The sequence below is a fragment of the Stenotrophomonas sp. YJH_SMC_138 genome, from assembly GCF_059369855.1.
The window spans coordinates 56,272-481,626 of sequence record NZ_JCAFTB010000003.1 but is presented as its reverse complement, the minus strand read 5'-3'; the positions used below and the strand labels follow the sequence as shown (position 1 = coordinate 481,626).

Here is a 425,355-nt window from a genome sequence, read left to right as displayed (position 1 = left end):
GATCATGTTCTTGACGTAGTCAGCGTGGCCCGGGCAGTCAACGTGGGCGTAGTGACGGATCGGGGATTCGTATTCGACGTGCGCGGTCGAGATCGTGATACCACGAGCCTTTTCTTCCGGCGCGGCGTCGATCGAGGAGTAGTCCTTGAACTCGCCACCGAAGCGCTCGGCACCGATCTTGGTCAGTGCGGCGGTCAGCGTGGTCTTGCCGTGGTCGACGTGACCGATGGTGCCGACATTGACGTGCGGCTTGGTGCGCTCGAACTTACCCTTGGCCATGGCTGCTTATCTCGAATTCGTCTGAGAGGTGATGCTTAAGATGGTGCTCACGAAAGGAATCGAACCTTCGACCTCTTCCTTACCAAGGAAGTGCTCTACCGACTGAGCTACGTGAGCCGAGTTTTGCATTATGACATGAACTCGATAAGATTCAAAGTTCATTCAATGGAGCGGGAGACGGGAATCGAACCCGCACCATCAGCTTGGAAGGCTGAGGTTCTACCATTGAACTACTCCCGCGCCGGGAATGTCACAACGTGAAACTGGTGGAGGGAGGTGGATTCGAACCACCGAAGGCGTAAGCCAGCAGATTTACAGTCTGCCCCCGTTGGCCGCTTGGGTATCCCTCCTTACCACCCCATTCCGTTACCGCCGAAGCGTTGCGGTGTGTGGTGGTGAGCCGCTTATTCTGCTGATGGGACGGGGGGCTGTCAACGCTTTTTTCCATCTTTTTCACACGTTGTCGCAAACCCATTGATACGCAAGGTTATTGACCGGGGACCGGCAGGGTCTCGCTGGCGAAAATTGCGACATGGGGGACTCCGTCGGCGCCGATCCAGCCCCGATACATGCCCTGGGTGTTGAACGGCGTGGCCATTCTGCCGTCCGCGGCAAGCACGATCGCACCACCGTCGCCGCCCATCTGCGGAATCGTCTCGTTGATCACGCCTTTGCCGGCCTGCTCCGGGCTCTGCCCCTGGTAGCGCATGCGCGCACAGATCTCGTGCGCGGCCGCGGTGCGGATGTAGTACTCGCCCCAGCCGGTGCCCGACACCGCACAGCGCGCATCGGCCCAGGTGCCGGCGCCGATGATCGGCGAGTCACCCACCCGGCCATAGCGCTTGTTGGTCATGCCGCCCGTGGAGGTGCCGGCGGCCAGCTGCCCCTGCGCATCCAGCGCGACCGCACCGACGGTACCGAAGTGCTTTGCGGTCTCCAGGTCGGCATGGGCCTGGCCATTGGCCTCTTCCTTAAGCGCGCGCTGCAGCTGCTGCCAACGCTTCTCCGTGCGGAAGTAGGAGGGATCAACCAGAGCAATGCCCTGCTCTACCGCGAAGGCTTCGGCACCCTGCCCTACCATCATCACGTGCCTGGACTTCTGCATCACGGTCTGCGCCAGCAGGATCGGGTTACGCACCCGCTGCACGCCGGCCACCGCACCTGCTGCCTGGGTGGCACCGTCCATCACCGCCGCATCCAGCTCGTTGTGGCCGTCATGGGTGAACACTGCGCCCTTGCCAGCGTTGAAGGTCGGATCGTCCTCCAGCACGGTGATTGCCGCAGTGACCGCTGCAAGCGCCGGACGACCGGCCGCCAGTTCGGCATGGCCTTTCAGCAGTGCGGCGCGCAACGCATCGCGCGCAGCCTTCTCTTCGGCCGGCGACAGGTCCTTGCGTTCGACGCCGGCGCCGCCATGGATGACCAGCAATGGCGACGCAGCCGGGGCGGCCTGGGCGATCAATGGCAAGGACAGCAGCGCGGACAGCGCCAGGCGCAGTTTCATCAGGTACGTCTCCAGCAGGACAAGGGAATGGATTGCAGGGTAGCGCCGGCCGCTGGCCGCAAGGGGCGCATCAGCTCAGGGAAAGTGAGTTGCCGGCCAGCGGCCGGCGCTACCGAAGCGTGAACTCGATCTCGCCGTCGCTGATGTCGGCCACGGCCTGGTAGTCGGCCTCGGCCTGGAAATCGTCCAGGCGCATGCGGCTGCCACTGGCGACCACGGTCACCGGAACGGCATGGAAGCGCAATGGTTCGCCCTCGACCAGGCGATCGGCATCACGACCGGGGCTGACCACCCAGACCTTGCCCTCGCCATCAGCGCTGTAGACCTGGGCCTGGCCATCGGGCTCCACGCACAGGGCGGTGTCCTCATCAACGCCGATGCCGACGATGTCAGGGTCGCCGCTGTCCTGCGCGGCGCGTGCCACGAACACGATGAGGCGGCCAAGGCGGTCACGCTTGTCGAAATGGGTGTCGGTGACCACGCGCTGCAGGTAGGGCATCTGCAGGAAGCCACTGTCCATGGTGACTGCGCTGCCCATCGGATCGGCCAGCGCACCGGCCGAGCTGATGCTGCCGCCATCCATGGCGCCATAGGCATAGCCGCCGAGGATGGCCAGGCCAGCGCTGGTACCGGCAATCGGCTTGCCGGCGCGTACATGGGCGTTGAGCGCGCGGTTGAGTGCGGTGCCCTTCCAGAAGCGGATGTAGCGCGACTGGTCGCCGCCGGCAATGAAGATGGCATCGGCCGCAGCGACCACGCGCAGCACGGATGGATCATCGGCACCGCGGCGGCTGTCGAAGACCAGCGTCTGTACCGCGGTGGTGCCGCCGATCTCGCGGTACAGGCGGTCCTGCAGTTCATCGCCACCGGAGGCACGCAGGATCAGTACACGGCCATTGCCGGCCTGCTTCAACCACCACTGGAAGGCATCCGGCACCCACTCGCCACCGCCCATCAGCATCATCGCGGATGCACGCGGCCCGGGACGTGGGGCCTCAAGGTCGCCGACCTCGTAGTAGGAAAAGCCCGGGCCCTGCAGATCCTGCGCGGGCGCGGCCGACGGCCAGGCCAGCATCAGCAGCGCCAGCCAGGCAACAGGGGTACGCAGGGTCCGGTGAACGCGTCGCATCTTGATCTCCCTGAACAAAATCGACTTGCAAGCGTTTTCACTCTTTGCCAGATAGGGACCCAGTAGTCAAGGACATAAAAAAGGCGTTAAATGCGCGCGCCCATTCCGGAAATCTGAATGGGGGACAGGGCCCCTCCTCTGCGGGCCGGCTTCATTTCCGAGAATTCCTCATGCGTAGAAAGGCGATGGCGTGGTCGATCCAGCTAGCGTTGATGGGTGTGGCTGCTTCCGCGGCCGCCCAGGCTCCGGCGTCCTCTCCGGTACAACAACTGGACGCGGTGCAGGTCACCGGTTCGCGCATTCCGCGCGCCCAGGTGGAAGGCCCCGCCCCGATCACGGTGATCAACGCCGAACAGATCCGCTCCAGTGGCTTCACCAGCGTGCCGGACGTGCTGCGTGCGATGACCCAGAACGGCGGTGAGACGCAGAGCCAGCAGTCTTCCAGCGGCGCCGACTTCTCGCCGGGTGCCCAGCAGGTGGACCTGCGCGGCCTGGGCCCTAACCACACGCTGGTGCTGGTCAATGGCCGCCGTATCGCCGACTTCCCGATGCCGTTCAAGGGCCGCAGCAACTTCACCGATGTCTCCAACATTCCGCTGGGGATGATCGAGCGCATTGAAGTACTGACCGGCAGCGCCTCGGCCATCTATGGATCGGACGCGATCGCCGGCGTGGTCAACTTCATCCTGAAGAAGAAGGCCGACGGCACCACGATCGACATGCGCATGGGCACCACCACTGAAGGCGGTGGCGAGTCGTTCGACATGAGCATCGCCAGCGGTTTCAGCCGTGGCAACTTCAACGCGGTGTACAGCGTCGAACTGCAGTCGCAGACGCCGCTGTGGGCCTATGAGCGCGACATCCAGGACTCGACCCAGGACGGCCCCACCGAGGGTTCGCGCATCGCGCGCCGTGCGTACCTGCGCACCGACTACAACGATGACTATCTGGACCCCGGCGCCGCCACCTGCGAAGCGCTGTCCGGCCAGAACCAGGGCAGCACCTACCGCGCCTACCGCCCGAAGTACGGCTACTACTGTGGCAGCGACAGCTCGATCGGCTACGGCACCATCCTCAGCAAGCGCCGCGGTGCCAACGGCTACGCGTCGTTGAGCCATGACTTCGACAATGGCCAGCAGTGGTTCGCCGACGTGCAGCTGGGCTACCACACGATGTCGCTGATGCGCGACGTCACCAAGTGGGGCCGCATGGACGCCAACGGCGATGAGTCGGGCTACTTCAACAACGAAGCCACCGGCGAGATCGAGTTCTGGCAGCGCCAGTTCTCGCCCGAGGAAATGGGTGGCCTGCGCAATGCCATGGTGCGCAGCACGCAGAAGACCTTCAGCGTGACCACCGGCTTCAAGGGCAACCTGGCCGGCAACTGGGACTACGAAGCGGCATTGAGCCATTCGCAGTACCAGTCGCGGATCAGCTGGGCGCAGATCATCGCCGCCAAGGCCAATGACCTGTTCCTCGGCCCGCAGCTGGGCGTGGATGACGACGGTTTCCCGATCTACAACGCCGACCCGTCACGCCTGTACCGGCCGCTGACCCGCGCCGAGTACGATTCGATCGCCGCGCGTACCACCTACACGCCGAAGTCGCGCACGGAGACGGCGGCATTCACTCTGACCAATTCCGCGCTGTTCGGCCTGCCCGGCGGTGACGCCGGTTTCGCCGCGACCGTGGAAGTGGGCCAGCAGGCGTACTCGCTCAATCCTGATCCGCTGGCGACCCAGTACTACTATTACAGCTGGAAGGATTCGGACGGCCAAGGTTCGCGCAACCGCTGGGCTACGGCGGCCGAGCTGCGCATGCCGCTGCACGAAACGGTCAACCTGAGCGTGGCCGGCCGCTACGACCAGTACCGCTATTCCGGCCACACCATCGGCAAGGCGACCTGGAGCGGTGGCCTGGAATGGCGCCCGATCGACACGCTGCTGGTGCGCGGTTCGTATGGCACCGCGTTCCGTGCGCCGGACCTGCACTATGTATTCGCCGGCCCGGGCAACGATGAGACCACCGCCGAAGACCTGTACAGCTGCCGCGCCGACGGCGCCACCGACTGCGCCGACTACGAGCGCAACCTGATCCGCAGCCGCACCGGCAACCGCCAGCTCGACCCGGAAACCAGCACCTCGTGGAGTGCCGGCTTCGTCTGGTCGCCGGCCGTCGGCCTGGACCTGTCGGTGGACTGGTTCGACATCGACATGCGCGACCAGGTGCAGGACATGGACGTGCGCACGATCCTGGCCAACGAAGCGAACTGCCGCCTGGGCAGCGCCGACATCACCTCGCCGACCTGCGTGGATGCACTCGCCCGCATCACCCGCAGCAACGACGGGCGCCTGTATGGCGTGCGCGTGGCGCCGATCAACGTCGCCCGCGAATCCACCTCCGGCATCGACGTCGGCCTGCGCTACCGCCTGCAGACGGGCATCGGCGACTTCATCTTCAACGGCACCCACACCTGGGTGAAGAAGCATGACTTCCAGCGCTACCCGGGCGACCGTACCGAAGACCAGTTCGCAGTGAACAGCGGCTTCGACATCCCACGCACCAAGACCAGCCTGAGCGTGACCTGGGAAAAGGATGCGTGGTCGGCAACGGTGTACGGTTCGCGCCTGGGCAAGCTGCCGACCTCGGACAGCTACGACCAGGTGTTCGACTGGGACAGCGGCGACAGCCCGTACGTGAAGGCGACCTATCGCTACAACGCCTCGCTGCAGTACCGCTTCGACGACCACTCGCGCCTGTCGCTGTCGGTGGTCAATGTGTTCAACAAGATGCCGCCGAAGGACCGTACCTACACTGCATACCCGTACTACGACGTGTCCTGGTTCGACAGCGTGGGGCGCACGATCAACCTGCAGTACACCCACAAGTTCGGTGGCAGCGCGCTGTAAGCGCCTGGCCAGCGCAGATACAGGAGACCCCCGCTTCGGCGGGGGTTCTTTTTTTCCGCCGCCTGAACGGTACCCGCGCGCAGGCTCCGGCCCGACCGGCCAGCCGGGGATTTTAGGAAACAGCTGATTCCGCGCCGCGCGCGCCGCTCCCTAGCATCGTTGCATGTTCCGCTTCCCCCGCCCTTCGCTGCAGCAGGCCGTGCCATCGACCACCGCGTCGGTGCTGCTGCGCTGCCTGACCGTGTGCGTCTTCGTCTGCCTGGCCGCCGCGGCCGGCTTCTACCTGCTCACGGCATTCACCGAGGACATCTCGACCCATCGCCGCGAGATGAATGCAGCGGCCTACAGGGCCCAGATCTATTTCGACCAGCGCGAAGCCCTGCTGCGCTATCTGGGCGATTCGGTGGTGAGGGGCAACCCGGATGCACCTGCGGCGGACAGCGAAGGCATGCGCCAGGTGCCGCTGGATGGTGCTGGCGGCCAACCGGGCCAGCGGCTGCTGTTGTCAGCGCGCGCCGAACACACGCTGCAGGCACTGCAGACGCATCTGCTGCTGGTCGATGCGCACGGCACGCACTGGCTGGCCGGCGGCGAGGTCGACGTGGACCTGGCGCACCTGCCATCGCTGCGTGCGCTGCAGGCACGCAGCGGCAGCCTGGAGGCGGCCGACCCGGTGCACTGGCTGCGCCCGGGTGACAGTGGCGTTGCATTGGCGCAGCCGGTACAGGCCGGCCCGCATCCGACGCAGTGGCTGGTGCTGCTGCTCGATGGCGCGGCGGCGGCGAGCATGATCGACGGCCAGGGCATCGGCGGCTATGCGCTGCTCGACCGTGCAGGGCAGCCGGCATTGTCCAGCCAGACCCCGCGTCTGGATGGTGCGGGCTGGAAGACCCTGCGGGAACGCCAGGACGACAGCTTCGGCACGCTGTGGAGTGGCGGGCTTCCGCGCGGTGTAGCGCTGGTGAAAAGTGTCGGCAACGACGGCTGGCGGTTGGTCTACCACCTGCCGTCGCAACTGCTGCTGGGTGACCTGGCGGTGCCGCTGCTGGTCTGCGCGCTGTTGCTGCTGCTGGCCGGCGTCGCGCTGCGCCTGCTGCGGCATCACGTGGACCTCCAGCTGATCCAGCCGGCCCTGCAGCAACAGCGCAGGCTGCTGGAGAACCTGGATTTCAGTTCGACGGTGATCGACATGGCGCCGGTCGGCATCTGCGTCCTGCGCCGCAGCGACCGCGCGCTGCTGCTCTCCAACCAGCTGCTACGCGACTGGCTTGGCGAAGAAGGCGAACACAGCGACTGGCAGGCGCCATGGCGCGGACATGCCGGCGAGCGCGGGCGTGGACTGGAATTCACCACCCGCGACGGTCGTCAGCTGCAGGTGCTGCACGCGGCCTGCCGCTACCAGGGCGACGACGTGCTGCTGTGCGTGTTCCATGACATTTCCCGGCACCGCCAGGCACAGGCCGCGCTGTCGTCGGCACGCCAGGCCGCCGATGCGGCCAACCAGGCCAAGAGCGCGTTCCTGGCCACCATGAGCCATGAAATCCGTACTCCGCTCTACGGCGTGCTGGGCACGCTGGAGCTGCTCGGGCACACCTCGCTGGACGCCCGGCAGTCGCAGTACCTGCGCACCATCGAGAGTTCCTCATCGGTCCTGCTGCAGTTGATCAGCGATGTGCTGGATGTTTCCAAGATCGAATCCGGGCAGCTCAGCCTGGAGCCGGCGCCGTTCTCGCCGCGCGAGCTGACCGAGAGCGTGCTGCGCAGTTTCGCTGCCTCGGCCACCTGCAAGGGCCTGCAGATCCTGGTCTGCACCGACCCGCGCCTGCCCACGCGCGTGCTGGGTGATGCCGACCGCATCCGCCAGGTGCTGGGCAACCTGCTCAGCAACGCGATCAAGTTCACCGAGCATGGCCGGGTGGTACTGCGCGTGCGCCAGGTACAGCGCGAAGGTGAATCGAGCGTGCTCGCCTGGCAGGTCACCGATACCGGCGTGGGCATCGCCGCGGAGGAACAGGCGCGGTTGTTCGAACCGTTCCGCCAGGTCCGCGGCGCGGCCAGTGCACAGGGCACCGGGCTGGGCCTGTCCATCAGCGACCGCCTGGTGCGCCTGATGAGCGGCGAGCTGCAGGTGGTGAGCGAGCCCGGCCTGGGCAGCAGCTTCAGCGTGCGCCTGCCCTTGCCGGTGCTGGCCGCCGCCGAGGATGGCCCGACCCTGCTGCCGGAGCCGCCGATCCTGGTGCGCGGCCGTGATCGCGAACTGGTCGACAGTGCCTGCGGCTGGCTGCGTCGCTGGGGCGCCAACGCACAGCCCCTGCAGGGCGACCCTGCACTGCTGGACCATGACGGCGCGATCCTGATGGACGGCGAGGCCGGGATGCCGCTGGCCTGGGCAGGCCCTCGCGTGGTGGCATCGATCGACGGCGGCGACCAGCCCACCGTTGCCGCCGATGGCAGCCTGGTGGTGACCCTGCATGGGATGACCGCGATCGGCAATGCACTGGCCAACGTGCAGCAGCAACGTGCGGCGCTGCCGGAAACATCGCGCGCGGCAAGGCCGATGCCGCTGGGCCTGCACGTGCTGGCCGTCGAAGACAACCCGATCAACCGGGTGATCCTGGCCGAGCAGCTGCGCACCCTCGGCTGCGACGTGGAGCTGGCACAGGACGGCGTGGAAGCCCTGCAGCGATGCCGAGAGCAGTCTTTCGACCTGGTGGTGACCGACATCAACATGCCGCGCATGGACGGCCACGCGTTGGCCCGGCAACTGCGCGAGGACGGCAACCCGGTGCCGGTGATCGGCGCCACCGCCAATGCCACTGCCGAGGAGCGCGAGCGCTGCCTGGCCAGTGGCATGCAGGGCTACCTGAGCAAACCCATCGACATCGCACGCCTGCGCAAGGCGCTCACCTCACTGCGCCAAGGAGACCCCGCATGACCCAGCGTGTCCTGATCCTGGAAGACCAGCCCTTCCAGCGTGGTTTCCTGGCCAATCTGTTCGGCAGCCACGCAGGCGTGCAGGTCGACGCCTGCGAAGACGTGGATGCGGCCATCGCGCTGTGTGCGTGCCAGCCCTACGACCTGGTGGTCAGCGACCTGCTGATGCCCGGGCAGGACGGCATCCAGTTCATCCAGGCGCTGGCGGCACAGCCGCGCCCGCCACGCCTCGCGGTGGTCAGCGCGGCCCCGCGGCGGATGATGACCTCGGCACGGCTGATGGCCGAATCGCTGGGGCTGGATGTGGTCGGCCTGCTGCCCAAGCCGGTGGCGGCCGCCGATGTGGACGCCCTGTTCGAGGCCTTGGCGCAGGCGCGTCCGGCCGCCGGCGAGGCCCCTACGCGCGCGGCGGCTGCGCCCGAACCGGATGCATCGCAGCTGCGCCAGGCCATGGCCGATGGCAGCCTGACGGCCTGGTTCCAACCGAAGAAGTCACTGCAGTCAGGACGCGTGGTGGCGGCCGAAGCACTGGTGCGCTGGCGACATCCGCAGCTGGGCACGCTGGCCGCTGGCAGCTTCCTGCCGGCAATCTGCCGCTACGGGCTGGAGGGCGATCTTCTGCGGATGATGCTCAAGGCCAGCATCAGCGCGCAGGCACGCTGGCGCAAGCAAGGGTTCCGGGTACCGGTATCGATCAACCTGCCCCCTCACCTGCTGGAGCAGTCGGACCTGCCCGACGAACTGCTGGCACTGACCCTGGCCAACGGCGGTACGCCCGGTGAATTGTGCTTCGAACTGATGGAAAACAGCACCACGCGGCACGTCAGCGACTTCTATGCCGGCGCCTGCCGCCTGCGCATGAAGGGCTTCGGCCTGGCCCAGGATGATTTCGGGCAGGGCCTGAGCTCGGTCCACAACCTGGTCAATACCCCTTTCACCGAGGTCAAGATCGACCGCGCGCTGGTCAGCGGATGCGCGCGCGACCCGGCCTTGCACCTGACCCTGTCGACGGTGATCGCGCTGGCCAACCAGCTGGGCCTGACCATCGTGGCAGAGGGCGTGGAAAGCGATGCCGACCTGGCTGCCCTGCGCCAGCTGGGGTGCAGCCAGGTGCAGGGCTTCCTGATCTCGCAGGCGCTGCCGTCGGACGAGTTCACCCGCCTGCTGGACGAAGAAGCGCCGCAGTTGGACGAGTCGCCGCGAGCCGCCCTGCGCTGACACGGATTCCACGTCCGCTTCACGAAATCATCAAGTGGCATTGACGATCCTGTCTGTGCAGCGGTGGCGGATGTCCCTCCGTTGCTGTCCATGGTGCCGCTGACCGCTCCCTGCCCTGAGACCTGCCATGCCGGCCGAGGCCGCTCCTGTACGCCGACTCGCTCGCCGCTCACTGCGCGTCCACGCCCTGCTGATCGGCGTTGTGGTGCTGGCCACGCTGCAGGCCGGACTGCTGCTGTCGGCCGGCTCGCAGCTGTTCAACGAAGAGCGCAGCAAGATCGAGTACCACTTCCGCCGCCTGGACGGCACGCTGCGCGAGCAGGAGCGCTTTCTGCGCCAGTGGCGGCTGCATGATGTCGGCACGCATGGGCAGCCGGTGGCCGATGCCAGCGTGGAGCTGCAACGCGGGCCCTTGTTCGCCAACTTTGCGGTGATCGGAAGCGAGGGGGCCAGTCTTTCGCCACCGACTGAACTGGGCGACCGTTTCCTGCGCTTCTACGGCACGTTCTGGTCGGCCTCGCGCTATCCACCGCCGCAATGCCTGCTGGTCGATGGCCAGGGCACGCGCGGGCTGCTGGCACCGGTACAGATCGCCGGTACCGACGCGAGCCAGAACAGCCCGCATCACCTGCGCCCGGCGATCGCCGACATCCACCGGGTGCTGGGTACGCGACCGGCGGTGCAACGTGGTGGCATCGTCTGGGTGGGCGTGCCATGGCGCGACCGGCAGACCTGGCTGCTGGCCATCGCCCACGCCCCGCAGGATGCGCGCCTGTGGGGTGAGGACGACAAGGACTCGCAGGCCGCACTGGCCTGCCTGCTCGATCCTGGCCGTGTCGATGACTATCGCCAGGTGCTGGGTGTCCCGGTGTTCCAGCGGCTGTCGCTGTTCGATGCCAACGGCCAGCGCCTGCTGGGCGATGCAGCCGATGCCAGCGAGGCTGGCACCTCCTGGCAGGCCGGCCTCGCTGGCCTGCAGTTCCGCATGCGCAGCGAGCGCGGCTGGCTGGCGGTCTACCACGTCGGCTGGCGGCAGGTGTTCCAGCACCCGCAGGGGCCATTGCTGGGCGCGACCGTGGTCGCCCTGCTGCTGGCACTGGGCGGCACGCTGGTGCTGCGCGCGTACCGGCGTTCGGTCATCGAGCCGCTGCGCAGCAACCACGCGCGCCTGCTGGAAAGCGAAGCCTTCAGTCGCACGATCCTGGACAACGCGCCGATCGGGCTGTGCCTGCTGCGTCGTACCGATGGCAATGTGCTGCTGGACAACGCCCTCGCCCGCCGCTGGCTGGGCGAGGACTATCACGCCGGCGGCTGGCATGGCCCGTGGCGGCGCAGCGTACTGGCTGCCGGCGGCACCACGCTGGGCGATGGCCTGGCCTACGCCACGCCCGAAGGCCGCCACCTGCTGGTAACGGCGACACCGGCGCGCTATCGCGGTGAGCCGGCGGTGCTGTGCCTGTTCATTGACCTGAGCAGCCAGCATGAAGCCGAACAGGTGCTGCAGCAGGCGCGCCGCGCCGCCGACCAGGCCAACCGCGCGAAGAGCCAGTTCCTGGCCACGATGAGCCATGAGATCCGCACGCCGCTGTACGGTGTGCTCGGCACGCTTGAACTGCTGGGGCTGACGCCACTGGATGCACGGCAGCAGGACTACCTTGCAACGATCCAGCGTTCATCCTCGACCCTGATGCAGCTGATCAGCGACATCCTGGATGTCAGCAAAGCCGAGGCCGGGCAACTGAGCCTGGAGCCAAGCCCATTCGATCCAGTGCGGCTGACCGAGGACGCGCTCGACTCGTATGCTGCCGCGGCCGCCAACAAGGGGCTGCAGTTCTACGCCTGCATCGATGCCGACGTACCGCCCGGGGTGTGCGGTGATGCCGCGCGGATCCGACAGGTGCTCAACAACCTGATCAGCAACGCACTGAAGTTCACCGACAGCGGGCGCGTGGTGGTCCGTGTTTCGGCACGCTGGCAGGAGCAACGCTGCTGGCTGCAATGGCAGGTGGCCGATACCGGTATCGGCATTGCCAGCGAACACCAGGCGCATCTGTTCGAGCCATTTTTCCAGGCCAACCCGGGCACCGATGCGATGCGCGGCACCGGCCTGGGGCTGGCCATCTGCGCGCATCTTGTGGCGTTGATGGAAGGCCAGCTGCGCGTGGTCAGCGAGAGCGGCCTGGGCAGCAGCTTCAGCGTCGAACTGCCGCTGCCCTCGGCTCCACCGGATCCACAGCAGGCCCCGCCGCCGCAACTACCCGCCGGCCTGCAGGTACAGGTGCGGGGCAGCGTGCGCGAACTGGTGCAATCGCTGTGCGAGCGCCTGCAGCAGCGCGGTGCACAGGCCAGCGTGTACCGGGAGGACAGCGCAGCAGGCCTGCCATCGTCCGCCGTGCTGCTCGAGCTGGTCCTGGACGACCCTCTGCCCGCATGGGCGGGTGGACCGCGCGTGATCGCCTGCCGCGAAGGCGGGGTGCGGCCACGGCAGGTCGATGGCGCCTGGCAGGTCGGCCTGCATCGATTCGACGCGATCGTGCTGGCCCTGGCCGCGGCCAGCGGCCAACCGCTGGCGGCCAGCGCCGAAGGGCGCCTGCCGGCGACGCGCCATTTCGGCCTGCAGGTGCTGGTCGCCGAGGACAACCCGATCAACCAGGCGATCCTGCGCGACCAGCTGGAACAGCTCGGCTGCCGCGCCGTGGTCGCCAGCGATGGCAATGAAGCGCTGGGCTACTGGCAACAAGGGGCGTTCGCGCTGGTGCTGACCGACCTGAACATGCCCGGGCTGGATGGCTACGGCCTGGCCCGTGCCTTGCGGGCACGGGGTGTCAGCGTGCCCATCCACGGCGCCACGGCCAATGCCGACCCGGCCGAACGCCAACGCTGCCAGGAATCGGGCATGCAGGGCGTGCTGGTCAAGCCGATCACGCTGGAAGCCCTGCAGCGCCTGCTGACCCGGATCACCGACGGTGATGCACCGGCCGTCGCGATGCAGGAGCGCCCTGCGTCCACTGCGTCGCACGACAAGGATCCCCCGCTGCAGGTTCCCGCGAAGATGCAGTCGCTGTTCGTACAGACCATGCAGGCCGACCTGGACAGCCTGCGCCAGGCGATCGCCGCTGCCGATCCCGCCAGGGTGGCGCAGGTTCTGCACCGCATCCGCGGCGCGCTGGTGATCGTCGGTGCACCTGCGCTGGTCGACAGCGGCCTGCAGATCGAACAGTGCCTTGCCGGCGGCGATGACCTGGCCACCCAGGCGGCCGCTCTTGCCGGGTTCCAGCGACGCCTCGAGCAGCTGCTGCATCCGTTGCGCGACGCTGCATCCCCCTCCCTTCCCGACGACCCGACCCTGCCATGACCACACGGATCCTCATCGCCGACGACCACCCGATCGTGCTTGCCGGCATCCGCGACGTACTGGCCGGGGAACTGGACCTGGACATCGTGGGCGAAGCGGCCGATCCGGCGACGCTGATCGAGCTGATGACCCGGACCCGGCCACAGGCGGTAATCACCGACTACAGCATGCCGGGAGGCGATCGCTTCGGGGACGGCATCAAGCTGATCTCGTTCCTGCGCCGCAGCTTCCCGGAGACGCGCCTGCTGGTGCTGACGATGGTGTCCAATCCGTCGTTGGTCGCGGCGATGTATGCCGCCGGCGCCGGTGGCGTGGTGCTCAAGAGCCATGGATTGGGCAGCCTGGTACAGGCCCTGCGCGTGGTGCTGGCCGATCGCGTCTACCGCCCCCCGGGACTGCTGCCGGTAGCCGCGAGCGAACCGGCCGATGCGGATGCGGTCCGTGCGCGGCTGTCGCCGCGCGAGCTGGAGGTGATCCGCCTGTTCACCAGTGGCATGAGCGTGGGCGACATCGCACGCCAGCTGCAGCGCAGCGCCAAGACGGTCAGCACGCAGAAGATCAGCGCGATGCGCAAGCTCGGTGTGGACAGCGACCAGGCGCTGATCGAGTACTGCCTGCAGGCCTCGCTGTTCGGCTGAGGCCACTCCCGGCTGAATCCCGCCGGCCCTGCGACGGGGCCTGCAACCGCTTTAGGAAACGCCTGATTCCATCGGACAGTGCCGATTTCTAGGCTGGAGACATCCCGCCAAGGTGCGCCTGCCGGCTGTTGCCGCATCGCCGTGGGGGACGGAAGTCCGATGGCGCCTGCAATTGCCGTGGCGTGGGACTTCCGCAGCGACGCGGCCCTGCCGCGTCAGTCCGCGCAGCCTCGCTGCGCCCTGCCACAGGAAGTCCATCAGCATGAACGCCTCCCCCACACGGCACGGCCGTGCGTACGGGCGCGCGCACGGAAAGCGCGTACCCCTCATTCCCAGCCTGTTGGCCACTGCGCTGTGGGCAGCCCTGCCGGCGCATGCCGCAGACCTCACCGGCCCGCTGCTGGTCAACGACGGTGACACCCTGCAGCTGGGTGCCGACGACGTCCTCACCCACAGTGCGGGCAGCTTCGCACTTGCGGTCACCGGTACCGGCAGCAATGCGCTGATCGACGGCAGCCGCATCCACGTGACCGGCAATGGCAGCGGCGTGTCCGCTGCCAATGGTGGCCAGGTGCAGCTGCGCGACGCAACGCTGTCGATCGCACCGGCGACCGGCACGGGCTTCTATGCGCTGTATGCCAATGGTGCCGGCAGCGTGATCGATGCGCGCGATGTCCACATCGATGCCACGCGCAACGGCAGCGGATTCGGCAGCGTGCAGGCCTACAACGGTGGCGTGATCCACTATGCCGGGGGCAGTCTTTCAATGACCGGGACCGGTGGCACGCTGGCCGGTGCATCCGGCAAGGGCAGCGAGCTGCACCTGGCCGATCTGCGGATGAGCGCCGACGGCGGTGCCCGCCTGCGCGCCGACAGTGCCGGCCTGCTGACGATCCGCAACAGCCGCATCACCCTCGCCCCCGGTGGCATCCTTGCCGGCGTGGCGGCCAACGGCGTGGGCAGCCGCGCCGAGCTGTACGACACCTACCTGCAGGGCGGTTGGTTCGATATCGACAGCGGCGGCAGCCTGCTGCTGGAGAACGTGGAAGCCCATTCGGTGGGCGGCAGCATGCGCCTGCTCGGCAGCCGCATCAGCAAGACCTATTCCAGTGCAGTGATCAACGGCGGCAGCTTCTACACCGTCGGTGGCTATGGCGTGAACATCAACAGCTGGGGACAGTTGACCGCAAGCGATGCCGCGTTCGATGTTCGTGATGGCTACTCCGGATTCTGGCTGGCCAGCGATGAGTCGCGCCTGCAGCTGACCGACAGCAGCATCGACACCTGGACCGACACCTACGGTTATGGCGTTGAGATCGCCGGCGGCGTTGCCACCGTGCAGGGTGGCCGGATCACCACGCACGGTGATGCGACCTACGGCGTGCGCGTGACCGGCTCCACCGGCAGCACCGCCAGCCGCATCGAAGCCAACGGCAGCGTGATCGACGTGCGCGGCAACGGCGGCGGTGGCGTGTTCATCGGCGGCTCCACCGCCACCGCGCTGCTCGATGCCGTTGCGATCCGCAGCGATGGCGAGAACGTGTTCGGCATCGTGCACATGAACACCGCGCGGCTGACCCAGGCCGATCGCCTGGATATCCGCATGACCGGCAGCAACAGCGGCGGCTACCGCTCCTACCTGACCGCGTTCGGCCCGTACTGGAACCGTGCCACCTTCAATGACAGCCACATAGAGACCGCCAGCGGCGCAGCGTTCTGGCTGCAGGGCAGCAACCATGCCTTGAACGTCAATGGCAGCGATGTGACTGCGGGCGACGGCAGCGGCCGCCTGCTGCGGGTCAGCGACACGGTATTCACCGATGGCAGCAGCGTGGCGACCAGTCGCATCGACTTCAGCGCCGACGCCAGCATGCTGCGCGGTGACGTGGTGGTCGACAGCGCAACGGCTGAGGTGCACATGGTGCTGGGCAACGGCACCACGTTCAGCGGCGCCCTGCGCAACGACTCCGGCTACCAGGTCGCACAACTGGCGCTGGATGGCAGCAGCCAGTGGAACGTACGCGCCAGTTCCAGCGTCGGCACGCTCGAACACGCCGGCACCATCGCTTTCGATGCGCCGGCGGCCGGCGATTTCAAGACCGTTACCGTCAGCGGCGACTACGTGGGCAACGGTGGCCAGTGGATCTTCAACCGCGCGCTGGGCGACGACACTTCGCTGGGCGACCAGCTGGTGATCAACGGCAACAGCAGCGGCACCGCCAGCGTGAGTGTGCGCAATGCCGGCGGCGCCGGTGCGCTGACCCAGGAGGGCATCCGCCTGATCACCGTGGCCGGCCAGTCGGATGCACAATTCAGCCTGCAGGGGCGCGCGGTTGCCGGTGCCTACGACTACTTCCTGTTCAAGGGCGGTGTGTCGACCCCGGACGATGGCAACTGGTACCTGCGCTCGGAGTACGTGCCGCCGGTCGATCCGCCGCAGCCGCCGGATCCCCCGATCGACCCGCCGCAGCCGCCGGATCCGCCGGTCGACCCGCCGCAGCCGCCGGAACCGCCGGTCGACCCACCGTCACCGCCGGAGCCGCCGATCGATCCGCCGTTGCCGCCGGAGCCGCCGATCGATCCACCATTGCCGCCGGAGCCGCCGATCGATCCGCCGCGCCCGCAGGTGGAACGCCCGGAACCGGCGGCCTACCTGGCCAACCGCAGCGCCGCGCTGGGCATGTTCCGGCACAGCCTGCACGACCGCGCCGGTGATCCCGCCGCCCAGGCCGGCACCCGCGGTGATGCCGTGGCCTGGATACACCTTCGCAGCGCGCAGCCCGACAGCCACGACCGCAACCGCCAGGTCCAGGTCGATGGGCAGATCAGCAGCGTGCTGGTCGGCGTCGGCCGCCGCTTCGAAGTGGGTGGCACGGGCGAGCTGCAGGCGGGTGCGATGCTCGGCCACGGCCGCGCGCGCAATGACAGCCGCTCGCAGGTGACCGGCTACACCGCGCGTGGCGTGGTCACCGGCACCAGCGTGGGCGCCTATGCCACCTGGCTTCAGGATGCGCGCATGGAAGGCGGCGCCTATGTGGATGGTTGGCTGCAATACGGCCGCTTCCGCAACAGCGTGCAGGGCGAAGGCCTGCAGAAGGAGCGCGATGACGCCCGCAACTGGAGTGCGTCGGCCGAGGCCGGCTATGTGCTGCCCCTGCGGCGCACCGCGCAGCGCGGCATTTACCTGGAACCGCAGGTGCAGGTGGTGCACAGCCGCTATGACAGCGACCGCGTGGTCGAGGCCAACGGCACGGTAGTCGACGACCGCGGTGGTGGCGAGACCAGCACCCGCCTCGGCCTGCGCCTGTACCGCCGTGGGTTGAGCCCGGCGCAGGGCCAGGTGCACCCGTACGTGGCGGTGAACTGGTGGTCCGGCGGCAATGGTGCGGGCCTGACAATGGACGGCGAGCGCCTGCAGCGGCAGTTGCCGCGTGACATCTACGAAGCCAAGGCCGGCGTGCAGGTGGATCTGTCCGGCGGCTGGCGCGGCTGGGGTGAACTGAGCCGGCAGAGCGGTGGCATGGGCTTCCACGACGTCGGTGCCCAGCTGGGCGTGTCGTACACCTGGTGACGCGGGACGTGCCCGGCAAGGGAATGCCGGGCACTTTTTCCACATGCGGCGTGGAAAGCGATGGGGGTTTGGTGTGGACAAGTGGGTTCGAGCGTTGCAGGGCAGGCGCTTCCGGGCGTGGTGAGTTTTTGTCCACGTCTGCAGTTCTTTTCCACAACGCGCGTGGAAAGCGATGGGAACTAGGTGTGGACAAGTAGTTGTGAGCATTGCACCGCAGGCGTTTCGAAGCGTGGTGAAAATTTGTCCACACCGCACCGCCAAGCCTCGTAGAGCCGAGCCCATGCTCGGCTGATGGCAACCTGAGCCGAGCGCAGGCTCGGCTCTACAGAGGCGCGCGGGGTTTTCCACACCACGCGTGGAAAGCGATGGGAGTTTGCTGTGGACAAGTACCGGCGAACGTCACACCGCAAGCGTTTCGCAGCCTGGTGTTTTTTTGTCCATCACCGGAAACGCGAACGCCCCGCACAGGGCGGGGCGTCCGGGGTCGATCCGATGCCGCAGGATCAGACGTTGAAGCGGAAGTGCAGGATGTCGCCTTCCTGCACGCGGTACTCCTTGCCTTCCAGGCGCAGGCGACCCGCTTCCTTGGCGCCGGCTTCGCCCTTGTACTTGATGAAGTCGTCATACGCGATGGTTTCGGCGCGGATGAAGCCCTTCTCGAAGTCGGTGTGGATGACGGCGGCAGCCTGCGGAGCGGTGGCGCCCTTGCGCACGGTCCACGCACGGACTTCCTTCACGCCGGCGGTGAAGTAGGTCTGCAAGCCGAGCAGGCTGTAGGCCGCGTTGATCACGCGGTTCAGGCCCGGCTCGCTCAGGCCCAGGTCCGCCAGGAAGGTATCGCGGTCTTCGTCGTCGAGCTGGGACAGCTCTTCTTCGATCGCGGCCGACACCGGCACCACCTGCGCACCTTCGGCGGCAGCATGCGCACGCACGGCTTCCAGGTGCGGGTTGTTGTCGAAACCGTCTTCCAGCACGTTGGCGATGTACATCACCGGCTTCAGGGTCAGCAGGAACAGGTCGCGCACCAGCGCCTTCTCTTCCTCGTCCAGCCCGGCCGAGCGCCCAGCCTTGCCCTCCGACAGTGCAGCCTGCAACTTGGCCAGCACCGGCTTGCGCGCCGCCGCATCCTTGTCGCCGCCCTTGGCCGCACGCTCGGCACGGTTCAGCGCCTTCTCGACACTGTCCAGGTCGGCCAGCGCCAGTTCGGTGTCGATGGTTTCGATGTCCGAGATCGGGTCGACCTTGCCGGCCACGTGCACGATGTCACCGTGCTCGAAGCAGCGCACCACGTGGGTGATCGCATCGACTTCGCGGATGTGCGCCAGGAACTTGTTGCCCAGGCCCTCACCGCTGGCAGCACCGGCGACCAGGCCGGCGATGTCGACGAACTCGACCGCAGTCGGGATGACCTTCTGCGGGTTGATGATGCCCGCCAGCTCGTTCAGGCGCGGATCCGGCACCGGCACGATGCCGACGTTCGGTTCGATGGTGCAGAACGGGAAGTTCGCCGCGGCGATGCCCGCCTTGGTCAGCGCATTGAACAGGGTCGACTTGCCGACGTTGGGCAGGCCGACGATGCCGCATTTGATACCCATGGGTGACAGCTCTCTGGGGTGAAAGTGATTGGGGAAACAGCGGCCTGGGCGCTGCTTTTCCAATCATTCTCCATATCGACCAGCGGTCGATACCTACCGCTCTGGTTGGCTCCGTATCGACCAGCGGTCGATACCTACCGGTCTGGTTGGTTCCGTACCGACCAACGGTCGATACCTACCGGTTATTTCGGGGTGTGCAGGCGCTTCATCGCTTCGTTGAAATCGCCCTGCACCGCCAGCGGCAGCACGTCGATCGCATCGTCGATGGCGCGTGCGATCAGCACGTCATCCTCCTTGGACGGGCGCCCCAGCACCCAACCCACCACGCGGTCCTTGTTGCCGGGATGGCCGATGCCCACGCGCAGGCGGTGGAATTTGCCATGACCCAGCAGGCGGATGGTATCGCGCAGGCCGTTCTGGCCGCCGTGGCCACCGTCGAACTTCAGTCGCGTCGCACCGGGCGGCAGGTCCAGCTCGTCGTGGGCCAGCAGGGTTTCTTCCGGCTCGATCTTCCAGAACCGCTGCGCGGCGGTGACCGACTTGCCGCTGAGATTCATGAAGGTGGCGGGCTTGAGCAGCCACACCGTCTGCCCGGCGATCTCGACCTTGGCGGTCTCGCCGAACAACTTGCTGTCCACATCCCATCGCGCACCGGCTTTTTCCGCCAGGGCCTCAACGAAATGAAACCCGGCATTGTGCCGGGTCCGGGCGTGTTCCGATCCGGGATTGCCCAGACCGACGATCAGTCGCAGTCCTGCCATGGTTCCTTCCAGTACGGTGCCTGCCCGGAGGCAGGCACCGTAACGGTATTACTCGGCGGCAGCCGCTTCTTCGTCAGCCTCGTCGGCCTTGCCGGCCTTGGCGGTGACGATGGCGTCGTCGTGGTCCTTGCCCAGCGCCAGCGCCGGGATTTCCACGCCCTTCGGCAGCTTGATGTTGGACAGGTACACGACGTCACCGGCCTTCAGCTCGCCCAGGTCGACTTCGATCGACTCCGGCAGGTCCTTCGGCAGGCAGGTGATGGTCACTTCCTTCAGTTCGTGGGTGACCACGACGTCGGCAGCCTTGCCGGCCGGCGAGGTGTCTTCGTTGACGAAGTGCAGCGGGACCGAAGCGGTCAGGGCTTCGTTCTCGTTCACGCGCTGGAAGTCCAGGTGCATGATCAGCTGCTTGTACGGGTGGCGCTGCATGTCACGCAGCAGGACCTTCTGCACCTGGCCATCCAGGTTCAGGTCCAGGATCGAGGCATAGAACCACTCGTTCTGCTGGGCCAGCCAGATTTCGTTGTGGTCCAGGCTGATGGCGACCGGCTCGGCGTTGCCGCCGTACACGATGGCCGGGATCACACCAGCGTGACGCAGGCGGCGGCTCGCACCCTTACGCTGCAGTTCACGCTTGGTGACCTTGATTTCATGGGTCTTCGACATTTTCGACTACTCAGGTTGTTGCCGCGCCCTGCGGCGTGGCGGTTGAAGATGCTTCCGCGACCAGAAGCATCCGGGTATGTCCCCGCCGTTGCCGGCAGGGACGAAAACTCAGTCGACGTACAGCGAGCTGACCGACTCGCCGAAGGCGATGCGGCGCATCGTTTCGGCCAGCATTTCCGCCACGCTCAGCTGGCGGATCTTGCTGCACACCCGCGCTGCGTCCTTCAGCGGGATGGTGTCGGTCACCACCAGCTCGTCGAGCTGGGAATTGGTGATGTTGTCCACCGCCGGGCCCGACAGCACCGCGTGGGTGCAGTAGGCGGCGACCTTGAGCGCACCGCGCGCCTTCAGGGCAGCGGCAGCGGCGCACAGGGTGCCGGCGGTATCGACGATGTCATCGACCATCACGCAGGTCTTGCCTTCGACGTCACCGATGATGTTCATCACGGTGGAGACGTTGGCGCGCGGGCGGCGCTTGTCGATGATCGCCAGGTCGGCGTCATCCAGGCGCTTGGCCACCGCACGGGCGCGGACCACGCCGCCCACGTCCGGCGAGACAACAATCAGGTTCTCGGTGCCGTAGGCGCGCCAGATGTCGGCCAGCAGCAGCGGGGACGCATACACGTTGTCCACCGGAATATCGAAGAAGCCCTGGATCTGGTCGGCGTGCAGGTCGACGGTCAGCACGCGATCAGCGCCAGCGGTGCTGAACATCTTGGCCGCCAGCTTGGCGGTGATCGGCACGCGCGAGGAACGCATGCGGCGGTCCTGGCGCGAGTAGCCGAAGTACGGCACCACGGCGGTCACGCTGGCCACCGATGCGCGCTTGAGCGCGTCGATCAGCACCAGCAGTTCCATCAGGTTTTCCGCGCTCGGCGCGCAGGTCGGCTGGATCACGAACACGTCCTGCTTGCGGACGTTCTCTTCGATTTCCACCTGCACTTCACCATCGGAGAAGTGCGACACCAGCGCCTTGCCCGGGCGGACCCCCAGTTCCTTGCAGATGTTCTGCGCCAGACGTTTGTTGGCGTTGCCGGAAAAGACCAGCAGGTTCGGGGACTCTTGCATCATGATTGTCTCGGGCGGGGACGAGTGGCGGGGATCCGGAGTCGGCAAGGACCCCGATGGACCCTTGCTGCTGACAACACCGCGGTTGTTTCCACGTCCCGCGCGGGCGATGCGCTGGAAGGCGCGGACACAGCCGCTATTGGCAGGGGCGGTAGGATTCGAACCTACGAATGCCAGGATCAAAACCTGGTGCCTTGGGCCTCTTGGCGACGCCCCTGCATTGATAAATCAGTGTTGCTCGAGTGCATCCAGCAGTGGCGAACGCGCAACGCCCGCTGCCACCCTTGCCCGCAACTCCTTCGGCAACTTCGACCGCCCCTGCTCTGCAGCAGCCTGCGATGCGAACTCGACGAAACAACCACTTCCCGAACCGGTCAGCCGCGCCGCGCCGATGTCGCTCAACGCGGCAAGCGCTGCCTCGACGGCAGGCTCACGGCGGCGCAGCACCGGTTCGAACGCGTTCCCGACCAGGGTCCCGGAAGCGAAGTCCTCTATTTTCGCCACTGGGCTGTCGCGCGTCAAATCCGGGTCTGCGAACAGGACCGGCGTAGGAACATGAACACCCGGTTCAACCACCACATACCAGGCCGGCGCCAGCGTGATCGGCTGCAGGCGCTCGCCCACCCCTTCGGCCCAGGCATTGTGGCCACGCACGAACACCGGCACGTCGGCGCCCAGGCGCAGGGCCAGCGCGGCCAGGGCATCCTCGTCCAGGCCGGCGCGCCAGAGCCGATTCAGCACCACCAGCACGGTGGCCGCATCGGACGAACCGCCGCCGAAGCCACCACCGGCAGGAACGTGCTTTTCGACGATGATGTCAGCACCTTGCGCGCCCTTCGCCTCATCCTGGAGCAGGCGCGCGGCCCGCACCGCCAGGTCATCGGCCTCGGCCACGCCGGCCAGGCCCTCGCCCTGCCGACGCACCTGACCGTCTTCACGCAGGCGCAGGCCGATGCGGTCTCCCCAGTCCAGCAGGCGGAATACGGTCTGCAGCTCGTGGTAGCCGTCGGCCCGGCGGCCAGTGATGTGCAGGAACAGGTTCAGCTTGGCCGGGGCCGGCCACCAGGACCAGCCCGCGTCGTCGCACCCGGCGCTCATGGCGTGCCCTGCCCCCACTGGTCCACCAGCAGGCGCACCTTGGCGTCGCCATTGCTGGCCTCGATCCGGCGCGGCAGCGCCGGTCGTCCGGCGTCGGCCGGGTACCAGTCCAGGTACTGCACCTGCCAGCCCATCTGCTGCATGCGGCGCGGCCGGCCTTCACCGTCGCGCTCGACCTTCTCCGGACCGGCAGCATCCCCGGCCACCAGGCCGCGGATCCACTCCGGCAGCTGATTGACCGGGATGTCCCAGCCAGTCGCTTCCAGCAGCAGCTGCTGGGCGTCCTCGCCATCGCGCGGACCGCCGGACAGCCCTTCCAGGCGACCGGCTTCGGAATGGGTGTCGCCGGTCAGCTTCCAGCTCTGCCGGGTCACCGGCGCGCTCAGTTCGACCACGTAGCGGCGGCCGTCCTGCTTCCAGTCGATGCGACCGCTGCCGCCGTCCTTGCCCTTGCTGACCGCCACCCGCCCCTGGAAGGCCCAGTCCGGCTGTGCCTGCAGCGCGGCCACGCGCGCTGCCTCGGCCTGCGCCGCTTCAGCCGAAACAATCTCGACCACCGCTGGCGCCGGGGTCTTCTGCGTGCCGACACTGGTACAGGCGCTCACCGCCAGGGTCACGGTCGCCAACAGCAGCGGCCGGATCAGGGAACCACTCATGGATTGAATTTCTCACGGGCGCGCAGCAGCGCGCGGTTTTCAGGGTCGAGCTTGGCCGCTTCGTCGAAGAAGTGGCGGGCCTCGTCATGCTTGCCCAGCACCCACAGCACTTCGCCGACGTGGGAAGCGATCTCCGGGTCCTTGGCCAGGGTCCAGGCCCGGCGCAGCTGTACCAGTGCCTCTTCCTTGCGGCCCAGGCGATACAGCACCCAGCCATAGCTGTCGACGATGGCGGCGTTGTCCGGCTCGGCCACGCGGGCGCGGTCGATCAGCTCCAGCGCTTCCTGCAGGCGGCCGGTGCGATCGGCCAGGGTGTAGCCCAGCGCGTTCAGCGCCGGCACGTTTTCCGGGTCGGTCACCAGGATCTTGCGCAGGTCGGCCTCGGCGCGCGGGATGTCGTCGCGGCGCTCCCAGGTGAGCGCACGTGCGTACAGCAGGCCGTTGTCGTCCGGGTAGGCGGCCAGGCCGCGGGCCAGCGCATCCAGTTCACCGGCGCTGTCGTCACCACGCTGGCGCAGTTCAGCTTCCAGCAGGTAGGCGTCACGGCGCACATCGTCGTCGACCACCGCGTCGGACTGGATCGCGTGCACTTCCTCCAGCGCCAGCGGCAGGCGCCCGGCCAAGGCCTGGGCATTGGCCGCGCGCAGGCGCGCTTCGCTCAGCTCATCGCCACCGGGCACGCTGTGGTACCACTGCACCGCCTCGGGGTAACGCTTCAGGTATTCGGCGATCTTGCCCAGCAACAGGCGCTGCGCCGGATCCGGCTTGGCCGCCTGCCGCGACAGCTCGTTGTAGAGGTTGGACAGCGCCGCCTTGTCGCCCTGCTTGGCCAGCAGCGAGGCGCGCATGCCCCAGGTCTGTACGTCCTGCGGGCCGAACGCCAACACGCGCTCGGCCGCAGCCGGCTGGCCCAGGCTGTCGTAGGCGATGGCCACCGCATTGCGCAGCTCGGGGTCCTGGCGGGTCTTCGGCTCGACGTCGTGCAGCAGCGACAATGCCTTGTCGGTCTCGCCCGCCTGCTGCAGCTGGCTGGCACGCAGCAACGCTACGCGCGGTTCTTCCGGGAAGCGCTTGACCACTTCATCGATCATGCGCCGCGCCAGCTCGGGCTTGTCCATGCGCAGGGCCAGGCGACCGAACTCCTGCCAGGCCTCGATCTTCGGCGGAATCGCATTGGCATCGACCAGCTCGCCGAGCACCTGCGCCGGCACCGCCGGGTCGCGGCCACCGCCGATCAGCGCGGCCAGGGCGAACTTCCAGCCGCGCTCGTCGGGGTCGGCCAGCAGCGCCTGCAGCTCGGTGCGGGCAGCCTTCACATCGCCCTGGCGCATGGCCAGCGCACCGGCGGCGCTGCGCATGGTCAACGAGCGCGGGGCGCGCTGCTGCCACAGGGCCAGGCCCTTGGCGGCGCTGGCATCATCGTTGGCCAGCATGGAGATACGGGTCGCGCGCTCGGCCAGGCCGGCGTCGCCGTCGGTCTGCTGCGCGGCCTGCAGGTACCAGCGCGCGGCCTCGGCCAGCTTGCCGGCCTGCAGGGCGAACTCACCGGCCATCACCGGTTCCAGCGCCAGTTCCTCAGTGGCCGCGGCCCGCACGGGGGCCTTGGCCGGCACCGCCGCCAGGGCCTGGGCGCAGGCCAGGGACAGCAGCAGAACACTGGGGATGCGAATCAATGCGGGCATCGTCGGCATCGGGGCCTTAAAATGTCGTCCAATGGCCAGCAGCTTATCGCAAGCAACTGAACAATGACCCTGTGGGTGCTCGGACTGAATCACCAGACCGCACCGGTGGAGCTGCGCGAGCGCGCGGCCTTCGCCGGTGAGGCGTTGCCGCGTGCGCTGGGCTCGCTGCGCGATACCCCGCAGATCGCCGAGGCAGTGCTGCTGTCCACCTGCAACCGCACCGAACTGTATGCCGTGGCCGAGTCGGCACAGGCGCTGGACCAGTGGCTGCACAGCCAGGCAGGCGACCTGCAGGGCTACCTGTACCAGCATGCCGATGCCGAGGCCGTGCGCCACCTGTTCCGGGTCGCCACCGGGCTGGACTCGATGGTGCTGGGCGAACCGCAGATCCTCGGCCAGGTAAAGGATGCCTGGTCGACCGCGCGTGACCACGGCCTGCTCGGCCAGCGCCTGGACCGCCTGTTCCAGCAGACCTTCTCGGTAGCCAAGCGTGCGCGCACCGATACCCAGGTCGGCGCCAACCCGGTGTCGGTGGCCTCGGCGGCGGTGCGCCTGGCGCAGAACGCCTTCGCGCGCCTGGATGACTCCACCGTGCTGCTGGTCGGTGCCGGCGAGACCATCGAGCTGGCTGCACGCCACCTGAGTGAGGGCAAGGTGCGGCGGCTGCTGATCGCCAACCGCACCCTTGCCCACGCGCAGGAACTGGCCAGCCGCCATGGCGGCGTGGCCCTGCCGCTGACCGAACTGGACCGCCATCTCGGCGAGGCCGACATCGTGTTCTCGGCCACCGCCGCGCGCGAACCTGTGATCCATCGCGAGATGGTGGCCAAGGCACTGCGCGCGCGCCGGCACAAGCCGATGCTGCTGTTCGACCTGGCCGTGCCGCGCGACATCGAAGCCGAGGTCGGCACGCTCAACGACGCCTTCCTCTACACCGTCGATGACCTGGAACGCGCGGTGGAAGACAACCGTCGTGGCCGCCGCGAGGCCGCCGCCGAGGCCGAGGCGATCATCGACCTGCAGGTGTCGCGTTTCATCGAGACCCAGCAGGCCAGCGCCCACCAGGCACCGCTGCGGCAGCTGCGTGCGTTCGGCGAAGCGACCCGCGCCGAACTGCTGGAGCGCGCACGGCAGCAGCTGGCCAACGGCAAGCCCGCCGACGAAGTGCTGGAACTGCTGGCCCATGGCCTGACCAACCGCCTGCTGCATCCGCCGACCGCCGCTCTGCGCGCGGCCGCGCTCAGTGGCGATGCCGACCTGACCCGCGCCGCCGAGCGCCTGTTCCCGGCCACGCCGGGTTACCGCCACCCACCCGTGAGACCCGATGACGCCGACCCTGCGCCGTAAGCTGGAAGCGCTGGCCGAGCGCCGCGAAGAACTGGAACGCCTGCTCGCCGAACCCGATGTGGTCGCCGACAACACCCGTTTCCGCGACCTTTCGCGCGAATTCGCCCAACTTGAACCGGTCGCTGCCGCGCTCGCCGAGGAAGCCCGTGCCAAGGCCGACCTGGCCGCCGCCGAAGGCATGCGCGCCGACCCCGACCTGCGTGAACTGGCCGACGAGGAAATCGCCGCGGCGCAGGCGCGCCTGCAGGAACTGGAACAAGAACTGGCCCTGCTGCTGGTACCACGCGATCCGCGCGACGAAGGCAACCTGTTCCTGGAAGTACGCGCCGGCACCGGCGGCGATGAAGCCGCGATCTTCGCCGGCGATCTGTTCCGCATGTACGCCCGCTATGCCGAGCGCCAGGGCTGGAAGGTCGAGATCGAATCGGACAACCCCGGTGAGCATGGCGGCTACAAGGAAGTGGTGGCGCGCGTGGTCGGCCGTGGTGCGTTCTCGCGCCTGAAGTTCGAATCGGGCACGCATCGCGTGCAGCGCGTGCCGGCCACCGAATCGCAGGGCCGCATCCACACCTCGGCGGCCACCGTGGCGATCATTCCCGAGGCCGACGAGGTCGATGACATCGTCATCAACCCGGCCGACCTGAAGGTGGATACGTTCCGCTCGTCCGGTGCCGGCGGCCAGCACGTCAACAAGACCGAATCGGCCATCCGCATCACCCACGTGCCGACCGGCGTGGTGGTGGAGTGCCAGACCGAGCGCAGCCAGCACGCCAACCGCGACAAGGCGATGAAGCGCCTGAAGGCGCAGCTGCTCGATGCCGAGCGCCAGCGCCAGGACGCCGCGCAGGCCGAATCGCGGCGCCTGCAGGTCGGCAGCGGCGACCGCAGCCAGCGCATCCGCACCTACAACTTCCCGCAGGGCCGGATCACCGACCACCGCGTGGAAGGCCTGACCCTGTACGACCTGCCCAACATCCTCGCCGGCGACCTCGACCCGCTGCTGCAGCGGCTCAGCCACGAACACCAGGTCGATGCCCTGGCCCAGCTGTCGGCGGGCTGAGCACGATGTCGGCCTGGCAGCAGCGACAGCACCTGCAGCAGGCGATCGCACGCCAGCCCGGCGATTTCGTCGCCTGGGTGATGCTGGCCGACCTGGAACTGGAAGCCGGCGACATCGCCGCCGGCGAGCAGGCGGCACGACGCGCGCTGCAGCTGCGCCCGAACCACCCCGAGGCCCTGGCGCGCCTGGGCCGCGTGGCCTGGATGGCCGGCGCGCACGCCGACGCGGCGAAGCTGCTTGGCCAGGCCTCGGCATTGGCCCCGCAGCACCCGGGCATCGCGCTGTGGCTGGGCCATGCGCTGGAAGACGCCGACAATGCCGAAGGCGCAGCAGCGGCCTATCGCCGCGCGCATGCGCTGATGCCGGATGAACCCTACATCGCCGCGCAGCGCCTGGCATGGCAGCGCCGCCTGTGCGACTGGCAGGACGTGGACACGCTGGCTGCGCAGGTACGCGCCGCGCTCGCCGCCGGCCACGGTGCGGTGGAACCCTTCGCCTTCCTCAGCGAAGACGCCAGCGCGGGCGAGCAGTTGGCCTGTGCACGTGCGCGCGCCGCACTGATCGCCGCCTCGGTCCGGCCCTTGCCGGCAGTGACGGTACGCGCGCGCGGCCCGTTGCGCGTCGGCTTCCTTTCCAATGGCTTCGGCGCCCATCCCACCGGGCTGCTGACCGTGGCCCTGCTCGAACACCTGCGTCATGACCCGGCGTTGCAGCTGCACCTGTTCGCGCTGAACCGCGCCGATGGCAGCGGCATCCGCGAACGCCTGCAGTCCGCGACCCGGCTGCATGAGGTGGCCGCACTGCGGCATGCCGACATCGCGGCCCGCATCCGCGCACAGGGCATCGACCTGCTGTTCGACCTGCGCGGCTGGGGCGGCGGCGGCACGCCCGAAGTGCTGGCGATGCGCCCGGCCCCGCTGCAGCTGAACTGGCTGGCCTACCCCGGCACCTCGGGCGCGCGATGGCTGGACGCCGTGGTCGCCGACGAATTCGTACTGCCGGCAGCCCTGGAACCGCACTTCAGCGAACGCGTCCTGCGCCTTCCGCGGGCCTTCCAGCCCTCGGACAACACCCGCACGCTGGAGCCGTCGCCGTCCCGCGCCGAGTGCGGGCTGCCCGAGCACGGCGTGGTGTTCTGCTGCTTCAACAACAGCTACAAGCTCAACCCGCGCAGCATGGGCCGCGCCTTCGCGGTTCTGCAGGCGGTGCCCGGCAGCTTGCTGTGGCTGCTGTCCGGCCCCGGCCAGGCCGACGCCCGCCTGCGCACCGCCGCGCAGGCTGCCGGCCTGGACCCGGCGCGGCTGGTGTTCATGGCCAAGCTGCCGCATCCGCAGTACCTGGCCCGCTACCCACTGGCCGACCTGTTCCTCGACACGCATCCGTACAACGCGCACACCACCGCCTCCGATGCACTGTGGGCCGGCTGCCCGGTGCTGACCTGCCCGGGTGACACCTTCGCCGCGCGCGTGGCCGGCAGCCTCAACCACCATCTGGGGCTGGCCCGGATGAATGTCGCCGATGATGCGGCGTTCATCGCCACCGCCAGCGCACTGGGCAATGACCCCGCAGCACTGGCCTCGCTTCGCGCCGAGCTGGCGCAGGCGCGCGACCGCAGTGGCCTGTTCGACATGGCCGGGTTTGCCCGCGACCTGTCGGCCCTGCTGCAGCGGCTTGCCGGTGAACACGGCTGGCAAGGTGTCGACAACACCTGAGCGACCCCTGCGTTACGCTCGGGCTTCCTCCCCGCGTGGTGTGACGATGGCCAAGCTCAAGCGCAAGGACTACGACGAACTGCTGCTGCCGCTGCAGCTGGAACTGACCGCGATGGCGCGCTGGGTGCAGCTCAGCGGGCAACGCCTGCTGGTGCTGTTCGAGGGACGGGATACGGCAGGCAAGGGCGGCGCGATCCAGGCCATCAGCCAGCATCTCAATCCACGCCAATGCCGGGTGGTAGCACTGCCCAAGCCTACCGACCGCGAAGCCACGCAGTGGTATTTCCAGCGCTATGCCTCGCATCTTCCCGCCGCCGGCGAGATCGTGCTGATGGACCGCAGCTGGTACAACCGCGCAGGCGTCGAGCGGGTGATGGGCTATTGCAGCGAAACCGAGTACCAGCAGTTCCTGCGCCAGGCACCGGTGTTCGAGCAGCTGCTGGTGGATGACGGCATCCTGCTGTTCAAGTACTGGCTGTGCGTGGACCAGGAGCAGCAGGAGAAGCGCTTCGCCGAACGCCACCTCGATCCGCTGAAGGGCTGGAAGCTGTCCCCGGTCGACCTGAAATCGCGCAGCAAGTACAGCGCCTATACCGAAGCCCGCGAGGCGATGCTGCGCGCGACGCATCGCGAGGCGGCGCCGTGGACGCTGGTGGATTTCAACGACCAGCGGCTGGGGCGACTGACCTTGGTGCGCAACCTGCTGGACCGGTTGCCGGACACACGGGTGGATGCGCCGTTGCCGGAGCTGCCGAAGCTGAAGGGCAAGCTGCATCGCGAGCACTACGATGTGCTGAAGCCCATCGAGGATTTCCCGGTCGAGGATTAGGGTTGTTCGGCAGGGTTGCACCCTGCACCTGCTCAACGCAACGGCAACGGCAACAGCAACAGCGGGCATCCGCGGGATGGCGGCGCGGTGGGTGGGCACGACCGTTGGCGCCATGGATGGCGACATCGAGCCCCCATGGACGGGTCTACGGCGTGTCCTACCCACCCAACCGCCCCGCCTCTGACAGATCCCTGCGGCTGTTGGTAGGTGTCGACCTTGGTCGACACATCTGTCAGATATCGAAATGGAGCCGGGGTCAGATCCGTTTTCCTGCGGAAAGCGGATCTGACCCCATCGGCAATCCCATTGGCCTGGCGGGCGTCGGATCGTGTCTGGGGCAGAGCCCCCTGAGTCAGGGGGCGGCCGCGAAGCGGCGGGGGTTTGGGTGTTGGTAAATGGGGCCCGCGGTTCGCGCAGCGAAGCGTGGGAGCGGCAGCGCGCATGCGATGGCGCGTACCGAGGTGCAGGGCCGCAGGCCCTGCCGACCCACCCACTACTTGGCGGCCGCGATCTGCTTTTCGATGTCGGCGGCGGTCACCGGGCCAAGGAAGGTGTGGGCCAGCTTGCCCTGCGGATCCAGCAGATGCGTCAACGGCAGGCCTCGCGGCGTGGCGAAGTCGGCCGGCGGATCGAACGGGTCCACGATCACGATCGGATAGGTCACCGGATGCTTGGTCAGGAACGACTGCATTTCCGGCACTTCGATGTCCTCGTAGGCCAGGCCGACCACCTCGATGTTGCTGCGCATCGCATGCAGCGCCGACAGCTCGGGCATCTCCTTGCGGCACGGCGCGCACCAGGTCGCCCAGAAGTTCACCACCACCCACTTGCCACGATGCGCGGCCAGATCGTAGTCGCTGCCATCCACCGCCTTCATCTTCAAGGTCGGGAATTCGGCAGTGGTGCGCTCGGCCGGGGTTTCATCGACCGGTGCCGGAGTGGTCGGCGTCGGCGCCTGTGCCGGCGGCTGGCTGCTGGCCGGTGTCGGCTCCTGGGCCGGCTTGCAGGCCGCCAGGGCCAGCAGCAGGGTCAACGGGAGCAGCAGCGGCAACGGCGTCTTGCGGGTCATGGCATGTCTCCAGAGTCGGTATAGATATCACTGACCTTGCGCTTCAGGCGTTCGCGCAGGGGCAGCCGCAGATCGTCCAGCGCCGCCAGTGCGGCACGGCCCAGGCTGTCATCACGGTACGGCAGGTGCTGCTCGGCCACCGGGATGCGCAGCTGGGTGCATTCGTACAGATCGGCCAGGCTGACCTGGTCCAGGTCACGCGACAGCAGCCACTCGCCCCGCTCGTCGCGGCGCAGCAGGTCGATCTCCTGCAGGTTGCAGATCAGGTCCTGCAGCAGTGAATCGGTCAGCATCGGCTCCAGCCGCAGGATCTCGTCATCGGCCAGGCCCTTGCCCTTGGCCCGTGCATGCTGGAAGCGGCCAAGCAGGCGCAGCAGTCCATAGAACTCATACCCCTGCGGCAGGCGCAGTTCCACCGGCTGGTAGCGGAAGGCGGCCATCGAAGAAGCCAGCGACGCCCCCAGCAGCACCGCCACCCAGCACAGGTAGATCCACAGCAGCAGGATCGGCACGAACGCCACCGTGCCATACAGTTTCTGGTAGGACTGGAAGCTGCCCAGATAGGCACCGATGCCCCACTTCACCAGTTCCAGGATGACCGCCGCCAGGATCGCGCCGGGCACGGCATGCCGCCATTTCACCGTGTGGTGCGGCACCACCCGGAACATCAGCGTGATGCAGACGAACTCGATCAGGATCGGCGCCAGCCGCAGCGCCAGCTCGGCCAACCAACGGCCCTCCTGGGTACCGAACAACGGCATCGCGAACACCCGCGCCGATACCGCAAGCGATGCGGCGGCGAGCATCGCGCCCAAGGTCAGCACGGTCCAGTAGACCAGGAAGCGGGTCAGCTTGGGCCGGGTCGAGCCGACCCGCCAGATCTGGTTGAAGGTCTCTTCCACACTGTTGAGCGTGATCAGCAGTGAGGCCACCAGTGCGATGAAGCCGGCCGCCGTCAGCTGGCCGGCACTGGCCGAGAACTGCCGCAGGTAGCCCTCGGCCGCACGCGCCGCGGAGGGCACGAAGTTGGAGAATACGTAGTCGCTGAGCTGATCGCTCCAGCGGTCGAAGACGGGGAAGGCCGACAGCACACCGAATACCACGATCGCCAGCGGTACCAGCGCGAACACCGTGGTGTAGGCCAGCGCCGCCGCTGCCTGGAACAGGCGGTCGTCGAGGAAGCGATGCCACAGGAAGCGGCCGAAACTGATGGCCCGTGCGCGATCCCGCGCGCGCTCCATCCACAGGTTGAGCGTATCCAAAGGTTCCATCGGTGGAAGGGTACCCGATGCGGAATGCTGGCAGGATAGCCATACTGGTAGCCACACGACGAGGAGAAGCGGGCACGATGGGCGAGATTCTGGTGCTGTACTACAGCCGGGGCGGTTCGGTGGCACGGCTGGCGCGCCAGATCGCGCGGGGCATCGGCGAAGTGCCGGGCATGACCGCGCGCCTGCGCACGGTGCCGCCGGTGGCCGCCGTGACCCAGACCGCGCAGCCACCGGTACCCGACGATGGCGCCCCCTACGTGAGCGTGCAGGACCTGGTCGACTGCCAGGGCCTGCTGCTCGGCAGCCCCACCCGCTTCGGCAACATGGCCGCGCCGGTCAAGCACTTCCTGGATGGGCTGGGCGCCGAATGGGTCAATGGCACCCTGTCCGGCAAGCCGGCCGGCGTGTTCACGTCCACCGCCTCGATGCACGGCGGCCAGGAATCGACCCTGCTGTCGATGCAGGTGCCACTGCTGCACCACGGCTGCGTGATCGTCGGCATCCCGTTCACCGAACCGGCGCTGAGCCACACCATCAGTGGCGGCACGCCCTATGGCGCCAGCCACGTGGCCGGTGCCGCCGACGATCCGCAGCCGACCGACGACGAAGCGGTGCTGGCGCGCGCGCTGGGGCGCCGGGTGGCCGACATCGCGCAGCGGTTGGCCCGATGAACCGCGCGCCGCGCACGGTCCTGCTGTTGGCCCTGATGGGGCTGGCCGCGCTGTTCGCAGGCTGGTTCATCAATGACAGGCACTGGCTGGCCACCCAGCTGGTGTTCACCGCGCCACCGCTGGCGCTGGCCATCGCCGTGCGCCTGGGCTGGCGCAAGGCCGGCTTCTGGGCCTCGGTGCTGGCGCTGGGCTGGTTCAGCCACGGCGTGATGAGCGCCTGGAGCCACCCGGAGACGCGCTGGCTGGCGCTGATCGAGATCGCGCTGGCGCTGCTGGTGATCTTCAGCGCCAGCCTGCCCGGCCTGCGCGCCCGCTTCGGCAAGCGGCGCTGACGCTGCGCGCCCAGGGCCTTATCATCTGCATTCCTGGCCCCGCGCCGCAGTCCCTGTCCTGGTTTCGCGCATGCACATGATGGAAGAGCTCCTGGTCGTCACCACCGGTGGCACGATCGACAAGATCTACTTCGACGACAAGTCGGACTACCAGATCGGCGATCCGCAGATCGGCATGATCCTGCGCGAGCTGGGCGTGACGTTCCGCTTCAACGTGATTCCGATCCTGCGCAAGGATTCGCTGCACATCAACGACGAAGACCGCGAGCTGATCCGCGCCACCATCGCCGCGCAGCCCACCCGGCACGTGCTGGTGACCCACGGCACCGATTCGATGGTGCAGACCGGCAAGGTGCTGGCGACGATCCCGGACAAGACCATCGTGATGACCGGTGCGCTGAGCCCGGCACGCTTCCGCGGCTCGGATGCGGAGTTCAACATCGGTTGTGCGATCGGTGCGGTGCAGTCGCTGCCGAGCGGCGTGTACATCGCGATGAACGGGCGGATCTTCGACCCGCAGCATGTGCGCAAGAACGTGGCGGCGAACCGTTTCGAGTCGGTCTGAGGAACAGCGTGCCGGCCGAGGTCGGCACCCACCCGGACAAAAACGCCCCGGCCGAAGCCAGGGCGTGCCCTTGGAGAGGGACTTGGGCTCAGTACTGGGCGCTGAGGGTCAGGCCCGAGAAGGTGCTGTACGCCTTCACCCGCACATACCAGGTGCCGGCGGCAGGGCTGTTGATGGTGCAGGTCTCGCTGTTGCCGCTCAGGTACGGACGGCAGGTGTAGGTGGTATCGGTCGGGGCACTGCCCTGGCGCACGTACAGGTCGGCATCACCGCTGCCGCCACTGATTGCCACGCGCAGCTGGGTGCTGCCGGCCGGGACGGCGACGGTGTAGTTCAGCTCGGCACCGGTCGCGGCGCCCAGGCCGGTCACCGGCACGTTGTTCTGCAGCACGTTGCCACCCGGGTTCGGGTTGCCACCGCCGTTGATCGCTGCGGTGACCGCCGCGTTGGCGTCGATGATGCCGGCGCCGCAGCCCCCCGAGCAGGCGCCCGGCAGCGGGCGTGCGGTGCTCTTGATGATGCTCTCGACCTGCGCCGGGCTCAGCGGGCTCGGCGCCACCGACTGCATCAGGGCCACCACACCGGCCACATGCGGGGCCGCCATCGAGGTGCCGTTGTAGGACGCGTAGCTGGCGCTGCCCGGCGTGGTGGTGCCGGTGTTGAGGGTGGACAGGATGCTCTGGCCCGGGCCGGAAATGTCGATGCCGGCACCATAGTTGGAGAAGCTGGCCCGCGCACCGGCCGAGGTCGTGGCCGCCACTGCGATCACATTGGCGCAGTTGGCCGGCACCGACGAGGACACGTTGGTGTTGCTGTTGCCAGCGGCGACCACCACGGTGGTGCCGCGGCTGACCGCGCCGTTGATCGCGTTCTGGTAGGTGGCCGAGCAGGTGCCGCCCCCGCCCAGCGACATGTTGATGACTTCCGCCGGATTGGCATTGGCCGGCACGCCACTGACGGTGCCGCCGGAGGCCCACACGATCGCATCGGCGATGTCGGAGGTATAGCCGCCGCACTTGCCGAGCACGCGCACCGGGACGACCTTGGCGTTGAACGCCGTGCCGGCCACGCCGGTGCTGTTGTTGGTCACCGCCGCCACGGTGCCGGCGACGTGGGTGCCGTGCCAGCTGGAGTTGGACGCCGGGATGCCCGAGCCGCACTCGTTGGCGCCATACCAGTCGCCCTCGTCGTTCGGGTTGCTGTCGCGGCCACCGCCATCGCGCGCCATCGCGGCATCGCTGATGAAGTCATAGCCGGGCAGGATGTTGGCGTTGAGATCGGGATGGTTGGTGATGCCGGTATCGATCACGGCCACCACCACGCCGGTGCCGGTGGCCTTGTCCCAGGCCGGCCGCACGTTGATCGACGCGTTGGAGGTACCAAAGCCCCACTGTTCGCTGAAGCGGGTGTCATTCGGGGTCAGCGTCGCACGCATGATCTGGTCGACTTCGACGTATTCCACGTTCGGGTCGGCGGCCAGCTTGCGCATCAGCAGCTCGGATTCAGCCTGGTCAAGCGGGCGGTCGGTCCTGACCAGGGTCGGGCCGACGGCCAGCTTGCGGACCTGCTGCAGGCCCAGCGCACGGCCCTGGCTGCTGGCCAGGCCGGCGGCGGCACTCTTCAGCGAAGAGGCCAGTGCGGTGGTGTTGGCCACCGGCGCACTGCCGTCGCGGTACTTCACGATGAAGCGCTGGTGCGTCGGCGCAGACTGCAGGCCGCTGAGCTGGACGTCACCGGCCAGCGCAGGCGTGGCCAGCAGCAGCGATGACAGAACGGACGCACCAAGGACCACCCACACTCGACGCACACGCGGTTGCGTTACCTGGGACATCGTATTTCCCTTTCTAGTGGTGTGAATGCCGGAATCGGCAGAAGCACCGGCCCGAACCATGGGCTGGCTTGCGTTGGCGAGGTTCGAAGTCCGGCGAGTCAGCGGATCCCCCTATCGATCCGCCGTGCAGATGACGCTAATGACCAAAACCGGACACCACAAGATTTTCAGCGTCTTTTCAGCAAGATGAAATGTTCGTTCTGAGACTTCCCGGGTCGAGGGTTTGTGAAGGTGAAGGAACTTTCTCATCTTCTGCACACACCTGACTGGGTCATCACCTGTCCTGCGATGACTTTGCCGACATCGGCATCCGCCGATTCGGGGTCGGAGTGGGGGGTCAGATCCCTTTTCCCACGGAAAAGGGATCTGACCCCACCCACCTGTCCACAACGCAGAAAGCCCGTCACAGGGACGGGCTTTCCAGAAACGCAGCCGGGCGTGGGCTCGGCTCTACAGTTCAGCGTGAGCGATCAGCCCAGCTTGACCAGCCAGTTGTGCCGGTCCGGCAGGCGGCCGTACTGGATGTCGGTCAGTTCCTTGCGCAGCGACATGGTCACTTCGCCGGCCGGCGCGTTGATGTCGCCCACCGAGAAACCCTCGCCCTTCAGCTGGCCGATCGGGGTGACCACCGCCGCAGTGCCACAGGCAAACACTTCGCTGATCGCACCGGAGGCCACGCCGTCCTTCCACTCGTCGATGCTGACCTTGCGCTCTTCGACCTTCATGCCACGGTCGCGCGCCAGCTGCAGGATGCTCTCGCGGGTGATGCCCTCGAGGATGCTGCCGGACAGTTCCGGGGTGACCAGCGTGCCGTCCTTGTAGACCAGGAACACGTTCATGCCGCCCAGTTCTTCCAGGTACCTGCCTTCGACCGGGTCCAGGAACAGCACCTGCGAGCAGCCCTGCGCCTGCGCCTTCTGCTGCGGCAGCAGCGAGGCGGCGTAGTTGCCACCGCACTTGGCGGCGCCGGTGCCGCCCTTGGCCGCGCGCGCGTATTCGGTGGACAGCCAGATCGACACCGGGGCCACGCCCTTGGCAAAGTACGGGCCGGCCGGGCTGGCGATGACGTAGTAGCCGGCCTTGTGCGCGCCGCGCACGCCGAGGAAGGCTTCGTCGCCGATCATGAACGGGCGGAAGTACAGGCTCGACTCGTCGGCCGACGGCACCCACTCGCTGTCGACGGCGATCAGCTGCTTCAGCGATTCGACGAAGATCTCCACCGGCAGTTCCGGCAGCGCCAGGCGCTGCGCCGAACGCTGCAGGCGACGGCCGTTGGCATCCGGGCGGAAGGTCCAGATCGAGCCGTCAGCATGGCGGTAGGCCTTGATGCCTTCGAAGATCTCCTGGCCGTAGTGCAGCACGGCCGCGGCCGGGTCCAGCTGCAGCGGACCGTAGGCACGCACGCTGGCGTTGTGCCAGCCGGCATCCTTGTCCCAGCGCACTTCCACCATGTGATCGGTGAAGTGCAGGCCGAAGCCCGGCTTCTCCAGGATCTTGGCGCGCTCTTCAGCGCTGCGCGGGTGGTCCGAACGGGTGACGGCGAAGCTGGGAATGGACTGGGACACCGGAGGATTCCTGTTCTGGTTGCGGGTAGTGCCGGGCCCGCGTCACTGCGGGCCCTGGGTCAAAGCATGCCGGTCTCGAGCCGCGCCGCCTCGGACATCATGTGCTGGTTCCACGGCGGGTCGAACACCAGGTCGACGTCGGCCTCGGCCACCGTCGGGATCATTTCAAGCTTGCTGCGCACGTCGTCGACCAGGATCTCGCCCATGCCACAGCCCGGTGCGGTCAGGGTCATCTTCACGTCGATCTCGCGCTTGCCTTCGTCCAGATGCTTGATCTCGACTTCATAGACCAGGCCCAGTTCAACGATGTTGACCGGAATCTCCGGGTCGAAGCAGGTGCGCAGCTGCTGCCACACCAGTTGTTCCACCTGCTCATCGGTGGCGTCGGCCGGCAGCTCGAGCGGTGCCGGCGCCTCCTTGCCGATGGCGTCGCCGTCCTTGCCGGCGATGCGGAACAGGTTGCCCTCGACGAACACCGAATAGCTGCCGCCCAGCGCCTGGGTGATGTACCCATAGCTGCCGGCAGGCAGGGTCACGGTATCGCCCTGCGGGACCATCACGGCCTCGCAATCGCGTTCGAAGTGGACAGGTTCGCTGCTACGGGAATACATGGGGACCGATATGGGGCCGTGGCCGCGGCCACGCAAGACGGCATTCTAGCCCAGCCGCCCCGGCACCGCCGGTGCACTGCGGCAAACCACAGTATCCTGTGGGTGATCTTCAGGGAGCTTCGATGTCCTCCATTGCCACGCGTGCCAGGACCGTCACCTGGCTCTGGTCCCTCATGCTGTTGCTGGGTCTGCTTGTTGCTCCCCTCGCCTGGATGGTCCTGGCGCTGATGACCGGCCGGCAGGTCGGCTGGATGGCGGTAGTGTCCGCCCTGGAACTGGTGTTCATGCTGCGCCTGGGCACACTGGGCCCGGGCCGGTTGCGCATCGCCCTGGTCGTGCTCGGCACCCTGCTGGTGGCCGCCGTGGCCAACTGGGCCATCGCCAGCGCCTGGATGGGCGGCTCGATCGGTCTGGACCTGTGGGACGCCATGACGCGGATGGGCCCGCACCTGGCCTGGACCCTGATCACCCTGGCCAATGGCGCGATGGAATGGCTGTGGCTGGCCGTGGCCGTGGTCGTCGGCGCCTGGCTGGCGCGCTGAGCGCGTAGATCCACGCCACGCGCGGATGGGGGTTAATGCCGGCCGCTGGCCGGCAAAAGCGTGCGGACCAAGGTCCGCACCTACCAGATGCAACCACCGCGCGCGGATCCGGTAGTGCCGGCCGCTGGCCGGCAAAAGCGCGCGGCCCCAGGTCCGCGCCTACCAGATGCAACCATCACGCGCGGATGGGGGTAGTGCCGGCCGCTGGCCGGCAAAGGGGTCAGAGCCCTGTCCTGCGGAAAGGGATCCGACCCCGGTCTTCAATGCCCGCCGTCGAGCGCCTTCAGCTCGCTCACCAGCGAGGCGGCCGCTTCGGCGCCGTCGCCATAGAGCATGCGGGTATTATCAGCGTAGAACAGCGCATTCTCGATACCGGCGAAGCCGGTGCCCTTGCCGCGCTTGATCACCACCACGTTGCGCGCGTTGACCACGTCCAGCACCGGCATGCCGTAGATCGGGCTGGCCGGATCAGTACGCGCGACCGGATTGACCACGTCGTTGGCACCGATCACCAGTACCACGTCGGTGTTGGTGAACTCGGGATTGATGTCATCCATGTCGGCGATCAGGTCGTAGGGCACGCCCGCTTCGGCCAGCAGTACATTCATGTGCCCGGGCATGCGCCCGGCGACCGGGTGGATGGCGAACTTCACCTTCACCCCGCGCTGGCCCAGCCGCTGCGCCAGTTCCCAGATCTTGTGCTGCGCCTGGGCCACGGCCATGCCGTATCCAGGCACGATCACCACGCGTTCGGCGTAGGCCATCATCGCCGCGACATCCGGGGCTTCGATCGGCTTCTGCGCGCCGCTGATCGCCTGCGCTTCGCCACCAGCACCGCCGCCGAAGTTGGAGAACAGCACGTTGCGGATCGGCCGGTTCATCGCCTTGGCCATCAGCCGGGTCAGCAGGATGCCGGCCGCGCCGACCATCATGCCGGCGATGATCAGCGCCTCGTTGCCCAGCACATAACCTTCGAACGACACTGCCAGGCCGGTGAACGCGTTGTACAGCGAGATCACCACCGGCATGTCGGCACCGCCGATCGGCAGCGTCATCAGCACGCCCAGCGCCAGTGCCAGCACGAAGAAGGCGACGATTGCCCAGGCACTGAGCGTACTGGCCGCGATGATCGCCAGCACCACCACCGCCAGCGCCACCAGCAGGTTCATCACCTGCTGGCCGGGCCAGGTCACGCGCTTGTCCAGCCGTCCATCCAGCTTGGCCCAGGCGATCACCGAGCCGGACAGCGACACCGCGCCGATCGCCGCGCCGACCACCGCCAGCAGCAGCATCGTGCCGGACGGCTGGCGCGCGGCCAGGTCGGCCAGCGCCTGCGCGCTCCAGTGGCTGGTATCGCGGTGGGCCAGGAAGGCATAGCGCAGCAGTTCCACCGCGCCGATCGCCGCCGCCGAGCCGCCGCCCATGCCGTTGTACAGCGCCACCATCTGCGGCATGTCGGTGATGGCAACCTTGCCGGCCGACCACCAGGCCAGGCCCGCACCCAGCAGCAGTGCCACCAGGATCAACGGCACGTTGTGCAGTTCGGGCAGGAAGAAGGTGGCCGCGGTGGCCAGCAGCATGCCCAGCCCGGCCCAGCGGATGCCGCTGCGCGCGGTCAGCGGCGAGGCCATGCGCTGCAGGCCGAGCAGGAACAGCGTGGCGGCGACCAGGTAGCTGGCCTTGACCAGCCAGTCGAGCAGTTCGACGGTGCTGATGTTCAAGCCTGCGGCTCCTTCGGTTCGTCCTTGCCGCCCCTGGGCGCGCTCGGCTTGAACATTTCCAGCATGCGCGCGGTGACCACGTAGCCACCGGCGGCATTGCCGGCACCGAGCACCACGGCCAGGAAGCCCAGTGCCTTCTCCAGCGGCGTCTGCGCATGCCCCAGTACCACCATCGCGCCGATCAGCACGATGCCGTGGATGAAGTTGGAGCCCGACATCAGCGGGGTATGCAGGATCACCGGCACCCGCGAAATGATCACGTGGCCGGCGATGGCTGCCAGCATGAAGATGTACAGCGCTACGAACCCGTCACTCACCGGCAACGCTCCTGCTCTGTCTTCGTCGGCCCATCATAACCATGGGCTGAACCCGGCGCGCACCCGGCGTCAACCGGAGCGCCGCTCACGCGTTGTCGATGGTGACCCCGAGCGAGGAACCGTACCCTGTGCTGGTGAGCAGCCCCGCCCCCCCGAGCGCCGAGACCGATGCCCTGCCGGCATCGCTGGAGGCATTCCTGGCCAGCGTCGGCCCGCGTGCGTTCCGCTTCGCCGAGGCCGGCCTGCGCCAGCGCGAAGACGCCATGGATGCGGTGCAGGACGCGCTGCTGCGCATGCTGGATTACACCGGCAAGCCGGCCGCCGAATGGGCGCCGCTGTTCTGGAGCATCCTGCGCCGCCGGGTGATCGACCTGCAGCGGCGGCGCCGCTTCCGCCTGCCGTTCTGGCGCGACAACCAGGACGCGGAAGGCGGCGAGATCGACTGGGCCGATCCCGGCCCGGACCCGGCACAGGCACATGAGCAGCGCCAGCAGTACCAGCAGCTGGTGGACGCGTTGCGCACCCTGCCCGCCCGCCAGCGCGAGGCCTTCAGCCTGCGCGTGCTGCAGGACCTGGACGGGGCCACCACCGCCCGCGCCATGGGCTGCAGCGAAGGCGCGGTAAAAACCCATCTGGCACGCGCCCGGCAGGCGCTGCAGGACTACCTGGAGACCCACCCGTGAACCGCTCCCTGCCTTCCGATGACACCCTGCGCCGCCTGCACGCGCAGTCGCTGCAGGCGCTGTCGCCGGCAACGCTGGCCCGGCTGCGCCAAGCTCGCCACGGCGCCACGGCCACCCCCCATCGTGGGCGCTGGCGCTGGTGGCTGGCCAGCGCCTGCTCACTGGTGGTTGCACTGGGCATTGGCCTGCAGTTCACCGGCCATGGCACGCTTGCAGGTCCGCCGCCGGACCCCGTGCTTGCTTCAGTGGAAGACAACGGCGCGCTCTACGACGAAAATCCCGATCTGTACCTGTGGCTGGGCGATACCGACCTGGCGATGGAGTAAATCATGTCCCGACTGCTTGCCCTGCCACTGCTGTTGACCCTGGCGCTGCTGCCGGCCGTTCCGGCGCTGGCGCAGAACGCCACGCCCGCCCCTGCCGCACCGGTCGCGCCATTGCCTGCGTGGGAGCAATTGAGCGAATCCCAGCGAGAGTCCCTGCTGGCGCCGCTGCGCGACCGTTGGAACAGCGCTGATGCCGGCCAGCGCCAGCGCATGCTCTCGCACGGCCAGCGCTGGCAATCGATGAGCCCGGAGGAGCGCGACAAGGCCCGCCGCGGCCTGCGCCGCTTCGAGCACATGAGCCCGGAACAGCGTGAACAGGCACGCGCCCTGTTCGGGCAGATGCGCAACATGCCGCCGGCACAGCGCGACGCGCTGCGCGAGCGCTGGTCGCAGATGACGCCGGAGCAGCGTCGGGACTGGGTGCGCGACAACCCGCCGCCGGCGAAGCCGCGGTAAGGCCCCGGGGAACGGGGTCAGAGCCCTTTGCTGACGCAAAGGGATCCGACCCCTGGCAGATTGCGGGAGAAGGGGGTCAGATCCCTTTGCCAGAGGCAAAGAGATCTGACCCCACGTCATTCATGCCTGCCAGCGCGTCTTTGCCAGCAGCTCGTCGTCCCAGTCGAAACCGAGCCGCCCCTCGCGCACGAACAGCGCAACGAAGTTGAGCAGGTTGCGCGCATACATCTCACTGGCCTGGGTCGCGCCGCGACTGGCCAGGCCCAGCGGACCATCGATGGTCACGCCCTGGTGTTCGATGCAGTGCCCCGGCTGGGTCAGTGCACAGTTGCCGCCGCTCTCGGCCGCCAGATCGACAATGACGCTGCCGGTGGCCATGCCCTCCACCATCGCGGCGGTCACGATGGTCGGCGCCGGCCGACCGGGTACGGCAGCCGTGCAGATCACCACGTCCACGCCGCGCAGGTGGTCGGCCAGCCGACGCTGCTGCTCGGCGCGCTCCTCGTCGGTCAACGCACGCGCGTAGCCGCCTTCACCGGCCGCGCTCACGCCAAGATCGAGGAAGCGCGCACCCAGTGACTGGATCTGCTCGCGGGTTTCCGGGCGCACATCGAAACCTTCCACGTGTGCACCGAGGCGCCGCGCGGTGGCGATGGCCTGCAGGCCCGCCACGCCGGCACCGATCACCAGCACCTTGGCCGGTCGCACGGTGCCAGCGGCGGTGGTCAGCATCGGGAAGAAGCGCGGCGCGCGTTCGGCGGCAATCAGCGCTGCCTTGTAGCCGGCCATGCCGGCCTGCGAACTGAGTACATCCATCGCCTGCGCGCGGGTGGTGCGCGGTAGCTGCTGCAGCGGGAACAGCTGCAGGCGATCATCGGCCGCCAGCGCGGCCAGCGCCGGATCGTTGGCCGGTGCCAGCAGGCCAACCACGCTGGCACCGGGCCTGAGCTGCTCCAGCACCGTCGCAGGAGGTGCCTGCACGCACAGCAGGATATCGATCTCGGCCCAGCGGCCCGCGTCGAAGACACGTGCGCCGGCGTCGTCATAGGCGGCATCGGTGAAGCCGGCGGCCAGCCCGGCACCGGCCTCGTACCAGACCGTAATGCCGAGGGCACCGAGCTTGCGCGCGGTTTCCGGTGTCAACGCCACGCGCCGTTCACCCGGCGCGGTCTCCTTGATCCCCAGCAACGCCACGGCCATGCAGGTCCCCGCTGATCGGTGAGTTTTCCCGATCCTAGCAGGCAGCCAGCACTCAGTGCAGGGTGGTGCTGCCCGGGTCGAGGCGGTCGATCACGCCCTGCATGGCGCTGTCGAAGGCGCCATCGTCAACGTGGGCACGCAGGCGGCCGAGCCGCACCATCACCGCCAGCTCTTCTGGCGAGGCCACGCAGAAGCGCACGCCGCGACGGTTGACGAACAGCAGGCGCGAGGAAATCGGGCTGACCCAGGACAGCTTGCCCGCCTGGACCTTACCGTCCTTGTCGACGAAGTCCAACCAGTTGCCGATTTCCATGCGTCGGAAGCGGTCGGCATCGGCGTTGTCGAAATCGTCGGCATCGATCTGCCCGCTGAGTTCCACCGCTGGCGATTCGGCCACCGGCGGTGCCGGCAGCGCGACCTGCGGCAGCTCGGGCAGCGCGCGCTGCAGTTCCGGCCGCGACTCGGCGATGCCCTGCAACGTGTCGTGCAGGGCGTCGATCGCACCGGTAGCCGCATCGCCGTGCACACCGACGCTGGCAAACACCTTGGCCAGCACCGGCTGCCAGGCCTGCAGCCATGGCTTGCCGACAATCTGCCGGCGTGCCTCGGCCACTTCCTCCAGCAGGCCGTCGCCGAGGCTCAGTGCCTCGGCCACCGACGCGCCTTCTTCGCCCTCGCGCAGCAGCGCCAGGGTCAGGTGGTGCTGCCAGGGCTGGCGCAGGAACTCGGCAATGGCCGGCGGAAGGGTGGCATCACCGATGCGACGATCCAGTTCCGCACTGGCCCGGCTGCGGGCCATCTCCAGCTTTTCCTGCCCACGCTGCGTCTCCGCGGCACGGCGCTCGGCGATTTCCACGCGGCGGCGATGCTGCACCAGGAACTCGCGGAATTCTTCTTCCAGGGTCAGGAAGATCGCCAGGTTCTCGTTGAACTCGGCCACCAGGCGCTCGATGATCTCCTCGACCTTGGCCATCAGCATGCGCTCGGCCTGGCTCTCGCCGGTGTTGCCCTCGCAGGCCTCGGCCAGCGAATTGAGCAGCTTGCGCGCCGGATGGGTCTTCTGCACGAACATGCGGCGGTCGAGCATGGCGACCTTGACGAAAGGCACGACCAGGCGGCCGATCAGTTCGCGCGAGCGGCCTTCCAGTTCACGTTCGTCCAGCATCACATCGAACAGCATGCCGACCAGGTCGATGGCATCCTCATCCTGCGGGTCCAGCCGGGTCTGGCCCGGATCGACGCCGAGCTGGGTGGCGCTGGACAGCACTTCGCTCTTCAGCCGCTGCGCCAGCGATTCGCCGTCCTCGCCGATGGCTGCACGCAGCGTCGCGCTCGGCGTGGCCTGCAGCAGCGACAGCACCGACATCATTTCGCGCTGGCTGAGCGGGCGCTGCTGGCCGACCGCCACCTGTGCCGCAGACGTGGCGTCCTCACGCACATGGCGGGTCTGCTGCAGCAGTTCGTGCAACGCTTCCAGCAGCATGCCTTGCTGGCCGGCGTAGGCCTCGCCGGCGGCGCCATCATCGCCGCCCAGGTGCTGCTGCATATGCCCGCGGCGCTCGGACCAGCGGGCGGCAAAGCGCTGCGCCCAAGCCGGTGCGGCCTGCTCGTCATCGCTGAACCCCGGATCGACGCCCGCGCCGTGGCGATGCTCGACCAGGTCATCCAGCATCCCGGTCATGCGCGGATCCGGTGCCGGCGGTTGTGGGCGCTGCGGAGCCCCCATCTGCGACATCACGCCGGCTGCGGCCAGCTGCTCGTCCAGCTTCTCGTAGATGCGGCCGACCGGTGCACGCAGGTCGCGCTCGCACAGCTTGATCAGCACCAGATGCACTTCCGGGGCCAGTTCGCAGCCGGCAAAGGCCTCGTGGATGGCCACGCCCAGATGTTCGGGGCTGATGGGATTGTGGTCGGCGTCCAGTTCCACGCCGCCGATCAACCGGCCCAGGCGGCGGTCCAGCCGCGCCAGCACCGGCTTGAAGTCACGCAGCAATACAGTGGCGAAATTGCGCACCGCCAACCGCGATTCCAGTACGTGTTCGGCCAGCAGGCTCAGGCCATCCTCGGCCGGCCCGGACAGGGTCGCCTCGGCCGACAGCGGCTCACCGGCCGCCAATGCGGCCCACGCCTGCTGCAGGTGGCCGGCGAAGGCGGCAGCGATCTCCTCACGGCGGCGGCGCAGTTCGCGCATCGCGTCCAGGAACAGCAACTGCGACGAGCCGGCATTGCCGGCGCGGTCGAACAGGGCATCGTCGAAACGCGCCAGCGCGGCCCCGAAGGCCTGGCACAGCGCGGGCAGGACCATGTCCCGGGCAAGCTGGAGCTGGGCCGGGTCACGGCCCGGCGATCCCATCGGTGTGGGCACGCTCATCATTCGGGAAGGCTCCCCACCTTCTCTGGTACGACAGACAGCATGGACATCGCGACGACCGGCACACCCCATGTACCGGAACGTCGATGGTAGGCCGGCCAGCCCGTCACGGACAGTGAAACAGTCCTCACTTCAAACCTCATGACCGGCGGCCCGGCAAGAGGGGTATCGTAAGCCGTGCAAGGCCCACGAGGCGAGGGGAAGCGGCTGTCCGTTTCCCGCCAGTGGCATGATGTTCATCACAGTTTGGTATTCAGGGGCCGGACGCGACACAGACGGCGTCATTGACCACCCCGACTATAATCAAACACCCGTGATGACCGGTTCAGACTCCATGCCCGACCCCGCTGCCCTGCTCGCCCTGGATGCCCGCCGCTCAGTGCCTTCGCGGCAACTGGGCGAGCCCGGCCCGGACCCGGCCACCCTGCAGCGGATGCTGGCGTCGGCCGTGCGCGTGCCCGACCACGGCAAGCGCGTGCCGTTCCGCTTCCTGAAGATCGCCGGCGATGCACGTCACACTCTGGGCGACTTCCTGGCCAAGCGCAGCCGCCAGCGCGACCCGCAGGCCGGCGAGGCCGTGTTCGAGAAGGACCGCCAGCGTTTCAGCCACGCCCCGCTGGTGATCGTGGTGGTCGCCAGCCCGCGCCCGGACCCGAAGGTGCCGGAACAGGAACAGCTGATGACCGCCGGCTGCGTCTGCTTTGCCCTGCTGCAGGCCGCGCAGGCGCTTGGCTTCGGCGCACAGTGGCTGACGGCCTGGATGGCCTTCGATCCGGTCGTGCAGGCCCACCTGGGCCTGGTCGAGGGTGAACGCATCGCCGGCTTCATCCACATCGGCACCGCCAAGGCCGACGTGCCCGAGCGCGAGCGCCCCGACCCAGCGACCCTGCTGCAGGACTGGACGCCGCCGGCATGACCCTGCCGGCACCGCCGCCGTCGCTGTACCTGGTCGATGCCAGCATCTACGTGTTCCGCGCCTGGCACTCGCTGCCGGACCAGTTCCAGGACGCGCAGGGCTGGCCGACCAATGCCGTGCACGGCTTCGCCCGCTTCCTGCTGGACCTGCTGGAGCGCGAGCGCCCGCGGCACATCGCCATTGCCTTCGACGAAGCGCTCGACAGCGGCTTCCGCCACCGCCTGTATCCGGCCTACAAGGCCAACCGTGATCCGGCACCGGAAGCGCTCAAGCGCCAGTTCGTGCACTGCAAGGCGCTGTGCGCGGCGTTGGGCCTTGCCGTCCTCGCCCACCACGACTACGAAGCCGACGACCTGATCGGCAGCGCACTGCACGTGCACCGCGGCAGCCATCGCGGGGTGATCATCTCCGCCGACAAGGACCTGTCGCAGCTGCTGCTGGATCACGACGAACAGTGGGACTACGCCCGCAACCAGCGCTGGGACGTGGCCGGCGTGAAGGCACGGCACGGCGTGCACGCGCACCAGATTGCCGATTACCTGGCGCTGTGCGGCGATGCGGTGGACAACATTCCCGGTGTCAGTGGTGTCGGCAGCAAGTCCGCCGCCGTGCTGCTGGCCCATTTCGGCAGCTTGGATGCGCTGTACGAACGCCTGGACGAAGTGCCGTTCCTGCGCCTGCGCGGTGCCGCCCAGATGGCGGTGCGCCTGCGCGATCAGCGCGAGCACGCCCTGCTCTGGCGCCAGCTGACCACCATCGCGCTGGACGCGCCGCTGGAAGGCAGCCAACCCGGCCTGCTGCGCCAGACCGCCGACCCCGAGCTGCTCGGCGGCCTGTGCCAGACCCTGCGCTTCGGCCCGATGACCCGCCGCCGGCTGTTCGATGCCGCCGGCGTACCCGATATTCTTCCCACCCACAGCGAGCCCGCATGAGCCAGCGCAACACCGAAGCCCCGCGTGTCGTCTATGAAGGCAAGTACCAGCGCATGCTGGTACGCGGCACCTGGGAATACAGCGAACGTACCCATGCCGGTGGCCTGGCCGCGATCATCATCGCGGTGACCCCGGAGGACAAGGTGCTGTTCGTCGAACAGTTCCGCGTGCCGCTGCAGGCCCCCACCATCGAGATGCCGGCCGGCCTGGTCGGCGACATCCACGCCGGCGAATCGATCGAAGTCTCGGCCGTGCGCGAGCTGGAAGAAGAAACCGGCTGGACCGCCGATCACGCCGAAGTGCTGATGGTCGGCCCGACGTCCTCCGGCGCCAGCAGCGAGAAGATCGCCTTCGTACGCGCCACCGGCCTGCGCCGGATCGGCGACGGTGGCGGCGATGACAGCGAAGACATCACCGTGCACGAGATTCCGCGCGCGCAGGCGGCGGCCTGGCTGGTGCAGAAGATGGGCGAAGGCTATGAGCTGGATGCCAAGCTTTGGGCGGGCCTGTGGATGATCGAGCACCACCTGGACGGGCGCCCGCGTGGCTGACGCCGATCTGCACGTACTGCCGGCGCTGCTGGGCGCCGACGACCCGGCGATCTATACCCTCCACCGGCCGCAGGGCGCCTCGCCTTACCTGCTGCTGGCCGATCACGCCGGCCAGCAGGTGCCACGCGCGCTGACCGGGCTCGGCCTGGCCCAGGCCGAGCTGGACCGCCATATCGGCTGGGACATCGGCATCGCCGGCACCACCCGCGCACTGGCCGAACGGCTGGATGCATGGGCGATCGAACAGACCTATTCGCGGCTGCTGATCGACTGCAACCGCCCACTGGCCTCGCCGACGCTGATTCCGGAAGTGAGCGACCACACCGTGGTCCCGGGCAATGCCAGGCTGTCGGCTGCACAGCGGCAGCAGCGCATCGATGCGATCCACGCGCCCTACCATGCGCGCATCGACGCGGAACTGGATGCACGCCGCGATGCCGGCCGCCCCACCCTGCTGGTGATGATGCACAGCTTCACGCCAGTGATGAACGGCACGCAGCGGCCGTGGCACGCCGGCGTGCTGTACCACCAGGACACGCGCTTTGCGCATGCACTGCTGCAGGCACTGCGCGATGAAGGCGACCTGGTGGTGGGTGACAACGAACCGTATTCGGTCAGCAGCACCAGCGACTACGCGGTACCGGTGCACGGCGAAGGGCGCGGCCTGGTGCACGTGGAACTGGAGATCCGCCAGGACCTGATCGCCGATGCCGCCGGGCAGCAGGCGTGGGCGGAGCGGCTGGCGCGGATCTTCAGCGCGCTGCAACCGGAGCTGCTGGCGCTGGGTTGAACGCGCGTGGTTCCATCCCGTATCGGTAGTGCCGGCCGCTGGCCGGCAACCTCAATGATCCAACCACCCCGAGGTTGCCGGCCAGCGGCCGGCACCACCGCAGGCGTGGCACATCCACCCACGGCAGCGCCTTCAATCAAGCCTCGTTGACCGGGCAGACGGCAGCAACCGATTCGACCGGCGCCGGGCGCAGGCCCAGCGCGATCACCACGCCGAGCGCGGCGAACAGCGCGGCGCCGTACTGCGCATTGACCATGCCCTGCAGCGCATCAGGACTGGTTGCCTCCTGCGTGCCACGCGCGGCGTTGGCCACCATCACCAGTACCGCCAGTCCCAACGCGCCGCCGATCTGCTGTGCGGTGGCGGCCATGCCGGACGCTACACCCTGCTGCGGCCCCGGCACGCCCTGCCCGGCCACGATCCACATCGCCGTCCAGCTCGTGCCCTGGCCCACGCTGAGCACCACGATGCCCGGCAGCAGCGGCCAGTAACCGGCGCCATGCGGCATCGCCAGCGCCACCGCAGTGATGCCGATGGCACCGGCCGCGAAGCCCCAGGCCAGCACCTGCCGTGGCGAACGGCGCCGCAGCATGCGTTCGGCAATGCGGATGCCGAAGGTGCACACCACGGTCGGCAGCAGGAAGGCCATGCCGGCCTGCAGCGGGCTCCAGCCGTAACCATCCTGGAAGTAGAGCGCCAGGAAGTAGTACTGCACGCCATAGCTGCTCATGAAGGCGAAGGTCAGGCCGAGTGCCGCGCGCAGGCCGGGCAGGCGCAGCAGCGCAAACTGCATCAGCGGGTCACGGCTGCGCTTTTCGATCTGCACGAACACCGTCAACAGTACGGCTGAAAGCAGCAGGCAGATGAGCGTGGCGCGGGCCGTCCAGCCCCACTCCGGCCCTTGCACCAGGGTGGTGACCAGCAGGCTGCCGCCGGCGGTGACGGTGAGGCAACCGGCCAGATCGAAGGAACGGCCCTGCACACGCGGGCCATCGGCCGGCAACCACGCGCCGGCCGCGACTGCACAGGCGGTGGCCAGCGGAACGATCACCGCCAGCACCGCCGGCCAGCCGAACGCCTGGGTCAGCACGCCACCGAGCAGCGTGCCCAGCGCCAGGCCGACCGCACTGGCCATGCTCCAGATCGCCAGTGCGCGGTTGCGCACCGGGCCTTCCGCATACAACGTGTTGATCAGCGCCAGCGTGGCCGGGAACAGCAACGCGGCACCGATGCCCTGCGCCGCGCGCGCGATGATCAACAGGGTGGCATTCGGCGCCAGCGCGCCGAACAGCGACGCCAGCGCGAACAGCAGCATGCCCAGCCGGTAGAAGCGGCGGCGGCCGATCAGGTCGGCGGCGCGCCCGCCCAGCAGCAGGCTGCCGCCGAACGCCACGGTGTAGGCACTGACTACCCATTGCAGCTGCTGCGCGTTGATCTGCAGCGCGCGACCCATGTCGTGCAGGGCGACGAAGATGATGGTGGCATCCAGGGCGATGATCAGCTGGGCAGTGGCCAGCAGGGTCAGCGCCCAGCGCGGGTACTTGAGGGGAGGCATCGGCGGTCTGGTGCGGTGGGGGAGCGCAGTCTCATTGATGCGACCGAATCAATAAACCCCCTGCCAGCCATATCTGTCATGATTTTCATCATGAATGGAACTTCGATGGACCTCAATGCAGTGCGCATGCTGGTGCAGGTGGCCGAAGCCCGCAGTTTCACCGTCGCCGCCGGGCAGCTGGGCCTGAGCCAGTCCGGCCTGTCGCGCGCGATCGGCCGGCTGGAGGCCACGCTGGGGGTGAAGCTGCTGCAGCGGAACACCCGCAACGTGGCGCTGACCCCGGATGGCCGCCAGTTCGTCGATCAGGTGGCACCGCTGCTGTGTGGCCTGGAGGATGCCGAACGCCAGTTGGCCGACCGTCCCTGCACGCCCGCGGGCACCCTGAAGATCAGCGCGCCCTCGATGTTCGGGCGCAAGGTGCTGGTACCGCTGCTGGCGCCGTTGCTGCAACAGCACCCGCAACTGCAGGTGGAGGCCGTGCTCAGTGACCGTCTGGTCGATCTGGTCGAGGAAGGTTTCGATGCCGCCCTGCGCACCGGCGTCATCGCCGACCAGCGCATCGTCGCGCGCCCGCTGCGTCCGCTGCGCTGGGTGACGGTGGCCAGCCCCGCGTATCTGGCCCGCTGTGGCGCACCGGACGATGTGGCCGCGCTGCGGGATCACGCGTGCCTGGCGGTGCGCAACCTGCGCAGTGGCCGGCTGGTGGACTGGCAGTTCCTGCAGGAGGGCCAACTGCGCGACTTCACCCCACCGACGCGGATGGTGTTCGACAGCGGCGATCCGCTGGTAGAAGCGGCCATCGCCGGCATCGGCATCGTGCAGGTGATGGATTTCGCGGTGGCCGACGCGCTGGCTGACGGCCGCCTGCAACGCGTGCTGCAGCCGCTCGAAGGCCGCAGCCGCGCGCTGTCGCTGATCTACCCACCGTCGCGCCAGCACTCGCCAAAGCTGCAGGTGCTGGCCGACGCGTTGCTGGCCGGGGATTGGTAAATCCACGCCATGCGTGGATGAAGGTTTCGGCGGGGTCAGAACCCTTGGGTATCCGGTAGCGCCGGCCGCTGGCCGGCGAGCCACATCGGCCGGCGGCGAAACGGACCGGCAAGGCATTGCCGGCCAGCGGCCGGCACTACCGATCAGGCGAAGCTATCGGTGGCGCGCACCAGCGCGTCCACGTTCTCGGCTTCGAGCGCCGAATGGCCCGAGGCCTTGGGTATCCGGTAGTGCCGGCCGCTGGCCGGCGAGCCACATCGGGCGGCGGCGAAACGGACCGGTGAGGCATTGCCGGCCAGCGGCCGGCACTACCGATCAGGCGAAGCTATCGGTGGCGCGCACCAGCGCGTCCACGTTCTCGGCTTCGAACGCCGAATGGCCCGAGGCCTTGGGTATCCGGTAGTGCCGGCCGCTGGCCGGCGAGCCACATCGGGCGGCGGCGAAACGACCCGGCAAGGCGTTGCCGGCCAGCGGCCGGCACTACCGATCAGGCGAAGCCATCGGTGGCGCGCACCAGCGCGTCCACGTTCTCGGCCTCGAACGCCGAATGGCCCGAGGCCTTGGCTATCCGATAGTGCCGGCCGCTGGCCGGCGAGCCACATCGGGCGGCGGCGAAACGACCCGGCAAGGCATTGCCGGCCAGCGGCCGGCACTACCGATCAGGCGAAGCCATCGGTGGCGCGCACCAGCGCGTCCACGTTCTCGGCTTCGAACGCCGAATGGCCCGAGGCCGGGGTGATTTCCAGCTTCGCCTTCGGCCACACCTTGGTCAGGTCCCAGGCGTTGGCCAGCGGGCAGACCACGTCGTAGCGGCCATGCACGATCACGCCCGGGATGTCGGCGATGCGGTGCGCGTCGCGCAGCAGCTGGTCTTCCACCTCGAAGAAGCCACCGTTGACGAAGTAGTGGTTCTCGATGCGGGCGAAGGCCAGGGCGAAGTGCGGGTCTTCGTGGCTGTTGATGAAGTCGTCATCGACGTGCAGGAAACTGGTCGCGCCTTCCCACACCGCCCAGGCCTTGGCCGCTTCCAGGCGGGTGGTTTCGTCGTCGCTGGTCAGGCGGCGGTGGAAGGCCGAGATCAGGTCATGCCGCTCCACCGACGGGATCGGCTTCAGGTAATGCTCCCACGCATCCGGGAACAGGCGGTTGGCGCCTTCCTGGTAGAACCATTCCAGCTCCCAGCGGCGCAGCATGAAGATGCCGCGCAGGACCAGTTCGGTCACGCGCTGCGGATGGGTCTCGGCATAGGCCAGGGCCAGGGTCGAGCCCCAGCTGCCACCGAACACCTGCCAGCGATCGACCTTCAGGTGCTCGCGCAGCTTCTCGATATCGGCGACCAGGTCCCAGGTGGTGTTGTCCACCAGGTCCGCGTGCGGGGTGGATCGACCCGCACCACGCTGGTCGAACAGGATGATGCGGTACTTGGACGGGTCATGGAACTGGCGCATCTTGTCGCTGCAACCACCGCCCGGGCCACCGTGCAGCATCACCACCGGCTTGCCGTCCGGGTTGCCGCACTGTTCGAAATACAGCGTGTGGCGGTCGTCGACCTTCAGGGTGCCGACGTCGTAGGGGGTGATGGCGGGGTACAGCGTACGCATGCTTGCAGCTCCAGGGTGATGCCCTGCCGGGGCAGGAGAACCCCCATTCTAGGCCGGTCGCCGGCCCAGGGTGATCCGGTCGCGCTGCTCCAGGTCCTGCACGGTCTGCACCTCGGCAAAACCGGCGGCGTCGAACAGCGCGCGGATCGCCGCGCCCTGGTCCCATCCGTGCTCGATCAGCAACCAGCCACCGGGCAGCAGATGCGCCTGGCCGCCGTCGATGATGCGGCGGATGTCATCCAGGCCGTCCACACCGGACGCCAGCGCGGAGGCCGGTTCGAAGCGCAGGTCGCCCTGTTGCAGGTGCGGGTCGTCGCTGGCGATGTACGGCGGATTGCTCGCAATCAGGTCGAAGCGCATGCCCTGCAACGGCGCGTACCAATCGTGCCCGCCCTCGGCGAAGCGGACGTTGCGCAGTTCATGGCGCGCAGCATTGCGCACGGCCACGGCCAGCGCACCCGGGCTGGCATCGGTGGCCAGCACCTGTGCCTGTGGCCGCTCGCTGGCCAGCGCCAAGGCGATCGCGCCGCTGCCGGTGCCCAGGTCAGCCAGCCGCAGCGCACGGTCCTGCGGCAGGCGTTCCAGCGCCAGCTCGACCAGCAGTTCGGTCTCCGGGCGCGGGATCAGCGTGGCCGGATCGACCTCCAGATCCAACGTCCAGAATCCGCGGCGGCCGGTCAGGTAGGCCACCGGCTCGCCGGCCACGCGGCGGGCCAACAACGCCTCGAAGGCGGCCTGATCGGCGGACGGCAGCGGATCGGTGGCGTGCGCGAACAGCCAGCTGCGCGGGCGGTCCAGCACGTGCAGCAGCAGCAGCTCCGCCTCGTGGCGGGCTTCGACGCCGCCCAAGCGGGCACTGGCCTCGGCCACGATCTGGCGCAGGGTGGGTTCGGTTTGGAAAGGCATTCCGCAATTGTAGAGCCGAGCCCACGCTCGGCTGCTTCTGGAACAGCCGAGCATGGGCTCGGCTCTACAAAATCGGAATCCGTTCAGGTTCCGCCGGACGGGATAAGGAGGGGCTATCGGCCCCAGGCAGCGGTCCGGCGGGATTTTCCTTGTCACACAGTCAGTTGCAGGATGAAAGCGGCCGGGTTCAGTGCCTGCTCAGTGCATTTTGATAGACTCCATCTATCAAATAGATGCAATCAATGCATTGTTCTTATCGCCAGCGAATGGGTAACCTAGCTCCTGTCGATTCACCCACTCCCCTTCACCAAGAGGAAAAATGATGTCCCTCATCAACACCCAGATCCAGCCGTTCGAAGCCAACGCTTACCACAACGGCGAGTTCATCAAGGTTTCCGACGCCAGCCTGAAGGGCCAGTGGTCCGTCCTGATCTTCATGCCGGCCGCCTTCACCTTCAACTGCCCGACCGAGATCGAGGACGCAGCTGACCACTACGCCGAGTTCAAGAAGGCCGGCGCCGAGGTCTACATCGTCACCACCGATACCCACTTCTCGCACAAGGTGTGGCACGAGACCTCGCCGGCCGTCGGCAAGGCCCAGTTCCCGCTGGTCGGCGACCCGACCCACCAGCTGACCAACGCTTTCGGCGTGCACATTCCGGAAGAAGGCCTGGCCCTGCGCGGCACCTTCATCATCAATCCGGAAGGCGTGATCAAGACCCTGGAGATCCACTCCAACGAGATCGCCCGTGACGTGTCCGAGACCCTGCGCAAGCTGAAGGCTGCCCAGTTCACCGCCGCCAACCCGAACCAGGTGTGCCCGGCCAAGTGGAAGGAAGGCGAGAAGACCCTGACCCCGTCGCTGGACCTGGTCGGCAAGATCTAAGGCAGTACCGGCCTGCCGTGGCCCCACGCCGCGGCGCGCCCTTCATCCCCGTGCCGGTCCCCCCGCCGGCGTGGGGGTGAACCCAAGACAGCCAACGCTCGCCCGCCTTGGCCAGCCAGCCCCTTCCACGGTCGCTGTCTTGGGTTCACCCCTACCCCCAGCTGGTCCGCTACCTTGTACAGCGGTGCCACGCCCTCTGTTTGCCTGAAGCCAGGAGAAGACCGATGTTGGACGCCAACCTGCAGTCGCAGCTGAAGACCTATCTGGAGCGCGTGACCCGCCCGATCCAGATCACCGCGCACGCCGACGACGGCGCCAAGTCGCAGGAAATGCTGGAACTGCTGCAGACCCTGGACAGCCTGTCGGACAAGATCTCGCTGCAGGTGCTGCGCGATGGGCAGGGCCGCGTGCCGTCCTTCGACCTGGGCACCCCGGGCCAGGACATCCACCTGACCTTCGCCGGCCTGCCGATGGGCCACGAGTTCACCTCGCTGGTGCTGGCGCTGCTGCAGGTCGGCGGGCACCCGTCCAAGGCCACCGCCGAGCTGATCGAGCAGGTGCAGAACCTGGAAGGCGACTACCGGTTCGAGACCTACTTCTCGCTGTCCTGCCAGAACTGCCCGGACGTGGTGCAGGCGCTGAACCTGGCCGCGGTGCTCAACCCGCGCATCCAGCACGTGGCCATCGATGGCGCCCTGTTCCAGGACGAAGTCGAGAAGCGCGAGATCATGTCGGTGCCGACCGTGTACCTCAACGGTGAAATCTTCGACCAGGGCCGCATGACCCTCGAGCAGATCGTGGCCAAGCTGGACACCAACGCCGGCAAGCGCGATGCCGAGAAGATCGCCGCCAAGGACGCCTTCGACGTGCTGGTGGTGGGCGGTGGCCCGGCCGGCGCTGCAGCGGCGATCTACGCCGCACGCAAGGGCATCCGTACCGGCATCGCCGCCGAGCGTTTCGGTGGCCAGGTGCTGGACACCATGGCGATCGAGAACTTCATTTCGGTGAAGGAGACCGAGGGCCCCAAGCTGGCCACGGCGCTGGAGCAGCACGTGCGCGAGTACGAGGTGGACATCATGAACCTGCAGCGCGCCAGTGCGCTGGTGCCGGCCGGCGAAGACGGCCTGGTGCAGGTGCAGCTGGAAAACGGCGCGGTACTGAAGTCGCGTTCGGTGATCCTGTCCACCGGCGCGCGCTGGCGGCAGATGAACGTGCCGGGCGAAGACCAGTACCGCAACAAGGGCGTGGCGTACTGCCCGCACTGCGATGGCCCGCTGTTCAAGGGCAAGCGCGTGGCGGTGATCGGCGGCGGCAACTCCGGCGTGGAAGCGGCCATCGACCTGGCCGGCATCGTGTCGCATGTAACCCTGCTGGAGTTCGATTCCAGCCTGCGCGCCGATGAAGTGCTGCAGAAGAAGCTGCGCAGCCTGGGCAACGTGACCGTGCTGACCAGCGCGCAGACCACTGAAGTGCTGGGCGACGGCAGCCGCGTCACCGGCCTGGTCTACAAGGACCGCGTCGGCGGCGATGCCCACCGCGTCGAGCTGGAAGGCATCTTCGTGCAGATCGGCCTGCTGCCCAACACCGAGTGGCTGAAGGATGTGGTGGCGCTGTCGCCGCGCGGCGAGATCGTCATCGACGACCGCGGCCAGACCAACCTGCCGGGCGTGTTCGCCGCTGGCGATTGCACGACGGTGCCCTACAAGCAGATCATCATTGCCATGGGCGCCGGCTCGACCGCCGCACTGAGTGCGTTCGACCACCTGATCCGCTCGTCGGTGAGCAACAGCAGCGGTGCCGTTGCTGAAGCAGCCTGATCCACCGTTCCCAGATCACCGGGAACATTGTCTGCCTGTCGGGTAACCACGCCGTCAGCCGGTCCGTTACCCCTGGGGTGTAAGGATGAACCTACGTGATCTGAAGTACCTGGTAGCCCTGGCCGACCACAAGCATTTCGGCCGGGCTGCCGCCTCCTGCTTCGTCAGCCAGCCCACGCTGTCGACGCAGATCCGCAAGCTGGAAGAAGAGCTGGGCCTGCCGCTGGTGGAACGCGCACCGCGCAAGGTGATGCTGACCCCGGCCGGCCAGGAAGCGGCGGCACGGGCGCGGGTGATCGTGTCCGAAGTGGAACAGCTGAAGGAGGCGGCGCGACGCAGCCGCGATCCGGAAGCCGGCACGGTGCGCCTGGGCATCTTCCCGACCCTCGGCCCGTACCTGCTGCCGCATGTGATCCCGCGCATCCGCGAGCGCTTCCCGGAGCTGGAACTGCTGCTGGTCGAGGAAAAGAGCGACGTGCTGCTGGACCGCCTGCGCGAAGGCAAGCTCGACGCCGCACTGCTGGCCCTGCCGGTGATCGACGACCAGCTGCATGCCGAATTCCTGTTCGAGGAACCGTTCCTGCTGGCCGTGTCCGGGCGCCACCCGCTGGCCCGTCGCGAACACCTGGACGTGCAGGAACTGGCCACGCAGAAGCTGCTGCTGCTGGAAGACGGGCATTGCCTGCGCGACCAGGCGCTGGAAGTCTGCCGACTGTTCGGCGCCAACGAGAAGTCCGAATTCCGCGCCACCAGCCTGGAAACCCTGCGGCAGATGGTCGCCGCCGACGTCGGCATCACCCTGCTGCCGAGCCTGTCGGTGCAGCCGCCGGTGCCGCGCTCGAACAACATCCGCCTGCTCGATTTCACCGGCGAAGGCCGTCCCAGCCGCCGCATCGCCATGATCTGGCGCCGCAGCTCGGCCATGAACGACTTCCTGATGGAGCTGGCCGACCAGTTCAAGCGCCTGCCGCAGGCACTGTTCACGCTGGAGGCGCTCGATGCCGGCAGCGATGCACCGGCCCTGCCCGGCCCCGCGCTGAACGGCTGAGCCCCCGCAGCACCGGCCCGGAATCGGCAGGAGTCGATTCCGGCCGCATTTGTCCCCACAATACAGACAGGCGGCGCCAGCAGGTGCCGCCTTTTGCATGGCTTTCAACCAAGGAGCTTCACCATGAACACCGCCAGCGGCCTGCCGCCGTCGATCACCGTTTCTACCTTCGACATGGACCGCCTGGACGCCATGCTCGAATCCCCTGCGCTGAGCCAGACGCCTGCCGCGCTCGCGCTTGCTGAAGAACTCAACCGGGCCACCGTGCTGGCACCGGACCAGATTCCCGAAGGCATCGTCATGATGCATTCGCGCGTGGAGTGCGAAGATGAAGTGTCGGGCGAAAAGCACGTCCTGACCCTGGTCTTCCCCCGCGAAGCCAATGTCGATGAAGGCAAGGTCTCCGTGCTGGCCCCGGTCGGCAGTGCCCTGCTCGGCCTGGCCATCGGCCAGAGCATCGACTGGAACGCGCCCGGCGGCCGCAAGCTGCGCCTGCGCGTGACCGCGGTCCACAACGACCGCCCCTGATTACCGCTGCGCACCGCGCGCGATTCGATCCCCTTGCACCAGGAGCCGTAATGAGTACCCCGTCCAAACTGTCCCAGCTGCGCGAACTGTCCGTGGTCGTTGCCGATACCGGTGACTACGAGGCGATCAAGCGCCTGCAGCCGGTGGACTGCACCACCAACCCGACCCTGGTGAAGAAGGCGCTGGACCTGCCGGTCTACGCCGAACTGATCGAACGCGAACTGGCCTGGGGCCGCCAGCAGGCCGGCGACCGCGAAGCCGTGGTGCACGCCGTGGCCGACCGCCTGACCATCGGCGTCGGCGCGCTGCTGAGCACGCTGGTGCCGGGCCGCGTGTCCACCGAAGTGGACGCCGACCAGGCCCACGACACCGCCGCCACCGTGGCCAAGGCCCGCCAGTTCATCCAGATGTACGCCGATGCCGGCGTGCCGCGCGAGAAGATCCTGATCAAGATCGCCGCGACCTGGGAAGGCGTGGAAGCCGCGCGCATCCTGCAGGCCGAAGGCATCGACTGCAACCTGACCCTGATCTTCAACCCGACCCAGGCGCTGGCCTGCAGCGAGGCCGGCGCGTTCCTGATCTCCCCGTTCGTCGGCCGCATCCTGGACTGGTACGTGGCCAACGGCCAGACCCCGGCCAGCATCGACGAAGACCCGGGCGTGAAGTTCGTGCGCGGCGTCTATGCCGAATTCAAGCGCCGCGGTTCGAAGACGGTGGTGATGGGCGCCTCGTTCCGTTCGACCGCACAGATCGAAGCGCTGGCCGGCTGCGACCGCCTGACCATTTCGCCGGACCTGCTGGAGAAGCTGGACGCCGACCACGGCGCGCTGCCGCGCAAGCTGGTGGCCGGTGCCGCCGATGGCGCGGCGGTGCCCCCGATCGATGCGGCGACGTTCGCAGCAGACCTGGCGGCCGATCCGATGGCCACCGAGAAGCTGGCGACCGGTATCGATGCGTTTGCCAAGGATCTGGAAGCGCTGCGCGAGCGGATCTGCGCGGCACTGTGAGGATTCCGGCCAACGGCTGAGCCCCTCGTGGCAGGTCGGTCGGTCGCGAAGAGCAAAAAGCCGCGCTGGGTCGGGCGGGTTGGGTTCGCGGGAGACGCCGTGAATCCATCCCTGGAGGCTTGGCCGCCGCATCCATGCGGCGGACACTCCCGCGAACCCAACCCGCCCGCCCTCTGACAGTTTCCGGTGGCCACCCGCCACGGAAGAAAGAAAGAAGAGCAACAGCGGGTCGCGCGCTTCGCTTGCTCGGAGCCGAGCATGGCTCGGCTCTACAAGGGCAATGCAGAACCAAATAAAAAGGACGCGGCGAACGCCGCGTCCTTTTTGTTTTCCATCAGTTCGTCAGTAACCCAATGCTCTTTCCCACCGTCACCGGGAAACTGTCGGGGGTGGGGCGGTGTGGGTTGGCAGGACCGTTGGCGCCATGGGCCCGAGGCATGCCTCGGGCGGGTTGGGCAGGACGCCCAACCCCGGTCTTGCCGTGTGCGCAGGACAGCGCACACGAGCAAGGCGCCATCGAGCCCCCAGGGACGGGTTCACGGCGTGTCCTGCCAACCCACACCGCCCCACCCAACAAGCAGCAACCCAGAGCCGCTTTGGCTTTGGCTTTGGCTTTGGCTTTCAGCCGTTGACGTTGCCCGCCGCAGGCGGACCACCGCGCGTCAGCGCGGCGCCTCCACATCCAACCCGATCGGGCAGCTCACGCCGGTGCCGCCGATGCCGCAGTAGCCGTTCGGATTCTTCGCCAGGTACTGCTGGTGATAGTCCTCGGCGTAGTAGTACGCCGGTGCCGGGTACACGATCTCGGTGGTGATCGGGCCGTAGCCGGCCGCATCCAGCTGGGCCTGGTAGGCCTCGCGGCTGGCCAGCGCGGCAGCGTACTGTGCCTCGTCGGTGGCGTGGATCGCCGAACGGTACTGGGTGCCGGTGTCGTTGCCCTGACGCATGCCCTGGGTCGGGTCGTGGCTTTCCCAGAACAGCTGCAGCAGCCGTTCCAGGCTCACCACCGCCGGGTCGAACACCACCTGCACCACTTCGGTGTGCCCGGTCAGGCCCGAGCACACTTCTTCATAGGTCGGGTTCGGGGTGATGCCGCCGGCGTAGCCGACCGAGGTGCTGTACACGCCCGGCTCGGTCCAGAACTTGCGCTCGGCGCCCCAGAAACAGCCCAGCGCGAAGCGGATCTGCTGCAGGCCGGCGAAGCGGTCCTTCAGCGGATGGCTGTTCACGAAGTGCTGGTTGCTGTGCAGCGGCAATGGCTGCTCGCGCCCCGGCAGTGCCTCTTCCGGGCGCGGCAGGCGCTGCTTGAAGGCCCCGATGCCGAGGATGCCCTGGCCAATTCCCAACATGATGCGCTCCTACGCCGGCAGTCCGGCCATATCGTCTGCATCGGAAATGGGGTCGGCGGCGGCCTGGCCCAAGTCCAGCGCCGCGATGATGGCCTCCGCCTGCGGCCGCGCCGCGTCGGGGATGCCGACCCGCAACACACCGAACAACGGCAGCTCGCCCATGCCCCCCAGCAGCTGCTCGCCGAACACGAAGGCGGGGATGCCGGCGTTTTCCAGCGCGTGCTTGACCAGATGGGCGTCGAACAGGTTGTCGGCCTTGTACACGATGTGCATGCGGCGGCTCCTCGGGGCAGGGCTCCAGCATACGCCCGGGGGCTGAATGGTGCCGGGGGCGGGATCGGAGAGTTGCCGGCCAACGGCCGGCACTACCAGAGGGCGGGGCCGGCATCCCCACACCCCACCGGGCAGCCCTGCCCCGTACGCGCTAGACTGTTGGTCTTTCTGCCTTTCTTTTCGCCGACTCATGTCCGAGCACACCCCCGCCAGCCCCGAGACCCCCGCCGACAGCCACGAAAAGCGCGATTTCATCCGCCAGATCGTGCGCGAGGACCTGGCCAGCGGAAAGCACCAGGCGATCAAGACCCGCTTCCCGCCGGAGCCGAACGGCTACCTGCACATCGGCCACGCCAAGTCGATCTGCCTGAACTTCGGCATCGCCGGCGAGTTCAGCGGCGTCTGCAACCTGCGCTTCGACGACACCAACCCGGCCAAGGAAGATCCGGAATACGTGGCCGCGATCCAGGACGACGTGCGCTGGCTGGGCTTCGAGTGGAACGAGCTGCGCCACGCCTCGGACTATTTTCAGGCCTATTACCTGGCCGCCGAGAAGCTGATCGAACAGGGCAAGGCCTACGTCTGCGACCTGTCGGCCGAGGAAGTGCGCGCCTACCGCGGCACCCTGACCGAGCCGGGCCGCCCGTCGCCATGGCGCGACCGCAGCGTCGAGGAAAACCTCGACCTGTTCCGCCGCATGCGCGCCGGTGAATTCCCGGATGGCGCGCGCACCCTGCGCGCGAAGATCGACATGGCCAGCGGCAACATCAACCTGCGCGATCCGGCGCTGTACCGCATCAAGCACGTCGAGCACCAGAACACCGGCAATGCGTGGCCGATCTACCCGATGTACGACTTCGCCCACGCGCTGGGTGATTCGATCGAAGGCATCACCCACTCGTTGTGCACGCTGGAATTCGAAGACCACCGCCCGCTGTACGACTGGTGCGTGGACAACGTCGATTTCGCCCATGACGACGCACTGACCCAGCCGCTGGTCGATGCCGGCCTGCCGCGCGAAGCGGCCAAGCCGCGCCAGATCGAGTTCTCGCGCCTGAACATCAACTACACGGTGATGAGCAAGCGCAAGCTGATGGCGCTGGTCACCGAACAGCTGGTCGACGGCTGGGAAGACCCGCGCATGCCGACCCTGCAGGGCCTGCGTCGCCGTGGTTACACCCCGGCCGCGATGCGCCTGTTCGCCGAGCGCGTAGGCATCAGCAAGCAGAATTCGCTGATCGACTTCAGCGTGCTGGAAGGCGCGCTGCGCGAGGACCTGGACAGTGCCGCACCGCGCCGCATGGCAGTGGTCGATCCGGTCAAGCTGGTGCTGACCAACCTGCCGGAAGGCCACGAAGAGCAGCTGACCTTCAGCAACCACCCGAAGGACGAAAGCTTTGGCAGCCGCGAAGTACCGTTCGCACGCGAAGTGTGGATCGACCGCGAGGACTTCGCCGAAGTGCCGCCGAAGGGCTGGAAGCGCCTGGTCCCGGGGGGCGAAGTGCGCCTGCGCGGCGCCGGCATCATCCGCTGCGACGAAGTGATCAAGGATGCCGACGGCACCATCACCGAGCTGCGTGGCTGGCTGGATCCGGAATCGCGTCCGGGCATGGAAGGCGCCAACCGCAAGGTCAAGGGCACCATCCACTGGGTCAGCGCCGTGCACGGCGTACCGGCCGAGATCCGCCTGTACGACCGCCTGTTCTCGGTGCCGAACCCGGACGACGAATCGGAAGGCAAGACCTACCGCGATTACCTCAACCCGGAATCGCGCCGCACTGTCACCGGCTATGTCGAGCCGGCCGCGGCCAGCGCCGCGCCGGAGCAGTCGTTCCAGTTCGAGCGTACCGGCTACTTCGTGGCCGACCGCCGCGACCATACCGCAGCCACGCCGGTATTCAACCGCAGCGTGACCCTGCGCGATACCTGGTCGGCCTGAGGGCCTGCGCGGGCGCCTGGATGGCGCCCGCAGGACCGCGACGATGATCACCGCCCTTTCCGTCCTGCTCTGGTTCATCTCGCAGCATCCGCTGCTGACGTTCTTTGCAGCAATGGTGCTGGCCGGGCTGGTCTCGTGGTGGCGGCGCTTTCCGGGCTACGCCATCGTGGTGTTCCCGCTGGCGATGCTCAACATGTTCCTCGGCCACTTCCTCAACGCCGCCTTCCTCAACGTGGTGGGCGAGCGTGGTGAAGCGGTGATCGTCAAGACCGAGCGAACCAGCTCCACGCTCAACGAGCAGTACATCTGGCGCTACGAAGGGGTGCTGCGTACCGCCGAGGGCCGCGACGTGGACGTGGTGTTCCACACCAACACCGCTTCGCTGTGGCCGCTGGAAAACGCCATCCGTATCCCGGCGCGCGACCAGCCGTTCGTGGTCAAGTACACGCCGGGCTTCCCACGCAACTTCGTCATCCTCACCAACGAGTCACCGCACGGCATCGCCCAGGCCCGGGCCAGCGCGCGCGCGCGGGTGGAAGTGGCGGCGCGCAAGCTGCACTTCAGCCCGGGCAATGCCGAGTTCCGCGCCGACTATCGCCGCGAACTGGAAAGCTGGCTGCGCGACCACGGCAGCGACCCGCAGCAGCAGCCCGACGCGCAGCGATATCGCGCCGAGCTCGACGCACTCGACCGCTAGCCCCAGGCCCTGCCTGGATGTTCCGCCCCATCCATCCACAGGCCTGACATGACCACGAGCGCCACCGCCCTCCTCCCGCTGCTGCAGCAGGCCCTGCAGGACACCGGCACCGCCAGCCGCATCGACGGCAACGCGCTGCTGCTCGACAGCGGCCTGCGCCTGACCCCGCATGCAATGGCCGCGCAAGCGCGTGACAACGGCGGCTGGCAGACCTCCACCGTCATTGAAAGCCAGCATCCGCAGTTGTTCGCCGATGGCCTGTTCGAGTACCAGCACGCAAATGGTGCCGATGAGCAGGCATCGCTGTTGTCCGGCTTCCAGGCCTGGGCCCGGGTGGACCTGGTGACCCTGCAGACCGCGATCGGCGCCCAAGACGCACAGGGCCTGCCGATGATGGGCCTGACCTATCCGGTCGGCGACGAGGGTGAGGAACATCAGCGCACCGTGGTGCTGGGGCCGTTGGCGCACTACCGTGCACAGGACGTGGATGCCTCCACCTGCAGCGAAGACGATCATGGCTCCTGCCCCTGCTGCCTGTTCACCCGCAGCATGGAGGCCTTCGACGAGCTGCTGAAAGCCCGCCAATTCCTGGCCATCCGCCTGTTCGCCTCGCGCGATGCCGACGGCCTGTGCGAGGCCGATTGCCGGGTCAACGGCCACGACTTCGCCGCCGCCCTGCCCCTGCTGCGCGCCTATGCTGCCAGTTGGCCGCAGGCCGGGCTGGAATTCCGCAAGCAGTACGTGGTGATCCGCACCGGCTCGCCGGGCTGAGCCACGCCCACACCCGGTACAGGCCGGTGCGGCTACACTGCGCGCCGGTTTCCCAAGCAACCGCACTTTTCCCATCCCACACGAGGCACCCCCGCGATGCTGTACGCGCAAGTCCACCTGACCCTTCCCGCCTGGATCCACGACCAGATCGACCTGGATCGTCGATATCCGGGCGATGAGGCCAAGGTCGCGCTGGCGATCGAGCTGTCGCGGCTGAACGTCGAGCACGCCAGTGGCGGCCCGTTCGGTGCGGTGGTGTTCGGCCCGGATGACAAGGTCATCGCCGCCGGCGTGAACCGGGTGATGCCGCACGCGACCTCGCTGGCGCACGCCGAGAACATGGCCTACATGCTGGCCCAGCAGCGCCTGCAGACCCCGCGCCTGAACGCGGTGCTGTCGCCGGTCACCCTGGCCACCAGCTCGCAGCCGTGCTGCCAGTGCTACGGCGCCACCGTGTGGGCCGGCATCGACCGCCTGCTGATCGGTGCCAACTCGGCCGACGTCGAGGAACTGACCCCGTTCGATGAAGGCCCGCTGCCGGCCGACTGGGTGGGTGAACTCAACAAGCGCGGCATCGAAGTGGTGCAAGGCCTGAACCGCGACGCCGCGCGCAGCGTGCTGCGAGCCTATGGGGAAAGCGATGGCGCCCGTTACTGAAACCGGCATCGGCCTGCTGTGCCTGTGCCGGCAGGGCTTCGAGCCCGAGCTGGCCGGCGAGTTGCAGTTCCGCGCCGGTGAAGCCGGTTTCGCCGGCTATGCGCGCACCCAGCGCAATGACGGCTACGTGCTTTTCATGTGCGACGAAGCCGCCGCGCTGGCGCCGCGCCTGCGCTGGCGCGAGCTGATCTTCGCGCGGCAGAAGCTGGTGGTGCTGGCCGAACTGCCGCAGCTGGACCCGGCGGACCGGATCACCCCGATGCTGGAAGTGCTGGCCGATGCGCCCCGCTTCGGCGACCTGTGGGTGGAACACCCCGATTCGGACGCCGGCAAGCCACTGTCCGGTCTGGCCCGTGCCTTCGGCAATGCACTGCGCCCGGCGCTGCGCAAGGCCGGCAAGCTCACTGATAAGCCGAACAACCGCCTGCCGCGCCTGCACGTGGTGTTCGTCGACGGCACCCATGCCTTCGTCTGCGTGGCCGACCCGGCCGACAGCGCGCCGTGGGCACTGGGCATCCCGCGCCTGAAGCTGCTGCCCGAGGCGCCTTCGCGTTCGGCACTGAAGCTGGACGAAGCACTGCTGACCCTGCTGACGCCGGAAGAACGCGAAGCACTGGCCAAGCCCGGCATGCGTGCGGCCGACCTGGGCGCCGCCCCCGGCGGCTGGACCTGGGTGCTGACGCGCCAGCACATGTACGTGCTGAGCATCGACAACGGCCCGTTGCGCCAGCACGTGCTGGACACCGGCCTGGTCGAGCACCTGCGCGCCGATGGCTTCCACTGGCACCCGGAACAGCCGCTGGACTGGATGGTCTGCGACATGGTCGAGCAGCCGCGCCGCGTGGCCGAACGCATGGCCACCTGGTTCCGCGAGGGCTGGTGCCGGCATGCGATCTTCAATCTGAAACTGCCGATGAAGAAGCGCTGGGACGAAACCCGGCTGTGCCTGGACCTGTTCCAGGACCAGGCCGGCAAGCCGCTGGTGGTCCGCGCCAAGCAGCTCTATCACGATCGTGAAGAGATCACCGTGCTGGCTTCGCCACTGCGCTGATCCGTCATCGGCGGCACAGGTTGCCGGGAGTACGCTCCCGGTACCCTCTGGCAAGGAGCCTGTCATGAACCTTCCGCGTGCTGCCCTGCTGTTGACCATCCTGCTGGCCTCGGTACCGGCCATCGCCCAGCACGGCCCGTCCACGCCGGCGCAGAGCCAGCCGCTGGGCCCCACCGGCGGCGCGATCCGCCAGCAACCGCTGGATGCGGGCCGGGTCAGCGGCAGCGTCGAGATTCCGCAGCCGGCCGGCGAGGCGCAGGTGACCGTGCGTTCGCTGGAACCGAGCAGCGTGGTCGGCCAGTACCGCGTCCATTTCGCCGCGCTGGATGTGAACGGCGACGGTTTCATCAGCCGCGAGGAAGCACAGGCCAATCCGGCGCTGGCCGACGAATTCAATTCGCTGGACCGCAGGCACCGCGGCAAGCTGGACCGCACCGACCTGGCCGGCTGGCTGGTGGATTGAAAAAGGGGACGGAGGGGATTAAGTCGTATGTGCACAAACGACTTAATCCCCTCCGTCCCCTTTTTGCTTCAGACGCCGGCGGCGCGCTTCCAGAACGCCTGTACCAGCGGCGGCCATTTGCCGACACAGCCCAGCGCGCGGCCACGGGCCAGGGTCAAGTGCATCTCGTCGTTGGAGAACAGGCGGTTGATCGCATCGAAGCTGTAGGCGGCGATCTGGTTGTCGCTGCGCCGTTCGCGTGCCCAGCGCTGCAGGCGCTGCGGCGACAGCCGCGGCTGGCCACGGCGCTCGGCCGACGGCGCCAGCCACTGCTGCAGGGCGGCGACATCGCGCAGGCCCAGGTTCACGCCCTGCCCGGCCAGCGGATGCACCACATGCGCGGCATCACCCAATGCCAGTACTCGGCCGGCCACGTAGTGACGGGCCAGTTGGCGACGCAGCGGGAAGGCCGCTCGCGGTGACGCCAGTCGCAGCTCACCCAGCCGTGCCGCGAAGGCGCGGGTCAGTTCCCGGTTGAAGGCGTCCTCGTCCAAGGCCAGCACACGTGCCGCCTCGTCCTCGGGCAGGGTCCAGACGATCGAGCTGCGGCGCTCGGCCACCGGCAGCAGCGCCAGCGGCCCGCCCGGCAGGAAACGCTGCCAGGCGGTGGCCTGGTTGGGAAGATCGCTGTCCACGTAGGCCACCACGCCACGCTGGTGGTAGTCATGCTTTTCAACCTCGATCCCGGCCAGTTGGCGCAGGGTCGATTCGGCGCCGTCGGCGGCCACGGCCAACGCCGCTTCCAGGCGACGCCCGTCATCCAGGCGCAGGCGCACGCCCTCCTCGTCCTGCTCCAGCGCGTCAACCCGTGCCGGGCAGTGCAGCTGCACGCCCGCCGCCGGCAGTGCCGACCACAGGCGATCCTGCAGCAGGCCGTTCTCGACGATGTAGCCCAGCTCGCGCCGACCGAAGCGATCGGCGTCGAACAGCAGATCCTCGCCACCGGCCGCGTCCCACACCTGCATGCGCCGGTAGGGCCAGGCACGGGCCTGCGCGATCGCTGGCCACACACCGAGGCGGTTCAGCAGCTGAACGTTGTCGGCAGCGAAGGCGAACACGCGCAGGTCCGGCTGTGCGGCCTGCCACGGTGCCGGTTCACGACCTTCCACCAGCGCAACTGACAGGCCAGCATCGGCCAACGCCAGCGCACAGGCAGCGCCGACCACGCCACCTCCGACGATGGCCACGTCCAGGCGCATGCGCCGGCTCATGCGGCTTCTCCACGGCACAGCCGCGGCACTTCGCCACGGAAGCCCATCGCGCCACCGACCAGCATCGACTGCACCGAGGCGCGTTGCGCGGCCACCAGGCCGAGGCTGCGCAGCGGCCGCATCAGCGGTGCAGGATTGCTGGTCAGCCGTGCCAGGCCACCCGAGAACGCCACCGTCTGCCGTCGGTCTTCCTGGCGGCGCGCAACATAGGCCTGCAGCAGCACATCGCTGCCGGCATCCTCGTGCGCATCCTCCAGCAGTTCGGCCAGGGTCAGCGCATCGCGCAGGCCCAGGTTGAAGCCTTGCGCACCCAGCGGATGGATGGTCTGCGCGGCATTGCCCAGCAGCACCGTGCGTTCACCGGCCAATGCGCGCGCCAGCACCTGGATGAGCGGGTAAGCGCTGCGCGGGCCGGATTCGAGCAGCCGACCGGCACGCCAGCCGATCGCATCCTGCAGGCGCTGCAGCCAGGCCGCATCGTCCAGCGCCATCACCGCATCGGCCTGGTCCCGCGCCACGCCGTGCACGGTGCCGAAGTGGCGGTCGCCGCGCGGCAGCAGGGCGGTCGGGCCGGTATCGGTGAAGCGCTCCCAGGCCGTGCCATCCGGCGCGCGCTGGCTGCGCACGCGGGCCACGAACAGGGTCTGCTGGAAATCATGCCGGTCGACCTCGATGCCCAGCGCGCCACGCACACCGCTGGTCGTGCCATCGGCACCGACCACCAGCCGTGCCAGCAGTACGCGCTCGCCGGTCTCGTCGGCCACCCGCACCTGGCGGTAGCCGTCGACCACCTCGCCCAGGCCCAGGAACCGCATCGGCCGGTAGCGCCGCAGCTGCGGCAGCTCCTGCAGGCGCGCTTCCAGCGCCTGGCCGAAGTCACGCGCGACAACCACCTGGCCGAACCACGGCCGGTCGTAGTCGGAAGCCTCCAGCTGCACGCGGCCGAAATCGCCGGCGCGGCTGACATGGATGCGGCGGATCGGGCCCGGCGCCATCGCCAGCTTCTGCATGACCCCCAACGCGGTCAGCGCGTTGACGGTCGCCGCGGCGAAACTGAGGTTGCGCTGGTCGAACACCGCCGGCAGCTCGCCGGCCGGGCTGGCTTCGAGCAGGCCCACGTCGCGGCCCAACCGGTCCAGGGCAATGGCCAGGCTGGCACCGACCAGGCCGCCACCGACGATCAGCACGTCATGTCGTTCACTCATGGTGTTCATGATACGCGCTCGCCCCGCCCGAACACCCAACAGCCCCCGACCTGCGCCAACCGGCGCGGCGGGCTAGAATGAAACCTGAATCCGCTCCGGGCCCGCTGCCATGTCCGCCACCGCCAACCGTGCCTTCGTCCTGTCCGTACTCGTGCTGTTGCTGGCGGCGACCCGGGTCAACCACTTCGCGGCGATCCCGGATGCCTCCTGGGCGGTGTTCTTCATCGGCGGCTTCTACCTGGCTGGCTGGACCCGCTGGGCATTCCCGCTGCTGATGGTGTTCGCGGTGCTGGTGGACTGGATCGTGATCCGCAGCAGCGGCCTGGATTTCTGGCAGCACTACTGCGTGTCGCCGGGTTACTGGCTGCTGCTGCCGGCGTATTTCTCGCTGTGGGCCGGCGGCATGCTGCTGGGCCGCAACTACCAGGGGGCACGCTGGCCGGTACTGGCCAAGGGCGCGCTGCTGCTGGTGGCCTCGGTGGCGGTCTGTCACCTGCTCGCGCAGGGCGGCTTCTACTGGACCAGCCGCAACGTGGCCGAGCCGACGCTGGCCGGCTGGGCACAGAACTACGCGCAGTGGTTCGGGCCGTACCTGCGCACCACCGCCATCTACGTGGCGCTCGGCGCCGCCCTGCAGCTGGCCGTGGAGCAGGTGCTGAAGCTCCAGCAGGCCCGCCGCGACATCCGGCACTGAGCCGCGCCATGGGTCATCGCCTCTCGCGCATCTATACCCGCACCGGCGACGACGGCAGTACCGGCCTTGGCGACGGCCAGCGCGTGGCCAAGGATGATGCCCGCGTGGCGTCCTACGGCACTGTCGACGAAGCCAATGCCGCACTCGGCCTGCTGCTGGCCACGGCGCTGCCCGACGACGTGCGCGCGCTGGTGGTGCATCTGCAGCACCAGCTGTTCGACCTGGGCGCCGAACTGTGCATCCCCGGCCACGCCGCGATCCACGCCGCCGATGTGTCGGCACTGGAACAGCAGCTGGACCACTACAACGCCAGCCTGCCGATGTTGAAGGAATTCATCCTGCCAGCCGGTGGCGAGGCCGCCGCACGCTGCCACCTGGCGCGCACCATCGTCCGCCGGGCCGAGCGCGAGACGGTCACCCTGGCCCGCCACGACGCCGTGCGCAGCGAGGCGCTGCAGTACCTCAACCGGCTGTCGGACCTGTTGTTCGTGCTGGCCCGGGTGCTGGCCCGTGCCGATGGCCATGGCGAAGCGCTGTGGCAGCCACAGCAGCGCCAGCGCTGAGTCGGCACGATGCTGGTCTTCACCCATCCGTCCTGCCTGCTGCATGACCCCGGCCCTGGCCATCCGGAGTGCCCGCAACGCCTGCAGCATGTGCTCGATGCCCTGCACGCCGCCTTCCCCGGCCAGCTGGACTGGCGCGAGGCGCCGCCGGCCAAGTTCGGCGAACTGACCCGGGTCCACGACAGCGCCCTGCTCGACTTCGTGCTGCAGCCGCAGACCGCGCCGCTGCGACAGCTGGACATGGACACCTGGACCTCGCCCGGCTCGGCCAGTGCCGCCGTGCATGCCGCCGGCGCCGGCGTGGCGGCGGTAGATGCGGTGATGCTGGGCGAGGACCCGCTGGCGTTCTGCGCGGTGCGGCCACCGGGCCACCACGCCACCAGCAGCACTGCGATGGGCTTCTGCCTGCTCAACAACATCGCCATCGCCGCCGCCTACGCCCGTGACCGTCATGGCCTGGAGCGCATCGCGGTGGTCGATTTCGATGTCCACCATGGCAACGGCACCCAGGACATCTTCCAGCACGACGCCCGGGTCTCGTACTACAGCACCCACCAGGCCGGGCTGTTCCCCAACTCCGGCCTGCGCCGCGACCGCGGTGCCGGCAACCTGATGAACATCCTGCTGCCCCCCGGCAGCGGCGGTTTCCGCTTCCGCAATGTGTGGGCCGACGAGATGCTGCCGGCCATCGACGACTTCCGGCCGCAGCTGCTGCTGATTTCGGCCGGCTTCGATGCCCACCTGCGCGATCCGCAGGCCGACCTGATGCTGGAAACCGACGATTTCGCCTGGATCACCCGCGAACTGCATGCGCTGGCGCGCCGCCATGCGGCCGGCCGGGTGGTCTCGATGCTGGAAGGCGGCTATGACCTGCAGGCCCTTGCCGAGTGCAGCGTGGCCCATGTCCGGGCCCTGCTGCCCCCCCCACCGGGCAGCGTCTCCGGATGAACCCGAACCGGCAGGATCCGACGCCCTTCATTGCCCCTATGCAAGGGATGGGGCAAGCTACCGTCCGTTTTCGCCCGAATCCGAACCGCGTGCGCCGAGCCCTCCGCCTGCTTCCCCTGCCTCTGAGCATCGCCATCTGCCTGCCGGCAATGGCCGATGAAAAGCCGCTCAACTGGGGCCTGTGCCCGGCTACCGACGTGATTCCCGCGTTCACCGATGCCCCTGTCCCGGTCCCGGTCCCGGGGCAGGACAAGGCCGCCGCCAGCGCCGCGCGCGAGCAGCAGCCGACCGACATCGAGGGTGACCAGCTGCTGGGCACCACCACCGTGCCGCAGTACGAAGGCAACGTGGCCCTGCGCCGTGGCGACCAGTTCGTCGGCACCGACAAGCTCAGCTTCGATACCGAGACCGGCAACTACATCGCCGACGGCAATGTCCGCTACCAGGACTCCTCGATCCGCATGGTCGCCAAGCGCGCCGAGGGCAACCAGGAAAGCGACACCCACAAGATCACCGACATCAAGTACCAGCTGGTGTCGCGCCGCGGCAACGGCGATGCCGAATCGGTCGACCTGCAGGGCGCGGTCGGCCAGATGCACCGCTCCACCTACACCACCTGCGACCCGTCGCAGCCGGTGTGGAAGCTGTCGGCGCCGCAGATCGAAGTGGACAACGACGAAGGCTTCGGTACCGCCCGCAACGCCGTGCTTCGCATCGGCAAGGTGCCGGTGCTGTGGGCGCCGTACTTCAAGTTCCCGATCGACGACCGCCGCAAGACCGGCCTGCTGTTCCCGCAGCTGGGCATGTCCGGCCGCAACGGTTTCGATTACGCACAGCCGATCTACTTCAACCTGGCGCCGAACTACGACGACACGTTGACCCCGCGCTACATGAGCCGGCGCGGCCTGATGCTCGACAACGAATTCCGCTACCTCTACAACGGCGGCCGCGGCGAACTGCTGACCGCGTTCATGCCCAACGACAAACTGCGCGACCGCGACCGCGGCCGGGTGATGTTCGGCGGCTACCACAACCTCGACGACCACTGGCAGGCCCGCGCCAACCTGGCCTGGGTCAGCGACGAACGCTATGTGGAAGACTTCGCCAACCGCCTGGTGGGGGTCACCGCGTCGAACCTGCAGAGCACCATCGGCCTGTACGGCACTGGCAGGAACTGGACGGCCGGCATCATGGCCGACCGCTGGCAGCTGACCGACTACACCCTCAACGAGGGTGCGCTGGCCTACAACCGCCAGCCGCGCCTGTATTTCAACTGGGACAAGCCGGTCCTGCCGTGGCTGGAAACCGGCATCTACGCCGAAGCCGTGCGTTTCACCCACGACGACATCAACTTCAAGTACGGCGCTGATGCGGGACCCGACCTACAGTACACCCGCAACGGCAGCCGTCAGACCGACGGCATCGGTGTCAGCGGCGGCTCGCGGCTGGATGTCAAACCCTACGTGTCGTTCCCGATCAGCGGCGCGGCCTGGTATGTCACGCCGACCCTGGCCTACCGCTATACCGGTTACCAGCTGGACCGTGGCCTGGTTGATGGCGTGAACGGCATCCGCGGCCAGATCCTGCGTTCGCAGGGCATCGACCCGAACACCGCCACACCGGAACAGCTGCGCGGCAACACCTCGCCCAGCCGCAGCCTGCCGATCGGCAGCATCGACGCCGGCCTGTTCTTCGATCGCGAGACCCGCATCGGTGGCAAGTCCTTCCTGCAGACCCTGGAACCGCGCCTGTTCTACCTGCGCACGCCCTACCGCGATCAGGACGAGCTGCCGATCTTCGACACCCGCGACTTCACCTTCAGCTGGGGCCAGCTGTTCCGCGATTCTCGCTATACCGGCGCCGATCGCCAGAACGACGCCAACCAGCTGACCATGGCACTGAGCACCCGCTTCATCGACCAGACCACCGGCAAGGAACGCTTCTCGGCCTCCATCGGCCAGATCCAGTACTTCGACGAATCGCGGGTGACCGTTACCCCGGGTGGCGCGCCGGTGGAGAAGGGCAAGTCGGCGTGGATCGCTGACGGCAACTACATGATCAACGACCGTTGGACCCTGGGTGCCACCTACCAGTGGGACCCCAAGTACAAGCGCGAGGATCTGGCCAGCGTCCGCGCCCGCTACCTGATGCCCAACGATGGCGTGATCAACCTCAGCTACCGTTACCGCATCAACTCCGGCGCCCCGGCCACCGCCAACAAGCATGACCGCACGCTGCTGGAACAGGCCGACCTGTCGTTCCTGTACCCGCTGAATGCGCGCTGGAGCCTGGTCGGCCGCTACTACTACTCGCTGCAGGACAAGGAACCGCTGGAGATCATCGCCGGCGTCCAGTGGGACAGCTGCTGCCTGGCCGTGCGTGCGGTCGCCCGCCGCTACGTCCGCAACCGCGAAGGCGAGATGAACAACGCCATCCAGCTGGAGTTCGTGCTCAAGGGCCTGAGCTCCCTGGGCCAGGACACGGACCGTACCCTGCGCCGTGCTATCCTCGGCTACAACCGCGACGACCTCTATCTCGTGCCGCCGAGCAACACCGGGGCGACCCGGGATGACTACGATCCGAACCTGATCCCATGACCAAGCGCTTCCCCGTTCTTCTCGCCTCGCTGCTGGCGGTGTCCAGCGTGTCCGCCCCCCTGCAGGTGCTTGCCCAGGAGGCGCAGCCGCTTGACCGCATCGCCGCCGTCGTCGATGAGGACGTGATCCTGCAGAGCGAGCTCCAGCGTGCGATCGCCAACATCAAGGCGCAGTACGCCGGCCGCGAAAACCAGCTGCCGCCGGAAGACGTGCTCAGCCGCCAGGTGCTCGAGCGCCTGGTGCTGGTCAAGCTGCAGGTGGCCCGCGCCCAGGGCAGCGGCATCCGGGTCAGCGACCAGGAGCTGAACCAGGCGATGAACTCCATCGCCCAGCAGAATGGGTCCAACCTGGACGCCCTGCGCCAGCGCCTGGCCCATGACGGCATCGACTTCAACGATTTCCGCGCTTCGGTGCGTGATGAGATCACCGTGCAGCGCCTGCGCCAGAGCTTCGCGCAGAGCCGCATCAGCGTCAGCGAGGGTGAAGTCGACGCCGCGCTGAAGCAGCAGGCCACGGTGGGCAACCAGTACCACCTGGCGCACATCCTGATCGCCCTGCCCGACGGCGCCAACGCTGACCAGATCGCCACCGGCCAGAAGAAGGCCGATGGTGTGAAGACCCTGCTGGACAAGGGCGAGCTGGACTTCAACGCAGCGGCCGTGCGCTATTCGGATAGCCCGAATGCACTGGAAGGCGGCGACCTGGGCTGGCGCAGCCTGGATGAAATCCCGCAGGCCTTTGCCCAGATGATGGAAAAGATGAAGCCCGGCGAAGTGGTCGGCCCGATCCGTGGCCCGAGCGGCTTCCAGCTGCTGAAGCTGGTGGAAGTGCGTGACGCCAGCTCCGCCGCCGCCGGTGAGCATACGGTCACCGAATTCCACGGCCGCCACATCCTGGTGCGCGTGGACGACCACCAGACCGACGCCGCCGCCAAGGCCAAGATCGACACCCTGCGTGCCCGCATCGCCGGTGGTGCCGAGTTCCAGACCGTTGCCAAGGAATCCTCCGAGGACAACAACAGCAAGGGCCAGGGCGGTGACCTGGGCTGGTTCCCGGCCGACGCGTTCGGTCCGGCCTTCGGCCAGCAGGTGGAAGGCCTCCAGGACGGTGGCGTCAGCCAGCCGTTCCGTACCGATGCCGGTTGGCACATCGTGCAGCGCGTGGCGACCCGCCAGACCGACGTGACCACCGACAACCAGCGTGCCCAGGTCCGCGAGACCATCGGCCGCCGCAAGCTGGAAGACGAGTACAACCGCTTCCTGCAGGAACTGCGTGGCGAAGCCTACGTCAGCTTCCGCAGCGGCGACCGCGCGGAAAACACCGCCACCCCGCCGCAGTCCTGAACGATGCGCCCCGAGCTCGCTCTGGTACCGGGCGAGCCCGCCGGGATCGGCCCGGAGCTATGTGTCCGCCTCGTCCAGCAGCCGCGTGAAGATTGCCGGCTGCTGGCCTTCGCCGATCCGGACACCCTGCACGCGGCCGCGGCCGCGCTGAACCTGCCCCTGCAGCTGCTGCCCGAGGACGCCGAAGCACGCGCCCCCGGCGATCTGCGCCTGCGCGCTGTCCGCAACGCTGCGCCCAGCCGCTTCGGCCAGGCCGATCCGGCCAATGCCGGCGCGGTCATCGGCGCGCTGCTCGGCGCCGGCCAGGCCTGCCTGTCCGGCGAACTGCACGGTGTTGTGACCGGCCCGGTGCACAAGGCGGTCATCAATGAAGGCGGCATCGCCTACAGCGGCACCACTGAACTGCTGGCCGACCAGGCCGGGGTGAAGGTGGTGATGATGCTGGCCAACCACATCGTGCGCGTGGCCCTGGCCACCACCCACCTGCCGCTGCGCGAGGTGGCCGATGCGATCACCGCGCCCGGCCTGGAGCACGCGCTGCGCACGGTGCACGCCGCACTGCGCCGTGAGTTCGGCCTGCCTGCGCCGCGCATCGCCGTGCTCGGCCTGAACCCGCACGCCGGCGAAGATGGCCACCTGGGCCGCGAAGAACTGGATCTGGTCATCCCGCTGCTGCAGCGCCTGCGCGCGGAGGGCATGGACCTGGTCGGGCCGCTGCCGGCCGATACCGCCTTCCTGCCCGCCAAGCTGGCCGGCTTCGACACCGTGCTGGCGATGTACCACGACCAGGGCCTGCCGGTACTGAAATATTCCGGCTTCGAACAGGCGGTGAACCTGACCCTGGGCCTGCCCTATCCGCGCGTGGCGGTGGACCATGGCACCGCGCTGGAGCTGGCCGGCCGCGGCATCGCCGATCCCTCCAGCCTGCAGGCGGCAACGACGCTGTGTGCGCAGCTTGCGCGGCAACGTACACTGGGCGCATGAATTCCCCGCATTCCCCCTCCGGCCCGGTGTTCACCGCACCGGCCAAGAAGCAGCTTGGCCAGCATTTCCTGGCCGACCGCCACTACATCGACAAGATCGTGATGGCGGTCAACCCGAAAGACGGCGACCGCCTGGTCGAGATCGGCCCTGGCCAGGGCGCGATCACCCTGCCGCTGCTGCGCGTGCACCCCACGCTGACGGTGATCGAGTTCGACCGCGATCTGATCGCGCCGCTGACCGCCGCCGCCGAACCGCTGGGCGAGCTGACCATCGTTCATCGCGACGTGCTGCGCGTGGACTTCACCGAACTGGCCGCCGGCCAGCCGATCCGCCTGGTCGGCAACCTGCCCTACAACATCTCCTCGCCGATCCTGTTCCATGCGCTGGAGCATGCCGCGGTCATCCGCGACATGCACTTCATGCTGCAGAAGGAAGTGGTCGACCGCATGGCGGCCGGCCCCGGCAGCAAGGTGTATGGCCGCCTCAGCGTGATGCTGCAGGCCTACTGCCAGGTGACCTCGCTGTTCGTGGTGCCGCCGGGCGCGTTCCGGCCGCCGCCGAAGGTCGATTCGGCCGTGGTGCGTCTGGTGCCGCGTGACCCGGCCGCGATCAACATCAACGACCACAAGCGCTTCGCCGAGGTGGTCAAGGCCGCCTTCGGGCAGCGCCGCAAGACCCTGCGCAATGCCCTGAACAACGTGGTGTCCGCCGAGCAGTTCATCGCCGCCGGCGTGCGTCCCGATGCCCGCGCCGAACAGCTGGACGTGGCCGAATTCATCGCTTTGGCCAATGCCTCCTGATTACACTGCCGGTATGGAAGACGCTGACGTTTATGCCATCTCCGTCGAAGTCGCGCCGCGCTTCCTCGACGATCAATCCGCGCCGGAAGACGGTCGCTTTGCGTTCGCCTACACGATCCGCATCCACAACCAGGGGCGGGTCGCGGCACGCCTGGTCGCGCGCCACTGGCGCATCACCGATGCCAATGGTCGTGTCGAGCATGTTGATGGCGACGGGGTGATCGGCGAGCAGCCGCGGCTGCGCCCCGGTGAAGACTTCCGTTACACGTCCGGTGTCATGCTGGGGACCGATCACGGGACCATGCAGGGGCACTACGACATGGTCGCCGACGATGGCACCGAATTTGCCGCGCCGGTCGCACCCTTCGTGCTGGCCGTGCCGCGTACCCTGCACTGACACGGAGGCCGAACGATGAGTGTGTGGGCGATCGGCGACCTGCAGGGCTGCTATGACGTCACCCAGCGATTGCTGGAGAAGATCCGCTTCGACCCGGCGCAGGACACCCTGTGGTTCTGCGGCGACCTGGTCAACCGCGGCGGGCAGTCGCTGGAAACGCTGCGGCTGGTGCACTCGCTGCGCGAGCACAGCGTGGTGGTGCTGGGCAACCATGATCTTTCGCTGCTGGCCGTCGGTTCGCGTACCGAAGAGGAACAGCGCAAGGTCAACCCGGACCTGCTGCGCATCGTGCAGGCCGAGGACCGCGACGAACTGCTGGACTGGCTGCGCCTGCAGAAGCTGGTGCACGTGGACCGCGAGCTGGGCTGGATGATGGTGCACGCCGGCCTGGCGCCGAAGTGGACCACGCAGATGGCCGAGAAGCATGCTGCCGAGGTCGAGGTGCAACTGCATGGCGCCGGCTACCGCAAGCTGTTCCGCAACATGTACGGCGACAAGCCGAGCTGGGCCCCGAACCTGTCCGGTTACGACCGCTCGCGCGCGATCATCAACGTGCTCACCCGCATGCGCTACTGCACCCCGCGGGGGCGCATCGGCATCGAGGACAAGGGCACGCCGGGCACGCAGGAACAGGGGCTGTATCCCTGGTTCGAAGTGCCCGGCCGGGTCGAGCGCGACCTCAAGGTCGTCTGCGGCCACTGGTCGGCGCTGGGCCTGACCATCACCCAGGGCGTGCACGCCATCGACACCGGTGCGGTCTGGGGCGGGAAGCTGACCGCGCTCCAGCTTGATACCGACGAGCTGCGCGTAGTGCAGGTTCGGGGCCGCGACGTACCGGCACCCGTGCCCAACGCCCGCCCGCCGGCGCGACCGGCGCACGAGCGCCCCGGCGCCGCGACGCAGGGCAAGGAACAGGGCGGCAACGCCGCTGCCACCCCGGGCAACCGTGGCCCACGCCGCCGTCGCCGTCGTGGTGGCGGAGGGGGCGGCGCGGGTGGCGGCACCCACAACAATCCCCCGCCGCAGGCGTGACGCGGCGCGGCTGGGCACCAGGGACGGTGCTGCTGCTGACGCTGGCCCTGGCCAGCGGCTGCCAGCCCGGCTCGCCGCCTGCTCCCACGGCTGCGGATGGTGCCGCACATGCGCCGACGCAGCCGCAGGCCCCTTCGCCGCCACTGGTGGCCGCAGCCCGCGCGCAGGTCGGCGTCACCACCCGTTACGATCCTGCTTACCAGGTACTGGCCTATCCCGGCGGCGACGTGCCACTGGATCGGGGCGTGTGCACGGACGTGGTGGTGCGCGCCCTGCGCGATCTGGGCCTGGACCTGCAGGCACACGTGCATGAGGACATGCGCGGCAGTTTCAGTGCCTATCCGGCGATCTGGGGCCTGTCACGGCCGGACCGCAACATCGATCATCGTCGTGTACCGAACCTGATGCGCTGGTTCGAGCGCCAGGGCTGGCAGCAACCGGTCACGGCCCTCGCCGCCGACTACGCGGCCGGCGACATCGTTGCCTGGAAGCTCAATGGCAACGGCCTGCTGCACGTGGGCATCGTTTCTGACCGGCGCCTGGCCAACGGCACACCGCTGGTGCTGCACAACATCGCGCGCGGCACGCGCGAAGAGAACCTGCTGTTCCAGCATGCGATCATCGGGCATTACCGGATGCCGTAGGCAATCCTGTAGAGCCGAGCCATGCTCGGCTCCGGGATGTGTCCGCGGAAAGCAGCCGAGCATGGCTCGGCTCTACAGGTGCGTTGCGATCAGCGGCGCACGTAGTGCACGAAGCGGAACGCGTAGGCGTGCCGTTCGTCGGCCGGGTGCGGCTCGCTGCTCACTTCCTGCCAGTCCTGCACGTCCACTTCGGGGAAATGGGTATCGGCGGGGACTTCGGCATCGACCCAGGTCAGGTACAGGTCACTGGCCTGGTCCAGCAACTGGTGGAAGATCTCGCCGCCGCCGATGATGCACAGCTCGCTGGCGCCCTCGCCTTCGGCAATCGCCTTCGCCTCGTCCAGCGACGCCACCGCACGCATGCCCTCGAACGGCACCTGGCCGCTGCGGGTCAGTACGAGGTTGGTCCGCCCCGGCAGCACGCGGCCGATCGACTCGGCCGTCTTGCGCCCCATCAGGATCGGCTTGCCCAGGGTGAGCGCCTTGAAGTGCTTGAAGTCATCCGGCAGGTGCCAGGGCATGGCATTGCCCTGGCCGATGCCACGGTTGCGGTCCAGCGCCACGATCATCGACAGCTTCAGGGCGCTCATACCGCCACCGGCGCCTTGATCGCCGGGTGCGGGTCGTAGCCATCGATGCGGATGTCGTCGAACTGGAAGCCGAACAGGTCGGTCACCTCCGGGTTCAACCACAGCTTCGGCAGCGCGCGCGGTTCACGCGACAGCTGCTCGCGGGCCTGCTCGAAATGGTTCGAATACAGGTGCGCGTCACCCAGCGTATGCACGAAGTCGCCCACGCCCAGGCCGGTGGCCTGCGCCACCATGTGGGTCAGCAGCGCGTAGCTGGCGATGTTGAACGGCACGCCGAGGAAGATGTCGCCGCTGCGCTGGTAGAGCTGGCAGCTGAGCTTGCCGTCCACCACGTAGAACTGGAACAGGTTGTGGCACGGCATCAGCGCCATCTGCGAAAGCTCGCCCACGTTCCAGGCACTGACCACCAGCCGGCGCGAATCGGGGTTGCGCTTGATCTCGTCCACAAGCCACTGCATCTGGTCGATCTGGCGGCCGTCGGCGGTGGCCCAGCTGCGCCACTGCTTGCCGTAGACCGGGCCGAGGTCGCCGTTCTCGTCGGCCCACTCGTCCCAGATGCGCACCTGGTTGTCCTTCAGGTAGCCGATGTTGGTGTCGCCCTTCAGGAACCACAGCAGCTCGTGGATGATCGAGCGCAGGTGCAGTTTCTTGGTGGTGACCAGCGGGAAGCCTTCGTTGAGGTCGAAGCGCATCTGCCAGCCGAACACGCTGCGGGTGCCGGTACCGGTGCGATCACTCTTCTCGGCGCCGTGCTCGAGCACGTGCGCCAGCAGGTCCAGGTAGGGCTTCATGCCTTGCCCTCGGCAGCCACCGGCAACTGCGGCTGCAACACCGGCGCGCGGCGCGACATCACCAGCAGCACCAGGCCGAAGGCGATCAGCGGCAGGCTGAGGATCTGGCCACGGGTCAGCCAGTCGAAGGCCACGTAGACGCCGTTGTCCGGCATGCGCACGAACTCCACCGCGAAGCGGAACAGGCCGTACATCAACGCGAACAGGCCACCCACCAGGTAGCGGTGGCGCGGCTTGGCCGACACCGCCCACAGCACCACGAACATCACCAGGCCTTCCAGGAACGCTTCATACAGCTGCGACGGATGGCGGGCGTACGGGTTCAATGCGCCGGTGGCGAACTGCGCCTGCAGCGTCGCGTGGTCGAGCTGGTTCAGCGGGGCCGGCAGGCCGGACGGGAACACCACGCCCCAGGTCCCGTCGGTGTACTTGCCCCACAGCTCGGCGCCGATGAAGTTGCCGATGCGGCCGAAGCCCAGGCCCAGTGGCACCAGCGGCGCCATGAAATCCATGGTGTCGAAGAAATGCAGCTTGTGCTTGCGCGACCACCACCAGCAGGCGCCCAGCACGCCGAGCAGGCCACCGTGGAAGCTCATGCCGCCGTCCCACACCTTGAACAGCAGCAGCGGGTTGTGCAGGAAATCGCCCAGCGCGTAGAACAGCATGTAGCCGATGCGCCCGCCCAGCACCACGCCGAGCATGGCGTAGAACAGCAGGTCGGAGAAGCCGTTGGCATCGACGCCCGGCAGGCGCCCCGCGGCAATGCGCGTGCGGCCCAGCAGCCACGCTGCGGTGAAGCCGAGCAGGTACATGATGCCGTACCAGTGCACCTTGATCGGCCCCAGCGAAAGGGCGATGGGGTCGATGTCGTGGAAATAGATCATGGAAAACGCCTGGCGGGAGTACGGGTATTTTAGCGTCCCTGCCCCGCCCGGGGCCGGGGCCGGCACGGGCGGAGGACCACGCCGCAGATCAGGGTTCAGTCCAGGATCTGGGGCGCGTCAGGCAACGCGTCATGCTCGGACCGCATCGAGGCCGGAAAGTGCCCTTCGATCAGGCTGGAGACCTCGTCGACGGCATCCTGCAATGCCTCGACCGGATGGGCGCCGCGCAGGCCCTCGCGCAGGTGGGTGCAGACCCGCTGCCACTGCGCCGGGCTGACCCGGCCGTGCAGGCCACGGTCGGCAACGATCTCGATCGCGTGATCGGCCAGCAGCAGGTAGATCAGTACGCCGTTGTTGTGGGCGGTATCCCAGGTTCGCAGGCGCGCAAAGGCATGCTCGGCGGCCTGGCGCGGGGTCACCCTGTGCCACAGCGCCCCCAGCGGCAGGTCCGCTTCCACCGCGAACATCACCTGCCCGCCGTGGCGCTGCTCACCGGCCGCGATGGCCCCGGTGATCGCCTGCAATGTGGCAGGTGGGAACGCACGCCGCACCGAGGGCGAGAATACATGGCGGAACAGACGTTGGATCATCACCAGCCTCCCGAAGCGCCACCGCCACCGGAACGGCCGCCGCCACCGCCCCAGCCACCACCACCACCGAATCCACCGCCCCCGCCGAAACCGCCTCCGCCACCCCAGCTGCCACCGCCCCAACCGCCACCGCCGGCAAAGCGGCCCGGGTGGCCGGACAGCATCGCCACGATCAGGCCGACCACGCCGGCCAGGCCACTGGCCAGCAGCGTGGAGGTGAACAGGAATGCTGCCAGCGCCGCACCCGCGCCGCCGAGCAGGCCGCGCAGCGGACGCGGCACGCGCGAGAAGACCCCGCGCAGGATGCTGCCAGCGAACACGCCGATGAACAGCGCCAGGAACCAGGTATCGCCACCACCACCGGGCTCGCGCCCGCGATGGCCGCTGACCGGTGCCGGCAGCGGTTCGCCGTCGATCAGCTTGACCAGCACCGCCGTGGCATCGGTGATGCCGCCGGCATAGTCGCCGCTGCGGAAGCGCGGGACCAGGTATTCCTGGATCACCCGGTTGGCGATGGCATCGGGAATGGCGCCTTCAAGGCCGTAGCCCGGCTCGATGCGCACGCGCCGGTCATCCTTGGCCACCACCAGCAGCACGCCGTCATCCACGCCCTTGCGGCCGATCTGCCATTGATCGAAGACCCGCGTGGTGTACTGCGCGATGTCCTCCGGCTGGGTGGTGGGCACCACCAGCACCTGCAGCTGGCTGCCCTTGCGCTGCTGCAGCTCGATCGCCTGCTGCACCAGCGCCTGCTTCTGCGTGGCGTCCAGCGTGCCGGTGGTATCGACCACCGGCGAGTCCAGCGCAGGAATCGGCGCCAGCGGCTGTGCCTGCGTTGCCAACGGCAGCCACAGCAGCAGGGCCAGCAGCGCAGTGGCCAGGCGCATCGGTCAGTGACCCGGCTGCGGCGCCGGCTGCTGCTGCGGCGCGTTGCCGAAATCGACCGCTGGCGCGTTGGAAATCTGCGCTTCGTTGTCCACCGTGAAGTTCGGCTTGGTCTTGTAGCCGAAGATCTTGGCGGTGACCACCTGCGGGAACGAACGGATGTAGGTGTTGTAGTCCTGCACCTGCTGGATGTAGCGGCCGCGCGCAACCGTGATGCGGTTTTCGGTGCCTTCCAGCTGGGCCTGCAGGTCGCGGAAGTTCTGGTCGGACTTCAGCACCGGGTAGTTCTCGGTGACCACCAGCAGCCGCGACAGTGCGCTGCCGAGTTCACCCTGGGCCTGCTGGAACTGCTTGAGCGAGGCTTCGTCGTCGGCGTTGACGTTGATCTGGCCGACGCGCGAACGGGCGTTGGTGACTTCGGTCAGCACGCGCTCTTCCTGGCTGGCAAAGCCCTTCACCGTCTGCACCAGGTTGGGCACCAGATCGGCGCGGCGCTTGTACTGGTTGAGCACCTCAGACCAGCTGGCCTTGACCGCCTCATCCTTCTGCTGGATGGCGTTGTAGCCGCAGCCGGACAGCAGGGAGGCCAGCAGCATTAGGGGCAGGACACGGGTAAACAGGCGCATGGCGGAGGTTCCGGGTGGGCTTGGCACCGAGCATGCCACGGTCCGGGTGAAAGACCGGCCATCGGGCGCCGCCCCCTCCGCGGTGCTGTGTTTGCTGGATATCGGGGTTGGCCGGGAGGGTGGGTTGGCTGGGGGACGCCGTGAATACGTCCATGTAGGCTCGGTCGCGCCATCCATGGCGCTCACGCCCCCAGCCAACCCACCCTCCCGGCCACGGACAATTTCCTGCGCACCGCGGGAAGATCAAGAGAAAAATCAAAAGCAAAAGCCGGTTCTTCAGGCATTCGTGCCGACCAAGGTCGACACCTACCAGAGCGGGGCGCCGTTACGACAGATCGCGGGAATCTGTCGAAGGCGGGGTGGGTCCGGTTGAGGGGGCGTGAGCCGCATGGATGCGGCGACCGAGCTTACATGGACGTACTTGCAGCGTCCCCCTCAACCGGACCCACCCCGCCAACCCACGGAATGCAGGCTTTTGCCGTTGACGTTGATTCGGCGGGTGCAGGGCGGCAAGCCCTTCCGTAACCCCTCTCACCTCAGCAGGCCACAGCCACCGCGGTGCGGGGACGCCCCAGCCACGCCAGCAGCAGGCCCGATGCCGCCAGCAGGCCACCGGCCACCGGAATCGCGGCATAGCCCAGGCCCGAGCTGATCACCGCACCGCCCAGCGCCGCACCCACCGCATTGCCCAGGTTGAACGCACCGACGTTGATCGACGACGCCAGGCCCGGCGCCTCGCTGGCCGCCTGCATCACCCGGATCTGCAGCGGCGGTACGAGGGCGAAGGTCGCCGCGCCGAACAGCAGCACACCGAGGGCGGCGGTGGCGTGGCTCATGAAGGCCAGCGGCAGCACGAACATCAGCACCGCCAGGACGGCCAGCAGGATCCGTGTGGCGCCATCCAGCGACCAGTCGGCCATGCGCCCACCGATGCCGTTGCCGAGGGTGAAGCCGATGCCGATCAGCGCCAGCGAGATCGCGATGAAGGTATTGGAGGCGCCGGTCAATTCGGTCAGCACCGGTGCGACGTAGGTATAGAGGGTGAACATGGCACCGGCGCCGAGCACGGTGGTGGCCATCGCCAGCAGCACCGGCGGCTGCAGGATCGCCTTCAGTTCGCGGCGCACGTCCGGGCGCGGCCCCGGTGCAGATGCCGGCAGCGCGAAGCCCAGCGCGGTGATTGCGATCAGGCCCAGCGCCGCAGTACCGGCGAAGGACAGGCGCCAGCCCAGCTGCTGGCCGACCCAGGTCGCCAGCGGCACGCCGCCGATGTTGGCGATGGTCAGGCCCATGAACATGGTGGCCACGGCGGCAGCCTGCTTTTCCTTCGGCACCAGGCTGGCGGCGACCACCGCACCGATGCCGAAGAAGGCGCCGTGGTTGAGGCTGGTGACCAGGCGCGACAGCAGCAGCAGCCCGTAGTTCGGCGCCAGCGCGGACAGCAGGTTGCCGACCACGAAGATGGACATCAGCAGCATCAGCGCGGTGCGCTTGCCGAAACGGCCCATCAGCAGGGTCATCACCGGCGCGCCCAGCATCACGCCCACGGCGTAGGCGGTGATCAGCATGCCGGCGGTGGGGATCCCAACGCCCACGCCGTCGGCGATGACCGGCAACAGGCCCATCGGGGCAAATTCGGTGGTTCCAATGGCGAAGGCGCCAACGGCAAGCGCCAGCAAGGCGGCTCTGGAATTCATGGGGGGTTTCCTGGGGGGCGGGAATCGGGAGTGCGTAGCCTGCGCGCTTTGCTGCGCCGGATTAAGCCTCGGCCCGGGAAAACACTGTTGATCCTGATTCACAAGTGGAGGCCGGAACGCCGCCGCAAGTGCAAAAACCGCAGCGCCGTTCGTTGTAGAGCCGCGCCCCACAACGCAGAACCCCCGGCCAGGCCGGGGGTTCTGGGTGACACACGTGCCAATGGCGCGCTTACCAGTTGCCGGCGCCCGGCACGTTGTGTTCGCGGGCGCGGCGGCGCATCAGCAGGTTCAGCCACTCCACCAGCACCGAGAAGCCCATCGCGGCGTAGATGTAGGGCTTGGGCACGTGAACGTCCAGGCCGTCCAGGATCAGCACCGCACCGATCATCAGGATGAAGGCCAGGGCCAGCATCTTCACGGTCGGGTTGGCGTCGATGAAGCGGCCCAGCGGGTTGGCGGCCAGCAGCATCACCAGCACCGACAGCAGGATGGCCGCCACCATCACCGGGATGTGGTCGGCGATGCCCACGGCGGTGATCACCGAGTCGAGCGAGAACACGATGTCGATCACCGCGATCTGGGCGATCACGTAGCCGAACACGGCCGAGGCCTTGGTGGTGCTGGGGTCTTCGTCCTCGCCACCGCTGATCAGTTCCTTGATCTCCATGCAGCCCTTGATGATCAGGAACAGGCCACCAACGATCAGTACCAGGTCGCGGATGGAAATGCCCATGCCGGCCACGGTGAACAGGTTGGCCGCCATGTGCGCCAGGTAGGCCAGCGAGACCAGCAGGCCGATGCGGGTGATGCAGGCCACCGCGATGCCCAGCTTGCGTGCGAACGGACGACGCTCTTCCGGCAGCTTGCTGACCGCGATGGAAATGAACACCAGGTTGTCGATGCCGAGCACGAGTTCCAGCGCGCTGAGCGTGAACAGGGTCACCCAGGCATTGGGGTCGGCGAGGAACTCAAAGGACATGGAAACTCTTCAAGGCAGTGGGGGAATGGGGTTTCAGCCGTAGCTGCCGGCCAGCGCGTGCGGAACCACGACCAGCGCCCAGCACAGCAGCACGTTCATCATCAGCACGAACACCGCTGCCGAGCCCATGTCCTTGGCGCGGCCAGCCAGCTCGTGGATCTCGCTGCCGTAGCGTTCGATCACCGCTTCGATGGCCGAGTTGGCAAGCTCCATCGCCAGCACCAGCAGCATCGAGCCGATCAGCAGCGCGCGTTCGACCGGGGTCTGGCCCAGCCAGATCGCGACCGGAGTCAGCATCACCAGCAGGTATACCTCCAGCCGGAACGAGGACTCGTGCAGCCAGGCGGCGCGCAGGCCCTGCCAGGACCAGCGGGCGGCCTGGAAGATGCGGCGCGGGCCGCGGGGCAGGTGGCCGAACTGATCAGCCACGGGTGGAACATCCAGCAACAGGGGCGCGGCGCAGCGACCGCTCAGACGCACGGCAGGAAATCATGGGTGCACAGGAATAGGCAGATGGCCGCCATTTTGCCACAAGGCCGCCAACCGCACCCCGCACCGGCCCGCTGAACGGCCTGCCAGGGGCAAGCACCGGGCTGGGCCGTGCTTCTATGATGGAGCTCCCCTTGCCTGCTGGAGCGCCTGATGTCCCGTCGCCGTACCTGCCTGCTGATGCTGGGCCTGCTGACTGCCGCACCGCTTGCCCAGGCCCTGAGCCCGGCCAGGCCGCCGCAGGTGCCCGAACAGGTCTCCAATGTGGCCTGGGCCGGCGACATGGCCCGCTTCGCCAGCGCCGACCAGGCCAACCCGCCGCCGCGTGGTGGCATCGAGTTCATCGGCAGCTCCTCGATCCGCTTCTGGGAGAGCCTGGCCACCGACTTCCCCGGCCAGCCGGTGTTCAACCGCGGCTTCGGCGGTTCGGAAGTGCGCGACAGCACCTGGTATGCCGGCCAGATCGTGGTGCCGTATGCGCCGTGCAAGGTGTTCTTCTACGCCGGTGACAACGACCTCAACAGCGGCCGCAGCGCCATGCAGGTGCGAGATGACGTGGTCGCCTTCGTGCAGCGCGTGCACCGCGACCTGCCGAAGACCAGGGTCGAGTACCTGTCGATCAAGCCGAGCCCGTCGCGTGCGCACCTGCTGCCGGCAATCAAGGAAGCCAACGCGCTGATCAAGGCTGCGCTGGCCAGGCTGCCCAACACCGGCTTCACCGACATCTACACGCCGATGCTCGGCGCCGATGGACAGCCGGACGCGACGCTGTTCCGCGAGGACATGCTGCACATGACCCCGGCCGGCTATGCGATCTGGACCAAGGCGCTGGCGCCGAAGGTCAACTGCAACTGAGGCACTGTGGACGTCGGGCATGGCCCGGCGCTACCGCACCCCATCCACGCATGGCCTGGATCTACCGACATTTCAGCGGGATGGGGTCAGAGCCGGTTGCGCCGCAACGGGATCCGACCCCGGCAGGTCGCCGCGTTACCGGAAGACCACCGTGGCTTCGGTGCCCTTGCCCGGCTGGCTGGCCAGGCTGACCTTCCAGCCGAAGCGGTCGCACAGCCGGCGCACGATCGACAGGCCCAGGCCGGTGCCCTGCGGGCGGCTCGGCTCGGCGCGGTAGAAGGGTTCAAACGCGCGCGACAGCGCCTCGGCGGACATGCCGATGCCGGTGTCGCGCACCACCACCCGGTCATTGAGCACGTGCACGTCGATACGCCCTTCGTCGGTGTAGCTGCAGGCGTTGCGCACCAGGTTGCTGACCACCACCTGCAGCACCCGCGGCGGCGCGTGCAGCTGCACCGGGCCTTCGCTGTGCAGGTGCACTGACACCAGACGCGTACCCAGCAGTTCGTTGGCGTTGTCCACCTCGTAGCGGACGATGTCGTTGACGTCGAACAGCTCGATCTGGGGTTCGACGTCGGCCTCGCGGGCCAGGATCAGGAACGCGTCGATCACCGCTTCCATGTCACGGCCGGCGCGCTGGATGCGCTGCAGGCTGCGGCGCAGGCGCGGCTGCAGGGTTTCATCGCCCAGGGCCATGTCGCTGGCCACACGGATGACGGTCAACGGCGTGCGCAGCTCGTGGCTCGCATCGCGGGTGAAATTGCGCTCGCGCGCCACATGCGCGCTGACCCGGTTGGCCAGCGAATGCAGCGCGGCCGCCAGCTGCCGGGTCTCGCCCTGCATGTCCGCGGGCAGCTTGTTCGGTTCCAGGTCGGCCGCCTCCGGGTGACCCGGGTCCCAGCGCGAGACGCGCCGTGCCAGCCAGTTCACCGGCGACACCAGGCGCTTGGAGGCCCGGTAGGTGACCCAGCTGGCGCCATACACCGCCAACAGGGTCAGCAGCACCGGCACGATGCCGAACCAGAACGCCAGCATCTCCGCACGCGAACGCAGGAACACCAGGTACAGGCGGCCGGCCGGACGCACATCGACCAGTACCAGCTGGTCATCCCTGGGCAGCTCGTGGAAACCGGGTTCCAGGTTGCGCAGGTTGGCCGGCAACGACAGCGCCGACTGCCCGCTTTCCAGCAGGTAGCCGCGGATGTTCTGGGTGTTGGGCGGTGGCTGCACCGGCGAGGCCTCGTGCAGCGTCCAGTAATAGGCCGCTTCCTCGCGCAGGGCGGCGCCGACCAGGCTGTGCTTGATCACCAGCGAAACCAGCCAGGCACCGAGCAGGATGCCCAGGCTGGCCAGGACTGCCTGCAGGATGAAGGCGATACGGATCTTGCGCGGCAGGCCGTGCGGCATTGCGGGGTCCCGGTCAGAGCGCTGCGATTATAGGCAGCGCGCTGCGCCGTAGTCGTGCACGGAGGATGACCGGCGGCAGTGCCGGCCGGTCATCCGTGCCCGGTGCGGGGGTCGTTGCCCGGCCGGGCCTGATGCTGCACCGGCCTGGCCCCGATCAGGCCATCGGCTGGGCGATATCGGCAATGCGGTAACCGGCGCTCTGCACGGTGTGCAGCAGCGGACGGTCGAACGGCTTGTCGATGATCTTGCGCAGGTTGTACAGATGGCTGCGCAGGGTGTCCGAATCCGGCAGGCCATTGCCCCAGATCTCGCGTTCGATCTCCTGGCGGGTGACCACGCGCGGCGATTCGCGCATCAGGATGGTCAGCAGGCGCAGGCCGATCGGCGACAGCTGCAGTTCGGTACCGGCACGGGTGGCCCGCATGCTGACCGGATCGAGCACCAGGTCGGCGACCTTCAGCACTTCCGAACCCACCTGGCGGCGTTCGCGGCGGATCAGCGCGCGCAGGCGGGCTTCCAGCTCCTGGATCGCGAACGGCTTGGTCAGGTAGTCATCGGCGCCGAAACCGAGGCCGGTGAGCTTGTCGTCCAGCGTGTCGCGTGCCGTGAGCATCAGCACCGGGGTGGACTTGCGCGCATCGTTGCGCAGGCGACGGCATACTTCGATGCCATCCAGGCGCGGCAACATGAGGTCGAGCACCACGACGTCATAGCTGTTCTCCGCCGCAAGGCGGTAGCCATCCAGGCCGTCCTGTGCATAGTCGACTTCGAAGCCGCGACCTTCCAGGTATTCCCCGATCATCTCGGAGATGTTGCGGTTGTCTTCGACCACCAGCACCAAGCCGGAGGTCTCCTTCGTCTGACGCATGTGATTCCCTCTAACTTCAGCTTTGTGAAACATGCCGGATCGACGGTGGACGCGATGTGAAGTTCCGTCAAGAGGGTTGTAAATCATTCAGAGCAGGGGCCGCAGGAGTGGCCAGACGTTGTCCAGCACCCTCGATTGCGCCTGCGCCGTGGGGTGCAGTCCATCGGCCTGCATCATGCCCGGCTGCAGGGCCACGCCCTCCAGCAGGAACGGCAGCAGCGGCACCTTGTACTGCGTGGCCAGCGCCTTGTAGGCCGCCGCCAGGCGCTGGCGGTAAGCGGGCCCATAGTTGGGCGGCACGTCGATGCCCAGCAGCAGCACCCTGGCGCCGGCCTTCTGGCTGGCCTGTACCATCTTTTCCAGGTTGCCCTGCACCTGTGCCGGGGTCAGCCCGCGCAGCGCGTCGTTGCCGCCCAGCGCGATCACCACCACCGTCGGCTTTTCCTTCGCCAACAGGCCCGGCAGGCGGGTCAGCGCGCCGGCCGTGGTTTCCCCGCTCATGCTGGCATTGACGATGCGCGCCGGTGTTTTCGACTGTTGCCTGACCCGCTGCTGCAACAGGCTGACCCAGCCGGCGTCGGCAGGGATATTGTGGGCAGCACTGAGGCTGTCGCCGAGCACCAGCACCGTACCTGCCGGGTCTTTGGCTCCGGCCAGCCCGGGCAGCAGCAATCCCAGCAGCAGCACCATCATCGCGCCGGCTCGCCGGCTCCATCCCGTCTTGCGCATTGGAGTCTCCTCATCGACAGCCTGTCCCCCCGCAGCACGCCCGTCGCCATCGCCGTCGACCAGGTCGGCAAGTCCGTGCAGGGCCCGGAGGGTGAAGTCCACATACTGGACAACATCACCCTGACCGTCCATGAAGGCACCAGTGTGGCCATCGTCGGCGCTTCGGGGTCCGGCAAGACCACCCTGCTCGGCCTGCTGGCCGGACTGGACCTGCCCAGCCGCGGCCACGTCGCGCTGGCGGGCCAGAACCTGGGCGACCTGGATGAAGAAGCACGGGCCCAGCTGCGCGCGCGCGCGGTCGGCTTCGTGTTCCAGAGCTTTCATCTGCTGCCGGCGCTGACTGCCGCCGAGAATGTCGCGCTGCCGTTGGAACTGGCCGGACGCGAGGACCGCGCGCGGGTGGACGAGGTGCTGGCGCAGGTCGGCCTGGCCCATCGCGCCCGCCACTACCCGCGCCAGCTGTCCGGCGGCGAGCAGCAGCGCGTGGCGCTGGCACGTGCCTTCGTCACCCGCCCGCGCATCCTGTTCGCCGACGAACCGACCGGCTCGCTGGACCACGCCACCGGCCAGCACATCAGCGACCTGCTGTTCGAACTCAACGCCGGCAGCGGCACCACCCTGGTCCTGGTCACCCACGACCTGCGCCTGGCCCAGCGTTGCCAGTACATCCACCGCATCGATGACGGCCGCCTGCTGCCGGTCGAGCGTGGGGCACAGGCATGAACGTGCTGCGCCACGCGTGGCGCGCGCTGCGCCGCGAGGCGCTGGCCGGCGACCTGCTGACCGTGTTCGCCGCGCTGGTGCTGGGCGTGGCGGTGATGACTGCGGTGGGCACGCTGGTGAACCGGGTCAACCTGGCGCTGACCGGCAGCGCGGCGGAAATGCTCGGCGGCGACCTCGGCATCGCCGGGCGCGATGATCCGCCGCAGGCATTCGCCGACGAGGCGCAACAGCGCGGCCTGGCGCATACCCGCATCGCCAGCTTCGGCAGCGTGCTGTTCAACGGCGATGCCAGCCAGATGGCCAGCATCAAGGCGGTACAGGCAGGTTATCCACTGCGCGGCACGCTGCGGGTCCGGGCCACGCCCGGCGGTGCGTTGATCGCCGATGCCGGCATGCCGCCCAAGGGCCAGGCCTATGCCGACCCACGCCTGCTGCAGGGGTTGGGGCTGAAGGCCGGCGATGACCTCGAGTTCGGCGCCGGCACGCTGCGCATCGCCGGTATCATCGAGGCCGAGCCGGACAGCGGTGGCGACCTGCTGACACTCTCGCCCACCCTGCTGGTCAACCGCGCTGATGTGGAGGGCACGGGCCTGCTCGGCCCGGGCAGCCGTATCAACTACCGGCTGATGTTCGCCGGCGCAGCGGAGCCGATCGCGGCGCTGCGCCAGTGGCTGCTGCCGCAGGTGAAGGGCCTGCGCCTGCTGAGCGTGGACGACACCCAGCGCGGCGTGCGCCAGGCGTTCGATCTGGCCGGGCGCTTCCTCGGCCTGAGCGCGCTGCTGGCGGTGCTGCTGGCCGGTGTGGCCACCGCGCTGGCGGCCAACCGCTTCGCCCTGCGTCGCATCGACCAGGTGGCGATCCTGCGCTGCCTGGGCGCACGCCAGCGCGACATCCTGCTGGGCCTGGCGCTGCAGCTGCTGATGCTGGCGGTGCCAGCCTGTGCGCTCGGCATCGGCCTGGGCATGGCCGCGCAGGAAGGCCTGGTGCAGGTGCTGGGCAGCCTGGTGCCGCAGCGCCTGCCGCTGCCGGAAGCGATGCCGGCGCTGACCGGTGCCGGCATCGGCCTGCTGCTGCTGTTCGGCTTCGGCCTGCCACCGCTGCTGCGCCTGCGCGGGGTGCCGCCGATGCGGGTGCTCAACCGTTCCTTCGCCGCCCTGCCGCCGGCGTCGCTGCTGGCCTATGTGGCGGCGCTGGCGGCCAGCCTGCTGCTGGCGGTGCAGGTCACCGGCGATCTGAAACTGGCGCTGTGGGTGCTGGGCGGCCTGGCCGCGCTGGCGCTGGCGGCCGGTGCGGTCGGCTTCGTGCTTCTGCAGCTGCTGCGCGGCCTGCAGCACCGCCTGCATGGCAACTGGCGGTTGGGCCTGGCCGCGCTGACCCGGCGCCGGCTGCTGGCGGTGATGCAGCTGGTGGGGTTGTCGCTGTCGCTGTGCGCGTTGTTGCTGCTGGCGGTGACCGGACCCGGCCTGCTGCAGCAGTGGCGCGAGCGCCTGCCTGCGGATACGCCGAACTACTTCCTGATCAACATCCAGCCCGAACAACGCGACGGTGTGCTGGCCGCATTGCGTGGACTGGGCGCCGGCGACGCCAGTATCGAGCCGATGGCGACCGGCCGCCTGATCGCGATCAACGGCAAGCCGCCGCTGCGCGTGGACCAGGCCGCCGCCGAGGGGAACGGCGCGAACAACGGCCCGCGCGAGGACGACGACGAGAACCGGCCGCTGAACTTCAGCTGGCGCAGCAGCTTCCCACCCGCCAATGCGCTGCTGGAGGGCCGCTTCTGGCAGGCCGGCAGCACCGCGGCGGAAGCCTCGGTGGAAACCGGCTGGGCGCGGCGCTACGGCGCGCACCTGGGTGATCGCATTACGATTTCCGTAGGCGAGCAGCAGCGCGAGTTCACCGTCACCAGCATCCGCAAGGCGGACTGGAACACGTTCCGCCCGAATTTCTTCGTGCTGTTGAACCCCAATGCGGTGGGCGATACCCCGCACAACCTGCTGTCGGCCTTCCATCTGCCGTCCGGCAACGCGGCCGGGCTGGGCGAGCTGGTGCGCGCGCAGCCGAACCTGTCGCTGCTGGACGTGGACGCGGTGATCTCGCAGGTGCGCGATGTGATGGAGCGCGTGGCGCAGGCAGTGCAGCTGGTGATGGTGTTCAGCCTGCTGGCCGGCGTGCTGGTGCTGCTGGCGGCGCTGCAGGCCACCGCCGGCGAGCGCCGCTACGACAGCGCGGTGCTGCGCACGCTGGGCGCGACCCGGCGCCAGCTGCGCGGCGCGGTGCTGGTGGAGTTCGGCGCGCTGGGCACGCTGGCGGCGTTGCTGGCGGTGGGCGCGGCCGCAGCGATCGGCGTGGCGGTGTCGCAGAAGGTGTTCGAGCTGCCCTTGCTGCCGCCGTGGCCGGGCCTGCTGATCGGCGGCGTGGTCGGCATCGGCTTGAGCCTGCTGGCGGGCTGGTGGGGTACGCGGGCGATCCTGCATACGCCGCCGGCATTGGCACTGCGCGAGGCCTGAATCGGTTGCGCCTCCGGATGGCGTGCCGAGCAAGCCCGGCCCCCACCGGCAGCCGGTGAATGCGGTGCCGGGTACCCCCGGCACCTCTCTCCATCGCGGCGATCAGCCTTCCTTCGGCGCCTTTTCCACGTACTTGGCGAACACCTCGTCGATCTGCTTGTCCTTTACCTTTTTGCCGGACTGGATCGCTTCGGCCTGGGTGAACAGCGGAATGATCATCGCCATGCCATCGATCTTGGTCTTCAGGTGCACGCCCGGGGCCTGGCCGAGGAAGCCGTCCCAACGCTGGCGCACCTTGGCCCAGTAGCCGGCAGTGGCCTTCCAGTAGTCACGCGCCGGGGTGAAGTCGACCTCGGTGGTCTTCACGTAGTCGTTGAAGCCGAACTCGCGTGCGATCTCCACCTGGCTGCCGTCGGCGTTGCGCTGCACCTTGGTGTTGAACTGCTCGTGGGTCCAGCCATTGGGCGTGAGCGTGTGGCGGTTGACGACGGCCAGCGCGTTGTAGTCGCTGCGCTTGGTGTACTCACGGCGCGGCAACGGGCGCCAGCTGAGGTCGCTGGTCCAGCTCGGCACGTTGTTGGTGTAGGTCCATTTGCCGGTGCCGCAGTAGCGCGGTGCGTCGCTCACTTCGTACACGCACTGGGTCCAGGCGCCCTGGTTCACCGCCGCGGGAATGCGGCGTACCTGCCAGGTCTGGTCGGCGCTGAACTCGAAACGGTTCGGTGCTTCGTAGACCCAGTCCTGGCGCCAGTGCTTGGTGATGTGGCCGCTCTTCTCGTCCAGCAGCAGGTGCTGCAGCACGATGCGCTTCGGCGTGTCCTCGACCACGATCACCAGTTCGTTGCCGCCGCTGCGCATCGCCGGGGCGCGCTCGTAGCCGGGCTTCAGCAGCACGGTCTCGTCGAATGCGAAATCGACGGTGTACTCGCCCTGCATGGCAAGGATGCTGTCGTGGTCGCGGGCGATGCCGGAGGGCTGCGCGCTGGCCACGCCGCTGGTGGCGAGCAGCAGCAGGACGCTGGCTGTCTGGAGCTTCATCGGGGTCTTCCTTCGGGGTTGCAGATGCAGTGAGAGGCCGTCCGTGGCCGACAGGCGTTCCATCGGGAAAGGGTTACAGCCGGATCAGCGGCAGGTCGCCGGGAACCCGCGGCGCCGAGCGACGTGCAGCATCGGCGCAGCAGCAATCGTCGATCGCCAGCTCGCCTTCGGCACCTTCCAGCCGCGCGATGCGACGCGCGGTGGCTGCGCCCAGCGAGGACAACGTCGACAGGCTTGCAGCCAGGGTGCGGCCGTCGTCGGCGGCATGCAGGCGCAGCGCGCACAGTCGCCAGCGCTGGCCACCGAGATGGCCGGCCAGGCGCCGCCACAGGCGTTCGCCGACACTGCCCTCGCTGTCATGCTCCGGGCCCGGCGGCAGCGCCGCGACCAGCCGGTCCCAGGCCAGGAAATCGCTGTCGGGCAACAGGTACAGCCGCCACACGCAGCGGCCGCGGGCATCGAGGAAGCACAGGCTTTCGCGCACGCCCTCGCTGTCCACGCCCTGGCAGGCATGCACGCGTACTGCCTGGCGCCAGCCACCGAGCTCGTTGCCGTCGGCGCGGTACAGGCACAACACGGTGCCGAGCGTGGCCAGCTGTGCCGGCGTCGGCCAGGCCGCGCTGCCCTGCGCGGCGATGGCGTCGTTCCTGCGTGCGGACAAGGCTCGGCTCATGAGGTCACCAGGAAACGGCAAGGCTGGCGGAGAGGGTGCGGCCCGGGCTGGTATAGCGGTCCAGCACGCGGCTGCCCGGCGACAGCGTCGAACCCACGTTGGACCAGTCGATGTAACGCTTGTCGCCCAGGTTGAACACGCCGACGTTGAAGGTGGCGCCCGGGGCGAAGTTCCAGTGCGCCATCAGGTCGGCCACGCCGTAGCCGGCCGGGCGGTACACCGTGGCGGCGGTGACGCGGTCCTTGCGCTTGACGAAGGTACCGGCCAGTTCGACGCCCCAGGTGTCGGTGTCGTACATCAGGCCGACGGTGCCACGCAGCGGGTCGACCGAATCCAGCGGGGTGTCTTCGGTCCTGTTGTCACCGCGCGACCAGGCCACCGAGCTGCGCAGGGCCCAGCCCTGCAACGCCGGGCTGATCTGGCCGAAGTCGACGCCGGCCTTCATCTCGGCACCGTAGATGCGCGCATCCGCGATGTTGCGCGACTGGAACACCATCAGGCCCTGGGCGTTGGTGCCGACCAGCGACTGCGACTCGATGAAGTCCTTGTACTCGTTGTAGTAGCCGCTGAGGCTGACGTAGGCCGCTGGCGACAGGAAGCGCAGCCCCAGCTCCATGCCGTCACTGGTTTCCGGCTTCAGGTCCGGATTGGGAATGGCGGTGTAGCCGAAGGCGAAGTTGGTGAAGCCCAGGTTGACGTCGTTGTACGGCGGCGAGCGGAAGCCATGCGAATAGCCGGCAAACAGCGACCATTCGTCGGTGAAGCGATAGACCATGCCCAGCTTCGGCGAGACGCTGGTCTTGGTCAGCCTGGCCACCGCAACGCCGGGATTGTCGTCGGCGAAGATGCTGTCCACCTCCGGCTTCAGCTCGTAGCGGTCCACGCGCACGCCCGGCACCAGCGACAGCTTGCCGTTGGCCATGCGCATTTCGTCCTGTGCGTACAGGCCCAGCTCGGTCGTCTTGCTGATCGGGAAATCGCGCACCGGGAAGGCGTCGGGCAGGATGGTGGTGCTGGTCTGGCCATTGGCCAGCACCTGGTAACCGTCGCGCTTCTGGCGGATCTCGGTATGCGCGCCCTCGAAACCGTAGGTCAGCGCGTGTTCGACGCTGCCGGTGCTGAACGCCTTGTTGAACTGCGCCTGCAGGCCGTAGACGCGCTGGTCGAAGTTGAACGCGCGGTGCCGGCGGCTGCGGTTGGCGCGGTCCTCATCGGTGATCTGGGTGGTTTCGCTGTGCTGGGTATACAGCTGCCAATGCAGGCTGTCGGCGAAGCCCTTGTCCAGCGCATCCATTTCATGGGCGAACGACACGCGGGTGCGGTTCTGCGTATCGCGCGCCTTCATGCCGGTGGTGGTGGTGCGGTCGATCGAGGACAGCACGTTGGTATCGGTGTTGTCTTCGTTGCCTTCCACGGTCAGCCGGAAGCGCTGGTCCTCGCTCGGCGCATAGACCAGCTTGGCCAGGCCACTGCGACCATCGCGGTCCTGCGGGTTGGGCGCGGTGCGGGTGTTGTCGAGGCTGCGTACATCACCCTTGTTGCCGGTTTCCTGGCCCTGGCGATGGTTGATGTTGACCATGCCGCTCCAGTGTTCGCCGCCGAACGCGCTGGTCACGCCGCCGAGCAGGCCCTTCCACTCACCGTCGTAGCCGAACTTCAGGCCGACGTAGCTGTCCTTGCCATCCTTGAGGTAGTCGGCAGGATCCTTGGTGACGAAGGCGACCACCCCCCCGAGCGCGTCGGACCCGTACAGCGAGCTGGCCGGGCCGCGCACGATCTCCACGCGCTTGAGCGTATCCAGATCGGTGAAGTTGCGGTTGGCGTTGGAGAACGAGCCGATGTTGAAGCTGGTGGGCATGGCGATGCCGTCGGTCTGCACGCGCACGCGGTTGCCGTCCAGGCCACGGATGCGGATGCTGCCAAGGCCGAAGCGCGCGGCGCTGCGGTTGACCGACAGGCCCGGCTCGTAGCGCAGCAGATCCTTGATGTCCTGCACCAGGTGCCGGTCCATCTGCTCGCGGTCGATGACGTCCACGGTGGCCGCCACATCGCTCACCGCCCGCTCGGTGCGGGTGGCGGTGACCTGCACACGGTCGAATTCGCGCGCATCGGGCGCGGCGGTGGCCGCGGCAGCAGCATGGGCGGACAGCGGCAGGGCCATCCAGACGGCAAGGCAAAGGGCGGTAGGGCGGGTCATCGGGTTCGTTCGGTCAGGCAGGGGAACCCCCGGTTACCGGCACACCCGGAGGGTGCACGCGGTAGACCGAGGGGGAGAGAGCGGGAGCGGACGGGTCGCCCACCCTGCCGGCGCGGCCGGCAGGAGGGAGGGGGGCGGGCGACCAGGCCGCGATTACTTGGTCAGGATCAGCTTGTCGTTGCTGGTGTGCCGCAGGCGATAGAAGCGGTCGCCGTGCTGGATCAGGATTTCACGACGGCCCTTGAGCAGGGCTTCGCTGTCGATGACCTCTTCCGGCGGAACGACACGGACCGGACGATCGCGGAGGGTCAGCGTTTCGGGGCGCAGCAGTACAGGTTGAGCATTCATGAGCATCTGGACTCGTGCGAGGGACGAGTCAAATGATAATGATTCTCAGTTGACAATCAACAACCATTCTCAATTTGATTGATGAGATTAATGATCGAATTCTCAAATTCGATAGATCCTGTCAATCAAATGGCGACCCAGCCGTATAGAGTCGACTCTACCGAGGCCCCCGAGGCCCGGTCGGCCCCCGGGTTCAGGCGAAGGCGGCTTCGACGTCGGCCCAGCCGGCGGCGTCGACCTGCTCCAGCACCTCCAGCGCCTGCAGGTTCTGCAGCAGCTGGCTGACCCGGCTGGCACCGAGGATCACGCTGGAGACGTTCGGGTTGCGCAGGCACCAGGCGATGGCCAGCGTGGCCGGCGCCTGCCCCAGCGCACGCGCCACCTCGCTGAAGCGGCGCACCTGGGCCAGGCGGGCCTCGGCGTCGTCACCCAGCACCAGCGCCTGCAGCCATTCCATGCCCTCGCGGCCCAGCCGCGCATCGGCCGGAATGCCCTGGTCGTACTTGCCACTCAGCAGGCCCGAGGCCAGCGGCGAGAAGATGGTGGTGCCCAGGCCGGCACCGGCATACAGCGGCGCGTACTCGACCTCGACCCGTTCGCGGTGCAGCAGGTTGTACTGCGGCTGCTCCATCGACGGGCCCTGCAGGTTGCGCGCCTCGGCGATGTCCAGCGCCTGCTGGATCTGCACCGCCGACCACTCCGAGGTCCCCCAGTAGAGGATCTTGCCTTGCCGCACCAGGGTATCCATGGCATGCACGGTCTCGGCGACCGGCGCGTCCGGATCCGGGCGATGGCAGTAATAAAGGTCCAGGTAGTCCACCCGCAGGCGCTTGAGCGCCGCATGGCAGGCGTCGGTCACATGCTTGCGCGACAGGCCGCGCTGGGTCGGCCGTGGGTCCTTGGCGCTGCCGAAGAACACCTTGCTGGAGACGCAGATGCCGTCGCGCGGCAGCCGCAGGTCGGCGATCACATCGCCCATCACCTGTTCGGCGCGGCCGTTGGCATAGCCCTCGGCGTTGTCGAAGAAGTTGACGCCGTGGTCCCAGGCGGCGGCCACCAGGTTGCGGGCCTCGTCGCGCGGGATCTGGTCACCGAAGGTCACCCAGGCGCCGAAGGACAGGGCGGAAATCGGCAGGCCGGTGGAGCCCAGGCGACGGTATTGCATGCGAATCTCCTGCTGCGGGCCCGCATCCGGGCCGGGATCGAGCCCCATTCTACCTGCCGCCGCCGGCCGCAAGCCCTTGCCGTTGCTGGCCTGATCGGTACCGATAGATGCGCGCACGCTGCTTTTTCTTGCCCCGGCCCCTGCCCTGCACTAGGCTTCCCGTTTTTCGCGACGCCCCAGGGGAGTCACTCACATGGTCGAAGGTTTGGGCAGGATCGGCTTCGGCCTGTTCGGGTTGGCGGTGCTGATCGGCATCACCTGGTTGTTTTCCAACAACAAGCGTGCGGTTGACTGGAAGCTGGTTGCCACCGGTATCACCCTGCAGATCGCGTTCGCGGCGCTGGTGATCCTGGTGCCGGGCGGCCGCGACGTGTTCGATGCGCTGGGCAAGGGCTTCGTCAAGGTTCTCAGCTTCGTCAACGAAGGCTCGGGCTTCATCTTCGGCTCGTTGATGGACACCAAGAACTACGGCTTCATCTTCGCCTTCCAGGTGCTGCCGACCATCATCTTCTTCTCGGCGCTGATGGGGGTGATGTACCACCTCAACGTCATGCAGGCGATCGTGCGCGTGATGGCGTGGTCGATCACCAAGGTGATGCGCGTGTCCGGCGCGGAAACCACCAGCGTCTGCGCCAGCGTCTTCATCGGCCAGACCGAGGCGCCGCTGACCGTGCGCCCGTACATCGCCAGGATGACCCAGTCCGAGCTGCTGACCATGATGATCGGCGGCATGGCCCACATCGCCGGCGGCGTGCTGGCGGCCTATGTGGGCATGCTCGGCGGTGGCGACCCGGCGCAGCAGGCCTTCTACGCCAAGCACCTGCTGGCAGCGAGCATCATGGCCGCACCGGCCACCCTGGTCGTGGCCAAGCTGCTGATTCCGGAAACCGGCACCCCGCTGACCCGCGGCACGGTGAAGATGGAAGTCGAAAAGACCTCCAGCAACATCATCGACGCGGCCGCTGCCGGTGCCGGTGACGGCCTGAAGCTGGCGCTGAACATCGGCGCGATGCTGCTGGCCTTCATCGCCCTGATCGCGCTGCTGAACGCCCCGTTGACCTGGATCGGCGAGGTGACCGGCCTGGCCGCTGCCATCGGCAAGCCGACCAACCTGTCGACCATCTTCGGTTACGTGCTGGCCCCGATCGCCTGGGTGATCGGTACCCCGTGGGCTGATGCCACCACCGTCGGTTCGCTGATCGGCCAGAAGGTCGTGATCAACGAATTCGTCGCCTACACCGAACTGTCGCAGATCGTGAACGGCCAGGTGGCCGGCGTGAGCCTGTCCGAGGAAGGTCGCCTGATCGCCACCTACGCGCTGTGCGGCTTTGCCAACTTCAGCTCGATCGCGATCCAGATCGGCGGCATCGGCGGCCTGGCCCCGGAACGTCGCCACGACCTGGCCAAGTTCGGCCTGCGCGCGGTGTTGGGCGGTACCATTGCCACCTTCATGACGGCGACCATCGCCGGCGTGCTGACGCACTTCAGTTGAACCCTTGGTTGAGAAAAGATTCCCTATGAGCAGCAGTGTCGTTGTCGTCGGTTCCTTCAATGTCGATCACGTGTGGCGGTGTGAGTCGCTGCCGGCACCGGGTGCGACCATTGCCGGCCGCTACAGCACCGGCCCCGGGGGCAAGGGCTTCAACCAGGCGGTGGCGGCCTGCCGCGCCGGTGCCGACACGCACTTCGTGTGCGCGTTGGGCGATGACGCCGGTGGCGCCACCGCGCGTGAACTGGCTGCGCAGGATGGCTTCGCGCTGATCGCCGAGGCCAGCAGCGAACCGACCGGCACCGCGGGCATCTACGTGGACGCGCGTGGCCGCAACACCATCGTGATCGGCCCGGGTGCCAACGCCGCGCTGGGCACCGATTTCCTGCAACAGCAGCAGGCCCTGCTGACCCGCGCCAAGGTGGTGCTGGTGCAGCTGGAATCGCCGGTGCAGACCATCGAAGCGGCGCTGGCCACGGCCCGCGAGGCCGGTGTCACCACCGTACTCAATACCGCACCGGCCGATGCGCCCTCGACCATCGGCCTGCTCAAGCTGGCCGATGTGATCACCCCGAACGAAACCGAGTTCGCTGCCCTGCTCGGCCGCCATGTCGGTGAGCGCGTGGATGCCAACGACGTCGCCGCGCTGGATGGCGCCAGCCTGCACGCGCTGTGCCGCAAGCTGGTCGGCAACGGCACCGTGGTGGTGACCCTGGGTTCGGTGGGCGTGTTCGTGTCGCATGCCGACGAGAACCTGCGCGGCGATACCCAGCCGTACTACCGCGTGGGTGCCGAACAGGTGCAGGCGATCGACACCACCGGTGCCGGTGACGCCTTCAACGGTGCGCTGGCCGCGTCGCTGGCGCAGGTGGCCGACGCCCCGTTCGCCCGCCACGTGCGCTTCGCCAACCAGTTCGCCGGCCGTTCGACCGAGAAGGAAGGCGCCGCTGCGGCGATGCCGCGCTTCACCCCGGCCGACGCTGAAGCCAGGTAATTCCACGCCACGCGTGGATGACAAGGCCCGGGTGTGCAGACACCCGGGCCATTCTTTTGCCCATTGCCCAGCCCCTGCGACCGCCTGTCGCATTGCCCACATCCTGCCCCTCGCCCACCATCCGCGCAGCTTCCTCGCACGGGCAGGACATGGACGGATTCCCCTGGCTGCTGGTCGCGGCCGCCGGCAGTGCCGTGGCGGCGCTGCTGCATATCGGCTGCATCGCCTTCGGCGCCGCGTGGTACAGGTACTTCGGTGCCGGCCAGCGCGTGGTCCGGCTGGCGCATGCGGGGCACTGGTGGCCACCGCTGATGACCGCCGGCATCACTGCCGTGCTGGTGGCCTGGACCCTGTACGCACTGGCCGCCGCGGGCTGGCATTCGCCGCTGCCGGCCAGCCGCCTGGTCCTGCCCGGCATCGCCGCGCTGCTGTTGCTGCGTGCCGCGATGGGCTTCGGCCTGGCGCTGTTCCGGCCGGGGTACAACGGCACGCGCTTCTGGGCGGTCAGCTCGCTGGTCTGCCTGGGCTTGGGGCTGGCCTTCGCGCTGGGTACCCGCCAGGCCTGGCAGGGCCTGGGGTAGCCGCCCACCATCGCCCGCCCGTGGGGGCGGCGGAAGCAACCGTCAAGCATCTGCTGATGCCGGTACGGCATGAGGTCGGTGCCGATCGGCCTGAACCGGACCGCGCGCGGCACGGCCGTACCGCCGCCCGCGCCCTACAATGGGCGCATGCAGATCGGCCCGTACACCATTGCCCCGAACGTCGTGCTGGCACCCATGGCCGGCGTCACCGACAAGCCCTTCCGCCTGCTGTGCAAACGGCTGGGTGCGGGACTGGCCGCCTCGGAAATGACCATCAGCGACCCGCGCTTCTGGAACACGCGAAAGTCGATCCACCGCATGGACCATGACGGCGAGCCGGCCCCGATCAGCGTGCAGATCGCCGGCACCGAGCCGCAGCAGCTGGCCGAGGCCGCGCGCTACAACGTCGACCACGGCGCGCAGATCATCGACATCAACATGGGCTGCCCGGCCAAGAAGGTGTGCAACGCCTGGGCGGGCTCGGCGCTGATGCGCGACGAGCAGCTGGTGGCGCGCATCCTCGAAGCCGTGGTCAACGCAGTGGACGTGCCGGTCACGCTGAAGATCCGCACCGGTTGGGACTGCGACCATCGCAATGGCCCGGTGATCGCCCGCATCGCCGAGGCCAGCGGCATCGCCGCGCTGGCCGTGCATGGCCGCACCCGCGACCAGCATTACACCGGCCAGGCCGAGTACGCCACCATCGGCGAGATCAAGGCTGCGCTGCGCATCCCGGTGATCGCCAACGGCGATATCGATTCGCCGCAGAAGGCCGCCTACGTCCTGAAGGAAACCGGCGTGGATGCGGTGATGATCGGTCGCTCGGCGCAGGGCCGGCCGTGGATCTTCCGCGAAGTGGCGCACTACCTGGCCACCGGCGAGGAACTGCCACCGCCGTCGCTGGCGGAAGTGCGCGACATCCTGCTTGGCCACCTGCACGCGCTGCATGCGTTCTATGGCGAGCCGCAGGGCGTGCGCATCGCGCGCAAGCACCTGGGCTGGTACGCCAAGGATCGTCCGGAGAACGCCGCGTTCCGCGCGGTGGTCAACCGTGCCGAAGACCCGCAGGGCCAGATCGCGCTGACCACGGAATACTTCGACCGCCTGATCGCCGGGGAACCCGCGTTGTCATCTGCTGCCTGAGCGTACTGCCATGCCGTCGAGTCGAGCTTGCTCGACTGAATTTCCAGAGCCGTCGAGCACGCTCGACGCTACAAGAGCCCGCCCCATGACCCCGCCGATTTCCTCCCCGACCTATCTGCACGGATTTTCCGGCACCGAACAGCAGCGCCTGATGACCCAGGCCCGGCTGCTGGAATCGAGCATCTTCGGCCAGATCGACTACAGCGGCGCGCGGCGCCTGCTGGAAGTCGGCAGTGGCGTCGGTGCGCAGACCGAGATCCTGCTGCGCCGCTTCCCCGAGCTGCACGTGACCGGCGTGGACCTGAGCGAAACGCAGCTGGCCACCGCGCGCGAGAACCTGGCGCGCACGCCGTGGTGCAGCGACCGATACACCCTGCAGCAGGCCGATGCCGGCGAGCTGCCGTTCGAGGCACGCAGCTTCGACTCGGCGTTCCTGTGCTGGGTGCTGGAACACGTGCCTTCACCGGCGCGGGTGCTGAGCGAAGTGCGCCGCGTGCTGGCACCGGGTTCGCCGGTCTACATCACCGAAGTGATGAATGCCTCGTTCCTGCTCGACCCGTACTCGCCGCACATCTGGCGCTACTGGATGGCCTTCAACGACTTCCAGTACGACCATGGCGGTGACCCGTTCGTCGGTGCAAAGCTGGGCAACCTGCTGCTGGCCGGCGGCTTCCGCGACGTGCACACCGAGATCAAGACCATCCACCTGGACAACCGCGAACCGGCGCGTCGCAAGACGATGATCGCGTTCTGGGAACAGCTCCTGCTGTCGGCCGCCGACCAGCTGCTGCAGGCCGGCTCGGTGGACGAGGAAACCGTGGAAGGCATGCGCCGCGAGTTCCGCCTGGTGCAGAACGACCCGAACGCCGTGTTCTTCTACTCGTTCGTCCAGGGCCGCGCCACGGTGTATTGATCCGGTGTTCTGCTGCCGATCGGGGCCGTAGAGCCACGCCATGCGTGGATCCAGTGATCAATGCACGGCGGTGTGGTCGGCCGCGCCCGGCGCCGCCGCCGGCTCCTGCCAGATCCGCTGCCACATCGCCGCCAGGCGGCGACCGGCGTCGGCACGCGCGGCGGGACTGCTGTAATCCACCCGCACCTGCTCGGGAACGATCGCCCGCCACTGCCCGTCGGCCTGCCCGGCCACGACGAAGTTGAAGGTGTAGTCCGGCTCCAGCCCCATGCGCAGGTCACTCAGCACCAACCGGCCGTCAACCACCTGCGCACGCATGAAACCGCGGTTGAACCACGTCAGCTGCTGCACCGCCGGGATGGCCTGCGCTTCGCGCAAGGCCTGTACGTTGGACGCATGGCCTTCGAACCGCATCGGCCCGTGGTCGGCCACCAGCGAGCGGTCACCCACCACGTAGCCATTGGGCGTCATCGCCACCACCCGCCACAGCAGGGTGTTGAACGGCATCGGTACCGAGAAGCGCGGCGCATCGCCCAGGCCCATCGCGGCCAGGCTCTGCTGTGCGGCACGGTCGACCTGTGACTTGGCGATCAGGCCCCAGCCCAGGTAGCCACTGCTGAGCAGCAGGGCCACGCCCAGCACCTTGCCCGCCCAGGGCCGGGCGCGGCCGAACCAGGCCAGCACGCAGCCCAGCAGAAGCCACACCGTATACCCCGGGTCGATGATGAAGACACTGGATCCCATGGTCGGATGCGGGCGCAGCGGCCACCACAACTGGGTGCCATACACGGTGAACGCATCCAGCACCGGATGGGTGACCAGCGCCAGCTGGATCGCCCAGAACCAGCGCAGCGGTGACTGCGCGACGCGGCCATTGCCGAAGCGCTTGAACAGCCACCAGATCAATGCCGCCACCCATGGCAGTACCAGCAGCGAATGACTGAAACTGCGGTGCTCGATCATGTTCGCCACCGGATCGGCTGCGGTGAAACCGAGCCACAGCGCGTCGAGGTCCGGCAGGGTGCCAAGCGCGGCACCAGCGAGCAGGGCCGCGCGGCGATGTCCGGGCGGGGCGATGGCAGCGGCGACGGCGCCACCGAGCACGATCTGGGTCAGGGAGTCCATGGGCCGATGCTAGCGGCTTGCGGGCGGTGCATGTAGAGCCGAGCCCATGCTCGGCTGCGCTTCGTTCGGCGCCACGTCAGCCGAGCATGGGCTCGGCTCTACAGTAGGACAGACGCGCGTTATGCCGCCTGCGACAACCGCGCGCCTGGCAGTTCCACCAGGGTCTGGCCGTTGTGGTCGAGCAGGCGCAGCGCACCATCATGGTCCTCGGCCAGTGCGGTCAGGCTCTCCACCCAGTCGCCGTCGTTGGCGTAGACCAGGCCATCGCGTTCGACCAGCGCCGCGCGGTGGATGTGGCCGCAGACGATGCCATCCAGGCCGCGCCGGCGCACGTCGTCCAGCCCGGCCTGCACGAAGCGCTCGATGTAGCGTTCGGCGGCCCCGCTGCGCTTCTTCAGGAACTCCGACAGCGACCAGTAGCGCATGCCAAGCCGGCGCCGTACCGCGTTCAGCGCCTGGTTGCCGGTCAGGATGCGGTAGTACAGCCAGTCGCCGAACTTTTCCTGCAGGCCACCGAAATGGGTCACGCCGTCGTAGTCGTCGCCATGCGCGACCAGCAGCCGGCGGCCATCGGCGGTCACGTGGATGGCACGGCGGCGCACCTGCATGGCCGGCAACATCAGCCCGCACACCTGGCGCAGCGAGGCATCGTGGTTGCCGGGAATGTAGATGATCTCGGTCCCTGCACGGCGCAGCGCGTGCAGGGCCTGGATGACTTCGCTGTGCGACTGCCGCCAGTTGGCGCGGCGATGCGCCATCCACCACAGGTCGATGATGTCGCCGACCAGGTACAACCGCTCGCAGCGCAGCTGCGAGAGGAACCGCGCCAGTTCGGTGGCGTGGCAATGACGTGAGCCCAGGTGCACGTCGGAGACGAACACTGCGCGCCGGTGCGGCGACAGGTTCGCCAGCGTGCTCATGCCGGCGCACCCGCGTCGCGCAGATAGCGTTTGCGCTTGTTCGGCCGGATCGCGCACAGGTCCACTTCGATCAGGCCGTCGATCGAATCGCTGAAGTCCGGGTCCACGCCGAAGGCGAGGAAGCGCGCGCCGCCGGGTTCGCACAGATCGGTGTACTGGCGGTACAGCGTCGGCACGCCGGTACCCAGTGCGGCCAGGTTGGCCTTGAGCACATCGAACGCGGCACCCGCATCCAGCTCGCCGAAACTTGGCGGTGCGGCGAAGTACTGGAAGGGGCGGTTCGATTCGGCCAACCCGGCGGTTCCGCCGTAGTAGCGCTGGTAGTAGGCCACCAGCTGCTCGCGCGCATCGCGCGGCAGCGCTGCGCTGATCGAGACCGCGCCGAACAGGTAGCGGATGCCCGGCCGGCACTGCAGGTAGGCGCCGATGCCCTGCCACAGGTAGTCCAGGCTGCGGCTGCCCCAGTAATCGGGCACCACGAAGCTGCGGCCCAGCTCCAGGCCCTCGGCAATGTGGGTGATGGCATCGTCGGAATAGCGGAACAGCGACGCGCTGTAGAGCCCGGACAGGCCGTGCCGGGCCAGGGCCTGGGCGCCGCGCATGATGCGGTAGGCACCGGCAATGCGCTGCGCCGCCGCGTCCCAGATCACGATGTGCTCGTACTGCGGATCGTAGGCGTCCAGGTCGCGGCTGCGCCCGGTGCCCTCGCCCACCTGGCGGAAGGTCAGCTCGCGCAGGCGGCCCAGTTCCAGCAGCAGCAGTGAATCGGCGGTACAGGTCGCCAACAGGATCTGCTTGCCATCGGCGGTCTGGCCCAGCTGGGTGGCCGCGGCAATGCCGGCGGCGACCTGCGAAGGCGGCACCGGAGACGCCAATGGCTCGGGGCCTGCGCACGCAGCGGCATTGCCGGCCGCGCCGTTGCGGCCCAGCGCGTACAGCGCGCGGCGCACCGCCAGCAGCTGTGCGCCCGGGTCACCGCCCTTGCCCAGCTGCATCGGCTCGCCGATGCTCAGCCGCAGCGGGCGGCCACGGCGGGTGAACATTTCGCGCGCCAGCAGCGCAGTGCCGGCCGGCTTGAACAGGGTCGAGGCGCCGTAGAACAGCGCCGAGTTGCGCGCTTCCACCCGCACCGGCAGCACCGGCGCGCCGGCTGCGCGGGCAAAGCGGACGAACCCGCGCTGCCAGCGGCCATCACGGATGCCGCGCAGCGACAGCCGCGAGACCTCGCCGGCCGGGAACACGATCACGCACTGCTCGGCGCTCAACGCTTCCTCCACGGCATGCAGGCTGCCGCGCCGGGCCTTGCCGCCGAGGATGCGCACCGGCAGCAGCAGGTCCTGCAGCGGCGCGATCGCCCCCAGCAGATCGTTGGCCACGATCCGCACGTCGCGGCGGATACGGCCAACCGCGTCCAGCAGTGCGAGGGCATCCAGTGCCCCGGAGGGGTGGTTGGCGACGATCAGCAGGCGGCCGGTGGCCGGGATCCTGGCCAGCGCGGCCGGATCCACCTGGTACTGGCCGCCGATGAATTCCAGGCCGGCGGCGACGAAACCGAAGCCGCGCAGTCCTGAGCTGCGCTGCAGGAAGGCTTCGATCTGGTCCAGGCGCGACCAGCGCCCGACGCTGCGCAGCAGCGGCCGCGCCAGTTGGCCGCGACGGCCATGGAACCAATCGGGGAAACGTTGCTGGAGACGCTGTTCGAGTTCCTGCATGGCGGATCCACTGATGCCCGGCGGCCGGATTGGCCGACAGCCTGCGCCCGGCAGGCGGCAGCCAGATGGCGGTTTCGGGGCAGAACGATGACGGCCGGCCCGCCTTCGCGGCGAGGTCGCCGCCTGCGCGGTCGGGGCCGGCAGCCGTCCCGTCTGTTGTCACGCTGGTGGAACACTGGGCCTCAACGCTGGGCCCCAATCCCCAAGGGACGGCCCCTCCAGGCCTACGCGGGCTTAACCACCGGCAACCGGCACAGGTTCACAATGCACAGGCGGCGCACCCCGTGTATCATGCGCGCCCATCTTTCCATCCGAATCAAGGGATATTACGCCTGATGTCCAGCTATCTCTTCACCTCCGAGTCGGTCTCCGAAGGCCATCCGGACAAGGTTGCCGACCAGATCTCCGATGCGGTGCTGGACGCGATCCTGACCCAGGACCAGCGCGCCCGCGTGGCCTGCGAGACCATGGTCAAGACCGGCGTTGCCATCGTGGCCGGTGAAATCACCACCAGCGCCTGGATCGACCTGGAAGCGCTGACCCGCAAGGTCATCACGGACATCGGCTACGACAGCTCCGACGTCGGTTTCGACGGCGCCACCTGCGGCGTGCTGAACCTGATCGGCAAGCAGTCGCCGCACATCGCCCAGGGCGTGGATCGCAAGAAGCCGGAAGAAATGGGCGCTGGCGACCAGGGCCTGATGTTCGGCTATGCCACCAACGAGACCGACAGCTACATGCCGGCCGCGATCCACCTGTCGCACCGCCTGGTCGAGCAGCAGGCCAAGATCCGCAAGAAGAAGAACTCGCCGCTGTCGTGGCTGCGTCCGGACGCCAAGAGCCAGGTCACCCTGCGCTATGAAAACGGCGTGGTCTCGGCCATCGACGCCGTGGTCCTGTCGACCCAGCACGCCCCCGGCATCAAGCAGAAGGACCTCATCGAGGCCGTCCGCGAAGAGATCATCAAGCCGGTGCTGCCGGCCAAGTGGCTGCACAAGGGCACCAAGTTCCACATCAACCCGACCGGCAAGTTCGAGATCGGTGGCCCGGTGGGCGACTGCGGCCTGACCGGCCGCAAGATCATCGTCGACACCTACGGCGGCTGGGCCCGTCACGGTGGTGGTGCCTTCTCCGGCAAGGACCCGTCCAAGGTCGACCGTTCGGCAGCCTACGCGGCCCGCTACGTCGCCAAGAACGTGGTGGCCGCCGGCCTGGCCGACCGTTGCGAAGTGCAGGTCTCCTACGCCATCGGCGTGGCTGAGCCGACCTCGATCTCGGTCACCACCTTCGGCACCGGCAAGATCAGCGACGACAAGATCGAGAAGCTGATCCGCAAGCACTTCGACCTGCGCCCGTACGGCATCATCAAGATGCTGGACCTGGTGCACCCGATGTACCAGCAGACCGCGGCCTACGGCCACTTCGGCCGCAAGCCGAAGGAGTTCAGCTACCTCAACGGCGAAGGCGAGACCGTCAACGCCACGGCCTTCTCCTGGGAGAAGACCGACCGCGCCGCCGCCCTGCGCGCCGATGCGAAGCTGAAGTAAGAAACACGAAGGGCCGCTCACGCGGCCCTTCTGCTTTCTGTAGAGCCGAGCCCATGCTCGGCTTTCTTTTTCCTGCGACAAGAGCAGCCGAGCATGGGCTCGGCTCTACAAGAGCTACGCCACGCCGATACAATCGCCGCATGTCGACCGAACTGAAAACCCACCAGCTGTCCATGACCGTGCTGATGTCGCCGGAGATGGCCAATTTCTCCGGCAAGGTCCACGGCGGCGCCATCCTGCGCCTGCTCGACCAGGTTGCCTACGCCTGCGCCAGCCGTTACGCCGGCAGCTACGTGGTCACCCTGTCGGTGGACCAGGTGATGTTCCGCCAGCCGATCGCGGTGGGCGAGCTGGTCACCTTCCTGGCGTCGGTGAACCATACCGGCACCTCGTCGATGGAGATCGGCATCAAGGTGGTGGCCGAGGACATCCTCAAGCGCAGCGTGCGCCACGCCAACAGCTGCTTCTTCACCATGGTGGCCGTGAATGAGGAAGGCCGGCCGACGCCCGTCCCGCCCCTGCAGCCGGCGACGTCCGACGAGAAGCGCCGCCAGGCCGCCGCGCAGATCCGCCGCCAGCTGCGCCAGGAAATGGAACAGCGCCATCTGGAACTGCTGGCATCGAATCCGCCGTCACCGGAGGAATGAGGTAGTGCCGGCGGCTGGCCGGCAACCTCGCGCGTGCTGCCGGACATCATGAGGTTGCCGGCCAGCGGCCGGCACTACCATTGCGAATTCGCCGGGCCATGCCCGGCGGATGCGGATCAACCGGTGTTCTGCACGCCCTGCGCAACACCGTTCACGCAGGCCACCAGCGCGCGCAGCAACCCGTCATCCTCGCGCCCGCTGGCCCGCCAGCGCTGCAACAGGTCCACCTGCAGCACGCTGATCGGATCGACGTAGGGATTGCGCAGGCGGATCGACAGCGCCAGCCGCGCATCGTGGTCGAGCAGCGTCCGCTGGTCCATCAGCGCCAGCAGCCAGTGCCGGGTGAGTTCCAGTTCGCGCTGCACCTGCGGGAAGAAGTGCCCGTGCAGTTCACCCGACAACAGCGAAAACTGCTCGGCGATGGTGATATCGCCCTTGGACAGCACCATCGCGATGTCGTCCAGGAAGGTGCGGAAGAACGGCCAGTCCCGCGCCATCTCGCGCAGGGTCTGTTCGTGGCCGGCAGCAACCGCCGCCTGCAGGCCACTGCCCACGCCGTACCAACCGGGAATCACCGCGCGCGCCTGGCTCCAGGCGAACACCCAGGGAATCGCACGCAGGTTGCCCAGCGCGGCGTCCTGGCCGAGCCGGCGCGATGGCCGCGAGCCCAGCGTCATGCGTTCGATCACGTCGATCGGCGTGGCGGTGCGGAAGTAGTCCATGAAACCGGCCTGGCCAACGAACGCGCGATACACCTCGCTGCTGGCCGATGCCACCGCGTCCATCACCGGTCGCCACTCATCCTCGCGCGGCTCGGCGGCACGCGGGCGCAGGCTGGCACGCAGCACCGCACCGGTGGCCTGCTCCAGCGAGCGCAGGGCCAGCGCACGGATGCCGTACTTGCGATGGATCACCTCGCCCTGCTCGGTCACCCGCAGGCGGCCATCGATGCTGCCGCGCGGCGATGCGTCCACCGCGTGCGTGGTCTTGCCGCCACCGCGGCTGATCGAGCCGCCACGGCCATGGAAGAAGGTCAGGCGGATGCCGGCCTCGGCCGCCACCTCCAGCAGTTCCACCTGTGCACGCTGCAGGCCCCAGCGCGATGCGGCGATGCCACCGTCCTTGCTGCTGTCCGAATAGCCCAGCATCACCATCTGCACGTCATCGCGTGCTTGCAGGTGCGCGCGATAGATCGGGTCGGCCAGTAGATCACGCAGGGTCGCGGTGCCGCGCTTGAGGTCCTCCACCGTCTCGAACAGCGGCGCGATATCCAGCGGTACTGATCCGTTCTCTTCCACCAGGCCGCCACGGCGCGCCAGCGCCAGCACCGCCAGCACGTCGCTGCGGTCATGTGCCATCGAGATGATGTAGCTGCCCAGTGCATCGCCACCATGCCGCGCACGGGCATCGGCCAGCGCGGCGAACACGGCGTCCAGTCGCCGGTTGCCTTCGTCGTCGCCCTTCGGCAACGGCGCGTCACCACTGGCATGCGGCGCCAGCAGGCGCGCGCGACCCACTGCATCCAGGCCGTCCCACGCTGCGTCGCCGCCCAGCACCGTGGCCAGCGCGCGCGCGTGCACGCTCGATTCCTGGCGCACGTCCAACCGCGCCAGGTGGAAGCCGAAGGTCTTCACCCGCCACAGCAGGCGCTGCACGGCGAAGCCACCGGCATGTTCGCCGCGGTTGGCGCGCAGGCTGTCGAGGATCAGCTGCAGGTCGTCGATCAGTTCGTCCGGGCCGGCGTAGGCGCCCTCGCCATCGTCCAGCGTTGCCTGCAGGCGTGCGCGCATGCGGTCGTTGAGCAGGCGGTACGGCATGTCGGCATGGCGCGGGCGCGACTGCACCTGCGGCAGCAGCTGCTGGTAGTGCGCCACGCGCGCCTGCAGCGCCTCGCTCACGCCCACCCGCTCGGTGGACTGGCTGAGCAGGCTGGCCAGCTGCAGCAGTTCCTTCTGGTAGCGACCCAGCACGGCCTGCCGTTGCGCGTCCAGCGTAGTGCGGATGGTGTGGGCATCCACGTTCGGGTTGCCGTCCATGTCGCCGCCCACCCACGTACCGAAGCGCAGCAGGCGCGGCAGCGGCAGTTCTTCGCCGTAGGTATCGCGCAGCGCCTGCTGCAGCGATTCGTACAGCACCGGGATCACCCGGTACAGCACCTGCACCAGATAGAAGCCGACGTGCTCGCGCTCGTCATCGACGGTAGGCCGCACCGGCGAGGAATCGGTGGTTTGCCACGAAGCGGTCAGCGCCATGCGGAAGCGCGCAGCATCGGCGGCCGCTTCCCCCGGCGTGCGCTGGCCGTCGAGGTTGTCGACCAGGCTGGCCACCATCAGCTGCTCTTTCTCCAGCAGCGCGCGGCGCACCGCTTCGGTCGGGTGCGCGGTGAACACCGGTTCGATGTCGATGCGCGGCAGCCACTGCGCCAGCTCATCCAGGCCCACGCCCTGCGCCTTCAGGTGCTGCAGCGCATCCTGCAGGCCGTCGGGCTGCGCCCCGGCGGTACCGGCACGCTGGTAATCACGGCGGCGGCGGATGCGATGCACGCGCTCGGCGATGTTGACCACCTGGAAGTAGGTGCTGAAGGCCCGCACCATGGTCTCGGCCTGCTGCGGCGTGCGCCCGGCCAGCCCTTCGGCCAGCTCCGACAGCGGCGCCTGGTTCTCGCGGCGGGCAATGGCGCGGGTGCGCACGTCCTCGACATCGTCGAGAAACGCGGCCGAAACCTGTTCGACCAGCAGGTCACCCACCAGTGCGCCGAGCCGGCGCACGTCATCGCGAAGCGGAAGATCGGGGGAAGCAAACTCGATGCTGCTGCGGTACTCGTTCATCGGCGACGCACAGGCCTCGGTCAACGGATCCAGACCCCAAGCCTATCCCAGATCGGGCGTCGTGCTGCGATGCAAGAATGGTTTCATCTGCACGTATCCATGGCGGACGCAGCCGAGCATGGGCTCGGCTCTACAAGCGTCATGGCGCGGGACACCGTGTAGCGCCCGAGCCCATGCTCGGGCGGCGGCGCAGCCGCACAGGCGGCCGCTGTTGTAGCGGCCACCCTCATGCACGTATCAGCGCTTCTTCTTCGCCGTGCCCTGCTCGGCCGGGCCGATGGTCTGCTCCAGCCAGCGCTCGCTCTCGGCCAGCATGGTCATGATCGATTCGCGTGCGCGGTAGGCATGCGATTCGTTGGGCAGCATCACCAGCCGCGCGGTGCCACCCAGGCCCTTCACCGCCGCGAACATGCGCTCGCTCTGGATCGGGAACGTGCCGGAGTTGTTGTCGTCCACGCCGTGGATGAACAGGATCGGATCCTTGATCCTGTCGGCGTAATTGAACGGCGCCATCTTCTGGTAGACGTCCTGCGCCTGCCAGTAGTTGCGCTCCTCGGCCTGGAAGCCGAACGGCGTGAGCGTGCGGTTGTAGGCGCCGCTGCGCGCAATGCCCGCCTTGAACAGGCGGGTGTGTGCCAGCAGGTTGGCCGTCATGAACGCACCGTACGAATGGCCACCAATGGCGATGTGATCGCGGTCGGTCACGCCACGCCGCACCACTTCATCCACGGCCGCCTGCGCATTGGCCACCAGTTGTTCGATGTAGGTGTCGTTCGGCTCCTTGTCGCCCTCGCCGATGATCGGCATCGACGGGCTGGCCAGCACCACGTAACCCTTGGCCAGGAACGCCTGCGGGCCCCAGTAGCTGACCGCATTGAAGCGATACGGCGAATCGGTCACCTGGCTGGCCGCGGCCGCGCTCTTGAACTCGCCCGGGTAGGCCCACATCAGCAGCGGGCGCGGGCCGTCGCGCTTCGGGTCGTATCCCGGCGGCAGCAGCAGGGTCGCGGTCAGGTCGACGCCGTCCTTGCGCTTGTAGCGGATCTGCTCCTTCTGCACACCCTTCAGCTGCGGCAGCGGATGCGCGAAATGGGTCAGCGCGCGCGGTGCGCTCCCAGCATCGGCCAGCGACTGCACGTAGAAGTTGGCCGGCTCGTCCGGGCTCTCGCGGCTCAGCAGCAGCGAACTGCCCTGCTTGTCCAGCAATGCCACCGGCAGCGCATAGCTCGGTGCCTGCGAGTGGAACAGGCGCGTTGCCTTGCCCGTGGCGATGTCGAAGCGGTCCACGAACGGACGGTCGCCTTCCGGCGAAGCACCGGCGCCGGCCAGGTACAGGCTGCCGCCATCGGCGCTGGTCTGCAGCAGCGAACGGCCGCGCTCGTCGCTGGCCCGCAGCGGCCGGCCCGGATCGGCGTAGCGGTCCTGCGCATCGCGATCCCACAGCAGGCGCGGTTCGGCGCTGGCATTGTCCGGGGCGATCAGCCAGGTCTTGGTCCTGCGGGTCTTCCACCACGATTCGGTCAGCAGGGCCAGGTCGCCACGGCCCCAGCTGATACCGGCCAGGCGGCTGCCCAGCTGGGCCAGCGTCACCGGCGGCGTGTCGAACGGCGCGGCCTGCATCAGCACCGCATCGCGCACCTTGGCATCCCTGTTCGGGTCGCCACCATCCTGCGCTTCGGCCCAGACCAGGGTCGCGTCGGCATCACCACGCCAGCCGATGTCACGCACGCCGGTCACTTCGGCGTCGTTGCCGGTCGGCAGGCCTTCCACCAGTGGACGCACGGCCACGGTATGCACCAGCTTGCCGCTGGCACGGTCGATCACTTCAATGCGGCGCGGGAAACTGCTCACCGGCACCACGTAGGAATACGGGCGCTGCACCGGCTGGCGCAGCACGAAGCGGCCATCCGGCGACACGGAGAAGCCCATGAAGATGCCGGCCGCGCCGATCGGGCGGGTGCTGCCATCCAGGCTGACTTCCACCGGCTGTGTGGTGGCGTAGTAGTCGAACTGGCGCGCGTCAGCCTCGTTCTTCAGCAGGTCCTGGTAGGTACGGATCGACACCACGCCATCGCCCCGGCGGGTCTGCTGCACGGCCGGGCCGGTCGGGATGCCGTCGGTGGCCGGGGCCGCACCGAGGTTGGCCGGGCGGGTGAACACCACCAGCCCGCGGCTGTCCGGCAGCCACTGGTAACCGCTGCCGATCACCGTGTTCAGGCCGGCAACCAGGCGGCGGGCGCTGCCGGAGGCCACGTCCACCAGCCACAGTTCGTTGGCGCCGCTGGTGGCGTCGACCTGGTTGAAAGCGAGCCACTTCTGATCCGGAGACCACATCAGGCTGGCGATCGACAGCGTGGCCGGCAGGCCGCTGATCTGCCGTTCCTTGCCATCGGCCACGTTCATCAGCCACAGCTTCTCGCCGAAGCTGAAACGGCTGTCGGAGAACGTGCGCGGGTTGATGCGCAGGCCGGCCAGCTTCAGTTCCGGCTGCGCCACCACCCGGATCGACGGCAGCGACGGCATCTGCATCAATGCGGCCATGTCGCGGCGAGGCGACAGGTGCAGCGACGGCGCGCGCGGTGCGTCGACCACCGCCTGCAGCGCCGCCGAGGGCAGTTCGTAGCCATTGACGCCCTGGGCCTGTGCTGCAGCGGGCTGTGGGGCCACCGCCCAGGCCAGCGGGGCCACGGCCAGCAGTCCCATCGACAGGACCAGGCCGGTCCAGCGCCGCGTACGGCGCGCGTGCATGCTCATCGTTCTACCTGCGTGATGCGTGAAAGCACCGACCTTAACAGGCCGTGCACGCGCCCCCATCTGCCGATGGTTGGGTCATCCGGATGTCATGCCGGGGCCGCGATATAATGGGGGTTCTCCCCTGCCGAGGGGCGCTGCGACCGGATCCGATGAGGCCCGGCCAGGCTCGGTAAGGTGGCTTTGTAACAACGGCGCCCGGCTAGATGCGAGCACCCGCTCGCCCACAACCGGAGCACACGAATGAACGCTGTTGCCAAGACCTTCTCCACCGAAGGTGATTACAAGATCCGCGACATCACGCTGGCCGACTGGGGCCGCAAGGAACTGGACATCGCCGAGCACGAAATGCCGGGCCTGATGTCGATCCGCCGCAAGTACCAGGCCGAGCTGCCGCTGAAGGGCGTGCGCGTGACCGGCTCGCTGCACATGACCATCCAGACCGCGGTGCTGATCGAGACCCTGAAGGACATCGGCGCCGACGTGCGCTGGGCCTCGTGCAACATCTTCTCGACCCAGGACCACGCGGCTGCCGCCATCGCCGCCACCGGCACCCCGGTGTTCGCCTGGAAGGGCGAGACCCTGGAAGAGTACTGGGACTGCACCCTGGACGCGCTGACCTTCACCCTGGCCGACGGCACCCTGACCGGCCCGGAACTGGTGGTGGACGACGGCGGTGACGTGACCCTGCTGATCCACAAGGGCTACGAACTGGAGAACGGCAGCGACTGGGTCAACACCGCGTCCGCCTCGCACGAAGAACAGGTCATCAAGAACCTGCTCAAGCGCGTCGCCAAGGAGCGCCCGGGTTACTGGGGCCGCGTGGTCAAGGACTGGAAGGGCGTCTCCGAAGAGACCACCACCGGCGTGCACCGCCTGTACCAGCTGGCCCAGGCCGGCACCCTGCTGATCCCGGCGATCAACGTCAACGACTCGGTCACCAAGAGCAAGTTCGACAACCTGTATGGCTGCCGCGAGTCGCTGGCCGACGGCCTGAAGCGCGCGATGGACGTGATGCTGGCCGGCAAGGTAGCCGTGGTCTGTGGCTACGGCGATGTCGGCAAGGGCTGCGCCGCGTCGCTGCGTGCCTACGGCGCGCGCGTGATCGTCACCGAGATCGACCCGATCTGCGCCCTGCAGGCGGCGATGGAAGGCTATGAAGTCAACACCATCGAATCGACCCTGGGCCGTGCCGACCTGTACGTCACCACCACCGGCAACAGGGACATCATCCGCATCGAGCACCTGAGCGCGATGAAGGACCAGGCCATTGTCTGCAACATCGGCCACTTCGACAATGAGATCCAGGTCGACGCACTGGTGTCCTTCGCCGGCATCAAGCATGTCAACATCAAGCCGCAGGTCGACAAGTACATCTTCCCGAACGGTAATGCGATCTTCCTGCTGGCCGAAGGCCGCCTGGTGAACCTGGGCTGCGCCACCGGCCACCCGAGCTTCGTGATGTCCAACAGCTTCGCCAACCAGACCCTGGCACAGATCGACCTGTGGGCGAACAAGGACAGCTACGAGAAGAAGGTGTACCTGCTGCCGAAGAAGCTGGACGAAGAAGTGGCTCGCCTGCACCTGGAAAAGATCGGCGTGAAGCTGACCACCCTGAGCCAGGAACAGGCCGACTACATCGGCGTGCCGGTGGAAGGCCCGTTCAAGCCGGACCACTACCGCTACTGATCGTGCGCGGTGCCGGCCAGCGGCCGGCACTACCGGCGCAGGCGGGGTCGGATCCCTTTCCGCAGGAAAGGGCGCTGACCCCGGCAACAGATGCAGACAGAACGGGCGCCTTCGGGCGCCCGTTCTGCGTTGCGTCGCCCCGCAGCAGATCCGCGCGCCCTGTCACAGTGCCCTAAGAAGCCGCTTGCTAGTCTCTATGCCCCCATGGACTGCCGACTGCAGGCCATGCGCCGGGACGCTGACAGCAAAGGACAGGACATGCCGCGCAACAATGACCGAGTGACCCGGGCGATGAAGCCCCTGATGATCCTGTGCTGGGTGGCCCTGCTGGCCGCCTGCAGCCCGCCTGGCAGCGATGCCGGTGCCAGCGCGCCGGCGGCGAACACCGGCCAGGCAAGCACCGACGGCAAGGCAACCAGCACCCCGGCAGCGGCCACGGGCAGCAGCGCTGCCTGCGCCGAGGGGGCATCACAGGTACAGACCCTGATCTGCAACGACCCCGCCCTGTTGCAGCAGGAAGCCGAGCTGGCCAAGGCTGAAGCCTCCGCACGCGACACCCTCGATGCCGCCGGCAAGGACAAGCTGCAGGCCGAGCAGCAGCGCTGGATCCAGCATACGCGCGACCTGTGCGGTGACGCGCACTGCCTGCAACAGGTATTTGCCGATCGCCTCAAGGTGCTCTCGGCCACGCGCGACGGCCTGGTCGACCAGGACGCCTGCGAAGTGCCCGACGGCCAGCAGCAGTGCGTGGACCTGCTGGTGCTGCGCGACCCCAACAGCCAGTTGGCGAACTTCAACACGCTGCTGGGAGAAAACGGCCAGGAAGGCCGCCTGCTGGGCTGTACGGCCGCCACCAACGTGGGCGGTGGCCCCAACGCCGTGCTGGCGGCCAACTGCATCCAGGAAACCACCGCCGGCAAGCGCAACGTGCAGTTGTGCAGCAACCAGATGGTCGGCCAGTTCGCCCTCGTACCGGCATCGGCCGCCTACGGCACCCAGGCCGTCCGCCAGCTGCTCGGCTTTACGCAGCAGCACTGCGCCGGCTGACATCCGCTGGGTGCGCCCGGCGCTTTTTCCCACATTGAAGGACGATGACCATGGCAAAGGATTCCACCCTTACCCGCGAACAGCTGTCCACGCTGTTCCTCAACACGGAGCTGGGCGGCAACACCCGCCACCTGGACCACTTCTCATACGCGCAGAAAGGCGCAAGCACCTACTCGTTCGGACTGGTGCAGTTCGATGTCGGCGGCAATCCACAGGCCAGGCGTTTCCTGCGCGACAACGGCTTCACCGCCGCTGACATCGAACTGCTGTCCCAGCAGGGCGGATTGAGCACCCGGCAGCTGGCGGCGCTTGACGCCAAGTTGCAGGCCATTCCGCAGGCGAAGATGGACCAGCTCACCAACGACAAGCTGGACAGCGCCATCGAGCGCGTCGATGAAGCCATCGCCAAGGTGCGTGCCACCAACCCGGCCGCCGCCGATGCCATCGCGGCCAACCCCGAACTGCAGCTGGCCATGGCCGACTATGACAACCAGTTCGGCGGCATGGGCCCGCAGTTCATCAGCTATCTGGCCGGCAACGCGGAAAAGCTGCAGGGCGGTACGGTCCAGGCCGGCAATCCACCGACCCGCGGCGACGTGCAGAACTTCGTCGATGCCACCAAGTACGGCATCCAGTCGCCGGCCGCGGTGACCAGCCGCGATGAGCGCTTCGACCGGGCCATGACCCAGCTGGGCATCACCCCCACCCATGCCCCCTCGCACGGGTCGCCCGGCGCGCCCGGCGGCAACGGCGTACTGGTCAGCGGCGCCAGGGGCGATGAGGTAAAGGCGATGCAGCAGAAGCTGGCCGACCTGGGCTATCTGGGCAAGGACGGCAAGCCACTGGTAGCCGATGGCGATTTCGGGCCCGGCACCCTGGAAGCGGTCAAGCAGTTCCAGCGTGAGCACCAGCTCACCGTCGATGGCAAGGTCGGTGCCACCACCCTGGGTGCGCTCGACAAGGCCATCGCGCAACAGCAACAGCAGGCCGCCGAACCGACCATGGCCACCCCCGGCCACGCCGACAACCCGCGTTACCAGCAGGTCGTGGAAAAGCTGGAAACGCTGGAAGAACAACGCCGCCAGGGTGGCCTGGCGCCACTGTTCAATGACCGCAGCCAGCTCGAGAACGCCGCAGGCCTGGTGGCTTACGAGTCCAAGCTGGCCGGCATGAGCCAGGTCGATACCGTGCTGGCGCGGCCGGACAACCAGGGCGTGTTCGCCGTGCAGGGCCAGCTTGGCGATCCCGCCATGCACCGCACTTACGTCGACCTGTCGCAGGCGGCGAACCACACGCTGCAGGACAGCACGCGGCATAGCCAGGCGCTGGACAACGAACTGTCGCAGCGACAGACCCAGGAACAGATTCAGACGCAGCAGTCGATGTCGCGCTGACGCGGGATGCCGACGATCACAGCCGGGACGGGCGCCTTCGGGGGCCCGTCCTGCGTTGATGCGCGAGTTTCGGTCAAGGCAATATCCCTACCTCGCGCTAGGATGCGCCCATGACCCCGGCCATCAACCTGCTCAAGCGCGAGAAGATCGCCCACACCGTGCGCAGCTACGTGCACGACGCCCACGCCGAATCGTATGGCGGCGAAGCCGTCGACAAGCTCGGCCTCGACCCGGCCCAGGTGTTCAAGACCCTGCTGGCCAGCACGGAAGCACACGAACTGCTGGTGGCGATCGTGCCGGTCGCCGGTCAGCTTGACCTGAAGGCGCTGGCCGAAGCCGCCGGCTGCAAGAAGTGCGAGATGGCCGCCGCCGATGCCGCACAGCGCGCGACCGGCTACCTGGTCGGTGGCATCAGCCCGCTGGGGCAGAAGAAGCGCCTGCGCACGTTCCTGGACGCCAGTGCCGAAGCGCTGCCCGCGCTGCATGTCAGCGCCGGGCGCCGCGGCCTCGAGGTAGAACTGGCACCGGCCGACCTTCTGCGCCTCACCGCCGGCCACTACGCTGCCATCGGCAAGTCACGCTGATGCGCTGGCCGTGGTCTGCAGCGCCGGTACCCCGGCTCGACGATGCACAGGCCGACGTGCTGCTGCAGGACCTGCTGTCGCGCGATGCCACGCGCATCACCGATGCCGCACGCACGGTGGCACGGCTGTTCAGCACCGCGTCGTTGGACGCGTTGGTCGCACATGTGGATACGATCGAACGCAGCTGCGAGGGCATCGCCCTTGGCGGCATGCTGATCAGCAACCAGGCGCACCTGAAGGCGGCCCTGCAACGGCTGCGCTACTGGCAGGCGCGTGAGGGGTGCCTGTGCGCACTCTACCCTTCTTATGTGTTCTTTAACCCTGCACCGCTGCTGGAACAGGGCCACGTGCTGCTGCTCGGACGAGGCGAGGCCGAGGATGGCTGGGGTGAGTGCTACCGGGTGACGTGCACGTCCTGCACGCAGCCGTGGAGCGCCACCGAGCGCGAATACCACTACCCGTGGTGGGAGTGGAAGCGCCTCTGACAGTGATGCAGCCACGCACGGCGTGGCTCCGCTGCGGTACGTCCAGATCCGTGCCATGCATGGATGACGCTCACTCCACGAATTCATACCGCATCGGCATGCGCACGAGGGTCAACGCCGGCACCGTACCCTTCGCATCGGCGCGGCTGAAACGCCAGCCCTGCAGCTCCTCCGCTGCAGCGTCATCCAGCAACGCATGACCGCTGGAGGTCTCCACGATCACGGCCGCAACGCGCCCCCGCGCATCGACCAACGCCTTCAGCATGCTGCGGCCGGACAGCCCCTGCCGCATGGCCTCCACCGGATAGCGCGGCGACACGCCGTGTGGAGGCAGCCAGGGAATACCTTCACCCGCGAACAGATCCCGTTTGCTGCGTGCCGTGCAGGGCGTCGGCAGGCGCAGCTGCAGGGATACCTGCACCTCATTCACGGTCACGTGCGCCGGCGCGGCACAGGCATGCTGCACCAGCGCCTCCAGCATTCGTTGCTGCCGACGCAGCGCGTTGCCATTGGCCGCCGCCACTTCAATCACGCAGCGGCCGTCCTGCGGCTGCATCGACAGCGCGGTCACGCCCGCATCGCGCAGCCCGGGAAGGCGTGCCATGGGTTCGCAGGCCATCCCGGCAGAGGGCTTCGCGGCCAGTACCGGGGTGGCGGGCAGCGTGCCCGCCAGCAACATCAGGATCATCCTTGCCCAGACCGCCATGCCCTGCCCTCCTTGGGTTTGCCTGGCCCGATCATAGCGCGCGCCTGGGGTCGGATCCCCTCCTCAGGGAAAGGCTTCGACCGGGGGCTCGAATGATCGGGTCAGAGCCCTGCGATGCGGGGATCCGACCCCGGCCGCCAGTTGGCGTTGTTCTCCCAGAACTCCACCGAGCGCCGGTAGGCCTCCTTGTCCAATGGCACGCCGGAACCGCCCTCCTCCACGCCCAGCGCATTGCGCATCATGGTGATCGGCGCCATCGGCACTTCTTCCGGTTCGGCGGTATAGATGCAGCCGACGATGCCCCAGTCGGCTTCGATCGGTGAGCCTTCCCTGGCCAGCTGCTCGGCGTTGTACAGGATCACCACCAGGTAGTTCGCGCGCGGCGACTCCACGCCCTCGAACCAGCGCACCAGTACCGGCAGTTCCTCGCGGTTGCGCGCTTCGTAGCCGCTGCGCAGCTGGTGGCGGTTGGCCTCGGTGACCGGCACCGTCAGGCAGCGCGTGCTGGTCCAGTTCTCGTAGACGAACAACTTGCAGAACGGGGCGTAGCCGTCGAGCACCTTCAGCGGCGCGTGCGCATTGAGGTGTGCCTCGAACTGCTCGGCAGTGCAGTCCTGGATGGTATTGCCGCGTGGCACGCGCGGGAACAGGCGGGGACGGGCGAAATCGGTGAGGACGATGGACATGGCGCGGCGTGATCTGGGAATCCGCTGCACAGGGTAACCGCTGGCAGCACCTACAACGCCATCCGCTCGCGCAGCTCGCGTGCCTGCCGCCGCGATACCTCCACCTCGCTGCCATCATCCAGCGTCAGGTCATAGCCGTCGCCGATGCTGGGCGACACCCCACGGATACGGCGCAGGTTGACCAGTGTGTTGCGGTTGGCGCGGAAGAAAAGATCCGGCGGCAGGCGTGCTTCCAGCGCGCTCAGGCTGCGGGTCAGCAGTGCGTTCTGGTCGCGGAACCACAGCCGCGTGTAGTTGCCATCCACCACCAGCCGACGGATCTCGGAGACTGCCACGAACCAGCAGCGTTGACCCTCGCGCACGAACACCTGGTCGTGCGCGCCCAGCGTGCCGCGCGATTCCGGCACGTCGGCCGCAACCGCCTCGCACTGCCGCGCCCGCTCGAGCGCTTCCAGCAGCCGCGGCGCCTCCACCGGCTTCACCAGGTAGTCCAGCGCGTTGGCCTGGAACGCACGCACCGCATAGGTGTCGTAGGCGGTGACGAAGACCACGGCCGGCACCGTGTCCAGGCCGTCCAGCACGTCGAAACCACTGCCGGAGGGCATCTGCACATCCAGCAGCACCAGGTCCGGTGCCAGCGTGGTGATCGCCTCGCGTGCGGCGGGCACGTCGTCGGCCTCGCCCACGCACTGCACCCACGGCAGCGCCGACAGCAGCGTGCGCAGCTCCTGCCGGGCCAGCCGTGCGTCATCGACGATCAACACGCGCAGCATGCCAGTCATTGCGGAATCTCCAGCAGGGCCTGCATGCGGTCACCGGCCGGTTGCAGCACGAATCGGCCACGCATGCCCAGCTGCGCACGCAGGTAGGCCAGGCCGACGCCATGGCCATGGGTGGGTTCGCTGCCGGTTGGAAGTGGATTGTCCACCTGCAACCGCAGCACGTCATTGTCCAGCGTGGCGCGGATCTGCACCTCGCCGCCGCCGGGACGGCTGGCGATACCGTGCTTGATCGCGTTCTCCACCAGCAACTGCAACGCCATCGCCGGCAGCTGCGCCTGCGTGGCATCGGCATCGATCTGCTGCCGCACCTGCAGGCGCTGTTCGAAATGGACCGCCTCGATGGCCAGGTAATCATCGACCACCGCCAGTTCCTCGGCCAGCGTGACCTGCTCGCTGCGGTTGTGGGCGAGCGCCTGGCGCAGCGTGCGCGACAGGCGGGTGACCATGTCACGGGCCCGTTCCGGGTCTTCCAGGATCAGCGCACGCAGGTTGTTCAGCGCATTGAACATGAAATGCGGATTGAGCCGCGCACGCAGTGCGTCACGTTCCAGCGCACTGCGTTCGGCTTCGGCGCGCAGGCGTGCCAGCTCGCTGTAGCGTGCCCGCCGCAGGCCGTGCAGGCCCGCCCACAAACCGGTCCACACCAGCAGGAACAACGCGGTGTTCATCCAGTACAGCAGCACCGAAGACCACTGGTAATCCGCATGGCCGCCAGGCAGCTGCACCCAACCCAGCGCCAGCGCCGGCAGCAGCAGCGCCGCCGTTACCGCCTGTGCGACGCTGGCCCCGAGCACCACGCCGGCAGCCAGTTTCAGCACCAGGCTGCCCAGGCTGCCCTCCCACCAGCGCTGGCGCAGTGCAACCGAACGCAATGCGCCGCTGCACAGCCAGAGTGAGACCGCCACGCTGACGGTGATCAGCACGATGCCACTGAACACGATGCCGCCACCGATCCGCATGCCGACCCACAGCCCGTACAGCGCATAGCCGGCCCATGCCAGTGCATTGAGCGTCCAGAAACGGCGGGAAGGCGTGGTGGCGTCCATGCGGGCTCTCGGCGGTGGCAGGAGGGCGGACAAGGGTCAGGGATGCGCGGCGAGGAATCGCTGCACCTGTTCCTGCAACCAGCGCGGATCATCCCACATCAGGAAGTGGAAACCCTGCGCGCTCATCGCGATCTGCACGCCCTGCAGGTTCGCGTACTGGGCCTGGAACACCGCACGCGTGCCGTCCTCGGTGCCGCCCATCGGCTGGTAGCCGGCCCAGCTGCCGAGCACCAGCGTCGGCGCGGTGATCGAAGCGATGCTGTCGCGCAGGTCGGTGGTCATCACCGCATGCATCGCATCGGCCGTGGTCTGGCGGTCGCTGGCTTCGCCCCAGCGGCCCAGTTCGGCCTGGCGCCGCGGATCGCGGGTCATGCCCGGCAGGCCCGCCTTCAACTGCGCCTGCCATTGCGCGGCGTCGGCGGCCAGCATGCCCTTGCGCAGCTGGTCGGCCATCGGCCGCACGCTGTCAGCGGTGGCACTCGGGTCGCGCGCCGCCGGCAGGAACGGCAGGGCATCGACCACCACCAGTGCGCTGATCGCCTTCGGCTCGGCCTGCGCCATCTGCAGGCCCAGCACGCCACCGAGGCTGTGGCCGACCACCACCACCGGCCCCAGGTGCTGGTCATGCAGGTAGGCCAGCAGCTGCCCGCGCATCGCCGGCAGGAAGCCGGCCGGGCGCGGGTCGGCCGCTGCCGCGCCAGCAAAGCCCGGCAACTGCACCAGGTGGCACTGCACGTCCTTCAGGGCCAGGCAGGTCTCGCGCCAGGCCTCGGCGCTGCTGTTGAGGCCGGGGATCATCAGCAGCGGTCGCCCCATGCCGACCACCTCGACCTGTACCTTGCCAGCGGTCGAGCCGGTGGCGGCATGCGCGGAACCGGAGCCGAGCACGGCCATCGCCATGCCGATCATCGCCAGCCGGGCCAGGGCCTTCATCGCGTACCAGAGTGCCAGGAAGATCTTCATCGTGTGCTCCTTCATCAGGTGGGGGGTGCCGGGATGGGAGCAGCGTGCGCCCGGCTACGGCAGCCAGGTTGCGATTCCGGAGCAACGGCCGCAGACCCGGGCAAACGGTCGCCGGCGGCGGACGGTGCCAGTCCATGCAGCCAACTAACATCCATCTTGATGAAGCGATATACTGACCCGCACCCGCCGCTGCCGCCCGTGCCATGACCGCCATCAGCTTCGAGTTCTATCCGCCCAAGACCGACGAACAGCGCAGCCAGCTGGACCGCGCCGCGGCCAGGCTGAAGGACTACGACCCCGAGTACGTGTCCTGTACCTTCGGCGCCGGTGGCTCGACCCTGAGCTATACCTCCGAGACCGTGCGCCACCTCAACCAGCACCACGGCTTCGAGGCAGCACCGCACCTGTCCTGTGTCGGCGGCACCCGCCAGGAAATCCGCGAACTGCTCAAGCTGTACCGCGCCATCGGCTGCCATCGCCTGGTCGCGCTGCGCGGCGACCTGCCCTCCGGCATGGGCTTCCCCGGTGACATGCGCTACGCCGCCGAGCTGATCGACTTCATCCGCGCCGAACACGGCACCGCCTTCCGCATCGAAGTCGGTGCCTATCCGGAGACCCATCCACAGGCCTCCGATGCACTGGCCGACCTGAAGCACTTCAAGGCCAAGATCGATGCCGGCGCCGACGCGGCGATCACCCAGTATTTCTACAACCCGGATGCGTACTTCCACTTCGTCGATGCCGTGCGCCGGCTCGGCGTGCAGGTGCCGATCACGCCCGGCATCATGCCGATCGCCAACTTCAGCCAGCTGCGCCGCTTCTCCGAGCAATGCGGTGCGGAGATCCCGCGCTGGATCAGCCGCAAGATGCAGGCCTATGGCGATGACGCCGAATCGGTGCGGGCGTTCGGTACCGAAGTGGTGGCCAAACTGTGCCAGCGCCTGATCGAGGGCGGCGCGCCGGGCCTGCACTTCTACACCTTGAACCTGGCCAAGCCGACCACGTCGGTGTTGAAGCTGCTGCACGGCTGAAAGCACGCCATGCCACCGCGATCGGCGCTACCCTGCGCCGATGAACCGGTTTTCCTTCCTGCTGTTGCTGCTGTCGTTGTGTTCGGTATCGAGCATTGTCCATGCGCAGTCCCCGCGCTTGAACCGCTGCACCGATGCGCAGGGGCAGAGCGTGTATACCGACCGCCCCTGCGACAGCGTTGGCGCCCGGTCGCGATTGCCACCGCCCGCGCCCACCGGCAGCACCCTGCCACGCGACACCCTGGGTGCGCGCTGCCCACGACGCCTGAGCGAGCTGGTGGACGCACTGCGCACCGGCATCGTCAGCAACGATGTGAACCGGCTGTCCTCGCTGTACCTGTGGGGTGCGGTCTCCGATGCCGGCGCGCAGCGCATCCTCGGCCAGTTGGAATCCTTGGCACGGCGGCCACTGGTGGACGTGGTGCCGGTGTATCCGCCACAGGGGCTGGCGCCCTCGCAGGAAGAGGGTCAGAGCCCTGCGGCGCAGGAATCCGACCCTGAGCCGCCAGCGCCACGGCATCCGGTCGGCCTGCGCCTGGAGCAGACGCTGCCCGGCAGCGCGTCGCGAGCGTCCACGGTGCTGGGATTGCGGCGGCAATACGGATGCTTCTGGATCACGTTGTGATCGGGAGGGGTCGGATCCCTTCCAGCGGAAAGGGCTCCGACCCCAGATTGCCGCGATGGGGTCAGAGCCCTGCTGCGCAGGGATCTGACCCTGCATGCCGGCTCACGCCGGCCACAGCCCACGAATCGCAGCGATGCCCTGCCCGCCATGCCGACGCGCTTCGGCGATATGGCCGGCGGCCATGCCGCCCAACGCGTAGATCGGCAGCGATACCTGCGCGCGCAGCGCAGCGAAGGCCTCCCAGCCCAGCGGCACCGCCCCGGGATGGCTGGCCGTGGCCTGCACCGGGCCGAGCACCGCGAAGTCGCAGCCCAGCTGCTGCGCCGCCTGCAGCTGCTCCAGGTCGTGGCAGGACGCGGCGACCAGCTGTCCTTCCGGCAAGGGCCGCTCCTGCAGGGCCAGCAACTGCTCGCTGCCCAGGTGCACGCCCACGCCCAGTGTGCGGGCCAACGCGACATCGCGGTTGAGCAGCCACTGCACGCCGCGACGATGCGCGCGCACGGCCTGTTCGATCATCGCCTGCCGTTGCGGATGCTCCGGCGGCAGGCGCAGCTGGATGCGCTGCTGGCCCGCCGCCACTGCCTGCTGCAGCCGTTCATGCCAGTGCTGCACGCCGCCGGCATCTTCGGCCGGCGCCGGCGTGATGAGGTAGCGATCCGGTTGGCGCAGTGCGGCCACCACCGGCAGGTCGGCCGGCGGCATGGAATAGCGGCCCAGCTTGTCCTGCGCCACCCAGGTGATCGCCTGGCCCTCGCGCCCGCGCGGTGTGCCCTTCCAGCTGCGCACGTGGCGCACTTCCAGGGTCAGGTGCTTGTCCGGATAGCGCTGCGGCACATCCATCAGCCAGGGCCCGACATCGGCCTCGATGCCCAGCTCTTCGCGCAGTTCACGCACCAGCGCCTGTTCGGAGGTCTCGCCGGATTCGCGCTTGCCGCCGGGGAACTCCCACAGGCCAGCCATGTCGCGGTTCTCGGTACGGCGGTTGAGCAGCACGCGGCCACGGGCGTCGGTGATGACGGCGGCCACGACATGGATCGATCGGGTGGGAGAAACCATGGGGCCAGCATGCCCAGAACAGGGCGGCCAGCGCAATCACGAATCCGCGCCGGATCGCCCGCGCCAAAGCAGAAGGCCCCGCTTGCGCGGGGCCTTCCGGGGTCAGCTCAGCTGGCCGTGGCAGTGCTTGTACTTCTTGCCACTGCCGCACGGGCACGGATCATTGCGGCCGATCTTCGGCTCGTCGCGCTGCAGCGTGGCCACGCCCTGCTGGGCGGCTTCGACCTGCGCGGCTTCCTCGTCGGCGCTGTAACCGCCGGCATCCTGGTGCTGGAACTGCGACTGGCTCAGGCGCGCCTGCGCCTGCTGGCGCTCGGCCGCTTCCAGCGCCTGCACTTCCTCGTCGCTGCGGATGCGCACGCGGGCCAGCAGGGTCACCACTTCGCGCTTGACGTTCTCCAGCATGTCCGAGAACAGCTCGAAGGCTTCCTTCTTGTATTCCTGCTTCGGCTGCTTCTGCGCGTAACCACGCAGGTAGATGCCCTGGCGCAGGTAATCCATGCGCGCCAGGTGCTCCTTCCAGCTCTGGTCCAGCACGGTCAGCATCACGTGCTTCTCCAGCGCGCGCATGGTTTCTTCGCCCAGGCCGGCTTCCTTCTCGGCGAAGTGCTGGTTGACGCGCTCCTGGACCTTGGTGGCGATGGCCTCGGCGTCCAGTTCTTCGTGTTCCTTGACCAGGTCGGTCAGCGACATCTGCAGGCCGAAGTCCGACTCCAGGGTCGCTTCCAGGCCGCGCAGGTCCCACTGCTCGTCGATCGAGTTCGGCGGCACGAAGCGCGCCACGATGTCGAAGATCACGTCGTCGCGGATGCCATCGACATTCGCCTTCACCGACTCGGCATCCAGCAGCTCGTCGCGCTGGGCATAGATCACCTTGCGCTGGTCGTTGTTGACGTCGTCGAAGTCCAGCAGGTTCTTGCGGATGTCGAAGTTGTGGGCCTCGACCTTGCGCTGCGCCTTTTCGATCTGGCGGCTGACCAGGCGGTCCTCGATGACGTCGTCTTCCTTCATGCCCATCATGCGCATGGCCTTCTGCACCCAGTCGGAGGCGAAGATGCGCATCAGGTTGTCTTCCAGCGACAGGTAGAAGCGGGACGAACCCGGGTCACCCTGGCGGCCCGAACGGCCGCGCAGCTGGTTGTCGATACGACGCGATTCGTGGCGCTCGGTGCCGACGATGTGCAGGCCGCCCGCCGCCTTCACTGCCTCGTGGCGCTTCTGCCATTCGGCCTTGACCGCCGCCTTCTGCTCGTCGGTCGCGTCCTCGCCCAGGGCGTGGATCTCGGCTTCCAGCGAACCGCCCAGCACGATGTCGGTACCGCGGCCGGCCATGTTGGTGGCGATGGTCACTGCGCCCGGGCGGCCAGCGTTGGCGACGATGGTCGCTTCGCGGTCATGCTGCTTGGCGTTGAGCACTTCGTGCTTCACGCCGGCCTTGCTCAGGTGCTCGGACAGCATTTCCGAGGTTTCGATCGAGGTGGTACCCACCAGCACCGGCTGGCCGCGCTTGGCGCACTCTTCGATGTCGGCCAGCACCGCATTGAACTTGCCCTTGCGGTTGAGGAACACCTGGTCCGGACTGTCCTTGCGGATGGTCGGGCGGTTGGTCGGGATCACCACCACTTCCAGGCCGTAGATGCTCTGGAACTCGAATGCTTCGGTATCGGCCGTACCGGTCATGCCGGACAGCTTCTTGTACATGCGGAACAGGTTCTGGAAGGTGATGCTGGCCAGCGTCTGGTTCTCGCGCTGGACCGGCACGCCTTCCTTCGCTTCCACCGCCTGGTGCAGGCCATCGGACCAGCGGCGGCCGGCCAGGGTGCGGCCGGTGAATTCATCGACGATGACCACTTCGCCGTCGCGCACGATGTAGTCCACGTCACGCTGGTAGATCGCGTGCGCGCGCAGGGCGGCGTTGAGGTGGTGGACCACGGTCAGGTTCTGCGCCGCGTACAGGCCTTCGGTCTCGCCGTCGAGGATGCCGGCTTCAACCAGCAGCTGCTCGGCGTGCTCCATGCCCGCTTCGGACAGGTGCACCTGCTTGCCCTTCTCGTCGACCCAGAAATCGCCCTCGCCGTCTTCCGCTTCCTGCTTGACCAGGTGCGGCACGACGCGGTTGACGCGGATGTACAGCTCCGGGGAATCATCGGCCGGACCGGAGATGATCAGCGGGGTACGCGCTTCGTCGATCAGGATGGAGTCGACTTCGTCGACGATGGCGTAGTGCAGGCCGCGCTGGTAACGGTCGGCCTTGGACAGCGCCATGTTGTCGCGCAGGTAGTCGAAGCCGAATTCGTTGTTGGTGCCGTAGGTGATGTCGGCCGCGTAGGCTTCGCGCTTGTCGCTGTGCGGCATGCCCGGGTACACCACGCCCACGCTCAGGCCCAGCCAGTTGTACAGCTTGCCCATCTGCGCGGCGTCGCGGCGGGCCAGGTAGTCGTTCACGGTGACCACGTGCACGCCCTTGCCTTCCAGCGCGTTGAGGTACACCGGCAGGGTCGCCACCAGGGTCTTGCCTTCACCGGTGCGCATTTCTGCGATCTTGCCCAGGTGAAGCACCATGCCGCCGATCAGCTGCACGTCGTAGTGGCGCATGCCCAGCACGCGGCGGCCGGCTTCGCGGCAGACCGCGAACGCTTCCGGCAGCACCTTGTCCAGGGCTTCACCGCCGGCGATGCGCTGCTTGAACTCCGGCGTCTTGGCCTGAAGCTGCTCGTCGGAAAGCTTCTCGATCTCCGGCTCCAGCGCATTGATCTTGGCGACGATGCGGTTGAGCTGGCGCAGCTGTCGTTCGTTACGACTGCCAAATACGCGGGTAAGCAGGCTGTTGATCATTGAAGGAACCGGGTTGGATGGACACGACGCCCGGCCTCCCCCTTGGGATCCGTCCGCCGCAAACGAAACAGGGCGCCTGGCGCCCTGTCGATGGCAACACCCATTGTAGCTTGGGACGGGCGGCTGAGGTTTCAAGCGCCAATCCGGTCGCAATCGCCCCGGATTCGGCAAAGAAACACGGATGCGGGGTCGGACCCCTTTCGCCATGGCGAAAGGGCTCTGACCCCAGCCCTCAACCGAATCGGGTCAGAGCCCTTCCGCGGCGCGGAAGGAATCCGACCCGGGCATCAGCCGCGGCTGACGCGGCCGACCGGCGTGTTGCCGCCGTCGCCGAGGAACTTGCGCGGGTTGACCACGTTGCCGTTCTCCCACACCTCGAAGTGCACGTGGGCACCGGTCGAACGGCCGGTGGAACCGGCCTTGGCCACTTCCTGGCCGGCGCGGACCAGGTCACCGGCCTTCACCACCAGGCGCGAATTGTGCGCGTAGCGGGTGACATAGCCGTTACCGTGGTCGACATCGACGACGTTGCCATAGCCGCCCTTCACACCGGCGAAGCTGACCACGCCTTCGGCCACGGCCATCACCGGGTCACCGACCTTGGCGTGGAAGTCCATGCCCTTGTGGGTGGCGGCGCCGCGGCCGAACGGGTCGGCACGGGTGCCGAAGCCGGAGGTCACGTAGCTGTTGCGGATCGGCATGCGCGACGGCACGGCGTTCTGCTGCAGCTGGTGGTCGAACATCAGCGATTCCATCACCGACAACTGGCGGCCTGAAGCAGCGAAGCGCTGCTCCAGCACCTGTAAGTCGGCGTTGACGTCCTTGACCGGGATGTCGCTGGTCGGGCCGCCGGCGTCGCCATCACCGAGGCCGGGGGTCTCGTTGAAGTCGAATTCGCCATCTTCCAGCTTGCCCATCTGGGTCAGCCGTTCGCCGAGGGCGTTCAGGCGGGTGGCCTGCGCCTGCAGCTCGCCGAGGCGGGCGGCCAGCGCGTTGACCTGGGTCTGCGCATCGCGCTTGACCTTGGCCAGCTCCGCATCCTGGCGCTCGACCTTGGCCTGCAGGCGCGAATCATTCAGCGCACTGGCGCCAATGCCGCCGGCAAGGCCGATAATGCAGCCTACCCCGAGCACGCTGCCCAGCAGGGCGCGGGGGCGGTCCTCGAAATAGAACCGCAAACGCGTGATCGGCGACGCCTTGGCCTGTCCTTCACGCGTTTTGATTACGATCTTTTTGAATGCCATCAGTGAGTTTTCATGTCTGAGCCGAAATCCAGCGTTCGCCCCGCGTCAGTGCCGAAACCGGCGCTGGATGCGGTAATGGCGGACAAAAGCGGGAACCCGCTGCGTCGGGCCTTGTGGCTCGACGCGCTGGACCGGCAGTTGCGCCCCCAGTTGCCGCCACCTCTGCGCAGCCGCTGCCGGCTGGCCAATGTGGACGGGGAACACCTCGTTTTTCTCGTCGAGTCCCCGGTCTGGCATGCCAAGTTGCGGCTTGCCGAAGCCCAGTTGCTCGACGCGGCCCGTTCCATCGGGCTGAAGGCCACCAGGGTGACCATCAAGACTGCGTCCACCACTCCCTCACGCTCCCCAGCGATCGACAACCGGAATGGCCCCCACGCAGTTTCAGCCGCCACGCACAAAGGGCTACGCGACGCCTTGGCTTGCCTGCAGGACGTTCCCTCGAAGCCGAAGAAGCGATCCTGATGGCAACGGAGCATCCGGCTCCGCTCCCCGTCGCGCGTGTCACCACGGCGTGAAACATTTCGGGGGCCGGGTCGCATCCTAGCGGCCATCCGGAGGCCTGTCGTTAGATTGAAGTTAAAACTTCGTTAAATTCAGGCTTCCGATCCAACAGGTTCACAAAACCGTGACCTTGAACCGGCCTTGACGCCTTTCAAGCACGCTGAATGCGCCGCAAGCGCCGGAAACAACGACGCCGCCCTGGAAGGCGGCGTTTTTATCTTGAAATTCAACGATCTACGGAATCAGGCGTAGGCCGGGGTGGCATATTCCACCGGATCCGGGGTGGTCGGCGAGTCGAAGCTGACCCATTCCCAGGCGCTGGCGTCGGCCATCAGGGCCCGCACCAGCTTGTTGTTGAGCGCGTGGCCGGACTTGAAGCCCTCGTAGGCGCCCAGCACCTGGCCACCGGCCAGGTAGAGGTCGCCAATGGCGTCAAGGATCTTGTGGCGCACGAACTCGTCGGCGTAGCGCAGGCCGTCTTCGTTGAGCACGCGGAACTCGTCCAGCACGATGGCGTTGTCCATCGAACCGCCCAGGCCCAGGTTGCGCTCGCGCATGTATTCCAGGTCGCGCATGAAACCGAAGGTGCGCGCGCGGGAGATTTCCTTGGTGTAGGCCAGCGTCGAGAACTCGATTTCCTGCCGCGACTGCTTGGCCGGGATCATCGGGTGGTCGAACTGGATGGTGAAGCCCAGCTTGTAGCCCTCGTACGGGGTGAAACGGGCCACCTTGTCGCCCTCGGTCACCTCCACGGTCTTGAGCACGCGGATGAAGCGCTTGGGCGCATCCTGTTCGATGATGCCCGCCGACTGCAGCAGGAACACGAACGGGCCGGCCGAACCGTCCATGATCGGCAGCTCGGCCGAGGACAGTTCGACGATGATGTTGTCCACACCCAGGCCGGCCAGCGCCGACATCAGGTGTTCGACGGTCTGGATCTTTGCGTCGTTGCAGGTCAGGCCGGTGCACAGGGTCACTTCGGTGACCAGTTCGGCCTTGGCCGGCACCTCCACCACCGGGTCCAGGTCCACGCGGCGGAACACGATGCCATGGTTGACCGGTGCCGGGCGCAGGGTCATGTAGACCTTGTCACCACTGTGCAGGCCAACGCCGGTGGCGCGGATCGTGTTCTTGAGGGTGCGTTGCTGGATCATGGGGGATGGACCGGAAGTGACACATTAGATTAACACGCGCACTCCCCTACCCCGGCTGAAACGCCAGTTGCAGCCACCGGCAGGATCCACCGGCACGCCGCTGGAAAGCGCGTGAAGCAGGGCGGCCGGGCCCATCCTGGCCCGGCGCCCGCGTTTTCAGGACATGGTGGCGCAACCCGGGGAGGACAACCCCGGGCCGCCCCGCTTAGTCCGCCTGGCGGCGCAGGAACGCCGGGATGTCCAGGTAATCGTTCGGCAGTTCCGCCGCCGCCGGGGCCGAAGCGGCCGGGGCCGAAGGGGCGGAGGCCGCTGCGGTATCGCTGCTGGCGCGACGCAGGCCCAGGCCCATGCCACCCACCGCCTTGGAGACGGCATCGCCGCCGTTGTCGAACTCGCCGAACTCCGGCTGGCCGGTGGTGGCGTTGCGGACCAGCTTGATCGGCGCACGCTCGCCCGGACGCTGGGTCTTGCTGGCCGAGACGCGGTTCAGGCCGGTGGCCACCACGGTCACGCGCACTTCGTCCTGCATGTCCGGATCGAGCACGGTGCCGACCACCACGGTGGCATCTTCGGAAGCGAAGCCATCGATGGTGCGGCCGATCTCGTCGAACTCGGCCATGGTGAAATCGGCGCCGGCGGTGATGTTGACCAGGATGCCGTTGGCACCAGCCAGGTTCACATCGTCCAGCAGCGGGTTCTGGATCGCCGATTCGGCAGCGGCCTGGGCGCGGTCATCGCCACGGGCGGTGCCGGTACCCATCATCGCCAGGCCCATTTCGGACATGACGGTGCGCACGTCGGCGAAGTCGACGTTGATCAGGCCCGGACGCACGATCAGGTCGGCGATGCCCTGCACGGCGCCCTGCAGCACGTCGTTGGCAGCGCGGAAGGCCTGGATCATGGTCGCGTTGCGACCCAGCACGGTGATCAGCTTCTCGTTCGGGATGGTGATCAGCGAGTCGCAGTGCTGGCTCAGTTCCTCGATGCCCTTCAGCGCCACCTGCATGCGGCGACGGCCTTCGAACGGGAACGGCTTGGTGACCACGGCCACGGTCAGGATGCCCATTTCCTTGGCCAGCTGTGCCACCACCGGCGCAGCGCCGGTACCGGTGCCGCCGCCCATGCCGGCGGTGATGAACACCATGTCGGCGCCCTGCAGCGCGTCCATGATGCGCTCACGGTCTTCCAGCGCGGCCTGGCGGCCGACTTCCGGGTTCGCGCCTGCGCCCAGGCCCTTGGTCACGTTGGTACCCAGCTGCAGCTGCAGCTTGGCACCACAATTCTTGATGGCCTGCGAGTCGGTGTTGGCAGTGATGAATTCCACGCCATCCACCGCCGAGTTGACCATGTGCGCCACGGCATTGCCGCCGCCGCCGCCCACGCCAACCACCTTGATCACCGCATTGGGTGCCATCTTTTCGATCAGTTCAAAATGCGCCATGTCCGTGTCCTCGTTGTATCCGCTTTGGCTGGCATGGGCATTCGGGCGTCCTGCCGTCCTGCTGCATGCCGACGTTGCGGCTGTGTGGGTTGTGTGTAGCCGGTACTGCGTTGTGATGCGGGTACTGCGGGTGTTGCGCCCGGGCGAGGCCCGGGTTTACGGGTTCCGCGTCAGAACTCGCCGCGGAACCAGGTCTTGAGTTTCTTGAACATGCTTCCGGCGCGCCCGGTGGGCAGCGACGGCCGCCGCGGGTGCTCGATCTGGCTGCCCATCAGCAGCAGGCCCACGCCGGTGGCGTGTACCGGGTTGCCGACCACTTCGCCCAGGCCGGTGACGTGCTGCGGGATACCCACGCGCACCGGCATCTGCAGCATTTCCTCGGCCAGTTCGACCACGCCTTCCATCTTCGACGCGCCACCGGTCAGCACCATGCCGGCGCGCACCAGCTCCTCGAAGCCGGAGCGGCGCAGTTCGGCCTGCACCATCTCGAAGATTTCCTCGTAGCGGCCCTGCACGGCCTGCGCCAGCGAATGGCGCGGCATGCGGCGCGGCGGGCGGTCGCCCACCGACGGCACCTGGATGCTCTCCTCGGCCGTGGCCAGCTGGGCCAGGGCGCAGGCATAGCGCACCTTGATCTGCTCGGCTTCCGGGGTCGGCGTGCGCAGCATGTGCGCGATGTCGTTGGTCACGTGGTCGCCGGCGATCGGCAGCGAGGCGGTGTGGCAGATCGCACCCTGCACGAACACCGCGATGTCGGTGGTGCCGGCGCCCATGTCGACCAGCACCACGCCCAGCTCGCGCTCGTCGGCGGTCAGCACCGCCACGCTGGAGGCCAGCGAGGACAGCACCAGGTCGTCCACCTGCAGGCCGCAGCGCTGCACGCACTTGCTGATGTTGGCCGCCGCCGACTGCGCGCACACCACCAGGTGCGCATGCACTTCCAGGCGCACGCCGGTCATGCCGACCGGGTTGCGGATGCCTTCCTGCGAATCGTCCAGCACGTACTCGCGCGGGATCGCGTGGAGGATCTTCTGGTCGGCCGGGATCGCCACCGCCTTGGCCGCGTCGAGCACGCGATCCAGGTCGCCCCAGGTCACTTCACCGTCGCGGATCGGCACGATGCCCGGCGAGTTCTTGCACTGCACGTGGTTGCCGGAAATCGAGGCGTACACCGAACGGATCTCGCAGCCGGCCATCAGCTCGGCTTCTTCCACCGCGCGCTGGATCGACTGCACGGTCGATTCGATGTCCACCACCACGCCGCGCTTCAGCCCGCGCGATTCGTGCGAGCCGATGCCGATCACTTCGATCGGGTTGCCCGGCGAATACTCGCCCACCAGCGCCACCACCTTGGAGGTGCCGATGTCCAGGCCAACGATCAGCGATTTGTCACCCTTGCGATTCATGTCCTTTCCTGCGTGCTTCTGGCCGGGGTCGCCGGCGTTTTCGCCGGCGTGGCCGGGGTACCCCAGCTCAGCGTGAAACCATTGGTGTAACGGAGGTCGGCGCGCTCGATCGGCGCGTCCTGACGGTTGAGCTGCGGCAGTACCTTGACGAAGCGCTGCATGCGCGAGCGCGCGTCGTCGCGGCCGACCACCACTTCGGTGCCGTTGCTCAGCACCAGCGACCAGCTGCCGCGTGCGTCCATCGTCACCCGGCGCACATCGACGCCGGCCGGTGCGAACAATGCACGCGAGTCGCTGTACAGCTTCATCACTTCCGCGGTCTGGCTGTCCGGGCCATCCAGCTCCGGCAGCGCCAGGTCGGACAGCTTCTTCGGCGTGGGGAACAGCTTGCCCTGCTCGGACACCAGGCGGTCGGTACCCCAGCGGGCGAACGGCTTGTGCTCGACCAGGGTCACTTCCAGCACGTCCGGCCACTGCTTGCGGACCTGCGCGCTTTCCACCCACGGCAGCTTCTCCAGGGCGTCCTGCGCGTCCTGCAGCTTGACCGCGAAGAAACCGGCGCGCGCATACGGCAGCAGCACCTGCTGCAGCTGTTCGGCCGGCACCCGCTTGAACTCACCATGCACGCGCAGCTTCGCCAGTGGCCAGCGCTCGGCGCCGACCCAGCCATTGACCACGGCCACCACCGGCAGTGCAACCACCGACAGCGCCAACAGCCAGACGAAGATGCGCAGCACCGCGTTCATGCGTGCGAGGCCTCCAGGGTCTGTTCCAGCACGCGCCACACCAGTTCCTCGAAACCGATGCCGGCCTGGCGGGCCGCCTTGGGCACCAGCGAATGGCTGGTCATGCCCGGCGCGGTGTTCACTTCCAGCAGGAAGAAACGGCCGCTGTCGCGATCGCGCATCACGTCCACGCGGCCCCAGCCACGGCACCCGGCGGCACGGAACGCGGCCAGCGCGATGCGCCGGATGTCCTCTTCGTCGCCACCGTCCAGGCCCGGGCACAGGTACTGGGTGTCCTCGGCGATGTACTTGGCGTTGTAGTCGTACCACTGGCCCTTGGGCACGATGCGGATCGACGGCAGTGCGACGTCGCCAAGGATGGCCACGGTCAATTCGTCGCCGACCACCATCTGCTCCATCAGCAGCTGGCCGTCGTAGCGCGCGGCCAGGGCCACCGCTTCATCCAGCCCGGCGTCATCGGTGACCCGGCTGATGCCCACGCTGGAGCCTTCGTTGGCCGGCTTCACCACCACCGGCAGGCCGAGTTCGGCGGCATTGGCGTGCACGTCCTCGGCAGTGACCTTGCGGTACTGCGGGGTCGGCAGGCCCAGCGACAGCCACACCTGCTTGGTGCGGATCTTGTCCATGCTCAGCGCCGAACCCAGGACGTTCGAGCCGGTGTACGGCACGCCGAAGGCGTCCATCAGGCCCTGCACGATGCCGTCCTCACCGCCACCGTTGTGGCCGTGCAGGATGTTGAAGACGCGATCGATGCCACCGGCGGCGAGCGCGCTGGCGAGCGCCGGAATGCCGTCCACCGCGAACGCATCGACGCCACGCGACTGCAGGGCTTCGAGCACGTTGCGGCCCGAATCCAGCGACACCTCGCGTTCGCTGGAACTGCCGCCCAGCAGCACGGCGACGCGGCCGAACTCGGCCGGGTCGGTCACGCGCAGCGGCGGGAAGGTCAGCGTGCTCACGCCTGGCCCTCCCCCTTGAAACCTTCCACCGCGATATGGGTGGCCACGGCACCGATGTCGCCGGCGCCCATCATCAGCAGCAGGTCACCGTCCTGCAGCACGTCCGGCAGCACGCTGGCCAGCTCGGCGGCCTTGCCCACCACCACCGGCTCACTGCGGCCACGCGCACGGATGGCACGGGCCAGCGCATGCGAGTCGGCGCCGGCAATCGGTTCTTCACCGGCCGGGTAGACCTCGCTCAGCACCAGCGCGTCAACGCTCGACAGCACGGCGGCGAACTTGTCGAACTGGTCGCGGGTACGGCTGTAGCGGTGCGGCTGGAAGGCCACCACCAGGCGCTTGTCGGCCCAGCCACCACGAGCGGCGGCGAACACTGCCTCCAGCTCGCTGGGGTGATGGCCATAGTCGTCGATGATGCGGACCTTGGCGCCACTGGCGGTGGTCACCTCGCCCAGATCGTTGAAGCGACGGCCGACACCGGCGAAGCCCTCCAGCGCGCGTGCGATCGCGTCCGGTGCCACGCCCAGCTGCCAGCCCACCGCAGCGGCGGCCAGCGCGTTGAGCACGTTGTGCCTGCCCGGCAGCGCCAGCACCACTTCCTGGCTGGTGCCCTGCGGCAGGCGCAGGGTGAAGCGCATGCGCGACCCTTCCTGCACCACGTTCTCGGCGCGCACGTCGGCCTGCGGGCTCATGCCGTAGCTCATCACGTGGCGCGGGGTCCTGGCGGCCAGCGCGGCGACTTCCGGATCATCGATGCACAGTACCGCCAGGCCGTAGAACGGCAGGCGCTGCAGGAACTCGGCAAACGCCGCCTGCACGCGGGCGAAATCGTTGCCGTAGTTTTCCAGGTGGTCGGCATCGATGTTCGTGATGATCGACATCAGCGGGTTCAGGCGCAGGAAGCTGCCATCGCTTTCATCGGCCTCGGCCACCAGCCACTGCCCGCCACCCAGCTTGGCGTTGGCACCGGCGGCCAGCAGCTGGCCACCGATCACGAACGTCGGGTCCAGGCCACCTTCGCTCAGCACCGCAGCGGTCAGGCTGGTGGTGGTGGTCTTGCCATGGGTACCGGCCACGGCGATGCCGCGGCGGAAGCGCATCAGCTCGGCCAGCATCGCCGCACGCGGCATGATCGGAATGCGCTGGCTGCGTGCTTCCATCAGTTCCGGGTTGTCTTCGCGGATGGCACTGGAGACCACCACGCAGTCGGTGCCCAGCACGTTGGCCGCGGAGTGGCCGCGCATGATGCGCGCACCCAGGCTGGCCAGGCGGCGGGTCGCAACGTTATCGGCGTTGTCCGAGCCGGACACTTCATAGCCCAGCGTCAGCATCACTTCGGCGATACCGCTCATGCCGGTGCCGCCGATGCCGACGAAATGCACGCGCGGGAACGCGCGCACCAGGTCGTTGGTGTCGTGCAGGCGGCGGATCATGCGCGGCCTCGCGCAGGGCAGGCGCGGTGGCATGCCTTCTTCATACAGCTTCCTCGAGAATGATATCGGCGATGCGCTCGGCGGCATCGACCTTGGCCAGGGCACGCGCGGCTTGCGCCATCTGCATGCGGCGGGCGGGATTTTCGGACAGATCGCGCAGCAGTGCGGCAATGCCGTCGGCCAGCGTTCCGTCCTGCTTCAGCAACACCGCCGCGCCGCGCTCGACCAGGTACTCCGCGTTGCGGGTCTGGTGATCGTCGACGGCAGCGGGGAATGGCACCAGCACGCTGCCGACACCGACCGCGCACAGCTCGGCCAGCGTGGACGCGCCGGCGCGGCAGACAACCAGGTCAGCCCAGGCAAAGGCTTCGGCCATGTCGGCGATGAACGGCGTGATTTCCGCCTGCACACCGGCCTTGGCGTAAGCCTCCACCGCTTCGGCATGCATCTTCTCGCCGCTCTGGTGGCGCACCTGCACCGGCAGGCCGGCGCCCAGCGCGGCAATCGCCTGCGGCACGCCGGTATTGAGGGCACGCGCGCCCTGGCTGCCGCCCACCACCAGCACCCGCAGCGGGCCCTGCCGGTCGGCGAAGCGCTGTTCCGGCGGCGCGATGGCAGCGATTTCCGCGCGCACCGGGTTACCGACGAACTCCTCGCCCTTGGCGAAGGTGCCCGGGAAACCGGTCAGCAGGCGACGCGCATAACGCGACAGGATGCGGTTGGTCAGGCCCGGCGCACGGTTCTGCTCATGCACGATCAGCGGCAGGCCATGCAGGCGCGTGGCCATGCCACCGGGGCCGGAGGCAAAGCCACCGAAAGCGACCACCGCGCGCGGCTGGCGCTGGCGGATGATGAGCCCGGCCGCGCGCAGCGCGCGCATCAGCCGCCACGGCGCCGCCAGCAGGGCCAGCTTGCCCTTGCCGCGCAGGCCAGTGATGGCCAGCGTATCGATGGCGATGTCGTGCTGCGGCACCAGGCGGGTTTCCATCGCACCGTCGGCGCCCATCCAGGTCACCGGCACGCCGCGCTGGCGCAGCACGCGGGCCACGGCCAGGCCGGGGAAGATGTGACCGCCGGTGCCTCCGGCCAGGATCATCACCGGGCGCCCACTCTCGGTGGCTGCACTCATGACAGCCTCCCGAAGGTCGGTTCGATGCGCGACTGCAGGCGGCTGGTGCCACGTGCGGCGCTCGCTGCAGCGGACGCGGGTGCGACCGGCTCGGCACGCATCGGCACGCTGGCGTCCACCGCTGCGGCGGGCTTGTCCATCGGTTCGGCCGCGGCGTCTTCGGCGCCACCGATGCGCACGGCCTGGCGGCGCTCGGCGCGCTTGAGTTCATACGACACGCGCAGCAGCAGGCCCATCGCCACGCAGGTCATCAGCACCGACGAACCGCCGGAGGAGATCAGCGGCAGGGTCAGGCCCTTGGTCGGCAGGATGCCCAGGTTCACGCCGATCGAGACGAAGGTCTGCATGCTGATCCACAGGCCGATGCCGAAGGCGATGTAGCCGGAGAAGTGGCGCTTCATTTCCACGCAGCGCATGCCCAGCCAGAAGGTGCGGCCGACCAGCAGCGCATACAGCGCCACGATCACGCAGGTACCCAGGAAACCGAATTCCTCGGCGGTGACCGAGAAGATGAAGTCGGTGTGCGCTTCGGGCAGGTAGTACAGCTTCTGCACGGAGTTGCCCAAGCCGACGCCGGTCCATTCACCACGGCCCACCGCCATCAGCGCGTTGGACAGCTGGTAGCCGTCGCCCTGCTGGTCGGCCCACGGGTCCAGGAAGGAGGTGATGCGGCGCATGCGGTACGGCTCGATGATCGCCAGCGCGCTCATGCCGACCAGGCCGATGATCACCGGCATCGACATGCGCGGCATGTTCACCCCGCCCAGCACCAGCATGCCGGCGGTGATCGCCAGCAGCAGGGTCGAGGAACCGAAGTCCGGCTGCAGCAGCAGCAGCACCACCAGCGCACCGGCCACGCCCAGCGGCTTGAGCATTGCCGGCCAGGTCGCATTGACCTCGTCGCGGAAACGCACCAGGTAGCTCGACAGCCAGACGATGTAGAGCACTTTCACCGCTTCGACCGTCTGGAACTTGGAAATGCCCAGGTTGATCCAGCGGCGCGCACCGTTGACCGTGCTGCCCAGTCCCGGTGCGAACACCGCCAGCAGCAGTACGAAGCAGCCCAGCAGCAGCATCTGGTTGTACTGCTCGATCGACTTCAGCTCGGTGCGGGCGGCAATGACCGCCAGCACGATACCCACCGCCAGGAAGATCAGGTGGCGGTTGAGGTAATAGAACGGGCTGCTCATCAGCGCGATCGAGCTGGAGGCCACCATCACCACGCCGACACCGGTGAGCGCGATGATCGCGCCCAGCAGCCACTTGTCGTAGCTGCCTTCGATGGCTTCAAGGCGTGTTGCCTGGCGGGACAGGTCGTTCATCTCAGCGCACCTTCAACGTGGCCAGGCCGATCAGCACGAGCACGACGGAGATGATCCAGAAACGCACGATCACGCGCGGCTCCGGCCAGCCCTTCAGTTCGAAATGGTGGTGGATCGGCGCCATGCGGAACACGCGCTTGCCGGTCAGCTTGAACGAGGCGACCTGGATCATCACTGACAGCGTTTCGATGACGAACACGCCGCCCATGATCACCAGCACCAGCTCCTGGCGGGTGATCACCGCGATCGTGCCCAGCACCGCACCCAGTGCCAGTGCGCCGATGTCGCCCATGAAGACCATGGCCGGGTAGGTGTTGAACCAGAGGAAGCCCAGGCCCGCGCCGGCGATGGCCGCACAGATGATGACCAGCTCGCCGGCGCCCGGGATCTGCGGGATCTGCAGGTAGTTGGCGAACACCACGTTGCCCGAGGCATAGGCGAACACGCCCAGCGCGCAGGCCACCAGCACGGTGGGCATGATCGCCAGGCCGTCCAGGCCGTCGGTCAGGTTCACCGCGTTGGAGAAACCGACGATCCAGAAGTAGGCGATGGCCACGAAGCCGATGCCGGCCAGCGGCAGCGCGACCGACTTGAACATCGGGATGTAGAACGTCAGCGCCGCCGGCACGTCGGCCGTGTAGAACAGGAACAGGCCCGCGGCCAGGCCGAAGATCGACTGCAGCAGGTACTTCCAGCGCGACTTCAGGCCGTTCGGGTCACGGCGGACGATCTTGATCCAGTCGTCATACCAGCCGATGGCGCCGAAGCACAGCATCACCGCCAGCACCAGCCACACGTAGCGGTTGCGCAGGTCGGCCCACATCAGCACCGACAGGGTGATGGTGAGCAGGATCAGCGAACCGCCCATGGTCGGCGTGCCGGCCTTGGAGAAATGGGTCTGCGGACCGTCCTTGCGGATCGGCTGGCCGCCCTTGAACTGGGCAAGCTTGCGGATCATCGCCGGGCCCAGCCACAGCGACAGGAACAGGGCCGTCAGCGCGGCAAGGATGGCGCGGAACGTCTGGTAGTTGAACAGCCCGAACAGGCTCTCCAACTGCTGCAACCATCGAGCCAGTTCATACAACATGCGGGGATTCCTCTCCTTGCGCCAGCAGCGCTTTGACAATCGTGTCCATGGCGCTGCCACGGGAACCCTTGACCAGGCAGCGCACGCCGGCGTGCAGCTCGTCCTTCAGCGCCTGCGACAGCGCGTCGTGGGTGGCGAAATGGCGGCCGCCTTCGCCGAAGGCGGAGGCGGCAGCGGCGCTGAGCGGGCCCAGTGCATACAGGCGCTTCAGGCCGGCAGCACGTGCGCGGATGCCGGCCTGCGCATGCAGCGCTTCCGCGTCCGGGCCCAGCTCGCGCATGTCGCCCAGCACCAGCCAGCCCTCTTCCGGCGCCGCGGCCAGGGCATCGATGGCCGCGGCCAGCGACCCGGGGTTGGCGTTGTAGCTGTCATCCACCAGCACCGCGCCATTGCGCAGCTGATGGGCGATCTGGCGACCCGGCACCGGCTGCGCTTCGGCCAGGCCGGCGGCAATCAGCGCCAGATCGACACCGGCGGCCAGCGCCAGGCTGGCGGCGGCCAGCGCATTGCTGACGTTGTGGCGACCCGGCAGGCCCAGCACCACGCGGGCTTCGCCGGCCGGTGCGACCAGAGTGAACTGGCTGCCCTGCGCACCGGCGCGGATATCGCGCGCGGTCACGTCCGCCGAGTGTTCCAGGCCATAGCGCAGCACGCGGCAACGCGCCGGGGTGCTGATGAAATGCTGTTCGAACCAGCGGCCATAGGCATCGTCGGCGTTGATCACCGCCACGCCATCGGCCGGCAGCGCGGCGTAGATCGCGCCCTTGGTCACCGCCACGCCGAGCAGGCTGCCCATACGTTCCAGGTGCGCCGGGGCGATGTTGTTGACCAGCGCATAACGCGGGCGGGCGATCTCGGTCAGGTAGGCGATGTCGCCCGGCTTGCCGGCGCCCATCTCGTAGACGGCGTAGTCGGTATCTTCCGGCGCATCGATCACCGCCAGCGGCAGGCCGATCTCGTTGTTGCGGTTGCCCGGGTTGGCGTAGACCACCTTGTGCGCGTGCTGGGCCACCTGCTGCAGGATCGACAGCAGCAGGCTCTTCACGCTGGTCTTGCCATTGCTGCCGGTGATCGCGAACACCTCGGTGCCACGGTCACGCTGCATGCCGGTGGCGATCTTCGCCAGCGCCAGTTCGCTGTCGGCCACCAGCACCTGCGGCAGTTCGACCGGCAGCAGGCGCTCGACCAGCAGCGCACTGGCACCGCGCGCCTGCGCGTCGGCCGCGAAGTCATGGCCGTCGAACCGCTCGCCGCGCAGCGCCACATACAGACTGCCCGGACCGAGATTGCGGGTGTCATTGCTGACCGCATCGATGGCCACGTCGTCGCCGTGGATCTCGCCACCGGCCCAGTGTGCGATCAGCGAAAGCAGGGTGCGCTTCATGCGGCACCCTCCCCGGCCTGCGCGCTGAGCACACCGGCCTTGGCCGCCAGTGCGGCGGCGGCCACTTCGGTGTCGTCGAAGTTATGGCGCACGCCATTCACTTCCTGGTACGGCTCGTGGCCCTTGCCTGCGATCAGGATGATGTCGCCGGCACCGGCACGCTTCACCGCGAGGCCGATCGCACGCGCGCGGCTGCGCTGCACGGTCACGGCATCGGCGTTCTGGAAGCCGGCCAGGATGTCGGCCACGATCACGTCGCCATCCTCGCCACGCGGGTTGTCGTCGGTGACGATGACCTGGTTGGCCAGGCGCTCGGCAATCGCCGCCATCTGCGGGCGCTTGCCGGTGTCGCGCTCGCCGCCGCAGCCGAACACGCAGAACAGCGTGCCCTGCAGGTGCCCGTGGAGGCTGTCCAGCGCCTGTTCCAGCGCATCCGGGGTGTGCGCGTAGTCGACCACCACCGTCGGCAGGCCGTCTTCACCGCCCAGGCGGTTCATGCGGCCGCGGATCGGCTGCAGCGCCGACAGCACTTCGGCGATACGCGGCAGCGGCTGGCCCTGCGCGTGCAGGGTACCGGCCACGGCCAGCAGGTTGTCCACGTTGAAGCGGCCCAGCAGCGGCGTCTGCACCGCCGCGCGCTGGCCGTCGATGACCAGCTCGAAGGCGATGCCACGACCGTCCAGCTGCAGTGCCTCGGCGCGCACGCTGGCGTCGGTGGCACCACGCGAGCTCAGCCCGATCGCCTGCACGCCGGCCGGCAGGCCCGCGAACAGCTGCCGGCCGAAGGCATCGTCCAGATTGATCACCGCGGCCTTCAGGCCCGGGCGATGGAACAGCCGCGCCTTGGCCGCGCCGTAGCTGGCCATGTCACCGTGGTAGTCCAGATGGTCGCGGGTGAGGTTGGTGAACACCGCCACGTCGTAGTGCACGGCGTCCACGCGGCCCTGGTCCAGCGCATGCGAGCTGACTTCCATCGCCACCGCGCGCGCACCGGCGTCGCGCAGCTGCGCCAGAAGCGCATGCATCTGCAGCACCAGCGGCGTGGTGAAGCCGGTCGGCTCGACCGCACCATAAAGTCCGGCACCCAGCGTGCCGATACTGCCACTGGGCGTTCCGAGCAGATGCCAGGCCTGGGCCAGCAGCTGCACGGTGGAGGTCTTGCCGTTGGTGCCGGTCACGCCGACCATCGCCATCGCCCGCGATGGCGCGCCATGGAACTGGTCGGCCATCGCGCCCATGCGCGCGCGCAGGCCCGGCACGGCGATCGCATCGGCCGGGGCCGGCAGATCGGCCGGTGCCGGCGGTTCGAACAGGATGGCACTGGCACCGGCAGCGCGCGCCTGCTCGACAAAGCCCAGGCCATGCGCGCCGAAACCGGCGATGGCGACGAAGGCATTGCCGGGGCGCACGGCACGGCTGTCCAGCACCAGGCCGGTCAGAACGGGATCATGACCCGCCAGGGCCACGTCCGGAAGCAACTGCGAAAGCAACATCGAAGGACTCATTGCGTGCCTCCCGTAGCGGGCGGCATCTGGGCTTGCGCGCTCGGCAGCGCAGCGTCGAATTCAGCGGCGGCATCGACCGGCAGCGCGGTCTCGGCCGGCGGCGCAGGCAGGATCGAGGCCGAATGGCCGACCTTGCCCGACTGCTGTGCGGCCAGCCACGACTGCAGGTCGTCCAGCGGCACGTCCATCAGGCGCAGGGTGCCTTCCATCACGTTGTGGTAGACCGGCGCCGACACCAGGCCGCCGTAGAACTTGCCGGCCTGCGGGTCGTTGATGACGATGACGGTGGCGAAACGCGGGTTGGTGGCCGGCACCACGCCGGCGAACAGCGCGTTGTAATGGCCGCGCTCATAACCGCCCGGGCCGGCCTTGCGCGCGGTGCCGGTCTTGCCGGCCACGCGGTAACCCAGCACCGCCGCCTGCTTGGCGCCGCCCTGGGTGACCACCGTTTCCATCATCGCCACCACCTGCCGGGCGACGTTCTCGTCGATGATCTGCTGGCCTTCATTGCGCTGGCCCTTGACGAAGGTCGGCGCGATCAGGCGCCCGCCGTTGGCCAGCGCCGAGTACGCGGTGGCAATCTGCAGCGGCGTGACCGACAGGCCATAGCCATAGGACATGGTGGTCTTGGTGGTACCCGACCAGCGTGCCGGACGCATCACCACGCCGGCCGATTCGCCCGGGAAACCGCTGTGCGGCGCCGAGCCATAGCCGAAGCGGCGCACGCCGTCGTAGAAGGTCTGGTCCGGCATCTTCGCCGCAACCTTGGCCGCACCCACGTTCGAACTGCGGGTGATCACGCCGGTCACGTTGAGCACACCGTTGTTGCGCGGCACGTCGCGGATGGTGAAGCGGCCCAGGGTCATGTAGCCCGGGTTGGTGTCGATGATGGTGTCCTTGGTCACCGCACCGGCCTGCAGCGCGGTGGCGATGGTCAGCGGCTTCATCGTCGAACCCGGCTCGACCAGGTCGGTCACCGCGCGGTTGCGGCGCGTATCGGGGATCGCACCGGTCAGCGAGTTCGGGTTGTAGGTCGGCAGGTTGACCATGGCCAGGATCTCGCCGGTGGTCACGTCCATGATCACCATCGAACCACCGGCCGCCTTGTTGGCCACCAGCGCGTTGCGCAGTTCCTTGAAGGCCAGGTACTGGATGCGGCGGTCGATGCTGAGGGTCAGGTCCTTGCCCGGCTCGGCGGCGCGCAGCAGATCGCTTTCGACGGTCTCGCCCTTGCGGTTGCGGATCACCCGCTTGGCACCGGCCTTGCCGCGCAGCCATTCGTCGAACGCCAGTTCCAGGCCTTCCTGGCCGCGGTCGTCGATGTTGGTGAAGCCCAGCACGTGCGCCATCGCTTCGCCCTGTGGGTAGAAGCGGCGGAACTCGCGCTGCGCGGCCACGCCCGGAATCTTCAGCGCGACCACCTTCTCTGCCTCGTCCGGATTGATCCGGCGGCGCAGGTACATGAATTCCTTGTCCGACTTCTGCGACAGGCGGCTGCTCAACTCATCCACCGACATGCCGACCGCCTGGGCCAGCTCCGGGATGCGCTCGGGCGAACGCAGCAGGTCCTGCGGGTTGACCCAGATCGAGGCGACCGGGGTGGACACCGCCAGCGGCTCGCCGTTGCGGTCGGTGATCATGCCGCGCGAGGTCTTGATCGGTAGCTCGCGCAGGTAGCGGGCCTCGCCCTGGCGCTGGTAGAAATCGCTGTTGATGATCTGCACGTAGGCCGCGCGACCCACCAGCGACACCGAGCACAGGCCAAGCGCCAGCGCGACCCAGCGCAGGCGCTGGCGCAGGTTGAAGGCGTTGCGCGGGCGGTTGCGGCCGGTCTTGCTCATGGGCGCACCACCACGATGTCAGCGGCCTCGGGGAACTTCATGCCCAGCTTCTCGCGGGCAATGCGGTCCACGCGGTTGGCTTCGGCCAGGGTGGCCTGTTCCAGCTGCAGGCGGCCGAACTCAAGGTTGATGTCATCGCGCTTGCGCTCGGCACGCGACAGCTCGATGAAGGTCTGCCGGTGGCGGTGGCGCACGAACACCACGCCGATCGCCGAGGCGACGGTGCAGGCCAGCAGGATGATCAGCAGCAGCCGGCTCATGCATCGCCCCCCCGCTTCTGTGCCACGCGCAGCACGGCGCTGCGGGCACGCGGGTTGGCGGCCAGCTCTTCGTCCGTGGCCTTGATGGCGCCGCCGATCAGGTCCAGCGTCGGCACGAACGCAACCGCCTCGGGCAGCCGGCGGTTGGCCGGCGGCGCCTTGGCCAGGCGGTTCATGTACTGCTTGACGATGCGGTCTTCCAGCGAGTGGAAGCTGATCACCGCCAGGCGGCCACCGGGCTTGAGCCGTTCCACCGCCGCATCGAGCCCGGCTTCCAGATCGGCCAGCTCGCGGTTGATGTGGATGCGGATGGCCTGGAAGCTGCGCGTGGCCGGGTGAATCTTGTCCTTCCCACGCGGCATCACCGAGGCGATCAGCTCGGCCAGTTCGGCGGTGCGGGAGAACGGCTGCTTCTCGCGGCGGGCCACGATGGCGCGGGCGATGCGCCGGCTCTGGCGCTCTTCGCCGTAGGTCCACAGCACATCAGCGATCTCGCGCTCTTCGACGCGGTTGATCCACTGCGCGGCGCTTTCACCGCTGTCCGGATCCATGCGCATGTCCAGCGGGCCGTCCTTGCCGAAGCTGAAGCCACGTTCGGCCACGTCCAGCTGCGGCGACGACACGCCGAGGTCGAACAGCACGCCGTCCAGGCCTTCGGCCGTCGCGTCCCACTGCAGCAGCTGGGCGAAGCTGCCCCGGAAAATGGACACGCGCGGGTCCGGCGCGAAATCGCGCTCGGCAACGGCGATGGCTTCCGGATCCTTGTCCATGACCAGCAGGCGCCCCTCGGGACCGAGCTGGGTGAGCACGCCACGTGCATGACCGCCACGACCGAACGTGCCATCCAGATAACGTCCGTTTTCGATCACCCTCAGGCCTTCAAGGACCTGGGTGTACAGGACCGGCAGGTGCACCGCCGGCGACTGCGACACCGGAAGGTGACCGGCCTGCGCTTCTGGGCGCATCCGGGCACCCCGGCTCACAACTTCAGGTCGAGCAACCCATCACCCAGATCCTCGTCAGACAACGTCTGCTGGATCAGGGCCCGATGCGCCTGCTCGCTCCACAATTCGAACTTGTCGCCCATACCGAGCAATACCGCCTTCTTCTCAATGCCCACCGCACCGCGGTGGCTGGCGGGGATGCTGATGCGACCGTTGCCGTCCAGTTCCAGATGGGCGGCCGAGCCGACCAGCTTCTGCTGCAACAGGCGCACGACGCGCTGGGTGTTGGGCTTGGACATCACATCGTCGCGGACCCGCTCCCATTCCGACTCTGCATACAGCCACAGGCAGCCGGCTTCGAACGGGTTGTAGGTCAGCACGAGACGGTTGTTGCTGGCGCGCGCGACGAGGTCGCGGTAAGCGGTGGGAACCGCCATGCGCCCTTTGTCGTCAACTGTGATGGCCGTCTCGCCCTGGAACACGACGCCTGCACCTTGTCCTTCGCCCGGTGAAACATTGAACCACGAAAACCCACAAAACACCCGGATTTCCCTCTGATGCCCACCTTAGCAGCGGGCCGAGGGTTGTCAACAACTTTTCAGCGGGGAAATCGCCAGCCGCATCAATGGCTTGCAACAACCTTTAGAGAATTGTTCAAGGCTTATCCACAAGTTGCTGATCCGTCTCAATTTTTGAGATTGAACGGAAGTTCAGGGGCGTGGAGAGGGCGTGAAACATCGGCCGCGCATTCATCCGGAACGGGCCGGAAACGGCGCCGGACTGCGCAAACCGTGCACAATGAGGCCATGTGCCTGCTCGCTCTTGGCTGGATGCACCACCCGCGCTGGCGGCTGGTGATGACCGGCAACCGTGATGAGTTCCACGCCCGCCCGACGGCGGCGCTGGCCCCCTGGCAGGATGAGACGTCCGTCATCGGCGGGCGCGACCTGCGCTCCGGCGGTGGCTGGGCCGGGGTTGGCGCCTCGGGCCGGATGGCGGTGGTCACCAACGTCCGCGACCCGCTGGCGGCCCAGACCGGCCCGTCGCGGGGCGCGCTGGTGGCCGACTTCCTGCGCGGCCGCGACCCGGCCGCTGTGCATATCGACCGATTGGCGACCGTGGCTGGCGCCTATGCCCCGTTCAATCTGTTGCTGGCCGATAGCGACAGCCTGGAGTACCTCGGCAACCATCCCGCCGAACGGCAGACCCTCGGCCCGGGCGTGCACGGCATGTCCAACGGCGCGCTGGACGCGCCCTGGCCGAAGACCCGGCGGCTGATGGCGGCCCTTGAAGCCTGGCTTCAGAATGACGGGGTCAGATCCCTTTCGCACAGCGAAAGGGATCTGACCCCGGACCTGACCCCACTCTGGAATGCTCTGGCCGACGAACACCGCCCTGCCGACAGCGACCTGCCCGACACCGGCATCGGCCTGGAACGCGAGCGCTGGCTGAGCCCGGCCTTCATCCGTGGCGATGACTACGGCACCCGCGCCAGCACCGTGCTGCTGATCGACGCCGACGGCCATGGCGAGATCCACGAACGCCGCTTCGGCCCGCAGGGCGCTCCCAGCGGCCAGAGCCACGTCATTTTCTGACCCGGTCATGACGGCCCTTGGCCGGATGCTCTTGGCGGGGGGGGGGTAGTGCCGGGCGCTGGCCGGCAACCTCTGGATCTTCGGATGCAGCATGAAGTTGCCGGCCAGCGGCCGGCACTACCCGCAGCGTGCTGTCGCGATCCACGCGACGGCAGTCGTCATCGCAGCGGGCCTGAAACGTCATTCAGCTTCCAGCCGCGACCGCGATCCGTCCGCGCCACAGCGGTTTCAGCATCACAGCCAGCCGACTGTGCCCTTTTCGCAATCGGCACTGTGTCTATAAATGTCGCCCCTGACCTCCCAGGGTGATCGCGCCCGGCACCTCGCCGCGCCATCGACCGCAACCCCAAGGAGGCCCCATGCGTCGCATTCTCATCCTGTTCGCCACCCACCTGCTTGCTCTCGGCCTGGGCTTCGGCCTGGGCATCTATCTGCTGCCGATCCTGATCGCCCCCGATGACCCGCCGGTCACGCAGGTGCAGGCCGCGATGAACGACGCCACCTATCGCACCACCTTCCGTCGCGACCTCAAAGGCAGCGACGCGGTGCACTGGGCCGAAGGCAAGGTCAGCGTCAGCGCCACCCAGGTTGCCTTCGACGGCAAGATGGGACCGGGCCCGGACTACAAGGTCTACCTGGTCCGCGATTTCGTCGACAACAAGGCCGACTTCCTGAAGATCAAGGCGCAGGCCCAGCGCATCGGCGAGGTGAAGACCTTCAACCGCTTCCTGGTGGATGTGCCCGCGAACGTGGACGTGGACGACTACACCACGGTGGTGGTGTGGTGCGAGCGCTTCTCGCAGTTCATTTCCGCCGGGCAGTACCGCACGCCGGGCTGAGGACAGCATGGGGTCGGATCCCTTTCCTCCGGAAAGGGATCCGACCCCGCAATCACGGTAGCTCCACGCCATGCGTGGAAGAAGAAGGAGGCGGAGCCGGCCGATAAGCCGGGTTCTGTCGTGGACAGTCATTCCTCTAGGCGTTACGTCACCGCAACGCTCAAGCAACCTACCCGGATCCAACGCGGGCCGCGCCAAAGGATCCCTATTTGGTCTTGCTCCAGGTGGGGTTTGCCGTGCCGGTCTGTTGCCAGACTCGCGGTGCGCTCTTACCGCACCATTTCACCCTTACCGGCCTTCCGAAGAAGACGTAGGCGGTATCTTTCTGTTGCACTTTCCGTCGGCTTGCGCCGCCCAGGCGTTACCTGGCACCTTGCCCTATGGAGCCCGGACTTTCCTCGGCACCCCCGAAGGGATGACGCGACTGTCTGGCCGGCTCCGCCAGCGCATATTCTAGCGTACGCAGGTCCTTCCTGCCGTGCTGATCGCGGCGTCCGGTTCATCCATCCACGCATGGCGTGGATCTACTGCAGTAGCGCCACGCCATGCGTGGCTGCAGCAATCCATCAACTACCGTACAACGCCTTGCGCGGCGCGCCGGTCAGTTCCGCGGCCAGTTTGGCGGCGGTCGACGGCGGCAGGTGCTCGCTCAGCTTCGCGTAGACGCGGCGGCCATGCGCCAGCTGCGCTTGTTCGTCATCACCCGCGCCCTGCACCATCACCACGAACTCGCCCTTGCGCTGGTTGTCGTCGGCCTCGACCTTGGCCAGCAGGCCCGCCAGGTCACCATCGAGCACGGTCTCGAACAGCTTGGTCAGCTCGCGGGCCAGCACCGCCGGGCGTTCGCCACCGAAGATCGCCGCCATGTCGGCCAGCGATTCGGCGATGCGGTGCGACGATTCGTAGAACACCATCGTGCGCACTTCGCCGGCCAGCGCCTGCAGGCGGTCGCGGCGGCCGCTGGCCTTGGCCGGCAGGAAGCCCTCGAAACTGAAACGGTCGCTGGGCAGGCCGGCCACGCTCAGCGCGGCGATGGCGGCACAGGCACCGGGTACCGGGCTGACCTTGATGCCCGCCGCGCGCGCGGCACGCACCAGGCGGAACCCGGGGTCACTGACCAGCGGGGTACCGGCATCGCTGACCAGCGCCAGCGACTCGCCGGCCTGCAGGCGCGAGACCAGGCGCTGCGCCAGGGCCTCTTCATTGTGTTCGTGCAGGGCCACCAGTGGTTGCTGGATGCCGAAATGGGACAGCAGCTGGCCGCTGCGGCGGGTGTCCTCGGCACAGATGGCCGCCACCGAACGCAGCACCTCCTGCGCGCGCGGGCTCAGATCGGCCAGGTTGCCGATCGGGGTGGCGACGACGTACAGGGTTGGGACACTCATTTCAGCGGTACTCACGGGGCAAGGGTAGAATCGTAGCGTGTACCCGGCCAAGGCCGCTGCCCTCATCGCATGGACCCGATCATGAACAAGCCCGCCGCACGGATCTCCGCCCTGTCGTTGTCGCTGATGCTGCTGGCCGGTTGTGCCACCACCAGCCTGACCAGCACCCCCGATTCGCCGGCCCAGGGCCAGGCGCTGGCGCTGATCGAACAGGGCAAGCCGCGCGACGCCGCACTGCAGCTGGAAGGCCTGGCCGCCACGCTGCGTGGCGGTGCCCGCAGCAACGCACTGGCCGATGCGGCCTGGGCCTGGCATCTGGCCGGTGACAGTGCCCGCGCGCGCAGCCTGCTGGGCCAGCTCACCGCCCGCCAGCTGTCCGGCGCCAGCCTGCAGCGCTACCAGCTGACCGGTGCCGAGCTGGCGCTGGCCGACAAGCAGCCGGCGCAGGCGCTGGCCCTGCTGAAGGATCATGCCGACAGCGTTGCGGTCGGCCTGCGCACCCGCTGGCTGCTGGCCCGCGCCCAGGCCCTGCAGGGCACCGGCGATGCCTTCGGTGCCGCCAACGAGCGCGCCCGTGCCCATGCCGGCCTGACCGGCAGCGCGCGCAGCGAGAACCAGGCCGCCATCGCCGGCCTGCTCGGCACCCTCGACGACGCCACCCTGCGCAGCCGTGCCGCCGCGCTGCCGGCCAACGACCCGCTGTACAACTTCGCCGGCCGTGCGCTGATCGCGCGCGGCCTGCCGCTGCCGCGCCCGTTCGACCGCGATGGCGCGGCCCAGTTCGACACCAGCAAGCGCCCGCCGGCGATGAGCGACGGTTACCGCCCGCCGGCCAAGCTGGCCGTGCTGCTGCCGCTCAGCGGCCGCCTGGCCACCGCCGCGCAGCCGGTGCGCGATGGCCTGTTGAGCGCCTACTACGGTGAAAGCCGCCGCCGCCCGGACATCAACTTCTTCGACACCGCCGGCACCCCGGCCGGTGCCCTCGCCGCCTATGACAAGGCGGTCGCCTCCGGTGCCGACTTCGTGGTCGGACCGCTGGGCCGCGACGAAGTGGACGCCGTGTACGGCCGCCAGCAGCTGCAGGTGCCGGTGCTGGCCCTGAACCGTGGCAAGGACGCACCGCCGGCCGGCAGCGCCGGTTTCTCGCTGGCACCGGAAGACGACGGCATCGTCGCCGCCGAATACCTGCGTGGCCGCGAACGCAACCGCGCACTGGTGATCAGCAGCAATGACGACACCGGCCGCCGTTCCGCCGCCGCCTTCGCGCAGCGCTTCGCACAGCGCGGTGGGCAGGTGGTGGCCACCTTCAACGTCAGCGATGCCGTTGGCGATGTCGGCGCGCAGGTGCGCAATGCCGGCCAGGTCGATGCGGTGTTCCTCGCCGTGCGTGCACCGCAGGCCCGCCTGCTGGCGCCGCAGCTGGCGCTGGCCGGTGCCGGTGGCGCCACCCGCGTCGGCACCTCGCAGCTGACCGTCGGCAGCGGCAAGGTGGAAGAAGACGTGGCCCTGGACGGCATCGTCTACCCGAATGAAGCCTGGAACGTGCGCAGCGTGTCCGGCCTGCCCTCGGCCAGCCAGGTGGCCAGCACCCTGCCGAGCGCACGCGGTGCGGCCGGCCGCCTGTTCGCCTTCGGCGCCGACGCCTGGAAGATCACCGCCTATCTGGACAAGCTGTCCAACGAAGGCGGCCTGGACGGTGCCACCGGCACCCTGTTCCTGGACAGCAACGGCAACATCCTGCGCCAGCCGGCATGGTCGACCTTCAATGGCGGCCGGCCGATGCCGATCGTCGGTGGTCGCTGAGCGCAGCCAACGTGGCTCGGCGGTGGAAGCCGCCGCCGAGCAGCATCTGCAACAGGCCGGACTGCAGCCGCGCGCGCGCAACGTGCGTTATCGCGGCGGTGAACTGGACCTGGTGATGGACGATGCCGGCATCGTGGTGTTCGTGGAGGTGCGCTATCGCGCGCGATCAGAGTACGGTGGCGGTGCCGCTTCAGTCGATGCGCGCAAATGCCGGCGCCTGGCGCATGCCGCGCAGCTGTACCTGCAGGACCACCCCGCGCTGGCCAATGCGCCCTGCCGCTTCGACGTGGTGGAAGCCAGTGGCGAACCGCCGCAGCTGCATTGGCTGCGTGACGCATTCCGGCTGGATGATTGCTGATGTGTACTGTCCGCCTTGGTAGAAGCCGACCTTGGTCGGCGCGTCTGTGCCAACCAAGGTTGGCCCCCGCCAGAGCGCAGCCTGGCCGGCACTACCATGGTGCGTGACTGATGCCTTCGATCATCACCCATGCCGCCGTGCCGCTGGCGCTGTGGTGCGCCGCTGATCGTGGCCGCATCCCGCCGCGCCTGCTGGTTGCAGGCGTGATCGCCGCGATGCTGCCCGATGCCGATGTACTGGCCTTTGCGCTGCACATTCCCTATGCGGATGCCTTCGGCCATCGCGGTGCCAGCCATTCGCTGCTGTTTGCCGGCGTGCTGGCGGCATTGGCGGCGGCGTTCGCATTCTTTGGTAGCGGCCGACCTTGGTCGGCACAGCACAGCCCCGGTAGTCGCCGACCTTGGTCGGCGCAGCACAGCTCCGGTAGTCGCCGACCTTGGTCGGCGGTTTCGTGCCAACCAAGGTTGGCACCTACCAAGGCAGGGCCAACGGTGGCATCGACCGGACAAGCCGCTGTATTCGTCTTCGTCTGTGCCGCCAGCCATCCGCTGCTGGATGCGATGACCACCGGCGGCCTCGGCGTCGCACTGGCCTGGCCGTGGAGCGAACACCGCTTCTTCGCGCCGTGGCGACCGATCCGCGTTTCACCCTTCGCCCCACAGTTCTTCAGCGCACGCGGCGTGGCTACCCTGCTCTCCGAACTGCGCTGGGTGTGGCTGCCGCTGGCCGGCGCCGTTGTCGCCTGGAAACTGATCCAACCCGCTCCTGCTGCCTCTCGAGATCCGTCATGAGTCCTGCCCTGCCTGCTGCCCTGGTCGCCGAACTGTCCACCCTGCTGGGCGCGGAGGGCTGGCGCATGGATGACAGCGCGCTGGAGGCCAACGCGCAGGACAATTCATGGCGCCGCCAGCGTCCGGCAGCCGTGGCGCTGCCCGCCGACGTCGAACAGGTTCAGGCACTGGTACATGCCTGTCGCGCGCATGGCGTGGCGCTGGTCGCGCGCGGCGCCGGCACCGGAACTACCGGTGCGGCCGTCCCGCAGCCGGGCAGCATCGTGCTGTCGTTCACCCGCATGGACCGCATCATCGAGATCCGCGCCGGTGATCGCTGCGCGGTCGTGCAGCCCGGCGTGCTCAATGGCACCCTGCAGCAGGCACTGGCCCCGCATGGCCTGTTCTGGGCGCCGGATCCTTCCAGCGCCGAGATCTGCAGCATCGGCGGCAACCTCGCTTGCAATGCCGGCGGCCCGCGCGCGGTGAAGTACGGCACCAGCCGCGACAACGTGCTGGGCCTGGTAGCGGTGACCGGCACCGGCGAGGTGATCCGCTGCGGTGGTGCCTACACCAAGGACGCCACCGGCTACGACCTCACCCATCTGCTGGTGGGCAGCGAAGGCACGCTGGCACTGATCGTGGAAGCCACGCTGAAGCTGACCCCGTTGCCGGTCAGCCAGGCCGGGCTGCGCGTGCTGTACCGCGATGCCGATGCTGCTGCGGCCGCCGTGTCGCGGTTGATGTCGCAGCCGGTGGTACCCACCCGCCTGGAATTCATGGACGCGCGCAGCCTGGAGCTGCTGCGGCTCAATGGTGCTGACGTGCCAGAGGCCGGTGCGATGCTGCTGGTCGAGGCCGATGGTGACCACGACACCCTGCCCTATCTGCTGCAGGCCCTGGCCAGCGCCGCCGAAGGCGACGGCATGATCGAGCTGGACGTGGCGATGGAAGGCCGTGCACGTGACCAGCTGTGGGCGGCGCGCAAGGCGCTGTCGCCTGCGCTGCGCAGTGTGGCGCCGGGCAAGATCAATGAAGACGTGGTGGTGCCGGTGTCGCGCATTCCGGAGCTGGTGGCCGGCGTGCAGGCGCTGGCACGTGACTACACGCTGACCATCGTCACCTTCGGCCATGCCGGCAACGGCAACCTGCACGTCAACATCCTCTACCACCCGGACGATGCCGACGAGAACACGCGCGCGCATGCCGCGCTGCCAAGGATCTTCGAGCTGACGCTGGCATTGGGCGGCACGTTGTCGGGCGAACACGGCATCGGCCTGGCCAAGCGCGATTTCATGGCGCAGGCCTTCACCCCGGAAACGCTGGCAACGATGCGCGCGATCAAGGCCGCGCTGGACCCGGACGGCATCCTCAACCCGGGCAAGGTGCTGCCGCCGGCATAGAGCGCACACTCCTGCGCGCTCCTGTAGAGCCGAGCCATGCTCGGCTGCTCTTCGACCAGATCGCGATGACGCCCGCGCTGTGTGCGCAAGCCGAGCGTGGGCTCGGCTCTACAACGACGTGTCGTTCACCTTCGCGCTCCTGTAGAGCCGAGCCATGCTCGGCTGCTCTTCGACCAGATCGCGATGACGCCCGCGCTGTGCGCGCAAGCCGAGCGTGGGCTCGGCTCTACAACGACGTGTCGTTCACCTTCGCGCTCCTGTAGAGCCGAGCCATGCTCGGCTGCTCTTCGACCAGATCGCGTGACGCCCGCGCTGTGCGCGCAAGCCGAGCGTGGGCTCGGCTCTACAACGACGTGTCGTTCACCTTCGCGCTCCTGTAGAGCCGAGCCATGCTCGGCTGCTCTTCGACCAGATCGCGCAAGCCGAGCGTGGGTTCGGCTCTACACCGTCTTGTCGGCTGCGATATCGATCAGGGTCTGCCGGAAACTGGGCAGCAGCACGCGGTTGCCATGCCCGCTCAGGTGATCATTGTCGAAGAACAATGGTTCGCCGTCTTCCACCGCCGAACAGGCCTGCGGCCCACACAGCAGCGGCAGCGGATCCCACACGGTGAGCGATGGATGGTGCGCTGCCAGCTCGGCCAGCAACGCCATCTGCGGCGCCCGCAGCCTCTCCAGATCCGCGCGCGACATACTCAGGCCTCCCACGCATGCCGGGTTGTGGCGGTTGAACCAGTCCGAACAGCGGTACGCACCGGCCTTGAACAGCGGCAGCGGTGCGTCGATCACCACGTGTACGCCCAACTTCTGCAAACGCCCCAGCACGCGATCGGCTTCGTCGCGTGCAGCCTGTGCATGCGCGGGCGTGCGCTCGGCCAGCAGCTGTTGATAGATCTGCTGTGCATCCTGCCGCTGCCAGTCGAACCCACGCAGTTCCGGCATGCGCAAGGCCGCCAGCAGCACGATGTCACCCGGGCGCGCCTCGCGTTCGATGGTCGACAGCGTGTCTTCAATGAAGTCCTGGCAGTCGGCCGGGCTGGCCCGCAGCAGGTTGACGAAGCTGCAGCCGCCGCGATCCTGCTGGCGCACCTCCATGCCGGTCTGCCGCGCGACCATGCTGGTCACGGTGCGATACGCCGCCGCATGCGAGTCGCCGGCCACGAACAGGCGCCGCCCTTCAAGCGCCGGCGCACTCACCGGTTCCAGCGGGCGCCACGCCGGGTAGCGACGCGCCTGCCATGCGTAGCCGTTGCGGGTGACGCTGAGCGAGACCTGCTCGTGGTACTCCACCGTGGCCCAGGCGCCGGCACCGCACAGCGCCACCAGCGGAAACGCCATCGCCAGCACCTTGGCCGGTGCCAGCCGCAGCAGCGGCGCCGCACTGCGCAGCGGGCGCTCGATGAAGTGGTAGGACGCGGCCGACACCGCCAGCAGCAGCACCGGATACAGCCACAGCGCGACGCCATGCAGGCCATACGTCCAGCGCAGCAGTACCAGCAGCGGCCAATGCCACAGGTACAGCGAATAGGACAGCCGACCCAGGTAGGCCAGCGGTGCGCAGCCCAGCGCACGGGCGATGCGCGATGTCCCCGCTGTCGACACGCCCGCCAACAGCAGCAGGGTACCGGCCACGGTCGCCAGCACGCCCGGCACCGGCATCGCCAACTGCGGGGCGATCAGCACACCCGCGGCCAGCAGCGCCAGGCCCGTCACGGCAGCCGCGCCGCTGCCCTGGCGTGGCGTACGTTCATGCATCCACTGGTAGAGCAGCGCACCTGCGGCCAGCTCCCAGAACCGCGCCGGCAGCAGATAGAACGCCGACGCCGGCGCCGATCGCGCCTGCCAGCCCGCCCACGCCAGCGACAGCATGGTGAGCGCCGGCAACAGCCAACGCGCCCCCGGCCAGCGCTCACGCCCGCGCAGCCACACGAAGAACAACAGCGGGAAGACCAGGTAGAACTGCTCTTCCACACCCAGCGTCCAGGTATGCAGGAACGGATTGAGTTCAGCGCCGGGCGAGAAGTAATCGTCCTGCTGGCCGGCCAGCACGATGTTGCTCAAGCCGACCAGCGCGGCCCAGCCGGTCTGGTCGAACTGCTCATTGCGCCACGCGCGGGGAATGAACAACGCCGACAGCACGAAGGTGGCCATCAGCATCACCAGCAGCGCCGGCAACAGGCGCAGCACGCGACGCCGATAGAAATCGAGCAGCATCGCACCCAGCGATGCTTGGGCGCGCGAGGCCAGCGACTGGCTGATCACGAAGCCGGATACCACGAAGAACAGGTCCACACCGGTGAAGCCGCCGGGCAGCCACGTCGCGTTGGTGTGGAAAAGGACGACGGCCAGCACCGCCAGTGCACGCAGGCCATCGATGGCGGCGTTGTGGGAACGTTCGGGAGAGGACACGCGGGCAACCGGCAGAAGACAGGGCGGCAGCATCGCCACCGTTTGCGCAGTCATTCAATGGACAATCGCGACAGACGTGGACAACGTTCAGGTCCAGTCCCGGATCGGCGCGGTTGTAGAGCCGAGCCATGCTCGGCTGCCCTTCGTCCAGATCGCAGTGAGCCGAGCATAGGCTCGGCTCCACAGCAGCAACTGGGGGTCAGAGCCCATTGCCTTGGCAATGGGATCCGACCCCGCCGCAGGCGCGCTTACCAGGCCATGCGCAGGCCCAGCTGGCCGCCTACGTTGCGGTAGCCATGATCGCCGCGCTGCACGCTCATGCCACCCCACGCACCCCAACGCTGGCCCAGCCTCAGCTCGGCACCGGCCTGCACTTCATAGCGGTTGCGCGGCACGTCCGCACCCAGCGTGTCGCCGTTGAACTGCAACGTACTGGTGCCGCTGCCACGCAGCCAGTTCACGCCCAGGTACGGCTGCACGGTGTTGCCGGCGGCCGTGCCATGGCCGAACACACGCACGCCCAGGCGCCCGCTAAGGCCACCGGCGTCGGCATGGTCGACCACCGTACCGTTGCTCTCCACGTGGCGATCGGCGCGGAAATCGACATGGCTCAGCTGCAGTTGTGGCTGCACATACAGTGCGCTGGCGGTGTCCTGCCACACATTGAATGTGTAGCCGGACTCCAGTGACGCAGTGGCCATGCGCGAGTCGTAGTGCTCCGGCGCCAGGCCGATGCCCTGCACGCGGTTATCGAAGCGGCCGTACTGCAGGGCTGCATCCACATACGCGCCCCGCGTGCCGTCCGCTTCCTGCATCCAGGTGCCGTACACACCCACGGCGCTGCCACGCACCCGGCCCTTGGCGCTGTAACCGGTCAGATCGGACACTACGCTGCTGTCGGCGCGGCCGCTGCCCAGCATCACACCGGCAACCGCGTTGCCACGCTGCAGCAGGTCAGTGCCGATCTGCAACATCGAGGTGTTGCCATCAATCGACAGCTGGCCGCCGACCGCGCTGAAATCCGCCTGCTGCCGACCCACGCGTGCCCAGGCCTGGCGCTCGCCGTCCATCGAACGTGCGCCATTGCGCTCGTGCATGCGGTGCGCGAACAGGTTGATCGCCGCCGACTGGTTGGCCAGGTAAGCCCCCGCTTCCGGGCGCAGCACCGGTGGCGGCAGGATCGGATCAGTCGGATCAGTCGGATCAGTCGGATCAGTCGGATCGGTTGGATCCGGATCCGGGCCCGGATCGACCACGCACCCCGGTGCGGCCGGGTTGTCCTGGCAGATATCGAACCACTGCGAACGCAGATACCAGTTGCCATCGGAAGGATCGGCCAGGCCGCCCTGGAACAGGAAGTACTCGTACGATCCGCCCACCGCGCGGCCGCTCAGCGTGTAACTCGCCAGCGATGCACCGTCGATCTCGATCAGCGCGATGCCATCCACTGTAGGTGCGCCTACGCCACCGGTGTTCTTCACCGCGATCAGCGCGTCGCCGGAGCTGTCGCCGCGCACGTGCAGGCGGTCCATCGCGCTGTCATCGCCGGCCAGCGTGCCCTGGAACAGGAACGTCGCCCCTGCGCTGTGCAGGTCGCCGTCCACGGTGAGCGTATTGAAACGGCCGCTGCCGTCGGACAAGGCCACGCCACTGTTGAGTACCTGCAACTCGCCCACCGTGGCATCACCGGTCAGCGTCCACTGGCTGCCGTTCTCGATCGCCATCGTCTGCACCAGATCCGACGAACCCTGCCAGAGCGAACCATCGGCCAGCCGTACATGCACGTCCGACTGTGGCGGCAGCCCAGCGTCCTCGTCCTCCGGGGTGATGGCGATGTCACCGTCCATCCGCGAGCGGCCCTCCAGCACCACATCGAAGCGCCCGGCCACTGCGGCATCCAGTGCCAAGGCGATGCCATTGCCGCCCGATACCACCGCACCGTTGGACAGGGTCAGGCCGGGGTCGCGGCTGCTGCGCACCCACACACCACCATGCTGGACGCTCACCAGCGAGCCGCCGTCGATGCGCATCCGCCCGTTGTCATTGATCACCGCCGCCCACGCGCCCTCGCCTTCGGTGCGCACATGGGTGTTGTTCAAAGCGATATGCCCAGCACCACCGGCAATGACACCGTGCGAGGATCGGCCAAGGGTCTGCAAGCGGCTGTCGACCAGCGTGACGGTCCCGCCGGTGCGTGCAATCGCCGCAGCAGACCCATCACCCTCGGTCAGCACCTGGGAATCGACCGCCTCGATCCCGGGCGGCCGCCCGGCGCCGCCCTGCGCATACAGACCATGGGCAGAACGCCCCCCTGTGCGCAGGTTGGTACTGAAAAGCTGCGCGCTGCCGCCTCGTGCATCAAGGCCGAGCCCACCGTCTCCCTGGGCCACCACTGAAGACTCACTCAGCACCAGCGTGGAATCGTTCGGCATCCAGATGGCAGTACCTGCAGACGTTGCAAGCGAGCTGCGTTCCACTGTCACGACGTTGCCTCGGCCATTGATATCCAATGCGACCAGCTCGCTGCGGACACTGCTGTCACGCAGGTTCACGCTGCCATTGTCCATCAGCCTCAGTCCCGTATTGCCGGACAGCTCGCTGCTCTGCACGTCCAGCGCACCACCTGACTGATCGACGGCACGACCATGGGCGCCCTGCACGCTGATGCGGCTGTCGGAAACGTTTACGCTGCCTCCCATCGCCAGACCGACGGCGGCGTCACCGCGCATGTCGATGTCCACACCCTTCATCACCAGGCGCGCGCCGCGATGCGCCGTTGCGGCCACACCCGAATGACCCACGCGTCCAATGCTCGCGTCCTGCAGGACGACCTCGGCCGTGCCGGTCGCCAGGACACCATTGCCCGCGTCACCCGCCATGTCGATGTGGACCCCATCCAGCGTTGCTGTGCCCGCATTCGCATACAGACCGTAAGTACCGTAGCGGTTCACCTGCAACTGAGCGCCCTGAACCTGCAGCGTGCCTCCCATCAACCGCAGCGCATCGCCGCCGGTGCTGCGGACCTGCACGTTTCTCAGCACGGCATCCGCGCCCTGCACCTGTACCCCGTGGGCGCCGTTGCCGCGTGTCTCGATCACTGCATCGGCGGCCTCCAGTCGGGCGCCTGCGGCAACTGACGCGCCTGCTGCAGAGATGCCAGTGGTGCTCACCGATGCGCCCTGCAACGAGATCAGGCTGCCGGTACCTTCGGCGTGCGCAGCGTGCGCTCCGCGTCCTTCGGTAGAGAGATTGACCGGCCCTGTCGGAAGAATGCGGCCGCCGTTGATTGCGTAGAAGGCATGTCCCGACGGGTCGCCCGGCAGCACCGGCTCAGTGGTGTGGTAATCGCCTTCGGCGGGCATCTGGTCGTCGCCGTCCGCCACGATCTGCTGGGCCGAGGCGGGAATGCTGGCAAGCAGTGCAATGGCTAGGGCAGCTGGCAGCGCATGGTGGCGTGGGGTGGGTGTATGCATGGGGTTGCTCCTGAAAGGAGGCGCCATGCTCGTCATCTCCTTTCACTGCCTCCATCGAATCACTTGCAACCCACCTGCGACAGGGTGTCGCAGTGCTGGCTGAAAGCTGAAGGCGCTACCGGTGTTCAGTGGGCTTTACAACTTTTTGCATGGGTTCGGCCGGGCTGCGCACAGAGACTGGCGCCAGTAGAGACACTTGACTTCGCAATTGCCCACTCTTCACACCATCCTCACAGAGATGAAGGATATACGGCACTTCGTCTGAATGCGGTTGCGTCGTGTCGCGTCTCTCCCCCTTCTCCGACACAAGGATTCCCCCATGAAGCGCACCGCCACCGCATCCCATCCTCTGACGCCGCGCCCGCTGTTCCGCAGCCTCTTGCTGGCGCTGGCGTCCCTTCCCGCCGGGGTCGTTTTGGCCGGCGATCTCGATGGCCAGACTGCGGAGGTCGGTGCTGGGGATCCGGTCGAAGCGTGGACGTTGAAGAACGGCTCGCTGCTGACCGTGAACGGAGGAGCGGCCCAGACCATTCTGGCCGATGACTCACGCGTAACGCTGGTTGCTTCGACGGTCTCGCGCAAGCCATCGGGCGACTACGCCGGGCATGCCGTAAAGCTGGATGGAAATTCGCTGCTGGACGCGCGTGACAGTACTTTCGTGGGGAACCTGCGAGTACAAGATCAAGCGCAGGTTACGCTTTCCGGCTCTCACGTTGTGGTCTCGCCCGGCGCAGGCCAGCAACCTGGTGACAGGCAGTCCGTAGGCCTGGACTTTTCCGGGATGAGCGTTGGCAGTGGGCGCATCCTGCTCGACGCAAGTACCGTCAGGGTTGATGCCCTGCCCACTAGCAGTGGCAATCCTCTCTCGGACGGCGTGGGGGCACTCATGACCCATGGCAGTCTCGTGCTGCACAACCGCTCCCGTATCGATGCCGAGAATCATGGTGTTGTCATCTCGCCACTCGCAAACGGACAGAACTTCGAGGTGCATTTGGACCGTTCAACCCTGTCGGCCAAGAGCGCGGCAGCCATCTGGGTCCATGGCCGTGCCAGTGATGCTCACATCGATGTCGCCGTTGCCAACGGCAGCCAACTGCATGGAGGGGATGGAATTCTCATCCAACTGAAAGGGCGGACCGCTGTCGCAGCTGGCCGCACCACAGTCGATTTCACTGTCGATGACTCGCGCATCGCTGGCGATGTGGTGCTGGACACGACAACGGTCCCCAACGGCATGATCAACGTGGAACTGCGCAACAAGGCACAGATCGACGGCCGCTTCTTCAACGTCACCTCGGCCAGCATCGACGGCGACAGCACCTGGCTGATGTCCGGCGACAGCACTGTCGGTCATCTCGCGCTGGGTAGCACCGGTACGGTGGCGCTGGGCAATGGCAGTACGTTCAACACGCTCACCGTGGATACCTTCGACGGGGCCGGTGGCACCCTGCTGTTCAACACCCAGCTGGGCGACGACAGTTCGGCCACCGACAAGCTGATCATCAAGGGCGACGCCAACGGCCAGGCCAACGTGCGTGTGCTCAATGCCGGCGGCGCAGGCGCCAAGACCGACAAGGGCATCGAGCTGATCCGTGTGGGCGGTGCGTCCAATGCGCAGTTCGACCTGCAGGGCCGCGCGGTGGGTGGGCAGTACGAGTACTTCCTGTTCAAGGACGCGACCAACGGCGGCTGGTACCTGCGCTCGGAACTTGCCGGGGCGCCGGATCCGTGTGTGATCGACCCGACGCTGCCGGAGTGTAAGCCGGTCGATCCGGTCGATCCGGTCGATCCGATCGACCCCACGCCGGTGCTGCGCCCGGAAGCCGGCGCGTACCTGGCCAACCAATTCGCGATGGACCAGCTGCTGCGCCATGGCTGGCGCGACCGCCAGGGCGGCAACACCTCCGCCATTGATGGCGTGCGTGGCTGGGCCCGCGTGGACGCTACACAGAGCAAGCTGTCGGCGGTGGAAGACCAGCTGGACCTGCGCGTGGACCGCTCGCGCCTGCAGCTGGGTGCGGACATCGGCGTGTTCGACAACGGCCAGGGCCGCGTGGGCGTGATGGGTACGCTGGCCAAGTCCGACGCCACTTCACGTTCACAGCTGACCGGCTACAGCGCACGCGGCAAGCTCAACGGCGGCGCGCTGGGCGTGTACGGCAATTGGAGCAACGATGCACTGTATGTGGATGCCAGCGTGCAGCGCGGCCACTTCCGCAACCGCGTGCAGGGCGAAGGCCTGGCCGAGGAACGCTACGACTCGGACATCTGGCAGAGCTCGCTGGAAGCCGGCTACCGCTTCGGCATCGGCCAGATCGGCAGCACCGCGCTGAGCCTGCAGCCGGAACTGCAGCTGGTCTACACCGACGCCAACACCGATCGCCACGAGGAAGCCAACGGCACGGTGGTGCGCGGCCTGGGCGACAGCGGTCTGTCCGGCCGCGTGGGCCTGCGCCTGCAGGGCGAAGGCCGCAGTGCCGCCGGCGCGTCGGTCAGCCCGTATGTGGTGGCCAACTGGTACCGCGATGGCGCCAGCAACGGCATGGCGTTCGATGATGAAGCGCTGAAGGCCAGCGTGCCGCGCAACCGCTACGAGTTGAATGCCGGTGCGCGCGTGGACTTCCGTTCCGGGCTGAGTGCGTGGGGTGGCTTCGGCGTGATGCGGGGTGACCATGGGTACCGCGAAGCGACGGCCAATCTGAGCATGTCGTACAAGTGGTGAGGTAGAAGCGCGTTCTACTTTCTGTAGAGCCGAGCCATGCTCGGCTGCTTCTCGATGAGATTGTGATGAGCCGAGCGTCGGCTCGGCTCATCACGAATGTCGCGATCGCCACGCTGTGGCGTGCGCCGCACGATTGCAACGCTTTCGAACTTTCCAACAATTCTCATTGGCGGCACTGGCGCTTCATGCAAATCATGTAGCGCCACCGACAATGGGTGGCACGGGCTTCCAATCCCGTTCGGTTAATGTCGTTTACGCTTGCCTGCCGGCGTCGCCCTTTCCTTGTTGGGTGGCGTCGGCAGGCATTCTGTCCGCGCACCTATGGCGGGCGGTGCGTGGGGGCCTCGTGCCCGCCGGCGTTTGACGACGTTAGCCACCGGTATTGGAACCACGCACCGTCCGCCACCCTCGCTGTTAAGCAGGGTGGCCCCTTGCCGCTTGCACAAGGACGCCGCCATGACCGCTTCCCCTTACCCGCACCTGTTCGCCACCCTGGGCGAGGCCGCCACGCGCCTGCCCGATGACCTGGCCCGCACGCTGGAAGACACCTTCGTTGCGCTGCAGAGCGGCAACAGCGCCGGGGCCATCACCCTGCAGGCGTGCCTGCAGTACATCCGCCAGGGCGATGCCGCCGATGGCCAGCCGTGGCCCGGCAGCAACCGCACACCCGGACAGCGTTTGGCCTTGGCGCGCATCGACCGCGCCAATGCAGGGCTGAGTTTCCTGCTGGAACTGCTGCACGCCACCGAACGTGTGCGCGTGGACGGGGATATCGACCAGCAGATGGGTGACGGCGCGCGCGAAGGGCTGTTGCTGGCCTGCCGTGGGCTGGCCGAGTATGTGGATGTGCAGTTGCGGGCGGTGTAAGCATCCAACGACGAGAAGTGCGGGGAAGCGCTCAGTTCAGTTGCACGCTGCGCGCAATTGCAACGATTCCGATGGCTCATCATCACAGGAGCACCAATAGTGCGCACTTCTTTTCAGGGAGTGCCCGGATGCACAAGATGATGATTCCGCTTGTCCGCTATGCACAGTTCAATGGGCGCGCCAGCCGCGGTGAGTTCTGGTGGTTCCAGTTGTTCGTCGTGATCGTGTTGATACCGTCGAATGTGCTGGGCTTCATTGCTGGCTACACCGGTTCAAGCACGCTGGCACCGATATCGACGGGCGTGGGCGCGTTGGTGTGGCTGGCGATCATCGTGCCGATGATTGCAGTGACCGTGCGCCGCCTGCATGACACCGACCGTTCCGGCTGGTGGTGCCTGCTGATGCTGGTGCCGATCGTGGGTCTGGTGGTGCTGGTGTTCCTGCTGCTACCCGGCACGCCGGGCAACAACCGCTTCGATACAGCGGTTCCGCACGTGTAACCCGCCCGCGTTGGTGGGTGTCGACCTTGGTCGACACGCTGTTGGCACGGGCGGCTGACACATCCGTGCCAACCAAGGTTGGCACCTACCAGAGCAACACCGAGGTATTCCCGCCTGGGTAGGTGTCGACCTTGGTCTACATGGTGTTGCCACCGGCCGCTGAAACATTCGTGCCAACCAAGGTTGGCACCTACCAGAGCAACACCGAGGTATTCCCGCCTGGGTAGGTGTCGACCTTGGTCGACACGCTGTTGGCACGCGCGACTGACACATCCGTGCCAACCAAGGTTGGCACCTACCAGAGCAACACCGAGGTATTCCCGCCTGGGTAGGTGTCGACCTTGGTCGACACGCTGTTGGCACGGGCGGCTGACACATTCGTGCCAACCAAGGTTGGCACCTACCAGAGCAACACCGAGGTATTCCCGCCTGGGTAGGTGTCGACCTTGGTCGACACGCTGGTTGGCACGGGCGTCTGACGCATTCGTGCCAACCAAGGTTGGCACCTACCAGAGCAACACCGAGGTATTCCCGCCTGGGTAGGTGTCGACCTTGGTCGACACGCTGTTGGCACGGGCGGCTGACACATTCGTACCAACCAAGGTTGGCACCTGCCAGAGCGCACCGATGCGCCTCCGCTTTGGTAGGTGTCGACCTTGGTCGACACGGTGTGGCACGGGCGGCTGACACATTCGTGCCAACCAGGGTTGGCACCTGCCAGAGCAATACCAAGGTGTTCCCGCCTAGGTAGGTGTCGACCTTGGCCGACACGCTGTTGGCACGCGCGGCTGACACATCCGTGCCAACCAAGGTTGGCACCTACCAGAGCAACATCGATCTGACCCCACCCCGAAGCTTGGCACCCAGCAGGGCGGTACCGCTGCGGCTACGCGAAGTGCTGGTAACCGCCGTCGGCGGCTTCGCCATCCACATGCACGCCCTGCCCTTCGGCAATCCGACCGATGCGGGTGAGCGGCACGTCCAGCGATTCGGCGAGGTAGTGCAGTGCGTCGCGCTGGTCGGCGGCGGCGGTGAAGCACAGTTCGTAGTCGTCGCCCCCGCGCAGTGCGCAGTCGCGCGCAGTGTCGCGGCCGAGCAGCTCACGCAGCGCGTGCGAGATCGGCAGCGAATCGGCGTCCACATGCGCGGCCACGTTGCTACGCGTGGCGATATGACCGAGGTCGGCCAGCAGGCCGTCGGACACATCCACCGCCGCGTGCGCGAAGGCCCGCAGGCGCAGACCGAGGGTCACGCGCGGCGTCGGCCGCAGCAGGCGCAGGCGCAGGCTTTCGTAGTCGGCCAGCAGCGTGGCGGTGGCGATGCTCAACGCACCTTGTTGCCACAGGCGCAGCGCGCCGGCGGCATCGCCCAGCGTGCCACTGATCCAGATGTCATCGCCTGCCTGTGCGCGGTCGCGCCGCAGGGCCTGGCCACGCCCGACCTGGCCCATCGCGGTCACCGACAGCGACAGCGGACCGCGCGTGGTGTCGCCACCGATCAGCGCGATGTCGTGCTGGTCGGCCAGGGCGAAGAAGCCATCGGCAAAGGCCTCGATCCAGTCTTCAGACGCTTCCGGCAGTGACAGTGCCAGCGTGCACCACGCCGGGCGCGCGCCCATCGCGGCCAGGTCCGACAGGTTGACCGCCAGGGTCTTCCAGCCGATGTCGAAGGCAGGCGTCTCAACCGGGAAGTGCACGCCGCTGTTGAGCGTATCGGCGGTGACCACCAGTTGCTCGTTGGCACGCGGCTGCAGCAGCGCGGCGTCGTCACCGATGCCGAGCAGGATGTCGTCGCGCTCGAGGGTGCGGGCGCGGATGCGGTCGATGAGGGCGAATTCGGCCAGGGACATGGGGCGTTCTGCTTTTTTGTAGAGCCGAGCCATGCTCGGCTGCAGTTCGATCACGCGCCGCATTGCCGAACGCAACCGTGCGCTGCACGGTGAGCCGAGCATGGCTCGGCTCTACAGAAATCGGGTCAGTGACCCGATTCGACCTTGCGCCATTCCACGGCGGCACGATCCAGCACGCCGTTGACGTAGGTGTGGCCGTGTTCGGAACCGAAGCGCTTGGCCGATTCGATCGCTTCGTTGATCACCACGCGGTATGGCACGTCCAGGCGGTAGCGCAGCTCGTAGGCGGCCAGGCGCAGCACCGCGCGTTCGATCGCGTCCACTTCCTCGATGCCACGGTCCAGGTACGGGCCGAGCGCTTCGTCGATGTCACGACGGTTGTCGAGCACGCCGTGCAGCAGCGCCTCGAAGTACGCCAGGTCAGCGATTTCACGGGCCTGCTCGTGGGCGAACTGGGCGATCAGCGACTGTGCGTTACCGCCCGAGATCTGCCAGGCGTAGATGGCCTGCACGGCACGACGGCGGGCGCGCGAGCGCAGCACCGGATCGACGCCATCGCGGCGGACGGGTTTACCGGAGGGCTTGCCCTGGGTGTTCTTGTTCATGGCAGTTGCTCCAGCAGATTGACCATTTCCAGTGCGGCGAGTGCGACTTCCTCGCCCTTGTTGCCGTGGCTGCCGCCTGCGCGGGCCTCGGCGTCTTCAACGCGTTCCACCGCCAGCACGCCGTTCAGCACCGGCACGCCGAAATCCAGCTGCACGCGCATCAGGCCTTCGGCGCAGCGGTCGGCCACGTGTTCGTAGTGGCGGGTGTCGCCACGGATCACGCAGCCCAGGGTGAGGATGGCGGCGTGTTCATGGGCGGCGGCCAGGCGCGCGGCCACCAGCGGCAGTTCCCAGGCACCCGGCACGCGGATCACGTCGATGTTGGCTTCGGTGATGCCGTTGCCGGCCAGGCTCAGGCGCGCGCCTGCGACCAGCGCGTCGGTGATGCGGGCGTTCCAGCGGCTGGCCAGGATGGCGAAGCGCGCCGACTCGGGAGTGCGAAGATCGCCTTCGTAGTGGCTCATATGCGGCTTGGGGACTCGATAAGGGGGTAATTCTAGCGTGGATGGGCCCCGGCCGTGGCTGGCGGGGGCCCGCAGGGTGTGCCGACCAACGGTCGGCACCCACCGGTGGCATGGGGCCGGCACCCACCGGTAGTGCCGGCGGCTGGCCGGCAATCCCCCATTACAGGGTGACCGTCTCCACCACTTCCAGGCCGTAACCGGCCAGGCCAACCTGGCGGCGCGGGGTGCCCAGCACCCGCAGCTTGCCCAGGCCCAGGTCAGACAGGATCTGTGCGCCGGCACCGTTGCGGCGCCACTGGCCCACATCCTTGTCCTTGCCCGGCACCACCGGCGCCGGCTGCTGGCGCAGGCGGGCCAGCAGGGCTTCGCCATCGCGCGGGGCCGACAGCACCACCATCACGCCAGCGCCCTCGGCATCGATCGCGCGCAGGGCATCGGTGGCCGCCACGCCGAAGTCGTCGCGGCGCCAGTGCAGCAGGTCGGCCAGCGGGTTTTCCACCTGCACGCGCACCAGGGTCGGGGTGTCCGCATCCGGCGTGCCACGAACCAGCGCGAAGTGCAGGTCGTGGGCGATGCGGTCGCGGTAGGTCACCAGCTTGAACGGACCGAATTCGGTGTCGATCTCGCGCTCGTCCACGCGCTCGACGGTCTTTTCGGTGGCCAGGCGGTAGGCGATCAGATCGGCGATGGAGCCCATCTTCAGGCCGTGCTCGCGGGCGAACACTTCCAGCTCCGGGCGGCGCGCCATGCTGCCATCCGGGTTCAGGATTTCCACCAGCACGCCGGCCGGTTCCAGCCCGGCGAGCATGGCCAGGTCGACGCCGGCTTCGGTGTGGCCGGCGCGGGTCAGCACGCCGCCCGGCTGGGCGATCAGCGGGAAGATGTGGCCCGGCTGGTGCAGGTCCGACGGCTTGGCATTGGGCTTTACCGCGGTGCGGATGGTATGCGCGCGGTCATGCGCCGAAATGCCGGTGGTGACGCCCTCGGCGGCCTCGATGCTGACCGTGAAGTTGGTCTGGAACTGGGCGGTATTGGCCTGCACCATCGGCGCCAGGCCGAGGTCGGCGGCGCGGCTGCGGGTCAGCGGCAGGCACACCAGGCCGCGGCCGTGGGTGACCATGAAGTTGATGTCCGACGGCTTGACCAGCTCGGCGGCCATGATCAGGTCGCCTTCGTTCTCGCGGTCTTCGTCATCGACGATGACCACCATGCGGCCCAGGCGGATGTCTTCCAGGATTTCCGGAATCGGGGCGAAGTTCATGCTGCGTCTCCCTGTGGGTGCTGACCGTTGCTCGGCACACCCATCAATCGCTCGACGTAACGGGCCACCAGATCGATTTCCAGATTGACCGCGCTGCCCACGCCGGTGGCGGAGAAGGCGGTGTTCGCCACGGTGTGCGGGATCAGGGCGACTTCAAAACCGTCGTCGTCCACTTCGTTGACGGTGAGGCTGACGCCGTCAACGCAGATCGAGCCCTTCTTGGCGATATAGCGGCGCAGCGAGGCCGGCGCGGCGAAACGCCAGCGCTGGGCCCGCGCGTCGTCATGGATGGACAGCACCTGGCCGAGGCCGTCGACGTGGCCGCTGACCAGATGGCCGCCGAGGCGGTCGGTCGGGCGCATGGCGCGCTCCAGGTTGATGACCGCCCCTTCGCCCAACTGGCCCAGCGTGGTCAGGCCCAGGGTCTCGGTGGAGGCATCGGCCTGGAAGCTGCTGGCGTCGAACGCGATGACGGTGAGGCAGACGCCGTTGATGGCGATGCTCTCGCCCATCTGCACGTGGTCGAACGGCAGATTCCCGACGTGGAAGGTGAAGCGGACATCGCCGCCGATGGATTCGCGTGCGGCCAGACGGCCGACGCCTTCGATGATTCCAGTAAACAAGTAACGTTCTCCGCGAAAAGTGAGCGAAAAACGCCGCAAGGCAAACAGGCGGGCGCAGGGCCGCGAAGGCCCTGTGGCACCGTCTTCTTTCATCCGGACTATGACCGTCGGCTCCGGCATTGGACCGGATCTGCTGACCCCCGGGCCGTGGGCCGGGGCGCTCGCGGGCTCGTGCTTGCGCACCTACCGCCGGTGGGGAATTGCACCCCGCCCTGAAGACGTTTGTGTACCGGCGAACCGGCGCGGCTAGTGTACCAGCCCGTGCTGAACGGGGTGGGATGCCCGGGGTCGGATCCCTTTCCGCAGGCAAGGGCTCTGGCCCCGGCCCTCTCGAAATCGCTACGGGTCAGAGCCGTTTTCCGACGGAAAACGGATCTGACCCCGATCCAGGCCCGCTCGCACTCTGATGACCGAGGTCGGATCCCTTTCCGCAGGAAAGGGCTCTGACCCCGGGTCCCTCGAAATCGCGGAGGGGTCAGAGCCGTTTTCCGACGGAAAACGGATCCGACCCCGATGCAGGCCCGCTCGCATTCTGATGACCGGGGTCGGATCCCTTTCCGCAGGAAAGGGCTCTGACCCCGGGTCCCTCGAAATCGCGAGGGGTCAGAGCCGTTTTCCGACGGAAAACGGATCCGACCCCGATGCAGGCCGGCTCGCACTCTGATGGCCGGGGTCGGATCCCTTTCCGCAGAAAAGGGCTCTGACCCCGGCCAAGCCAGACCAGCTTGTGACGGCCGTCTCTCGCATTTTGTAAAACTTTCATTAAAATCCGCAGCGGACGACATGAGGTCGCCACGGGCAGCCGCGAGGGCAGGCCCGCCAATGGACTGAAATTCACAGGAATTCCCATGCGCAAGATCCTGATCGTGGCCGCCCTGCTGGCCGCTGCTCCGTTCTCGGCTTCGGCCGACGCCCTGAGCTACACCTACGTGGAAGGCGGCTGGACCCAGGTCCAGGTTGACGACAACGTGCTGGACGACCCGAAGGTCGACGGTGGCTACCTGCGCGGCTCGGTCGCGCTGGCCGAGCAGGTCTACGTGTTCGGTGGCTGGTCGCGCACCAGCAAGACCCGCCACTACGGCGAAGACTCGCTGAAGCTGGAACTGAACCAGCCGGAGCTGGGTATCGGCTACCACATGCCGTGGACCGACCGCCTGGACTTCACCGCCGATGCCGCCTGGGTGCGCCAGAACGCCGAATCGACCCTGCGCTACGACGGCGTGCGTTACCACGGCAAGGACCACACCAACCTGGGCCGCGTCACCATGGGTATCCGCGGCAAGCCGTCGCGCATGACCGAAGCCTGGGCCAAGGCCGGTTACATGGATGGCGGCAACAACTACAAGGGCACCTGGGTCGGCACCGTCGGCGGCCAGGTCAACTTCACCAAGACCTGGGGTGTAGTGGGCGAGATCGCCGGCTACCGCGACGTCACCCAGTACTCGGTCGGCGTCCGCGCCAGCTTCTGATTTACCGATCGCTCCTCGTCGTGCGATCGAACGGGCCCCGCAAGGGGCCCGTTTTTTTTGGGCCCGCGCGCGCCGGCAGGCGGCCACAGGCACCAACGGGCCTGCGCAAAGATGCGCTACGCTTGCGCGCCTCTGGAACAGGAAACACCGTCATGAAGACTCCCTTGCGTACCCTGCTGGCCAGCGCCCTGCTGGCGGCCCCGCTGCTGGCCGGCGCCGCCCCGGCCACACTGACGCCCGAACAGGCTTTCGACCTGTACGCACGCGTGCTGCTGGAAGATGACGCCGTGGCGACCCGCGCGCTCAACGATGCACTGAAGCCGGCGTTCGAAGGCCAGGACGCGGTGACCCCGAACCCGGGTGCGCTGGCCAAGGCGCTGGCCGATCCGTGGCAGGTCGTGCTTGCCAGCACCGGCGCAAAGGCCGACGCGGCCGCCAGCGAAGCGCTGTATGCCAAGGCCCTGCGTGATTCGAAGTGCCGCGCCAGCAAGAGCGTGATTGAAGACAACGAGTACGTGGAAGACCAGAAGCTGGCGCGCATCACTTTCAGCTGCCAGGTGCCCGACCTCGGCAAGGTGCGCCCGCTGTTCGCCGCCAGCCTTGCGGCCGACGCCAGCCCGGCCGCGCGCAGGCAGTTCACCGACGCCTACACCCAGGCGCTGCAGAGCGGTGCGCGCGTGCCGGTCAGCGGCACCTTCACCCTGTACCCGGCCAAGGACAACGGCTACTGGTACAGCGGCAACTTCGACGATCTGGTGGGTACCGTGACCGGCGCGCTGGCACCGTTCGAGGACTGGATGCAGGACGCGCAGGCGGCCAGCGCACCGAAGGTGACCGGCGTACCCGGCTGTGACCTGCTGCTGCAGCAGCACCGCGCCTGCGTGGCGAAGATCGCGCCGGACCAGATCAGTGGCGTGGATGCCATGACCGAGGAACTGAAGGCCAAGGCGAAGGTGAAGTCAGCCGAAGACATGACGCAGGAATGCAAGGCACTGCGCCCGATCGCCGAGATGATGTGGACCGACGAATGCGCGTAAGTGCGATGTAACGCCGAGCCTACGCGCTGCCCAGCGTTGCCGACGGCAAGGGCAACTGCATTTTCAGAACCCTTGCATGGCCCTGCGCGGCCTGCATGGTCAATGCTGTTGCCCTCTTCCACCAGGGCAACCGCATGAAACACCGTATGACGTCGACCGCGCTCATGTTGCTGGCGCTGATGGTGTGCTGGCAGGCCGAGGCGTCCAGGTTCAAAGCCACGAAGATCATCGTCGTCCAACCCTCGGTCGCCTTCGAGTCAACGCAGCTGAGCGACAGGCACCTGGATGCGTGGATGAGTGAGGATGATCACTGCCGCGACTTCCTGATGTACCACGACCAGTGTGCCGTGCTGGTACTGCCGGATGAGTACGACGACGGTTTTACGCGTCGCCAGTTGCGGTTCAAGGCGAGGCAACTGCCGGGCGAGGCGCTCGGCGCGTACTGCCGCGACCTGCATGTGCTGTGGAAGCAGCAATGGAAAGGCCAATGCCCCGTTGGCGAAGAAGACGACGAAGCGGCCTGACGCCATGGGCGTAGCCCCCTGCCCTGCGTCATTCCTTCATGGGCGCAGCAGCAGCCTGTTGTCCTCGCCGACCTGGCGCTGGTCAACCACGCGCAGGCGACGCTGCTGGTCCATGGCATCAATGCCGAGGCCAGCCAGCAGCGGGCGGCCGTTGTCGCCCAGCAGCGTGGGCGCCTGATAGAGCAGAAGCTCATCGACCCAGCCACCGCGCAGCAGCGCACCGGCCAGTGTCGCGCCGGCTTCGGTGTGCACTTCGTTGATGCCGCGCTCGGCCAGCAGCGCCAGCACCGCGCCCAGGTCCAACCGCCCCTCTGCGCTGGGCACGCTGGCGAATTCGGCATCGGCCGCATCCGGCGCGCTCACCGCCGCAGCGTGCAGGTACAGCGTCGGTGCCCCGCCCTCGCGCACGCGGCTGCATTCGAGCGAGCGCAGGCGCGAATCCAGCACCACACGCAGTGGTGCCATCACTTCGGTATCGGCCAGGCGCACGGTCAGCATCGGGTCGTCGGCCAGCACCGTGTCGCCGCCGGTCAGGATCGCACCGGCGCGCGCGCGCCAGTGCTGCACGTCCTCGCGCGCGGCCGGCCCGGTGATCCACTTGGAACTGCCATCGGCCATCGCGGTACGGCCATCCAGGCTGGCGGCCAGCTTCACCCGCAACCACGGCCGATTGCGCTCCACGCGCGACAGGAAGCCCTTGTTGAGCTCGCGCGCCTGCGCCGCCATCAGCCCTTCGGCGACGTCGATGCCGGCATTGCGCAGCAGATCGAACCCACCGCCATCGACCTTCGGGAATGGATCACGCATCGCCGCGACCACGCGCGACACGCCAGCTTCGATCAAGGCCAGCGCACACGGTGGCGTGCGCCCGTAGTGGGCGCAGGGTTCCAGGGTGACGTAGGCGGTGGCACCGCGTGCTTCGGTGCCGGCCTCGCGCAGGGCGAACACTTCCGCATGCGGGCCACCGGCGCGCTGGTGCCAGCCCTGCCCGACCACGCGTTCGCCATGGGCGATCACGCAGCCGACCATCGGGTTGGGGCGGGTGGTATAGGCAGCGCGCTCGGCCAGGCGCAGCGCGTTGGCCATGTGCAGGTGGTCGAGGACGGAGAACGAAGTGGTCATGCAGCCATGGTAACGCCGCCGGTGTTGATCCATGCCGTCAGTGCCAACCAACGGTTGGCACCCACCAGTGAATGCGGCCACCGGTGCCCACCAAGGTTGGCACCCCCAAGGCAGAGGCAGTCAGCCCTTCTTCTTCTTGGTCAGGGCGATCACATCGCCCAGCAGCTGCAGCTGTTCGGTACTGGACGGCAGGTCGCGCTCGAGCTTCTCGATCTCCTCGCGGAAATCGGCCACGTCCTCGAAGCTGCGGTAGACCGAAGCGAAGCGCACGTAGCCGACATGATCGAGCTTGCGCAGTTCGTTCATCACGAACTCGCCGACCTTGATCGAGGGCACTTCGCGCTCGCCGCTGATGCGCAGCTGGTGAACCACCGCACGCACCGCTGCTTCGATCTTGTCTTCGGCCACCGCACGCTTCTGCAGCGCGCGGTCGAAGCCAGCGCGGACCTTGCGCTGGTCGAACGCCTCGCGGGTGCCATCGCTCTTGACGATGGCCGGCAGCTTCAGTTCGACCGTTTCCAGGGTGCTGAAGCGCTCGCCGCAGGCTTCACATTCACGCCGACGACGGATCGTCGCGCCGTCTTCAGAGACGCGCGAGTCGATGACCCGGGTATCGGCATGTTGGCAGAAGGGGCAGTGCATGGAACGCCTGGCTCAGGAAAGTACCTATTGCCACGGTCATGGCAGCGTCGCAAAGGTACCTGAGAAAGGGCGCAGCGGCAAATGCTGTCTGCGCGGAAGTACCTGCATTTCGGCCAACCAGAGCGTCCAGTGAGGTCAGCAGGACCAGACGTTCAACCAGGTGCCGACGGCACCGGGGCCGCGCGTGCCCAGCGCAGCCACGCCAGGTGCCCGGCCATCACCAGCAGCGGCGGGCCGAACCCAAGGAAGGCCAGGGTCGAGATTTCCCCATGCTTGAAGGTGAAGTACAACGCGGCGGCGACCACGGCCAACGCGGCCAGCACCCCCAGCGCAAGGCCGACCCAGGCGACAACCGGTGATTGGCGCAGGCCGGCAACACCGCGCCACAGGAACAGGCCGCTCAGCCACAACCACGACAGCAGGCCGATGATTCCAGCCGACGACCACAGCAGCAACCACGTGTGCTCGTCGCCCGTCAGGTACTTGCCGTCCCATACGACCATCAGCCCCAGCACGGCACCCGTGCCGCCTGCCGCCACGGTGGGCAGGCCCACCAGCAGGCCGGCGATCGCCATCCAGCGTTTGTGCAGACGCTCATCCATGCGTTCGATTTCCTTCCATGGGCCACGTCATGCGCGGCGTTTGATCCACACCAGCATCGCAGCCGGCACCAGCATCGACGGGCCCAGCAGCAACAAGCCGATGCCTTCGGCATGCACGGCGATGCCCCACCACAGCGCCAGCCCCAGCGGGAGCAAGGCGGCGAGACCGCCCGCCAGCAGCATCCACCACCAGAGGCGGTGCACGTGCAGCCCGGCACGCCCCTGCAGCAGAAAACCCGCGCTGAGCCACAACCAGGCCAGGCAACCGGCAATGCCGGCCAGGCCCCACAGCGGCATCACCGTCACCGAGGCCAGCGTGCCATGACCGAACTGGCCCAGCCCCATCAGCAGCAGCATCGTCGCCGCCGCGCCGCCCATCACCAGGCTGGGCAGGCCAAACAGCACCGCCAGCGCGGTGTACAGGTACTTGAGGTGGCGCTCATCCACGCGGGCCTACTCCTCTGATCGCGCCGGGCCGGATGGCTCGCCCAGGGCGTCAGCACGCAGCCGCAGGAGGATCAACGTACCGGTGGGCACCAACAGGGACGGCCCGGCGAACAGCCCGCTGAGCACGGACGAACCCAGCTCGGCGAAGTAATACAGCGCCATCGCCAGCAAGGGCAGGCCTGCCAGCACGCCCAGGCCCAACAGCAGCCACCAGCGGCGTGATGCCATGTGCAGCCCGCGTGAACCATCGCGCAGCCAGACGATGCTGAGTGCGACCCAGGCCACGAGGCCGGCGATCCCGCACGATCCCCACGCGAGCATGCCGGCGGCAAACCACAGGTTGTCCGCGTCCAGCGAGACCAGCCCGATCACCCCCATGACCACGGCGATGCAGGCGCCGGCACCGCCGAAGAACAGGCTGGGCAGGCCGAACAGCACCGCCAGTGCGATGTACAGGTACTTGAGGCGGCGCTCATCCATGCGCGGGATTCCTGATGACGGGGTCAGAGCCCTTCCCTGCGGGAAGGGATCCGACCCCTGCGTCGATCCGGAAGGCGGGGTCGGATCCCTTTCCGCCAGGAAAGGGCTCTGCCCCCACTCTCCGATCAGCCGTAGACCGGGTACTTGCGGCACTGCGCGCTGACGGCGTCGCGCACGCGGGCGATGACCGCGTCATCGTTCGGTGCGTCGAGCACGTCGGCGATCCAGTTGGCCAGATCCACGCAGTCCTGTTCGACGTAGCCACGGGTGGTCACCGCCGGCGTACCCAGGCGCAGGCCCGAGGTCACGAACGGCGAACGCGGGTCGTTCGGCACCGAGTTCTTGTTGACGGTGATGTGGGCCTTGCCCAGCGCGGCTTCCGCGTCCTTGCCGGACACGTCCTTGCCGATCATGTCCACCAGCATCAGGTGGTTCTGGGTGCCGCCGGAGACGATCTTGTAGCCACGCGCGATCAGCGTGTTGGCCATCGCCTGGGCGTTCTTCACCACCTGCTGCTGGTAGGCCTTGAAGCCCGGCTCCAGCGCTTCCTTGAAGGCCACGGCCTTGCCGGCGATGACGTGCATCAGCGGACCGCCCTGGATGCCCGGGAACACGATCGACTGCAGCTTCTTGACCAGGTCTTCGTCGGCGCCCTTGGCGATGATGATGCCGCCGCGCGGGCCGCGCAGGGTCTTGTGGGTGGTCGAGGTGACCACGTGGGCGTGCTCCAGCGGGCTCGGGTAGACGCCTGCGGCGACCAGGCCGGCGACGTGGGCCATGTCGACGAACAGGTAGGCGCCGACCTTGTCGGCGATGGCGCGGAAGCGCGCCCAGTCGATCACCTGCGAGTAGGCCGAGAAGCCGGCCACGACCATCTTCGGCTTGTGCTCCAGGGCCAGCCGCTCGACTTCGTCGTAATCGATCAGGCCCTGGTCGTTGACGCCGTACTGCACGGCGTTGAACAGCTTGCCCGAGGCATTGACCTTGGCGCCGTGGGTGAGGTGGCCGCCGTGGGCCAGGCTCATGCCGAGGATGGTGTCACCCGGCTGCAGCAGGGCGAAGTACACGGCCTGGTTGGCCTGCGAACCGCTGTGCGGCTGCACGTTGGCATAGTCCGCATCGAACAGCTGCTTCAGGCGGTCGATCGCCAGCTGCTCGGCGATGTCCACGTATTCGCAGCCACCGTAGTAGCGCTTGCCCGGGTAGCCTTCGGCGTACTTGTTGGTCAGCTGGCTGCCCTGGGCTTCCATCACCGCCGGGCTGGTGTAGTTCTCGCTGGCGATCAGCTCGACGTGGTCTTCCTGGCGCTGGGTCTCAGCGGCGATGGCCTTGGCCAGTTCGGGATCGTAGGATTCGATGCGGACGTCACGCGGGAACATCGGGTACTCCAGCAGGCAGGGAAAAGGGGTACGGCTCAGCCCTCGATTGTAGCTCCGCACTGGCCCGCTGGGGCCGAAACGGACGGGGCCGGCATCCCCGAAGGAATCCGGCCCCGTATGGTTTCGATCGATAGTTGTGGGGTCAGAGCCCTTTCCGTTGGAAAGGGATCCGACCCCATCAGCGCAAGGGTCAGAGCCCTTTCCGTTGGGAAGGGATCCGACCCCGGCCGCGATCCTCAGCGACTGAGCACGTACTGGGCGATCACACCGGTGGCGATGGCCACCAGCAGCATGTTGCCGCGATCATCCCGAATCCACTGATGGCCGTACGGCGGGCGGCGCAGGTTGTAGCGCGGGTAGTCGTTCACCACGTAGACCGGGCCGCGGTAGTAGTCGCGGTAGCGGTGGCCGACCTTCCAGCCATAGCCCGGGCCATAGGCCGGGCGATAGACCACGCGCGGCGGTGCCGGGCGGTAGTAGCGATCATGGTCACGGTGCCAGTCGCGGCGGTCGCGTTCCCAGTCGCGCCGGGCCTCGCGGCGGTCGCGCTCCCAGTCGCGGCGGTCCTGGCGCCACTCACGGCGATCCTCGCGCCACTCGCGGCGGTCGTGGTCGCGGCGATGGTCGTTGTCGGCGAAGGCCGGGGTCACGGCGCCCAGCGCCAGCACAGAGGCCACGGCGCCGGCCATTACTCGATTGATGCGCATGTCAGACCTCTGCTTGGGTGGGTGGTGAGCCCATATTGCGCAACCGATCTGAACCGTTTCCGGCTGGAAACGCTTCCCGCTGCAGGACTGTGACGGAGTATTCAGGCCACGGCCAGCCTGCGCGGCTCCGGCCGGGCGCGGGCCGGAACCGGTTCCGGCTATAATTGGCGGTATTCCATTCCAGTCTGTGCCCGCTGCCGCAACGGGATGTTCCCGTGACGGGTCGGGCGCAGGGCCGCGCCTACGGAGACCGCATGTCCTCGCAATACATCTACACCATGAACCGCGTGTCCAAGGTGGTCCCGCCCAAGCGGCAGATCATCAAGGACATTTCCCTGTCCTTCTTCCCGGGCGCGAAGATCGGCCTGCTGGGCCTGAACGGCGCCGGCAAGTCCACCGTGCTGAAGATCATGGCCGGCGTGGACACCGATTTCGAGGGTGAAGCCCGCCCGCAGCCCGGCATCAAGGTCGGTTACCTGGCGCAGGAACCGGAACTGGACCCGAACAAGACCGTGCGCGAGTCGGTCGAGGAAGGCGTGGGCGAAGTGCTGCAGGCCCAGGCCGCGCTGGAGGCGGTGTACGCCGCCTACGCCGAGGAAGGCGCCGACTTCGACGCGCTGGCCAAGGAACAGGAGCGCCTCGAGGCGATCCTGGCCGCCGGCGACGCGCACACCCTGGAAAACCAGCTGGACGTGGCTGCCGATGCGCTGCGCCTGCCGCCGTGGGATGCCAAGATCGCCAACCTGTCCGGCGGTGAAAAGCGCCGCGTCGCACTGTGCCGCCTGCTGCTGCAGAAGCCGGACATGCTGCTGCTCGACGAACCGACCAACCACCTCGACGCCGAGTCGGTGGAATGGCTGGAACAGTTCCTGGCGCGCTATACCGGCACCGTGGTGGCCGTCACCCACGATCGCTACTTCCTGGACAACGCCGCCGAGTGGATCCTGGAACTGGACCGCGGCCGCGGCATTCCGTGGAAGGGCAACTACACCGAATGGCTGGTGCAGAAGGATGAGCGCCTGAAGCAGGAAGAGAACCAGGAAAAGGCCCGCCAGAAGGCGATCCAGAAGGAACTGGAGTGGTCGCGCCAGAACGCCAAGGGCGGCCGCTCCAAGGGCAAGGCCCGTCTGGCCCGCCTGGAAGAGCTGCAGTCGCAGGATTACCAGAAGCGCAACGAGACCAACGAAATCTTCATCCCGCCGGGCGAGCGCCTGGGCAACATGGTGATGGAGTTCAAGAACGTCTCCAAGAAGTTCGGCGACCGCCTGCTGATCGACAACCTGTCGATGCTGATTCCGCCGGGCGCGATCGTCGGCATCATCGGCCCGAACGGCGCCGGCAAGTCGACGCTGTTCAAGATGATCACCGGGCAGGAGAAGCCGGATTCGGGCGAGATCGTGATCGGCCCGACCGTGCAGCTGTCCTACGTGGACCAGAGCCGCGACAAGCTGGAAGGCAACCACAACGTCTTCCAGGAAATCGCCGGTGGCCTGGACATCCTCAACATCAACGGCATCGAGATCCAGTCGCGCGCCTACATCGGCCGCTTCAACTTCAAGGGCCAGGACCAGCAGAAGATGGTCGGCTCGCTGTCCGGTGGTGAGCGTGGCCGCCTGCACATGGCCAAGACCCTGCTGCAGGGCGGCAACGTGCTGCTGCTCGACGAACCGTCCAACGACCTGGACATCGAAACGCTGCGTGCGCTGGAAGACGCGCTGCTGGAGTTCCCGGGCAACACCTTCGTGATCTCGCACGACCGCTGGTTCCTGGACCGCATCGCCACGCACATCATCGCTTTCGAAGGCGACTCGCACGTGGAGTTCTTCCAGGGCAACTACCGCGAGTACGAGGAAGACAAGAAGCGTCGCATGGGCGACGATGCCGCGCCGAAGCGCCTGCGCTTCAAGGCGCTGAAGTAAGAAAGGAAGAACGGCCGCGCTCTGCGCGGCCGTTCTGCATTCGGGTAGGTCACGACCGTTGGTCGTGACACCTTATTGTTGCGAGACGCCCCATGTCCCTGTTCGAACGCCTGTTCCAGCTGCAGCAGCACGGCACCACCGTGCGCACCGAGCTGCTGGCCGGTGTCACCACCTTCCTGACGATGTCCTACATCGTCTTCGTCAACCCGGAAATCCTCGGCACCACCGGCATGGATGCGGGTGCGGTGTTCGTGGCCACCTGCCTGGCCGCTGCGCTGGGTTCGGCGGTGATGGCGCTGGCGGCCAACTTCCCGGTCGGCATGGCACCGGGCATGGGCCTGAACGCGTTCTTCGCCTTCACCGTGGTCGGTGCCGCCGGCCTGCCGTGGCAGCAGGCACTGGGCGCGGTATTCATCTCCGGCCTGGTGTTCCTGGTGCTGTCGCTGACCGGTGTGCGGGCGTGGCTGGTGTCGGGCATTCCTTCGTCGCTGCGCTCGGCGATCGTGGCCGGCATCGGCCTGTTCCTGGCGATCATCGCGCTGCAGAAGTCCGGCGTGATCGTCGGCAATGAAGACACGCTGGTGGCGCTGGGCCCGTTGAATACGGCGCCGCCGCTGCTGGCACTGGCCGGCTTCCTGCTGATCGCGGTGCTGGAAGCGCGCCGTATCCGTGGCGCGATCCTGATCGGGATCCTGGCGGTGACCGGCGCGGGCTGGGCATTGGGCGACGTGCAGTACCAGGGCCTGGTCTCGCTGCCGCCGAGCCTGGCGCCGACCTTCCTGCAGCTGGACCTGCCGGGCCTGCTGCACCACAACGGTGGCGCGCCGATCGCCGTGTTGCTGCAGGTGGTGCTGGTGTTCGTGCTGGTGGAAGTGTTCGATGCCACCGGCACCCTGTATGGCGTGGTCGGTCGCGCCGGACTGCTGAAGCTGCCGGGCGCGCAGAAGCGTTTCGGCCGCGCCCTGCTGGCCGATAGCACGGCGATCGTGGCCGGTTCGCTGCTGGGCACCAGCAGCACCACCGCGTTCGCTGAAAGCGCCTCGGGCGTGCAGGTGGGCGGCCGCACCGGCCTGACTGCACTGGTGGTGTCGGCACTGTTCCTGGCCGCACTGCTGTTCTCGCCGCTGGCGGCGATGGTGCCCGGCTATGCCACCGCACCGGCGCTGCTGTTCGTGGCCGGCCTGATGCTGCGCGAACTGGTGGACGTGGACTGGAGCGACCTGACCGAATCGGTGCCGGCCGCCCTGTGTGCGCTGGCGATGCCTTTCACCTATTCGATTGCCAACGGCCTGGCGTTCGGCTTCATTGCGTATGCCGCGCTGAAGGCCGGCACCGGGCGCTGGCGCGAGGTGCATCCGGCGGTGTGGCTGGTGGCGGTGCTGTTCGCGCTGCGCTACGCGTTGGAATAATCGGGGCGCGATGCCGGCCAGCGGCCGGCACTACCGGATGGTGATTCACCTGCCACCCGGGGCACGATGCCGGCCAGCGGCCGGCACCACCCGGCGCGGGGTTCACCTCCCACCCACGGTGCTCTGGGATGATGCGGGCATGGTTCGGCCCGACCTTCCCACGGATCCGTCTTCGCCGTTGCGCCGCCGGTTGCTGCGCGCGGCAGTGCTGGCGCCGTTGGCCGCTACGCTCGCCACCCTGCCCGGCTGTTCACTGCCGGTGCAGGTGGATGGCACCTTCCTGCAGCCCTGGCGCAGCCATCTGCAGTGGGGCCCGGCCGACTGGCAACGTTCGTTGAAGCTTGCCCACGCGCTGGGCTGCCGGCAGCTGGTGCTGCAGTGGACCGGCATCGTCGGTGGCAGCGATGGCGACTGGTCGCTGCCGGACAGCAACCTGCAGCAGCTGTTCACCGCCGCCAGCGAGAACGACATCCGCATCCGCGTTGGCCTGCCCTTCCAGCAACGCTGGTGGCAGGCCATCGGCGCCGACGACGCCACGCTGCAGGCGTTCCTGGCCGACAGCCTGGCGCACGCGCGCAGCTGGTTGGCACAGGCGCCGTGGGCGCAGCAGCCCGCCTTCGGCGGCTGGTACCTGCCCTACGAACTGGAGCAGTTCCACTGGGCCGATCCGGCCCGCCAGCAATGGCTGGCGCAGTGGCTGCACGGGCTGGCGCAGGCCGCCAGCGCGCGCGGCGGTGACTGTGCGATCTCCTGCTACTTCAGCCGCCTGCAGACCGACGGCGACCTGGTCGCGCTGTGGCAGGCGGTGCTGGCACGGGCCGCGCTGCGGCCGATGGTGCAGGACGGCGTGGGGGTGGCCGGCGCCGGCAACGTGCAGCAGCTGCAACCGCTGCTCGGCCATTTCCGGGCACAGGGCATCGGGTTCGATGCGATCGTCGAACTGTTCCGCGAACTGCCCGGCAGCCCCGCCGACGGCGGCGCGTTCAAGGGCGAAACCGCAGATGCCGCGCGCATCCAGCGGCAGCTGGCGTGGGCGCACGACAGCGGTGCGCAGCACGTGCTGGTCTATGCACTGGAGCCGTGGCTGACCCAGGACACGCCGCAGGCCGCGGCGCTGCGACGACGTTGGGGCCTGCCTCAGTAGGAGAGGATGGCGGTCGCGAACAGGCCCTTGGCGCGCTGCGTATCACCGCCGCCGATCGCGAAGCGGTACTGCACGGTCAGGTCCAGGTAGGAACGCGGCGTGTTGTAGTGGTCTTCGCGGAACCAGTAGCGCACGCCCACGCCCGGCCCTGCGCCGAGTGACCAGCTGCGCTGCGTATCGTTGAGTGCGAACGACTGCGCCGGGAACAGCGGGTAGCGGATGTCGCGCACGCGCGAGCGCTGGTCCAGCCAGTCCGCCCCCACCACCACATACGGCGTGACCACCCAGTGGGTCTGCCCGGCACCAAAGCGGAAGCTGCGGCCGGCACGCAGTTCACCGGCAGCGAACCACTGTTCGCGATGCAGGCGCCCGTTGGCATCGCCCACCCGGCGCACCGGCGTGCCATTGGCATCGAGTGCGTCGAGGGTGAAATGCGCGCTGTTGTCATCCCACGTGTAACCGCCCTGCGCGTAGCCACTGACCATCCACCACTGGTTGACGTCGGTGCGCAGGTCGGTGCCGTGGTAATAGCCGTAGGTCAGGTAGGACATCCAGCCACCGGAACCGCTGGCCAGGCGGTAGCGGGCCAGTGTGCTGGCTTCCAGTGGCGGGTTGCGGGCCAGCTGCAGGCTGCATTGCACGACCGCCGAAGCGGGGTAGACATCGCCCGTGCGGGTGGCGCTGCCGAGGAACTGGCGACGCTCGATGCCGGCGCTCAGGCCGGTCTGGCCGAAGGCGTAGCGCAGGCCGAACGAGGCGATGGTGGACGGCCAGCCGGTGGTGGACCGCGAGCGGCTGAGCCGTTCGGCGCGTGCGCGTGCATCGGGCGTCGATTCGCCGGTGCACGGGTCCACGGCGCGGATCGACTCGTAGGTGCCACCCTGGTCGTACAGGGTGTTGAGCAGCCGCGCGTAAAGCTCCAGCGTGCCGTGCTGGTCATTGAAAGCCGGCGGGCGCCAGAACGCTTCAAGCGTGCTGAACACCGAATCACCCGGCGTACTGATCGCCGCGCCGCCGACATTGGTCGCCGCCTGGCGCGCGCTACGGAAGCCGGCCGAGGCGATCACGCCCCACTCGCGCGAATAGTTGGCGATGGCATTGCGCACGTTGTGGCGCTGGTGCGCATCCAGTCGCAGCTCACCGGCATCGGCACGATCAATGGCCGTCCGCAGCAGGGTCACCGCCTGCGGGTGATCGCCGTTGGCCGCGCTGGCGTAGGCCTGGTCAAGCACCACGCCCTTTGGTGCCCTGCCGGTGGCCTCGGCGGCACGGAAGTCGGCCAGTGCGCGCGCCGGCTCGTGCGCCTTCTGGTTGAGGTAGCCGCGCTGCATCAGCGCCTCCGCATCGTCAGGGCGCTGTGCCAGCGCCGCATCCAGGCGCTGCCGTGCTTCGTCCTGCTGGCTGCGGTTGCCTGCCGCCAGCGTGGTGGTCAGCAGCCCCTGCAGGCTCGCGTCGTCCGGTGCGAGCTGCACGGCCTGCCGCGCCTCGCCGATGGCCTCGGCATAGTCCCGGCGCGCGTAGGCCGCGTAGGCACGCTGTGCGGCACCACCGTCGCCCTGCAGGTCGGCCGGCATCAACTCGCAACGGTTGCCGCTGTCGCCAGACTGGCAGTGCTGGAACGGCGCCGGATAGGTCTGCGCGCTCATGCGCGGACGCTCGCGACTGGAACGGACCGCCTTGGCGCGCTGCTCGATGCCCTGCTGCAGCAGCTGCTGCGCGCGTGCATCGCTGGCATCTGCTGGCAATGCCGCGCGCAGCGGCGCCAGCAGTGCAGCCGCACGTGCGCGATCCCCAGCGGCCAGGGCCGCATCCACCGCCAGCAGGCGCACGTTGCGCTGCTGCGTCGTTGAGCCCGGCATGGCGAGCGCGGCGTCGAAGTCCTCGTTGGCGAGCAGGCTGTTGCCCTGGCGCTGGCGCAGGTAGCCGCGCATCACCCGCGCATTGAGATCCTGGCCGTCGGCCTGCAACGCCTGGTCGGCACTGCGCTCGGCGTCGGCCAGCTGCCCCTGCTGCAGCTGCGCGGTAATCAGCAGCAACCGGTACGTCGCCACCTCCGGTGCCAGCTCGACAGCGGCACGTGCCTGCGCAACGGCCGCGGCATCATCCTGCGTGGACAGCGACCGGTACGCCTTCTGGGCCTGCAGCAGCGCACGCTGTCGATCCAGCGCCACGCGCTGTGCGCGCAATGCCTCGACATTCGGCGCGCCCAGCTGCAGCGCGGTGGCAATGGCGGCGTCGGCCTGTTCGGGCTGCTGCTGTGCCTCCAGCGCGGCCACCCACAGCATCGCCCAGGCGCCCTGCGTTGGCTGCTGCCGGAAGGCCTGCTCGGCCTTGCTGGCTGCCTCTCCCATCCGCCCGGCGTCATAAGCGGCGTAGGCGTCGGTGGCCAGCGCGTAGGCCTGCTGCCTGGCGCGGTCTGCGCCGCTGCCAGCCACGCGCGGTGGGGAGGGTGCGCGCCCGCTCCTGGCATCCGGAGGCGTGCTGCGCGCAGCGGTGGCAGCGGCCAGCGCCGGCAACGCCGGATCCTTCAACCCCGCATCCAGTGCACGACGTGCCTGCTGCTGGGCCTCCGCCGGCCGGCCCAGTTTCTGCAGCGCGTAGATCTGCAACAGGCGCAGCCGCACCACGTCCGGGCGCAGCCGGATCGCTTCGGTGGACTGCCGGTAAGCCGCAGGGTAGTCACCGCGCTCATAGGCGGCAAACGCCTGCTCGGCGACGCGGTAGGCCGCACCGGACAACGGCAGTGCTGCATCGGTCTGTGCCAGCACCGGCGCGGCGGCCGTGGCCAATGCCACGGTGATGACGGTGGACAGCAGCGTGGTCTTCATGCCGGCAAGGCTCCGGGAGGCGGTGACTGCAGCGTGGCCGCACGCCGGCGCTGCTCCTGCATGGCCTGGGCCACGGCCTCTTCGGTGGTGATGCCCTGCTTGACCAGGTAGTCGCCGATGCGGCCGTCGCGCTGCGGCATGTAGTCGTCCAGTGCGATCTCGAAGCGTGCGTGGTCGATCAGGCGCATTTCCACCAGCAGGTCGCCCAGCAGGGGCACGGTGTCCAGCTGCCATTGCCGGTCGCCACCGATCAGCCGCAGGCCGGCGTTGATCTCGCTTTCGCGGGCGATGCTCTGTTCAATGTGGTTGCTGCGCGTTTCCTGCTTCAGCAGGGCCAACGCGTCTTCGGGCAGCGGGCTGGCCACGGCCAGCCGCAGGGTGCCTTCCTGGCGCGGCGGCAGCGGCAGCATGCGCCATTGCACGCAGGCATCGGCACTGATCGGGAACTGGCAGGCGCGCAGGTAGTCCACGTCGATCACCGCGCGTGGCAGGTCACCCTGGAAGGCGATGGCCTCGGCCAGCGTTTCATCATCCAACCAGCCCTGGGTGAGCAGGATGCGGCCCAGCGGTTGCTGGCGACCTGCCTGCTGCTGCTCCAGTGCCTGCTGCAGGCGCTCCGGCTCCACCGCCTGCCAGGTGGTCAACAGTTCGCCGAGCTGCTTGCGCGTCTGCACCAGCTGCGCCGCGTCCGGGAAGTCGTGCATGGTCTTGTCCCAGACCATGCGCTTGCCGAACAGCAGGTAGGCCAGGAACACCTTCCACGCGCGGGCGGTGGCCATGAAGTTGATCATGTTGCCGACCACCATCCGCGGGATCGACATCAAGGCATGCTCCCAGCCGTACAGCCGGTTGACGAAATAGAAGCGCTGCACGACGCGGGTGGCCAGCGCTGCGGTGGTCAGCAGCGCCACCGTCATCTGCCAGGTGCCGGCCTGGAACACGCTGGGAAACTGCATCGTCCACACCCCGGACATCTTCAGCAGCCAGAACAGCAGCAGCTGCAGGAAGATGAGGTAGGCAATGATGCTGACGAACGAGGTGATGATGCCCTTGCGGTCGCGCGCCAGCAGGTACTTGGTGGCCAGCGAGCCGCGCCAGCCCAGCGACTCCCAGCTCTGCAGGCCGATGCCCAGCACCCAGCGCGCCTTCTGCCGGTACGAGGCACGGAAGTTGTCGGGGAAGTACTCGCGCACGCACAGCGCCATCTGCTGGGTGCGCTCGCGCACCGGCCCCCAGCCGAACCAGGACGGGCGACGCACGCGGAACTGCACCGGGAAGCGGGCGAAGATCGACTGCATGCCCATCGCCGCCAACCGCGCACCGACGTCATAGTCCTCGGTGAGGCTGTCGGTGTTGAAGGGCTGGTTGTCGGTCTGCGCGCTCAGCGCCAGCAGCGCGCGCCGCGAAAAGCAGGTACCGACGCCCGCCGATGGCACCATGCCGGAAACACTTTCACGCACGACCAGATCCTTGGCGTGCCATTCGGCGAATTCGTCCATGTAGACACCGGCAACCAGCTCATACCACTCGCGGTCCAGCGAGGTGACCGGCAGCTGGATCATGTCCTTGCGCGGCAGCAGGTAGTTGTAGAAGCGCAGTTCCATCGGATGCAGCACGTCCTCGCTATCGTGCAGGATCACCCCGGCGAACTCGATGTCGTGGCGCTTCTCGTAGTCGAAGATCGCCAGGATCAGCCAGTTCAGGCAGTCGGCCTTGCTGGTCGGCCCGTCGTGCGGCACTTCCACGCGGCGCAGGCGCTTGTAGCGGCGACGCATGCGCTCGACCTCATCGATGGTCTGCTGGTCGTTGGGATAGGTGCCGACGAACACGACGTACTCGCGGTAATCGAGCACGTTGATCATGTTCTCCACCATCTGCGCGATGACGTCGTACTCCATCCACGCCGGCACCATGATCGCCAGCGGCTGCTGCGGGCGCTGCAGCAGGTCGTCCTGGGTCAGCGGCCGGTAGGCATCGCGGCGCTTGATCGTGAGCGCGCGCCAGCTCTCGCGTACCCAGTACCAGACATCGATGAACAGGTCATCGAGGCTGGAGATCAGGATCAGCACGGCCACCGCCGCCGCCGTGGTTTCCAGGGCGGCGTAGTAGTTGGCCAGCTGGATGTTCCAGAACAGACCGTCCACGGTGGATCAGTGCCCTGTGTTGGCGGACTTGCGGCGGCGCACCTGGGTGACGCGGGCGGCCAGCAGCGCGAACACGATCACGCCGACCAGCAGCAGCAGCCAGACCATGTGCCGTTCCCACTTCGATTGCGGGTTGCCATCCTGCGCGATACGCGTGCCGTAGGGATCCTGGCGGTCGAATTCGCGCACGGCATCACTGCCGTCGAGCACGGCGAGATCGCCCCGCAGCAAACGGAATGGGGCGCCGAACGGCGGTGACTGCGCACCGAGGTCGCTGTAAACAACGCCCAGCTGGCCACCGGACGACCCCACCTGCACCACCGCGGCACGATCCAGCCCGCTCACATCCAGCAGCGGTTGCGGCTTGCCGCCGATCAGCAGGTGGCCATCCTTCAGGCCGGCCACATCGACACCGGATGGCGCCACGCCGAACGCCAGCCACGGCGCGCCCGGGCTGACCACGGCACCGGCTTCGACCACCTTCAGTTCCGATGCCTCCGGCGATGCGCCCACTGCGCTGGTCACCGCGATGACCTTGCCCAGCGAGGCCGGCGCATCCTGCAGCCAGGTGCCGGGCACGAACACTTGGTTGCCGCGCGACAGCTGGCTGCTGGCACCCACGAAGTCACTGCCCAGCGAACGCTTGGCCAAGGTCAGGTGGCTGCTGGGCAGGATCGAGACCGGATAGCCCGTGGCCGGATCGTGGCAGTAGGGACGCGCCGGCTGGCGCAGGAAGCTGACACGGATCTCGTTGCGTGCCGACAGCGCGTAGGCCGGCACCTTGGCCACCAGCCGTTGCGGCTGGCCGTTGGCCGACAGCAGCTTGCCACCCAGCAGGTAATCGTTGAGGTAGATCGTGGCGACCGCGCCCTGCCCGGCCGCGTTGGGGGCCGCCGAGACATCGATCACCACCTGCTCAGGCAGGCGGCCATCGGCCGACAGTGCGCCGAGGTCGAAGCTGGCGCTGCGGTCGGCGCGGGTCACCACATCCATGGTGCCAGCGATGTTGCCGAGCCGGCTCAGCAGTACCTGGTCACCGTCCAGTCTGGGCGTGCCCGCTGCACTGACCTGCAGGCTTCGGCCCAGTGCATAGCTGCGCCACTGCTCGGCGAGCAGCCCGGCGACCTTGCCCGCCGCCGCCGGGTCGACCACCAGCGTCGGACGCCCGGCCACGGCCACCACGCTGACCGACGCGTTGGCGGCGGGCTTTTCCAGGCCGCCCATGTCGGTACCGCGCCACGCGGCGAACGCGGTGCCCGCATCGGCCCCCGCCGCGCCGACCTGTACGGCCAGCGCATCCAGCGCCGCACGCACGCCGGCGCGCAGTGCATCGCTGCCGATCATCACATCGGCGGCCAACGGCCCGCTGTCGCGCAATGACAGCAGCGCGCCGACTTCGGCCAGATCCCTGATCGCATGCGCGCGCTCACCCGTGGCCAGCGCGGCGTAGGCCGGCACGCCCTGCAGGCTGGCCGGGATGCTGATACCGGCGAGGTCAACGCTGTCACCGACCTTGGGCAGGGCCACCACCTGCACCTGTTTGCCCCCGGCCTGCAACGCGGTACCGATGCGCCAGGCCGCATCGTAGGCCGGTGCCTGCAGCGCCTTGCCATCCACCAGCAGGCGCACCCGCGGTGGCAGCGCCCCCCACGCCTTGGCAACGGTATCCACGGCGCGGCCGTCGAAGCGGTAGCTGAAACGCGAGTCCGGCGACAGCCGCAGCACATTGGCCGGCGCACTCTGGTCGGCGCACTGGTAATCGGACACGATCGACCACCAGCCGACGCCGACCCGTACGAAGCCGCTCTGGCGGGGTTCGCCATCGATGGCCAGCAGCTGGCTGGCATCGCCCTGGGCATCGGTGATCGAACGCGCCGCGATCGGGTCGCCATCGACCGACCACAGGCCCGAGGTGCGCCCGGCGTGGCCGCGCACATAGCGCCCATCCAGCTGCAGCTGCGCGTCGCGGGTGGCCACACCGGCCGGCACCGGCAGGTAGACCTCGCGCTGGCTCTCCTGCCCGCTCAGCACCAGTGGCTGGCGGAAACCGAGTTCGCGCAGGGTCATCTGCCGGTTCACCGTGCTGTCGCTGCTCCATTCGGTGAACTGGCCGGCGACGCTGTCGGCGGCATGGGCACTGCCAACCACGCCCGACAGGACGAACGCAGCGGCGGATGCAAACAGGGAAGAGCGGCCGGTCTGGGTCATGGCGTCACTTCGCGTGGATGGGGTGGACGGCGCCGCTGCTGCGGACGCCGGGCGAGAATTCGGGAAGGGGCGCACCGCGCAGGGCGGCGACGATGCGGGCGCTGGCGCGGCCATCCCCGTACGGGCTGGCATCGGGGTCGAAGCGGGCCGGCTGCGGGGGGCGTGCCAACACCGCGTTGACCGCATCGACGATGCGCGAGGGCGTGGTGCCGACCAGCGTGACCACACCGGCTTCGACCGCCTCCGGCCGTTCGGTGACATCGCGCATCACCAGCACCGGTTTGGCCAGCGCCGGGGCTTCTTCCTGCACGCCACCGGAGTCGGTGAGGATGACGTCGGCGCGCTGCATCAGGCGCACGAAGCGCAGGTAATCCTGCGGTGGCACCAGGTGCACGTTGTCGAGGTTGCCGAGGTGGGCATTGACCGGGCCCTGCACGTTCGGGTTGAGGTGCACCGGGTACAGCACCTGCAGGTCCGGCCGCCGTGCCAGCTCGGCCAGCGCACGGCAGATGTCCTCGAAGCCCTGGCCGAAACTCTCGCGGCGATGGCCGGTGACCAGCAGCAGCCGGCGGCCGGGGTCGAGCATATGGAAGGGTTCGTCGGCCTGCGCACGCAGTGCCGGATCGGCATCCAGCCGCTGCACGGTCTGCTGCAGGGCATCGATGACGGTGTTGCCGGTGACCAGGATCTGCCCGCCCAGGTGCTCACGGGCCAGGTTGGCGCGCGAGCCGGGAGTGGGTGCATACAACTGATGGCCGACCACATCGATCACCCGCCGGTTCATCTCCTCCGGCCACGGCCGGTGGATGTCGCCGGTGCGCAGGCCGGCCTCGACATGGCCGATCGGGATGCGGTGATGGAACGCGGCCAGGGCCGCGGTCATCGCCGTGGTGGTATCGCCATGCACCAGCACGTAGTCGGGGCGGACCTGCGTGTAGAGCGCGTCAAGCCGTTCGAACAGCCTGGAACACAGGCCATTGAGGGTCTGGTTGGGCACCATGACATCGAGGTCATGGTCGGCGGTGATCTCGAACAGCGCCATCACCTGGTCGAGCATCGCCCGGTGCTGCCCTGTGATGCAGACCACCGATTCGATATCCGCAGCGTGTGCCAGGGCGCGCACCAGCGGCCCCATCTTGATGGCTTCCGGTCGCGTGCCGAACACCGACAGGACCTTCACCGGAGCGCTCCCGAAAGCCGGCGCGGAAGGGGGCAAGCAGCAGTAGCCACGTCTGGATCCTTTCGGCGTTGCCGTCCAGCACCCGCAGGCAGGAGACGGTCACCTCATGAGGAAACTCCAAATTCGCGACATACATCACACTAAGGCGTCTGTATGCGCGTCGTGGCATCGATCTTCATCGTTGCAGGATCAAGACGCAGTCAACGCCGCCCGTGAGCCGGGCGACGTTGCGGCGGAACGCAGCAGGGGCAGCCGCCGGGGCGGCCTTACTCGTACTGGATGGTGAACGTGGCCTGGCCGTTTGCGACACCCGCGCCCACCGTACCGGCCTGGGTCTGCACGTAGCGCGCGCGCAGCGGCAGCGCCATGACGCTGGTACCCGGCGCGGTGGTGCCAACGTTGATGGTCTGGCCGAAGCGCACTTCACGCTCGGTGCTGCCATCGCGCTGGACCATCTGGATGCCGATGCGGGTGGCACTGTTGCTGGCCGCGCTCAGCTTCAGCACGCCCGGCATGTTCGAGCTGTCCTGGTCGGCATCGAGGCGGATGCCGATCTTGCTCTGGTAGGCGGCAACGTTGCTGCCCTGGCAGTTCAGGCGGATCTCGAAGTCGCGATCAACGGCCTTGGAGCCGACACCAGTGAAGGTGGTGTTGGGCACGCTGCCGAAATCGACGGCAATGTTGCGGCTGCCGGCCTGCACTTCACAGGTCGGACTGACCACGGTGGTGCCCGAGCCCTTGAACGTCGAGGTCAGTACCGGGCGCCCGGGGCCATCGCCGTCGAAGTAGTAGTTGGTGAAGCGGCCGTTCGGCGCGATCACGCCCGAACCGGTCTGCGCAGCGGTCTTGATCAGCTGGATGCGGAACTGGCCACCGATGAGGCTGACCACGGAACCGCCACCGAAGTTGATCGAGTGCGGGTAGTAGGTCTGGATCGCACCCGAATCGCGGTACAGGCGGATGCCGACGCCTGCCACATCGGTTTCATAGACGTTCGAGAAGCCGGCCACGGGGCGCTTCTGCGCTGCGTTGACGTACTCACCGATCGAACGACCGCCAGTCCAGGAATCGCAGCGGGCAACGCTGTTCTGCTGGGTGATCGGTTCACTGATTTCCTTGATCACGCCGCCGACCGGGGTGCTGGGCAGGATCACGATCTGGCCCATGTCCATGGTCACGTCCTGGGCGATGAACCAGCTGTTCTGGATGCGGCAGGCGGCGCTGGCCTGCTGCGCCAGCAGCACGCCGCCCAGTACGGCCAGCGCGGCCAGCGCCTGGCGGCCACGGGAAGAAATCATCGGCATGCTGCCTCCAGCGGGATGAAGCCGGTCTTGGACGCATCGGCGCCCGCCGGTACCTGGTAATCAATGGTGCAGCGCTGGTCGGCACCGGCGCCCCACTCGACCTGCAACTGGCCCTGGTTCTTCTCGCTGCGCACGTACAGGCGGCCGCCCTGGCTGACCATGCCGACCGGCTGGCCCTGTTCGTCCTTGACCTGCGCACCGAACGGCATGCTGCGGCCATCGGCGTTGCGCACCTGGATCAGCAGCGCGTTGCCCTTGCGGGTGTCGAAGCGCAGGTAGCTGATGGCACCGGCGAACGGCGCGATGGACTGGCTGGTGCTTTCCAGTTCGACGTCGTGGGCCATGCCCTGCGGATCGAGGGTGACGGTGTTGAGGCGGTACGGCGACACGTACGGCACCACGGCGTAGCCGCGGCCATCGACGCGCAGGCCCGGCGCGTTGCTGACGATCGCATCGCGCGCGCCCGGCGCTTCGACCAGCACCATGGTGTCGCCGCGCTGCGGGGTGAAGGTGAAGCCGCCCGGATGCACGACCACGCTGCCGTTGGCACCGACCGACGCCTGGCGGAAATCACGCGAGTGGCTGTAGGTGGCGTTCAACGCCGAGTAGCGGCTGCGGTACTCGGCATTGCCGACCGCAGTGGTGCCACCCTCGCGGGAATCGGACAGGGCCACGCCGTAGCTGAAGTTGTTGTCGACGCCGGCCGAACCGGTGATGCCGACGCGGCTGTTGTCGTAGCCACCGCGGTCGCGCGCGCCAAGGTCGGCGCTGAACGACACCGGGTGGGTGCCCCGGCCCAGCGGCACGCTCATCGACAGCAGGTACTGGGTATCGGAACGGCCGAGCACGCCTTCTTCGGTGCGCAGCGCCGAGAAGCCGTAGTTCACCGAGCGCCAGGCGTTGTTGTAGCCCACCTGGTACTGCTTGGAGGTGCCGGAACGGTCGTAGAAGTCACGCACCGAGCCGGTCACGTACAGCGCACCGCCACGTCGGCCCAGCGGCTGGTTCAGCGTTACCTGGAACTGGCTGCGCTGACGGCCACGGGTGGTCGGATCGATGCCGCGCTTGTCCGAATCACGGCCATACAGCGCGTCCTGCAGGCTGTAGAAGCCTTCAGTGGAGTAGCGGTAGGCGGCCAGGGTCAGGTTGGTCCCGGTCTCGCCGATCATGTTGCTGTAGCTCAGCCGCACACTGGCGCCGGTATGGCTGCCGTAGTGGTCGAACGAGGTCCGTGCATGGGTGACGTCGGCAGCGAAGGCACCGACGCGCGTGGACAGGCCGACACCGTACAGCAGCGACAGGTAGCCTTCGCTCAGCGCGCTGCCGCCGTACAGGGTCAACTGGTTGCCGATGCCACGCTGGTAGGTACCCTGCACCAGCCACGGCTCATCGGCCAGCAGCTTGTTGCGCACCTGGCCGGCGGTCAGCGAGTAGCGCGACACGCCTTCGCGCAGCATCTGCGGCACAGAACCGAACGGCACCTTGAATTCGCGGCGGCGGCCGTCGGCCTCGATCACGCTCACTTCCAGGTCGCCGCCGTAGCCGGTCGGGTACAGGTCGTCGATGACGAAGCTGCCCGGCGATACGGTGGAGGAGTAGATCAGCTGCTGGTTCTGGCGCACTTCGATGCGCGCGTTGGTTTCGGCAATACCGCGCACGACCGGCGCGTAACCGCGCAGCGAATCGGGCAGCATGCGGTCGTCGCTGGCCAGGCTGGCACCCCGGTAGCCGATCGAATCGAACAGCTCGCCCGTGGTGTAGGCCTCACCAATGGTGAGCATGCCGCGCACCTGCGGGATGCCGCGCTGCGCATAGGTGGCAATGCTCTGCCAGTGGCGGCCGTTGCCTTCGGACCAGGTCAGGTTGGAATCGTGGCGGAACTGCCAGCCTCCCAGGTTCAGGCCGGCGTTGAGGCCGAGGTAGGCGCTGCGATTGCGCTGCCCCCCTTCAACACGGCTGTCGCTGTCGATGGCGTTGAAGCTGTAGCCGACGAAGCCAGCGTTGATGCCGCGGTCCCACAGCGACGGATTGACGTAGCCGCGCGCCTCACGGCGCAGGAACACCTGCGGGATGCTGAGGTCGTAGCGCAGGTTGCCGCTGTCATAGATGCCATAGGCATTGGCCATGCGCCGCTGTACCGGCACGCAGCTGTTCGTGTCGGTCGGCAGCGTCGGGTCCTGCTGCAGCAGCACGGCCTCGCTGTCCACACCCATTTCTTCCAGCATCGGCAGCGGCAGGCAGGCGTCGACGCGGCCCTGCTCATCGGCCTTGAACTGCAGATCGCGACGGCCCTGCCAGCCACCGTTGACGTAGACGTCGACACGGTAGGTGCCAGCCACCATCGGGTTGCCATTGGTGAAGGAGGCCAGGTCGACCTGCTTGGCCTGGCCGGAGAGGAAGCTGGAGTTGAACTGGGCCGACTCGGGTGCACGCGCATTGGCCGCACCGCTCTGCGCCATCAGCGCCTGTTCGCCGAGATTGGCCGGCGCAGCCATCGCCCATCCTGGGCAGGCCACGCCAGCAACCAGCAGGCAGATCGCCTGGTGGATCGACAATGTCAATCTGTTTCCGATCACACTGACATTCCTTCAATTCGCCGCACGGCGGCGGTGGCGGGATGCGCAGGCCCATGGCCGGCGCGGCGCGTTCAGCCCCCGGTACTGCCGAGGCGGACCGTGTGCTCCACCCGACCGCCGTAATCGTTGATGGTGATGAAGCGCACCTGGTCGGAGCCCGCCGGTGCGGTGAACTCCAGGCTCTGCTTCGGCGCGACCATGGCGCCCTTGTCCTCGACGGTCTTCTCGCTGCTGCCGGTCACGGCATGCACTTCGGCCAGCGTGACGTGGAAGGGGCTGGGGTTTTCCACCCGCAGGCGATCGCCCGTGCGGGTCCAGCGCAACGCTGCCGGCGCGTCGTTGGCGACGCCCTTCAGGCCCTGCGGCCGGTAGAACAGTTTCAGGCGCGAACGGAACGCGACCTGCAGGTAATTCTGGTCGCCGCTGTCGGCGTTGTCGGGCGACGGCGGCACATCCAGCACGTTGAGCCAGAACACCGACTCACGGTCGGTCGGCAGCTGCGCACCGGAGAAGATCACGCGCAGCGCCTGGCTGCGGCCCGGCTCGACACGCGCGATCGGCGGCGTCAGTACAAACGGGGCGTCGCTGTTGTCGGCGGTCTGGTTGGCGTCGCCGCTGTCGATCCAGGCCTGGACCAGCGCCGGCGAATCGCCCACGTTGTCGACCTGCACGGTCACTTCGCGCGCCTGCGCCGGATAGATCACTCGCGTGCCGTTGACCACCACGCCGGCCAGAGCGTTCTGGCAGAAGGGCAGCGTGAACGCTGCCAGCAGCAGCGCCCGGGGAAAGATTGCTTTCATCGGAAGTACTACGCTCGAGGGGTGTGGCCAGGGGCCGCGAAGCACTGGCCGGCGCGTACGCCGGCCAGTGCGGGTACGACGACGATCAGTTGTAGATGATCGTGTACTTGACGCTGCTGGTGACGTCGCCCGGGGTGGCGGCGGCAGTGGCGTAGTACTCAGCGTAGTAGTTCAGATCGGCCGAGCCGTCGGTGCCGACGGTGACCCACTGCGAGTTGGTCTGCGCCAGGCCAGCGCCGGCAGCCTTGATCGGCAGGAACTGGTTGTTCGAGCCCAGCAGCTGCAGCTGCACGTTGGTGGCAGCGTTGGCCGAGGCCTGGTTGACCAGGCGGCCGCTGTTGAAGTCGACGGTCGAACCCGGCTCGAAGTAGGTGGCGACGTTGCCGGCGCTGCACTTGGTCAGGTTGATGGCGAACGGGGTACGGCCCGCAACGGCACCGGCGGTGGCCAGGGTGTTCTTGGACACGGTCGGCAGGGTCACGGCGAAGTCCTTGCCGCCCGGGGTCGAGATGGTGCAGGTCTTGTCGGTCACCTTGCCATTGAAGGTGATGGTGCCGTCGGCGGCGTTGGCGGCCAGCGGAGCGGCGGCCAGCATCAGAGCGGCAATGAGGTTCATCTTGTGCATTCGCTTTTACCTAACCCTACTGAAGAGATGAGAAGTAGAGGAGGAAGCAAGGAGCACTGCCGGGCTAACAAGACCCATCCTTGCGTCTCACCTGTGGCCGGACTCGGACATACCTCTCCCTGAATCCGTGACGCAAGTATAGGCGCAACTGTGATGAAAGTCTCATTATTTTTCTGAACGCCAATTCATTGACGCATTAAATGTGACGTGCTAGGCGAAATCACAGCCTCGGGGTGCGGGGGATTTGACGCGGGGCCCGGTCACGCTACAAACGACTGGGGATGTCGCATTGCGCGACGCGTTCGGCACGCGCGGAAACAGGCATTTTTCAGGGGGAATTTGGCTTCTTTGATGCGCATCACTCTTTCTTGGTGATGGCCCTAGCAAATTCGGAATCGTCCTATTAAAGGTTGATCGATCCTGTCGCTAACTAGGACACACCGAACCAGAGAACGTGTCATGAGGAACTCCATTCTGCTGTGCGTGGCCCTGATGTCCGTCAGTGCGCTGGCCCAGGCCAGCAGCGGCAGCATCCGTTTCAGCGGCCGTATCGCCGAGCCGGGCTGCACGACGAACCTGTCCCAGGGTGAGCTGAGCCTGGCGGCCTGCCCGCCGTCGGCCAAGGGTTCGACGGTGGCCGTGACGGCACTGGCCGATGGCCAGGCGGCGACGCTGCGTGACGGCAAGCGCCAGGGCCAGAAGCTGTCGGTGTCGGCCAGCGCGATGCGCGCCGGCGATATCGCCTTCTCCGAGCGCTACAGCGTGCAGGCTTCGAAGCAGCAGCCGCTGCAGGGCGCCTACCTGGTGGTCGTCGACTACCTGTAAGCCCTGCAGGCCGGTATTACTCCGGCTGCGGCAATTCGAACACCTGGCGCAGGTAGGCCAGGTAACCCGGGTCGTCGCACATGCTCTTGCCCGGCGAATCGCTGAGCTTGGCCACCGGCTGGCCGTTGCAGCGGACCATCTTGATGACGATGTTGAGCGGCGTCGGGCCGAGGTCATTGGTCAGGTGGGTGCCAACGCCGAACGCGACCTGGCAGCGACCGCGGAAGTAGTCGTACAGCCGCATCACCTTGGCGATGTCGAGCCCATCGCTGAACACCAGCACCTTGCTGCGCGGATCGACCCGGCGCTGCTGGAAATGCGCCAGCATGCGGTCGCCCCAGTCGAACGGATCGCCGGAGTCATGGCGCACACCGTCGAACAGCTTGCAGAAATACATGTCGAAGTCGCGCAGGAACGCGTCCAGGCCGACCACGTCGGACAGCGCGATGCCAAGATCGCCGCGGTACTCGCGCGCCCACGATTCCAGTGCTGCCACCTGCGAATCACGCAGGCGCGGGCCGAGCGCCTGGAACGCCTGCAGGTACTCGTGGGCCATGGTGCCGTGCGGGGTCATGCCATACAGGCGCGCGAAGTGGACGTTGCTGGTACCGACCAGCTGCGGGCCGAGCGCGTCGCGCAGCAGCGGCAGCAGGCGGGCATGCCAGTCACGCGAGTAGCGGCGGCGGCTGCCGTAGTCGGCGATGCGGCAGTGCTCGAAACCGGGGGTATCGCGCAGCAGCGCGGCCTTCGCCTGCAGGCGGCGCTCGCCTTCGGCGAAGTCGGCCGTGGTGGTGTTGCGGAACCAGACTTCGTTGATGATCGCCAGCAGCGGCACTTCGAACAGGATGGTGTGCAGCCACGGGCCGGTGATGTCCAGCTCGATCTCGCCGGGCACGGCCGTCGACGCACGCAGCTGGATGTACTTGCGGTCCAGATGGAACAGGCCGAGGAAATCGGCGAAGTCCGGCTTCACGAAGCGCAGGCCACGCATGTAGTCCAGTTCCGCGTCGCTGAAACGCAGGCTGCACAGGTGGTCGATTTCCTCATCGATCTGGGCGATGTAGCTTGCCAGGTCGATGCCGGGGGTGCGGCACTTGAACCGGTACTGCACCTGGGCGCCGGGGTGCTGGTGGAGCACCGCCTGCATCATGGTGAACTTGTACAGGTCGGTGTCGAGCAGGGACTGGATGATAGGCATGGGGCGGATTATGCGCCCGGCGGAGTGAACCGTGGGCGCGGCGAGTGGAGCCACACCATTGCGTGGATGACCCTTTCCATGCAGCCGAGCGTGGGCTCGGCTCTACAACGACCTGCGCAGCAGGCGCGGCACCAGCATCAGCGCATGCACCCAGATCGCAGCCCATACCGCCGCGCGCACCGGCAGCGAACGCTGCCTGGCCTCGAACTTCTGGAAGTAGCGCCACAGCCCCCTGTGCTTGTGCCATTCCACGAAGAACGGCCGCGAGCGGCTGGAGACACCGCGCACATGGGTAACCTGCAGGTCGTTGGCGATCGCTACCACCGCGCCGGCTTCGCGCGCGCGCCGGCACAGGTCCAGGTCCTCGGCGTGCAGGCGATAGCCCGCGTCCCAGCCACCGATACGGTCGAACAGCGCGCGCGGCATCATCAGCAGTGCGCCGGACAGTGCCGGCACCCGCTGCAGTGCCTGGTGCGGCTCACGCGGAACCGCCAGCTTCGAGCCCTTGCCGGGCGAACGCAGCATCCTCAGGAAATCCGGGTCGCGGCGGCGCACCGCCTCGTCGGCATGGCCATGCTCGTCCACCTGTTCAACGCCCAGCAGGCAGTCGCCCAGCGCTTCGGCGCGGGAGCGCAGTTCGGCCAGCGTGTCCGGCTCGACCATCAGGTCCGGGTTGATGAAGGCCAGCCACGGGCTGTGCGAGTCGGCCACGCCCTGGTTGTTGGCGGCGGCGAAGCCGGGATTGTCCGGGTTGCCGACGAAGCGCACGCGTGGATCGTGGCTGGCATGCCGCTGCACGATGTCCAGGGTGCCATCCAGCGAACCATTGTCGATCACCCGGATCTCGGCCACATCCTGCGCCTGGCGCAGGCGCGAGAGGCAGGCATCGATGGTGCTGCCACTCTGGTAAGTGACGACGATGGCGGCGATGGCAACATTCAAACGGGTGGCTCCGGCACTGACGGGACGAACAGGTCGCCCTGTTCCTTCGGCATTATCGCCTGCCGCATGCGCTGCTGCAGGTCGGCGCGCAGCCCGTGCAGCGGGTCGTGCATCAGGAAATCGGCCAGCCGCGGTACCCAGGCCGGCCAGCGCGCGGCCAGGGCCTCCAGATCGCCATCGCGGCTGACCGCCTCCCCTGCCCGGCTGACGAAGGCGGTCTCGCACAGCACGTTGCGCCAGCCAAGGCCGGCCATGCGCAGGCTGAGGTCGACCAGTGCCGCGTTCCAGCCAGCGTAGCTGTCTATGTCCAGGCCGCCGGCGCGACGGCGCGCGTTGCCCCGCACCAGCACCGCGTGGGTGACCGCCGATGGCAGCTCCGGGTGCAGCGTCGGCAGCGTCGCGCAGGTGTGCGCCAGCAGGACCGGGTCCTGCGGCTCGGGATTGATCTCGCCCAGCCGTGGCCACGCGGCGGTCTCGCCGGCATTGCACCAGGGGGTTGCGGTGGCGATCGCGGCATCGCGGGCGAAGGCATCCTGCAACTGCTGCAACCAGCCGGGTGATGGCACGCTGTCCGGCGCCAGCACGGCCACGTCCAGGCCATCGCAGGCGCGCAGCATCTCGTCCAGATGGGCGACTTCGCCCAGTGGCCGCGCGCGCCGGGTGTACTCGGCCTGCAGCGGCGTATGCGCCAGCCAGTGTTCCACCACCGCCTGCGCGCGTGGCCCGGTCTGTGCGTCATCGGCCAACCAGACCGCGGTCCCTGGCGCCGTGCCGGCATCCAGCGCGGCCAGGCAGCGGTCGAGTGCGGCATCGTCCACGCACAGCGGCAACAACACGATCGCCCCCATCCCGCCTCCGTGGTTGTCGGTGGCCACAGCGTAGCACCGGGAGGGTATCGGCCGGGTTGCACCCGGCACCCGCGGAGGCTGGAGCTGAAGCCGAAGCAACAGCCAGAGCGGGTTCCTGGGGGATGGCGGGGTGGGTCCGGTTGCGGGGGACGCTGCAAGTACGTCCATGTAAGCTCGGTCTCCGCATCCATGCGGCTCACGCCCCCGCAACCGGACCCACCCCGCCTTCGACAGATTTCTGCGATCTGTCGGCAAAGCCTGGGGTCAGATCCGTTTTCCAGAGGAAAACGGATCTGACCCCATTTTCTGATTTCGAAATCTGACAGACAGTCATCCACGCATGGCGTGGATCGTGTCGACCAAGGTCGACACCTACCAACAGCCGCGGGAGTCTGTCAGAGGTGGGTCGGCGTGGGGTGGCAGGACCGTTGGCGCCATGGATGGCGCCGTCGAGCCCCCAGGGACGGGTTTACGGCGTGTCCTGCCACCCCACCCCGACCCACCCTCCCTCAGTAAACCCGCTGTTGCTGTTGCTGTTGCTTTCGCTTTGGCCGTTGCCGTTGCTCCGGCCTCGGCGGGTGCCGGGCGCCGCCCGGCCGTAACCCCTTACTTCTTCGCGCGCGGCTGGTTCAGCGGCTCCATCGCGCGGAAGCGCTTGCTGTACTCGTCGGTCAGGTTGCGCGATTCCTGGCTGTTGCGGACGATGGTCGGGGTCAGCAGCACGATCACTTCCGAACGACGGCTGGTGCGGGTCTTCTGCCCGAACAACGCACCGACCACCGGAATCCTGCTCAACCCCGGGATGCCGCTGCTGCCGTCGGTGGCCGAATCGGTGATCAGGCCCGCCAGCATGATGGTGTCACCGCTCTGCACCGCCGCTTCGGTGGACAGCTTCTTGGTCGAGATGCGCGGGTTGCAGTTGCGCTCGGTCGGGTTGCAGGCCTCCGGCACGTCCGAGGCGCTGCTGACTTCCTGCACGATGTCCAGGAACACGGTGCCGTCGCGGGTCACGCGCGGGCGCACCTTCAGGATCACGCCGGTGTCGATGTACTGCACCGAGCTGTAGGTGCTGGTGCCCACGCCGGTGTTCACCGTGGTTGTGTTGATCGGCACCTTGTCGCCGACGTTGAGCGTGGCCTCGGCGTTGTTGCGGACGAACACCGACGGCGTCTGCAGCAGGCGCAGGTCGGTCACCTTGTCCAGTGCACTGACCACCGCGGCCGCGTTGTGGCCGGTGAAGGCCCAGCCCACACCGTCATTGCCGGTGACGCCGCCGGCGAAAGTGTTCCACGAACCACCTGCAGCCGGCGGCAGGGTCAGGCCCGCCAGGGCTCCGGTGAGCGCGCGACCAGCCACGGCATTGTCGAAGAACCAGTTCACGCCGTACTTCAGGTCACCGGTCAGCGCGACTTCGGCCACCTGTGCCTCGATGTGTACCTGCAGCGGCATCACGTCCAGCTTCTCGATCACCTCGCGGATCGAGCGCCACGCCTGCGGCGTCGAGCGCACCAGCAGGGTGTTGGTTTCCTCCACCGCCGACACGCCGACGCGGTCGCCCTCCACTTCCAGGCTGACACTGACGTTGCCGGGCTGGCGCTGCGGCAGGTTCAGGCTGCCATTGCTGCTGCCACTGCCACTACCACTGGTTCCGCCCAGCGTCGAACCCAGGTTGCTGCTGCTGTTGTCCATGCCACGGTCGCCGTCGCCGCCCAGCTGCGACGGAATGGCGCCCGGTGCCAGCGAGGCCGGGCTGGAGCCGCCGCGGTTGCCACTGCTGGCGAAGGCCTCGCTGAGGCGCTCGGCCAGGTCGCGCGCCTTGATGTAGCGCAGCTCGTAGGAGAACAGGCGGGCGCTGCCACCAGCGGTGTCGATGCGATCCAGCCACTGCTGGATCTGGTCCAGGTAGCGCACCTGCGGCGTGATCACCAGCACGGCGTTGGCATTCTCCAGCGGCAGGAAACGGAACATGCCGGCGCTGGGCGTCTTGCTCTCTTCGCCGAACACCTTTTCCAGGTCGGCCGCGACCTGCTCGGCCTTGCCCGACTGGATCGGGAACACGCCCACCGACATGCCCGACAACCAGTCGACGTCGAAGATCTCGACGGTGCGCAGGTAGTTTTCCAGTTCCGCGCGGGTACCCCCCAGGGTGATCACGTTGCGGCCACTGTCCACGTTGACGATGGCATTGGGGCGCGCGTACGGCTCCAGCACCTTCTTCATTTCGGTGGCGGAGATGAACTGCAGCGGGACCACGCGGACTTCGAAGCCGCGCGCGCTGGCCGCGGGTGCCGTGCTTGGCGCGACCGTGCCGGCCAGCGCCTGGTCGGCGGCGACGATGTTGTAGCGCCCACCGCTGTAGACCATCCGCGCGTTGTTCCAGCCCAGCACCATCTCCAGCAGGTTCAGTGCCTGCGCCGGCGATACCGGCTTGGGCGTGGCCAGGGTGACCGTGCCCTGCACGCCTGGTGCGATCACGTAGTTCTGGCCAAGCATGTCACCAAGGATGGCCTTGACCACCGCATGCAGCGATTCGCCTTCGAAGTTGAAGGTCGCCTCGCCGGTACTGGCACCGTGCAGCGCCGGTGCCGGCGCACGCGCGGCCTCGCGGTTGATCATGGCGCCGGTGCCGCGGCGGATCACCGCCTGCGGTGCCCCCTGGCTTTCACGGGCGGCATCGGCAGCGACATCGGCCGCCTGGCCGGCGTCGGCGCTGGGCGACAGATTGCCGTTGCGCTGCACGTGCGGCGCGGACACCGTACTGCAGCCGACCAGCAGCGCGAGGGCAAAGGACCAGGGAAGAAAACGCAGGTTCATGCATTCACTCTATCGGTTGGTGCCATCGCCCGGGGGCGGCGACGGTTGTTGCTGCTGTTGCTGCAGCTGGCGGCGGCGGGCCTGGATGCGCTCGCGGATGGCCTGCATCTGCGCTTCACTGGGACCGTTGTTGTTGGCCGGTGGGGTTGTTGCAGCGGCCGCCGCAGGCGCTGGTGCATTGCCAGCGGGCGACGGCGATGGGATTGCCGCGGGCGGTGGCGGCGCCGGCGGAGCGCCCGCCGAGGGCGGCACCACGATCGCACCTGCAGGCGGTGCGCCGTTGGCACCGCGCAGCACCGTCGGCGGCTCACCGCCCTGGCCGTTGAACACCGCCAGTTCCAGGACCTGGTTGCCACCGGGGCCGATCACCGTCGCCTGGCGCGGCTGCAGCGCCACCAGCTGCCAGCCATCCACGGCTTCGCCGTTGAGGCGCAGGCGCAGCGAGCGGTTCTGTTCGGTGGTAAACGTGGCCATGCCGAAATCGCCGGTCAGCAGCACACCGGTGAGGCGCAACGCGGCGCTGGCCGCCGGTTCGCTGCCACCCAGCAGATAAGGCCGCGGCCTGCGGTCTTCGGCGAACAACGGGCGCTCACCGATCGCGCTGTAGCTGTCGGCGCTGGCCATGCGCTCGGCCGCCAGCGGCGGCAGCGATGGCAGCGATGGCGCGGCGTCGGCATCACCGCCGGCACCCGGCAGCTGGCTGCCCAGCCCGAAGCCGGTCGCCAGCCAGACGGCGGCCGCCCACCCGGCCAGCGCCAGCAGGAAGCCGGTACGCAGGCTGATCTGCTCAAGCTTCATCGGCCACCTCCTGCCCTTCGGACGGGGGCGCCGGCTGCGGCGCAGGTGCGGCCTCGGCCGGCGACGCGGACGGTGCCGGTGTCGCAGCGGGCGCCGGAACCGTGCCATCGGCGGCAGCGCCCGGCAGCAGATAGCCGGCCAGCTCGAAGGACACGTCCAGGCCCAGCCCCGATTCGTTCGGTGATTGCTGGAAGCGCTGCGCGATCAGGTTGAGGTTGTCGACGAACAGGCGAGGGCTGCCGGTTTCCAGGCTGTGCAGCACGGTGGCCAGTTCGGCCACCCCGCAGCGCAGGCGCACCTGCATGGCGACGCGCACGAACTCGGCGTCGCGCCGGTTGTCGGTCAGCGGCGTGCGGTTGCTGATGGTGCAGCTGCGGTTGCCCGGGCTGGCCATCGCCACCGCATCCTGCAGCCGGGCGCCCAATGCAGCGGCGGCAGCTTCGGCAGTGGCTTCGCGCAGGAAGCCTGGCCGCTGCTGCAGTGCCTCGCGGGTAGCGCGAAGGCGCTGTTCGATCTGCGGCTGCTGCTGCAGCTGCGCCTGCACGCGCGACTCGCGTTCGCGCAGGGCGGCGACATCGGCATCGATCGCACGCAGCGGCTGGGTGAACCAGGGGTGCACCAGCAGCAGATAGGCCAGGCCCAGCACTGCCAGCAGCAGTGCCAGCGCCAGCCAGCGGTCACGGCGTGCGCTTGGCATCGGCATCGGCCGCCTCCAGGGTTGGTGCGGCGGCCGGCAACGGCTGCAGTTCGGCGGTCATGGTGAAGCGGTCGCGGCCACTGGCCGCGCCATCGGCCTGCAGCACCCCGGTCAGGTTGACCTTGCGCCACTGCGGTGCGTCCTGCAGCAGCTGCACCAGCTGCGACGCCTCGCGGCTCAGGCCGATCAGCTGCAGGTTGTTGTTCTCGATCGCCAGCTTCTCCAGGTAGGTACCTTCCGGCAGGCGCCGGGTCAGTTCGTTCCAGATTTCAACGGTGCCGGCGCGCTGGCTGCGCTGCTTCTCCAGGAATGCGGCGCCATCGATCAGCGCCTGCAGCTGCGCGCGTTCGCTGGCCACACCTCGAGCACTGCGCGCGCTGCGTTCGACCTGTGCACGCAGCTCATCGGCGGCGGCCTGGCGGTTGTCGAGCAGCTGCACCGCGGCCAGTACCAGCATCACGACGGCAGCCACTGCCAGAAGCAGGTTCCAGCGTCGCATCGGGTCTGGCCGCAGTTGGCGCTGTGCGGGCGGCAGCAGGTTCACCTGCAGCACGTTGCCCTGCGCATCGATGGCATCGACGCCCGCCAGCGCATCGGCCCATGGGCCCACACTGGTGCGCCATGCGTCCAGCTGCCGCAATGGCCACGCCACCAGTTCGACCTGCAGCTGGCCCTCGCCGCCCGCGCCGAGCTCACGCACGTCATAACTGACCTGGGATGATTCGAACGGGGTCTGCCGGTCGATCTCGAAACCGACCACGGCGCGCAGGCGGTCGGCCGCTGCAGCGGGCAGGCGCAGGCTACGCCGCAGGACGTCCGTCGCCGGCAGCAGCCACACCCGCGGCAGAGTACGCAGGCGAGGCTCCAGCACGCGGTCCAGCTCCACCGGCGACAGCGGCCACGGCAGGCGCGCTACCGCTTCGCGGCGTTCGCCGGCTTCACGCCAGACCTGCAGCTGGTCGCCCTCGTGCTGCAGCAGCAGGCGTGCCTGGCCCCAGCCCAATGCCCATTGCCAGCGCACCGGCACCCAGGCCAGCAGCGACTGCCGCCACCAGCGCAGGAAACGGCCGGCGCCCGGGCCGATCCGGCCCTGCACCTGCCGCAGACTGTCCTGCCACGCCGTCATCTTGCTGTCATTCCCTGCTCCCAGCGAAGCACTGTGTAAGTCCGCCCGGGAACCCCGCCCGAGCCACTGCGTACCACTGCCTGCAACACCGACCTGCGTCCACTGCCGTCGATGGCACCGGACTCGATACTATAGGTGCCGCTGCTGCTGGCAAGCGTTGTCGTGCCGCCAGCGGAATCTGCATCACGCTCCTGCTGTGCGCGCTGCGCCATCACACTGTCCGCATCCAGGCCCAGCGCGGTCAGCACCGGCGCGCTGGCGAACTGCGGATCCGGCCGTGCCTGGCGGCTGTAGAGGGTCAGGTGCGGCAGCATCGCCCGGTACAGGGGGCCGCGCATGCCCAGGACCCGCTGCAGCTCGCCCAGGGTCTCGAAGCGCTTGTTGCGTGGGCCGTAGGGCAATCCGGCTGCGGCGTAGTCCGGCGCTTCGGCGCCACCGCCCGGTTGCAGCAGGCTGTCCTCGTCGCGCCAGTCGATGATGGCGCCGGCCAACTGCCGGGCCTGTGCATCGTCTTCGCCCAGCGCCTTGAGGAAGGCGGTCAGCAGTGCGGCGTCGGCCAGGTTCAGGTTGATCTTGCCGTTCTCGTCCAGCACCTTGATCTCGATGCTGGCGTCGTCGAACTGCCAGCGGTAGGTACGGCCATCGGCACGCCAGGGCGCCCGTTGCGGATCGGCTGACAGGCGCATGAGGGCATATTCGAGGCCGGCGCGCGCACGTTCCTGCCCGCGTGCATCGTCATCCAGCACGCGCTGCTGCAGGTGCTCGACCCGTGCGCTCAGCGCGAACGCACCGACCAGCGCCGTCATCAATGCGATCAGCCACAGCACCAGCACCAATGCCGCCCCGCGCTGACGGCTCATCGCGTGCCTCCACTGCCACCGGCACGCAGCGCCACCACCAGTGGCGGCCACGGCGCGCCCCGGGATGGCACGATCTGGATTTCCACCAGCATCGGCAGGCGGCGGGTGTCATCCCAGCGCGGCAGCCAGTCGGTCACCTGCCCGGTGCTGGCATCGATGCCGCGATAGCGCAGCTGCACCGACTTCAGGTTGTCCACCAGCACCTCCGGCGGGCGCGGCGGATTCTCGGCGATGCGCTCGCCTTCCTGCAGCAGCACGAGGTCCAGCAGCAGGCGCTGTTGGCCACCGCGTCCGTCCACCTGCAGCGCGTGCAGGTAGGGGCCGCCACGGCCGAGGTAACCGGGCAGGTCGGCGGCGAACAGCATGCGTTGCTCCTCGCCCTGGAAGAAGATGGGTTCGCGGGTGGGGTCCGGGGCCTCCAGCGGAATGCGCAGTGCACCCGCCAGCTGCCTGCGCAGCAACGACTCGACCGCGCGCATGCGTTCACTTTCAGCGGCGATCTGCTCGCCGCGCTGGCTGACCGCCATCGCCGAGCGCACGCTGGCAAAGGCCAGTGCCAGGCCGCCGGCCAGCAGCACGGTGGCCAGCATCACTTCGACCAGGGTGAAGCCCGCGGCGCGCCGCTTCATCGCGCGTTCTCCAGGTCGGGCGGCAACAGGCGCAGGCTGCGCCAGTGCAGTTGTTCGCGCTCGCTGTCGCCCCAGCGCACCCGCAGCTGCAGCTCGGCCAGCCATGGGGTGCCCGCTGACGTGGCCTGCACGACGTTGCCGGCGCGTGGCTCGACCCACGGCTGGACCTGCAGCTCCCAGTGATAGCGCCCCTGTTCCCAGTCACCCTGCTGGCTGCCCACCTGCAGCGGCGCGTCGACACCGGCCTGGGCCAGCAACGACTGTGCATGCAGCACCGCACGCGTGCGCAGCTCGGCGTCACGTACCTGCTTCGCGCCACCGGACAGGCTGCCCAGCAGCAGGGTCAACGCCAGGCCCAGCAGGGCGAAAGCGATGATCACTTCCAGCAGGGTGAAGCCACGCGCGCGCCGCTTCATTGCGCCCGCCAGGGGCCGGAGCGGACCTCGCCGGTCAGCCAGCCGACGTCGACGCGCCATTCGGCACCGTCGCGCTGCAACCGGATACGGCCGCCGCTGGAGCCACCATCGGGATGGAACTCGATCACGCCCTGCCCCGCCGCGGTGGCCAGCTGTGCGGCACCTTCGAACTGCACCTGCAGCTGTGCCGGCACCTCACCGTGGCGCTGGTTGGCCCCCTCCCAGCGGCGCCGTGCCGGTTCGATCACGAAGCGCTGCGGTTCGCCGCGGGCGATCGCCTGCGCGCGCACCATGCGCAGCTGGCTGGCGATGTCCTTGCCGGCGCTGCGCAGCTGCATGCCGGCGAACCCGCGCGACAGGCCGGCGGCGGTGATCAGGCCGATCGCCGCGATCAATGCGATCACCAGCAGCATTTCCAGCAACGACAGTCCAGCCGTACGCCTGCCGTGCAGGCGCGGGCGTGGCAACCGGCGCGGCAGGAAGTGCGTCATGCGCGGTTACGGCTGGTAGCGGATGTCAGCGTCGACGCTGCTGCCGCCAGCCTTGCCATCCTTGCCCAGGCTGACCAGCTCATACGGCTGGCCTTCGCCCGGCGCCCGGTACTCCAGTGCGTGGCCCCACGGGTCATTCAGGTCGGCGGGCTTGGCGTACGGGCCGAGCCAGCCGCCGACACCGGCCGGCGCCGTCACCAGGTCGTTGAGCGTGGCCGGCAGCTTGCCGGTGTCGATCTGGTAGTTGTCGATCTTGGAGGCGACGGTCTGCACCTGCGCCTTGGCGATGTTGGCCTTGCCACGGTCGGCGCCGCCCAGCACGCGGCTGGCGACCAGGGTCAGCACCGCGCCGATCAGCACGATGACGATGATGATTTCCAGCAGGCTCATGCCCGACTGGTTGCGCGCGGCGGTGAAGGAAAGGCGGATCGGTCGGCGACGGGCAATCATGGACGGTCCTTTCAGTTGCGGAGTGTCGGGGTTGCAGGGAGTGCCATCGTCAACCGATGGCATTGGTCAGGTCATACAGCGGCACCAGCACGGCCACGATCACCGCGCCGACCACCGAGGCCAGCACCAGGGTGATCGCCGGCACCATCGCCGCCAGCATGCGGTCGATGCGCCGGGCGCTGTCCTGTTCGAAGGTGTCGGCGGCCTTGAGCAGCATGGTATCGAGTGCGCCGGATTCCTCGCCGACCTGGATCATCTGCAGCGCCAGGCGCGGGAACCGCTTGCCGCGCGACAGGGCCAGCGACAGGCCGGCGCCGTTCTTCACTTCATCGGCGGCCGTTTCGACGTCAGCGGCCAGGGCGCGGTTGCCCAGCACGTTGCGCGCGATGCCCAGTGCCCCCAGCAAGGGGACGCCGTTGCGCAGCAGTGTGCCCAGCGTGCGTGCCAGCCGGGCGGTTTCCAGCTCGCCGATGAGGCGACCGATGCCACGCCGCTGCAGCAGCCAGCCATCCAGCGCCAACCGGAACGCCGGTTGCCGCGCCTTGCGCTCGAAGAACAGTACCAGCACGCCGGGCACCACCAGCAGCAGCACCCACCAGTCACGCACGAACAGGCCCAGCTGCAGTACCGCGTTGGTGAACCACGGCAGCGCCACGTCCAGGCTTTCGTACATCTGCGCGAACTGCGGCACCACGTAGCCGAGCAGGAACAACAGCGCGCCACCGACCACCACCAGCAGGATCGCCGGGTAGACCAGCGCGTTGATGACCTTGCCCTGCAGCGCGCGGCTGCGCTCGAGGTAGTCGGCCAGGCGTTGCAGGGTTTCATGCAGGCTGCCACCGGCTTCGCCGGCGCGCACCATGTTCACGTACAGGCGCGAGAACAGCCCATGCTGGCGCTCCAGCGCGGTGGACAGCGGTGCGCCACCGCGCACCACGTCGCGGATGTCGGTGATCGCGCGGCGCGATCGTTCGTCCTCGGGCAACCCCAGCAGGATCGACAGCGCGCGGTCCAGCGGCTGGCCAGCACCGAGCAGGGTCGCCAACTGCTGGGTGAACTGCAGCAGCGCGGCCCCCTGCAGCGGGCGCTGCTGCAGCAGGTTGCGCCAGCTGCTGCCGCCGATCGCGCCGGCGTCGGCCAGCTGCGTCTCCATCGGCAGGTGGCCCTGGTCCTGCAGGCGCGCGATCAGCTCGGCCTCGCTGGCCGCTTCCATCTGCCCATCGAAGACCTCGCCATGCGGATTGAGCGCCTTGTAGCGATAGTTCGGCATGTCAGCCCCGGCGTCCTGCACGCATCAGCTTTCCTCGGTCACGCGCAGCACTTCCTCGATGGTGGTCTGCCCGCTCAACGCCTTGGACAGGCCATCCTCGTACATGGTGCGCATGCCGGCCTCGCGGGCGATGCGCTCGATCTCGCCCATGCCATCGCGGCGCATCACCGCACGGCGCAGCGCATCGTTCATCACCAGGAATTCCATGATGGTGGTACGCCCCAGGTAGCCGGTCGGTGCCAGCGCAGACGGCTTCGGGCGGTACAGGTGGATCGGCCCTTCCGGCTGCAGGCGGCGCAGTTCGAACCGCTCGATCTCTTCCGGCGAGGCTTCGTAGCGCTCGGCGTGGGTCGGCTCCAGCCGGCGTACCAGGCGCTGGGCCAGGATGCCGTTGATGGTGGACGTGAGCAGGTAGTCCTCCACGCCCATGTCGAGCAGGCGGGTGATGCCACCGGCGGCGTTGTTGGTATGCAGGGTGGACAGCACCAGGTGGCCGGTCAGCGCCGACTGGATGGCGATGCGCGCGGTTTCCAGGTCGCGCATTTCACCGATCATGATGATGTCCGGATCCTGGCGCACGATGCTGCGCAGGGCATTGGCGAAGTCGAGGCCGATCTGCGGCTTGGCCTGGATCTGGTTGATGCCTTCTATCTGGTATTCCACCGGGTCTTCGACCGTGATGATCTTGACGTCGGCGGTGTTGAGCTGGCTCAGCGCGGTGTACAGCGTGGTGGTCTTGCCCGAGCCGGTCGGGCCGGTGACCAGCAGGATGCCATGCGGCTGTTCCAGCACCTTGCGGAACTGCGGCAGGAAGGCATCGGTGAAGCCGAGCCGGTGGAAATCGAACACCACCGTTTCGCGATCCAGCAGGCGCATCACCACGCTTTCGCCATGCGCGGTCGGTACCGTGCTCACGCGCAGGTCCAGCTCCTTGCCCTGCACGCGCAGCATGATGCGGCCGTCCTGCGGCAGGCGGCGCTCGGCGATGTTGAGCCGGGCCATGATCTTGATGCGGCTGATCACCGCAGCGGTGAGGTTGGCCGGCGGGCTTTCGCCCTCCACCAGCACGCCATCGACGCGGTAGCGGACCTTCAACCGGCTCTCGAACGGTTCGACATGGATATCCGAAGCGCGCAGCTCCACCGCACGCTGGATCACCAGGTTGACCAGGCGGATCACCGGTGCTTCCGACGCAAGGTCGCGCAGGTGCTCGATGTCGTCGACCGCACCGCCCTCGCCATCCGCGGTTTCCACGATCGCGCCCATCGCGCTGCGGCCCTGGCCGAACCAGCGCTCGACCAGGTCATCGATCTCCGCGCGCATGCCCAGCACCGGTGTCACCGGGACCCCAAGGGCCAACTGCACGGCCTGCTGTGGATAGGCGTCGTGGGCATCGGCCAGCCACAGCCGCACCCCGTGTTCATCCAACTCCAGCGGGCACACATGGAACTGCTTCAGGAAGCGCAGCGACAGCGGAAGTCCCTCGGCCAGCGCCTGCGGCGGGGCCTCCGGCACCTGCTTGCCCTCCAGCAGCGGCAGGCCCAGCACCTCAGCGCTGGCCTGTGCCTGGTCGCGTTCAGACACCAGGCCCAGGCGCACCAGCAGGCCCAGCAGACTGCCGCCGGCCTCGGCATGCAATGGCCGCGCGCGTGCCAGGTCTCCTTCCTTGAGCCGGCCGCGCGCCAGCAACGCATCCAGGATGCGGCCTTCGGCGTCGTCGGTAACGGTTGCAGCGAGCGCGTTCACGTGACTCTCCTGTCAATCGGCCCGACTTTAGCAGTTAAGCCGTGATTTCCGCCGCCCTGCGGCCACCTTTCGTAAAAAGACGAAGCCCGTCACACAGGGTGACGGGCGTCGGCCGTTCAACTACGACACGAGGTGATTACTGCGTGGCGAGAATGCTCACGCCGTTGTATGCCGCTTCGCCCACCACCTTGATGTAATAGGTGCCCGCCACCGGCTTGTTCACCCGCACCGTTTCGGACGTGCCGGGACGGGTCGACTTGCCGTCGTTGTCGCTGGCGCTCGGCTCACGCCCCTGGGCAATGTAGACCGAGACGTTGCCGGTGCCACCGTAGGTGATCACGCTGAGCTGCTTTCCGGCAACGGCTTCGAAGCTGTACAGCTTGCTGCTGCCGGCAGCACCGTTCAGGCCGCCGACTGCGGCCTTGTTGGTCAGCGGCGTGGCCGCCGGCCCGCAGTTTTCGGTGCACGGTTCTTCCAGTGCCTTGGCCAGCGCGGCCTTGGCATCAAGGATGCCGGTACCGATCGGGGTCGCCGCCGGGATGGCGACCGGGAACGGACGCGCCGTTTCCTTCAGCAGGGTACGCATCGCGGCCGGGGTCAACGGATCCTTGCCCTTGGCGATCAGTGCGCTCTGCACCAGTGCCGCAACGGCGGCCACATGCGGCGAGGCCATCGAGGTACCGCCCATGCCCATGTAGCCCGGCGTGCCCGATTCCGGCGTGGTGGCCGCATTGGAGCCGGTCTGCCAGATGTAGCCGCCCGGGTTGCCGTCGACACTGCCGCCACCGCCCGGACCGGACAGGTCCACGCGGGCTCCATAGTTGGAGTAGTAGGTGATGCCACCGGTGATGCGGGTGGCACCCACGGTCACCACGCCTTCGCAGCTGGCCGGCTGGTACTTGGACGCGTTGTCGGCTTCATTGCCGGCAGCCACCACCACCGTGGTACCGCGCGAGATCGCGCCGTTGATCGCGTCCTGGTAGGTGCTGGCGCAGGAACCACCGCCCCCCAGGCTCATGTTGATGATCTCGGCCGGATTGGTGTTGGCCGGAATGCCGGTCACGGTACCGCCGGAGGCCCAGGTCACCGCATCAGCGATGTCGGACAGGTAGCCGCCGCACTTGCCCAGCACGCGGACCGGCAGCACCTTGGCCTTGTAGGCGACACCGGCCATGCCGACGCCGTTGTTGGTCTGCTCGGCCACGGTGCCAGCGACGTGGGTGCCGTGCCAGGAACTGTCGTCGGCCAGCGAGCCGTCATAGCACTCGTTGTCGTTCTCGACCCAATCACCGTAGTCCTGCGCACCCGGCACGCGATCGTTGGTCGGGCGCCGCGAGGTCTCCGCATCGCTGATGAAGTCGTAGCCTTCCAGCAGGTTTCCGACCAGGTCCGGATGCTGCGGCAGGACGCCGGTGTCGATCACTGCCACCACGATGCCCTCGCCCTGCGAGACATCCCACGCCGCCGGTGCGTTGATGCCGCCGACCGCATTGTGCAGATGCCACTGGTTCTGCTGGTAGAAGGGATCGTTCGGCACCAGCGCCGGCTGCACGTTGCCGGCACGCAGTTCGCTGCGGCGCAGCTTCACGTCGGCTTCGGCGTACTGCACCGACGGATCGGCCTTCAGTTCCTTCAGCACGCGCTGCAGTTCGGCCGGTGCCAGGCGGCCCTGCACACGGATGAGGTCCGCACCGGTAGACAGCTTGCGGACCACCTGCGGGCCGAGCGTGCTGGCGCGTGACGTGCCGCCGGAGAGACTGGCACGGGTCAGTGCGGACTGCACGGTGGACAGCTTCGCCGAGCGGTCGGTGGCGGCAGCAGCGCCGGCCCGGTACTTGACGATGATGCGCTCGGTACCCGGCTGGGCGGTGCTGGCCTGGCGCACCGGTTCACGGGTCGGCAACCCGGCGGCGTGGACGGCACCGACCGCCGTCATCGACAGCACGGCGGCGGCAAGCACATTGATGCGAAGGTTCTGCTTCTTGATCACGTCGAATTCCTCTTCTGGGTCATGGATCGAACCAACACTGCGGCCATCATTCCTTGACGACTCCCGGCCGGCCCAGCCGGGATTGCCGTGACCTCCCCCCAGGCCCTCACTGCAGGTACGGCGCCGGCGTGGGTGGCCGCCGGCGCGATGGAGTGGCTTACCAGCCGAAGCCGGCACCGACGCCGACCGAACTGTCGTCACTGCTGAAGGCGCCGCCGAAGGTGACCGTGGCGCGATCGCTGATCGCACGCTGGTAACCCAGCGACAACGCCGACTCGCCACCCTGGAAACCGATGCCGACGCCGACACGGTTCTGGGTGCGGATACCGGCGGCACTGGTGGCCATGTTGAGCATCGCTGCGCTCATCGCGCCCTGGCGGTCGATGCGGCGGTCCATGTGGCGCAGGCGTCCGTCGATCTCGCCCTTGAACACATCGAAGCTGTCGGCAACGGCCTGGACGCGGCTGTCGGTGTAGCTGTTCGCCGTCGCCATGCCACGGTCCAGCTGGCCCTTGTTGACGGCGTCGGTGGCGGTGGTGCCGGCGGCGACGTTGGTGACCTGGCGTTCGTTGCCTTCGCTGCCCACCGAGACCGTGTTTGCACGATCGGCAACCGAGCCCTGGCCCAGCGCCACGGCATTTGCCGCCGTGGCGCTGGCGCCCTGGCCGATGGCCGTGGACGAAGCGCCGCTGGCTACCGCGCCATCGCCCATGGCCACGGCGTTGAAGCCGGTGGCCGGGGTGCCGACCGGAATGCCCGCCCCCGCCGCGGCCACCGTCGGCGTGCCCTGCACGCGTGCGGTACTGGCCGGCGCGGCATCGGCCGTTGCCGGTGCGTCGGCCACGCTGGCCTGCGGGCTTTCATCCAGCGAAGCACTCATTGCGCGCAGGCTGGACGCGCCTGCACGCGTGCCACCGGCAGTACGACGGTCAATCTCACTGACCTTGCGGTCCAGCGCGCCCAGCGCATCGCCGACATTCCTGTAGGTGGCGCCCTGGATCACGTAGTTCGGCGCCACGAACACACCCTGCATGCCGACGCTGGCACCACCGCCGAGGAAGCTGGCGGCATCACTGAGCGACTGGAACAGCTGCCCGCCATTGATCGCCTGGCGGCTGCCGGCGGCGATGTTGCCCGCGCCGACGTTGTCGATGGTGGTGCCCTGGAAGCCGGACAGGGTCAGGCGGTCACGGCTGGCGTCGTCATAGCCGACGGCGCTGGCCGCCGTGGTCTCGACCGTGGCGATGCGCGAGTCGAAATCACCGACACGGGTTTCCACGGCGCCCACGCGCTGGTTGGTGACGTTGAGCTGCGAGCCGGTGACCGCGTCGCTGCTGCCGGCGGCGATGCGGCCGTCGGCCACATTGACGATGCGGCGCGCGGCCGGGCCATCGGTGCCGTTGCCACCACCGACCGACACCACGTTGGCGTCGAGCGCACGCGAGCCCGCACCCAGTGCCACCGAGTTCGCACCGGACGCGCCGGCACTGTTGCCCAGTGCAAGCGCACCGTTGCCGATGGCCATCGCGTTGGCACCCAGCGCATTGCTGCGTGCGCCGCTGGCACTGGCGGCCGAACCGATCGCTGCGGCATCGCTGCCGCTGGCACTGGCGGTACCCGCGCCGCTGGCCTTGACGTAGCGTGCGGTGCCATCGGCGGTCGCCGCGACCGCATCGAGCTGGCCACGATTGACTGCATCGGTGCGCTCGGTACCGGCGGCGACACGGGTGATCTGACGATCACTGCTGGCACTGCCGACCGACACGGTGTTGGCACGATCAGCCACCGAGCCTGCGCCCAGTGCGATGCTGCCGGCCGCCGAAGCGTTGGCACTGACACCCACCGCGGTAGCGTTCGCACCGGTGGCCTTGCTGCCGTAGCCCACCGCAGTACCCAGTCGACCACTGGCTTCGGCGTAGCTGCCCAGCGCCGAGGCGCCATCGGCCGAGGCAGTGGCGCGGAAACCGCTGGCCTGCGACTGCGTGCCGCTGGCCGTGGCCTGCGCGCCGCTGGCGGTGCTGTAGGCGCCCTTGGCCTGGGCGCCGGCGCCGGTAGCGCTGGCGCCGAGTTCACTGGCGCTGGCAGCGCTGCCCACGGCCACGCTGTCGACACCACTGGCCTGTGCGTTGGTACCCAGTGCCGCCGCGTTGCTGCCGGTCGCCAGGGCGTCGGCGCCTACCGCCGTGGCGTTGGCGGCCATCGCGTTGGCGCCACTGCCCAGCGCGGTGGCACCGTTGCCGATGGCGTTGGACGCGTTGCCGGCGGCCAAGGCGTTGTCACCGTCCACCAGGGCACCGGCCTCGCCATCGGCGTTGCCGCTGGCCTGGAACTGACGGCTGGTCCTGTCGGCGACGCTGGCAACGGCATCCAGCTGGCCCTTGTTCACCGCGTCGGTGGCTTCGGTACCGGCTGCCACATGGGTCACCTGGCGTTCGCCACCGGCCTTGCCGACGGCCACGGTGTTGTCACGGTCGGCCTTGGAGCCGGCACCGAGGGCGACACTGTTGCTGCCGTTGGCGGTGGCGTTGGCGCCCAGGGCCGTGGCATTGCTGCCGGCGGCCCACGAGTTCCAGCCGATTGCCGTGGCGTAGTCTTCGGTCGCCCATGCGCCGGCACCGAACGCCGCCGCACCGGTGCCACTGGCACGCGACGGGATCAGGCCGAAGAAGGTGCTGCCACCGATGGCCACGCTTTCCTCGCCGCTGGCCTCGCTGGACTGACCCACCGCCACGGCACCGGTACCGGCTGCAGCAGCACCGAAGCCGACGGCGGTCGTGTTGGCACCACTGGCCGCCGAGCCGTAGCCCAATGCGGTGCCGAGGCGTCCACTGGCCTCGGCATAGCCACCGACGGCAGTGGTGCCATCGGCAGAGGCGGCACTACGGAAGCCGCTGGCCAGGGCCTGCGTGCCGCTGGCGTTGGATTCGGTGCCGGTTGCCGTGCTGTACGCACCGCTGGCCTGTGCACGCGCACCGACCGCGCTGGCGCCGAGCTCGCTGGCGCTGGCACCGGTGCCGAGCGCAAGGCTGTCTTCACCGCTGGCCTGCGCTGTGCTGCCCAGCGCCGCCGCATTGTTGCCGGTGGCCAATGCATCGATGCCCACGGCCGTGGCGTTGGCCGCCAGCGCGTTGGCACCGCTGCCCAGCGCGGTGGCCCCGTTGCCGATGGCGTTGGCCGCATCGCCGGCCGCCAGCGCGTTGTCGCCCTCGACCAGTGCCCCTGTTTCGCCATCGGCGTTGCCGCTGGCCTGGAACTGCCTGCTGGTCTTTTCCGCTGCGGCGGCTACGGCGTCGAGCTGGCTCTTGTTGACCGCATCATTGCCCTGCGTGCCATCAGCCACGTTGGTGATCTGGCGGGTGTTGCCACCGCCGCCGACCGACACGGTGTTGTCGCGGTCGGCGATCGAATCGGCACCCAGCGCCACGCTGTTGGCAGCGCGCGATTCGGCGGCGTTGCCCAGCGCGGTGCTGTTGATGCCACCGGACCAGGCGCCGCCACCGACGGCGGTGGAGTAGTTGCCCGATGCTTCGGTGGCCAGCACGCCGAACAGCGATCCGCCGACGGCGACGCTGTTGGTGCCGGTGGCCAGGCTGCCCTGGCCAGTGGCGGTGCTGTAGGCACCGGAGGCTTCCGAATCACCGCCCAGCGCCACGCTGTTGGAGCCGGAGGCATTGGCGAAGTTGCCGAAGGCCGTGGCATTGAAGGCCGAGGCCTGTGCATAGCCACCGATGGCGGTGCTGTAGCCGCCGGTCGCCTCGGCACCGATGCCGAACGCTGCCGACGCGGTGCCACTGGCGACACTCTCGCTGCCGACCGCGGTGGCGCCGCTGCCACTGGCATTGCTGAAGTACCCCACTGCCACCGCCTCCTCGCCGGAGGCTTCGGACAGCACGCCGGTCGCGGTGCTGCCAGCACCGCTGGCGATGCTGGCCGCACCGAACGCCGCACTCTGCTCGCCACTGGCCTCGCTTTCCGCACCCTGCGCGGTTGCGTATTCAGCGGTCGCCTGTGCATTTGCACCGACCGCGCTGGCGTTGGCGGCGCTGGCCAGGGCGTTGACGCCCAGTGCCTGCGCATTGCTGGCCAGCGCGTTGGCGCCACTGCCGAGTGCGGTGGCCCCGTTGCCGATGGCGTTGGCCGCATCACCGGCGGCCAGCGCGTTGTCACCGTCCACCAGTGCACCGGCCACATCACCGCCGTTGCCGCTGGCCTGGAAGAAGCGGCTGGTGGTGGCTGCCGCGCCCGCCACGGCATCCAGCTGCGCCTTGTTCACCGCGTCGGTGGCCTGGGTACCGGCGGCGACGTTGGTCACCTGGCGTTCGTTACCGGTGCTGCCGACCGAAACGCTGCGGGCGCGGTTGGCGACCGAGCCGGCGCCCAGTGCGACGGCGTTGCTGGCGCTGGCGTTGCTGCCGGCACCGAGCGCGATCGCGCTTTCACCACCGGCCACCGTGTTGGTGCCGATGGCGATGCTGTTGAGGCTGTTGCCCAGCGCCTGGAAGCCCAGCGCCACGCTGTTGTCGCCATAACCGAATGCGCCGCGACCGACGGCGGTGGAGCTGGTGCCGTTGGCCCAGCTGTTGTAACCGATGGAGGTCGCACCACTGCCACTGGCCCAGGCCGCGTTGCCGAATGCCGAGGCATTGGTGGCCGTTGCCCAGGCGCCGGAACCGAACGCACTCGCCCCGCTTGCGGTAGCCCAGCTGTAGCCACCGACGGCGGTGCTGTCGTCACTGCTGGCGAAGGCGCTGTCGCCAACCGCAACCGCGTAGCTGCCGGCCGCACGCGACTTGCCGCCAGCCGCGAAGCTGTTGTCTCCGCTGGCCCTGGCGGCGTTGCCGAACGCACTGCTGGCAGCGCCGGTCGCCTGCGCACCACTACCGACCGCCGTGGCGTCGGCAACGGCAGTGGTGCCGACCTGCTGTGCCGTACCGTCGGCACCGATGATCGGCTGGTTGTACTCGTCGTAGGCCTGGCCGAGGCCACCGATGGCAACACCGCCATTGCCGGTGGCGTTGCTGTTGCGACCCACCGCCACGGCGTCGTCGCCGATGGCCGAGGCTGCTGCGCCCTGTGCAACCGCGCCAGCGCCGATCGCATTGCTCGACGAACCCGCCGCAACCGCACCTTCGCCCTCGGCCAATGCACCGGCATCGCTGCCTGCTTCCGGCTGGGCCTGGAAGAAGCGCGCTGTGCTGTCGGCGGTGCTGGCCACCGCGTCGAGCTGCGCCTTGTTCACTGCATCGGTGGCTTCACTGCCCGCGGCGACGCTGGTGATCTGCCGTTCGTTGCCGGCACTGCCCACGGCCACGCTGTTGGCACGCACCGCTTCGGAGTTGGCGCCGAGCGCAACGCTGTTGGCACCGCGTGCGGTGGCGTAGTAGCCCACGGCGGTGCTCTGCGCGCCGCTGGCCCAGGTCTGCGCGCCGAGCGCGCTGGCGTTCTCGCCCGGTGCGTAGGCGAAGTAGCCGACCGCAGTCGCTTCGGCGCCGGACGCTTCGGTCAGGCTGCCGTTGGCCACCGCGCGATCACCGCTGGCGATGGCGCCGGCGCCGACGGCGGTCGACGCTTCGCCGCTGGCCTGGGTCTGCACGAAGAAGCCCAGGCCTGGAATCAGATCGGCCGGGCCGCCGATGGCCACGCTGCTGGTGCCGGTGGCATTGCTCTGCGTACCCAGCGCGGTGGAGTAATCACCGATGGCATTGGCAACCGCACCGAACGCGGACGACTGCGCGCCGGCGGCATATGCGCCAACGCCATAGGACGACGCGGCGAAACCACCGGCCTCGGCACTCGCACCCACCGCAGTACCCCCGACACCGGCACTGGTGGCGCCGGTTTCCACCGGCACGCCGCCACTGGTGATCAGCGGATTGCCATCGGCATCCACCGCAGCACCACCGACGGCGACGCTGCCGGGGCCGTTCGCCTGTGCATTGTTGCCGAACGCGGCACTGTTCTGACCTGAGGCCAGTGCGTTGTTGCCCACCGCGGTCGCGTTCTGTGCGACGGCATTGGCGCCCGCGCCCACGGCGGTGGTGCCGTTGCCGATGGCGTTGGCCGCCTCGCCAGCCGCCAGCGCCTCGTCGCCCTCGGCCAATGCACCCGCATCACTGTTGCTGCTGCCCGTGGCCTGGAAACGCTTGGCGGTGGCATCGGCCACGGCGGCGACGCCCTTCAACTGGCCGACGTTGACCGCGTCGGTGTCTTCGGTGCCCGCCGCGACGCTGGTGATCTGCCGGGTCAGGCCGTATTCGGCGGCGCCGACCGACACGGTGTCGACACGGTCGGCCAGCGAGCCGGCGCCCAGCGCCACGCTGCCGGTGGCGACCGCCGCCGAGTTGGACCCCAGCGCGGTGCTGTACTCACCCACGGCAGTGCTGAACGCCCCCACCGCGATCGATGCTTCATTGGCGGCAGTGGCGCCGCGGCCCAGTGCGGTGCTGCCCGGGCCCATCGCCACGGCACCACCGCCGACGGCCGTCGCGCCATCGGCAGTGGCTTCGGACAACGCACCGAGTGCGGTGGCCGCGCCGTTCTCGCTGGCTGCGTACGCGCTGGCGCCGACGGCTGTATCGCCAAGCCCGAACGCGGCCGCGCTCTGCCCGACCACCACGCTGGCATCGCCGATGGCCAGGGCGCCCTGGCCGAAGGCACTGGCGCCGAGACCGGCGGCAATGGCCTGGGTTCCGATGGCGGTGGTGGCGTTGGCCAGCGCCTGTGCACCGGCGCCGGCCGCGACTGCGCCCTGCCCCTCGATCTTCGCCGCGTCGCTGTCATCGCCTGCGCCGTCGGCCTTGAAATAGCGGTTTCCATCGGCGGCTACATCAGCCAGCGCGGCCTGCGTGGCGCGCGCCTGCGCGTCCAGCTGCGCCTTGTTCACCGCATCGGTGCCCTGCGTGCCAGCAGCCACGTTGGTGATCTGCCGCTCCTTGCCGGCATCGCCGATGGACACGGTATTGGCCCGCGTGGCCTTGGAGCCAGCGCCCAGCGCCACGCTGTTGGCGGCGCTGGCATTGCTGTTGCTGCCGATCGCCACCGCGTTGCTGCCCTTGGCCGTGGCCGAGCCTTCGATCAGGCACTTTTCCAGCAGCTTGCCGCTGAATGCAACGCAGGTGGCGCTGCCGCCGATCTGCACCGACTGTGCCGTCGCGCTGCCGCTCATGCCCAACCCCAATACCAGGCCCAGTGCCACCGCCAGCAGTGCGGGCGTGGCCTGTGTCGCATCGCGGCGCTGGTCGACGACCCCGCCACTGCTGCTGTCGGAGGAGGCCAGTTCCGAGGCCACCACCAACTGACCCAGTGCTTTGTTCCAGACCTTGCGATAAATCCGATTCATCGGTACGGCTCCTGATTGGACTGGTTTTGGGCAAAGCAACGCCACCGCTGGGCTTTCCGGCCCAACGTCCCCTGGGGGCGTTTATTCGCGTGATTTACTGCGGGGTATTGCCGAACGGCGCGCAGCGACAGAAAACCGAGCGCGTGCGCCAACCGGTTACTGCGAAATGAATGATTCTGAAACGGGGTTCAAGTGTTAACGGCAACTTTGCAGATCGTCAAGACTTTGACACGACAAATCCTATTGCCGTGAAGCAGTTCACTATTTCACGTGTTTATAAAGGCATTTTGTTAGACATACGTGACGAACTGCTGGCGCATGAAAAACGGATGTAACTAGCGGCCAGATCAGCAATTTCACGCACACAAAGAAAAACCCGCCGACAAAGCGGCGGGTTTTTCCATACGCGGTGGCATTGCGGCCTGCGCGGAACGATGCGATCAGCCGCACCACACCCGCGCGTTGCGGAACATGCGCATCCACGGCGAATCACCCTGCCATTCAGCCGGTGCCCAGCTCAGGTTGAGCGCGCGCGGGGTGCGCTCCGGGTGCGGCATCATGATGGTGACGCGGCCGTCGGTGCTGGTCAGGCCGGTGATGCCGTCCGGCGAACCGTTCGGGTTCAGCGGGTACTGGCTGGCGACGTTGCCATGGCCATCGATGTAGCGCAGCGAGACGCGGGCGGCAGCCTGGTCGACGGCGTTGTCGAACACGGCCTGGCCTTCGCCGTGCGCCACCGCTACCGGCAGGCGCGAGCCGGCCATGCCACGCAGCAGGATCGACGGCGATTCCACCACTTCCAGCAGCGCGGTGCGGGCTTCGAACTGCTCGCTGGCATTGCGGCGGAACTGCGGCCAGTGTCCGGCACCGGGGATGATGTTCTTGAGCTGGCTCATCATCTGGCAGCCGTTGCACACGCCCAGCGCGAAGCTGTCTTCGCGCGCGAAGAACGCGGCGAAGGCATCACGCAGCGCACTGCGCTCCAGGATCGAGGTGGCCCAGCCACGGCCGGCACCGAGCACATCGCCGTAGCTGAAGCCGCCGCAGGCGACCAGGCCGGTGAAATCCTGCAGCGCCACGCGGCCTTCGATCAGGTCGCTCATGTGCACGTCGAAGGCGCGGAAGCCGGCACGTTCGAAGGCGTTGGCCATTTCGATCTGGCCGTTGACGCCCTGCTCGCGCAGCACCGCCACGCGCGGACGCGCACCGGTGCTGATGAACGGTGCTGCCACATCCTCGTTCAGGTCGAAGCTGAGCTTGGGCTTCAGGCCCGGTGCGTTGAAGGCACGGGCGACCTCGCGCTCGGCATCGGCGTTGGCCGGGTTGTCGCGGCGCTTCTGCATCGCGTGGGTGACCGACCACCAGGCGTCGAACAGTGCGTCCCAACGCCATTCGGCCAGGTTCTCGCCACCCAGCGACACGCGCACCACCGGCGCGGTGGTCGGCTTGGCGATGCGCTGTGCGCATTCGGTCAGTGCGTGGCGTTCGACCAGGTCGGCGAACGCAGCGCGGTCTTCGCGCGCGATCTGCACCACCGCACCCAGTTCTTCGTTGAACAGGCTGCGGAACGGATCATCGCCCCAGGCATCGAGCGTGATGTCCAGGCCAAGGCGCGAAGTGAAGGCCATTTCGCACAGCGCGGCGAAGGCACCACCGTCGCTGCGGTCGTGGTAGGCCAGCAGCAGGCCGGACTGGCGCGCATCGCGGATCAGCTCGAAGAAGCCACGCAGGCGCTGCGGATCGTCCAGGTCCGGAGCGGCACCGGCGAAGGCCGGCAGATCGCCATGGTCGGCGTGCACCTGGGCCAGGATCGAACCGCCCAGGCGCTGCTTGCCGGCACCCAGGCCGATCAGCCACAGCTCGCTGTCCACGTCGCGGTCGAGCAGCGGGGTCAGCTGCTTGCGCACGTCGGCGACCGGCGCGAACGCCGAGATCACCAGCGACACCGGCGACACGCTCTTGTGCGCTTCGCCCTGGTCGTGCCACTGCGCCTGCATCGACAGCGAGTCCTTGCCCACCGGGATGCTGATGTCCAGCTGCGGGCACAGTTCCATGCCCACCGCCTTCACCGCGTCGTACAGCAGTGCGTCTTCGCCCGGATGGCCGGCCGCGGCCATCCAGTTCGCCGACAGCTTGATTTCATCCAGCGCATCGACCGGGGCCGCACACAGGTTGGTCAGCGCTTCGCCCACCGCCATGCGTGCCGACGCAGCGGCGTCGAGCAGGGCCAGCGGGGTGCGCTCGCCGATCGACATCGCTTCGCCGGCCACGCCATCGAAGTCGGCCAGGGTGATCGCCACGTCGGCCACCGGCAGCTGCCACGGGCCGACCATCTGCTCACGCGCGGTCAGGCCACCGACGCTGCGGTCACCGATGGTGACCAGGAAGTTCTTCGAGGCGACGGTCGGGTGCGCGAGTACGCGCAGGCCGGCTTCCTGCAGGTCCAGGCCGCCGGTCTTCAGCGCCGGCCAGCGCGGTGCCGGCGGGTGCGCGGTGTCGCGGTGCATCTTCGGCGGCTTGCCGAACAGCACGTCCATCGGCAGGTCGATCGGCGCATCGGCCGGGGTGTGGCCCGGCACGGCACCGTAGGCCACCACCAGGTGCTCCTCGGCGGTGGCCACGCCAACGGCAGCGAACTGGCAGCGCTCGCGGGCGCACAGCGCGGCGAACTCGGCCAGGCGCTCCTGGGCCACGCCCAGCACGTAGCGCTCCTGCGACTCGTTGCACCACAGCTGCATCGGCGACAGCGACGGATCATCGGTGGGCACCTTGCCCAGGTCGATGACACCGCCGACCTTGGAGTCGTGCAGCAGTTCGGGGATGGCATTGGACAGGCCACCGGCACCGACGTCGTGGAAGAACTTGATCGGGTTGTTGGCGCCCATCGCCACGCAGCGGTCGATGACCTCCTGGCAGCGGCGCTCCATTTCCGGGTTGTCGCGCTGCACGCTGGCAAAGTCCAGGTCCTCGGCGCTCTCGCCGGAGGCCACCGAACTGGCGGCGCCACCGCCCAGGCCGATCAGCATCGCCGGCCCGCCGAGCACGATGACCGCATCACCGGCCTGCAGCGGGATCTTGTCGACCTGCACGCGGTCGATCGCGCCGAGGCCGCCGGCCAGCATGATCGGCTTGTCGTACGCACGCACCAGATCGGCGCCTTCGGGCAGCTCGAAGCTGCGGAAGTAGCCGAGCAGGTTCGGTCGGCCGAATTCGTTGTTGAACGCGGCGCCGCCGAGCGGGCCGTCGGTCATGATTTCCAGCGCCGGCGCCATGCGCGGGTTCAGCGCGCGCGGCGCTTCCCACGGCTGCGGCAGCTCGGGGATGCGCAGGTGCGAGACCGAGAAGCCGGTCAGGCCCGCCTTCGGCTTGCCGCCACGGCCGGTCGCGCCCTCGTCGCGGATCTCGCCACCGGCACCGGTCGAGGCACCCGGGAACGGCGCGATCGCGGTCGGGTGGTTGTGCGTTTCCACCTTGATCTGGAACGCGCTGGGCACCTGCGGCTCGCGGCGGTATTCGCCACTGGCCGGATCGGGGCGATAGCGCGAGGCCGGATGGCCTTCGATCACCGCGGCATTGTCGCTGTACGCGCTGAGCGTGTGCTGCGGAGTCTGCTGGTGGGTGTTCTTGATCATCCGGAACAGCGAGCGGTCCTGCTCCTGGCCGTCGATGGTCCAGCTGGCGTTGAAGATCTTGTGGCGGCAGTGCTCGGAATTGGCCTGCGCGAACATCATCAGTTCCACGTCCGACGGCGACCGGCCCAGCGCAGTGAAACGCTCGCGCAGGTAGTCGATCTCGTCCTGGGCCATGGCCAGGCCGAGGCGCTGGTTGGCGGCCTCCAGCTGGTCCACCGGCACGCGCTCCAGTTCACCCCGGGCCGGTGCCGAGAACAGCGCCTGGCCCTGTTCCACGGTCTCCAGCACCGACTGCGTCATCGGGTCGTGCAGCGCCTTGACCAGCGCCTGCTGGGCGGCGGCATCGGCCGGCCAGCCCTGCACGTCGATGCGCAGGCCACGCTCGACCCGGCTGACCGGCTGGCCGGCACCGCGGACCAGTTCGGTGGCCTTGCTCGACCACGGCGACAGCGTGCCCAGGCGCGGCACCACGATGCGGCTGACCGCGCCGTCGGCCACGGCTTCGGCCTGCGGCGCCGCTTCGAGGATGCGGCACAGGGTGGTCAGGTCGGGGGCGGCGCTGCCTTCTGGCTGCACGAAGTAGACGTGCCAGGCACCACTGATGCGCAGGGAGGGAGCGATGGACTGCAGGCGGGATTCAAGACGTTCGCGGCGGAACGGCGACAGGGCGGGCGCGCCCTCGAGGACCATCATGTCCGGGGAACCGTAGTTGGGAAACGGGCCCGACATTGTACCGGAAGCGGGGGAAGGGCTCTGGCCGGGCGGCGCCCGGCACCCGCCGAGGCCAGGGCAACGGCAACAGCAACGGCCAAAGCAAAAGCGGGGTTCCCGTGGGGTGGCGGGGTGGGTCCGGTGGCGGGGGACGCCGTAAACCCGTCCCTGGGGGCTTGACCGCGGCATCCATGCCGCGGACACCCCCGCCACCGGACCCACCCCGCCTTCGACAGATTTCCGCGATCTGCGGTAAATCCACGCCATGCGTGCATGCTCTGCGGTAGTGCCGGCCGCTGGCCGGCAACCAGGGAAATCTCAGAAGTCAGGCATTGAAGAGCGAAGCGACCGGCTTTTGCTTTTGATTTTTTGTTCTGTCTTTCGTGGCTGGCCGCGCAGGAACCTGTCCGTGGCCGGGCGGGTGGGTTGCGCAGGGGCGTAAGCGCCATGGATGGCGCGCCCGAGCCTACAGGGACGTATTCACGGCGTCCCCTGCGCAGCCCACCCACCCGGCCAACCCCAGAAATCTGCTTTTCGCGGAAAGCCCCCAGCCACGAGGGGGCTCCGCCGATGGCCGCCGACCGCGCGCAGCGCCGCTCTCCGCCCGAATCCCGGAACCATGCGCTTGCTCACGGATTGACCACGCGATTGATGACAACGTTGTCCCCACCTGGCGCCGGACTCTCTCCCCGGCCCCCCAGGTACCCCGTCCGCCCCCTCCGTCGCCTTCCCGGGCGACGCCCGGACCTGCGTCACGCGCGGCGCCATCGGGGCCCGCGCGCCCTTTGATCGGAGACTTACCCATGTACGACCCGATTGTGCGCAGTGCCGAACGTTCGACCCGAAGCTGTCGTCCCCGCCACCTGGCCTGGCTGCTTGCCCTGGCCGCCGGTACCGCCGCCCTGCCCGGCCTGGCGCAGGCTGCCAGCTGTGCCGGCGTGGCCCAGTGGGACCAGGCCAGGATCTACCGGGCCGGCGATACCCTGCAGAAAGGAGGCGTCCTCTATCGGGCGAACCAGGACATCTGGAACGCGCCGCCGGACCATCCGGCCGGTGCGCCCTACTACACCAACCTTGGTGCCTGCGATGGCAGCGGCAGCAACCAGCCGCCGGTGGTCAGCCTGACCTCGCCGGCCAACGGCGCCACCTTCAGCGCCGGCAGCACGGTCAACGTGACCGCTACCGCCAGTGACCCGGACGGCAGCGTCGCCAAGGTCGAGTTCTTCCGCGACGGCAGCTCGCTGGGCGTGGCCACCGGTGCGCCGTATGCGGCCAGCTGGGCCAATGCCAGCGCCGGCAGCCACACCCTGCGTGCGGTCGCGACCGACAACAACAACGCCACCACCAGCACCCCGACCATCACCATCACCGTCAACGCCGCCGGTGGCGACACCACCGCACCGAGCGTGCCGGGCGGGTTAGCGGTCGGCACCCGTACCGCCAACAGCATCGCGCTCAGCTGGAGCCCGTCCACCGACAACACCGGTGGCAGTGGCCTGGCTGGCTATGACGTGTACCGCAACGGCAGCCTGGTCGGTTCGCCGTCCAGCGCCAGCTATGTGGATGGCGGGCTGACCGCATCGACCACCTACCGTTACCGCGTGCGGGCGCGCGACAACGCCGGCAACGCGTCGGCGCAGGGCACCGAAATCAGCGCCACCACGCTGGCCGGTGACGGCGGCACCACCGGCAAGCGGGTCATCGGTTACTTCACCCAGTGGGGCATCTACGGCCGCAACTACCGGGTCAAGAACATCGACAGCAGCGGCTCGGCCGCACGCCTGACCCACATCAACTACGCGTTCGGCAACGTGCGCAACAACCGATGCGAAGTCGGCATCACCCAGCCGTCGGATCCGAACAGCGGTGCCGGTGGCGATGCCTTCGCCGACTACACCAAGGCCTTCAGTGCCGCCGAGAGCGTCAGCGGCAGTGCCGATACCTGGGACCAGCCGCTGCGCGGCAACTGGAACCAGCTCAAGCAGCTCAAGGCCAAATACCCGGGCATGAAGGTGCTGATCTCGCTGGGTGGCTGGACCTGGTCGCGCGGCTTCTCCAGCGCAGCGCGCCCGGAAAACCGCCAGGCCTTCGTCGCCTCGTGCATCGACGCCTACATCAAGGGCAACCTGCCGGTGACCGACGGTGCCGGCGGTGCCGGTGCCGCGCTGGGCGTGTTCGACGGCATCGACATCGACTGGGAATACCCGGTGGCCTGTGGCATCGAATGCGGCAAGCCGGAAGACAACGCCAACTTCACCGCGCTGATGGCCGAGTTCCGCCGCCAGCTCGATGCGGTGCGGCCAGGCCTGTTGCTGACGGTGGCGGTGGGTGCCGGCATCGACAAGATCCGTGTCACCGATCCGGCCGCATACCACCCGTACCTGGACTACATCAACGTGATGACCTACGACTTCCACGGCGCGTGGGATGCGAAGACCAATCACCAGTCGGCGCTGTTCGATTCGCCGAATGATCCGTCCACCGGCGACCAGAAGCTGTACAACAGCAACGACGCCATCGAGGCCTTCATCAGCCGTGGCGTGCCCGCCGCCAAGCTCAACCTGGGCATTGGCTACTACGGGCGTGGCTGGACGGGTGTGGCCAACGCCAACAACGGCCTGTACCAGACCGCGACCGGCGCCGCCCCGGGTACGTATGAAGCCGGCATCGAGGACTGGAAGGTGCTGAAGAACCTGGCGTGGCCGGGCTACACCGACAACACCGCCGGTGCCACCTGGATCTACAACGGCAGCACGCTGTGGAGCTTCGACACCCCGGCCAACATCACCCGCAAGATGGGTTACGTGAAGACCCAGGGCCTGGGCGGCGCGTTCGTCTGGGAGTTCAGCGGTGACGATGCGCAGGGCACGCTGACCAAGGCGGTCAGTGATGGCCTGAAGTAAGCAAAAGGCCGGGGATGCGACACGCATCCCCGGCTTCCTGCCTGTAGAGCCGAGCCCATGCTCGGCTGCGGAAACAGCAGCCGAGCATGGGCTCGGCTCTACAGAAAAAGACCAGCGACGATCAGCGCTTGGCCGACAGCTTCTCCAGCGCGGCACGCAGCTGCGCCGGCGGCAGGTAGCCGCCCAGCTGGGTGCCATCCGGCGCGAAGATCGCCGGCGTTCCATTCACGCCCAGCTGCTGGCCCAGCGCGTACTGCATCGCCACCGGGTTGGTGCAGTTCCTGGCCGGCACGCTGCCACCGCGCTTGGCGTTGGTCAGGGCCTGGCGACGATCCGCTGCACACCAGACCGAGATCATGTCGGTGTAGTCCTTGCTGCCCAGGCCCATGCGCGGAAACGCCAGGTACTCGACGGTGATGCCGTTGCGGTTGAGTTCGGCGATGTCCTGGTGCAGCTTGCGGCAGTAACCACACTCGATGTCGGTGAACACGCTGATGGTGTACTTGGCGTTCGGCGCGGCAAACACGATGCGATCGCCGTGGTTGGCCTTGGCCAGCAGGCCGCGGCGGTAACCAAGCAGGCCCTCGCTGTTGGCCGGGCCCTTGGCGCGGGTGTCGTAAGGCTGCGACTGGAACAGGTAGCGGCCGTCATCGGACACGTACAGCAGCTGGCCGGAAACGACGACCTCGCGGAAGCCGGGGAACGGCGCGGCACCGATGTAATCGACCTGGAAACCCGGATTGAGCGCGGTCAACGCGGCACGTACCGCCTGGTCGGCCGGCGCGTTGGCGGCCGGGCTGGCCTTGGCCGCAGCGGCAGCAGGCGCCTTGGCGGCCGGCGGAGCCGGCTGGGCGCAGGCGGTCAGGCTGAGCGCACCGAACACGGCGGCGATGGCAAATCGGAGCATGGAGCGATCCGCAACAGAAGAAGACTCCGGATTCTGACACAGCCGCCGGTACCGGGCCGCGCCGCCCGGCACGGCCCCGGGCAGCGATTCAGCCCGGAGCTCAGCCGCGCGGATGGTGGCGGGCGTGCAGCTTCTGCAGATGCTCGCGCGCTACCAGGGTGTAGATCTGGGTGGTCGACAAGGAACTGTGGCCGAGCAGCATCTGCAGCGCGCGCAGGTCGGCACCGCGGTTGAGCAGATGGGTGGCGAAGCTGTGGCGCAGGCCATGCGGGCTGATCCGCGCCGGGTCGATGCCGGCCACCTGCGCGTGGCGCTTGACCAGGTGCCAGAACGCCTGCCGGGTCAGCGCATGCAGCGTCGGCTCGATGAACAACGGGGTCTGCCCATCGGCCAGGGCGTGCACCTTGCCCTTGCCGACCAGCAGCGGGCGCGACTGCTGCAGGTAACGCTCCAGCCAATGCTGCGATTCCTCGCCCAGCGGCACCAGCCGTTCCTTGCTGCCCTTGCCGGTGACCCGCAACACGCCCTGGCGCAGGTTGACTGCCGTGGCCGGCAGCAGCACCAGCTCGCTCACGCGCAGGCCGGCGGCGTACATCAGCTCCAGCATGGCGCGGTCGCGCAGCCCCAGCGGGCTGTCGATGTCCGGTGCCGCCAGCAGCGCATCGATCTGGCTCTCGGCCAGCGCCTTGGGCAACAGCCGCGGCAGCTTCGGGGGGTCGAGCAGCGCACTGGGGTCTTCGCTGCGTTCGCCACGGCGCACGCCATCGGCGAAGAACGCCCGCAGCGCCGACAGCAGGCGCGCGTTGCTGCGCGGCGACCAGCCGTGGCGGGTGCGCCAGGCCAGGTAGTCGAACAGCCCGGGACGTTCGATGCCGGCCAGGCCACCGTCGCGTCCATCCATCCAACGCGCCAGCCCTTCCAGGTCGCGGCGATAGCTGTCCAGGGTGGCGCGGGCCAGGCCGTTCTCGGCCCAGATCGCATCGAGGAAGCGCTGGATGCGCACACTGTCGTCGGCGCGCAGCTCGGGCAGTTGCTGGACCAGCTGGCGGCGTTCGGCGGGGGTGGAAACAAGGGCCATGCATGCAGGATACGAGGGCCACTGCGGGCACGGCCAGCTTTGCGTATGCTCGGCGCATGTCCCGCCCTGCCACCGACACGGCCCCTGCGGCCGCTACCGAAACGCTCCGTCCGCGCGCGCTGCTGTCCTGGCGCATGCTGGCGATGGTCTACGACGCGCTGCCGGTGCTGGCGCTGTGGATGCTGGCCGGCACGCTGTTCACCCTCGCCTACACCTTCAGCGGCCACGCGCAGCGCGAGAACATCGCACCGTTCAGCGCCTGGCAGTGGCTGCTGTGGGCGGTGTGCTGGGCGATCACGGGGTGGTATGCCACGGCCAGCTGGCGCCGTGGCGGACAGACGCTGGGCATGCGGCCGTGGCGGCTGAAACTGCAGTCGCGCGATGGCACGTCGTTGCGGCGCGGCCAGCTGTGGCTGCGCTTCGCGGTGGGGACGCTGTCGCTGCTGCTGGGCGGCCTGGGATTCTGGTGGGCCTGGGTCGACCGCCAACGCCTGACCTGGCACGACCGCGCCAGCGGCACCCGCCTGGTGCGCATGCCCAAGCGGTGATGCACGATCTGTAGAGCCGAGCCCATGCTCGGCTGGCAGGCGGTGCGCAAAAAGCAGCCGAGCATGGGCTCGGCTCTACAGAATCCAGCACGCTGGGCCGGGATGCTGGTGGTCGTGGCACGGATGCCGAAGCGGTGGATTGCCCCGGTAGCGCCGGGCATGGCCCCGCGCTACCAGAATCAGCCCGACTTGCGCCGGAACAACAGTCCGGACACGGCCAGCATGACGATCGGCGGCAGCGCATAGGCAATGCGGTAATCGAACTTCAGCGCACCGGCCATGCGGCCGAAGAACAGCTGCAGCAGCCAGAAGCCCAGTGCAAACAGGATGCCCAGGAACAGGCGCTTGCCCATGCCGCCGCTACGCAGCGACCCGAACGCGAACGGCACCGCGGCCAGGCACAGCGCCAGCACGTTCACCGGGTAGAACCAGCGGCTCCAGTAAACATCCTCGAAATCGCGCGCATCCAGCCCGTTGCGCTGGCGATAGGCAATGCTGGTACTCAGCTCGGCCACGCTGAGGTTTCGCGGCTTGGCGATGCCGGTGGCCAGCGCCGCCGGATCCAGCTTCGAGTTCCACGGCTCACGCGCCACTTCCTGGCGGGTGGCCGAGCGCTCGCCGAAGGTGTCGCGACGCACCCCGGTCAGCACCCAACCGTCCTTGTCGTGCTCGGCGGTGGCGGCATGGGTCAACGAGGCGATATTGCCGTCTTCGGCGATCCGGTACAGGCGCACGTCACGCAGGATCAGCCGCGTGCCCTTGTCGCCCACCAGCTGTTCCTCGCCGCTCTGGGCGTTGAGGAAGGTGTCGCCTTCGCGTGCCCATAGGCCGGAGTAGCGGGTGGTGGAGATGTCCCGCCCCCACTTGGCACTGGCCTTCAATGCATCGGCACGGTCCTGCCCCCACGGGCCCAGCGTCTCGGCGCTGAGCACCATCACTGCGGTCAGCAGCGACAGCGCGATCGCCACCGACACGCTCAGGCGCTTGCGCGACAGGCCCAGCGCACGCAGTGCGGTCAGCTCCGAGGTCGCGGCCAGCTGGCCCAGGCCCATCAGCGCGCCGATCACCGCGGCGGTCGGGAACATCGTGTAGGCGCGGCGCGGCACCGTGTACAGCACCCAGGCGGCGGCATGGCCCAGGGTGTAGCCGTTCTTGCCGATGTCCTTGAACTCGCCGGAGAACGCCATCACCACGTCCAGGCCGACCAGCACCGCCCAGGTCAGCAGCACCGTGGTGAACACCGACTGGCCCAGGTACAGATCGAAACGCATCGGGCGCAGCCTCATGCGCGGGCTCCCTTCGAGCGGCCCAGGCGGCCATCACGTGCATACATCCAGATCGCCAGCGCCAGCAGCGGCACGGTCAACCACCACAGGCCGAGCGCGGCCGGAATCTTGCCGTTGGCGATCCAGCCACTGCCGATGAACATCAGGTTGGTGCCCACCATGTAGGCCATCAGGGCCAGCATCATGCGGCCGTAGCGCTGCTGGCGCGGCGAGCTGCGGCCCAGCGGCACGGTCAGCAGGGCGAAGGCCAGCGCGATCAGCGGCGGTGCCAGGCGGCGGTGCAGCTGCGCCTGCGCCGACGGGCGCTCATCGCCGATCAGCTGCAGGGTCGGCATCAGTTCCGGGTCGTCCTCGGTGCGGGTCTGTGCACCGTCGGGCAGGGCCACGTCGTTGCGGGCAAAGGTCGCCAGCCGGTAATCCAGCGCGCCGGCCACCGGGCCTTCCACCTGGTGGCCATCATCCAGCTCCAGGAAGCGCTGGCGGGTGCCCTCGAAGAACATGCGGCCGCCATTGGCGGACACCACTTCCAGGCGGTCATCCTTCTGGCGCTGCAGGAACACCTTGCCCAGCTGGGTGCCATCGGGCGAGATCGAGGACAGGTACACCACGCCGCCATTGGGCAGCGGGGTGAAGCGGCCCGGCTCCAGGCCGGCCATCAGCACGCTGCGGTTGGCCTCGATGATCATCTGCTCGGCCATCCGGCCGGCCCACGGGCCCAGCCACAGCGAGCAGGCGCCGACCAGCAGCACCACCGGCACCACCAGCATCAGCAGTGGCCGCAGCAGCCGCTTGGGCCCCACGCCAATGGCGGTGATGACCGCCATCTCCGAGTCGCGGTAGAGCCGGGCCACGGCCAGCAGCAGGCCCAGCATCAGCGCCAGCGGCAGGATCAGCGGCAGGTAGGCGATGAACTGCAGGCCCAGCTGGGAGAACAGCAGCTTGGCCGGCAGGCGTCCGTCGGCGATGTTGCCGAGGATGTCCACCAGCACGCCGCCCACGCTGACCACCAGCAGGACGATCAGGGTAGCCAGGAAACTCTGGACGAAATCGCCCAGCAGGTATCGGTCGAGCTTCAGCATGGGGCGGTGGTTTAAACTCTGGGGTTCGTTCGCGGTGCCGCCCAGTCTACTGTCTGGGCGTAAACGGCCTGCGATTGTACGGACTCGCCAATGGAATCTGCTCAATGGCCCTCGAATTCACCCTGAACCACGTTGCTCCGGCCGCCGCCACCGTTGATTGCCTGGTGGTCGGCGCGTATGCCGACCATACCCTGACCCCGGCCGCGCAGGCCCTGGACGCCGCCAGCGGTGGCCGCCTGGCCGCCCTGGCCCAGCGTGGCGACCTGTCCGGCAAGACCGGCGCGACCACCCTGCTGCACGACCTGCCGGGCGTGACCGCGCCGCGCGTGCTGGTGGTCGGCCTCGGCGACGCCGCCCGCTTCGGCGTGCCGCAGTACCTGAAGGCCGTGGGCGACGCGGTGCGCGCGCTGAAGGCCGGCGCCGTCCGCAGCGCGCTGTTCACCCTGTCCGAAGTGGCCATCAAGGACCGCGACGCGGCCTGGGCGATCCGCCAGGCAGTGATCGCCGCCGATCACGCCGCCTACCGCTACACCGCCACCCTGGGCAAGAAGAAGGCCGACGATGCCGGCCTGGCCCAGCTGGCCGTGGCCGGTGACGACGCCCAGGCCCTGGCCCAGGGCCAGGCCATCGCCGCCGGTGTCGAGTTCGCCCGCGAGCTGGGCAACCTGCCGCCGAACTATTGCACCCCGGCCTATCTGGCCGACGTGGGCGTGAAGTTCGCCGGCGAGCACGAGGGTGCCGAAGCCGAGATCCTCGACGAGCACCAGATGGAAGCGCTGGGCATGGGCTCGCTGCTGGCCGTGGCCCGCGGTTCGGCCAACCGCCCGCGTCTGGTCGTGCTGAAGTGGAACAATGGCGGCGACGCCAAGCCCTACGTGCTGGTCGGCAAGGGCATCACCTTCGATACCGGTGGCGTCAACCTGAAGACCCAAGGCGGCATCGAAGAGATGAAGTACGACATGTGCGGCGGCGCCAACGTCATCGGCACCTTCGTCGCGGCGGTCAAGGCCAAGCTGCCGCTGAACCTGGTGGTGGTGGTGCCGGCGGTGGAAAACGCCATCGACGGCAACGCCTACCGTCCTTCCGACGTGATCACCTCGATGTCGGGCAAGACCATCGAAGTCGGCAACACCGACGCCGAAGGCCGCCTGATCCTGTGCGACGCGCTGACCTACGCACAGCGCTTCGAGCCGGCCGCGCTGGTCGACGTCGCCACCCTGACCGGTGCCTGCATGGTCGCCCTGGGCCACCAGACCGCCGGCCTGATGAGCAAGCACGACGACCTGGCCAACGAGCTGCTGGCCGCCGGCGAGCACGTGTTCGACCGCGCCTGGCGCCTGCCGCTGTGGGACGAGTACCAGCCGATGCTGGATTCGACCTTCGCCGACGTCTACAACATCGGCGGCCGCTGGGCCGGCGCGATCACCGCCGGCTGCTTCCTGTCGCGCTTCACCGAAGGCCAGCGCTGGGCCCACCTGGACATCGCAGGCGTCGCCAGCGATGAAGGCAAGCGTGGCATGGCCACCGGCCGCCCGGTCGGCCTGCTGAGCCAGTGGCTGCTGGACCAGGTCGCCCGCGCCTGATGCCGTACCCGACCCTGGCCGGCAGACGCCGGCCGGGGCCTCGCCCGGCACTGCCGGGCCCTTGCCTGACCCGGACCCTGCCATGCCCCGCGCCGACTTCTACCTGATCGCCAAGCCCCGCTTCCTGACCGAGCCGTTGCGCCTGGTCTGCGAACTGGCGCGCAAGGCCAACGACGCCGGGCTGTTCACCCTGGTGCTGGCCCGTGACCAGGCCCAGGCCGAGGAACTGGACGAGCTGCTGTGGGCGTTCGACAACGATGCCTACATCCCGCACCAGATTGCCGGCGAAGACATGGACGAGGAAGAGGCCCTGGTGCTGATCGCCGTACCCGGCACCGACGCGCCGGCACGCCCGCTGGTGATCAACCTGCGCGATGAGCCCTGGCTGGGCCAGTGCGAGCGTGTGCTGGAAGTGGTTCCGGCCGATCCGGAAGCGCGCGAACCGCTGCGCGAGCGCTGGCGCCAGTACAAGGCCGCCGGTTACGACCTCAACAAGCACGACATGTGAGCCCGGCGAGGACCCCTTGATGCGCCTGCTGATCGCCCTGATTCTTCCCTGGCTGTCCTTCTTCACCATCGGCCGGCCGCTGGCCGGGATCGTCTGCCTGATCCTGCAGATCACCCTGATCGGCTGGCTGCCCGCCGCCATCTGGGCCGCCTACGCGGTCAGCCAGTACCACACCGACCAGAAGATCCGCCGCGCCCTCGGGTCGCGCTGATCTCCCTTCCGCCTTGATTACCGGTTCCCCCGCATGACCCAACTCGCCTCCAGCTACGACCCGACGTCCTTCGAGACCGACCTCTACGAGGCCTGGGAGAAGGCCGGCCACTTCAAGCCGTCCGGCACGGGCGAGCCGTACACCATCCTGCTGCCACCGCCGAACGTGACCGGCACCCTGCACATGGGCCATGCCTTCCAGCAGACCCTGATGGATGCGCTGGTGCGCTACCACCGCATGCGCGGCTACGACACGCTGTGGCAGGTCGGTACCGACCATGCCGGCATCGCCACCGAAATGGTGGTCAGCCGCAACCTCGCGCTGGAAGGCAAGGGCGAGACCCGCGATTCGCTGGGCCGCGAAGGCTTCATCGGCAAGGTCTGGGAGTGGAAGCAGCAGTCCGGCGACACCATCGAACGCCAGATGCGCCGCCTCGGCACCTCCGCCGACTGGTCGCGCAGCACTTTCACCATGGACCCGCAGCCATCGGCGGCGGTCAACGAGGCCTTCGTGCGCTGGTACGAGCAGGGCCTGATCTACCGCGGCCAGCGCCTGGTGAACTGGGACCCGGTGCTGAAGACCGCCATTTCCGACCTGGAAGTGGAGAGCGCCGAGGAAGACGGCTTCCTGTGGTCGATCGCCTACACGCTGGATGACGGCCTGAGCTACGAGCACGTCGAGCGCGATGCCGACGGCGTGGAAACCCTGCGCGAAACCCGCGACTACCTGGTCGTTGCCACCACCCGCCCGGAAACCCTGCTGGGCGATACCGCGGTGATGGTGCACCCGGAAGACGAGCGTTACGCGCACCTGATCGGCAGGAACGTGGTGCTGCCGTTGACCGGCCGGCGCGTGCCGGTGATCGCCGACGACTACGTGGACCGCGCGTTCGGCACCGGCGTGGTCAAGGTCACCCCGGCGCACGACTTCAACGACTATGAAGTGGGCGTGCGCCACAGCCTGCCGATGATCAACCTGTTCACCCCGGTGGCGGCGCTGAACGAGAACGCGCCGGAACGCTTCCGGGGCCTGGACCGCTATGAAGCACGCAAGGCCGTGCTGGCCGAGCTGGAAGACCTGGGCATCCTGGTCGAGACCAAGGCGCACAAGCTGCAGGTGCCGCGTGGCGACCGAACCGGCCAGGTGATCGAGCCGTACCTGACCGACCAGTGGTTCGTGAAGATGGACGACCTGGCCAAGCGTGGCCTGGACCTGGTCGAGGACGGAAGCATTGCCTTCGTGCCGCCGAACTGGATCAACACCTACCGCCACTGGATGAACAACATCCAGGACTGGTGCATCAGCCGCCAGCTGTGGTGGGGCCACCGCATCCCGGCGTGGTTCGATGCCGCCACCGGCAGCTGCTACGTCGGTCGCAGCGAAGAGGAAGTGCGGGCCAAGCACAACCTGGGCAGCGAGGTGGTGCTGAACCAGGAAAGCGACGTGCTGGAGACCTGGTTCTCCTCGCAGCTGTGGCCGTTCTCCACCCTGGGCTGGCCGAACGAACAGGCCATGGCCGAGCGCGGCTTCGACCGTTACCTGCCGTCGTCGGTGCTGATCACCGGCTTCGACATCATCTTCTTCTGGGTGGCGCGCATGATCATGGCCACCGACAACCTGGTCGGGAAGATCCCGTTCAAGGACGTGTACTTCACCGGCCTGATCCGCGACGGCCAGGGCCAGAAGATGTCCAAGAGCAAGGGCAACGTGCTCGACCCGCTGGACATCATCGACGGCATCACCATCGACGACCTGGTCGCCAAGCGCACCGGCGGCCTGATGCAGCCGAAGATGGTGGAGAAGATCGAGAAGGCCACCCGCAAGGAATTCCCGGACGGCATTGCTGCCCACGGTGCCGATGCGCTGCGCTTCACCATCGCCGCGCTGGCCACCCACGGCCGCGACATCAAGTTCGACATGAACCGCGCCGAGGGCTACAAGAACTTCTGCAACAAGCTGTGGAACGCCAGCCGCTTCGCGCTGATGAACACCGAAGGTGCGGCGTTCACCGGCGTGCCGACCCCGCGCACCGATGCCGAGCGCTGGATCCTTTCGCGCCTGGCCGCCACCACCGCCGAAGCGCAGGGCCATTTCGCCGCGTACCGCTTCGACCTGCTGGCGCAGTGCCTGTACGAGTTCGCCTGGAACGCGTTCTGCGACTGGTTCCTGGAGCTGAGCAAGCCGGCACTGAACGGTGCCGACGCGGCTGATGCCGAAAGCACCCGCCACACCCTGCTGTACGTGCTGGAAGCGCTGCTGCGCCTGCTGCACCCACTCACCCCGTTCATCACCGAACAGCTGTGGCAGCAGCTGGCCCCGCGCCTGGGCCTGGCCGAAACCACGCTGTCGCTGCGGCCGTATCCGACCGCCGCCGAATTCGCCGGTGATTTCGCCCAGGCCGAGGCCGACGTGGAATGGCTGAAGGCGGTGATCAGTGCGGTGCGTCGCGTGCGCAGCGAATTGAACGTCGCGCCGTCCAGGCAGGTGCCGCTGCGGCTGCAGGCCGGCCTGGAGCAGGACCGCGTGCGCATCGAACGCTTCAGCGCCTCGCTGTCGTTCCTGCTGAAGCTGGACAGCATCCAGTGGCTGGCCGAGGGCGAAAGCGCACCGCCGGCGGCCGCCGCGATCGTGGGCGAGCTGAAGCTGCTGGTGCCGCTGGAAGGCCTGGTCGATCTCGATGCCGAGCGCGCGCGCCTGGACAAGGAGATCAAGCGCGTGGAAGGCGAGCAGGAAAAGAGCGAAACCAAGCTGGCCAGGTTCACCGACAAGGTGCCACCGGCGGTGGTCGATCAGGAGCGCGTGCGCCTGGTCGACTGGAACACCCAGCTGGCCGGCCTGCGCGAGCAGCGCGCGAAGCTGTAACGCCGCGCTCTGGTGCGTGCCAACCAAGGTTGGCCCCTGCCACGGCAGGGGAGGTTGGCACCTGCCACGGCGGGAGAGGTTGGCACCCACCGAAGCGGAATCGGAAACGCCGGGCGATGCCCGGCGTTTCCATTTGCCCCGCATGGCATCATCGGCGGATGCCGCTTTCCATCTTCCTGCTCGTCCTCGCTGCCGCGGCGCTGCATGCCAGCTGGAATGCGATCGTCAAGCGCGGCCCGGACAAGTTCCTCGGTACCGTGCTGGTGACCGGCAGTGCCGCGTTGCTGTCGGCCGCCGCCCTGCCCTTCCTGCCCTTCCCGGCCGCGCACAGCTGGCCCTGGCTGGCTGCGTCGGTGCTGCTGCAGGTGACCTACTACGGGCTGGTCGCGCGTTGTTACCAGCAGGTCGACATGAGCCTGGCCTACCCGCTGATGCGTGGCAGCGCGCCGATCCTGGTCGCACTGGCCGGCACCCTGCTCGGTGAGCCATTGCCCGCCGCAGCGTGGCTGGGCGTGGTGCTGGTGAGCACCGGCATCCTGTGCATGGCACTGGGTGCGCGCGGCGGCCAGCTGCGCCTGCCGCTGCTGACAGCGGCGATGATCGCCACCTACACGCTGGTCGATGCGCAGGGTGCGCGCCAGTCCGGCAGCGCGCTCAGCTACACGTTGTGGTTGTTCCTGCTGTCGGGCATCCCGCTGCCGCTGTGGGCGTTGTATACGCGCGGCGGCGCGGTACTGGACTATGCGCGGCAGCATTGGCCGCTGGGACTGGCCGGTGGCGTCGGCACCACCGCCTCCTATGCGATGGCGTTGTGGGCCATGACCCAGGCGCCGGTGGCAATGATCTCGGCGCTGCGCGAATCCTCGATCCTGTTCGCGCTGCTGATCTCGGTGTTCCTGCTGCGCGAGCGGGTGCCGCGCACGCGCTGGCTGGCAGCGTCGCTCATCGTGGGCGGCGTGCTGGCGTTGCGGCTGGCGTGAGCGACGCATCGGTAGTGCCGGCCGCTGGCCGGCAACCCGTCTGCGTTACAGCGGCGGCATTTCCTGCAGATCGCCGTCGACCAGCTCGATCGCCATCACGACCGCATCCTCGCGGCCCTGTGCAGCCGGGTAGTAGCGCGGGCGGCGGCCGATCTCGTTGAATCCTTCGCTGTGATACAGCGCCAGCGCCGGCGTATTGGACGGACGCACTTCCAGGAAGACGCGCTGTGCGCCACGGTCGGCGGCCAGCTGCACCAGCGCGCGCAGCAGCTGGCGGCCCAGCCCGCGCGACTGTGCCAGCGGATCGATGCAGATGTTCAGCACGTGCGCTTCATCGGCGGCGATGCTGAGCACGCCATAGCCGACCAGCAGGCCATCGCGCTCCATCGCCAGGCCGGGATAGCCGGCACGCAGGCAGTCGATGAAGATGCCGCGGGTCCAGGGAAAAGGGTAGCCGCGCAGTTCGATCGCCATTACCGCATTGAGGTCGCTCTCGCGCAACGCACGCAGGCTGACCGGGCCGGGCCGGGTGACCGCGCTCATGGCGTGCCCCGCTTGCGCAGGGCACGCAGCTGCGGCCACAGCGCACGCTTGGCGGCCGGGTCGTGGCGCAGCTGGTCCAGCGGCCAGCTGTCCATCAACCGCTGCGTAGCCGGGTCGTTCGGGTTGCAGCCGGACGCACGCAGCAGCGCGATCTGCAGGCGATCCGGCAGGCGGACCACCGGCTGGCGCGCGTTGCCGCTGGGCATCGGGCGCTCAGCCGCCGGCACGGTATCCGGGGCACTGACCGGCGTTTCGCGGCGCGGCGGTGCCGGCCGTTCCGGGCGGGCTGCGGGCGCCACCCCGGCATGCTGTTCGCGCGACGGCACGGGGGCCCACACCGGTTCCGGCGGGGCGACGCTGGCCTCGGCTTCGGCCACGCTCAACTGCAGCGCGGCATCCAGCTCGGCAGCCAGCTGGCCATCGTGATAGACGGTGTAGCCCATGGCCTGCAGCCAGGCCTGCTGGGCCGGTGACCACAGCACGGGCAGGTCCTGGCTCACGCGGCCTCGGGCTTCTTGCGCAGGCGCTGCACGGCCCACATCACCGGGCCGGACAAGGCGTACAGGATGCCGACCGCGAACAGCACGCGCGGCAGGTCGATGACCGCAATCGCGATCGCCACCGGCACCAGTGCCAGCACCAGGAACGGCACGCGGTCCGAACGGGTGCCCTTGGCAGCGCCACCCTTGAAGCTCCAGAAGCGGATGCGGCTGACCATCAGCAGCGCAGCGATGATCGTCACCGCCAGCGCCACGTACCGCAGCTGGTTGCCATCCCAGCCCAGGTTGCCATCGGCGAACGCCCAGACGAAGGACATCATCAGGCCCGCTGCTGCCGGGCTGGCCAGGCCGACGAACCAGCGCTTGTCGACCACCGCCACCTGGGTATTGAAGCGGGCCAGGCGCAGCGCCGCGCAGGCCGCATACAGGAAGGCCACGGCCCAGCCGACGCGGCCGAGCAGCGGATCGTCGAACTTCAGCCACGACAGCGACCAGTGGTACATCACCAGCGCCGGGGCCATGCCGAAGCTGACCAGGTCGGCCAGCGAGTCGTACTGCACGCCGAATTCGCTGCTGGTACCGGTCAGGCGCGCCACGCGCCCGTCCAGGCCATCCATCACCGCCGCCACGAACACGGCGATGCTGGCATTGACGAAATCCCCGTTGGCCGCGGCGATGATCGCGTAGAAACCGGCGAACAGGCCGGCGGTGGTGAACAGGTTGGGCAGCAGGTAAATCGTGCGCGAGCGCGGCGGCGGTGTGATCGGGTCCATGGAATCCAGTTTAATCGACTTGCCAGCGGTCGGCGCCAATGCTGCAATCGGCGTTCTGCGCCCATTCCGTGGAGTCTGCCATGCGTGCCCTGTCCTGCCTTGGATGCCTGCTGCTGTTGGCCAGTGCCAACGCCGTGGCCGGCCCCGTCTACAAATGGAAGGACGCCCATGGCGTAACCCAGTATTCGGAGACCCCGCCGGCGGGCAAGAAGTTCGAGACCCGCGAGCAGGCCCGCACCCCGCAGGCCGCAGCCAGCACCGAGACCCCGGCCGCGCCGGTCCCCGGGCAGTGCAGCACGGCCCGGGCCAACCTGGCCCTGCTGGACGGTGGTGGCCAGGTGATGCAGGACACCGATGGTGATGGCAAGGCCGATACCCCGTTGACTCCGGAGCAGCACACCGCGCAGAGGGGATTGGCGGAGGCCGCCATCAAGGCGTACTGCCCACCGGCCGGTTAAGGGTATCGGCAGGGCTGCGCCCTGCACCTGCAGAGGCTGCAAGCAACGGCAACGTCAAAAGCGGGCATTCCGTGGAATGGCGGGGCGGTGTCGGATTGCGGGGACGCCGTAAACCCGTCCATGGGGGCTTGGCCGCGGCATCCATGCCGCGGACACCCCGCAATCCGACACCGCCCCACCCCCGACAGATCCCCGGTGGCCAGTAGATCCACGCGATGCGTGGATCAAATCTGTCAGATCTCGAATTGAATCCGGGGTCAGATCCGTTTTCCTGCGGAAAACGGATCTGACCCCAGGAGCCATTCCGACAGCTCGCAGGAAACTGTCGAAGGCGGGGTGGGTCCGGCGGCAGGGGTGTGAGCGGCATGGATGCCGCGACCAAGCCCCCAGGGATGGGTTTACGGCGTCCCCTGCCGCCGGACCCACCCCGCCATCTCCCAGGAAACCCGTTTTTTCTGTTGCTGTTGCCGGCCAGCGGCCGGCACTACCCGCAGGTGCAGGGCGCAGCCCTGCCGATACCCCTCCCCCCGGCCGGGCTGGCAGAATAGAGGTCTCTGCCGTTATCCGAAGCCGACGATGCGCCTCTCCCAGTTCCACCTGCACACCACCAAGGAAACCCCCAGCGACGCCGAGCTGACCAGCCATCGGCTGATGCTGCGCGCGGGCATGATCCGCAAGCTGGCATCGGGCCTGTACACCTGGTCGCCGCTGGGCCTGCGCGTGCTGCGCAAGGTCGAGCGCATCGTGCGCGAGGAAATGGACCGGGCCGGTGCCGTGGAATTCCAGATCCCGACCATCCAGCCGAAGGAACTGTGGGAGCAGACCGGCCGCTGGCAGAAGTTCGGCCCGCAGCTGCTGAAGATCAAGGACCGCAAGGACCAGGTGTTCTGCTACAGCCCGACCGCCGAAGAAGCCGCCTGCGACTTCGCGCGCAGCGAGCTGTCCAGCTACAAGCAGCTGCCGGTGAACTTCTACCAGGTGCAGACCAAGTTCCGCGACGAGATCCGCCCGCGCTTCGGCGTGATGCGCTCGCGCGAGTTCCTGATGAAGGACGCCTATTCGTTCCACCTGCACGATGAGTGCCTGGTGCGCGAATACGAGAACATGAAGTCGGCCTACAGCCGCATCTTCACCCGCCTCGGCCTGGATTTCCGCATGGTGCAGGCGGACTCCGGTGCCATCGGCGGTGATGCGTCGCAGGAATTCCACGTCATCGCCGATTCCGGCGAGGACGCGCTGGTGTTCTCCACCGGCTCGGACTACGCAGCCAACATGGAAGCGGCGATTGCCGCCGACCCGGCGCCGCGTGCGGCCGCCACCGAAACGATGCGCAAGGTGGATACCCCCACCCAGAAGACCTGCGAGGACGTCGCGGCGCTGCTCGGCATCGACCTGCAGCGCACGGTGAAGTCGGTGGCGCTGATCGCCGGCGAAGGCAAGGCACAGCAGTTCGTGCTGGCGCTGGTGCGTGGCGACCATGAGGTCAACGAGATCAAGCTGGCCAAGGTCGCCGGCCTGGACGAGCAGCGCTTCGCCAGCGAGGCGGAAATCGCCGAGCACCTGGGCAGCGTGCCGGGCTTCCTTGGCCCGGTCGCCCCGGCCAAGGCCATCCGCGTGGTCGCCGATCGCGAAGTGGCGGCGATGGCCGACTTCGTCGTCGGCGCCAACGAAGCCGGTTTCCACCTGGCCGGCGTCAACTGGGGCCGCGACCTGCCGGAACCGGAAGTGGCCGACATCCGCAACGTGCGGGCCGGCGACCGTGCCGTGGACGGCGGTGAACTGAAGATCGCACGTGGCATCGAAGTCGGCCATGTGTTCCAGCTCGGCCGCAAGTACGCCGAAGCGCTGGATGCCACCGTGCTGGACGAGAACGGCAAGGCCGCGGTGATGGCGATGGGGTGCTACGGCATCGGCATCTCGCGCGTGGTGGCTGCCGCGATCGAACAGAACCATGACGATGCCGGCATCATCTGGCCGGACGCGATGGCGCCGTGGCAGGTGGTGGTGTGCGTGATCAACCCGAAGGGCGATGCGGCCGTGGCCGACGCCGCTGCCAACCTGCTGCAGGAGCTGCGCGACGCGGGCCTGGACGCTGCACTCGACGACCGCGGCCTGCGCCCGGGCGCGATGTTCGCCGACATGGAGCTGATCGGTATTCCGCATCGCGTGGTGGTCAGCGAACGCGGCCTGGCCGCTGGCACCTACGAGTACCGCTCGCGCCGTGCCAGCGACGCGGAGAACCTGGACAAGGCCTCCCTGCTGCAGCGTCTGCAGGGCTGATCAGGAAAAGACCGGGGCCTGCCCCGGTCTTTTTTTTTGCCCGCGCCCTTCCCCGATATTGCAGCGGACATAATCCGGTCAAAATCACCGCGACGGCGTCTGCATGCCGCCACGCCATGACCCGCCTGCATTTGTGCTGTGATTAATTCATCTCTATTCTGTCCGCCGACGCCATGGACTGGCTTGTCCCGTCCACACATTAGTTTCCGGAGTAACCGTAAATGAGCATTGACCTGACCGGCCTGTCAGCACGCGAGCTGGGCGCCCTGATCCGTACCGCCAAGAAGCAGCAGACCATCGTCGCCAAGCGCCGGCCGATCACCAAGGTCCGGGCCCAGCTGACCAAGCTGGCCAAGACCGAGGGTTACACCATCGAAGAACTGTTCGGCAGCGCCCCGGCCACGCGTGCCCGCAAGGCCGCCCCGGCCGCCAAGGCCCCGTCGAAGACGGCCGGCCGCAAGCTGGGCAAGGTTGCACCGAAGTACCGCAACCCGGCCAATCCGAAGGAAACCTGGACCGGCCGTGGCAAGCAGCCGCGCTGGATGGCTGAACTGACCGCCAAGGGCAACAAGAAGCCGGAAGATTTCCTGATCAAGAAGGCCTGAGGCCGGGATCAGGTTGGAATGAAAGACGCCGGCGGACGCCGGCGTTTTTCATTCTCCGGTGTGTGGACCGGGGTCCACACCCACCGACATCATCACAGGGTCTTGCGAGCGGGCATCAGCAGGTTGCCGAACAGCAGGCCGGCGACCAGCGCCATCACCACGTTGAGCACGGTGAGGAACACGCTCTGGCCGGCGCCGACATCCTGTTGCTGGACCAGGGTCAGCACGCCGCGCAGGCTGGTGCTGCCGGGCACCATCATGATGATGCCGGGCAGGCGGATGATCGCGCCCGGACGCCCGACCAGGCGACCGAACAGATTGCCGCCCGCGGTCAGCAGCATCGCCGACAGGAAGATGCCGGCCGGCGCCCCCCAGGCATGGCCGCCGAACTTGGAGATCGCATAACCGGCCACCGAGGCGGCGATCACCCACGGGTAATCGCGCCGGTTGGCCTTGAACAGCATCGCGAACGCAAAGGCCGCGGTCAGCAGCGAACCCCACTCCACCCACGGCCCCTGCGGCCGCGCGGCGCGGATCACCGGATCCAGCCCGAGCACGTCGGCCAGGGTTACCGCGATCATCGCGCCGACGCTGAGCTTCATGATGGTGGTCAGCGCGCCGGCAAAGCGCGCGGTGCCCGACACCCAGTGCTGGCTGGCCAGCTCATTGACCGCATTGGTCAGTGACATGCCGGGCAGCAGCACCACCAGCGAGGCGATGATCACCGTATTGAGGTTGAGCGCGCCAATGAAGGACGCCACCAGGGTGGCGACCATGCCGGCCAGCAGCGCCGCCAGCGCCTCGGCCGCTTCGCGGGTGGCCGGGCGGCGGTCGGTGACCATGCCGAGCAGGCCGATCATCAGGCCGATGACACCGGCGGTGGCGATGTCCAGCCACGGCAGCTTCCACATGCCGGCCACGCCGGCCGCGCCGAGGGTGAATGACAGGATGGTGCGCAGCTTGCCGCGCCGGCCCGGATCCTTGTCCAGCTGGCGCAGCGCGGTATGGCCCTGGGCGATGCTCATCCGCCCGTTGGACACTTCTTCGGCGATATGGTCGGCGACGCTGAGCTTGTGCAGGTCGTTCTCACCGGGCGCCAGGCGGATCACGCGGGTGATGTCGCTGGAGCCGATCGCCTGCGCCGGATCGCTGAAGCTGAGGATGATACCGGTGGGATTCGACCACGGTTCACAATCCAGATCGAGCTGGCGGGCCAGTGCCACCACCGCCGTTTCCAGGCGCTGGGCCGTGGTGCCATAGCTGTGCAGGCGTCCGGCGATCTCGGAAACAAAGGCCACGCGCTGTGCGTAGGTGGCCTGGGGCGTGGGGATCGTGTGAGCGTCTGCGGACATGCGCCGTAGTATTACCTACGCTGGGGCCCACCGGAGAAATTCATCCGAGTTCGACGCGAAGCCCGATACAGAACGGTTATGCTGCGACCCGAATGGCCCACGTCACCCCGAACCTCGCCCCCCAGCTCGAACAGGATGCCCATGACCCGGGCCTGATCCACCTGTCCGGCACCTGGACCTTGAAGACCGCGCTGGCCGCGGCCGAGGTCCTGCACGGCGTTCCCGACAAGCTGACCGGCATCGATGCCACCGGCATCGAGCAGCTGGATTCGGCCGGCGTGCTGCAGGTGCTGCGCGTGGCCCACCGTGCCGATCTGCACGAAGACGCACTGCAGTTCCGCGCGGACCACCAGGCGCTGGTGTGCACCATCGAGGAAGTGGCCGACGACCGCCCCAAGGCCAAGCGCGATTTCGGCGTGCTGGCCGCGCTGGAACGGCTGGGTGTCAGCGTCCACGCCACTGGCCACAACATCAAGGCGCTGTGCAGTTTCCTCGGCGAGAACCTGGTCAAGGCGGCCCGGCTGGTCAAGGAACCCCGCCGCTTCCGGCTGACCGCCACCGTGCACCAGATGGAGCAGGTGGGGCTGGATGCGGTACCGCTGGTGGCGCTGCTGTCCTACCTGGTGGGTGCGGTGATCGCATTCCTCGGCTCGACCATCCTGCGCGACTTCGGCGCCGAGATCTACGTGGTCGAGCTGGTCAACATCGCCTTCCTGCGCGAGTTCGCGGTACTGCTGACCGCGATCGTGCTGGCCGGCCGCACCGCCAGTGCGTTCACCGCGCAGATTGGTGCGATGAAGGCACGCGAGGAGATCGATGCAATGCGCACGCTGGGCCTGGACCCGGTCGACCTGCTGGTGCTGCCGCGACTGCTGGCGCTGCTGGTCACCCTGCCCTTGCTGACCTTCATCGCGATGATCGCGGGCCTGGCCGGCGGCATCACCGTCGGCGCGTTCGACCTCGACATCCCGCCGCAGATGTACATCGCGCGCATGCACGAGACGATGGAAGTGCGGCACCTGCTGGTCGGCCTGTCCAAGGCACCCGTGTTCGCGCTGGTGATCGGCCTGATCGGCTGCCTGGAAGGACTGAAGGTCGAGGGCACCGCGCAGTCGGTCGGCGAGCGCACCACCTCCAGCGTGGTGCAGACGATCTCGCTGGTGATCATCATCGACGCCTTCGCGGCGTTGTGGTTCATGCACATGGACTGGTGACATGAGCACATCCGCCCTCCCCGACTCCATCGACATGCGCGACGACCAGGGCCACGAACTGGCCATCCGCGTGCGTGGTCTGGTCAACCGCTTCGGCAGCCAGACCGTGCACGAAGACCTGGACCTGGATGTGCGCCGCGGCGAAATCCTGGGCGTGGTCGGCGGCTCCGGTACCGGCAAATCGGTGCTGATGCGCTCGATCCTGGGCCTGCGCGTGCCCGATGCCGGGCAGATCGAAGTACTCGGCCGCGACGCGCGTGCCGACGACGCCGAGAGCCGCCTGCACATCGAGCGCAACACCGGCGTGTTGTTCCAGGACGGCGCCCTGTTCTCCTCGCTGACCGTGGGCGAGAACGTGCAGGTGCCGCTGAAGGAACACCACCGCGAGCTGCCCGAGCGCTGGCACTACGAACTGGCGCTGCTGAAAGTGAAACTGGCCGGCCTGCCCGCCGATGCGATCAACAAGCTGCCCTCGCAGCTGTCCGGCGGCATGCGCAAGCGCGCCGGCCTGGCCCGCGCGCTGGCGCTGGATCCACCGCTGCTGTTCCTGGACGAACCCACCGCCGGGCTCGACCCGATCGGCGCGGCCGCCTTCGACCGCCTGATCAAGACCTTGCAGGAAGCGCTGGGGCTGACCGTGTTCCTGATCACCCACGACCTGGACACGCTGTACGCGATCTGCGACCGGGTCGCGGTGATCGCCGACCGCAAGGTGGTGGCCAACGCACCCTTGCCTGACATCGAGAAACTGGATCATCCGTGGATCCAGGAATACTTCCACGGACCCCGCGCGCGCGCCGCGCGTGGCGAACAGATCGAGAGTGCCTGAGCCATGGAAACCAAAGCCAACTACGTGCTGATCGGCGCGTTCACCCTGATCACCGGCCTGGCCCTGCTGGCCTTCGGCCTGTGGGCCGCCAAATACTCCTCCGACCGTACCTGGCAGGAGTACCGCGTGGTGTTCCGCGAAGCGGTGACCGGCCTGTCGGTGGGCAGCCCGGTGCAGTACAACGGCATCGCGGTGGGCTCGATCACCGAACTGAACCTGGTGCCGGACGACCCGCGCCAGGTAGTCGCGCGCATCCGCCTGAACTCCAACACGCCGGTCAAGACCGATACCCGCGCCAAGCTGGCGATCACCAGCCTGACCGGCCCGTCGATCATCCAGCTCAGCGGCGGCACGCCGCAGTCGCCGGCGCTGACCACGGTCAACAAGGACCCGGCACCGATCATCCCGACCACGCCCTCTGCGCTGCAGAACATCACCGACGTCGCCAACCGCATCGTCGAGCGCATGGACCAGATCCTCAGCGACCGCAACGTGGCCTCGATCAACGCGACGCTGGCCAACCTGGAGACGATCAGCGGCGGCCTGGCCGACCGTGACCAAGGCACGCAGGCGCTGCTGCTCAGCGCGCGCGATGCCGCCCGCAGCCTGGACACCACGCTGAAGACCACCAACGGCACCATCGAGCGCCTGGACAGGAACCTGGTGCAGCAGCTGCCTGGCATCATCGACAAGCTCGACGCGACCCTGGCCAAGCTCGACTCGGCCGCCGGCAACGCCGATTCGATCCTTGGCGAGAACCGCGCCGCGATCAACAGCTTCGCCAACGATGGCCTCGGCCAGCTGGGCCCGACGCTGACCGAACTGCGCGGCCTGATCCGCGACCTGCGCCGGGTCAGCGACCGCCTCGAGAACAACCCCGCGCGCTACCTGCTGGGCCGCGACGCACCGAAGGAGTTCGAACCCAAATGAGCCCGACCACCCTTCCGCGCCTGCTGCTGGCCGCTTCGATGGTCACCCTGCTGGGGGGCTGCTCCATCCTCGGCAGCAGCGAGAAAACCGCGGTGACGCTGTACTCGCCGTCCGTGCAGGTCAAGGCGGACCCGGCGTGGCCGCAGGCCAGCTGGCAGCTGGTACTGGCCAAGCCCAGCGCCGCGCGCATGGTCGACAGCCCGCGCATCAATGTGCGGCCGACACCGTCGCAGCTTGAGATCTACAAGGGTGCCAGCTGGGCGCAACCGGCCACCGACATGATCGAAGACACCCTGCTGCGTGGCTTCGAGGATTCCGGCCGCATCCGCGGCGTGGCCCGCAGCACCGCCGGCATCCGCGCCGACTACAAGCTGTCCACCGATGTGCGCCGCTTCGAATCGGATTACCAGGGCCAGGCCACGCCCACCGTGGTGATCGAGGTCAACGCCAAGCTGATCCATGTCGCCGACCAGCGTGTGGTCGCTGACCGCACCTTCCGCCAGGCGCAGCCGGTCGGCAGCACCGACGTACCGGCGGTGACCGCCGCGTTCGAGCGTGGCCTGCAGCAGCTGGCGCAGGACGTGGTGGGCTGGACGCTGCAGAGCGGGCAGGCCGACCAGCCGACCGTTGCGCGCTGATCGCAGCATTCGCCGGGCATGTGGTTACGGGGTCAGGTCCCTTTCCGGCCGGAAAGGGACCTGACCCCTTCTTCGTCAACGCGGCGAAATCCAACGGAAGGTCAGGTTGATCCGCTCGCCGTGCACCCGCGCCATCTTCGGCAGCGCGTGCTGGTAGAAGCGCTGGGTCTGTCCGGCCATCAGCAGCAGGTCGCCGTGGCCCAGCACGAATTCAGCCTTGCGTGCCGGGTCGTCGCGGCGTCGCAGCAGGAATCGGCGCGCCGCGCCCAGGCTCAGCGACGCGATCACCGGAGCCGGACCCAGCTCCGGCTCGTCATCGCTGTGCCAGCCCATGTAGTCACCGCCACCGCGGTAGCGGTTCAGCAGCACGCTGTTGAAGCGGCCGTGGCCTTCGGCTTCCAGGCGCCCGCGCATGGCCTGCAACACCGGCGGCCAGGGGCGCGGCACGAACTCGGCACCGGAATAGCGATAGCGGGCCTGCGGGTCGCCGATCCAGCAGCTCAGCCGCGGCGAGTCCACCCAGTTGCCGAACATGCGGATGCGATGGGTTTCCCAGGGCACTTCGGCCTGCAGCGAATACAGCAGCTGGTCGGCCTCGGCCGCAGCCAGCCATCCCGGCAGGTGCAGGACATCGGCATCGGGCAGGTCGTGGGGGAACAGCATGGTCACACGCTAGCACGCCGCCGTTTGCCGTCATGGCCGCCAGCACCGAAAATGGCGCCATGACCGTTGCCCAGATGCTGATCCCGTCCTACCGCCCGCTGTCGCGAGGCCTCGCCCGATGAGCCTGCGCCAGTCGCTGTTCCCGTTGCTGCGCGCCGTGTTCCGGGCCTTGCCGTTGCCGCAGGCGCAGCGCGACCGGTTGCGCACCCGGCTGTTGGCACGGCATGGCGACTGGGTGCCGCCGCCTCCCAAGGGGCAGCAGGATGAGGGGGGCGCGCGCGCCAGTGCCCAGCTGCGCTGGCGTGCCGATGAACCGGCGATCGGCCACGTGCCATGGCGTGAGGGAGCATTGCCGTCACCCATGCCGGCGACGCTGGTCGCTTTCTACCTGCCGCAGTTCCATACCTTCCCGGAGAACGACGCCTGGTGGGGCAAGGGCTTTACCGAGTGGCGCAACGTCACCCGCGCCCTGCCGCAGTTCGAGGGTCACATCCAACCCCGCCTGCCGGCCGACCTCGGCTTTTATGACCTGCGCAACCCGCAGGTGATGCGTGACCAGGCACGCTTGGCTGCGGAGTACGGCATCGGCGCATTCTGCTTCTACTACTATTGGTTCAGCGGCCGCACCCTGATGGAGGACCCGCTGCGTCAATGGCTGGCCGATGACAGCATCGACCTGCCGTTCTGCCTGTGCTGGGCCAACGAGAACTGGGCACGACGCTGGGACGGCCGCGACGACGACATCCTGATCGGCCAGCAGCACAGCGCAGAGGACGATCTGGCCTTCATCGCACATGTCGCGCCCTACCTGCGCGACCGCCGTGCATTGAAGGTCGAGGGTCGGCCGATGCTGCTGGTCTATCGCCCGAACCTGCTGCCCGACGCCCGGGCGACTGCCGAGCGCTGGCGCCGCTGGTGCCGCGACAACGGCGTGGGCGAGATCCACCTGGCCTACGTCCAAGGCTTCGAGCGACCGGATCCGCGCGATATCGGCTTTGATGCCGCCGTCGAATTCCCGCCGAACATGAGTAACCCGCGCTCGTTGTCGGCACAGCAGTGGCTGCTCAATCCTGCCTTCAATGGCGATGTACGCGACTGGCGCGAACTGGCTGCAGAAATCGCAGCGCGGCCACTGCCGGATTATCCGCTCTATCCTGGCGTGAACCCGGGCTGGGACAACGAGGCGCGTCGTTCCGGCCGCGGCCGCGTGTACCTGCACGCCTCACCCCGTGGCTACCGCGACTGGTTGCGCACCACGATCCATGAACGCCTGGCCCTGGCGCCTGCGCGCCAACGCATGGTCTTCATCAATGCCTGGAACGAATGGGCCGAAGGCGCGGTGCTGGAACCGGATGCCCGGCTTGGGCATGCCTGGCTTGACGCGACGCGCCAAGCGCTGTCCCCGGCTTCGCCCGCCGGCCCCCTGCGGGCCTGCCTGCTGATTCTCATTGATGATGCCGGGCTGATCGCTACAGCTTGCGAGGCCGCCAGCGGCCTGGGCGTGAGCTACCGTGTTTTCATTCCAATGGCGCAGCGCCCTCATGACGCTGCGGTCGATATCATCGGCCATGCGGGCAATGCCTTGTCCAGCATCGTGCAGGTCCTGGAGGCTTTTGGTCCGGATCCATCGTTGCTGGCCTGCTGGCTGGACCTCCGCGGAAGCAGCGAGGCAAGACCTCAGCTACCAGGAACGGCCGATCTCGACGCTGTGCTTCAACAGTTCGATGAGCAACCTGCGCTGGGCATGTTCGCGGCATCCACTCCGGAGGCCATCGCCGTTTCACGCCGTCATCTCCGCTGGGCGGCGCGGCTGGGGATGGCCGACGCCCCTACGCCGCAGACAGCAGGCACGATGTGGCTGCGGGCGTCGGCGTTGCGGTCACTGCTGGATGCGCACTGCTATCCCAGTGAGCTGGACAACGACAATGCACTTGATCCGGTCATGCAGTTGCTGCCGGACCTTGTTGCCAACGCCGGCTACGTCGTCGGAGGCGCACAACGCCAACCCTGAGGCTGGCGCTGCGCGGCAACATCATTGTCCTCAACGCCGGAACGCGACGCCGGTCTTTTCCTTCAGCTCTTCATCGCTGACACCCGGCGCGGCCTCCACCAGCAGCAGGCCCTTTTCAGTCACGTCGAACACCGCCAGATCGGTGATGATGCGGTCGACCACGCCCACGCCGGTCAACGGCAGCGTGCATTCGGCCAGGATCTTGTGCTCGCCGTTCTTGGCAGTGTGCTCCATCAGCACCACAACGCGCTGCACGCCGGCGACCAGGTCCATTGCCCCGCCCATGCCCTTGACCATCTTGCCGGGCACCATCCAGTTGGCCAGGTCACCCTTGTCGGTGACCTGCATGGCGCCAAGGATGGCCAGGTTCACATGGCCACCGCGGATCATCGCGAAGCTGTCGTGGCTGCCGAAGTAGCTGGCACCGGCACGCGCCGTAACCGTCTGCTTGCCGGCATTGATCAGGTCCGCGTCGACTTCAGCGTCGGTCGGGAACGGGCCGATGCCGAGCAGGCCGTTCTCCGACTGCAGCCACACATCCACGCCTTCGGGAATGTGATTGGCAACCAGCGTCGGCAGGCCGATGCCCAGGTTCACGTAGGCGCCATCGATCAGCTCCTGGGCGGCGCGTGCCGCCATCTCGTCACGGGTCCACGCCATGTCAGTTGCCCTCCGCGCGGATGGTGCGCTGTTCGATTCGCTTCTCAGGATGCGCGTTGTGCACGATGCGGTGCACATAGATGCCTGGCAGGTGCACCTGGTCCGGGTCGATGGCACCGACCGGCACCACCTCCTCCACTTCCACGATGCAGACCTTGCCGGCCATCGCACAGGCCTGGTTGAAGTTACGTGCGGTCTTGCGGAACACCAGGTTGCCGGCCTCGTCGGCCTTCCAGGCCTTGACCAGTGCCACATCGGCGCGCAGCGCCGTCTCCATCACGTAGTGCTTACCGTCGAACTCGCGGGTTTCCTTGCCCTCGGCAACCACCGTGCCATAGCCGGTGGCAGTGAAGAATGCCGGAATACCCGCACCACCGGCACGCAGGCGCTCGGCCAGTGTGCCCTGCGGGTTGAACTCCAGCTCCAGCTCACCAGCCAGAAACTGCCGTTCGAATTCCTTGTTCTCGCCCACGTAGGACGAAATCATTTTCTTGATCTGCCGGGTTTCCAGCAGCTGGCCCAGTCCGAAGCCATCGACACCGGCATTGTTGGAGATCACGGTCAGGCCCTTGACGCCACTGTCGCGCAGCGCAGCGATCAGCGCCTCGGGAATGCCACACAGGCCAAAGCCGCCCACGGCCAGGGTCTGTCCATCGGCGACCACCCCCTGCAGGGCCTCCGTCGCACTGGCGAAGCGCTTGCCGCGCTTTCCGCCGGAAGTCGATTGCTGCATTGCTCTACTGCCCTGCACGTTGAGGATGACCGCATTCTAGCCGGAGGCAACGAAAGAGCTGGATGCGCCGCAGCATTGCCGAGGCATCGCCAAGGGCTGCGTTGCATGGGGGTTTCTCCTGCCGGTGGTGGGCGCGGCGCCCGGCTCGCCCGCACTGATGGCCCGGACCTGCAACGAAGAGGGCCTGCTTCGCGGGACGGACGCGTGGCCGCTGGAAAAGGGTGAACGCTGCCTGTCAGATGTCGCGGCACGCAGCCATGCGGCGACAGGCGCGTCGCCAGGGTGAAATGCTCGGCCAGAAATTCCTGGCGGGGGGAAGCAACCGCGCCACAAGCCTGCGTCATCCCTGCAGCTGTCCGCGTCCGGCCATCACCCGCCGGTCCTGCTCCGCCACGTCAAGTACACCAGCAACGGCGTGATCGCGTTTGGCTGCCAGTGGCAGGAACTCCTGGGGCTGCTGCTGGCTCCCGGCCACTTGACGCAGGCTGGCCTGGCCGTGATCGCCCAGCCAGCGGCCGTTTACCCGCTTGCCAAGCGGTACGGGCGCCCCCGCGTACCCGATACCCTCAGCCAATCACCGGGAGTTGCGGAATGGAAACGATTCCCATACAGGACAAAGGCTACAATCAGTGGCTAAGCTCACATTGGATCTGACCGATGCCCCTGCCCGCCTTCAAGGCCTATGACATCCGCGGCCGCGTGCCGGAAGAACTGAACGAAGACCTGGCACGCCGGATCGGCACGGCCCTGAATGCACAGCTCGCTCCGGGCCCGGTGGTGCTGGGCCACGACGTCCGCCTGACCAGCCCCGCGCTGCAGGACGCGCTGGCGGCCGGCCTGCGCGGTGCCGGCCGCGAAGTCATCGACATCGGGCTGTGTGGCACCGAGGAGGTCTATTTCCAGACCGATCACCTGGGGGCTGCCGGCGGGGTGATGGTCACTGCCAGCCACAATCCAATGGATTACAACGGCATGAAGCTGGTCAAGGAGAACGCCCGGCCGATCAGCTCCGATACCGGCCTGTTCGCGATCTCCGATGCGGTCGCCGCCGATTCATCCGCGGCACAGCCGCCTTGCGCCGGCCAGATCGCCCAGCATGACAAGAGCGCCTACATCCAGCACCTGCTGAGCTACGTTGACACCAGCAAGCTCAAGCCACTGCAGATCGTTGTCAACGCCGGCAACGGCGGCGCCGGTGCCATCGTCGACCTGCTGGCACCGCACCTGCCGTTCGAGTTCATCCGCATCTGCCACGAACCGGACGGCAGCTTCCCCAACGGCATTCCCAATCCACTGTTGCCGGAAAACCGCGCCGCCACCGCCGACGCCGTGCGCGAACATGGCGCGGACTTCGGCATTGCGTGGGATGGCGATTTCGACCGCTGTTTCTTCTTCGACCACAACGGCCGCTTCATCGAGGGCTACTACCTGGTCGGCCTGCTGGCCAAGGCAATCCTCGCCCACCATCCGGGTGGCAAGGTCGTGCATGACCCCCGCCTGGTCTGGAACACCGTGGAGATGGTCGAACAGGCCGGTGGCGTGCCAGTGCTGTGCAAGAGTGGCCACGCCTTCATCAAGGAAAAGATGCGCGCGGAGGATGCCGTGTACGGCGGCGAGATGAGCGCCCACCACTACTTCCGCGAGTTCGCGTATGCCGACTCGGGCATGATTCCGTGGCTGCTGATCGCCCAGCTGGTCTCCGAAAGCGGCCGCTCGCTGGCCGACTGGGTTGAAGACCGCATGGCCGCCTACCCTTGCAGCGGTGAGATCAACTTCAAGGTTGCCGATGCCAAGGCTGCGGTCACACGCGTGATGGAACACTTCGCCGCGCAGTCGCCCGCGCTGGACTACACCGATGGCGTCAGCGCCGATTTCGGCGACTGGCGCTTCAACCTGCGCAGCTCCAACACTGAACCGCTGCTGCGCCTGAATGTGGAATCGCGGGGAGACGCTGCATTGATGCAGGCGCGTACCGACGAGATTTCCTCCCTGCTGCAGAAATAATCAAAGGAAGGCCATGAGCACTATCCAGCCTGTCATCCTGTCCGGTGGCTCCGGTACCCGTCTGTGGCCGCTTTCGCGCGAAGCCTATCCCAAGCAGTTCCTTCCGCTGGCCAGCGAACAGACGATGCTGCAGGCCACCTGGCAGCGGGTGGCGCCGATTGCCGCGCGCGGCCCGTTGGTGATTGCCAACGAGGAACACCGCTTTGTTGCCGCCGAGCAGCTGCAGCAGGTTGGCGCCGAGCCAGCCGCGATCATCCTTGAGCCGGTCGGCCGCAACACGGCACCGGCGATCGCGGTGGCCGCGCTGGAAGCCACCCGCGACGGCGGCGACGCGCTGCTGCTGGTGCTGCCCTCCGATCATGTGATCAACAACGAGACTGCATTCCGCAGCGCCGTCCAGGCCGCCGCCGCTGCTGCCGAAGCCGGAAAGCTGGTGACCTTCGGCATCGTGCCGACCGGCCCGGAAACCGGCTACGGCTATATCAAGGCCGCCGATGGCCAGGGCCTGCGCGCGGTCGAGCGCTTCGTCGAGAAGCCCGACCTGGGCACCGCCACCCGCTACGTCAGCAGCGGCCAGTACTACTGGAACAGCGGCATGTTCCTGTTCAAGGCCTCGCGCTACCTGCAGGAGCTGGAACGCTTCCAGCCCGCCATGCTCGCCGGCAGCCGCCAGGCCTGGCAGCAGGCGCGTCGCGATGCCGATTTCACCCGCCTGGACAAGGAGGCCTTCACTGCCGTTCCGTCCGATTCGATCGACTATGCGGTGATGGAGAAGACCGCCGATGCCGTGGTGATTCCACTGGATGCCGGCTGGAACGATGTCGGCTCGTGGACCGCGCTGCGCGATGTCTCGCAGCAGGACGGCGATGGCAACGCCCACCAGGGCGACGTGATTGCCATCGACTGCCGCAACACCTATGCCTACGCACAGCGCCTGGTGGCGCTGGTCGGGCTGGATGACGTGGTGGTGGTGGAAACCGACGACGCGGTGCTGGTCGGCAAGGCCGATCGCATGCAGGAGGTCAAGACCGTAGTGGCGCAGCTGAAGGCCGAAGGCCGCAGCGAGGCCACCTGGCACCGCAAGGTCTATCGCCCGTGGGGTGCCTACGATTCGATCGACAACGGCGAGCGTTTCCAGGTCAAGCGGATCACGGTCAAGCCCGGCGGCACGCTGAGCCTGCAGATGCATCACCATCGCGCCGAACACTGGATCGTGGTCAGCGGCACCGCTGAAGTGACCCGTGGTGACGAGGTGATCCTGCTCAGCGAGAACCAGAGCACCTATATTCCGCTGGGCGTGACCCACCGCCTGCGCAACCCGGGCAAGCTGCCGCTGGAACTGATCGAAGTGCAGTCCGGCAGCTACCTGGGCGAGGATGACATCGTGCGCTTCGAGGATACCTACGGGCGCAGCTGAGGTTTGCCCGGGGTCGGATCCCGTTGCTGCGCAACGGGCTCTGACCCGTTCCTGATCGGCCCGGCAGCGCTGCGTCGCCGGGCTTGGCCCGGCGCTACGGCCGTCAGGCCAGCTCCGCCATCACCCGCTTCAGGCCATCCTGCCAGCTCGGCAGCACGACGCCGAAATCCTGCTGCAGCTTGCGGTTGTCCAGCACCGACCAGGCCGGGCGCCTGGCCGGGGTCGGATACTCGGAACTGGGAATCGCCTCGACCGTCGGCATCTTGGCCAACACGCCGCTGGCCAACGCCTCGGCAAATATGGCCTCGGCAAAGCCATGCCAGCTGGTCCGGCCGCTGGCGGTCAGGTGCCAGGTACCCGACAACTGCCCAGGATGCTGCAGTGCCTGCGCGGTGACATCGGCGATCAACGCGGCCGGCGTCGGTGTACCGATCTGGTCGGCCACCACCCGCAACGCATCGCGCTCGGCGCCCACGCGCAGCATGGTGCGCAGGAAGTTCGCGCCGTGCGAGGCATACACCCACGCCGTGCGAAAGATCAGATGGCGGCCACCGGCCGCACGCACCGCGTCCTCGCCATCGCGCTTGCTCGTGCCATACACGCCCAGCGGTGCGGTCGGCTCGTCCTCGCGGTAGGGCGCGCTGCCCTGGCCGTCGAACACGTAGTCGGTGGAGTAGTGCACGAACGGCACGCCATGCGCCGCACACCAGCGCGCGATCACGCCTGGTGCCTGCGCGTTGGCGGCGAAGGCCGCATCGACGTCCTGTTCGGCGCGATCAACAGCGGTGTAAGCCGCCGCATTGACCACTACCAATGGCTGCACGCGGTCCAGCAATGCCGGCAGGCTGTCGGGCTGGCCGAAATCGGCCGTTTCACAGGTACTTCCGTCGGGCAGTTGGCCGCTGCGCGTGGTTGCAATCACCTTCCCCAGCGGCGCCAGCGCGCGCAGCAACTCCTGGCCCACCTGCCCGTTGCCACCGAACACCAGCACGGTCATGGCACGTAGACCGGCAGGCGATCTTCAGCAATGTCCTTGAGGAACGGCGCGTTCTCGTCCTTGGCCGACAGCGTTGGTGTGCTCACCGGCCAGTCCACCGCGATGTCGGCGTCGTTCCAGCGGACACCTGCATCGAAGTCCTTCAGATAAACCTCGGTGCACAGGTAGCTGAACACCGCACGCTCGGACAACACGGCAAAGCCATGGGCAAAGCCCTCCGGAATCCAGAACTGCTTCTTGTTCTCCGCGCTCAGCACCACCGCTTCCCACTGGCCGAAGGTCGGCGAACCGCGGCGGATATCCACAGCCACGTCGTAGACCTCGCCTTCCAGCACGCTGACCAGCTTGCCCTGCGGCCGCGGCCACTGGTAATGCAGGCCGCGCAGCACGCCCTGTGCGGACGTCGACACGTTGCTCTGCACGAAACGGTCCGGCAGGCCCAGCGCGGCGAAGCGCTCGGCATTCCAGGTTTCGAAGAAATAACCGCGGGCATCGCCGAACACCGCCGGCTCGATCACCACGCAGCCGGGCAACCGGGTTTCAATCACTTTCATGGAACGACTCCACGCACGGCGAGCTTATGCAGGTATTCACCGTAGCTGTTCTTGATCAACGGCGCGGCCAGCGCTTCCAATTGTCCAGCGTTGATCCAGCCCTTGCCGAACGCGATTTCCTCGGGACAGCAGACCTGCAGGCCCTGACGGGTCTGGATCGTCTCGATGAAGTTGGATGCTTCCAGCAGCGACTGGTGGGTACCGGTATCCAGCCACGCATAGCCACGGCCGAGCGCCTCCAGGTGCAGGTCGCCTTCGGCCAGGTAACGCTTGTTGAGATCGGTGATCTCCAGTTCGCCACGCGGTGACGGCTTCAATTCGGCCGCGTAATCGCAGGCCTTGCCGTCATAGAAGTACAGGCCGGTCACCGCATAGTTGGAGCGCGGCTTTTCCGGCTTCTCCACCAGATCGATCACCTTGCCGCCCTGGTCGAACTCGGCCACGCCATACCGTTCCGGGTCATTGACCCAATACCCGAACACGGTCGAGCCGTGCACGCGCTCGTCAGCACGCTTGAGCACCTCGCGCAGGCCGTGGCCGTGGAAGATGTTGTCGCCCAGCACCAGGCAGCTCGGCTTGCCAGCCACGAAGTCGCGGCCGATCAGGTAGGCCTGGGCCAGGCCATCCGGACTCGGCTGCACCGCGTACTGGATGTCCATTCCCCACTGCGAACCGTCGCCCAGCAGCTGCTGGAACAGCGCCTGCTCGTGCGGGGTGTTGATGATCAGCACTTCGCGGATGCCCGCCAGCATCAGTACGCTGAGCGGGTAGTAGATCATCGGCTTGTCGTACACCGGCAGCAGTTGCTTGCTGACACCCTTGGTGATTGGATATAGGCGGGTGCCGGAGCCACCGGCGAGGATGATGCCCTTGCGCTGGGTCATGGTGTCTCCTGGGTTCAGTCCGTGGTGCCGATGCGCTGCAGGCGGTAGCTGCCGTCGAGCACGCCGTTGACCCAGTCCTGGTTGTCCAGGTACCAGTCGACGGTGAAGGTGATGCCCTGCTCGAAGGTGTAGGCCGGTTCCCAGCCCAGCTCGTTCTTCAGCTTGGAAGCATCGATCGCATAGCGGCGGTCATGGCCAGGACGGTCGGTGACATAGGTGATCTGGCTGCTGCGCGGCTTGCCGTCCTCGCGCGGACGGCGCTGGTCCAGCAGTGCGCAGATCGCCTGCACCACTTCGATGTTCTGCTTTTCCGAGTTGCCGCCGACGTTGTAGGTCTCGCCGACCTGGCCCTTGGCCAGCACGGTGCGGATCGCTTCGCAGTGGTCGGACACGAACAGCCAGTCGCGCACCTGCTTGCCATCGCCGTACACCGGCAGCGGTTCGCCAGCCAGCGCCTTGGCGATCACCAGCGGGATCAGCTTCTCGGGGAAGTGATACGGGCCGTAGTTGTTGGAGCAGTTGGTGGTCAGCACCGGCAGCCCGTAGGTGTGGTGGAACGCACGCACCAGGTGGTCCGAAGCGGCCTTCGACGCCGAGTACGGCGAATTCGGGGCGTACGGGGTGGTTTCGCTGAACCTGCCGGTCTCGCCCAGGGTGCCATACACCTCATCGGTGGACACATGCAGGAAGCGGAAGGCCGCCCCTTGTCCGGCCGGCAGCGCCTTCCAGTAGTCGCGTACCGCTTCAAGCAAACCCAGGGTGCCCACCACATTGGTCTGGATGAAGGCGCCTGGGCCGTCGATGGAGCGGTCCACGTGGCTTTCGGCGGCGAAGTTCAGCACTGCATCGGGCTGGTGCTCGGTCAGCAGGCGGGCGACCAGCGCGCTGTCGCCGATATCGCCCTGCACGAACACATGCTGCGGGTTGCCGTCCAGGCTGGCCAGGGTCTTCAGGTTGCCGGCGTAGGTCAGTGCATCGAGGTTGATGACCTTGACGCCGCGTGCGACGGCCTCGAGAACGAAGTTACCGCCAATGAATCCGGCACCGCCGGTGACGAGCCATGTGGGCACTACCTGTTCTCCTGATTGGTACGGGTTGGGACGTGTCTGCAGCGAAGGGTTCGGAGGACCACGGGATATCAAGCGTTGATCCGGCTGGGCAAGCGTAGCCTGCCCGCGGCGGCAATGATGAACAGCGCCCCTGGGACCAGTGGCAGGAGGTAGCGTCCCTGCCCCTCGAACAGCAGGATCGACACCATTCCCAGGCCAAGTGTGGCCACGGCAAGCCAATGAACGGGCTGCCAGCGGCGCAGGTGGAGGCAGATGCGCAGCAGCGCAACCATCGTCCAGGCCGTCAACGCAATGTTGAGTGCCAGCGTCAACCTACCCAGCCACACCGGAGCACCGCCTCTCTCCAGGAACGGCCAATGCAGGAGGCTGCCGACATCGAACGATCCGCGCACGCGCAGCAGCGCCAACTCCAGGAAGCGGCCGGGGTGTTCGGAAATCCAACGGCGGCCAATTGCTGAGCCAATCACGTCGGCCGCAGGCGTCCAGTGGCGGAGCTTCCAGTCCTCGCTTTCTCCGCTGAAGAACCCTTGGGGAAATCCAGCATCGGCGAACCGGGCCTTGTCGTCAGCCTGGAGGGGGACATCCTTCAAGGGCATCCACCCGCCATGCGCATTGGCATCGTTGTTGTTGACCATCAGCACATACCCGCTGTTTGCACTGACGGGCACAAACTGGCCGAAAAGAACTGCGTTGCGCAGGGTCCACGGCCCCAGTACCAGCAGAAAACCCAGCACCACCATGCTGATCCGCCGCCAGGTGGCGATGCGCATCCCATCACGCAGGAGCAACGCCAGTGCCACGGCTCCCGGCAACGGCAGCATCTGTGGCCGGTTCAACGCGGTAAGTGCCAGCACGGCTCCCAGCAGCAGCCATCGGCCCGGAAAACGCACGACCGCCACAAGCATGCCGAACACGGCAAGGAACAGTGACAGCGATTCGGTACCCAGTACATTGCTGTAGGCGACCAGCGCCGGATGGAATGCCAGCACTGCCAGAGAGGCAACCTGCCAGGCCGGGCGCAGCTGGAGGCGCACCCCCAGACCGACCCACGAAACCAGCGTGCCGGCCCAGAGCAGGACATTGAGAATCTTGCCCGCGCCCACGTTCACGCCGGTGAGCATGAACCAGGCGCCGAGCACTCCGGGGTACAACGGAGGCTGGGACACATAGGAAATGCCTGAAATCCGGAAGCCGCCACCGCTGGCAACGCTGCTGGCAACCTCCAGATAGCGGCCGAAATCGGCAACGGGCTGCAAGGGGATCCATTGCACGAACAGCAGGCGCATGGCCACACCAGCAACGGCAATCGCCAGCAGCAGGCGGTATGGAGGGGGCGAGGTCAATGAAGGCATGTGGCGGGGCAGCGGAACCGGCCGCTAGAGTAGCCATTCAGGCGACGTGGATACAGGACGCCGTTTCACCATACGCATTCGCATGGTCGACAAAGGCCAGTTAGAATCGGGGTCCCACCCCCGAACCGGTTGCTGTGCGAGGACCGGACGTTCTCTCCGTTATTGAAGGACCCCGTACCAGATGAAAATCCTCGTCGCGTACAAGCGCGTGGTGGACTACAACGTCCGCATTCAGGTCAAGCCGGACGGTTCCGGCGTGGTCACCGACGGCGTCAAGCTGTCCCCCAACCCCTTCGATGAAATCGCCCTGGAAGAGGCCCTGCGCCTGCGCGACAAGGGCATCGCCAGCGAAGTCGTGGTCGCCACCATCGCCCCGGCCGATGCCCAGGCGCACCTGCGCAACGGCCTGGCCATGGGCGCCAACCGCGCCGTCCATGTGGTCACCGACCAGGCCATCCAGCCGCTGACCGCCGCGCGCACCCTGCTCAAGCTGATCGAGAAGGAACAGCCGGACCTGGTGATCCTGGGCAAGCAGGCGATCGACGACGACGCCAACCAGACCGGCCAGATGCTGGCCACGCTGTGGGGGCGCCCGCAGGCGACCTTCGCCAGCAAGCTGGACATTGCCGACGGCAAGGCCACGGTGACCCGCGAAGTCGACGCCGGCCTGGAAACGCTGGAAGTCGATCTGCCGGCCGTGGTCACCACCGACCTGCGCCTGAACGAGCCGCGCTTCATCAAGCTGCCGGACATCATGAAGGCCAAGGCCAAGCCGCTGGAGACCCTGCAGCTGGCCGACCTCGGCGTTGAAGCCGCCGACACCTTCAAGACCACCCAGTACGCCGCGCCGTCCAAGCGCAGCAAGGGTGTGATGGTCAAGGACGCGGCCGAACTGGTTGCCGCACTCAAGCAGAAGGGGTTGCTGTAATGAGCAGGATTCTCGTCATCGCCGAGCACCACGACGGCAAGCTCAACGCCGCCACCGCCAAGACCGTCAGCGCTGCTGCCGCCATCAGCGGCGCCAGCATCGACGTGCTGGTGCTGGCCGCCGATCCGGCTGCCGTGGCTGCCGAGGCCGCGAAGATCGCTGGCGTCGCCAAGGTCCTGACCGTGGCCAACGCTGCCAACGCGCAGGCCATCGCCCAGGTGCTGGCACCGCAGATCGCGCAGCTGGCCAAGGGTTACACCCACGTGTTCGGCCCGTCGACCACCTTCGGCAAGGACCTGATGCCGTGCGTGGCCGCCCTGCTGGGCGTCAACCAGGTTTCCGACCTGATGAGCGTTGAAGGCAGCCACACCTTCAAGCGCCCGATCTACGCCGGCAACGCGATCATCACCGTGGAAGCCCCGGCCGACCAGATCGTGGTCGCCACCGTGCGTGCCGCCTCGTGGCCGGAAGCCGCCCAGGGCGGCAGCGCGACCATCGAGGCGGCCAGCGTCGATGCTGCCCTGCCGACCCACACCCGCTTCGTCGGCCTCGCCGCTGGTGCCAGCGACCGCCCGGACCTGCAGAGCGCCAAGCGCGTGGTCTCCGGTGGCCGTGGTGTCGGTTCGGAAGAGAACTTCAAGGTCATCTTCCAGCTGGCCGACAAGCTCGGTGCCGCCGTCGGTGCCTCGCGCGCTGCGGTTGATGCCGGCTACGTGCCCAGCGACCTGCAGGTCGGCCAGACCGGCAAGATCATCGCCCCGGAACTTTACGTGGCCGTCGGCATCAGTGGCGCCATCCAGCACCTGACCGGCATCAAGGATGCCGGCACGATCGTCGCGATCAACAAGGATCCGGATTCGCCGATCTTCGAGATCGCCGATATCGGCCTGGTGGGCGATCTGTTTGCGATCCTGCCGGAGCTGGAAAAGGCGCTGTAGTCGAAACCTGCGTAGCAACTCGCAGGGTGGGCAGACATTGCCCACCCTGCCACTCGTCAAAACATGTCGGCATATTGCAACACGCCTTTTGCGCTGTCTTGATTCTGTAGCATTTCCCCTCCCATCGCTCCAACCGGAGGGAGAGAATGCAGATGGCGATGAAATGCCTGTTTTTTGCGGCATGGATCGGAATGCTCGCGTTGCTTGCGCGACATTGCACACATGGACAGCGATGGAAGCTGCTGGTCACTGCGCTCTGCGGAGCACTGCTGGCGATCTGGCTTTTCATTGATGCACTCAGCGGCAACGGCATCGATTACGCCGTGATCTATCATCTGCGCGCAGGCATGCGCGGCGCAGGCGCCGCTGATTTCAGCTTGCCCATCGGCCTGCTTTCGGCAGCACTGGTGGCATGCCTGGCCCTCGCTTTCATGCCCCGCCTGCATTCGGCACGGAGGTGGGCACCCGCCGGTCCCCTGTTCGCGGCTTCTCTACTGGCGACGCTGGTTTTCAATCCGATCGTCTACGACGTCGCGACACTGGTACGCCAGGATCGGCAGGCACGTCTTGCACCGGCACAAGGGGACCAGTACGTACGTCCCGACGCCCCGCTCGGGAATCACCGCAACGTGGTGATTCTCTACGCCGAAAGCTTCGAGCGCACCTATCTCGATGAGTCGCGATTCCCTGGCCTTGCGCCAGAGTTGAACAAGCTGCGCAGCGAGGCCGTGGATTTCCGGCACGTGGACTCGCGCGAAGGCGGCACGTGGACGATCGCCGGCATGGTCAGTTCCCTGTGCGGCGTCCCCCTTTCCCTCAGCCAGGACGCCAATGGCTATGCAAGCATCGGCCGCTTCCTGCCTGGCGCGTACTGCCTGACCGATCACCTGCGCGAGCGCGGATACGACGTCGAGTTCATCGGTGGCGCCGCTTCTGATTTCGCTGGAAAGGGACAGTTCCTCGCCAGCCACGGCTTCGGCACGGTACGCGATCGCTCCTATTTCAAGAGCCTGAAGCTGGGCGACAACCGTTTCTCGCCATGGGGCGTCCACGATGATGTCCTGTTGGATGCGCTCTGGGACCGCTTCGCTGCGCTCTCGCAGCAGACCACGCCTTTCGCCCTCGTCGGCCTGACTCTGGATACACATCATCCAAGCGGACACATCCCCCATGCCTGCCTCGATGTCGCCTATGAGGGGCTTGGCCAGCGCAGGCCGATGCTCGACGCAATCCATTGCTCGGACCGACTGGTTGCTGATTTCGTACGCCGCATCCGCGCCAGTCCCTACGCTCGCAATACAATCATTGTTGTTGCATCGGACCATCTGGCCCTGCCCAACGACATTGCCGACCTGTTGCGAGATGCTGATCGCAGCAACCTTCTTCTCATGTTCGGCAGCGACCTGCGCGCGAGGCAGGTTGATCGACCCGCGACCACCCTCGATACGGGCGCCTCACTGCTTGATGCCCTGCAAGGGGGAGTGGCACTCGGCTTTGGCCGCTCACAGCTTTCCGTGAAGGGCGCAGGTACTTCATTGAGTGTCCGACCCGGTCGGGAACCAGATGCCAGCGAGGACCACCTGCCAGGTTTCATGGCCTATTCCAGCACGCTATGGGAGCTGGGCCGGATCGACGATCACCTGCAGTTGGTGGATGGCGTCATCCAGTTGGGTAAGCAGACGCTGACTCCGCCCTTGGCCATCGCTGCCGATGACCGCGGCCGAATTGCCCAGCTTGGCACGAACGGCATCCGCTCTGGCCACCTTCTGGCCGGCGGTGATTCCCAGCAGGTCCTCTACATTGATCGTTGCTTTGCGTTCGACGAACGGCAGCCCGCCGATGAGTGGTGCCTGTGGGGGAGCGCTGACGGAACGGCTCGCGTGGTGTCACAACAATCGCTCAAGGCCGGCGCGTTGGTGCCGGAACTGCTGCAGGCTGCACGCGAAGCGCCCCCGGCATCCCAGCTGCGCAACGATTTCATCATCCGCACCCACTTCGATGCGAGCCATACGATCGTCGGTGAAGCGATGGATGGAAAGCTGTTCTCGCAGGGTGCGGAAGGGACCTTGGCCTATGGCGCCTACCAGGATCTGTGCGCAGGCAACTACACCCTCAGCCTGCAGGGCGTGGCCCACCCCGCCAACGGTGCCTGGGCCGACGTCGTTGCCAGTTACGGGGCACAGACCTACGACCGCCATGCGCTGCTGGACACGGCCGATGGACGTGACGGGACGATGCTGGAAGCCAGGTATGTATTCCCTGAAGACCTGCCCCTGGCTGAAGTCCGTGTCGGCGTATCGCCAGACGCTGCGGTGCGACTGGATGGCTATACCCTGCTGCCTGCCTACGAGGCACTGCCTGTGGGATCGTCGGTGGATTTCAGCGCCGATGCCAGCAATCGTTTCATTTCCTGTGGCTGGCACGGTCCCTCTCCCCAAGGGCGCAGCGTTCGTGGCGCGGCCGCCTCGCTACGACTGCGCCTGCCATCCGAGCCCGCCCGGCTGCAGGCAGTCCTTTCACTGTCGGCGCAGTCACCTCGCGAGCTCACGGTGCTGGCCAACGACGCCCCGCTCGGCTTGCTTCAGATCGAAGCAGGGACGCGTGAATACCCCATCGACCTGGCAGGCCTGTCCAGCGCCGCCGGCGGGCAGCTCACCTTGACGCTGGTGCCTGGACAAACGACCTGCGCTACGGAGGACTGCGAGCTGATTACCCTGCACCGTCTGCACTTGGCCCCGGCTGCGACGGCTCAACCGGCTGCTCCAGCCTGTCCCGGGATGCGCTGCCTTCACGCCCCCGCGCTGGTACCTGAATCTGTCGCAATGTAACTCCCCCTCGTATACTCCCCGCACTATTGGATGAGGGGAACTGCGGCATATGTCGCATCACAATGATGTACCGGCTGGATCCGGTGAGTTGACGCCGGGAGCAGCCCTGTGCGTCGATCTGGACGGAACGCTGCTGCGTAGCGACCTGCTGTACGAATCACTGCTGGCCCTGCTGGCGCGCAACCCGCTGTTTGCTTTGCTGGTACCGTTCTGGCTGCTGCGCGGCAAGGCCTATGTTAAGCGCCAGCTCGCTTCCCGGGTGGCCTTGCAGGTTGAAACCCTGCCATACGATGAGCGTGTCGTGGCCATGCTGCGCGCGACACCGCAGCGTCCGCGTGTCCTGTGCACCGCCTCGGACCGGCTGTTGGTCCAGCCGATCGCCGATCATCTCGGCGTTTTTGACGAGGTCATCGCCAGCGATGGGGCCCGCAATCTGGCCGGGCACGCCAAGGCTGAAGCCCTTGTCGAGCGCTATGGGGAACGGGGGTTCGACTATCTTGGCAACCACCGCGTTGACCTGCCGGTCTGGAAGCACGCCGCAGGTGCTGTCGTCGTCAACGCCACCGGATCGCTGGCAAACCAGGCCCGCGCGCAAACCCGGTTGATCGACCACCTGCCTGGACAGCCCGGAGGGCTCCGCACCTGGATCAAGGCCCTGCGGCTGTACCAGTGGCTGAAGAACCTTCTGGTACTGGTTCCACTGCTTACCGCGCACCGTCTGTTCGAACCAGAAGCCGTAGTAAACGCGGCGCTCGCCTTCCTTGCCTTCGGCCTGTGCGCATCCGGCGTTTACCTGCTGAACGACCTGCTGGATCTGGCGCCAGACCGGCAGCATCCACGGAAGCGGAAGCGACCATTCGCGGCCGGGACCTTGCCCCTGTTTCATGGCCTGGTCGCCACCCCCTTGTTGACACTGGCCGGTTTCGCACTGGCGCTGTGGACAAGTCCTGCGTTTGCACTGGTCCTGCTGATCTACTTCATCACGACCCTGGCCTATTCGTTCACGCTCAAGCGCATCGTGATGATCGATGTCGTGGTGTTGGCGGCGCTTTACACCGTGCGGATCATCGGCGGCGCTTTTGCAATCGATTCGCCACGGTCATTCTGGCTGCTCGCGTTCTCGATGTTCATTTTCCTCAGCCTTGCCCTTCTCAAGCGCTATACCGAACTAACCGCGGCTGCAACGCAGGGAAAGCAGAAAGCCTCCGGTCGCGGATACTCCGTGGCCGATCTGCCGCTGGTGCAGTCATTCGGGACAGCTGCGGGCTACATCGGCGTTCTGGTCTTCGCCCTCTACATCAACAGCCCTGACAGCCTCAGACTGTACGCCACGCCCCAAGTGCTCTGGCTGCTCTGTCCTGTGCTGCTGTACTGGATCAGCCGTGCCTGGTTTGTCGCCCACCGGGGCGACATGCATGATGACCCCATCGTGTTCGCAGCGCGCGACCGCGTCAGCCAGGGCGTCGGCCTCGCCGGGCTGATCATCGTAATGGCGGCGACACGCCACTGGTAATGCCTCCTCATCATTCCAAAGTTGATCGCATGTATCTCAAATTCATCCCACTCATTCTGTTCTCCGTAGCCCTCAATGCGAGTGCGCAGCTTTTCCTTCGCAAAGGCATGCCGAATGTTTCGCTGGTGACCAACCAGGGCGTGCTTGAGCTCGCACAGGGCGCCATCCGCGTTGTCCTCAATCCGTGGGTCTTCAGCGGACTGTCGTGCTATGCGATCAGCATCGTGCTTTGGATGTACGTCCTCTCCAAGGTCCAGGTGAGTTTCGCTTATCCCTTCCTGAGCGTGGGATACGTGATTGTCGTTGGTGCTGCATATCTGTTCTTCCGTGAACCGGTCAGCGTAATGAAGCTGGCTGGAATCGCGCTGATCTGTGCTGGCGTCGTTCTCGTCGCGCGTGGGGGCTGAGCCGTGACCAAGCATATTGTCATTGGTGGCTCAGGCTTCACCGGATCGCATCTCGTCCGGACCCTCCTTGCACAGGGCCAGCAGGTTCAGACCGTTGACCTGCTGCCTCTGCCTGCAGAATTCTCCGGCAGGGTCGTCCATCACCAGCTGGATATTCTGGATACTGCGGCGCTGTCGCGCGTGCCATTGGATGAAGGTGATGTCGTCCACCATCTTGCGGCAAGGCAATTCCATAACGCCGTGCCGGCAAAAGAGCAGGACGCCTGGTTCGCCGAGGTCAACGTTACCGGTACAGCCAATGTACTGAAGTGGATGCGTAAACTGCGCCAGCCACGCTTGATCTATACCAGCACGGACATGGTGTACGGGCTGCCGGAATCGCTGCCTGTACCTCCAACACACCGACGCAACCCGTTGGGGCCGTATGGACGCAGCAAAGCGGCGTCGGAACAGCTGTGCGAACAAGCACGAACCGAGGGCTACCTGATTACCGTCCTGCGTCCACGCATGATTGTGGGCCCCGGACGCTTTGGCATCCTGATCAAGCTGTTCCGGCTGATGGACCTTGGCCTTCCCGTGCCAACCATCGGCAGCGGTCGGAACCGCTACCAGATGATCGCCGTGGAGGATGTCGTCAGCGCAATTCTTGCTTCGGTCGAGAAGGGGTTCCCCGCCGTCGCACTGAGCTTGGGATCGGGCGATGCACCACCAGTTCGCCAGTTGCTGCGCAATACGATCAAGCGCATCGGCTCGCGCTCGATTGTAGTGCCGGTACCCGCCAAGCCGTTGAAGATGACCCTGTCGCTTCTGGAGAAGCTGGGCAAACCGCTGCTGCATCGGGAGCAGTATCAGATCGCCGACATCAACTACGTGGTCGACATTGCACCTACGCAGGAAGTTCTGGATTGGCATCCCACACGCAATGACGAGGACATGCTCGTTGCAGCGTACGCACATTACCGGAAGCAGATCTGAATGATCTGCATGGAGGGACCTGGATCGGGTCGCCTCCGTATCAGTGGCCTCGCCGGAGAAAAGTCCGGCGAGGCGGGATAGAGATCAGCGCGGCAAACCACCACGATGCTGCCCCAGCAAGGAAATGGCGATGACCTCCTTGCACGGGAGCCGCTGCGATCTACGTCGGGCCGGACGCACTGGCGGCGCCTGATCAGTCATCGCTATAGACGATGACCGCGCCACCCTTTGCATCCTGGAAGAGCCTCAGTCGCCCTTCACCCAGCCCGGTTTCATTCACGGCGTCACCTTCCACCGCCATCGCGCACACTTCTGCCTCGTGCGTCCGGCAATCAACAAAACTCCTGGCCCCGGTAGCCACCACCACCGAATTCATCAAGTATTCGTTGTTGAAAGTGGCAGCTGGCTCTTTGCCACCCGGCATGCGGCCGGAAACCGCCAGTACTGAATACCGGTCTGCCGGCAATGGCAATAGCGTGTGGATCTTCTCAAACAGGAAGGAGGTCGTTTCCACCTGGGTCTGGAGGAACGTACGGGCCTGTGCTTGGAATCCAATACCGCCCGCCAGCAGGAGGAGGAATACGACCGCCCGTGAGATACGATTCCCGCCTCCAAGAAGGCCGAAAAACAGCGCCAGTCCAAGTACCAGCGCGATCAGGCTGCGCGTGGTAATTACTGGTGCCAACGGAATCGAGAATGCGTGGAACGCCGCAGCGACCATTGCGAGCGTCAACAGGATCTGGATTGAACCCTTCCGGCGAACGGCGAATGGAACGAGCAGCAGCACGGTTGCCAACAGCAACCAACCATCCAGGTTCGAGGCCTTGCCAATGGAAGCTACACACTTCCCGAATGATCCAATGACGTAGCTTACGTTCTGCCATAAAGAGGGAAGATCCTTGGCCGGATGTGGCGATCGCCAGTCATCCACCTGCGGACCGAAATGCCCTGCCAGCAGCAGCAGCATCATCGACATGACCAAAGCGCCGAGTACCGCCCCTCCCACCCAGCTGAGCGTGTGTTGCAACCACAACCTCCATCGATCTCGAGCACTCCGCTGTTCGGACGCGAATTCGCCGATGAACAGGAGCGGGACCAGGAAGTAGTAGCTCTGCATCGTCCCGAACAGAAGGATCCCGAGCGCCGCATAGACCGCAACCGGTGCTATCGCCACTCGCCGCGTGACCACCTCGGCCAGGATCAGGACTGCAACTGCCGAGAACGCAGTGGCCGGCCACATGCTTTGTTCCACGACTGGCGGAGAGATCGAAACGACGGCCGAAATGATCAGTGCCAGTGCAACCGACAGGCCTGCGCGGCGCGCAATGCGATAGACCAGCAAAAGATGTGCGGCGATATACGCGGCGAACCAAGCCGACGCGTCAATACTGACAAGCACATCCTTGAAGATGTAGTTCAGCCACCGGCCATCCTGCAACAGCTTCAGCTGGAAATAGTGGTTGTAGTGAACTTCATCGTGACCGAACACATGCAGATTCGATAGTTGGCTATAAGCGGATGCCACGAGCAGCATGGACAGAAGCGCAGCCACCATCTTGAATCCGCCATGGCTCGGGGCATCAGTGCACATCGAGTGCAGCTGCGACCGCGCCCGCCCAGCCAAGTTACTCCAATCCATATCTTCCCCTAACTCCAGATTCGCCCAACTGAATTTGACCGGCCTAGCATCATCCAGGCCGAGGTACCGATGGCCGTGAACGGGCCCAATCGGCTCTTTGACTGCCCTGAAGACGTCGTATCCCGTGCGGAATGCTACTCGACTGGATGATGGCCAAGCCAATCCTTTGTGAGCCAACGGCATGGTTGGGCAGGCCCGCGCGGCTACCTGCAGCCGATCCAGCGAGCGATAGGGCACATTGCCCCATGGACAGTCTCGTGCATCACAGGACTTCACTCCCGATCAGGAATGCAGCAGCAGGTGCCTGAGCCTTTGCACGAATTGACGATGGTCATAGTGTTCCGCCAGGAACAGGCGCGCCTTGGTAGACGCGGCTGACCAAGCCTGGTCGTCTTGATCCAGCGCCTGGATGGCAGCAGCAAACTTCGACGGGTCATCGGTAGTCGGCAGTATATCCTCGACTCCAGCCAGGCCCTGCGCGGCCGCACCGGTCAAGATGATTGGAACACCCTGCCCTATTGCCTCGATCACCTTCCCCTTGACCCCGCCGCCGAAACGCAACGGCGCGATGACCAGGCGCGTAGACGCGTAACAGCGCTCCAATGCAGCATCATCGATGCGACCGAGAATACGCACCGTGTCAGAGGCATGCTGGGGCACACGGTAGTTCTCCATACCGGAGCCCACCACGGTGAGGACCGGCGCCTGTCCCCCCCGCTGAAGCAAGGGCAGCACCTTGTGCAGAAACCAGTCCAGACCATCTGCGTTTGGTGCATGCGCCATGCTGCCAACGAACAGCAATCCCGATCTTTTGCCCGGGCCGGGCGTGTGCTGCATGGATCCTGCATCCACGGTCCACAGCGGAAACATCTCGCCGTTCCCAGCCAAGCCGCGATCAGCAAGGTAACGGTTCACTGTTTCAGCCTCATCTTTAGAGGGATACAGAACTACGTCGGCATTTCTCCACGCTCGCTGTTCCACCACTCTCATCAACAGACACTGCCAATGATCGGCAAGGGTGGCCTTGGACGTAGCACGCATCAACTGCAACCGCAGATAGTGGATGTCGTGCCCGTAATAGAGATGAGTACCGGCAATCGCCGCGCGCAGGACCGGTAGATACATAGCCGCGATCAGTGGGCGGCTTGACACCGACCCGATGAAACTTCCTCCGAACGTCGCCAACCATCCGTCCAGTGCCCCCGTTTCCCGTCGACTCAATGGGGTGATGCCTCTCCCTTCAAGGGCAGCTCTCCCAGCTGCGGAGGGCTCAATCGTTGCCGACCAGAAGACGACCTCCATGCCGGCATCGACCAACAGGTCAGCGAAGCATGAGATCGCGCGCGATCCCGCATCACGGTCAATCTCGGGAAAATCATGGTCCACGAGGAGCACCCGCGGGCGTTCCGTCGACGGAACCTCCGCGGGTGTTCCTGTGGACCGTGACATCGACCAGCGACTGTACAACCCAGGGCCGAACATCAGCATGGCTTCCAGCAGCCGTCGCTTGACCTTGCCCCACCCCATTGCCGTCTCTGCCTCGCTCAATGCCAGGACTTGAGGTCCACGAAGAACTCCGGATACCCCTTCCACTTGTCGCGGAAGTAGGCTGCGTTGCGGTTGAACAGCTGCTTGTAGCGCTCGCTGCCCTCGCTGGCGCCGGTAGTCTGGTGCGGCTGGTGACGGACACCGGCCAGGTCACGGAACGCCACCGAATAACCAGCCTTCTTCACCTGGAAGCAGATGTCCGTGTCTTCGAAGCACGTAGGGTCGTAGAACACATCGAAGCCTTCCAGACGCTCGAACAGGTCACGGGCAATGAACATGCAGCTGGTCCCCAGGAAACCCACGTCATCGCGGTATCCCTTGATGCGGGCCTCGTTGTTCATGCCGCGATTGGGAAGGTAGTCGGAGATGGGTCCACCCAGGTCATCACGCGTGGCGTCGAACCATCCTGCATTCCAGCCGATGGTGCCGACACCGGGGTTGGCCGCCAGGATGTTCACGGCTTCACTGAAGCAGGACGGAGAGGTCAACCACTGGTCGGAGTCGAAGAACGCAATATAACGGCCGGTGGAATGCTTGACGCCCAGGTTGCGACCCGAGGAGCATCCATTCTCACTGTTGCGCACAAGCTTCACCTTGGCATGCCCTGCGTACAGCGATTCAACCAGTTCGGCGCCGCCATCGCTGGACTGGTTATCGACAACCACGATTTCCTGCAGCCATTCCCCGGCGTGCTCCAGCAACGTGCTCACGCAGCGCTCAATGATGCGGCGGTTGTTGTGGATCAGCACAACCACGCTTACCGACAGCGGATACTCCGGTTGCATCAACTGCTCGACATGGCCCAGCCAGGCGTGGCGGGCGATGAATGCGTAGTCTTCCGACGCAGTGGCGCCGGCCAGCTGTGCGGAAAGCTGCACGGCATCCACCCGATGCAGGTTGGGCGACGGTGCGAATGACGGCAGCGCATCGACAAACACCGGCTTCTCCAGCAGCAGCGCCGCCATTGACAGGTCGGCAAGGCGCGTGCGGTCCCCGGCCCCGCCGACGATGACAACCGCATGCGCGCCGGCGATCAGCGGAGCCATCTGCTGCGGCTGCCACGACCAATCGAGGGCACGTACCTGGCGGCTGTCGCGGCCATCCACGTTCATTCCCGTGACATGGAAAACGAGATCGGGGGACGCCTTCAGCGCGGCATCAAGCCAGGCGTCGCCGTCTCCGCCGAGGACAACGAACAGGACATGTTGTCGCCCGTCCTCATATGCCTGCGGCAGCCCATGACTGCGGTAGGAGTCGAAGATTTCATTGTCTCCAGCCGCGCCCAGGAAGCGCGACGGCAGGCCATCGACCTTCTGCTCCGGGGTTCCGGTGACAACGCGATCAGTAAGGACGCGCAGTTCCGCGGAGAGAGAATCCGCACCGAGTGCAGCGAGGTCGACGATCACTTCGGCACCGCGTTCACGTGCCGACCGGGCCAGGCCCAGCGCCTCCGGCGATGCATCGGCAAGCAGAACGCGAGTACCCTCGGCACGCACTTCCTGCAGCCAGGCGTGCGCATCGACAGCGAGACGCGCCGGCAGGCCGCTGCCATCGTCCGGCCAGGCACTTCCATCCACCGCGGTGATGCGCACGAAGAAGCCGGCACGATCGCCCGCCTTCGCGAAGTGCATCGCCCGGTTGGGCCAGCCGTCGGTGGTCAACGTGTTGGCGATCACCAGCAGGCGTTCGCGGCGAACCGGTCGCACCATCGGCGGTGGCGGTTCCGCCATCTGTTGCGTGGCAGCGGTCTGAGGAACACCCAGCGTCTTCATGCGTCGCGGGATCTGTTGCAGTGCGACCTTCAACCCGTGCCGCCTCCAGACCGAAGCCAACTTGAAGGGGGCGGCCAGCAGGCGCACCAGGTCGCGGCGAAGCAACTGCAGGAACCTACGCAGGCGACGCCAGAGATTCAGCGCATCTGCGGTCTCCTGACGGCTGCGCGCCAGCTCGGCCTGCACCTGTTCGATTTGCTGCAGCAGGATCGCAATGTAGACCTCCTTGTCATCAATATAGGCCTGCTTGCCAGCCAACTGCTGCTGGATCTGCTGCAGCATCTGCGCACTTTCCTCCTTGACCTGCTGCAGTGCCTGCGCACTTTCCTCCTTGATCTGCTCCAGTGCCTGCGCACTTTCCTGCCTGATCTGCTGCAATGCCTGCGCATTCTCCTGCAGCTGGCCTTGAGCCGCATCCAGGCGGACCATGTCTTCATTCATCTTCTTTTGCTTCTCGACAAGTTGCTGCGTCAGGTTTGTGTTCTGCGTCGTCTGCTCGGCAAGCTGATGGTCCCGGAACAGCAGTAGATCGTGGGCGCGTTGGCTCTGCTGCCGGGTCTGTTCAAGCTCGACCAGTGCCTGTTGCAACCACAGTGACAACCAGTCTGTGGAGGTTGCGTCGAAGCGAAGGGGCACCGGCGGCAGGGAGGAGCAGCCGTCGAGCAGCTGCAGGTGCGCGCTGGCGGACACTTCCAGGCTGTCCACCACCTGCGGATCCGGCCGCCAGGCTTCGGTGACCAGCGATTCGATCGCCTGCACGAAGCGCTCCGGGCCATCGTCGGTCGACAGCCTCAGAATCGACGGCATTCCAGCCATCGCATGGGCATGCGACAGCTTGTCGTCGTACTCAAGGCCTGCGGTGGGCTTCCCCGCCAGCAGGGCAAGGATGCTGGCATGCAGGCGCATGGACAGCACCGCGTCAGCGCTGGCGATTGTCTGCCAGGTCGCATCCGTTGTTGCCGGTGCGATCAGTTCATCATTGCTGCGCCCGGGTAGCTGCTGGCGCAGCGATTCGATCAAGGGCAGGTCGGACGTCGCACCACTGCCTTCGGTATGGGCCTGGAACGCCACCCATTGGACCCGCCATCCTGCAGGAACTGCAGTGCGCAACGCCTCCACCAGGGACGTTTTCCACTGCCCCTTGTCCCATTCACGCACCACCACCGCCAGTACCTTGTTCTGCGGCTGGCCTGCATCGTGCGCGGCCTGTTGCGCCGGCAATGGGTGATAGCGGCGGAACAACCATCCCGGATCGGCGGCAACGAGGATATCCCGATCCACGCCGATCTGGCGCAGCAGTGCCTTGGATGATTCATCCCGCACGGATACGGCGGCCGCATGCTGGAACAACTCGCGCACCAGGGTGCGTGCGCCCTCTGAACTCAGCGGCCCAACCCCCTGCCCCCATACGATTGTCGGCACTCCCAGTTGCCGCGCGAGCAGCATCGGCCTTGCATAGCCGGAAATGTCGTTCGCATAAGGGAGGTACACCGCATCGAGGTTGAAGGGATGATGGTCCTGGAAGATGCCGCCGCCCCCCATCACCAGTACGTCGCAATGCATCAATGCACGAGCGATGTCCCCGACATTGGCAAACTGCACGGCATCCACACCATGCATGCGGCGGGTCAACGAGGGATCGATGCTGGCAACCACCGGCTCGCCGCCCAGTTCGCGGATGCGACGGACCAGCAGGTCCAGCAGCACCTCGTCGCCCACGTTGGGTGCCCCATAGAAACCCACGACCAGGGCCCTGAATACTGGCTTGGAGTGCGTCATCATGCAGTTCTCACTGGTGCGGTGAAGCGAGGGGCGGGAGCAAGCCAGCCATGACCGGAATGGGGCTGAGGCAATACATCCACATGGCCCGCGTAGGGCACGCGTGAGTGACGGTGGTACTCGCCCGTGTCGAGGTCACCGATGCCCAGTGCCAGCACATAGCGATTGCCGGTGACATTCAACGTCAACTGCCAGTCGAAAACATAATCGCCCGGTTCCGTCGGCAGCGGCGAAAGGCTCATGTTCTGGGTGGTGCCAGCCCACAGGGCGATGTCATCCACGCTCTTCAACTGAATTCCATAGCAGGGCTGCTCGATACGCCGGCGTACATGGATGGCGACCTTCACCAGTACTTGTTCGCCATGGCCGAACGTCGTCCTTGGCTGCCCCTGCAGGTCGAGAATCTCCACGCCGGTGATTTCGCTTGCCGGCAATGCCGCAGCGTCTGCAGGCAGGCCATCGTCCTGCAAGCTGGCAAGGGCCTCGTCCGCATAGATCACGGCTCCGCCTTCTTCGTCCACCAGGTCGTCGGCATACTTCTTGACAACCTCGCGGCACGGTCCGTCCAGCACGACCCGTCCGCGACGCAGGTAGATGCCCCGGTCGCAGTATTCCAGCAGGGTATTGGTGGAGTGGGTAACCAGGATGATGCTGACGCCTTCAGACTGCATCTTGCGAATGCGGGTAAGGCACTTGGTCTGGAAGGCGGTGTCGCCCACTGCCAACGCTTCATCCACAACCAGGATATCGGGTGACACGTGGATCGCCACGGCGAACGCGAGCCGTACGAACATGCCCGAAGAGTAGGTCTTGACAGGCTGGTCGATGAATTCACCGATATCGGCGAATTTTTCAATTTCAGGCATGAGGCGGGTCATGTCCGCCGAACCCAGGCCGATGATGGCACCTGCCAGGTAGACGTTGTCGCGCCCGCTGAATTCCGGGTTGAAACCAGCGCCCAGTTCCAGCAGCGCCGATACCCGCCCGTTGACGGTCACGCTGCCGGTATTGGCCTGCAACGTACCGACCAGGATCTGCAGCAGCGTCGACTTGCCGCTGCCATTGCGGCCGATGATTCCAACAGTTTCGCCCGGCGCGATGTCGAAGTTGATGTCGTCCAACGCATGGAACACGCGCGCCGGTTGCGGCTGCATGCCCACCAGGCGCCGGAGCCGGTTTGCTGCCGGCTGCAACAGGCGCTGCGCCGGACGGTCGAAAATGCGGAAGACCTTGCCGACACCACGTACCGAAACCACCGGCGCAGCCGTCAACGGCGTATCTACTGCCTGCATCACATCACCCCCGCATGCCGATAGGCGGCTCGCTTGGCGTCCAGGCTTGCCTGCTGTGAATACTCGCGCGCCATGAGATCCTGCCCTGCCGCCGACAGAGCTGCCAGTCGCGCTCGGTCCTGCGCGCATTCCAGCAATGTACGGGCAAACCCTTCTGCGTCATCACGCACCAGGATGTCCACGCCGTCGGTCGCGCCGATGCCCTCGCACCCCTTGCTGGTGCTGAGTACCGGGATACCGGCAGACATCGCCTCGACGATCTTGACGCGGATGCCGCCGCCGGACAGCAGTGGCACCATCAGCAGATGCGCTTTGTCCAGCAGCGATTGCAGGTCGTCGACGAAGCCATGCACGAGAACGTTGCGGCCGTCATGCAATGCCTGCAGCGCCTCCGGAGGATTGCCGCCGCAGAAGTGCAGAACAATCTTCCGCTCCTGCAACTGGCCTGCCAGCAGCGGATGGATCTTCTCGGCAAACCAGGTCACCGCCTCCGCATTCGGGTACCAGCCAAAGCCTCCCATCCACAGTACGTGGAAGACATCATCCGGCTTGTCTTCAAAACGCGTGGTACCCAACGGAAAGTGCAGCGGCATGAGGTAGCGCGGGACCTTGTCGGTAACCCGCGACATGTCATGGCGAGAGATGAAGGTCATCGCCGAGAACCCGAAGGCATTGTCGATCTCGACAGCCTTCGCGGCTCGCCGGCTTCGGCTGGCAACCCATTCCATGAAACGCAGCTTCCATCCGGTCAGGCCTGCCGGCATCCAGAACGGAAAAATGTCAGCTTCGATGTTGTGGCTCAGCAGGATGCCCGGCACCTGTGGCAAGAATCGACGGAAGAACGCCAGATGGGTCGAGTTGACCTCGATCGCATCGATGCCCTGTTCCCGGACGATGCGACGTGCAGCCGCAACGGCACTGCGGCTGTAGTAGCTGGCATCGATGAAAGGCAGACCCTGCAGTGCCTGCCGCGCCATCGACAGGGCTCGCTGCACCTTGGGCAGCTCGAACGGCATCTTCGGACGAGGCTCGAGATGGACCGACCGGAACACTTTGTCGTAGAGCGCGCGATGCTGCTCGACTTTGCGTCGGTCGGCGTCGCCGCCGACGTAGCAGAACAGGTGGTAGTCGATCTCCTCGGCGAACGGCAGAACTGCGTTCACCGCATAGATGTCGCCCCCCGTCACCGCCGGCAGCGAAGGCGCCAGCATGAACACGAGGACTTGTTTCTTAACCTGCGGTTTCATCGAAGATATCCGAATCAAAATACGGTGAGAACCTGGTGAGGTACTGGATATCCCGGTTGCGTTCACCGATCTTTCGGGCGGGTACGCCACCCACCACCTCATACGGTGCCACGTCGCGTGCCACGACCGCACCCGCCGCAACCACGGCACCTTCGCCGATGGTCACGCCCGGCAACAAGGTGGCGCGGGCACCGATCCAGGCATGGTCCTGGATGGTGACCACGCCGCCAATCGCGGGAAAGGTCGGTGCGTTGTGGTCATGGTGCAGGCTGAGGATGCAGGTCTGGAAGGAAACATTGACGTTGTTTCCAACAACCACGCCTACCCGGCCATCCAGATACACCTCCCGGTTGATCACGCAGTTGTCACCGATGCTGACGTGCGCGCGCACCGGATAACCGGTGACGAACCAGCGCATGCTGACGTGCGTGTCCTTGCCGATCGCCACCTTGAGCACGCGGGTCAGATAGAACCGGCGAACACATTCGATCGGAAAGCGGGCAACGACATTGTTGCCGAGGTAGTACTTCAGCCCCATAAGCACATAGAAGAAACGCTGGCGAAGAAGCCATTGCTTCAGGCGACTCATCGTGCAAGCTCCTTCTTAAAGGACATCAGCGAATCCACACTTGGTGCGACGGAACCAGACCATTCCCAGCAGGCAGACCACAGACGCGGCAGCAAACTGCCCCGCCAGCTGCCACCAGTCCGGCAGCTGACCGAACACCGCGACGGCACGGGCCTGCTCGATGATCGTCGTAAGCGGATTGGCCAGGAAGAGCGGGCGGATGTACTCGGGAATCTTGGTGACCGGGAAGAACACTGGCGAAATGAACAGCAGGATCTGCGAGAAAACACCCACCACCTGGTTGACGTCCCTCAGGTAAACGCCCACAGACGCCAGTATCCAGCTGATGCCCAGCGCATACAGCACCAGGGGGACCATCACTACCAGAATCAACGGAAAAGTGACCGGAACACCGTTCCCGACGAACACCAGTGCAAGCGCCAGAACGCTCAGACTGATGAACCAATGGAACAGCGCCGATGAACAGGAAACGATCGGCAGAATGCCGATCGGGAACACGACCTTCTTGACGTAGTTGACGTTTCCCGTGATCAATCCCGGCGCGCGGTTGATGCATTCGGCGATGAATCCATGGAGGATCAGGCCGACGAACAACAGGATCGCAAAATCCGCCTGACGCTGTGGCTGATCGCCCCAGCGAACTTTCAGGATCACCGAGAAGAACAACGTGTATACGCTGAGCATCAACAGCGGATTGACGAAGGACCAGAACAAGCCGAGCACTGAGCCCTTGTAGCGGCCACTGACTTCACGCCGGGTGAGCTGGAAGATGAGACCAGCCAGATTCGAGGCACTCATGCGTCAGACACCATGGACAATCCGACGGTCACTGAAGTGCCCTCTCCAGATCCACCTGCAGATCCCCCAGCTCCTCCACGCCCACGCTCAGGCGCACCAGCGCATCGCTGATGCCCAGCTGTTCGCGGCGCGCGACCGGAATCGAGGCATGGGTCATCACCGCCGGATGGTTGACCAGGCTTTCAACACCGCCCAGCGACTCGGCCAGGGTGAACAGTTCGGTCTTCTCGCAGAAGCGCTTGGCCGCCTCGAACCCGCCCTTGAGCACGATCGAGACGATGCCGCCGTAGCCGGCCATCTGCTTGCCGGCCAGTTCATGCTGCGGGTGCGAGGCCAGGCCCGGGTAGATCACCTTCTCCACCGCCGGGTGCTTTTCCAGCCATTGGGCCAGCGCCAGCGCGTTGGCGCAGTGTGCCTTCATGCGCAGCGGCAGGGTCTTCAGGCCGCGCAGGGCCAGGAAGCTGTCGAAGGGGCCCTGCACGCCCCCCACCGAGTTCTGCAGGAAGGCCATCTGCTCGGCCAGTTCGGCGTTATCGCCGACCACGACCATGCCACCGACCATGTCCGAGTGGCCATTGAGATACTTGGTGGCCGAATGCAGGACCAGGTCCGCACCCAGTTCCAGCGGACGCTGCAGCATCGGCGAGGCGAAGGTGTTGTCGACCACTACGATCAGGCCATGGCGCTTGGCGATGGCGGCGACCGCGGCGATGTCGACGATCTTCAGCATCGGGTTGGTCGGGGTCTCGATCCAGACCATCTTCGTCTTCGACGTGATGGAGGCTTCGAATGCCGCCAGATCGGTGAGGTCGACGAAGCTGAAGTCCAGCCCGGCGGTGCGGCGACGCACGCGCTCGAACAGGCGGAAGCTGCCGCCGTAGATGTCGTCCATCGCCACCACGTGGCTGCCAGCGTCGAGCAGCTCGATCACGGTCGAGCTGGCCGCCATGCCCGAAGCGAAGGCAAAGCCGCGGGTACCGCCTTCCAGCGAGGCCACGCAACGCTCATAGGCGAACCGGGTCGGGTTGTGGGTACGCGAGTACTCGAAGCCCTGATGCTCGCCCGGGCTGGACTGGGCATAGGTCGAAGTGGCGTAGATCGGCGGCATCACCGCGCCGGTGCTGGGGTCGGGCGACTGGCCGCCGTGGATGGCCAGCGTGGCCAGGGCCAGCGCGCGGTCCGGGGAAGAAGCGTTGGACATGTCGTTTCCTGATTGGCGCCGATGACCGGCGCCGTCGAAGGAGCGGGAGTCTATCAGCGCGGCCTTAACGAGCTTTGACGCGGATAAACCGGGATTCAGCAGCGATCTGCGGCGATAAACGCCTTACTGAACGCGCCGACGCAGATAATTCAGCAGGTCGATGCGGGTGATCAGGCCGAGGAAGGCGTCGCCGTCCATCACGATCGCCACCTGGCCGCGGTCGAACACCGGCAGCAGGGCCTCGATCGGCGACTTCACGTCCAGCCGGTCCAGCTTGCTGACCATCGCGGTGGCCACGGTGTCGCGGAAGCGCGCCTCGTCGCCATAGACATGCAGCAGCACGTCGCTTTCGTCGACGATGCCGACCAGCTTCTCGCCGTCCATCACCGGCAGCTGCGAGACGTCGTACAGCTTCATGCGCTGGTAGGCGGTGGTCAGCAGGTCGTTCGGGCCGATCACCACGGTGTCGCGCTGGCCGTACGGGCGCAGGATCAGGTCGCGCAGGTCGCCGTGCTGCGGGCGCTGCAGGAAGCCGTTGTCCAGCATCCAGTAGTCGTTGTACATCTTCGACAGGTACTTGTTGCCGGTATCGCAGACCAGCACCAGCACCCTCTTCGGCGTGGTCTGCTCCTTGCAGTACTTCAGCGCCGCCGCCAGCAGGGTGCCGGTGGACGAACCGCCCAGGATGCCTTCCTTGCCCAGCAGCTCGCGCGCGGTGTGGAAGCTCTCGGCATCGCTGATCGCATAAGCCTTCTTGACGCGGCTGAAGTCGGAGATCGAGGGCAGGAAGTCCTCGCCGATGCCTTCCACCAGCCAGCTGCCCGACTTGTCGTTGAGCACGCCGTCGTTGATGTATTCGGCCAGGATCGAGCCGACCGGATCGGCCAGCACCAGCTCGGTCTTCGGCGACAGCTTGGCGAACGCGCGCGACAGGCCGGTCATGGTGCCGGAGCTGCCGCAGCCGAACACGATGGCGTCGAGGTCACCGCCCATCTGCTCGAGGATTTCCGGGCCGGTGCCGAACTCATGCGCGGCCGGGTTGTCCGGGTTGCCGAACTGGTTGATGAAGTAGGCGCCCGGGGTCTGCTCGGCGATGGTCTTGGCCAGGTCCTGGTAGTACTCCGGATGGCCCTTGGCGACGTCTGAACGGGTCAGGCGCACTTCAGCGCCCATCGCCTTCAGGTTGAAGATCTTCTCGCGGCTCATCTTGTCGGGAACGACGAGGATCAGCTTGTAGCCCTTCTGCTGTGCCACCAGCGCCAGGCCCAGGCCGGTGTTGCCGGCGGTACCTTCAACCAGGGTCGCGCCCGGCTTCAGGTCACCACGCTGCTCCGCCGCCTCGATCATCGACAGGCCGATGCGATCCTTGATCGATCCGCCCGGGTTGGCGCTCTCCAGCTTCAGGTAGAGCTCGCAGACGCCGGTGTCCAGGCGCTGGGCCTTGACGATCGGGGTCTGGCCGATGAGTTCGAGGACGGAAGAATGGATGGGCATTCGGAGGACTTTCGATTCGCGCCACGCAGGGCCGGACCGATGATTATCCGACGGATGGCGCTGAATGTCAGGTCGGCGCGGAGATGCCGCCCGCCGGCCCCGTAAAGGGATGCGGGCGGCCCCGGATCGACGAGGAGACCGGTACCGCCCGCATCGGTGAGTGGTGCCTGGAGACCAAGGCACCACCGCCTGTGGTGCCTTGGCGCGGCCGCCTCATCGGCGGTGCCGCGATGCCGGGGCAGAAGCGCCCGGCGGGGCCATCGATGGCCGGGTCACGCCGTTCCGGGCGCGACGGGGTGCGTCAAAGCGTGGGGGACGTCGTTGGGAGCGGTGTTTCGTACATTCGCAGAAGGCGTTGCTTGGCCAGCAGCTTCTCACGCTTCATGCGACCCAGGGTGACATCATCGATCGGGAGTACACCCAACTCCGCGTCCATGCACTTCTTGTTCAACTTGCGGTGCTGGTCATGGAGTGCCCTGAACTCCGGATCACGCGCGCGACGGGCGTCGATCTCGCTCTGGGGCTGATCTTCAAACATGATGGACCTCCTTCGACAGATACACGAACGCCCCGGCCGCAAGGCACGGGGCGTTGTTCATGGAGGAGTGCCGGTCGATGGCCACCTGGACGCCTGCAACGACCTGCGGCACTGGCCTGCGCACGTCGATCTGCTGCGGTTCGCGCCCTGCTTGCATCGGCCCGGCCCTCCCATCGTCCGGTCCGCGGCATTGCGTCCCGGACGATTGACCCTACGCCTGCTCAGGGCGGGGTACAAGACCCCTGCGACAAAAAGACCGAACCCCGCCGGGGCGGGGTTCAGGCTGAATGCTCATTGCAACGAAAAACAAACAATATCAATGCATTACGGCGCGATGATGACCTCGGCCGAACGGGCCCGGGTGGAGGCTGCCTTCTTGCCGCTGACCTGGATCCGGTTGCTGGCGACACCACCCGCGACCAGGGCGTCGCGCAGCGCTTCGGCACGCTTCTGGCCCACGCCGTTGGCACTGTCGTAGGCCTCGATGCGCAGGCGGCCCTTCTTGCCGATGTTCAGGTACTCGGCGAGCGCCTTGGCCTGGTTGCGGGCGCCGCCAGACAGGCTGGACGCACCTGCAGCGAACGCGTCGCCCCCGAAGGTGAAGACCTCACCGCGCGCATCGAACTTCGAACCCGGCAGCTTCTGGCCCGACACCAGCTCGGCCTCCTCGCGGGCCAGCTTGGCGGCGTTCTGCTGGGCGGCGCTGAGGCGCTGCTGCTGCTTGCCGGCCACGCTGGTCAGGGCGTTTTCGGCGTCCTGGCGGGCCAGGGTTTCGGCCTCGGCGGCCTGGCGCAGGCGTTCGGCTTCCTCGGCCTGCATCTGCGCCTGCATGCGCAGCTGTTCGGCTTCCTGGCGGGCACGGGCGGCATCGCGGCGGCTGGCCTCGATCAGCAGGTCGCTGCGGGTGCGCTCCAGGCGGTCGACCTCGCGGGCGGCCAGCGCAGTGCGCACCGCGGTCTCGGCAATCTCCACCCGGCGCTCGGCCAGGTAGGTGGCCAGCTCCTGGTCACGGCGCTTGGCCTTGTCCAGGGCCGCGATGGCCTGCTGCGCCTGCATGCGCTCGAAGGCGCCCAGCTCAGCGGTATCCGGGTTGGCCTGGATGGCCATCAGGCGCTGGCTCAGCTGCGCCACCATCGGGTTGTCGGCGGCCACGGCCAGGGTCGGCAGCGCCAGCAGCGCGGCCAGGGTTGCGGCGGTCATCGGCTTCACCGGCGGTCCTCCCCGGTCGACAGCTGGCGTTGCAGCTGGTTGACCTCGTTGCGGCGCAGCTGCAGCTGCGCGCTGACGGTGGCTTCCTCGCTGCGGACGCGTGCCAGGTCGGCATCGGCGGCGGCGCGCAGGGCCATCGCCGGGGCGTTCTTCCGTTCGCGGCGGTCGCCGGCGGCGCGCTGGGCCTGCTCCAGCCCCTGCCGGGCCAGACCGATCAGGTCCGGGGCGTACTGGTCGGCGTCGGCCTGGGTGGCCTTGTCGACCGCCTGCCGGGCCTGCGCCAGTTCCAGGGCGGCGTCCTGCGCCCAGGCGGGGGCAGACAGTGCGAATGCAAACGCCATCACATACAGGCCATGGCGCATTCGTGCGAAGCTAAGTCGTTTCATTGGGGAGGCCGTACCGGTTGTCGGTTCACGGCCATTGTCGTCAAGCCGACACCGTGCTGGCAACGGGCGTCGGCCGTTTCGTTGGGGAAAATTCGCAATGGATATCGGCTACTTCCTGAAGCTGATGACCGAAAAGAACGCTTCGGACATGTTTCTGACCACCGGGGCACCGGTCTACATCAAGATCGAGGGGAAGCTCTATCCGCTGGGCAACACCGGCCTGCCGCCGGGCATGGTAAAGAAAATCGCCTACTCGCTGATGGACGAAGGCCAGGTGCCGCAGTTCGAGCGCGAGCTGGAGCTCAACATGGCCATCGCCCTGCCCGATGCCGGGCGCTTCCGCGTCAACGTGTTCAAGCAGCGGGGCGAGGTCGGCATGGTCATCCGCGCCATCCGCAGCCGTATCCCGAGCATCGAGGAGCTGAACCTGCCGCAGGTGCTGAAGGACGTCATCATGACCCCGCGCGGGCTGGTGCTGGTGGTGGGGTCCACCGGTTCCGGCAAGTCCACCTCGCTGGCGTCGATGATCGACCACCGCAACAGCACCACCACCGGTCACATCCTCACCATCGAGGATCCGATCGAGTACCTGCACAAGCACAAGATGTCGATCGTCAACCAGCGCGAGGTCGGCCTGGACACCCACGCCTTCCACAACGCGCTGAAGAACGCGATGCGTGAAGCGCCGGACGTGATCCTGATCGGCGAAATCCTGGATGCGGAAACGATGGAGGCGGCGATCGCCTTCGCCGAGACCGGGCACCTGTGCTTGGCCACCCTGCACTCCAACAACGCCGACCAGACCATCGAGCGCATCCTCAACTTCTTCCCGGAAAGCGCGCACAAGAACGTGCTGATGAACCTGGCGCTGAACCTGCGTGCGGTGATCAGCCAGCGCCTGGTGAAGAACAAGGAGGGCCGTCGCCTGCCGGCCACCGAGGTGCTGATCAATACGCCGATGATCCGCGACCTGTTGCGTCGCGGCCAGGTGCACGAGATCAAGGCGGCGATGGAAGGCTCGCTGGAAGAAGGCATGGAGAGCTTCGACCAGTGCCTGTTCCGGCTGGCCAAGGCGGGCATCATCGAGCAGGAGGAAGCGCTGCGCGCGGCCGACTCGCGCGATGGCCTGGCCCTGAAGTTCCGTTTGTCCGAAGGCAGCAGCGGCGAGCACGACCCGTACGCCGATTTCTCAGCCGGCGCACCCAGCATCACCCACGGCTTCTGACCCCACGAAAAAGGGGACGGAGGGGATTAAGTCGTTTGTGCATTTGCGACTTAATCCCCTCCGTCCCCTTTTTTCTGAAGCGTTCATGGGCGGTCTCATCCAATGAGACCCCTCATCCGTAGGTTTCCTCAATGGAAACCATCCGCAAGCTGGCCATTCTGGCCGACGCCGCCAAATACGACGCGTCCTGCGCCTCCAGCGGCTCGGGCAAACGCGATTCGCGCGCCAGTGGCGGTATCGGCAGTACCGAGGGCATGGGCATCTGCCACAGCTACACGCCCGACGGCCGCTGCGTTTCATTGCTGAAGATCCTGCTGACCAACTTCTGCATTTACGACTGCGCCTATTGCGTGAACCGGGTCTCCAGCAACGTGGCCCGCGCGCGTTTCAGCGTGGACGAGGTGGTCACGCTCACCCTGGACTTCTACAAGCGCAACTACATCGAGGGCCTGTTCCTGTCCAGCGGCATCATCCGCAATGCGGACTACACCATGGAGCAGATGGTGGAAGTGGCCCGGCAGCTGCGCGAAGAACACCGCTACGCCGGCTACATCCACCTCAAGACCATTCCCGAGGCCTCGCCGGAACTGCTGGCCAATGCCGGGCGCTATGCCGATCGCCTGTCCATCAACGTGGAACTGCCGACCGAAGCCGGCCTGAGCGCCTTGGCACCGGAGAAGACGGTGCATTCGATCCGTGGCGCGATGGGCGAACTGCGCTGGCGCATCGAGGAAGCCAAGGAAGCTCGCAAGGCCCCCGCAGTGGTGGCGCCGACGGCCAGCCGCAGCGCTCGCCCGCGCCCTCCCCGTTTCGCACCGGCCGGGCAGAGCACCCAGATGATCGTCGGCGCGGACGGGGCAAACGACCAGCAGATCCTGGCCAGCGCCGACAGTCTGTACGGCAACTACCGCATGCGCCGGGTCTACTACTCCGCATTCAGCCCGATTCCGGACGCCAGCCGGCAGCTGCCACTGCAGCCGCCACCGCTGCAGCGCGAACATCGCCTTTACCAGGCAGACTGGCTGCTGCGCTTCTACGGTTACGGTGTGGAGGAGATTACCGATACCACCCAGGACGGCATGCTCGACCTGGATATCGACCCCAAGATGGCCTGGGCGATCCGCCATCCCGAGCGCTTTCCGGTCGATCTGAACCGGGCACCGAAGGAAATGCTGCTGCGCGTGCCCGGCCTTGGCGTGCGCAACGTCAAGCGCGTGCTGATGGCACGCCGCCACGGGCGGCTGCGCGTGGCCGACATCGCGCGCCTGAGGGCACCGATGAGCAAGCTGCTGCCGTTCGTGCTGCTGGCCGACCATCACCCGCGCAAAGCACTGGATGATCCGGCGGCGCTGCGCGCGCAGCTGGCCCCGCCGCCGCGCCAGGGTTCGCTTTTCGATGCCCCGTCTGCATCCTGACGCGCAGCGCTGGTCGCTGCGGGTGGATCCGCCGTGGTCGCTGCAGGCCTGGCGCGATGCTGCGCGCGAAGCGTTGCTGCGCGGCGTTGCCCCGCCGCAGCTGGACTGGCTGGAAGGGAGTGACACGTCGCTGCTGGATGCGCCGGCCGTGCAGCAGGCGCCGATGCTTGCCGATGCCGGTGCACCCAACGTTCCACGTGACTTCCTGGAGCTGGCGGCCACCTGCCTGTGCCATCGCGATCCCCAGCGTCTGGCCGTGCTGTATCGCCTGCTGTGGCGCATCGCCCATGGCGAGCGATCAGTGCTGGGCAACCCCGCCGACGCCGATGTCCTGCGCGCGACAGCCCTCGCCCAGGCCGTCCGCCGTGACACGCACAAGATGAAGGCATTCGTGCGCTTCCGCGAGGTACCTGGCCAGCCCGATGCGTTCATCGCCTGGTTCGAGCCGCAGCACCACATCGTCGACCGGGTCTCGCCGTTCTTCGCGCGCCGCTTCACCGGCATGCGCTGGGCGATCCTGACCCCTTCGCGCAGCGTCGCCTGGGATGGGCAGGCGCTTGCCTTCGGCCCCGGTGCACGGCGCGAAGATGCCCCGGCCGAGGATGCACGCGAGTCGCTGTGGCAGACCTACTACGCCAGCATCTTCAATCCGGCGCGGCTCAACACACGGATGATGATGCAGGAGATGCCGGCAAAGTACTGGCGCCACCTGCCTGAAGCACAGTTGCTGCCACGCCTGGTGCGCGACGCGGCCGACCGCGTGCAGGAAATGCATGACCGGCCGGCACAGGCACCGCAACGCAGGATTCCCCCGCGTGCGAACGCTGCGACGCCGGCAGCCGATGCCAGCAGCCTGGACAATCTGCGCGGACAGGCCAGTGCCTGCCGCCAGTGCCCGCTATGGGAGCAGGCCACGCAGACCGTGTTCGGGCAGGGGCCTGCCGATGCGCGGGTGATGGTGATCGGCGAGCAGCCCGGTGATACCGAGGATCTGCGCGGGCAGCCGTTCGCAGGACCTGCCGGCCAGGTGCTGGACCGCGCACTGGCGGAACTGGGAATCGATCGCGCCCAGCTGTACCTCACCAACGCGGTGAAGCACTTCCACCATGAGCGGCGCGGCAAGGTGCGGCTGCACAAGCGGCCGGAAAGCCGCCACATCCAGGCCTGCCGCCCCTGGCTGATGGGTGAGATCGCACGCGTGCGGCCCCAGGTGATCGTGTGCCTCGGCGCGACAGCCGCAGCCTCGGTATTCGGTCGTGATTTCGACCTCGCACGCGACCGCGGACGCTGGCACACCCTCGAGGACGGCACGCGCGGCTACGCCACGGTGCACCCGGCATGGGTGTTGCGGCAGGCCGACGATGCGCGCCGCGAGGAAGCCTACCGGGTGTTCCGCGATGACCTGGCCCGTTTGCGGCAGAAAGGGGACGGAGGGGATTAAGTCGTAAGTGCATATACGACTTAATCCCCTCCGTCCCCTTTTTTTCGTCCCCTTTTTTTCAGGCGGCGTCGGGCTGGTTTTCCGGGCGTGCGCGGTCGAAGGCATCCACTGCCTGGCAGGCCGATTCGATGCGGCGCAGGGTCGGGTACGGTGCCAGGTCCAGGCCGAAGCGGTGGGCGTTGTACAGCTGCGGCAGCAGGCAGATATCGGCCAGGCCGGGACGGTCACCGTGGCAGAAGGCGCCGGTGTCACGACTGTTGACCAGCAGGGCTTCCATCGCCGCGAAGCCCTCGGCGATCCATTGCAGGGTCCACTGCGTGCGCGCATCGGCCGGCACCTGCAGATCGCGCTCCAGGTACTGCATCACCCGCAGGTTGTTGATCGGGTGGATGTCGCAGGCCACCAGCTGGGCCAGCGCCCGCACCCGCGCGCGGCCGGCGGCGTCGGCCGGCAGCAGCGGTACCTGCGGAAAGCGCTCGTCCAGGTATTCGAGGATCGCCAGCGACTGGGTCAGCACATGCCCCTCATGCAGCAGGGTTGGCACCTGCTGCTGCGGGTTGAGCGCCCGATAGGCATCCCGGTGCTGCTCGCCACCGTCGCGCACCAGATGCACCGGCCGGGCCTCCCAGGCCAGGCCCTTCAGCTCCAGGCCGATGCGCACGCGGTAGGCGGCGCTGGATCGCCAGTAGGTGTACAGCACGATGCCGTCGTCGACCGGGATCTCCATGGCCGCCTCCATGCTCAGGGCCTGGCCGCCTGTTCGATGCGCTGCTCGATCGCACCGAAGATGCTGTTACCGGCGGCATCGAGCATCTCGATGCGGACCACGTCGCCGAACGACATGAACGGCGTGCTCGGCTTGCCGTCCCGCAGGGTTTCGACCACGCGCTGCTCGGCGAAGCACGACGCACCCTTGCTGGTGTCTTCATTGGCGATGGTGCCCGAGCCGACGATGGTGCCGGCGACCAGCGGACGGGTCTTGGCCGCATGCGAAACCAGCTGGGCGAAATTGAACTGCATGTCCACGCCCGCTTCCGGCGCACCGAACCACTGGCCGTTGATGTGGGTCAGCAGCGGCAGGTGCACCTTGCTGTCCTGCCACGCGGCACCCAGCTCGTCAGGGGTGACGAACACCGGCGACAGCGCCGAGCGCGGCTTGGACTGCAGGAAGCCGAAACCCTTGGCCAGCTCGCCCGGGATCAGGTTGCGCAGCGAGACATCGTTGACCAGGCCGACCAACTGGATATGACCGGCTGCCTGTTCCGGGGTCGCCGCCATCGGCACGTCGTCGGTGATCACCACGATCTCCGCTTCCAGGTCGATGCCGTAGTCCTCGCTGACCACCTTGACCGCATCGCGCGGGCCGTAGAAGCCGGCGCTGGTGGCTTGGTACATCAGTGGATCGGTGTAGAAGCTCTCCGGCACCTCGGCGCCACGGGCACGGCGCACGCGTTCGACGTGCGGCAGGTAGGCGCTGCCATCGACGAACTCATAGGCGCGCGGCATCGGTGCGGCCAGTGCCTGCGGGTCGAGGTCGAACACGCCATCGGCATCGCCAGCGTTGAGCGATTCGTACAGGGCGTTCAGGCGCGGGGCGATGTGGCTCCAGTCCTCCAGGGCCTGCTGCAGGGTGGCGGCAATGCCGGTGGCGCGCACGCCGTGGCGCAGGTCACGCGAAACGACGATCAGGGTGCCGTCGCGGCCGCCTTCCTTCAAAGAACCAAGCTTCATGGGTGGGTGTCCGGAGTCGTGGGCAAACAAGTTTCAAGTGTAATCAAATCTGCGGCGACGCCAAGCTGCAGCGCGGCATCGGCCCACCCTACCGTAGTGGGGGGTTCGGCAGGGCTTGCTGCCCTGCACCTGCTCAATGCAACAGCAACGGCAACGTCAAAAGCGGCTCTGGCTTTCTACTGGTTGGGCGGGGCGGTGTGGGTGGGCAGGACACGCCGTAAACCCGTCCATGGGGGCTCGATGGCGCCATCCATGGCGCCAACGGTCCTGCCCACCCACACCGCCCTACCCCCGACAGTTTCCCGATGACGGATCGAACATCCCCATCATTCATCGTCGAAATCCGTCAGATATCGAAATAAATCGAATGAGATTCGACAGATCGCGAAAAACTGTCGAAGGCGGGGTGGGGCCGGTTGAGGGGGTGTGAGCGGCATGGATGCCGCGACCAAGCCCCCATGGATGGGTTTACGGCGCCCCCCTCAACCGGACCCACCCCGCCAACCCTCAGGAAGCCAGCTTTTGACGTTGACGTGGCTCTGGCCTCCGCGGGTGCAGGGCTGCAAGCCCTGCAGACACCCCCTACCTGAACAGGCCTTTTTGCGCGAAGTCTCGAACATCGTTTAGACTTGCAGAGTCTGCAGCGGCCGTCCGTTTCCCTCCGGGATCGCCGGCGACCAGGGTCCGCCCTCTTCGCCCGCCCCCACTCCGACGCCGTTCGTCACGCATTCCAGCCTGCGCTTCGTGCCGGCTGCACCCAATTCTCGCAGCGCGGTTCACGGGAACGCTCCGAGTCAGCCGATCAGTTTGATCTGCCCCCGTCTGTCCGCTCGGACAGGCGTTTCTTGTACTTGGAGCAAACTCAATGTCTTTTGAATCGCTGGGCCTGGCGCCCTTCCTGCTGCGCGCGCTCGCCGAGCAGGGCTACGAAAACCCGACCCCGATCCAGCAGCAGGCGATCCCGCTGGCGCTGGCCGGTCGCGACCTGCTGGCCGGCGCACAGACCGGCACCGGCAAGACCGCCGCGTTCGGCCTGCCGCTGCTGCAGCACCTGGGCACCGCCTCGCAGGAGGTACGTGCCGGCCCGCGCAAGCCACGCGCGCTGATCCTGGCCCCGACCCGCGAGCTGGCCACCCAGGTGCATGACAGCCTGCGTGGCTACAGCAAGTACCTGCGCATCCCCAGCGCCTGCATCTACGGCGGCGTCGGCATGGGCAACCAGCTGGACATCCTGCGCCGTGGCGTGGACCTGCTGGTGGCCTGCCCGGGCCGCCTGATCGACCACCTTGAGCGTCGCAGCGTCGACCTGTCCGGCATTGAAGTGCTGATCCTGGACGAAGCCGACCGCATGCTCGACATGGGCTTCCTGCCGTCGATCAAGCGCATCCTGGCCAAGCTGCCGAAGCAGAACCGCCAGACCCTGCTGTTCTCGGCCACCTTCGAGGACAACATCCGCCAGTTGGCGCTGGAGTTCATGCGCAACCCGGAACAGATCCAGGTGACGCCGAAGAACACCGTGGCCGAAACCATCACCCACCGCGTGCATCCGGTCGACGCCGGCCGCAAGCGCGACCTGCTGCTGCACCTGCTGGCGCAGGACAGCCGCGAGCAGACCCTGGTGTTCGCCCGCACCAAGCATGGCAGCGACAAGCTGGCCACGTTCCTGGAAAAGTCGGGCATCAAGACCGCGGCGATCCACGGCAACAAGAGCCAGGGCCAGCGCCTGCGTGCGCTGGGTGACTTCAAGGCCGGCCGCGTGACCGTGCTGGTGGCCACCGACATCGCCGCGCGCGGCATCGACATCAACGAGCTGCCGAAGGTGATCAACTTCGACCTGCCGATGGTGGCCGAGGACTACGTGCACCGCATCGGCCGCACCGGCCGCAACGGCGCGACCGGCCAGGCGATTTCGCTGGTGGCGCAGGATGAAGTGAAGCTGCTGCGCGCGATCGTGCGCCTGCTGGGCCGCGACATGGACATCCGCGATGTGCCGGGCTTCGAGCTGCAGACGCCGATCCGCTGGGGCAACAGTGCGCCGGGCAAGGCCGAGCACGATACCGGTGAGCGCGCGCCGCGCAAGAGCCACGCACGCCGTCCGCACGGCGATGCGCCGCGCCATGCGCATGCCGGCCCGAAGAAGGCCGGTGGTGGCCGTCGCGAGGGCGGCGGCAACGGCCAGCAGCGTGCGGGCGCGGGTCAGGGCCAGCGCCGTGGCGGTGGCGGCAATGGTGGCGGCCGTGGTCGCGGCCAGGGTGGCAACGGCGGCGGTCGCGCCGGCTGATCCCAGCTGACATGGATGGCGCTTCCCGCTGCGCGGGGGGCTATCGAGGGACGGCGCTGACGCGCCGTCCTTTTTTTGTTGCTGGCTACCGGGTGATAAAGCACGCGGTGGCAGTACCGAGGGCGGATGGACATGGGGGCAGCGCAGAACACGCTGTAAATACGTCCATGTAAGCTCGATGGCGCCATCCATGGCGCCAACGGTTCTGCGCTGCCCCCATGCCCATCCGCTTCAAGCATTGCCTGCGCCTTCTTCTCCCGCCGGGTAGCCGGGAGAAGAAAGATCAAATTCAAGTTCAAATTCAAATTCAAAGGCAAAAGCCGAAGTCGCAATTCCTGGCTTTGCTTTTGCTTTTGCTTTTGTATTTGCCCTTGCTCCCGCCTTGGGGTCTGATGCGTCCGCGCCCGCAGGAAACTGTCATGGGAGGCAGGGGGCCTCAGCCAGGACCGTTGGCGCCAAGGATGGCGCCATCGAGCCCCCATGGATGGGTTTACGGCGTGTCCTGGCTGAGGCCCCCTGCCTCCCAAGCACAACAGAAACTCGGCGCCAAACACCTCAACCCCGCGCTTTCGCCGGATTTACCAGATTCCCGAAGAAGATCGCGTTGATCAGCAGCCGGTCCGTGCCATGCCAGTACTTGCGATGCGCCGGATCATCGGCGAACAGCACCACGTTACCCTGCCCCTGCGCCGACACCAGCAGCCACGCGCTGCCCGCCACCCGCGTGCGGTTGCGCTCGGACAAGTAACCGTTCACCCGCGGCGGCGCGTCGATGCGTACCACCGTCGAGAACGGGTTCGCACTCGGCTGCAGCGTCACCGTGTTTTCCTTGTTGATCGCCAGTTGCCGGCGCGGCACGCCGAACGCCAACGGATGGCTGGTATCCACGTCGGCACTGAGGATGTTGCCGCTGACCCGCTCGATCGCGGCGATGTCGCGCTGGTCGCCGAACGCACGGCGGCTCTCGTCGGCAGTCTCTTCTTCCTTTCCGAGCTTCTCGCCGTCGGCCAGCTTCTGTTCGATCGCCCACTTCGAGGCGCTGCCGTAGGTCACCAGTGAACCTCCGGCCTGCACCCAGCGCTTCAGTGCGGCCACCGCCGTGGCATCGATGCCGCTGTAGGTGCCGCCGGACAGCACGATCGTGGTGTAGCGGTCCAGCGGCACCTTGCCCAGCTGCTGCGGGTCCAGCTTGCTGGCAGGCAGGTGCAGCTGCTGGTCGAGCAGGAACCACGCCGAACCGATCTCGGTGGCGGCCACGCCCTCGCCCATCACCAGCGCGACCGTGGGCTTGCGCAGCGCCTTGACGCCGTCACTGCCGAGGTCGATGCCTTCGCGGCTGCGGCCGCTGGGCAATGCGTGCACCTGCACACCCGCCTCGCGCGCGGCCGACGTCACTGCCTCAAGCAGCGCTGCGCCCTGCAGCGATTGCCCGGCCACCGGAATCACCAGGCTGCCGGCGGCGAAGCTGACCTCGCCCTGCGCGGTCGCGGTGGTGAACGGCTGGAATGCCGCACGTGCGCTCACGCCCTTGCCCTGCAGTGCGGCCAGCGCGCGCCCGGCGTTGTAGTCGCGCCAGTCGATCGCGTAGGCGAATCCGGCCTGGCTGCCCAGCACCGCGCCCTGCGCCGCCGGCAGCGCGGTCACGCGTGCACCGCCTTCGATACGGCTGCGGCTACCGGCGAAGGCCACGCCGTAGGCCGGTGCGATTGCATAGCTGGTGCTGCCGTAGAACACATCACCCTTGATCGGCGGCGTCTCGGCAAAGATCGAATGCACCAGGCGGAACTGCGCCTGTTGGACCGGCACAACGTAGGCGCTGCCGGCATCGAAGCGCTGGCCATCGACAGTGACGGCACGATCCAGCGCGCGCACCTCGACGCGATGCAGCAGCAACAGTTCCAGCAGGCGACGGGTCAGGGCCGGGTCATGCGCATCACCGAACACGAAGCTCTTCACCGGCTGCTGTGCGGCCTGCTTCAGCGCGCTCTGGAAGAACTGCTTCTGCAGGTCGAACAGGCCGCTGCGCTCGGTCACTGCGCCACGCACCGTGCCCAGCCCGGTGGCGACCTGGTTGCGGATGGTGAACGGGAACGTCAGCAGGCCATTCACCGATTCCTGCACGCGGCCGCGCGAGCTGGCCTGTTCGACGGTCACGCCGACGGCACCATGGAAGTCCGGGTAGGTCGAGCCGTATACCGGCGAGAAGTTGTCGAAGTTCTCGCCGGTGTAGTACAGCGAGCCCAGCGCATTTAGCGCCTGCGCGTGGTACCTGGCCAGGGTCTTGTTGAATTCGTACGACGCCGCGGGAATCAGCGGACTGTGCATGCTCTTCGGCGAGGGCTCGAAGTAGTAGGTGCTGTCCTTGCCCATTTCGTGGAAGTCGATCTGCACGTTCGGGTACCACTGGTGGAACACCTCCACCTTCGGCCGCGAGTCCTGCTGGGTCAGGGCCAGCCAGTCGCGGTTGAGATCGGTGAAGTAGTGGTTGGTGCGCCCTTGCGGGAACGGTTCGACGTGCTCCTTGTCGGCCGGGTCGGCCGAGGCCGGATCGGAGGCCCACGCGTTGTGCCAGTTGGCGGCACGATCGCGACCGTCCGGATTCTGCGCCGGGTCGAACAGCACCACCGCCTGCTGCAGCCACTGCTGGGTTTCGGCGCTGCGGTTGGCCACCAGGTAGTAAGCCGTCAGCATCGCCGCCTCGGCACTGGAGGTCTCGTTGCCATGCACGCTGTATCCCAGCCACACCACCACCGGGCTGTCGCCCGCCGCACTGCGCGGCTGCGCCGGATCGGCCAGGGTCGCGTGCTGCTGGCGGATCTGTTCCAACCGCGCGTGGTTGCCTGCGGCAGTGACAGTGGCGATCAACAGCGGGCGGCCCTCATAGCTGCGGCCGATCTCGCGCACGCTGATCCTGTCCGAGCGCCGGGCCAGTTCCTGGAAGTACGCCACCAGCTGGTCGTGCCGGGTGTAACGGCTGCCGATCGGATAGCCGAGGAACTGCTCCGGCGTGGGCACGGCGGTATCGAACGCCGCTGCATCGGCAGCCTGCGGAAAGAAGTAGGTGCTCTGTGCCTGTACCGGCTGCGGCTGGAACAGTGCGGTGGCGGCGGCAAGCAGCAACGGAAGAACGGCACGACGATGCAAGGACACAGTGACTCCCCTGGAACACAACGGCAGGCGGTCGCGCGACCGGTCCCTTGGGGAGACCGGTCGCAGCGGGTGGATCAGAAGCGGTAGTCGAAGCCCAGCGTGAAGTAGCGGCCGCGCAGGTCGTACTGGCTGAAGTCGTACGGCGCGCGGATGCCCGGGAACGAGGCATCGTACGGCGGCGTCTTGTCGGCCAGGTTCTGCACCTTGGCGTACACCGTCAGCTTGTCGATGCCGGTGTAGGCCAGGTACAGGTCGTACTGGCTGTAGCTGCCGACGCGCTGCTGCACGGCCTTGGCGGCGGTGCTGGCCTCCTGGCGGTAGCTGCTGGTGTAGTACCAGGTCACCGCGGCGTTGAAGTCGCCGTATTTCCAGTCCAGGGTGGTGGTGGCCTTGTCCTTGGGCAGGGTCGCGCCGAGGTTGCTGCCGGCGTAGTCGACCAGCGGGCCGCCGACCACGGTCGGGCGACGGTAGTCGCGCACGTGGGTGTAGGCGGAGGACACGGTGAAGTCGCCGAGCGCAGCGGTCGGGATGCGCTGGCGCAGCTCGACGTCGATGCCCGATGTCTTCAGCTCGCTCAGGTTCTGGTAGCGGTTGTAGACGGCCTGCAGCTTGCCGCGCTCGTCGCGCTGCACGGCGCCGGCCACGTTGTCGTTGACCAGGGTCTGGGTGTTGTTGGTGCCTACCAGGTTGTCCAGCTGGATGCGGTAGTAGTCCACGCTCAGGTTGGTGTTGGCCCATGGCGACAGCACCACGCCGAAGTTCACGCTCTTGGTGCGCTCGGGCTTCAGTGCGTTGTTGCCAACGGTGAAGAAGGTCGGGTTCTGGCGCGAGCCCGGCACGTCCGGATCACGCGGGTCGGCCACGCTGCCGTAGGCGATGCTGGTGCTGTTGGAGTTCTCCGACAGCGACGGTGCACGGAAGCCCTTCGACGCCGAGGCACGCACCAGCAGGAAATCGAGCGGCTGCCAGCGCAGGCCGATCTTCGGCGAGAACGCATCGCCGAAATCATCGTAGTGATCGGCACGCGCGGCGGCGGACAGTTCCAGGGTCGAGGCCAGCGGCACGTTCACTTCGGCGTAGGCGGCACTGACCTGGCGCTGGCCATGTACTTCGGCGATGGCCGGGCGCACCTGCAGGCCGGCATCGATCTGCCACGGGTTGTTGGAATCGAGCTTCTCGCGGCGCCACTCGGCACCGGCGGCGAAGCCGATCTCGCCGGCCCAGGTGTGGCCCAGGCTGCCGGAAATCTTCGCGTCGACGCCCTGCAGCTTGGACTCGGCCGGGCGCAGCGTGGCGATGTTGATCGAATCACGTACCGACTGCGGCGTGGCCGCCGGATTCAGCAGGTTGTAGCTGCCGGTGGCCAGCGCATCGGCCAGCGCCCAGCGATTGGCGAAGCCGCCGGACACGCTCTCACGCTCGCTGCTGCGTGCGCCGAATGCAGCCACTTCCCAGTCCCAGTTCGCAGTGGTGCCACGCAGGCCGAACACGCCGCGATAGGCGGTGGAACGGTTGGTCTTGATCGTGCCGCCGAGGTCGAAGAAGGTGTATTCGATCGGGATCGCACGGCCGTACGGGTTGTACGGATTGTTGGCCGGCAGCAGCGACGACACCGGTTCGGCCAGGCCACTGTTGGCGTTCAATGCGAAGCGGCCGCTCTCCAGGGTGAAGAACGGGCTGCTGCCGAACCACGCGGCACTCTTGATCTGGCTGTACAGCACTTCGCCGAAGGCTTCGACGTTGTCGTTCAGGCGGAAGGTACCGTTGGCATAGGCCTGGTAGCGCTTGGTCGAGGGGATCAGCGTGGTGAACGGGGCCTGGTTGAAGCCGCAGGTGTCGCCGGCCAGGCCGTCGATCGGCGCGCTGGCGACGCGGGTGGTACCGACCGGGCAGTTGCCGTTGGCGTCGAGCATCGGCACCGACACGCCGTTGACCAGGTAGCGCGCGCCCTTGGCCGACCAGCCGTTCCAGCGGCCACCGGGCTTGTCGGTGTAGATGCCGCTCTTGGTCAGGTTGCGTTCGTCCTGGTCCAGACGTTCGCGGTTGTAACCCTGCAGGCTGAAGAGGATGTTGTAGCCATCGGTGTCGAGATCACCAAGGCCGCCGACGAACTTCAGGTTCTGCTCGTGCAGGCCGCCCTGGTCGGCACCGCCGAAGCTGCCGCCGATCTCGGCGCCTTCGAAGTTCTGCCGGGTGATGATGTTGACCACGCCGGCCACGGCGTCGGAGCCGTACACCGCCGAGGCGCCGTCCTTGAGCACTTCGATGCGCTCGACCGCGACCAGCGGCAGCGCGTTGAGATCAACGAACGTATCGGACAGGCCACCGGCCGGGAAGCCGTAGTTGGCCAGGCGGCGGCCGTTGAGCAGCACCAGCGTGTTCTTCTGCGACAGGCCGCGCAGGCCGATGCCGGCCGAGCCGGAGGCCCAGCCGTTGTTGGTGGTTTCGTTGCTGGCGTTGCCGGTGTTGGCCGAGATCGAACGCAGCACATCTGCCACGGTGGCCTTGCCGGTCTGTTCCAGCTGCTGGCGGCCGATCACCTGCACCGGGTTGGAGGCCTCGGTATCGGTGCGCTTGATGTTGGAACCGGTGACACGCACGGCGGCCAGGGTGCTGGCTTCGCCACTGGCGTCGGCGGAGGTTTCGGCGGCGGCAGACAAAGGCGCGGCCAGAGCGACGGCCAGGGCCGCCACGAGCAGGGTGTGCTTGGGCATGACGATGTGGGGGAGGTGGTAAGGGCGATGAAGTTCCGCAGTAGTCCATGCCTGGCCCGGGTCCGGCCAATAACATCTCTTCATACGGATATAAGAGAAACTATCATCTCTTCATCCGGATGGAAAGAGTTACTTCACGAAAGCCCGGCATCCGCTCAGGATGGCCGGCCACCTGCGGCGTACAATTGCGCCATGGAAATCTTCAAAGTCTTCATGCTCGAGGCGGCGCACCGCCTCCCCAACGTACCGCCGGGGCACAAGTGCGCGCGCCTGCACGGCCACTCGTTCCGGGTGGAACTGAAGGTCGAGGGCGAGCCGGGGGCGCAGACCGGCTGGATCATGGATTTCGGTGACGTGAAGGCGGCCTTCCAGCCGATCTACGATCGCCTGGACCATCACTACCTCAACGACATCCCCGGCCTGGAGAACCCGACCAGCGAGAACCTGGCGGTGTGGATCTGGAACGAGCTCAAGCCCGGCCTGCCGGCGCTGAGCGAGATCACCGTGCACGAAACCTGCACGTCGGGGTGTCGCTACCGCGGGCCGAACCCCTGATCAACTCATTGATCTGAAAGGTGTTTCAAAGGCGCCCTTGGCGCCTTTGTTATTTTTGTTGCATTGCCGCATCAAGGGCGTATGCTGCAATGCATCAAGCCACTCCCTGACGCCCCCATGGCCGCCGCCTTCAGCGATCGCTTCAGTGATGCCACCCGCCAGCTCGCCGCCGCGGCAACGCGCGCGAACCGGTTGGCGTTGGAGAACGCGGAAAGCATGTTCGGCGTGCAGCTGAAGGTGATGGAGCGCAACCTGACTGCGACCGGCGGCTGGCTGGGTGAACTGGCCCGCGGCGAGGATGCGGCCGGGACGCTCTCCAAGGGCGCGCAGCTGTGGCAGGACAACCTGCAGCGGCTGGGCCAGGCCCAGCAGGACGTGGTCGGTCTCGGCCTGCAGGCCAGCAAGGCTTGGTCCGAGCTGGTGCAGGGCTACAACGAATCAACGGCGGACGCGAACAACCACTGACGCGACGCAACGCTCATTGCGTGGGTCCCTCCCCCCACGCAATCCGGACCCGGCAGATCCCTCCCTCTGCCGGGTCTTTTTTTGCTTGTCGTTTGGATACCGAAGCGCGTCTTCGTGCGACGTCTCTGCAGGCTGAAGGGCCCCGCCGGGGCGGGCAGGGGTCTGGGCAAATGTCCCCCGGCGCCGGCCGTTGGCCGTCACCTCCTCCTTTACTTTGCCCAGACCCCTGCCCGCCCCGACGAGGCTCGGCTTACGGCAGGTAAAGCGCAGCGCTCGTGGCAGCCTTTCAATGAGGCGCCGACGAACTCCCAACGCAGGGCGGACGCCCTTGCGTACGAAGTAAAGGGGGAGGTGACGGCCAACGGCCGGCGCCGGAGGACATTCGTACGCAAGGGCCTCCGTCCTGCGCCGCGCAGAATGCATCCGCCACACGCGTGTCTTCGTCCTGATCCGCCGCGAACCGATGGGCCCTGCCCGCCCCGACGAGGCTCGGCTTCCGGCGAGGAGATCACAGCGCTCGCGGCCGCCTTTCAAGGAGGCGCCGGCGAACTCCGAACGTCGGGCGGAGGCCCTTGCGTACGAAGTAAAGGGGGAGGTGACGGCCAACGGCCGGCGCCGGAGGACATTCGTACGCAAGGGCATCCGCCCTGCGCCGCGCAGATTGAACCCGCCGCACGCGATGCAGGAACGGCTCAGCGCCCGCGACCACCGTGCCAGTGCTGGTGCCACGCCTGGAACATCAACACGTTCCACAGGTGTGTGTGCCACTTGCGCTCGCCCCGCAGGAACGCCTCCCAGACACCACGCACGCGCGCCACATCGAAGCAGCCCTGATTGCGCAGCAGCTGCGGATCCAGCAGCGCCTCCGCCCAGTCGCGCAGCGGGCCCGCCAACCAGCGCGCCATCGGCGGTCCGAAGCCGCGCTTGGGGCGATACACCAGCGGTTCCGGCAGGTAGCGCGCCAGCAGGTGCTTGAGGATCCGCTTGTGCTCGCCATCGTGGTACTTCAGGTGCTGCGGCAGCCGCCAGGCCAGGCGCACCACCTCCATGTCCAGCAGCGGCGCACGGGTTTCAACGCCCGCCGCCATGCCCGCACGATCAACCTTGGCCAGGATGCCCTCGGCCAGGTCCATGCGGAAATCCAGCAGCTGGATGCGCGCCTCGGCCGGCAGCGCCGTGTCCTGCTGCTGGAAGATCGTCACCGGCTCACGCGCACCCAGCACCACCTGCGCCGGCTGCCGCCAGCGGGTCACGCGCTGCAGGTAGTGACCTTCCACCTCATTGGCAGCCACCTCGGCCACCAGGGCGCGCCAGCCACCGAGGCGGCCGCGCTCGACGTTCATGCGGTTGCCGCTGCGCCGCGCCAGGTCGCGTACCCAGTCCGGCAGGCCACCACACAGGCGCGCATTGCGCAGCGCGCGGCCATAGCTGGGATGCCCGAAGAACAGTTCATCGCCACCGTCACCGGTCAGTGCCACCGGCTTGCGCGCCCCCAGCAGTTCACTGGCCAGCAGCGTCGGCAGCTGCGAGGCGTCGGCGAAGGGCTCGCACCAGACCTGCGGCAGGCGCTGCAGCAGGTCCAGGCCCTGGCGCGCGTCCATGCGATGCAGGTGGTGCTGCACGCCCAGATGGCGCGCGACCTGTGACGCCCAGTTGCTTTCGTCATGCCCCGGATCGTCGAAGCCGACCGTCCACGCTTCGATCGGCAGGGTCGATTGTGCCTGCATCATCGCCGTCACCAGCGAGGAGTCGGTACCGCCGGACAGGAACGCGCCGCACGCCAGGGGCGAGTGCATGCGTGAAGCGATGGCCTTCTGCAGTACCGCTTCAAGCTGGTCGGTGGCCTGTTCCAGGCTCGGCGCCGGCTGCAGCGGCTCCTGCAGTGCACTCTGCATCGCGTCGCGTGCGCACCAGTAACGCGCGCCGCCCTGCGCGGCCTGGCTGGAGCAACCCGCGGCATGGTCGCTGAGATCGATACGCAGCATCGCGCCCGCCACCAGTTTGTGGATGCCACGGTAGATGGTGTGCGGCGCCGGCACATAGTCGTGGCGCAGCAGCAGGCTCAGGGCATCCTGGTCGATGCTCGGCGCGAAGCCGGCGAAGGCCTGCAGCGCCTTCAACTCCGAGGCGAACAGGAACTGGCCCTGGTACCAGCCGTAATACAGCGGCCGCTCGCCCACCGGATCACGGGCCAGCCACAGCACGCGCGACTCCCGGTCCCAGACGCTGAAACCGAAGGCGCCTTCGATGCGCGACAGCGCCCGCTGCACGCCCCATTCGACGATCGCCTGCAGCAGCAGCCGCGCATCGCTGCAACTGCGGGGCAGATCGCGCAGCTGCGCCTGCAGGTCGCCGCGGTTGTACAGGCGGCCGTCCAGGCACAGCACGTAGCGACCGCAGTCCGAGCTCAGCGGCTGCAACGGCGTATCGGTCGGCGCCCGGCAATGGCCCAGCGCGAGGCCGGCCTCGGCGTCGGTCCAGTAGCCGATGCGGCCACGCCCACGCTGCTGCAGCGCGCGCAGCATCGGGGCCAGCTGCTGCAGCAGCTGCTCATCCTCGGCGGGCGGCAGCCAGGCCCCGACCACGCCGCTCATCGGAAGCCTCCGCACTGGCAGCGGCGGGACGGGTTCGGCAGGCAGGGGGCGGCGGGCGACATGGGGACGGCACGCGGAGCGGAGGAGACTCCATGCTCGGCGCGGGGGCGCGCGGCGTCAGTCGCTTTGCTGTCAGCGATCGTCACCAGCCGTATCACGAAGGTAACGTTTTGTAACAGCAACAGGCTATGCTGGCCGCCAAGTTGTTGCCGGGACTGAGACCCGGCCCGCGCGCCAGCAACCCCGGCTGAATGGCGCCCGCCCCCGGGACCCGGGCGGCCCGAAGGCTGGGATAGCATCGCCGCGCTCGTGCCGTGGCGGTACGTTTGCGCCCACGGAGGCCTTGGAAATGCTGGATATCGTACTGGTCGAAGACGATGCCCGCCTGGGAACGATGGTCAGCGACTACCTGCAACGGCATGGCTACCAGGTGGCCCACGAGCGCAGCGGCGAGCGCGCCGTGGCCCGGATCCTGGCGGAGAAGCCGGCCCTGGTGCTGCTCGATGTGGGCCTGCCCGACCAGGATGGTTTCGAAGTGTGTCGGCAGATCCGGCCCCACTATGACGGCATCATCTGCGTGCTGACCGCCCGTACCGACAACATCGACCAGGTGCTGGGCCTGGAACTGGGGGCCGACGATTACATCGGCAAACCCATCGAACCGCGGGTGCTGCTGGCCCGCCTGCGCGCCCACCTGCGCCGCCACCGCCGGGTCGAACCGCGTGACGGCAGCCTGCGCTTCGGCGAGCTGAGCATCGACCCGTCCACCCGCAACGTGCACCTGCAGGGCAGCCTGCTGGAGCTGACCACCGCCGAGTTCGACCTGCTGTTCCTGCTGGCCAGCAATGCCGGCCAGATCCTGGACCGCGACGCGCTGCTGCGCGGCCTGCGTGGCATCGCCTTCGATGGCCTGGACCGCTCAATCGATGCCCGCATCTCGCGCCTGCGCCGCAAGCTGGGCGACAACCCGGAGCAGCCGGAACGGATCAAGACCGTCCGTGGCCGCGGCTACCTGTTCAGCCGCTCGGCATGGGGATGAAACGCACACCCTCGGCGATGCGCGGCCACGCCTTCCACTTCCTGCGCTACGGCATCGGTTTCCTGGTCGCCCACCTGTTGTTGATCGTGCTGGGCCTGTGGGCCTGGGACGCCCTGCTGGAAGACCGCACCGAAGCCGGCCTGCAGGCCGAGATGCGCGGCACGCACGCGCTGCTGCAGCATCGCTTCGCCGAAACCCCGCGCGAGCAGTGGCCGGCACTGGCGCGCGAACTCGACGCCGATTTCGCCTACGCGCTGCGCATGGTGCCGCTGGCCGAGGCGGTGAAGGCCCTGCCGGCCAGCCAGCGCCCGCCGTTCAACAACGGCCGCGTACAGATCGACCTGGAGCACATGCGCAGCCTGCAGCGGATCGGCGACAGCGACTACGCCGTGATGCTGGGCCCGTTGGACGAGGCGCTGCCGGACGAAGGCTGGCAGGACAGCGAAGTATCCGGTGTGGCGATCCTGCTGCTGATCCTGATGGTGGCGGTGGCACTGCCGATGTACGTGATGGTGTACCGGCTGTGGCGCGACGTCTCGCAGTTGGCCCAGGCGGCCCGCCGCATGCGCGACGGCCAGCTGGACACGCGTGCGCCGCGCGCCGGCACCGCGCTGGTGCGGCCGTTGGCCAACGCCTTCAACCACATGGCCGAGCAGCTGCAGCAGCTGCTGGAAAGCCAGCGCGTGCTGGCCCAGGCGGTCGCGCACGAGGTGCGCACGCCGTTGGCACGGATGCGTTTCGGCCTGGCCGACCTGGAAGACACCGCGCTCGACGATGTGCAGCGCGATGCGCTGGGCGGGCTGCGCACCGACGTCGATCGACTGCAGCACCTCACCGATGCCGGCGTCGAATACGCCGCACTGGGCCGCTGCCATCAGCTGACCCGCCAGCGCCTGCAGCTGGCGGCGCTGGTGCGCGGCGTGGTGGCCCAGTTCGCACCGTTGCCGATGCCGGTGCAGCAGGCGTTGTCGCCGGTGGGCCTGGTCAACGTCAACCGGCACATGCTGGAACTGGCGCTGCGCAACCTGCTCGGCAATGCGCTGCGTTACGCGCGTCGGCAGATCCGCATCGCCAGCACAGTCAATGACGGCTGGCTGTGCCTGCAGGTGGAGGACGACGGCCCCGGCATCGCACCGGAACTGCGCGGCCAGGTGCTGCAACCCTATGTGCGGCTGGACCCGGGCAGCCCCGGCTTCGGCCTCGGGCTGGCGCTGGTGCAGGTGGTGGCCGACAAGCATGGCGGCCAGGTCGAGGTGACCGATTCGGCGCTGGGCGGCGCCTGCATCCGCCTGCACCTGCCGCTGGAAAACGGCGGTGTCGTGGAGGCCGAGGCAGCCTGCTAGACCGCCGTTTCCGCGCGCGGCAAGGCAAACACGAACAGCGCGCCCCGTTCGCTGTCGCGCAGTTCGATGCGGCGGCCATGCAACTGCACGATGCGCTGCACGATCAACAGGCCCAATCCGCCGTTGTCGCCACGCCGCGCGCCGAGCGCGGCCGGTGCCTGGAACAGCTGGGTACGCAGCGCCGGGGCTACCCCGGGGCCATCATCGGCGACGCAGACCTCCACGCTGTCGGCGGTCGCGCGCAGGCGCACCTCGATCTGGCCACCCTCGGGTGCATGGCGCAGCGCGTTGTCGAGCAGGTTGGTCAGCACCCGCTCGACCAGGCCCAGGTCCGCACGGACCAGCGGCAGGCCGGGCGGAAACGCCGCGTGCAGCTGCTGGCCACGCGCCTGTGCCGCCAGTTCGAACTTCTGCAGCACGTCCTGCAGCAGCTCCGGCAGCGCGAACACTTCCCACTCCAGCCGCACTTCGCCGTGCTCCAGCCGCGCCAGTTCGAACAGCGCGCGCGCCAGCCGGCCGACCTTGGCGCTCTGTGCCAGCGCAATGCCGAGATAGCGGCGGCGCTCGTTCGGTGACAGCGTGGCGTCCTTCAACGCCATCGTTTCCAGGTAGCCGTGCAGCGACGACAACGGCGTGCGCAGGTCGTGCGAGATGTTGGCGACCAGTTCACGGCGCTGCAGATCCTGCTGGCGCAGCTGCTGCCACTGCTCGCCCAGCCGCTGCGCCATCTGCGCGTGCGCATGTTCCAGGATCACCAGTTCGTCGCGCTCACCAGCGCGCAGCGGCTCCGGCGGCGGCAGCGGCGTCGGCGCATCGATGTCAAAGGCCTGGATCCGCCGGGTCAGCCGCCGCAACGGACGCGTCACCCAGTAGAACGCGACCAGCCCGGCCAACAGGCCGAGGCTGCCGACCAGCACCACCGACCACAGCGTGGTGTTCCACTGGCTGCCGGCGGCAAGATCGTCGGCGAGCATCTGCCGGTGCTCGCCGACCAGCACCACGTACACATAGCCGGCCGGCCGGCCCTGCACGATCAATGGTGCAGCGCTGAACACCTTGCGGCCATCGGCGCTGCGCGGGTCATCGCCGAGGATCGGCAACGGTGCACCGGCCAGCAGGCGACGCAACGGCGCCACATCCACCCGGTTGCGCACCAGATGTCCACTGGGTGCATCGTGACCGAGGATGCGGCCCTGGTCGTCAAGCAGGTAGACCTCGACACTGGGGTTGACCGCCATCAGCTGGCCGAACAGCGCGCGCACCGCCGCATCGCGCATGCCGCTGGTGTCCATCAGCTCGCTGCGCTGGGCGATGTGTTCGGCCAGGCCCAGCGACAGCCGCTGCACGACTTCCTGCTCGTGGCGGGTGTTGGCACGCATCTGCAGTGCCAGCAGCGCCATGCAGCACATCAGCATCAGCGCGGCGGTCACCACCGCCAGCTTCTGCCACAGGTTCGGCTTGATCATGCCGCCGCCCCGGCCGGGTCGACCAGCTTGTAGCCGCGGCCCCACACCGTCAGCAACCGCCGTGGGTTGGCCGGGTCGGGTTCGATCTTGCTGCGCAGGCGGTTGATGTGGGTGTTGACCGTGTGCTCATAGCCATCGTGCTGGTAGCCCCAGACCTGGTTGAGCAGTTCCATGCGTGCGAACACCTGGTCCGGATGACGGGCGAAGAACAGCAGCAGGTCGAACTCGCGCGGGGTCAGTTCCAGCGTGTTGCCATCCACCGAAGCGGTGCGCGCGACCGGATCGAGCTGCAGCCCACCCAGCTCGATCGCGCCGGCATCGATGCGCGCGCTCTGCGCCATCGCCTCGGCGCGGCGCAGCAGCGCACGTACCCGTGCCACCAGTTCCGGCATCGAAAAGGGTTTTGCCAGGTAATCGTCCGCGCCCAGTTCCAGGCCGACGATGCGCTGCGTTTCACTGCCGCGCGCGCTGATGATGATGATCGGGACATACCGCGCCATCGCGCGCGCGCGCTGGCACACCTGCAGCCCGTCCACGCCGGGCAGCATCACGTCCAGCACCAGCGCATCCCACGGGCCGTCCTGCTCGAGCAGGCGCAGGCCGGCATCGCCGCTGGCGGCATGGGCGACGTTGTAGCCCTCATCACCCAGGTGCATGCGCAGCAGGTCGGCGATGTGGGCATCGTCTTCAACGATCAGCACGCGTTTGGTCGACATCGGCAGCTCGGGGCCAGTGGGGAGGCTGGCTGCATTGTGGCGCGGGACGGCCGCCGATACCTCACGAAAAATTGAATCCTGCGTGAGGATTCGTTGACCCGGGCGGGCGCAGCATGGCCCCGTCGCCCCTTCCCGGAGTCCGCCATGTCCCTCTCCCGCCGCCATCTGCTGGGCCTGGGCGGTGTCGCCACCGCCGCCGGCCTGTTCGGCCTGTTCGGCCTGGGGGCCTGCAGCCGCGCCGCCCCGGCCGCCGCCGAAGCGCGCCCGTCGCGACAGTTCGAGGTCATGCACAGTGATGCCGACTGGCGCCAGCGCCTGACCCCAGCGCAGTACGCGGTGCTGCGCCAGCAGGCCACCGAACGGCCCTGGAGCAGCCCGCTCAACAAGGAACACCGGCAGGGCACCTTCGCCTGCGCCGGCTGTGCGCTGCCGCTGTTCTCCTCGTCCACCAAGTTCGAGAGTGGCACCGGCTGGCCCAGCTTCTGGGCCCCCCTGCACAACGCCATCGGCGAAGACCGCGACGTCACCTTCGGGATGCTGCGGGTGGAGGTGCATTGCCGCCGCTGCGGCGGCCATCTCGGCCATGTGTTCAACGATGGGCCACGCCCGACCGGGCTGCGCTACTGCATGAACGGTGCGGCGATGGTGTTCGTTCCCGGCGCCACGGATGGCACTGCCGACGGCTGGCGGGTGCCGGTCGGTTCTTCCCCTGCTTCCGGAGCCTGACGATGCTGCTGTTGCTGCTTGCCTATCTGGGGGGCGCGCTGACCCTGCTCAGCCCCTGCATCCTGCCGGTGCTGCCGTTCGTGTTCGCGCGTGCCGATCGCCCGTTCCTGCGCAGCACGCTGCCGCTGCTGCTGGGCATGGCGCTCACCTTCACCGTGGTCGCCAGCCTGGCCGCGGTGGGCAGCCAATGGGTGGCACAGGCCAACCAGGTCGGACGCTGGGTCGCCCTGCTGCTGATGGCGTTGTTCGCGGTCGCCCTGCTCTGGCCACGACTGGCCGACCACCTGCTGGCGCCGTTCCAGCGCATGGGTGCCCGCCTGAGTGCGCGCGCCGATGCGGCGGATGCCGCGGGGCACGGCGGCGCGTGGACCTCGCTGCTGATCGGCATCGCCACTGGCCTGCTGTGGGCACCGTGTGCCGGGCCGATCCTCGGTCTGGTGCTGACCGGCGCCGCCCTGCATGGCGCCAGCGTCGGTACCACTGCGCTGCTGCTGGCCTACGCACTGGGTGCGATCACCGCATTGGCGCTGGCGGTGTGGATCGGCGGCCGGGTGTTCCGCGCGATGCAGGCGCGGCTCGGCCTCGGCGATGTACTTCGCAAGGTGCTGGGTGTGGCCGCGCTGCTGGCCGTCGTGGCGATCGGCCTCGGCTGGGATACCGGCCTGCTGACCCGCTTGTCCACGGTCAGCACCGCGCGTATCGAGCAACGCCTGCTGGATGCAGTGCCCGGCGCGCAGCCGGCGGCGCCGCCGATGATGATGGCCGGCGCCAATGCCGGTGCCGATGCAGCGCTGCCGGTGGAGGGCACGCTGCCCGCGCTGGACGGTGCCACTGGCTGGCTCAACAGCCCGCCGCTGAGTGCACAGCAGCTGCGCGGCAAGGTGGTTCTGGTCGATTTCTGGACCTATTCCTGCATCAACTGCCTGCGCGCGATGCCGTTCGTGCACGAATGGGAGCGACGCTACCGCGACCACGGCCTGGTGGTGGTCGGCGTGCACACGCCGGAGTTCGCCTTCGAGCGTGACCCACGCAACGTGATGAAAGCGGTGCAGCAGCTGAAGGTCGAGTACCCGGTGGCGCTCGACAACCAGTACACGATCTGGCGCGCCTTCAACAACCGCTACTGGCCGGCGCAGTACTTCGTCGACGCGCAGGGCAACATCCGCGGCCACCAGTTCGGCGAGGGCAACTATGCGCGCTCGGAACAGATGATCCGTCGCCTGCTGACCGAAGCCGGGCAAACCAATCTGCCGCCACCGGCCGATCCCGCTGCCGTCGGCCTGAAGGGCGTGGCCGTGCAGGCCGACATGGGCAACCTGCGTTCGCCGGAAACCTACCTGGGCCACGCCCGCGCCGAGCAGTTCGCCTCGCCCGGCGGGCAGCGCAGCGACGCCGCGTTCGACTACACGCTGCCGGCCACCCTGGCGTTGAACCAGTGGGGGCTGTCCGGGCGCTGGACCGTCACCGATGAGGCCGCACAGCTGCAGCAGGCCGGCGGCCGCATCGCCTTCCAGTTCCATGCGCGCGACCTGCACCTGGTGCTGGCACCGAGCGAGGACGGCAGGCCAGTGCGTTTCCGCGTCTGGCTAGACGGCAAAGCGCTGCCCGCCACCGATGCCGGCAGTGATGTTGGTGCCGATGGCAGTGGCGTCGTCGACGAGCACCGCCTGTACCAGCTGATCCGCCAGCGCGGCGCAGTCGGTCCGCATCGCTTCGAGATCGAGTTCCTCGATGCGGGCGTGCAGGCCTATGCCTTCACCTTCGGTTGAACCGGGAGGACATGATGAAACTCTCCTTTGAACAGGGCATCGCCGCCGGTGTGGCCGGCCTGGTGGCCACGGCCTTGATTGCCGGTGTGCTGCTGGTTGACCACGGCGCGATTGCGGCGCCGATCGAAGCCAGCGCGCAGATCCAGGCACTGCCGGCCCCCACCGGCGATGCGGCGTTCCGCGATGACGCCCCCCACGCCAGCGTGGTGTTCGCCGGTGGTTGCTTCTGGGGCGTGCAGGGCGTGTTCCAGCACGTCAAGGGCGTGAGCAATGCCGTGTCCGGCTACATCGGTGGCAGTGCGGCCAATGCGCGTTATGAGCGCGTCAGCGGTGGCCAGACCGGGCATGCCGAAGCAGTGAAGATCAACTACGACCCGCGCCAGGTCAGCTACGGGCAGCTGATGCAGGTGTTCTTCTCGGTGGTGCACGACCCGACCCAGCTCAATCGGCAGGGGCCGGACCACGGCAGCCAGTATCGCTCGGCGATCTTCAGTGACGACGCACGCCAGCAGGCTGCCAGCCGCGCCTACATCGCCCAGCTCGGCCAGGCCGGCAGCTACCGCGCGCCGATCGTCACCCAGCTGGTCAGCGGCCAGCGCTTCTACCCGGCCGAGAGCTACCACCAGAACTACATGACCAACTACCCGCAGGCGGCCTACATCCGCTACTACGACGCACCGAAGCTGGCCGCGCTGGGCAAGCAGTTCCCGGCGCTGTACCGGCGCGAGGCGGTGCTGGTGCCGATGCGGTAGCCGGCATTCCCCCTTGGGCTGACCGACGCTCGGCGGTGCTCTCTGTAGAGCCGAGCCCACGCTCGGCTGCTGTTGGCGGAAGTGCAGCCGAGCATGGGCTCGGCTCTACACACAGAAAAAGACGCACGGCCATCCAGCCGTGCGTTTGGGAAGTATCGGCCGTGCCCCGATCAGGCCCGGCCGACAACGACATGCTAGGCTCGCCATCATCATGGGTACAGCACCAGATGGTGGGAAATTCGATGGATACAGATGACCAGAGCGCGATGATCCCACCCCGCTACCAACGGCTGTCCGACGAGCTGGCCGAGGCCATCCACGGCGGACGCCTTCCGGTTGGCAGCCGCCTGCCTTCGCTGCGGCAGATGGCCCTGCAGCGCAGGCTCAGCCTGAACACGGTGATTGCCGCCTATCGCCAGCTGGAGGACGCCGGCCTGGTCATTCCGCGGCCCAAAGCCGGCTTCGAGGTGGCGCCGCGCTTGTCGGTGCCAGAGCGTTCGCTGCGTGATACCCCGTCCGCACCCACCGCACCACTGCAGCAGGTGCTGATGGCCCGCGTGCTGGAAGCACAGCGCCGCCCCGGTGTGATCGACCTGGCCTTTGCCGGTCCGCGCGGGCGCCAGTTCTATCCGGGCGCGCAGCTGGCCCGGCATACCGCACAGGTGCTGCGCCACGGCCAGCAGACGGTGGAGACCTACGCGCGCCCCAACGGCTCGCCACGGCTGCTGGCGCAGATCGTGCGGCGTGGCCCGCGCATGGGGCTGCACACCCACAGCGAACGCCTGCTGCTGACCCATGGTGCGATGGAGGGCCTGCAGCTGGCGCTGCGCGCGGTCACCCAGCCCGGTGATGCGGTCGGCATCGAGGCACCGTCCTACTTCAACCTGTATCCGTTGCTGGCCAACCTCGGCCTGCAGGCCATCGAGCTGCCCACCCATCCGCAGCACGGACTGGATGTGGATGCGCTGGACGCGCTGCTGCAGCACACACCGCTGGCCGCGCTGGTGGTGATGCCGACCGTGCACAACCCGCTCGGCTGCACCATGCCGACCGCCGCCAAGCAGCGCCTGGCCGAGCTGGTCAACGCACGGCAGCTGCCGCTGATCGAGGACGCGGTGTACGCCGAGCTGCAGTTCTGCGAACCGCCGGCGCCCCTGCTGAAGGCCTTCGATCGCGACGGCTGGGTGATGGTGGTCGGAGGTTTCTCCAAGACACTGGCGCCGGATTACCGCATCGGCTGGCTGGATGGCGGCCGCTTCGCCGAGCGCATCGCGCTGCTGAAATTCCAGTCCACCGGCGGCGAGCCGCAGCTGCTCGGTGACGCGGTCGCGGCGTATCTGGAAGCGGGCAGCTACGAGCACCACCTGCATCGCATGCGCCGGCTATACCGCGAACAGGTGGGACGGCTGCGCCAGCTGGTGGCCGAGCACTTCCCGGCCGGCACCCGCGCCACCGAACCGCAGGGCGGATTCCTGCTGTGGCTGGAACTGCCGGGCGTGGATACGCGCGAGCTGTTCGAGCGAGCGCTGCAGGAGGACATCGTGTTCATGCCCGGCCAGGTCTATTCACGTGGCGCGCGATACCGCCACTGCCTGCGGCTGTCGTGCTGCCAGACCCTGGATGCGCGCTTCATTGGCGCGGTGGAACGACTGGGCGCGATCGCGCGGGAGCTGGCGGCCGCAGCACGGTAGTGCCGGCCGCTGGCCGGCAACATCGGGATCACCGGGTGGACGCGGTTGCCGGCCAGCGGCCGGCACTACCCAGGATCACTCGAGCAGGTGCGCGCTCAGCGCTTCGCCATCCGCTCCCGGCAGATGCGGCAGCCGTCCCCAGCACGGCATCGGCAGGCGCTGCTGCAACGTGGCGATGTTCTCATCCTGGCGCTGCATCGCAGGGTCGATGTGGTTGCCGATCCAGCCCAGGCACTGCACGCCGCTGGCCTGCAGCGACTGCGCAGTCAGCCGCGCATGGTTGACGCAGCCCAGCCGCATGCCCACCACCAGCAGCACCGGCAACTGCAGTGCTCGCACCAGGTCCAGCTGGTCCAGCGTGGCCGAGACCGGCGCCAGCCACCCACCGACGCCTTCCACCACCACGATGTCGGCCTGCGCGCGCAGTCGCGCGAACGCAGCCACGATCGGCGCCAGTTCCACCTGCACGCCGTCCTCGGCAGCGGCCAGCTCCGGTGCCAGCGGCTGCCGCAGCGCATACGGGTTCAGATCGGCATAGTCCGGCACCGGCCAGCTGGCCGCCTGCAGCGCCAGCGCGTCTGCGTTGCGCAGGCCCTGCCCCAGGTCTTCGCTGCCGCTGGCCACCGGTTTCATGCCCACCGCGCGCAGGCCGCGCCGGCGCAGCGCATGCAGCAGCGCGGTGCTGGCCGCGGTCTTGCCGATCTCCGTATCGGTGCCGGTAATGAACAGGGCGGGCGGCAGCGTAGCGGGCAACGGCATCGATGGGCTCCAACAGGGCAACAGAGCGTGCATTATCGCCGGCCCGGCGCGCTTGCTAGACTGCGGGCATGTTCGCCAATGCCTCGCTTACCGGCAGCAAGCCGGAACAATACGCCCAGCTGCTGGAACAGGCCCGTGGCCTGGTCTACGCCGAGTCCGACCGCATCGCCAACGCGGCCAACCTCTCCGCACTGGTCTACCACGCCCTGCCCGACCTGAACTGGGTGGGTTTCTACCTGTACGACGGCACGGAGCTGGTGGTCGGCCCGTTCCAGGGCCTGCCGGCCTGCGTGCGCATCCCGCTGGACAAGGGCGTGTGCGGTGCCGCCGCCAGCCAGCGCGTGACCCAGCGCGTGGACGACGTCGATGCCTTCCCCGGCCATATCGCCTGCGATTCGGCCTCGCGTTCGGAACTGGTGGTGCCGCTGCTGCGCGGCGATGAACTGATCGGCGTGTTCGACATCGACAGCCCGAAGATCGGCCGCTTCGATGCCGATGACCAGGCCGGCCTGGAAGCCATCGCCCGCGTGTTCGTCGAGGCGCTGGGATGAGCGCACCGAAGCTGCGCAACATCGGCCCCAAGAGTGCAGCGTGGCTGCGCCAGGTCGGCCTGCGCAGCCGCGAGGACCTGGTTGCGACCGGCGCAGTCGGCGCCTTCGTCAAGGTCAAGCGCGCCGGCTTCAAGCCCAGCCTGAACCTGCTGTACTCGCTGGAAGGCGCGCTGCTGGACTGCCACTGGCAGGAACTGAGCGAGCCGCAGCGTGAGGCGCTGGTGCAGGATTACGAAGCACGCATCGCCGCGCATCCGCTGAAGGCGGCCGGCCCGGCGTCGGGTCCGGTGCATGAGCAGCGCTTCGATGCCGACGATGACGCGGAAGACAGCGTGACCGAGGATGCGGACGAGGATTGACGGCCTGGTAGTGCCGGCCGCTGGCCGGCAACTGCATGATCTTCGCAGCGTTCCCGAGACTGCCGGCCAGCGGCCGGCACTACCGATGGGTTACGGCTGCTGCAGTTCCAGCAGCTCGCCTGCCAGCCCGGCTTCGCCACGTTCCAGCCGTACCCGCAGGCGCGTGCCGTGGTCGATGCGCAGTGCCCAGCACAGCGACATCGGCAGGCCGCAGACCTGCGACAGCACCATGCGCAGCGGGCCGCCATGGCTGACCACCAGCGTTGGCACCGGGTCGTCATCATCGAGCAGTCGATCCAGCGCGCGCGCGATACGCCGCTCGAAGTGGCCCCAGCTTTCACCGTTGGGCGGTGGGAATGCATGCGGATCGGCATGGAAGGCCGCCAGTGCATCCTCCGGCAGGTCGAACAGCGACTGCCCGTCCCAATCGCCGAAATCCAGCTCTTCCCATTCCTCCTCCGCTTCCACGTCCAGCCCGCGCGGCGTGGCCAGGGCCATCGCCGTGTGCAGCGAGCGCAGCCGCGGCGAACTGATCACCCGTTCCCAGGGCTGCGCAGCGTAGGCGTCGACCAGTTCCTGCGGCAGGCGGGCCAGCTGCGGTGGATCGCTGCGGCCATCGAGGAACTCATCGCGACCGTTGCCGGCATGGCGGACCAGGTCGAGGATCATGCGTGCGTCCTGTACAGGCAACGCGGGAACAGCGGAAAACGGGCGGACATCGGCAACGGCACCACGGGATCGAGGGACCATTCTAAGGGCACAGCAAAGGCAGTCGGGTACGCTCGACGCTACGGGCCGCCTGCGATGCCGTAGACTGCGCGCACTTCCAGGTGACCTGCAGCCACGGCCGGCAGGTTGAAACGGGAAGCCGGTGACGCGTGAATCCACGCCAGGCCGGCGCTGCCCCCGCAACGGTAAGCACGTCAGTTCCAGGCAACAACGCCACTGTGCCGCAGGCATGGGAAGGCGCCTGGACGGTGGCCTCGCGCCACCCGGCGGCAAGCCCGGAGACCGGCCCGGAAGCCTCAGGTCGCGGTGCGGTGGGCATGGCGCTGGATGACCGCAGCCTGCGCTGCGGCGTCGGCGCATGCCTGCCTTCGCGGCTCCTCCCCTTCGCCACGCGGGCGTGCGTGGCACCTGGAGTCCCCCATGAAGCTGCAGTCCCGAATGCTGTCCCTGGCCGTGCTGGCCGCCCTGCCCGCGCTGGCCCAGGCCGCCGATGACACCACCGCGCTCGACCAGATCCTGGTCACCGCCACCCGCACCCCGATCGCCCTGCAGGACAGCATCGCACCAGCCCAGGTGATCGACCGCGCGCAGATCGAATCCAGCCAGGCCACCTCGTTGCAGGAACTGCTGCGCGGCCGCGCCGGCATCAACCTGACCAATGCCGGCGGGCTCGGCAAGCAGAGCTCGCTGTTCCTGCGCGGCACCAACTCGGGCCACACCGTGGTGCTGGTCGATGGCGTGCGCATCAACAGTGCCGACCTCGGCCTGGCCATGTACCAGGACCTGCCGCTGGCGCAGATCGAACGCGTGGAAATCGTGCGCGGCCCGCAGTCCAGCCTGTACGGCGCCGACGCCATCGGTGGCGTGATCCAGATCTTCACCCGCCGCAACCAGGGCGATTTTGCTCCGCACTTCCAGCTCGGTGGTGGCAGCAACGGCCTGCGCGAAGCCAGCGGCGGCATCGGAGGTGGCACCGAACGCGGCTGGTTCGGCGCCGACATCGCCTACCAGCATTCCGATGGCGTCGATGCCTGCCGTGGCTCGGCGACGCTGTTCACCGGCTGCTTCGCTGACGAACCCGACCGCGACGGCTACCGCAACCTGTCCAAGAGCCTGCGTGGCGGCTACACCTTCAACGACCAGTGGAATGTGGAAGGCAGTGCGCTGCGCGCCGACGGCAGGAACCACTACGACGGCTATTACAACTACTCGGAAACCCGCCAGCAGGTGCTGGCCGGCAAGGTGCGCTACACCCCGTCCGGGCGCCTGGCGTTCACCGCCAACGTCGGCCGCAGCGACAACGAATCGGACAACTTCGGCGACTTCGGCGCACGCGGCAGCGCGCAGACCCACCGCGATAGCGCCTCGCTGCAGGGTGACTTCACCTTGACCGGAAGCCAGCTGCTGAGCACCGGCGTGGACTGGAGCGAAGACAACCTGGACGGCAGCAGCGCGGGCTACCTCGTCGACAGCCGTCGCAACACCGGCGTGTTCGTGCAGTACCAGGGCCGCTTCGGCCGCCATCAGCTGCAGGCCAGCGCACGCAACGACGACAACCAGCAGTTCGGCAACCACGCCACCGGCAGTCTCGGCTGGGCAATGCAGCTGGACCACGGCCTGCGCGTCAATGCCAGCTACGGCACCGCCTTCAAGGCACCGACCTTCAGCGACCTGTACGACCCGTGGAGCGGCGTGCCGACGTTGAAGCCGGAGAAGTCCAAGAGCGCCAACCTCGGTGTTTCGCAGCAGGGCCAGGGCTGGCATTGGGGCCTGGACGTGTACGAGACCCGCATCGATGACCTGATCACCTACGATGCGTCCACGATGAAAATGCAGCAGGTGGAGAAGGCGCGCATCCGTGGCGCCGAACTGACCGGTGGCGTGCTGCTGGCCGGCTTCGACCTCAACGCGCAGCTGAGCTACACCGACCCGCGCAACCGCACCCATGGCAGCACCCAGTTCGACAACTGGCTGCCGCGCCGTGCACAGCAGACCGCGCGCCTGGACGTCGACCGCCGCTTCGGCGATTTCCGCGCCGGCCTGACCGTGCAGGGTGCGGGCAAGCGCTATGACGATGCCGCCAACGCGGTGAAGGTCGGCGGCTACGGCACGCTGGACCTGCGCGCCGAGTACGCGCTGACGCCGGCGTGGTCGCTGCTGGCACGTGCCGCCAACGTGTTCGACCGCCGCTACGAGACGGTGGCGTGGTTCAACCAGCCCGGCCGCGAATACCAGCTGAGCGTGCGTTACCAGCCGAAATGAAGGCGCGCGCCGGGCATCGCCCGGCGTCGATCTACTGTAAAGCCGAGCCCATGCTCGGCTCACGCAATGAAGCAGCCGAGCGTGGGCTCGGCTCTACACCCGAACGCCCGCGGCCAACCCCGGCAACTCACGCAGGTCGTCAATCACCGCCACCGCCTGTGCGGTGGCCAGGTCCAGGCCACGCGGATAACCGTAACGCACCAGTGCGATCGGCATGCCCGCCTCTTCAGCGGCGCGGTAGTCGGTCAACGAATCACCCACCATCAGGCAGGCATCCACCGCCAGCCCGAAGTGCGCAGCGATGTGCCGCAGCGGCTCACCGCTGGGCTTGCGCTGCGGCAGCGAATCGCCGCCCAGTACCAGCGCGAACGCATCACCAATGCCCAGGTGCTGCAGCAGTGGCGGCACCAGCGCTTCGGGCTTGTTGGTGCAGATCGCCAGCGGAACAGCGCGTGCACGCAGCTGCATCAGCGCTTCGGCCACGCCATCGAACAGGCGCGGGCTGCGCAGCAGGCACTCACGGTAGTGCACCATGAACACCGGCATCACTTCGGCCAGGTCGACCTCACGACCCGCGGCGTGCACGGCCTGCTCGACCAGGCGGCGCACACCGTCGCCGATCCAGCCCAGAACCGTGGCTTCCGGCACGCGTGCCATGCCGATGTCTTCCAGCGTGCGGTTCAGTGCTTCGGCGATATCAGCTGCGCTGTCGACCAGCGTGCCATCTAGGTCGAACACGACCAGCGGATAGGGATACGACAAGGGACGGCACCTGCACGACGTGGGGCCGCCCATTGTACGCCGCTGGTTTCTGCGCCGATCCGCCTCAACCGATCCGGCGTGCGCGGGTGGCCAGGAACGTGGGCAGGTAGCGGTCGATCAGGAAGCGCGGCTGCGGCTGCCAGTCTTCCATGAAGCGATCGATGACGAACCCCGCATCCAGCTGCCCGCCGATCAGTTCGGTCAGGCTGTGGCCAAAGGTCAGCGCATCGCCGCGGCCGAGTTTCGCCTCACGTTCTGCGGCGGGCAGGTCTTCCAGGTCCGAATAGGGAATGGCGTACTGCGGCCGGATCAGGCCCTGCGCATCGAGCTGCGGATCGCGCGCGCCGACGAACAGCACCGGGTTGTAGAAGCTGGCCATCAACATGCCGTCGCGCGCCAGCACGCGGCGGCATTCGGTCCACACCGGGCGCACGTCGGGTACGTACAGGTTGGAGATCGGATGGAACACCACGTCGAAGCTGTCGTTGGCGAATACGTGCAGGTCGCGCATGTCGCCCTGCACCGTGCGCAGCTGCAGGCCATCGCGCGCCGCCACGCTGCGGTCCTGTTCCAGCTGCCCGTCGGAGAGATCGAACACGGTGACGTCGGCGCCCGCAGCGGCCAGCACCGGTGCCTGCTGGCCCCCGCCCGAGGCCAGGCACAGGATGCGGCGGCCACGCACATCGCCCAGCCAGTCCAATGGCAGCGCGCGTGGGGTCAGATGCACCTGCCAGCGGCCTTCGCGCGCGGCGGCAATGGTTGAACTTTCCACCGGGCGCGACCATTCGCGCACTTCGCTGGCCTGGCGGTCCCAGGCAGCACGGTTGTGGTCGATCAAGGCCTGTCCATGGTTCATGTGTTCTCCTTGCCCGGTGGGCGCCAATCCAGATCCTGGAAGGCCGGGCTGGCGAAACACTCGGCCAGGTAGTCCAGGAATCGCCGCATGATAGCGGGCTGCTGTCGCCGTGACGCGTACACGGCATGAATGCCGAGTTCGTCCAGGCTGAATTCGGGCAGCAGTTCGATCAGCTCGCCGGTACGCAGCAGCGGCGCCACCTGGTAGGTCGGCAGCATGGCGATACCGGCACCGGCCCGCACCGCCTCCAGCAGCAGCGAGGCCTCGTTGGCGCTGATGTTGCCGCCCACCGCCACCGACAGCGAACGGCCGTCTCGGTGCAGCTGCCACAGGCTCTTGCCGACGTAGTGGTGGGTCAGGCAGTTGTGCGCGGCCAGATGCTCGGGAGCAGTCGGCGTGCCGCGTGCCTGCAGGTAGGACGGCGTCGCGCACAGCACCGAGCGGCAGGTGGCCAGCCGCCGCGCGATCAGGCTGGGATCGATCTGGCGCGCGATGCGCACGGCCAGGTCCACCCGCTCCTCCACCAGGTTCACCGTGCGGTCGACCAGCAGCAGCTCGATGCGTGCCGCCGGATGGCGCGCAACAAAGCCGGCCACCGCCCGCGCCAGGTGGCTCTGCCCGAACGACACGCTGGCAGTCACCCGCAGCGTGCCATGCGGCTCGGGATCATCGCTGGCCAGCTCGCCCTGCAGTTCCTCGCCGATCGCCAGCATCTGCCGGAAGCGCGCCAGTGCCGCCTCGCCCGGGCCGGTCAGGCTGACCCGGCGCGTGGTCCGGTGCAGCAGGCGTGCGCCCAGCCAGCCCTCGACCTCAGCCAGGTAGCGGCTGACCATCGCCCGCGACATGTCCAGCACCTCTGCCGCCGCGGTCAGGCTGCCGCGCTCGGCCACCTCGACGAACACGGTCATGGCGGTCAATCGGTCCATATGCTCGATCCATGCAACAAACAAGCGCGTTATACGCTGTTTTTCGAGCGACTGCAGCGGCCTAGAGTGGCGCCATTCCCACCCCACAGCGCCCCACGGAGTCCTGCCATGAAGATCGCCCTCGTTGGTTCCACCGGCAACATCGGCCGCCAGATCGCCCGCCACGCGCTGGCCCGCGGCCACGAACTCACCGTCATCGTGCGCAGCGCGCAGGACCTCCCGGCCGAGCTGGCCGGTGCCCATCCGGTGATCGCCTCGCTGGATGACCAGGACGCGCTGGTTGCCGCCATCGCCGGCCACGACGTGCTCGCCAGTGCCTACGGCCCGCGCCCGGGCGATGACATCGGCCGCGTCGGCGAGGTCGCCGCGCAGCTGGCGGCTGCCGCGCGCAAGGCCGGCGTGCCGCGCCTGGTGGTGGTTGGCGGTGCCGGCAGCCTGGAAGTCGCACCCGGCGTGCAGCTGGTCGACACCCCCACCTTCCCGGAGGCCTACAAGCCGTACGCGCTGGCCCACCGCGAGGCGTTCAACCGCCTGCAGGCAGTGGACGACCTGGACTGGACCTTCTTCTCGCCGGCCGCCGAAATCGGCCCGGGTGAAGAGCGCGGCCAGTACCGCGTGCAGCCCAAGGCGTTCCTGGCCGATACCAGCGGCCACAGCCGCATCAGCTACGCCGACTATGGCGCGGCGTTCGTCGCCGAACTGGAAGCGCACGCGTATCCGAAGCAGATCATCACCGCAGCGTATTGATCCACGCACGTCCCATGTAGAGCCAAGCCCGCGCTCGGCTCTACGCGAACATGCAGCCGGGCATTGGCCCGGCTCTACACAAGGAATTCCCATGCGTACCGCTGCCCTGCTGCTTCCCCTCGCCCTGGCCGCCAGCTTCACCAGTGCGCCGCTGCTGGCCGCACCGGCCACCACGGCGCCGGCGGCGGCGACGAAATCCCAGCTGCACCTGCAGACCTTCCATCCCGGCCCGCAGGCAATGTTCCCGGTGTCCTCGGTGCTGATCGAAGGCCGCCACGACGCGATCCTGGTCAATGCGCAGTTTGGTGCCAGCGATGCGCGCAAGCTGGTCGAGCTGATCCGCGCCAGCGGCAAGCAGCTGACCACGATCTACATCAGCCACGGCGATCCGGACTACTACTTCGGCCTGGCCACCCTGCAGGACGCCTTCCCGCAGGCACGCATCGTCGCCACCGCGCAGACCGTCGCCCACATCCAGCAGACCCAGGCCGGCAAGCTGGCCTACTGGGGACCGAAGATGGGTGCCGACATGCCCGCGCGCATCGTGCTGCCGCAGGTGCTGGATGGCGATGCCCTGCAGCTGGAAGGCCAGCGCCTGCCGCTGATCGGCCTGGATGGCCCGACCCCGGACCGCACGGTGCTGTGGGTACCGTCGCTGCGCGCGATCGTCGGTGGCATTCCGGTGGTCGCCGGCGAGCACGTGTGGATGGCCGATACGCAGACGCCGAAGTCGCACACCGACTGGCTGCAGACCCTGCAGCGGTTGCAGGCACTGAAGCCGAAGGTGGTGGTGCCGGGGCATTACGCGCCGGGTGCGGCGCTGGATGCCAGTGCGTTGCGCTTCACCGCGGACTACATCCGCGCGTTCGATGTCGAGACGGCAAAGGCCAGGGACAGTGCGGCGCTGGTGAAAGCAATGCAGTCGCGCTACCCGAAGCTGGATGGCGTCGCATCGCTGGAGCTGAGCGCGAAGGTGGCCAAGGGCGAGATGCAGTGGCCTTAAGGTAAAGGGTTGTTTTGCAGGGCTGCGCCCTGCACCTGTTCAATGCAACGGCAACAGCTGGATATCTGTGGGTTGGCGGGGTGGGTCCGATGGCAGGGGACGCCGTGAATCCGTCCATGGAGGCTCGGTCGCGCCATCCATGGCGCTCACGCCCCCGCAACCGGACCCACCTCGCCTTCGACAGATCTCGGCAATCTGCTGGGGTCGGATCCCGTTGCTGCGCAACGGGCTCTGACCCCGCCTTTGCCGATCAGAGGGATGTGGAATCGTTCGGTCCGTGCTCGAACAATTCCCCCTGCACCATGGCCTCCTTTTCGCGGAACCCACCCAGCCCGACGCCGACCAGGCGGTAACGCGTCTCCGCCGGCAGGTCGACGCGGGCGCGCAGGGCCAGTGCGATGTCGCGCAGTTCTTCCATCGATTCCGGCGGGCGCTCCGGGGTGAAACTGCGGGTGAGGATGCGGAACTGCGCGGTCTTCAGCTTCAGCACCACGGTGTGGCCGACGCGTTCGGTCTTGCGCGTGGCATTCCAGGTCTTCTCCGCCAGCTGCACGATCGCCTCGCCCAGGTCTTCCAGCAACAGGTCCTCGGCAAAGGTGTCCTCCGAGGAGATCGACTGCACCTGCTGGTCCGGTTCCACCGGCCGCTCGTCGATGCCGCGTGCACGGTTGTACAGGCTGCGGCCGAAACTGCCGAACGCCTCTTCCAGGTCGACCAGGGACCACCGCCGCAGGTCGCCGCAGGTGACGATGCCACGCGCGGCAAGTTTGCCTTCCATCACCTTGCCGACGCCGGGCACCCGGTTCACCGGCAGCGGCAGCAGGAACGCGTCCACCCGCTGCGGTGGAATCACGAACTGGCCATCGGGCTTGCGCCAGTCCGAAGCGATCTTGGCCAGGAACTTGTTCGGCGCGATCCCGGCTGAAGCGGTCAGGTTCGTCTCCTCGCGGATCTGCGCACGGATGGTGCGGGCGATGTCGGTGGCCAGTTCGATGCCGCTCTTCGGCTCGGTCACGTCCAGGTAGGCCTCGTCCAGCGACAACGGCTCGACCAGGTCGGTGTGGCGCAGGAATATCTCGCGTACCTGGCGTGACACCGCCTTGTAACGTGCAAAGTCCGGCGGCACGAAGATCGCGTCCGGACACAGGCGTTCGGCGCGCAGCGCCGGCATCGCCGAACGCACGCCGAACACGCGTGCCTCGTAGGACGCCGCACACACCACCGAGCGCGCGCCGCGCCATGCCACAACCACCGGCTTGCCGCGCAGTGACGGATCGTCGCGCTGCTCCACCGACGCGTAGAACGCGTCCATGTCGACGTGGATGATCTTGCGCAGTCGGGTCATGTCAGGCGGAAAGGGCGGGGGCGTGTCGAACGGGCCACACGCCGAAGTATGGTCGTTGCACATCAACAGGATGCGCGTATTCCATTGAAAACACTACGGTTGCGTACGGTTGAAATGTTTGATCGGCGCAGTTTCCACGGGCATCCTCGAACGCTTGTTTCCCTGTTTCCCCGCTTCCAGGATTGTGCTTCATGACCCGTCTCCACGCGTTCAACCGCGAACAGCTGCTGGCCAGCGCACGCGGTGAACTGTTCGGCACCGCCGCCGGCCGTTTGCCCAACGATCCGATGCTGATGTTCGACCGCATCACCGACATCCACGAGGACGGCGGACCGCACGGCAAGGGCATGGTACGCGCCGAGCTGGATATCCGCCCGGACCTGTGGTTCTTCGGCTGCCACTTCATCGGCGACCCGGTCATGCCCGGCTGCCTGGGCCTGGACGCCATGTGGCAGCTGACCGGCTTCTTCCTGACCTGGCTGGGTGCCCCCGGCAAGGGCCGCGCACTCGGCTGCGGCGAGGTGAAGTTCACCGGCCAGGTACTGCCGGACGCCAAGCTCGTGCGCTACGAGATCGACATCAGCCGTGTCATCAACCGCAAGCTGGTGATGGCCCAGTCGGACGCCCGCATGTACGTGGATGACCGCGAAATCTACAGCGCGCGCGACCTGCGCGTCGGCCTGTTCACTGAAACCGGGAGCTTCTGATGCGTCGCGTCGTCATCACCGGCATGGGCATCACGTCCTGCCTCGGCAATGATCTGGATACCGTTTCGGCCGCGCTGCGCGAAGGGCGCTCGGGCATCACCGCCTTGGCCGACCATGCCGAAGCAGGCCTGCGCAGCCAGGTCGGCGGTCGCGTCGACCTCGATCTGGAGGCGCTGATCGACCGCAAGCAGAAGCGCTTCATGAGCGACGCGGCGGCCTTCGCTTACCTGTCCATGCGCGATGCCATCGCCGATGCCGGGCTCAGCCCCGAGCAGGTCAGCAACCTGCGCACCGGCCTGATCGCCGGTTCCGGCGGCGGCTCCAGCGAATGGCAGATCGGCGCGGTCGACCTGCTGCGCGAACGTGGCGTGCGCAAGGTCGGCCCGTACATGGTGCCGCGCACAATGTGCTCGACGGTCTCGGCCTGCCTGGCCACGGCCTACCAGATCAAGGGCGTCAGCTACTCGCTGTCGGCCGCCTGCGCGACCTCGGCGCACTGCATCGGCGCTGCCGCGGACATGATCCGCCACGGTGCGCAGGACATCATGTTCGCCGGTGGCGGTGAAGACCTGCACTGGTCGATGAGCGTGATGTTCGATGCGATGGGCGCGCTGTCGACCAGCTTCAACGAAACCCCGGCCAGCGCCTCGCGTCCGTACGACAAGGACCGCGACGGCTTCGTCATCGCCGGTGGCGGCGGCATGCTGGTGCTGGAGGACTACGACCACGCCGTTGCGCGTGGCGCGCGCATCCATGCCGAGCTGATCGGCTACGGCGTGACCTCCGATGGCGCCGACATGGTCGCGCCGTCCGGCGAGGGCGCGGTGCGCTGCATGAAGATGGCACTGCAGGGCGTCGATCGCCCGCTGGACTACCTCAACACCCACGGCACCTCGACCCCGCTGGGCGATGTCACCGAGCTCAACGCGATCCGTGAAGTGTTCGGCGATGCGGTACCACCGCTGTCCTCGACCAAGGCGCTGTCCGGCCATTCGCTGGGCGCGGCCAGCGTGCACGAGGCGATCTACTGCCTGCTGATGATGCGCGATGGCTTCGTCGCCGGTTCGGCCAACATCGGCGAGCTGGACCCGAAGGTGGAGAGCTTCCCGATCCTGCGCGAGAGCCGCGAGCAGAAGCTGGACACGGTGATGTCCAACAGCTTCGGCTTCGGTGGCACCAACGCTGCGCTGGTGTTCGCGCGGGTGTGATTGAACAGGTGTGCCGACCAACGGTCGGCACCCACCAGAAGATGTGGAGCCGAGCCCATGCCCGGCTCAGTGCCAACCAAGGTCGGCACCCACCGCTACTTCGGCAGCAGCGGCAGCAGCAGGGCGTGCGCGTCCACCAGCGAGCCGACGATGCGGTGGCCCAGTGCGCGCAGCTCTTCATCCGGATGCACCAGGTCCGGCACCTGGATCACGGTCATGCCGGCGGCCAGTGCGGCCCGCGTGCCGGCCGGTGAATCTTCCAGCGCCAGGCAACGTTCGGGCGCCTGGCCCAGCCGCTGCGCGGCCAGCAGGTAGATATCCGGCGCCGGCTTCGGCCGCGCCACATCACCACTGGTGATCACGGCATCGAAGTACGGCAGCAGGCCTGCGGCCGCCAACTTGCGGTTGGCGCGCGGCTGCCGCGTGGTGGTCGCCACCGCACGCGGTACCGCGTGTGCCTTCAGCAGCTCCAGCAGCTCCAGGATGCCCGGCCGCAGCGGCAGCCCGGTCTGCGTGCGTGCTTCGTACAGTTCATGGCAACGTGCCGCCACCGCGTCGATCACGCTGTCCTCGATGCCCTGCGCGCGCAGCAACGCATGCGTATCGTGGTCGCCGAGGCCGACCATGCGCAGGAATACCGCTTCCTCCAGGCCCAGCCCGAATTCGTCGGCGGCCTCGCTCCAGCAGGCCAGCGAGACCCGCTCGCTGTCGATCATCAAACCGTCCATGTCGAAGATGACGGCGTCGGGCAGGAACGGCAGCGCAGCGAAGGGGGTCATGGAGCGAACAACGTATCCAGGTCGGTGGAAGTGAGCTGCCGCCATTGCCCTTCGTCCAGCCCCTGCAGGTCCAGCCCGCCGACGCGGCTGCGGTGCAGGGCCTGCACGTGGTTGCCGGTGGCGGCGAACATGCGGCGTACCTGATGGTAGCGGCCTTCATGCAGCACCAGGCGTGCGCGACGCGCCTCCAGCACTTCGAGTTCAGCCGGCAGCAGGGGCGTCTTCTCGGACTCCAGCATCAGCATACCGCTGGCGAACAACGCCACTTCGTCGCCGCGCAGGTCCTCGCTCAACTCGACTTCGTAGACCTTCGGCAGCTTCGACTTCGGCGAGATGATCCGGTGCAGCAGGCCGCCATCGTCGGTCAGCAGCAGCAGGCCACTGGTCTCGCGGTCGAGGCGGCCCACCGTGGACAGCACCGGATCACGGTCGCGGAAGCGCGGCGGCAGCAGGTCGTAGATCAGGCGGCCGGTGTCCTTGGTCGAACAGGTGTAGCCGGCGGGCTTGTGCAGCGCGATCGACAGCCCCACCGGCGGGTCCAGCGGCTCGCCATCGACGCGGATCGCCTCGTGCGGCACCTGGTCATCGGCGTACAGCACCTCACCGTCGGCGTCGGTGACGCGGCCTTCGCGGAACATCCACTGCACCTGCTTGCGGCTGCCATAGCCCAGGTTGGCGATGAGCTTGACCAGCTTCACTTGCCCTTCCCCTTCACTGCTTCAACCAGCTTGAAACCGTCGCGCTCGGCGACCACGCGCACCGCACCGAAGCTGTCGTTGAGGGTGTGCTCGTACGGCAGATGGCGGTTGGCCACCACGTACAGGCGCCCGCCCGGGCGCAGCGCCTGCGCGGCCACGGCGATGAAGCGCTGGCCGATGTCCGGGCGGTCGGCACGCGACGGCGTGTGGAACGGCGGGTTGCTGATGATGACGTCGTAGCCCGGCTCGATGCCGGCGGTGACGTCGCGCCACAGGAAGCGCAGCGGCAGCGCGCGCGGCGGCGGCGCCAGGTTCAGTTCGGCCAGGGCCAGCGCACGCTGCTCGGCCTCGTACAGGTCCAGCGCGGTGATCTTCGGGCAGCGTTCCAGCAGCTCGCGCGAGAGATAGCCGTAGCCGGCGCCAAGGTCGGCGGCGCGGCCGGCCAGGTCGGCCGGCAGGTGCTCGGCCAGCAGCGCCGATGCCGGATCGATGCGGTCCCAGGCGAACACGCCCGGGCGGCTGAGGAAGCGTCCGCCCATGATCGGGCGCACCGCATCCAGCGCCGACCAGCGCTTGGCCAGGTCGGCGTCGTGCTGGCCCTGCAGCGGGGCGGTCCAGTACACGCGGCAGTGGTTCTTGGTCAGGCAGCCGCCGAGACCGGCCAGCTGCTTGAGGTCGCCTTCACCGGAGCGCGCGCCTTCGTTGTTGGACTGGCAGGCGACGATACGGCCGCCCTCGGCGACCAGCGCCAGCGCGCGGGCGAACAGCGCACGGGCTTCTTCACGCTGGCGCGGCGGCAGCACCAGCACCAGCGGGTAACGGCCCTTGCCGGCCACATCGTCCAGCTGGCCGCTGACGGTCCAGCCGGCGGCCTGCTGCAGCGGCTGCGCGAACGGGGCAAAGCTCTGTTCGCAGTGCAGCTCGCAGTTGCCGGCCGCTTCGCGCAGCGGCCAGCCATCGCGGGCACGCAGGAAAGCCACCGGGCCCTCCGGCCAGCGCAGGGCGCCTTGGGAGAACGGCAGGAGCAGGGTCTGCAGGGGGGCGTCGTCGCTGGAGGCCATCGGCGCGGGTACTTCAAGCGTGAGGGCCGTCCATTGTACCGGCTTGGCCGGGCCGGCCCCGGCAGGCCGCTTTGCGAAACCCGAACGGGGCCTTGATCTGCCAGAAACATTGAAACGTTCAGGGTAGAGGCTCCCCCGGAAACCCAGGAGAACCTGCATGCGAGCCTTGTTCGTCGGTGGCGTCGTCGACAACAGTGAAATGGACCTGGAAGGCAGCCATCCGCCCGTGCACTACCCCGAGGACACCGGCGGCGGGCACTCGCGTTATCGGCTGCACCAGGTCGGCCATGGCGCCGATGGCAGCGTGGCCTATGCGGTATATGGCGCACCGGACCTGGCCGATGACGAGGTGGCCCGGGTGGCGGAAGAACGCGCCTACGCGCGCCGGTTCGAAGCGACGCCGACCTTGTTCGAGCATTGACACACCGGTAGCGCCCGAGCCCACGCTCGGGCGACGGCGCAGCCGAGCGTGGGCTCGGCTCTACATCCGATCAAGGCGCCTTGGGTGGCAGGCGGTTGATGCTGGCGATTTCATCCAGCCACACGTGGTGCTGCTGCACCGGCGTGTCGTAGTCATCCAGGCGCAGCTGGCCGTTGCTGCCTTCATCACCAGCGACGTTGCGGTACTGCTGCACGGTTGGCCTCACGGCCACCGTGCCGAGCAGGCGGCGGCCATCGTGCAGAATCAGTTCCACCTGCGTTTCGCCTTCCAGCTGGGGCAGCAGGGCTTCCAGGCGCGCGATCTGCGCCGGATCGGTATGGATACGGGGAGCTATGCGGGACATCGGCGACCTCCTGCATGCAGGGTCGCCGATCGGCCGTGAATGCTCAGTGCAGCGCGCTGTCGGCGCGGGGTACCTGCACCTTGCGTACCGCAGCCACCAGCTGCGCCACCGAGTACGGCTTGGCCACGTGTTCCTGGAAACCCGACGCCAGCGCACGGCGGCGGTCATCGGCACGCGCCAGCGCGGTGACGGCGACCGCGGGCAGGGTCGTGGCATCCACGCCCATGTCCTCGCGCAGCGTGCGCACCAGGCCATAACCATCCATGCCCGGCATGCCGATGTCGGTCAGCATCACGTGGTACTGCAGATGGCCGGTGTCGGCCAGCAACGCCAGCGCCTCACCGGCCGAACTGGCCGCCGACACGCTGGCGCCCTGCTCTTCCAGCATGCGCCGCAGGTACTCCAGCACTTCCGGCTGGTCTTCCACCGCCAGCACGTGCATGCCGCGCAGCGGATACGGCTCGACGATCACCGGTTCCAGGATCGGCCCGCTGATCACTTCGCGCAGCGGGCGCCGCTCGGCATCGGGAAGGTGCTGCGGCAGGCGCACGGTGAACGTAGCGCCATGGCCGTGCCCCTCGCTGGCCGCGGCGACCGTGCCGCCATGCAGTTCGACCAGCTGCTGCACGATCGCCAGGCCCAGTCCCAGTCCACCGTGGCGCCGGGTGGTGGTGCCATCGGCCTGGCGGAAGCGGCTGAACAGGTGATTGAGGAATTCGGGTGCGATGCCATCACCGGTGTCGCGCACGGTGATCTCCCAGTGGTTGCCGTCGGCACGCAGCTGCAGGTCGATGCGGCCTTCAGCCGGGGTGAACTTGATCGCGTTCGAGAGCAGGTTCCAGAACACCTGCTGCAGGCGCGTGGCATCGCCCAGCACCAGGCTCGGCTGTTCGGGCAGCTGCAGGTGCACGTCCAGTGCCTTGCCTTCGGCCACCAGTTCCTGCGCGCCGATGGCCTCGCCCAGCACCGTGCGCAGGTCCAGCACTTCCACCTCCAGCTGCACCTTGCCCAGCAGCATGCTGCTGAGGTCCAGCATGTCCGAGATCAGCCGCTTCTGCGCACCGGCGCTGTTGGCGATCACGTTCAGGCCCTTGTACAGAGGGCTGGTGTTGTCCACGCGCTGCAGCAGCAGCTCACTCCAGCCGAGGATGGTGGTCAGCGGCGTACGCAGTTCATGCGACAGCGTGGCCAGGAACTCGTCCTTCAGCCGCGCCATGTTCTCCGCAGCGCTGCGCGCGGCACGCTCGGACTGCAGCAGTTCCTCGCGGGCCAGTTCGATCTCGCGGCGTTCGGTCACGTCCGGGCTGCTGCCGGCCAGGCCGATGAAGCGGCCCATCCGCGAGAAACGCGGGCGTGCGTTCATCTCCAGCCAACGCCACTGGCCATCGGCGCGCCGCGCACGCACCAGCGCGTGCATCGAACGCTGCGCCTTCAGCGCTTCCTGCAGTTCGTATTCGAATACCGACGCATCGTCCGGATGCACCAGGCCGCGCCAGACATCTTCCGGCACACGCGTCTCGTCGCCACCGAAGAACTCGCTGAAGGCGCTGTTGACGAAACGGGCATGGCCGCGCTCGTCGAGCACCCACACCGGCATCGGCAGGCCGTCGGCCAGCGCGCTGAAGCGCGCTTCGCTCTCGCCCAGCTCCACTTCCATCTGCTTGCGTGCAGTGATGTCGAAGAACAGGATGCCGACCTTGTCCTCGCCCGGCCGGCCCACGCGCACCGCATCGACCGCGAACGAACGACCCAGCGCACGCGCTTCCATCTCGAACTGGGCAGGACGGCCGCTGCGTGCGACCTCGCCGTAGATGCGGAACCAGTCCTGCTCATGGTTGGGTTCCAGCTCGGTCATGCGCTGTCCACGCGCATCCTTCAGCCCGGTGTGGCGCTCGAAGGCATCGTTGACCTCGAGGAAACGATAGTCGACCGCACGATCGCCCTCGAACAGCACCTGGATCACGCAGAAACCAGCGTTGATGCGCTCAAGCACGCCATGATGCAGGTCGGGTTCGGGCGCCTGCACCATCATCGGTGGGCGCTCCACGAGGGGCGGCAGTGTGGACAAGGGCGTCTGGACGGGCCGGATTGGAAGCACAGCATCTTCCAAAGCGCGTATTCACAGCGTCAAGCGCCGTCAGTCATGGTTGACGACGATGAATTGGCGGCAACCGCTCTTGTCGGTGTCGCAATCGGCCGTTGCGGTGGCTGGAAAGCGGGATCACACTCGATCTATAAATCGCATCGTCCCCGTCGATGGGACGCAGGAGACCGTCATGAACCGCTCGTTGGCCACTGCCCTGCTGCTGGCAGGCGCCCTCATGGCGGGCAGCGCGAACGCCGCGCCGCGCGCCGTCACCGATCCGGATGCGCCCCGCGCGCTGCAGGCCAATGGCCCGGTCAGCGTGAAGTGGGACGATCCAGCCGGATTCACCGAAATCCGCCAGAGCACCAACCGCTTCGAGGCCGAACGCGGCAACTGGGTGCAGCAGCTGGCCAGCTACGTGCAGACCACGGCGGCCAAGCCGCTGCAGCCCGGGCAGACCCTGGACGTGACCCTGGTCGACATCAAGCGCGCCGGCGACTACGAGCCCTGGCACGGCCCGCGCGGCAGCGACATCCGGATCATGCGCGACATCTATCCGCCGCGGATCACCCTGCAGTACACGCTGAAGGACGCCAGTGGTCGCATCGTCGATGAGGGCGAAGCCAAGCTCAGCGACACCGGCTACCTGCACAACCTGGGGCTGAAGAGCGACAGCGATCCGCTGCGCTACGAGAAGCGCCTGATCGACGACTGGGTGAAGCGCGAGCTGAGCACGCGGGCTACTGCTGCACGATGATTCCGGGCAGCTCTACCCACCGGCAGGTGTCGACCTTGGTCGACACGCATTGCACGGTGCCGACCAAGGTCGGCTGCTACCAGAGCCGAGCGCGGACTCGGCTCTACACGTAGACTTTCGCCACGCGCTTGACCGCGCACGGCAGCTGGTAGGCACTCACGCCGCAGCGCGGCGCCAGTTCCGACAGCGTCGGCGCAGAACCCCACAGTTCCACCACACTGCCGATGCCGGCCTGCGCATGCGCGGTCAGGTCCACCGTCAGCATGTCCATCGACACGCGCCCGATCAGTACGCCGGGCTGGCCATCGATCAGTACCGGCGTGCCGTTGGGGGCGAACTGCGGATAACCGTCGGCGTAGCCAAGCGCGACCACGCCCACGCGGGTGCGCGCCTTGGCCACGAAGCGTGCGCCATAGCCCACCGGCTCACCGGCCTCGATCCATCGCTCGGCAATCACCTTCGACTGCATCGTCATCACCGGGCGCAGGCGCTCGGTCAGCGCGGTGTTGTCCGGCAGCGGATTGGCGCCGTACAGCATCAGGCCCGGGCGCACCCAGTCGCTGCGTACATCCGGCCAGCCCAGCAGTGCCGGCGAATTGCACACGCTGGTCTCGCCATCCAGGCCGTCGATGGCGCGCGCGAAGGTCGCCGCCTGTTCATGGGTGCGTTCGCTGTCCAGCTCGTCGGCACGCGCCAGGTGGGTCATCAGCACGATGCGCTCGACCTGCGGCAGCGCCGACAGGCGTGCATGCGCGGCGCGGAAGCTGTCCACGTCCAGGCCGAGGCGATGCATGCCGCTGTCCAGCTTCAGCCAAACGGTCAGCGGGCGCGGGCTGTCGAATGCAACCAGCGCTTCCAGCTGCCACGGCGAGCCCACCGCGAACCAGAAATCGTGCTCGGCCACCAGCGCCATGTCACTGGGTTCGAAGATGCCTTCCAGCAGCAGGATCGGCGCACGGATCCCGGCCTGGCGCAGTTCCAGCGCCTCTTCGATGGTGGCCACGCCGAAACCATCAGCCTCGCCTTCCAGCGCCTGTGCACAGCGCACCGCGCCATGGCCATAGGCATCGGCCTTGATGATCGCCAGGGCCTTGCCACCGCCCAGTTCACGGGCAAGCCGGTAATTGCTGCGCAGGGCGCCCAGATCGATCAGCGCGCGGGCAGGACGCATGTGCGGTTCTCATGTTGCGGGGCGTGACCGTACTGGCCGTAGCGGAAAATATCCAGGCCTTCGGTGCTGATCTGCGGCTGGCGCGCGCTCATCAGGTCGGCCAGGTAACGGCCCGAGCCGCAGGCCATGGTCCAGCCCAGGGTGCCGTGGCCGGTGTTGAGGTACAGGTTGCGGAACGGCGTGGCGCCGATCACCGGCGTGCCGTCCGGCGTGGCCGGGCGCAGGCCTGTCCAGAACTGTGCGCGCGACAGGTCGCCGCCCTTCGGGTAGAGGTCGCTGACCACCAGCTCCAGGGTCTCGCGACGACGCTGCGACAGCGACAGGTCGAAACCGGCCACTTCGGCCATGCCGCCGACGCGGATGCGGTCGTCGAAGCGGGTCACCGCCACCTTGTAGCTCTCGTCGAGGATGGTCGAGGTCGGCGCCATCGCCGGGTCGGTGATCGGCAGGGTCAGCGAATAGCCCTTCAGCGGGTACACCGGCAGGTGCATGCCCAGCGGTGCGACCAGCGCCGGCGAATAGCTGCCCAGCGCGACCACGAAGCGGTCGGCGGTTTCCCGCTTGCCGTCGATGCGCACGCCGGTGATGCGGTCGCCCTCGAACTCCAGGCCGGTGATGTCCTGGTCGAAGCGGAACTCGACGCCGGCGTCCACGCACATCTGCGCCAGGCGCCGGGTGAACAGCTGGCAGTCGCCGGTCTGGTCACGCGGCAGGCGCAGCGCGCCGACCAGGCCGTCGACATGGGCCAGGGCCGGTTCGGCCTGGATGATGCCGGCGCGGTCCAGCACCTCGTACGGCACGCCGTACTGGGCCAGGATCTCGATGTCCTGCGCGGAGGCATCCAGCTGCTGCTGGGTGCGGAACAGCTGCGTGGTGCCCAGGTCGCGGCCTTCGAACTCGATGCCGATCTGCGCGCGCAGCTCGTTCAGGCAGTCGCGGCTGTACTCGGACATGCGCACCATGCGCGCCTTGTTGATCGCGTAGCGCTCGTGGGTGCAGTTGCGCAGCATCTGCCACAGCCAGCGGTACTGGGCCAGGTCCATGCCCGGCTTGATCGCCAGCGGCGCGTGCTTCTCGAACAGCCAGCCGATGGCCTTCTTCGGCACGCCCGGGGCGGCCCACGGCGAGGTGTAGCCGAACGACAGCTGGCCGGCATTGGCGAAGCTGGTTTCCAGCGCCGGGCCGGGTTGGCGGTCGATGACCGTGACTTCAAACCCGGCCTGTCGCAGGTACCAGGCACTGGTGGTGCCGATCACGCCGCTGCCGAGGACTAGAACTCGCATGGGACTTCTCCAACCCGATCATTCCCTACACTGGAGCGTGCCGGGACCATAATTGGGGAAGTATAGACAGCCATTCCCAGTTGATTTGCCTGTTTTGAAATCAACCGGCAGGATGTTCTCCTGCAATTCATTCCCCAAGGTTGACGGCCATGGCCACCCGTACCCGCGAACTGGACAAGATCGACCGCAAGATCCTGCGCATCCTGCAGGCGGAGGGCCGTATTTCCTTCACCGAACTGGGTGAGCGGGTCGGCCTGTCGACCACCCCGTGCACCGAGCGCGTGCGCCGGCTCGAGCGCGAAGCGGTGATCACCGGCTACCACGCCCACCTGGACCCGGCGGCGGTGAAGGCCAGCCTGCTGGTATTCGTGGAGATCAGCCTGGCCTACAAGTCCGGTGACATCTTCGAAGAGTTCCGGCGCGCCGCCCTGAAGCTGCCCAATGTGCTCGAGTGCCATCTGGTCTCGGGCGACTTCGATTACCTGCTGAAGGCGCGGATCAGTGAGATGGCCTCCTACCGCAAGCTGCTCGGCAGCACCTTGCTGACACTGCCGCATGTGCGTGAATCCAAAAGCTACATCGTGATGGAAGAAGTGAAGGAAACGCTGAGCCTGCCGATTCCGGATTGAGGCGGTCGCAGGTTGGGGTCAGAGCCCGCGTTGCGGGATCCGGCCCCGGTCGGGGTCAGGCAAGGGGTCAGATCCCGCGCAGCGGGCTCTGACCCCGGTCATGTCGCCAGTCAGCGCTGCTGCGGATGCTTCTGCGAGCGCTGTTCCTGCTGCTTGCCACCCTTGTGCGGCTGCTGCGGTTCCATCTGTTGTTGCTGCTGTTGCTGCGGGTTGCGGCCCTGCGGTTCCTTGCCGGGATGACGGTTCTGCTGGTTTTTCATGATCGCGATCCAGTGGACAAAGGACATGCGGCGGCGGAATGCCGGCGCAGGGCCACGGTGGTCCCGGCACGGTTAATCGCAGGCGAAAAAGCAGTGATCGGCAGGATGTTGTTTTCGTGCGTTCAGGCCGTGCAGTGTGTGGAAGCTGCCACCCTTGCCTGGCATCCGAGGTCAGCGCTTGATCTGCTGCCCATCGCCGGCCGGCACGCTGTCGTAATAGCGGCCGGTACGCGAATCGAACACCCGGTTCGGGCCAGCCGGGCGCACGCCAGGCACGATGCGGCCATTGCGGTCATAGACCTTGTCGGCCGGCCTCGGCGCCGGGGTGGGCGCAATCCGGGCAGGACCCGTGGACCTGATCGGCTGCGCCGGCTGCGGCGACGGCAGCACCTGCGGCTGGGGGCGTGCGGCCTGCGGCGGCGGTACCACCGGCGCCGGAGCCACGGTGGTCGCGCTGCGGGTGACCGTCGGGTCGGCAGCAGGCACCTGGGCCAGCGCCAACGTGGGCAACAGGGCCATCAGCAGCAGGGGAAGGGTCGGTTTCATGGCACGCTCCGGCGTGGATCGCATTTACCTTGCGCCTGCACCTGTGTGCCGCCCATGAACGGCCGTCACACTTGCAAGCGCGCGCCGGCACCCCCACGTTTTCCGGCATCCCCAGGCCATCGACCCCACGGAGAGCCGGCATGACTGCCTTCGACCTGACGCCCCCCACTGCCACCCAGACCGAGGCGCTGATCGCCGGCCTCAGCAGCGAAGAGCGCCGCGTGCTGCTGCAGCACGGTACCGAAGCGCCGTTCTGCGGCGTGTTCCTGGACAACAAGCGCGAGGGCGTCTACTGCTGCCGGCTGTGCGCGCTGCCGCTGTTCCGCTCCAGCACCAAGTTCGATTCCGGCACCGGCTGGCCCAGCTTCTTCGCCCCGTTCGACCCGGCGCACGTGCGCGAGATCCGCGATACCAGCCATGGCATGGTGCGCACCGAGATCACCTGCGCGCGCTGCGGCAGCCACCTCGGCCACGTATTCCCGGATGGTCCGCCGCCCACCTACGAGCGCCACTGCCTGAACTCCGTCTCACTTTCGTTCACCGGCAATGGCGAGCCCTGGCCCGACCCGTTGCAGCGTGGCGGCGCGGAAAGCGGTGTGGCGGGCTGAAACACCCCGCTGACCGATTTCACAGAATTCCCTCTTCAGAAAACCGGGTGACGGGCCGACAAGGAGATATCCCCTCTCCTTGCGTCGCCCCATGCTCATCATCGTTGGATTCCTGGTCGTCATCATCAGCGTGATCGGGGGCTACCTCGGTGCCCACGGCCGCCTGGGTGCCCTCTGGCAGCCCTACGAACTGGTCATCATCGGCGGTGCCGCACTGGGTGCGTTCCTGGTCGGCACCCCGGCCAAGACGGTCAAGCAGACCCTGCAGGCCATGGTCGGCGTGTTCAAGGGCCCGCGCTACAAGCAGCAGGACTACATCGATGTCCTCAGCCTGCTCTATGAACTGCTCAACAAGGCCCGCCGCGAAGGCTTCATGGCCCTGGAAGACCATGTCGAGCGGCCGGCCGAGAGCGCCCTGTTCGCCAACTACCCCAAGGTGCAGGCCGACCACCACCTGATCGACTTCATCACCGACTGCCTGCGCCTGATGATCGGCAGCAACATCGAGCCGCACGAGCTGGAGCCGCTGCTGGAGCTGGAACTGGAAAAGCACCACGCCGAGGCCATGGCGCCGTCGCAGGTGCTGACCAAGGTCGCCGACGGACTGCCCGGTTTCGGCATCGTCGCGGCGGTGCTCGGCATCGTCATCACCATGGGCTCGATCGGCGGTGACATCGTCGAGGTCGGTGGCCACGTGGCCGGCGCGCTGGTCGGTACCTTCCTCGGCATCCTGCTGGGCTACGGCTTCGTCGGCCCGATGGCGGCAGCAATGGAGGCACGCGCCGAGCAGGACAGCCGCATCTATGAATCGGTCAAGACCGCCCTGCTGGCCTGCCTGCGCGGCTACAACCCGAAGATCGCGCTGGAATTCGCCCGCAAGACGCTGCCGTCGAACGTGCGCCCGGCCTTCTCCGATTTCGAGCAGCACCTGAAGACGGTCAAGTAAACCATGGCCGAGACCAAGCCCACTGTCATCGTCCGCCGGGTCAAGAAGGCCGGCCACGCCGCCCATCATGGCGGTTCGTGGAAGGTGGCCTATGCTGACTTCGTGACCGCGATGATGGCGTTCTTCCTGGTGCTGTGGCTGATGGCCACCACCAACAAGAACGACCGTGCGGCCATTTCCGAGTACTTCCGCAACCCCAGCCCGCTGAGCGGGCAGAACGCCACGCCGGCGCCCGGCATGGCCGGCCCGGGCGGCGCAAGCACCTCGATGATCAAGCTGGGTGGTGCCACCGACATCTCGCGCGGCAGCAGCAACGATCCCTTCCAGAACCAGAAGGAAGCGGTGCCGCAGCCGGTGGACCAGCAGCAGCGCGACAAGCAGCAGCTGGAAGCGTTGATGAAGGAACTGCAGGAAGCGATCAGCAGGAGCCAGGCACTGGAGCCGTTCAAGGACCAGCTGCTGCTGGACCTGACCCCGGAAGGCCTGCGCATCCAGATCGTGGACAAGCAGAACCGGCCGATGTTCGACCTCGGCAGCGCTACGCTGAAGCCGTATACGCAGCAGATCCTGCACGAGCTGGCCAACTACCTGAACCACGTGCCGAACCGGATCAGCCTGACCGGCCACACCGACATCACCGCCTATTCGGCCGCGCGCGGCTACGGCAACTGGGAGCTGAGCGCCGATCGTGCCAACGCCGCACGGCGTGCGCTGGTGGACGGTGGCCTGGAGGACAGCAAGATCACCCGCGTGGTCGGCCTGTCTTCGTCGGTGCTGTTCGACAAGGCCGACCCGCAGAACCCGATCAACCGCCGCATCAGCATCGTGGTGATGACCCAGGCCGCCGAAGCGGCCGCCCTGGCCGGTGCCGGCCCGCAGGTGGGACTGTCGGCGCCGACCGCCGACCCGGACGTGCAGGCCGCGCAAGGTGAGGCCGCGCCCGTGGCACGTTGAACCGGGGTCAGATCCCTTTTCCATGGAAAGGGATCTGACCCCGCCTGCGTGCGGCCGGTACAATGGCGGTCTTTCCGTTTCCAGGTGATTTCACCCCCATGTCCCAGAACTCCAAGGCCAAGCGCGACAAGCGCAAGAAGCAGCAGGCCAAGCGCCCGTTCCTCCGCCTGAATGCCCAGCAGCAGGTGCAGAACCATGCCGTGCTGACCAACGAAGATGGCCAGGTGGTAGCGGCCATCGGCCTGCAGGGCCGTGAGTGGCTGCTGGCCATCGGCGGCCAGACCATGGGCAACGCCGAAAACCCGGTGCCGATGCTGGCCATGCTCAAGCACCTGGCCAACGTGCAGGAGAAGGAAGGCCGCAAGGTCAACCTGGAGTACTCCGAACTGCTGCAGAAGCTGCTGGACACCCTGGCTGCCGAATCCGAGCAGACCGCTGACGAATACCTGGACAAGCTGGTTGCCGAATTCGAAGGCGTCGACGCCGCTGAGGGCGAAGAAGGCGAAGAAGGCGAAGCCGTCGAAGGCGACGCGGCCGAAGAAGCTGCTGCCGAGGCCGCCCCGGCCGCTGACAGCGACAGCAAGCCGCAGGCCTGAACCGGCCGCGGCGGTGACGGTCTACGTCGATGACGCGGTGCATCCCTGGCGCGGACAGCGCTGGGCGCACCTGATGGCCGACACCCTGGCCGAGCTGCACGCGATGGCGGCGCAGCTCGGCATTCCCCCGCGGGCCTTCCAGAACAAGGCCAGCGGTGCTCACTACGACGTCACTGCCGAGCTGCGCGCACAGGCCATAGCGCTCGGTGCGCGGGCGATTTCCCGGCACACCGACCGTGACCTGGTCAAAGCGGTGATTGCCAACGCCAGGGCGCAGTACCGGCCGTAGGCCGCGCCCAGCAGATCGTCCCCGCCGGGTCGTGCCCGGCGGATCGGCCCATCGCTCAGAACGGGTCGCTGCCCAGCCGGATTTCCACGTTCAGCAGCGAGCACAGCGCCAGCATCGCGTCGTCGTCGCGGGTCAGCGCCATCACGCCGGTGAAGCCGTCGCTGCCGGCATCCACGCTCCACAGCGTGTAGTTGTGCTCGCGCAGGCGGTCGAAGGCGGTGGACATCAGCTGCACGCCGTCCAGGCCCTCGGCGAAGTCCTCGTCGTCCAGGTCGCCGCCCCAGTCGAGTTGCAGGTTGAAGCGCGCCGACAGCTCGTTCACCGCCGACTGCAGCGATTCCAGGTCATCGCGCTCCACATCGAAACCGGACTGCCAGGCGATGGCCGTGAACAGGGCCGGCAGCCAGTCGCTGTCCGCTTCCAGCGGCTGCCCGTCCTCGGACAGGTGCTCGCGCCAGCGGTTGAACTGCTGCAGGGCCAGCTCTTCGTCGCCCGGGTTGATCAGCACCAGCAGGTTCCAGACCCGCGCCTCGAAGCCCTCCTCGTCGAAGTCGTGGATGTCTTCCTCGAAGTCGAAATAGTCGCTGTTGTCGGGCATGGCGGAACGTCCTCTGGGGCAGGCCCGCATTCTACGGTTTATCCTGTGCCGCTGAAGCCGGCCTTGGTGGCCGTCACTGTGAATGAAGCGATGAGCGATACCCCTCCCGACCACCTGGCGATCAACCCGGCCAGCCCCTTCCATGATGCGCAGGCGCTGGAGCGCGGCGTTGGCGTGCGTTTCAACGACGTCGAGCGCGACAACGTCGAGGAATACTCGGTCAGCGAAGGCTGGATCCGCGTGCAGGCCGGCAAGGCCCGCGACCGCCGCGGCAACCCGATGACCATCAAGGTCAAGGGCAAGGTCGAGGTGTATTTCCTGGACCAGAAGCCGGAATAACCGGCACCGGCATGTAGAGCCGAGCCCGTGCTCGGCTGCTTTTCGTTCCGGGTTCATGACGCCTGAAGCAAGCGCAGCCGAGCACGGGCTCGGCTCTACATGGCAGGGCGGAATAGGCGTCAGCGTCAGCAACGCCCGGTCCCAGGCGTCATTCGCGCTTGCGCGATTCCAGCAGGTCCAGGTTGCGGATCAGGCGCCGCGAGATCTCATCGGAGATCACCCCGCGCCGGGTCAACCGGAACAGTTCCTCGCGCTCGGCATTGAGGCCCGCGCTGCGCAGCTGGCGGTAGCCCAGCTCCATGCGCCGCACCTTCTCCGGGTCCACGTCGGGGCCGTCGTTGTCTTTCTCCAGGTGCCGCTGGTACAGCAGGCTCACCCGCGAGGCAGCATCGTTGTACAGCTGCACGTTCTCGGTGTTCTGGTTCATCACCAGCTGCTGGCGCATGCGTTCGACCCCGGCCAGCGCGGCCTTGGAGGACAGCTTGCGTGCCAGGTCCTCTTCCTTGCGCTCGCCCGAATCGGCTGGCAGCTGCAGGCCCTTCAGCAGCTGCGGCAGCGCCACGCTGGCGCCGATCAGCGAGAACAGGATCACCGCCGCGGCCAGAAAGATCACCAGGTCGCGCGCCGGGAACGCACTGCCATCGGGCAGGAACAGCGGCAGGGTCAACACACCGGCCAGGGTGATCGCGCCGCGCACACCAGCCACCGAGGTCGCCACCACGATGCGCCAGTTCGGCGCCTCGCCCCGCTCCAGGCCACGGCGGCGCGCGCGCAGCAGGTTCCAGCGCAGCGACAGCCATACCCACAGCAGGCGCAGCAGGATCAGCGCCAGGTTGATCACCACCACGTATACCAGCAGCCACCATGCACTCTGGTGGCCGGACTCGTTCATGGTGGTGGTGGCGCGCTCGACGATGCCCGGCAGCTGCTCGCCCAGCAACACGAACATGATGCCGTTGAAGCTGAACTGCAGCATGTTCCAGACGCCCGCGCGCTGCACGCGCATGCTGCCGGAGACACGGCCGGTCAGCTCGACGTAGCTCATCGCGATACCGGCGGCGACCGCAGCGAGGATGCCCGAGGCATGGATTTCTTCGGCGAGCAGGTAGGCCGCGAACGGAATCAGCAGGTTGACCAGCATCGCCGCACCCGGCTCTTCGCCGAAGCGGCGCCACAACCAGCGCTGGAAGGTGGACACGCCGAGGGTGACCGCCACGCCCACGGCAAGGCCGGCCACCGCCACCCACAGGAAGGTCAGCGAGGCCGTGGCCAGCGAGAAGGAGCCGGTCATCACCGCGGCCACCGCGAAACGGAAGCAGACCAGGCCGGACGCATCGTTGAGCAGCGACTCGCCTTCCAGGATGTGCATCAGGCGCTTCGGGATCGGTGCCTTGGAGGCGATCGCCCCGACCGCCACCGGGTCGGTCGGCGAGACGATGGCCGCCAGCGCGAAGCACACTGCCAGCGGCATCACCGGAATCATCCAGTGGATCAGCAGGCCGGCGCCGATCACGGTGAACACCACCAGGCCGAACGCCAGTTCGAGGATCGCGCCCTTGTCGCGGAACAGGCCCTGCTTGGGAATGCGCCAGCCATCCAGGAACAGCAGCGGCGGCAGGAACAGCAGGAAGAACACTTCCGGCTCCAGCGCATGGCCGCGGTTGAACACGCCGGCGATCACCGCGCCCAGGCCGATCTGCACCAGCGGCAACGGCAGCGAGAACGGGAGGACGCGAACCAGGTAGCCGCTGGCGACAACGGCCACCAGCATCGCCAGGACGACTTCAATGGTATGCATGCTTCTTCCAGGAAGCGGCGCGTGGGGAGGCACGAGGGCCAGCGCCGGAAACCCGGAAAAAACTACCACATGCGGCCCTGACCGCGACGGCCGGGGCCGCCGCGCGTCAGCCCCGGCTCATGCCCCGTCGAACCGGTACAGATCCATGGCCAGGAAGCCGGCATCGATGCCGGCGTGGATGCGGCGTGCGCCGAAACCGCCCTCGCCGGCCGCTCCCATCGCGAAGAACAGCGGCAGCAGGTGCTCGTCGGTCGGGTGCGCACGCTCGGCGAACGGGGCCTGCCGGCGGTAATCGAACAGCGCCTGGCGGTCATCAGCGGCCAGTCGCTGCTCCACCCACTCGATGAAGGGCCGCACGTATGGCGCTTCCTTGCCGTCCTGGTAGTCGCCCCAGTCGTGCAGGTTGTGGGTGATGCTGCCCGAGCCGACCAGCAGCACGCCCTGTTCGCGCAGCGGCGCCAGCGCACGGCCCAGCGCGAACTGATGCTCGGGGCCGAGCAGCGGCTGGATCGACACCGGCACCACCGGGATGTCGGCCTGCGGGAACAACAGCCGCAGCGGTACCCACGCGCCGTGGTCGAGGCCACGCTGCGGGTCGATGGCCACTGTCAGGCCTGCGGCGGCGATGCGGCCGGCCACTTCTTCGGCCAGTGCCGGATCACCCGGCGCCGGGTATTGCAGTTCGAACAGCGCGCGCGGGAAGCCACCAAAGTCGTGGATCGTCGGCGGCTGCGGATGTGCGCCGACCAGCGGCTGCCGGCCCAGCCAGTGCGCCGAGGCCGTCACGATGGCGCGCGGCGGCGGCAGGTCGCGCGCCAGCTCGGCCAGGCGCACACCGACCTGGCCCGGATGCAGGGCGGTCATCGGCGAACCATGGGAGATGTACAGCGAAGGCAGGCGGGACATGGAATTCTCCAGTTGCAGGATCAGGCGGCGATCAGCGCGAACGCAGGGTCCACTTGCCATCGCCGACCAGGAACAGCACCACCAGCGCCAGCGCCCAGAACGCCGGGTATTCCCAGCCGCCGCCGGCATTGGCGAAACCGAAGCCGTTGGCGCCGTGCACGGTGACGATGGTGCCCAGCAGCAGCGGCACGCCGACCAGGCCCACCCAGCGCGCATAGATGCCCAGTAGGAGCGCGACAGTGATCACCAGCTCGACGCCGAGGGTGAGGTAGCCGAGCACGCCGGGCAGGCCCAGCGACTCGAAGAATGCTGCCGTGCCGGCCGGGGTGAATACCAGCAGCTTGGTCAGCGCATGGACCAGGAACAGCACGCCCAGTGCCAGGCGCAGCAGGGTGGCGCCATACGGGGCCAGCGGCGAAACAGGAGCGGTCGTGGCGTGCATCGGAAAGCACCTTGAAGGGAGTGGGCTCAGGTTATTGCGCCTTCACGCACCGATAAATACGATCGATTGACCGTATTTATTTCAGAAGGCGCAACAATGGACACCCTTGAGGCGATGCGCGTGTTCGTGGTGGTGGTCGAGCGCAACGGCTTCAGCGCCGCCGCCCAGGCCCTGGACATGTCCACCGCCGGCGTTACCCGCCAGGTCGCCGCACTGGAAAAGCGCCTGTCCACCCGCCTGCTCCATCGCACCACGCGGCGGGTCAGCCCCACCAGCACCGGCGCCGCCTACTACGCCCAATGCGTGCGCCTGCTGGCCGAGTTCGACGCGCTGGAGGCCAGCATCGGCGCGCAGGCGCTGGAGCCCTCCGGCATGCTGCGCATCAATGCACCGGTCAGTTGGGGCATCGCCCGCCTCGGTCCACTGCTGGCCAGTTACCGCGAACGCTTTCCGCAGGTGGAACTGGACCTGGCCCTGTCCGACCGCCTGGTGGACATGGTCGAGGAAGGCTACGACGTGGCCATCCGCATCACCCGCGAGCCGGGCCCCACCCTGATCGCCCGCCGCCTGGGCGAATCGCGGGTGAGCCTGTGCGCCGCGCCGGCCTACCTGGCCGCACGCGGCGCCCCTCAGACCCCGCAGGACCTGCAGGCGCACGCGTGCCTGGGCTACAGCTACTGGGCCGCCGGTGACCACTGGCCGCTGCAGGGGCCGGGCGGCGAAGTGAAAGTAGCGGTGAACAGCCTGCTGCACGCCAACAACGGCGACGTGCTGCGTGAAGCGGCGATCGCCGGCATGGGCGTCATCCTGCAGCCCGACTTCCTGCTGGAAGACGCGCTGGCCGATGGCCGCCTGGTGCGCGTGCTGCCGGAATGGGAGGCCTCGCCGATCGGCATCTTCGCGGTCTATACCAGCCGCAGCCACCTGGCACCGAAGGTGCGCAGTTTCATCGACCATCTGGTGGACGCCGGGGTGTAGCCGAGTCTGGCGCTGGTCGGCAATCAGACACATCCCGGTCCTGGGCGAATGCCGGCCAGCGGCCGGCACTACCGTCATGCTTCGGTCGGGTAGTGCCGGCCGCTGGCCGGCACATACGAAACCCCGTCATGTTTCGGTCGGGTAGTGCCGGCCGCCGGCCGGCACATACGAAACCCCGTCATGCCTCGGTCGGGTAGTGCCGGCCGCTGGCCGGCACATACGAAGCCCCGTCGTGCTTCGGTCGGGTAGTGCCGGCCGCTGGCCGGCACATACGAAACCCGATCAGGCGGGAACCTCATCCAGCGCGTCGATGATCTGTTCCAGCGGCGCCGGCCGCCCCAACAGGTAGCCCTGCACCTGGTCACAGCCATGCGCAGCCAGCCAGTCCAGCTGCCCCGGCGTCTCCACGCCTTCAGCGATGATGGTCAGGCCCATGCTGTGGCCCAGCGACAGCAGCGCGCGGCAGATCGAGGCATTGCGTGGATTGGTTTCCACGTCGGCGACGAAGCTGCGGTCGATCTTCAGGATGTCCAGCGGCAGGTGCTGCAGGTAGGACATGCTGGAATAGCCGGTGCCGAAATCATCCAGCGACACGCGGATGCCCTGCTCGTGCAGGCGCTGCATGGTCTGCATCGCCTGTGCCGGCTTGCGCATCAGGCTGCTCTCGGTCAGCTCCACGTGCAGCGCGCCACGGGCCAGGCCGAAATCCTGCTGGGCACGGGTGAATTCGGCCACCAGGTCGCTGTTGAAGAACTGAACCGCCGACACGTTGACCGCGATCGGCAACTCACCCCACCCGGCCTCGACCAGACGGCGCTGCGCCTTCGCCGCCGCGCGGATCACCCAGCGGCCCAGTGCCAGGATCAACCCGGTGTCCTCGCACAGCTGGATGAACTCGTTGGGCGGGATGAAGCTGCCATCGGCCTGCGGCCAGCGCAGCAGTGCCTCCAGCGCTGCCGGGCTGCCATCGCCGGCATGCCGGATCGGCTGGAAATACAGCTGGAATTCGTTGTCGATGGCGGCATGGATGCGCCCGGCCAGGCGCAGGCGGTCGGCCAGGCGCGTGGTCACGGCCGCGTCGAACCAGACCACCACGTTGCCCTCGGCGCGCGCCGCATGCGCGGCCTGCGCGGCCATGCCGATCACCTGCTCGGCCGTGTGCCCGTCACCAGCGATGTGCACGGCCACGCCGATGCGCGGCTCGAACTGGTGCAGCGAGTCCTTGCCGCGCATCGGCGCCGACACGATCTGCAGCAGGTCGTCCAGCACGCGCTGGGTATCGTGCTCGGCACCGATGGCGAAGACGAAATCCTCGGCCGGCTGGAACGCCAGCGTGCCACAGCGTGCGCCCAGGCCCCCGAGCCGGGTCGCCATCGACTGCAGCACCGCATCGCCGATCTCGCGGCCCAGCGTATCGGCCACCAGCTGCAGCCCGCGCAGCTGCACGAAGGCGATGGTGTAGCCCTCCTCCTGCTCGTCCAGCTGTTCGGTCAGGGCGCGCACATTGAGCAGGCCGGTGGCCGGGTTGTGCCGTGCCTGGTAGGCCAGGTCGCGCTCGTAGGCCAGCCGCTCGCTGACATCCTCGGCCAGCACCAGGCACGCGGGCTGTCCGTCGAAGTCGAGCTTGGACAGGTGTGCGCGCACCTCGAACACACTGCCGTCCTTGCGCCGGTGCAGGCGCACGGTCGCGTCGGGGGGATCGCCCACCTGCGCCCGCTGGATGGCACCACGCACTTCGTCCCAGCCTTCGCGCGGGCGGATGTCGAGGATGCTCATCGCCAGGAACTCGTCGCGGCTGTAGCCATACTGGCGCACTGCAGCGTCGTTGACCTCGATGAAGCGCAGCGTATCCGGGTCGAACACCCAGAACGGTGCAGGATTGCGGTCGAACAGCAGGCGGAAGCGGCGTTCCACTTCGCTCATCTGCTCGCGCGCCTGATAGCGTTCGCTCAGGTCGGTCAGCGCACCGATCATGCGCCGCTCGCTGTCGGCCACTTCCACCCGCTGCCCGCGCGCGCCGACCCAGCGCACCTCGCCCCCGGGCAGCACCAGGCGGAACACCTGGTCGAGCACAGCGCTGCCGGCGAAGGCCTGGTCAAAGGCCTGCTGCAGGCGTGCGGCATCATCGCGATGCACGCGCGCGAAGAAATCCGCGACCGGCAAGGCGTCGGTCTGTACCCCAAAGATCTCGCGGGCCAGCGGCGACCAGCGCAGCAGCGCGGCGTCCTCATCCACGTACCAGGTGCAGACACGCCCGACATGGTGCGCCAGGCGCAGCTCGGCGTGGCCCGTCTTCAGTTCCTCGGCCATCGCCTGCTGGCTGCGGGTGCTGCGGCGCACGGCGTACAGCAGTACCAGCAACACCGCGATGTAGGCCAGTACGATCGCCACCGACGCCTTCAGGTACGGCCACCACGGTGCGAGTACATCTTCGTCGGCCAGGCCGACCTGCACCGCCAGCGGGCTGCGTTCGAGCGTGCTGATGGTGAGGATGCGCGGCACGCCGTCGACAACGCCGGGCATGCTGCCCAGCTCGACCACTGCCTGCGTGCCGAGCAGGTCCCGGCGCGGCAGGTCATAGCGGCGGCCCACCGTGCCATGCGGATCGGGTACGCGGGCCAGCATGTAGCCCTGGGCATCGCTGATCGAGACCAATCCGTTGGGACCGACATCCAGGCCGCCGACGATGCGCTGCAGTTCGCCACAGCGCAGCCGTGCCAGCAGCCAGCGCCCATCGGCCATCGGCAGCGCCAGCGGGACCACCCAGCCCCCGTCGCTGGCGCGCTGTGGTGGGCCGATGTACAGCGCGCTGCCCGAGCCGCGCCGTTGCGGATCGGTCCACAACGGCAACTGCAGGTCGCCCTTGCCGGCCGTCAATGCGCGGCCATAGCTGTCGAGCACCACGATGCTGTGCAGTTCGGCGTGCCGGCGCAGCACGCCGCCGATGGAGGCATCCAGCAAGGCCGGCGCCTGTGCCGGCACGCTGCGGAACAGTTCCGCGGCGTCGGCGGCGATGCCGGTCATGGCCCGCTCCAGGTTGCGCAGCTCCAGCGCCAGCAGGCGCTCGCTGCCCACCGCCAGCGCGCGGCTCTGCCGCTGCGCCGCTTCCAGGCGGCGGTGGTGGTCGTTGACCAGCATGAGGGCCAGACCGGTCACCAGCAGTACGCCCAGCAGCACACCGCCCCAGGTGATGGCGCGCAGCGGCCGGGCCAACGCCCGTTTCAGCGCGGGCATCGGTTGATGTTCCTTGTGCAGTCGGCTGGCTTCATGCGCGAACGAATCCTCCACGTCCCCGACCTCAACGGCCGGCGGACGCCATTCTTGACGCCTGACCCCATCCTGCATGGCCACCTCCCCGTGTCCGCGCAGGGCTCGAGGGTCCAGCATGCACCACCCCGGTGACGGCGTGAAGATCGCATCCGCACGTTCAGCCAGATCCTGCACAGGGCGAGCCCCGCAGGGGGGCGGCCAGTGGCGCCGGAGCGGATTAGACTTGGGGTTTTCCGCTGCAAGAGAAGTCCATGTCCAAGCTGCGCCGTCCCACCCTGGCGCTGGCCATTGTTGCCAGCCTGTCCCTGGCCGCCTGTGACCGCCCGGCCGACCCGGCCGTCGGTGCCACCGCGCCGGCCGATGCCGCCCCCGCTGCGGCCAAGCCGATGCTGGGCAGTTTCGGCTTCGATGCCAGCGGCATGGACCGCAGCATCGCCGCCGGCGACGACTTCTTCGGCTTCGCCAACGGCACCTGGGTGAAGAACACCGAGATTCCGGCCGACCGCTCGCGCTTCGGCAGCTTCAATGTCATTGCCGAGAAGACCCTGGCCGACACCCGCGCCATCCTGGAAGGGGCCGCCGGCAACACCCAGGCCAGCGGCGACGACAAGCTGATCGGCGACTACTACGCCGCCTACATGGACGAAGCCGGCATCGAGCAGCACGGTCTGGCGCCGGTGCAGCCGCAGCTGAAGGCCATCGATGCGATCGCCGACAAGGCCGGGCTGGCCCGCGCACTCGGCGGCGACCTGCGCGCCGACGTCGACCTGCTCAACGCCACCAACTTCTACACCGACCGCCTGTTCGGCCTGTGGGTGTCGGTGGACATGCTGCAGCCGGATCGCACCGCGCCGTACCTGGTGCAGGGCGGCCTGGGCATGCCCGACCGCGATTTCTACCTGGGCGATGGCCGCATGGCCGAACTGCGCAAGCAGTACCAGGCCTACATCGCACAGATGCTGCAGCTGGCCGGCGTCGCCGACCCGGCCGGCAAGGCGCAGCGCATCCTCGCGCTGGAAACGAAGATCGCGCAAGCACATGCCACCCAGGAAGAAACCAACGACGTGACCAAGGGCGCCAACCCCTGGACCCAGGCCGACTTCAATGCAAAGGCGCCGGGCCTGGACTGGAACGCCTTCCTCGATGCGGCCGCGCTGGGCAACCAGCAGGACTTCATCGTGTGGCAGCCCAAGGCCGTGGCCGGCCTGTCCAGGCTGGTCGCCACCGAGCCGCTGGACGCCTGGAAGGACTACCTGGCGTTCCACGCGCTGGACCGTGCCGCCGCCTACCTGCCGAAGAAGTTCGCCGATGCCCGGTTCGCCTTCCATGGCACCGCGCTGAGCGGCACGCCGCAGCAGAGCGACCGCTGGAAGCGCGCGGTGGACGATGCCAACCATGCCGTCGGCGAAGCGATCGGCAAGCGCTACGTCGAAAAGCACTTCGACGCCAGGACAAAGGAGCGTGCGGACGAGATGGCGAAGAACATCATCGCTGCTTTCGCCAAGCGCATCGACGCGCTGTCGTGGATGTCGCCGCAGACCAAGGCGCATGCCAAGGCCAAGGTCACGGGCCTGACCGTGGGCATGGGCTATCCGGAGAAGTGGCGCGACTACACCGGCCTGGAGATCCGCCGTGATGACCCGCTGGGCAATGCACAGCGCGCCGAGCTGTTCGAGTACCAGCGCAACATCGCCAAGCTGGGCAAGCCGGTCGACCACAGCGAGTGGGCGATGCTGCCGCAGACCATCAATGCGATGAACGTGCCGCTGGAGAACCGCCTGGTGTTCCCGGCCGCGATCCTGCAGCCGCCGTTCTTCGACGGCGCTGCCGACGACGCGGTGAACTACGGTGCGATCGGTGCGGTGATCGGCCACGAGATCAGCCACGGCTTCGACAACGCCGGCGCGCTGTTCGATGAGACCGGCAAGCTGCACAACTGGTGGACCGCCGAGGACCTGAAGCAGTTCAACGCCGCCGGTGATGCGCTGGCCGCGCAGTTCAGCAGCTACGAGCCGTTCCCCGGCGTGCACGTGAACGGCAAGCTGACCCTGGGCGAGAACATCGCCGACGTGGCTGGCCTGGGTACCGCCTACGATGCCTACCAGCTGTCGCTGCAGGGCAAGCCGGGCCAGACCCTGGAAGGCTTCAGCCCGGACCAGCGCTTCTTCCTCGGCTTCGCCCAGGCGTGGCGCAGCAAGAGCCGCGAGCAGGCGCTGCGCAATTCGCTGCTGACCGATGTGCATGCCCCGGGCCAGTTCCGCGCGCTGACCGTGCGCAACATCGACGCCTGGTACCCGGCGTTCGAAGTGAAGGAAGGCCAGAAGCTGTACCTGGCCCCGGACAAGCGGGTCAAGGTGTGGTGATGTAACCGGAACGGGCGCCGCAAGGCGCCCGTTTCATTTCCGGGTAGCGGCCAACCTTCGTCGGCACATACTCCGCTCTGGTGGGTGCCGACCTTGGTCGGCACATACTTTGCTCTGGTGGGTGCCGACCTTGGTCGGCACGGGGTAGAAATCCACGCATGGCGTGGATCTACCTGCGGGTGATGGCAGCCATCAGCAGGGCACTCCCAGCCAACACCGCCGCAGCCCACAGATTCGCATGCAGGCCCACGCCATCCAGCAGGCGGCCACCACCCCACGCACCCATTGCGATGCCGATGTTGAATACCGCCACATACAACGCGGTGGCGATCTCCACGGCCTGCGGCACCGCCTTCATCATCCAGCTCATCAGGCCCACCGATACACCGCCATAGGCCAGACCCCACAGCAGCAGCACTGCAATACCTGCGGAGGGCGTATTTCCCACCCACAGGAACAGCAGAGGCGTCAGCAGCAGGCCCGAGGCTATCGCCAGCAGCATGCCCCGTGGATGGCGCGCAGCCAGCGGCCCGGCGATGAAGTTGCCGGCGATGCCAGCCAGGCCGTACCCAAACAGCAGTGCACCTATCCACGACGCATCCACGCCCGATACGGACGTCAGCAGCGGCCGCACGTACGTGAAGGCGATGAAGTGCCCGGACACCAGCAGCCCGGTCAGCCACAGGCCACGCCGCAGGTTGCGCTGGCCAAGCTGCTGCACGAACTGACGCGGGCGCACCGATGTGCTGACCGGCAACGCGGGAACCACCCGCAGATGCAGCAGCATCACCGCCGCACTGAACAACGTCATCGCCACGAACGCGCTGCGCCAGCCCAATGCATCCCCGATCAGCGCGCCCAACGGAACGCCGAGCACCGAAGCTGCGGCCACGCCTCCGAAGATGATCGAGGTGGCCAGACCGATGCGCTGCGCAGGTACCAGGCGCGCTGCCAGCCCACCGGCAATGGTCCAGATGCCGCCCATGCAGAACCCCACCAGCACACGCGCGGCCAACAGCCAGCCGATGCCAGGTGCCAGCGCCGACGCAAGGTTGGCGACCAGCAGCAGGCCCAACAGCGCACACAGGATGCGGCGACGATCGATGCCACCGGCTGCGATCACCGCAAGCGGGGCGAACACTGCCGCCAGCAGGGCGGGCAGTGAGATCATCAGGCCGGCGGTGCCGGTGGACGCGCCGAAATCTTCGGCGATGGGAGTCAGCAGGCCGACCGGCAGCATTTCGGTGGTCACCACCGAGAACGTGGCGAGGCCGACGGCGGAGACCGCCCACCACGGATGGCGGGGCACAGACGCGGCATGCGCAGGCGATGAAGCGCTCACGGGATGATTCCTTCAGGAGATGTGGACGCGGCAGACGGGCGCAGCGCACGTTGCACGAGCAAGGCGAACAGCAGCACGTCACCTCCTGCCGCCAGCGCAACCACAAAACCGCTGCGCACGCCCGCCGCATCGACGCTCTGTCCGGACAGCGCCGCGCCCAGCGCCACGCCGATGTTGAGGCCGGCCAGCAGCCACGTCATGCCTTCGGTCAGGCGTGCTTCGGGCACGCGTTGTTCAACCAGCGACATCGCTACGATCATCGTCGGCGCGAAGAACACCCCGGCCAGCAGTACCGCAGCGGCCAGTGCCGGCAGACTGCCGACCCACAGCAGCGGCAACGTGGTCAATGCGGTGGCCGCTGCTCCGGCCAGCAACAGGCGCGGCAGCGGCATCGGCAGCTTCAGGGCACCAAACAGCAGCCCCGCCGTGCAGCTGCCCAGCGCGTAGGCCGACAGCACCCAGCTGGCAGCTAGTGGCTGTCCGCGCAGCTCGGCCAATGCCACGCTGGTGATGTCGACGGTGCCGACGATCACGCCCATCGCCAGCATCAGCAACGCCAGCAGGCGGATCTCCGGTTGCCGCAGCAGCGAGTGCGAGGATGTTGCACCTTCGTAGTGCTGTATCGGCGGCTCGGTGCCCCGCTGCAGCACCAGTGCGGCGACGCCGGCCACCAGCGGCAGGGCGGCCGCCAGTACGCCAGCCTGTGGCCATACCGCCACCGACAATCCGACGGACAACGGTGGCCCGGCGATGAAGGTCACCTCGTCGAACACGGTCTCCAGCGAATACGCGGTCTGCAGCTGTGGTCGTCCGCGATGGGTCGCGGTCCAGCGCGCTCGCACCATCGCCGACACGCTGGGCATGCAGCCGGCCAGCATCGCCGCAACGAACAGCGTCCAGTCCGGCGCGGCCAGCAGCGTGCACGCGAGCAGCAACAGCAGACCGGCCGCACTGGCCGCAGTGGCCCATGGCAGTACCCTGCCCTGCCCGCGCCGGTCGACCCAGCGCGACACCTGCGGCGACAGCAACGCATAGGTCAGCACGAAGGTGGCCGACACCGCACCGGCCAGTGCATAGCTGCCGCGCAGCTGGGACAGCAAGGTGATGATGCCGATACCGGTCATCGGCAGCGGCAGGCGTGCCAGCAGCCCGGCCAGGGCGAGGCCGGCGGTGCCGGGGGTCGCGAACAGGTCGCGATAGGGGGTGGCCATCAGGTTCTCCAAGGCAGCGACTTGCCTGGCGCACGGGGCGCCATGACAATACATACAGGGCGTATGAATAAGAGGCTACATTCATACGCGTCGTATGTAAATAATCATGCACTGCGTATGTAAGGAGCTCTGAATGGTTCGCCGCACCCGCGCCGAGATGGAAGAAACCCGCGCCACCCTCCTGGCCACCGCCCGCCGGGTGTTCAGCGAGCATGGCTATGCCGCCACCTCGATGGACGACCTGACCGCCCAGGCCGGGCTGACCCGCGGCGCGCTGTACCACCACTTCGGCGACAAGAAGGGTCTGCTGGCGGCTGTCGTCGCCCAGCTCGATGCCGAGACCGACCAGCGCCTGCAGGCGATCAGTGATGCCGCCGACGATGCCTGGGAGGGCTTCGTGCAGCGTTGCCGCGCGTACCTGGAGATGGCGCTGGAACCGGAGATCCAGCGCATCGTGCTGCGCGACGCGCGCGCGGTGCTCGGTGGCGCCTCACCGGAATCGCAGCGCCACTGCGTGCATTCGATGCAGCACCTGATCGAACATCTGGTTGCCCAGGGCGTGGTGGCACCGGTGAATGCGCAGGCGCTGGCGTCGCTGATCTATGGCAGCCTGGCCGAGGCCGCGTTCTGGATCGCCGAGGGCGAGGATGGCGACGTGCGTCTGCGGCAGGCGACGGCGGCGCTGGAAATGCTGTTGCGCGGGTTGAAGTCGGCGGGGTAAGGCCCATCCACGCATGGTGTGGATCTACTGCGGCTCCTGCGGCACCGCGCGCAACGCGTGCCAACCAAGGTTGGCACCTACCGGGGAACGGTGGGCCACTCGCGCAGCACCGACACCGGCACGCCCATGCGCGCACAGGCGCGGCTGGCCAGGCCATCGGGCAACGCACGGCGGAACAGCGGCGCCATGCCCTGCATCAGCTTCGCCGACGCGGCGGCCTGCGCGCGCTGACGGCCACTGCGTTCAAGCATGCCTTCGGCCCAGTCCGGCAGCAGTGCCGCGCCTGCACCCAGGAACACTTCGCGCGACAGCCCCGGCACCGGTACCGGCAGGCGCACGCCGGACAGCACCTCCAGCACCTCGCGCGAGCGCTCGTCGACGCGCAGCTCCGGCTGCCGCGCACAGAAGTACGCCGCCACTTCCGCTTCGCTGCGCGGCACGTCCACCGCACCCAGTGCCTCGGCCACGCAGCGGTACTCATCGTAGTAACGGTCGGCGACGTGTGCCGGCACCTCCCGTCCGTACCGGCGGAAGCCCTGAAGGAACCCGAACGCCTCGGTCACATGCACCCAGGTCAGCAGCTGCGGATCATCGGCGGCGTAGGGTTCGCCCTGTGCGGTCTGGCCGCGGATCCGTGCATGGATGCGGCGCACCTTGGCCACCAGCGCCTCCACCTCGCCGGTGGGCGCATAGCTGGTACCGGCAACGAACGCGGTGGTGCGACGCAGGCGACCCACCAGGTCCTGGCGGAAATTGGAGTGATCGTAGACCCCGGCCAGCGCGCGCGGATGCAGGGTCTGCAGCATCAGCGCGCACAAGCCACCGGCCAGCATCGAGGGGAACTCGGCGTGCAGGCGCCAGGTCACGCTGTCGGGTCCAAACCAACCCGGGTCACCCAGCGGCTGGTCGTAATCGATGCCGCTCTGGCCACGGGGGAAGGCCTCCAGCACCCAGCGCCGGATCGGCGCGGTGACGGGGCGGGAGAGTCGCTGCAGCAGAGCCGGCATCACAGGTCCAAGAAAGACGGAAGAACAGTCGCATCTTGCGCGGTTGGCTCCGATTCTCGGCGATCACGACCGCGGCTGCGAGTCTCCGCGCTCAGCCACGGTTCCATGTGCAGCCGCAGCACGTTTCACCCTGCGACATCCTGTCGCAGGCTGCGACCGCGATGCTGCGATGCAACAACATTCACCGATTCAGGGGAAGCCCTTGCGCAGCTTGGCATTGCGCCCATTGCACGGCTCGCTGGAAGTGCTAGAAATGGAACCGCCACACCGTCCAATGCTGATCGACGCACGTTCCACAAGGAGCCAGCCATGATTGCTTTGTTCAAGGGTTTGGGAATTCTGCTTCGCGACAACGAGCTCTACAGCAGCCCGTTCGATAAACAGGTCGCGCATTGGCGCAATCTCAGCGAGCAGCAGATCCGCGATGAAGTCGCGGTGCTGGCCCAGGCCAAGTGCCAATGGCTGATCGCCTCGATCATCGGCTGGCAGGCAGCCTCGCTGCTGATTCTTGGCCTGATCGCCAACTACCTCTGGCGCGACGACTTCCATATCACGTTCACCCGCGTGGTAGTCGTGTTCGGCTCGTGGGTCTCGATCCTGTTCGTGATCTGGTTCATGGCCAACATGTTCGATCAGCAGGCCGGTTTCGAGCGCTGGATGAAGGCGTTCAACAGTCGCGCACGCATCAGCTGCAAGGCCGACAGCGTCGAGCACGTGGCCGAGGCACTGGACCTGGCCGAGCATTATCCGGAAGTGCTCGATTACAAGCAGGCGGTCACCGCCAAGCGCGAGCTGCGCCACGAGGACATCCGCATCATGACCGAGATCGGGCGCATGAAGCAGCACTCCGAACTGGTCGGCCGCCTCAACCACGTGGGCGAGAACGAGCACCACCACGACCTGACACTACAGCCTGCCTACTGACCCTTCAGGGAAGCGGGGGGAGCCACAATGCCACCGTGATCACTCACGGTGGCATTGTTCTTTCCGATCCTCGCTGACGCACTGGGCGAAGCCCTTCGGCAGGCCCCTGAACTCCCGGGTCGTGCCGGCCGCCAACGCGAACGACCGTATCGGCGCTTTCGCACAGGCGGCATCAGGACGACAGGCCGGGTCCAGCACCAGGTAATGGCACTGGCCGCTGCGGCTGGCCATGCACTCGAAACGCGCCACGCCGTCCACTACCGTGCGCTTGCTGTACAGCGTGTCCACGCCATTGGCGGTGGTGCGGGTGATCGCGGTTCCAGTGGACTTCCGGCAACCGGCAAGCGCCAATGCGGCGAAGCCGACAAGCAGGAAAAAACGCATGCAATGCTCCTGGTGACAGAGGCTGCGGCGCGGCTACATGCCGCGGAACAGGCTCATGAACGGTTGGCTGACCACCAGCGTCTCCGTGCGCCCGCGCAGGCGCAGCACGCCGCGCCCGGTATCGTCGCGGCTCACCGCTGCCACCGCCTTCATGTTGACGATGGTGGAGCGGTGGATCTGGCGGAAGTGCTGCGGGTCGAGCACTTCCAGCAGTTCACGCAACGGTGTGCGCAGCAGGCTTTCGCCGGCAGCGGTGACCACGGTGGTGTACTTGTTGTCGGCGCGGAAGTAGGCCACATCTTCCAGCATGATCAGCTGCGTCTCGCGGCCGTTGCTGGCGGTGATCCAGGCCAGTGGCGGGCGCTCCGCTGCGCCCTGCGACGGGCCCAGCCGCTGCAGCAGGCGCTCCAGCACGGCATCGTCCTGTCGCGTTGATGGCAGCCGCGACAGGATGCGCTCGCGGGTGGCCAGCAGGCGCTCGTCGCTGACCGGCTTCAACAGGTAGTCCATCGCGCCCTGCTCGAACGCATCGATGGCGTACTGGTCGTAGGCGGTGACGAACACTACCTGGGTGCGCGGGCTCAGCTCGGACAGCGAGCGCGCGACCTCGATGCCGCTGATGCCGGGCATGCGGATGTCGAGAAAAGCGATATCCGGCTGCGTCTCGGCCAGCTGCTCCAGTGCACTGGCACCGTCCTCGCACTCGGCCACCAGCTTCAGCTCCGGCCACAACCGGCCCAGCTGCTCCACCAGTGACTGCCGCAGCAGTTCTTCGTCTTCGGCGATCAGGGCTTCAAGCGGCATGGCTGCGCTCCTTGTGCGACTGCGGCAGGGTCATGGTCGCGGCCACGCCGCTGGGGAAGTTGGCAACGATCGCCACGCCGGCCTGCTCGCCGCAGGTCAGGCGCAGGCGCTCGCGCAGGTTCTTCAGGCCGATGCCGGTACCGCTGGTGCCCTGGCCGAAGCCCAGCCCATCGTCGGCCACGGTCACGGTCACGTGGTCATCGAAGCCGCGCGCCAGTATCCAGATCGTGCCACCGCCGGGCTTGGGTTCCAGGCCATGCTTGATCGCGTTCTCCACCAGCGTCTGCAGTGCCATCGCCGGCAGGTGCACGCCGTGCAGTTCGTTCGGTACCTGCATTTCCACCGCCAGGCGTGCGCCCATGCGGATGCGCAGGATTTCCAGGTACGCGCGGGTGCGGTCCAACTCCACGCCCAGCGTGGATACCGATTCGTCCACCTGCGGCAACGAGCTGCGCAGGTATTGAATGAGGTGGCCGAGCATCTGTTCGGCACGCGCCGGATCGGTGCGGGTCAGTACCTGCGCGTTGGCCAGCGTGTTGTAGAGGAAGTGCGGTTCCACCTGCGCATGCAACAGGTTCAAGCGTGCCACCGACAGTTCCTTTTCCACCTGGGTCTGTTCGGCCGCAGCCTGTTCGTCGCGGCGCTGGTCGGCGACGCGGCGGCTGATCGCACGGGTGACTGCTTCGGCGTTCTCGAAGTTGCTGCCCTCGTCGAGCGCCAGCAGGTCGGCCCACCAGCCGGCATCGGGTTCGAACAGCAGGGTCACGGTGCTGGTGCCCTGCCCCGGCGTGACCGTGGCCAGCACGCTGTTGCGCTTGATCGCCAGCCGCGCCGGCAGGTTCCAGCGCGAGGGCTGGCGGCCGTTCCAGAGGTCGACCCGGCGCACATAGGCGCGCACCTGCAGGCTGCCGGCCGAGCTTTCCACGTCTTCGACGCGCGGTAGTTCGGAAATCGCCGCCTCCACCACCGAGAAGGCGTGGCCGGCGTCCATCGGCAGTTCGATCTGGCGGCGCTGGCGGCCGGACAGGGTGGTGGCATCCAGGCGACCGGCCACCAGCCAGACCCGGCGGATGTGGGTGATGGCACTGCCCAGCGCGGAAATGATCAGGAACATCGCCAGCAGCCCGAAGATCCAGCCCGGGCCATCGTTCATGCCACTGAAGATGCCGCTCCAGACCATGCCGGCGACAACCAGCGCGGCAGCCCAGGCCAGCAGGTGGCGGATCAGGAGAGAGAGGCTGGCGAACACGGCGGCGCCTTGAGGAAGGGGGTGAGCCGAGCATAGGGCGGCCCGCCGGGCAAGCAAGCAGGCTGCGACGAAGGCCGGGAAAGTTGGGATGGAAGCCGTTATGGAAACGCCGGGCACGGCCCGGCGTTTCCGGGGGCGGCAATGCCGGCCAGCGGCCGGCTACCGGACGCCGTTACTTGCGCTGGTCGGCGCTGGCGTCACGCACGGCGCGGAACGCCTCGTCCTTGCTCCAGTTCGGCCAATCGCGGGAATTGGCCAGCTGGTTGCCCAGCGTGTACAGCACTTCCAGGTCGCGCGCGGCACCGGCAAACACCCAGTCCGGCTGCCACTCGTCGCCCTGCTGGTGATAGCGCTTGGCGGTGTAGTCCTCGGAGGCCTTCCTGCCTGCGGCCACGCCACCGTCCACCCAGTCCTGGCCGGCCGACCAGGACAGCGCCGGCACGCCACGCTTGGCGAACGGGAAGTGGTCGGAGCGGAAGAACAGGCCCGCTTCCGGCTTCGGGTCCGGCGTGTAGCGGATATCCCAGCCCTTGGCCACGTCCTTCAGCTGGTCCAGCAGCTCGAAGCGCGCGGCACCGTAGATGCCGAAGTCACGCGACGGGCCGAACGGCGCCATGCCGTCCATGTTGATCACGGCCACGGTCTTTTCCAGCGGATACAGCGGATGGGTGGCGTAGTACTCAGAACCCAGCAGGCCCTTTTCCTCGGCGGTGACCGCCAGGAACAGCAGCGAGCGCTGCGGGCGCTTCTCCTTGGCGAAGCCACGGGCCAGCTCGACCAGCGAGGCGGTGCCGCTGGCGTTGTCCAGCGCGCCGTTGAAGATGCGGTCACCGCGCGCGTCCGGCTCGCCCACGCCGATGTGGTCCCAGTGCGCGCTGTAGATGATGGTCTCGTCCGGATGGCGGCTGCCTTCCAGGCGCGCGGCCACGTTGTGAGAGGTGATCACTTCGGTCTTCACCGCGTACTTCGCGTCCAGGCTGGCGCCGGTCAGCGCCACCGGGGTGAAGTCGCGCTGCTGCGCCTTCTTCTTCAGTGCCTCGAAATCCTGCCCGGCCGAGCGGAACAGCTCCACGGCAAGGTCGCGCTGGATCCAGCCTTCCAGCAGCGGGTGGCTTTCTGCCGGGTTGTCACGCACCACGTCGAACATGGTGTTGGTGTTGGAGCCGGCCACGGTGGCCCAGCCATACGACGCCGGTGCGGTCTCGTGCACGATCAGCACGCCCAGCGCCCCCTGGCGGGCGCCTTCCTCGTACTTGTAGGTCCAACGGCCGTAATAGGTCATGCCCTTGCCGTCGAAATCACCCTGGCCGGTTTCGAAGTCCGGGTCGTTGATCAGCACCACGGCGATCTTGCCCTTCAGGTCCACGCCCTTGAAGTCGTCCCAGTTGCGCTCCGGTGCCTTCACGCCGTAGCCGAGAAACACCAGCGGGGCCTTGCTGATGTCGACGCTGCTGGCGCCGTTCATGGCGGCGCGCACGGCGATCTGCTTGCCCTGCTCCAGCGGCAGGGTCTTGCCGCCCTGGTGCAGCGCCAGCTGCGGTGCGCCGACGATGTCGCCCTTGCGCAGCGGCACGGCCTGGGTCCACAGGCGCTTGCCGTCCTTGAGGTCGCCGCCCGGCTGCAGGCCGGCGTCGGCAAACTGCCTGCTGAGGTAGGCGATGGTCTTTTCTTCGCCGGCGGTGGCCGGCGAGCGGCCTTCGTAGGCGTCGGAGGCCAGTTCCTTGACGTCGGCGGAGATCCGCGCGCCATCGAATTTCGGGGTGGCCGCCATCAGTGCGCTCGACACCGACAGGGCCAGCACGCCCAGTACCACTCGTTTCATTGCTCTCTCCAGCAGGGAAATCCTTCTGGAGTGTAATGGGATTCGCCAGGGCTGCGCCCTGCACCTGCCGAAACAACGGCAACAGCCGAAGCAACAGCAAAAGCCGGTTTCCTGAGGGTAGGCGGGGTCCCACTGCTGTTGGTGGGTGTCGACCTGGGTCGACACGCACGGAAACACGAAGGGGTCAGATCCTTTTCCCGCCGGAAAAGGGCTCTGACCCCATCGGTGTGTTGCTTGGGCGTGTTACCAGTTCGGGTCTTCGGCCGGGGCGGCAGCGGGCTTGGGCTTCGGCTTGGCCGCCGGGCGTGCGGCGGCGGCGGGAGCGGCCGAGGCAGTCGCACCTGCGGCGGCGGCCGGCTTGCTGCCCAGCTTCTGGCGCAGTTCGATCTGGCCCGGGCGGAAACCGCCGCGCATCGCGTCGACGCCGTCTTCGATGGTGCCGTACGAGGTCTGTGCGGCCACGCGGTCGATGCGGATGGTGCAGCACGGGTGTTCACTGCGGCCCAGCGAGCGGCCGGTCTGCGGGTCCTTCAGTTCCTCGCCCAGGCGCACGGCCTGCCAGCGCTGGCCGGCCTGCAGGGTTTCGCCACCCTGGCTCAGCACCACCTGGTCACCGTCCACAGAAACCACCGACACCGGGAACAGCGTGGTGACGATGGTGGTACCGATCTGGCCCGACAGCGATTCCATCATCGCCGCGGCCATGTTGCGGCCGTTGACCACGCGGGGCAGGGTGCTCGGGCCGGTCGAGGCCAGCTGGTGGTCGAAGCTGTCGGACATCACCACCTGGCCGGTGGTGGCGTTGATCAGGCGCAGGGTGATGCGGCCGCCACCGGAGTACGAGGTCACCTGGCGGTCGGACATGCGCAGGTTGCGTACGCTGCGCGGGTACTCGAAGCGTTCGATGGTCGGGATCAGGATCAGGTCGGTCGCCAGCTGCTGGCCGACGCGTGCGGTGTCCTGCAGGCGTACGTTGCCGCTGTTGATATGGTCGATCTCGGCCTGCAGTTCGTCGCCGAACTCGCGATCCAGCACGATGAAGCGCTGGGTCTGGGTCAGCGTGTCGGACAGGCGCGCGCGGATCGCGTCGGCCACTTCATCGGCACTCACGCGGCCATCGCCCACGGCATAGCTGCCGGCCTTGGTGCGCGGCAGCGCGACCACGATCTTCGGCTTGCCCTGCTCGTCCGGTGCACGGTACTGGGCAATCTGTGCACGCACGCGCACCTTCCAGTAGCTGCGCATGCTGCGGTGGGTCACATCCGAATCGAACGAGCTTGCGCCACGCTTGGCATCGACGCTGACCTTCTCGTCGTAGCTCTCCTTGACGCTGGCCGAGGCTCCGCCGCCCTTGGCCGTGGCCTCGCCGGACGCGCTGGCAGAGGCCGAACCCTTGAAGCTCCAGCCTTCGTCGCTGGCGCGCACGCGCGCGATGGTTTCTTCATCCAGCTGCCGCACTTCGTCCTGCGACAGGATTTCATAGCCCAGCACCGCGCCCTGCGAGCCGGCGATCATCTGCTGGGTGAACGCGTCGGCGCGGATATCGCCGACGTGTTCGTCATCCACATCCACATGCAGGCCTGCACGCAGGCTCTGCATCTGGCTGGCCACGCGTACGCCGTTGACCTGCGCCACCGCCGACTGCAACGCCGCCAGCACCGCCAGTTCCGGGGTGCTGCCGATGCCGTCGGCCTCGCGCGCGACCTGGGTGGTGCCGCCGAAATCCGGCGTGCCACGCAGGGGCGCTGCTTCCACTGGCGCATTGCTGGCCAGTGCACTGGTTGCCTTGTCCTTGGCAGGTGCGGGCGCTTCGGCCGGGGTGTCCTGCTTGCCACAGGCTGCAAGCAGCGCGGCAGCCAGGCCCAGGCCGATCAAACGGGAGGTCGTACGCATGGGGATTCGCCTCGGATCAGTTCATCTTGTCCAGCTGGCCCAGCATCGAGTCGGCGTTGGACGGCACCTTGACCTTGCTCTTCTTGGCGAAGGTCACAGCCGACTTGGTCGAACCGTACAGGCCCTGGATGAAGCCCGGCGATTCCTTGGCCACCCATGCACCAGCGGCCAGCTTGCGGCCGACGGTAGCCATCTGGGTGGCGCCCAGGTTCTTCATGCCGGCGGTGAAGTTGCTGGCTTCGCCACCCAGCTTCTGCGCTTCGGCGGCCGACGCCAGCAGCGAGACCAGGCCTTCGGCGTAGTGCTGCTTGGATTCAGCGTTCAGCTCCGGCTGCGCGGCCTGGCGCTCGTCGATCGCGGCCTGGGCGGCTTCGCTGACCGACACCGACTTCTTCATCGCATCGACGCTGACCGAACCCGACGACAGCGCCTGGCGCTCGGCTTCCAGCAGCTGCACCTGCTCGGCCAGGCCGAAGGCACGGGCGAACGAGGTCTGGGCCTGCAGCGAGTGCGACTGCGAGCTGACGAAACGACGCACCAGCGCTTCCTGCGCGGCTTCGTCCGGGGCAGCGGCGCTGGAGGTGCTGCTGGAGGAGCCGGTGGAGCCACCGGCCAGGTCCTTCAGCTTGCCCAGGCCGGCATGGGCCGGCATCGACAGGGTGGCGGCCGCGATGGCCAGGGCAAGAGCGGTATTGCGGATCATGTGAGAGTCCTTTGGAAGAAACGGCCGCGTGCGGCACGTGGGGAATCGGTAACCCAGGGGCGATGCCGAGCGAGCTCGGCACCCACCGGGGCGGCGGATCAGCGGACCGCCTTGACGTTCAGTTCGTTGATCATCTGCTGGGCGGCCTTTTCGGCAGCCAGCTGCAGGGCATTGGTACGGGCCACGGTTTCATTCGGGCCGGTGCCGGAGAACTGCACCGGGCCGACCGACGACACGGTGCGCGGGAAACGACCGGTCACGTCCAGCACCTTGCCGGTGACAGTGACGAACACGCGGGTGTTGCCGCTGGCCGGATCGCGGTCACGCATGCCGACGTCGAGGGTGCCGACGGCGATGTACGGGATGTTGGCCGCACGGATGCCATTGGCGGTGTCGCGCAGGGTGGCCGGGGCCAGGTCGTTGCCGGTGCTGAAGTCCTTGCGGATGCGCTCGATGCTGAGCAGGCCGCGCGACTCGCCTTCCACGTACTCGGCTTCAACCACCTCGTAGCCGGCGGCGCTGAAGGCACCGGTCATCGCGGTGTTGACTTCGGCGGCGTTGGCCACCTTCCAGGTGATGTTGTCGGCGCGCGCGGTGGTGCTGCCGCCGCTGGTGACCGACACCGAACCGTTCTGGTTGATGCTGCCGTTGGTGCTGACCGAGTTGCCGCGGAAGCTGTCGCCTTCACGGGTGTTCTCGCTGTAGCTGCTGCTGGCGTCGACGCGGCGGTATTCCTTGTCCTGGAACGACTGCACGGTGTCCTGCGAGCGCGCCATGAACAGGAAGGTCAGCAGCGAGCGCTGCGCAGCGGTGGCGCCGGCCACGGCCGAACCCGCATCCAGCTTGGTCTGCAGCAGGGTGGTGTTGATCTCGGCGCGGACGGTGACGCTGTAGGTCTTGGCCTTCTTGTCTTCGGTGTCCGACAGCTGTACGGCGCTGAGCACGTAGCGGTCGATCTCGCCGATGAACTCGCCGCGGCGCGCCTCGAACAGGCGCAGCTTGGCCGCACCGGTTTCGGCGATGTACGCCTCCAGGGCATTGACCTTGGCCTTGTTCAGGGCCTGGGCACGGGTATCGGCGCTCAGGCGCAGGCCGTAGCTGGCCGAGCCGGTACCGCGCGAACTCGCGGTCTGCGCAGCGACCGGCGAGGCCACCGCCAGCGCGATGAGGATGAGCAGGATGGTACGCATCAACGACATGACTTGATCAACTCCTGGAGGGCTTGGGTCTGCTGCTGCAACGGGCGGCCGCCCGGCTTCTGTTCGTCCAGCCAGGCGCGCGAATCGGCACGCTTGGCGGCGGCGCCGGCGAAGGCGTCGAAGCCGGCCAGCAGGGTTTCGTAGCTGGCCGACCACTGGTCGACCTGCCACTGCGTGACCGGCACCACCTTGGTGGCCCCCTTGCGCAGCGGCTGTTCGAAATAGACCTTGCCCGAGAACGGCTCGCTCACCTTGGCGGTGAAGAAGGCGCCGAACAGCATCGTCTTCATCGCCGGGGTTTCCTCGATCACGCCGTTCTTCAGTGCATCGACCTGCAGCTGGATGACGTAGTCGGGTTCGGGAATCTTCAGCTGGTAGACCTTGCCGTCGGCAAAGCGGGCGGCCATCGCACCGCCGATCGCCTGGCCCGAGGCCGGCGGCAGCAGGCCAACGCCGGTGTTGGACGACAGCGTCTTGGACAGTTCGTGCGCAAGCGTGGCACGCAGCGGTGCTTCCCACTTCGGATCGGGCAGCTTGGCGCGTGCCGCGTCGGACAGGGTCACCCCGCCCACCTGCAGGCGACGCACGGCGGCATCGGGCAACCGGGCCTGCGCCAGGCTGGCCGCCAGTACCTGCGACAGGCTGGTATCGGCACCGCCGTACAGCAGATCGGCGACGATCGCGTCGATATCGTCGTTGTCCGGACGGTAGTCCTGCACGTCGATGCGCTGCAGGGTGAGCGGATAGGAGGCGATCACCTGGCGCTCGCGAAAGTCGAAGAACAACGCCTGCAGCGCCACTTCCACCAGCACCTTGTACTGGTCGCCGATCGGTTCGACCGAGACCAGCTCGCGATCCAGCGCAGCGGCCAGCACGGTGGCACTGGTGGTGCCGTCGAGCATCGCCACCGGCTGGTCGATCAGCTCCAGGTGGGCCGGTGCGTGGCGCTTGAGCGACTGTGCCAGCGTCTGGTTCAGCGGGACCAGCCCACGCCGTTCCAGCACCGCGTGCGCATGCGGGGTGGTCGCCTGCACGGCGGCGGCGTCAGCGGTATAGGCAAAACCGGCCCAATAGGCCTGCTGTGATTTGTCCGCAGCCTGCACGGCCATCGGCCATACGGCCAGGCACAGGGCACAGGCAAGCAGGCGCGCAAAAGCGCGCGATGCGCTCTTCGTCCTTGAATACATCCAACCGCTCCTCGGTCAATACGCACGGATCGCGGACGCTGATGCGTCCGCTGGGCGCGAAACATAGCCGCTCAGGCGGCCGGCGACAAGTGCTGCCTTTGTCGGCTCAGTCCGTGGGGGGCAGGCCCGCCCGTTGCCGCAGCAGTCCGCGCTCGGCCTGGTTCTGGCTGAGCCGAGCGGCCTGGCCAAAAGCGTCACGTGCGTCCTGCTCACGCCCCAGTGCCTGCAGCAGCTCGCCGCGCACCACCTGCAGCGGCGCATAGTCGCGCAGGCGCGCGTCGACCAGCAGGGGCTGCAGCTGCGCCCACGCGGCGAACGGGCCTTCGCTGCGCAGGATCGCCACCACCCGGTTCAATGCCACCACCGGCGAAGGTTGCACCTGCAGCAGCTGTGCATAGAGCGCGGCGATACGCGGCCAGTCGGTCGCGTCGGCGCGCCGCGCAGCCGCATGGCAGGCCGCGATGCGCGCCTGCAGCACATAGGGATCCTGGTCGCCACCGATGGCCAACGCGCGCGCCAGCACCTGCTGCCCGCGGTCGATCTGCAGCCAGTCCCAGCGCGCGCGGTTCTGCTGGTCCAGCAGCACCGGCGCGCCCTGCGCGTCCACCCGTGCCGCTGCGCGCGAGGCCTGCAGTTCCATCAGCGCCAGCAGGCCCAGTACCGGCGGCACCGGCAACCGATGCGCCAGGATGCGGGCCAGCCGCAGCGCTTCCTCGCACAGCGCCGGGCGCATCCAGTCATCACCGGCGCTGGCGGCGTAGCCTTCGTTGAACACCAGATAGATCGCTTCCAGCACCGAGGCCAGGCGCTCCGGCATCGCGTCCGCGCGTGGCACTTCATAGGGCACCTGCTTCTGCGCCAGCGTGCGCTTGGCGCGCACGATGCGCTGGGCGATGGTCGGCTCCGGCTGCAGGAACGCACGTGCAATCTCGACGGTGCTCAGGCCACCGAGCAGGCGCAGGGTCAGTGCCACCCGCGCATCGGCCGGCAGCACGGGATGGCAGGCCACGAACATCAGCCGCAGCAGGTCATCGCCCAGGTCGTCCTCCAGGGCCTGGCTGTCATCCGGCGCCGGCAGTGCCGCCGGATGCAGTTCCTCGCCCCACTGCGCATGCTGCTGCGTCACCCGCTGGTGCTGGCGCAGCACATCGATGGCACGGTTGCGCGCGGTGGTCATCAGCCAGGCTCCGGGGTTGTCCGGGATACCCTGCTCCGGCCAACGCTCCAGCGCGGCCAGCCAGGTGTCCTGGGCCAGCTCCTCGGCACGGCCGACATCGCCACCGAGCAGCCGCGCCAGGCGCGCAATCAGCACTGGCGACTCCATCCGCCAGAGGGTTTCCAGACGCTGCGTCAGTGCGGGCTCGAGCATGCGCCGATCACAGCACGCACGCCCGGCCCGCACAAGCGCCGCAGCTCACGCTTCAACAATCGGCTTGAAGCCACCCCAGAACATGCGCCGGGTATCGAACGGCATGTCCTTCGGGCCCAGCGACGCCAGCCGCGGGTCGGCCATCACCTTTGCGTTGATGCGGTCGCGTGCCGCGCGCGAGCGGAACACCACGAAGGCGACGATCACCGTCTCGCCCGGTTTCGCCTTGACCGCGCGCGGGAAGGAAGTGCTCTTGCCCGGCTCCACATCGTCGGCCACGCATTCCATGTACTGCAGCGCGCCATGGTCCTTCCACACCGCACCGGCCTTGCGGGCAAGGCGACGGTAGGCCGCCACCTTGTCCTGCGGGCACGGCAGCACGTAAGCATCCACGTAAGCCATGCGGGTTCTCCCTGCGGCGGCCGTCAGCCCGGCTCGCCGTCCATGTGTGCGATTTCCCAGAGATGGCCGTCCAGGTCCTGGAAGCCACGCTGGTACATGAAACCGTAGTCGCGCGCGGGCTGCGGTTCACTGGCGCCGGCCGCCAGAGCCTTGTCCACCATCACGTCCACCGCCTTGCGGCTGTCCGCCGACAGGCAGGTGATCACCTCGGTCTGGCTGCGTGCGTCGGCGATCGGCTTGGTGGTGAACTGCTTGAAGAACGGCTGGGTCAGCAGCATCACGAAGATGCTCTCGCTGATCACCATGCAGGCGGCATCGTCATTGGTGAAGGTCGGGTTGAAGCTGTAGCCCAGCGCTGCGAAAAAGGTCTTGGACGCGTTCAGATCCTGCACGGGCAGGTTGACGAAGATCATCTGCGGTTGCGGTGCACTCATCGGTGAAGCTCCTTGTGGATGAAAGAAAGAGAGGAATCAGGGCTGCTTCATGCAGTTGACCATCCACGGCTTGCCATAGCGGTCGACCAGCATGCCCCAGCGGTGCGCCCAGAACGTTTCGGCGATCGGCATCTGCACCTGGCCCCCCTCGGCCAGCGCGGCAAACACGCGTTCGGCTTCTTCGATGCTGTCGACATCAACATTGATGGTGGTCGAGCCACCCTCGCCGCCGCCGGGGCCGTCGGCCGCCATCACGATGGCGTTGCCGATCTCCAGCTGGCTGTGGGCGACGTGGTCCAGGGTTTCCGGCGGCATCTCGTTGCAGCCCGGCGAGCCATCGGAGGGCGGCATGTCGCGGTATTTCATTTCCGAAGTGACCTGGCCACCGAGTGCCTTGGCGTAGAACGCCATCGCCTCGTGGGCCTGGCCGCTGAAGCCGAGGAAGGGAATCAGTCTCATGGCAATACTCCGTGATGTGGTTCAGGGCGGTAGCGCCGGGTCGTGCCCGGCGTGGAGATGAATCGGGTCAACCTTCCAGCTGTGCACGCAGACGCTGTTCCTGCTGCTGTAATTCGGGGGTGAAGGCTTCACCGAAGTCTTCAGCGGAGATCAAGGGACGCAGTTCGAGCGTGCCGCCACTGCCGAACGGCGCGCGGCTGGCCCATTCAACCGCTTCGTCCAGCGACCGCACCTCCCACAGCCAGAAGCCGGCGATCTGTTCACTGGCAGGACCGAACGGACCGGCCTCGACCTGGGGTGCCCCGCCGCCGAAGTGAATGCGACGGCCGCGCTGGGTGGCGTGCAGGCCTTCACCGGCCAGCATGATGCCGGCGGCCACCAGTTGTTCGTTGAAGGCGCCCATTTCGGACAGTTCCTGTTCGCTGGGCATGCGGCCGGCTTCGGAGTCGGCGTTGGCCTTCACGATCACCATCACTTTCATTGCGGTCTCCCGTGGGGACGCGTGGTGCGTGCCCTTCATTGGGTACAACGAACCAGGGGGCTGGGAATCGACACGTCCTCTGAAAATTATTTCTTCCGTGGAAAGCGCGCCTTCGGCGGAGGTCGGCGAACGGCGGAGCCCCTCCGTGGTGGGTTTGGGTTGGTCGCTGAAAGCTGGTTTTCTGGGAGTGGGCCGGGCGGGTGGGGTTGGCGGGGACGCCGTGAACCCATCCGTGGGGGCTTAGCCGCGGCATCCATGCCGCGGATACCCCGCCAACCCCACCCGCCCGGCCCCAGACAGATCTCTGCGGCTGCCCCACCACGGGAAAATCAAGAGAAAAGGCAAAAGCAACAGCAAAAGCAACAGCAACGGCGGTTGGCTGGCGGGCTCAGCTTTGCGAGCGAAGCGACCCGCTTTTGCTCTTGTTTGTGATTTTCCGGGGTGGACGCCGCAGGAAACTGTCCAGGGCCGGGTGGGTAGGCGGGGCGGGGGTGTCCGCGGCATGGATGCCGCGGCCAAGCCCCCATGGATGGGTTTACGGCGTCCCCCGACCCGCCTACCCACCCGGCCAAGCCCAAGCATCACGTTGTAGCGCCACCACGGAGGGGCTCCGCCGTTCGCCGTCCCCGCCGAAGGCGCGCTTCTGCGCTGCAACATGCCCACGCGCCATCCTGCGCCATCATGGGCACCCGCCCCCGCCAGGACCGTCCCATGCAGCAGTACCTGCTTCTGATCTATATCGAGCCTGCCCTGCTGCAGGCCCTGCCCATCGAAGAATTCAACGCGCTGATGCGCGACTGCCTGGCCCACGCCGACAAGCTGCAGGCCGAAGGCACGCTGCTGGCCGCGCAGAAACTGCAGCCGGTCGACACTGCACAGACCCTGCGCGTGCGTGATGGCAACAGCCGTGTTCTCGATGGCCCGTTCGCCGAAACCCGCGAACTGCTGGCCGGCTTCAACCTGATCGTCGCCCGCGACCGCGACGAAGCCATGCGCATCGCCCGCGACTTCCCGTGGGCGCGCTTCGGCAGCATCGAAGTGCGGCCGCTGGAAGACATGGACGCCGAGCGCGAACGTTGCGGCGCCCCGGCTGCGGCTATGGCAGCAGCCGTACCCTGATCTCGCGCGGGCCGACGCCTTCGTTGCCGCTGTAGTCGCGCACGCTGGCGCGCACGATGTACTCGCCCGGCGGCAGCGCCGCCGGCTGCCAGCGCCCGGTTTCCATCAGGCCGTCGCGCACGGTGTTGGTGGCCAGGTAGCGGAAACGGGTGACCGCGCTGCCATGCACGGTGATGCCGCTGTCCGGTGCGTAGGCCACGCGCACAGCTTCCTTCTGCGGCGGCATGCGGTTGAACACGATGTTCCAGCGCGGCTGCTCGTAACCCTGCAGCGGCTGCCCAGCGGCATCGAGGATCTGGTAACCGACCTGGTACATGCCCAGGCGGCGGCGCGGCAGGTTGTTGTCGACCTGGTCCCAGGCCTCGACCACGATCTGCACGCCGCGGCCCTGGCGCGCCACCATCACCACGCCATCGCTGCCGGCGGCCATCGGCTGGTCGTTGTCGTCCAGCAGGGCCACATCGGTGATGCGCGGCGCGAAGTGGTCGGCGTAGCCCTGGAAGCCCAGCGCCACCGCGTTGGTCTCGAAGCCGCCGGTACCCACCGCCAGGTGCACGTGCGCCTGGTTGTTGATGCTGCCCAGGCGGTCACCGACGTGGATGCGCATGCCGCGGCGCACGCGCATCCGCTCCAGCCTGCCCTGCTCGTCGTACAGCGCCTGCCAGCGCGCATCGTAGGGTTCGTCGCGCGGGGTGCGGCCGACCCGCATGTGGATGTACTTGAGGCGATCCACGACCAGGCCCTCGGCCTGCTCACCCAGGTTCCAGGCGGCCACCGGGCTGCTGATCTTGCCTTCGGCGATCGCCAGCACGGTCTGGCCCACATCACCGCGCACGTCGAAGCCGCCATGCAGGTGGTGGCGGCTCTCACCGGTGAAGTTGCCGCGCACCTCGCCCAGGGTGCCGACCACTTCGTGCCAGCCGTCCTGCGGTGCCAGCGGCCAACGGCCCCCGGTCTTCGGCAGCGCGGCATCGGCAGCCGGCCCGACCAGTGCCGGTGCCGGCAGGTCGCCCACCGGCAGCGGGCGCAGGCGATGCAGGCGGTAGCTGGCGGCGTCGGCCACCAGCACGCTGCCATCGGCATCCAGCGCCAATCCGCTGGGGCGGGCCAGGCGCGGCAGGCGGCCATTGCCGACCAGCGCGATCTGATGGCCCTGCGGCGTCACCTGCACGATGCGGCCATCGAGATCACCCACGTACAGCACGCCGTCATGGGTGGTGGCCAACGACAGCGGCCCATTGATCACGCCACCGGCGGCGACCACGGTGCTGACCGTACCATCGGCACCCACCCGGCGCACGGCGTTGTTGAACAGGTCGGCCACCAGCAACGCGCCCTGCGCGTCGAAGGCCAGCGCCACCGGCGTATCGAAGCGCGCAGCAGCGCCCACGCCATCGGCAAGGCCCGGCCGATCACCACCGGCCAGGGTGCGCACGCTGCCATCCGTACCGATCACCCGGATGCGATCGTTGAACGTATCGGCCACGTAAACCTGGCCCTGCGCATCCACGGCGATGCCCATCGGCGCATCGAAGCGGGCCTGCGCGGCAGGGCCGTCGGCGTGGCCCTGTTCGCCACCGGCCAGCGTGGTCACCTGGCCATCGGTGCTGATGCGGCGGATCGCATGGTTGCCGGTGTCGGCCACATACAGGTTGCCCTGCGCGTCGGCGGCAATGCCCGAAGGCGTGTTGAAACTGGCCTGCAGTGCAGGGCCATCGACACGTCCCTCGCCCTGCCCGGCCACCGTTTCAACGCGGCCATCGGGAAGGCGGCGACGGATCCGGTTGTTGTCGCCGGCATCGGTGAAATAGACGCTGCCATCGGCACTGCGCAGCAACGCGTACGGATCGGCGAAGCGTGCCTGCGCGGACGCGCCATCACGGTCACCCGGGTGGCCATCGCCGGCCAGCGGTTCGATCTGCGCGGTCCACGCCAACGGCGTCGGAGCCGGACCCGCCGGTTCAGCCAGCGTATGCAGCGGTGTCTCCCACCAGGTCGCAGCCAATGCCACTACCGTCGCCAACGCTACGCCTGCCGCCATCCATTGCCACCGTGCCATCGTGCTGCGCTGCCTGCCTGCTGTCTGAAGAGGCACCGACAATAGACGCTGCGCGTGCGATCCGCCACGGCCGATTGTGCGGCTGAACGCCAGAATTCGCTTCGTCGTGCTTGTCCTCGCTGGCTGCAGCAGGTTCAATGCGGTTCCCACGGATGGAGATTCTCCATGCCCCGCGTTCTCCCGCTCACCGCCCTGCTGCTGGCCGCATTGGCCAGCACATCCGCCACTGCTTCGATCACGGTGGCGCCGCAGAAGCCGTCAATCACCGCCGATGCGATGCATCAGGCCTATGCCACGCGCTGGGATGAGGCCATCCAGCAGTCACGCAGTGGCAACACGCTGGGCGCGCTGATCAGCATGGAACGGCTGATGGAGGATCCCCTGCTGGACGACTTCGATGCCGAGCATCGTGGCCGCGCCTCGCAGGTCGCTGGCTGGACCGCACTGATGCAGAAGAAGCCGGCCCTGGCCCGCCGCTACCTGCAGCGGGCGCAGGAGGCCCTGCCGGAGGATGCACAGATCCTGCTTACCCAGGTGTCGGTGGAACTGTCGGACAACCAGCCGGCCGCAGCCACCGCCTTCCTGGTGAACGCACTGCAGCATGCCGACGCGCCGCTGCCGGTCGATCACCACGCCATCAACTACCTGCAGTACCGCCTGCGTGACCAGCCGATGAAGCGCATGGACCTGCTGCAGGCGCTGTTTGACAACGGCTGGAAAAGTGCCGGCCTGGAACCCACCGGGCTGTGGCTGACGCTGGCCACGCTGCAGGCCGACAATGGCCGTGGCGACGGCATTCCAGCCACGCTGGCCCGCATCGACAGCCCGGCCGAGATCATCCGCCTGCGCAGCGACAAGCGCTTCGACCGTTATGTCGATCGCGGCGATGCGCGTTTCGATCCGGTGCAGGCGGCGCAGCGCCACCTCGATGAACTGCGCGTCTCCGGCCTGCTCGACCGTGCACTGGACGCGCGCATGGCCGAGTTCAGCACCACCCTGCTCATGCTGGACCGCAACGAGGAAGTGCTGTCGTTGACCGAGGGCATGGCCGGTGCCGCGAGCAACGGCGAATCACCTGCCGCCGCCGAAGCGGAATGGGTGGCCTGGCTGCTCAACAGCCGGCTCACCGCACTGCGCCGGCTGGGCCGCACCGATGAGGCACTGGCCACGGCGCAACAGGCCCAACGCATCGGCGCACTCGGCCCGGATGGTGTCGAGCACCAGATGAATGTCGGCTTCGTCTTCAGTTCGCTGGGGCGCATGCAGGACGCTGCGCAGGCAGTGAATGACATGCCGGGCCTCGCCGGCTACGGCAAGGCCGCGCAGGCGCTGCTGCAGTTCGCCGCCGCCCGCGAGCGTGGTGATGCCAAAGCGCGCGAAGCGGCGCGCGCGGTGATCCTGGCCCAGCGCGAGGATGCCCGCCTGTTCCATCGCGAAATGCTGCTGGAGGAAGGCAACCTGGACGGTGCCGCCGCCGTGCTGATCGAACAGCTGCGCTCGCCCATCGAACGCGGTGAAACCCTGGCCAGCCTGCAGGACATGCGCACCTATCCGTCATTGCCGGGCGATGTGCGCATCGATGCCGCGTGGCGTGCACTCAAGCAGCGTGCCGACGTGCAGGCCGAGGTCGCCCGCGTCGGCCGCATTGAACGCTACGACCTGGTCAGCAGCTCCACCTCGCGCTGAGCAGCTTTTGTGTAGAGCCGAGCCGATGCTCGGCTGCAATTGGCGCAGCCGAGCATCGGCTCTGCTCTACAACGCCACGTGCAGGCGGCACCGTCCGCTAGCGCGCCGGCACTTCGGTGCGGATGCCCATCGCTTCGCGGTAGCGTGCGTACAGCGCCATTACCTTGTCCACGTAGGCCAGGGTTTCGGCGTAGGGCGGCACGCCCTTGTAGCGGGTGACCGCACCGATGCCCGCGTTGTAGGCGGCCGCCGCCAACGGGCGGTCGCCGTTGTAGCGGCGCAGCAGCGCGCGCATGTAGCGCGCGCCACCCTCGATCGACTGCTGCGGCGAGAACGGATCGCTCACCCCGTATTCCTGCGCGGTTTCGGGCATCAGCTGCATCACGCCCTGTGCGCCCTTGCTGGATACCGCCAGCGCGTCGAAATTGCTTTCGGCGTGGGCGATGGCACGCAGCCAGGCATCATCGACGCCGGTGGCCCTGGACGCGGCCTTGAACTGCCTGGCGTGCTGCGCCAGCTGCGGCTTGCCGACCTTGCCCAGGCCTTCGTGCGCCGGCTCGCCTGGCGGCGTGGCCACGGTGAACTTCAGGAACACCCGCGAGCCGGGCAGGTTGCGCGTGGAGTAGACCAGCGCCCCGTCCTGTTCGCGCTCGTACAGCACGCCGCTGAACACGCCCATGTTGCCCCACAGGTTCGGGGTCTGGACGGCGTTGTCGTCGATCTCCTTCGGCGTGCACCGCGATCCCGGCTCCGGCGCGGTGGCCAGGCTGACGGTGTTGCCCTGCACGCAGCGGTAGACGGTGCGCGCGGCGGCCAGCCCGGGCCACAGGCTGGGCAGCAGCAACAGCGCGAGCAGGACGGGGCGAGGGGACATGGCGGCCGGATGATCCGGCCGTGCCCGCTAATGTTGGGTGAATGGGGGCCGGCAGGGCGGCGTCCTGCACCCGTGGTAGTGCCGGCCGCTGGCCGGCAACCTCAACAGCAACAGCCGTTTTCCTGCCGGGGTCAGATCCCGTTGCTGGGCAACGGGATCTGACCCCACTTCGGATCACTTCGCGGTCTTCCGACGCACCCAATAGCCCACGCCCAGCAGCACGAACCACGCCGGGCTGGCGATCAGCGCCTGGCGGGTGTCGCCCTGCAGGCTCAGCAGCACCAGCACGGCGGCGAAGAACACCAGGCAGGCCCAGCACATCGCGACGCCGCCGGGCATCTTGAAGATCGATGCAGCATGGCGCTCCGGATAGCGACGGCGATAGGCCATGTAGGCCACCAGGATCAGCGACCAGACGAAGATGAACAGCACCGTCGCCAGTGTCGTCACCAGGGTGAAGGCGGTCACCAGGTTGGGAATCAGGTAGATCAGCAGCGTGCCGCCCAGCAGGCACAGGCACGAGAACAGCAGGCCACGGGCCGGCACTGCGGCGCGCGACAGTTTCGACAGCCCGCGCGGGGCGTGGCCCTCTTCGGCCAGGCCGTACAGCATGCGGCTGGTGGAGAAGATGCCGCTGTTGGCCGAGGACGTGGCCGAAGTCAGCACCACGAAGTTGAGCAGGCTGGCGGCGGCGGGAATGCCGGCCAGCACGAACAGCTGCACGAACGGGCTCTTGTCCGGCACCACCTGGCGCCACGGGGTGACCGCCATGATCGCGATCAGCGCCAGCACGTAGAAGATGATGATGCGCACCGGGATCGAGTTGATCGCCTTGGGCAGGTTGCGCTCGGGCTCGGCGGTTTCGGCGGCGGTGGTGCCGACCAGCTCGATGCCGACGAAGGCGAACACCGCAATCTGGAAGCCGGCGAAGAAGCCGACCAGCCCCATCGGGAACATGCCACCGTCATTCCACAGGTTCGACAGCGACGCGGTGTGGCCGCTGGGTGAGGTGAAGCCCCACGCCACCAGCCCGGCGCCAGTGATGATCAGCGCGCAGATCGCCACGATCTTGATCAGCGCGAACCAGAATTCCATTTCGCCGAACAGCTTCACCGTCACCAGGTTCAATGCCAGCAGCAGCATCACGCAGGCCAGCGCCGGTTTCCAGGCTTCAAGCCCGGGGAACCAGAACTGCGCGTAGGCGGCAATGGCGATCACATCGGCGATGGCGGTGACGATCCAGCAGAACCAGTAGGTCCATCCACAGAAGAACCCGGCCCACGGGCCGAGCAGGTCGGTGGAGAAATCGATGAAGGATTTGTACTGCAGGTTGGACAGCAGCAGTTCGCCCATCGCGCGCATCACGAAGAACAGCATCGCGCCGATGATCAGGTAGACGAAGACGATGGAGGGGCCGGCCAGGCTGATGGTCTTGCCCGATCCCATGAACAGGCCGGTGCCGATGGCACCGCCGATGGCGATCAGTTGCAGGTGGCGGTTGGACAGGCTGCGGCGCAGGTGCTCGGGGGGCGTTGCGGGCTCGGTCATGGGCGCGGGCAAAAGGGGCGGGCGAAGCATTCGACGGTAGTCCTCCGCGGCGCCGAGCGCCAGCGCCAGACGGACCTATTGCGTCAAAGCGGGCCGCTTTCACCACAATGTGACCGAATACCGTATTGATCCCATTCCGCCCGGCCCGGCGCCATGCTCAGATAGCCGCACCTGCCCAAGGACCGGCCCACCATGCGCCCTGCCCCGCCCGCCCCGCTGGAGCCCCGGCCATGAGCCGGCTGCGCGTCATCATCGGCGGCACCGCCCTGGCCCTGCTGGCCGCTGCGCTGCCGATCGCGGTCATGGCCTACGCCACCTGGGACCGCGCGATCAGCGTCGAACAGCAGCGCCTGCGCGACATCGCCGATCGCACCCTGCGCCGCTCCGACCTGTCCTACCAGGAAGCGCTGGCGGCACTGAAATCGGCCGAGGCCGGCGCCTACATACCCTGCAGCCCCGAACACATCCGGCGCATGCAGACCCTGGTGATGACCACCCCATCGATCGACCAGATGGGCTACTTCGAAGGCGGCAAGCTGCGCTGCACCTCGTGGGGTCCGTTCCTGTCCGATGTGGATCAACCCACGCCGGACCACGTCACCAGCGATGGCGCAGGCATTGCAGTGGATGTGCGCCCGGAAATCAGCGGCCGCCGCCAGGTGCTGGCGGTCCTGTATGGGTCCTACGACGCACTGGTGGACCCGCGCCGCTTCGTCGATGTCATTGCCGACCCGAACGTGCGGCTGGCGCTGGCCAGCCCCGATGGACGCCTGCTGGCCAAACAGCCCGGCCTGGATCCGGACCTGCTGCAGGCACTGCTGCGCGACCCCGGCGAAGGCCTGGATCACGCCACGCTGTTCGCCACCGCGCGCAACGAGGAATGGCTGGCCATCGCCACCACGCCGCGCACCGCGCTGGCCGCCGCCTTCCGCCAGCAGGCATGGCTGTACGTGCCGGTCGGCCTGCTGCTGGCCGCCGCCGGGGCCGGCCTGGTGATCTGGCTGTCGCGGCGCCGCCTGTCGCTGCGCGGTGAGCTGGCCACCGCCATCCGCCGCCGCGAGCTGTACCTGCATTACCAGCCGATCATCGAACTGGACACCGGCATCTGCGTCGGTGCCGAGGCGCTGGTGCGCTGGCAACGCCCGGATGGCACCCAGGTGCGGCCGGACCTGTTCATTCCGCTGGCCGAAGAGGCCGGCATGATCGCCGACGTCACCGACCTGGTGATCGAGAACGTGGTGCGCGACATGCGCGAGCTGCTGGTGGCCGACCGCAGCGCGCACATCGCGATCAACCTCGCCGCCGAAGACATCAGCAGCGGCCGCGCCCTGAAGATGATTTCCCGGCACATGGCCGGCAGCGGCATCCTGCCGCAGCAGATCTGGATGGAGGCCACCGAACGTGGCTTCCTCGACCTGGACCGCGCGCGCACCATGCTTGCCGCCGCCCGCCGCGCCGGCCACAGCGTGGCGATCGACGATTTCGGCGTCGGCTTCTCCAGCCTGCAGTACCTGCAGCAGCTGCCACTGGATGCGCTGAAGATCGACAAGTCGTTCATCGATGCGATCGGCACCGAAAGCGCCACCAGCCCGGTCACGCCGCACATCATCGACATGGCCAAGGAGCTGGGCCTGTGGGTGGTGGCCGAGGGCGTGGAAACCGAAGCGCAGCTGGCCTACCTGCACAGCCGGCATGTGGAATTCGGCCAGGGCTGGCTGTTCTCGCGGCCGCTGCCGCGTGATGAGTTCGTCGCCTTCCACCACAAGCGGCAGCAGCAGTACGGCGCTGCACGCGAGCACATGCAGAACCCGCGCAGCGTGCCGATCGAGCGTGAAGGGATCGAGTAGGACGGCCAACGGCAGAGCCCCTGGTGGTGGGTCGCGTACAGCTATCCCGGCGTTGGCCGGGACGGTCTCTGACAGGGTCCGGCGGCGGCCCTACCACGGAATCAACAGAAGAAAGCAAACGCGGGTCGCTGCACTCGGTAGATCCACGCCATGCGTGGATGGCGCGGCCCACGGTAGTGCCGGCCGCTGGCCGGCACCGCGCCAGCATTGATCGGCGCTTACGCCCACGCCTTCGGCCGTGCCAGCAACCACGCGACGGTCACCGCCAGCAACAGCAGCGGCAACCATCCCAGCTGGCTCGGGCCGCTGGCCTGCAGCAGCACGCCGCCCGCCACGCCGCCGGCCGCAATGGCCAGGTTCCAGCCGGTCACCAGCATCGACTGCGCCAGGTCCGCAGCGGCCCCGGCGCGTCGTGCCAAGGCGGTCTGGAACAGGGTCGGCACCGCGCCGAACGCCACGCCCCACAGGATCGTCGCCAGCAGCAGCGTGCTGGCCACGCCGGGCCATACCAGCAAGGCCAGCACCGGTACGATGAAGCCGATCACCGCCGCCCACACCAGCGCACGCAGGTGGCGATCCACGCCCCAACCAGCAATCCCGATGCCGGCAATCGCCGCCACGCCGAAGGCGAGCAGCAGCCGGTCCAGCCACGGGCCGGCACCCGCCTCCACCGCCAACGGTTCGATGTAGGTGTAGAGCACGTTGTGCGCCAGCACGTACAGCACCATCACCAGCAGCGCGCTGCGCACGCCCGGCATGCGCCAGACCTTGGCCAGCGACGCACGTTGACCGGCACCGGCCGCAGGCAGCGCCGGCAGTGCCCAGCGCGCGTACGCCAGCAGGCCCACGCCCAGCACGCTCATCAACGCGAACGCCCAGCGCCAGCCGACCTGCTGGCCCAGCAACGTACCGGCCGGCACGCCCAGTGACAGCGCCAACGGCGATCCCACCATCGCCACCGCGATCGCGCGCCCCTGCAGCGACGGCACCACCATGCGTGCGGCATAGCCAGCCACCAGTGACCACAGCAGGCCACCGCTCACGCCGGCCAGGAAACGCGCAGCAAGGATCAGCGCATAGCTGCTGCTCAGCGCCGTCAACGTGTTGACCACCACGAAGCCGGCGATGGCCGCCAGCAACAGCGGACGCCGCGGCAGGCGCTGGGTCAACGCTGTCATCGGCAGTGCCGCCATCACCGAGCCCAGCGCATACACGCTCACCAGCTGGCCCACCGCCGCATCACTCACGCCCAGGCTGTCGCCCATCGGTCGCAGCACGCCGGCCGGCAGGGTCTCGGTCAACAGGGTGATGAAGCCGCCGCCGGCCAGCGCCAGCAGGCCCGCCCACGGCAAGCGCGTGGCCTCACCGGCCGGGCTGGCCGCATCGATGGCGTGGCCGCTCATCGCGCAGCCTCCAGGTCCGCATAGACCGCATCGCGCAGGTCATCGACGAAGGCACCATCCATGCCTTCGTACAGGGTGTTGGTCAGCGCCACCACGCTCAGCCCACGCGCCGGATCAACAAACCAGCTGTGCCCATAAGCGCCGCCCCAGCGCCAGGTGCCTTCGCGCTGCGGCGTGCCGCTGGCAGCGGCCTCGCGCAGTACTGCAAAGCCCAGCCCGAAGCCCCAGCCGGCCGGTTCCGGCGGCCCAAATTCGCCCACCTGCGGGCTGACCATCTCTGCCGCCAGCGCGGGCGGCAGCAGGCCGGAGCGCTGCACGTCACGCAGCGCCTCCAGCACCGACATCACGTCATCGGCAGTACCCACCAGGCCGGCGCCGGCCGAAGCGAAACGGCGGGCATCGAGGGCACGCGCAAGGCTGTACTCGATGCCCACCGTTCCCTCGAACGGCGCGACCACCTCCCCTTCCTGCAGGCGATGCGGCTGCGGCGTGCCGCTCACATAGGGCGTGGCCAGCCGTGCGGCATCGCGTGTGGCGAACGCGGTATCGCGCAAGCCCAGGGGGGCAGCCAGCAAACGCTGGAACAGCACCTGCAGCGTTTCACCGGTCGCCGCTTCGGCCACTGCACCGGCCACGTCCACGCCCAACGAGTACAGCCATTGGCTGCCCGGTTCGAACAGCAGCGGCGCCTGTGCGATACGGCGCACGTTCTCGGCCAGGGACACCGGGCTGGCGTCCATGCCATCGCTGACGCCGGCCCGGGCGTACGGTCCGTGCGCATCGGCTTCCAGGAAACGGTAGCCCAGCCCGCTGCTGTGGCTGAGCAGCTGGCGCAGGCTGATCGGCGGCCGGCGGCCATCGGCCAGCGCCGGCCGGAAATCCGGCAGCCAGCGCTGCACCGGCGCATCGAGGTCGAGCACGCCCTCGGCCACCAGGCGCAGGATCACCGTGCTCAACAGCGGCTTGCTGACCGATGCCAGCCGGAACAGCTGGTCGCGCTGCATCGGCAGGGCCGACTCGCGATCGGCCTGCCCGGTCGCGCTGGCATGGCGCAGCACGCCGTGCTCGCACACCAGCACCACCGCACCGACCAGGCGCGTCGGGTGGACCTGCTGCAGCAGCCGCTGCACCGAAGGCAGCATCGGTGCAGGTTCGAGGGAAAGAGCGGCATTCATCGCGGTGATCCGTGGGGAGAGGCCCGCCACGTTAGGCAGCACGGCGCGGTGCAAAAAGCCGGTTGCGGCTCCGGGCATCATGGACCGTGGAGTCCGCAATCGGCATGATGGCCGGAACTGCAAGGCCGCAACAGCAGGCGCCCCCCACCCTGCACCACAGTGTTGCGGTAGCGGCGCCGCCCGCCGTGATCACGCCGCCCCTACCCTGCCGCTTTCATTGCCCCTACGCCGATGTCAGTCCTGGACAATCTCGCCAACCTGCAGACTTTCGTGCACGCCGCCGACACGCGCAGCTTCGTCGAGACCGGGCGCCTGCAGGGCATCTCCGCATCTGCCGCCGGCAAGTGCGTTGCCCGGCTGGAGCATGCACTGGGCGTGCGCCTGTTCCACCGCAGCACGCGCAGCATCACGCTCACCGCCGAGGGCCAGCTGTTCCTGGCGCGCTGCCGGCGCATCCTCGACGAGCGCGATGCCGCACGCACCGAGCTGGCACAACCGCACGCCACGCCCAGCGGCACGCTGCGCATCAGCCTGCCGCTGGTCGGCGATCTCACCCTGCCGTTGATGGCCGAGTTCATGGCGGCGTATCCGGACATCCGCCTCGACCTGGATTTCAGCGACCGCCTGGTCGATGTCATCGAGGAAGGCTTCGATGCGGTGCTGCGCGTCGGTGAACCCAGCGACTCGCGGATGAACGCACGCCGGCTGGGGGTGTTCCCGCGCCGTGTAATCGCCTCGCCGGGCTACCTGCAGCGCCGCGGGGTTCCGCGCACGCCGGCGGAACTGATGCAGCACACGCTGCTGCACTATCGCTTCCCCAGCACCGGCAAGCTGGAGCCGTGGCCGATCCACTGGCCCGATGACGAAGCACCGCAGGAACTTCCGGTGCACATGGTGGCCAACACCATCGAAGCGCGGGTGGCGCTGGCACTGCGTGATGTCGGCCTGGCCTTCGTGCCGGTGCACTCGGTGCGCGATGCGCTGGCCGACGGCCGCCTGGTCACCGTGCTGGAGGATCATGTGCACTCCTGCGGCACCTTCCACCTGCTGTGGCCTTCGGGCCGACACGTACTGCCGAAGCTGCGGGTGTTCATCGACTTCGTCGGCGCCCGCCTGGGTACCGTGCCGTAGATCCACGCCATGCGTGGTGCTTAAGGTCAGCCGAGCATGGCTCGGCTCTACCGCTGCACGCAGCCATTCAGCCAGTCCCGCTATACTGGCCCCTCATTCCTCCAAGAGGCTCGCGACCAATGCGCCATTGATGCCGCCGTCTTCCGATCAGACGGCCTGACTCTTCCCGCCCCTGCGCGCAGGGGAGAACCCGGCATCCATGGAGGTCGCATGACCCCGCATTCCCTCACGCTCGATCGCGTGTCGTATCGACTGGCCGACGGCCGCCCGCTGTTTTCCGATCTGACGTTTTCCTTCGATCCGGTCGCCACCGGCCTGGTCGGTGCGAATGGCGCTGGCAAGAGCGTGCTCGCACGCCTGCTCGCCGGCCGGGTGCAGCCAGAGAACGGGCAGGTACGCGGCAGCGGCCGCGTGTTCCTGTTGCCGACGCCCGGCTATCCACCCGCTGGCACGGTCGGTGAACTGGCCGGCGTTGGCGCTGAACTGGCCGCACTGCAACGCATCGAAGCCGGCAGCGTGGACGAGGCCGACTTCGCCTGCGTCGGCGACCGTTGGGACCTGCGCGAGCGCCTGCAGCAGCAATGGCAGGCGCTACGGCTGCCCGACGACCTCGATCCCGCCCAACCCGCCGCGCGCCTCAGCGGTGGCCAGGCCATGCAGGTGGCGCTGTCCGGCGCCTGGGCCAGCGGCGCTGATTGGCTGATCCTGGACGAACCCAGCAACCACCTCGATGCCCGCCATCGCCAGCAGTTGTACGAACGGTTGCAGCAGTGGCGCGGCGGCCTGCTGGTGATCAGCCATGATCGCGAACTGCTGGCGCACATGCAGCAGATCGTCGAGCTCGACGCGCGCGGGCTGCGTCGCTATGGCGGGCCGTGGCAGCACTACGCCGACGCGCGTGCCGCCGAACGCGAAGCGGCCGCGGCACAGCTCGACCACGCCCGCGCCCAGCACCGGCAGCAGCAGCGCAGTGCGCGCGAACAGCACGAACGCCAGCAGCAACGCCAGGCACGTGGCAATCGCGATGCAAAGCAGGCCAACCAGGCGCCGATCCTGCTCGGCCGACAGAAACAACGTGCAGAGGCCAGCCACGGCCGCGCACAGCAGGTACAGGCCGAGCGCCTGCAGGCCAGCGCAGACCAGCTGCGCGCTGCGGCCTCGGCGGTTCACGCCACACCGGAGCTCGCACTGTTTGCCGGTGAGGGGGAACGCGGCAGCGCACGCCTGCTGCAGGCCGAGTCGCTGGTGCTGCCGCATGGCTGCCGCGCGCCGTTGCAGCTGGACATCCGCCGCGGCCAGCGCATCGCCGTGGTTGGTGACAACGGCAGTGGCAAGTCCACGCTGTTGCGCGTGTTGGCCGGCCAGTTGCCTGCACGCAGTGGCAACGTACAACGGCATGCACCACTGGCGCTGCTCGACCAGCAGCTGCTGGGGCTCTCCGGCGAACGCAGCATTCTCGACACCGTGCAGGCTGCCAACCCGGCGGCCGATACCGGTGAACTGCGCACACGGCTGGCCCTGCTCGGGCTGGACGCGCAGCGCATCCAGCATGCAGCCCATCACCTCAGCGATGGCGAACGGGTGAAAGGCGCGCTGGCCAGCGTGCTGTATGCCGATCCCGCACCGCAGATGCTGCTGCTGGACGAGCCCGGCAATGCGCTGGATCTGGGTGCCCTGCAGGCGTTGGAAGAACTGCTGGTGGCATGGCCGGGCGCGCTGGTGATGGTCAGCCACGACCGGCACCTGCTGCAGGCATTGCGACCGACGCAGGTGTTGCAGGTGAGCACCGGGGGTTGGCAGTGGCGTGACGCCTTGTAGATCCACGCCATGCCTGGATCTCCTGCAGCAGCCGAGCATGGGCTCGGCTCTACAGGATTGGCCGCGACGGATCACATTGTAGAGTCGAGCCATGCTCGACTCCGCCATGCATCCATCCACGCATGGCATATCGACCAGGGGTAGTGCCGGCCGCTGGCCGGCAACCCATCGATCCTCAGTGCACCGTCACCGCTTCCACACCGGGAACGCCTGCGGCAACTGATGCCACAGCAGCGGGCCCGCACGCAGCTCCTGGTCGTTGAGCAGGCAGGCATCCAGTTCCGCACGTACCGCACGCTCATCCATGTGCACGCCGATCACCACCAGCTCCTGGCGGCGATCCCCCCACAACGGGTGCCACAGGCGTTGCATCGCCGAGTGCGCGGCCGCATCCGGGAAGTCTTCCGGCCCCGGCAACGGTGCGCTCCAGCAATCGGCCTGCTGCCGCGCCCAGCCCAGGTCGCTGTACGGCAGCGGCGTGGGCGGCAGCAACGGCGGCGTGTCCTCCAGCCCGGCACGCACGCGATCGCGAGCGGCGTACCAGAACCCCGCCGCCTGCGTCCGCGTCGCGGCACCTACGGTGTTCAGCTCGCCCACCCAGTCCATGCGGTTGGCCAGCCAGAACCAGCCCTTGCTGCGGATCACGCCCGGCATGCCCGACTGCAACGCGCGGGCGAAACGCGCGGGATGGAACGGTCGCCGCGAGCGGTAGACGAAACTGGCGATGCCGTACTCCTCGGTTTCCGGCGTGTGCTCGCCACGCAGCTCCTTTACCCAGCCCGGCGCACGTTGCGCACGCTCGAAGTCGAAGCGACCGGTGTCCAGCAGCTCGGCCAGCGGCACGTCACCGAAGCTGGACAGCAGCAGTTTCGCGTCGCGGTTCAGGCCACGCAGCACGGCCAGCGTGTCCTGCAGCACTTCGTCATCGGTCTGATCGACCTTGCTGACCACGATCACGTCGGCGAACTCGACCTGTTCGCACAGCAGGTCGACCACGCCGCGATCGTCATCCGGCCCAGCCTGCTGGCCACGCTCGGCCAGGCGCAGCGTCGAGCCGAAGTCGGCGAGGAACGCGCTGCCATCCACCACCGTCACCATCGTGTCCAGGCGCGCGATGTCACTCAGGCTGAAGCCCTGCTCGTCGCGCACCGCGAAGGTGGCCGCCACCGGCATCGGCTCACCGATGCCCGTCGACTCGATCAGCAGATAGTCATAGCGCCCCGCATCGGCCAGGCGCCGCACTTCCTGCAGCAGGTCATCGCGCAGCGTGCAGCAGATGCAGCCATTGCTGAACTCCACCAGCGTCTCTTCGGTGCGGCGCAGTTCGGCGCCGCCCTCGCGTACCAGCTGCGCATCGATGTTGACCTCGCTCATGTCGTTGACGATGACCGCCACACGCAGGCCCTCGCGGTTGCGCAGGATCTGGTTGAGCAGGGTGGTCTTGCCGGCCCCGAGGAAGCCGGACAGCACGGTGACAGGAAGGCGACGGTCGGCGCGGGAAACAGTGTTCATGTCGGAGCGGGTTGGCTGCGGAACGGAAATGTTACTGTATAACAATTGCTACGCAAGGCCCCCCCCCCCCATGAAGTCGCCTTCTGCCGCCCTGCTTGATGCCAGCGCGGTCGCCCTGTCCAGCCTGTGCCTGCTGCACTGCCTGGCGCTGCCCCTGCTTGCCGCCGCGCTGCCGCTGTTCGGCACGTGGGCCGAAGCGGAATGGGTGCATCTGCTGTTCGTGGCCATCGCCTTGCCGCTGACCGGCTACGCGCTGTGGCGGGCAGAACGCCGTCACCCGCTGCCCGTGCTGGCCTGGGCCACCGCCGGCGCCGGGCTCGGCCTGCTGCTGGCCGGCGCGTTGGCGCTGCCCTCGCACGACTGGGAAACACCGATGACGGTCACCGGCAGCCTGCTGCTGGCCGCCACGCATATCTGGAACGCGCGACACCGCCACGGGTAGTGCCGGCCGCTGGCCGGCAACCTCATGAACGGGGAAGACAACCTGCAGTCGCCGGCCAGTGGCCGGCACTACCTGGTCATTTGCCGTAGCGGCGCAGCAGCTCGACCAGCACCTGGGCCTCGGCCGCCCGCTGCTGCGGGTCTTCGGCGCCCACCACGTGTTCCTGCAGGTGCTCGTGCAGCAGCTCCATCAGCAGGCTGTGGGCGGCACCGCGCACGGCGGCAACCTGCACCAGCACGTCCGCACAGTCGCTGGCCTCACCCTCCGGCCTGTCCAGCGCCTGCTCCAACGCCGCCACCTGGCCGCCGATGCGGCGCACCCGGGTCAGCAACTGCTTTCGATGCTTGTGTACATGAGCCATGCCGGGATCATATACCCTATGGGGGTATCCACTCCACCGCTGGCCCCCATGCACCTGGACGCCCTCGCCGCCGCCCGTCGCCACGAACACCGCTTCGACGACGGCAACCCGCTGGCCGAACGCAATACCCGCCGCGCCCTGTGGCTCACCGTCAGCATGATGGTCGTGGAGATCGTCGGCGGCTGGTGGTTCAACTCCATGGCCGTGCTCGCCGACGGCTGGCACATGAGTTCGCATGCGCTGGCGCTCGGGCTCTCGGTGTTTGCGTACCGCTGCGCACGCCGCTACGCGCACGACCCGCGCTTCGCCTTCGGCACCTGGAAGATCGAGATCCTGGCCGGCTATACCAGCGCCATCGCCCTGCTCGGCGTGGCCGCGCTGATGGCCGTGCAGTCGCTGGAGCGGCTGTGGGTACCAGCACCGATCCACTACAACGAAGCCATCGCCATCGCGGCGGTCGGGCTGGGCGTGAACCTGCTGTGTGCCTGGTGGCTGCACGACAGCCCGGGCCACGCGCATCATCACCACGGCCATGACCACGGGCATGGCCACGAACACCACGACCACGGCCATGCGCACGGTCACGACCTCAACCTGCGCTCGGCCTACGTCCACGCGCTGGCCGACGCCGCCACCTCGGTGCTGGCCATCGTCGCCCTGCTCGGCGGCAAGCTGCTTGGCCTCACCTGGCTGGACCCGGTGATGGGCCTGGTCGGCGCCGTACTGGTCACGGTGTGGGCGGTCGGCCTGCTGCGCGACAGCGGCCGCATCCTGCTCGACGCGCAGATGGACGCGCCGGTGGTGGCCGAAGTACGCGAGGTGATCGAACAGGGCCCGTGGCCGGCACGCCTGGCCGACCTGCACGTCTGGCAGGTCGGTCGCGGCAAGTACGCGGTCAGCGCCAGCGTGGTCACCAGTGACGCCACGCTGGATGCCGATACCGTGCGCAACGCCCTGGCGATCCACGAAGAACTGGTGCATGTAACGGTGGAGATCCACCGCAGCTGATTTTGTCCGACTGCCGTCGCACTTGTAGAGCCGAGCCATGCTCGGCTGCCGCAGGCCATCAGCCGAGCATGGCTCGGCTCTACAGTCAGAGCTTCAGCATCATCCGCAGCAGGTACATCAGCAGCGGCAGCGCGCTCAGCACCGCACCGCTGATGCCGATCCATGGCCAGCGCTCGCCACGCACGCGCGCGGCCACTGCCAGGCCGCCGCCCACCAAGGCCGCGCCCAGCACGCCCACGCCCAGCCCAGCGGCCATGCCATTGCCACCGGCAGCGACTGCCGCCTGCGCCGCCACGGTGCCTGCCCCCACCCCACAGCAATCCCCAGCCAACTGGCCACGCCGCACCACGGTGCCTTGCCCTGCGCCATCCGAAAACCCCTGTGTCCTTGCCGAATTTCTGTACGGGCCACGCCCGCGTGCTGCCTACACTAGCCGCACCTGCCCTGTAGGGACATCCCATGCGCACGCTCCGCCTGCTGCTGCCCGGTGCCCTCCTGCTGCTCACTGCCTGCGGCGACGATGCGCGGCTTCCCTTCTCCGCCGACCCATTGCAGGGCTGCTTCGCCACCGGCGCGCGCAAGCCCACCGACTTCCGCATCGACAAGGAAGGCGGCCAGTACTTCGTTTCCTTCAGCCGTGGCGAGCAGTGGCAGCGCGAACCGAACGCCCTGCACAAGGCCACGTCCAGCGAGATCAGCCGCTACTTCCGCGACGACGCCGACCAGATCGACAATGCCCTGATCCGCATGTCCGGCGGCTTCGGCATCTTCCACTTCAACAAGGGCGCGACGCTGAAGGGCAAGGCCAGCGACAGCGACTACATGGCGCTGATGCTGATCGGGGCTGGGCCGGTGTATGCGGTGAAGTGCGATTGAACTGTAGAGCCGAGCCCACGCTCGGCTACGTTTGCAGTAGATCCACGCCATGCGTGGATGCAGGCATGGTGGAGCCTAGGGCGGGCTCGGCTCTACAACAGCTGCGGTACCATGCCCTCCCCCGAACCGCCCCGGTACCCGCCGTGCCCCATTACACCGGCCCCCTGCTGACCCGCGACAGCGCCGATACCCTGCGCCGTGCCCATGAAAAAGGCGCCGCCGACTGGCAGGGCTCGCTCGACCTCGGGCGCAGCCAGGACAGCGTGGTGCTCGATGCGGACGGCTTCCACTTCCGGGGCCAGCCCTATCCCTGGCCGGGCAAGCTGAAGGACCGCACGCTGTACTACTGGGATGGCGAGGACTTCGCGCCGATCTCGCGCTACAGCGGCTCGCTGATCAAGCTGGTGCCGACCGAATGGGGCGCACCGACCTTCGAGATCGACGGCATCAAGATGCTGCCGACCTCGAAGCTGTCGCCGTTCGAGGATGCACGCCGCAAGGTGGAGCTGGTCGCCCCGGCCGGCAAGGTCATCCTCGATACCTGCGGTGGCCTCGGCTACTTCGCCGCCTGTGCGCTGGAAGCCGGTGTCGGCCAGATCCGCTCGTTCGAGAAGAACACCGATGTGATGTGGCTGCGCACGCTCAACCCGTGGTCGCCGGATCCGGACTCGGCTGCCGCCGGTGGCCGCCTGCAGTTCAGCCACGGTGACGTCTCGCAGCAGATCGAACAGGTGGCCAGCACCAGTGTCGACGCGATCCTGCACGACCCGCCGCGCTTCGGCATCGCCGGCGAGCTGTACTCACAGGTGTTCTACGACCACCTCGCCCGCGTGATCCGCAAGGGCGGCCGCCTGTTCCACTACACAGGTGCGCCGAACAAGCTGACCAGCGGCCGCGACGTGCCGCGTGAAGTGGCCAAGCGCCTGGAAAAGGCCGGTTTCAAGGCCGAACTGGCGCTGGACGGCGTGCTGGCCGTCAAGCGCTGAGCCTTACTCCGAATCGACCTTGGCCAGCTTCATCACCCACGCCGGCACCTCGGGCTCGCCGGCGTAGAAGTCCTTCGGCTTGTTCTCCGCCATCGCCCAGCGGTGCAGCCAGCTCGGGCCATAGCGGCCGTTGTAGCCCTCGGCACCCCGCGCATACGCGGGGTCACGCATCGCCTCGTCCAGCGAAATGAAGCGATAGCCGCGTCGCTTTGTGGCCGCCACCAGTTCGGCGAAGGTGGCCGCGTTGAGCTCATTGGCGTGCATCAGCCACACCTGCGGCAGCGCGTACCCCAGCAGCGCCTGCGACTGTTTCTCGTAATAGTCCAGCTTGTTCAGCATGTACGGCACGTAGCCCTTGCGCAGCTGCGCCAGCGTCGCCGCTCGCGCGGGCGAGTCCGCCTGCTCGTTCATCACGTTGGCATAAGCGAACGCCCACACCCACTCACCGTTGTCCACCGTCACCGGTGCCACGCGGTAGCCATGCTGCTTGAAGAACGCATCCATCTGCACGCGCTCATCCGCGGTGCGCCCGGCACGCAGGTAAGGGTGGCGCATCCACTGCGGCACCTGCCCCTTCTCGGCCAGCAGCGGCCGCAGCACCGTCTCGCCGCGCAGGAAGTCCTGCTGGAACGCCGCCAGGCCCTTCGCATTCAGATCCATGTGCGAGTAGGTGTGGTTGCCCAGCACATAGCCCGCATCACGCCAGTCGCGCAGCATCTGCACCCGCGCCGGCTGCACCTGTCCCTCCACCTCAAGCTTGTTCTCGTTGACGAAGCCGACCACCGGCACGCCCGCCTGGTGCAGCTGGGCCATCAACGCCTCATGCCGTTCCTGCAGGTCCGGCGGCACGATCTGGTCAAGCCGTGCCCATGGCAGGTCATCGATGGTCACCGCGATACGGCGGTCCACCTCGGCGGCATGCACCGCCAGCGAACACAGCAACAACGGCAACGCACGCAGCAACAAGCGCATCGGGTCTTCCCTGGAGTGGCGAGGCGTCGACTGTAGCGCGATTGCCGCGCGCCGCCGAGCGTGCTCAGCCCGCCCGGGCCCGCGCGATCGCACGCCACAGGGCAACGCCGCCGGCCATCGCGGCCAACAACAGCACCGTCAACACCAGCGCCAGATCATCCGGATTACGCAGCAGTGGCGCGTTCACCCGCGTCAGGATGTGGAACACCACGCGCTGCGCCTGCTCCAGCGGTACATCGCCCTCCGACACAAGCTCCACCAGGCACGCCGTGGGTGACAGCCGCGCCACATTGCTCCACGCATTCTCGTACAGGTGCAGCACCCATCCGGCCAAAGCCAGTGCGCCACCGTGGAGCACCATAAGCGCCACGTTCGCCGTGCGCAGCCGATCGCGCAGCCACAGCGCACGGCTTGCGCATACCGCCATGGCCCCCAGCAAGGCCAGCACCAGGCCTACCCATGGAATCCAGCCCAGGGGTTGCCAGTCATCCAGTGCGCCCGCACGCGCCATCACCTGTTCGGCAACCTGCAATCGCGCCTGCGCGTCCGGGCCCCCACAGGCCACCGTCACCGGCTCCAGCAACAGCTCCACGCGGTAATGGAAGAAGCCGGCAGCCAGCACCACAGACAGCAGCGCGACCCACTGGAGCATCAACAGGATCGGCCCCTGCCCACAGATGCGGCGGATTCGGGAAGTGGCGGCGCTCATCGGTTCATCCATGACAGCAAAGAGCCATCCTAACCAAGCGCTTCGCACGTGTCGGCTGGCGGATGCGACACGCACCGCGCAGCGCCGTTACGATGACGAGGTTGATTGAATCCGTGTGTGCCAAGCAGGATGTTCCCGATGGTGATGCTGTATCTGGTGGTACGAACGCTGCTGCCACTGCTGGCGTTCGTGCTCGCATGGTGGCTGCTCTCGCGCCTGATCAATGCGCGCGTCGCCCGGATGCCACGCGTCCCGTTGAACCTGCCGGAGCACAGCAGCAGCCCCCGCAGGAAGGATCGACGCATCTACGCGCGCAAGCTGCGGCGCAAGCCGGGCCTGCGCACGGCAACCCGCGCCGCCACCGCACCCCGCAGCTGGCACGTCGCCGCGGCCATCCTCTCGCTGATGGCGCTGATCGCCACCGTGCTGGTCATCCCCGATGGCGCACGCTTCCAGGTGATGGTGGACAATCTCACCGGTTATGCGGGAACAGTCGTCGAGGCGCAGGTTCCCGTGGCCGCACAGCCCGTCGTGCTGCAGGCATGGCAACCCGCGCTCGCACAGCTGGGGCGGCCCACGGCGATGCGCTACCCGATCGGTCGCACCGGCGGTGAGCATGAAGCCCATGCGGTCGTGCCCGTGCAGGTCCGGCAGCAGGGCGACCGCCTGCAGGTGGCCATCGCGCTGCCGTTGGACACCGAAATGCTGCGTGCGGAACTGGCACGGCTGGCCGGGTTGCCAATCGAGGCCATTGACGTACAGCAACGCGAGGTTGCGCCATGGAGGGAGTCGGGCTGGCAGCCACTGCCCGGCCCTTAGCGCCGAGCCCATGCTCCGCTGCCCTTTGCCCCTTCTCCGGCTGGCACGCGCCCCGCGCGCCATCCGAGCATCGGCTCGGCGCTACACCAGGCCCACAGCCAGCCTTTGAATCACGACCCACGCGGCAGCTTCGCCGCCCACATGTTGTCGACCAGGTTGGGATAGCGCCGCCCGTTCTCCTCGGCACGTTGCCGTGCCGCCGCCTTCTGCGCATCCGATAGCGGTTGCGACGTCTGCCCCTTGGGGTTGGGCTTCTTCCATGGGGGGGTTCTGGTCTGGCGCATGGCCGCAGCTTAGCGTTTCAGGAAGTTCAGCAGGGCCAGATTGAAGCGGTCGGCGTGGCTGGTGTTGCAGCCATGTGGCGCGCCTTCCAGGATCACCACTTCGCTGCCTTTGATGGCCTTGTGGGTACGCTGGCCGGAGCCCTCGAACGGCACGATGGCATCGCTGTCGCCATGCAGGATCAGCGTCGGCACCCTGATCTTCTTCAGGTCATCCCGGAAATCGGTCGTGGCGAACGCCTTCATGCAGCCCAGCGCCGCTGCCTGGTCGGATTGATGGCACAGTGCGATCGCCGACTGGCGCGTCTCTTCGGTCACCATCAACTGGCCATTGGCGCTGAAGAAGTCGCGGGTGAAGCCGTCGAAGAACGCCTCGCGATCCTTCTCCAATCCGCTGCGCATTTCATCGGCCTTGGCCTGGGTCAGCGGCCCCTCCGGGTTGTCGTCACTGCGCAGCAGGAACGGCGGCACTGCCGCAGCGAACACCACACTGTGCAGGCGATCCTGGCCGTGGTTGGCCACGTAGCGCGCTACCTCGCCACCGCCCATCGAGAAACCGACCAGGGTGACATCGCGCAGGTCACGTTCCTCGATCACCCCCGCCAGGTCTGCCGCCAGGGTGTCGTAGTCATAGCCGCCGGCCGGCTTGTCAGAGCGGCCAAAGCCGCGCCGGTCGTAGCTGATGACCCGATACTGGGCATCGCGCAGGATCGCCACCTGGGTCTTCCAGGCATCGGCGGACAACGGCCAGCCGTGGATCAGGATCACCGGGCGGCCGTCGCCACCGGTATCTTCAACATGCAGGCGGATGCGGGAAGCAGGCATGGGCGCTCCTGTGGAAGGGGAGGAGTGCAGGCTAGCGGCCGCGTCCTGTGGCAGCCGTGAGGGAATCACGCCCGCCCGTGACATCGCCTGCACATGCCGCAACGCGAAGCCGCACCGGCATTTGCGGCCTTCGCACCCCGCCTTCCCGGTTTCGTCGCAGCGCCGTACCGCCGTGGTCACCGGCATGCCAGCCTGCGCAGACCATCCCCGGGAGTCCTGTCATGTTGCTGCTCACCCTGCCCTTGCTGGCCGCCGGCCTCGCCGCCGCACCGTCGCCCGTCGATGACCTGCGCGAACAGATCCGCCAGGCCGATACCCAGCTGTTCGCCGTCGCCTTCGAGGCCTGCGACGCCGACAAGGCCGCCGCGATGACCACCGAAGATATGGAGTTCTTCCATGACAAGGACGGCAAGTCGGCCAGCAACCGCGAGGATTTCCGCCGCAGCGTGGCCAACCTGTGCGACAACGCGCGCAAGGACGGCTGGCGCCTGCGGCGCGAGCTGGTGGACTCCTCGCTGCAGGTATTCCCGCTGCACGACGAGCGGGCGCTGGAAATCGGCGACCACCGCTTCCACGAGCGCGGCAAGGACGGCGTAGAGCACTGGGTCGGCCAGGCCCGTTTCATCCAGGTCTGGCGCCGCGTGGACGGGCACTGGCTGGCCGAACGGGTGATCAGCTATGACCACCGGCCGGCGGACTGACCTTTCCGGCGCCCTTCACCGGCCGGATCTATACTGGCGGGGTCGACCCCGACCCACCGCTACCGTTCGATCGCCATGGCAGAACTCACCCCCAACCACCCCGACTATGGCCTCCATCAGCAGGTCCGCCAGGGCGTGTCCGCTCTGGATGCCCAGCATGGCCGTGCGTTCGACCAGACCAGCGAACGCCTGACCGCCAGCCTGACCGTGCTCGCCCGCGAGCAGGGCCTGCAGCAGGTCGACCACGTGCTGGTCAGCAACGCCACGGCCCAGCACCCGGCCGGGCACAACGTCTTCGTGGTGCAGGGCGACCCGGCCAATCCGGCGCACCTGCGCGCGATGATGCCGACGGCCGTGGCGGTACAGACGCCGGTGGAGCAGTCGATGCAGAAGTTGGGGTTGGCCCCGCAGCAGCCGGCCGTGGGGTTAGTGCCCGAACAGCAGGCCCGTGAGCAGGAGCAGCAGCAGAACCCGGCACACCGTCTGGGCTGAGCCGCCTCCAGCGTTGTTGGCGGAGCGGCGCAAGTCTCTGATCATTTTCCCGACAGAGGGTCCGCGTGGACCCGCAGCTGTGCCGGGTAATGCTGGAGCAAGAGGGTGGGCTGCACCGTGCGCACATCGAGGCGGTAGCGGGCATCGGTTTCCATCGGCAGGGTGACGATGCTCAACCTGTATCGGCTGGCGTCCATCGATACCTGATGCGCGTAGCGCCAGTCTGCCGATGCATGCCATTCGGGGAGCGGCTGACCCAGATTGCGCGCCCTTGCCTGATAGACATCAGACGTTGCAACGTCCTGCCAGGCACCTGCGACCCAGCGCTGCAGGGACAGCTGGAAGGGGACATGAACAGTGTCCATGTCAGGCCCACTGTCAGGCCCGGGAGCATGTCGCTGCACCTCAAGATCCAGCACGTAGGGTCGACCCGGATAGAAATTGTGGGCATCCGTCTCGAACTCGAACCGCACCGCTTGGCCAGACCGGGTCACGTTGATCGGCTTGACCAGATCCAGCGGCTCCGGCGCATCCGGTACGCGGCTGCTGCAGGCGCCGAGTGCACCCACCAGCGTGAAGACCAGGCCGACGCGCAGCCAGCGGCGGATACCCAGCATGATTCAGATCCTTTGGCTCCCTGCCATGGGCTTCAACCCTAGCGGGCAGCCTCTTGCACTGCAACCGGGCAAAGAAAAAGGCAGAGCCTGCGCCCTGCCTTCCTCATGCGACGCGCGACGGCGCGGGGCCTTGCGTCAGCGCCTTACAGTTGAATCCGCGCCACGCTCTCGTCAGCGCCCTTGTCATCCTTCTCGCCGTTCTTGATGCTCACGAACAGCACGTTGTTCTTCGCATCCAGCGCCAGGCTGTTCGGGTGGGTCGGTACCTTGTAGGTGCCCACCTTCTGGTAACTGTCGCTGTTGTATGCGGTCACCGTACCGGCTTCGCGGTTGGTCACGTACAGGCGCTTGCGCGGTGCATCCAGCAGGATGCCCAGCGGACCGGCGTCGGTCGGGATGCTGGCCAGTTCCCTGCCGGTGCTGCGGTCCAGCACCAGCACGCGCTGGCCCGGATGCTTGCTGACCAGGCCGCTGCTCTTGGCCTGGTAGCCACGCAGGAATTCCGAGCCCTGGTCGGTCACGAACAGGCGCTTGCCGGCGGGGTCCAGCGCGATGTTCATCGGCTGCTCGGCAGCGATCCTGTGCTGCGCCACCACCTTGTTCGAGTCGGTGCCCACCACCACCAGGTCGGCCAGCAGGTTGCTGGTGTAGACGCGCTTGTTGGCCGCATCCAGCGCCAGGCCCGGTGCCTTGGCATTGCCCAAGCCATCGATGGTGTTGATCACCTTCAGCGTGTTCGTATCGATCACGAACAGCACGCTGCTCACGTCCGGCTGGCTGCTGTGGCCGGTCACGTACAGGCGGTTGGCCGCGCTGTCGACCACCAGCTCGCGCAGGTCATGGGTGTAAGCAGCCTTGCCGTCCTTGCCGGTCTTCTTCTCCATCAGCTGGATGGTGCCGACGGCCTTGTTCTGCGCGGTGTCGACCACGGTCACCGACAGGTCCACGGTGTTGCCCACGTACAGGCGGTTGTGGGCGTCATCCAGCACCACGCCGAAGGCTTTGCGCTCCAGCGGGATGCGGGTTTCCACGGCCAGCGTGGCCGGATTCAGGCGCAGCACCTGGGCCGGGCAGGCGTCATCGCCGAAACCGCCAGAGGAGGCCACGAACACGGCGTTCTGCTTTGGGCTGTAGGCCAGCTCGTACAGGCCCTTGGCCACGGCCTGGCGCTGCACAGCGGCGGTGACACTGGCGGCAGGTGCGTTGTCGGCGAATGCAAAAGGCGCGCCGAGGCTGAGCGACACAGCAAGAGCCAGGGCGGCCGAACGGAAGAGAGGAGTACGGAACATGCGAGCGTCCTTGAATGGGCACGGGAAGGTGTCCTGGCTCGCTGGGCCGTACTGCGACGGCCCGACCTGCATCTGTCTGCGCGGGTGGGCTGGCTGGGGTTGCGGGGGAATGGTAGCAGGTGGGGGGCGTGGCGTGCGCCGGCGCGGGCATGGCAGACGTTCGACCTTGGCGCTACCCGCCGGCTATGCCATCCGTGGGCCGTGGCTCTGTTGCAGTTGCTGCTCTTCCTGCAGGTGCTGCACATCGCGCTGCGGCGGGTTCTGCTGCAACTGCGCCACCCGTACGAACGAGGCCTCTACCGGTGCCTGCGCTGCCAGCTCCGCTGGCATGCTGGCGCGCTGGTGTGCCGGGTCACTGCGGTCCCCCTGCACGATGAACAGCTTCGGCGCGGTATCACCGCGGGGCTCGCCCAGCACCACCTCATCCACGCGCGAAAACTGCTGCTCCTTCGACAGCGCGAGCAGGCTGGCACTGACATTGCCGTTGCGTGCACCGAAAGCGCCGAGGTCGGCCACCTGCTGGTGAATCTGGTTGAGGCGGGCATGATCGTCGTGCGCCGGGTCTGCGGGCGTGCCGCTTGCCGCGAGGGTGCTGTTGCCGCGCCACTGCTCGCCGTTCTCGGTGAACATCCACTCGCGGAAGGTCTGCTCCGGCATCGGGTTCCACTGCCCCCCGTCCAGCTCGCTGCCCTTCACCTGCTGCGGAATGGCGTTGACGGCGCGGATGTTGTCCAGGACCTTGGTGGCGCCCTCGTAATTGGTGATCTCCCCGGCCAGCCCAACCGGACGCAGGCCAGCGTGGTTCAGGGCACCCCAAGCAAAATCGGTGCAGGCGTTGGAGAAGAAGTCGTAGTTCATGTCGAAGCCGTGCTTCTTCGGGTCTGCCGAGAACTCGAGGATGCGGTCGTACTGCTCCTTGCTGATCTCGATCGTGCGCTCGAAGCGGGGTTTGTCGTAGACCCGCAGATCCGTGTCATCGACTTTGCCCAGCGAAGGATTCGCACGGTCGTTCCCCATCGTGAATCCCCTGCTCACGGGTGCCGGGTCATTTGATCGTGTCAGCGAAAGGAACATGTGCCCAGCAAATGACGGATCCAACAATCTCTTCTGGCCCGCGTTGCCCACATCGACTCTCGGCGTGCCGGGTGCGGCGAGATGAATCGTGACCGTATAGCGCTCTGCTTCCTTGCTCATGTCCTACTTCCCTAGCGATTGATATCCAACAATAAGTTCGGCTTGGAGCCCTTCCAGCTGCGGACGGTCCTCCATCAGGTCGACTGTCAACCGATACCGGCCCGGCTCCAGCCAACCGACATCCGCGACCTGAAGTACCTGATACAGCATCTCACGCGAGTGCAGACCGGCTTGGATCAGTGCGCCCTCATCCAAGCTTGTATCAGACAGATATCGCACAACCTCATCTTCTGGAATTCTCTGTGAGTCGCGCCCGTCAGGAGTGCTCTGCCATAGCTGTACAGGACCAAGTGCGCCACCATCAATCCGCTCCAGGCGCAATCGCGTGGGTGGCTTTCCCAGCCTGATCTTCTCCCACGCGTCCAGCAACGAGCGCCCATCGGTATCCTGCAGCCGCAACCCGATGTTCAGGATCGGAATGGCCGGCTTCTGGGGCGCCGGCAAATCAAACGTGACCTCGGCAATCCGACCGGCCTTCTGCAACTGCACGGCCCGCGTGAACGGCACAACCGTGCGGGCCTCGGCCTGTGCGCGCGTCAGCAGGGGCGGCGCAACCTCAGGCGCTGGTGGCGCACGGCATGCCACCAGCGCGCCCAGCACCGCCAGTACCACCAGCCCCCGCCGCAGTGGCCGTGTCATTGCTCCTTCAACCGCAGCGAATCGGCCACATCGGTCTTGGCCGCCACCTCGGTGGCGATGCTGGCGCGGCGGTGCCCTGGGTCGTTGCGGTCGCCCTGCACGATGAAGATGCTTTCGGCGGCATGGCTGTTCTGGGTCGGTTGGCTGAGCAGCACGTGGTCCACGCGCGAGAGATTGTTCTGCTTGGCCAGCACCAGCAGGCTGGCGCTGATGCGCTGGCTGGCTGCATCGAACGGGCGGCCGTGCGCGGCGTCCAGCTCCGCTACCTTCTGGATCAGCTGCGAGAACAGGCGGTGGTCCGGATGCGAAGGGTCCAGCAGCGTGCCGGCCACTTCGATCGGCGTTGGCGGCGGCTCATCGCTGGCGCGGTCGCCCTGGCGATGATGCTCGGCCTCGCGCTCGGGCATCGCATGATGGGTCTCGGCATTCAGATCGCTGCGCGGAAACGGCGCGGCAATGCACTGGATCTCCGGCAGATTGAACAGCACCGCGAACTCGCCCAGGTTGCTGCCGCCATCCAGCGGGGCCGGCAGCGGATGCAGGCCGGCGTAGTGCAGCGCCGCCCAGACGAAATCGCTGCAGCGATTGATGGTAGCCGGGCGATCCACATCGAACTCGAACTCGGCCGGTTCCTCGGCGAAATCACGCAGGCAGCCGTAGTGCTCCTCGGTGATTTCCAGGGTGCGGCTGTAGTACGGGTCCAGATGCTCGTCCGCATCATCGTGGCGCACCTGCGCGTACTGCACGCCGGTGGGGGCTTCGCCCGGTGCCTGGCGCGGTGGTGCGAAGCCGTAGCTGTGGACCTCGTCGCCCGCAGCGACCTGCAGGTACATGTGGCCGCGCGGCGAGACGCCTCCACTTTTCAGCGGGGTGCCGGGCGCGGCCAGATAAAGGGTTACGGTGTAGCGAGTTGCCTGCTCCATGCCTGCTCAGCCTTGTTGGGTACTGCGGTCCTGGGCGGATGATGGCATAGGTGGGATGGGCGGCAGGTGGAGGGATAGAAAGCGTTGATCACGACTTGCTGAATATGTGAGCCAGCGTCCAGTACTGGATCCGGGCGTGAGCAAGGTCCGGCAACGACTGGAGCTTGCCATTCCACCGTTCTATAGTCGTTTCGATCATGCAAGGGAATTGCCCATGAGCAGAGCACCGGCTTGCCGGCTTGCCTACTTCGTCCTGGTGGCCGTGCTCAGCACCACCGCCTGCGCGAAGGCCCCATCCACGGAAAAGGACCCGAACGGAACCCCCATGTCCGAAACCGCAACCAGTCCACGTACGGTGGGCGGACAGACCTACACGACGCAGCCGGTGGAAGCTCGGCTTGGCCCGCACCGCTTCATGTTCCCGGCCAACCTCTACTACAACCAGACGGGCCCCCTGGCCGATGGGGGCGTCATGCTCACGGTGTTCTGGCCGGATTTCGATGCAGCGCCCCCCGGTGACCGCCCGGTGCGCAGCACGCAGGACAGCCGGCGGCAGGTGCTGCTCGAGCTTAGATACATCGATCGCGTTCCCATCCAGAACTATCTGGCGCGTCGGTCCAGTAGTGAAGCCACCAGCGCGCCAGGATCACTGGAGCGGAGGGACCCGGTAGAGAACCTCGCGCTGCGCGTTGCACAACCCGAACGCTGGGTTTTGACGCCGTATGCGATCGACCCATCGTTGATGGCAGCCTATGCAAAGGATTCGGAGGCTGCGCTGGGAAGGCCTTACGTGCACAACCCGGGGATGGAACCAGACTGGTATGTGGCCCGCTCGGCGGAGGGGCAACTGACAACGTTCATCAGCTGCGACCCGGCAGACCGCATTCCTGACGGACTTGTCGTTCAGGGAAAGACACTTGAACGCGCCGGCGAAGGCCGGATCGCAATGTGCCGCCATTCCATCGTGGATGTGGGCGATAGCATCGCCATCGAGATGAACTATGCACGCGTCATGCTGAGCGACTGGCAACGCCTGGAAACCAGCGTGCGTGATCTTCTGAGCCGCTATCGCGCTCAATCGCAATGAATGGAGATCCCGGCGTTCTTCATCCGGGTCGTACAGTACCTTCAACACCGTCAGGGACTCACCGATGGGCATCACAACGAAGGAGGCTTCGGTTTTGCTCTCCGTCATCATGACCAGATTGCTTCGGCCGCAGCTACCTCGAGCTATGCTGCGCGCGGCTCACATTGGTGCTCTTTTCGGACTGTCAGCCATGCTCACGCTAACATCTGCATGTGCGCAATCGACGGATACGTCTGCCGTCAATGAACGTGCCGCTGCCGCAGATACGCAGCCCGCCCGCATCTCCATGGCCGAGCTGCATAAACGGATTCTCGCCTACGCGGATTCGCTCAGGTCAAGGGCGGACATCAGTCCGGACAAGTTCGGCACGGCGATCGGTGTCTCGCTCGTGCCAGACGAAAAGGTCAGCATCAGGCACATCGCCAAGGACCTGGCAACGACGAACGGCTACAACTATGGGGCGTCTTATCTGTCGGTTGAGTCGGCACGTGAGTTCCCCAACCAAGAGGTGATCTTCTATCAGCTGGGCAAGCAGCCAGTGACGGATGCTCCGAATGGCGTGTGCTACTGGGAAGCCGAAAGTGCCGGACGAGCCCTCGAAGCCCTCGGATACAGGACCGGAGGAGAAGTGCCATTTCAGAGAGGGGGCATCAGGCAGTACCGGCGCCCCATCACCGGTGGTAAGCAGTATATGGATACCAGCCTGTTGACCTATCGTTCCGATGAAGGTGATACAGCGAGAACCTGCGTCTACGCGGTTCAGTTTGGAGGAGGAGACAAATGAAGGGAATCGAATCCAGCGTCGAGCCACTATTGGCCGATCTGCGCGCAGACAAACAGCTTCCCAGTGGTGCCGAGGATGCGATCCGACGCAGCATTGCAGGCTCCCCCTACCTCAATCACCTTCTGGCAAACGCAGCCGACAGCGGTCAGATCGGCCGGATTGCCGTCTCCTACGGACATCACAATGGCGGCCACTTTCAGGAGGGAGCGGATGGAAACCCACCAACGATTTTCATCAGCGCCTCCAATTTCCAGAGCGTAACCGGCGCCCGGCTTGAAGAACGACTTACCGAAGTGCTAGGCCACGAGACCATGCACGGCATCCTGGCTAAGGAACGCGCCGCAGCACTCAGGGACTTCAAGCAGACCTACAGCGAGGAACTGATCGCTTCACACGATTCCCGGTCAGGCTCGGTGAACCTGACCGAGCCGGTGCGCACGCTACTGGACAAGGGACGACAGGACGAGGCACTGGCGGAGGTCTCGGGCCTGCGGGCATTGGATAGCCGATTCAGAGCGTTGAATCCAACCTTGGATGACAACGGACTGGAGGCAATGCTTGCGTCCCGCTCGCTCTCCCGTTGCATTCGGGCTGAGGGCGCAACCAGAAGCCTGGCGGATGGCATTTCGTATGATGCGCTTGCCAAGCGCCCCAACAATGAGAGCGTCCAGCTCACCAAGGCCGTCGAGCAGTGCTTCTATGACGGCACTGGCACGCTGGGCCGGCACGGCGATTCCGACTACCGTAACTACTACGGTACCTATCCGCTATCAGTGATCGGGACGAGCCATGCCTTCCTGGCTGAAGGTCGCCAACCCCCGGCCATCCGCATCGACCTGCATGAGCTTGGTCTCGACCCGAAGCAGCTTGAGCGCAATGGCCTCGACTTTGGCAGCGCAAAGATCCTGCCTGTTGGCGACTTCGGAAAGGGCGGGTTGGGCTGGGTGGAGCTGAAGAACACCGGCAGCGCACACACCATTTCGCCACCGACGCAGAGCGTTGCAGATATGCAGTCCTCGCCCACCCACTCGCTCAGTCCAGCAGATCAGTCGCTGCTGGACCAGATTCGGGGCAAGGTGGAAGCACTGGACAAGGCCAACGGCCGAACCTTCGATGACGCCAGCGAACGCATGTCTACCAGCCTGCTGGCTGCAGCCAAGGATGCCGGAATCACCCGCGCGGACCATGTGGTGCTGAGCAGACAGACAGACGCCTCCCCGGCCGCACACAGCATCTTCGTGGTGCAGGGTGCGATGTCCGACCCTGCCTCCCTTCGCACTCACATGGCGACTGCAGAGGCCGCCCAGCGGCCAGTGCAGGAGAGCTTGAACCAAGTTGAGGCGATTGGTGAGCGCCAAGCGCGTGAGAGGTCGGCAGAAATGCAGCATGCGCAGGAGCAGCATCGGGCTTCGGCACCATCGATGTAGCTCGCGCGCCTCTCCCTGAGTGCGACTGTGTGGCGGCACTAACCCATCTGCATGCCGCCAGACGTTCGGGCCGCCGCCTCACGTCGCAGCGTTTTCTGGTGGACTTACTCAGTCACTCGCGTGTCAAGCTGCCGACTAGGGGCCAGCCCCTTCTAAAGGACTGTAGAGACTGGTGACTGTCCATAACCCTATTTCACGTTGTAGTTAGCGACGAGAAGCTCGAAGTTGAGATGTGCAACGTCTGGATTGCCCTGCAGGTTGGTCACCTTCAGCCGGTACTTCCCGGCCGTCAGATCCCCGGAATCGGCACGGGCCACCTCGTATTCCCTGTAGGCCAGGGACATGTCGTACTTTCCTGCGTTGACCAGACTGTCCGAATCCGCACCGACGGCGCTCCTGTACTCGTACACATCGCCCTTGGCCGGTTGATATCGGTTGCCCTGCCAGACAGCAGGCAGATCGCGATTCAATACCTGTAGCGCCATGGGCGTGTCGGTGTCGCCCTCCAGCTTCCACAGCTGCACCTTCAGGGGAATCCGGGCGTCTTCAAGGAAAGCGACATCGCCCGGTTTCATATCCGGGCGCTTGGCGGGCCCGCCGGTACGGAACCCAATCAGGAATGTGCGAGGTCTGGGATCTTTCTCCCAAGGCGGCGGCAGTTCAAAACGCGCCTCTACCGTCGCACCTGCATGGACCAGGTCCATCGGCTTGGCGACAGGGAAACCATCGCCATACGTTTGGGGTGCCTGGGCGCCACAGCCGCCCGCGAGCAGGGGCAGCAGTACCATCCATGGCCTCAGTAGCTGTCGCATCCGTTCCTCGCATTCGGGCACTCACGTGTCGGCAGTTTATACACCGCACCGGCCGGGGGACCTGAACTGGCTTCACATTGCCCAGCGGCGGGATGGGGATTCCTGCCGGTGAACATTGCATGGGCCAGTTCTGGTGTTAGCAGGCACGCGATGGTGCAGGCACTATTCCTGCGGTCAGGAAGATGACCATGACCACGATAGACACCACATGGCTGGAAGCGTTCGGCAAGGAGCTGCACTACCTGTTCGCCATCGACCATGGCGATGCCGGCATGGATGAGTACCTGCTGGGCTGCTATGCAGACCTCACGCCGCGCGAGGCGGCGCTGGCGTTCGGCAGCGACTACGACCTGGAGCGCGACGATGCGCTGTGGCCACCGCCGGGCGTAGGGGCGCAAAGTTAAGCTGTGTCGCAATTGGCACGCCGCGCGAATCGGCCCGGTGAGCTACGTGTCGCTTTTGGGATCACGAACAGCTGCAAACCGTGCTTTTCAATGCGCATTCGGGCGATAACTTAACACCGACCGAAACCACTGCACCGCAAGGGTTTTGCCACGCGCGCGCCATGCAACAATGCCGTAAGCGTCAGCATTTGCGGCCTCTGCGGCTTACGGTTTCTTGGCATCTCGCAACCATGCGAGTACACCTTGGCGTGCCACCTCGCACTAGGTGGCGCGGGACTCGAAAACCCGTCTGAATACCCAGTGCTTTACGCTTGCCAGTCGGCGTCATCTTCGGGTGGCGCCGGCTGGCAATCCGTTCGCGTTCCATGGCGGGCGGTGCGTGGGGGCCTTCGGGCCCGCCGGCTTGGGTATTCACCGGTTTTCGAGCCCGCACCGTCCGCCACCTTTATCGGTGGCGCTGCTATCTGTCCTGTACGGAGCATTGCCATGAACACATCGGACTTCCGTTCCCTGCACGCGCAGTACGATCCGGTTGAGGCCGAAGCCGACCGCGATCCCTCCCACGATCCCAGCGCCTTCGTCGCCACGCTGCGACGCATCGGATCTGGCGCAGCTGCGGATGGCCAGCCTTGGCCGGAACGGCATCAACTGCCTGGGCGGTGTCTTCAGTTGGCGGATGCGGATTGCGCGCTGGCCGGGCTACGTGTGGTGGCGGAGCTGATGTTGGCTGCGGAGCGGACACGGCAGAACGGAGCGCCCGAGGAATACCTTGGGGATCGGGTGATGGAAGGGTTGAAGATGGCGTGCGTGGCGTTGACTGCTCAGGTGAGTGAGCGGTTGCACGTGCAGGAGTAGCCCGGTTGGACCTGGCCGTCTGTCGCGTGACTGCCGGCCCCCCCGCACGCCATCGGCTGACCGCTCGCCTTCGAGTCCGTTCCCTGTTTGCAGAGCGTCGAATGAAGCTTCTGATCTATGGCGCCGTGCTGCCGGCGGCGCTGCCTTCGGCGATCGCCAGCCGGCATATACCCAAGGCCGACCGGAACTGCGGACGTTTCGGAAGGTGTCCGACGCTGAATTTTCCGTAATGCGCGAGGAAGCCGTTCGACTGGTGCGCGAGGGCCTGGCACAGCACGCGCGGTACGCGGGAGACCGATACTTCGAGGTCAGCTGTGACAGCGTACCCGTGATGCTGGTGGATAACTCATTGGAGCAGCTTGTGATTGTGCTGTATGCGGACAGGGAGATTGATGTTCTGTGCGTTGTGCCGCTGCTGTCGCATTGGAGTAGGCGGATTGTGCCGGAGCCGTAGTGCGTATCGATTGGTGCAGAGGCAAGACCGCTACTGGCATCCAGGATGACGCGCAGCGTGTGCCACTAGGCTGATATCACCCTGATGGCTGTCCGACCTCCCCCCGTCCTGAGTAGTGGTCGGGTTTAGAGTCCGGTGCTGATGCTATCCCTCTTGCCAGCCAAATGCGCGGAGTACTGTGCGGGCGTCAGCCCGCCAAGTGCTCGATTTGGCCTTCCTTCGTTGTAGTCACGCCGTCAGCTTTCGATGCTGGTCCTGGCATGGAGCAACGTCGAGAACCAATGCTCGTTCAGACATTCATCGCGTAGCCGCCCGTTGAAGGACTCAACGTAAGCGTTTTGGTTCGGCTTGCCCGGCTCGATCAGGCGCAGGGCAATTCATTTCATGTGAACCCACGCCACCATCGCTTTGCCGCAAAAACTTCTCCGGTTGTCCGTCCTGATCACTTGCGGCAAACCGCGTTGAATGGCCAATCTGTCCAGCGCCTTGGCAACACCCTGCCCGGAAATGGCCCGTTCCACCTCAATGGCCACGGCCTCACGGGCGGCGTCGTCAACGATAGTCAGGCACTTGATTACTCGACCTACCGCGGTGCTGTCGAACACGAAATCCATCGACCACACCTGATTGGCGGCGGTCGGGCGCAGCAAGGGCTGACGCTCACCGACAGGCATCTCTTTGCGCTTCCTGCGACGCACCTGCAGGCCCACTTCCTAATACAGGCACCACACGCTTGTAGTTTACGACAAGCCCGTTCTGTCGCAACTTCAGATGGATCATGCCTACGCCGTAACGTCGATGCCGGTGTGCAAGCACAGCGATCTGCTCACGCAATTCAATGTTGTGGTCCGGTCTGGGCTCGTAACGCAGCGCGCTGGCGCTCATGCGTGCAACCACCAACGCGCGCCGCTCGCTCAGCCCCTTCTCGACCATGCTCCGCACCAGCAACCTGCGCGCCAGTGCGGTCACCACTTTTTTCGCAATGCATCCTTGATGACGTCGTTCTCGAACACCTGCTCGGCCAGCAACTTCTTCAGGCGCGTGTTCTCGGCCTCCAGGTCCTTGAGCCGATTGACGTCGGGCAGGCTCATGCCACCGAACTTGCTGCGCCACAGGTAGTACGAGGCCTCACTGAAGCCATGCTGGCGGCATAGGTCCTTGATCGGCATGCCCGCCTCGGCCTCGCGCAGGAAGCCGATGATCTATTCTTCGGAAAAGCGCTTCTTCACGTCCAATCTCCCTGTCGTTGAGAATTGGACCCCAAACCGTCGCGCTACTCAATCTCGGGGGGACGTCGGTGGCGCGGGGAAAATTCTGAGCGCGCAGGCACGGCGCAACGCCGTGGTGGCCGTGCGGGCAAATACCCAACTCTCCGAGCGCCGGACCTGCCGCCTGCTGGGCCTGTCGCGCAGCGTGCAGCGTGCTGCACTACCAGTCCCAGCGGAAGGATGACGAGCTGCAGCAGCGCCTGGTCGAACTGGCCGACAAGCGTCGGCGGTTCGGCTACCGGCAGCTGCACATCCTGGTCGAGCGCCAGGGCTTCGTGGCCAACCACAAACGGGTCCATCGGCTGTATGGCGAAGCTGTCTTGGCCGTGCGCAAACGGCGCAAGCGCGAGCGCGTCGCGGTCGGACGCTGCCCGTTGCAGGTCCCTTCCGGTCCGAACCACACCTGGTCGATGGACTTCGTGTTCGACGCCCTGGCCAACGGCAGGCCGATCAAGTGCCTGACTGTGGTCGACGACTGCACCAAGGAGGCCGTGGAGATCGCGGTCGCCCGCCGCATCAACGGGCAGCGCATGGCCGACATCCTGGAAACGGTGTGCCGCTTCCGCGGTTATCCGGCCATGATCCGGAACGATCAGGGGCCGGAGTTCACCGGACGAGCCCTCGACCAGTGGGCCGTCGCCAACGGCGTGAAGCTGCTGCTGATCCAGCCAGGCAGACCCACCCAGAACGCCTGCATCGAGAGCTTCAACGGCAAGTTCCGCGACGAATGCCTCAACGAAAACTGGTTCACCTCACTGGAGCATGCCAAGGCGACGATCTCTGCTTGGCGACGCGATTACGACGAAGCACGCCCGCACAGCTCGCTAGGCAAGAGCGCCCCCGCCGAGTTCGTCGCCTTGCTCCGCGAGCATGGAACCCTTGCAACCACGAACCCGGGCGATAAGCTCGCAGCCACGGACTCTACGAAGTAGACCCCGGCCCTAACGCAGGGGCAGATCAAACTCTTCAGCACACTTCGCTAGGTAGTAGTCGACCCTATCGCTTTGTCTCTGCGTCAGATATTAATTCACATTCACCCATTCTACGCCGTGCGTCGCGGGAACTAGGGAGGAGACCGAACCAGAGCTTCCGTCGGCAATGGAGAACCGAAAATTGCGGTATCCCTGCCACCACGTTGGAAACTGAAGGCACTACAATTTCACTGTGCCTTTTAAGTGACAAATAAGGGAATCTGGCAGTGTCGTAGGGCGACACATCCAAGTTAACTAAGATCGCCGTCCCAGCTGGAGAAACTGCAACCAGCATTGGCCGGTGTCGAGTCGAAAAATTGACGCTTTCTTCCGACGAGATATCGACACATCCACGACTATCTATTCCCTCTGCAGTCTAGCTAGGCCCCCTCGCCAGATGATAGTCTCCTCCCCATGGCATTGAGCCATCAAAGGCAAGTAGCTAGTAGAGCGATCACAAGGGGCGACACGGATGCCAACTGCGATACCCAAAGAAATAGATTTCGTCGATAGCATACGTTTGAGCCATAAGACAGGCGAAGCAGCTGTCACAAGGCTTCAGACGGACGAACGAGTGCTTGCACGAGTAACAGATGGAATTTACCGGCTACCATCTGCAGCACTGCGTGAGTTGATATCCAACGCGTATGATGCGGATGCCACTTCTGTCTTCATTGACACGGACGCCCCTAGATTTTCCACAATCCGCATAAGCGACAATGGAAATGGAATGGATGAGGTGGCGTTGTCGCGACTCATTCATCACATCGGGGGAAGCTCTAAGCGTACGGCAGAAGGCCAATCTGTTGGCACAACTGACGAGAAAGATTCGAACTTGTCGCCAAAGGGGCGAAGACTTATTGGGAAAATTGGCATCGGGCTTTTCTCAGTAAGCCAGCTCACGTCTCAGTTTCAAATAATAACCAAGAAGAAGGGCTCACCGTTCCGATTGGTTGCTGACATCCAGCTGAGAAAGTACAGCGAAGAAAGCCAAGAACAAGCGAACGTCCTGTTTGAAAGCGGCACCGTCCGAGTCACCCAAATAGACGCGGACGACTCAGAAGCACATGGAACTGAGATCATACTTCTGGATGTTTCCACGCGAGTAAGAGATATTCTAAGAAGCAAGGATCGTTGGGAAGAGATTCTTTCGGAGGAGAATGCCCAGGCGTCACCCCAGACCAAACTCTCAGCCCCAAATTTTCATTCCGGCTTCATGCGCATCGGGTCAACTACCGATGCTGAGTACGAAGTCGAACCATCGCTACCCTGGCTCCAGTCTGACTCGCCCACGGAGAAATTTGAAAAGCTATTTAACCGCGTTGTGGACTTGGCCAATACTACAAAGGAGCGCCCAGACTTAGAGACCGTCCTGGATGGTTATCTCGGCACTCTCTGGGCCTTGAGCGTATCTGCGCCACTTCCATACGTGGAGAAGCACCCATTCGATATTACATCTGAGGATGAAGTTGACGTCTTCAAGATCGTCAACAATCGAAGGGGAAAGTCAGATCGTGTCGAGCTGAAAAGTGGGCAGACCGTGCGCGATGCCCTGAACCTGAAGGAGGGATCCAGCGATCCAGCAGGTGCGTTCAACGTTTACATCGATGAAGTTGAACTCAAGCGACCCATTACGTTTAGGAAGTTTGCACGAGGAAACAGAGAACAACGTCCCATGCTTTTTGTTGGCTCCTACAGGCCTGATCTTTCAAAAATACCGGCGGCCTTCAAGGGCGGGGACCTTGAGTTCGAAGCGTACCTCTTCTGGAATCAGAAGATAGTCCCTAAAGAAAATAACGGAATTATAGTTAGAGTTAACGGAGCCAGCGGCGCACTATTTGACGATACATTCATGAAGTATCAAGTATCAGAGCAGACCAGGCTTCGGCAGATCACTTCAGAGGTGTTTGTTGAGCAGGGCATGGATGCGGCCCTTAATATTGATCGGGAGTCGTTTAATTTTGGTCATCCGCATTATCAGATTCTAACCCAGTGGACCCACCGCGCTCTTCGGCAATTGGCCAATACTCACAAGGGTATTGGCGATGAAATTCGCGAGAGAATCCGAACGGAACAGAGGGCGGCGACAGCGTCCAAGCTAGAAAGGCTGGCAGAAGACAAGTGGCTGAAGCTCCGCGGCTCAAGCGACTCATTCCCCCCAGAGGCAACAGTTGCATCCACTGCTGATGCTTCACGCTTAAGGAGCGAAGGACTACTAGCCGTAGTTCTAGAGGAAATCCCTTCACTTGAAAAGGGCGGACGAAAAGAGCTCGATTCGAGAATGGCTCGCGCTCGGGCTTTGGCAGTAGTGTTAGATGCATACGGAATTCTTGAAACAATGGACTATTCGCGCCAATCCTCACTCATTGATTCCATCATGGAAATCTTCTATGAGGAGGCCAAGTGATGAATGGACTCCAATCTCTGGACGATCTCAATGACGAGGATGCGGCACTCTTCCATCGTGAGCCGGCACCAATTGATTCCAACGTAAAGAAGGATTTTTCGCAGTGGCATCTGCCGAGAAAGCAGTACATCCGAATTCACCAATGGTGCCGTGAAGTTGCCCAGCTTGCGAGAGAGATTACCATCGGAAACGGAAAGACGTTCAACTACCTCACTCTTCCTGGGGACGATCTCCTTGATATCCGCGCATTGGTAGGCGTAATGCAGCGCGCGCGAGGCAAGCTCCGCTACCTCGGTTTCAATTCGGTTGCGCGAGGAAGTCAAAGCCAGAGAGAGATGAATATTTCTCGAGCTGAGGTTCGATCAAGCGGCCTAGTAGATGATTTTTCGCATATCGAGGAGGATCGACTTGAAACTCTATCAAACCCTAATAGCCCGAGCAGACGACGATTGAATGAGATCGGTCATTGCCATGCAATAAACCTTGACTTCTGCAGATCGCTAAGTCACGGCGACATTGAAGGCGGGGCTCTTGGTGCGATGCGCTCAATACTCGCTCACCAACTTCAGTCCAATCAGCCGTGGCTACTATTCATAACAACTAAGGTCGAGCCGCAGTTGGTCGCGGAACAAGTCAAACTTGGATTTGACAACGCAATTCGAGCCAACATAGATGCAAGCGATGAATTCAGAAGCTTGCTGGCAGAATCACTAGCGACATCATCTGATGACCTTTCCGAGAAATTGGAAGAAGCATGGGCTGCTGATGGCAGTGATCTACTGCGTGTTTTTACCCTCGGCTTTTCAAAGTGGCTTCTGCGCATGCTAGTCGGCGAGCCTCCCCAACGATCACTGAAGCTGTTAAGCGCCTATTACTATCGTAGCGGGACAGTTCCAAATATGGTTTCACTGGCCTTCCGATGCGACTCTAATCAGCAACCTGTGAATGACAGGGACGGAATCTTTTCAGAAGCGGACCAAGCCCCTCCTCTTTGCGAGGTGGAGCTTGGCTTGGGGGTCCTGGAGGCCGCCAGGCAGATCATCGATCTTGATCAGCAACTTCATGACGACCCAGAGCTCAACACAACAATGATGGAAAAGTCCGCTCGATTGTTGGCCCAAGCCCGATATGCCGAGAATGATTATCGAGACTGGGCCGAACAGAATAAAATCAGTCCGCAACCCCTTCAAGCGATAGCTTGATAGCCCTACCCAGCGCCTCCGCCATAGGCGGGGGCACTGCGTTTGAAACCTGCTTCACTTGTGCAGAAAGGTTTCCCTTGATCACAAAGGTGTCGGGAAATCCCTGAAGCCGCATGGCCTCATAGATCGACAGCCTGCGATTTCCGGAAGGATGAACGTGAATCTCTCTATTTCCATATGCAACAGTGGGGCTTGGGAAATCCCAGCGAAGCCTTTTGAAGCTTCGTCGGTCGGCAGATAGCTGATCTGGATTCTTAAATTTCTCAGAGACTGGAGTCATCGTCCAATGATTGGGGTGAACCTCCGAGCATTCTGCAGAAGCCCCTCTCTTGAAGAAAACCGGCTCTATCGAAATATCGCCAATGCCATCCCGAACCGTGCGCTTCCCTAGGACGGAGATTGGTTTGAATTCCGATCTAGTTCTTCCCTCGGCAACCCCGGAGACAATGATGCGACGACGGTTCTGTGGAACGCCGAAATCCAGAGCACAGTATTCTTGCTCGTTCACATCAAAGCCAAGATGCCTGAGCGCCGAAAGCAGCCTTCTGTATCTTCGCACGTGCGGGGAATCCCTAATTCCAAGCACATTTTCGAATATAAAGAAGTCGACTTCGTATTCCGATTGAAGTTCCTTTATTATTCTTACGTACAAAGAGGGCAATCTATTTCTAGGATCGGCCTTCTTTGTCCTAGTATTGGCTCTCGAGAACCCCTGACAAGGCGGCCCCCCAATCACCCCAATATGCCGTCCAGCCGGAACTGTTTCTTTGAGCAGGGCAAGCACGCCCTTCGATCCCAACTTTACAAGATCCGCCGCGACCGCTGTGGCATTGGGAAAATTGGCGCAGTGGGTAGCAATCGCAGCAGGCTCACTATCGATCGCTAGCTTCACATCGAAACCGGCATTCTGAAATCCGAGATCGAGTCCGCCCGCGCCCGAAAAGAGACTCAACACAACCGGCATACTTTTCTGCGCGCTGTCGCTAGCCCGCTTGGAGGAATCGATGTTGTTCCGAGCTTTTGTCATGCTTGAATATCTACTTGAAGGGCGAATAGTTCTGGGGATAGCTGCAAAAAACGGGCGACACATGGCCGCCCGTTCTTTCACCTAATGTCCAGCGTTCAATCAAACCCCAACAGGATTAGCCTTCTCCGGATCAATCTTGTACTGCTTGATCGCCCGGGCTACATCCTTCGCGGTCATCTTCCCTTCCTTCGCCAGCGCCGCAATCGCGGCATGGGCGATGTAGTACCGATCCACCTCGAAGAACCGACGCAGGTTCGCACGCGTATCCGAACGGCCAAACCCATCCGTACCCAACACCGTGTACGACATCGGCACGAACGCACGGATCTGGTCCGCATACGCACGCACGTAGTCGGTGGCGGCAATCGCCGGGCCCTGGCGGCCTTCCAGCAGCTCGGTCACGTACGCCTTGCGCTGTTCACCTTCCGGATGCAGGCGGTTGGCACGTTCCACGTCGAAACCATCGCGACGCAGTTCGTTGAAGCTCGGGCAGCTCCAGATGTCGGCGGTCACGCCGAAGTCCTTGTCCAGCAGCTCGGCGGCGGCAATGGCTTCGCGCAGGATGGTGCCCGAACCCAGCAGCTGCACGCGCAGCTCGCCCTTCTTCGGCTTGCCGGCGTCGGTCAGCAGGTACATGCCCTTGACGATACCTTCGGCCGCACCTTCCGGCATTTCCGGGTGGGTGTAGTTCTCGTTCATCAGGGTGACGTAGTAATACTCGTCCACCTGGTCTTCCATCATGCGCTTGGTGCCGTGCTGCAGGATCACCGTCACTTCGAAGCCGAAGGTCGGGTCGTAGCTGCGCACGTTCGGAATGCCACCGGCCACCAGATGGCTGAAGCCATCTTCGTGCTGCAGGCCTTCACCGTTCAGCGTGGTACGGCCGGCGGTGCCACCCAGCAGGAAGCCGCGGGTACGCATGTCGGCGGCCTGCCAGGCGATGTCGCCCACGCGCTGGAAGCCGAACATGCTGTAGTAGATGTAGAACGGCAGCATCGGCACGTTGCTGACCGAGTAGCTGGTACCGGCGGCCATCCACGAGCTGATCGCACCCGGCTCGCTGATGCCCTGCTGCAGCACCTGGCCGCTCTGGTCTTCGCGGTAGAACATCAGCTGGTCGGCGTCGACCGGCTTGTACTTCTGGCCGAACGGCGCGTAGATGCCGATCTGGCGGAACAGGCCTTCCATGCCGAAGGTACGGGCTTCGTCGGCCACGATCGGCACGATGTGCGGGCCCAGTTCCTTGTCACGCAGGGTGATGTTCAGGCTCTGCACGAACGCCATGGTGGTGGAGTAGCTGCGCTCGCCGCTGCTCTTCAGCAGGCGCTCGTACGCTTCCAGCTTTGGTGCCACGAAGGTCTTGTCGGCCTTGCGGCGGCGCTGCGGCAGGTAACCGCCCAGCGCGGCACGGCGTTCCTGCAGGTACTGCACTTCCGGCGAATCCGGGCCCGGGTGGTAGAACGGAACCTGGCCGTCGGCCAGCTGCGCGTCGGTCACCGGAATGTTGAAGCGGTCGCGGAAGTGGCGCACCGCTTCGTCGTCCAGCTTCTTGGTCTGGTGGGTCGGGTTCAGTGCCTCACCGGCGCTGCCCATGCCGTAACCCTTCACGGTCTTGGCCAGGATGACGGTCGGCATGCCCTTGGTGTTCACGGCCTGGTGGTAGGCGGCGTACACCTTGTGCGGGTCGTGGCCACCACGGTTCAGACGCCAGATGTCGTCGTCGGAAAGGCCGGCGACCATCGCAGCGGTTTCCGGGTACTTGCCGAAGAAATGCTCGCGGGTATACGCGCCGCCGAAGGCCTTGCAGTTCTGGTATTCGCCGTCGACGGTTTCCATCATCAGCTTCTTCAGGACGCCGTTGGTGTCCTTGGCCAGCAGGGCATCCCAGTAACCGCCCCACAGCAGCTTGATCACGTTCCAGCCGCCGCCACGGAACACGCCTTCCAGTTCCTGGATGATCTTGCCGTTGCCGCGCACCGGGCCGTCCAGGCGCTGCAGGTTGCAGTTCACCACGAAGATCAGGTTGTCCAGGCCTTCACGGCCGGCCAGGGCGATGGCACCCAGGGTTTCCGGCTCGTCGCTCTCGCCGTCGCCGATGAAGCACCACACCTTGCGGTCGGACTTCTCGATCAGGCCACGGTTTTCCAGGTAGCGCATGAACTGCGCCTGGTAGATGGCGGCCAGCGGGCCCAGGCCCATCGACACGGTCGGGGTCTGCCAGTAGTCCGGCATCAGCCACGGGTGCGGATACGAGGACAGGCCACCGCCGTCCACTTCCATGCGGAACTTGTCCAGCTGCTCTTCGCTGATGCGGCCTTCCAGGAAGGAACGTGCGTAGATGCCCGGGGCGCTGTGGCCCTGGATGAACAGCAGGTCGCCCGGGTGGTTTTCGCTCGGGGCGCGCCAGAAGTGGTTGAAGCCCACGTCGTACAGGGTGGCGCCGGAGGCGAACGAGGCGATGTGGCCGCCCAGGTCACCCGGCTTGCGGTTGGCGCGGACCACGGTGGCCATCGCGTTCCAGCGGATGATCGAACGGATGCGCCATTCCAGCTCGGCGTTGCCCGGGCTCTTGGCCTCGAACTGCGGTTCGATGGTGTTGACGTATTCGGTGGTGGGAGAGAACGGCAGGTAGGCGCCCGAACGACGGGTCAGTTCCACCATGCCTTCCAGCAGCTGATGCGCGCGCTCGGAGCCCTCGACATCAATAACGGCCTTCAACGACTCGATCCACTCCTGGGTTTCCACAGGATTCGGGTCGTTGTTCAGCACCTCGTTCAACCAGTTCATTAGCGCTCCCATAACCGCACGCACGCGCGCGACTGTTGTATAGATTTCTAGACCGCAAAGTGTAGCGCACCAAGGGCTTTCGTCACTTGGCTACGCAGGCGTATGGATGCAAGCGGCCAGTGTCCGCAAGGGGCTTGCCGGGCCCGCTGACGGCCCTGCGGCGGGCCTTGGTGGCTGCGCGGGCTGTCGCTTGCGGGCCGCTGCGCCCATGTGCAGGACGCAGTGTTACCGCTGCCGATGACGGTTGTAGGGCAACTCCGGCACCGCTGTAGGGGCGGTTCGGGCAACGGTACTGAACCGTCGACAACATGTCGCATCTGCCTCTGGATCGGTACCGGCTGCGGGTCCAGCGTGGGCCGCGAGTGAGGGGCCTGGCGGCCCTGCTCCCTTCCACGGTTCGCCGGGGCGCCCTGCAAGGGGCGCCCCTTTTGCCGTGGGCACGCGGCCAGCCGTGGCCCAAATCGCACCTGCTTGTGGCCGGATAGGTGATTGCCGGCTTCGATATATCGATATATCGTTTGCACACTCGTTTACCGATATATCGAAATGAGCCGCACCCCTTCTCCCAGAGCCCGTTCCACCGATTCGGCGGTGCCGCGCCGTAACGGCCAGCCGCGCGTGCTGAGCCGCGGCGATCTGCGCCTGCTGGTGCTGGCCCTGATCGGCGAGCAGCCGCGCCATGGCTACGAACTGATGCAGCTGATCAGCAACCAGTTCATGCAGGCCTATACGCCCAGCGCCGGCACCATGTACCCGTTGCTGGCCAGCTTCGAGCAGGCCGGCTGGATCGAGGCCGAGGAAGTGGATGGCAAGCGGATCTTCCGCATCACCGCTGCCGGCGAGTTCGAGCTGAAGGTGCAGCGCACCCAGGTGCGGCTGGCGCAGCGACGTGCCTTCGACCGTGCCCGCGAGATCACCAAGGCCTCGCTGCCGCCGCCGCTGGCCACTGCCCTGCGCGAGTTCAAGCGGGCGCTGGTGCATCACCACGGCCGTTGGGCCGAGGGCGAAGCGGAAGAAGTGGCGGCGCTGCTGACGCGGGCCTCGGCCCTGCTCAACGGTACCGCCGGTAGCGAGAGCCCACCGTTTTCAACAACCCAGCCAGACTGAATCCAGCCAGGTCCTCCCCCATGCCGCGCGCCCCCGCGCGACACCTTTACAGGTATCCCCATGACCGAACACAACAACACGCGCCTGCGCCTGGATGTGCGCTTCCGTGAACTGACCGTGCTGCGCACCGAAGAGGTCACCCCGCACATGCGCCGCGTGGTGCTGGGTGGCGACGATCTGGCCGGCTTCGATTCGCCCGGCGCCGACGACCACATCAAGCTGTTCTTCCCCAATGCCAGCGGCGAGATGGTGCTGCCGGTGCTGACCGCCGAAGGCCGCAGCTACCCGGCCGGCAAGGAGCCCTCGCCGTCGCGCGACTACACCCCGCGCTGGTGGGACCACGAGACCGGCGAGCTGGCCATCGACTTCGTGCTGCACGACCAGGGCATTGCCGGGCCGTGGGCCGAGCGCGCGCAGCCGGGCGACACGCTGGTGATCGGCGGCCCACGTGGCTCGTTCGTGGTGGCCGACACCTACGACGCCTACGTGCTGATCGGCGATGAAACCGCGCTGCCGGCCATCGCCCGCTGGCTGGACGTGCTGCCGGACGCTGCCGAGGTGCAGGCCTTCATCGAAGTGCGCGACGAGGCCGAACGCCAGGACCTGCCGCAGTACGAGAACGTGCGCATCCACTGGCTGGAGCGCAACGGCTTCCCGGCGGCCAGCAGCACGCTGCTGGAAGACATGCTGACCGACTTCGAGGCCCCGGACGGCGATGTCTTCTACTGGATCGCCACCGAATCGCGCCGCGCGCGGATGATGCGCAAGTTCATCGAAGGCCACCTGGGCGTGCCGCGCGACTGGATCCGCTCGACCGGCTACTGGAAGGCCCACCCGGACGAAGCCGACGGCGATTGACCGGCTCGGGGTCAGATCCCTTTTCCTGTGGAAAAGGGATCTGACCCCATGCACCAGAACCTGCCTGGTGGGTGCGGACCGTTGGTCCGCACGCCTTTGACTGTGTAGAGCCGAGCCCACGCTCGGCTGCTCTCCGCTCGGCCACCGATGGACCCATCGCGCTACGCGCGATGAGCCGAGCATGGGCTCGGCTCTAGAGGGACCGCGACCGGCGGCTTGGCCACCTGCCCCGTCCACCCGAACCGCTGCGCGGCCCAGATCTCCAGCGCCACCAGCAGCGCGATGACCAGCAGCGGCAGCAGCAGCCCGAAGTACACGCCGGGCATCATGCCGTTGATCTGCGCCTTCACCAGCCGCAGCACGCCACGGGTGTGCAGCAGCTCATCCACATGCATGGTCAGCGCCTCGCGCACCACCTTGGGTTCCAGGCCGAGGGTGCCGGCCTTGTCCACCAGCGTGTCTTCCACCATGCCGCGCAGCAGGCCTTCGCGCACCTTGCCGATCACCCAGCCGGTACCGCGTGCCAACGGGCCGTTGCCAAGACGGTCCAGGCCGGGCAGCGGATGTTCGCTGAGGTACGCCGAGGCGATGGTGTCGGCCACATCGCCCACCGTGCCCTGGCTGCGCAATGCCTCGCGCATGCGCGGGTCGTCCAGCGAGTCGGTGAATCCTTCGCTCCAGCCTTCCACCAGAGTCTGCAGGTGCGGCTGGAAATGATCGAGCTGCTTGAACAGCGCGCGGTGCGCACCGGCGGTGAAGCCCAGCTGCAGCCCGAAGAAGGCCGTGGCCAGCGGCAGCAGCACCACGTAGCTGGCCAGCAGCCAGTGATGCCAGCGCTTGCGCCGCTGCAACCAGCCGCGGCGGTGCAGCCAGCGCCAGGCGAAGATGCCCAGCACCAGGCCAAGCAACGTGCCGAGCACGCTGCCGCCCAGCAGATCGAGCACGCTCAGGCCCGACCAGAATTCGTTCAACCAGTACTGCGCGTCCTGCATGGGTCTTCCTTCCGTGGGTGATACAGCGGGCCATTGTAGAGCCGAGCCCACGCTCGGCTGCTCTCCGCTCCGCCATCGGAAAACCCTCGCGCTGCGCGCGATGAGCCGAGCGTGGGCTCGGCTCTACACGGATTCCGACACCCGGTTCAACGCATCAGCCGCCAGGCAATGCGACAATCGCGCTCCTTTCCTGCAGCAACGAGGCCCACATGGCCAAACTGACCCTGGCCAGCGTGGATGCGCTGCGTACCCGCTTTGCCGATGACGCCGCCTGCGATGCGGCGCTGGCCGCGTTCGCCGACACCGCCGTACTGCGCGCGCCGCTGCGCGAGCTGGTGGCGGCACAGCACCGCTACCTGCAGGCCGAATTCGAAGTGGCGCAGGTGGCCGATGTATTGCGCCGCGACCAGAAGTACGCGCCGGTGGGCCGGCCGTCGGTGCACATCGTGCAGCTGCGCAAGCAGCAGGCCGCGACCAAGCAGGCGGCGCTGATCGCACGCCAGGTGGTGGCGCAGGCCGCGCAGACGTTCGTGCGGGTGAGCGGGCTGGCGGTGAAGGCCAAGCAGAGTCCGAGCGAAGCGTGCGTGGCGTGGCTGGGCGCGTTGCGCTGAGGGCGCGTACCCCGTAGTGGCCAACCTTGGTTGGCCTGCGGAGTGCCCATGTGCCAACCAAGGTTGGCATCTACCAACGCGCGTTCCCCCGCACCCAAAAAGAAGGCCCGCTTTTCAGCGGGCCTTCTGCCTTCTCACGACGAGTGAGCGGGGTGCATCAAGCGGCCGGCTTTTCGCCGGTGGCTTCGGTGGTGATGCGGATCTTCACTTCATCGCTGACGTTCGGAGCGTAGGCGCCGACGCCGAAATCGCTGCGCTTCAGGGTGGTGGTGGCATCGAAGCCGGCGGCCGGAACCTTGGCCATCGGGTGCTCGCCGCCGCCGTTGACGGTGACGTCCAGGGTGACCGGCTTGGTGATGCCCTTGATGGTCAGGTCACCGGTAACGGTCAGCTTGTTGGTGCCGGCCGCTTCCACCTTGGTGCTCTTGAAGGTGGCATCGGCGAACTTGGCGGCGTCGAAGAAGTCGGCGCTCTTCAGGTGCTCGTCGAACTTGGCGGTGAAGCTGTTCAGGCCACTCAGCGGCAGCTTCACTTCCACAGTGGACTTGGTCACGTCTTCGGCGTTGTACACCAGGGTGCCTTCGACGTTGCCGAAGTGCGCGCTCGGGTTGGAGAAGCCGAAGTGGCTCCACTGCGCCAGCACGTCGGTGTGGCTCGGGTCCAGCTTGTAGGTGCCCGAGGCGATCTTGATCGCTTCGGCAGCCGGCGCAGCAGCGGCGGCATCGGCGGCCGGGGTGGCGGCCTGCTCGGTGGTGGCCGGGGCGGCGGCATCGGCGGCCGGGGCAGCGGTGTCGGCCGGCTTGGAGCAGGCGGCGATGGCCAGGGTCAGGGCCAGCGGCAGCAGCAGTTTACGGGTGGCGCTCATCTGAGGAACTCTCCGGATCGTAGGGTGGGTACACGGTGCAGCAAGAGCCCGCCGCACGACGGCGGGCCCGAAACCGATACAGCGACTTACGCGATGCGCGCCGCTTCGTCGAACGACAGGCGCGGCAGGCGCGGGAACAGGCCCGCCGGATCACCGTAACCCAGGTTGACCAGGAAATTCGACTTGATGGAGGTGCCGGCGAAGAAGGCTTCGTCGACCTTGGCCGGGTCGAAGCCGGACATCGGGCCGGCATCCAGGCCCAGCGCGCGCGCGGCCAGGATCAGGTAGGCGCCCTGCAGGCTGCCGTTGCGGATGGCGGCTTCATGGCGGCCTTCCTGCGGGCCGTCGAACCAGGCCTTGGCATCGGTATGCGGGAACAGGTACGGCAGCTTCTCGTGGAAGTCCAGGTCGAAACCGATGATGACGGTGACCGGCGCGGCCATGGTCTTGGCCAGGTTGCCTTCGGACAGCGCCGGGGCCAGCTTGTCCTTGGCCTCCTTCGAGGTGACGAAGACAAAGCGGGCCGGCGTGGTGTTGGCCGCGGTGGGGCCCCACTTCACCAGGTCGTACAGTTCCTTCAGCAGGCTCTCGGGGACCGGCTCGTCGAGGAAGGCGTTCTGGGTGCGGGCCGTGCGGAACAGCTGGTCGAGGGCAGCAGCGTCGAGCGCGTGGGACATCGGTGGATCTCCAGGGCGGCGAAAGGGGGTCAGTGCCCGCGGGCGGCGCGGGGCGAATCGACGAGCCGCAGTGTAGAGTGTCGCGACTGTTGCAACACCCAGCAGGACTGAAACGAATTAATGCCAATGGTGAAACGATCGAGCGCGCCCTGGACGGTCACTGACGGCCGTGCGGGCAATGTCCGCCAGGCGGTCGCGCTGGCCTCGGCATTGCGCCAGGGCACCCACCGACCGCTGCTGCTGCAACCGCGCGCGCCCTGGCGCTGGCTGTCGCCGCGGCGCCTGCCCGGCGATGTGAACGGCTACGGCGAGGCCTTCGCGACGCTGGCTGCCGACGCCCCGGCGCTGGCGATCGGCTGTGGCCGCCAGGCCGCTGGCGCCCTGCGCGTGCTGCGCGCACGCGGCAGCCAGGTGGTGCAGATCCTCGACCCGCGCATCGGCGCGCGCCACTGGGACGTGGTGGTGGTGCCCGAACACGACGCCCTGCGCGGCAGCAACGTGCTGACCCTGCTCGGCAGCCTCAACCCGGTGGACGATGACTGGCTGGCCTGGGGCCGCGCTGCGTTCGCCGGCTTCAGCACCCTGCCCGGCCCGCGCACCGCACTGCTGGTCGGTGGGCCGACGCCACTGGCGCCGTGGGATGAGACGGCGATGGTCGGTGTATTCCAGGCGCTGGCCGAGCAGATCCGCAGCGAAGGCGGCAGCCTGCTGGCCACCACCTCGCGACGCACCCCACCGGCGTTGGCGGAGATCCTGCGCGCGAAATTCGCCGACCTGCCGCACGTGATCTGGGGCGATGGCGGCGACGGTACCAATCCCTATGGCGGACTGCTCGGCTGGGCCAACCGCGTGGTGGTCTCGCCCGATTCGGTGAACCTGCTCTCGGAGGCGTGCGCCACGCGCATGCCGGTGATGGTGGCGCTGGCCGACACAGCGCAGGGCCGCCTGGCGCGCTTCCAGCAGCAGCTGCGCGAACGTGGGCGGTTGCAGGCGCACTGGCTGGACTGGCAGTACGACCGCATCGAGCCGCTGCGCGAAACCGCGCGGGTGGCGGCGGAAGTGAAACAGCGCCTGGCACTGGGGTAGTGCCGGCCGCTGGCCGGCAATCCTGGGCGCCTGGCATCGCGGTAATGCCGAGTGCGCAGCGTTTTCTGAACATTTCGATCCGGCACCACGGTTACAGTCCAAGGCCCCCCGTTGGACTGAACTTCTTCATGCGTACCCTGCTCCTGCTGCCCCTGGCCCTGCTCGCCGCGTGTTCCACCGCGCCCACCGAGCTGGATCCGATCTCGTATCAATGCCAGCAGCAGCTGGACGCGTACCGCGAACAACCGGCGCTGCGCGATCCGAAGGGCCAGCGCCCGCCACTGCCGGTGGCTCCCATCAGTGACGCCTGCGACAAGGAGCTCAAGCGCAAGGGCGTGGATCGCCCGCTGCGCTGAGCAGCGTATGATCGGCGCGCGGGCCTGCCCGCCGTTGAAGGTACCGACATGGATCGTTTTTCCCGCCTGCCCCGCGCCGCGCTGCTGATCGCCAGCCTGCTGGCGACCGCACCGGCCTGGGCCAACAGCACCGCCTGCCGCGAGCGCTACCCCAGTGTGGCATCGCAGGCGGCGATGCTGGACGTGGCCTGGACCACCGCCGAACGCCTGGACGCGCTGCCCGATGTGGACGTGGTGGTCGCCGCGCGCGGTGGCCAGGACCTGAGCCGCTATGGATTGCGCCACAGCCACCTGGCCTTCCTGCTGCGCGAGGACGACGGCCGCTGGCGCGCGATGCACCTGCTCAACCGCTGCAAGACCGACAGCTCGCAGCTGTACCACGAGGGCCTCGGCAACTTCGTCGGCGAGAGCGGCGGCCATACCGACCTGCGCATCGGCGTGCCGTCGGCCCCCTTGCGTGCCGCACTGCGCGCGATGCTGGTGCCGCCCTCGATCCAGCCCAAGGCGCTGCACGAAACCAAGTACAACGTGGTCGCCTACCCGTTCGCCACCGACTACCAGAACTCCAACCAGTGGGTGCTGGAAGTGCTGGCGGCGGCGATGGCGCAGGCCGAAGGCGCGCCGGCCATCGTCAAGCGCGAACAGGCACAGCAGTGGCTGCGCCAGCAGAAGTACCAGCCCAGCGTGCTGCATATCGGCCTGGGCAAGCGCGTGGGTGCGCGCCTGTTCGTGGCCAACGCCACCACCACCGACCATCCGGCCGGCGAACGCATCTCCGGCAACTATTCGGTGGTGACGGTGGAATCGGTGTTCGACTTCCTGCACCAGCGCAGCCAGCTGCAGCAGGAACTGGTGATCCCCCATGTGCCGGTGGCCGGTGCCACCGCCGCCTCGCCCTGAATCCCGCAAGGAGAACGACATGCGTCTGCTGCACAACTCCCTGGTATCGATGCTGATCGTCACCGCGCTGGCCTGGTCATCGGCCGCCCATGCCGAACGCCGCATCGTGATCATCCATGACCCGGGCCCGCAGGGACCGAGCCTGGAAATGTCCACGCAGATGGTGGCCTCGGCCCGCGCCGCCGCGGCGAAGGAAGCCCAGGATGCCGCCGATGCCGGCCAGCCGCTGGCCCGCCCGCAGCAGATCAAGCTGCCGCAGATGGAGGTGAGCGCGATTGCCACTACCGTCGACGGCCGCCGCGAAGTGCTGCTGCGCGATGCCAACGATCCGCAGAACACCGCGTCGATGCAGTACCCGCGCGGCGTTGGCGACCCGGCCGTGCAGTTCACCGTGGGCCAGACCGTGAACTTCGAGCCGACGGGCAATGACCAGGGCTGGCAGTTGAAGGACAACCAGGGCCGTGCGCTGGAATACCTGCCCGAGGCTACCGGCCCGCGCGACATCTTCGATACCCGGCGCTGAGCCGCCGCCCCACGCTGACCAGGAGGTCTCCATGTTCCGTTGCCTGCGCGTTCCCACCACTGCATTGCTGCTCTCAGCGCTGCTGGTGCCCACCGTCCATGCCGGCGCCGCGCCGCAGTTGAACAGCAGCGAGGCCAGCGTGATCGTGACCTCGTTCGTGGTGCTGTCGCTGCCGATGGCGGCCTCGATGGGCCTGTCCGAACTGTCCAAGGCGCCGTTCAAGGCCAGCGAACGCAATGCCAGGGCGACCCGCACCAAGGCGGTGCCGCTGCCGCCAATGGAAGTGAAGAAGGTGGAGACCACGCCCACGGGCGAACGCCAGGTGCAGTTGCAGGTACCGGACAAGGCCGACCACACCGCCACCCTGCGCTGGCCGGTGCAGCCGCCGGGCGAGAACCCGACTGCAGCCTTCGTGGTCGGGCAACGGGTGCATTTCGACCCCACCGAGGCCGGTGCCGGCTGGAACGTGAAGAGCGCGCAGGGCCAGACCCTGGCCTATGTGCCGACGGCCTATGCCGCCGGTGATGTGATGAGTGAAGCGCTGTAAAGCTGAACGACCGGTTTTGGCTTTGCCGCAGGCCGGGCGGATAATGGGCGATCCCCTTTGTCCCCCTGGCTCGCCATGTCCGTGCGTCCTGCCCCTCTGTTTGCCCCGCTGACCCCGCGCGCCCTGGTGCTGGCGGTACTGGCCATGGGTGCAGTGGTGCTGCTGTCCAACGTGCTGGTGCAGTACCCGATCAACGGCTGGCTGACCTGGGGCGCCTTCAGCTATCCGGTCGCGTTCCTGGTCAGCAACCTGATCAACCGCCGCTTCGGCCCGGGCCCGGCGCGCCGCGTGGCGTGGATCGGCTTCGCGGTGGCGGTGCTGCTGTCGATCTGGGTGGCCACCCCGCGCATCGCCATTGCCTCGTGCTCGGCGTTCATCGTGGCCCAGCTGCTGGACATCACCGTGTTCGACCGCCTGCGCCGCGGCAGCTGGTGGCGCGCACCGATGGTGGCCACCACCTGCAGCGCGACGGTGGACACCACCCTTTTCTGGTCGATCGCGTTTGCCGGTTCCACCTTGCCGTGGGTGAGCTGGGCCGCCGGCGACCTGGCAGTGAAGCTGGCGATCGGTGTCTGCCTGCTGGCCCCGTTCCGCGCGTTGTTGTGGAAGATGGCGCCGTTGCGCGCCACCAGCTGACCGCCATTGATCCGGTGGGTGCCGACCGTTGGTCGACACGCCCTGCAGAACTCATCGCTGCCGACAGATTGTGCCGACCAACGGTCGGCACCTACCAGGAGCGGGCGTCGCAGGGCCATTGATCCGGTAGTCGCCAACCTTGGTTGGCGCTTGGCATTCATGCCAACCAAGCTCGGCACCTACCAACGGCGGGCCCTCGCAGGGCCATTGATCCGGTAGTCGCCAACCTTGGTTGGCGCTTGGCATTCATGCCAACCAAGGTTGGCATCTACCAACGGCGTGCCATCGAAGGGCCATTGATCCGGTGGGTGCCGACCGTTGGTCGGTACGCCCTGCAGAACTCATCGCTGCCGACAGATTGTGCCGACCAACGGTCGGCACCTACCAGGAGCGGGCATCGCAGGGCCATTGAGCCGGTAGTCGCCAACCTTGGTTGGCGCTTTGCATTCATGCCAACCAAGGTTGGCATCTACCAACGGCGTGCCATCGAAGAGCCATTGAGCCGGTGGGTGCCGACCGGTGGTCGGCACGCCCTGCAGAACTCATCGCTGCCGACAGATTGTGCCGACCAACGGTCGGCACCTACCAGGAGCGGGCCACCGAAGGGCCATTGAGCCGGTAGTCGCCAACCTTGGTTGGCGCTTGGCATTCATGCCAACCAAGGTTGGCATCTACCAACTGCAGTCCTCCGCCATCCGGCACTCAGGCGAACGGCAGCTCTGCCGCTCTGCACGCCGCCGCAATCGCTGCACACGCCTCTTCAATCGCCGGCGTGGTCGGGGCCAGCCGCGGGCGGCGGTCCAGCGTGCAGGCCAGGCCCACGTCCAACAGCGTGGCGTGCGCGCCATGCAGCGCCTGCGCAGTGGCATCGGGCAGGAAACCAACACCAGCCAACGCATTGATCAACGACGGCGTATCGCGCGGCTGCAGCAACGCCACGTGCCGCGCACTGCGCGCAAGCACACCGGTCTGCAGCAGGAATTCCAGGTCCACCACGCCGCCCGCACCCTGCTTCAGGTCCAGCCGTGCGGCGTCGCTGCGGTCCAGTTCGGTGCGCATGCGGCCGCGCATCTTCAGCACGTCGGCATACAGCACACCCATGTCGCGCTCACGCCCCAGCGTCTGTGCACGCACCTGCTCGAAATCGGCCAGCAGGCTGGCATCGCCGGCCACGCCACGCGCGCGCACCAGCGCCTGGTGTTCCCAGGTCCACGCACGTTCGCGCTGGTACTCGGTGTAGCTGGCCAGCGAAGACACCAGCGACCCCTTGCCGCCATCCGGGCGCAGGCGCACGTCGATGTCGTACAGGCGGCCGGCGGCGGTGACCGCACCGAGCAGCGCCATCACCTTCTGCGCCAGCCGCGCATACCAGCGCCCCGGCTCCAGCGGACGCGCGCCGTCGCTGGCCTCCACGCCGGCCGGGTTGTCGTGCAGGAATACCAGGTCCAGGTCGGAACCGAAGCCCAGTTCAAGCCCGCCGAGGCTGCCGTAGCCGATGATCGCGAAACGTCCACCGGGAATCGCGCCGTGCGCGGCGCGCATGTCCGCCTCGGCCATCGCCAGCACGGTGACCACCACCGCCTGCGCCAGTTCGGCCAGTTGCCGCGTGCTGTCCACCGCGCCCTGGCGGCCGTCCAGCGTGGCCATCGCCATGCGGAAACTGAGCGCCAGCCGCGTCTCGTTGAGCCAGCGCAGTGCCGATTCGGGATCCTCCACCGCCAGCACCTGCTGGCACTCGGCCAGCATGCCGGCCGCATCGGGCATCGGCCCGGACACGCGCACATCCAGCAGTTCATCCAGCAGCAGCGGATACGCGACCAGCCGCTCAGCCAGCAGCGCGCTGCGTGCCAGCACATCGACCAGACGCGCCAACGCGCTCGGTTGTTCATCCAACAGCGCGAGATAGCTGGTCCGGCGCAGGACCGCCTGCAGCAGGCCGAGCACGCGCTTGAGCGCGGCATCGGGCTGCGGCGAACGCGTGGCCGCATGCAGCAACGCGGGCAGTACGCGATCCAGCCGCGCACGCGCCGCATCGGACAATGACTTCACGCCGGTGCCCTGGGCGAAATCGCGCAGCGACTGGTCTGCGCCATTGGCATCGAGGAAACCGGCTTCGGCCAGCAACGGCGCGTTGCTGCCCTCGGGCAGGCTGCGCCAGTAGTTGGCCAGCGCGTCGGGCGCGGCCTGGCCCCTGCGCGGGGCCAGCAGCGCGGCGAATTCGGTGCTGACCCGCTGCTGCTGTTCGGCCAGTGCCGCGCGCAGTACCTCCCAATCCGGGTAGCCGAGGCCGATGGCGATGCGCGCGCGGTCCAGCGCGTCGCTGGGCAGCACGTGGGTCTGCGCGTCGCGCAGCATCTGCAGGCGGTTCTCCAACCGGCGCAGGAACAGGTAGGCCTCGCGCAGCGCAGCGCCATCGGCGGGCGCAATCTGTCCGGCGGCCACCAGCGCGTCCAGTGCCACCAGCAGGCGGCGCTCGCGCAGCGCGGGCTCGCGGCCACCGCGGATCAGCTGCAGCGCCTGGCACAGGAACTCGATTTCGCGGATGCCACCGGCGCCGCGCTTGATGTCTTCGTGCAGCTCGCGGCGCGCGACTTCGGCGGTGATCGCCGCCTTCATCTCACGCAGGCCGTCGAGTGCGGTGAAATCCAGGTAGCGGCGGTATACGAACGGGCGCAGGGTCTGCAACCACGCTTCGCCGGCGTCGATATCGCCGGCCACCGCGCGCGCCTTCAGCCACGCATAGCGCTCCCAGTCGCGGCCTTCGCGCTGGAAGTACTGATCCATCGCCGCGAACGACAGCGCGACGCGACCGGCGCTGCCGAACGGGCGCAGGCGCAGGTCGACGCGGTGGCTGAAGCCATCGACCGTGGTTTCGTCCAGCAGCTTGGCCAGGCGCTGGCCGAGGCGGGCGAAATACTCCTCGGCGGCCAGCGCGCGCGGACCGTCGGATTCGCCGCCCTGCGGGTACGCATAGACCAGGTCGATATCGGAACTGAAGTTGAGCTCGCCACCGCCGAGCTTGCCCAGGCCGAATACCACCAGCTGTTGGGGGACGCCTGCGCCATCACGAACCACGCCGTGCCGCTGTGCGAATTCCTGCTGCAGGGCGTCCAGCGCCAGCCGCAGGCAATCCTCGGCCAGAGTGGTGGCGCCAGCCAGGGTCTGCGCCACGTCGTCCAGCCCGGCCAGGTCACGCCAGATCAGCCGCGTGGACATCGCGGTGCGCCAGCGCCGCAGCTGTGCCGGCCAGTCGCTGGGTTGCAGCGGATCGAGCACCGGCGCCGGGATCGGCGGGCAGTCGGGGGCGGCCAGCTGCGCCAGCAGCGCCGGTTGCCGCACCAGGGTGTCCAGCGCGAAGTCGCTGGCCACCGCCAGCCGGGTCAGCAGCGGCAGCAGCTCGGCAGGAACAGGCTCGGGCAGGACCTGGGCCAGGCGCGCCAGGGCGCGTTCGACAAGGGGCTGCAGGGTGGCGGGCAGGTCAGCGGTGGCGAGGGTCATGCGCTGATTCTCGCGGGGTCGGATCCCTTTGCCAACGGCGAAGGGCTCTGACCCCGAGGTGCCGCCGGTTGATGCCGCTGCTGGGGTCAGAGCCTTTTGCCCTTGGCAAAAGGATCCGACCCCGAAGGGGTGCCGCGCATTCATTCTGGGCGGCAGGCAATAAAAAAGCCCGCTTGCAGCGAACTGCCAGCGGGCTCTGCTCCCTCCCCCACGTCGGGATGCAGGGCCATCGTGCGGGCTGCGAAAGCACTTTGCACGCTGCACTGCAAAACAAAACCGGTAGGTATGGGTGACCCCGGTGGGGAAAAGCCATTCCACGAAGGTAGAACCCCCCGTACGGATGAGGATGGCCGATAATCGGCCTTCCCCCCAGAAACACTGTCGTCATGTCTGTTGATCGCATCGCCAACGCGCGTCTTCGTGACCGCGTGGTCTCCGCC

Annotated in this window: 368 protein-coding genes, 4 tRNA genes, 1 other RNA gene, 5 pseudogenes and 3 riboswitches (1 of these 381 only partly in view); of the genes and pseudogenes, 164 read left to right on the top strand and 214 right to left on the bottom strand. The window is 67.3% G+C overall.

The annotated features are described in order from the left end of the window. From AC5P7I_RS10285 to AC5P7I_RS10260, 6 genes are all read right to left on the bottom strand, one after another. Positions 1 to 279, bottom strand: a 279-nt coding sequence (locus AC5P7I_RS10285; RefSeq protein WP_308307142.1) for a GTP-binding protein, incomplete at its 3' end; no start/stop codon positions are given. Between the two features lie 41 nt (positions 280 to 320). Beyond that, positions 321 to 396: transfer RNA gene (locus AC5P7I_RS10280), tRNA-Thr, on the bottom strand. 49 nt (positions 397 to 445) lie between these two features. Next, positions 446 to 519 (bottom strand) — tRNA-Gly (locus AC5P7I_RS10275). Positions 520 to 543: 24 nt separating this feature from the next. Continuing rightward, positions 544 to 629 (bottom strand) — tRNA-Tyr (locus AC5P7I_RS10270). 137 nt (positions 630 to 766) lie between these two features. Beyond that, positions 767 to 1,783: an isoaspartyl peptidase/L-asparaginase family protein gene (locus AC5P7I_RS10265; protein WP_014646043.1), complete on the bottom strand. Its 1,017-nt coding sequence runs from the start codon at positions 1,781 to 1,783 to the stop codon at positions 767 to 769. A 109-nt stretch (positions 1,784 to 1,892) separates the two neighbouring features. Beyond that, positions 1,893 to 2,912, bottom strand: a complete 1,020-nt coding sequence (locus AC5P7I_RS10260; RefSeq protein ID WP_262087867.1) for a cyanophycinase — start codon at positions 2,910 to 2,912, stop codon at positions 1,893 to 1,895. 170 nt (positions 2,913 to 3,082) lie between these two features. Here AC5P7I_RS10260 and AC5P7I_RS10255 point away from each other — a divergent pair, with 170 nt between their 5' ends. The 6 genes from AC5P7I_RS10255 to AC5P7I_RS10230 all read left to right on the top strand — a co-directional run bounded on the left by AC5P7I_RS10255 (position 3,083) and on the right by AC5P7I_RS10230 (position 17,537). Further along, positions 3,083 to 5,821 (top strand): TonB-dependent receptor plug domain-containing protein, encoded by a 2,739-nt coding sequence (locus tag AC5P7I_RS10255; protein WP_164077508.1) that lies wholly within the window; start codon positions 3,083 to 3,085, stop codon positions 5,819 to 5,821. 163 nt (positions 5,822 to 5,984) lie between these two features. Then, a complete protein-coding gene (locus AC5P7I_RS10250) occupies positions 5,985 to 8,756 on the top strand; it encodes a response regulator (RefSeq protein ID WP_262087868.1) in 2,772 nt (923 codons plus the stop codon). Then, positions 8,753 to 9,973, top strand: a complete 1,221-nt coding sequence (locus tag AC5P7I_RS10245; protein WP_032956914.1) for an EAL domain-containing response regulator — start codon at positions 8,753 to 8,755, stop codon at positions 9,971 to 9,973. The genes AC5P7I_RS10250 and AC5P7I_RS10245 overlap by 4 nt, the downstream gene beginning before the upstream one ends. A 127-nt stretch (positions 9,974 to 10,100) precedes the next feature. Then, positions 10,101 to 13,328 carry a hybrid sensor histidine kinase/response regulator gene (locus AC5P7I_RS10240; protein WP_032956923.1) on the top strand — a complete coding sequence of 1,076 codons (3,228 nt, stop codon included), beginning with the start codon at positions 10,101 to 10,103 and terminating at the stop codon, positions 13,326 to 13,328. Continuing rightward, entirely contained in the window at positions 13,325 to 13,966 is a 642-nt protein-coding gene (locus AC5P7I_RS10235) for a response regulator (protein WP_014036089.1), read from the top strand. The genes AC5P7I_RS10240 and AC5P7I_RS10235 overlap by 4 nt, the downstream gene beginning before the upstream one ends. A gap of 262 nt (positions 13,967 to 14,228) precedes the next feature. After that, positions 14,229 to 17,537 (top strand): autotransporter family protein, encoded by a 3,309-nt coding sequence (locus AC5P7I_RS10230; protein ID WP_262087869.1) that lies wholly within the window; start codon positions 14,229 to 14,231, stop codon positions 17,535 to 17,537. Between the two features lie 503 nt (positions 17,538 to 18,040). Here AC5P7I_RS10230 and ychF read toward each other — a convergent pair. From ychF to AC5P7I_RS10190, 8 genes are all read right to left on the bottom strand, one after another. After that, positions 18,041 to 19,132: a redox-regulated ATPase YchF gene (gene ychF / locus AC5P7I_RS10225; protein WP_014646036.1), complete on the bottom strand. Its 1,092-nt coding sequence runs from the start codon at positions 19,130 to 19,132 to the stop codon at positions 18,041 to 18,043. 182 nt (positions 19,133 to 19,314) lie between these two features. Beyond that, the gene (gene pth, locus AC5P7I_RS10220) at positions 19,315 to 19,893 is read right to left on the bottom strand and encodes an aminoacyl-tRNA hydrolase (RefSeq protein WP_262087870.1); all 579 of its coding nucleotides are present in this window, start codon (positions 19,891 to 19,893) and stop codon (positions 19,315 to 19,317) included. Positions 19,894 to 19,941: 48 nt separating this feature from the next. Then, positions 19,942 to 20,559, bottom strand: a complete 618-nt coding sequence (locus AC5P7I_RS10215; RefSeq protein WP_010481743.1) for a 50S ribosomal protein L25/general stress protein Ctc — start codon at positions 20,557 to 20,559, stop codon at positions 19,942 to 19,944. A 108-nt stretch (positions 20,560 to 20,667) separates the two neighbouring features. After that, entirely contained in the window at positions 20,668 to 21,627 is a 960-nt protein-coding gene (locus tag AC5P7I_RS10210; RefSeq protein WP_005415400.1) for a ribose-phosphate diphosphokinase, read from the bottom strand. A gap of 140 nt (positions 21,628 to 21,767) precedes the next feature. After that, positions 21,768 to 21,844, bottom strand: a tRNA-Gln gene (locus AC5P7I_RS10205). Positions 21,845 to 21,855: 11 nt separating this feature from the next. Continuing rightward, entirely contained in the window at positions 21,856 to 22,725 is an 870-nt protein-coding gene (ispE, locus tag AC5P7I_RS10200) for a 4-(cytidine 5'-diphospho)-2-C-methyl-D-erythritol kinase (protein WP_164232697.1), read from the bottom strand. Next, complete coding sequence (gene lolB / locus AC5P7I_RS10195; RefSeq protein WP_014646033.1) at positions 22,722 to 23,381, bottom strand: lipoprotein insertase outer membrane protein LolB; 660 nt, start codon at positions 23,379 to 23,381, stop codon at positions 22,722 to 22,724. The genes ispE and lolB overlap by 4 nt, the downstream gene beginning before the upstream one ends. Then, a complete protein-coding gene (locus AC5P7I_RS10190) occupies positions 23,378 to 25,063 on the bottom strand; it encodes a tetratricopeptide repeat protein (protein ID WP_173390336.1) in 1,686 nt (561 codons plus the stop codon). Before AC5P7I_RS10190 ends, lolB begins: the two co-directional genes overlap by 4 nt. A 63-nt stretch (positions 25,064 to 25,126) precedes the next feature. Between AC5P7I_RS10190 and hemA the strand changes: the two genes are divergently transcribed. From hemA to ppk2, 4 genes are read left to right on the top strand one after another with little or no spacing between them, the layout of a single operon-like run. Continuing rightward, positions 25,127 to 26,410, top strand: coding sequence for a glutamyl-tRNA reductase (gene hemA / locus AC5P7I_RS10185; protein WP_014646031.1), 1,284 nt, complete (start codon positions 25,127 to 25,129; stop codon positions 26,408 to 26,410). After that, positions 26,388 to 27,470 (top strand): peptide chain release factor 1, encoded by a 1,083-nt coding sequence (gene prfA / locus AC5P7I_RS10180; RefSeq protein ID WP_014646030.1) that lies wholly within the window; start codon positions 26,388 to 26,390, stop codon positions 27,468 to 27,470. The genes hemA and prfA overlap by 23 nt, the downstream gene beginning before the upstream one ends. A 5-nt stretch (positions 27,471 to 27,475) precedes the next feature. Further along, positions 27,476 to 29,182, top strand: coding sequence for an O-linked N-acetylglucosamine transferase, SPINDLY family protein (locus AC5P7I_RS10175; protein ID WP_262087871.1), 1,707 nt, complete (start codon positions 27,476 to 27,478; stop codon positions 29,180 to 29,182). Positions 29,183 to 29,228: 46 nt separating this feature from the next. Continuing rightward, positions 29,229 to 30,011 carry a polyphosphate kinase 2 gene (ppk2, locus tag AC5P7I_RS10170; protein ID WP_032956942.1) on the top strand — a complete coding sequence of 261 codons (783 nt, stop codon included), beginning with the start codon at positions 29,229 to 29,231 and terminating at the stop codon, positions 30,009 to 30,011. Positions 30,012 to 30,504: 493 nt separating this feature from the next. On the opposite strand, the gene AC5P7I_RS10165 is transcribed toward ppk2, so the two are convergent. Further along, positions 30,505 to 31,080, bottom strand: coding sequence for a TlpA family protein disulfide reductase (locus AC5P7I_RS10165; RefSeq protein WP_014646027.1), 576 nt, complete (start codon positions 31,078 to 31,080; stop codon positions 30,505 to 30,507). After that, a complete protein-coding gene (locus AC5P7I_RS10160) occupies positions 31,077 to 32,351 on the bottom strand; it encodes a YihY family inner membrane protein (RefSeq protein WP_032956948.1) in 1,275 nt (424 codons plus the stop codon). Before AC5P7I_RS10160 ends, AC5P7I_RS10165 begins: the two co-directional genes overlap by 4 nt. Positions 32,352 to 32,428: 77 nt before the next feature. On the opposite strand from AC5P7I_RS10160, the gene wrbA reads away from it, so the two are divergent. From wrbA to AC5P7I_RS10145, 3 genes are all read left to right on the top strand, one after another. Next, positions 32,429 to 33,022 (top strand): NAD(P)H:quinone oxidoreductase, encoded by a 594-nt coding sequence (wrbA, locus tag AC5P7I_RS10155; protein WP_069118531.1) that lies wholly within the window; start codon positions 32,429 to 32,431, stop codon positions 33,020 to 33,022. Beyond that, positions 33,019 to 33,354, top strand: a complete 336-nt coding sequence (locus AC5P7I_RS10150; RefSeq protein WP_014646024.1) for a DUF2069 domain-containing protein — start codon at positions 33,019 to 33,021, stop codon at positions 33,352 to 33,354. The genes wrbA and AC5P7I_RS10150 overlap by 4 nt, the downstream gene beginning before the upstream one ends. Positions 33,355 to 33,433: 79 nt before the next feature. After that, on the top strand, positions 33,434 to 33,919 hold the full coding sequence (locus AC5P7I_RS10145; protein WP_010481766.1) for an asparaginase domain-containing protein: 486 nt from the start codon (positions 33,434 to 33,436) through the stop codon (positions 33,917 to 33,919). 88 nt (positions 33,920 to 34,007) lie between these two features. On the opposite strand, the gene AC5P7I_RS10140 is transcribed toward AC5P7I_RS10145, so the two are convergent. From AC5P7I_RS10140 to sufT, 3 genes are all read right to left on the bottom strand, one after another. Continuing rightward, positions 34,008 to 35,750: a S8 family peptidase gene (locus AC5P7I_RS10140; RefSeq protein ID WP_049440131.1), complete on the bottom strand. Its 1,743-nt coding sequence runs from the start codon at positions 35,748 to 35,750 to the stop codon at positions 34,008 to 34,010. A 470-nt stretch (positions 35,751 to 36,220) separates the two neighbouring features. Next, positions 36,221 to 37,315, bottom strand: coding sequence for a branched-chain amino acid aminotransferase (locus tag AC5P7I_RS10135; protein WP_049440133.1), 1,095 nt, complete (start codon positions 37,313 to 37,315; stop codon positions 36,221 to 36,223). A gap of 59 nt (positions 37,316 to 37,374) precedes the next feature. After that, positions 37,375 to 37,926, bottom strand: a complete 552-nt coding sequence (sufT, locus tag AC5P7I_RS10130; protein WP_005415385.1) for a putative Fe-S cluster assembly protein SufT — start codon at positions 37,924 to 37,926, stop codon at positions 37,375 to 37,377. Positions 37,927 to 38,048: 122 nt separating this feature from the next. Here sufT and AC5P7I_RS10125 point away from each other — a divergent pair, with 122 nt between their 5' ends. Continuing rightward, complete coding sequence (locus tag AC5P7I_RS10125) at positions 38,049 to 38,468, top strand: hypothetical protein (RefSeq protein ID WP_075075868.1); 420 nt, start codon at positions 38,049 to 38,051, stop codon at positions 38,466 to 38,468. A gap of 260 nt (positions 38,469 to 38,728) precedes the next feature. Here AC5P7I_RS10125 and AC5P7I_RS10120 read toward each other — a convergent pair whose 3' ends face one another. After that, positions 38,729 to 40,189: an NAD(P)(+) transhydrogenase (Re/Si-specific) subunit beta gene (locus tag AC5P7I_RS10120; RefSeq protein ID WP_032956961.1), complete on the bottom strand. Its 1,461-nt coding sequence runs from the start codon at positions 40,187 to 40,189 to the stop codon at positions 38,729 to 38,731. Continuing rightward, positions 40,186 to 40,506, bottom strand: a complete 321-nt coding sequence (locus AC5P7I_RS10115) for an NAD(P) transhydrogenase subunit alpha part 2 (RefSeq protein WP_014646018.1) — start codon at positions 40,504 to 40,506, stop codon at positions 40,186 to 40,188. Before AC5P7I_RS10115 ends, AC5P7I_RS10120 begins: the two co-directional genes overlap by 4 nt. A 98-nt stretch (positions 40,507 to 40,604) precedes the next feature. Here AC5P7I_RS10115 and AC5P7I_RS10110 point away from each other — a divergent pair, with 98 nt between their 5' ends. The 3 genes from AC5P7I_RS10110 to AC5P7I_RS10100 are packed head-to-tail and all read left to right on the top strand — an operon-like array spanning position 40,605 to position 41,971. Next, entirely contained in the window at positions 40,605 to 41,189 is a 585-nt protein-coding gene (locus AC5P7I_RS10110) for an RNA polymerase sigma factor (RefSeq protein WP_080376389.1), read from the top strand. Continuing rightward, on the top strand, positions 41,186 to 41,515 hold the full coding sequence (locus tag AC5P7I_RS10105; RefSeq protein ID WP_049408479.1) for a membrane protein: 330 nt from the start codon (positions 41,186 to 41,188) through the stop codon (positions 41,513 to 41,515). The genes AC5P7I_RS10110 and AC5P7I_RS10105 overlap by 4 nt, the downstream gene beginning before the upstream one ends. A gap of 3 nt (positions 41,516 to 41,518) precedes the next feature. Then, positions 41,519 to 41,971 carry a DUF3106 domain-containing protein gene (locus AC5P7I_RS10100; RefSeq protein ID WP_014646015.1) on the top strand — a complete coding sequence of 151 codons (453 nt, stop codon included), beginning with the start codon at positions 41,519 to 41,521 and terminating at the stop codon, positions 41,969 to 41,971. Positions 41,972 to 42,091: 120 nt separating this feature from the next. Here the strand turns inward: AC5P7I_RS10100 and AC5P7I_RS10095 are convergent, their stop codons facing one another. After that, a complete protein-coding gene (locus tag AC5P7I_RS10095) occupies positions 42,092 to 43,171 on the bottom strand; it encodes an NAD(P) transhydrogenase subunit alpha (protein WP_262087872.1) in 1,080 nt (359 codons plus the stop codon). Positions 43,172 to 43,223: 52 nt separating this feature from the next. Further along, positions 43,224 to 45,545, bottom strand: a complete 2,322-nt coding sequence (gene pacR / locus AC5P7I_RS10090; protein WP_032956973.1) for a PacR family protein — start codon at positions 45,543 to 45,545, stop codon at positions 43,224 to 43,226. Positions 45,546 to 45,876: 331 nt separating this feature from the next. Here pacR and AC5P7I_RS10085 point away from each other — a divergent pair, with 331 nt between their 5' ends. From AC5P7I_RS10085 to AC5P7I_RS10070, 4 genes are read left to right on the top strand one after another with little or no spacing between them, the layout of a single operon-like run. Continuing rightward, entirely contained in the window at positions 45,877 to 46,458 is a 582-nt protein-coding gene (locus AC5P7I_RS10085) for a nitroreductase family protein (protein WP_053495036.1), read from the top strand. Then, positions 46,455 to 47,390 carry a 5'-3' exonuclease gene (locus AC5P7I_RS10080; protein WP_075075869.1) on the top strand — a complete coding sequence of 312 codons (936 nt, stop codon included), beginning with the start codon at positions 46,455 to 46,457 and terminating at the stop codon, positions 47,388 to 47,390. The genes AC5P7I_RS10085 and AC5P7I_RS10080 overlap by 4 nt, the downstream gene beginning before the upstream one ends. Next, positions 47,387 to 47,941, top strand: coding sequence for an NUDIX hydrolase (locus AC5P7I_RS10075; protein WP_075075870.1), 555 nt, complete (start codon positions 47,387 to 47,389; stop codon positions 47,939 to 47,941). Before AC5P7I_RS10080 ends, AC5P7I_RS10075 begins: the two co-directional genes overlap by 4 nt. After that, entirely contained in the window at positions 47,934 to 48,731 is a 798-nt protein-coding gene (locus AC5P7I_RS10070) for an N-formylglutamate amidohydrolase (protein WP_032956976.1), read from the top strand. The genes AC5P7I_RS10075 and AC5P7I_RS10070 overlap by 8 nt, the downstream gene beginning before the upstream one ends. Before the next feature lie 136 nt (positions 48,732 to 48,867). Here the strand turns inward: AC5P7I_RS10070 and AC5P7I_RS10065 are convergent, their stop codons facing one another. After that, complete coding sequence (locus AC5P7I_RS10065; RefSeq protein WP_075075871.1) at positions 48,868 to 50,286, bottom strand: MFS transporter; 1,419 nt, start codon at positions 50,284 to 50,286, stop codon at positions 48,868 to 48,870. A 105-nt stretch (positions 50,287 to 50,391) separates the two neighbouring features. Between AC5P7I_RS10065 and AC5P7I_RS10060 the strand changes: the two genes are divergently transcribed. Next, positions 50,392 to 51,276 carry a LysR family transcriptional regulator gene (locus AC5P7I_RS10060; protein ID WP_014646007.1) on the top strand — a complete coding sequence of 295 codons (885 nt, stop codon included), beginning with the start codon at positions 50,392 to 50,394 and terminating at the stop codon, positions 51,274 to 51,276. A 315-nt stretch (positions 51,277 to 51,591) separates the two neighbouring features. Here AC5P7I_RS10060 and AC5P7I_RS10055 read toward each other — a convergent pair whose 3' ends face one another. From AC5P7I_RS10055 to prmC, 4 genes are read right to left on the bottom strand one after another with little or no spacing between them, the layout of a single operon-like run. Next, positions 51,592 to 51,732, bottom strand: a complete 141-nt coding sequence (locus AC5P7I_RS10055) for a hypothetical protein (protein WP_209572158.1) — start codon at positions 51,730 to 51,732, stop codon at positions 51,592 to 51,594. A 31-nt stretch (positions 51,733 to 51,763) separates the two neighbouring features. After that, positions 51,764 to 51,904 carry a hypothetical protein gene (locus AC5P7I_RS10050; protein WP_181160701.1) on the bottom strand — a complete coding sequence of 47 codons (141 nt, stop codon included), beginning with the start codon at positions 51,902 to 51,904 and terminating at the stop codon, positions 51,764 to 51,766. Between the two features lie 31 nt (positions 51,905 to 51,935). Continuing rightward, the gene (pip, locus tag AC5P7I_RS10045) at positions 51,936 to 52,877 is read right to left on the bottom strand and encodes a prolyl aminopeptidase (protein WP_010481800.1); all 942 of its coding nucleotides are present in this window, start codon (positions 52,875 to 52,877) and stop codon (positions 51,936 to 51,938) included. Between the two features lie 48 nt (positions 52,878 to 52,925). Continuing rightward, on the bottom strand, positions 52,926 to 53,783 hold the full coding sequence (prmC, locus tag AC5P7I_RS10040) for a peptide chain release factor N(5)-glutamine methyltransferase (RefSeq protein WP_262087873.1): 858 nt from the start codon (positions 53,781 to 53,783) through the stop codon (positions 52,926 to 52,928). A 322-nt stretch (positions 53,784 to 54,105) separates the two neighbouring features. On the opposite strand from prmC, the gene ahpC reads away from it, so the two are divergent. From ahpC to AC5P7I_RS10015, 5 genes are all read left to right on the top strand, one after another. After that, positions 54,106 to 54,669, top strand: a complete 564-nt coding sequence (ahpC, locus tag AC5P7I_RS10035; RefSeq protein WP_005408159.1) for an alkyl hydroperoxide reductase subunit C — start codon at positions 54,106 to 54,108, stop codon at positions 54,667 to 54,669. A gap of 224 nt (positions 54,670 to 54,893) precedes the next feature. Continuing rightward, the gene (gene ahpF / locus AC5P7I_RS10030; RefSeq protein ID WP_014646004.1) at positions 54,894 to 56,486 is read left to right on the top strand and encodes an alkyl hydroperoxide reductase subunit F; all 1,593 of its coding nucleotides are present in this window, start codon (positions 54,894 to 54,896) and stop codon (positions 56,484 to 56,486) included. A gap of 85 nt (positions 56,487 to 56,571) precedes the next feature. Further along, a complete protein-coding gene (locus AC5P7I_RS10025; RefSeq protein WP_014646003.1) occupies positions 56,572 to 57,534 on the top strand; it encodes a LysR substrate-binding domain-containing protein in 963 nt (320 codons plus the stop codon). Positions 57,535 to 57,657: 123 nt separating this feature from the next. Further along, positions 57,658 to 58,062: a nucleoside diphosphate kinase regulator gene (gene rnk, locus AC5P7I_RS10020; RefSeq protein WP_014036052.1), complete on the top strand. Its 405-nt coding sequence runs from the start codon at positions 57,658 to 57,660 to the stop codon at positions 58,060 to 58,062. Between the two features lie 50 nt (positions 58,063 to 58,112). Next, positions 58,113 to 59,069, top strand: a complete 957-nt coding sequence (locus AC5P7I_RS10015; RefSeq protein WP_262087874.1) for a transaldolase — start codon at positions 58,113 to 58,115, stop codon at positions 59,067 to 59,069. 662 nt (positions 59,070 to 59,731) lie between these two features. Here the strand turns inward: AC5P7I_RS10015 and msrA (AC5P7I_RS10010) are convergent. Together msrA (AC5P7I_RS10010) and AC5P7I_RS10005 are read right to left on the bottom strand one after the other, a co-directional pair. Beyond that, positions 59,732 to 60,397 (bottom strand): peptide-methionine (S)-S-oxide reductase MsrA, encoded by a 666-nt coding sequence (gene msrA / locus AC5P7I_RS10010; RefSeq protein ID WP_032956996.1) that lies wholly within the window; start codon positions 60,395 to 60,397, stop codon positions 59,732 to 59,734. Positions 60,398 to 60,427: 30 nt separating this feature from the next. Next, on the bottom strand, positions 60,428 to 60,691 hold the full coding sequence (locus tag AC5P7I_RS10005; RefSeq protein WP_014646000.1) for a putative signal transducing protein: 264 nt from the start codon (positions 60,689 to 60,691) through the stop codon (positions 60,428 to 60,430). 190 nt (positions 60,692 to 60,881) lie between these two features. On the opposite strand from AC5P7I_RS10005, the gene AC5P7I_RS10000 reads away from it, so the two are divergent. From AC5P7I_RS10000 to AC5P7I_RS09975, 6 genes are all read left to right on the top strand, one after another. Next, the gene (locus tag AC5P7I_RS10000; RefSeq protein ID WP_014645999.1) at positions 60,882 to 62,630 is read left to right on the top strand and encodes a glutamine--tRNA ligase/YqeY domain fusion protein; all 1,749 of its coding nucleotides are present in this window, start codon (positions 60,882 to 60,884) and stop codon (positions 62,628 to 62,630) included. Positions 62,631 to 62,673: 43 nt separating this feature from the next. After that, entirely contained in the window at positions 62,674 to 63,327 is a 654-nt protein-coding gene (locus AC5P7I_RS09995; RefSeq protein ID WP_262087875.1) for a hypothetical protein, read from the top strand. Positions 63,328 to 63,375: 48 nt separating this feature from the next. After that, positions 63,376 to 64,098 carry a DUF6348 family protein gene (locus AC5P7I_RS09990; protein WP_262087876.1) on the top strand — a complete coding sequence of 241 codons (723 nt, stop codon included), beginning with the start codon at positions 63,376 to 63,378 and terminating at the stop codon, positions 64,096 to 64,098. A gap of 96 nt (positions 64,099 to 64,194) precedes the next feature. Continuing rightward, positions 64,195 to 64,755: a nucleoside deaminase gene (locus AC5P7I_RS09985; RefSeq protein WP_004154307.1), complete on the top strand. Its 561-nt coding sequence runs from the start codon at positions 64,195 to 64,197 to the stop codon at positions 64,753 to 64,755. Continuing rightward, positions 64,739 to 65,806: a 23S rRNA (cytidine(2498)-2'-O)-methyltransferase RlmM gene (gene rlmM / locus AC5P7I_RS09980; RefSeq protein WP_075077069.1), complete on the top strand. Its 1,068-nt coding sequence runs from the start codon at positions 64,739 to 64,741 to the stop codon at positions 65,804 to 65,806. Before AC5P7I_RS09985 ends, rlmM begins: the two co-directional genes overlap by 17 nt. A gap of 64 nt (positions 65,807 to 65,870) precedes the next feature. Further along, complete coding sequence (locus AC5P7I_RS09975) at positions 65,871 to 66,269, top strand: EF-hand domain-containing protein (protein WP_014645995.1); 399 nt, start codon at positions 65,871 to 65,873, stop codon at positions 66,267 to 66,269. Positions 66,270 to 66,337: 68 nt separating this feature from the next. On the opposite strand, the gene AC5P7I_RS09970 is transcribed toward AC5P7I_RS09975, so the two are convergent. Both AC5P7I_RS09970 and ubiH read right to left on the bottom strand, forming a co-directional pair. Continuing rightward, a complete protein-coding gene (locus AC5P7I_RS09970; RefSeq protein WP_197557516.1) occupies positions 66,338 to 67,519 on the bottom strand; it encodes a UbiH/UbiF family hydroxylase in 1,182 nt (393 codons plus the stop codon). Next, positions 67,516 to 68,724, bottom strand: coding sequence for a 2-octaprenyl-6-methoxyphenyl hydroxylase (gene ubiH, locus AC5P7I_RS09965; protein WP_014645993.1), 1,209 nt, complete (start codon positions 68,722 to 68,724; stop codon positions 67,516 to 67,518). Before ubiH ends, AC5P7I_RS09970 begins: the two co-directional genes overlap by 4 nt. A 109-nt stretch (positions 68,725 to 68,833) precedes the next feature. On the opposite strand from ubiH, the gene AC5P7I_RS09960 reads away from it, so the two are divergent. The 10 genes and pseudogenes from AC5P7I_RS09960 to AC5P7I_RS09915 all read left to right on the top strand — a co-directional run bounded on the left by AC5P7I_RS09960 (position 68,834) and on the right by AC5P7I_RS09915 (position 78,726). After that, the gene (locus tag AC5P7I_RS09960; protein ID WP_014036042.1) at positions 68,834 to 69,418 is read left to right on the top strand and encodes a hypothetical protein; all 585 of its coding nucleotides are present in this window, start codon (positions 68,834 to 68,836) and stop codon (positions 69,416 to 69,418) included. An 8-nt stretch (positions 69,419 to 69,426) separates the two neighbouring features. After that, a complete protein-coding gene (locus AC5P7I_RS09955; protein WP_014645991.1) occupies positions 69,427 to 69,981 on the top strand; it encodes a cob(I)yrinic acid a,c-diamide adenosyltransferase in 555 nt (184 codons plus the stop codon). Positions 69,982 to 69,990: 9 nt separating this feature from the next. Next, entirely contained in the window at positions 69,991 to 70,929 is a 939-nt protein-coding gene (locus tag AC5P7I_RS09950) for a histone deacetylase family protein (RefSeq protein ID WP_014645990.1), read from the top strand. A gap of 89 nt (positions 70,930 to 71,018) precedes the next feature. Further along, positions 71,019 to 73,526 (top strand): LPS-assembly protein LptD, encoded by a 2,508-nt coding sequence (gene lptD / locus AC5P7I_RS09945; protein WP_168708230.1) that lies wholly within the window; start codon positions 71,019 to 71,021, stop codon positions 73,524 to 73,526. Then, positions 73,523 to 74,854: pseudogene (locus AC5P7I_RS09940) on the top strand (peptidylprolyl isomerase); the annotation flags it as partial. The gene lptD and the pseudogene AC5P7I_RS09940, both read left to right, overlap by 4 nt. Positions 74,855 to 74,872: 18 nt before the next feature. Further along, positions 74,873 to 75,853, top strand: coding sequence for a 4-hydroxythreonine-4-phosphate dehydrogenase PdxA (pdxA, locus tag AC5P7I_RS09935; RefSeq protein ID WP_032959015.1), 981 nt, complete (start codon positions 74,873 to 74,875; stop codon positions 75,851 to 75,853). Then, on the top strand, positions 75,850 to 76,653 hold the full coding sequence (gene rsmA / locus AC5P7I_RS09930) for a 16S rRNA (adenine(1518)-N(6)/adenine(1519)-N(6))-dimethyltransferase RsmA (protein ID WP_014645986.1): 804 nt from the start codon (positions 75,850 to 75,852) through the stop codon (positions 76,651 to 76,653). The genes pdxA and rsmA overlap by 4 nt, the downstream gene beginning before the upstream one ends. 13 nt (positions 76,654 to 76,666) lie before the next feature. Continuing rightward, positions 76,667 to 77,050 (top strand): Co2+/Mg2+ efflux facilitator ApaG/CorD, encoded by a 384-nt coding sequence (gene apaG, locus AC5P7I_RS09925; protein ID WP_008268668.1) that lies wholly within the window; start codon positions 76,667 to 76,669, stop codon positions 77,048 to 77,050. Positions 77,051 to 77,065: 15 nt separating this feature from the next. Then, positions 77,066 to 78,082, top strand: coding sequence for a symmetrical bis(5'-nucleosyl)-tetraphosphatase (locus AC5P7I_RS09920; protein ID WP_262087878.1), 1,017 nt, complete (start codon positions 77,066 to 77,068; stop codon positions 78,080 to 78,082). Beyond that, the gene (locus AC5P7I_RS09915) at positions 78,079 to 78,726 is read left to right on the top strand and encodes a DUF1287 domain-containing protein (RefSeq protein ID WP_262087879.1); all 648 of its coding nucleotides are present in this window, start codon (positions 78,079 to 78,081) and stop codon (positions 78,724 to 78,726) included. Before AC5P7I_RS09920 ends, AC5P7I_RS09915 begins: the two co-directional genes overlap by 4 nt. Positions 78,727 to 78,815: 89 nt before the next feature. On the opposite strand, the gene AC5P7I_RS09910 is transcribed toward AC5P7I_RS09915, so the two are convergent. From AC5P7I_RS09910 to AC5P7I_RS09870, 9 genes are all read right to left on the bottom strand, one after another. Continuing rightward, positions 78,816 to 79,307: a dihydrofolate reductase gene (locus AC5P7I_RS09910; protein ID WP_049440214.1), complete on the bottom strand. Its 492-nt coding sequence runs from the start codon at positions 79,305 to 79,307 to the stop codon at positions 78,816 to 78,818. 5 nt (positions 79,308 to 79,312) lie between these two features. Then, the gene (locus AC5P7I_RS09905; protein ID WP_049440158.1) at positions 79,313 to 80,107 is read right to left on the bottom strand and encodes a thymidylate synthase; all 795 of its coding nucleotides are present in this window, start codon (positions 80,105 to 80,107) and stop codon (positions 79,313 to 79,315) included. Continuing rightward, positions 80,104 to 80,991: a prolipoprotein diacylglyceryl transferase gene (gene lgt, locus AC5P7I_RS09900; protein WP_014645981.1), complete on the bottom strand. Its 888-nt coding sequence runs from the start codon at positions 80,989 to 80,991 to the stop codon at positions 80,104 to 80,106. Before lgt ends, AC5P7I_RS09905 begins: the two co-directional genes overlap by 4 nt. Before the next feature lie 95 nt (positions 80,992 to 81,086). Next, complete coding sequence (locus AC5P7I_RS09895) at positions 81,087 to 81,581, bottom strand: TPM domain-containing protein (RefSeq protein WP_049404137.1); 495 nt, start codon at positions 81,579 to 81,581, stop codon at positions 81,087 to 81,089. Next, positions 81,581 to 82,468, bottom strand: a complete 888-nt coding sequence (locus tag AC5P7I_RS09890) for a TPM domain-containing protein (RefSeq protein ID WP_049404135.1) — start codon at positions 82,466 to 82,468, stop codon at positions 81,581 to 81,583. The genes AC5P7I_RS09895 and AC5P7I_RS09890 overlap by 1 nt, the downstream gene beginning before the upstream one ends. A 3-nt stretch (positions 82,469 to 82,471) precedes the next feature. Then, positions 82,472 to 83,092, bottom strand: coding sequence for a LemA family protein (locus AC5P7I_RS09885; protein ID WP_049404134.1), 621 nt, complete (start codon positions 83,090 to 83,092; stop codon positions 82,472 to 82,474). Between the two features lie 536 nt (positions 83,093 to 83,628). Next, a complete protein-coding gene (locus AC5P7I_RS09880; RefSeq protein WP_495222159.1) occupies positions 83,629 to 84,789 on the bottom strand; it encodes an MFS transporter in 1,161 nt (386 codons plus the stop codon). A 229-nt stretch (positions 84,790 to 85,018) separates the two neighbouring features. Next, the gene (locus AC5P7I_RS09875) at positions 85,019 to 85,768 is read right to left on the bottom strand and encodes a TerC family protein (protein WP_495222158.1); all 750 of its coding nucleotides are present in this window, start codon (positions 85,766 to 85,768) and stop codon (positions 85,019 to 85,021) included. A 33-nt stretch (positions 85,769 to 85,801) separates the two neighbouring features. Continuing rightward, positions 85,802 to 86,197, bottom strand: coding sequence for a diacylglycerol kinase (locus tag AC5P7I_RS09870; protein WP_032956731.1), 396 nt, complete (start codon positions 86,195 to 86,197; stop codon positions 85,802 to 85,804). Positions 86,198 to 86,410: 213 nt separating this feature from the next. Between AC5P7I_RS09870 and AC5P7I_RS09865 the strand changes: the two genes are divergently transcribed. Next, positions 86,411 to 87,112 (top strand): SGNH/GDSL hydrolase family protein, encoded by a 702-nt coding sequence (locus tag AC5P7I_RS09865; RefSeq protein ID WP_262087880.1) that lies wholly within the window; start codon positions 86,411 to 86,413, stop codon positions 87,110 to 87,112. Positions 87,113 to 87,247: 135 nt separating this feature from the next. Here AC5P7I_RS09865 and AC5P7I_RS09860 read toward each other — a convergent pair whose 3' ends face one another. From AC5P7I_RS09860 to AC5P7I_RS09850, 3 genes are all read right to left on the bottom strand, one after another. Then, on the bottom strand, positions 87,248 to 88,519 hold the full coding sequence (locus AC5P7I_RS09860) for a sensor histidine kinase (RefSeq protein WP_262087881.1): 1,272 nt from the start codon (positions 88,517 to 88,519) through the stop codon (positions 87,248 to 87,250). Positions 88,520 to 88,673: 154 nt separating this feature from the next. Continuing rightward, on the bottom strand, positions 88,674 to 89,387 hold the full coding sequence (locus AC5P7I_RS09855) for a response regulator transcription factor (RefSeq protein ID WP_002811889.1): 714 nt from the start codon (positions 89,385 to 89,387) through the stop codon (positions 88,674 to 88,676). A gap of 87 nt (positions 89,388 to 89,474) precedes the next feature. Beyond that, positions 89,475 to 90,116 carry an arylesterase gene (locus tag AC5P7I_RS09850; protein ID WP_032956728.1) on the bottom strand — a complete coding sequence of 214 codons (642 nt, stop codon included), beginning with the start codon at positions 90,114 to 90,116 and terminating at the stop codon, positions 89,475 to 89,477. 75 nt (positions 90,117 to 90,191) lie between these two features. Between AC5P7I_RS09850 and AC5P7I_RS09845 the strand changes: the two genes are divergently transcribed. Next, complete coding sequence (locus AC5P7I_RS09845) at positions 90,192 to 90,839, top strand: ABC transporter ATP-binding protein (RefSeq protein WP_075076551.1); 648 nt, start codon at positions 90,192 to 90,194, stop codon at positions 90,837 to 90,839. Then, positions 90,836 to 93,346, top strand: coding sequence for an ABC transporter permease (locus AC5P7I_RS09840; protein ID WP_049440166.1), 2,511 nt, complete (start codon positions 90,836 to 90,838; stop codon positions 93,344 to 93,346). Before AC5P7I_RS09845 ends, AC5P7I_RS09840 begins: the two co-directional genes overlap by 4 nt. Positions 93,347 to 93,448: 102 nt before the next feature. On the opposite strand, the gene AC5P7I_RS09835 is transcribed toward AC5P7I_RS09840, so the two are convergent. From AC5P7I_RS09835 to AC5P7I_RS09815, 5 genes are all read right to left on the bottom strand, one after another. Continuing rightward, positions 93,449 to 94,384 (bottom strand): DUF6607 family protein, encoded by a 936-nt coding sequence (locus tag AC5P7I_RS09835; protein ID WP_032956723.1) that lies wholly within the window; start codon positions 94,382 to 94,384, stop codon positions 93,449 to 93,451. A gap of 73 nt (positions 94,385 to 94,457) precedes the next feature. Beyond that, positions 94,458 to 95,057, bottom strand: a complete 600-nt coding sequence (locus tag AC5P7I_RS09830; RefSeq protein ID WP_032956720.1) for a hemin transporter — start codon at positions 95,055 to 95,057, stop codon at positions 94,458 to 94,460. A 4-nt stretch (positions 95,058 to 95,061) separates the two neighbouring features. Continuing rightward, positions 95,062 to 97,254 (bottom strand): TonB-dependent hemoglobin/transferrin/lactoferrin family receptor, encoded by a 2,193-nt coding sequence (locus tag AC5P7I_RS09825; protein ID WP_425604944.1) that lies wholly within the window; start codon positions 97,252 to 97,254, stop codon positions 95,062 to 95,064. Between the two features lie 153 nt (positions 97,255 to 97,407). Beyond that, a complete protein-coding gene (gene hemP / locus AC5P7I_RS09820; RefSeq protein WP_005412278.1) occupies positions 97,408 to 97,602 on the bottom strand; it encodes a hemin uptake protein HemP in 195 nt (64 codons plus the stop codon). A 193-nt stretch (positions 97,603 to 97,795) separates the two neighbouring features. Next, on the bottom strand, positions 97,796 to 98,767 hold the full coding sequence (locus tag AC5P7I_RS09815; RefSeq protein WP_014645969.1) for an aldo/keto reductase: 972 nt from the start codon (positions 98,765 to 98,767) through the stop codon (positions 97,796 to 97,798). A 193-nt stretch (positions 98,768 to 98,960) separates the two neighbouring features. On the opposite strand from AC5P7I_RS09815, the gene AC5P7I_RS09810 reads away from it, so the two are divergent. From AC5P7I_RS09810 to AC5P7I_RS09790, 5 genes are all read left to right on the top strand, one after another. Then, positions 98,961 to 100,259 carry a NupC/NupG family nucleoside CNT transporter gene (locus AC5P7I_RS09810; RefSeq protein WP_014645968.1) on the top strand — a complete coding sequence of 433 codons (1,299 nt, stop codon included), beginning with the start codon at positions 98,961 to 98,963 and terminating at the stop codon, positions 100,257 to 100,259. 25 nt (positions 100,260 to 100,284) lie between these two features. Then, positions 100,285 to 101,250 carry a ribokinase gene (locus AC5P7I_RS09805; protein ID WP_014645967.1) on the top strand — a complete coding sequence of 322 codons (966 nt, stop codon included), beginning with the start codon at positions 100,285 to 100,287 and terminating at the stop codon, positions 101,248 to 101,250. 149 nt (positions 101,251 to 101,399) lie between these two features. After that, positions 101,400 to 101,831 (top strand): hypothetical protein, encoded by a 432-nt coding sequence (locus tag AC5P7I_RS09800; protein ID WP_262087882.1) that lies wholly within the window; start codon positions 101,400 to 101,402, stop codon positions 101,829 to 101,831. 147 nt (positions 101,832 to 101,978) lie between these two features. Continuing rightward, positions 101,979 to 102,974, top strand: a complete 996-nt coding sequence (dusB, locus tag AC5P7I_RS09795) for a tRNA dihydrouridine synthase DusB (protein WP_262087883.1) — start codon at positions 101,979 to 101,981, stop codon at positions 102,972 to 102,974. 85 nt (positions 102,975 to 103,059) lie between these two features. Further along, a complete protein-coding gene (locus AC5P7I_RS09790; RefSeq protein ID WP_005415318.1) occupies positions 103,060 to 103,887 on the top strand; it encodes a class I SAM-dependent methyltransferase in 828 nt (275 codons plus the stop codon). 57 nt (positions 103,888 to 103,944) lie between these two features. Here AC5P7I_RS09790 and AC5P7I_RS09785 read toward each other — a convergent pair whose 3' ends face one another. The 3 genes from AC5P7I_RS09785 to olsF all read right to left on the bottom strand — a co-directional run bounded on the left by AC5P7I_RS09785 (position 103,945) and on the right by olsF (position 107,644). Next, positions 103,945 to 105,012 carry a metal-dependent hydrolase gene (locus AC5P7I_RS09785; RefSeq protein WP_014645964.1) on the bottom strand — a complete coding sequence of 356 codons (1,068 nt, stop codon included), beginning with the start codon at positions 105,010 to 105,012 and terminating at the stop codon, positions 103,945 to 103,947. Between the two features lie 119 nt (positions 105,013 to 105,131). Beyond that, the gene (locus AC5P7I_RS09780) at positions 105,132 to 105,932 is read right to left on the bottom strand and encodes a UDP-2,3-diacylglucosamine diphosphatase (protein WP_005412268.1); all 801 of its coding nucleotides are present in this window, start codon (positions 105,930 to 105,932) and stop codon (positions 105,132 to 105,134) included. After that, positions 105,929 to 107,644 (bottom strand): bifunctional ornithine lipid synthase OlsF, encoded by a 1,716-nt coding sequence (olsF, locus tag AC5P7I_RS09775; protein WP_180835742.1) that lies wholly within the window; start codon positions 107,642 to 107,644, stop codon positions 105,929 to 105,931. Before olsF ends, AC5P7I_RS09780 begins: the two co-directional genes overlap by 4 nt. Before the next feature lie 335 nt (positions 107,645 to 107,979). On the opposite strand from olsF, the gene metK reads away from it, so the two are divergent. Both metK and AC5P7I_RS09765 read left to right on the top strand, forming a co-directional pair. Further along, the gene (gene metK / locus AC5P7I_RS09770; protein ID WP_010481882.1) at positions 107,980 to 109,191 is read left to right on the top strand and encodes a methionine adenosyltransferase; all 1,212 of its coding nucleotides are present in this window, start codon (positions 107,980 to 107,982) and stop codon (positions 109,189 to 109,191) included. 140 nt (positions 109,192 to 109,331) lie between these two features. Next, positions 109,332 to 109,838: an acyl-CoA thioesterase gene (locus AC5P7I_RS09765; RefSeq protein ID WP_262087884.1), complete on the top strand. Its 507-nt coding sequence runs from the start codon at positions 109,332 to 109,334 to the stop codon at positions 109,836 to 109,838. 116 nt (positions 109,839 to 109,954) lie between these two features. Here AC5P7I_RS09765 and ppc read toward each other — a convergent pair whose 3' ends face one another. Both ppc and AC5P7I_RS09755 read right to left on the bottom strand, forming a co-directional pair. After that, the gene (ppc, locus tag AC5P7I_RS09760; protein WP_262087885.1) at positions 109,955 to 112,666 is read right to left on the bottom strand and encodes a phosphoenolpyruvate carboxylase; all 2,712 of its coding nucleotides are present in this window, start codon (positions 112,664 to 112,666) and stop codon (positions 109,955 to 109,957) included. A gap of 237 nt (positions 112,667 to 112,903) precedes the next feature. Then, on the bottom strand, positions 112,904 to 115,420 hold the full coding sequence (locus AC5P7I_RS09755) for a S9 family peptidase (RefSeq protein WP_169411164.1): 2,517 nt from the start codon (positions 115,418 to 115,420) through the stop codon (positions 112,904 to 112,906). A gap of 120 nt (positions 115,421 to 115,540) precedes the next feature. Beyond that, positions 115,541 to 115,624, top strand: a riboswitch (S-adenosyl-L-homocysteine riboswitch). A 36-nt stretch (positions 115,625 to 115,660) separates the two neighbouring features. Here AC5P7I_RS09755 and ahcY point away from each other — a divergent pair. From ahcY to AC5P7I_RS09730, 5 genes are all read left to right on the top strand, one after another. Beyond that, on the top strand, positions 115,661 to 117,106 hold the full coding sequence (gene ahcY, locus AC5P7I_RS09750) for an adenosylhomocysteinase (RefSeq protein ID WP_014645960.1): 1,446 nt from the start codon (positions 115,661 to 115,663) through the stop codon (positions 117,104 to 117,106). A gap of 258 nt (positions 117,107 to 117,364) precedes the next feature. Then, a complete protein-coding gene (locus AC5P7I_RS09745; protein ID WP_164077295.1) occupies positions 117,365 to 118,153 on the top strand; it encodes a lysozyme inhibitor LprI family protein in 789 nt (262 codons plus the stop codon). 50 nt (positions 118,154 to 118,203) lie between these two features. Next, on the top strand, positions 118,204 to 119,547 hold the full coding sequence (locus AC5P7I_RS09740; protein ID WP_014645958.1) for a peptidoglycan-binding domain-containing protein: 1,344 nt from the start codon (positions 118,204 to 118,206) through the stop codon (positions 119,545 to 119,547). 110 nt (positions 119,548 to 119,657) lie between these two features. Further along, positions 119,658 to 120,131 carry a Cys-tRNA(Pro) deacylase gene (ybaK, locus tag AC5P7I_RS09735; RefSeq protein ID WP_014645957.1) on the top strand — a complete coding sequence of 158 codons (474 nt, stop codon included), beginning with the start codon at positions 119,658 to 119,660 and terminating at the stop codon, positions 120,129 to 120,131. Then, entirely contained in the window at positions 120,131 to 120,616 is a 486-nt protein-coding gene (locus AC5P7I_RS09730) for a hypothetical protein (RefSeq protein WP_100449348.1), read from the top strand. Before ybaK ends, AC5P7I_RS09730 begins: the two co-directional genes overlap by 1 nt. 70 nt (positions 120,617 to 120,686) lie before the next feature. On the opposite strand, the gene AC5P7I_RS09725 is transcribed toward AC5P7I_RS09730, so the two are convergent. The 5 genes from AC5P7I_RS09725 to AC5P7I_RS09705 form a co-directional block, all read right to left on the bottom strand. Then, positions 120,687 to 121,322, bottom strand: coding sequence for an energy transducer TonB (locus AC5P7I_RS09725; protein WP_053494934.1), 636 nt, complete (start codon positions 121,320 to 121,322; stop codon positions 120,687 to 120,689). A gap of 101 nt (positions 121,323 to 121,423) precedes the next feature. Further along, positions 121,424 to 122,008 (bottom strand): DUF3228 family protein, encoded by a 585-nt coding sequence (locus AC5P7I_RS09720; protein WP_014645954.1) that lies wholly within the window; start codon positions 122,006 to 122,008, stop codon positions 121,424 to 121,426. 50 nt (positions 122,009 to 122,058) lie between these two features. After that, positions 122,059 to 122,790 (bottom strand): LytR/AlgR family response regulator transcription factor, encoded by a 732-nt coding sequence (locus AC5P7I_RS09715; RefSeq protein WP_495222156.1) that lies wholly within the window; start codon positions 122,788 to 122,790, stop codon positions 122,059 to 122,061. Beyond that, positions 122,787 to 123,836, bottom strand: a complete 1,050-nt coding sequence (locus AC5P7I_RS09710; RefSeq protein ID WP_014645952.1) for a sensor histidine kinase — start codon at positions 123,834 to 123,836, stop codon at positions 122,787 to 122,789. The genes AC5P7I_RS09715 and AC5P7I_RS09710 overlap by 4 nt, the downstream gene beginning before the upstream one ends. A gap of 36 nt (positions 123,837 to 123,872) precedes the next feature. Beyond that, a complete protein-coding gene (locus tag AC5P7I_RS09705) occupies positions 123,873 to 124,799 on the bottom strand; it encodes an alpha/beta fold hydrolase (protein WP_014645951.1) in 927 nt (308 codons plus the stop codon). 203 nt (positions 124,800 to 125,002) lie between these two features. Between AC5P7I_RS09705 and metF the strand changes: the two genes are divergently transcribed. Next, a complete protein-coding gene (gene metF / locus AC5P7I_RS09700) occupies positions 125,003 to 125,830 on the top strand; it encodes a methylenetetrahydrofolate reductase [NAD(P)H] (RefSeq protein WP_014645950.1) in 828 nt (275 codons plus the stop codon). A gap of 40 nt (positions 125,831 to 125,870) precedes the next feature. Further along, a complete protein-coding gene (locus tag AC5P7I_RS09695) occupies positions 125,871 to 126,455 on the top strand; it encodes a DUF4124 domain-containing protein (RefSeq protein ID WP_262087887.1) in 585 nt (194 codons plus the stop codon). 102 nt (positions 126,456 to 126,557) lie between these two features. Here the strand turns inward: AC5P7I_RS09695 and AC5P7I_RS09690 are convergent, their stop codons facing one another. The 3 genes from AC5P7I_RS09690 to AC5P7I_RS09680 form a co-directional block, all read right to left on the bottom strand. Then, a complete protein-coding gene (locus tag AC5P7I_RS09690) occupies positions 126,558 to 127,511 on the bottom strand; it encodes a Nudix family hydrolase (protein WP_049406070.1) in 954 nt (317 codons plus the stop codon). Between the two features lie 102 nt (positions 127,512 to 127,613). Then, positions 127,614 to 130,346: a preprotein translocase subunit SecA gene (gene secA / locus AC5P7I_RS09685; protein WP_014645947.1), complete on the bottom strand. Its 2,733-nt coding sequence runs from the start codon at positions 130,344 to 130,346 to the stop codon at positions 127,614 to 127,616. Positions 130,347 to 130,633: 287 nt separating this feature from the next. Beyond that, positions 130,634 to 131,590, bottom strand: coding sequence for a M23 family metallopeptidase (locus AC5P7I_RS09680; protein ID WP_014645946.1), 957 nt, complete (start codon positions 131,588 to 131,590; stop codon positions 130,634 to 130,636). 12 nt (positions 131,591 to 131,602) lie between these two features. Between AC5P7I_RS09680 and AC5P7I_RS09675 the strand changes: the two genes are divergently transcribed. Further along, entirely contained in the window at positions 131,603 to 132,052 is a 450-nt protein-coding gene (locus AC5P7I_RS09675) for a DciA family protein (RefSeq protein ID WP_032956682.1), read from the top strand. Between the two features lie 281 nt (positions 132,053 to 132,333). On the opposite strand, the gene lpxC is transcribed toward AC5P7I_RS09675, so the two are convergent. From lpxC to mraZ, 15 genes and pseudogenes are all read right to left on the bottom strand, one after another. Next, the gene (gene lpxC, locus AC5P7I_RS09670; RefSeq protein ID WP_049440195.1) at positions 132,334 to 133,245 is read right to left on the bottom strand and encodes a UDP-3-O-acyl-N-acetylglucosamine deacetylase; all 912 of its coding nucleotides are present in this window, start codon (positions 133,243 to 133,245) and stop codon (positions 132,334 to 132,336) included. A 205-nt stretch (positions 133,246 to 133,450) separates the two neighbouring features. Further along, entirely contained in the window at positions 133,451 to 134,686 is a 1,236-nt protein-coding gene (ftsZ, locus tag AC5P7I_RS09665; protein ID WP_005415297.1) for a cell division protein FtsZ, read from the bottom strand. Between the two features lie 170 nt (positions 134,687 to 134,856). Continuing rightward, on the bottom strand, positions 134,857 to 136,092 hold the full coding sequence (gene ftsA / locus AC5P7I_RS09660) for a cell division protein FtsA (protein WP_005408083.1): 1,236 nt from the start codon (positions 136,090 to 136,092) through the stop codon (positions 134,857 to 134,859). A gap of 68 nt (positions 136,093 to 136,160) precedes the next feature. Next, positions 136,161 to 136,838, bottom strand: a pseudogene (locus tag AC5P7I_RS09655) (cell division protein FtsQ/DivIB); the annotation flags it as partial. Continuing rightward, positions 136,835 to 137,797 carry a D-alanine--D-alanine ligase gene (locus AC5P7I_RS09650; protein ID WP_014645943.1) on the bottom strand — a complete coding sequence of 321 codons (963 nt, stop codon included), beginning with the start codon at positions 137,795 to 137,797 and terminating at the stop codon, positions 136,835 to 136,837. The pseudogene AC5P7I_RS09655 and the gene AC5P7I_RS09650, both read right to left, overlap by 4 nt. Further along, positions 137,794 to 139,230 (bottom strand): UDP-N-acetylmuramate--L-alanine ligase, encoded by a 1,437-nt coding sequence (gene murC, locus AC5P7I_RS09645; protein WP_014645942.1) that lies wholly within the window; start codon positions 139,228 to 139,230, stop codon positions 137,794 to 137,796. Before murC ends, AC5P7I_RS09650 begins: the two co-directional genes overlap by 4 nt. A 40-nt stretch (positions 139,231 to 139,270) precedes the next feature. Beyond that, a complete protein-coding gene (gene murG / locus AC5P7I_RS09640) occupies positions 139,271 to 140,359 on the bottom strand; it encodes an undecaprenyldiphospho-muramoylpentapeptide beta-N-acetylglucosaminyltransferase (protein ID WP_049406067.1) in 1,089 nt (362 codons plus the stop codon). After that, on the bottom strand, positions 140,356 to 141,681 hold the full coding sequence (gene ftsW, locus AC5P7I_RS09635) for a putative lipid II flippase FtsW (RefSeq protein ID WP_014645940.1): 1,326 nt from the start codon (positions 141,679 to 141,681) through the stop codon (positions 140,356 to 140,358). Before ftsW ends, murG begins: the two co-directional genes overlap by 4 nt. 1 nt (position 141,682) lies before the next feature. Beyond that, positions 141,683 to 142,768 carry a phospho-N-acetylmuramoyl-pentapeptide-transferase gene (gene mraY / locus AC5P7I_RS09630; RefSeq protein ID WP_004154219.1) on the bottom strand — a complete coding sequence of 362 codons (1,086 nt, stop codon included), beginning with the start codon at positions 142,766 to 142,768 and terminating at the stop codon, positions 141,683 to 141,685. Next, positions 142,758 to 144,152: a UDP-N-acetylmuramoyl-tripeptide--D-alanyl-D-alanine ligase gene (locus AC5P7I_RS09625; RefSeq protein ID WP_262087888.1), complete on the bottom strand. Its 1,395-nt coding sequence runs from the start codon at positions 144,150 to 144,152 to the stop codon at positions 142,758 to 142,760. Before AC5P7I_RS09625 ends, mraY begins: the two co-directional genes overlap by 11 nt. Beyond that, positions 144,149 to 145,657 (bottom strand): UDP-N-acetylmuramoyl-L-alanyl-D-glutamate--2,6-diaminopimelate ligase, encoded by a 1,509-nt coding sequence (locus tag AC5P7I_RS09620; RefSeq protein ID WP_262087889.1) that lies wholly within the window; start codon positions 145,655 to 145,657, stop codon positions 144,149 to 144,151. The genes AC5P7I_RS09625 and AC5P7I_RS09620 overlap by 4 nt, the downstream gene beginning before the upstream one ends. After that, the gene (locus AC5P7I_RS09615) at positions 145,654 to 147,498 is read right to left on the bottom strand and encodes a peptidoglycan D,D-transpeptidase FtsI family protein (RefSeq protein WP_262087890.1); all 1,845 of its coding nucleotides are present in this window, start codon (positions 147,496 to 147,498) and stop codon (positions 145,654 to 145,656) included. The genes AC5P7I_RS09620 and AC5P7I_RS09615 overlap by 4 nt, the downstream gene beginning before the upstream one ends. After that, complete coding sequence (gene ftsL, locus AC5P7I_RS09610; RefSeq protein WP_005415286.1) at positions 147,495 to 147,758, bottom strand: cell division protein FtsL; 264 nt, start codon at positions 147,756 to 147,758, stop codon at positions 147,495 to 147,497. Before ftsL ends, AC5P7I_RS09615 begins: the two co-directional genes overlap by 4 nt. Then, a complete protein-coding gene (gene rsmH, locus AC5P7I_RS09605) occupies positions 147,755 to 148,723 on the bottom strand; it encodes a 16S rRNA (cytosine(1402)-N(4))-methyltransferase RsmH (protein ID WP_014645936.1) in 969 nt (322 codons plus the stop codon). The genes ftsL and rsmH overlap by 4 nt, the downstream gene beginning before the upstream one ends. Before the next feature lie 14 nt (positions 148,724 to 148,737). Next, complete coding sequence (mraZ, locus tag AC5P7I_RS09600) at positions 148,738 to 149,184, bottom strand: division/cell wall cluster transcriptional repressor MraZ (protein WP_004143635.1); 447 nt, start codon at positions 149,182 to 149,184, stop codon at positions 148,738 to 148,740. 324 nt (positions 149,185 to 149,508) lie between these two features. On the opposite strand from mraZ, the gene AC5P7I_RS09595 reads away from it, so the two are divergent. Together AC5P7I_RS09595 and AC5P7I_RS09590 are read left to right on the top strand one after the other, a co-directional pair. After that, positions 149,509 to 150,297, top strand: coding sequence for an NRDE family protein (locus AC5P7I_RS09595; protein ID WP_014645935.1), 789 nt, complete (start codon positions 149,509 to 149,511; stop codon positions 150,295 to 150,297). A gap of 359 nt (positions 150,298 to 150,656) precedes the next feature. Beyond that, positions 150,657 to 151,136, top strand: a complete 480-nt coding sequence (locus tag AC5P7I_RS09590) for a DM13 domain-containing protein (protein ID WP_049405822.1) — start codon at positions 150,657 to 150,659, stop codon at positions 151,134 to 151,136. 88 nt (positions 151,137 to 151,224) lie between these two features. On the opposite strand, the gene rnpB is transcribed toward AC5P7I_RS09590, so the two are convergent. Continuing rightward, positions 151,225 to 151,576, bottom strand: an RNA gene (rnpB, locus tag AC5P7I_RS09585) — RNase P RNA component class A. A 126-nt stretch (positions 151,577 to 151,702) separates the two neighbouring features. Continuing rightward, positions 151,703 to 152,521: a 16S rRNA (cytidine(1402)-2'-O)-methyltransferase gene (rsmI, locus tag AC5P7I_RS09580; protein WP_014645933.1), complete on the bottom strand. Its 819-nt coding sequence runs from the start codon at positions 152,519 to 152,521 to the stop codon at positions 151,703 to 151,705. A gap of 81 nt (positions 152,522 to 152,602) precedes the next feature. Here rsmI and AC5P7I_RS09575 point away from each other — a divergent pair, with 81 nt between their 5' ends. From AC5P7I_RS09575 to AC5P7I_RS09560, 4 genes are all read left to right on the top strand, one after another. Then, positions 152,603 to 154,324 (top strand): penicillin-binding protein activator, encoded by a 1,722-nt coding sequence (locus AC5P7I_RS09575; RefSeq protein ID WP_169411178.1) that lies wholly within the window; start codon positions 152,603 to 152,605, stop codon positions 154,322 to 154,324. Further along, the gene (locus tag AC5P7I_RS09570; protein ID WP_041864068.1) at positions 154,314 to 154,682 is read left to right on the top strand and encodes a YraN family protein; all 369 of its coding nucleotides are present in this window, start codon (positions 154,314 to 154,316) and stop codon (positions 154,680 to 154,682) included. The genes AC5P7I_RS09575 and AC5P7I_RS09570 overlap by 11 nt, the downstream gene beginning before the upstream one ends. 110 nt (positions 154,683 to 154,792) lie before the next feature. Next, positions 154,793 to 155,473 carry a metal-dependent hydrolase gene (locus tag AC5P7I_RS09565; protein ID WP_197621217.1) on the top strand — a complete coding sequence of 227 codons (681 nt, stop codon included), beginning with the start codon at positions 154,793 to 154,795 and terminating at the stop codon, positions 155,471 to 155,473. Beyond that, positions 155,470 to 156,855: an FAD-binding oxidoreductase gene (locus AC5P7I_RS09560; RefSeq protein ID WP_197621218.1), complete on the top strand. Its 1,386-nt coding sequence runs from the start codon at positions 155,470 to 155,472 to the stop codon at positions 156,853 to 156,855. The genes AC5P7I_RS09565 and AC5P7I_RS09560 overlap by 4 nt, the downstream gene beginning before the upstream one ends. A 440-nt stretch (positions 156,856 to 157,295) precedes the next feature. Here the strand turns inward: AC5P7I_RS09560 and AC5P7I_RS09555 are convergent, their stop codons facing one another. Both AC5P7I_RS09555 and AC5P7I_RS09550 read right to left on the bottom strand, forming a co-directional pair. Beyond that, complete coding sequence (locus AC5P7I_RS09555) at positions 157,296 to 159,317, bottom strand: acyltransferase family protein (RefSeq protein ID WP_425604945.1); 2,022 nt, start codon at positions 159,315 to 159,317, stop codon at positions 157,296 to 157,298. Positions 159,318 to 159,511: 194 nt separating this feature from the next. After that, positions 159,512 to 162,736: an autotransporter family protein gene (locus tag AC5P7I_RS09550; RefSeq protein ID WP_262088330.1), complete on the bottom strand. Its 3,225-nt coding sequence runs from the start codon at positions 162,734 to 162,736 to the stop codon at positions 159,512 to 159,514. 319 nt (positions 162,737 to 163,055) lie between these two features. Between AC5P7I_RS09550 and AC5P7I_RS09545 the strand changes: the two genes are divergently transcribed. The 3 genes from AC5P7I_RS09545 to AC5P7I_RS09535 all read left to right on the top strand — a co-directional run bounded on the left by AC5P7I_RS09545 (position 163,056) and on the right by AC5P7I_RS09535 (position 166,825). After that, positions 163,056 to 165,458: an autotransporter family protein gene (locus tag AC5P7I_RS09545; RefSeq protein WP_495222154.1), complete on the top strand. Its 2,403-nt coding sequence runs from the start codon at positions 163,056 to 163,058 to the stop codon at positions 165,456 to 165,458. Positions 165,459 to 165,914: 456 nt separating this feature from the next. After that, positions 165,915 to 166,325: a hypothetical protein gene (locus AC5P7I_RS09540; RefSeq protein ID WP_197574525.1), complete on the top strand. Its 411-nt coding sequence runs from the start codon at positions 165,915 to 165,917 to the stop codon at positions 166,323 to 166,325. A 128-nt stretch (positions 166,326 to 166,453) separates the two neighbouring features. Next, complete coding sequence (locus AC5P7I_RS09535; RefSeq protein WP_262088331.1) at positions 166,454 to 166,825, top strand: DUF805 domain-containing protein; 372 nt, start codon at positions 166,454 to 166,456, stop codon at positions 166,823 to 166,825. Between the two features lie 886 nt (positions 166,826 to 167,711). Here AC5P7I_RS09535 and thiL read toward each other — a convergent pair. The 5 genes from thiL to AC5P7I_RS09510 form a co-directional block, all read right to left on the bottom strand. After that, positions 167,712 to 168,674 (bottom strand): thiamine-phosphate kinase, encoded by a 963-nt coding sequence (gene thiL / locus AC5P7I_RS09530; protein WP_032956633.1) that lies wholly within the window; start codon positions 168,672 to 168,674, stop codon positions 167,712 to 167,714. 125 nt (positions 168,675 to 168,799) lie between these two features. Continuing rightward, on the bottom strand, positions 168,800 to 169,279 hold the full coding sequence (gene nusB, locus AC5P7I_RS09525; protein ID WP_005408062.1) for a transcription antitermination factor NusB: 480 nt from the start codon (positions 169,277 to 169,279) through the stop codon (positions 168,800 to 168,802). Next, positions 169,276 to 169,743 (bottom strand): 6,7-dimethyl-8-ribityllumazine synthase, encoded by a 468-nt coding sequence (gene ribH / locus AC5P7I_RS09520; RefSeq protein WP_005415267.1) that lies wholly within the window; start codon positions 169,741 to 169,743, stop codon positions 169,276 to 169,278. The genes nusB and ribH overlap by 4 nt, the downstream gene beginning before the upstream one ends. A 160-nt stretch (positions 169,744 to 169,903) precedes the next feature. Next, positions 169,904 to 171,004 carry a 3,4-dihydroxy-2-butanone-4-phosphate synthase gene (gene ribB, locus AC5P7I_RS09515; RefSeq protein WP_014645922.1) on the bottom strand — a complete coding sequence of 367 codons (1,101 nt, stop codon included), beginning with the start codon at positions 171,002 to 171,004 and terminating at the stop codon, positions 169,904 to 169,906. Next, positions 171,001 to 171,627 (bottom strand): riboflavin synthase, encoded by a 627-nt coding sequence (locus AC5P7I_RS09510; protein WP_014645921.1) that lies wholly within the window; start codon positions 171,625 to 171,627, stop codon positions 171,001 to 171,003. Before AC5P7I_RS09510 ends, ribB begins: the two co-directional genes overlap by 4 nt. Positions 171,628 to 171,704: 77 nt before the next feature. After that, positions 171,705 to 171,851: riboswitch (FMN riboswitch) on the bottom strand. 624 nt (positions 171,852 to 172,475) lie between these two features. On the opposite strand from AC5P7I_RS09510, the gene AC5P7I_RS09505 reads away from it, so the two are divergent. The 3 genes from AC5P7I_RS09505 to AC5P7I_RS09495 all read left to right on the top strand — a co-directional run bounded on the left by AC5P7I_RS09505 (position 172,476) and on the right by AC5P7I_RS09495 (position 174,657). Next, positions 172,476 to 173,096 (top strand): hypothetical protein, encoded by a 621-nt coding sequence (locus AC5P7I_RS09505; RefSeq protein WP_014645920.1) that lies wholly within the window; start codon positions 172,476 to 172,478, stop codon positions 173,094 to 173,096. Positions 173,097 to 173,248: 152 nt separating this feature from the next. After that, positions 173,249 to 174,133 carry a hypothetical protein gene (locus AC5P7I_RS09500; protein ID WP_014645919.1) on the top strand — a complete coding sequence of 295 codons (885 nt, stop codon included), beginning with the start codon at positions 173,249 to 173,251 and terminating at the stop codon, positions 174,131 to 174,133. A 146-nt stretch (positions 174,134 to 174,279) separates the two neighbouring features. Continuing rightward, on the top strand, positions 174,280 to 174,657 hold the full coding sequence (locus AC5P7I_RS09495) for a hypothetical protein (RefSeq protein ID WP_014645918.1): 378 nt from the start codon (positions 174,280 to 174,282) through the stop codon (positions 174,655 to 174,657). 36 nt (positions 174,658 to 174,693) lie between these two features. Here the strand turns inward: AC5P7I_RS09495 and ribD are convergent, their stop codons facing one another. The 7 genes from ribD to AC5P7I_RS09460 form a co-directional block, all read right to left on the bottom strand. Further along, a complete protein-coding gene (gene ribD, locus AC5P7I_RS09490; RefSeq protein ID WP_046428779.1) occupies positions 174,694 to 175,779 on the bottom strand; it encodes a bifunctional diaminohydroxyphosphoribosylaminopyrimidine deaminase/5-amino-6-(5-phosphoribosylamino)uracil reductase RibD in 1,086 nt (361 codons plus the stop codon). Between the two features lie 120 nt (positions 175,780 to 175,899). Next, a complete protein-coding gene (nrdR, locus tag AC5P7I_RS09485) occupies positions 175,900 to 176,421 on the bottom strand; it encodes a transcriptional regulator NrdR (RefSeq protein WP_010481984.1) in 522 nt (173 codons plus the stop codon). Between the two features lie 152 nt (positions 176,422 to 176,573). Beyond that, a complete protein-coding gene (locus AC5P7I_RS09480) occupies positions 176,574 to 177,023 on the bottom strand; it encodes a hypothetical protein (protein WP_032962449.1) in 450 nt (149 codons plus the stop codon). A gap of 27 nt (positions 177,024 to 177,050) precedes the next feature. After that, entirely contained in the window at positions 177,051 to 177,470 is a 420-nt protein-coding gene (locus tag AC5P7I_RS09475) for a hypothetical protein (RefSeq protein WP_049442181.1), read from the bottom strand. Positions 177,471 to 177,476: 6 nt separating this feature from the next. Next, positions 177,477 to 177,950 carry a hypothetical protein gene (locus AC5P7I_RS09470; protein ID WP_049442180.1) on the bottom strand — a complete coding sequence of 158 codons (474 nt, stop codon included), beginning with the start codon at positions 177,948 to 177,950 and terminating at the stop codon, positions 177,477 to 177,479. Between the two features lie 125 nt (positions 177,951 to 178,075). Then, entirely contained in the window at positions 178,076 to 179,329 is a 1,254-nt protein-coding gene (glyA, locus tag AC5P7I_RS09465) for a serine hydroxymethyltransferase (RefSeq protein ID WP_014645914.1), read from the bottom strand. Positions 179,330 to 179,565: 236 nt separating this feature from the next. Further along, positions 179,566 to 180,036, bottom strand: coding sequence for an RcnB family protein (locus AC5P7I_RS09460; protein WP_049408719.1), 471 nt, complete (start codon positions 180,034 to 180,036; stop codon positions 179,566 to 179,568). Positions 180,037 to 180,290: 254 nt separating this feature from the next. Here AC5P7I_RS09460 and ettA point away from each other — a divergent pair, with 254 nt between their 5' ends. The 3 genes from ettA (at position 180,291) to AC5P7I_RS09445 (ending at position 184,508) form a co-directional block, all read left to right on the top strand. Beyond that, a complete protein-coding gene (gene ettA, locus AC5P7I_RS09455) occupies positions 180,291 to 181,955 on the top strand; it encodes an energy-dependent translational throttle protein EttA (RefSeq protein ID WP_005415249.1) in 1,665 nt (554 codons plus the stop codon). Positions 181,956 to 182,047: 92 nt separating this feature from the next. Continuing rightward, positions 182,048 to 183,364, top strand: coding sequence for an NCS2 family permease (locus tag AC5P7I_RS09450; protein ID WP_032962452.1), 1,317 nt, complete (start codon positions 182,048 to 182,050; stop codon positions 183,362 to 183,364). Between the two features lie 178 nt (positions 183,365 to 183,542). Beyond that, positions 183,543 to 184,508 carry a DUF4434 domain-containing protein gene (locus tag AC5P7I_RS09445; protein ID WP_262088333.1) on the top strand — a complete coding sequence of 322 codons (966 nt, stop codon included), beginning with the start codon at positions 183,543 to 183,545 and terminating at the stop codon, positions 184,506 to 184,508. Here AC5P7I_RS09445 and AC5P7I_RS09440 read toward each other — a convergent pair. The 8 genes and pseudogenes from AC5P7I_RS09440 to AC5P7I_RS09405 all read right to left on the bottom strand — a co-directional run bounded on the left by AC5P7I_RS09440 (position 184,502) and on the right by AC5P7I_RS09405 (position 198,173). Then, on the bottom strand, positions 184,502 to 187,336 hold the full coding sequence (locus AC5P7I_RS09440; RefSeq protein ID WP_262088334.1) for an NfrA family protein: 2,835 nt from the start codon (positions 187,334 to 187,336) through the stop codon (positions 184,502 to 184,504). The genes AC5P7I_RS09445 and AC5P7I_RS09440 overlap by 7 nt on opposite strands. After that, positions 187,333 to 189,480: a glycosyl transferase family protein gene (locus AC5P7I_RS09435; RefSeq protein WP_262088335.1), complete on the bottom strand. Its 2,148-nt coding sequence runs from the start codon at positions 189,478 to 189,480 to the stop codon at positions 187,333 to 187,335. Before AC5P7I_RS09435 ends, AC5P7I_RS09440 begins: the two co-directional genes overlap by 4 nt. A gap of 6 nt (positions 189,481 to 189,486) precedes the next feature. Beyond that, positions 189,487 to 191,688: a cellulose biosynthesis cyclic di-GMP-binding regulatory protein BcsB gene (locus tag AC5P7I_RS09430; protein WP_262088336.1), complete on the bottom strand. Its 2,202-nt coding sequence runs from the start codon at positions 191,686 to 191,688 to the stop codon at positions 189,487 to 189,489. Further along, positions 191,685 to 192,868 (bottom strand): annotated as a pseudogene (gene wecB, locus AC5P7I_RS09425) (non-hydrolyzing UDP-N-acetylglucosamine 2-epimerase). The gene AC5P7I_RS09430 and the pseudogene wecB overlap by 4 nt, the downstream one beginning before the upstream one ends. A 266-nt stretch (positions 192,869 to 193,134) precedes the next feature. Beyond that, positions 193,135 to 194,172, bottom strand: coding sequence for a fimbrial protein (locus AC5P7I_RS09420; protein WP_032962457.1), 1,038 nt, complete (start codon positions 194,170 to 194,172; stop codon positions 193,135 to 193,137). Next, positions 194,163 to 196,727, bottom strand: coding sequence for a fimbria/pilus outer membrane usher protein (locus tag AC5P7I_RS09415; protein WP_197557177.1), 2,565 nt, complete (start codon positions 196,725 to 196,727; stop codon positions 194,163 to 194,165). The genes AC5P7I_RS09420 and AC5P7I_RS09415 overlap by 10 nt, the downstream gene beginning before the upstream one ends. A 92-nt stretch (positions 196,728 to 196,819) precedes the next feature. Beyond that, positions 196,820 to 197,548 (bottom strand): fimbrial biogenesis chaperone, encoded by a 729-nt coding sequence (locus AC5P7I_RS09410; RefSeq protein WP_014645904.1) that lies wholly within the window; start codon positions 197,546 to 197,548, stop codon positions 196,820 to 196,822. Between the two features lie 85 nt (positions 197,549 to 197,633). After that, the gene (locus tag AC5P7I_RS09405; protein WP_014645903.1) at positions 197,634 to 198,173 is read right to left on the bottom strand and encodes a fimbrial protein; all 540 of its coding nucleotides are present in this window, start codon (positions 198,171 to 198,173) and stop codon (positions 197,634 to 197,636) included. Positions 198,174 to 198,632: 459 nt separating this feature from the next. Between AC5P7I_RS09405 and AC5P7I_RS09400 the strand changes: the two genes are divergently transcribed. Further along, positions 198,633 to 198,998 carry a hypothetical protein gene (locus tag AC5P7I_RS09400; RefSeq protein WP_014645902.1) on the top strand — a complete coding sequence of 122 codons (366 nt, stop codon included), beginning with the start codon at positions 198,633 to 198,635 and terminating at the stop codon, positions 198,996 to 198,998. Between the two features lie 16 nt (positions 198,999 to 199,014). Here AC5P7I_RS09400 and pncB read toward each other — a convergent pair whose 3' ends face one another. The 17 genes from pncB to purL all read right to left on the bottom strand — a co-directional run bounded on the left by pncB (position 199,015) and on the right by purL (position 226,937). Next, positions 199,015 to 200,196, bottom strand: a complete 1,182-nt coding sequence (pncB, locus tag AC5P7I_RS09395) for a nicotinate phosphoribosyltransferase (RefSeq protein WP_014645901.1) — start codon at positions 200,194 to 200,196, stop codon at positions 199,015 to 199,017. A 102-nt stretch (positions 200,197 to 200,298) separates the two neighbouring features. Beyond that, positions 200,299 to 201,138 carry a glycosyltransferase family 2 protein gene (locus AC5P7I_RS09390; RefSeq protein ID WP_032962463.1) on the bottom strand — a complete coding sequence of 280 codons (840 nt, stop codon included), beginning with the start codon at positions 201,136 to 201,138 and terminating at the stop codon, positions 200,299 to 200,301. Then, positions 201,135 to 201,986, bottom strand: a complete 852-nt coding sequence (locus tag AC5P7I_RS09385) for a glycosyltransferase family 2 protein (protein WP_049408712.1) — start codon at positions 201,984 to 201,986, stop codon at positions 201,135 to 201,137. The genes AC5P7I_RS09390 and AC5P7I_RS09385 overlap by 4 nt, the downstream gene beginning before the upstream one ends. A gap of 606 nt (positions 201,987 to 202,592) precedes the next feature. Next, positions 202,593 to 204,800, bottom strand: a complete 2,208-nt coding sequence (gene gspD / locus AC5P7I_RS09380; protein WP_262088337.1) for a type II secretion system secretin GspD — start codon at positions 204,798 to 204,800, stop codon at positions 202,593 to 202,595. A 9-nt stretch (positions 204,801 to 204,809) separates the two neighbouring features. After that, the gene (locus tag AC5P7I_RS09375) at positions 204,810 to 205,598 is read right to left on the bottom strand and encodes a type II secretion system protein, XpsN-like (protein WP_014645897.1); all 789 of its coding nucleotides are present in this window, start codon (positions 205,596 to 205,598) and stop codon (positions 204,810 to 204,812) included. Next, positions 205,588 to 206,301 carry a type II secretion system protein GspM gene (gspM, locus tag AC5P7I_RS09370; protein WP_032957951.1) on the bottom strand — a complete coding sequence of 238 codons (714 nt, stop codon included), beginning with the start codon at positions 206,299 to 206,301 and terminating at the stop codon, positions 205,588 to 205,590. The genes AC5P7I_RS09375 and gspM overlap by 11 nt, the downstream gene beginning before the upstream one ends. After that, positions 206,276 to 207,421, bottom strand: coding sequence for a PilN domain-containing protein (locus tag AC5P7I_RS09365; RefSeq protein WP_262088338.1), 1,146 nt, complete (start codon positions 207,419 to 207,421; stop codon positions 206,276 to 206,278). Before AC5P7I_RS09365 ends, gspM begins: the two co-directional genes overlap by 26 nt. After that, on the bottom strand, positions 207,418 to 208,281 hold the full coding sequence (locus tag AC5P7I_RS09360) for a type II secretion system minor pseudopilin (RefSeq protein ID WP_049404739.1): 864 nt from the start codon (positions 208,279 to 208,281) through the stop codon (positions 207,418 to 207,420). The genes AC5P7I_RS09365 and AC5P7I_RS09360 overlap by 4 nt, the downstream gene beginning before the upstream one ends. Next, complete coding sequence (locus AC5P7I_RS09355) at positions 208,278 to 208,910, bottom strand: type II secretion system protein J (protein WP_262088339.1); 633 nt, start codon at positions 208,908 to 208,910, stop codon at positions 208,278 to 208,280. The genes AC5P7I_RS09360 and AC5P7I_RS09355 overlap by 4 nt, the downstream gene beginning before the upstream one ends. Continuing rightward, on the bottom strand, positions 208,907 to 209,326 hold the full coding sequence (gene xpsI, locus AC5P7I_RS09350; RefSeq protein ID WP_032956500.1) for a type II secretion system protein XpsI: 420 nt from the start codon (positions 209,324 to 209,326) through the stop codon (positions 208,907 to 208,909). The genes AC5P7I_RS09355 and xpsI overlap by 4 nt, the downstream gene beginning before the upstream one ends. After that, complete coding sequence (xpsH, locus tag AC5P7I_RS09345; RefSeq protein WP_049404744.1) at positions 209,323 to 209,817, bottom strand: type II secretion system protein XpsH; 495 nt, start codon at positions 209,815 to 209,817, stop codon at positions 209,323 to 209,325. The genes xpsI and xpsH overlap by 4 nt, the downstream gene beginning before the upstream one ends. 6 nt (positions 209,818 to 209,823) lie before the next feature. Continuing rightward, positions 209,824 to 210,267, bottom strand: coding sequence for a type II secretion system major pseudopilin GspG (gspG, locus tag AC5P7I_RS09340; protein WP_014645890.1), 444 nt, complete (start codon positions 210,265 to 210,267; stop codon positions 209,824 to 209,826). Positions 210,268 to 210,316: 49 nt separating this feature from the next. Further along, entirely contained in the window at positions 210,317 to 211,537 is a 1,221-nt protein-coding gene (gene xpsF / locus AC5P7I_RS09335; RefSeq protein ID WP_032956504.1) for a type II secretion system protein XpsF, read from the bottom strand. A gap of 24 nt (positions 211,538 to 211,561) precedes the next feature. Then, positions 211,562 to 213,283 carry a type II secretion system ATPase GspE gene (gspE, locus tag AC5P7I_RS09330; RefSeq protein WP_014035931.1) on the bottom strand — a complete coding sequence of 574 codons (1,722 nt, stop codon included), beginning with the start codon at positions 213,281 to 213,283 and terminating at the stop codon, positions 211,562 to 211,564. Positions 213,284 to 213,419: 136 nt separating this feature from the next. Then, on the bottom strand, positions 213,420 to 215,273 hold the full coding sequence (locus AC5P7I_RS09325; protein ID WP_142235425.1) for a S8 family peptidase: 1,854 nt from the start codon (positions 215,271 to 215,273) through the stop codon (positions 213,420 to 213,422). Positions 215,274 to 215,430: 157 nt separating this feature from the next. Further along, entirely contained in the window at positions 215,431 to 222,612 is a 7,182-nt protein-coding gene (locus AC5P7I_RS09320) for an ESPR-type extended signal peptide-containing protein (protein WP_262088340.1), read from the bottom strand. Between the two features lie 440 nt (positions 222,613 to 223,052). Continuing rightward, positions 223,053 to 226,937 carry a phosphoribosylformylglycinamidine synthase gene (gene purL, locus AC5P7I_RS09315; protein ID WP_262088341.1) on the bottom strand — a complete coding sequence of 1,295 codons (3,885 nt, stop codon included), beginning with the start codon at positions 226,935 to 226,937 and terminating at the stop codon, positions 223,053 to 223,055. 821 nt (positions 226,938 to 227,758) lie between these two features. On the opposite strand from purL, the gene AC5P7I_RS09310 reads away from it, so the two are divergent. Beyond that, entirely contained in the window at positions 227,759 to 229,858 is a 2,100-nt protein-coding gene (locus AC5P7I_RS09310) for a glycosyl hydrolase family 18 protein (RefSeq protein ID WP_014645883.1), read from the top strand. Positions 229,859 to 229,979: 121 nt separating this feature from the next. Here AC5P7I_RS09310 and AC5P7I_RS09305 read toward each other — a convergent pair whose 3' ends face one another. Beyond that, complete coding sequence (locus AC5P7I_RS09305) at positions 229,980 to 230,765, bottom strand: thioredoxin fold domain-containing protein (protein WP_014645882.1); 786 nt, start codon at positions 230,763 to 230,765, stop codon at positions 229,980 to 229,982. A 100-nt stretch (positions 230,766 to 230,865) separates the two neighbouring features. After that, on the bottom strand, positions 230,866 to 231,843 hold the full coding sequence (gene xerD / locus AC5P7I_RS09300) for a site-specific tyrosine recombinase XerD (protein ID WP_046428433.1): 978 nt from the start codon (positions 231,841 to 231,843) through the stop codon (positions 230,866 to 230,868). A gap of 56 nt (positions 231,844 to 231,899) precedes the next feature. On the opposite strand from xerD, the gene AC5P7I_RS09295 reads away from it, so the two are divergent. Continuing rightward, complete coding sequence (locus AC5P7I_RS09295) at positions 231,900 to 232,391, top strand: RDD family protein (RefSeq protein WP_262088246.1); 492 nt, start codon at positions 231,900 to 231,902, stop codon at positions 232,389 to 232,391. 179 nt (positions 232,392 to 232,570) lie between these two features. On the opposite strand, the gene lptG is transcribed toward AC5P7I_RS09295, so the two are convergent. Further along, the gene (gene lptG, locus AC5P7I_RS09290) at positions 232,571 to 233,677 is read right to left on the bottom strand and encodes an LPS export ABC transporter permease LptG (protein WP_032962258.1); all 1,107 of its coding nucleotides are present in this window, start codon (positions 233,675 to 233,677) and stop codon (positions 232,571 to 232,573) included. Continuing rightward, positions 233,674 to 234,756, bottom strand: a complete 1,083-nt coding sequence (lptF, locus tag AC5P7I_RS09285) for an LPS export ABC transporter permease LptF (RefSeq protein ID WP_262088247.1) — start codon at positions 234,754 to 234,756, stop codon at positions 233,674 to 233,676. Before lptF ends, lptG begins: the two co-directional genes overlap by 4 nt. Positions 234,757 to 234,860: 104 nt before the next feature. Here lptF and AC5P7I_RS09280 point away from each other — a divergent pair, with 104 nt between their 5' ends. The 5 genes from AC5P7I_RS09280 to AC5P7I_RS09260 all read left to right on the top strand — a co-directional run bounded on the left by AC5P7I_RS09280 (position 234,861) and on the right by AC5P7I_RS09260 (position 240,900). Continuing rightward, on the top strand, positions 234,861 to 236,339 hold the full coding sequence (locus AC5P7I_RS09280) for a leucyl aminopeptidase (protein WP_075076732.1): 1,479 nt from the start codon (positions 234,861 to 234,863) through the stop codon (positions 236,337 to 236,339). Between the two features lie 82 nt (positions 236,340 to 236,421). Continuing rightward, positions 236,422 to 236,847, top strand: coding sequence for a DNA polymerase III subunit chi (locus AC5P7I_RS09275; RefSeq protein WP_014645876.1), 426 nt, complete (start codon positions 236,422 to 236,424; stop codon positions 236,845 to 236,847). A 19-nt stretch (positions 236,848 to 236,866) separates the two neighbouring features. Beyond that, positions 236,867 to 237,058: a YqaE/Pmp3 family membrane protein gene (locus tag AC5P7I_RS09270; RefSeq protein WP_014035920.1), complete on the top strand. Its 192-nt coding sequence runs from the start codon at positions 236,867 to 236,869 to the stop codon at positions 237,056 to 237,058. Positions 237,059 to 237,091: 33 nt separating this feature from the next. Next, on the top strand, positions 237,092 to 239,920 hold the full coding sequence (locus tag AC5P7I_RS09265) for a valine--tRNA ligase (protein WP_032962264.1): 2,829 nt from the start codon (positions 237,092 to 237,094) through the stop codon (positions 239,918 to 239,920). Positions 239,921 to 240,078: 158 nt separating this feature from the next. Further along, the gene (locus AC5P7I_RS09260; RefSeq protein ID WP_032962266.1) at positions 240,079 to 240,900 is read left to right on the top strand and encodes an EamA family transporter; all 822 of its coding nucleotides are present in this window, start codon (positions 240,079 to 240,081) and stop codon (positions 240,898 to 240,900) included. Between the two features lie 45 nt (positions 240,901 to 240,945). Here the strand turns inward: AC5P7I_RS09260 and rimI are convergent, their stop codons facing one another. The 3 genes from rimI to pssA are packed head-to-tail and all read right to left on the bottom strand — an operon-like array spanning position 240,946 to position 242,716. Beyond that, a complete protein-coding gene (gene rimI, locus AC5P7I_RS09255) occupies positions 240,946 to 241,443 on the bottom strand; it encodes a ribosomal protein S18-alanine N-acetyltransferase (RefSeq protein WP_014645873.1) in 498 nt (165 codons plus the stop codon). Beyond that, complete coding sequence (locus tag AC5P7I_RS09250) at positions 241,440 to 241,943, bottom strand: hypothetical protein (RefSeq protein WP_142235420.1); 504 nt, start codon at positions 241,941 to 241,943, stop codon at positions 241,440 to 241,442. The genes rimI and AC5P7I_RS09250 overlap by 4 nt, the downstream gene beginning before the upstream one ends. Next, a complete protein-coding gene (gene pssA / locus AC5P7I_RS09245) occupies positions 241,940 to 242,716 on the bottom strand; it encodes a CDP-diacylglycerol--serine O-phosphatidyltransferase (protein ID WP_005415206.1) in 777 nt (258 codons plus the stop codon). Before pssA ends, AC5P7I_RS09250 begins: the two co-directional genes overlap by 4 nt. 80 nt (positions 242,717 to 242,796) lie before the next feature. Between pssA and AC5P7I_RS09240 the strand changes: the two genes are divergently transcribed. From AC5P7I_RS09240 to AC5P7I_RS09230, 3 genes are all read left to right on the top strand, one after another. Further along, the gene (locus AC5P7I_RS09240) at positions 242,797 to 243,174 is read left to right on the top strand and encodes a DUF4124 domain-containing protein (RefSeq protein WP_046428468.1); all 378 of its coding nucleotides are present in this window, start codon (positions 242,797 to 242,799) and stop codon (positions 243,172 to 243,174) included. A 576-nt stretch (positions 243,175 to 243,750) separates the two neighbouring features. After that, on the top strand, positions 243,751 to 245,454 hold the full coding sequence (locus tag AC5P7I_RS09235) for a proline--tRNA ligase (RefSeq protein WP_046428415.1): 1,704 nt from the start codon (positions 243,751 to 243,753) through the stop codon (positions 245,452 to 245,454). Positions 245,455 to 245,675: 221 nt separating this feature from the next. Continuing rightward, positions 245,676 to 246,059: an H-NS histone family protein gene (locus AC5P7I_RS09230; protein ID WP_010480700.1), complete on the top strand. Its 384-nt coding sequence runs from the start codon at positions 245,676 to 245,678 to the stop codon at positions 246,057 to 246,059. A 92-nt stretch (positions 246,060 to 246,151) separates the two neighbouring features. On the opposite strand, the gene AC5P7I_RS09225 is transcribed toward AC5P7I_RS09230, so the two are convergent. Next, positions 246,152 to 247,411, bottom strand: a complete 1,260-nt coding sequence (locus tag AC5P7I_RS09225; protein WP_046428410.1) for a threonine/serine exporter family protein — start codon at positions 247,409 to 247,411, stop codon at positions 246,152 to 246,154. 92 nt (positions 247,412 to 247,503) lie between these two features. Between AC5P7I_RS09225 and AC5P7I_RS09220 the strand changes: the two genes are divergently transcribed. Genes AC5P7I_RS09220 through AC5P7I_RS09205 form a run of 4 tightly spaced genes read left to right on the top strand, consistent with a single transcriptional unit; the run spans position 247,504 to position 251,022 of the window. Then, positions 247,504 to 248,625: an MlaE family ABC transporter permease gene (locus AC5P7I_RS09220; protein ID WP_180835249.1), complete on the top strand. Its 1,122-nt coding sequence runs from the start codon at positions 247,504 to 247,506 to the stop codon at positions 248,623 to 248,625. Between the two features lies 1 nt (position 248,626). Continuing rightward, positions 248,627 to 249,454, top strand: coding sequence for an ABC transporter ATP-binding protein (locus AC5P7I_RS09215; RefSeq protein WP_014645866.1), 828 nt, complete (start codon positions 248,627 to 248,629; stop codon positions 249,452 to 249,454). A 3-nt stretch (positions 249,455 to 249,457) separates the two neighbouring features. Then, positions 249,458 to 250,384, top strand: a complete 927-nt coding sequence (locus AC5P7I_RS09210) for an MlaD family protein (RefSeq protein WP_014645865.1) — start codon at positions 249,458 to 249,460, stop codon at positions 250,382 to 250,384. Then, positions 250,381 to 251,022: an ABC-type transport auxiliary lipoprotein family protein gene (locus tag AC5P7I_RS09205; RefSeq protein ID WP_014645864.1), complete on the top strand. Its 642-nt coding sequence runs from the start codon at positions 250,381 to 250,383 to the stop codon at positions 251,020 to 251,022. The genes AC5P7I_RS09210 and AC5P7I_RS09205 overlap by 4 nt, the downstream gene beginning before the upstream one ends. A gap of 75 nt (positions 251,023 to 251,097) precedes the next feature. Here the strand turns inward: AC5P7I_RS09205 and AC5P7I_RS09200 are convergent, their stop codons facing one another. Further along, positions 251,098 to 251,685, bottom strand: a complete 588-nt coding sequence (locus AC5P7I_RS09200) for an alpha-ketoglutarate-dependent dioxygenase AlkB family protein (protein ID WP_014645863.1) — start codon at positions 251,683 to 251,685, stop codon at positions 251,098 to 251,100. A 118-nt stretch (positions 251,686 to 251,803) separates the two neighbouring features. On the opposite strand from AC5P7I_RS09200, the gene AC5P7I_RS09195 reads away from it, so the two are divergent. Further along, positions 251,804 to 253,696, top strand: coding sequence for a glycoside hydrolase family 99-like domain-containing protein (locus tag AC5P7I_RS09195; RefSeq protein WP_262088248.1), 1,893 nt, complete (start codon positions 251,804 to 251,806; stop codon positions 253,694 to 253,696). A gap of 30 nt (positions 253,697 to 253,726) precedes the next feature. Here AC5P7I_RS09195 and AC5P7I_RS09190 read toward each other — a convergent pair whose 3' ends face one another. Beyond that, the gene (locus AC5P7I_RS09190; protein ID WP_053494810.1) at positions 253,727 to 254,356 is read right to left on the bottom strand and encodes a CoA transferase subunit B; all 630 of its coding nucleotides are present in this window, start codon (positions 254,354 to 254,356) and stop codon (positions 253,727 to 253,729) included. Between the two features lies 1 nt (position 254,357). Next, entirely contained in the window at positions 254,358 to 255,089 is a 732-nt protein-coding gene (locus AC5P7I_RS09185) for a CoA transferase subunit A (protein WP_262088249.1), read from the bottom strand. Between the two features lie 657 nt (positions 255,090 to 255,746). Between AC5P7I_RS09185 and AC5P7I_RS09180 the strand changes: the two genes are divergently transcribed. Together AC5P7I_RS09180 and AC5P7I_RS09175 are read left to right on the top strand one after the other, a co-directional pair. Continuing rightward, complete coding sequence (locus tag AC5P7I_RS09180) at positions 255,747 to 257,093, top strand: phosphohexomutase domain-containing protein (RefSeq protein ID WP_053494807.1); 1,347 nt, start codon at positions 255,747 to 255,749, stop codon at positions 257,091 to 257,093. Between the two features lie 13 nt (positions 257,094 to 257,106). Continuing rightward, positions 257,107 to 258,510 carry a mannose-1-phosphate guanylyltransferase/mannose-6-phosphate isomerase gene (locus AC5P7I_RS09175; protein ID WP_053494806.1) on the top strand — a complete coding sequence of 468 codons (1,404 nt, stop codon included), beginning with the start codon at positions 257,107 to 257,109 and terminating at the stop codon, positions 258,508 to 258,510. 103 nt (positions 258,511 to 258,613) lie between these two features. Here AC5P7I_RS09175 and rfbD read toward each other — a convergent pair whose 3' ends face one another. From rfbD to AC5P7I_RS09150, 5 genes are all read right to left on the bottom strand, one after another. Continuing rightward, positions 258,614 to 259,507: a dTDP-4-dehydrorhamnose reductase gene (gene rfbD / locus AC5P7I_RS09170; protein ID WP_262088250.1), complete on the bottom strand. Its 894-nt coding sequence runs from the start codon at positions 259,505 to 259,507 to the stop codon at positions 258,614 to 258,616. After that, positions 259,504 to 260,061, bottom strand: coding sequence for a dTDP-4-dehydrorhamnose 3,5-epimerase (rfbC, locus tag AC5P7I_RS09165; RefSeq protein WP_262088251.1), 558 nt, complete (start codon positions 260,059 to 260,061; stop codon positions 259,504 to 259,506). Before rfbC ends, rfbD begins: the two co-directional genes overlap by 4 nt. After that, positions 260,058 to 260,945, bottom strand: coding sequence for a glucose-1-phosphate thymidylyltransferase RfbA (gene rfbA, locus AC5P7I_RS09160; RefSeq protein ID WP_053494803.1), 888 nt, complete (start codon positions 260,943 to 260,945; stop codon positions 260,058 to 260,060). The genes rfbC and rfbA overlap by 4 nt, the downstream gene beginning before the upstream one ends. 14 nt (positions 260,946 to 260,959) lie before the next feature. Next, positions 260,960 to 262,015: a dTDP-glucose 4,6-dehydratase gene (rfbB, locus tag AC5P7I_RS09155; protein WP_142235411.1), complete on the bottom strand. Its 1,056-nt coding sequence runs from the start codon at positions 262,013 to 262,015 to the stop codon at positions 260,960 to 260,962. Positions 262,016 to 262,083: 68 nt separating this feature from the next. Further along, entirely contained in the window at positions 262,084 to 263,301 is a 1,218-nt protein-coding gene (locus AC5P7I_RS09150; protein ID WP_169412132.1) for an ArnT family glycosyltransferase, read from the bottom strand. A gap of 247 nt (positions 263,302 to 263,548) precedes the next feature. Here AC5P7I_RS09150 and AC5P7I_RS09145 point away from each other — a divergent pair, with 247 nt between their 5' ends. The 6 genes from AC5P7I_RS09145 to AC5P7I_RS09120 all read left to right on the top strand — a co-directional run bounded on the left by AC5P7I_RS09145 (position 263,549) and on the right by AC5P7I_RS09120 (position 270,956). Further along, a complete protein-coding gene (locus AC5P7I_RS09145; RefSeq protein ID WP_014035896.1) occupies positions 263,549 to 264,295 on the top strand; it encodes an electron transfer flavoprotein subunit beta/FixA family protein in 747 nt (248 codons plus the stop codon). Next, a complete protein-coding gene (locus AC5P7I_RS09140; RefSeq protein ID WP_014645853.1) occupies positions 264,295 to 265,233 on the top strand; it encodes an electron transfer flavoprotein subunit alpha/FixB family protein in 939 nt (312 codons plus the stop codon). The genes AC5P7I_RS09145 and AC5P7I_RS09140 overlap by 1 nt, the downstream gene beginning before the upstream one ends. A gap of 146 nt (positions 265,234 to 265,379) precedes the next feature. Then, positions 265,380 to 268,061, top strand: a complete 2,682-nt coding sequence (locus tag AC5P7I_RS09135) for a sulfatase-like hydrolase/transferase (RefSeq protein WP_053494799.1) — start codon at positions 265,380 to 265,382, stop codon at positions 268,059 to 268,061. A gap of 106 nt (positions 268,062 to 268,167) precedes the next feature. After that, a complete protein-coding gene (locus AC5P7I_RS09130; protein ID WP_053494813.1) occupies positions 268,168 to 269,574 on the top strand; it encodes a UbiA family prenyltransferase in 1,407 nt (468 codons plus the stop codon). A 29-nt stretch (positions 269,575 to 269,603) separates the two neighbouring features. Then, positions 269,604 to 269,981 carry an SMR family transporter gene (locus tag AC5P7I_RS09125; protein WP_053494798.1) on the top strand — a complete coding sequence of 126 codons (378 nt, stop codon included), beginning with the start codon at positions 269,604 to 269,606 and terminating at the stop codon, positions 269,979 to 269,981. Between the two features lie 3 nt (positions 269,982 to 269,984). Next, positions 269,985 to 270,956, top strand: coding sequence for an NAD-dependent epimerase/dehydratase family protein (locus AC5P7I_RS09120; RefSeq protein WP_169412135.1), 972 nt, complete (start codon positions 269,985 to 269,987; stop codon positions 270,954 to 270,956). A gap of 193 nt (positions 270,957 to 271,149) precedes the next feature. Here AC5P7I_RS09120 and AC5P7I_RS09115 read toward each other — a convergent pair whose 3' ends face one another. From AC5P7I_RS09115 to AC5P7I_RS09060, 12 genes are all read right to left on the bottom strand, one after another. After that, entirely contained in the window at positions 271,150 to 272,511 is a 1,362-nt protein-coding gene (locus AC5P7I_RS09115; RefSeq protein WP_188239221.1) for a glucosyltransferase domain-containing protein, read from the bottom strand. Between the two features lie 366 nt (positions 272,512 to 272,877). Further along, positions 272,878 to 274,143: a glycosyltransferase gene (locus tag AC5P7I_RS09110; RefSeq protein WP_126411698.1), complete on the bottom strand. Its 1,266-nt coding sequence runs from the start codon at positions 274,141 to 274,143 to the stop codon at positions 272,878 to 272,880. Next, positions 274,140 to 277,697: a polysaccharide pyruvyl transferase family protein gene (locus tag AC5P7I_RS09105; RefSeq protein ID WP_262219470.1), complete on the bottom strand. Its 3,558-nt coding sequence runs from the start codon at positions 277,695 to 277,697 to the stop codon at positions 274,140 to 274,142. Before AC5P7I_RS09105 ends, AC5P7I_RS09110 begins: the two co-directional genes overlap by 4 nt. Continuing rightward, positions 277,694 to 278,986 (bottom strand): ABC transporter ATP-binding protein, encoded by a 1,293-nt coding sequence (locus AC5P7I_RS09100; protein WP_142235407.1) that lies wholly within the window; start codon positions 278,984 to 278,986, stop codon positions 277,694 to 277,696. The genes AC5P7I_RS09105 and AC5P7I_RS09100 overlap by 4 nt, the downstream gene beginning before the upstream one ends. After that, the gene (locus AC5P7I_RS09095) at positions 278,986 to 280,233 is read right to left on the bottom strand and encodes a glycosyltransferase (RefSeq protein WP_053494791.1); all 1,248 of its coding nucleotides are present in this window, start codon (positions 280,231 to 280,233) and stop codon (positions 278,986 to 278,988) included. The genes AC5P7I_RS09100 and AC5P7I_RS09095 overlap by 1 nt, the downstream gene beginning before the upstream one ends. Beyond that, positions 280,217 to 280,822 (bottom strand): acyltransferase, encoded by a 606-nt coding sequence (locus AC5P7I_RS09090; RefSeq protein WP_069118025.1) that lies wholly within the window; start codon positions 280,820 to 280,822, stop codon positions 280,217 to 280,219. The genes AC5P7I_RS09095 and AC5P7I_RS09090 overlap by 17 nt, the downstream gene beginning before the upstream one ends. 15 nt (positions 280,823 to 280,837) lie before the next feature. After that, positions 280,838 to 281,620, bottom strand: a complete 783-nt coding sequence (locus AC5P7I_RS09085; protein WP_053494789.1) for an ABC transporter permease — start codon at positions 281,618 to 281,620, stop codon at positions 280,838 to 280,840. 28 nt (positions 281,621 to 281,648) lie between these two features. Further along, positions 281,649 to 282,821, bottom strand: a complete 1,173-nt coding sequence (locus tag AC5P7I_RS09080; RefSeq protein ID WP_053494788.1) for a cystathionine gamma-synthase — start codon at positions 282,819 to 282,821, stop codon at positions 281,649 to 281,651. A 123-nt stretch (positions 282,822 to 282,944) separates the two neighbouring features. Then, a complete protein-coding gene (locus tag AC5P7I_RS09075) occupies positions 282,945 to 284,315 on the bottom strand; it encodes a pyridoxal-phosphate dependent enzyme (RefSeq protein WP_014645842.1) in 1,371 nt (456 codons plus the stop codon). 301 nt (positions 284,316 to 284,616) lie between these two features. Further along, the gene (locus tag AC5P7I_RS09070; RefSeq protein ID WP_005407964.1) at positions 284,617 to 284,853 is read right to left on the bottom strand and encodes an HP1242/YdcH family protein; all 237 of its coding nucleotides are present in this window, start codon (positions 284,851 to 284,853) and stop codon (positions 284,617 to 284,619) included. 324 nt (positions 284,854 to 285,177) lie between these two features. After that, positions 285,178 to 286,062, bottom strand: a complete 885-nt coding sequence (locus AC5P7I_RS09065; protein WP_262088253.1) for an OmpA family protein — start codon at positions 286,060 to 286,062, stop codon at positions 285,178 to 285,180. Next, positions 286,059 to 286,424, bottom strand: coding sequence for a DUF4398 domain-containing protein (locus AC5P7I_RS09060; protein WP_019660954.1), 366 nt, complete (start codon positions 286,422 to 286,424; stop codon positions 286,059 to 286,061). Before AC5P7I_RS09060 ends, AC5P7I_RS09065 begins: the two co-directional genes overlap by 4 nt. A gap of 121 nt (positions 286,425 to 286,545) precedes the next feature. Here AC5P7I_RS09060 and AC5P7I_RS09055 point away from each other — a divergent pair, with 121 nt between their 5' ends. The 3 genes from AC5P7I_RS09055 (at position 286,546) to AC5P7I_RS09045 (ending at position 290,529) form a co-directional block, all read left to right on the top strand. Then, the gene (locus AC5P7I_RS09055) at positions 286,546 to 287,673 is read left to right on the top strand and encodes a PilT/PilU family type 4a pilus ATPase (RefSeq protein ID WP_014645840.1); all 1,128 of its coding nucleotides are present in this window, start codon (positions 286,546 to 286,548) and stop codon (positions 287,671 to 287,673) included. 131 nt (positions 287,674 to 287,804) lie between these two features. Then, positions 287,805 to 289,088 carry a putative DNA modification/repair radical SAM protein gene (locus AC5P7I_RS09050; protein WP_262088254.1) on the top strand — a complete coding sequence of 428 codons (1,284 nt, stop codon included), beginning with the start codon at positions 287,805 to 287,807 and terminating at the stop codon, positions 289,086 to 289,088. Then, positions 289,069 to 290,529: a UdgX family uracil-DNA binding protein gene (locus tag AC5P7I_RS09045; protein ID WP_262088255.1), complete on the top strand. Its 1,461-nt coding sequence runs from the start codon at positions 289,069 to 289,071 to the stop codon at positions 290,527 to 290,529. Before AC5P7I_RS09050 ends, AC5P7I_RS09045 begins: the two co-directional genes overlap by 20 nt. A gap of 58 nt (positions 290,530 to 290,587) precedes the next feature. On the opposite strand, the gene maiA is transcribed toward AC5P7I_RS09045, so the two are convergent. Together maiA and AC5P7I_RS09035 are read right to left on the bottom strand one after the other, a co-directional pair. After that, on the bottom strand, positions 290,588 to 291,256 hold the full coding sequence (maiA, locus tag AC5P7I_RS09040; RefSeq protein ID WP_262088256.1) for a maleylacetoacetate isomerase: 669 nt from the start codon (positions 291,254 to 291,256) through the stop codon (positions 290,588 to 290,590). 14 nt (positions 291,257 to 291,270) lie between these two features. Continuing rightward, entirely contained in the window at positions 291,271 to 292,260 is a 990-nt protein-coding gene (locus AC5P7I_RS09035) for a fumarylacetoacetate hydrolase family protein (protein WP_014645836.1), read from the bottom strand. 865 nt (positions 292,261 to 293,125) lie between these two features. Here AC5P7I_RS09035 and AC5P7I_RS09030 point away from each other — a divergent pair. Next, positions 293,126 to 294,541: a DEAD/DEAH box helicase gene (locus AC5P7I_RS09030; RefSeq protein WP_046428694.1), complete on the top strand. Its 1,416-nt coding sequence runs from the start codon at positions 293,126 to 293,128 to the stop codon at positions 294,539 to 294,541. 555 nt (positions 294,542 to 295,096) lie between these two features. Here AC5P7I_RS09030 and AC5P7I_RS09025 read toward each other — a convergent pair. Together AC5P7I_RS09025 and AC5P7I_RS09020 are read right to left on the bottom strand one after the other, a co-directional pair. Next, a complete protein-coding gene (locus tag AC5P7I_RS09025; RefSeq protein WP_262088257.1) occupies positions 295,097 to 297,691 on the bottom strand; it encodes a M14 family zinc carboxypeptidase in 2,595 nt (864 codons plus the stop codon). 74 nt (positions 297,692 to 297,765) lie between these two features. Continuing rightward, a complete protein-coding gene (locus AC5P7I_RS09020; RefSeq protein WP_053496325.1) occupies positions 297,766 to 300,405 on the bottom strand; it encodes a TonB-dependent receptor in 2,640 nt (879 codons plus the stop codon). A 192-nt stretch (positions 300,406 to 300,597) separates the two neighbouring features. Here AC5P7I_RS09020 and queD point away from each other — a divergent pair, with 192 nt between their 5' ends. Further along, positions 300,598 to 300,960: a 6-carboxytetrahydropterin synthase QueD gene (gene queD, locus AC5P7I_RS09015; protein WP_134966091.1), complete on the top strand. Its 363-nt coding sequence runs from the start codon at positions 300,598 to 300,600 to the stop codon at positions 300,958 to 300,960. Between the two features lie 117 nt (positions 300,961 to 301,077). Then, positions 301,078 to 301,425 (top strand): phasin family protein, encoded by a 348-nt coding sequence (locus AC5P7I_RS09010; protein ID WP_014035870.1) that lies wholly within the window; start codon positions 301,078 to 301,080, stop codon positions 301,423 to 301,425. Positions 301,426 to 302,117: 692 nt separating this feature from the next. Here the strand turns inward: AC5P7I_RS09010 and asnB are convergent. Further along, positions 302,118 to 304,019 (bottom strand): asparagine synthase (glutamine-hydrolyzing), encoded by a 1,902-nt coding sequence (gene asnB, locus AC5P7I_RS09005; RefSeq protein ID WP_262088258.1) that lies wholly within the window; start codon positions 304,017 to 304,019, stop codon positions 302,118 to 302,120. Positions 304,020 to 304,368: 349 nt separating this feature from the next. Here asnB and AC5P7I_RS09000 point away from each other — a divergent pair, with 349 nt between their 5' ends. Both AC5P7I_RS09000 and AC5P7I_RS08995 read left to right on the top strand, forming a co-directional pair. Continuing rightward, the gene (locus AC5P7I_RS09000) at positions 304,369 to 305,058 is read left to right on the top strand and encodes a winged helix-turn-helix domain-containing protein (protein ID WP_014645829.1); all 690 of its coding nucleotides are present in this window, start codon (positions 304,369 to 304,371) and stop codon (positions 305,056 to 305,058) included. Next, positions 305,055 to 306,401, top strand: a complete 1,347-nt coding sequence (locus AC5P7I_RS08995; protein ID WP_069118028.1) for an ATP-binding protein — start codon at positions 305,055 to 305,057, stop codon at positions 306,399 to 306,401. The genes AC5P7I_RS09000 and AC5P7I_RS08995 overlap by 4 nt, the downstream gene beginning before the upstream one ends. Here the strand turns inward: AC5P7I_RS08995 and AC5P7I_RS08990 are convergent. Both AC5P7I_RS08990 and AC5P7I_RS08985 read right to left on the bottom strand, forming a co-directional pair. Then, complete coding sequence (locus tag AC5P7I_RS08990; protein WP_262088259.1) at positions 306,398 to 307,867, bottom strand: sensor histidine kinase; 1,470 nt, start codon at positions 307,865 to 307,867, stop codon at positions 306,398 to 306,400. The two genes, AC5P7I_RS08995 and AC5P7I_RS08990, sit on opposite strands and share 4 nt — an antisense overlap. Then, the gene (locus tag AC5P7I_RS08985; protein WP_262088260.1) at positions 307,864 to 308,583 is read right to left on the bottom strand and encodes a response regulator transcription factor; all 720 of its coding nucleotides are present in this window, start codon (positions 308,581 to 308,583) and stop codon (positions 307,864 to 307,866) included. The genes AC5P7I_RS08990 and AC5P7I_RS08985 overlap by 4 nt, the downstream gene beginning before the upstream one ends. Before the next feature lie 144 nt (positions 308,584 to 308,727). Between AC5P7I_RS08985 and msrB (AC5P7I_RS08980) the strand changes: the two genes are divergently transcribed. From msrB (AC5P7I_RS08980) to AC5P7I_RS08965, 4 genes are all read left to right on the top strand, one after another. Then, positions 308,728 to 309,309 (top strand): peptide-methionine (R)-S-oxide reductase MsrB, encoded by a 582-nt coding sequence (gene msrB, locus AC5P7I_RS08980; RefSeq protein ID WP_262088261.1) that lies wholly within the window; start codon positions 308,728 to 308,730, stop codon positions 309,307 to 309,309. Between the two features lie 2 nt (positions 309,310 to 309,311). Further along, positions 309,312 to 311,078 carry a cytochrome c biogenesis protein DipZ gene (locus AC5P7I_RS08975; RefSeq protein ID WP_262088262.1) on the top strand — a complete coding sequence of 589 codons (1,767 nt, stop codon included), beginning with the start codon at positions 309,312 to 309,314 and terminating at the stop codon, positions 311,076 to 311,078. Between the two features lie 14 nt (positions 311,079 to 311,092). Then, on the top strand, positions 311,093 to 311,830 hold the full coding sequence (gene msrA, locus AC5P7I_RS08970) for a peptide-methionine (S)-S-oxide reductase MsrA (protein WP_262088263.1): 738 nt from the start codon (positions 311,093 to 311,095) through the stop codon (positions 311,828 to 311,830). A gap of 242 nt (positions 311,831 to 312,072) precedes the next feature. Next, complete coding sequence (locus AC5P7I_RS08965) at positions 312,073 to 313,521, top strand: aminotransferase-like domain-containing protein (protein WP_014645822.1); 1,449 nt, start codon at positions 312,073 to 312,075, stop codon at positions 313,519 to 313,521. A gap of 75 nt (positions 313,522 to 313,596) precedes the next feature. Here the strand turns inward: AC5P7I_RS08965 and bioD are convergent, their stop codons facing one another. Continuing rightward, positions 313,597 to 314,280, bottom strand: a complete 684-nt coding sequence (gene bioD, locus AC5P7I_RS08960; RefSeq protein ID WP_111205890.1) for a dethiobiotin synthase — start codon at positions 314,278 to 314,280, stop codon at positions 313,597 to 313,599. A gap of 68 nt (positions 314,281 to 314,348) precedes the next feature. Here bioD and AC5P7I_RS08955 point away from each other — a divergent pair, with 68 nt between their 5' ends. Both AC5P7I_RS08955 and AC5P7I_RS08950 read left to right on the top strand, forming a co-directional pair. Beyond that, positions 314,349 to 314,831 (top strand): GAF domain-containing protein, encoded by a 483-nt coding sequence (locus tag AC5P7I_RS08955; RefSeq protein WP_014645821.1) that lies wholly within the window; start codon positions 314,349 to 314,351, stop codon positions 314,829 to 314,831. Further along, a complete protein-coding gene (locus AC5P7I_RS08950; protein ID WP_014645820.1) occupies positions 314,828 to 315,190 on the top strand; it encodes a TfoX/Sxy family protein in 363 nt (120 codons plus the stop codon). Before AC5P7I_RS08955 ends, AC5P7I_RS08950 begins: the two co-directional genes overlap by 4 nt. Before the next feature lie 90 nt (positions 315,191 to 315,280). Here the strand turns inward: AC5P7I_RS08950 and AC5P7I_RS08945 are convergent, their stop codons facing one another. Next, positions 315,281 to 315,859 carry a histidine phosphatase family protein gene (locus AC5P7I_RS08945; RefSeq protein WP_049408270.1) on the bottom strand — a complete coding sequence of 193 codons (579 nt, stop codon included), beginning with the start codon at positions 315,857 to 315,859 and terminating at the stop codon, positions 315,281 to 315,283. Between the two features lie 142 nt (positions 315,860 to 316,001). Further along, positions 316,002 to 316,224: riboswitch (cobalamin riboswitch) on the top strand. Between the two features lie 115 nt (positions 316,225 to 316,339). Here AC5P7I_RS08945 and btuB point away from each other — a divergent pair. Beyond that, positions 316,340 to 318,181, top strand: coding sequence for a TonB-dependent vitamin B12 receptor (gene btuB, locus AC5P7I_RS08940; RefSeq protein WP_111205891.1), 1,842 nt, complete (start codon positions 316,340 to 316,342; stop codon positions 318,179 to 318,181). 93 nt (positions 318,182 to 318,274) lie between these two features. Here the strand turns inward: btuB and gph are convergent, their stop codons facing one another. From gph to AC5P7I_RS08925, 3 genes are all read right to left on the bottom strand, one after another. Further along, positions 318,275 to 318,943, bottom strand: a complete 669-nt coding sequence (gene gph / locus AC5P7I_RS08935) for a phosphoglycolate phosphatase (RefSeq protein WP_126411685.1) — start codon at positions 318,941 to 318,943, stop codon at positions 318,275 to 318,277. A gap of 64 nt (positions 318,944 to 319,007) precedes the next feature. Continuing rightward, positions 319,008 to 319,799 carry a class I SAM-dependent methyltransferase gene (locus AC5P7I_RS08930; protein WP_014645816.1) on the bottom strand — a complete coding sequence of 264 codons (792 nt, stop codon included), beginning with the start codon at positions 319,797 to 319,799 and terminating at the stop codon, positions 319,008 to 319,010. Beyond that, on the bottom strand, positions 319,796 to 320,725 hold the full coding sequence (locus tag AC5P7I_RS08925) for a LysR family transcriptional regulator (RefSeq protein WP_014645815.1): 930 nt from the start codon (positions 320,723 to 320,725) through the stop codon (positions 319,796 to 319,798). The genes AC5P7I_RS08930 and AC5P7I_RS08925 overlap by 4 nt, the downstream gene beginning before the upstream one ends. A 108-nt stretch (positions 320,726 to 320,833) precedes the next feature. Here AC5P7I_RS08925 and AC5P7I_RS08920 point away from each other — a divergent pair, with 108 nt between their 5' ends. Both AC5P7I_RS08920 and AC5P7I_RS08915 read left to right on the top strand, forming a co-directional pair. After that, complete coding sequence (locus AC5P7I_RS08920) at positions 320,834 to 321,472, top strand: NAD(P)-dependent oxidoreductase (RefSeq protein WP_032959230.1); 639 nt, start codon at positions 320,834 to 320,836, stop codon at positions 321,470 to 321,472. 91 nt (positions 321,473 to 321,563) lie between these two features. Continuing rightward, positions 321,564 to 322,475 (top strand): MBL fold metallo-hydrolase, encoded by a 912-nt coding sequence (locus tag AC5P7I_RS08915; protein ID WP_262088264.1) that lies wholly within the window; start codon positions 321,564 to 321,566, stop codon positions 322,473 to 322,475. A gap of 250 nt (positions 322,476 to 322,725) precedes the next feature. On the opposite strand, the gene dinB is transcribed toward AC5P7I_RS08915, so the two are convergent. Next, positions 322,726 to 323,820, bottom strand: a complete 1,095-nt coding sequence (gene dinB, locus AC5P7I_RS08910) for a DNA polymerase IV (RefSeq protein ID WP_262088265.1) — start codon at positions 323,818 to 323,820, stop codon at positions 322,726 to 322,728. Between the two features lie 191 nt (positions 323,821 to 324,011). Here dinB and fabA point away from each other — a divergent pair, with 191 nt between their 5' ends. Both fabA and fabB read left to right on the top strand, forming a co-directional pair. Further along, positions 324,012 to 324,527 (top strand): 3-hydroxyacyl-[acyl-carrier-protein] dehydratase FabA, encoded by a 516-nt coding sequence (fabA, locus tag AC5P7I_RS08905; protein WP_014035851.1) that lies wholly within the window; start codon positions 324,012 to 324,014, stop codon positions 324,525 to 324,527. Next, a complete protein-coding gene (fabB, locus tag AC5P7I_RS08900; protein WP_197621166.1) occupies positions 324,527 to 325,735 on the top strand; it encodes a beta-ketoacyl-ACP synthase I in 1,209 nt (402 codons plus the stop codon). The genes fabA and fabB overlap by 1 nt, the downstream gene beginning before the upstream one ends. Positions 325,736 to 325,830: 95 nt before the next feature. Here the strand turns inward: fabB and AC5P7I_RS08895 are convergent, their stop codons facing one another. Genes AC5P7I_RS08895 through AC5P7I_RS08885 form a run of 3 tightly spaced genes read right to left on the bottom strand, consistent with a single transcriptional unit; the run spans position 325,831 to position 328,273 of the window. Next, entirely contained in the window at positions 325,831 to 326,514 is a 684-nt protein-coding gene (locus AC5P7I_RS08895) for an HAD family hydrolase (RefSeq protein WP_014645810.1), read from the bottom strand. Then, positions 326,511 to 327,212, bottom strand: a complete 702-nt coding sequence (locus tag AC5P7I_RS08890) for a pseudouridine synthase (protein WP_169412348.1) — start codon at positions 327,210 to 327,212, stop codon at positions 326,511 to 326,513. Before AC5P7I_RS08890 ends, AC5P7I_RS08895 begins: the two co-directional genes overlap by 4 nt. Then, a complete protein-coding gene (locus AC5P7I_RS08885; protein WP_262088266.1) occupies positions 327,209 to 328,273 on the bottom strand; it encodes a class I SAM-dependent methyltransferase in 1,065 nt (354 codons plus the stop codon). The genes AC5P7I_RS08890 and AC5P7I_RS08885 overlap by 4 nt, the downstream gene beginning before the upstream one ends. A 157-nt stretch (positions 328,274 to 328,430) precedes the next feature. Between AC5P7I_RS08885 and AC5P7I_RS08880 the strand changes: the two genes are divergently transcribed. Continuing rightward, positions 328,431 to 328,694, top strand: coding sequence for a hypothetical protein (locus AC5P7I_RS08880; protein WP_005407925.1), 264 nt, complete (start codon positions 328,431 to 328,433; stop codon positions 328,692 to 328,694). 70 nt (positions 328,695 to 328,764) lie between these two features. Here AC5P7I_RS08880 and AC5P7I_RS08875 read toward each other — a convergent pair whose 3' ends face one another. Both AC5P7I_RS08875 and AC5P7I_RS08870 read right to left on the bottom strand, forming a co-directional pair. Next, positions 328,765 to 329,058: a DUF3247 family protein gene (locus AC5P7I_RS08875; RefSeq protein WP_032959238.1), complete on the bottom strand. Its 294-nt coding sequence runs from the start codon at positions 329,056 to 329,058 to the stop codon at positions 328,765 to 328,767. Positions 329,059 to 329,101: 43 nt separating this feature from the next. Beyond that, positions 329,102 to 331,090, bottom strand: coding sequence for a hybrid sensor histidine kinase/response regulator (locus tag AC5P7I_RS08870; RefSeq protein WP_014645806.1), 1,989 nt, complete (start codon positions 331,088 to 331,090; stop codon positions 329,102 to 329,104). 244 nt (positions 331,091 to 331,334) lie between these two features. Here AC5P7I_RS08870 and AC5P7I_RS08865 point away from each other — a divergent pair, with 244 nt between their 5' ends. Further along, a complete protein-coding gene (locus tag AC5P7I_RS08865) occupies positions 331,335 to 331,901 on the top strand; it encodes a DUF3016 domain-containing protein (protein ID WP_014645805.1) in 567 nt (188 codons plus the stop codon). Positions 331,902 to 332,004: 103 nt separating this feature from the next. Here the strand turns inward: AC5P7I_RS08865 and alr are convergent, their stop codons facing one another. Together alr and AC5P7I_RS08855 are read right to left on the bottom strand one after the other, a co-directional pair. Then, a complete protein-coding gene (gene alr / locus AC5P7I_RS08860) occupies positions 332,005 to 333,072 on the bottom strand; it encodes an alanine racemase (protein ID WP_014645804.1) in 1,068 nt (355 codons plus the stop codon). Next, positions 333,051 to 334,355, bottom strand: coding sequence for a D-amino acid dehydrogenase (locus tag AC5P7I_RS08855; protein WP_014645803.1), 1,305 nt, complete (start codon positions 334,353 to 334,355; stop codon positions 333,051 to 333,053). Before AC5P7I_RS08855 ends, alr begins: the two co-directional genes overlap by 22 nt. A gap of 149 nt (positions 334,356 to 334,504) precedes the next feature. Here AC5P7I_RS08855 and AC5P7I_RS08850 point away from each other — a divergent pair, with 149 nt between their 5' ends. Beyond that, the gene (locus tag AC5P7I_RS08850; RefSeq protein ID WP_004140558.1) at positions 334,505 to 334,984 is read left to right on the top strand and encodes an Lrp/AsnC ligand binding domain-containing protein; all 480 of its coding nucleotides are present in this window, start codon (positions 334,505 to 334,507) and stop codon (positions 334,982 to 334,984) included. Between the two features lie 110 nt (positions 334,985 to 335,094). On the opposite strand, the gene AC5P7I_RS08845 is transcribed toward AC5P7I_RS08850, so the two are convergent. Together AC5P7I_RS08845 and AC5P7I_RS08840 are read right to left on the bottom strand one after the other, a co-directional pair. Next, entirely contained in the window at positions 335,095 to 335,271 is a 177-nt protein-coding gene (locus AC5P7I_RS08845; RefSeq protein WP_049441350.1) for a hypothetical protein, read from the bottom strand. A gap of 144 nt (positions 335,272 to 335,415) precedes the next feature. Further along, the gene (locus AC5P7I_RS08840) at positions 335,416 to 335,790 is read right to left on the bottom strand and encodes a hypothetical protein (protein WP_014645801.1); all 375 of its coding nucleotides are present in this window, start codon (positions 335,788 to 335,790) and stop codon (positions 335,416 to 335,418) included. A gap of 140 nt (positions 335,791 to 335,930) precedes the next feature. Between AC5P7I_RS08840 and msrB (AC5P7I_RS08835) the strand changes: the two genes are divergently transcribed. The 5 genes from msrB (AC5P7I_RS08835) to AC5P7I_RS08815 all read left to right on the top strand — a co-directional run bounded on the left by msrB (AC5P7I_RS08835) (position 335,931) and on the right by AC5P7I_RS08815 (position 339,183). Then, positions 335,931 to 336,398: a peptide-methionine (R)-S-oxide reductase MsrB gene (msrB, locus tag AC5P7I_RS08835; RefSeq protein ID WP_005415117.1), complete on the top strand. Its 468-nt coding sequence runs from the start codon at positions 335,931 to 335,933 to the stop codon at positions 336,396 to 336,398. Between the two features lie 91 nt (positions 336,399 to 336,489). Continuing rightward, positions 336,490 to 337,344, top strand: coding sequence for a flagellar motor stator protein MotA (gene motA / locus AC5P7I_RS08830; RefSeq protein WP_014645799.1), 855 nt, complete (start codon positions 336,490 to 336,492; stop codon positions 337,342 to 337,344). Between the two features lie 3 nt (positions 337,345 to 337,347). After that, entirely contained in the window at positions 337,348 to 338,298 is a 951-nt protein-coding gene (gene motB, locus AC5P7I_RS08825; RefSeq protein ID WP_053495233.1) for a flagellar motor protein MotB, read from the top strand. A 98-nt stretch (positions 338,299 to 338,396) separates the two neighbouring features. Continuing rightward, complete coding sequence (locus AC5P7I_RS08820; RefSeq protein WP_032959246.1) at positions 338,397 to 338,894, top strand: hypothetical protein; 498 nt, start codon at positions 338,397 to 338,399, stop codon at positions 338,892 to 338,894. A 13-nt stretch (positions 338,895 to 338,907) separates the two neighbouring features. Beyond that, the gene (locus AC5P7I_RS08815; protein WP_032959248.1) at positions 338,908 to 339,183 is read left to right on the top strand and encodes a DUF4031 domain-containing protein; all 276 of its coding nucleotides are present in this window, start codon (positions 338,908 to 338,910) and stop codon (positions 339,181 to 339,183) included. 55 nt (positions 339,184 to 339,238) lie between these two features. Here the strand turns inward: AC5P7I_RS08815 and AC5P7I_RS08810 are convergent, their stop codons facing one another. Continuing rightward, the gene (locus AC5P7I_RS08810; protein WP_032959249.1) at positions 339,239 to 339,781 is read right to left on the bottom strand and encodes a DUF6630 family protein; all 543 of its coding nucleotides are present in this window, start codon (positions 339,779 to 339,781) and stop codon (positions 339,239 to 339,241) included. Between the two features lie 90 nt (positions 339,782 to 339,871). Here AC5P7I_RS08810 and AC5P7I_RS08805 point away from each other — a divergent pair, with 90 nt between their 5' ends. Then, positions 339,872 to 340,120, top strand: a complete 249-nt coding sequence (locus tag AC5P7I_RS08805) for a DUF3297 family protein (RefSeq protein WP_005415112.1) — start codon at positions 339,872 to 339,874, stop codon at positions 340,118 to 340,120. A 148-nt stretch (positions 340,121 to 340,268) separates the two neighbouring features. On the opposite strand, the gene AC5P7I_RS08800 is transcribed toward AC5P7I_RS08805, so the two are convergent. From AC5P7I_RS08800 to AC5P7I_RS08790, 3 genes are all read right to left on the bottom strand, one after another. After that, positions 340,269 to 341,918: a Na+/H+ antiporter gene (locus tag AC5P7I_RS08800; RefSeq protein ID WP_014645794.1), complete on the bottom strand. Its 1,650-nt coding sequence runs from the start codon at positions 341,916 to 341,918 to the stop codon at positions 340,269 to 340,271. A gap of 117 nt (positions 341,919 to 342,035) precedes the next feature. Beyond that, a complete protein-coding gene (locus AC5P7I_RS08795) occupies positions 342,036 to 342,824 on the bottom strand; it encodes a dioxygenase family protein (RefSeq protein WP_262088267.1) in 789 nt (262 codons plus the stop codon). A gap of 31 nt (positions 342,825 to 342,855) precedes the next feature. Beyond that, entirely contained in the window at positions 342,856 to 343,266 is a 411-nt protein-coding gene (locus AC5P7I_RS08790) for a DoxX family protein (protein WP_046428617.1), read from the bottom strand. Positions 343,267 to 343,362: 96 nt separating this feature from the next. Between AC5P7I_RS08790 and AC5P7I_RS08785 the strand changes: the two genes are divergently transcribed. Then, positions 343,363 to 344,244, top strand: a complete 882-nt coding sequence (locus AC5P7I_RS08785; RefSeq protein WP_262088268.1) for a LysR family transcriptional regulator — start codon at positions 343,363 to 343,365, stop codon at positions 344,242 to 344,244. Between the two features lie 282 nt (positions 344,245 to 344,526). Here AC5P7I_RS08785 and AC5P7I_RS08780 read toward each other — a convergent pair whose 3' ends face one another. Then, on the bottom strand, positions 344,527 to 347,589 hold the full coding sequence (locus tag AC5P7I_RS08780; protein WP_262088269.1) for a bifunctional diguanylate cyclase/phosphodiesterase: 3,063 nt from the start codon (positions 347,587 to 347,589) through the stop codon (positions 344,527 to 344,529). A gap of 176 nt (positions 347,590 to 347,765) precedes the next feature. Here AC5P7I_RS08780 and AC5P7I_RS08775 point away from each other — a divergent pair, with 176 nt between their 5' ends. Beyond that, positions 347,766 to 349,877, top strand: a complete 2,112-nt coding sequence (locus AC5P7I_RS08775; RefSeq protein ID WP_032959257.1) for a M13 family metallopeptidase — start codon at positions 347,766 to 347,768, stop codon at positions 349,875 to 349,877. 169 nt (positions 349,878 to 350,046) lie between these two features. Here the strand turns inward: AC5P7I_RS08775 and AC5P7I_RS08770 are convergent, their stop codons facing one another. Next, on the bottom strand, positions 350,047 to 351,219 hold the full coding sequence (locus tag AC5P7I_RS08770; RefSeq protein ID WP_262088270.1) for an MFS transporter: 1,173 nt from the start codon (positions 351,217 to 351,219) through the stop codon (positions 350,047 to 350,049). Next, complete coding sequence (locus AC5P7I_RS08765) at positions 351,216 to 352,430, bottom strand: MFS transporter (RefSeq protein WP_495222150.1); 1,215 nt, start codon at positions 352,428 to 352,430, stop codon at positions 351,216 to 351,218. The genes AC5P7I_RS08770 and AC5P7I_RS08765 overlap by 4 nt, the downstream gene beginning before the upstream one ends. A gap of 133 nt (positions 352,431 to 352,563) precedes the next feature. Between AC5P7I_RS08765 and AC5P7I_RS08760 the strand changes: the two genes are divergently transcribed. Beyond that, positions 352,564 to 353,151: a TetR/AcrR family transcriptional regulator gene (locus AC5P7I_RS08760; RefSeq protein ID WP_014645786.1), complete on the top strand. Its 588-nt coding sequence runs from the start codon at positions 352,564 to 352,566 to the stop codon at positions 353,149 to 353,151. A 77-nt stretch (positions 353,152 to 353,228) separates the two neighbouring features. On the opposite strand, the gene AC5P7I_RS08755 is transcribed toward AC5P7I_RS08760, so the two are convergent. Beyond that, positions 353,229 to 354,158, bottom strand: coding sequence for an oxygenase MpaB family protein (locus tag AC5P7I_RS08755; protein WP_197603046.1), 930 nt, complete (start codon positions 354,156 to 354,158; stop codon positions 353,229 to 353,231). 309 nt (positions 354,159 to 354,467) lie between these two features. Here AC5P7I_RS08755 and AC5P7I_RS08750 point away from each other — a divergent pair, with 309 nt between their 5' ends. Further along, the gene (locus tag AC5P7I_RS08750) at positions 354,468 to 355,082 is read left to right on the top strand and encodes a hypothetical protein (RefSeq protein ID WP_495222149.1); all 615 of its coding nucleotides are present in this window, start codon (positions 354,468 to 354,470) and stop codon (positions 355,080 to 355,082) included. A 39-nt stretch (positions 355,083 to 355,121) separates the two neighbouring features. Here AC5P7I_RS08750 and AC5P7I_RS08745 read toward each other — a convergent pair whose 3' ends face one another. The 13 genes from AC5P7I_RS08745 to AC5P7I_RS08685 form a co-directional block, all read right to left on the bottom strand. Continuing rightward, a complete protein-coding gene (locus AC5P7I_RS08745) occupies positions 355,122 to 355,466 on the bottom strand; it encodes a hypothetical protein (protein WP_262088273.1) in 345 nt (114 codons plus the stop codon). 33 nt (positions 355,467 to 355,499) lie between these two features. Then, positions 355,500 to 356,270 carry a LytR/AlgR family response regulator transcription factor gene (locus AC5P7I_RS08740; protein ID WP_014645782.1) on the bottom strand — a complete coding sequence of 257 codons (771 nt, stop codon included), beginning with the start codon at positions 356,268 to 356,270 and terminating at the stop codon, positions 355,500 to 355,502. After that, positions 356,260 to 357,519: a sensor histidine kinase gene (locus AC5P7I_RS08735; RefSeq protein ID WP_046428597.1), complete on the bottom strand. Its 1,260-nt coding sequence runs from the start codon at positions 357,517 to 357,519 to the stop codon at positions 356,260 to 356,262. Before AC5P7I_RS08735 ends, AC5P7I_RS08740 begins: the two co-directional genes overlap by 11 nt. Positions 357,520 to 357,691: 172 nt before the next feature. Then, positions 357,692 to 359,341: a M28 family metallopeptidase gene (locus AC5P7I_RS08730; RefSeq protein WP_262088274.1), complete on the bottom strand. Its 1,650-nt coding sequence runs from the start codon at positions 359,339 to 359,341 to the stop codon at positions 357,692 to 357,694. Between the two features lie 243 nt (positions 359,342 to 359,584). Beyond that, positions 359,585 to 361,234, bottom strand: coding sequence for a CsgG/HfaB family protein (locus tag AC5P7I_RS08725; protein WP_041863036.1), 1,650 nt, complete (start codon positions 361,232 to 361,234; stop codon positions 359,585 to 359,587). A 16-nt stretch (positions 361,235 to 361,250) separates the two neighbouring features. Continuing rightward, on the bottom strand, positions 361,251 to 361,937 hold the full coding sequence (locus AC5P7I_RS08720; protein WP_014645778.1) for a hypothetical protein: 687 nt from the start codon (positions 361,935 to 361,937) through the stop codon (positions 361,251 to 361,253). Between the two features lie 98 nt (positions 361,938 to 362,035). Continuing rightward, positions 362,036 to 363,136 carry a hypothetical protein gene (locus AC5P7I_RS08715; RefSeq protein WP_262088275.1) on the bottom strand — a complete coding sequence of 367 codons (1,101 nt, stop codon included), beginning with the start codon at positions 363,134 to 363,136 and terminating at the stop codon, positions 362,036 to 362,038. Further along, positions 363,127 to 364,323 carry a hypothetical protein gene (locus AC5P7I_RS08710; protein WP_053495494.1) on the bottom strand — a complete coding sequence of 399 codons (1,197 nt, stop codon included), beginning with the start codon at positions 364,321 to 364,323 and terminating at the stop codon, positions 363,127 to 363,129. The genes AC5P7I_RS08715 and AC5P7I_RS08710 overlap by 10 nt, the downstream gene beginning before the upstream one ends. A 106-nt stretch (positions 364,324 to 364,429) precedes the next feature. Then, complete coding sequence (locus AC5P7I_RS08705; protein WP_262088276.1) at positions 364,430 to 365,692, bottom strand: RNA polymerase sigma factor; 1,263 nt, start codon at positions 365,690 to 365,692, stop codon at positions 364,430 to 364,432. Between the two features lie 45 nt (positions 365,693 to 365,737). Further along, complete coding sequence (locus tag AC5P7I_RS08700) at positions 365,738 to 366,094, bottom strand: DUF1428 domain-containing protein (RefSeq protein ID WP_014645774.1); 357 nt, start codon at positions 366,092 to 366,094, stop codon at positions 365,738 to 365,740. Between the two features lie 23 nt (positions 366,095 to 366,117). Beyond that, a complete protein-coding gene (locus AC5P7I_RS08695; RefSeq protein ID WP_014645773.1) occupies positions 366,118 to 366,528 on the bottom strand; it encodes a VOC family protein in 411 nt (136 codons plus the stop codon). Between the two features lie 36 nt (positions 366,529 to 366,564). After that, complete coding sequence (locus tag AC5P7I_RS08690; protein ID WP_014645772.1) at positions 366,565 to 366,987, bottom strand: VOC family protein; 423 nt, start codon at positions 366,985 to 366,987, stop codon at positions 366,565 to 366,567. Between the two features lie 67 nt (positions 366,988 to 367,054). Next, a complete protein-coding gene (locus tag AC5P7I_RS08685) occupies positions 367,055 to 367,468 on the bottom strand; it encodes a YciI family protein (protein WP_014645771.1) in 414 nt (137 codons plus the stop codon). A gap of 711 nt (positions 367,469 to 368,179) precedes the next feature. Between AC5P7I_RS08685 and AC5P7I_RS08680 the strand changes: the two genes are divergently transcribed. Next, positions 368,180 to 368,587, top strand: a complete 408-nt coding sequence (locus AC5P7I_RS08680) for a YciI family protein (RefSeq protein WP_012479004.1) — start codon at positions 368,180 to 368,182, stop codon at positions 368,585 to 368,587. Here the strand turns inward: AC5P7I_RS08680 and AC5P7I_RS08675 are convergent. After that, positions 368,565 to 370,646, bottom strand: a complete 2,082-nt coding sequence (locus AC5P7I_RS08675; RefSeq protein WP_041863031.1) for an NHL repeat-containing protein — start codon at positions 370,644 to 370,646, stop codon at positions 368,565 to 368,567. The two genes, AC5P7I_RS08680 and AC5P7I_RS08675, sit on opposite strands and share 23 nt — an antisense overlap. 165 nt (positions 370,647 to 370,811) lie before the next feature. On the opposite strand from AC5P7I_RS08675, the gene AC5P7I_RS08670 reads away from it, so the two are divergent. Continuing rightward, positions 370,812 to 372,332: a hypothetical protein gene (locus AC5P7I_RS08670; RefSeq protein WP_014645769.1), complete on the top strand. Its 1,521-nt coding sequence runs from the start codon at positions 370,812 to 370,814 to the stop codon at positions 372,330 to 372,332. A 97-nt stretch (positions 372,333 to 372,429) separates the two neighbouring features. Here AC5P7I_RS08670 and AC5P7I_RS08665 read toward each other — a convergent pair whose 3' ends face one another. After that, positions 372,430 to 373,206 carry a lytic transglycosylase domain-containing protein gene (locus AC5P7I_RS08665; protein WP_014645768.1) on the bottom strand — a complete coding sequence of 259 codons (777 nt, stop codon included), beginning with the start codon at positions 373,204 to 373,206 and terminating at the stop codon, positions 372,430 to 372,432. 174 nt (positions 373,207 to 373,380) lie between these two features. After that, positions 373,381 to 374,754: a D-serine/D-alanine/glycine transporter gene (cycA, locus tag AC5P7I_RS08660; RefSeq protein ID WP_262088277.1), complete on the bottom strand. Its 1,374-nt coding sequence runs from the start codon at positions 374,752 to 374,754 to the stop codon at positions 373,381 to 373,383. A gap of 230 nt (positions 374,755 to 374,984) precedes the next feature. Here cycA and AC5P7I_RS08655 point away from each other — a divergent pair, with 230 nt between their 5' ends. Next, a complete protein-coding gene (locus AC5P7I_RS08655; protein WP_197621776.1) occupies positions 374,985 to 376,601 on the top strand; it encodes an EAL domain-containing protein in 1,617 nt (538 codons plus the stop codon). Positions 376,602 to 376,819: 218 nt separating this feature from the next. Here AC5P7I_RS08655 and AC5P7I_RS08650 read toward each other — a convergent pair whose 3' ends face one another. Together AC5P7I_RS08650 and AC5P7I_RS08645 are read right to left on the bottom strand one after the other, a co-directional pair. After that, positions 376,820 to 378,004: an MFS transporter gene (locus AC5P7I_RS08650; protein WP_197621777.1), complete on the bottom strand. Its 1,185-nt coding sequence runs from the start codon at positions 378,002 to 378,004 to the stop codon at positions 376,820 to 376,822. Continuing rightward, positions 378,001 to 379,179, bottom strand: a complete 1,179-nt coding sequence (locus tag AC5P7I_RS08645) for a serine hydrolase domain-containing protein (RefSeq protein ID WP_014645764.1) — start codon at positions 379,177 to 379,179, stop codon at positions 378,001 to 378,003. The genes AC5P7I_RS08650 and AC5P7I_RS08645 overlap by 4 nt, the downstream gene beginning before the upstream one ends. Positions 379,180 to 379,410: 231 nt before the next feature. Between AC5P7I_RS08645 and AC5P7I_RS08640 the strand changes: the two genes are divergently transcribed. Next, positions 379,411 to 380,310, top strand: a complete 900-nt coding sequence (locus tag AC5P7I_RS08640) for a LysR family transcriptional regulator (RefSeq protein ID WP_014645763.1) — start codon at positions 379,411 to 379,413, stop codon at positions 380,308 to 380,310. Positions 380,311 to 380,520: 210 nt separating this feature from the next. Further along, positions 380,521 to 382,128 carry an ATP-binding cassette domain-containing protein gene (locus tag AC5P7I_RS08635; protein ID WP_197621778.1) on the top strand — a complete coding sequence of 536 codons (1,608 nt, stop codon included), beginning with the start codon at positions 380,521 to 380,523 and terminating at the stop codon, positions 382,126 to 382,128. 186 nt (positions 382,129 to 382,314) lie between these two features. Here the strand turns inward: AC5P7I_RS08635 and AC5P7I_RS08630 are convergent, their stop codons facing one another. Next, on the bottom strand, positions 382,315 to 383,640 hold the full coding sequence (locus AC5P7I_RS08630; RefSeq protein WP_014645761.1) for a GTP-binding protein: 1,326 nt from the start codon (positions 383,638 to 383,640) through the stop codon (positions 382,315 to 382,317). 70 nt (positions 383,641 to 383,710) lie between these two features. On the opposite strand from AC5P7I_RS08630, the gene AC5P7I_RS08625 reads away from it, so the two are divergent. Further along, positions 383,711 to 384,082, top strand: a complete 372-nt coding sequence (locus AC5P7I_RS08625; protein ID WP_046428559.1) for a MerC domain-containing protein — start codon at positions 383,711 to 383,713, stop codon at positions 384,080 to 384,082. A 76-nt stretch (positions 384,083 to 384,158) separates the two neighbouring features. Here AC5P7I_RS08625 and AC5P7I_RS08620 read toward each other — a convergent pair whose 3' ends face one another. Further along, positions 384,159 to 384,443, bottom strand: coding sequence for a metal-sensing transcriptional repressor (locus tag AC5P7I_RS08620; RefSeq protein WP_197621779.1), 285 nt, complete (start codon positions 384,441 to 384,443; stop codon positions 384,159 to 384,161). Positions 384,444 to 384,491: 48 nt separating this feature from the next. On the opposite strand from AC5P7I_RS08620, the gene dmeF reads away from it, so the two are divergent. Further along, positions 384,492 to 385,451: a CDF family Co(II)/Ni(II) efflux transporter DmeF gene (gene dmeF / locus AC5P7I_RS08615; RefSeq protein WP_262088278.1), complete on the top strand. Its 960-nt coding sequence runs from the start codon at positions 384,492 to 384,494 to the stop codon at positions 385,449 to 385,451. 85 nt (positions 385,452 to 385,536) lie between these two features. Here the strand turns inward: dmeF and AC5P7I_RS08610 are convergent, their stop codons facing one another. Further along, positions 385,537 to 385,761: a hypothetical protein gene (locus tag AC5P7I_RS08610; RefSeq protein ID WP_262088279.1), complete on the bottom strand. Its 225-nt coding sequence runs from the start codon at positions 385,759 to 385,761 to the stop codon at positions 385,537 to 385,539. A gap of 149 nt (positions 385,762 to 385,910) precedes the next feature. Here AC5P7I_RS08610 and AC5P7I_RS08605 point away from each other — a divergent pair, with 149 nt between their 5' ends. Next, positions 385,911 to 386,327 carry a hypothetical protein gene (locus AC5P7I_RS08605; RefSeq protein WP_262088280.1) on the top strand — a complete coding sequence of 139 codons (417 nt, stop codon included), beginning with the start codon at positions 385,911 to 385,913 and terminating at the stop codon, positions 386,325 to 386,327. Positions 386,328 to 386,392: 65 nt separating this feature from the next. Next, a complete protein-coding gene (locus tag AC5P7I_RS08600) occupies positions 386,393 to 387,313 on the top strand; it encodes a class I SAM-dependent methyltransferase (RefSeq protein ID WP_425604953.1) in 921 nt (306 codons plus the stop codon). A gap of 3 nt (positions 387,314 to 387,316) precedes the next feature. Here the strand turns inward: AC5P7I_RS08600 and AC5P7I_RS08595 are convergent, their stop codons facing one another. Both AC5P7I_RS08595 and AC5P7I_RS08590 read right to left on the bottom strand, forming a co-directional pair. Then, a complete protein-coding gene (locus tag AC5P7I_RS08595; RefSeq protein WP_197621255.1) occupies positions 387,317 to 388,285 on the bottom strand; it encodes a polysaccharide deacetylase family protein in 969 nt (322 codons plus the stop codon). A 64-nt stretch (positions 388,286 to 388,349) separates the two neighbouring features. After that, positions 388,350 to 388,994: a hypothetical protein gene (locus AC5P7I_RS08590; protein WP_100449296.1), complete on the bottom strand. Its 645-nt coding sequence runs from the start codon at positions 388,992 to 388,994 to the stop codon at positions 388,350 to 388,352. A 138-nt stretch (positions 388,995 to 389,132) separates the two neighbouring features. Between AC5P7I_RS08590 and AC5P7I_RS08585 the strand changes: the two genes are divergently transcribed. Continuing rightward, complete coding sequence (locus AC5P7I_RS08585) at positions 389,133 to 389,813, top strand: hypothetical protein (RefSeq protein WP_069118052.1); 681 nt, start codon at positions 389,133 to 389,135, stop codon at positions 389,811 to 389,813. A 110-nt stretch (positions 389,814 to 389,923) separates the two neighbouring features. Here the strand turns inward: AC5P7I_RS08585 and AC5P7I_RS08580 are convergent, their stop codons facing one another. Beyond that, on the bottom strand, positions 389,924 to 390,097 hold the full coding sequence (locus AC5P7I_RS08580; RefSeq protein ID WP_005415066.1) for a hypothetical protein: 174 nt from the start codon (positions 390,095 to 390,097) through the stop codon (positions 389,924 to 389,926). Positions 390,098 to 390,106: 9 nt separating this feature from the next. Next, positions 390,107 to 390,919, bottom strand: a complete 813-nt coding sequence (locus AC5P7I_RS08575; RefSeq protein WP_075076837.1) for an alpha/beta fold hydrolase — start codon at positions 390,917 to 390,919, stop codon at positions 390,107 to 390,109. 221 nt (positions 390,920 to 391,140) lie between these two features. Between AC5P7I_RS08575 and AC5P7I_RS08570 the strand changes: the two genes are divergently transcribed. Together AC5P7I_RS08570 and AC5P7I_RS08565 are read left to right on the top strand one after the other, a co-directional pair. Continuing rightward, the gene (locus AC5P7I_RS08570) at positions 391,141 to 391,620 is read left to right on the top strand and encodes a nuclear transport factor 2 family protein (RefSeq protein ID WP_075076838.1); all 480 of its coding nucleotides are present in this window, start codon (positions 391,141 to 391,143) and stop codon (positions 391,618 to 391,620) included. Between the two features lie 75 nt (positions 391,621 to 391,695). Beyond that, the gene (locus AC5P7I_RS08565) at positions 391,696 to 392,112 is read left to right on the top strand and encodes an XVIPCD domain-containing protein (RefSeq protein ID WP_126411663.1); all 417 of its coding nucleotides are present in this window, start codon (positions 391,696 to 391,698) and stop codon (positions 392,110 to 392,112) included. Between the two features lie 41 nt (positions 392,113 to 392,153). Here AC5P7I_RS08565 and AC5P7I_RS08560 read toward each other — a convergent pair whose 3' ends face one another. The 5 genes from AC5P7I_RS08560 to AC5P7I_RS08540 all read right to left on the bottom strand — a co-directional run bounded on the left by AC5P7I_RS08560 (position 392,154) and on the right by AC5P7I_RS08540 (position 396,774). Then, positions 392,154 to 392,729 (bottom strand): hypothetical protein, encoded by a 576-nt coding sequence (locus AC5P7I_RS08560; RefSeq protein ID WP_262088282.1) that lies wholly within the window; start codon positions 392,727 to 392,729, stop codon positions 392,154 to 392,156. 143 nt (positions 392,730 to 392,872) lie between these two features. After that, a complete protein-coding gene (locus tag AC5P7I_RS08555; protein ID WP_262088283.1) occupies positions 392,873 to 394,018 on the bottom strand; it encodes a YncE family protein in 1,146 nt (381 codons plus the stop codon). 183 nt (positions 394,019 to 394,201) lie between these two features. Continuing rightward, positions 394,202 to 395,212 carry an XVIPCD domain-containing protein gene (locus AC5P7I_RS08550; RefSeq protein ID WP_262088284.1) on the bottom strand — a complete coding sequence of 337 codons (1,011 nt, stop codon included), beginning with the start codon at positions 395,210 to 395,212 and terminating at the stop codon, positions 394,202 to 394,204. 3 nt (positions 395,213 to 395,215) lie between these two features. Continuing rightward, entirely contained in the window at positions 395,216 to 395,851 is a 636-nt protein-coding gene (locus AC5P7I_RS08545; RefSeq protein ID WP_262088285.1) for a hypothetical protein, read from the bottom strand. Continuing rightward, positions 395,848 to 396,774 carry an XVIPCD domain-containing protein gene (locus AC5P7I_RS08540; RefSeq protein ID WP_262088286.1) on the bottom strand — a complete coding sequence of 309 codons (927 nt, stop codon included), beginning with the start codon at positions 396,772 to 396,774 and terminating at the stop codon, positions 395,848 to 395,850. Before AC5P7I_RS08540 ends, AC5P7I_RS08545 begins: the two co-directional genes overlap by 4 nt. A 136-nt stretch (positions 396,775 to 396,910) precedes the next feature. On the opposite strand from AC5P7I_RS08540, the gene AC5P7I_RS08535 reads away from it, so the two are divergent. The 3 genes from AC5P7I_RS08535 to AC5P7I_RS08525 all read left to right on the top strand — a co-directional run bounded on the left by AC5P7I_RS08535 (position 396,911) and on the right by AC5P7I_RS08525 (position 400,072). Continuing rightward, positions 396,911 to 397,861 carry a hypothetical protein gene (locus AC5P7I_RS08535; protein WP_262088287.1) on the top strand — a complete coding sequence of 317 codons (951 nt, stop codon included), beginning with the start codon at positions 396,911 to 396,913 and terminating at the stop codon, positions 397,859 to 397,861. Between the two features lie 64 nt (positions 397,862 to 397,925). Beyond that, positions 397,926 to 398,645, top strand: coding sequence for a hypothetical protein (locus AC5P7I_RS08530; RefSeq protein WP_262088288.1), 720 nt, complete (start codon positions 397,926 to 397,928; stop codon positions 398,643 to 398,645). Continuing rightward, the gene (locus tag AC5P7I_RS08525) at positions 398,642 to 400,072 is read left to right on the top strand and encodes an XVIPCD domain-containing protein (RefSeq protein ID WP_262088289.1); all 1,431 of its coding nucleotides are present in this window, start codon (positions 398,642 to 398,644) and stop codon (positions 400,070 to 400,072) included. Before AC5P7I_RS08530 ends, AC5P7I_RS08525 begins: the two co-directional genes overlap by 4 nt. Positions 400,073 to 400,260: 188 nt before the next feature. On the opposite strand, the gene AC5P7I_RS08520 is transcribed toward AC5P7I_RS08525, so the two are convergent. Further along, positions 400,261 to 400,860, bottom strand: a complete 600-nt coding sequence (locus tag AC5P7I_RS08520) for a hypothetical protein (RefSeq protein ID WP_262088290.1) — start codon at positions 400,858 to 400,860, stop codon at positions 400,261 to 400,263. Between the two features lie 212 nt (positions 400,861 to 401,072). Here AC5P7I_RS08520 and AC5P7I_RS08515 point away from each other — a divergent pair, with 212 nt between their 5' ends. The 4 genes from AC5P7I_RS08515 to AC5P7I_RS08500 all read left to right on the top strand — a co-directional run bounded on the left by AC5P7I_RS08515 (position 401,073) and on the right by AC5P7I_RS08500 (position 402,597). After that, on the top strand, positions 401,073 to 401,288 hold the full coding sequence (locus AC5P7I_RS08515; RefSeq protein ID WP_262088291.1) for a hypothetical protein: 216 nt from the start codon (positions 401,073 to 401,075) through the stop codon (positions 401,286 to 401,288). Positions 401,289 to 401,774: 486 nt separating this feature from the next. Continuing rightward, positions 401,775 to 402,143 carry a hypothetical protein gene (locus AC5P7I_RS08510; protein WP_262088292.1) on the top strand — a complete coding sequence of 123 codons (369 nt, stop codon included), beginning with the start codon at positions 401,775 to 401,777 and terminating at the stop codon, positions 402,141 to 402,143. Positions 402,144 to 402,244: 101 nt separating this feature from the next. Continuing rightward, the gene (locus AC5P7I_RS08505; protein ID WP_262088293.1) at positions 402,245 to 402,373 is read left to right on the top strand and encodes a hypothetical protein; all 129 of its coding nucleotides are present in this window, start codon (positions 402,245 to 402,247) and stop codon (positions 402,371 to 402,373) included. Next, a complete protein-coding gene (locus AC5P7I_RS08500) occupies positions 402,373 to 402,597 on the top strand; it encodes a hypothetical protein (protein ID WP_262088294.1) in 225 nt (74 codons plus the stop codon). The genes AC5P7I_RS08505 and AC5P7I_RS08500 overlap by 1 nt, the downstream gene beginning before the upstream one ends. A gap of 125 nt (positions 402,598 to 402,722) precedes the next feature. Here AC5P7I_RS08500 and AC5P7I_RS08495 read toward each other — a convergent pair. Then, positions 402,723 to 403,799 (bottom strand): annotated as a pseudogene (locus AC5P7I_RS08495) (IS3 family transposase). A 103-nt stretch (positions 403,800 to 403,902) separates the two neighbouring features. Here AC5P7I_RS08495 and AC5P7I_RS08490 point away from each other — a divergent pair. From AC5P7I_RS08490 to AC5P7I_RS08480, 3 genes and pseudogenes are all read left to right on the top strand, one after another. Next, positions 403,903 to 404,797, top strand: a pseudogene (locus AC5P7I_RS08490) (IS3 family transposase); the annotation flags it as partial. A 559-nt stretch (positions 404,798 to 405,356) separates the two neighbouring features. Further along, positions 405,357 to 407,243, top strand: a complete 1,887-nt coding sequence (locus AC5P7I_RS08485; RefSeq protein WP_262088295.1) for an ATP-binding protein — start codon at positions 405,357 to 405,359, stop codon at positions 407,241 to 407,243. Further along, on the top strand, positions 407,243 to 408,445 hold the full coding sequence (locus AC5P7I_RS08480; RefSeq protein ID WP_262088296.1) for a PP_RS20740 family protein: 1,203 nt from the start codon (positions 407,243 to 407,245) through the stop codon (positions 408,443 to 408,445). The genes AC5P7I_RS08485 and AC5P7I_RS08480 overlap by 1 nt, the downstream gene beginning before the upstream one ends. Here the strand turns inward: AC5P7I_RS08480 and AC5P7I_RS08475 are convergent. Together AC5P7I_RS08475 and aceE are read right to left on the bottom strand one after the other, a co-directional pair. Beyond that, on the bottom strand, positions 408,414 to 409,409 hold the full coding sequence (locus AC5P7I_RS08475; protein WP_262088297.1) for a DNA cytosine methyltransferase: 996 nt from the start codon (positions 409,407 to 409,409) through the stop codon (positions 408,414 to 408,416). The genes AC5P7I_RS08480 and AC5P7I_RS08475 overlap by 32 nt on opposite strands. Positions 409,410 to 409,571: 162 nt before the next feature. Continuing rightward, entirely contained in the window at positions 409,572 to 412,259 is a 2,688-nt protein-coding gene (aceE, locus tag AC5P7I_RS08470; RefSeq protein ID WP_012478970.1) for a pyruvate dehydrogenase (acetyl-transferring), homodimeric type, read from the bottom strand. A gap of 546 nt (positions 412,260 to 412,805) precedes the next feature. On the opposite strand from aceE, the gene AC5P7I_RS08465 reads away from it, so the two are divergent. Then, positions 412,806 to 413,366 carry a PadR family transcriptional regulator gene (locus tag AC5P7I_RS08465; protein ID WP_169411549.1) on the top strand — a complete coding sequence of 187 codons (561 nt, stop codon included), beginning with the start codon at positions 412,806 to 412,808 and terminating at the stop codon, positions 413,364 to 413,366. Between the two features lie 60 nt (positions 413,367 to 413,426). Continuing rightward, entirely contained in the window at positions 413,427 to 414,224 is a 798-nt protein-coding gene (locus AC5P7I_RS08460; protein WP_169411551.1) for a siderophore-interacting protein, read from the top strand. Between the two features lie 161 nt (positions 414,225 to 414,385). On the opposite strand, the gene AC5P7I_RS08455 is transcribed toward AC5P7I_RS08460, so the two are convergent. Next, positions 414,386 to 415,216, bottom strand: a complete 831-nt coding sequence (locus AC5P7I_RS08455) for a hypothetical protein (RefSeq protein WP_169411553.1) — start codon at positions 415,214 to 415,216, stop codon at positions 414,386 to 414,388. 209 nt (positions 415,217 to 415,425) lie between these two features. On the opposite strand from AC5P7I_RS08455, the gene AC5P7I_RS08450 reads away from it, so the two are divergent. Then, entirely contained in the window at positions 415,426 to 415,827 is a 402-nt protein-coding gene (locus tag AC5P7I_RS08450) for a hypothetical protein (RefSeq protein WP_046428265.1), read from the top strand. Positions 415,828 to 415,984: 157 nt separating this feature from the next. Here AC5P7I_RS08450 and AC5P7I_RS08445 read toward each other — a convergent pair whose 3' ends face one another. Together AC5P7I_RS08445 and AC5P7I_RS08440 are read right to left on the bottom strand one after the other, a co-directional pair. Beyond that, complete coding sequence (locus tag AC5P7I_RS08445) at positions 415,985 to 416,692, bottom strand: YceI family protein (RefSeq protein ID WP_005415047.1); 708 nt, start codon at positions 416,690 to 416,692, stop codon at positions 415,985 to 415,987. 86 nt (positions 416,693 to 416,778) lie between these two features. After that, positions 416,779 to 417,369, bottom strand: coding sequence for a malonic semialdehyde reductase (locus tag AC5P7I_RS08440; RefSeq protein WP_262088298.1), 591 nt, complete (start codon positions 417,367 to 417,369; stop codon positions 416,779 to 416,781). Positions 417,370 to 417,495: 126 nt separating this feature from the next. Here AC5P7I_RS08440 and AC5P7I_RS08435 point away from each other — a divergent pair, with 126 nt between their 5' ends. From AC5P7I_RS08435 to AC5P7I_RS08410, 6 genes are all read left to right on the top strand, one after another. Then, positions 417,496 to 418,455, top strand: a complete 960-nt coding sequence (locus AC5P7I_RS08435) for a mitochondrial fission ELM1 family protein (protein WP_262088299.1) — start codon at positions 417,496 to 417,498, stop codon at positions 418,453 to 418,455. Positions 418,456 to 418,583: 128 nt separating this feature from the next. Then, on the top strand, positions 418,584 to 418,811 hold the full coding sequence (locus tag AC5P7I_RS08430) for a hypothetical protein (protein ID WP_014645731.1): 228 nt from the start codon (positions 418,584 to 418,586) through the stop codon (positions 418,809 to 418,811). A gap of 48 nt (positions 418,812 to 418,859) precedes the next feature. Beyond that, positions 418,860 to 419,711, top strand: a complete 852-nt coding sequence (locus tag AC5P7I_RS08425) for a DUF2145 domain-containing protein (RefSeq protein ID WP_197602877.1) — start codon at positions 418,860 to 418,862, stop codon at positions 419,709 to 419,711. Positions 419,712 to 419,730: 19 nt separating this feature from the next. Then, a complete protein-coding gene (locus AC5P7I_RS08420; protein ID WP_014645729.1) occupies positions 419,731 to 420,234 on the top strand; it encodes a hypothetical protein in 504 nt (167 codons plus the stop codon). 31 nt (positions 420,235 to 420,265) lie between these two features. After that, a complete protein-coding gene (locus AC5P7I_RS08415; RefSeq protein WP_014645728.1) occupies positions 420,266 to 420,781 on the top strand; it encodes a hypothetical protein in 516 nt (171 codons plus the stop codon). Positions 420,782 to 420,856: 75 nt separating this feature from the next. Next, positions 420,857 to 421,417 carry a queuosine precursor transporter gene (locus AC5P7I_RS08410; protein WP_262088300.1) on the top strand — a complete coding sequence of 187 codons (561 nt, stop codon included), beginning with the start codon at positions 420,857 to 420,859 and terminating at the stop codon, positions 421,415 to 421,417. Positions 421,418 to 422,119: 702 nt separating this feature from the next. Here AC5P7I_RS08410 and glnE read toward each other — a convergent pair. Continuing rightward, on the bottom strand, positions 422,120 to 424,915 hold the full coding sequence (gene glnE, locus AC5P7I_RS08405; protein WP_262219571.1) for a bifunctional [glutamate--ammonia ligase]-adenylyl-L-tyrosine phosphorylase/[glutamate--ammonia-ligase] adenylyltransferase: 2,796 nt from the start codon (positions 424,913 to 424,915) through the stop codon (positions 422,120 to 422,122). 386 nt (positions 424,916 to 425,301) lie between these two features. On the opposite strand from glnE, the gene scpC reads away from it, so the two are divergent. Then, positions 425,302 to 425,355: the start of a succinyl-CoA:acetate CoA-transferase ScpC gene (gene scpC / locus AC5P7I_RS08400; protein WP_197602883.1), read on the top strand. Its footprint extends 1,461 nt past the window's final position; 54 of the gene's 1,515 nt are visible here — the first part of the coding sequence; it begins with the start codon at positions 425,302 to 425,304; its stop codon lies beyond the right edge, outside the window.

What these genes read in the sequence shown, in the direction of transcription:
- AC5P7I_RS08725 (WP_041863036.1), bottom strand. Translation starts at nt 361,234, where the DNA reads ATGCGTACGACCTCCCGTTTGATCGGCCTGGGCCTGGCTGCCGCGCTG.
- AC5P7I_RS09460 (WP_049408719.1), bottom strand. Translation starts at nt 180,036, where the DNA reads ATGCGCATCAATCGAGTAATGGCCGGCGCCGTGGCCTCTGTGCTGGCG.
- AC5P7I_RS10240 (WP_032956923.1), top strand. Translation starts at nt 10,101, where the DNA reads ATGCCGGCCGAGGCCGCTCCTGTACGCCGACTCGCTCGCCGCTCACTG.
- AC5P7I_RS08810 (WP_032959249.1), bottom strand. Translation starts at nt 339,781, where the DNA reads ATGCCCGACAACAGCGACTATTTCGACTTCGAGGAAGACATCCACGAC.
- AC5P7I_RS08640 (WP_014645763.1), top strand. Translation starts at nt 379,411, where the DNA reads ATGTCAGTCCTGGACAATCTCGCCAACCTGCAGACTTTCGTGCACGCC.
- AC5P7I_RS09100 (WP_142235407.1), bottom strand. Translation starts at nt 278,986, where the DNA reads ATGCAGGCAGTAGATACGCCGTTGACGGCTGCGCCGGTGGTTTCGGTA.
- AC5P7I_RS10250 (WP_262087868.1), top strand. Translation starts at nt 5,985, where the DNA reads ATGTTCCGCTTCCCCCGCCCTTCGCTGCAGCAGGCCGTGCCATCGACC.
- metK (WP_010481882.1), top strand. Translation starts at nt 107,980, where the DNA reads ATGTCCAGCTATCTCTTCACCTCCGAGTCGGTCTCCGAAGGCCATCCG.
- AC5P7I_RS09860 (WP_262087881.1), bottom strand. Translation starts at nt 88,519, where the DNA reads ATGCCGCACGGCCTGCCGCGCAAGATCCGTATCGCCTTCATCCTGCAG.
- AC5P7I_RS08620 (WP_197621779.1), bottom strand. Translation starts at nt 384,443, where the DNA reads ATGGCTCATGTACACAAGCATCGAAAGCAGTTGCTGACCCGGGTGCGC.
- AC5P7I_RS09035 (WP_014645836.1), bottom strand. Translation starts at nt 292,260, where the DNA reads ATGAAGCTTGGTTCTTTGAAGGAAGGCGGCCGCGACGGCACCCTGATC.
- dinB (WP_262088265.1), bottom strand. Translation starts at nt 323,820, where the DNA reads ATGACCCGACTGCGCAAGATCATCCACGTCGACATGGACGCGTTCTAC.
- fabA (WP_014035851.1), top strand. Translation starts at nt 324,012, where the DNA reads ATGACCCGTCTCCACGCGTTCAACCGCGAACAGCTGCTGGCCAGCGCA.
- purL (WP_262088341.1), bottom strand. Translation starts at nt 226,937, where the DNA reads ATGATGGTCCTCGAGGGCGCGCCCGCCCTGTCGCCGTTCCGCCGCGAA.
- AC5P7I_RS08455 (WP_169411553.1), bottom strand. Translation starts at nt 415,216, where the DNA reads ATGCAGGACGCGCAGTACTGGTTGAACGAATTCTGGTCGGGCCTGAGC.
- AC5P7I_RS08760 (WP_014645786.1), top strand. Translation starts at nt 352,564, where the DNA reads ATGGTTCGCCGCACCCGCGCCGAGATGGAAGAAACCCGCGCCACCCTC.
- AC5P7I_RS08785 (WP_262088268.1), top strand. Translation starts at nt 343,363, where the DNA reads ATGGACACCCTTGAGGCGATGCGCGTGTTCGTGGTGGTGGTCGAGCGC.
- hemP (WP_005412278.1), bottom strand. Translation starts at nt 97,602, where the DNA reads ATGAATGCTCAACCTGTACTGCTGCGCCCCGAAACGCTGACCCTCCGC.
- AC5P7I_RS08800 (WP_014645794.1), bottom strand. Translation starts at nt 341,918, where the DNA reads ATGCATACCATTGAAGTCGTCCTGGCGATGCTGGTGGCCGTTGTCGCC.
- AC5P7I_RS09785 (WP_014645964.1), bottom strand. Translation starts at nt 105,012, where the DNA reads ATGGACTCCCTGACCCAGATCGTGCTCGGTGGCGCCGTCGCCGCTGCC.
- secA (WP_014645947.1), bottom strand. Translation starts at nt 130,346, where the DNA reads ATGATCAACAGCCTGCTTACCCGCGTATTTGGCAGTCGTAACGAACGA.
- AC5P7I_RS08775 (WP_032959257.1), top strand. Translation starts at nt 347,766, where the DNA reads ATGTCCAAGCTGCGCCGTCCCACCCTGGCGCTGGCCATTGTTGCCAGC.
- rsmA (WP_014645986.1), top strand. Translation starts at nt 75,850, where the DNA reads ATGAATTCCCCGCATTCCCCCTCCGGCCCGGTGTTCACCGCACCGGCC.
- AC5P7I_RS10245 (WP_032956914.1), top strand. Translation starts at nt 8,753, where the DNA reads ATGACCCAGCGTGTCCTGATCCTGGAAGACCAGCCCTTCCAGCGTGGT.
- AC5P7I_RS08795 (WP_262088267.1), bottom strand. Translation starts at nt 342,824, where the DNA reads ATGTCCCGCCTGCCTTCGCTGTACATCTCCCATGGTTCGCCGATGACC.
- AC5P7I_RS09995 (WP_262087875.1), top strand. Translation starts at nt 62,674, where the DNA reads ATGATCACCGCCCTTTCCGTCCTGCTCTGGTTCATCTCGCAGCATCCG.
- AC5P7I_RS10085 (WP_053495036.1), top strand. Translation starts at nt 45,877, where the DNA reads ATGCCCGACCCCGCTGCCCTGCTCGCCCTGGATGCCCGCCGCTCAGTG.
- metF (WP_014645950.1), top strand. Translation starts at nt 125,003, where the DNA reads ATGACCGCCATCAGCTTCGAGTTCTATCCGCCCAAGACCGACGAACAG.
- AC5P7I_RS08690 (WP_014645772.1), bottom strand. Translation starts at nt 366,987, where the DNA reads ATGAGACTGATTCCCTTCCTCGGCTTCAGCGGCCAGGCCCACGAGGCG.
- AC5P7I_RS09060 (WP_019660954.1), bottom strand. Translation starts at nt 286,424, where the DNA reads ATGCGCCATGGCCTGTATGTGATGGCGTTTGCATTCGCACTGTCTGCC.
- AC5P7I_RS08525 (WP_262088289.1), top strand. Translation starts at nt 398,642, where the DNA reads ATGAAGGGAATCGAATCCAGCGTCGAGCCACTATTGGCCGATCTGCGC.
- ftsA (WP_005408083.1), bottom strand. Translation starts at nt 136,092, where the DNA reads ATGAATCGCAAGGGTGACAAATCGCTGATCGTTGGCCTGGACATCGGC.
- AC5P7I_RS09410 (WP_014645904.1), bottom strand. Translation starts at nt 197,548, where the DNA reads ATGAAAGCAATCTTTCCCCGGGCGCTGCTGCTGGCAGCGTTCACGCTG.
- AC5P7I_RS08415 (WP_014645728.1), top strand. Translation starts at nt 420,266, where the DNA reads ATGTTCCGTTGCCTGCGCGTTCCCACCACTGCATTGCTGCTCTCAGCG.
- AC5P7I_RS10110 (WP_080376389.1), top strand. Translation starts at nt 40,605, where the DNA reads ATGGTGACCCCGAGCGAGGAACCGTACCCTGTGCTGGTGAGCAGCCCC.
- AC5P7I_RS08705 (WP_262088276.1), bottom strand. Translation starts at nt 365,692, where the DNA reads ATGCTCGAGCCCGCACTGACGCAGCGTCTGGAAACCCTCTGGCGGATG.
- cycA (WP_262088277.1), bottom strand. Translation starts at nt 374,754, where the DNA reads ATGACCGAGCCCGCAACGCCCCCCGAGCACCTGCGCCGCAGCCTGTCC.
- AC5P7I_RS09295 (WP_262088246.1), top strand. Translation starts at nt 231,900, where the DNA reads ATGTCCCGCCCTGCCACCGACACGGCCCCTGCGGCCGCTACCGAAACG.
- ybaK (WP_014645957.1), top strand. Translation starts at nt 119,658, where the DNA reads ATGACCCCGGCCATCAACCTGCTCAAGCGCGAGAAGATCGCCCACACC.
- AC5P7I_RS09480 (WP_032962449.1), bottom strand. Translation starts at nt 177,023, where the DNA reads ATGGATGAGCGTCTGCACAAACGCTGGATGGCGATCGCCGGCCTGCTG.
- AC5P7I_RS08625 (WP_046428559.1), top strand. Translation starts at nt 383,711, where the DNA reads ATGAAGTCGCCTTCTGCCGCCCTGCTTGATGCCAGCGCGGTCGCCCTG.
- AC5P7I_RS08695 (WP_014645773.1), bottom strand. Translation starts at nt 366,528, where the DNA reads ATGAGTGCACCGCAACCGCAGATGATCTTCGTCAACCTGCCCGTGCAG.
- AC5P7I_RS08450 (WP_046428265.1), top strand. Translation starts at nt 415,426, where the DNA reads ATGGCCAAACTGACCCTGGCCAGCGTGGATGCGCTGCGTACCCGCTTT.
- AC5P7I_RS08745 (WP_262088273.1), bottom strand. Translation starts at nt 355,466, where the DNA reads ATGCGTTTTTTCCTGCTTGTCGGCTTCGCCGCATTGGCGCTTGCCGGT.
- AC5P7I_RS09360 (WP_049404739.1), bottom strand. Translation starts at nt 208,281, where the DNA reads ATGAGCCGTCAGCGCGGGGCGGCATTGGTGCTGGTGCTGTGGCTGATC.
- AC5P7I_RS09180 (WP_053494807.1), top strand. Translation starts at nt 255,747, where the DNA reads ATGCCCCTGCCCGCCTTCAAGGCCTATGACATCCGCGGCCGCGTGCCG.
- AC5P7I_RS09680 (WP_014645946.1), bottom strand. Translation starts at nt 131,590, where the DNA reads ATGGCATTCAAAAAGATCGTAATCAAAACGCGTGAAGGACAGGCCAAG.
- AC5P7I_RS09405 (WP_014645903.1), bottom strand. Translation starts at nt 198,173, where the DNA reads ATGCACAAGATGAACCTCATTGCCGCTCTGATGCTGGCCGCCGCTCCG.
- olsF (WP_180835742.1), bottom strand. Translation starts at nt 107,644, where the DNA reads ATGCAGGAACTCGAACAGCGTCTCCAGCAACGTTTCCCCGATTGGTTC.
- AC5P7I_RS08555 (WP_262088283.1), bottom strand. Translation starts at nt 394,018, where the DNA reads ATGTTCCGTACTCCTCTCTTCCGTTCGGCCGCCCTGGCTCTTGCTGTG.
- AC5P7I_RS10150 (WP_014646024.1), top strand. Translation starts at nt 33,019, where the DNA reads ATGAACCGCGCGCCGCGCACGGTCCTGCTGTTGGCCCTGATGGGGCTG.
- AC5P7I_RS09420 (WP_032962457.1), bottom strand. Translation starts at nt 194,172, where the DNA reads ATGCCGATGATTTCTTCCCGTGGCCGCCAGGCGCTGGCCGCGCTGGCC.
- AC5P7I_RS09620 (WP_262087889.1), bottom strand. Translation starts at nt 145,657, where the DNA reads ATGAGTCCTTCGATGTTGCTTTCGCAGTTGCTTCCGGACGTGGCCCTG.
- AC5P7I_RS08930 (WP_014645816.1), bottom strand. Translation starts at nt 319,799, where the DNA reads ATGAACCATGGACAGGCCTTGATCGACCACAACCGTGCTGCCTGGGAC.
- AC5P7I_RS09240 (WP_046428468.1), top strand. Translation starts at nt 242,797, where the DNA reads ATGCGTGCCCTGTCCTGCCTTGGATGCCTGCTGCTGTTGGCCAGTGCC.
- maiA (WP_262088256.1), bottom strand. Translation starts at nt 291,256, where the DNA reads ATGGAGATCCCGGTCGACGACGGCATCGTGCTGTACACCTACTGGCGA.
- AC5P7I_RS10255 (WP_164077508.1), top strand. Translation starts at nt 3,083, where the DNA reads ATGCGTAGAAAGGCGATGGCGTGGTCGATCCAGCTAGCGTTGATGGGT.
- AC5P7I_RS09215 (WP_014645866.1), top strand. Translation starts at nt 248,627, where the DNA reads ATGAGCACATCCGCCCTCCCCGACTCCATCGACATGCGCGACGACCAG.
- AC5P7I_RS10160 (WP_032956948.1), bottom strand. Translation starts at nt 32,351, where the DNA reads ATGGAACCTTTGGATACGCTCAACCTGTGGATGGAGCGCGCGCGGGAT.
- prmC (WP_262087873.1), bottom strand. Translation starts at nt 53,783, where the DNA reads ATGCCTTTCCAAACCGAACCCACCCTGCGCCAGATCGTGGCCGAGGCC.
- rimI (WP_014645873.1), bottom strand. Translation starts at nt 241,443, where the DNA reads ATGAGCGCGGTCACCCGGCCCGGCCCGGTCAGCCTGCGTGCGTTGCGC.
- nusB (WP_005408062.1), bottom strand. Translation starts at nt 169,279, where the DNA reads ATGAACAAGAACACCCAGGGCAAGCCCTCCGGTAAACCCGTCCGCCGC.
- AC5P7I_RS09850 (WP_032956728.1), bottom strand. Translation starts at nt 90,116, where the DNA reads ATGCGCAAGACGGGATGGAGCCGGCGAGCCGGCGCGATGATGGTGCTG.
- AC5P7I_RS09210 (WP_014645865.1), top strand. Translation starts at nt 249,458, where the DNA reads ATGGAAACCAAAGCCAACTACGTGCTGATCGGCGCGTTCACCCTGATC.
- AC5P7I_RS09220 (WP_180835249.1), top strand. Translation starts at nt 247,504, where the DNA reads ATGGCCCACGTCACCCCGAACCTCGCCCCCCAGCTCGAACAGGATGCC.
- AC5P7I_RS08740 (WP_014645782.1), bottom strand. Translation starts at nt 356,270, where the DNA reads ATGCCGCTTGAAGCCCTGATCGCCGAAGACGAAGAACTGCTGCGGCAG.
- AC5P7I_RS09705 (WP_014645951.1), bottom strand. Translation starts at nt 124,799, where the DNA reads ATGAAGATCTTCCTGGCACTCTGGTACGCGATGAAGGCCCTGGCCCGG.
- AC5P7I_RS08460 (WP_169411551.1), top strand. Translation starts at nt 413,427, where the DNA reads ATGACCGAACACAACAACACGCGCCTGCGCCTGGATGTGCGCTTCCGT.
- AC5P7I_RS08505 (WP_262088293.1), top strand. Translation starts at nt 402,245, where the DNA reads ATGAAGCTTCTGATCTATGGCGCCGTGCTGCCGGCGGCGCTGCCTTCG.
- AC5P7I_RS08700 (WP_014645774.1), bottom strand. Translation starts at nt 366,094, where the DNA reads ATGGCTTACGTGGATGCTTACGTGCTGCCGTGCCCGCAGGACAAGGTG.
- AC5P7I_RS09030 (WP_046428694.1), top strand. Translation starts at nt 293,126, where the DNA reads ATGTCTTTTGAATCGCTGGGCCTGGCGCCCTTCCTGCTGCGCGCGCTC.
- AC5P7I_RS09450 (WP_032962452.1), top strand. Translation starts at nt 182,048, where the DNA reads ATGTCCCTGTTCGAACGCCTGTTCCAGCTGCAGCAGCACGGCACCACC.
- AC5P7I_RS09905 (WP_049440158.1), bottom strand. Translation starts at nt 80,107, where the DNA reads ATGAAGCCCTACCTGGACCTGCTGGCGCACGTGCTCGAGCACGGCGCC.
- AC5P7I_RS09895 (WP_049404137.1), bottom strand. Translation starts at nt 81,581, where the DNA reads ATGATCCAACGTCTGTTCCGCCATGTATTCTCGCCCTCGGTGCGGCGT.
- AC5P7I_RS09730 (WP_100449348.1), top strand. Translation starts at nt 120,131, where the DNA reads ATGCGCTGGCCGTGGTCTGCAGCGCCGGTACCCCGGCTCGACGATGCA.
- msrB (WP_262088261.1), top strand. Translation starts at nt 308,728, where the DNA reads ATGTCCCTCTCCCGCCGCCATCTGCTGGGCCTGGGCGGTGTCGCCACC.
- AC5P7I_RS09890 (WP_049404135.1), bottom strand. Translation starts at nt 82,468, where the DNA reads ATGCGCCTGGCCACTGCGCTGCTGGCCCTGCTGCTGTGGCTGCCGTTG.
- ahpF (WP_014646004.1), top strand. Translation starts at nt 54,894, where the DNA reads ATGTTGGACGCCAACCTGCAGTCGCAGCTGAAGACCTATCTGGAGCGC.
- AC5P7I_RS08685 (WP_014645771.1), bottom strand. Translation starts at nt 367,468, where the DNA reads ATGAAAGTGATGGTGATCGTGAAGGCCAACGCCGACTCCGAAGCCGGC.
- ribH (WP_005415267.1), bottom strand. Translation starts at nt 169,743, where the DNA reads ATGAGCCACTACGAAGGCGATCTTCGCACTCCCGAGTCGGCGCGCTTC.
- AC5P7I_RS09755 (WP_169411164.1), bottom strand. Translation starts at nt 115,420, where the DNA reads ATGAGCATGCACGCGCGCCGTACGCGGCGCTGGACCGGCCTGGTCCTG.
- AC5P7I_RS10165 (WP_014646027.1), bottom strand. Translation starts at nt 31,080, where the DNA reads ATGACCCGCAAGACGCCGTTGCCGCTGCTGCTCCCGTTGACCCTGCTG.
- AC5P7I_RS10100 (WP_014646015.1), top strand. Translation starts at nt 41,519, where the DNA reads ATGTCCCGACTGCTTGCCCTGCCACTGCTGTTGACCCTGGCGCTGCTG.
- AC5P7I_RS09835 (WP_032956723.1), bottom strand. Translation starts at nt 94,384, where the DNA reads ATGAAGCTCCAGACAGCCAGCGTCCTGCTGCTGCTCGCCACCAGCGGC.
- glnE (WP_262219571.1), bottom strand. Translation starts at nt 424,915, where the DNA reads ATGACCCTCGCCACCGCTGACCTGCCCGCCACCCTGCAGCCCCTTGTC.
- AC5P7I_RS08925 (WP_014645815.1), bottom strand. Translation starts at nt 320,725, where the DNA reads ATGGACCGATTGACCGCCATGACCGTGTTCGTCGAGGTGGCCGAGCGC.
- rfbA (WP_053494803.1), bottom strand. Translation starts at nt 260,945, where the DNA reads ATGACCCAGCGCAAGGGCATCATCCTCGCCGGTGGCTCCGGCACCCGC.
- AC5P7I_RS08965 (WP_014645822.1), top strand. Translation starts at nt 312,073, where the DNA reads ATGGATACAGATGACCAGAGCGCGATGATCCCACCCCGCTACCAACGG.
- AC5P7I_RS09780 (WP_005412268.1), bottom strand. Translation starts at nt 105,932, where the DNA reads ATGAGCACGCTGGCGAACCTGTCGCCGCACCGGCGCGCAGTGTTCGTC.
- AC5P7I_RS08805 (WP_005415112.1), top strand. Translation starts at nt 339,872, where the DNA reads ATGAGCGATACCCCTCCCGACCACCTGGCGATCAACCCGGCCAGCCCC.
- motB (WP_053495233.1), top strand. Translation starts at nt 337,348, where the DNA reads ATGGCCGAGACCAAGCCCACTGTCATCGTCCGCCGGGTCAAGAAGGCC.
- AC5P7I_RS09000 (WP_014645829.1), top strand. Translation starts at nt 304,369, where the DNA reads ATGCTGGATATCGTACTGGTCGAAGACGATGCCCGCCTGGGAACGATG.
- AC5P7I_RS08530 (WP_262088288.1), top strand. Translation starts at nt 397,926, where the DNA reads ATGGGCATCACAACGAAGGAGGCTTCGGTTTTGCTCTCCGTCATCATG.
- AC5P7I_RS09355 (WP_262088339.1), bottom strand. Translation starts at nt 208,910, where the DNA reads ATGAAGCGGCGCGCCGCGGGCTTCACCCTGGTCGAAGTGATGCTGGCC.
- hemA (WP_014646031.1), top strand. Translation starts at nt 25,127, where the DNA reads ATGACCCTGTGGGTGCTCGGACTGAATCACCAGACCGCACCGGTGGAG.
- gspD (WP_262088337.1), bottom strand. Translation starts at nt 204,800, where the DNA reads ATGAACCTGCGTTTTCTTCCCTGGTCCTTTGCCCTCGCGCTGCTGGTC.
- gspG (WP_014645890.1), bottom strand. Translation starts at nt 210,267, where the DNA reads ATGATTGCCCGTCGCCGACCGATCCGCCTTTCCTTCACCGCCGCGCGC.
- AC5P7I_RS09440 (WP_262088334.1), bottom strand. Translation starts at nt 187,336, where the DNA reads ATGAAGACCACGCTGCTGTCCACCGTCATCACCGTGGCATTGGCCACG.
- AC5P7I_RS08445 (WP_005415047.1), bottom strand. Translation starts at nt 416,692, where the DNA reads ATGAGCGCCACCCGTAAACTGCTGCTGCCGCTGGCCCTGACCCTGGCC.
- AC5P7I_RS10095 (WP_262087872.1), bottom strand. Translation starts at nt 43,171, where the DNA reads ATGGCCGTGGCGTTGCTGGGGATCAAGGAGACCGCGCCGGGTGAACGG.
- AC5P7I_RS08605 (WP_262088280.1), top strand. Translation starts at nt 385,911, where the DNA reads ATGCGCACGCTCCGCCTGCTGCTGCCCGGTGCCCTCCTGCTGCTCACT.
- AC5P7I_RS08730 (WP_262088274.1), bottom strand. Translation starts at nt 359,341, where the DNA reads ATGAAACGAGTGGTACTGGGCGTGCTGGCCCTGTCGGTGTCGAGCGCA.
- AC5P7I_RS09175 (WP_053494806.1), top strand. Translation starts at nt 257,107, where the DNA reads ATGAGCACTATCCAGCCTGTCATCCTGTCCGGTGGCTCCGGTACCCGT.
- pdxA (WP_032959015.1), top strand. Translation starts at nt 74,873, where the DNA reads ATGCGCCCCGAGCTCGCTCTGGTACCGGGCGAGCCCGCCGGGATCGGC.
- AC5P7I_RS09855 (WP_002811889.1), bottom strand. Translation starts at nt 89,387, where the DNA reads ATGCGTCAGACGAAGGAGACCTCCGGCTTGGTGCTGGTGGTCGAAGAC.
- AC5P7I_RS09430 (WP_262088336.1), bottom strand. Translation starts at nt 191,688, where the DNA reads ATGACCCAGACCGGCCGCTCTTCCCTGTTTGCATCCGCCGCTGCGTTC.
- ftsL (WP_005415286.1), bottom strand. Translation starts at nt 147,758, where the DNA reads ATGAGCCGGCTGCTGCTGATCATCCTGCTGGCCTGCACCGTCGCCTCG.
- AC5P7I_RS08590 (WP_100449296.1), bottom strand. Translation starts at nt 388,994, where the DNA reads ATGAGCGCCGCCACTTCCCGAATCCGCCGCATCTGTGGGCAGGGGCCG.
- xerD (WP_046428433.1), bottom strand. Translation starts at nt 231,843, where the DNA reads ATGGCCCTTGTTTCCACCCCCGCCGAACGCCGCCAGCTGGTCCAGCAA.
- AC5P7I_RS10075 (WP_075075870.1), top strand. Translation starts at nt 47,387, where the DNA reads ATGAGCCAGCGCAACACCGAAGCCCCGCGTGTCGTCTATGAAGGCAAG.
- AC5P7I_RS09080 (WP_053494788.1), bottom strand. Translation starts at nt 282,821, where the DNA reads ATGTCCAACGCTTCTTCCCCGGACCGCGCGCTGGCCCTGGCCACGCTG.
- AC5P7I_RS09595 (WP_014645935.1), top strand. Translation starts at nt 149,509, where the DNA reads ATGTGCCTGCTCGCTCTTGGCTGGATGCACCACCCGCGCTGGCGGCTG.
- msrA (WP_262088263.1), top strand. Translation starts at nt 311,093, where the DNA reads ATGAAACTCTCCTTTGAACAGGGCATCGCCGCCGGTGTGGCCGGCCTG.
- AC5P7I_RS08475 (WP_262088297.1), bottom strand. Translation starts at nt 409,409, where the DNA reads ATGCCGGTTGTGTTGAGTCTCTTTTCGGGCGCGGGCGGACTCGATCTC.
- glyA (WP_014645914.1), bottom strand. Translation starts at nt 179,329, where the DNA reads ATGTTCCCGCGTGACGTCCGCATCGAATCCTACGATCCCGAACTGGCC.
- AC5P7I_RS08580 (WP_005415066.1), bottom strand. Translation starts at nt 390,097, where the DNA reads ATGCGCCAGACCAGAACCCCCCCATGGAAGAAGCCCAACCCCAAGGGG.
- AC5P7I_RS08950 (WP_014645820.1), top strand. Translation starts at nt 314,828, where the DNA reads ATGAGCGCACCGAAGCTGCGCAACATCGGCCCCAAGAGTGCAGCGTGG.
- AC5P7I_RS09975 (WP_014645995.1), top strand. Translation starts at nt 65,871, where the DNA reads ATGAACCTTCCGCGTGCTGCCCTGCTGTTGACCATCCTGCTGGCCTCG.
- lpxC (WP_049440195.1), bottom strand. Translation starts at nt 133,245, where the DNA reads ATGATCCAGCAACGCACCCTCAAGAACACGATCCGCGCCACCGGCGTT.
- AC5P7I_RS09265 (WP_032962264.1), top strand. Translation starts at nt 237,092, where the DNA reads ATGACCCAACTCGCCTCCAGCTACGACCCGACGTCCTTCGAGACCGAC.
- AC5P7I_RS09565 (WP_197621217.1), top strand. Translation starts at nt 154,793, where the DNA reads ATGCCTTCGATCATCACCCATGCCGCCGTGCCGCTGGCGCTGTGGTGC.
- dusB (WP_262087883.1), top strand. Translation starts at nt 101,979, where the DNA reads ATGCAGATCGGCCCGTACACCATTGCCCCGAACGTCGTGCTGGCACCC.
- AC5P7I_RS08875 (WP_032959238.1), bottom strand. Translation starts at nt 329,058, where the DNA reads ATGTCCCGCATAGCTCCCCGTATCCATACCGATCCGGCGCAGATCGCG.
- AC5P7I_RS09320 (WP_262088340.1), bottom strand. Translation starts at nt 222,612, where the DNA reads ATGAATCGGATTTATCGCAAGGTCTGGAACAAAGCACTGGGTCAGTTG.
- AC5P7I_RS08570 (WP_075076838.1), top strand. Translation starts at nt 391,141, where the DNA reads ATGTTGCTGCTCACCCTGCCCTTGCTGGCCGCCGGCCTCGCCGCCGCA.
- AC5P7I_RS08670 (WP_014645769.1), top strand. Translation starts at nt 370,812, where the DNA reads ATGCCCCGCGTTCTCCCGCTCACCGCCCTGCTGCTGGCCGCATTGGCC.
- AC5P7I_RS08650 (WP_197621777.1), bottom strand. Translation starts at nt 378,004, where the DNA reads ATGAGCGGCCACGCCATCGATGCGGCCAGCCCGGCCGGTGAGGCCACG.
- AC5P7I_RS09865 (WP_262087880.1), top strand. Translation starts at nt 86,411, where the DNA reads ATGTCCCGTCGCCGTACCTGCCTGCTGATGCTGGGCCTGCTGACTGCC.
- rnk (WP_014036052.1), top strand. Translation starts at nt 57,658, where the DNA reads ATGAACACCGCCAGCGGCCTGCCGCCGTCGATCACCGTTTCTACCTTC.
- pip (WP_010481800.1), bottom strand. Translation starts at nt 52,877, where the DNA reads ATGCGTACGCTGTACCCCGCCATCACCCCCTACGACGTCGGCACCCTG.
- rfbC (WP_262088251.1), bottom strand. Translation starts at nt 260,061, where the DNA reads ATGAAAGTGATTGAAACCCGGTTGCCCGGCTGCGTGGTGATCGAGCCG.
- AC5P7I_RS09825 (WP_425604944.1), bottom strand. Translation starts at nt 97,254, where the DNA reads ATGACCCGCCCTACCGCCCTTTGCCTTGCCGTCTGGATGGCCCTGCCG.
- AC5P7I_RS10080 (WP_075075869.1), top strand. Translation starts at nt 46,455, where the DNA reads ATGACCCTGCCGGCACCGCCGCCGTCGCTGTACCTGGTCGATGCCAGC.
- AC5P7I_RS10005 (WP_014646000.1), bottom strand. Translation starts at nt 60,691, where the DNA reads ATGCACATCGTGTACAAGGCCGACAACCTGTTCGACGCCCATCTGGTC.
- AC5P7I_RS09920 (WP_262087878.1), top strand. Translation starts at nt 77,066, where the DNA reads ATGAGTGTGTGGGCGATCGGCGACCTGCAGGGCTGCTATGACGTCACC.
- AC5P7I_RS10000 (WP_014645999.1), top strand. Translation starts at nt 60,882, where the DNA reads ATGTCCGAGCACACCCCCGCCAGCCCCGAGACCCCCGCCGACAGCCAC.
- motA (WP_014645799.1), top strand. Translation starts at nt 336,490, where the DNA reads ATGCTCATCATCGTTGGATTCCTGGTCGTCATCATCAGCGTGATCGGG.
- AC5P7I_RS09020 (WP_053496325.1), bottom strand. Translation starts at nt 300,405, where the DNA reads ATGCCCAAGCACACCCTGCTCGTGGCGGCCCTGGCCGTCGCTCTGGCC.
- gspM (WP_032957951.1), bottom strand. Translation starts at nt 206,301, where the DNA reads ATGCCGATGCCAAGCGCACGCCGTGACCGCTGGCTGGCGCTGGCACTG.
- AC5P7I_RS08870 (WP_014645806.1), bottom strand. Translation starts at nt 331,090, where the DNA reads ATGATGGTGCAGGCGCCCGAACCCGACCTGCATCATGGCGTGCTTGAG.
- AC5P7I_RS08430 (WP_014645731.1), top strand. Translation starts at nt 418,584, where the DNA reads ATGCGTACCCTGCTCCTGCTGCCCCTGGCCCTGCTCGCCGCGTGTTCC.
- ubiH (WP_014645993.1), bottom strand. Translation starts at nt 68,724, where the DNA reads ATGAGTGAACGACATGACGTGCTGATCGTCGGTGGCGGCCTGGTCGGT.
- murG (WP_049406067.1), bottom strand. Translation starts at nt 140,359, where the DNA reads ATGAGTGCAGCCACCGAGAGTGGGCGCCCGGTGATGATCCTGGCCGGA.
- AC5P7I_RS09885 (WP_049404134.1), bottom strand. Translation starts at nt 83,092, where the DNA reads ATGCGCCTGTTTACCCGTGTCCTGCCCCTAATGCTGCTGGCCTCCCTG.
- AC5P7I_RS09200 (WP_014645863.1), bottom strand. Translation starts at nt 251,685, where the DNA reads ATGCTGTTCCCCCACGACCTGCCCGATGCCGATGTCCTGCACCTGCCG.
- alr (WP_014645804.1), bottom strand. Translation starts at nt 333,072, where the DNA reads ATGCGTCCTGCCCGCGCGCTGATCGATCTGGGCGCCCTGCGCAGCAAT.
- AC5P7I_RS09135 (WP_053494799.1), top strand. Translation starts at nt 265,380, where the DNA reads ATGCAGATGGCGATGAAATGCCTGTTTTTTGCGGCATGGATCGGAATG.
- AC5P7I_RS09305 (WP_014645882.1), bottom strand. Translation starts at nt 230,765, where the DNA reads ATGCTCCGATTTGCCATCGCCGCCGTGTTCGGTGCGCTCAGCCTGACC.
- ppc (WP_262087885.1), bottom strand. Translation starts at nt 112,666, where the DNA reads ATGAACGAGTACCGCAGCAGCATCGAGTTTGCTTCCCCCGATCTTCCG.
- AC5P7I_RS08440 (WP_262088298.1), bottom strand. Translation starts at nt 417,369, where the DNA reads ATGTCCCACGCGCTCGACGCTGCTGCCCTCGACCAGCTGTTCCGCACG.
- AC5P7I_RS08435 (WP_262088299.1), top strand. Translation starts at nt 417,496, where the DNA reads ATGGTGAAACGATCGAGCGCGCCCTGGACGGTCACTGACGGCCGTGCG.
- AC5P7I_RS10145 (WP_010481766.1), top strand. Translation starts at nt 33,434, where the DNA reads ATGGAAGAGCTCCTGGTCGTCACCACCGGTGGCACGATCGACAAGATC.
- AC5P7I_RS10140 (WP_049440131.1), bottom strand. Translation starts at nt 35,750, where the DNA reads ATGTCCCAGGTAACGCAACCGCGTGTGCGTCGAGTGTGGGTGGTCCTT.
- AC5P7I_RS09710 (WP_014645952.1), bottom strand. Translation starts at nt 123,836, where the DNA reads ATGGACGCCACCACGCCTTCCCGCCGTTTCTGGACGCTCAATGCACTG.
- rfbD (WP_262088250.1), bottom strand. Translation starts at nt 259,507, where the DNA reads ATGACCGTGCTGGTGTTCGGTGGCAACGGGCAGGTGGGCCAGGAGTTG.
- pssA (WP_005415206.1), bottom strand. Translation starts at nt 242,716, where the DNA reads ATGGACCCGATCACACCGCCGCCGCGCTCGCGCACGATTTACCTGCTG.
- AC5P7I_RS09375 (WP_014645897.1), bottom strand. Translation starts at nt 205,598, where the DNA reads ATGAAGCTTGAGCAGATCAGCCTGCGTACCGGCTTCCTGCTGGCGCTG.
- lolB (WP_014646033.1), bottom strand. Translation starts at nt 23,381, where the DNA reads ATGAGTGGTTCCCTGATCCGGCCGCTGCTGTTGGCGACCGTGACCCTG.
- sufT (WP_005415385.1), bottom strand. Translation starts at nt 37,926, where the DNA reads ATGTATTCCCGTAGCAGCGAACCTGTCCACTTCGAACGCGATTGCGAG.
- AC5P7I_RS09280 (WP_075076732.1), top strand. Translation starts at nt 234,861, where the DNA reads ATGGCCCTCGAATTCACCCTGAACCACGTTGCTCCGGCCGCCGCCACC.
- AC5P7I_RS09880 (WP_495222159.1), bottom strand. Translation starts at nt 84,789, where the DNA reads ATGAATTCCAGAGCCGCCTTGCTGGCGCTTGCCGTTGGCGCCTTCGCC.
- AC5P7I_RS08630 (WP_014645761.1), bottom strand. Translation starts at nt 383,640, where the DNA reads ATGAACACTGTTTCCCGCGCCGACCGTCGCCTTCCTGTCACCGTGCTG.
- AC5P7I_RS09745 (WP_164077295.1), top strand. Translation starts at nt 117,365, where the DNA reads ATGCCGCGCAACAATGACCGAGTGACCCGGGCGATGAAGCCCCTGATG.
- AC5P7I_RS08425 (WP_197602877.1), top strand. Translation starts at nt 418,860, where the DNA reads ATGGATCGTTTTTCCCGCCTGCCCCGCGCCGCGCTGCTGATCGCCAGC.
- AC5P7I_RS09085 (WP_053494789.1), bottom strand. Translation starts at nt 281,620, where the DNA reads ATGAGTGCCTCGAATCTGGCTGGTCTCATCTTCCAGCTCACCCGGCGT.
- AC5P7I_RS09050 (WP_262088254.1), top strand. Translation starts at nt 287,805, where the DNA reads ATGGAAACCATCCGCAAGCTGGCCATTCTGGCCGACGCCGCCAAATAC.
- lptG (WP_032962258.1), bottom strand. Translation starts at nt 233,677, where the DNA reads ATGAGGCTGCGCCCGATGCGTTTCGATCTGTACCTGGGCCAGTCGGTG.
- AC5P7I_RS09555 (WP_425604945.1), bottom strand. Translation starts at nt 159,317, where the DNA reads ATGACTGCGCAAACGGTGGCGATGCTGCCGCCCTGTCTTCTGCCGGTT.
- AC5P7I_RS08850 (WP_004140558.1), top strand. Translation starts at nt 334,505, where the DNA reads ATGGCCACCCGTACCCGCGAACTGGACAAGATCGACCGCAAGATCCTG.
- AC5P7I_RS09765 (WP_262087884.1), top strand. Translation starts at nt 109,332, where the DNA reads ATGTCGACCGAACTGAAAACCCACCAGCTGTCCATGACCGTGCTGATG.
- AC5P7I_RS10190 (WP_173390336.1), bottom strand. Translation starts at nt 25,063, where the DNA reads ATGCCCGCATTGATTCGCATCCCCAGTGTTCTGCTGCTGTCCCTGGCC.
- AC5P7I_RS10230 (WP_262087869.1), top strand. Translation starts at nt 14,229, where the DNA reads ATGAACGCCTCCCCCACACGGCACGGCCGTGCGTACGGGCGCGCGCAC.
- AC5P7I_RS09960 (WP_014036042.1), top strand. Translation starts at nt 68,834, where the DNA reads ATGTCCGCCACCGCCAACCGTGCCTTCGTCCTGTCCGTACTCGTGCTG.
- AC5P7I_RS09790 (WP_005415318.1), top strand. Translation starts at nt 103,060, where the DNA reads ATGACCCCGCCGATTTCCTCCCCGACCTATCTGCACGGATTTTCCGGC.
- AC5P7I_RS08410 (WP_262088300.1), top strand. Translation starts at nt 420,857, where the DNA reads ATGTCCGTGCGTCCTGCCCCTCTGTTTGCCCCGCTGACCCCGCGCGCC.
- AC5P7I_RS08710 (WP_053495494.1), bottom strand. Translation starts at nt 364,323, where the DNA reads ATGTATTCAAGGACGAAGAGCGCATCGCGCGCTTTTGCGCGCCTGCTT.
- AC5P7I_RS10060 (WP_014646007.1), top strand. Translation starts at nt 50,392, where the DNA reads ATGGACCTCAATGCAGTGCGCATGCTGGTGCAGGTGGCCGAAGCCCGC.
- AC5P7I_RS10065 (WP_075075871.1), bottom strand. Translation starts at nt 50,286, where the DNA reads ATGCCTCCCCTCAAGTACCCGCGCTGGGCGCTGACCCTGCTGGCCACT.
- AC5P7I_RS09985 (WP_004154307.1), top strand. Translation starts at nt 64,195, where the DNA reads ATGCTGTACGCGCAAGTCCACCTGACCCTTCCCGCCTGGATCCACGAC.
- AC5P7I_RS09235 (WP_046428415.1), top strand. Translation starts at nt 243,751, where the DNA reads ATGCGCCTCTCCCAGTTCCACCTGCACACCACCAAGGAAACCCCCAGC.
- AC5P7I_RS08510 (WP_262088292.1), top strand. Translation starts at nt 401,775, where the DNA reads ATGAACACATCGGACTTCCGTTCCCTGCACGCGCAGTACGATCCGGTT.
- apaG (WP_008268668.1), top strand. Translation starts at nt 76,667, where the DNA reads ATGGAAGACGCTGACGTTTATGCCATCTCCGTCGAAGTCGCGCCGCGC.
- xpsI (WP_032956500.1), bottom strand. Translation starts at nt 209,326, where the DNA reads ATGAAGCGGCGCGCGCGTGGCTTCACCCTGCTGGAAGTGATCATCGCT.
- AC5P7I_RS09230 (WP_010480700.1), top strand. Translation starts at nt 245,676, where the DNA reads ATGAGCATTGACCTGACCGGCCTGTCAGCACGCGAGCTGGGCGCCCTG.
- nrdR (WP_010481984.1), bottom strand. Translation starts at nt 176,421, where the DNA reads ATGCACTGCCCCTTCTGCCAACATGCCGATACCCGGGTCATCGACTCG.
- AC5P7I_RS08720 (WP_014645778.1), bottom strand. Translation starts at nt 361,937, where the DNA reads ATGATCCGCAATACCGCTCTTGCCCTGGCCATCGCGGCCGCCACCCTG.
- xpsH (WP_049404744.1), bottom strand. Translation starts at nt 209,817, where the DNA reads ATGACGCACTTCCTGCCGCGCCGGTTGCCACGCCCGCGCCTGCACGGC.
- AC5P7I_RS09815 (WP_014645969.1), bottom strand. Translation starts at nt 98,767, where the DNA reads ATGCAATACCGTCGCCTGGGCTCCACCGGCCTGCCGATTTCCGCCCTG.
- AC5P7I_RS08645 (WP_014645764.1), bottom strand. Translation starts at nt 379,179, where the DNA reads ATGAATGCCGCTCTTTCCCTCGAACCTGCACCGATGCTGCCTTCGGTG.
- AC5P7I_RS08780 (WP_262088269.1), bottom strand. Translation starts at nt 347,589, where the DNA reads ATGCAGGATGGGGTCAGGCGTCAAGAATGGCGTCCGCCGGCCGTTGAG.
- AC5P7I_RS08540 (WP_262088286.1), bottom strand. Translation starts at nt 396,774, where the DNA reads ATGGAGCAGGCAACTCGCTACACCGTAACCCTTTATCTGGCCGCGCCC.
- AC5P7I_RS08865 (WP_014645805.1), top strand. Translation starts at nt 331,335, where the DNA reads ATGAACCGCTCGTTGGCCACTGCCCTGCTGCTGGCAGGCGCCCTCATG.
- AC5P7I_RS09805 (WP_014645967.1), top strand. Translation starts at nt 100,285, where the DNA reads ATGAGCAGCAGTGTCGTTGTCGTCGGTTCCTTCAATGTCGATCACGTG.
- AC5P7I_RS09115 (WP_188239221.1), bottom strand. Translation starts at nt 272,511, where the DNA reads ATGGTGGCTGCGCTTCTGTCCATGCTGCTCGTGGCATCCGCTTATAGC.
- AC5P7I_RS09105 (WP_262219470.1), bottom strand. Translation starts at nt 277,697, where the DNA reads ATGATGACGCACTCCAAGCCAGTATTCAGGGCCCTGGTCGTGGGTTTC.
- AC5P7I_RS09045 (WP_262088255.1), top strand. Translation starts at nt 289,069, where the DNA reads ATGCCCCGTCTGCATCCTGACGCGCAGCGCTGGTCGCTGCGGGTGGAT.
- AC5P7I_RS08550 (WP_262088284.1), bottom strand. Translation starts at nt 395,212, where the DNA reads ATGAGCAAGGAAGCAGAGCGCTATACGGTCACGATTCATCTCGCCGCA.
- AC5P7I_RS08465 (WP_169411549.1), top strand. Translation starts at nt 412,806, where the DNA reads ATGAGCCGCACCCCTTCTCCCAGAGCCCGTTCCACCGATTCGGCGGTG.
- AC5P7I_RS09185 (WP_262088249.1), bottom strand. Translation starts at nt 255,089, where the DNA reads ATGCAGCAATCGACTTCCGGCGGAAAGCGCGGCAAGCGCTTCGCCAGT.
- AC5P7I_RS09090 (WP_069118025.1), bottom strand. Translation starts at nt 280,822, where the DNA reads ATGAGTCGCCTGAAGCAATGGCTTCTTCGCCAGCGTTTCTTCTATGTG.
- AC5P7I_RS09545 (WP_495222154.1), top strand. Translation starts at nt 163,056, where the DNA reads ATGAAGCGCACCGCCACCGCATCCCATCCTCTGACGCCGCGCCCGCTG.
- btuB (WP_111205891.1), top strand. Translation starts at nt 316,340, where the DNA reads ATGAAGCTGCAGTCCCGAATGCTGTCCCTGGCCGTGCTGGCCGCCCTG.
- AC5P7I_RS08885 (WP_262088266.1), bottom strand. Translation starts at nt 328,273, where the DNA reads ATGGCCTCCAGCGACGACGCCCCCCTGCAGACCCTGCTCCTGCCGTTC.
- AC5P7I_RS09150 (WP_169412132.1), bottom strand. Translation starts at nt 263,301, where the DNA reads ATGCGCCTGCTGTTCGTGCAATGGATCCCCTTGCAGCCCGTTGCCGAT.
- AC5P7I_RS08840 (WP_014645801.1), bottom strand. Translation starts at nt 335,790, where the DNA reads ATGAAACCGACCCTTCCCCTGCTGCTGATGGCCCTGTTGCCCACGTTG.
- rsmI (WP_014645933.1), bottom strand. Translation starts at nt 152,521, where the DNA reads ATGAGTGTCCCAACCCTGTACGTCGTCGCCACCCCGATCGGCAACCTG.
- AC5P7I_RS08715 (WP_262088275.1), bottom strand. Translation starts at nt 363,136, where the DNA reads ATGTCGTTGATGCGTACCATCCTGCTCATCCTCATCGCGCTGGCGGTG.
- AC5P7I_RS09145 (WP_014035896.1), top strand. Translation starts at nt 263,549, where the DNA reads ATGAAAATCCTCGTCGCGTACAAGCGCGTGGTGGACTACAACGTCCGC.
- ahpC (WP_005408159.1), top strand. Translation starts at nt 54,106, where the DNA reads ATGTCCCTCATCAACACCCAGATCCAGCCGTTCGAAGCCAACGCTTAC.
- AC5P7I_RS08520 (WP_262088290.1), bottom strand. Translation starts at nt 400,860, where the DNA reads ATGGTACTGCTGCCCCTGCTCGCGGGCGGCTGTGGCGCCCAGGCACCC.
- AC5P7I_RS09495 (WP_014645918.1), top strand. Translation starts at nt 174,280, where the DNA reads ATGACGTCGACCGCGCTCATGTTGCTGGCGCTGATGGTGTGCTGGCAG.
- AC5P7I_RS09140 (WP_014645853.1), top strand. Translation starts at nt 264,295, where the DNA reads ATGAGCAGGATTCTCGTCATCGCCGAGCACCACGACGGCAAGCTCAAC.
- AC5P7I_RS09590 (WP_049405822.1), top strand. Translation starts at nt 150,657, where the DNA reads ATGCGTCGCATTCTCATCCTGTTCGCCACCCACCTGCTTGCTCTCGGC.
- AC5P7I_RS08750 (WP_495222149.1), top strand. Translation starts at nt 354,468, where the DNA reads ATGATTGCTTTGTTCAAGGGTTTGGGAATTCTGCTTCGCGACAACGAG.
- ribB (WP_014645922.1), bottom strand. Translation starts at nt 171,004, where the DNA reads ATGAACTTCGCCCCGATTCCGGAAATCCTGGAAGACATCCGCCTGGGC.
- AC5P7I_RS08990 (WP_262088259.1), bottom strand. Translation starts at nt 307,867, where the DNA reads ATGATCAAGCCGAACCTGTGGCAGAAGCTGGCGGTGGTGACCGCCGCG.
- AC5P7I_RS09310 (WP_014645883.1), top strand. Translation starts at nt 227,759, where the DNA reads ATGTACGACCCGATTGTGCGCAGTGCCGAACGTTCGACCCGAAGCTGT.
- AC5P7I_RS09075 (WP_014645842.1), bottom strand. Translation starts at nt 284,315, where the DNA reads ATGCCCATCCATTCTTCCGTCCTCGAACTCATCGGCCAGACCCCGATC.
- AC5P7I_RS08515 (WP_262088291.1), top strand. Translation starts at nt 401,073, where the DNA reads ATGACCACGATAGACACCACATGGCTGGAAGCGTTCGGCAAGGAGCTG.
- queD (WP_134966091.1), top strand. Translation starts at nt 300,598, where the DNA reads ATGGAAATCTTCAAAGTCTTCATGCTCGAGGCGGCGCACCGCCTCCCC.
- prfA (WP_014646030.1), top strand. Translation starts at nt 26,388, where the DNA reads ATGACGCCGACCCTGCGCCGTAAGCTGGAAGCGCTGGCCGAGCGCCGC.
- AC5P7I_RS08790 (WP_046428617.1), bottom strand. Translation starts at nt 343,266, where the DNA reads ATGCACGCCACGACCGCTCCTGTTTCGCCGCTGGCCCCGTATGGCGCC.
- AC5P7I_RS08845 (WP_049441350.1), bottom strand. Translation starts at nt 335,271, where the DNA reads ATGTCCTTTGTCCACTGGATCGCGATCATGAAAAACCAGCAGAACCGT.
- AC5P7I_RS09070 (WP_005407964.1), bottom strand. Translation starts at nt 284,853, where the DNA reads ATGTTTGAAGATCAGCCCCAGAGCGAGATCGACGCCCGTCGCGCGCGT.
- AC5P7I_RS08915 (WP_262088264.1), top strand. Translation starts at nt 321,564, where the DNA reads ATGCGTACCGCTGCCCTGCTGCTTCCCCTCGCCCTGGCCGCCAGCTTC.
- AC5P7I_RS09505 (WP_014645920.1), top strand. Translation starts at nt 172,476, where the DNA reads ATGCGCAAGATCCTGATCGTGGCCGCCCTGCTGGCCGCTGCTCCGTTC.
- AC5P7I_RS10265 (WP_014646043.1), bottom strand. Translation starts at nt 1,783, where the DNA reads ATGAAACTGCGCCTGGCGCTGTCCGCGCTGCTGTCCTTGCCATTGATC.
- AC5P7I_RS09950 (WP_014645990.1), top strand. Translation starts at nt 69,991, where the DNA reads ATGCTGGTCTTCACCCATCCGTCCTGCCTGCTGCATGACCCCGGCCCT.
- bioD (WP_111205890.1), bottom strand. Translation starts at nt 314,280, where the DNA reads ATGCCGTTGCCCGCTACGCTGCCGCCCGCCCTGTTCATTACCGGCACC.
- AC5P7I_RS10215 (WP_010481743.1), bottom strand. Translation starts at nt 20,559, where the DNA reads ATGTCGAAGACCCATGAAATCAAGGTCACCAAGCGTGAACTGCAGCGT.
- AC5P7I_RS09190 (WP_053494810.1), bottom strand. Translation starts at nt 254,356, where the DNA reads ATGGCGTGGACCCGTGACGAGATGGCGGCACGCGCCGCCCAGGAGCTG.
- AC5P7I_RS08675 (WP_041863031.1), bottom strand. Translation starts at nt 370,646, where the DNA reads ATGGCACGGTGGCAATGGATGGCGGCAGGCGTAGCGTTGGCGACGGTA.
- AC5P7I_RS08600 (WP_425604953.1), top strand. Translation starts at nt 386,393, where the DNA reads ATGGTGGAGCCTAGGGCGGGCTCGGCTCTACAACAGCTGCGGTACCAT.
- AC5P7I_RS09740 (WP_014645958.1), top strand. Translation starts at nt 118,204, where the DNA reads ATGGCAAAGGATTCCACCCTTACCCGCGAACAGCTGTCCACGCTGTTC.
- murC (WP_014645942.1), bottom strand. Translation starts at nt 139,230, where the DNA reads ATGATCCGCCGCCTGCACGACACCAACGACCTGGTGCGCGCGTTCCCG.
- AC5P7I_RS09715 (WP_495222156.1), bottom strand. Translation starts at nt 122,790, where the DNA reads ATGACTGGCATGCTGCGCGTGTTGATCGTCGATGACGCACGGCTGGCC.
- AC5P7I_RS09540 (WP_197574525.1), top strand. Translation starts at nt 165,915, where the DNA reads ATGACCGCTTCCCCTTACCCGCACCTGTTCGCCACCCTGGGCGAGGCC.
- AC5P7I_RS09260 (WP_032962266.1), top strand. Translation starts at nt 240,079, where the DNA reads ATGCCGCTTTCCATCTTCCTGCTCGTCCTCGCTGCCGCGGCGCTGCAT.
- wrbA (WP_069118531.1), top strand. Translation starts at nt 32,429, where the DNA reads ATGGGCGAGATTCTGGTGCTGTACTACAGCCGGGGCGGTTCGGTGGCA.
- AC5P7I_RS09955 (WP_014645991.1), top strand. Translation starts at nt 69,427, where the DNA reads ATGGGTCATCGCCTCTCGCGCATCTATACCCGCACCGGCGACGACGGC.
- AC5P7I_RS08565 (WP_126411663.1), top strand. Translation starts at nt 391,696, where the DNA reads ATGGCAGAACTCACCCCCAACCACCCCGACTATGGCCTCCATCAGCAG.
- AC5P7I_RS09225 (WP_046428410.1), bottom strand. Translation starts at nt 247,411, where the DNA reads ATGTCCGCAGACGCTCACACGATCCCCACGCCCCAGGCCACCTACGCA.
- AC5P7I_RS08765 (WP_495222150.1), bottom strand. Translation starts at nt 352,430, where the DNA reads ATGGCCACCCCCTATCGCGACCTGTTCGCGACCCCCGGCACCGCCGGC.
- AC5P7I_RS08945 (WP_049408270.1), bottom strand. Translation starts at nt 315,859, where the DNA reads ATGATCCTCGACCTGGTCCGCCATGCCGGCAACGGTCGCGATGAGTTC.
- AC5P7I_RS09690 (WP_049406070.1), bottom strand. Translation starts at nt 127,511, where the DNA reads ATGGTTTCTCCCACCCGATCGATCCATGTCGTGGCCGCCGTCATCACC.
- AC5P7I_RS09500 (WP_014645919.1), top strand. Translation starts at nt 173,249, where the DNA reads ATGAAGACTCCCTTGCGTACCCTGCTGGCCAGCGCCCTGCTGGCGGCC.
- AC5P7I_RS08500 (WP_262088294.1), top strand. Translation starts at nt 402,373, where the DNA reads ATGCGCGAGGAAGCCGTTCGACTGGTGCGCGAGGGCCTGGCACAGCAC.
- ettA (WP_005415249.1), top strand. Translation starts at nt 180,291, where the DNA reads ATGTCCTCGCAATACATCTACACCATGAACCGCGTGTCCAAGGTGGTC.
- AC5P7I_RS09720 (WP_014645954.1), bottom strand. Translation starts at nt 122,008, where the DNA reads ATGTCCATCGTCCTCACCGATTTCGCCCGTCCCCGCCTGTTCCCGCGC.
- AC5P7I_RS08420 (WP_014645729.1), top strand. Translation starts at nt 419,731, where the DNA reads ATGCGTCTGCTGCACAACTCCCTGGTATCGATGCTGATCGTCACCGCG.
- ribD (WP_046428779.1), bottom strand. Translation starts at nt 175,779, where the DNA reads ATGACCACTTCGTTCTCCGTCCTCGACCACCTGCACATGGCCAACGCG.
- AC5P7I_RS08920 (WP_032959230.1), top strand. Translation starts at nt 320,834, where the DNA reads ATGAAGATCGCCCTCGTTGGTTCCACCGGCAACATCGGCCGCCAGATC.
- AC5P7I_RS09695 (WP_262087887.1), top strand. Translation starts at nt 125,871, where the DNA reads ATGAACCGGTTTTCCTTCCTGCTGTTGCTGCTGTCGTTGTGTTCGGTA.
- mraY (WP_004154219.1), bottom strand. Translation starts at nt 142,768, where the DNA reads ATGTTGTATGAACTGGCTCGATGGTTGCAGCAGTTGGAGAGCCTGTTC.
- AC5P7I_RS10175 (WP_262087871.1), top strand. Translation starts at nt 27,476, where the DNA reads ATGTCGGCCTGGCAGCAGCGACAGCACCTGCAGCAGGCGATCGCACGC.
- ahcY (WP_014645960.1), top strand. Translation starts at nt 115,661, where the DNA reads ATGAACGCTGTTGCCAAGACCTTCTCCACCGAAGGTGATTACAAGATC.
- AC5P7I_RS09055 (WP_014645840.1), top strand. Translation starts at nt 286,546, where the DNA reads ATGGATATCGGCTACTTCCTGAAGCTGATGACCGAAAAGAACGCTTCG.
- ychF (WP_014646036.1), bottom strand. Translation starts at nt 19,132, where the DNA reads ATGGGTATCAAATGCGGCATCGTCGGCCTGCCCAACGTCGGCAAGTCG.
- AC5P7I_RS09725 (WP_053494934.1), bottom strand. Translation starts at nt 121,322, where the DNA reads ATGGCGGTCTGGGCAAGGATGATCCTGATGTTGCTGGCGGGCACGCTG.
- AC5P7I_RS08995 (WP_069118028.1), top strand. Translation starts at nt 305,055, where the DNA reads ATGAAACGCACACCCTCGGCGATGCGCGGCCACGCCTTCCACTTCCTG.
- lptF (WP_262088247.1), bottom strand. Translation starts at nt 234,756, where the DNA reads ATGCTGAAGCTCGACCGATACCTGCTGGGCGATTTCGTCCAGAGTTTC.
- AC5P7I_RS09990 (WP_262087876.1), top strand. Translation starts at nt 63,376, where the DNA reads ATGACCACGAGCGCCACCGCCCTCCTCCCGCTGCTGCAGCAGGCCCTG.
- AC5P7I_RS08655 (WP_197621776.1), top strand. Translation starts at nt 374,985, where the DNA reads ATGAGCCGGCTGCGCGTCATCATCGGCGGCACCGCCCTGGCCCTGCTG.
- AC5P7I_RS09550 (WP_262088330.1), bottom strand. Translation starts at nt 162,736, where the DNA reads ATGCATACACCCACCCCACGCCACCATGCGCTGCCAGCTGCCCTAGCC.
- fabB (WP_197621166.1), top strand. Translation starts at nt 324,527, where the DNA reads ATGCGTCGCGTCGTCATCACCGGCATGGGCATCACGTCCTGCCTCGGC.
- asnB (WP_262088258.1), bottom strand. Translation starts at nt 304,019, where the DNA reads ATGAGCGGCGTGGTCGGGGCCTGGCTGCCGCCCGCCGAGGATGAGCAG.
- lgt (WP_014645981.1), bottom strand. Translation starts at nt 80,991, where the DNA reads ATGATCTATTTCCACGACATCGACCCCATCGCCCTTTCGCTGGGGCCG.
- AC5P7I_RS09575 (WP_169411178.1), top strand. Translation starts at nt 152,603, where the DNA reads ATGAACAAGCCCGCCGCACGGATCTCCGCCCTGTCGTTGTCGCTGATG.
- AC5P7I_RS10235 (WP_014036089.1), top strand. Translation starts at nt 13,325, where the DNA reads ATGACCACACGGATCCTCATCGCCGACGACCACCCGATCGTGCTTGCC.
- AC5P7I_RS08755 (WP_197603046.1), bottom strand. Translation starts at nt 354,158, where the DNA reads ATGCCGGCTCTGCTGCAGCGACTCTCCCGCCCCGTCACCGCGCCGATC.
- AC5P7I_RS09010 (WP_014035870.1), top strand. Translation starts at nt 301,078, where the DNA reads ATGGCCGCCGCCTTCAGCGATCGCTTCAGTGATGCCACCCGCCAGCTC.
- AC5P7I_RS09830 (WP_032956720.1), bottom strand. Translation starts at nt 95,057, where the DNA reads ATGAGCCGAGCCTTGTCCGCACGCAGGAACGACGCCATCGCCGCGCAG.
- AC5P7I_RS09270 (WP_014035920.1), top strand. Translation starts at nt 236,867, where the DNA reads ATGCGCCTGCTGATCGCCCTGATTCTTCCCTGGCTGTCCTTCTTCACC.
- AC5P7I_RS08665 (WP_014645768.1), bottom strand. Translation starts at nt 373,206, where the DNA reads ATGTCCCCTCGCCCCGTCCTGCTCGCGCTGTTGCTGCTGCCCAGCCTG.
- AC5P7I_RS09095 (WP_053494791.1), bottom strand. Translation starts at nt 280,233, where the DNA reads ATGAAACCGCAGGTTAAGAAACAAGTCCTCGTGTTCATGCTGGCGCCT.
- msrB (WP_005415117.1), top strand. Translation starts at nt 335,931, where the DNA reads ATGACTGCCTTCGACCTGACGCCCCCCACTGCCACCCAGACCGAGGCG.
- AC5P7I_RS08955 (WP_014645821.1), top strand. Translation starts at nt 314,349, where the DNA reads ATGTTCGCCAATGCCTCGCTTACCGGCAGCAAGCCGGAACAATACGCC.
- ftsW (WP_014645940.1), bottom strand. Translation starts at nt 141,681, where the DNA reads ATGAACGACCTGTCCCGCCAGGCAACACGCCTTGAAGCCATCGAAGGC.
- AC5P7I_RS08560 (WP_262088282.1), bottom strand. Translation starts at nt 392,729, where the DNA reads ATGCTGGGTATCCGCCGCTGGCTGCGCGTCGGCCTGGTCTTCACGCTG.
- AC5P7I_RS09800 (WP_262087882.1), top strand. Translation starts at nt 101,400, where the DNA reads ATGGACGGATTCCCCTGGCTGCTGGTCGCGGCCGCCGGCAGTGCCGTG.
- AC5P7I_RS08985 (WP_262088260.1), bottom strand. Translation starts at nt 308,583, where the DNA reads ATGTCGACCAAACGCGTGCTGATCGTTGAAGACGATGCCCACATCGCC.
- ftsZ (WP_005415297.1), bottom strand. Translation starts at nt 134,686, where the DNA reads ATGGCGCATTTTGAACTGATCGAAAAGATGGCACCCAATGCGGTGATC.
- AC5P7I_RS10015 (WP_262087874.1), top strand. Translation starts at nt 58,113, where the DNA reads ATGAGTACCCCGTCCAAACTGTCCCAGCTGCGCGAACTGTCCGTGGTC.
- pacR (WP_032956973.1), bottom strand. Translation starts at nt 45,545, where the DNA reads ATGATGAGCGTGCCCACACCGATGGGATCGCCGGGCCGTGACCCGGCC.
- AC5P7I_RS08545 (WP_262088285.1), bottom strand. Translation starts at nt 395,851, where the DNA reads ATGACACGGCCACTGCGGCGGGGGCTGGTGGTACTGGCGGTGCTGGGC.
- AC5P7I_RS08855 (WP_014645803.1), bottom strand. Translation starts at nt 334,355, where the DNA reads ATGCGAGTTCTAGTCCTCGGCAGCGGCGTGATCGGCACCACCAGTGCC.
- AC5P7I_RS08895 (WP_014645810.1), bottom strand. Translation starts at nt 326,514, where the DNA reads ATGACCCCCTTCGCTGCGCTGCCGTTCCTGCCCGACGCCGTCATCTTC.
- xpsF (WP_032956504.1), bottom strand. Translation starts at nt 211,537, where the DNA reads ATGCCGAACTATCGCTACAAGGCGCTCAATCCGCATGGCGAGGTCTTC.
- dmeF (WP_262088278.1), top strand. Translation starts at nt 384,492, where the DNA reads ATGCACCTGGACGCCCTCGCCGCCGCCCGTCGCCACGAACACCGCTTC.
- AC5P7I_RS09365 (WP_262088338.1), bottom strand. Translation starts at nt 207,421, where the DNA reads ATGACGGCGTGGCAGGACAGTCTGCGGCAGGTGCAGGGCCGGATCGGC.
- AC5P7I_RS09385 (WP_049408712.1), bottom strand. Translation starts at nt 201,986, where the DNA reads ATGGGGGCGATCGTGTTGTTGCCGCTGTGCGTGGACGATGCCGCACTC.
- AC5P7I_RS09970 (WP_197557516.1), bottom strand. Translation starts at nt 67,519, where the DNA reads ATGAGCCGGCGCATGCGCCTGGACGTGGCCATCGTCGGAGGTGGCGTG.
- AC5P7I_RS09840 (WP_049440166.1), top strand. Translation starts at nt 90,836, where the DNA reads ATGAACGTGCTGCGCCACGCGTGGCGCGCGCTGCGCCGCGAGGCGCTG.
- AC5P7I_RS09625 (WP_262087888.1), bottom strand. Translation starts at nt 144,152, where the DNA reads ATGAAGCGCACCCTGCTTTCGCTGATCGCACACTGGGCCGGTGGCGAG.
- AC5P7I_RS09195 (WP_262088248.1), top strand. Translation starts at nt 251,804, where the DNA reads ATGAGCCTGCGCCAGTCGCTGTTCCCGTTGCTGCGCGCCGTGTTCCGG.
- AC5P7I_RS08975 (WP_262088262.1), top strand. Translation starts at nt 309,312, where the DNA reads ATGCTGCTGTTGCTGCTTGCCTATCTGGGGGGCGCGCTGACCCTGCTC.
- AC5P7I_RS08585 (WP_069118052.1), top strand. Translation starts at nt 389,133, where the DNA reads ATGGTGATGCTGTATCTGGTGGTACGAACGCTGCTGCCACTGCTGGCG.
- pth (WP_262087870.1), bottom strand. Translation starts at nt 19,893, where the DNA reads ATGGCAGGACTGCGACTGATCGTCGGTCTGGGCAATCCCGGATCGGAA.
- AC5P7I_RS08575 (WP_075076837.1), bottom strand. Translation starts at nt 390,919, where the DNA reads ATGCCTGCTTCCCGCATCCGCCTGCATGTTGAAGATACCGGTGGCGAC.
- AC5P7I_RS08635 (WP_197621778.1), top strand. Translation starts at nt 380,521, where the DNA reads ATGACCCCGCATTCCCTCACGCTCGATCGCGTGTCGTATCGACTGGCC.
- AC5P7I_RS10260 (WP_262087867.1), bottom strand. Translation starts at nt 2,912, where the DNA reads ATGCGACGCGTTCACCGGACCCTGCGTACCCCTGTTGCCTGGCTGGCG.
- AC5P7I_RS09205 (WP_014645864.1), top strand. Translation starts at nt 250,381, where the DNA reads ATGAGCCCGACCACCCTTCCGCGCCTGCTGCTGGCCGCTTCGATGGTC.
- pncB (WP_014645901.1), bottom strand. Translation starts at nt 200,196, where the DNA reads ATGCCTATCATCCAGTCCCTGCTCGACACCGACCTGTACAAGTTCACC.
- AC5P7I_RS09875 (WP_495222158.1), bottom strand. Translation starts at nt 85,768, where the DNA reads ATGTCCTTTGAGTTCCTCGCCGACCCCAATGCCTGGGTGACCCTGTTC.
- AC5P7I_RS10125 (WP_075075868.1), top strand. Translation starts at nt 38,049, where the DNA reads ATGTCCTCCATTGCCACGCGTGCCAGGACCGTCACCTGGCTCTGGTCC.
- thiL (WP_032956633.1), bottom strand. Translation starts at nt 168,674, where the DNA reads ATGTCCCTGGCCGAATTCGCCCTCATCGACCGCATCCGCGCCCGCACC.
- AC5P7I_RS10025 (WP_014646003.1), top strand. Translation starts at nt 56,572, where the DNA reads ATGAACCTACGTGATCTGAAGTACCTGGTAGCCCTGGCCGACCACAAG.
- AC5P7I_RS08595 (WP_197621255.1), bottom strand. Translation starts at nt 388,285, where the DNA reads ATGCGCTTGTTGCTGCGTGCGTTGCCGTTGTTGCTGTGTTCGCTGGCG.
- AC5P7I_RS09615 (WP_262087890.1), bottom strand. Translation starts at nt 147,498, where the DNA reads ATGAGCAAGACCGGCCGCAACCGCCCGCGCAACGCCTTCAACCTGCGC.
- AC5P7I_RS09810 (WP_014645968.1), top strand. Translation starts at nt 98,961, where the DNA reads ATGGTCGAAGGTTTGGGCAGGATCGGCTTCGGCCTGTTCGGGTTGGCG.
- AC5P7I_RS08480 (WP_262088296.1), top strand. Translation starts at nt 407,243, where the DNA reads ATGAATGGACTCCAATCTCTGGACGATCTCAATGACGAGGATGCGGCA.
- AC5P7I_RS08680 (WP_012479004.1), top strand. Translation starts at nt 368,180, where the DNA reads ATGCAGCAGTACCTGCTTCTGATCTATATCGAGCCTGCCCTGCTGCAG.
- ispE (WP_164232697.1), bottom strand. Translation starts at nt 22,725, where the DNA reads ATGAGCGCCGGGTGCGACGACGCGGGCTGGTCCTGGTGGCCGGCCCCG.
- AC5P7I_RS09675 (WP_032956682.1), top strand. Translation starts at nt 131,603, where the DNA reads ATGTCTGAGCCGAAATCCAGCGTTCGCCCCGCGTCAGTGCCGAAACCG.
- rlmM (WP_075077069.1), top strand. Translation starts at nt 64,739, where the DNA reads ATGGCGCCCGTTACTGAAACCGGCATCGGCCTGCTGTGCCTGTGCCGG.
- aceE (WP_012478970.1), bottom strand. Translation starts at nt 412,259, where the DNA reads ATGAACTGGTTGAACGAGGTGCTGAACAACGACCCGAATCCTGTGGAA.
- AC5P7I_RS09400 (WP_014645902.1), top strand. Translation starts at nt 198,633, where the DNA reads ATGAGGAACTCCATTCTGCTGTGCGTGGCCCTGATGTCCGTCAGTGCG.
- AC5P7I_RS10210 (WP_005415400.1), bottom strand. Translation starts at nt 21,627, where the DNA reads ATGCAAGAGTCCCCGAACCTGCTGGTCTTTTCCGGCAACGCCAACAAA.
- AC5P7I_RS08880 (WP_005407925.1), top strand. Translation starts at nt 328,431, where the DNA reads ATGCGAGCCTTGTTCGTCGGTGGCGTCGTCGACAACAGTGAAATGGAC.
- AC5P7I_RS09560 (WP_197621218.1), top strand. Translation starts at nt 155,470, where the DNA reads ATGAGTCCTGCCCTGCCTGCTGCCCTGGTCGCCGAACTGTCCACCCTG.
- rsmH (WP_014645936.1), bottom strand. Translation starts at nt 148,723, where the DNA reads ATGCGCCCAGAAGCGCAGGCCGGTCACCTTCCGGTGTCGCAGTCGCCG.
- AC5P7I_RS08820 (WP_032959246.1), top strand. Translation starts at nt 338,397, where the DNA reads ATGTCCCAGAACTCCAAGGCCAAGCGCGACAAGCGCAAGAAGCAGCAG.
- AC5P7I_RS09125 (WP_053494798.1), top strand. Translation starts at nt 269,604, where the DNA reads ATGTATCTCAAATTCATCCCACTCATTCTGTTCTCCGTAGCCCTCAAT.
- AC5P7I_RS09275 (WP_014645876.1), top strand. Translation starts at nt 236,422, where the DNA reads ATGCCCCGCGCCGACTTCTACCTGATCGCCAAGCCCCGCTTCCTGACC.
- AC5P7I_RS09470 (WP_049442180.1), bottom strand. Translation starts at nt 177,950, where the DNA reads ATGGATGAGCGCCGCCTCAAGTACCTGTACATCGCACTGGCGGTGCTG.
- ppk2 (WP_032956942.1), top strand. Translation starts at nt 29,229, where the DNA reads ATGGCCAAGCTCAAGCGCAAGGACTACGACGAACTGCTGCTGCCGCTG.
- AC5P7I_RS09535 (WP_262088331.1), top strand. Translation starts at nt 166,454, where the DNA reads ATGCACAAGATGATGATTCCGCTTGTCCGCTATGCACAGTTCAATGGG.